Origin of the sequence: Micromonospora sp. WMMB235 (assembly GCF_001855515.1) — a bacterium.
Taxonomy (GTDB): domain Bacteria; phylum Actinomycetota; class Actinomycetes; order Mycobacteriales; family Micromonosporaceae; genus Micromonospora; species Micromonospora aurantiaca.
In genome coordinates, this window is the sequence record NZ_MDRX01000001.1 from 5,359,719 (window position 1) to 5,780,000 (window position 420,282).

Here is a 420,282-nt window from a genome sequence, read left to right on the forward strand (position 1 = left end):
GCCGACGGCGCCGGGCTGCGGGCCAGCCTGGTCGGGCAGACGTCGGCGCTGCTGGACGAGGAGCGGCGGCTGTTCCATGTCGCGATCAGCCGGGCGCGACGGCGGCTGCTGGTCACCGCAGTGGCGTCCGCCGCTGTCGGCGGGGACGACCACGAGGAGCAGCCGAGCCGCTTCCTGCACGAACTGGCCGCCGCCGACCCACCCGCCACCGGCGGAGGCGGCACCGCCCCGACCGGCCCGAACCCGACCGGCCCGGCTCCGAACGGCCCGAACCCGAACGGCCCGAACCCGACCGGGAACGGCCCGACACGTACGGCCACGCGCGGGGGCATCGTGGACGGGCCGGTGCCGCACGGGGACGAGCATCCGCAGGACGGGCCGCCCGCGGCGCTCCCGGTCACCCTGCCGCCGCGTGGGCTCACCCTGTCCGCGCTTGTGGCGGAGCTGCGTACCGCAGTCACCGACCCGGCGACGCCGATCACCCGGCGGCACGCGGCGGCGGGTGAGCTGGCACGGCTGGCCGCCGCCGGCGTGCCCGGCGCGCACCCGGACGACTGGTGGGGGCTGCGCGGCCTGTCCGACGACCGGCCGCTCGTCGACGAGGGCGAGCCGGTGCGGGTCACCCCGTCGGCGATGGAGAGCGCGTTGCGGTGCAGCCTGCGCTGGCTGCTGGAACGGCACGGCGGCAGCGGCCCGGCCAGCGCCGCGCAGGGCGTGGGCAACCTGGTGCACGCCGCCGCGATGCTGGCCGAGGATGCCAGCGTCGACCGGGAGGCGCTGCTGGAGTACGTGGCCGCCCGGTTCGACGCGATCGAGCTGGCCGCCCGGTGGATGGCCGGCCCGGAGCGGCAGCGCGCCGAGGCGATGGTGGACAAGCTGCTGCGCTGGCTGGCCGGCAACCCGCGCCGGCTGCTCGCGATCGAGCACGAGTTCGCGGTCCGACTCGACGACCCGTCCCGTCCGATCCAGCTGACCGGCCGGGTCGACCGGCTGGAGGTCGACGACGAGGGGCGGCTCGTGGTGATCGACCTGAAGACCGGCAAGTCGACGGCTGTCACCGAGCGGGAGGTGGCCGAACATCCGCAGCTCGGCGCGTACCAGGCAGCCGTGGAGGCGGGCGGGTTCGCCGAGTTCGGCGAGGAACCGGGCGGGGCGGCGCTGGTGCAGCTCGGCACCGGCGCGCGGGACGCCAAGGAGCAGACCCAGGCGGCGGCCGGGGAGGGCCCGGAGGCCGGGTGGGCCACCGCGCTGGTGCGCCGTACCGCAGACACGATGGCCGCCTCGACGTTCGCCGCAGTGGCCAACTCCAAGTGCCGGGTCTGCCCGGTACGCACCAGCTGCCCGGTGTCCGGCCAGGGCCGCCAGGTGGTCGAGCCGCCACCGGAGAACCAGCCGTGAGCGCGAGGAGTGAGCCGGTTTTGCGAGCCCCGCAGTCGCGAACAAAGACTGGACCATGACTGTTCAGCCGGCGCTGTTCGGCGCCTCCGCCACGCCCGCGCCGCGCACCGCCGACGCGGGGCCCCGCTACACGCCCGTCGAGCTGGCCCGGCTGCTGCGGCTGCCGGCGCCCACCCGGGAGCAGGCCGCGATCATCGCCGCGCCGGTGGAGCCGCTGCTGGTGGTCGCGGGCGCCGGCTCGGGCAAGACCGAGACGATGGCCGCGCGGGTGATGTGGCTGGTCGCCAACTCCTACGTACGCCCCGAGCACATCCTCGGCCTCACCTTCACCCGCAAGGCGGCCGGCGAGCTGGCGCACCGGGTCCGCACCCGGCTCGACCAGCTCATCCGGCGGCTCGGCCGGCAGGGGCGGGATCCGCACGACGACCCGCTGGCGGGCGAGCCGACCGTGTCCACGTACCACTCGTACGCCGGGCGGATCGTCACCGAGCACGGCTTGCGCGCCGGGTACGAGCCGACCACCCGGCTGCTCACCGAGGCGTCCCGCTGGCAGCTCGTCGACCTGCTGGTGCGCAACTACGACGGCGACATGTCCGAGGTGGACCGGATGCCGTCGACCATCACCGACGCCGTGCTGGCGCTCGCCGGTGAGCTGGACGAGCACCTGGTCGACCCGGACGAGCTGGCCGCCTGGACCGGCCGGTTCTTCGCCGACGTGCAGTCCCGGCCGGGCCGGGTCTACGCCGACGTCCGCAAGGCGCTCCAGCTCCAGCGGACCCGGCTGAAGCTGCTGCCGCTCGTGCGCGCGTACGCCCGGCGCAAGGACGACTTCGAGGCGATGGACTTCGCCGACCAGCTCGCCCGCGCGGCCCGGGTGGCCCGCGACCATCCCGGCGTCGGGGTGATCGAGCGGGACCGGTTCCGGGTGGTGCTGCTCGACGAGTACCAGGACACCAGCCACGCCCAGGTGGTGCTGCTCAACGCGCTGTTCGGCGGCGGCCACCCGGTCACCGCGGTCGGCGACCCCTGCCAGTCCATCTACGGCTGGCGCGGGGCCAGCGCCGGCACGCTCGACCGGTTCCCGGCCGAGTTCGCCCGCACCGACGGCAGCCCCGCCGACGTGCTCAGCCTGACCACGAGCTGGCGTAACCGTCCGGAGATCCTCGGCGTGGCCAACACGCTGTCGGTGCCGCTGCGGGCGGCCGGCGCGCGCGTGCCGGAGCTGCACGCCGCGCTCAGCGTCCGCGACCCGATCCCGCACCGCACGCCGGGCGGGCAGGCCGGCGGCACCGTGCACTGCGCGCTGCTGGAGACGTACGCCGACGAGGCCGACTGGATCGCGGACAGCGTGCTGGCGGCCTGGCGGGGCGCGGCCGGGATGCCCGGCGCGCTGCCCGAGCACATCCCCGCCGACCGCCGCCCGACCACTGCGGTGCTGGTGCGGCTGCGCAGCCAGATCCCGGCGATCGAGGCGGCGTTGCGTGCCCGCGGACTGCCGGTCGACGTGGTCGGCCTGGGTGGGCTGCTGGACACCCCTGAGGTACGGGACGTGGTGTGCACGCTGCGCGTGCTCGCCGACCCGACCGACGGGGCGGCGCTGCTGCGGCTGCTGACGGGCGCGCGCTGGCGGATCGGCCCGCGTGATCTGGTCGCCCTGCACCGCCGGGCCCGCGCCATCGCCCGCAGCCGCCGGGAGCTCACCGGCGACGAGGGCCCGGAGATCACCGTGGACGCGCTGGACGAGGCGACGCTGGTCGAGGCGCTGGCGGACCTGGGGCCGGCGCAGGCGTACTCGGCCGAGGGCTACGCGCGGCTGCGCTCGTACGGGATGGAGCTGGCGCTGCTGCGCTACCGGCTGGACCAGTCCCTGCCGGAGCTGATCGCGGACATCGAGCGGACCATCGGGCTCGACGTCGAGGTGGCGGTCCGGGCCGGCCGGGACGGCGCGGGCGACGCCGGGCTGGCCCGCGCGCACCTGGACGCGCTCGGCGACGTCGCGGCCCGGTTCAGCGGCGAGACGCCCGGCGCGACGCTGGCCGGTTTCCTCGCGTACCTGGCCGCCGCCGAGGACGAGGAGCGCGGGCTGGCGCCCGGCGAGGTCGAGGTGGTGGCCGGCGCGGTGCAGGTGCTCACCGCGCACGCCGCGAAGGGCCTGGAGTGGGACGTGGTGGCGGTGGCGGGGATGACCCGGGGCGTCTGGCCGGGGCCGGTCCGCAACTCCGACCACTGGCTGGGCGGGCTGGGCGTGTTGCCGTTCCCGTTGCGCGGCGACGCGGACGGGCTGCCCGAGCTGGCCCTGCCGGAGGCGGAGGACCAGCGCGGCGTGGCCCGGGCGCTGACCGACTTCACCGACGCCTGGCGGGCGCACGACGAGCGGGAGGAGCGCCGGCTGGCGTACGTGGCGGTGACCCGCCCGCGTCGGCTGCTGCTCTGCTCCGGCTACTGGTGGGGGGAGGGGACCAAGCGGTTCCGCGGCCCGTCGGTGTTCCTGCGGGAGGTGCACGACGCCTGCCTGGCGGGCGGGGACGGGCACGTGGTGGACGCGTGGACGCCGGAGCCGGCCGGGGACGCGGTGAACCCGACCACCGAGACGGTGCTGCGGGCCGAGTGGCCGGCCGACCCGCTCGGTGCCCGCCGCCCGGCGCTGACCGAGGCGGCGGCGCTGGTCCGCCGCCACCTGGCCGACCCGGAGACGGCCCGTCGCGAGGCGGCAGTGCTCGCCACCACGGGAGCGGCGGACGACGCCGAGGTGGCCCGCTGGCGGCGCGAGGCTGATCTCCTGCTCGCCGAGCGGGCGGAGCTGGCCCGGCAGGCCGAGGCGGTCGAGGTCGAACTACCCGGCCAGCTCTCGGTGACCCAGCTCGTGGCGTTGCGCCGCGACCCGGAGGCGCTGGCCCGTACGCTGCGCCGCCCGATGCCGACCGAACCGAACCCGTACGCCCGGCGCGGCACCGCGTTCCACGCCTGGCTGGAGCAGCGCTTCGGCACCGACCGGCTGCTCGACGTGGACGAGCTGCCCGGCGCGGCGGACGAGGACGCGGCCCCGGACGAGGCGCTGGCCGAGTTGCAGGAGCGCTTCCTGGCCGGCGAGTGGGCCGACCGGGTGCCGGTGGAGGTGGAGGTGCCGTTCGCCACTGTCATCGCCGGGGTGGTGATCAGGGGGCGGATGGACGCCGTGTTCGCCCGCCCGGGTGGGCGCTACGACGTGGTCGACTGGAAGACCGGGCGGCAGCCGGCCGGCCGGGAGGCCGACGCGGCGGCGGTGCAGCTGGCTGTGTACCGGCTGGCCTGGGCGGAACTGGCCGGGGTGCCGGTGGACCGGGTCGGCGCCGCGTTCCACTACGTGCGGGACTCCGCCACCGTCCGCCCGGCCGATCTGCTCGACGCGGAGGGACTGGCCGCCTTGGTGGCCGCCGTGCCGGAAATCCCGGGGGATCTCCCGGAGCGCGCGAATCCGTGATACGTTGGCTGGGTTGCAGTTTTGGTTTCCAGAGACTCTGTGTGCGCCTGGCGGATTGTGGCCCCAGGCGCTCTTTGTTGTGTCCGGAGTTCTCCGGGCGGGGCGACCAGCAGCGACAGGCACGCCGCGTATTCCACGCGCGGGGTGCTCCTCTCCGGCCCGCAACACGTGCGGGCCGACCGTTCCGTCAAGGAGACGAAACACATGGCAATTGGCACCGTCAAGTGGTTCAACGCTGACAAGGGCTTCGGCTTCATCACCCCGGACGACGGCGGCGCCGACGTCTTCGCCCACTTCTCGGCGATCCAGACCTCCGGCTACCGGAGCCTGGACGAGAACCAGCGGGTCGAGTTCGAGGTGACCCAGGGCCAGAAGGGCCCGCAGGCGGAGAACATCCGCCCGCTCTGATCTTCGGATCAACCGGCACCACCATCGCGCCCTCTCGGGCGTGGTGCACGGGCCGGCCCGCCTCTGCCGGGCCGGCCCGTCCCTTTCGGTTCGTGCTTGTGACCACCGGCGACGCCGGTGACGCGCCGCTGTCCGGCGCCCTTCCTCGACACGTGCCGCGTCGAGGAAGGCTTTCCGCATGACCACCACCCTGCCCACGTTCGCCGCCACCGGCCTGGCCCCGGCGCTCGTCTCCGAGCTGGCCGCGCAGGGCATCTCCGCGCCGTTCCCGATCCAGGCGGCGACGATCCCGGACTCGCTGGCCGGCCGCGACGTGCTCGGCCGGGGCCGTACCGGCTCCGGCAAGACGCTCGCGTTCGGGCTGCCGCTGCTGCACCGTACGGCCGGCCGCCGGGCCCGACCGGGCCGCCCGCTCGCGCTGGTGCTCGTACCCACCCGTGAACTGGCCGCGCAGGTCACCGAAGCGCTCGCCCCGTACGCCGCCACGCTCGGCCTGCGCTGCGCCACAGTGGTCGGCGGGCTCTCGCTGACCCGGCAGGCGGCCGCGCTGCGCGCCGGTGCCGAGGTGCTGGTGGCCACGCCGGGCCGGCTGCACGACCTGATCGACCGCGGGGACGCCCGGCTGGACCAGGTGACCATCACCGTGCTGGACGAGGCGGACCAGATGGCCGACATGGGCTTCCTGCCGCAGGTGACGAAGCTGCTGGAGCAGGTCGCGCCGGGCGGGCAGCGGATGCTGTTCTCGGCCACGCTCGACCGCGGCGTGGACCGGCTGGTCCGCCGGTTCCTCACCGACCCGGTGACGCACTCCGTCGACCCGGGCACCGCCACCGTCACCGCGATGACGCACCACGTGCTGCACCTGGACGCGGAGGACAAGCCGGCCGCGCTGGCGCACATCGCCGCCCGCGAGGGCCGCACCATCGTCTTCATCGCCACCAAGCACCGCGCCGACCGGGTGGCCCGCCAGCTGCTCGCCAAGGGCGTACGCGCGGCGGCGCTGCACGGTGGCAAGTCGCAGCCGCAGCGCACCCGCATCCTGGAGCAGTTCCGCACCGGCCAGGTCACCGCGCTGGTGGCCACCGACGTGGCGGCCCGGGGCATCCACGTCGACGGGCTGGACCTGGTCGTCAACGCCGACCCGCCCACCGAGGCCAAGGACTACCTGCACCGGGGCGGCCGGACCGCCCGGGCCGGGGAGTCGGGCACTGTGGTCACGCTCGTGCTGCCGGACCAGCGCCGCGACGTCGCCCGGCTGATGACCACCGCGGGCATCAACCCCAAGACCACGCGGGTACGCGCCGGCGACAGCGAGCTGAGCCGGCTCACCGGCGCCCGGGAGCCGTCCGGCGTGCCGGTGACCATCACCGCGCCCGCCGCCGCGCATCCCGCCCCGGGAACCCGTCCTCGCCGGCGCCCGCGCCGCCGCTGACCGCGGCCTGCGCCTGACCGGCTCGCTTCCGAGCGGGCCGCTTCCGAGCGGGCCGCTTCCGAGCGGGCGGAGAGCTCGCTCCTGAGTCGGGAATCAGTCGATGTTCGGTCGGCTGCCCGACTGTGCGACCGGAACCCGACGGTGATGCTGCTGCGCGGGGGACCGGTCGGGGGGTCGGCCGGACGCGGAGGGAGCGGTTCATGGCGGGGGAAGCCGGATCGGGCGGAGCGCGGGAAGTGGTGCTGGTGCTCGCGGTGGCGGGGGCCGGCCTGGCGCTCGCCGCGGTGGCCGCGTTCGGGCCGTGGCAGCCGTCCGACGGCGGCTCGCCGGATCGCGGCGCCGCCCGCAGCTTCACGCCCGGGATGCGCGCCCCGCACACTCAGTAGCCGCCCAGGGCGGACGATGCCGAGATACCGATATGACCCTCAGGCATAAATATGCCCCAGAGTCATATCGGCCGGGAGTCATGCCTCTGCGGCCGACGACCGGCCGGGCGCGTCGCCCTGGGCTTCCGCACAGCGATCATGCGGTCCCGCCGTCGGCCCCGTGACGGACGCGCGTCAGGGCGCCGTGGCCCGGTCGCTCAGCAGATCGGCGAGTGTGGTCCGGTCCACGACCAAGGCGATCGCGCCGTCCACCGCCAGCCACACGTCCCGCAGGCCGGTGGCCACACCGTGGTAGCCGGCCCGGTCGGCGGGAATGCCCCGGACGCTCGTGATCGCGCCGCCTACCGCGCGCAGCACGTCGCCCACGCTGATCTCGTCCGGCGGGCGGGTCAGCGCGTACCCGCCCTCGGTGCCGCGGTGGCTGTGCAGCAGTCCGGCCCGCCGCAGGTCGAGCAGGATCCCCTGAAGGAAGCTGAGCGGGATGTCCTGGCTCTCGGCCAGGCTCGCCGCCTTGACCAGCTCGCCGCCGCCGGCCGCCGGGTCGCCTGTGGTGACGGCGGCGTCGGCGACGGCGAGCATGGCCCGGAGCGCGTAGTCGGCGCGCGCGGAGATGTACACGACGTCAGTTGCCGGCCTGGTCCAGCACGCCCCAGCGGCGGCGGATCGCCTTGTCGGCGGCCCCGAACGCGGTGTCCACGAGCAGGCCCACGACCAGGATGACGATCATGATGGCCATCAGGCGGGGTGCCTCGCTCAGCTCGCGTGCGTACGTGAGCTGAGCGCCGATCGAGGTGCGGGTGGCGATGACCACCAGCAGCTCACCGGCCATCAGGCTGCGCCAGGCGAACGCCCAGCCCTGCTTGAGCCCGGCCACGATGGCGGGGAGCGCGGCCGGCGCGATCACGTACCGGTAGAGGTTGAGCCCACGGGCGCCGAGGTTGCGGCCGGCCCGGACCAGCAGCGGCGGCACGTAGTCCACGCCGTGGATGACGCCGTTGGCGACCGACGGCGCGGCGCCGAGCACCACCACGAAGAAGATCGCCTGCTCGCTGAGCTGGAACAGCAGGATGGCCAGCGGAAACCAGGCGATCGACGGCATGGTCTGCAACGCGGTGATCATCGAGCCGAGCGCGGCCCGGAGCACCTTGACCCGGGCCACGCCCAGGCCGAGCAGCAGGCCGACCGCGACCGCGGCGGCGAACCCGACCGCCGCGCGCCGGGCGGTGGTGGCGAGGCCCTCCCAGAGCGCCGAGCTGAGCAGGTAGTCCCCGAGGTCGCCGAAGACCACCGCCGGGCCGGGCAGCGCCCACGGCTCCTTCCATCCGGACCAGACCACCGCCTGCCAGACGGCGACGGCCAGCGCGAGCGCGGCGAACTTGGGCCAGGTGGCCGACCACAGGCGGCGTACCCGGGACGGGCCCTTCTCCCGGCCGGCGATCTCCAGCGCGTCGAGTCCGGAGATCTCCGCGTCCGTACGCGCCGACCCGGTGAGGGTGTCACTGGCCATGCCGGCCCACCTCCTTGCGCAGCCGGTCGGTGACCTCGGCGGCGATGGCCGAGACCTCCGGCGAGTCGATCCGCCGGGGGCGCGGCACGGCGACCTCGGTGGAGTAGATGATCCGGCCGGGCCGGCTGGAGAGCAGCACGATGCGGTCGGCGAGCCGGGCCGCCTCGCGCACGTTGTGCGTGACGAACAGGACGGTGAGCTTGCGCTCGGTCCAGATCCGCTCCAGCTCGTCGTGCAGGATGTCGCGGGTCATCGCGTCCAGCGCGCCGAACGGCTCGTCCATCAGCAGCACCGGCGTCTCCAGCGCGAGCGTGCGGGCCAGCGCGACCCGCTGCCGCATGCCGCCGGAGAGCTGGTGCGGCCGCTTGCGGCCGAACTCGGACAGGTGGACCGTGCGCAGCAGCTCGGCCACCCGCTCCTTGCGCTGGTCGCGGGGGAGTCCGCGCAGCTTCAGCGGCACCTCGATGTTGCCCTCGACGGTCAGCCACGGGAACAGCGCCGGCTCCTGGAACATCAGTCCCGGGTTGACGCCCTCGCCCAGCTCGATCGCGCCGCCGCTGGCCCGGTCCAGTCCGGCGACCAGGTTGAGCAGCGTGCTCTTGCCGCAGCCGGACGCGCCGACCATGCAGACGAACTCGCCCGGCGCGATGTCCAGCGACAGCCCGTCCAGCGCCAGGACCGCCTGCTCGCCCTGGCCGTACACCTTGGTCACGCCGCGCAGCGCGACCGAGCCGGTCGCGCTGCGCGGGGTCGTGCTCGTCGACGTCACGGCTGGCTGACCTCGGCCTTGCCCTGCGTCTTGAGCACCTCGTTGAGGTACTTCAGGTCGTAGAGGCCGTTCAGGTCGACCGGCTGGGTGAGCCCGACCGCGACCGCGTGGTCCAGGCCGGTCTTCAGCGACGACGGGATCGGGTCGTTGGTGAACTCCAGCGTCGGCCAGGCCTGCTTGATCAGCTTGAGGTCGAGCGGCTTGCCGGTGATCTTGCCGATGTGGTCGGAGATGGCCTGCTGCGCCTCGTCCGGCTTGGTGTTGACGAACTCGTTCGCCGCGACCTGGCCCTCGACCAGCTTCTTCACCACGTCCGGGTGCGCCTTGAGGAACTTGGTGCTGACCAGCAGGTTGGTGATGACGAACTTCTTGTCCGGCCAGAGGTCACGCTCGTCGACGAGCACCTTGCCGCCGGCGTTCACCAGCCGGGAGACGAACGGCTCGGGCACCCAGGCGCCGTCGATGGCGCCGCTGCCGAACGTCTCGACCGTCTGCGCGTTCTCCTGCGGCACGATCTTGACGTCGCCGCCGCCCTCCTTGGTGGTCTCCAGGCCCTTCTCCTTGAGCCAGAAGCGCAGCGCCACGTCCTGGGTGTTGCCGAGCTGCGGGGTGGCGATCTTCTTGCCGCGCAGCTGCTCCACCGAGGTGATGCCGGGCTTGACCACGAGCGCGACGCCGCCGGACGCGGCGCCGGAGATGACCCGGACCGCCTCGCCCTTGGACTTGGAGAAGGCGTTCACTGTCGGGTTCGGGCCGATGTACGTGGCGTCGAGCGCGCCGGAGAAGACGGCCTCGATGGCGGCCGGGCCGGCGTTGAACGTCTTGGTGTCCAGCTCGACGTCGCTGCCGAGCTTCTCCTTGAAGATCCCCTTCTCGACGCCGACCACAGCCGGGGCGTGCGTGATGTTGGGAAAGTAGCCGAGGCGCAGCGTCACCGGGCCGGAACCGGCGGCGGCGTCGCTGTCCTCGCCGCAGGCGGCGGTGGTGCCGAGCGTGGCCGCGCCGAGGGCGGCCAGGGCCGCCAGGGTGGCCAGGCGGCGCAGGGGAAGCCGTCTCATCGAATGTCCAATCCGCAGTATTCCTATTTAGTTGGTAGGAAGAGTGGGGCAAGCGGCCGCCGGCGTCAAGTCCCGTCCCGCGACAGTCCACCGTTCGGCCAGGGCACACCGGCGGTAGAGCCGGTACCGAGGCGCTAGTGTCGATCTCGTGCCGACGCGGAGAGCGAAGATCCCAGCGACGAAGTACCCGGTCGAACGGTTCACCCTCGACAACGGCCTGCGCGTGGTGCTCACGCCGGACCGCAGCGCCCCGGTCATCGGGGTCGCTGTGGTCTACGACGTCGGCATCCGCTCCGAGCCCGAGGGACGCACCGGGTTCGCCCACCTCTTCGAGCACCTGATGTTCCAGGGCTCGGAGAACCTGGAGAAGCTGGCCCACTTCCGGCACGTCCAGGGCGCGGGCGGGACGTTCAACGGCTCCACCCACCTGGACTACACCGACTACTTCGAGACGCTGCCCGCCAACGCACTGGAACGGGCGCTGTTCCTGGAGGCCGACCGGATGCGCGGCCCCCGGCTGACCGAGGAGAACCTGCGCAACCAGGTGGACGTGGTGAAGGAGGAGATCCGGGTCAACGTGCTGAACCGGCCGTACGGCGGGTTCCCCTGGCTGACGCTGCCCCCGGTGATGTTCGACACCTTCCCCAACGCGCACGACGGCTACGGCTCCTTCGTCGACCTGGAGTCGGCCACCGTGTCCGACGCCGCCGACTTCTTCCGCCGCTACTACGCCAGCGGCAACGCGGTGCTCGCGGTCAGCGGCGACATCGACGTGGCCGAGGCGACCACGCTCATCGAGCGGCACTTCGGGGACGTGCCGGCCCGGCCCGCCCCGCAGCGGCCCGACTTCGCCGAGCCCGACCTGACCGCCGAGCGGCGCAGCACGTACACCGACGCGCTGGCCCCGCTCCCGGCGGTGGCCGGCGCGTGGCGGGTGCCCGACCCGATCAGTGACTTCGCCGGCTACCTGCCCTACGTGGTGCTGGCCGAGGTGCTCACCGACGGCGACGCCTCCCGGCTGGTCGAGCGGCTGGTGCAGCGCGACCGGTCGGTCACCGGCCTCGGCGGGTACCTCGGCTTCATGGGCGACCCGTTCGACGTGCGCGACCCCACCGCGCTGCTGCTCCAGGCCCACCTGCCGCCCGGCGGCGACGTGGACAAGGTGCTGCGCACCGTCGACGAGGAACTGGACCGGCTGGCGGCCGACGGGCTGACCGACGGGGAGCTGGCGCGTACCCAGGCGCGGATGGCCACCCACCTGCTGCGCGACACGGATGCGGTGCTCGGCCGCGCGTTGCGGATGGCGGTGCTGGAACAGCAGCGGGGCGAACCCGACCTGCTCAACGACCTGCCCCGGCTGGTCGGCGAGGTGACCGAGGAACAGGTCCGCGCCGCCGCCGCCACCCTGCGGCCCGAGCGCCGTGCGGCAGTCGAGGTCGTTCCCGGAGGTGCCCGATGACCACCACCACCACCGTCCGGCCGCTGCCGGCGCTGCGCCCGAACCGCCGCCTCAAGGTGCCCAAGCAGGCCGAGCGCACGCTCCGCAACGGCCTCACCGTGATCGCGGTACGCCGCTCCTCCGTACCGCTCGTCGAGCTGCGACTGTGGATGCCGTTCGGGCGCACCCACCTGGCCCGCGGCGCGATGCTGGCGCAGACCATGCTCTCCGGCACCGAGGCGCACAGCGCCACCGAACTGGCGGCCGAGTTGCAGAAGGTCGGCGGCGGGCTGACCGCCGGTCTCGACCCGGACCGGCTGATGCTCTCCGGCGCGGGCCTGGTCACCGGCCTGGACCGGATGCTGGAGCTGCTCGCCGAGGTGCTCACCGGTGCGACCTACCCCGCGGACTGGGTGGAGACCGAGCGGGACCGGCTGGTCGACCGCATCCAGGTCGCCCAGAGCCAGCCGTCGCACCTGGCCCGGACCGCGCTGCTCAAGCGGGTGTACGGCCGGCACCCGTACGCGGTGCAGACGCCCGACCCGGACCAGGTGCGGGCGGTCCGCCCGGCCGCGTTGCGGCGGCTGCACGCCGAGCGGGTGCATCCGGCCGGTGCAGTGCTGGTGCTCGTCGGCGACGTGGCGCCGGACCGGGCGCTGGACGCGGCCGAGCAGGCGTTGTCCGGGTGGCGCGGTGACGGCCACGTCGCCGAACTGCCTCCCGCGCCGCCGCTGGAACCCGGGCCGCTGCTGCTCGTCGACCGGCCCGGATCGGTGCAGTCCTCGGTACGACTCGCGCTGCCGGCCGTGCCCCGCACCCACCCGGACCACGCCGCGTTGCAGCTCGCCAACCTGATCTTCGGCGGCTACTTCTCCTCCCGCTGGGTGGAGAACATCCGCGAGGACAAGGGCTACACGTACGGGCCGCACTCGCTCGTGGAGCACTCGGTGGCCGGTTCGCTGCTCGTCGCCGGCGCCGAGGTGGCCACCGAGGTGACAGCGGCGGCCCTGGTGGAGACGAACTACGAGCTGGGCCGCCTGGCGACGGTGCCGCCGAAGGCCGACGAGCTGGAGCAGGCCCGCCAGTACGCGCTCGGCACGCTCCAGCTCGGCATGTCCACCCAGGCCGGTCTCGCGTCGCTGACCAGCGCGTACGCCGGCAACGGGCTGCGGCTGGACTTCCTCGCCGAGCACGCCGCCCGGCTGGCCGCCGCGACGGTGGACGACGTGGCCGAGGTGGCTGCCCGCTACCTGGCCCCGGCCCGCGCGGTCACAGTCGTGCTCGGCGACGCCGAACGGGTGGCCGACTCGCTCGCCGCGCTGACACCGGTGCGTACGGAATCGGCATGAGCGGCGAATCCGACCCGCCGCTGGCCCGGTCGACGCTCGACCGGGCCGCGCACCGGCGCACCGATCCGGCCTGGCTGACCGAGGCGTGGGAACGGGCCCGGGTGCTGGTGCTGGATTCCACCGCCGAGGGGCGGGCGCTGGTCCGGGGCGCGTCTACCCCGCCGGAGCTGGTCCTGGTCGGCCCCGGTGAGCTGCCCGAGGTGCCCCGGTCGGTGCCGATGTTCCTCGGCGTCGAGCCGGACGGCGTACCCGTGTTCGCGGTGGACGGGCCGCTGCCGGCGCTGCCGGACACCCGCCCGGCTCACCTGCGCGAGGTCGGCCACCTGATGACCGACCGGGACGCGGGCCTGTTCAGCACCGCGCTGGCGCTGCTCAACTGGCACCTGCGGCACGGCTACTCGTCGACGACCGGCAAGGCGACGAGCGCCGACGAGGCCGGCTGGTCGCGGATCGACCCGGACGGCGGCCGGGTCTGGCCGCGTACCGATCCGGCCATGATCGTGCTGGTGCACGACGGTGTGGACGGCCCGGACGGCCGTTGCCTGCTCGGCAACAACGCGGCCTGGCCGCGCACCCCGGGACAGCGCCGCTACTCCTGCCTGGCCGGATACGTCGAGCCCGGCGAGTCGGCCGAGGCCGCCGTGCTGCGCGAGGTCCGCGAGGAGGTGGGCGTCCCGGTCGAGGAGATCGCGTACGTGGGCAGCCAGTCCTGGCCGTTCCCCGGCTCGCTGATGCTCGGCTTCCTGGCACGTGCCGACGCGGACGCGCCGATCCGGGTCGACCTGGCCGAGATCGCGCACGCGCGCTGGTTCACCCGCCGGGAGATCGGCGCGGCGCTGGCGGGCGAGCCGGTGCCGGTGGGCGGGGGAGACCGGCTGGTCCTGCCGCCGCCGTCGTCGATCGCGTTGTTCCTGGTGCACCGCTGGCTCGACGGCCACTGCTGACCCGGCCCGGCCCTCGTCGGTTGGCGTGTTCGGTTGGTGCGGCGGCGCCGGTTCGGGGATGTGGTGTGGTCCAGGCCGGTCGATTACCGCCACTTCGCCGAGCTGGCGGGGTGGGGGTGGGTGGGATGCCGTCACTTCGCCGAGCTGGCGGGTCGGCCGGGTTTCGGCGGTTGCGCTTCCGCGCCGCCCGGGTTCGACCTGTCGCTGCGGGTCGCCGAACTGACCGCCACCGGGGGTGCGTGCGGCGGGACTCGGGGTCGGGTTGGCGGGTTTCGGGCTGGTGGGTGGCACCAGTCCGGGGAAGTGGTGTGGTCCAGGCCGGTGGGATACAGCCACCTCCCCGGACTTGCGGGGTGGGGTGGGTGGGATGCCGTCACTTCGCCGAACTGGCGAGTTCGTTGGGTCGGGTTGGCGGGTTCGGCTGGCGGGGCGGCGCCAGTTCGGGGAAGTGGCGTGGTCGAGGGCGGTCGGTTACCGCCACTTCGCCGAGCTGGTGGGTCGGCCGGGTTTCGGTGGTCGTGCCACCGGGGGGGGGGTGCGTGCGGCGGGACTCGCGGTCGGGTTGGCGGGTTTCGGCTGGTGGGTGGCACCAGCTCGGGGAAGTGGTGTGGTCGAGGGCGGTGGGATGCAGCCACCTCCCCGAACTGGCGAGGCCGGGCGGACCTGGGCCGGGCGGACCTGGGCCGGGTGGAACGGGGGTGGGGCGCGGCCCCGACCCGGACCGTCGTTGCCGCGACGGTCGCGGGCCGGGAACACGTGCCGTCGAGGCCGGGTGAGGCGGGTGAACGGCGGGGGAGGCCGGTCCGGCCACGACGGACGTCAGCGTCCGGTCATCCACCGTCCCAGCGGTACGGGTGCCCGGGAGCGGATTCCTCGATCGGCAGCACCTTGACCCGGTGCCGGCCCGTGCGTACCGCACCGACGGCGGACAGTGCGCGGGCGAGCAGGAGTGCGGCGTCCCGGTCCTCGGCGTGGACGACCTGGCGGCGGGGCTCCGGCGTGCTCGTCTCGTCCCGCAGGCGGCCCCCGCCGGCCCAGGCGGCGGCGATGTCGGCGTCGGCGGCGGTACGGATCTCGGTGCGGACGATCAGGAACCGCATGGTGTCCCCCGGACAATCGGCGGTTACACGCTGGAACTTCCACGTCACTCCCGCGTCATGTTACGCCGATGTGACAGCCCGGCAAGGGGAACGCGCCAGCTCGACCGATCGGGGGATCCCAGGTCAGCACCGTTGTCGGGGGTGGACGCGCGAAGGGCCGCCGGCGCACGCCGACGGCCCTCCGGGGATCGCCGGATCAGTCCAGATCGAACTGACCGCTCTTCGTTCCGGCGAGGAAGCCGAGCCATCCGGCCCGGTCGAACAGCAGGACCGGTCCGCTCGGGTCCTTGCTGTCCCGCAGCGCCACTGTGGCCGGCCCGGAGTCGAGCGGCGCGACCTCCACGCAGTTGGAGGTCTGGCTGCGGGTGCTCTTGCGCCAGGCGGCGCCGGCGAGCCGTCCCGAGCGGGCGGTCGTGCTGGTGTGGATCTCGTTCATGGTGCTTGCTCCTGGTGAGGTGCTCCGATGGGTCCGAGCGACGCCGGAGCGCGGGCGGTGTCCGTGCCGGATCACCGTTCCGTGGTGAGGCGCCCCGAGTCCCGGCGTCGCTGGGCCGGCGCCGTTGCCGGCCCGTACGCCACCGTGGACTCGACTGCCGTGCCGGTCAGCCGTCCCGTCGCCTCGATCAACCAGGAGAGGGTGTCCGATGCGGAGAGCGCCGACGAGCATAGCCACTCGAACACCACTTTATAGCGATTTAGGGTGTTTACCTCGGTCGACATGACGTCGGTGAACCCACCTTCGATGGCGAGTGTCTCCGGATCGAGGGGATCGGCGAACCGGTAGACCGAGAACGCGGTCGGCGGAAGGTACCAGTCACCGACCCGGGTGTCCCGCAGCAGCAGGCGCAGCGTCACGTTCGGCAGCAGCGCCATCTCGCACAGGTGGACGAGCTGCTCGTGCAGCACCTCCGGTGGCCCGGCACGGCGGCCGAGCGCCGCCTCCTCCAGCACCGCCGTGTAGCGGGGCACGTCGGGGGAGCGGGTCAGCAGCGACTGGCGGGCCTGCCGCGCGCGTACCTCGGTCTCGGGATCCTCGGTCTCCGGGTCGCCGGCCTCGGCGGCGACCTGCGCGGCGGACATGATCCGGTGCCGGGCGTACCCGGGCGTCTGCAGCAGCCCCGGCACCAGCACCGGGTTGTACTCGGAGATCTCCGCGCAACCGGCCTCCAGCTCGGCGAAGGCGCGCTGCTGCTGGGTCATCACCGGGAAGTTGCGCAGCCAGCCGCGCATGTCACCGGCCTCGTGGGTGATCCCGGTCAGTTCCGCGCGCTGCTCCTCGTCGGCGCCGTAGAGCGTCAGCAACACGTCCACGTCGTCCGGGTCGGGACGGCTGCGGCCGTTCTCCAGACGGGACAACTTGGATGCGGAGGCCCAGCCGATCCGCTCGATGACCTGGTCACCGGTCAGACCGGCCTGTTCGCGGAGCCGACGCAGCTCGATGCCGAGTCGACGACGGCGCAGAATCGGGCCTGGTACGGCAGGAGGCACGGCGTCCTCTTTCCCGTCGACCGTCGCTTGACGCGACGGTAACTGTATGAAATTCGCCCCCCACGGTCAGTATGGACGGCGCGACCGGCGTCGGAGGTTCCGGCAAGGGCGTGTCACGAGACAAAAAGAGGACCGTGGAGGGTGTCTTCACCAGCGCCCGCCCCCGACGCGCCCTGGTGGCGCACCCCTGCCGGAGGGAACCGATGCGCACCGTCCTGCGCCGCCCCGACTTCCGTCTCCTGTTCGCCGCGCTCGTCGCGAGCATGGCGGCGGAGTCGGTCCTGCTGCTCGCCCTGGCCGTCTGGGTCAAGGATCTGACCGGTTCGGACAGCATGGCCGGGGCGACCATCTTCGCGGTCATCGCGCCGATGACGCTCGCCCCGCTGGTCGGCTGGGTGGTCGACCGCTACCGGAGGCGTCAGTTCTTCATCGCCGCCAACCTGGTCGCGGCAGTGCTGCTCGGTCCGCTGCTCACGGTCCGGGACCGGTCCGACGTCTGGGTGATCTACGTGGTCGCCGCGCTCTACGGACTCTCGTACATCACCCTCACCGCCGTGCTCAACGGACTGATCCGGCATCTGGTTCCGCCCGATCTGCTCGCCGACGCGAACGGGCTGCTCCAGACCGTCCGGCAGGGTCTGCGGCTGATCGGGCCGCTGGCCGGGGCCGGTGTCTACGCCGCAGTCGGCGGCTGGCTGCTGGTCCTGCTGGCCATGACCGGCTTCCTCGTCGCGGCGGCGGTGGTCGGGCGGCTGCGCGTGGAGGAGAGCACGCCGTCGCGGCCGGGTCGGCGCGGGCCGTCCGAACTGGGCGCGGGGCTGCGGCACCTGACCGGCGAGCCGGCGCTGCGCCGGGCGCTGCTCGGGTACGGGCTCGGCTCGCTGGTGATGGGCTTCACCGAGTCGCTGATCTTCGCGTACGTCGATCTGGGCCTGCACCGCGACGCCGCGTTCGTCGGCGTGCTGGTCATGGTGCAGGGCGTCGGCGGGCTGGTCGGCGGCCTGTTCTCGGCCGCCGTGGTCCGCCGGTTCGGCGAGGTCGGCGCGCTCGCCGCGGGCGTGACGTTCTTCGGGCCGGCCGCGCTGGCGCTCGCGTACCCCCGGTTGTGGCTCGGGGTGGTGGCGCTGCTGCTGGCCGGCCTCTCGCTGCCGCTGACCATGGTGGGGTTGAACACGCTGATCCAGCGGCGGACGCCGCCGCGGCTGCTGGGGCGGGTCACCGCCGCGTCCGAGGCGCTGGTCAGCGGCCCGCAGGCGCTCTCCATCGGCACCGGCGCGCTGCTCGTCGGCGTGTTCGACTACCGGCTGCTGTTCGCACTCGTCGGTGCGGTCACCACGGCGGCCGGCCTCTACCTGTGGCGGGGGCGCGGGCTGACCATGCCGGTCGCCGGACCGGTGGGGATCCCGGCGCCCCGGAAGCCGGCCGACGACGGGGTGCTCAGCCGCGGTGGTTCCTGAACGACGGCGAGCGGCCGCACCCGGATCGGGTGCGGCCGCTCGTGGCGTCGCGGGCGGATCAGCCGGGCAGCGCGGCCAGGTGCTGCTTGACCTGGGTGATCGAAGGGTTGGTCAGGGCGCTGCCGTCGGCGAAGCGCAGCGTCGGGACGGTCTGGTTACCGCCGTTGACGCCCATCACGAAGTCCGCGGCCGTCGGGTCCTGCTCGATGTCGACCACCTCGTACGCGATGCCCTCCCGGTCGAGCTGCGACTTCAGCCGGTGGCAGTAGCCGCACCACGGGGTGGAATACATCGTCAGCATGGTCTGGTCCTCCAAGGGGTGGCTCGCGCCCGGTCCGATCAGGCCAGGCTAACCGCTGCAACGTCACACGATGCTGGGATGATTCCCTGCTGTGGGCGTTCACTCAGCGGCGGAACGGGTGCTGGCCGGGCTGGATCCGGAGCAGCGGTCCGCGGTGACCGCTCCGGCCGGTCCGGTCTGCATCCTGGCCGGCGCCGGCACCGGCAAGACCCGGGCGGTGACCTCGCGAATCGCGTACCGGGCGCTGACCGGGGACATCGCCGGCCGGCATGTGCTGGCGGTCACGTTCACCGCCCGCGCCGCCGCCGAGATGCGCAGCCGTCTCGGCGTGCTCGGGGTGCAGGGTGTGCAGGCGCGCACGTTCCACGCCGCGGCGCTGCGGCAGGTCCGCTACTTCGCGCCCCGGCTGCTGGCCGGCCGGGCCATGCCGGAGCTGCTGGACAGCAAGGTGCGGGTGGTCACGCTCGCCGCCGCCAAGGTCGGCCTGCGCGCCGACCGGGCCGCCGCGCGGGACCTGTCCGCCGAGATCGAGTGGGCCAAGTCGTCGCTGGTCGAGCCCGGGGAGTACGTCGTCGCCGCGGCCAAGGCGCTGCGCGAGACGCCGTACGAGCCGGCCCGGGTGGCCGACGTGTTCGACGCGTACGAGCGGCTCAAGCGCGGCAACGGGGTGATCGACTTCGAGGACATGCTGCGCGCCGCGGTCTGGGGCATCGAGGAGCACCCGGACGTGGCCGAGCAGGTGCGCAACCAGTACCGGCACTTCGTGGTCGACGAGTACCAGGACGTCAACCCGCTCCAGCAGCGGCTGCTGGAGGCGTGGCTGGGCGGCCGGGACGACCTCACAGTGGTCGGCGACGCCAGCCAGACCATCTACTCGTTCACCGGCGCCACCTCGTCGTACCTGGTCGACTTCCCCCGCCTGCACCGCGGCGCGACAGTCGTCCGGCTGGTCCGCGACTACCGCTCCACCCCGCAGGTGGTCGGGCTCGCCAACGCGGTGATCTCGCAGGCCCGGGGCACCGAGGCGCGGCTACGGCTGGAGCTGCACGGCCAGCGCCGGCCCGGCCCGGAACCGGAACTGCGGATCTTCACCGACGAGCCGGCCGAGGCGAACGCGGTCGCGGCCCGCTGCCGGGCGCTCGTGGCGGGCGGCACCCCGGCGCGGGAGATCGCGGTGCTGTTCCGCACCAACGCGCAGTCCGAGGCGTACGAGAAGGCGCTCTCCGAGGCCGGGGTGCCGTACGTGCTCCAGGGTGCGGAGCGGTTCTTCGAGCGGCCCGAGGTGCGCCAGGCGATGATCGCGTTGCGCGCCGCCACCCGGTCGGCCGACGCGGGAACCCCGCTGCCGGCCGCCGTGGTCGAGGCGCTCACCGCCGTCGGCTGGGCGCCCGACGCGCCCCCGCCCGGCGGCGCCGCACGGGAGCGGTGGGAGGCGCTCGCCGCGCTGGTCCAGCTCGCCGAGGAGTACGCGGCGCAGGCCGAGGAGGAACCGGGCCTGACCGGGTTCACCGAGGAACTCGCCCGGCGGGCCGCCCAGCAGCACGTGCCCACAGTCGAGGGGGTGACGCTCGCGTCGCTGCACTCGGCGAAAGGGCTGGAGTGGGACGCGGTGTTCCTGGTCGGGCTGGCCGAGGGAACGCTGCCCACCACGTACGCGAAGACCATGGAGCAGGTCGAGGAGGAACGGCGGCTGCTCTACGTCGGGATCACCCGGGCCCGGGAGTGGCTCTGGCTGTCGTACGCCACCGCGCGCTCGCCGGGTGGGCGGGCCCGGCGGCCCTCGCGGTTCCTGCCGCAGCTCGACCGGTCCGGCGGCGGGGAGCGGGCCGGCGGCGGCGGGCCGGCGCGGCGGGCCGAGCGGCGCCGGCCGCAGGTGGTCTCGTGCCGGATCTGCGGTGCCACGCTGCTCGCCGGCGCGGACCGCAAACTGGGCCGCTGCCCGACCTGCCCGTCGGACATCGACGAGGAGTTGTACGAGCGGCTGCGCGAGTGGCGGCAGCGGGTGGCGGGCGCGCAGAAGGTGCCGGCGTACGTGGTCTTCACCGACGCCACGCTCACCGCGCTGGCCGAGCGGAAGCCCGGCCGCACCGAGGAACTGGTGGCGATCGCCGGGATCGGGCCCCGAAAAGTCGGGCTTTACGGGGATACGGTGCTCGCCCTGGTGGCGGGCGCCACGGTGGACGAGGTCTGCCCACAGAAAACTTCTGAAAACTAGCCGTAAATCGTTTGCCCTCCCCCGAGGGCTAGGAATAGCCTCATGACACACCTCGCGAGCGGCGCCGTTCTGGCTGCTCAAAGGGGATGAGTCCACGGTCGGCACGAGGAGAGTAGGGAGGTGGCACCAATGAAGATCTTCACCTATGAGCGTCTTGCGGCGATGCCGTCTGCCGTCGCTCCGCTGTCGGCTGTCCGGGTGGCCCTCGCCGCTCGACCGTCGGCTCCGCAGGTGCACCAGGTCCCGGTTCAGGCCGAGCTGAACCTGACCGTTGCGCCGATCGCCGGAGTCGAGGGGACCAGTGGCTTCGCGGGCAAGGGCATCGATGGCGCCAAGAAGCGCACGGATGTCCGCGGTGTTCCACCTCGAGGTAGACCGGTCTGATCCATCAGACCACCGGCTCACCTCGAGGCCGCGGAACCCGCATACCGGGATCCGCGGCCTCAGTTTTTTTTGTCCCGCCGAAGTACGTCGGAATGCGATCCACGAGATCGAAGTGAGAGAGAGGTGACCGGAGGATGAGTCTGGCGTTGGCCCCCCTCGACGTGAGCGTCGACGTGGAGGCGAACCTGCCCTGCCGGAAGTTCGACCCCGACCTGTGGTTCTCCGACTCGCCCGCCGAGCTCGAGCTGGCCAAGTCGCTCTGCGGGGACTGCCCGCTGCGCGTCGAGTGCCTGGCCGGGGCGGTGGAGCGAGCCGAGCCCTGGGGCGTCTGGGGCGGCGAGATCTTCGAGCGTGGCGCGGTCGTCCCGCGCAAGCGGCCCCGTGGCCGTCCGCGCAAGGAGGACCTCGCCCGTGACGCGCAGCTCCGGGTCGAGGCGGAGGCGCGACTGGCGGCCAGCGGGCTGTCCGAGTCGCGTAGCTCCGTCCGGCTGGCAGCCTGACAAACCTACGTTCCGAAACCGACCGATGCCGGTGTCCCTCCACCGGCCGACTTGAGAGAGAAACCCTGATGCTGAACCTGCCGAACGGATTCGAGATGCAACTACTCCACGAAGCGTTGTCCAGGGCCCGAATGCGCCGGCCTCAGGCCGGTCGCACCACCACGAGCACTGAGGCAACCCGTTCCGCCCGTACCGTCGCCATGCGGGGTCGCAGCCAGTCGGCCCGCGACCTGGGCGTTCTGTAGAACGATCGCGTGAGGAAGGGGCGGTGACCGACAGGTCACCGCCCCTTCGCCGTGCCCGCTCGCCGACCGCGCGCTCGCTGGCCCGCCTCTGGTCGGCTTGCTCAGACCACCGGCGCGAAGCCTGGTAGCCAGCGTTCCAGGATCGACCGGTAGGACGCCTTCGCCTCCAACTGGCAGAGCACCCCGATCGAACCCAGCGTGACCCGGTGGATCATCAGGTACGACGGGGGCAGGTTGAGCTGCCGGCTGAGCTGGTAGGCGGGGGAGCGAGGGCTGGCCAGCCGGGTCGCCTCGCCGCGCAGCCAGGCCCGGGTGAAGCGGAACTCCTCCGCGGCGATCGGCTCCAGCATCGGACGCAGGAAGTCGAGCACCGCCGGGGCGTCGATCGACTCGGTGCGGCTGACGAAGCCCTCGGCGCGCAGCCCTTCCACCACCGCGTCGGCGTCCCCGCGCAGCGCCAGTGCTGCGATCCGGCCGATCGGCTCGGGCGTGCCCTGCGGCATCCGGGCCACCGCTCCGAAGTCGATCACGCCGAGCCGGCCGTCCGGGAGCAGCCGGAAGTTGCCCGGGTGCGGGTCGGCGTGCAGCAGCCCGGCCCGCTCCGGCGCGGACAGGTGCAGCTCGGCCATCAGTCGGCCGGCCTCGTTCCGCTGCTCCTCGGTGCCCTCCCGGATGATCTGGGACAGCGGAATGCCTTCCACCCACTCGGTGATCAGCACCCGCGGCGCGGCGTCGAGCACCTCCGGGATGAAGATGTCCGGGTCGTCGGCGTACGCGGCGGCGAACGCCCGCTGCGACTCCGCCTCCAGCTCGTAGTCCAGCTCCTCGGTGATGCGCTCGCGCAGCTCGGCCAGGAGCGGCTTCACGTCCAGCCCCGGCTGGATGGCCCGGAACATGCCGCCGAGCCGGGAGAGCTGCTTGAGGTCGGCGAGCAGGGCGTCACCCGCCCCCGGGTACTGGATCTTCACGGCCACGTCCCGGTGCTGGGGGCCGCCGTTCGGCCCGTACCCCGGGTCGCGCCAGACCGCGCGGTGCACCTGGCCGATGCTCGCCGCGGCGGCCGGGGTGTCGTCGAACTCGACGAACCGGTCGCGCCAGTCCGGGCCGAGCTGCTCGGCGAGCACCTTGTGCACTGTCGCCGCAGGCAGCGGCGGCGCAGCCTCCTGGAGCTTGGTCAGCGCCTGCCGGTAGGGCGCGGCGACCTCCTCGGGCAGCGCCGCCTCGAACACCGACAGGGCCTGGCCGAACTTCATCGCCCCGCCCTTGAGCTGCCCGAGCACGCTGAACAACTGCTCGGCGGTGCGCTGCTGGATTTCGGCGGAGATGACGTCGGACGCGAGGCCGGTCACCCGCTTGCCCATGCCGAGGACGGTTCGACCGGCGAACCCGAGCGGCAGGGCGGCGAGTTTGGCGGTGCGGGACACGGCCCGGCGCGGGATGTCGGTCACCCGGCCATTGTTACCGACGCGGGGCCTCCGCTGCTGCCGTGCGGCGGGTAGTGGCCGGGGCCGACCGGATCGGGCGACGCCGGCAGCAACCGCAGGAGGGGTGTGGGGGCCACCGTCGGTAGCGGACGCGACCCGGACCCCGGACCTCCACCGCGCCGCCGAGCGTCTCCGGCTGGGCGCCGTCGAGCTGGGCCAGCACCTCGGCCGTGGCGAAGGCCGCCGCGGCGAGCCCGGTGGCGGCGGCGCAGGCCCGCGCACCCCGGTCGGCGGCGAGCTGGGCGGCGAGCGCGGGCCAGTCCGGATCCCGGTCGCCGCGGTGCAGGTCGAGGCAGCGCAGGCAGGGACCGGCGGGCGGGCGGACCAGCGGACCGACCACCGGTACGCCGCCGCGCAGGTCGAGCAGCAGATGGGGCTGACGCCGGCGGGCGTACCCGGTGGCCAGCAGCTCGGCCGGACGGTCGACGCCGAGCTGCACCACCAGGTCCGGCCGGGCCGCCCGGGACGGGCCGGTGACAGTTCCGGGCGCGCATCGTTCCAGCGCCGCGCGTACCGCCGGGGCCAGCGGACGGCCCAGCTCCGCGGCGGTCAGGCCGGTCCCGACCAGGTCACCCGCGCCGACCGGGCCGGCCAGATCGGGTACGACGTGCCCGACCCCGGCCTGGGCCAGCGCGACGGCGACCGCTGCGCCGAGGCGTCCCGTACCGGTGACCAGCACCCGGGCGGCACGGCGGCGGCGCAGCAGCCGGGCCGGTGTGCCGGGCAGGTCGGGCGACGCGAGCGCCAGTGCGGCAGCCTCGGCGGCCAGCCGGGCCCGGGCCGCTCCGGCCAGCTCGCGGGGGAGCAGTGCCTGTGCCGGCACCACCAGCCCGGCGTCCCGGAGCGTGTCGAGCAGGGCACGTGCCTCGTCAGGCGGGACTCGCGCGGCGCCCGCCCCGGCCAGCACGGCGCGTTCGCTGCGGGTGCCGTCGAGCAGGTCGAGCAGGCGGGCCGTTCCCGGCGAGGACATCTCCAGCAGCACCGCGCGGCCGGGCGGCTCGCCCAGCTGGAGCGTGTGCCGGTCGCGCCAGAGCCGGGTCAGGCCGGGCAGCAGGACGGGACGGACGAGCGGTGTCGGATCGGTCACGCCACTGATCGTGACCGTCTCCACGCGCTCCGTCGCTCGTTGTCCACAGGTGCGGCGAGCCGTGGCCAGCGTTGTCCACAGGATCTCGCCGGTTTTCCACAACCAGCCGGTAACTGTGTCGGCTACACGACGGAGGAGGACGGCCGACGGCCGTCCTCCTCCGTTTCTGCCGTACGGGTCAGACCTTGGCCTTGCCCAGGATGCGGTTCACTGTTGTGCCGCACACCGGGCACTTGCCCTTGGCCATGTTCATGCCGGTCTTCGAGACCTCCACGTGCCCCTCGAAGTCCCGCTTCTCCTTGCACTTCACGCAGTAACCGTTGTAGGTCTGGGCCTGGTCGGCCACGGTAGCCTCCTCGTCTCGTCCGCCGGAGGTGTCCCGGCGGGTCTCCCTGCGGCGGCCCACGCGTGGCACCGGCGCCGGGGGTTCTCCGCGGTCAGTCACCTGACCGTGGTTGGCGGACCCTACCCAGGTCTGGGCGGTTCCATGTCAGCTGTACGCCGACTCTGTGAGCAAGTCGACGTCGAGAGTGTGCATGCCGAGTAACGTCGGATAAGTCAGTTTCGCGCGGACACGCCGGATGAATGCACCCAGATCCGCTTCGCGCGGCCCTCCGACAGTCACCCGTCGTAGATCACTTAACGTGAACAGAGCCGGTCAGGTGATGGTCAGCTACCGTCGCAAAGAATTTTTTCCGGACTCCTGACAATCAACCGCCACTTTCCGGGCGCGTGTCGTCGTGTTGACTCTTGCGGAGTCCTGGTCAGTACGCATTAGCTTTCCATCGTGACAGTCAACCGAGGCTGCGCGGACCGGTAATGGCCGTGACGCGGAAGCCCGTCGTCGAGGTGCGGCGCAGCCAGCGTCGGCGGCGCACGGTGTCCGCGTACCGGGACGGTGAGCGCGTCGTCGTGCTGATCCCCGACCAGTTCTCCCGGGCCGAGGAGAGCGAGTGGGTCGACCGGATGCTCGCCCGGCTCGCCGCCCGCGAGGGCCGGCTGGCCCGCTCGGATGCCGAACTGCTCGCCCGCGCCACCCGACTGATCGACCTCTACCTGCCCGAACACGGGTCGGCTGCCGCGCCGGCCAGCGTCCGCTGGGTGACCAACCAGAACGGCCGCTGGGGCTCCTGTACGCCCGCCGACCGCACCATCCGGATCTCGCACCGGGTCCAGGACATGCCCGACTGGGTGATCGACTACGTGCTGCTGCACGAGCTGGCGCACCTCATCGTGCCCAGCCACAACGCCGACTTCTGGGCGCTGGTCGCCCGCTACCCGAGGTCGGAGCGCGCCCGCGGCTACCTGGAGGGCGTGGCCGCCACCGCCGCCATCCCCTGACCACCGCCCATCGCGGTCGATCATGAAGTTGGTCTGGCGTTTCGTCCGCTTCGTCACCGCCAACCTCATGATCGTGAACGGACGCGGGTGGGGCGGGGGTTAAGGTCGGCGAATGTCGCGACGTGTGGTGGTGGCGCTGCTCGGCCCGGTGACCTGGACGCCGCCCGGAATCGATCCGGCGCGATGGCGTACCGCGCTCGCCGAGGACGTGGTGGACCTGCTCGCCACGTTGAACGAGGTGGAGACCGCGGTGGCGGTCACCAGCCGGGACCGATGGCTGGCCGACGCCGTGGTCTGGCCCGGCACCCAGGTGTACGAGGTGCCCGAGCCCACGCCGAACGCGGTGTTCGCGGCGCTGGCCGGTGACCGGGCGGCCCGCGATGGCGGGGCGGCCGGCTACGACCAGGTGGCAGTGGTGGCGGCGGACGCGCCGGACGTGCCCGGTCTGACGCTCGGCAAGCTGCTCCGGCCGCTCACCACCCGGCCGGTGGCGGTGGCCCCGGTCGAGGGGAGCGGAACCGGGCTGCTGGGAGTGGCGGCGCGACTGCCCGTACCGGCGTGGCTGCCGGCGCTGGACCTGGACACCACCGCGCCGGCCGAGGTGCGACGGGCGGCACCGAGCCCGGGCGACGTGGCGGTCACCGCCGGCTGGCACCGGATGCGCGGCCCGGCTGACCTGGCCGCACTCGATCCGGCCGTCGAGGGCTGGGAGGCGACGCGCGCCCTGCTGTCCGGCCGCCCCGTCTAGACCTTCCGCCACCCCGCCGCCTCCGCGCCCGCCCTGCCCGCACCGCGCTGCCCGCATGGCCGCCCTGCCGCCGATTCGCCGATCTTGGAGTTGTGGCACCTCACAGAAGCCGCACTCGGGACATCCTGGGCGCCACAAGTCCAAGATCGACGGTGAGATGGGCGGGGCGCGGCGAGGGCGGGGCGGGGGCGGGAACGCGGACGGGGCCCGCACGGTGAACCGTGCGGGCCCCGCTCGCGTACGTGTCAGTGCTTGTCGTCGTCCTCGCCCGGGGACTTCTCCTCCGGGGCGCCGGGGGCGGAGAAGTCGAAGTTCGCCAGTTCGTCGTCGAGGTCGGTGCTCGTCGTGGCGAACGCCTCCGGGGCGGCGAAGTCGTCGTCGGAGGGCAGCAGGTCCGGGTGGCCCCAGACCGCGTCCCGGCCGGCGATGCCGCGGTGCTCGGTCAGCGCCGCCCACAGCACCGTCGCCTCACGCAGGCGGCGGGGCCGCAGTTCGAGGCCGACCAGCGCGGCGAACGTCTGCTCGGCCGGGCCACCCGCGGCGCGGCGGCGGCGGAACGCCTCGCCGAGGCGTACGACGTTGGGGAGGCGGTCACCGGCGGCGCTGTCGACGACGTGGCAGACCCAGCCCTCGACCAGGGCGAGCACGGTCTCCAGCCGGGCCAGCGACGCCTTCTGCGCGGGCGTGTCCTCGGGCGTGAAGATGCCCTCCAGGGCGATCGCCTGCATCGACTCCGGGTCGGTCGGGTCGACCCGGCCCATCGCCTCCTCGATCGCCTCCCGGTTGACCCGGATGCCCGCGGCGTAGTTCTCCACCGCCGTCAGCACGTGCCCGCGCAGCCACGGCACGTGCTGGAACAACCGCTGGTGGGCGGCCTCGCGCAGGGCCACGTAGAGGCGTACCTCGTCCTCGGGCAGCTCCAGGCCCTCGCCGTACACCTTGATGTTGGCGGGGACGAGCGCGGCGGTGCCGGCGGGGCCGAGCGGCAGGCCGATGTCACCGGCGGAGAGCACCTCGGCGGCGAGCGAGCCGAGCGCCTGGCCGAGCTGGCCGCCGAAGAGGGCGCCGCCGAGCGTGGCGACCATCGACTGCATCGGGCCGAGCTGGGCGCGGGCCTCCGGCGGCACCAGGTCGCCCATCGCGCCGACCATCCGGCTGGCCACCGGGTCGCAGAGCTTGCGCCACACGTCGAGCGTCTTGAAGATCCACTCGTTGCGGTTCCAGGCGACCGAGGTGCGGATGCCGGAGGGCCACGAGGTCGCCGGCTCCAGCCAGAGGTCGGCGATGCGCAGCGCCTCCTCGACCGCGTTGCGTTCGAACGGCGACACCGCCGGGTCGCCGGCGGCGGCGAGCTGGCTGGCGGCTACCTGCCGGGCGAGGTCCCAGTTGACCGGCCCGCTGCCCGGCGCCGAGAGCAGGTGCTGCAACTGCGACATGAACTGCTGCATCGCCGCGGGATCGTTGGGGTCCGGTGGTTGACCACCCGGGAGCGCGAAGCCGAACGGAATATCAGGCACGACGTCTACGGTACGCGGGGCCCGCCGCAGGTCGTGCCACTCGGCGTTGCGCTGAGGGCGAAGTCCGCCGGTCACCGCGCCGGATGGCACGGTACGGATCGGTACGCTCTGGCCCATGAGACGTCGCGGCGTGACCGTCCTCCTCGGTGCCCTGCTCACCGCCCTGCTCAGCGTCGGCGTGCTGAGCGTGCCGCTGCCGTACGTGGTGCTCGGCCCCGGTCCGACGGTGAACACGCTGGGCAGTGAGGACGGCAAGGAGGTCATCCAGGTGACCGGCCGCGCGACGTCCACCTCCGCCGGTCAGCTCCGGCTCACCACTGTCGGTGTGCAGCCGACCGTGCGGCTGCGGTCGGCGCTGGCCGGATGGTTCTCCTCGGACGAGGCGGTGGTGCCGCGGGAGCTGGTCTATCCGCCGGGGGAGTCGCAGGAAGAGGTCGAGAAGCGCAACGCGGAGGACTTCCAGAACTCGCAGACCAGCGCCGAGACGGCGGCGCTGCGCGAGCTGGGTTACCCGATCAAGGTGCTGGTCAAGGCGGTCACGCCGGGCGGCCCGTCGGTCGACGTGCTGCGCCCCGACGACGTGGTCACGTCGGTCGACGGGGTGCCGGTGACGAGCGCGGCCAAGCTCACCGAGCTGATCCGGGCGAAGCCCGCGGGCACCGCGCTGAAGATCGGCTACACCCGGGGTGACACACCGGGTACGGCGACGGTGACCAGCCGAGAGCAGGACGGCCGCCCGCGCATCGGTGTGGAGATCGACCAGCAGCAGCCGCACCCGTTCACCCTGAAGATCGACCTGGGTGACATCGGCGGGCCGAGCGCCGGGCTGATGTTCTCGCTCGGCATCATCGACAAGCTGGAGCCGGCCGACCTCACCGGCGGGAAGATCATCGCCGGTACCGGCACCATCGACGACGAGGGTCGCGTCGGTCCGATCGGCGGCATCGCGCAGAAGCTGGTCGGCGCCAAGGACGCGGGCGCGAAGGCGTTCCTGGTGCCCGCCGACAACTGCGCCGAGGCGGTCCGCAACCCGCAGCCGGGACTGCCGCTGCTGAGGGTCGCCACGCTGGGTGAGGCATTGAAGGCACTCGAGACGCTGCGCGCCGGGGGACAGCCGACGCGCTGCTGAGGCGGGCCGGGCGGCGGCCGGCGGGCGGATCGTGACGTGACCTTGACCCGACGTGCTCAGGAACACCCCGTACTCTTGGTGCCTGGTCGGAGCCGATCACATCGAGCGTGCGGAGCCAACAGTGGTCATGCGTAGCAGTCCCTTACCGAGGATGAGCCGGCGCGGACGCGTCACCATCGGTGTCCTGATCGGGGTGTTCATCTTGTTCACCCTCCTCGGGTGGGGCGTCAACGCCTGGACCGACTGGCTCTGGTTCGACGAGGTCCGCTACACCCAGGTCTTCACCGGCGTGCTCGCCACCCGCCTGCTGCTGTTCCTCGTGGTCGGCGTCGGCATGGCGCTGCTCGTCGGCGGCAACCTCTGGCTGGCCCACCGGCTGCGGCCCAAGATGCGTCCGCACTCGGCCGAGCAGGCCACGCTGGAGCGCTACCGGATGCTGCTGAGCCCGCGGCTCGGCACCTGGATCGCGCTCGCCGCCGCCGTCGTCGGGCTGTTCGCCGGCCTCTCCGCGCAGAGCCGCTGGGGTCAGTGGCTGCTGTTCCGCAACGGCGGCGACTTCGGCGTGAAGGACCCGGAGTTCGGCGTCGACGTCGGCTTCTACGTCTTCCAGCTCCCGTTCTGGCGCTACCTGCTCGGCGTCGGCTTCACAGTCGTGGTGCTGTCGCTGCTCGGCGCGCTGGCGGTGCACTACATCTTCGGCGGCGTGCGCCTCCAGGGCGTCGGCGACCGGATGACGAACGCCGCCCGCGCCCACCTCAGCACGCTGGTAGCCGTGTTCGTGCTGCTCAAGGCCGTCGCCTACGTGCTGGACCGGCGGGCCATGCTGCTGGAGTACAACGAGGGCGCCAAGCTCTACGGCGCCGGCTACGCCGACGTGAACGCGCTGCTCCCGGCGAAGGAGATCCTCGCCTGGATCTCCGTCCTGGTGGCGCTGGCGATCATCGTGTTCTCCAACGCCGTCATGCGGAACCTGGTCTGGCCGGGCATCTCGCTGGCCCTGCTGGGCGTCTCCGCGGTGGCGATCGGCGGCATCTACCCGTGGGCCGTGCAGACGTTCGAGGTCAAGCCGAGCGCCCGGGACAAGGAGGCGCCGTACATCGAACGCAGCATCAAGGCCACCCGCACCGCGTTCAGCCTCGACGGCACGAAGACCACACCGTACGCGGCCAGCAACCTCGTTCCACCCGCCAGCCTGGCCACCGACACGTCAGTGGTGTCGAACATCCGGCTGCTCGACCCGCAGCTGGTCTCCGAGACGTACACGCAGCTCCAGCAGGTCCGCGGCTTCTACGACTTCGGCTCGAAGCTGGACATCGACAGGTACTCGGTCAAGGACAAGACCTCCGACTACGTGGTCGGCGTCCGTGAGATCAACTACGGCGAGCTGACCGACCAGCAGAGCAACTGGATCAACCGCCACACCGTCTACACCCACGGGTACGGCCTGGTGGCCGCCCCGGCGAACCAGGTGGTCTGCGGCGGCCAGCCGTACTTCGTCTCCGGCTTCCTCGGCGACAAGGCACAGGAGGCGTGCTCCGCGCCGGCCGAGGAGATCCCGGCCCAGCAGCCGCGGATCTACTACGGCGAGCGGATGGAGCCGGACGACTACGCGATCGTCGGGCAGACCGGCGAGCGCAACGTCGAGTTCGACCGGCCCACCTCCACCGGCGGCGAGCAGTACTACACCTACACCGGTGAGGGCGGCGTCAAGATCGGCTCGTTCCCGCGCCGGCTGCTCTACGCGATCAAGGAGCAGGAGTCGAACTTCCTGCTCTCCGAGGCGGTCAACGAGAACTCGAAGCTGCTGTACGTGCGTAACCCGCGCGACCGGGTGGAGAAGGTCGCGCCGTTCCTCACGCTCGACGGCGACCCGTACCCGGCGGTGGTCGACGGGCGCGTCCTGTGGATCATCGACGGCTACACCACGGCCGCGACCTACCCGTACGCCGAGCGGGTCAACCTCCAGGCCGAGACCGCCGACGAGCTGACCGGCCGGGGCACGTTCCAGCTCGCCCGGGAGAACGTCAACTACATCCGCAACTCGGTGAAGGCGACTGTCGACGCGTACGACGGCACGGTCAAGCTCTACTCGTACGACGACACCGACCCGGTGCTCAAGGCGTGGAACAAGGCGTTCGGCGGCGACCTGGTGCTGCCCAAGGGCGACATCCCGGCCGAGCTGGCCGAGCACTTCCGCTACCCGGCCGACCTGTTCAAGGTGCAGCGCAACCTGCTGACCAAGTTCCACGTCACCGACCCCGGCGACTTCTACTCCGGCCAGGACTTCTGGCAGGTGCCGAACGTGCCGGACGCGCCGGACAGCGGGCAGAAGCAGCCGCCGTACTACCTGTTCACCCAGTTCCCCGGGCAGGACGGTCCACGCTTCCAGCTGACCTCGGCGGTCACCCCGAACGGGCGGCAGAACCTCGCCGCGCTGGTCTCCGGGTCGTACGTCGACGGGCAGCCGAAGCTGGAGGTGCTGGAGCTGCCGGACCAGACCCGGATCTCCGGGCCGACGCAGGTGCACCAGCAGATGACCAACAACGGTGACATCCGGCAGCAGCTCAACCTGCTCTCGTCCAACCAGGCGCAGGTGCAGTACGGCAACCTGCTCTCGCTGCCGTTCGCCGACGGCATGCTCTACGTCGAGCCGGTGTACGTGAAGAGCAGCAGCCAGGACGCGTACCCGCTGTTGCAGAAGGTGCTGCTCTCCTACGGTGACGGCGGCTCGTACGTGGTGCTCGCCAACAACCTCAGCGACGGCATCAAACAGCTCGTCGAGCAGGGCAAGCGGGCGCCGAACAACAACCCGCCGCCCAGCACCGACGACAACCCCACGCCGCCGCCCACCGGGGGCGACAACAACAACACGCCGCCGCCGATGAGCGGGGAGCTGGCCCAGGCGGCCGCCCGGGTGCAGACCGCGATCGCCGAGGTCAAGGCCGCGCAGACGTCCGGCGACTTCGAGCGGTACGGGCGTGCGCTGAAGGCGCTGGACGAGGCGATGAGCGCGTTCCAGCAGGCCCAGGCCGCGGCGAACGGCTCGGGCAACCCGGCGCCGTCGGGCAGCGTCTCGCCACCGGCGCCGACGTCGCCCGCGCCGACACCGGGCGGCTGACGCCGAGCTGACACCACGAGCCCGTGGTCCGGGACCGCAACGGTCACCCGGGCCACGGGCTCGTGTCGTGAAGCGGACTCCCCGGCCGCAACCCCGCACCCCGCCGCGCCGTCAACAGTGCAGGTGAACGTGTGGGGGCGGGAGGGCACATGCGGGACGCGGACAGCTTCGACGACTTCTACCGCAGCACGTCGGGACGGGCCGTCCGGTACGGCTACGCGGTGGCCGGCGACCCGGCCGAGGCCCAGGATCTCGTGCAGGAGGCGTACGCCCGGGCCTGGCGGCAGTGGGCGAAGCTCGCCGGCCATCCCGCGCCGGAGGCGTGGCTGCGGCTGGTGATCAGCCGGCTGGCGACCGACCGGTTCCGGCGGCTGCGCGGGTGGCGCCTCGCGGCCAGCCGCACCGGCCCGCCACCCGATGTCGGACCGCCCGGCGAGGACACCGTGCTGCTGGTCGCGGCGCTGCGGCAGCTCCCGCCCCGGCACCGGCAGGCGCTCGCCCTGCACTACCTGTTCGACCTGCCGGTGGAGGAGATCGCCCGGGAGGCCGGCGTGCCCACCGGCACGGTGAAGTCCTGGCTGTCCCGGGGACGGGCCCGGCTGGCCGAGCTGTTGCCCGGCGTCGCCGCCGAGGAGCTGGAGGTCAACGATGTCGCGTGAACTGCACCGCTACTACCGGTCCCTCGCCGCCGACACCGACGAGCGGGTGCTGCCGGCACCGGACCGGCTGCGCCGCAGCGCCGACCGCTGGGCCCGGCGCCGCGCCGCGATCACCGTCCTGGCCGCCGCCGGGCTGGTCGCCGGCACGGTGGCCGGAAGCCGGCTGGTGCTCGCCGCCGGGCCGGGGCCCGTCCCGGTTCCACCCCCCGCGGGTACGCCCACCCCGCGGCCGTCGGCCGCCGCGCCCTCGGTCGCGCCGTCGCCCACCACGCCGCCGCCGGCCGTCGGCCGTACCTCCGGCTCGCGCAGTCCGATCGTGACCACCACGCCTCCGGCCGCGGCGACCCCGACCACGATCCCGGACCGGGCGTTCTTCGTGCTGCCCGCCGCGAACGACGCCGGCACCGGCAACTACTTCGGCCCGGGACCGGTCCTGCCGGTGCTGTGCGGCGCGACGCCCGGCGACGAGCGGGTCGTCGCGCAGCGGGCCCGGTCGCTGCCGTACCGGCGGGCCGGCGCACCGGCCGACGAGGTGCCGTCCGGCAACTACCGGCACAGCATCACGATCTACCGGTCCGGCGGCGCCGGCGCGGCGCTGGCCGAGCTGCGCGGGGCGGTACGGGCGTGCCCCGAGCAGCCCGCCCGGGGCACGCCGCCGGTGACGGTGCGGCAGCGTCTGCTGCCCGACAGCGGGTACGGCGACGAGTCGGTGCTGTTCGAGACGCGGACGCCGTACCGGGACGCCAACGGCGATCCGAGCGGCGGCGACGAGGTGCACCTGGTACGCGCGGTGCGCTCCGGCGACGTGGTGACGGTGCTGTGGGAACAGGGCTGGGAGAGCACCTCGACCCAGCGCGCCCAGTTCGACGCGGACAGCCGCCGGGCGGTCGAGGCGATCCGGCGGTGGCTGGACTGAGTACCCGTTTTGCGCCCGCCCGGGTCGGTGCGCTACGGTTGTCGAGCCGACGCGGGGTGGAGCAGCTCGGTAGCTCGCTGGGCTCATAACCCAGAGGTCGCAGGTTCAAATCCTGTCCCCGCTACTCGTGACGAAGGGCCCCGGAGTTCTCTCCGGGGCCCTTCGCCGTTCCTGCCCGAGGCGTCCCGGGAACGGTCGGCAGCGGATCCGGGTACCCGGCTGATCTCCAGGATCGGGGTGCGATAAGCTTTGTGAGCCGACGCGGGGTGGAGCAGCTCGGTAGCTCGCTGGGCTCATAACCCAGAGGTCGCAGGTTCAAATCCTGTCCCCGCTACCAAGGTGCAGGCCCGGAATCCACGGATTCCGGGCCTGCACTCATTCCGGGGCCGTCTCGGTGAGGGCGAGCAGTTCCGCGCGGGCCAGCCGGAGCTGCTCGTCAGTGACATAGGCGGTGCCGATGCCGATGGCGAGTCCCTCCGCGGCGTACCGGACGGCCCAGACGCGGCCCGGTGGCAGGCCGTCGGCCTCGAAGGCGCGGTTCCAGCGCGCCGGGTCCTCGGGATCCACCGCGAGCACGTGCTCCATGCTGTCGATCCCGAGTTGCGCGAGCAGGCCGGTGGCGCTGTTCAGTTCCGCCAGGTACGCGCTGTCCCCGGTGAGGGCGCGCACGTAGCCGCGGGTGAAGGCGCCGGGCCGGTCGTCGCCGGGGTCGACGTGGGCGTTCACCTCCTCCCAGAATCGGGTGATCACCTGCTCGACCAGTGCGGCGAACAGGTCCTCACGGGACGGGAAGTGGTGCATCAGGCCGCTCTTGGTGACACCCGCCTCCCGGGCGATGGCGGCCAGGCTGACGTTGGCGCCGTGCCGGGTGACCACCCGTTCGGCGGCGTCCAGCACGGCCCGCCGGGTGCGTGCGCGATCGCGGATCGGACGACGGTCAGTGGCCGGCACGAGCACCCCCAGCAGCCACGGGCTCGGAGGGGATGACCTTCCAGGCCACCACCGAGGCGCCGACCAGGATCACGGCGGCGACGAAGGTGGCGGACTGCATCGCCTGGGCGAAGGCGTCCTGCGCAGCGGCCACGACGCCGGGCGCCGGTGACCCGTACACGGCCGCGGCCAGGGAGTCCTCCGCCAGCGCCCGATCGGCGGCGGTGGTCCCGGCGGGGAGCGTCAGCGACGAACGGTAGAGCAGCCCGTGCAACGAGCCGAGGACGGCGATGCCGAGCGCGCCGCCCAGCTCGTACGCCGTCTCGGCCACCGCCGACGCGGCGCCCGCGCGCCGCTCCGGGACGGCGCCGACGACGGCGTCCGTCGAGAGCGTCATGGCGACACCGATGCCGAGCCCGATGACGGCGAGGCCGATGCCCAGGCCCCAGTAGCTCCGGAGGTCGACGCTCGTCCCCATGACGGCGAGCCCGACGGCGGCGACAAGCAGTCCCAGCCCGATCGCGCGGCCCGCCCCCAGCCGCGACAGCAGGACGCCGATCAGTGCCACGACGAGCACCGCGGCGAGTGTCCCGGGCAGCTCGGCGGCGCCGGCCTTCAGGGGGCCGAAGCCGCGAACCAGCTGGAGGTACTGGGAGAAGAAGAACAGCAGCCCCAGGAACCCGAAGATGGCCAGCACGTTGGCTGCAAGCGCGCCCGAGAACGCCGGCACCTTGAACAGCGAGACGTCGAGCAGCGGCACCGCCAGCCGGTTCTGCCGCCGCACGAACCACCATCCGGCCAGCAGCCCGACAGCGGTGGCCGCCACGGTGAGGGCGTCGACGCCGTCACTGAACAGACGCTTGAGGGCGAAGACCAGCGGGACGATCGTGACGATGGACAGCGCCGAGGAACCCACGTCGATCCGCGCCGGCGCCTCGCCCTTCGACTCCGGCAGGAGCAGCCGTCCCGCCACCAGCGCCAGCACCATGACCGGCACGTTGATCAGGAAGACCGATCCCCACCAGAAGCGCTCCAGCAGCGCGCCGCCCACCAGCGGGCCGAGCGCGGCCCCGGCGGTCGCCCCGGCCGACCAGAGCGCGATGGCCCGGGCGCGCTGAGCGCGATCGGCGAACATCGACCGGACGATGGAGAGCGTCGACGGCATCAATGTGGCGCCGGCCAGGCCGAGAAGCGCACGGGCCGCGATCAGCACCTCCGGGGTGGAGGCGAAGGCCGCCAGCACGGACGCCGAGCCGAACCCCACAGTGCCGATCATCAGCAGGCGCTTGCGGCCGATCCGGTCGGCCAGGTTGCCCATCGTGATCAGGAGCCCGGCGAGCACGAAGGCGTAGATGTCCCCGATCCACAGGATCTGCGTGGCGGTGGGCCCGATGTCCTCGGTCAGTGACGGGACCGCGAGGTAGAGGACCGTCCCGTCGACGGCCAGGAGAAGGACCACGAGGACGAGTACCACGAGGGCTGCCCATTCCCGCTTCCCGGCGAGGGCCGGTGCGGGGACCGAGGGCGGGGAGGAGGTCACCAGGAAACCGTAACAGTCCAAATGGACGGCTAATCGTGAGTAAAGCCACCCGGCCTGCGGCGACGACGCGACGTGTCCGGAGACATCCGCCCTGTCCGCCGTGCCCCGGTTGCAGGCCTCGGCGAGGATGGGGACATGTCTGCATGGAACAAGTGGTGGGGCCGCCTGGGCGCGGTCCTCGGTACGGTCGTGCTCTCGGTCTTCGTACCGGTCGCGGCCTGGGCGTCGTCCGGCACCGGCGAGATCGTGGTGGAGGCGGCGCGCCGGCGGTCCCGTGGCGGGTTCGGCATCCTCGGCCTGCTCTGCTGCCTCGTGGTGGTCGGCGGCATCGTGCTGCTCGTGGTGCTGCTCACCCGCGGCCGCCGCAACCGCCCCCCGCGCTGACACCCCTGCCCGCCCCGCCCGCGCCGGGCGGGGCAGGGCGGGTCACTCGGCGAGGGCGGCGTTCGCCTGCGCCATGAAGCGGGAGGTGGCGGTACGGGCACCGGCCCGCTTGCCGCGGATGCTCTCGGCCGCGTCGATCAGCAGCTCGCGCACCTCGGCGTGCCCCTTCGGCGGCGGCGCGGGTGACGGGCCGGCCAGGTCGTCCAGCTCGGCGCCGAGCGCGGCCATGCGCTTCTCGGCCCGGCCGGTCACCTCCGCGCCGACGAACGAGCGCACCTGCTTGCTGGTGTTCAGGCCGCGCTCGACGCCGAGGAGCCGGCCGGCGGCCACGTTCGTGGTCAGGAAGTCGAGCACGTCGACCACCGCCTCCGGGTGGCGGGTGCCCCGGAAACCGGCCCAGTACATCGATGCGCGCGGCCACTGGGCGGCGGGCGTACCCGGGAAGGCGACAGCGCCCAGCTCGTCGTCGGTCAGGCTCTGCAACTCGGGCAGCTGGTGCGACCAGGCGAAGGAGGCTGCGGTGTGCCCGGTGACCACGAGCTGGCGGGCCAGCTCGCCGCTGTCGGCCTGCTCGACCAGCGCGGCGCTCGGTGTGGCCCGGTCGAACCGCGCCACCTCCCAGAACTCGAACCAGGCGAGCAGTTCGGCGGAGCTGAAGCCGAGCTGCCGCCCCTGGTACAGCTCGCTGCCCTGGCCGCGCAGCCAGAGCCAGAACGCCCGGTAGTCGCCGGAGGCGTCCATGGTGCCGGCCACCCGGTTGCCGGAGGCGCGCGTGACGCGCGCGGCCCAGCTCACGTACTCCTTCCAGGACATGCCGGTACGCGGCTCGGGCTGGCCCAGCCGGCGCAGCAGCCGGCGGTTGAACACCAGCGCCGCGCTCGTCTGCGCGGCCGGTACGCCCACCGTGCGCTCGTCCACCCGGCCGTAGCGGGCCAGCTGCTCCGGCACCTCGCGCAGGTCGAGCCGATCGTCGGCGACGTACCGGGTCAGGTCGAGCAGGATGTCCCGGCCCGCGTACTCGGCGAGCAACGTGTCGTCGATCTGGAACAGGTCCGGCGCGTTCCCGCCGGTGGCCTGGGTGGCGAGCCGGTCGTAGTAGCCGCCCAGCCCCTGCCAGGTCACCCGGAAGCTGACCCGCGGGTTCTGCTGCGAGTACAGCCGCAGCGCCTGTTCCGTGGCCGCGGCCCGGCGGGCGCCGCCCCACCAGAACACGGACAGCTCGATCGGGCCGTCGTCGGCGGCCACCTCCTCCGGGCTGCACCCGGTGAGCAGCGGCAGCCCGCCGACGATCGGCAGCCCGGTGAGCGCGCCGAGGAACCGTCGCCGGTCGAGCCCGGGACGGGGTACGGACTGCGGAGCGCGCAAAGGTCTCTCCGAAGGTGGGGTGGACGGATCATTTCACCGGCCCCCGGCGGGGTGTCAACGCCGGGCGGGCCCGGTGGGCGCGCCGGGCGACCCCCGGCGGTCATGGTGTACTAGCGCCGTGGAACTTCTGCACTCGGGCAAGGTCAGGGACGTCTACGCCGACGGCGAGGACCTGATCCTGGTCGCCACGGACCGCGTCTCCATCTACGACGTGGTGCTGCCGACCCCGATCCCGGACAAGGGCCGCCTGCTCACCGCGCTGTCGCTGTGGTGGTTCGAGCAGCTGTCCGACCTGGTGCCGAACCATGTGATCTCCGCGACGGACGTGCCGGCGGAGTTCGCCGGCCGGGCGATCCGCTGCCGGCGGCTGGACATGGTGCCGGTCGAGTGCGTGGCCCGGGGCTACCTGACCGGCGGCGGCTTCGCCGAATACCAGCGCACCGGCTCGGTCTCCGGGGTGCCGCTGCCCCGCGGCCTGGTCGAGGCGTCGATCCTGCCCGAGCCGATCTTCACGCCGTCGACCAAGGCGCCGAAGGGCGAGCACGACGAGCCGATCACGTACGAGCAGGTGGTGGACAAGGTCGGGCCGGAGGTCGCCGAGCGGCTGCGGCAGATCACCGTCGACGTCTACCGGCGCGGCGCGGAGATCGCCGCCGAGCGGGGCATCCTGATCGCCGATACGAAGCTGGAGCTGGGCTGGGCGCCGGACGGCACGCTGGTCCTCGGCGACGAGGTGCTCACCTCCGACTCGTCCCGGTTCTGGCCGGCCGAGTCGTACCAGCCGGGCCGCGCCCAGTTCTCCTACGACAAGCAGTACGTGCGGGACTGGGCCACGTCGAGCGGCTGGGACAAGCAGCCGCCCGCCCCCGAGGTGCCGGCCGAGGTCATCGAGGCGACCCGGACCCGCTACGTCGAGGTGTACGAGAAGCTGACCGGCAACAGCTGGGACTGACCTCACGTGCGGGTCGAACTGCGACCCGGGTCGGTGCCGTTCTCTGTGCCCAGGGGGTGCAGCGCAACAAGTCGAATGGTGGCGTCTGTCAAACCCATTTGCGACGGTTCCCCGAACTGCGACAGAAGCGCCTGCCGATTCGATGCGCAGCGTAATGATGCATTGACATGTTGCCATGTCGATGGCAGGCTGCGAGTTGGAGGGCATCTCCACAAAAGACGGGGGAGGCAGATGGCCGGCCATGGCAGGTTGTCACGACGTTCATTGATCTCTGGATCGGCGGCTCTGGTGGCGGGTGCCGCCGGCGCGGCGGCTGTCGGTGTAACCGCCGCTAATGCCGCAGCTCCGACAAGCTCACCTGGCCGAGCCCGCATCGCCAGGGTGATCAGAAGCTCCGGCGGCGCGGCCGAGGTGGAGGTGTTGTCGTCCTCCGGGTCCGTGGTCGCCAGACATGTGGCACCGGTGACCGGCTTCCCCGCCGGCTGGCAGCTCCAGCCGGGCGACCGGGTGATTCTCGCCGGCATGCTGGACGAGTCCGGCTCGGGAGCCGTCATGCCGCTCGTCGAGCCGATCCGTGGCCACCTGGAGGGCACGTCGGGGTCATCCGCCCGAATCGCCGGGCGAACGGTCAGGTTGCAGAATCCGGGAACGACGGTCTCGCGAAGCGCGACGTCCGAGGAATCGATCGCCTTCTGCGTCAAGAATGATGTGAACGGCGAACTCTCATGCGTGAGTGTGAAGCCGGTGTCTGCATTCGCGACGCTTCCGAAGAATTCCTAGACCGCCTCACCCAAGGACTTGTCAATGGATACGTTGGTTTCGCCTGCCCAAAATACAACTGCGTCCGTCCAATCATCTGGCTCTGGTCGGCTCGAACCGATGACTGACGGGCGCCGCGGCGTCCTCAAGTTCTTCGGCCGCGGAGGGCTCGCTATCGTCGCCGGGCTGTCCGGCGTGTTCGCGGCCTCCAGGCCCGCCGCAGCCGGCCTTGCGTCGCCTTGCTGCTCACTTGCCAGCAACACGAGGTGCAGTGGGTGCGACGAGAGGTTCTCCTGCAGCAAGGGCTACAAGAGGTACTGGTGGTGCCAGGCGGGCATGCGCATCATCGGTTGCGGAGAATGCCAGAGGGACAGCGGTACTTGCTGGCAGGGCGGTGTCTACTACTGCTCCATCTGGTGGGACGACGGCGCCGGGTGCGGATGACGGCATCGGCTGCTGATCGAGGCAAGAGGGTAACCGCGTGGTTCTGTTTTCGGCACTTGTTGCCTTTGCACTGACTGCCGTGTTCGTCGTCGGTGGGGTGGAGAAGCTCAGAGCGCAGTCCTCGTTCGGCTCGACATTGGCCGGCCTGGGAGTGCCGGACGTTCTGATTCCACCCCTCCGTGTCCTGGTGCCGGTCGCAGAACTCGGCACGGCCGTCGGCCTGATGCTGTTTCCTGCGATGGCGTGGCCCTCGGTTGCCGTGGCCGCTCTCGGCGTGGCCTTCGCCGCAGCCGGCGCGCTGAGTCTGCGTGCCGAACAGCCCGTTGCCTGTTCGTGTCTGGGCGCTGCCGCGGACGGACTTCTCGGCCGGAAGCAGATCATCCTTCTTCCGCTGTGGCTGGCGGCGGCTGCTGTGCTCACCTTGTCCCCGCCGCAGTGGTCCGTTTCGCAGGGTCTGAATCTCCTGGCCCTGGCCGTCGTCGCCTCCTCCGGGCTGCACGCCGTCAAGGTCGTTCGAGCCTGGCGGAACGACGCGGCCTACCGGGCGGCCATCGAGGAGGCCGCGGAGTCTCGGGCCGACATTGTCGTCGGCCTCCACACGATTGAAGGGGTTCGATGACAATAGCTTTGTCGGTGGCCGTCGTGCTGCTGGGAACGCTGCTCCTGCTGCTTCTCGGCTCGCAGGTCGAGATGTACCGGACCATCGAGCAACTTCGGGAGTACAGCGGTCTGGTCGACCGGCCGATCCCGCTCGATCTGCCGGCCGACCGCACGCCGAGCAGAGCCGGCCTGCCGGCGACTCTGGACACCGCGGTCCGGGGGGTCGTGCTTCTGCTCTCCGACCGATGCGGCACATGCCGCTCGATCGCCGCCTCGCTGGACGGCAGCGTCCACCCCGACCTCTTCCTGGTCGTCGAGCCCGGCCAGGGGGCGGACGGCGCCGGCGAGCTCGCGCTGAGCTACCGGCTGGATCCCGAGCGGACTCTGATCGACCGCGATGGCAAGATCGCCTCCGGACTGGGGCTCAAGCTGACGCCTGCCGCAGTCGTCATCGAGCATGGGCGGATGACCCGCGCCAGTAGCATTCCTTCGATCCGGCAACTCGAACTCGTCCGCGCCTCGGTACGTGACGTCGGTGGCTCCCGGCAGGCTGCGGTGGCGCCGGAGAATGTATGACCGCTCCGTCTGATTTCGTCGTTCCGGCCATGGTGGTCCTGGCCATGACCGCGGGCTTCGCCCAGTTGTTCAGTCCTTGAGGCGTTTCGTTCGTGGGGATGTTGCGTCCGCTGGCTCTCAGCGGCACCCCTCGAACCCCTCTGGTGCAGGGGGGCAACTCACTCGCTCACCGGTTCCGTGACGCAGGACTGCCGACAGGGGCGCTCTGTGCCGGATTCCTAGTCTCAGCGACCGCACTCTTCGGCATCGCCAACTTCGTCGGCATGGCCCTCGGCACGTACCTGCTTCCGGAGAAGGCACGCCTGGCGGCAGCACTGGTGTGCATCGGCGCGCTGATCGTGCTGGACGTCCTGTCGTTCCGTCGCCGCACGATGTGCCCGATCACCTTCCGCCGTCAGACCCCGAAGAACCTGGTCTTCCGCTACGGCAACACCAGGGGGGCGCTGATCTGGGGACTGGACACCGGACTGGCCGTGACGACGTTCCGGATCTCCGCCGCGACATGGGCCTTGATCGTTCTCGGTCTGCTCAATGTCGCGCCCTGGTGGCAGGGCATCGCGTACGGCGTGGGATTCGGCCTGCCGATCGCAGCGGCCATTCTTCTGGTGCCACCCCGGCCCGACCGTGAGGACGGCACGTCGCGGGAGCCGCACTGGATCTCGGGGATGTTGAACCGGCACCGTCGATTCGCGCAGGTCGTCACGCTGCTCACCGCCGTCGTCGGGTTCGTGGCCGTTGCCCAGACCGTCGCATCCTGAACCGCTGCAGGGCCGGCGCCTCCGTGGGGCCTGGCGGGCCGGGCCACGTCCGGGGCGGACGCGATCATGCAGGGGACGACGCTCACCGACCCGGGTCGGAGGATCGGGCTAGTCGACCCAGTCGAGCGTGCGCCGCACCGCCTTGCGCCACTGGCGCAGCTCGTGCTCCCGGTGCGCCGGGTCCATCGTCGACTCCCACTGCGCGTCCGATCGCCACTTCTCGCGCAGCGTGGCCAGGTCCGGCCAGAACCCGACGGCCAGGCCGGCGGCGTACGCGGCGCCGAGGCAGGTCGTCTCGGTGATCCGGGACCGCACGACCGGCACGTCGAGCACATCGGCGAGGAACTGCATCAGCAGCTCGTTGCCGGTCATCCCGCCGTCGACCCGCAGCCGGCGCAGCGCCACGTCGGAGTCGGCGTTCATCGCGTCCACCACCTCCCGGGTCTGGAAGGCCGACGCCTCCAGCACCGCGCGGGCCAGGTGCCCCTTGGTGATGTAGCCGGTCAGCCCGGCGATCACGCCCCGGGCGTCGCTGCGCCAGTGCGGGGCGAACAGGCCGGAGAAGGCCGGCACCACGTAGCAGCCGCCGTTGTCGTCGACGGTGCGGGCCAGCTCCTCGACCTGCGGGGCGGAGGAGATCAGGCCGAGGTTGTCGCGCAGCCACTGCACGAGCGAGCCGGTGACCGCGATGGCACCCTCCAGCGCGTACACGGCGGGCTGGCCCTCGATCCGGTACGCCACGGTGGTGAGCAGGCCGTGCCGCGACGGCACCGGGCTGGCGCCGGTGTTGAGCAGCAGGAAGCTGCCGGTGCCGTAGGTGCACTTGGCCTCGCCGGGCTGGAAACAGGTCTGCCCGAACAGAGCCGCCTGCTGGTCGCCGAGCGCGCTCGCCACCGGCACCCCGGCCAGCACGCCCTGGGCGGTGCCGTACACCTCGGCCGAGCTGCGGATCTCCGGCAGCACGGCGGCCGGGACGCGCAGCGCGTCGAGCAGCTCCGGGGCCCAGTCGAGCGTCTCCAGGTCCATCAGCATGGTGCGGCTGGCGTTCGTCACGTCGGTGACGTGCCGGCCGGTCAGCTTCCAGATCAGCCAGCTGTCCATGGTGCCGAACAGCACCTCGCCGCGCTCGGCCCGCTCGCGCAGCCCGTCGACGTTGTCGAGCAGCCAGCGCAGCTTCGGGCCGGCGAAGTAGGTGGCCGGGGTCAGGCCGGTGCGGGCCCGCAGCCGCTCCTCGTCGTACGCCTCGGTCAGCTCCCGCAGCAGCGGGCCGGTGCGGGTGTCCTGCCAGACGATGGCGTTCGCCACCGGACGGCCGGTCTCCCGGTCCCACACCACAGTGGTCTCGCGCTGGTTGGTGATGCCCACCGCGGCCAGCGACTCGGTGCCGATGTCGGCGCTGGCCAGCGCCTCGCGCACCACGTGCTCGACGTTCGTCCAGATCTCCTCGGCGTCGTGCTCCACCCAGCCGGGCCGGGGGAAGATCTGCCGGTGCTCGCGCTGGGCCACGGCGACGATCTCACCGGCCCGGTCGAAGACGATGCAGCGCGAGGACGTGGTGCCCTGGTCGATGGCGGCGACGAACTCTGCGGTCACGGCAGCACCGTACCCGCCGCGAGCGTCCACCGTCTCCCTCCGGCGGCCCGTACGATCATCAGACGTGCGTGACATTGCCGTGTTCAGCGGATCAGCCCATCCCGACCTCGCCGCCGAGATCTGCGCCCACCTCCACGTCCCGCTGCACCCGGTACGGGTGTCCCGGTTCGCCAACGACTGCCTGGAGGTGCAGTTGCAGGCGAACTGCCGGGAGCGCGACGTCTTCCTCATCCAGCCGCTGGTGCCGCCGGTGCAGGAGCACCTGGTCGAGCTGCTGCTCATGATCGACGCGGCCCGCGGCGCGTCGGCCGCCCGGATCACAGTGGTGCTGCCGCACTACGCGTACGCGCGTTCGGACAAGAAGGACGCGCCGCGCATCTCCATCGGCGGCCGGCTCGTCGCCGACCTGCTCACCTCCGCGGGCGCGGACCGGGTGCTGGCCATGACGCTGCACTCGCCGCAGGTGCACGGCTTCTTCAGCGTCCCGGTGGACCACCTGCACGCGCTGCGCGAACTGGCCGCCCACTTCAAGGGGTACGACCTGAGCAACGCGGTGGTGGTCTCGCCGGACCTGGGCAACGCCAAGGAGGCCGCGGCGTTCGCCCGGATGCTGGGTACGCCCGTGGCGGCCGGCGCGAAGCAGCGTTTCAGCGACGACCGGGTGCAGATCAGCACGATCATCGGTGACGTGGCGGACCGGGACGTGATCGTGCTGGACGACGAGATCGCCAAGGGCAGCACGGTGATCGAGCTGATCTCGCATCTGCGGGAGCGGCGGGTCCGCTCGATCCGGCTGGCCTGTACGCACGGCCTGTTCTCCAGCGGGGCGCTGGAGCGGCTGGGCGGGCAGGAGGGCGTCCTGGAGATCGTCTGCACCAACACGGTGCCGATCCCGGCGGAGAAGCGGGTGCCGAAGCTGGAGGTGCTGTCGGTGGCGCCGGCCCTGGCCGAGGCGATGCGGCGGATCCACAACGGGGAGTCGGTGAGCGCCCTGTTCGCCTGACGCCGGCGGCGGGGTCAGCCGTCCAGCGGGCCGGTGGCGGGCTGGCGGGTGGCGAGCGCGGCGGTGATCCGGACGACGGTGCCGGCGTCGCCGGTCTCCACCTCCATCGCGTCGCTCAGCTCCCGGGCCAGCCAGAGGCCCCAGCCGCCGGCGGTGTCCGGCGCGGGCCGCTCGCGGTCGCGCAGCCGCCGTTCGCTGATCCCTGGCCCGTGGTCGGCGACCTCGCAGACCAGTTCGCCGTTCCGCTCCCAGAGCCGCAGCCAGCCCTGCCCGCCGCCGTGCCGGACCGCGTTGGTGATCAGCTCGTTGATCGCCAGCACGAAGTCGTCCAGCCGCTGGCCGGACAGGCCCGAGCCGTGCGCACAGGAGGTGACCGAGTGCCGCAGCCCGGTCACCTGCGCCTGGTCGAAAGCCGTGGCGAGAAGCAGGGAAGGTTCGATGGGCACAACCGTACGCGGTGCGGGGAGTTCTGCGTCTGTCATGACCCCGTCCCGACGATGGTTCTCGACGACTTTCGCGGCATTTCCACCGTACGTCAGGGTTTCTCGGGCCGCACCGCCCGGGGTGCCCTGGACCGGCTGTGACAGGGTGTCGCACATGCCGTCGTCCTCCGGCCTCGAGGGCCCCTTCTGGCGATCGATAGCGGTGTTCCGCTTCGCCGCGCTCGCGTACGTCGGACTGGTCGTGCTGCGCGACGCGGACCGCTACGCGCACCCGGTCGCCGCGGGCGGCGTCCTGCTGGCGATGCTGGCGTGGAGCGGCGTGACGGCGGCCGGTTACGGCCGTCCGGCCGGGCGGCGCTGGCCGCTGCTCCTGGCCGACCTCGGCGTGGTGCTGGCGATCATCCTGGTCACGCCCTGGGTGGTGGGCCGCGCGGCGCTCGCCGCCGGGGTGCCGATGCTGACCGCCGCCTGGCTGGCCGGGCCGGTGCTCGCCTGGGCGGTCTCCGGCGGGCGGCGGCGCGGCGCGGTGGCCGCGATCGTCCTCGGCGGCGCCGACCTCGCCACCCGCGACCGGATCAGCCCGTCCGCGCTGACCGGGGCGATCCTCATGCTGCTCGCCGGCGTGGTGGTCGGGCACGTGGCCCGGCTGGCGGTGCAGGCGGAGGAGCGGTTGCAGCGGGCGGTGGAGCTGGAGGCGGCCACCCGCGAGCGGGAACGGCTGGCCCGCGACATCCACGACTCGGTGCTCCAGGTGCTCGCGCTGGTCCGGCGGCGCGGCGCGGACCTGGACGGCGAGGCGGCCGAGCTGGCCCGGCTGGCCGGCGAGCAGGAGGCGGCGCTGCGGGCGCTGATCGGCCGGGCGGGCGCGCCGCCGGACCCGGGCGGGGACGAGCAGGATCTGCGCGACCTGATCGACAGGTACGCCTCGGCCACCGTCGTGGTGTCCGCGCCCGCCACACCGGTGCCGTTGCCGGCGCGGGCCGCCGGTGAGCTGGGCGCTGCGGTCGGCGCGGCGCTCGACAACGTGGCCCGGCACGCCGGCGGGCGGGCCTGGGTGCTGATCGAGGACGAGGAGGAGACGGTGACCGTCTCGGTACGCGACGAGGGACCGGGCATCCCGGAGGGGCGGCTGGCGGAGGCCGCCGCGCAGGGGCGGCTCGGGGTGGCGCAGTCCATCCGGGGCCGGGTGGCCGACCTGGGCGGCGAGGTGCGGATCGTCTCCGCGCCCGGCGCCGGCACCGAGATCGAGCTGGTCGTGCCGAGGAGCCGCGGGTGAGCATCCGGGTGATGGTGGTCGACGACCACCCGATGTGGCGCGAGGGTGTGGCCCGTGACCTCACCGAGGCGGGCCACCAGGTGGTGGCGACCAGCGGTGAGGGGCGGCAGGCGGTACGGGTGGCCGCGGCGGCCCGTCCCGACCTGGTCGTGCTCGACCTCCAGCTGCCGGACATCTCCGGCGTCGAGGTGATCCGGGGCCTGCGCGCCGCGCTGCCCGACGTGCGGGTGCTCATGCTCTCGGCCAGCGGCGAGCCGCAGGGCGTGCTGGACGCGGTCAAGGCCGGCGCCACCGGCTACCTGATCAAGTCGGCCGCACCGGCGGAGTTCCTGGACGCGGTGCGCCGCACGGCGGCCGGTGAGCCGGTGTTCACGCCCGGCCTGGCCGGGCTGGTGCTGGGGGAGTACCGGCGGCTGGCCGCGGAGCCGCCCGCCCCGCACGACGACGCACCCCGGCTCACCGAACGGGAGACCGAGGTGCTGCGTCTGGTCGCCAAGGGGCTGTCCTACAAGCAGATCGCCGACCGGCTGAGCCTGTCCCACCGGACCGTGCAGAACCACGTGCAGAACACCCTGGGCAAGCTCCAGTTGCACAACCGGGTCGAGCTGACCCGGTACGCCATCGAGCGGGGCCTGGACGACTGAGCGGTCAGCGCGCCTCCGGCGGCCGGGTCTCGTGCACCGCCAGCTCCTCCGCGCTGGCCCCGCCACCGGCCGCGCCCGCGTCGTACGCGACGTTGTCGGTCTCCTGGTCGGTGTGCGCGCCCTCGTCCGGCTCGACCAGCCGGCCCACCTGGTGGTCGGCGACGGTACCGAGCTGGCCGTGGTCGTACACCGACACCGGGGAGTGCGGGTCCGAGACCGGGCCCGGGTCGATCACGTCGGCGTCGAGCTGGGCCTGCGCGGCGGCCTCCTCGCTGTCCGCCTCGGCGGCGATGTCCGGGTCGACCGGGCCGGCGAGCGGGTCGTCGGCGGGGCGCTCGTACTGCTCGCGCTGGAGCTTGTAGTCCAGCGACTCGCCGTCGAGCTGCTCCTCCGCCGTGGTGCCGAACTGGTCCACTGCGACCGGCGTGCGGTCACCGGGGAGCTGGGCCGGCTCGGGGCCGTCCGCCTCGCGCCCGGTCAGCACGTCGTCGTTCGCGGTGGAGTCGTCGTCGGCGGTGTCGGGCAGGCCCGCCGCCTCGGGATCGGACACGGGGGTGGGGTACTCGTCGTCGCGCATGCCCGGGAACTACCCACTGCGCTACCCGGCCTAACCGCGACCGGCCGGGTGGATCGGGAGAAACAGTGCGAAAAGCACCTCAGTTGCGGTACGCCGCCTCGTCCTCGGCGTACAGCACGCACCACACCACCTTGCCGTCGGGCAGCGCCGTGCTGCCCCAGCGCCGGGCCACCGTGTCGATGAGCAGCAGCCCCCGCCCGCCCACCGAGTCCACCGGCGCGGGCCCGCCGTACGTGGGCCTCCCGGTCGAGTGGTCCCGGACGGCCACGTGCAGCGCGCCGCCGCGCGGGGCCAGCCGGAGCGTCATCGGCGTGACCGCGTGCGCCACCACGTTGTTGACCATCTCGGTGACCGCGATGCAGGCCGGCTCGGTCAGCTCCGGCAGTCCCCACCTGGCGCAGCCGCCGGTCACCAGAACCCGCGCCTCCCGGGCGGCCTCGGCCACCGGGGGCAGCTCGGCGTCGAGCGGCTCGGGCGGGGCGTCCGGTGGCGGCCCGTGCGGGTCGAGCAGCAGCCGCGCGGCGGGCCAGTCGTCGACCGCCCGGCAGACCTCGTCCAGCGCGTCGCGTGCCACCGGGTCGGGGATCCGCACCCCGGACAGGTCCACGAGCAGCACCCCGGGGTGCCGCCACAGCCGGGCGAGCAGCGCGTCCCGTACGGCCTCCACCTCGGAACGGTCGAGGACCCCGGTCAGCCGGACCGTCGGGGAGGACTCGTCGGTCTCCACCAGGCAACGCGCATCCGTCGGCATGATCGCCCCATTGTGCACGTCGGTCCGCGCCCGCGCACCGGTCCGGTCGACGGGACTCACGGCCGGCCGGCCCGGGACCGGCGGCTGAGCGCCGCCACCGTGCCGACAGCCGTGCCGGCGGCCAGCCCGACCGCCGCGGTCAGCCGCAGCACCTGCCCGCGCCGGCCGGACCATCCGTCGGTCCGCTCCGCCGCCGAGTCCGGCGTGAACACGGCGCCTGTGGAGTCGTCGCGTACGCCGGGGCCGAACTGGGTGCGCGCGGTGTACCAGCCCAGCACGCGCTCGGCCAGCGCCGGGGCGAGCCGCCACTGGAGCCCGATCAGCCGGGCCGCGCCGCCCGCGTACGCCTCGCGCCGGGGCCGGCGCAGCAGCCGGACGATCGTCTCGGCGACCATCTCGGGCGGGTACACCGGCGGCGGCGGGGTCAGCTCCCGGCCGGAGTGATTGGCCGCGTGCCGGAAGAACGGCGTGTCGATGGTGGCGGGCAGCACGGTGCAGATCGAGATGTTCCCCCGGCCGGTCACCCGCAGTTCCTGCCGCACCGTGTCGGCCAGCCCGCGGATCGCGTGCTTCGTCGCGTTGTACGCCGACTGGTACGGCATCGCCACCTCGGCCAGCACCGAGGCGTTGTTGACGAGCACCCCGCCGCCGGCCGCGCCCAGCCAGGGCAGCGCGGCCCGCGTCCCGTACACGGCGCCGAGCAGGTTCACGTCCACCACCCGGCGGAACTCGGCCACCGGGATCTCGTCGAACAGCCCCACGGTGCCCACTGCCGCGTTGTTGATCCACGCGTCGATCCGGCCGAACTCGGCCACCGCCCGCCCCGCCAGCCGCTCCACCGCCTCCGGGTCGGTCACGTCGGTGGGCACCACCAGGGCGCGCCCGCCCAGTTCCCGGCAGAACGACGCGACCCGGCGCAGCGCGGACTCGGTCCGGGCGGCCAGCACCACGTCGGCGCCCCGGCGGGCCAGCGCGTACGCGGTGGCCGCGCCGATCCCGCTGGAGGCGCCGGTGATGACGACTGTGGCGTCGGAGAGGCTGCGGGTCAGCGGCATTCCCCGTCGGTACCCCGGGCCGGGGCGGTCATGCCGACCGTTTTCGCCGGTGATCGGCATCGGTCGGCTGTCCCGCCCACGGGACGCACTGGCCGGGTGACCCCGATCTGTCAGGTTTGGACGCACCGGACCTGGGTTAATGGGACGCTCTGACCGGAGACCCCGCTCGCGAGAAACGCATGGAGGTGCACCATGCGCGTCGGCCTTGTATGCGCGCACGCCGGCTCGTCCACCGACGGTCCCACTGTCGGGACGCAGGAGCACATTGCGCGCGTGGCGGCGGAGCTCGCCGCCCGGGGCCATGACGTCCGCGTCTACGAGCGTCGTGCCGCGTCCGCCCAGCCCGCCCTGACCGAACTCGACGGCTACCGGGTGGAACGTGTCCCGGTCGGCCCGCCCGACATGCTCTCCACCGCTGAGCTGGTCCCGTTCGTCGCCGAGTACGGCCGCTGGCTGGCCGGGCAGTGGGCCGGGGACTGGACGCCCGACGTGGTGCACGGGCACTACTGGGTCGGCGGGCTGGCGGCCGCCCACGCGGTACGCGCGACCGACATCCCGGTGGTGCAGACGTTCCACTCGCTCGGCGTGGAGCAGTTGCGTCACCTCGGCCGGGAGTACAGCGGGCCGGGGGAGCGCATCCCGCTGGAACGGGCGCTGACCCGGGCCGTGGACGTGGCGGTGGCCCAGTGCAACGACGAGGTCGACGAGCTGACCCGGATGGGCCTGCAACGGACGTCGGTGGCGATGGTGCCGACCGGGGTGGACACCGGCCAGTTCCACCCGGACGGCGAGGCGGCGCCGCGGGACCAGCGGCCGCGGATCCTCTCCGTCGGCGGGCTCGCGCCCGGGCACGGCCAGGACGACCTGATCCGGGCGATGCGGCTGGTCGGTGACGCGGAGCTGGTGATCGCGGGCGGCCCGCCGGCGGAGCGGCTGGACGGGCACACCGAGGCGCGCCGGCTGCGCGAGCTGGCCGAACGGGCGGGCGTGGCGGAGCAGGTGAAGCTGGTCGGCGCGGTGCCGCACGACCAGATGGCCACCTGGTACCGCTCCGCCGACCTGGTGGCCTGCACGCCGCACTACGCGTCGGCCGGGCGGGTGTCGCTGGAGGCGATGGCCTGCGGCGTGCCGGTGGTCGGCTACGCCATGGGCGGCATCGCGGACGCGGTGGTGGACGAGGTGACCGGCAAGCTGGTGCCGCCGGGTGACGTGCGCATGCTCGGAGTCACGCTGCGCCGGCTGCTGTCGGACAACGCCGGCCGGTTCGCGTACGGGCACGCCGCGGTGGACCGGGTCCGGTGCAGCTACACCTGGGAACGGACCGCCGCCGCGCTGGAGCGTCTCTACGAGCGGGTGATCGGTCGGCGCCGCCCGGCTACTCCGATCGAGCCGACGCCGGTCGAGGTGACGCCGCCGGTCGAGGTGGTCGTCTCCGAACGCGGGCCGGTCGAGGCGGCCTGAACCGGCACCATCCCGGCGCCCACCATTGCCTTCTGGCGGGCGCCGGCGTGGTGGTGCTGCGGTTCGGCGTACCGGGTCAGGCCGACCACCGCCGCGAGCGTCACCAGGAAGCCGAGCCCGGCCAGCCACTCCCGGCCGGGCCAGATCTTGTCGTTGAGCAGCAGCAGGCCGACGATCGCCGCTGGTACCGCGCCGGCGGCGTCCATCGCGGCCACCGCCGCCGTGGTCGACCCGCGCTGCATGGCCAGCCCGAGCAGCAGCTGGCCGATCACCGAGTGGACGATCAGCAGGTAGAGCAGCGGGTCACGGACGAACGCCTCCACCGACCCGGCCGAGGCGAGCGGGCGGGCCGCCACCGCGGCGGCGGAGAACGCCATCCCGGCCAGTGAGCCGAGCACCACCGACCCGAGCGCGCCGTGCAGCCGGGCGGCGAAGAAGCCGGAAGCGGCGATCGCGACCACCGCCACCGCCAGGCCGACCAGCCCGGCGGTGCCGAGCTGCCGCGACGGCGCGGGCTGGGCGGAGAGGACGAGCGCGGTGATGCCGGCGAACAGCAGCACCAGCAGCACCACCTCGGCTGCGGGCAGCCGCCACTTGAGCACCAGCACGCCGAGGACGGCGGTCACCCCGAGCCCGGCCGCCACGCTGGCCTGGACCAGGAACAACGGCAGGTCACGGCGGGCCAGGAAGGCCAGCACGAAGCCGACGACCTGGCAGGCCAGGCCGATCAGGTACGTCCGGTGCCCGGCGAGGCGCAGCAGCAGCCCGGGATCGAACGTGTGGTGCACTGTGGTCCGCGCGGCTGCGACCGACTGGAGAAGGTTGGCGAAGCCGTACGCGATGATCATCGCCGCCAGGAAGCACCAACCGGAGGAAACCACCTGGCGAGGATAGAGGCTTCCCCCGGGTCAGCGCTCGGCTGGACGGCCGAGCCGGGCCAGGATGTCGTCGTGCAGCGCCCCGTTGCTGGCCACGGCGCTGATGTCGGCGGAGTCGGCGCCGGCCGGGGCGGGCCGCCCGGCCAGGTCGGTGACGATTCCGCCCGCCTCGGTGACGATCGGGACCAGCGCGGCGATGTCCCACAGCGACAGCTCGGGCTCCACCATCACGTCCAGTGCCCCCTCGGCCAGCAGCATGTAGCCGTAGAAGTCGCCGTACGCCCGGCTGCGCCAGGTGTCGCGCATGAGCTGGAGCACCGCGTCCAGCCGCCCGGCCTGCTCCCACCCGGTCAGCGACGAGTAGCAGAAGCTCGCGTCGCCGAGCGCTGTCACGCCGGAGACCCGGATCGGCGTGCCGTCCGCCGGACCGGTGCCGGCGAACGCGCCCGCGCCGAGCGCGCCCCACCAGCGGCGGCCCAGCGCCGGGGCGGAGACCAGGCCGAGCACCGGCCGGTCGTGCTCCAGCAGCGCGATCAGGGTGGCCCAGACCGGTACGCCCCGGACGAAGTTCTTCGTGCCGTCGATCGGGTCGATCACCCAGCGCCGCCCGTCGGGGCCGGCCGGCGGCTGCTCGCCGTACTCCTCGCCGAGCAGGCCGTCACCGGGACGGTGCTCGGCCAGCAGCGCCCGGATCTCCCGTTCGACGGCGGTGTCCGCGTCGGAGACCGGCGTCAGGTCCGGCTTCGACTCGACGCGCAGGTCGAGCGCGCGGAACCGGGCCGAGGAGACGGCGTCCGCGGCGTCGGCGAGCAGGTGGGCGAGGGCGAGGTCGTCGGCGTACCCGGTCATGACTGACACGCTAGTGGCGGCGGCCCGGCCTTCGACGGCGGGTCGCCGCCGGTCTGCCGCTCAGGACCCGGCGAGCGGGTCGCCGGGGTTGCGCTCCGGCTCGCGCGGGTCGCCCTCGCCGCTGCGGGAGGCCAGCAACCGGCGGTACGAGGCGAGCCGGCGCGCGTCGGCCTTCCCGGCGGTCACCCAGGCGTCGAGCGCGCAGTCCGCCTCGTCGGCGGTGTGCGGGCAGTTGGCCGGGCAGTCGACTGTCGCCTCGACCAGGTCGGGGAAGCCGTGCAGCAGGCTCTCGGCGGACACGTGGGCCAGCCCGAAGCTGCGTACCCCTGGGGTGTCGACGATCCAGCCGGTGTCGCCGTCGGCGCCGGGCTCGGCGGGCAGGCGCAGCGCGACCGCGCTGGTCGACGTGTGCCGGCCCCGGCCGATCGCGCTGACCGTGCCCACCGCCCGTTCGGCGTCCGGGACGAGGCGGTTGACAAGCGTCGACTTGCCCACCCCGGAGTGGCCCACCATCACCGAGACCCGGCCGGCGAGCAGCGCCCGCAGCGCGGCCAGGTCGGAGTCCGGGCGGATCAGCACGTACGGCAGCTCCAGCTCGGTGTAGTAGCCGAGCACCGCCTCCGGGCCGGCGAGGTCGGCCTTGGTGAGGCAGAGCAGCGGCTCGATGCCGGCGTCGTACGCGGCCACCAGGCAGCGGTCGATGAACCCGGTACGCGGCGGCGGGTCGGCGAGCGCGCTGACGATCACCAACTGGTCGGCGTTCGCCACCACCACCCGTTCCAGCCGCCCCTCGGCGGTGGTCTCGTCGTCGTCGGCGGTACGCCGCAGCACCGAGGTCCGCTCGGCGATGCGCACGATGCGGGCCAGCGCGCCCGGCGCACCGGAGGTGTCCCCGACCAGCCCCACCCGGTCGCCCACCACCACCGACTTGCGTCCCAGCTCGCGGGCGCGCATGGCGGTCACGAGCGGCGCGTCCGGTCCGGCGCCGGGGATCACACAGGTGTAGCGGCCCCGGTCGACGGCGATGACGAAGCCGTCGACGGCGTCTGCGTGCAGGGGCCGGGTGCGTGTACGCGGGCGCGAGGACCGGCCCGGTCGTACCCGGACGTCGTCCTCGTCGTACTCGCGCCGCTTCGTCGTCAGGACGTCCCCCCCGCTGTCAGTTCTTGCCTGTCACCATCCCCGACCATAGTGCCGGGAACTCCGGCATGGTCTTGGAGGTGCACGCCACGTCGTCGACCTCGATGCCGGGGACGGCGAGCCCGGCCACCGCCGCCGCGTGCGCCATCCGGTGGTCGGCGTACGTGCGGAACGTCCCGCCGCGCAGCGGCCGGGGCCGGATGTCCAGGCCATCGCGGGTCTCGGTGATGTCCGCGCCGAGCGCTGTGAACTCCTTGGCCAGGGCGGTGACCCGGTCGGTCTCGTGACCGCGGATGTGGCCGATGCCGGTGAGCCGGGACGGGCCGTCGGCGAGCAGCGTGAGCGCGGTCAGCACCGGGGTCAGCTCGCCCACGTCGGAGAGGTCGGCGTCCAGCCCGCGCACGGTGCCGGTGCCCCGCACCGTCAGGCCGTCGGTGCCGAGGCTCACCTCGCCGCCCATCCGGTGCAGCAGCTCGCGGAGCTGCTCGACCGGCTGGAGGCTGCTGCGCGGCCAGCCCTGGAGCGTCACCTCGCCGCCGGTGACCAGCGCGGCGGCGAAGAACGGCGCGGCGCCGGACAGGTCCGGTTCGATCTCCCACCCGCGCCCGGACAGCGGGCCCGGCTCGACCGTCCAGACGTCGGGCGTGGTGTCGTCGACGGCGGCGCCGGCGGCGCGGAGCATCTGCACCGTCATCCGCAGGTGCGGCGCGGACGGCACCGGCGGCCCCTCGTGCCGGACCACGACGCCCCTGTCGAAACGCGGCGCGGCGAGCAGCAGACCGGAGACGAGCTGGCTGGACGCGGAGGCGTCGATCACCACGTCACCGCCGGTCACCCGCCCCGCGCCGAGCACGACGAGCGGCAGGCTGCCGGCCGCTGGCGCGTCGATGCGGACGCCGAGCGTGCGCAGCGCGCCGATCAGCGGCCCGAGCGGGCGGGTCCGGGCGTGCGGGTCGCCGTCGAACGTGACCCGCCCGGCGGCCAGCCCGGCCACCGGGGGCAGGAAGCGCATCACGGTGCCGGCCAGGCCGACGTCGACGTGCGCCGGGCCGGCCAGCGGGTAGGGACGGACCAGCCAGCGGTCGTCGTCCGAGATCGACATGTGGGCGCCGAGTGCGCGCAGGCCACCGGCCATCAGTTCGGTGTCCCGGGCGCGCAGTGGACGGGCGAGTGTCGACGGCCCGCCGGCGAGTGCGCCGAGCACCAGGGCCCGGGCGGTCATCGACTTGGAACCGGGCAGGCGCAGCGTCGCGGCGACCGGGTCGCTCGCGGTCGGCGCGGTCCACGGCTGCGGCGGACTCGTCGCGGTCGGATTGCTCACCGTTACATTCTGCCAAGCTCACGGGCCGGTGGAACCGCCCGTCGCCGCTGCTCCCGTTGGGCGGGACAGCCGGAACGTCCGGATGCGGCTAGCGTGGGCGCCATGTGCGGGAGGTACGCCACGACCCGGAGCGCCGCCGATCTGAGCGCGCTGTTCGAGTCGGCCGACGAGACCGGTGGGGTGGCGCCGGACTACAACGTCGCGCCGACCGACCCGGTGCCGCTGGTCCGGCTCGGCCCGGAGGGGCACAGGCTGCTCTCCCTCGGCCGCTGGGGCCTGCTCCCGCAGTGGTCGCGCAGCGCCGCCGGGGCCGCCCGCATGATCAACGCGCGGGCCGAGACGGTCGCCACCAGCCGGGCGTACGCGCCGTCCTTCGCCCGCCGCCGCTGCCTGGTCCCCGCCGACGGGTGGTACGAGTGGGTCCGCCTCGCCGACGGCGGACGCCAGCCCTACTTCATGACCCCGCGGGACGGCTCGGTCCTGGCCTTCGCCGGCATCTGGTCGGTCTGGGAGTCGGCGGGCGCGGCCCGGCTCACGTTCAGCGTGCTCACCACCGCTGCGGTCGGCGAGCTGGCCGAGGTGCACGACCGGATGCCGCTGCTGCTGTCGCCGGAGCGCTGGGCGGAATGGCTCGGCCCGGCCGAGGAGCCGGCGGAGCTGCTCAAGCCGCCGGACGCCGGCCTGCTCGCCGGGCTGGAGATCCGGCCCGTGTCCCGGGCCGTCGGCGACGTCCGCAACGACGGCCCGGAGCTGATCGCCGCGGTGGCTCCGGCGGGTGTCGGGACGGCCGCCGGACCGACGCTCTTCTGATCACGCTCCGCCACATTTGCGTGCCCCGTTTGCCGGGGTTGGGCCGGAAAAGTCGCCCGGACGTTCAGTCAGTTTCATTGAAGACTCTTGTCCTTACGTATTCGAATGCGATAGAACACAGCGCCGGTGATGGGCGTCTGTTCGCACGGGGCGGATGACACCCATCGATCTTGTAAAGATCTACGCCGGTTCCCACGGGGGAGGTGGGTGTATTGACACGGGCACGTATGCCGCGTCCGCACGAGGTAGCCGCCGCGCGGCGCGATCCGCGACTGCTGCGGGCGCTGAGCGAACGACGCCAGGACGACGCGTGGCGCACCAGAGGCACCTGTCAGAACGTCGATCCGGAGACGTTCTTTCCGGCACCGAACGAACCGGCCGACGCGGCGGTGGCGCTCTGCCGCACCTGCGACGTCCAGGGCTCCTGCCTGGCCTGGGCGCTGGAGGTGGGCGACTGTCACGGCGTCTGGGGCGGCACCACGCCGCGTGAGCGGCGCGCCATGCTGGTGGCCTGGCGCAGCGAGGTGCAGCCGGATCCGGACGCGCTCGACGACGCCGGTCCGCCGGTGCGCGACCGCCTGCTCACGCTGGTCCCGCTGAGCTGATCCCGACGTCGCCCGTGGCCCGCTCCGGCAGGCCGCGGGCGACGTCCGTTTCCGCGCCCGATCACCGGCGGGCCGGCCGGCCGCGCAGAATGAGCCGGTGCGGCACGACGACGAGATCGACACACCACGGGGGCCCGCCCGGCTCCGGTTCGACCCACCCGCCGACGGCACCACGGTGCTGGTGCTCGGTCACGGCGCCGGCGGTGACGTGGACGCGCCCGACCTGACCGCCGTCCGGGACGCGGTGCTCGCCGCCGGGGCCGGAGTGGCCCTGGTGACCCAGCCGTACCGGGTTGCCGGGCGACGCGCGCCCGCTCCCGCCGGGCACCTCGACGAGGCGTGGACGGCGGTGCTGGCCGACCTGCGCCGGCGTGCCCCGCGGGTGCGCCACTGGGTGGTCGGGGGCCGGTCCAGCGGCGCCCGGGTGGCGTGCCGTACCGCCGCCGCCGTCGGGGCGGCCGGAGTCGTCGCACTGGCGTTCCCGCTGCACCCGCCGGGACGACCGGAGCGATCCCGGGCCGGGGAACTGCTCACCGGCCTGCCCACGCTCGTCGTCAACGGCGACCGGGATCCGTTCGGCGTGCCCGAGTCCGGCCCCGGCATCGAGGTGGTGGTCCGGCCGGGGGAGCGCCACGACCTGCGCGGCGACCCGGCCGGCACGGCCGCCGTGGTGCGGGACTGGCTGCGCGTACACGGGTGGTCGTCCTGACCGGGCGGCGCGCGCCGTGACCGTCCGCCGCGGCGGGTCGTTGCACCGGTTGGTGCCGGCCGCCCGGTTCGGGCGCGCCGGGGCCACCCTCCCAGGCCCTTCCTGGTCCCAGCGTCGGTCGCGGCCGAGGCCGGGACCAGGATCGGGTGGGGCCGGAGGAATGCCATGCCCCACAACTCGCGTTATCTCCCTTGGACGACGACAGAGCCAGCGCGAGGGGGGTGACCGGTGCCGATCGAGACACGGAGCCGGGAACGGGACGAACGGGACGAGCGTCAGCTCCGGCGGCTGCTCGACGCGCCGGAGTGGCCCGCGGCGGCGTCGGTCGTGAGCACCGGCACACACTCCGGAAGTGAATCTGCCGGTAGGTGGGTACGCGTATCCTCGGCGGGAAAGCATCCGACGCGAGGGGATGTGCGGTTGACCACCGAGAAGACGGACGAGCGCAGGGCCCGCTTCGAGCGGGACGCGATGCCCTTCGTCGATCAGCTCTACGCTGCCGGACTGCGGATGACCCGCAATCCGGCGGACGCGGAGGACCTGGTTCAGGAGACGTACCTGAAGGCGTACGCCGCCTTCCACCAGTTCGAGCAGGGCACGAACCTGAAGGCCTGGCTCTACCGGATCCTGACCAACACCTACATCAACACCTACCGCAAGCGGCAGCGCCAGCCCATCCAGGCGCCGACCGAGGAGATCACCGACTGGCAGCTCGCCGAGGCGGAGTCGCACACGTCCAGCGGCCTGCGCTCGGCCGAGACGGAGGCGCTCGACCGGCTGCCGGACAGCGACGTCAAGGAGGCCCTCCAGCAGTTGCCGGAGGAGTTCCGCCTGGCCGTCTACCTGACCGACGTCGAGGGCTTCTCCTACAAGGAGGTCGCCGACATCATGGGCACGCCGATCGGCACCGTGATGTCCCGTCTGCACCGTGGCCGACGTAATCTGCGGAAGCTGCTGGAGCAGTACGCGGCGGAGCGGGGTTTCAGCGCCGCCTCGTCGAAGAAGGGTTCGACCGCCGCCGCCGGCCGGGAGGTGTGACCGTGAGCTGTGGACAACCGCACGAGACGGACTGCCGCGAGGTGCTCGCCGAGGTCTACCTCTACCTCGACCTGGAGTGCGCCGAGGAGCGCCGGGTGCTGATCCGGCACCACCTGGACGAGTGCGGACCGTGCCTGCGCGAGTACGGCATCGAGCAGGAGGTCAAGGCGCTCGTGGCCCGGTGCTGCGGCAACGAGGCGGCCCCGGAGAAGCTGCGTGAGCGGTTGCGCCTGCGGCTGACCGAGCTGGTGGTCTTCGAGAGCACCGAGTCCCGCGAACTGGCCGACTGACAAGCGACGCAACGGCCCGGGTCCGATCACGGACCCGGGCCGTTGCGCTGTCCGGCGACTGCGCCGCCTGATCGGATGATCAGGAGTTGGGGCGCTTGCCGTGGTTGGCGCTGCTCTTCTTGCGGGCCTTCTTCTTGCGGGCCTTCTTCGCCATGCTCTGCCTCCTTGTGCTGGTCACGGTTCCGTCCGCGGCTGGGCGCGGCGGAGGTCGCGGTGCGGCCCTCCGGGCTCGCCGGTGGCCGACCCGCACGATGCTAGTGCCGTCGCCGGCGGTCGGGGCGCGGCGGGGCGGATCGCGCGCGGCGGTGGTGCGCGGCCCGGCGTGACCGGCGTCATGATTGGATACCGTTCGCAGGATTGTCGGGGAGCTGTCGGGGAGAGGGAGGGCCGAGATGGCCGAGGAGATCCGCGCCGAGATGGTGGCGAACGTCTGGAAGGTCGTCGTGTCGGCCGGTGACACGGTGTCCGAGGGCGACACCCTCGTCATCCTGGAGTCGATGAAGATGGAGATCCCGGTGGTCGCCGAGTCCGACGGCGTGGTGCAGAAACTCGCCGTCAACGAGGGCGACGTGGTGCAGGACGGCGACCTGATTGCGGAGATCGGTTGACCGGCCTGCGGGTGCGCCGCGCCGAGCCGGCGGACTTCCCGGCCGTGGCCCGGCTGACAGTCGCCGCGTACGAGGCGGACGGCCAGCTCAAGGACGAGAGCGGGTACGCGCCGGTGCTCGCCGACGTGGCCGGCCGCGCCGAGACCGGCGAGGTGCTGGTGGCCGTCGACGACGCCACCGGCCAGGTGCTCGGCGCGGTGACGTTCGTGCTGCCCGGCACCCCGTACGCCGAACTGGCCGGCCCGGGCGAGGCCGAGTTCCGGATGCTCGCTGTGGATCCGGCCGCGCAGGGCCGGGGCGCGGGCGCCGCGCTCGCGGCCGCGTGCGTGGCGCGCGCCACGGAGTTGGGCTGCACCGCCGTGGTGATCTGCGTCCGCGCCGGGATGGCGGCGAACGCACACCGCCTCTACGAGCGGCTCGGTTTCGTCAGGTACCCGGAGAAGGACTGGACGCCGCTGCCCGGCATCGACCTGCGCGGCCTGCGGCTGGATCTGACCGCGGCGGGCTGAACCGGCTCAGCCCTGGCCGGTCTCGCCGATCTTGGCGAGCAGCTCGTCGGCCACCTGGAGCGCGATCCGCTTGCGCTCGTCGTCGGTGATGCCCGGCACGCGTACCGCGAACCAGCTGCTGTGCACCGCGAACAGCGTGAGCGCGGCGCGGAGCTGGGCGGCGGGCGAGTCGTCGCCCCGGCACAGCTCGTGCGCCAGCCGCATCATCCGGTCCCGCATCTGCTGGCCGGCGACGAGGCTCTTGAGCACGGTCTGGTTCTGCTCGAAGAAGCGCATCACCTGGGGCAGGTCGCCGGCGAACATGCTGTCGGCGTACCTGCCGATCAGGGCGCGCCGGGTGGCCAGGGTGGGCGGCTGGTCGGCGGCCCAGGCGATCAGCTCGTCCATCCGGCGCAGCCGGTCGTCGACCAGGCTGGTGACGATCTCGTCCTTGCTCTTGAAGTGGTAGTAGAGCGCCGCCTTGGTCACGCCCAGCCGCTCGGCGATCTCCCGCAGCGACGTCTTCTCGTAGCCCTGCTCGGTGAAGAGTTCCAAGGCGACGGCCTGGATCCGCTCGCGCGTGCCACCTGTGGTCTCCCTCACCGGCCGACATCCTTCCAATCCGCTTGACGTGCGCCCGCCATCAGCTTACCGTCCGGCTAGTAAGCAAACTAGCCGGGCGGCAAGTAAGTCGATCATCCGATCTGCGGGGGAGCCTACCGATGAGTCAACCAGCCCAGGTGACCACGAGACCCAATGTCCGGGTCGTCCTGTTCGGTCTGATGATCGCGATGATGCTCGCGATGCTCGACAACATGATCGTCAGCACCGCGCTGCCGCGGATCGTCTTCGAGTTCGGCGGCGCCGACCACTTCACCTGGGTGGTCACCGCGTACGTGCTGGGCACGACGGTCTCCACGCCGATCTGGGGCAAGCTCGGCGACCTCTACGGCCGCAAGACGGTCTTCCTCACCGCTGTGGTGGTGTTCCTGGTCGGCTCCGCGCTCTGCGGCATGTCCGGCTCCGGCGTCTTCGGCGGCGCCGACACCGGCATGACCGAGCTGATCGCGTTCCGTGCCGTCCAGGGCCTCGGCGCCGGTGGCCTGATGGTCGGCGTCATGGCGATCATCGGTGACCTGGTCCCGCCGCGCGAGCGGGGCCGCTACCAGGGCATGATCGCCGGGATCATGGCCATCGCCATGGTCGCCGGCCCGCTCGTCGGCGGCTTCATCACCGACAACCTCTCCTGGCGCTGGGCGTTCTACGTCAACCTGCCGCTGGGCGGCGCGGCGCTGCTGATCCTCGCCACCACCATGCACCTGCCCAAGTACCGCACCGAGCACAAGATCGACTGGTTGGGTGCGGCGCTGCTGTCCGTCGGCATCACCGCGATCGTGCTGGTGACCACGTGGGGCGGCAACGAGTACGACTGGGTATCGCCACAGATCCTCGGCCTCGCCGTGCTGGCGGTGCTCGCCCTCGGCGCGTTCGCGGTGGTGGAGCGGCGCGTGCCGGAGCCGATCCTGCCGCTGAGCCTGTTCGCCAACCGCAACTTCGCGCTGATCTCGGTGATCGGGTTCCTGCTCGGCTTCGCCATGTTCGGCGCGATGAACTTCCTGCCGCTCTACCAGCAGACCGTGCAGGGGGCGTCGGCCACGAACAGCGGCCTGCTGCTGCTCCCGCTCATGTTCGGCATGCTCGTGGTGTCGCTCGTGGTCGGCCGGACCATCACCAGGACCGGCCGCTACCGCGTCTTCCCGATCGTCGGCGGCGTGGTGATGGTCGCCGGCATGGGCCTGCTCAGCCTGCTGGACGTGGACACCAGCAAGGCGCAGTCCTCGATCTACATGATCGTGCTCGGTGTCGGCATGGGCTTCCTCATGCAGACCTCGATGCTGATCGCGCAGAACAGCGTGGAACAGAAGGACCTCGGCGCGGCCAGCGGCGCTGCGACCTTCTTCCGGTCCATCGGCGGCTCGTTCGGCGTCTCCCTCTTCGGCGCGATCTTCGCCAACCGCCTCGCCGACTCGGCCGCCGGTTCCGCGTTCGCGGGCTCGGGCGGCGAGGGCGGCGAGGGCGGCGCGATGGACCTGGAGGCACTCAAGAAGCTCACCGGCCCGATGCGCGAGGCGGTGCTCGGCGGCCTCTCCGACGCCATCTCGCACGTCTTCTTCTGGGCGGTCCTCTTCACGGTGGCCGTACCGGTGCTCGCCTGGTTCATCAAGGAGGTGCCGCTGCGCGCGACGAACGACGTACCGCCGGCCGGCGCCACACCGGAGGACGAGGCCGAGGCCGCGCTCGGCAAGGCCCCCGTCGCCTGACGTGCCTCGCGCCCGCTGCTCGCCAGCTCGGGGTAGTGGCGGGTTCGAGGGCGAGTTGATCGCGCCACTTCGGCGAAGTGGCGGCGGTCAGTTCCGGCGGAACAGGGCTGTGAATCGTCGCCAGAGACGGCGCAGCGGACCGCCGGCGGCGCCGGCGATGAGCGAGTCGGCGGTGGCACGTGCGGCCGGGTCGAGGGCCGGGGTGGCCCGAGCCAGGTACGCCAGCGACACCGCCACCGGGGTGCGCCGCATCGGCCCGGCCGCCACCTCGGCGATCCGCCCGGACACCAGCGCTGCTACGTCGGCGCGGGTGTCCGGGTGCACCCAGGCGGCGGTGACCAGGGCGAACAGCGCCGCCTCGGCGGCCGGGCCGAGATCACCGGCGGCCAGTTCCCCCAGCACCCGACGCCGGGTCGACAGCTCCCACGGCTCGTCGGTGCGGTGGTGCAGCAGGCCGAGGCAGGCCCAGACCTGCGCGCAGCGCGTCCACAGTGCCGGATCCTGCCCGCCGAGCACCCGGCCCAGCGCTGTCGCCGGTGCCTCCGGCGGGTGTGCCAGCAGGGCGAGCAGGTCGGCGAGGTCCAGTGTGGCGAGCCCGACCGCGGCGTCGTACGCGGCCGGCGGGTGCGCCCACGCCGGGTGCGCGAGCTGCTGGAGCCGCCGTACCGCTGCCGCCGAGGGGGCGGGACCGTCGAGGGCCGGGGTGTCGTCGCCGGCCGGGGTCACCTGCCCGAGCCAGGGGCGGCCCCGGCAGCACTCGGCGAGGTCACCGTGCTCGTGCGTGTCGTCCGGGTGGTCGCGGACGAAGTCGGCGAGCGCCACCAGGTGGTCCACGTCGCCGTCGCGCAGGTAGCGCAGCCGGTGCGCGGTGTGCACCGCGCAGTCGAAGGTGGGGTCCTTCGCCAGTGCCCGGTCGATCCAGCCCAGCGCCGCGTCGAGCCGGCCGTTGTCGGCCAGCGTGCCGGCGATGTCCGCGTAGACAGCGAGGTCGTCGGGGTCGAGCGCGACAGCGCGTTCCAGTGCGGCGAGCGCCTCGGCGGTCCGGCCGGCGCCGCGGTACGCGTACCCGAGCCACACCTCGCCGAGTTTGGTGGGCTGTGCGCGTACCCCCCGGGTGGCCCAGGTGACGGCGAGGGTGACCTCGCCGAGGCGCCGGGCCAGCGCGGACGCCGCGCCCAGCAGCAGCGGATGGGCCGGATGGACGGTGATCGCGTTGCGGGCCAGCGTGAGGTACGGCGCGAGCGGCTCGCGCAGCCGGCGCGGCGCGGGGTCCGGCGCCGCCGCGCAGACCTGCATGAGGATCCGGGCGGTGCGCTCGGGATCGAGGCGTTCCGGCAGGTCGGCGGCGGTCACCCAGGGCACTGCGGCCCAGGGCGCGGCCGGCGCGTAGCCGGTGGCGGCGGCGAGCAGGTCGAGCCCTTCGGCGGGCCGGCCGGCGGCGGCGAGCAGGTGCGCGCGGGCCACCACGGCGCCGACGAACGCCTGCTGACCGAGCGGGAAGAGGTCCAGGTCGCCGCCGCTGGCCGCGTTCAGCCGGGCGAGCGTCTCGTGCGCCTCGGGCAGCGTGGGGGAGCGGACCAGCGCGGCGGCCACGTGGTCGGCGGCGTGCCGCAGGTCGCCCTCGCCCAGCGCAAGCCGGGCCAGCGCGAGTTCCTCCTCCGCCGACAGCGCGGCGTCGTCCTCGGGCACGTCGTCCTCTCGGCGGGTCGGGTCGGTCAGCCGGGCAAGCCTAGGGGATCTTCCGTCAGTTAGTGATCCACTGCGCACTCCTGCTCGTTGCGTTGATTGAGGCTACTGAAACGTGCAAGACTGAGCATCGAACGCGCGGGAAACGCGCAGAAGGAGGTTCCGGAGTGACGCAAGCAGGGGCCGGTATGGCCGCCGACATCGACGAGCAGCCGGCCGGTTACGAGCGTCTGCTCTCCACCGAGCACGCGGCGGCCATCGCCGAGGTGGCGGCCGTCGTCGCCGAACGCCGCCCCCGGCACGTCGTCTTCACCGCCCGGGGCACCTCCGACCACGCCGCGCTCTACGCGGCCTACCTGACCGAGATCCGCCTCGGACTGCCCGCCGGGCTGGCCTCCCCGAGCGCGATCACCGTCTTCGGCGCCCGGCCCGACCTCTCCGACGCGCTCGTCGTCGGCGTCAGCCAGAGCGGCGGCTCGCCCGACCTCGCCGAGGTGCTGCGGGTCGCCCGCGCGTCCGGCGCGCTCACCCTCGCGGTCACCAACAACCCCGGCTCGCCGCTGGTGGAGACCGCCGAGCTGAGCGTCGACATCGCCGCCGGCCACGAGCGCGCGGTCGCCGCCACCAAGACCTACACCGCCGAGCTGCTCGCGCTGCTCATGCTGATCGAGGGCGTACGCGCCGGCGACGGCGTGCTGCCCGCCGAGGAGCACGCCGCCCTGAGCCGCCTGCCCGAGCTGGCCGCGCAGACGCTCGCCGACGACACCCCGGCCCGGCTCGCCCCGCGCTACCGGTTCGCCGCCCAGCTCGTCACCACCGGCCGGGGGTACGCGTACCCGACCGCCCGGGAGGCGGCGCTGAAGCTGATGGAGACGTCGTACCTCCCGGCGCTCGCCTTCTCCGGCGCCGACCTGCTGCACGGCCCGCTCGCCATGACCGACCCGGACGTCCCGGTGCTCGCCGTGGTCGGCTCCGGCCCCGGCGGCACGTCGATGCGCGAGGTGCTGCCCCGCCTCGGCGAACGCCGCGCCGACGTGGTCGTGGTCGGCTCCGCCGAGGTCGGCGAGACCCGGATGGCGGTGCCCGAGGTCGACGAGCGGTACGCGCCGCTGCTCGACATCCTGCCGCTGCAACGGCTCGCGCTGTCCCTGGCCCTGGCCCGGGGCGAGGACCCGGACGCGCCGCGCGGCTTGAAGAAGGTCACGGCGACGATGTGAGGTCCGGCGTGGCACGCTGTGTGGCGTGTCCACCCTCCGTGACCTCGCCGAGGAGCACACCGCGCTCCGCCCGGCCGACATCGACCACCTGCACCGGATCGCCGGCGACTGGCAGCTGCTGTCCGACCTGTCCTTCGCCGACCTGCTGCTCTGGGTGCCGGTGGACGGTGACGGCACGTTCCTCTGCGTGGCCCAGGTCCGTCCCACCACCGCGCCGACCGCCTACCTGGACGACCAGGTCGGGCGCATCGTCGGCGGGGCCGAGGTGGCCCACCTGGAGGTGGCCCACCGGCAGGGACGGATCTGGCGCGAGGGCGACCCGGTCTGGTACGGCGACGTCCCGGCCCGCCACGAGGCGATCCCGGTCCGGCTGCGCACCGGCGACGGTGAAGCCGGCGAGGTGATCGCCGTGGTGGGCCGGGACACCAACCTCTCCACCGCGCGCACCCCGAGCCAGCTCGAACTGAACTACCTGACCACCGCCGACGACCTCGCCCAGATGATCGCCGACGGCACGTTCCCGCCGCCCCGGCACCCCGGCGAGACCACCTCGGCACCCCGGGTCGGCGACGGCCTGGTGCGGCTCGACGCCAACGGCAAGGTCACCTACGCCAGCCCGAACGCGCAGTCCGCGTACCGCCGCCTCGGCTACGCCTCCCACCTCGTCGGGGAGGACCTGGCCAAGCTGCACCGCCGGCTCGCCGGCGACCCCCTCGAAGGCACCGACGCGGGCAACGCCGTGCTCGCCGCGCTGCGCGGCGAGGCGCCACCCCGCCGGGAGATCGACGCGCGAGGCGCCACCATGCTCACCCGGGCGCTGCCGCTGATGCCCGCCGGAGTGCCGATCGGCGCGCTGGTGCTGGTCCGCGACATCACCGAGGTACGCCGCCGCGACCGCGCCCTGATCACCAAGGACGCCACCATCCGGGAGATCCACCACCGGGTGAAGAACAACCTCCAGACCGTCGCCGCGCTGCTGCGCCTCCAGGCCCGGAGGGTCGCCATGCCCGAGGCGCGGGTGGCGCTCGAAGAGTCGGTACGCCGGGTCGCCTCGATCGCTCTCGTCCACGAGACGCTCTCCATGTCCAGCGACGAGGCGGTCGAGTTCGACGGCATCGTGGACCGGGTCGCCAGCGCCGCCACCGAGGTCGCCGCCACCGAGGTGAGCGTCGGCATGCGCCGCCGCGGCACCTTCGGCGTACTGCCCGCCGAGATCGCCACCTCGCTGGTGATGGTGCTCAACGAACTGCTGCTCAACGCCGTCGAACACGGCTTCCCGCCGGCCGACGAGGAGGCCGGTGCCCCCTCGCCCTCGCCCTCGCCCGCGGACGCGGCCCGGCCCGAGGCCGTGGTCTCCGCGCCCCGGCCCGAAGTGGTGGTCTCCGCGCACCGGGCCCGCAAGCAACTGCACGTCACCGTCACCGACAACGGCCGAGGGCTGCCCGAGCAGTTCGACGCCGAACGCGGCGGCAACCTGGGCCTCCAGATCGTCCGGGCGCTCGTCACCGGCGAGCTGCGCGGCACCATCGACCTGCGCAACGGCGCCGACGGCGGCACCGAGGCGGCCATCGTCGTACCGCTGGCCCGCGGCACCACCGACCGCCTCACCGGACGAGCAGGGCCACCGTGATCCCCGGCCGCGGCCACACCTGCCGCACCGTGTAGCCCGCGCGCAGCGCGTCGCCCTTCGCGCCAGGCACCGCCGCCGGCGGGTCGGGGCGGCGGCCGGTGACCACCAGCCACACCCGGTCCACCCCGGCCAGGCACCGCGCCGGGTCGTCGCACTCCACGGCCCAGAGGCTCGCGTCCTGCCGCTGGTCGCGGACCACGAGCACGTCGCGCGGCAGCCTCCGCCCCATGTGGTACGCCATGCCGAGATCCGGGAACAGCCACCCGTCCCGGGGCGAGTAGACGATCGCATCGCCCGGCCGCTGCTCGGCGCGGATGATCCCGGCCGCGCCCGCGTAGTCGACCGGTGCGCTGCGCGGCCACTCGTGGGTACGGCGCAGGGCCACCTGGTCGGGCAGCCCGAGCAGCCCGGCCAGGACCACCACCGCGATTCCCGCCGCGATCCGTCCGCGCGGCGACGTCGGTCCTTGCTCTGCTTCCGCGGGCGCGGCAGTGCGGCCGGCTGCGGCGGGTGTCGCCGTGCGCTCGGGTTCGGCGGGCGTCGCTGTTCCCGGCGTTCGGGCCGGCGCGGGAGTGACCCGCGCGGCAGCCAGCGCGGCGCCGGCAAGTACACAGGCGAACGGCACGGTGAAGACGAGGTAGCGGGTCACCCACAGCGGCACAATCGTTCCGGCGGCGAAGACCAGCACCACCGGCAGCAGCACGGCGGCGACCGGCAGCAGCGCCCGGCGACCCAGCCGGGCCGCGCCGAGCGCCGCGAGCGCGAGCACGAACCCGCCGACGACACCGCTCTGCGCCAGCGCGCCCGGCAACGCCGCCAGGTCGGGCAGGCGCGCCGGGTCCACCCAGTCGAGTTGCCGTCCACGCTGCCCCCGCGCCACCAGCGCCAGTGGGGTGACGAGCACGACGACCGGCACCAGCGCCAGCAGCCACCCGGCCAGCACCCGTCGGCCGGGCGCCGACCCCTCCCGAGCCTCGCCGGTCACGTCCTGCCGTTCCGCTTCCGGCGCGTCCGTGCCGTGCTCCCTGCTCCCGGGATGCGGTGACACCCGTGGCGTTCCACCGGCGCTCGATCTCGTGGCTGGGTGGAGCGCCGCGGGTGTCTGCGGGGCGCCGTGACACCCGTGGCGTTCCACCGGCGCTCGATCTCGTGGCTGGGTGGAACGCCACGGGTGTCTGCGGCATGGCCGGCTCGCGTCGGGCATCTCGGCTCGGGACCGGCCGGGCGGATCGACGACCGCCGCGGGGCCACGTGCGGCGGTCAGCAGCACCACCACGGCGTGGGCGGCGAGCAGGGTGAGCGCGATCAGGTGGAGCAGGGCGAGCGCGGCGACGGCGAGGGCGTACCCGGCCCAGCGTCGCCAGGTCGGCCGGCGCAGCGCCTCGACCAGCAACAGCGTGGCCAGCACGGCGAACAGCGTGGCGAGGGCGTACGGGCGGGCCTCCTGGCCGTACCGCGAGGTGACCGGCAGCACCGCGAACAGCAGTCCGGCCAGCAGCCCGGCGCGACTGCCGACGAGCATCGCGCCGAGGCGGGCGGTGAGCGCGGCAGCCACTGCCATCGCGAGCGCGGAGGGTAGCCGCAGCGCGGTCGGCGACGCGCCGGCCAGGGCGGTCCAGCCGTGCACGAGCAGGTAGTACGGCCCGGTAGCGGCGTCGATCGTGCGGGTCATCCGGACCAGGTCCGGTACCGGGCGAATGGCGGCGCTCCAGGTCGCCAGCTCGTCCCGCCACGGCTGGGCGTGCCCGATGCCGGTCAGTGTCACAGCGAGCGTGAGCAGTCCGGGTATCACCCACACCACCGGACCCGGCCGGCTGCGGACGGACGCGGGCGCGAACCTCGTCACCCCCGCAGCCTCACACGCCCAGCCCTTCCCGCCCGTCCGCTCCACCGATTCCCACCCACCCGGCCCCCCGACCCGGCCCTCGCCCCGGCCCCACGCCCGGACCCGGTCGATCATGAAGTTGACGGCACGCACCGTCCCTTTTGTCCCCGCCAACTTCATGATCAATGGAGCGGGTGGGTGGGGTTGAGCTTGTTGACCAAGGAGATTGCGGCCTGGGGTGGTGGGTTGGGGGACGCTAACTCCTTGATCACCGGGGAGGGGGCGGGGAGAGGGCGGGGAGGGGGAGAGGGCGGGGAGGGGGATGGGGGTCGATGTGGGGGTGGTGGGCCCGTGATGTGGGATCACAGTGCGGAGCTGTGGTCGTGCGGGGCGTGGTGTGGCAGCATGAGGCACATGACCGCCGCTGTCGTCCGCCGCTTCGTGGCTCGTCGCCACGTCGATTACGGCCGCGTGCGCAGCGCGATCTGTCCGGCCCACTGACGACGCCCGACCTTTCCGTCTCGGGCGCGTACTCGCGCCGGCCGTCATCGACATCGCCGTCCGCGGCCCTCTCCAGGGCCGGCCGCCGCGTCCGCGCTCCAGGCACCGCAGCAGACCATGGAGGACGCCGCGATGGCGGTCAGCAGCACCCCGACCCGTCCCGACACCCCGGCGCCTGCCGCCCGTGCGCCCCGCCGGCCACGCGGCGAGGGGCAGTGGGCGCTCGGACACCGTGAGCCGCTCAACCCCAACGAGCGGATCAAGAAGGACGACGACCCGCTGAACGTGCGGGACCGGATCGAGAACATCTACGCCCACAACGGTTTCGCCTCGATCGACCCGCAGGACCTGCGCGGCCGGTTCCGCTGGTGGGGCCTCTACACCCAGCGCAAGGCCGGCATCGACGGCGGGCGTACCGCGGTGCTGGAGCCGCACGAGCTGGAGGACGAGTTCTTCATGCTCCGGGTCCGGGTGGACGGCGGCCAGCTCAACCTGGCGCAGCTCCGCGTGATCGCGGACATCTCCCGCGAGTTCGCCCGGGACACCGCCGACATCACCGACCGGCAGAACATCCAGTACCACTGGATCCGGGTCGAGGACATGCCGGAGATCTGGCGCCGGCTGGAGGCGGTCGGCCTGCAGACCACCGAGGCGTGCGGCGACTGCCCCCGGATCGTGCTGGGCAGCCCGGTCGCCGGGGTGGCCCGGGACGAGGTGCTCGACCCGACGCCGGCGATCGACGAGATCGTCCGCCGGTACGTCGGCGACAAGGCGTACTCCAACCTGCCCCGCAAGTTCAAGACCTCGATCTCCTGGCTGGTCGACACGCCGTACGAGGCGAACGACATCGCGTTCCTCGGCGTGGAGCACCCGGAGCACGGGCCCGGGTTCGACGTGTGGGTCGGCGGCGGGCTCTCCACCAACCCGATGCTCGCCAAGCGGCTCGGCGTCTGGGTGCCGCTGAACGAGGTACCGGACGTGTGGGCCGGTGTGGTCGGCATCTTCCGCGACTACGGCTACCGTCGGCTGCGCAACCGGGCCCGGCTGAAGTTCCTGGTCGCCGACTGGGGCGTGGAGCGCTTCCGGGAGGTGCTGGAGAAGGAGTACCTGGGCCGCACGCTGCTCGACGGTCCGGCCGCCGACCTGCCGGCGAAGCCGGTCGACCACATCGGCGTGCACCGGCAGAGTGACGGCACGAACTACGTGGGCGCGGCCCCGGTGGTGGGCCGGGTGTCCGGCACGCAGCTGGCGCAGCTCGCCGACGTGGTCGAGGCGCACGGCAGCGACCGGGTGCGGCTCACGCCGTACCAGAAGCTGCTCGTGCTGGACGTGGCGCCGGAGCGGACCGACTCGCTGGTCGCGGCGCTGCGCGGGATCGGCCTGGAGGCCCGGCCGTCGGCCTGGCGGCGCGGCACGATGGCCTGCACCGGCATCGAGTTCTGCAAGCTCGCCATCGTCGAGACCAAGCGGCGCGGTGAGGAGCTGGTCGCCCGCCTGGAGGAGCGGCTGCGCGACTTCGACGCGGACATCTCCATCCACCTCAACGGCTGCCCGAACGCCTGCGCCCGCACCCAGGTCGCCGACATCGGGCTCAAGGGCCAGCTCGTGGTCGGCCCGGACGGCCGGCAGGTCGAGGGGTTCCAGGTGCACCTCGGCGGCGGCCTCGGCATGGCGCAGGGGCAGACCGCCGGCTTCGGCCGCAAGCTGCGCGGTCTGAAGACCACCGCCGAGGAGCTTCCGGAGTACGTGGAACGGCTCGCCCGCCGCTACCTGGCCGGCCGGACCGAGGGTGAGACGTTCGCCAACTGGGTGATCAGAGTCGACGAGGAGGAGCTCCGATGAGCGATGCCCGATCTGCGCCTCTCTACTGCCCGTACTGCGGCGAGGAGGACCTGCGACCGCACGAGGCCGGGCACGGCGCCTGGGAGTGCCACGCCTGCGCGCGGGTCTTCGCGGTGAAGTTCACCGGCCTGCTGAGCCGGGCGGTGACCCGGTGAGCGGCCTCGTCTCCGCCGCCGGCCTCGGCCTGATCGGCGCGGCCGAGCCGACGCGCCGCGACCCGGAGGAGCTGCGCGCGCTGGCCGAGGAGGCCGGCCGGGAGCTGGCCGACGCGCCCGCGATCGAGATCGCCCGGTGGGCGGTGGAGACGTTCGGCGAGCGGTTCTGCGTGACCAGCTCGATGGCCGACGGCGTGGTGGCGCACCTGGTCTCCCGGGTCGCGCCCGGCGTCGACGTGGTGTTCCTGGACACCGGCCTGCACTTCCCGGAGACGCTGCGCGTCCGCGACGAGGTGGCCCGGCGGATGCCGGTGCGGGTGCGCTCGATCCGGCCGCGGATGACTGTGGGGCAGCAGGACGGCCAGTACGGTCCGCGCCTGTTCAACAGGTCCCCGGACGACTGCTGCCAGCTGCGCAAGGTGGAGCCGCTGGAGCGGGCGCTGTCCGGGTACGACGCCTGGGCCGCCGGGCTGCGCCGGGACGAGTCGCCGACCCGGGCGAACACGCCGGTGGTGGGCTTCGACGCGCGGCGCGGCAAGGTCAAGGTGAACCCGATAGCGGCCTGGACGCAGCGGGAGGTGGACGCCTACGTGGCCCGGTACGACATCCCGGTCAACGAGCTGTTCGCCCGCGGCTACGGCTCGATCGGCTGCTGGCCGTGCACCCGGCGGACGAAGGCGGGGGAGGACCCGCGCGCCGGGCGCTGGGCGATGTTCGAGAAGACCGAGTGCGGCCTGCACACCTGAGCGCCGGGCCGCCGGTGGTGCTGGTGGCGCACGGCAGCCGTGACCCGCGTGCGGCGGAGGCGACCCGGGCGCTGGCCCGGGCCGTGGCGGACACCTGCCCCGGCCGTCCGGTGCTGCCGAGCTGGCTCGATCACACCGATCCCGGGCCGGCCGAGGTGCTGCGCGGGCTGGCCGACGCCGGTCACTCCCGGGCGGTCCTGGTGCCGCTGCTGCTGACCGCCGCGTACCACCGGAAGGTGGACATCCCGGCGGCGGTCGCGGCGGCCGGCGCGGACATCGAGGTACGGGTGACGGATGTGCTGGGGCCGACCGGCGGCGGGGTGGACGGCGGGCTGCTGGACGGGCTGCGCCGCCGTCTGGCGGAGGCGACCGGTGACGGGCCGGGCGGTCTGGACGCGGTGGTGCTGGCGGCGGCCGGTACCCGGGATCCGGCGGCGCGCGCCTCGGTGGGCCGGGTCGCCGCGGCGTTCGGCGCCGGGCTCGGAGTGCCCTGCCGCGTCTCGTACGCCTCGGCGGCGCCCCCGGAGGTCGGCGGCGCGGTCACGCGACTGCGCGCCGCGGGCGCCCGCCGGGTCGCGGTGGCCGCCTACTTCCTGGCGCCGGGCCGGTTCCACGACGGGGTACGCGCATCGGCCCGGTCGGCCGGCGCGGTGGCGGTGGCGGACCCCCTGACCGACCTGCCGGAGCTGGCGGACCTGGTCCGGCGGCGGGTGGAGGCGGTGGCGGGCTGATCCGGTCCGGGACAGCAGAACGCCCCGGCCGGAATCCCGGCCGGGGCGGTCAGCGTGTACGGGTCAGGCGGAGTGAGCGCGCAGCACCCGGAGGCCGCCGCGGCGCTTCACCGCGCGACGCTCCTCTTCGCTCATCCCACCCCAGACGCCGGCGTCCTGACCGGACTCCAGCGCCCACTGCAGGCACTGGTCGGTCACGGGGCAGCGCCGGCAGACGGCCTTCGCCTGCTCCACCTGAAGGAGGGCCGGGCCGGACGTCCCGATCGGGAAGAACAGCTCCGGGTCCTCGTCGCGGCAGACCGAATCGTGGCGCCAGTCCATGGCGGCAACACTCCTCATTCTTAGTGGGTGGCCAGATAACGCTTCGTTGTTGCTATTTCTATATGCGTCCGCATTGCCGAATGGTGACGGTCAGCATCCATCAATTCGGCGCAGCGTGAGCAGGCTGTGGGGTGCCCGGACCTGCTGGAACAGCTCAACCGAACGAGCATATCCAGGCAATGTCCCGGCAACACGAGTTCGCTTGTGAATACTTTCACGAACTACAGCGATGTCAAGGGTGACGCTCGGAAAAACTCCGAACAGTGAGCGGGCTCACCACCCATTTGTCCGGGTTTGCCAGAGCCCTGGTTACCCGGCGTGCCACAGTCGATAATCAATGTAGTACGGTCTGCGTGACGTTGCTGACATTTCCGGCACCCTTCCTCGGCGTGGCGGCCACCGCGCCCGCGCGGCGGGCGGTCCGCGTCAACCGACTGGGATACCCGAGACCTAGCAGATTACTCTCAGTGCGGCCGGTACGGATGTGAATCGGACTTTCTCCCGCTCGCCGAGGTAGTCCCCGTCCAGCTGGAACGGCAACGGCCGGTCCGAGACCAGCGTGAACTCCGCCACGTCGTGCAGCCGCAACACCTGCTTGCCGTGCGGATCCGGTTGCTTCGAGAAGAACTGCACCGCCGTACGGGCCGTGCTGGCGACCCGGAGCCGCCGCAACGCGAGCACGTCGAGCCCGAGATCGAACGACGCCTCCGGGTTCGGGTTGATCTCGCGGTCGCCCAGGTACGTCCACGGCGCGGTGTTCTGGATGATCGCCGTGGCCAACTCCGTCGCGGGCGCCTCACCCGGGCGCTCCAGCGTGATCGACGGGTGGCGGCGGTCCGAGCCGACGAAGTACTGACTCGCCGTGGAACGGAAGTAGAGCGCCGGAGTGGAGACGCGCCCCTTCTTGCGGGCCTGCTCCACCCGGCGGATGACGGCCGCGTCCAGCCCGAAGCCGGCGCAGAACGTGAAGTAGCGGTCGTCCGCACGGCCCAGCCCGATCGTGCGGGACCGGCCCAGTCGCAGCCCTTCCAGGATCATGCTGGTGCCGTCCGGCCACTCCCGGGGCAGCCCGAGCGCGCGGGCGAACACGTTCGTCGAACCGCCCGGCACGGTGGCCAGCGCGGGCAGCCGCTCGGCCGAGGTCTGTCCGGTACGGAACGTCGGCGGCTCCGCCGCCATCAGGCCGTTCACCACCTCGTTGACGGTGCCGTCACCGCCGAGCGTGACGACCAGGTCGACGCCCTCCTGGGCGGCCTCCCGGGCCAGATCCGTGGCGTGGCCCCGTCGGCGGGTGTAGCGCACCGACAGGTCGACTTCACTGCGCAACGCCCGGACCAGCACGTCCCGGCTGCGCTCGCTGGTGGTGGTGGCCTTCGGATTGACCACCAGGACGGCCCGCATGGGCGGCACTGTACCGCGACTACCCACCGGTATCGTGGCGCCCGTGACGATCGACTCCGACCCGCTCCCCGGCACGCTGCGCGCCGCGGTGCTCCTGCTACGTGCCCAGGCGGTGGCGCTGGGGCTGATCGCGGTGTGGCTCATCTGGTCCGACCTCACCGCCGACACGACGGATCTGACCTCGGCGCTGCTGGTGACCGTCTTCGCCGTCGGCGGCGCGGTGGCGCTCTGGGCGCTCGGCGGCGCGCTGTCCCGCCGCCGAGCCGGGGCTCGTGCGCCGGCGATCGTGCTCCAGCTCATGCTGCTGCCGGTCGGCTGGTTCATGATCGAGGGCGGCATGGGCTGGCTCGGGGTGCCGCTGATGGCGCTCGGGATCGGCATGGTCGGGCTGCTGGTGAGCGGTCCGACCAACCGCGCGCTGGGATTCGGCGAGCCGGCCGGCTGAGCGCCGCCCGGTCTTGACGCGGCCCGTTCTGGACCGCAGCCGGGCCTGGACCGCAGCCGGGTCTGGAAGTCGCCCGGCCTGGAAGCCGCCCGGCCTGGACGCCGCCGGGCCCATGGCCGCGCGTCGGTCAGTAGACGCCGGCGCGGCGGGTCAGCAGCGAGATGGTGGCCCGGCCGCCTGATGCGTGGGCGTTCGCCCCGGTGGTCAGCGCGGTCAGCACCTTCCAGGCGAACGACGACTCGGACGGCAGCGTGGCGCCCCGGACCGTCGGCACCGTCACCTCGACGGTGAGCGCGTCGTCGGTGACCGCGAACCGGCACTCCAGCTCGGCGTCGCGGGTGGCGATGGCGAGCAGCATGGCGCACGCCTCGTCGACGGCGATGCGCAGATCCTCGATCTCGTCGAGGGCGAACTGGAGCCGGGCCGCGAGGCCGGCCGTGGCGGTGCGGAGCACGCCGAGGTAACCACCGTCGGCGGGCACGGTGAGGTGGACGACGTCGTCATCGGTCGTCGGGTGCCCGGTCAGTTGAGTCACGGCTCCTCCCCCCGGTGCGGGACTCTACCCGGTCAGCGGGCGGGGCGCGTGGGCGCGGCCGTCGCGTGCGTCGCTAGCTCGTGCAACGCCGGCCCGGCCAGGCGGTACGGCGTCCACTCGTCCATCGGCGTGGCACCGATCGCGGCGTAGAAGCGGGCCGCCGGGTTCCAGTGGATCATCCACCACTCCAGCCGCTGGTAGCCGCGCTCCACGCAGATCGCGGCCAGCGTGGCGAGCAGCATCCGGCCCGCGCCGGTGCCCCGGGCGTCCGGGCGGACGTAGAGGTCCTCCAGGTAGATGCCGTGCACGCCGGCCCAGGTGGAGAAGTTGAGGAACCAGAGCGCGAAGCCGACCGGCTGGTCCGAGGCGTCGACGGCGACGTGGCCGTACAGCGCCGGGGACGGGCCGAACAGCGCCGCGTCGAGCTGTGCCGTGGTGAGGTGGCACTGCTCGGGCGCGCGCTCGTACTCGGCGAGTTCGTGCACCATGGCGACGACGGCCGGTACGTCCTCGGGACGTACCGGCCGGATCGTCGGAGTGCCGTCGGGCGACGTCACGCCTGCTTGGTCTCCCAGAAGATCTTCGAGATCTCGTCGATCTTCGCCAGCAGCTCGTCGGCCTTGGCCGGGTCGGTGCCGCCCTTGGCGCCGGCCGCGCCGGCCAGCTTGGTGGCCTCGTTGAACAGCTGGTGCAGGTGCGGGTACTTCTCGAAGTGCGGCGCCTTGAAGTAGTCGGTCCAGAGCACCCACAGGTGGTGCTTGACCAGTTCCGCCCGCTGCTCCTTGATCAGGATGGCGCGGGTGCGGAACTCCGGGTCGGTGTTGGCCTGGTACTTCTCGCAGATCATTTTGACCGACTCGGCCTCGATCCGGGCCTGGGCCGGGTCGTATACGCCGCAGGGCAGGTCGCAGTGAGCGCTGGCCGTCACCCGGGGCGTGAGGATGCGGGGAAGGCGCATCAGGGTCCTCCATGGGTTGTTTGCGATGATCCAAGACGACATTACTCCTGGAGACGCCCTCCGGGGCTGGGAGGTGACATGGCGCCCACCGGTGAACCTCCGGCCCTGCGCGGCCCGCTGGTGCCGGTGCTGGTGACCGGCCCGTCCATGGCCCCGACGCTGCGTCACGGCGACGCGGTGCTGGTCCGCACGAAAGGCCGGCCGGTACGCCCCGGGGACGTGGTCGTCGCCGTGTTCCGCAGCCGTCCCGACCTGCTCGTCGTCAAGCGGGCGGTGGAACCCCGCGACGGCGGATGGTGGTTGCGCGGCGACAACGAGTTCGTCGCCGACGACTCCCGCGCGTACGGCGTGGCCGACGTCCGGGGCCGGGTGGTGGCCCGCTGGTGGCCGCGTCCGGGACGGGTCAGGGGACGGTAACGACCGGAGCGGATATGACCCCGCTCACATACTGGGTGCCGAAGCGTGACTATGCTCGAAAAGTGCCCGGGTGACCCCCGCACCGCCGCGCCGCCGGTCGCTGACCACCGCTGACCACGCCGGCCGGTCCGTCTGCTCGACAGATCCTGGAGTCACCATGTCTTCGTCCACCCCGGACCCCGCCGATCCCGTCTTCCGCCTGCACGTCGGCGGCAAGATGGCAGTCGCCTCCACAGTGCCGCTGACCAGCCGCGAGGACCTCTCCCTCGCGTACACCCCGGGTGTGGCCCGGGTGTGCGAGGCGATCGCCGCCGACCCCGCGCTCGTCGACACCTACACCTGGGTGTCGCACACCGTCGCCGTGGTCACCGACGGTTCCGCCGTACTCGGTCTCGGCAACATCGGCCCGCGCGCCGCGCTGCCCGTGATGGAGGGCAAGGCGGTGCTGTTCAAGCAGTTCGCCGGCGTGGACGCGGTGCCGGTCTGCCTGGACACCCAGGACGTGGACGAGATCGTGGCGACGGTCAAGGCGCTCGCGCCCTCGTTCGGCGGGATCAACCTGGAGGACATCAGCGCCCCGCGCTGCTTCGAGGTGGAGCGCCGGCTCGACGAGGCGCTGGACATCCCGGTCTTCCACGACGACCAGCACGGCACCGCGATCGTGGTGCTCGCCGCGCTGCGCAACGCCGCGGCGCTGCTCAACCGCAAGCTCGGTGACCTGCGGGTGGCGGTCAGCGGCGCGGGCGCGGCCGGGGTGGCGGTCACCAAGATGCTGATCGCCGGCGGCGTCGACCCGGACCGGGTGGTGGTGTGCGACTCGCGCGGCATCATCGGCCGGCACCGCGAGCTGACCGGCACCAAGGCCGAACTGGCCGAGCTCACCAACGCCGAGGGCCGCCAGGGCGACATCACCGAGGCGCTGCGCGACGCGGACGTGCTCGTCGGCGTCTCCGGCGGCCAGATCCCGGAGGCGGCGGTGGCCGGCATGGCCCCCGGCGGCATCGTGTTCGCGCTGGCCAACCCCACCCCGGAGGTGCACCCCGAGGTGGCCGCCCGGCACGTGGCGGTGGTCGCCACCGGGCGCAGCGACTACCCGAACCAGATCAACAACGTGCTCGCGTTCCCGGGTGTGTTCCGGGGCGCGCTGGACGCCGGGGCCACCCGGATCACCGACTCGATGAAGGTGGCCGCCGCCGACGCCATCGCGGGCGTGGTGGCCGAGTCGCTGACCGCCGACGCGATCGTGCCGTCGCCGCTGGACCCGCGCGTCGCCCCGGCGGTGGCCGAGGCGGTCGCGGAGGCCGCCCGCCGCGACGGGGTCGCCCGCCGCTGAGATGTAAGGAAGGGGCCCTTCCTAACGCCTCCGGTAGAGGAAGGGCCCCTTCTTAACTGCTGCTCAGCTTGTTACCGTGCCGATCATGCGTGCTGCCTATGCCTCGGCCTTCGACGCCGACAACCCGCTCGCCGCGCTCGCCGTCGGCGACCGTCCCGAGCCGACCCACCCGCAGGACGACTGGGTCACCGTGCAGGTCCGGGCCAGCTCGCTCAACCACCACGACCTCTGGTCGCTGCGCGGCGTGGGCCTGACCGCCGGCCAGCTCCCGATGATCCTGGGCTGCGACGCGGTCGGCACCGACCCGGACGGCAACGAGGTGGTCATCTACCCGGTGGTGCCCACCCCCGGTGACCCGCGCGGGGTCTCCATCCTCTCCGAGCACTACCAGGGCACGTTCGCCGAGCGTGTCGCCGTACCCCGGATGAACCTGCTGCCGCTGCCCGACGGCCTGTCGGCCACCGACGCGGCGTGCCTGCCCACGGCCTGGCTCACCGCGTGGCGGATGCTGACCACCAAGGGCCGGGTCGCCGACGGCGAGTCGGTGCTGGTCCAGGGCGCCGGCGGTGGCGTGGCCACCGCGGCCGTCGCGCTCGGCGTCGCGCTCGGCAAGCGGGTGTACGCGACCAGCCGCGACGCCGCCAAGCGGGAGCGGATCGCCGAGCTGGGCGCGACCGCGCTGGAGCCCGGCGCACGGCTGCCGGAACGGGTCGACGTGGTGATCGAGACGGTCGGCGCGGCCACCTTCGACCACTCGCTGAAGTCGGCCGCCCCGACGGCCCGGATCGTGGTCTCCGGCGCCACCTCCGGGCACGAGCCGAAGATCAACCTGCGCCGGGTCTTCGCCATGCAACTGGAGATCCTCGGCACCTCGATGGGCACCCCGGACGAGCTGACCGAGCTGCTCGCGTTCTGCGCCGAGCACGAGGTGCGCCCGGTGGTCGACCGGGTGGTGCCGTTCAGCGAGATCTCCGAGGCGTTCGCCCGGCTGCACTCCGGTGAGGTCTTCGGCAAGGTGGTCGTCGACCACACCGCCTGACGCGCCGCGCGGCCGGCGCGGCTTGTTAAGAAGGGGCCCTTCTCTACCGGAGACGTTAAGAAGGGGCCCTTCCTTACAGGCGGTCGTCGAGGGTGGCCAGGCCGCCCCGGGCGGCGTCGGCCGGGAGGCGCTTCTTCGCCGCCGGGTCGCCGTAGAGCGTCCAGCGGAGGAACTCGACAGTGGTGTCGGCGACCACGCCCAGCGCCTTGCCGTCGCCGAGCAGCGCCCGGCCGTGGTCACCCTTCGGCAGGCTGAGCATCGCCTTCGGCCACGGCACCACGTCGTACACGGCCTTGCCGGCGGCGTACGACACCACCTCGTCGGCCTCGCCGTGCACGAACAGCTGCGGCGCGGCGGCACCGGCGAACGCGGTGCCCACACCGAGCGCGGTGCCGGCGAAGACGATGCCCGCGTCCAGCCGCTCGTCCCGGCCCGCGGTGAACAGCCCGATCGTGGTCACGCCACCGGCGCTGTGCCCGGTCGCGGCCACCCGCTCCGGGTCCAGCCGGCCGCGCAGCGGATCGCCCGCCTTCTCGCCCAGCGCGAGCACGCGCGTCAGCACGTACGACACGTCGGCCGGCTGGTTGAGCACGTCCAGCGGGTTGCCGTCGGTGCCCCGGGAGGTGTGCGGGAAACGCGGCGCGGCGACCACGAACCCGGCCGCCGCCCAGCGGGTCAGCAGCGCCTGGTAGTCCTCCGGCCGGGCGCTGAGCCCGTGGCTGAACAGCACCACAGGGAACCGCCCGTCCGCCGCCGGGGCGGAACGTTCGACCGCGCCACCGGCCGCGCCCGCCGCCGGGTACCAGAGCGTCACCGGCAACGGCCGGTCGCCGTCGCGGTTCAGCTTCACCTGGCGTACGCCGACCGCGAAGCTCTCCGTGGGCGCCTTGCCGGCGGGTACGCGCGGCGCCGGCGTGGCACTGGTCGGTGGGGCGTCGGGGGCGGGCCGCCCGGCCGGGGCGGTGGGCTGCTCCGAGCAGCCGGTGAGGGCGGCGCCGAGCACGGCGGCGGTGATCAGGGCGGCGGGACGACGGCGCATGAACTCGATTGTGCCTCGCGATCGCGGCGGCCAGGCCCGGTCAGCGCGGCGGGTGACCGTCCGCTGACGCCCGGAGACGAGCCAGGTCGGCGGCGTCCTTGGCCCGGCGCTGGCGTTCCGGCATCCAGACCGGGAACATTTCCTTGAACTCGATCTGCGCCGCGACGCTGATCACCGGTGCCGCGAGCGTGCCGATCAGGCCGGGCGGCCCGGCCAGCATGCCTTCCGGCAGGGCCGTGCCCGCCCACGGTCCGGCGCCGACGACGACCCGGCCGTCCGCGTCCCGGTCGAGGTACGCGAAGCTCAGCTCGACGTCGTCGCGCAGCAGGTCGAGTTGCGTCGTGGCGGGCATCCGGGGGTCGGGGCGCCAGCCGAGCGCGCCGAGCCGGTCGGCCAGCGTCTCGGCGTCGCGCCGCCAGCAGTACCAGTCGACGTCGACATGCGGACGGGTCACCTCGCCGAGGTGGAAGTCCATCGCCCAGCCCCCGCGCAGCCACACGTCGATCCCGCACGCGCCGGCGACGTCGACGACCTCCCGGATCGCCCTCAGCTGCCGGCCCGCCACCCCGTCCACCCCGCGCACGCTACCCACCCCGCCCGGACCCCGCTGCCCGCCCAGACCCTCACCCCCCGCCCAGACCCGGTCGATCATGATGTTGGCGGCGACAAACCGGACAGCGAACGCCGTCAACTTCATGATCGACGGGACAACAGGGAGGGTGGGAGGCGGGAGGTGGACGCTTCAGGTGGGGAGGGCGCGGGTGGTGAGGGTGGTGCCGGGCGCTGTCGCGTCGGTGGGGAGGCGGTGCAGGGCGGCGCGGTCGGCGTAGAGCGTCCAGCGCAGGAAGTCGGTGGTGGTGGCGAGCACCTGGGCGAAGCCGGGCCGTCCCGGCGTCAGGTACTCGCCGTGGCCCTGGCCGGTGAGGCTCAGGAAGGCGGCCGGCCCGAGGCAGCGAGCGTACGCGGCCCGGCCGATCGACTCCGGCACGATCCGGTCGGCGCTCCCGTGCACGAACAGCATCGGTGCGAGTGGGCGGGAGAGCCCGGCGACCATCCGGCCACCGGCGATCACGATTCCGGCCCGTACCGGGGACGGCTGCCCGGAGGCGAACATGCCGAGCGTGGTGTGCCCGCCGGCCGAGTGCCCGGCGGCGGCGAACCGGTCTACGGCCATGTGCGCGCCGAGCGGATCCCCGTGGCGGGCGCCCAGCCGGACCAGATGACGGATCAGTCGCCAGGCGTCGGCGGGCTGGTTGCGCACGTCGTCGCGGGTGTAGGCGCGGGCGCGCTGGTTCGTACGCGGATAGGTGGGTGCGACCACCACGAACCCGGCGGCGGCCCAGCGGGTGGTCAGCGCGGCGTGCAGGGCGGGCAGGCTGCGCAGCCCGTGGCTGTAGAGGACCACCGGGAAGTGTCCGGCCGCGAACGGCGCACCCGGCCGCACACGCGGTCCGCGCTCCGGGCCGGGGCTCGCCGGTGTGGGGTGGCCGGAGCCGGAGGGGGCCGCGAAGACCGGTGGGCGAGACGGCAGGGCCGCCGCAGCGCGCGGCCCGGACGGGCCGGACACGTCGGACCCGGCGGCGGGATCGACCGGCGGGTCGACGACGTCAGGGGGTGCGGGGGACGGTTGCGCCGGGTACCAGACGGTGACCGGCAGCGGCCGCCTGCCGTCCGGGTCGAGCGTGAACTGTCGCATCCCGACCGAGTACGGGCGCTCCGGCGCGGGCCCGACGGCGGCCGGGACCGGGTCGGGCGTGGCCACGGCCGGGCCGCAACCGGCCAGCAGCGCCGTCATCAGCGCGGCGACCAGCCGCTGCCCCCTCACACCTGCACGGTAGGCAGCCGAGCGGTCGGCCCGCGCCCGCCGTCCGGGCCGGTCGGTGCCGCCACCCGGGCGGCTCCCGCCTCCACCGGGTGGCCGGGTTTGCCCGATCCCGCCACCCGGATCCGCAGGTGGCGGCCCGGCGGGACATTCCGGTCCGGTCGGCTTCGCTAGGGTCAGCCGCATGGCTGAGAACTACACCGACCCGAGTGGCAACACCGCGCAGTTCCGCGCTTTCGTCGATTCTCCCGAGCCGGCCGCGTCGGCGTCGGCGCCGTCCCGCCTGCCGCTGATCGCCGGCGTGGCCGTCGCCGCCGTCGTGGTGGTCGCCCTGGTCGCCTGGATCGCTCTGGGCTGACCCAAGCTGACCCGGGCTGACCGTGGCTGATCCGGCCCGGCCGCGCGGAGGGTCGGGCGGTCAGACGCCGAGCACCTCACGGGTCTCGCGGGCGATCTCCCGCTCCTCGTCGGTGCCGACCACGAGCACCGCCACCTCCGCGCCGTCGGGGGAGACGAGCCGGTCGCCGTGGCCGTCGTTGCGCGCCGGGTCGACGGCGACACCGAGCCGCTCCAGCCCGGCCAGCGACGCCGCCCGTACCGGCGCGGCGTGCTCGCCGACCCCGGCGGTGAACGCGATCGCGTCGACCCGGCCGAGCAGCGCGTAGTACGCGCCGACGTAACCGGTGATCCGGCGGCAGTAGACGTCGAACGCCAGCGTCGCGTCCGGGTCACCGGCGTCGCGGCGGGCCAGCACCTCGCGCATGTCGTTGACGCCGGTCAGCCCGAGCAGGCCGCTGCGGTGGTTGAGCAGGTCGTCGATGTCGTCCACCACCATGCCGCCCTCGCGGCGCAGGTGGAAGATGACTGTCGGGTCGAGGTCGCCGCTGCGGGTGCCCATCACCAGGCCCTCCAGCGGGGACATGCCCATCGAGGTGGCCACGCTGCGCCCACCCTGGACGGCGCACGCGCTAGCCCCGTTGCCCAGGTGCAGCGTGATCGTGTTGAGCTGGTCGTACGGGCGGTCGAGCAGGTCGGCGACGCGACGCGAGACGTACGCGTGCGAGGTGCCGTGGAAGCCGTAGCGGCGCACCCCGTACCGCTCGGCGATGGCCTTGTCGATCGCGTACGTGGCGGCGGCCTCGGGCAGCGTGTGGTGGAACGCGGTGTCGAAGACCGCCACCTGCGGGACGTCCGGCAGCGCCTCCCGGGCCACCCGGATGCCGGCGAGGTTGGCCGGGTTGTGCAGCGGCGCGAGCGGCACCAGATCCTCGATCGCGGCGACGACCGCGTCGTCGATGCGTACCGGCGCGCTGAACTTCCGCCCGCCGTGCACCACCCGGTGGCCGACGCCGGTCAGCCCGGTCAGGTCGAGCCGGCCGATGATCTCCCGGACCGCGCTCTCGTGGTCGGCCGGCCCGCCGCCGGGTTCGCCGACCCGCTCGACGGTGCCCTTGTCCAGGACGTCGTCGCCGTCGTACAGCCGGTACTTGACCGACGAGGACCCGCTGTTGAGGACCAGGATGCGGCTCATTCCGACGCCTCCGCGGCGGCCTGGATGGCGGTGATCGCCACCGTGTTGACGATGTCCGGCACTGTGGCGCCGCGGGACAGGTCGTTCACCGGCCGCCGCAGGCCCTGCATGACCGGCCCGACCGCCACCGCCCCGGCCGACCGCTGCACCGCCTTGTACGTGTTGTTGCCCGTGTTCAGGTCCGGGAAGATGAACACCGTGGCCCGCCCCGCGACCGGGCTGTCCGGCAGCTTGGTGGCCGCCACCTGCGGGTCGATCGCGGCGTCGTACTGGATCGGGCCCTCGACCAGCAGGTCCGGCCGGCGTTCCCGGACCAGCTTGGTGGCCGCCGCGACCTTCTCCACGTCGGCGCCGGCGCCGGAGCTGCCGGTGGAGTACGACAGCATCGCCACCCGCGGCTCGATGCCGAACCGGGCCGCCGTGTCGGCCGACGAGATGGCGATGTCGGCGAGCTGGTCGGCGTCCGGGTCGGGGTTGACGGCGCAGTCGCCGTACACCAGCACCCGGTCGGCGAGCAGCATGAAGAAGACGCTGGAGGCGACGGAGACGCCGGGCACGGTCCGGATGATCTCGAAGGCCGGGCGGATGGTGGCGGCTGTGGTGTGGGTGGCGCCGGAGACCATGCCGTCGGCATGACCGGTCTGCACCATCATCGTGCCGAAGTAGTTGGGCTGCGCCACGATGTCGTGCGCCAGCTCCACGGTGACGCCGCGGTGGGCGCGCAACCGCGCGTACGCCTGCGCGAACTCGTCCCGCCACGGGCTGGTCACCGGGTCGACGACCTGGGCGTCACCGAGGTCGACGCCGAGTTCCCGGGTGCGCCGGGCGATCTCGTCCGGGCGGCCGAGCAGGGTGATCTCGGCGACGCCCCGGCGCAGCAGCACCTCGGTCGCGCGCAGGATCCGCTCGTCCGCGCCCTCGGGCAGCACCAGCCGGCGGCGCCGGGCGCGGGCCCTGTCGATCAGGTCGTTCTCGAACATCAGCGGGGTGACCCGCGCGGACCGGCTGACCCGCAGCCGGCGGGCCAGGTCGTCGGTGTCCACGCAGCGTTCGAACGCGCCGAGCGCGGCCTCGACCTTGCGCGGGTTGGCGGTGCTGGGGCGGCCCTCGATCCGGCTGGACGCGGCCACCGTGTCGTAGCTGTCGCTCGGCACCGACAGCACGGGGAGCCCGGTGTTCATCCGCTCGACCAGGCGCATGGCCCGCGGATCGGGCTGCTCGCCGAGCGTGAGCACCAGCCCGGCCAGCGACACCTGCCCGGCCACGTGCGCGGCGCCGGCGGCCACCAGCAGGTCCGCCCGGTCGCCCGGGGTGATCACCAGCGCCCCGTCGGTGAGGTGGTCCAGCAGCGTCGGCACGTGCGCCGCGCCCACCACGTAGTCGAGCACGTCGCGGTCGAGTGCGGTCTCGTCGCCGGTGAGCACCGTGCCGTGCAGCGCCGCCGCCACCTCGGCCACCGTCGGCGCCGACACGGTCGGCACCTCGGGGATCGCGTACGCGGGCACCGGCAGCTCGGGCAGCGTCATCGGCTCCGGCACGCGGTTGGCCAGCGCCGCGATCACCGTCGCGCCGAGGTCGGCCAGATCGTGGTACGCGCCGCGCAGCGCCGCCGCGATCGTGTCGGGCGTCTGCCCGAACCCGTCCACGACGGGCACCACGACGCTGCCGAACTCGGTCGCCAGCCGGGCGTTGAAGGCCAGCTCGCGGGGACCGGTGCCGTCGCCGTAGGCGAAGTCGCTGCCGACCACCACTATCGCCGGGCAGCGTCGCTCGACCTCCCGGTAGCGGGTGACGATCCGGGAGATGAGCTCCTCCCGGCGGCCGTCCGCGACGAGCGCGCTCGCCTCGGCGTACGTGGCGCCGTACAGCTCGTCGACCGGCAGTTCCATCCGGTAGCGCTCGGTGAGCAGGGCGAGGATCGGGTCGGTGCCGTCACCGGCGACGAGCGGCCGGAACGCACCTATCCGTTCCACCTGGCGGGACAACAACTCGGCCAGGCCGAGCGCCACTGTCGATTTTCCCCCGCCCGAACCAACGCCGGTCAGGTACACGCTGCGCGCCACGGCACCCAACCTACAAGATCGAGGTCACTGCTGCCCGTTCTGCCTGGTCACACCGGCTAGCCAGGGGAGAAGGCGGGATTTTTTCGCATCTACACTTGCCGCGTGGATGGCCCGACCGCACTGATTCCCGTCGTACCGGAATCGCCCCCCGTCTTCGTCGACCCGAGCGGGCGGCGACGCCGGCGGCTGCGCCGTCTCGCCTACTGCGCCGGCGCGGCGGGTGTGGTCTACACGGTCATGGTCGGGGTCAGCTTCGCCGGCGGGCCGATCACCCCGGACAGCGTCATCCCGTTCGTCGAGCCGACCAGCGAGCAGCGGCTGCCCTCGCCGAACCCGCCGGCGTCGCCCGCGCCCGCTGTGACCCGTCCCACGCCGGACGCGCCCGCCGACGTCCGGACCGCTCCGGTGCGGGTGCCGGCCACCTCCGTCGCCCCCGCCGCCACGGCCTCGCCGAGCCCTCGGTACCCACGGCCGACCCGGACCGCCCCGACCGTGCCGCGGACCACCCCGGCGGCCACCACCGCGCCGCCCACCGCCCCCACCGCCGAGGTGCCGCCGCCACCCGCTGTCGATCCACCGCCGGTCGTCGACCCGCCCGCCGACCCCGTCGCGCCGGCCGATCCCGCCGATGAGTGACGAGGCGCCCGCCCGCCCGTCGACAGGTGACCAGCCCACCGCCCCACTGGACCCCCGCCGCGTGCACGCCGCCCGCCGGCACCGGGCCGGGCGGCGGCCGGACGACGCGCCCACAGTCGTGCTGGACGTCCGGCAGATCCCCGGCGCGCGGCAGATCCCCGGTGCGCGCCGGTCCCGTGGGCGGCGTCTGCTGCCCCGGCCGAGCTGGGCCCTGGTCACGATGGTCGTGGTCGTCCTGGCCGGTCTGCTGGTCGTCGAGGCGTACACGAACGCCGCGTTCGTGCCCGACAACCGGGTGACGCCCGGCAGCCAGCGGGAGGTCCCCAGCTCGGTCATCGGGGGCGGCCCGATCGTCAACGTCGGCGCGGAGGGCCGGACCCAGTCGCACCGGCTGCCGCCGCGTACCGTCGCGCTCACCTTCGACGACGGGCCCGACCCGCGGTGGACGCCGGAGGTGCTGCGCGTCCTGGACAAGTACCAGGTGAAGGGCACCTTCTTCGTCATCGGCTCACAGGTCGTCCGCAACCCGGAGGTGACCCGCCGGCTGGTGGCCGAGGGACACGAGCTGGGCGTGCACACGTTCACCCATCCCGACCTCGCCGCGCTGCCGGACTGGCGGCGGGAACTGGAGTACGCACAGACGCAGCTCGCCGTCGCCAGCACCACAGGCGTCCGGCCGTCGCTGCTGCGGTTCCCGTACTCGTCCCGCGCGGACGCCTACACCGACCGGGACTGGCCGATGCTGCGGCAGGCCGGCGAACTGGGCTACCTCACAGTGGTCAACGACGTCGACAGCCGGGACTGGGAGCTTCCGTCGGTCGAGGAGATGGTCGCCAACGCCACGCCGGACGGGACGGCCGGCACGATCGCGCTCTGGCACGACGCGGGCGGCGACCGGTCCGGCACCGTGGCCGCGCTGGACCGGTACATCCCGATGATGCTGGAGCGCGGCTACCGCTTCACCACGGTCAGCGAAGGGCTCAACCAGACGTTCGCGGCGGCAGGCGTATCAGGCCCGGTCGGCGGGCAGACGGCGGCCCCGCTCGACGAGCGGTGGCGGGGACACGTGCTGGTCGGCGCGGTACGCGTGGCAGACGGCATGTTCGGGATGCTCGGCGTCTTCTTCGTGCTCGTCGGGGTGCTCACCGTCGGCCGGACCCTGCTGCTGTTCGTCATGGCACCACGGCACGCGGCCCGCCGCCGTCGCCGCGACTGGTCCTGGGGGCCGCCGGTCACCGAACCGGTCTCGGTGATCGTGCCCGCGTACAACGAGCGGGAGGGCATCGCCGCGGCGGTCCGCTCGCTGGCCCTGGGCGACCACCCCGGCGGCATCGAGGTGGTGGTGGTCGACGACGGCTCGACCGACGGCACCGCCGACATCGTGGCGGCGCTGCGCCTGCCGAACGTCCGGGTCGTGCGCAAGCCCAACGGCGGCAAGCCGAGTGCGCTGAACACGGGTGTCGCGCTGGCCCGGCACGACCTGATCGTCATGGTCGACGGCGACACGATCTTCGAGCCGGACTCGGTGCGCCGGCTGGTCCAGCCGTTCGCCGACCCCGGGGTCGGCGTGGTCGCCGGCAACGTCAAGGTCGGCAACCGCCGCGGCCTGATCGCCAAGTGGCAGCACATCGAGTACGTCATCGGCTTCAACCTCGACCGCCGCCTCTACGAGACGCTGCGCTGCATGCCCACCGTCCCGGGTGCGATCGGCGCGTTCCGGCGCCAGGCGCTGGAGCAGGTGGGCGGCATGACCGACGACACGCTGGCCGAGGACACCGACGTCACCATCGCCCTCGGCCGGGCCGGCTGGCACATCGTGTACGAGGAGAGCGCCCGCGCCTGGACCGAGGCCCCGACCACCGTCGGCCAGTTGTGGAAGCAGCGGTACCGGTGGAGCTACGGCACCCTCCAGGCGATGTGGAAGCACCGGCGCTCGGTGACCGACAGCGGCCGGTCGGGCCGGTTCGGCCGCCGGTGCCTGTCGTTCCTGACGCTGTTCGGTGTGCTGCTGCCGCTGGCCGCCCCGGTGATCGACCTGCTCGCGATCTACGGGCTGATCTTCCTGGATCGCAGCGACACAGTGGTGGCCTGGCTGGCGATGCTCGCGCTCCAGCTCCTCACCGCGGTGCTCGCCTTCCGGCTGGACCGGGAGAAGCTCGGCGTGCTCTGGGTGCTGCCGTTGCAGCAGTTCGTCTACCGGCAGGTGATGTACCTGGTGCTGCTCCAGGCCGTCGGCACCGCGCTGACGGGCGGCCGGCTCGGCTGGCAGAAGCTGCGGCGTACCGGAGACCTCCGGGTCGCCGGGCGGGGCGCGACCGGCTGAGACCCGGCCGCGCGGCGCGTCGGTCCGTCGCCCGGTCAGTCGTCGTCCGGGTCGTCGAGGCGGGCCAGCCAGGTGGCGAACCGCTCGATCGGGGTCTCGAACTCCGGGTTCAGATCGATGAAGTCACGCAGCCGCTCGCCCAGCCACTCCATGCTGACCTGCTCGTCGCCACGGCGCTCGACCAGCTCCTCGATGCCACGGTCGGTGAAGTACACGGTGTTCCTCTCGTCGTCGTACGGCAGCGGCCCGCCCCGGGTCGGGACGGGCCGCTGCCGGTGATGTCACGGGCGGGGAAGAGCCGCCTCGATCAGCGCGTTCTGCTCGACCTCGTGCATCTTCGCCGAGCCGACCGCCGGGGCGGCGGCGGCCGGGCGGGAGATGCGGCGCAGCCGGACCTCGGGCAGGTGCTCCAGCAGGTTGAGCGCGACGAACGACCAGGCGCCCTGGTTGGCCGGCTCCTCCTGGACCCAGGCGAAGTCCTCGGCGTTCGGGTACTGCGCCAGCGCGGCCCGGACCTCCTCGACGGGCAGCGGGTAGAGCTGCTCCATCCGGAGGATCGCGGTGTCGGTGACGCCCCGCTCCTGCCGGGCCTGGAACAGGTCGTAGTAGACCTTGCCCGAGCAGAGCAGCACCCGCTTCACCTGCTCCGGCGCCGGAGCCGCGGTGTCGGCCAGCACCGGCTGGAACGTCCCGGTGGTGAAGTCCTCCACCGGCGACACGCAGAGCTTGTGCCGCAGCAGCGACTTCGGCGTGAACACCACCAGCGGCTTGCGCTTGGGCGACAGGGCCTGGCGGCGCAGCAGGTGGAAGTAGTTCGCCGGGGTGGTCGGGATGGCCACCCGCATGTTGTCCTCGGCGCAGAGCTGGAGGAACCGCTCCGGGCGGCCGGAGGTGTGGTCCGGGCCCTGGCCCTCGTGGCCGTGCGGCAGAAGCAGGGTCACCGCGGAGCGCTGGCCCCACTTCACCTCGCCGGAGGAGATGAACTCGTCGATCACCGACTGGGCGCCGTTGACGAAGTCACCGAACTGGGCCTCCCAGGCCACCAGCGCGTTGATGTTCTCCACCGAGTAGCCGTACTCGAAGCCCATGGCCGCGTACTCGGAGAGCAGCGAGTCGTGGACGAAGAAGCGCGACCGCTCGCCGTCGGCGGTGAGTGACTTCAGCGGCAGGTAGTCCTCGCCGGTCTTGGCGTCGACCACCGAGGCGTGCCGCTGGACGAACGTGCCGCGGCGCGAGTCCTGCCCGGCGAGCCGGACGGTGACCCCGTCGTGCAGCAGCGTGCCGAACGCGATGATCTCGGCGAAGCCCCAGTCGATGCCGCCCTCGACGGACATCTTGCGGCGCCGCTCCAGCAGCTGCTGGATCCGCTTGTGCGGGGTGAAGCCCTCCGGCAGGTTGACGTGCGCCTCGCCGATCGCCTTGACCACTGCGGCGTCGGTGGCGGTGTCGACCTGCGGCTCCGGCTCCTCCTCCCGCGCCGGGCGGCTGAGCTGACGCGGGGTGGTCGCGGCGTCCCGGGTGGCCTTGAAGACCCGCTCAAGCTGCCCCTGGTAGTCGCGCAGCAGCTCCTCCGCGTCCTCCACGGTGATGTCGCCGCGCCCGATCAGCTCCTCGGTGTAGAGCTTCCGGACGGACCGCTTCGAGTCGATGATCTTGTACATCTCCGGGTTGGACATCGACGGGTCGTCGCCCTCGTTGTGCCCGCGCCGGCGGTAGCAGACCATGTCGATCACGACGTCCTTGTTGAACGCCTGCCGGTACTCGAACGCGAGCCGGGCCACCCGGACCACGGCCTCCGGGTCGTCGCCGTTCACGTGGAAGATCGGCGCCTGGATCATCCGGGCCACGTCGGTGCTGTAGAGGCTGGACCGGCTGTACTCCGGGGCGGTGGTGAAGCCGACCTGGTTGTTGACGACCACGTGCACGGTGCCGCCGGTGCGGTAGCCGCGCAGCTGGGACAGGTTGAGCGTCTCGGCCACAACGCCCTGGCCGGCGAAGGCGGCGTCACCGTGCACCGCCAGCGGCAGCACGGTGTAGCCCTCCAGCTTGAGGTCGATGCGGTCCTGCTTGGCCCGGACGATGCCCTCCAGCACCGGGTCCACGGCCTCCAGGTGCGACGGGTTCGCCACCACCGACACCTTGACCGCGTGCTCGCCGTCCGGGGTGGTGAACTTGCCGTTCTGGCCGAGGTGGTACTTCACGTCGCCCGAGCCCTGCGTGGACCGCGGGTCGAGGTGCCCCTCGAACTCGGAGAAGATCTTCTCGTACGGCTTGCCGACGATGTTCGCCAGCACGTTGAGCCGGCCGCGGTGGGCCATGCCGATGACGACCTCGTCCAGCCCGGCCTCGGCGGAGCACTCCAGCACCTCGCCGAGCAGCGGGATCAGCGACTCGCCGCCCTCCAGCGAGAAGCGCTTCTGGCCGACGTACTTGGTCTGGAGGAACGTCTCGAACGCCTCGGCGGCGTTGAGCCGGTTCAGCACGTGCTTCTGCTCGTCGGAGCTGGGCTTCTCGTACTTGCGCTCGACCCGCTCCTGGATCCAGCGCCGCTCCTCCGGGTCCTGGATGTGCATGTACTCGATGCCGACCCGGCGGCAGTACGAGTCGCGCAGCACGCCGAGGATCGACCGCAGCTTCATCCGCTGCTGGCCGGCGAAGCCGTTGACCGGGAAGACGCGGTCGAGGTCCCAGAGCGTGAGCCCGTGCTGGAGCACGTCCAGGTCCGGGTGCTTACGGATCTTGAACTCCAGCGGGTCGGTGTCGGCCATCAGGTGGCCGCGCACCCGGTACGCGTGGATCAGCTCGTGCACCCGAGCGGTCTTGTTGATCTGGCCTTCGCTGTCGACGGCCACGTCGCGCATCCAGCGCACCGGCTCGTACGGGATCCGCAGCGAGGTGAAGATGTCGTCGTAGAAGCCGCGCTCGCCGAGCAGCAGCTCGTGCATGACCTTCAGGAACTCGCCGGACTGCGCGCCCTGGATGATCCGGTGGTCGTACGTGCTGGTCAGCGTGATGACCTTGCTGACCGCGTTCTCGGCCAGGGTGGCCTCGCTCATGCCCTGGTAGGGGGCCGGGTATTCCATCGCGCCGACGCCGATGATGGCGCTCTGCCCCTGCATCAGGCGCGGGATCGAGTGCACCGTGCCGATGCCGCCCGGGTTGGTGAGCGAGATCGTGGTGCCGGAGTAGTCCTCCATGGTCAGCTCGTTGCGGCGGGCGCGCCGGACCACGTCCTCGTACGCCTGCCAGAACTGCCGGAAGTCCATCTGCTCGCAGCCCTTGATGGACGGCACCACCAGGTTGCGTGAGCCGTCCGGCTTGACCAGGTCGATCGCGATGCCCAGGTTGACGTGCTCCGGGCGGACCATCGCCGGCTTGCCGTCGACCTCGGCGAAGGAGTTGTTCATCTCCGGGTGCTCGACGACCGCGCGGACGAGCGCGTACCCGATCAGGTGGGTGAAGCTGACCTTGCCACCGCGACCGCGGGTCAGGTGGTTGTTGATCACGATGCGGTTGTCGACGAGCAGCTTGGCCGGGACGGCGCGCACGCTCGTGGCGGTCGGGACGGCGAGCGACGCGTCCATGTTCTGCACGATCTTGGCGGCGACGCCGCGCAGCGGCGTGGTGCCCGCGGCGCTCGCGGTCGGCGCCTTGGCGGCCGGCTTGGCCGGGGCGGACTTCTTGGCCGGCTCGGGCGCCTTCGCCGCCGGCTTGGCGGCGGGCTTGGCCGGAGCGGGCGCGGCCTTGGGGGTGGCCTTCGGCTCGGTCTTGGCGGGCTGCGCGGTGACGGTCGCCACCGCCTCCTGCTGCTCGGCCGGCTCCGGCTTCGCGGCCGGCTTGGCCTGCCCGTCCGGGCGCGGTGTGGCGGCGCCCGGGGCCGGCCGGTAGTCGGCGAAGAAGTCGTGCCAGGCCGAATCGACGCTCGAGGGGTCGGCGAGGTAGCGCTGGTACATCTCCTCGACGATCCACTCGTTCGGGCCGAAACCCGCCAGTGGGTTCTCCTGCGAAGTCTGCTGGGTCGACACGGCCGCTAATCGCCTCTTTCACGCGGTTGTGAATGTCACGGTGGCCCCCGGTGACCCCCGGTTGCCGACGCTGGGTAAACCGATGCCAAGGCTACGCCGTGCGCTGCGCGCAGGCATTCTCGCCTCCGGCTGGTGGTCCGTTTCACAGAAGATGCCAGAAGTTCGGCAAACGCTGCGTGATCCGCCGACTCCTGCTAGACGAGCGAGACCCCGGCCGATGACGTCCGTCACCGACCGGGGTCCGTCCCCGACGCGAGGTCAGGAGATGTCGCGCTTGCGGATCGTGGCCACGCCGATCGCGCCGGCCACCACCGCGTACCCGATCAGCACCAGGGCGCCGGCCCACTGCGGCGGGTTACCAGGGATGTCCGTGTCACCGCCGACCATGAGCCCGGAGGCCAGCGACGGGACCAGCAGCTGGAGCTTGTTGATCCAGTCGCCGTACCGCGCCGCGAGGAGGCTGAGGACGATGACCGCGCCGATCGCGCCGCCCAGGTAGAACAGGATGCCGGTCACGGTGGCGCCGATCTGGCTGCGGATCAGCACGCCGAGCCCGACGCCGAGCACCGACCACAGCAGGTACGCCAGGCCGTTGAGCGCGATCGCCCGCCACACGGCGCCGCTGCCGAGCTGCGAGCCGACGTCCACCGAGCTGAGGATCAGCGGCGCGGTGACCAGGTTCAGCACCGTGGTGACGAGCCAGAACAGCAGCGCCAGCACGCCGGCCGCGGCCAGCTTGGCCAGCATCACAGCGGTGCGGTGCGGCGCGGTGAGGAACGTGGTGGTCACCGTCTGGTGGAAGAACTCGCTGGTCACCACCACGATGCCCAGCAGCAGCACGATGAGCAGCCCGAAGAACTGGCCGTTCGTGTAGAGGTTGGCCGCCAGGTTGTCGGCGGCCGAGATGGCCTGCAACTGGTCGGACTGGTCGGCCGGCACCTCGCCGAAGTCCCCGCCGGCCAGCGCCTCGGTCTGCAACCAGTTGAAGAACAGCGTGAGCGCCCACAGCGCCAGGCTGATCAGCCCGAAGATCCACCAGGTGCTGGTGGTACGGATCTTGAGCAGTTCGGATCGGACAAGCGTCATCGGATCTCCGCCTTTCCGGCCGTCAGCTCCAGGAAGACCCCTTCGAGGTCGGGGCGCTCGGTGGTCAGCTCGTGCAGCTCGACCTTGGCGGCCAGCGCGACCCGGCCCACAGCCGGCGCGTCCACGCCGGTCACCAGCAGCGCGCCGTGCGGGTCGGTGTCGACGACGGCCGACTGCTCGCGCAGCGCCGCGGTCAGTTCGTCGGCCTGCGGGGTGCGCACCCGCACCCGCACGTCGTGCGTCATCGAGGCCATCACCTGGTCGACCGGGCCCTGCCGGACCAGCTTGCCGGCCGCGATGATCACCACGTCGTCGGCGAGCAGCTGCATCTCGGAGAGCAGGTGGCTGGAGACCAGCACCGTCCGTCCCTCGGCGGCCAGCCCCTTGAGGAAGCCGCGCATCCAGCGGATGCCCTCCGGGTCCAGGCCGTTGGCCGGCTCGTCCAGGATCAGCACCTGCGGGTTGCCGAGCATCGCGGCGGCGATGCCGAGCCGCTGCTTCATGCCGAGCGAGTAGCCCTTGAACTTGCGCTTGGCGGCGGGCGAGAGCCCGACCAGGGCGAGCGCCTCGTCGGCGCGCTCCTTCGGCAGGCCCGCCGCAGCGCAGATCACCCGCAGGTGGTTGATGCCGGTGCGGCCCTTGTGCGCGCTGGACGCCTCCAGCACCGCGCCGACCGTACGCAGCGGATCGGGCAGGTCGGCGTACCTGCTGCCGCCGATGGTGGCCGTGCCGGCGCTCGGCGTCACCAGGTTGAGCAGCATGCGCAGCGTGGTCGTCTTACCGGCGCCGTTGGGGCCGAGGAAGCCGGTGACCCGGCCCGGCTCGACCGTGAACGACAGGTTGTCCACCGCGCGGACGGTCTTGTATTGCTTGGTCAGGCCGGACACGATGATCTGGCCGGTCCCGGCACTGGGGCGTGGCTGCCCGTCGGACATCATTCTCCTCTCCTGCCCCGGCGGGCTCGTCGCGCGCCGGTGGGGGCGCCGTTGCGGGGGCACCCGGCAACAGCCTTCCAACCCGGCGCAAGGGGGTCAATCAGGCGGGACGCGTACGCGCCGTCCTCCTCAGGGAGGAGATCACCGGGTCGGCAGCGCCACCCAGGTGGCCCGGGCGCGGCCGAGCAGCGCGCCGTCCGAACCGTACAGGCTGGTGTGCACCTCGGCCTTGCGTCCCTCACCGCCGACCGCGAGGCCGGTCACCACGCACTCGTCGCCGGGCGGTGGCAGCGCCGTGACCTGCGCGGCGATCCGCCCCAGCACGTACGGCCGGCCGGGCGCGAGCACCGCCCAGCCACCCGGGCAGTCCAGCGCCGCCCACACAGTCGCGGGCACCACGTCGGCCGGCGCGCGGAACGGCGCGGCGGTCCGCCCGTCCGGCAGCCGCCCGGGGAAGATCCGCAGCCCGTCCGGGTTCGCCGGGCCGCAGACGTAGCAGCGGGGGAAGGGGTGGTCGACCAGACCGGGGTACGCCCGCGCGGCGTCGGCCGCCGTCGCCCGGTCCACCGGCGGCACCACCGCGTCGACCGGTTCGACCCGGCGTACCTGGGCGATCAGGTGTCCGTCCGGATCGCGTACCTCGCCGTCGGCGGCGGTCAGCGGCGTGTCCAGCGGCGGCGGCCGGCGCAACGTGACCTCCACCGGGCCCCGGTCGTCGATCAGCGCGGCGAAGATCCCGGCGCTCCAGCCGCCGTTGCCGGAGCCGTCCGGCCCCTGGAAGCGGGCCTCGACCAGCATGTGCACCTCCGGTTCCCCTCCGCCGGCGCCGTCGCGGGCGGTCCGCCCGGCAGCCTCGCACACGCCGGTCCCGTCCCGGCCGTCCCGGTTCGCACGCCGCCGCCGACCGGCGTTCACCGGATCGACACCCCTCATCCCGCCCGGTGGCAACCCGGGGCACCTACACAGGAGTCATGGCCGTTCTGCACGCCGCTGGCGCACCGCTCACGACCAGCGGTTACACCCTGCTGATCGCCGACGACCCGACACTGGTCGCGGCCGCGCAACGCCTGCGCCACGAGGTGTTCGCCGGCGAACTCGGCGCCACCCTGCCGACCGCCGCCACCGGGCTCGACACCGACGGGTTCGACGCGTACTGCGACCACCTGGTGGTGCTGCACGAGGGGACCGGGGAGGTCGTCGGCACGTACCGGCTGCTGCCGCCCGGCCGCACCGACCGCCGGTACGCCGACGCCGAGTTCGACCTGGGCCCGCTCGCCCCGCTCCGCGACGACCTGGTCGAGGCGGGCCGCTCCTGCGTCCACCCGGACCACCGCACCGGCGCCGTGATCAACCTCATGTGGGCCGGGATCTGCCGCTACCTGCACCTGCGCGGCGCCCGCTGGCTCGGTGGCTGCGCCTCGGTGCCGGTCGCCGACGGCGGGACCGCCGCCGCGCAGGTGTGGGCCGAGGTCACCGCCCGGCACCTCGCCCCGCCGCTGCTGCGGGTCACCCCGCGCCGGCCCTGGTCCGCCGAGGCGCCCGCCGCCGACCTCGCCGCGCTCACCCCGGCGCGACGCCGGGCGCTCGTGCCGCCGCTGCTGCGCGGCTACCTGCGGCTGGGCGCCTGGGTGGCCGGCGAGCCCGCGTACGACAGGGACTTCGGCTGCGCCGACTTCTACGTGCTGTTCTCGCTGGACCGGATGAACCCGCGCTACCTGCGGCACTTCCTCGGCGAGGCCGGGTCGTGACCGCCGCCGCCGAGCCGTGGGCGGCCGGTCCGGTTGCCGGGGAGGGCCTGTGGCGGCCCGCCTCGGGCTGCGGGCCGGACTGTCTGCCGCCGCACGCCGCCCCGGACGTGTCGTGGCTGCGCCGGGCCGGGCGGCTGCTCGGCGTACTCGGAATGCTCCTGGCCGGGACGGGTCTGGTCGCGCTGCTGCCGGTGCTGCCCGCCGCCCGGGGCCGGGCCGCGTCGCGGGGCTGGGCGCGGTGGACGCTGCGTACCCTCGGGGTGCGTCTGCTGGTCCGCGGCCGGGTGCCGCGCGGGCGCGCGCTGCTGGTCGCCAACCACGTGTCCTGGCTGGACGTCCTGGCGGTGCTCGCCGTGTCGCCGGCCCGGATGCTGGCGAAGCGCGAGGTCCGGAGCTGGCCGCTGGTGGGTGCCCTGGCCGCCGCGGCGGGCACCGTCTTCGTGGACCGGTCCCGGCCGCGTGACCTGCCGGCCACCGTCGCGCGGGTGGCCGGCGCGCTGCGGTCCGGGCGGTCGGTGGCGGTGTTCCCGGAGGGTACGACCTGGTGCGGCGCCGCGACGGACTGCCGCCCGAGCCGCGGCTTCCGCCCGGCGATGTTCGAGGCCGCCGTGGCGGCGGGCGCGCCGGTGGTGCCGTTGAGCCTCGGCTACCGGTACGCGGGCGACCCGAGCACGCTGCCCGCCTTCCTCGGCGAGGAGACGCTCTGGGCGTCGATGCGCCGGGTGCTCGCCGCCCGGGACCTGACCGTGTCGGTGACGGTGAGCGCCGCGCTGCACCCGGCCGAGGGCGCGGACCGCCGGGCGCTGGCCCGGATCGCCGAGGCCGCGGTCCGCCCGGCCCCGCGTCCCGTGCTCGCGACCCAGCTCGACCTGGCGGCCTGACCGCGCCGTCGTCGGGGACGCGACATAGTCGCGATAGTGTCTTGTTCAGTCGCGATGTATCGCGTTACGCTCCTCGCAACACCTGGCGTGCCGTGGGCCGGTACGCCGACGAGGGGAGCGTGTCATGGCCAGTTGGACGGTCGACAACCCGCAGCGCATCACGCTGGACGAGCCGATCACCCGGCTCGACGCCGAGCTGATCAGCGGCCGGCTGAACGTGGTCGGCGCCGACGGTCCGGCCCGGGTCGACGTGACCCGGATCAGCAGCCGGCCGCTTCTCGTCGAGGTACGCGACGGGCGGCTGACGATCCGGCACAAGCGCAAGCCCGGCCTGCTCGGCATCTTCTCCTGGTTCGGCAACCGGATCCGGGCCGAGGTGTCGGTCGCCGTTCCGCCGGACGTGCTCGCCACCCTGTCGGTGGTCAGCGGCGCGCTCGTCGCCTCCGGGCTGCGCCGGGAGACCCGGGTCGACGTCACCTCCGGGCAGGTCACGCTGCGCGGGCTGCGGGGACGCACCAGCGCGAAGGTCATCTCCGGGCCGGTCGAGGCGCTCGGCATCGGCGGCGACCTGGACCTGGAGACGGTCTCCGGTGAGCTGATCCTCGCCGACAGCGCGCCCGAGCGGGTCCGCGCGCACGCCGTCTCCGGCTCGATCACCTGCGACCTGGACAACCCGCGCGGCAGCGAGATCCGGCTCAGCGCCATCTCCGGCAGCATCACCGTGCGGGTCCGCGAGGACAGCGACCTCACAGTGCACCTGCACACCACCTCCGGCAAGATCACCAGCGGCTTCCCCCAGGTGGACGGCGGTGGGCGCGGGCTGGGCTCGATCAAGGACAGCCACGGTGTGCTCGGTGGGGGTGCGGGTAGGCTCTGGGCCTCCGCGACCTCCGGCAGCATCGCGCTGCTCGCCCGCCCGGTCGCGCCCGCCGACCATGTGGAGGACGTGCCGTGACCGCCGTGTTCAGCCACGGCCGGCTCCGGCTCTACCTGCTGAAGCTGCTCGACGACGGCCCGAAGCACGGCTACGAGCTGATCCGTCTGCTGGAGGAGCGCTTCCTCGGCCTGTACGCGCCCAGCGCCGGCACCATCTACCCGCGCCTGCAACGGCTGGAGGCGGAAGGGCTGGTCACGCACACCGCCGCGGGCGGGCGCAAGGTCTACGAGATCACCGAGGCGGGCCGCGCCGAACTGCGGCAGCGCGCCGACGAGCTGTCGACGCTGGAGAGCGACATCGGCGCCGCCGTCGAGGACCTCTCCGCGCTGGCCGGTGAGATACGCACCGAGGTACGCGGATCGGTGCGCGACCTGAAGCGGGAGCTGCGCGAGGTGGCCCGGCAGACCCGGCAGGGCGGCTGGAGGGCGTCCGCGACCACCCGGCCGGCGGGCGACGGGGGATCGGCCCGCCCGGACGAGTCGCCGCTGCTCGCCGACTTCGACCAGCGGCTCGCCGCGTTCACCGTCGAGGTCGGGGCGCTGGTCCGGGCCCGGCGGCTCAGCGACAACCAGCTCCGTACCGCGATCCGGCTGCTCGACGGTGCGCTGGAAGGGCTGCGGCGGCTGCTCCGCTGATCTCACAGGTTGTTTCCAGGGAGCACCCAGCGCGGCCGCAGCCGGAGCACGGATGATGGGTGCCATGGCGGCTACCCAGACCGAGGCCCGGCTTCTCGTCGTCGAGGACGATCCCAACATCCTCGAACTGCTCTCCGCGAGCCTGCGCTTCGCGGGCTTCGACGTGGCCACCGCGACCAGCGGCAGCGCCGCACTCAACGCCGCCAAGGACCACCGGCCCGACCTGGTGGTGCTCGACGTGATGCTGCCCGACCTGGACGGCTTCGAGGTCATCCGGATGCTGCGCGAGGGCGGTACGCGTACCCCTGTGGTGTTCCTGACCGCGCGTGACGCCACCGACGACAAGATCCGCGGGCTCACCCTGGGCGGCGACGACTACGTCACCAAGCCGTTCAGCCTGGAGGAGCTGACCGCCCGTATCCGGGCCGTGCTGCGGCGTACCGCGACCGGTGAGCAGGCCCCGTCCCGCCTCACCTTCGCCGACCTGGAGCTGGACGAGGAGACCCACGAGGTGCACCGGGCCGGCCAGCGGGTGCAGCTGTCGCCGACCGAGTTCAAGCTGCTGCGCTACCTGATGCTCAACGCCAACCGGGTGCTCAGCAAGGCGCAGATCCTCGACCACGTCTGGAACTACGACTTCCGCGGTGACGACAACATCGTCGAGTCCTACATCTCGTACCTGCGGCGCAAGGTCGACAACACCCAGCCCCGGCTGATCCACACGCTCAGGGGAGTGGGATACGTGCTCCGCAAGCCGGCGGCGTGAACGTCGTCCACGACGCGAAGGGCAGGCTGCGCAGCGTCCCGCTCCGGCTGAAGCTCGTCGCCGCGGTCCTCGCGCTCGTGGCTGTGGCGCTGGTGGTGATCAGCGGCCTGACGGCGTTCCTGCTGCGGAACTATCTGATCGGGCAGGCGGACGACCAGCTCCGCGGCGGCGCGTACACGGTGGCCAACACGCTCGACAAGGCCGGCGGCGGCGGGATCAAGATCACCATTCCGTCGGACTACGTGGCGTCCGTGATGGCGCCCGGTGAGCTGCCGGAGGAGCCGACGCGCTACGAGGGCCTGCGCGAAGAGGAACTGCCCCGGTTCCCCGCCGACTACGCGGGCTACCAGGAGCGGGTGGGCGACCCGTTCACCGTGCGCTCCGAGGACGGCCGCAGCCGGTGGCGGATGCTCTACACCGCCCTGCCCGACGGGCGGATCATCGCGCTCGGGCAGCACCTCACCGGCGTGGACTCCGCGGTCGGCCGGCTGGTCTGGATAGACCTCCTGGTCGGCGGCGCGGTGCTGATCTCGCTGGCGTCGGTGGGCGCCGGGATCGTCCGTACCAGCCTGAAGCCGCTGGTGGAGATAGAGCGTACGGCGGCCGCCATCGCCGGCGGCGACCTGACCCGGCGGGTGCCCGACCCGGAGATGGGGCGGCCGTGCCCCACCTCGGAGCTGGGCCGCCTGTCCCGGGCACTGAACGCGATGCTCGCGCAGATCGAGGCCGCGTTCACCGCGCGGGCCGCCTCCGAGGCGGCGGCACGCAGCGCCGAGATGGGCGCACGGGACGCCGCCGCGTACGCGCAGGCGTCGGAGGCGCGGGCCCGCCGGTCCGAGGAGCGGATGCGGCAGTTCATCGCCGATGCCTCGCACGAGCTGCGCACGCCGCTGACCACCATCCGGGGCTTCGCCGAGCTGTACCGCCAGGGCGCGGCGCGGGCGCCGGAGCAGACCGCCGACCTGCTGCGCCGCATCGAGGACGAGGCGTCCCGGATGGGTCTGCTGGTGGAGGACCTGCTGCTGCTGGCGCGGATGGACCGGGAACGGCCGATCGCGCTGGCCCCGGTCGAGCTGCCGGTGCTGGCGTCCGACGCGGTCGAGGCGGCCCGGGTGGTCGCCCCGGACCGGCGGATCGAGCTGGAGCGGGAACCGGGCGCCGGGCCGCTGGTGGTGCTCGGCGACGACGCGCGCCTGCGCCAGGTGATCGGCAACCTGATGACGAACGCGCTCACCCACACGCCGCCGGACACCTCGGTGACGCTGCGGCTGCGGGCCGAGGCGGGCAACCTCGCCGTGGTGGAGGTGGCGGACACCGGTCCCGGCCTCACCCCGGAGCAGGCCGAACGGGTCTTCGAGCGGTTCTACCGGGTGGACGCCGCCCGTACCCGCCGGGCCGGCGGGCCGATCAGCACCGGCCTCGGCCTGGCCATCGTGGCCGCGCTCGTCGCCGCGCACCACGGCACCGTCGAGGTGGCGGAGACACCGGGCGGAGGGGCGACCTTCCGGGTGAAGCTGCCGCTGCTGCCCGAGGAGCCCGAGCCCGGCGAGTGACATTCAGAAAACTTCCAGGCGGATTACAGGCTGGTGACAGTGCTACGGGGAAAGCTGGTGGCATGACCGACCACGAGACCGATCCGCAGCGGTCGCCGGCCCCCGCCGACGCCGAGCCGTCGCACCACACCGCCGAGCTGCCCCGCGTCGAGAGCGGGACGTCGGACTCCTCCAGCACCCCGGCCGCGGCGTCGGTTCCGGCCGACTCCCCGGCCGCCGGAACCAGCACGCCCGCCGGGCACACGAACCCGGCGGAGAACGCCGGAAACACCGCGCCCGCCGGGCCGTACCCGCCGCAGCCGGCGACGCCGTCCGCGCCGCCGTACCCGGCCTCGGGGCAGCCGCACCCCTGGTACGGGCAGCAGCACCAGCAGGGCGGCTGGAACCAGCAGACCGCCGCTGGCTACCCGTCCACGCAGCACGGTGGGCCGGTGCCGTCGTACCAGGCACAGCCGTACCAGACGCAGCAGGGATACCAGTCGTACCAGCCCGGGCAGCCGATGCCGCAGTGGGGCCCGCAGCAGCCGGCACGCCCCAGCCGGGCCGGGAAGTTCGTCGGCGCGGGCGCGCTGGCGCTGGTCCTGATGCTCGGCTCCGGCGCGGCCGGTGGCGCGCTCGCCCTCGCGCTCGACGGGGACGGTCCCACCCGCACCTACTCCGCCGCGCCGGTGATCAACAGCGCCGACCTGCCCAAGATCGCGGCCTCCGTCCAGGACAGCATCGTCACGATCATGACGAACAGCGGTGAGGGCTCCGGGGTGATCCTCAGCGCCGACGGGTTCGTGCTCACCAACAACCACGTCGTCGCCGGCGCCGGCGGCGACACCGTGCGGGTGGTCTTCGCCGACGGCAAGAGCGCCTCCGCGAAGATCGTCGGCACCGACCCGAAGACCGACCTCGCTGTGGTCCAGGCCAGTGGCGTCAGCAACCTGAAGGCGGCCAAGTTCGGCGACAGCGACGCCATGCAGGTCGGTGACCAGGTGCTCGCCCTGGGCAGCCCGCTCGGCCTCCAGGGCTCGGTCACCGCCGGCATCCTCAGCGCCCGCGACCGCACCATCCAGGCGGGGGAGGGCGGCCAGCAGAACCCGCAGCAGGGCGCCAGCTCGATCTCCGGCCTGCTCCAGACCGACGCCCCGATCAACCCGGGCAACTCCGGCGGCGCGCTCGTCAACACCCGGGGCGAGGTGATCGGCATCAACACCGCCATCGCCACCGCCGGGCAGGGCAGCACCGGAAACATCGGCGTGGGCTTCGCCATCCCGAGCAACAAGGCCAAGAACGTGGCCGAGAAGCTCCAGCGCGGCGAGAAGATCAGCCACCCCTCGCTCGGGGTGAGCGTGAACGGCGCCGAGGACGGCGGCGCGCTGGTCGCCGCGGTCACGCCCGGCAGCCCCGCCGAGAAGGCCGGGATCCAGCGCGGCGACGTGATCACCAAGTTCGGCGACAAGGTGATCAACGACTCGAACGACCTGGTCGGCGCCGTGCAGGCCGGCAAGGTCGGTGACCGGGTCGAGGTGCAGTACAAGCGAAACGGATCCACCGAGAACGCAACCGTGACGCTCGCCGAGACGTCATAGTCCCGAGGACCTGCCTCCCTCCCGGGCGGCGGGTGACGGAGCCAAGGGGGTTGGCTCCGTCACCCGCCGCCCCTCCTCGTTTCTCACCCGGTACGGGTGAGCGCGCCTCACCCGTACCGGCGGGAGGGTCGGGGCATGACCACCACGTCCGCCGTGCGCACCGACCAGCAGATCCAGCGCGACGTCCTCGCCGAACTGGACTGGGACGCGCAGACCCGGGCCACCGAGGTCGGCGTGACAGTCGCGCGGGGCGTCGTGACGCTCACCGGCCAGGTGGACAGCTACGCCCGGCGGTGGGCCGTCGAGCGCTGCGCCCACCGGGTACGCGGCGTCCGGGCGGTCGCCAGTGACCTGGCGGTCGACCTGCCCGCCACGGACCGGCGTACCGACGCCGACATCGCGATCGCTGCGAGCCGGGCGCTGGAGTGGGACAGCTTCGTGCCCGCCGAGCGGCTGGACGTGACCGTCGCCGACGGCTGGATCATGCTGCGCGGCGAGGTCGAGTTCGGCTTCCAGCGCCGTACCGCCGAACGGGAACTGCGCCGGCTGCGCGGCGTACGCGGGGTGACGAACCTGGTCGAGGTGCGGCCGCCGACCCCGCCGAGTGACGAGCAGAAGCGGATCGACCTGCGCCGCCTGCTGCTGCGGCGTACCGGGACCGAGCGGATCGACGCCCGGGTCGACGGCGACACGGTGGTGCTCGACGGAGTGGTGAGCGCCTGGTGGCAGCGGGAGGACGCGGAACGGGCCGCCTGGGCGCTGCCCGGCGTACGGGAGGTGCACGTCGGGATCGTGGTGTCCGGCTGACCGCCCGTCGTTTACCGCGGGCCGGGCCGGGAACCCGCGCGCAGCGGGGTACGCCGGGGACCGACGGGGAGGACTCGTGGCCGTGAACCAGCAGTCCTCGGAGCGCGCGTGGGCCGGGCCGTTGCGGATCGCCATGGTGGTGCCGCCGTGGCTGTCGGTGCCGCCGCCCGGCTACGGCGGGCTGGAGACAGTGGTGGCGGGGCTCGTCGACGCGCTCGTCGACAGGGGGCACCGCGTCACGCTGTTCGGCGCCGGGACCGAGCACGGCACCGCCGCCGACTTCGTCTCCACCTGCGACGACCTCCAGTACGAGCGGATGGGCGAGTCGCTGCCCGAACTGGCGCACCTGGCCCACGTGGACCGCCTGGTCGACCCGGCCGACTTCGACCTGATCCACGACCACACCACGATCGGCCCGATGGTGGCCGGCCGCCGCCGCGTGCCCACAGTGGCCACCGTGCACGGCAACCCGGTCGGCGAGTACGGCACTGTGCTCGGCAACACCGACCGGGGTGTGGGCCTGATCGCGATCTCGCACGCCCAGCGCCGGGCCAACCCGGGGTTGCCCTGGGCGGGCACCGTGCACAACGCGATGCCGCTGCGGGACATCCCCCGCAAGCGCAGCCCGGGCGCGGGCCCGGTGCTCTGGCTGGCCCGGTTCAGCCCGGACAAGGGCCCGGACGTGGCGATCGCGGCCTGCCGGGCGGCCGGGCTGCCGCTCACGCTCGCGGGCAAGTGCAACGAGCCCGCTGAGCGCCGCTACCTGGAGCAGGTGGTCCGGCCGCTGCTCGGCGACGACGTGACGCCCGTGGTGAACGCGGATCGGGTGACCGCGCTGCGGCTGCTGCTGGACGCCCGCTGCCTGATCATGCCGATCCAGTGGGCGGAGCCGTTCGGCATGGTGATGGTGGAGGCGATGGCGACGGGTACGCCGGTGGTGGCGCTGGGCCGGGGCGCGGTGCCGGAACTGGTCCGCGACGGGGTGACCGGTTTCGTCTGCGACCACCCGGGCGAGCTGCCGGCGGCGTTGCGGGCGGCGGCGGACCTGGACCCGGCGGACTGCGTGGCGCACGTGGCGGAGAACTTCTCGGTGGAGCGGATGGCCGCCGACTACGAGGCGGTCTACCGGGGCTTCCTGGCCGCGCGGGCGCCCGCACGGGCACAGCGGGCGGTCGCGCCGGTCGTGGCCGGCTGACCCGTCAGGTCTGCCCGGCCACGAGTTCCGCCGCGGCGGCGTCGAGTCGCCGCGCGTACCCGGGGCTGATGCTGCCCTCCCGGCGACGCTCGTCGATCTTGCCACGGAGCCGGTCCACGGCGGCTGTCACCTCTCCCTCGCCGTTCGCGGCGACCGCGTTGCGCAGCAGGTTGCGCAGGTCCACCCCGACGTCCTCGCGGATCTGGCCCTCGGTCAGCCCGGCCTCGATCAGCCCGTCCACCCGTTCGGCGGCGTCGGCCTGACCGGCGGCCGGCGGGCGCACGCCGCCGGTCGGCGGCAGAGTGGTCGGCCCGGCCGGCGGCGTGGTGGCCGGCTCCTCGGTCACCGGCGGTTCGGCGGGCGACGGCTGCACCGGCCCGGCGGTCGGCAGCACCCGGGGGCCGGCGGGCCGGTCCGGCGTCAGCGCGGACGCCAGCAGCGCCGCCGCGGCGACCACAGTCACGCCGACTGCGGCCAGCGTGAGGGTCCGCCGCCGGCCCGGAACCGGCTGCGCGGCGGGATCCTGCCCCGGCTCCGGGATCGGCTGCGCCGCGGGGGCCTGGCCCGGGGTCGGCGGCCCCGCCGGTTCCGGGCCGGCCGGCGGCGGGGAGGTCAGCGCGGGCAGCGTCATGGTCGGCGCCAGCATGGTGGCCGCCTGCGGGTCGGCGGGCAGCATCTGGTCGCGCAGCACGGCGGCCACCCGGTGCGCGGTGGGCCGGTGACGCGGGTCGCGGGCCAGGCAGCGCAGGCAGATGTCAGCGACCGGCCCGGGCAGGCCCGGTACGTCGTCCAGTGTGGGCTCCGGACAGTCCGCGAGCGCCGCGCTCAGTTGTTCCCAGGTCTCCGCCGGGTACGGGGGGTGCCCGGTCAGCGTCTCGAACAGCAGCACGCCGAGCGAGTACACGTCGGTGGCCGGCTGGGCGGGCGCGCCGTCGAGCCGTTCCGGAGCCACGTACGCCGGGGTGCCGAACGTGCCGCCGTCCTCGTCGTCGTCCGGCGTGCCGATCCGGGTGGCGATGCCGAAGTCGAGCACCTTCGCGCCGGTGCCGGTCATCATCACGTTGGCCGGGGTCACGTCGCGGTGCACGATGCCGAGCCGGTGCGCCGCGGCCAGCGCCTCGGCCACCTGCGCGCCCGTCTCCACCGCTGCCGGCCAGGGCAGCGGCCCCTGGGTCAGCAGGTGTTCCAGCTCTTCGCCGCTGAGCAGTTCCATCACCACGAACGAGGTGATGGAACCGTCCGGGGCCACCGTCTCGCCGTAGTCGTGCACGGCTGTGACGTGCGGATGGTCGAGCTGGGCGGCCGAGCGGGCCTCCTCGCGCACCATGTCGCGGAACCGCGCGTCGGCGGCGAGCGAGGGGGCGAGCACCTTCACCGCCACCACCCGGTCGAGCACCTCGTCGCGGGCACGCCAGATCACCGACATGCCACCGGCACCGATCCGGTCGATGAGCCGGTACCGCCGGGCCAGCAGACGGCCGGCCTGGAGTGTCGCCATCAGCTCGCACCTGCCTGGGCTCGGGAGCGCTATCAGGTTGCGGGAATGTGTCTGACCTGTCAACAGTCGTCCCGTTGACGATCGCGCTGTGTCATAGCCCGGGCGGCGTCGCGTGACGCTCCCACCTCGGTCGGGGCGGCCACCCGGCCGGGTGTGGGCCGCGTGCCAGGATGAACGGCATGGCAGCAGGTCCGGTGGCGTTCGTGCTCGGCGGCGGGGGAGTGCTCGGCGCGGTCGAGGTGGGCATGCTGCGTGCCCTGTTCCGCGCCCGGATCAGACCCGACCTCGTGCTGGGTACGTCGATCGGCGCGGTCAACGGCGCCCTGGTCGCCGCCGACCCGACCGAGGCGGTCACCGACCGGCTGGTCCGGCTCTGGGCGTCGCCCGAGGCCAGCGAGGTGTACGGCGACTCGGTCGCCCGGCAGCTGCGCCGGTTCGCGGCACGTACCCACCTGCACTCGCCCCGGCCGCTGTACCGCCTGCTGGAGAGCGCGCTGGGCGAGGACACCACGTTCGCCGACCTGGCCGTGCCGTTCCGCTGCTGCGCCGCGAACATCGAGCGCGCGGCCGAGCACTGGTTCCACACCGGACCGCTGGTGCCGGCGGTGCTCGCGTCCGCCTCGGTGCCCGGGCTGCTGCCCCCGGCCCAGCTCGACGGCCAGCACTACATCGACGGCGGGGTGGTCAACTCGATCCCGGTCGGCGAGGCGGTGCTGCTCGGCGCGAAGCAGATCTTCGTGCTCCAGGTGGGCCGGATCGAACGCGAGCTGACGCCGCCGCGCCGCCCCTGGGAGATCGCCCAGGTGGCGTTCGAGATCGCCCGCCGGCACCGGTTCGCGCGGGAGATGGCGGCGCTGCCCGAGGACGTCGAGGTGCACGTGCTGCCCACCGGCGGGCTGGAGCCGCGCGACGACAGCCCGTGGGCGTACCGGGACACGGCGGCGGTGGGACGGCGGATCAGTCGCGCGTACACTGCCTCCCGCCGATACCTGGACACCGCGCTGGAGCGCTGAATGCCGCTGCCACCCCGCTGGCTACGCCGGCTGGTGCTCGCCCCTGGTGTGGTGCTGCTGGCCTTCCTCGTGGTGACCACGCTGCCGGCCTGGGCGCTGCTGGCGCTCGCCGCGTCCCCGCTGGTGCCGGGACGGCTGCGCCCGCTGCGGCTGCTCTGGATCGGCACCGTCTACCTGGTCTGGGACGCCGCCGCGCTGCTCGCCCTGTTCCTGCTCTGGCTCGCCTCGGGCTTCGGCGCGTACAAACGCGCGCCGGCCTTCCAGCGGGCCCACTACGTCCTGGCCGGGTGGTTCCTGCGGATCATGTTCTGGCAGGCCCGGTGGACGCTGCGGCTGAGCATCGACGTGGTCGGCACCGACCCGGACACCGCCCTGCCGGGCCGTCCCGAACTCGTGGTCTGCCGGCACGCCGGGCCGGGCGACTCGTTCATCCTGATCCACGCGCTGGTGAACTGGTTCAGGCGGGAACCCCGGATCGTGCTCAAGGAGACCCTCCAGTGGGATCCGGCCATCGACGTGCTGCTCAACCGGTTGCCCAACCGGTTCATCGCGGCCGGGCCGGACGGGCGGGAGTCGGTGGTGCGGCAGATCGGGCACCTGGCCACCGGCCTGGACGACGACGACGCCTTCGTGATCTTCCCGGAGGGCGGCAACTTCACCCCGTCGCGGCGGCTGCGCGCGATCGACCGGCTGCGGTCGCTCGGCCTGGAACGGATGGCGCGGCGCGCCGAGCGGCTGCAGCACGTACTCGCCCCGCAGCCGGGCGGGCTGCTCGCCGCGCTCGACGCCGCGCCGGACGCCGGCGTGATCTTCGTGGCGCACACCGGCCTGGACCAGATGCTCACCGTCGCCGACGTGTGGCGCGAGCTGCCGATGGACAAGCGGATCGTGATGCGGTTCTGGTCGGTGCCGCCGGAGGAGATCCCGGCCGGCAAGCAGGAACGCATCGACTGGCTGTTCGACTGGTGGGCCCGCATCGACACGTGGATCGCCGCCAACCGCAACGGCGCGGCCGACACCTGACCGATTCCCCCGCGCCTGCTCGGCGTGGCGGCGGTACGCCACGTAGGGTGCGCTGGTGGATCAGATCTGCGTGGTGACGACTGTGGTGGACGCCCGCGGGGTCGCGGACGTGCTGGCGGCCGCGGCCGTCGCCGGCCGGCTGGCGGCCTGCGCCCAGGTCGGCGGCCCGGTGGACAGCACCTACTGGTGGCAGTCGGCGATCCAGACCACCGCCGAGTGGCAGGTGCGGTTCAAGACCGCGCCGGACCGGGTGGACGCCCTGGTCGACCAGCTCCGCGCCAACCACCCGTACGAGGTGCCGGAGATCCTGGTCAGCCGGGAGGACAGCGGCAACCCCGGCTACACCGCCTGGGTACACGAGCAGACCCGGCCCTAGGTACTCCTACTCTGTCGGTCCGCTCCGCCGCTGACGAAGCTGGCGGGGTGGAGAACACCGGCTACCCCTGCCCCGGTTGCGGCGCCCCGGCCGACCTCGTCGCCGGATGCCGCGCCTGCGGCCGCCCGCCCTACCCGCCCGCCGCCGAGGTTGTCCGGCTGGACCGGGAGATCACCGAGCTGGTGCCGCGCGTCGAGGCGGCCCGGCTGACGTACCAGGATCTGTCCGGCCGGCTGGTCACGGCCCGGCAGCGGCGGGCGGTGCTGGCGGCCCGGATCCGGCAGGAGATCCCCGCGCCGCGCGCCGCCGCTCCCGCGCCGTTCCCGGCGCCGGCGCCGCCGCGTCAGCTTCCGCCCACCCCCGTCGCGGTACGCCCCGGCGGCGCGGAGACCTCCACCCGCGCGGTCCAGGGCCTGCTGTTCGTCCTCGGTGGCCTGCTGCTCGGCACCGCCGCCGTGGTGTTCACCGCCGTCGCCTGGAGCACGTTCGGGGTGGCCGGCCGGGCGCTGATCCTGCTCGCCGTCACCGCGCTGGCCCTGGTCGCGCCGCTCGTCGCCCGGGCCCGCGGGCTGCGCGGCACCGCCGAGACGCTCGCCTCGGTGGCGCTGCTCCTGGTGGTCCTGGACGGATCCGCCGCCTGGTCGGTGGACCTGTTCGGGGTGACCGGCCTGCCCGGCAGCCGGTACGCGGCGCTGGTGGCGGCGGGCAGCGCCGCGGTGGCCGCCGGTTACGCGCTGGTCAGCCGCCTCACCGCACCCTGGTTCGCGGCGTGGCTGCTCGCGCAGCCGGTGCTGCCGCTGGCCGCTGCCGCGTTCCGGCCCACCGCTGCCGGCTGGGCGCTGGTGCTGACCGCCGTGGCGCTCGGTGACCTCGCGGTCGTGGTCGTGCTGCGCCGCCGTACCTCCGGCAATGGCACGGCGCTGGTGGCCGGGCGGGTGCTGGGCTGGACCGGGCACGGCACGGCGCTGGTCCTGGCGGCCGGCTGCGCGCTGGTGCCGCTGGCGGTCGGCCACGCGGCGGGCACGCCGCTGCTGGCCGGCGGTCCGCTGCTGGTGGTGGCGCTGGCGCTGGTCGCCGGCGGGCTCGCCGCGGGTGGCCGCCTCTGGCGCGCGACGACCACCGGGCTGCTGGTGCCGGTGCTCGCGGTCGCGCTGATCCGGCCGGTCGCCGAGTGGCGGTCCGGGCTGCTGCTGATCGCCGCCGGCCTCGTGGTGGCGGCGCTCGCCGGTGCGGTCCGGGCGTTGCCGGCGCCGATCCGGACCGGTCCGCTCGTGGGCGCGCTCGCCGTGGCCGCCGCGCTGGGCCAGGTGGCGGTCGTGCTCACCGGCCTGGTCGGCGCGTCCACCGCGAGCGTCGGCTTCCCGGCCTGGCAGGGCGGCCGGGACGTGCCGGTCCCGTCCTGGGGCTGGCAGCTTCCGGTGGCCCTGCTGCTGACCGCCGGGGCGGTCGCGCTGCTGACGCCCCGGGCCGTCCGGCCGCTCGCCGGCGTGGCCGCCGCCGGTCTGGTCGCCCTCGCCGCGCCGGCCGTGACGGCGACGCCGTGGCCGCTGGTGCTGGTCGTGGACCTTGCGACGGCCGCCGCGCTGCTGCTGGCGGCGGTGGCCCGGCCGCGTGGAGGGCGGGTCGTCGTGCCGGTCACCGCGTCGGCCGGGGCGGTACTGCTCGGGCACGCGCTGCTCGTCGGCTGCGCCGCCCCGGGCGGGGCCGTGGCCGTGCTCGCCGTCACGGCGGTGCTCGGCGCGGCGCTCGCCGCGCTGGGCCGGCGTGGACAGGGCGCGCAGCCGGTCGTCGGCGGCGTCGCGCTGGCCGTTTCGCTGCTCGCCGTACCGGCGGGCGTGGCGGTCGCGCTGCTCGGCCTCGGCGCGCCGGCCTGGTGGCAGCTGCGCGGCGCGACCGCCGCCGTCGTGGTGCCGGTCGTCGTCGTCCTCGCCGTCCGTCGCCTGTGGACCGACCTGATCGGGTACGCCTCGACGGGGCTCGCCGTCGCGCTCGCCGGGGTCGGCCTCGGGCCGCTCGTCGCGCCGGGCGGGGAACCGGTGGCGCCGTACGCAGCGGCGGGGGTGCTGCTGGCGCTCGCCGCCGGGGCCGGCTCCCGGCCGGCGGTCGCGCTGCGCGCGGTCGGTGCCGTGCTGGCCGCCATGGCGTTGCTGGCCGTGTCCCCGGTGGTGCTGACGTTGCTCGTGGACCTGCCGGTGCAACCCTGGTCCGGGGTGCCCGCCGCCGCGGCTGCCTCCGCCGGGACCGCCCGCGCCGGGCTGGTGCTGCTGCTCCTGGGCGTCGCCGCCGGGGCGTACGCCGCCACGGACCGCCGCGTCGCCTGGTGGCTCGCCGCGCTGCCGTTCGGCGCTGTCGCGCTGCCGGTGCTGGCGGAGGCGGCCGGTGCCCCCTGGCCGGTGGTGCCGGCGGTCGCGTTCGGCGTCGGGCTGGCAGCGCTGCTGGTCGTCGCGCTCACCGGCGCGCGCCCGGTGGTGCTCGTGCCGCTCGGGGCGGTGCTGGCCGTACCCGGGTTCGGTGGCCTGCTCGCCACCCGGGCGGGGACGCTCGCCGCACTCGGGGCGCTGGTGGTGGCCGGTGCCGTGACCGGGGCGGCCGGGCGGCCGGCGATGGTCCGGATCGCGGGGTGGCTGGGCGCGGTCGGGACTGCCACCGGGTTCGCGGTCACCGCGTCGCTGGCGGCGGGGCTGCCGCTGCGTACCGCGGCGTTCGCCGCCCTGGCCGTCGCGGCGGTGACGCTGCACGCGGCGCCGCTGCTGCGCGTGGTCCGAGGGCCGGGCGGCGTCGGCGCGGGGCTGGCCGGTGCGTGGGCGCTGGAGGCGGCGGCGCAGGCCGTGGCGCTGCTCGCGCTGCTGCTCACCGGTGGCTCGCTGCGGTACGCGGCGGCGGTCTGCGTGCTGTGGGGTGTGGCCGTCGCGGTCCGGGTGCCGCGCCGGGGCGAGTCGCCGGCCGGGCGTCGCGTGCTGGCGGCGGTGGCCGCGGGCAGCGAGCTGGTCGGCGGGTGGCTGCTGCTCGCCGCGGGCGGGGTGGTCGTGCTGGAGGCGTACACGCTGCCGGCGGCGGCGCTCGCCCTGGGTGCCGGGCTGCTGGCGCTGCGGCGCCGGCCCGGGCTGACCAGCTGGCTGGCGCTCGGTCCGGGACTCGGTGCGGCGTTCCTGCCGAGCCTCGTGTCGGTGCTGGTGTCAGGTGAGCCGCAGCCGTGGCGGCGGCTGGCGCTCGGCGCGGCGGCGCTCGCCGTCGTGCTCGGTGGGGCGGCCCGGCGCTGGCAGGCGCCAGTGGTGCTGGGCGCGGCCACGCTGGTGCCGCTGGCGCTGCACGAGCTGGCCCGGGGCTGGGACCTGCTGCCCCGCTGGATCTTCCTGGGCCTCGGCGGGCTGCTGCTGATCGGGCTGGCCGCCACCTACGAGCGGCGCCGGCGCGACCTGGTCCGGCTGCGCGACGCCGTCGCCCGGCTCGGCTGACCCGGCGGGGATGCGGCCCGGGCGGGAGACGATCCCGCCCGGGCCGATCCGTTCGCCTCACCTGATCGGCGAACCACCGTCGACCGGGATGGTGTGGCCGTGGATGAAGGACGCGTCGTCGCTGGCGAGGAAGCAGACCGCACGGGCGATCTCGTGCGGCTCGCCGTACCGGCCGGCGGGCGCCTGCATGGTCAGGTCGTAGAACGGGAAGTCGCTGGTGATCTCCGCGCCCTCGAAGGCGGCGGTCTTGATCACGCCGGGGCCGATGCCGACCGCACGGATGCCCTGGTGGCCGTAGTCGTAGGCGATCTGCTTGGTCAGCCCGATGACGCCGTGCTTGGCGGTGGTGTACTCCGCGCCGACCTCGCTGGCGACCACGCCGGACGCCGACGACACGTTGATCACGACGCCCTTGCCGCGCTCCAGCATGTGCGGCAGCGTGGCCTTGGTGGCGAGGAAGACGCCCTTCAGGTCGACCTCCATGACGCGGTCCCACTGGCTGTTCTCGATCTCCAGCAGCGGCACGTACGCGCCGAACACGCCGGCGTTGTTCACCAGCACGTCGATGCGCCCGTACGCGTCGAGGGCGGCGCTCACCATGGCGCGCACCGAGTCCTCGTCGGTGACGTCGGCCGCCACCGCCACCGCGTCGCCGCCGGCTTCCTTGACGCGCGTGACTGTCGCCTCGGCGCGTTCCAGGGAGAGGTCGGAGACGACCACCTTCGCGCCCTCGGCGGCCAGCTCGACGCACATGGACATGCCGAGTCCGGAGCCCACCTGGTCGGGGCTGAAGCCGCCGCCCGTCACCAACACCACCTTTTCCGTCAATCCACGCACCGCGCTGTCTCCCGTCTGTCGATGACCGTGCAGCCTGCCTATCGGCCGTTCAGCTGAGTGGTACTCATCTTTACGTACAGATTAGCTGGTCAGAGGGGGTGCGCCCACCGTCGTACGGGCTCGCTGCGGTGTGACGAAGATCGTTTGCGCCGCGCCGGCCCGGAGAGGTAGGGCCAGCACCACCTCCGAGCCGGGGGTCTGCGGGATTACCCACGGCGACGGTCATTGCCAGAATCGGTGACGGAGAGTCGCGTACGGAGCGTGGCTCGCGGCATCGGGGGCGACATGACCACTTCCACGTCGACGGAACCCGCGGCACGGCGGGGCAGCGACTACGCGCGGCTGTCCCGCCGGATCGCCGAGGCGGGACTGCTCGAGCGGCGGCCCGGCCGGTACGCGCTGCGGATCGCGCTCACGCTCGGCGCGTTCCTGGCCGGCTGGATCGTGGTGGCGCTCGTCGGTGACTCGTGGTGGCAGGTGCCGCTGGCGGTGGTGATGGCGGTGGCCACCACGCAGGTGGCGTTCCTCGGCCACGACGCCGGGCACCGGCAGATGTTCCGCCGGCGCGGGCCGAGCGAGGCGGCCGGGCTGGTCGCCGGCAACCTCGCGGTCGGGCTCAGCTACGGCTGGTGGGTGGACAAGCACAACCGGCACCACGCCAACCCGAACCACACCGACGAGGACCCGGACGTCGGCGCGGGCGCGCTGGTCTGGACGTACGAGCAGGCGACGGCGACGCGCGGCCTGAGCCGGTGGATGGCCCGCCGCCAGGCGTGGCTGTTCTTCCCGCTGCTGCTGCTGGAAGGGCTGGCGCTGCACGTGGCGAGCGTGCAGGCGCTCATCGGCCGGGAACCGGACGGGCGGTGGCGGGTGCCGATGCGGCACCGGGCCGTGGAGGCGCTGCTGCTCGCCGCGCACGCCGCCGGCTACCTCGGGCTGCTGTTCGCGGTCATGTCACCGGCGAAGGCGCTGCTGTTCGTCGCCGTGCACCAGGGGCTGTGGGGCCTCTACATGGGCTGCTCGTTCGCCCCGAACCACAAGGGCATGCCGATGCCCACCGCCGACGACGAGCTGGACTACCTGCGCAAGCAGGTGCTGACCTCGCGCAACGTACGCGGCGGCCGGTTCGTCGACCTGGCGCTGGGCGGGCTCAACTACCAGATCGAGCATCACCTGTTCCCGAACATGCCGCGTGCCAACCTGCGCCGGGCACGGCCGCTCGTGATGGCGTACTGCGCCGAGCAGGGCGTCCCGTACGCGGAGACCGGGCTGGTCGAGTCGTACCGGCAGGCCCTGGCGCACCTGCACGACGTGGGCCGGCCGCTGCGCGCGGCCTGAGCGCGGCGGGCCGGGCGGGGGCGAGCGGCGCCCGCCCGGTGGCGTGCGCCCCTTTCGGGAGTGCGCCGCCACGCCGCCGACGGGGGTGGCCGGTAGGGTCGTCGCATGGTGGAGGACGCGCCGCGGTGGTGGCGCGCGGCGCGGCGGGCCGACCGGCCCCGGCCGCGTCACGGGACGACATCGTGCGGAGCTGCGGCATGAGATTCGAGATCAGCAAGGTGCTCGACGCCATCGAGGGTCGGGTCTGCACCGATCCGTCGCTGGCCCGGGCCGTGGTCGACCTGGCCGAGGTGATCCGCTGGCAGAACCTGGACGGCGGCCGTCCGGCCAGCCTGCTGCGACTCGGGATGGTGATCGACGCGCTGTCCCGGCAGATCGGCGAGGACAGCGTCCCGGTCTACGCGATCGTGCACCGGGCGCTGCTGTCCGACGCCGACCTGACCTCCAACGAGCGGATGGTGGTGCGCCGGTGGGCCGACGACGGCCTGGTGGAGGTGCTCGACCAGCCCGGTGACCGGATGCTGGAGGTGGCCGACCTGCTCGGCCTGCCGGTGCTCACCCGGGCGCGGCTGGACGGGCTCGTCGGGCGGTACCCGTGGATCGGGCAGGCGGGCCGGGTGCTCGCCCCGGTGCCCGGCGCCGGCGGGCCGGTCTTCATCGCGCACGTCGGCGGCGGCCAGGATCCGGCCACCGGCAGTCGCTCACCCGCGGGCGTCAAGGTGCTCTCCCGGAAGTGGCGCTGTCCCGAGCCGGGCTGCGCGCTGTTCGGGGGCGGTGGGGGCGGTGGCGCCTTCGCCGACCTGGCCGCCGTGGACCGGGTGCCGGCCGAGCAGCCGCCGCCCACGCTGCGTACCGGCGCGCCGACCTGCCCCCGGCACGGCGCACGGCTCTCCGACGCCGGCCCGCGCCCGCGTACCGCTGTGCTCGCCGTGCGCATCGGTGGTCTGGTCCGCAAGCGGTTCGTGCTCACCGAGACCGAGCCGGTGGCGATCGGCCGGGCGCCGGACGGCCCGGGTGGGGTGACGCTCGGCCAGTGGCTCAACGACGAGGCCCGGCGCTGGATCAGCCGCAGCCACATCCGGCTGGAGCTGCGGGTGGGCGAGGTGGTGGTCACCGACACCAGCACCAACGGCTCCGGCGTACGCCCCGGTGGTTCGATGGCCGAGCACGAGCGGATCGCGCTGGCGCCGCAGCAGTCCCGGGTGCTCGCCGAGAGCGACCTGATCGAGCTGTACCCGGGCGTGCAGGTGGGCCGCGCGGACGACATGAGCAGCGACGCGAAGTACACCCCGAACTCGGTGATGGCCGAGGCGCCGACCATGGCGATGCGGCTGCCGCGTCCCTGACGGGCACGTGCGAAGGCGCCGGGACCGTCGCGGTCCCGGCGCCTTCTCGCGTACGGAGTCGGTCGCGTACGGCCTCAGCCGGCCAGGACTGCGGCGAGCTGCGCCACCGCGTGGTCGATCTCGTCGGCGGTGATCACCAGCGGCGGGGCGAGCCGGATGGTCGAGCCGTGCGTGTCCTTGGCCAGCACGCCCCGCTCCATCAGCCGCTCGCACGCCTGCCGGCCGGTCATCAGCTCCGGGTCGATGTCCAGCCCGGCCCACAGCCCGCGCCCGCGTACCGCCACCAGGCCCTTGCCGATCAGGCCGCGCAGCCCGGCGTGCAGCCGCTCGCCCAGCTCGGCCGAGCGGCGCTGGAACTCGCCGGTGGCGAGCAGCCGGACCACCTCGGTCGCGACCGCGCAGGCCAGCGGGTTGCCGCCGAACGTCGAGCCGTGCTGGCCCGGCTGGAGCACACCCAGCACGTCGCGGTTCGCCGCCACCGCCGACACCGGCACGATGCCGCCGCCGAGCGCCTTGCCCAGCAGGTACATGTCCGGCTCGACGCCCTCGTGCTCGCAGGCGAACGTCGCGCCGGTACGCCCCAGACCCGACTGGATCTCGTCGGCGACGAACAGCACGTTGCGCTCGGTGCAGACCCGGCGCACACCCGGCAGGTAGCTCTCCGGCGGCACCACGACGCCCTGCTCACCCTGGATCGGCTCCAGCAGCACGGCCACCGTGTTCTCGTCGATCGCCGCGGTCAGCGCGTCCAGGTCGCCGTAGGGCACCACTGTGAAACCCGGGGTGTACGGCCCGAAGTCGGCGCGCGCGTCCTCGTCGGTGGAGAAGCTGACGATTGTGGTCGTACGGCCGTGGAAGTTGCCCTCCGCCACCACGATGTTGGCCTGGCCCGGCGTGACGCCCTTGACCTGGTAGCCCCACTTGCGGGCCACCTTGATGCCGGTCTCCACCGCCTCGGCGCCGGTGTTCATCGGCAGCACGAGGTCCTTGCCGCACAGCGCGGCCAGCTCGCGGCAGAAGTCGGCGAACTGGTCGTGGATGAACGCGCGGCTGGTCAGCGTGAGCCGGTCGAGCTGCGCGTGCGCGGCCTCGATCAGCTTCGGGTGCCGGTGGCCGAAGTTCAGCGCCGAGTATCCCGCCAGGCAGTCCAGGTAGCGGCGGCCGTCCACGTCGGTCAGCCAGGCGCCCTCGGCCGACGAGATCACCACGGGCAGCGGGTGGTAGTTGTGCGCCGTGTGACGCTCCGCGTCCCGGACCGCGGACGGAGTCCGCAGCATGTCGTCGATGATCACTTGCTCGCCTTTCCCTGACGGAGTCGCAACGTGCAGCACTTCGGTCCGCCGCCGGCCTTGCGCAGCTCGGACAGGTCGATCCCGATGGTCTCGTAGCCCCGGTCGCGCAGCTTCGCGGCCAGGTCGGTGGCCTGCGCGGGCAGCACCACGTGCCGGCCGTCGCTGACTGCGTTCAGGCCCAGCACCTCGGCGTCGGCCATGGTGGCGTGGATCGCGTCCGGGAACAACCGGCGCAGCACCGCCCGGCTGCCGGGGGAGAACGCCTCCGGCAGGTACGCCACGGTGCGCTCGTCGAGCACTGTCAGCGCGGTGTCCAGGTGGTAGAAGCGGGGGTCCACGAGCTGCATGGTGATCACCGGGTAGCCGAAGACCTCCTGGAGCTGCGCGTGCGAGGCGTGCGCGGTGCGGAACCCGGTGCCGGCGAGCAGGTGGTCACCGGCCAGCAGGACGTCGCCCTCGCCCTCGTTGACGTGCTTCGGGTCGTACATCTCGAAGCCGGCGCCCTCGAACCAGGCCCGGTACGCGGGCGCCTCGTCGGCGCGCTGCGGGTCGCGGAACTGCACCGCCATGGCCTTGCCGTCGATCACGGTGCCGCCGTTCGCGGCGAAGACCATGTCCGGCAGGCCGGCGACCGGCTCGATCAGGTCGACCTCGTGGCCCAGGTCCAGGTACGTGCGCCGAAGCTGCTCCCACTGCCGGATCGCCAGGTCGGCGTCGACCGGGGCGGTGGGGTCCATCCACGGGTTGATCGCGTAGTCGACGGCGAAGTACGTCGGCCGGCACATCAGAAAGCGCTGGCGGATGGCGTCCATCGTCATGTCGTGCTCCCAGAGTCGGGCGCGCCCGGCCACCGTCGGCCCACGGGCTGGCGCCGTGGTCCAACGTTATGCGGCCCGGGTAGACGACATCCACCGCGGGAAGTTGCGTTGAGCAGCGAAACGTTGCGTTGAATCGGTCAGCAGCGGGTGATTGTTGCGCCGACCCCGGACACACTTCGGGGGCGGCGAACCGCCGCCCCCGAAAGAGGTGTTGCCCGGCCGGTGAACCACCGGAACTGATCGGGCTGGCCGGCCCTGCCGGCGATCGGGACAGTGCCCGTCAGAACCAGTTGCCAAACTGTGAGTCGAGCCACTCGCGGAAGCGGCCCACCCAGTCGCCGTCGGTGGTCGGCCAGTCGAACTGGCCGGTCATCGCCACGATGCCGAGCACCACGGCGGCCAGGCCGACAGCGATGCCGATCAGCGCGTCGGTCTTGCCCGCCACGTGCCGGCGACGGGTGGCGATCAGGCCCAGCACCGCCAGCACGGCGCCGACCGCGCCGACGCCGATGCCGTACCCGGCGAGCGTGCCGGAGAGCACGAACAGCGCCCCGACGACCGAGACGATCAGGCCGAGCGTGGCGAGCAGGCTGGCCCGGGGACGCTTCGTGGTGTACGGCTCCGGCCGGTCCACCCGGCCGTCGCCGTCGGTGTCCGTACCGTCGGGGCGGCCGTCCCGGTCGAGGTCGGTGCGGTCCGGACGGCCGTCGCGGTCCAGGTCCACGGTGCGCTCGGCGGCGGGCGCCGCGCCGACGGTCCGGGCGTCGGTCACCGGAGCGGTCCGCGTGTCGGCGTCGACCCGGCGGCCGGTGACCGCGCGCGCCGCCGCGCCCCGGTCCGCCGCCCGTCGCCGGGCCTCCGCGTCCCGCTCGTCGTCGGCCGCCGCGATCCGGGCGTCGGTCGTCGTGGGCGTCCTCCGTCCGTCGGTCGTCGTCGCGCCGAGGTCGCGCGCGTCCCGGTCGGTCGCCGCGTCCCGGGCGCGCTCGTCGTCGGTCGCTGTGGCGGCGCTGCGGTACGTGGTCCGCTCCTCGTCGCGGTCGGTGACCACGGGCTGGCCGGCCAGCTGCTCGGCGGTCCGGTCGCGCTCGTCGACCACGCCGTCGCCGTTGGTATCGGTACTGGTCGCCGGAGAGTTCCGGCGGGACAAGATCTTCACGATGGCACCTCCTGATCCAGGCGCGGAGGCCGCGCATGACAAGCAGGAAGTACCCAGGGGTGCCGAAATCGACACCCCTGGGTTCGCTCCGCACGCTCAGGCGTGCCGTCCGGTCACGACACCGTGCGTGACCACTGCTGGTTGGTGCCCGCACCGCAGGTGTACTGCTGGACGTCCGCGCCGTCGCCGGTGCCGGCGTTGACCACGTCCAGGCACTTGCCGCTGTGCCGGGCCCGCAACTGGAACCAGCCGCCGAGCGCGGCCCACTGCCACTGCTGGTTGGCGCCGCTGCCGCAGGTGTACTGGATGATGTTGGCGCCGTCGGCGGTGGACGCGTTAGCGACGTCGAGACACTTGCCGCTCGCCGCGTTGACGAGGCGGAACCAGCCGCCACCGGCGTCCTGGAACTCCCACCTCTGGTTGCCGCCGCCGTTCCAGCCCCACTGCTTGACCTCGGCGTTGTTCGCCGTGGAGCCGTTGATCACGTCCAGCACCCGGCCGCTGTGCCGGGCGGTGACGCGGTAGTACGTGGGCGAGTTGCCGGTGGCCGTGCCCGCCGCCGTGTCGACGGTGACTGACGGATACCAGGTCAGGCTCATGCTGGTGGCGGTCGGGAAGGCGATCGGCAGCCACACGTACTGGGAGTCGTTGGCCGGCCCGCCCCAGGCGCCCGCCCACCTGTCACCCAGATAGAGGTAGCTGGTGCCGGACGTGCCCTGGATCGGCAGCACGAAGGCCGGCTGGGAGTTGAAGGTGGTGCCGTTGCCCACGTCGGTCCAGCCGCTCCACGGTCCCGAGATGCTCGGCGCGGTGGCGTACCGGGCCTGGTTCGGGCTCCATCCCGTCGCCCCCGAGGTCAGCAGGAAGTACGTGGAGCCCCGCTTGAACATCGCGGGCGCCTCGCGGTGCGCGCCGTCCCAGAAGTTGCCCACGAGGGCGGCGACGTTGAGGTAGTCCGAGGTGAGCCGGTAGATGTTCAGGTCGTAGTTGTCGTCGGCCGCCGAGATCATGTACGCGGTGCCGTTGTCGTTGTAGAGCGTGATGTCGCGGGACATGTGCTGCCCGAGCGGCCGGAAGCTGCCGTGGTACGTGTAGTTCCCGTCCACGGTGGCCGACGAGGCGACGGCGGCCCGCGCCTCGTTGTAGTCGGACCCGTTCTCCTTGTGCATCCACATCACGAACCGGCCGGTGCCCGCGTTGTAGACGACCTTCGGCCGCTCGATGTTGGCGACCCGCAGCTCCGCGGCCGACGACTGGGTGAGCACGTTGTTGCGGAACTCCCAGGTGCGCAGGTCCGTGGAGCGGTAGACGGAGACCGCCCGGAACGTGTTGTCCGGGTTGCGGTTCTCGCCGAACCAGTAGTAGTAGTCGCCGACCTTGAGGACACCGCCGCCGTGGGCGTGCACCACGGCGCCGCTCGTGTCGGTGAACTGGGTGCCGTTGGTGACTGTCACCGGCGCCGCCAGCGCACCCGCTGCCGGTCCCACTACCGTCGCCGCGACGGCCACTGCGAGCGCCAGCCCCGCCGCGAGGAGGCGGCCGGTGCCGCCGTGCCGTGCCGTCCACCGCATGCCGGTCACCGCCCGCAGACCGGCGTGATGGCGGCGGGCGTCGCGCTCGTCGCCACGAGCAGGCCGAACGTCGTCGAAGCACCCGGCGCCAGCGTCCCGTTCCAGGAGGCGTTGCGGACCTCGGCGTCCTGGCCGGAGCCCTCTGCCACCCCGCCCCAGACCGACTGGATGCGCTCGTCACCGGACCACCGCCACGAGACCAGCCAGCCCGGGACCGGATCGGTGCCGTCGTTGCGCACCGTCACAGTGGCGACGAAGCCACCGCCCCACCTGCTGTCGATCGTGGCCGTCGCGGAGCAGAGCGACAGCGTGCGCGCCGGTCCGCCGATCACGTACGGATCCCGTACGCCCTTGGTGTCGCCGAACCGGAACCAGTACGCGGTGCCCGGGGTCAGGCCGCCGACTGTGACAGTGCCCGACCGTTCCGGCCCGGTGACCGCCTCGGCCACCGGGTCGCGCCACCCGGTGGCGTCCTCGCGGCTGGCGAAGAGGCTGACGACCAGCGGCGGGTCGTATCCGCAGGGCGGGCTGAGCACCATCCAGTAGGTGATGGTGATGCTGGTCGTGGTGGCCCCGGTCACCTGGCCGCTGACCGGCAACGCCGGCGGGCACGCGAACGTGGGCGTCGGGGTCGGCGTCGCCGCCGTGGTGAGCGTCGTCGTCGTGGTGGCGGGCGACCGGTCGGCGCCGGCCGAGGCGGCCAGGCCGGTGAGGGCGAGGGCGGCGGCCAGTGCCGCGCCGAGCGTACGGAGCATCTGTCTCTCCCGAGCTGGGGGCGCCGGGGGCGGTCGGCGCCGGAGTGGTGGTGGACCGCGATGTCGCCGCCGTGACGGCACGGCGGAGCGCCGGAGACGACTGCCCGGCACCGGGGTGGCGCATCACCCCGCGCTTGTCCCTCCGGTGGGATCGAGCGGCTCGCACTGGCTCCCGAGCGCTACCGCCGCCAGTCTTTCAGTCGACGAACATCGATTCAATGTCGTCCCAGGACCCGACGTCGCCGGCGGTCCGATCCGCTGGCTACGCTTGGTCGTTGTGCCAGAGGGACACACCATCCACCGCCTCGCCGCCCGGCACGCCGAGCTGTTCGCGGGCGACAAGGTGCACGCCGACAGCCCGCAGGGGCGCTTCGCCGAGGGCGCGGCCCGCCTGAGCGGCACCGTCCTGGACGGCACCGAGGCGTACGGCAAGCACCTGCTGCACCACTACGCGGGCGAGTTGACGCTGCACGTACACCTTGGTCTGTACGGCAAGTTCGCCGACGGGCCGGGGGAGCCGCCGGCCCCGGTCGGGCAGCTGCGGCTGCGCCTGCACAGCGATCGGCACTGGCTGGAGCTGCGCGGCCCGACCGCCTGCGAGCTGCTGACCCCGCCCGAGGTGGCGGCGCTGCGCGACCGGCTCGGGCCGGACCCGCTGCGCGCCGACGCCGACCCGGACCGGGCGTACGCCCGGATCCGCCGCAGCCCCACCCCGCTGGCCGCGCTGCTGCTCGACCAGTCGGTGGTGGCCGGCACCGGCCTGATCTTCGTGACCGAGGCGCTGTTCCGGGCCGGCCTGCCGCCGCTGCTGCCCGGCCGGGAGCTGACGCCGGCCGGCTGGGCCGAACTCTGGGCGGACCTGGTGACGCTGATGACCCGCGCGGTCGAGCGGGGCCGCATCGACACGGTGCGCGACGCCGACCTGCCGGAGGTGACCGGCCGTGCGCCGCGCGTCGACAGGCACGGCGGCGAGGTGTACGTCTACCGCCGCCCCGGCGCGCCCTGCCACGTCTGCGGCACCCCGGTCAGCCGGGGCGCGCTTGCCGGGCGCAACCTCTACTGGTGCCCCACCTGCCAGGCGGGCTGAGTCACATCTCGTCGAGCAGCCAGCGGGCCGCCTCGACGTTGCCGGGGAAGACCTGGTCGCCGCCGATGCTCCAGGCCACCGTCTGGCCGATCGCCCAGCCGCGTACCCGCTCCCGGTCGAGGCCCAGCTCGGCGCTGAGCCGGTCGAGCCGGTGCCGCACCGCCGCCGGGGAGTGACCCAGCTCGGCGCCGCGCACGAGTGGCACCACCGTGAACTCCCGCTCGCCGACCAGCGGCTTCGGGTCGATCACCAGCCACGGTTCGCGCCCGGCGGCCAGGATGTTGCCGGCGTGCAGGTCCTGGTTGACGAGCACCTGCTCACCCTGGCTCGGCGCCAGCTCGGCGAGCAGCCCGAGCGCGGTGTCGAGCAGGCGCCGCTCGTACGGGCGGCCGGCCCGTCGCCAGTTACCAGGCATCCGCTCCGCCCAGCCGGCCGCCTCCTCGGCCAGCGGCGTGAACGGTTCACCGGCCGGCACCGCGAGCCCTGGTAGCAGGCCGACCGCGACGTCGAGCGCCGCGTCGGCGGCCAGCGAGTGCAGCGGCGTGCCGGGGTCGCACCGCTCGACCAGCAGCGCGCGCCGATCGGCGTCGTGCCCGAGCAGCCGGATCGCGCCGCGCCCGTCCCAGTGCGCCAGCGCCGTTGCCTCGTGGACGCTGTCGTCGTCCGGGTACTGGAGCTTCAGCACCGCCCGGGTGCCGTCGGGGAGTGTCGCGGGCAGCGCCAGCGAGGCGAACGCGTACGCGAACGGCGGGCCGACCGTCAGCTCCCACCGCGCGACGCAGTGGGCCAGCCGGCCGGGCAGCTCCGCGAGCCACGCCCGGCCGGCCTTGGTCTGCTCGACCCAGCGCAGCCCGTCAGGAATGTCGCACCGCATCGGCACATCCTGACCGGTGCGGCGACGATCCGCTGTCCCGGGCCGGGGCTCGCCGGTCTGCGGTCAGCGCAGCCGGCGGATGTCCCCGTACGCCCGGTAGAAGCCGCCCCGGCCGGACTCGCGGACCTCGGTGACCAGGTAACGCGCGCCCGGCTCGCGGATGCCCTTGGGGAACTGCACCGACCAGTCCCGCCGGTAGCCGTCGGCGAGGACGTGGACGCGCAACCGGCCGCCCTGCTCGACGCACTGCACCAGCACGCCGTCGCGGTCGTCGGTGGTCACCTCGACCGACGTCCAGGCGGCCATCTCGGGCATCCGGGCCGGCGCCTTGACGTCGACCACGTCGGGGACGCTGCCCGCCTCGGCCGCCCGGATCGCCGCCTCGCTCGCGTCGATGCAGGCCAGGTAGCCGCTCGTGGTGACCACGTAGAGCCGGTTGTCGTGGTACTGCATCGAGTACGCCGAGCCGCAGCCGGTGCCGAGCTTCCACAGCCGGTTGCCGGCCTGGTCGAAGCAGTAGATCGAGGAGGCGCTGTCACCGGCGAACACGTACCGGCCGCCCTCGGCGGTGGCGCAGGAGAAGACCGCGGCGTCGCAGCGGTAGACCTGCTCGGCCCGGCCGTCCTTGCGCAGGCGCACCACCTCGCGGGTGCCGGTGCCGGCGAAGACGGCGTCCCGCTCCTGCCAGCCGAACAGGACGGCCCCGGTGCCGGTGTGCCACAGCTCGCGCCCGGTGCGCCAGTCGTAACCGGTGACCCCCTGCGAGTGGCCGTGGTAGAGCGCGTCGGCGTCGCAGCGCACCATCCACGCCGACCGGCCCCGCCCCGGCCGGCGCCAGAGGAACTCGTCCTCGTGGTCGATCGCGGAGATGCCGCCGTCGCGGTCGGACACGCCCAGCACGCCGTCGTGGATGTCGAGCCAGTAGATGTCGATCTCGGGCGCGATCGCGTACGCCGCGCGCGGCACCTTGCCGGACAGGTCGTAGACGTTGCCGTCGTCGCAGCCGGCGTAGACCCAGGCGTCGTCGGCGACGATGCACTTCACCCCGTCGGGCAGCCGGACCTGGTTGACCAGCCGGGCGTCGTGGTCGAGCGTGGTGATCACGCCGTGCTCGTTGCCGACCATGCAGTGCCGGTCGTCGACGAAGATGCCGAAGGCGGGCGCGCCCGAGGCGTACCGCCAGAGGACCGGGGCGGTGCGGGCGGTCGAGCGGGTGCTGACGATCTGCCGGCGTGACACCGTGCGCTTCTGGCGTACGCCGGGCACCGCCGGGGCGTACCCCTTGCGGACCTTCTCGCCGATCTTCTTCGCGGCGGCGGCGCGGGCGCGGGTGTTGTCCGGGTATGTGCTCGTCTTCACCTGGCCCTGGTCGCCGATCCGCCCGTAGCGCACTGTCATCGCGGTGTCGTCGACCACCACCTCGTAGAACTTGTGCGCTCCACCATCCACTTCGGACAGTTCGAGGTAGGTCGTCTCCTGGGACATGGGGGTATACCTCCGAGGGGAAGTGCCGAACCGGCAACGCGCACACGCTAACGCCGGGCACCGACAAACCCGGGTGTCGGTGTTAAGAAGGGGCCCTTCCTCTACCGGAGGCGTTAATAGGGGGCCCTTCCTTACACGGCGGCGAGGGCGTCGACGGCCTTGCGGGCGGCGATCAGCACCGGATCCCACACCGGGGCGTACGGCGGCGCGTACCCCAGGTCGAGCGCCGTCATCTCGTCCACTGTCATGCCGTTCCACAGTGCCACCGCGAGCGCGTCGATCCGTTTGGCCGCCTCGGACCAGCCGACGATCTGGGCCCCGAGCAACCGCCCGCTGGGCCGCTCGGCGATCAGCTTGACCGTCATCGGCCGCGAGCCCGGGTAGTAGCCGGCCCGGTTCGTCGACTGGGCCAGCACTGTGACGAACTCGAAGCCGGCCTCCCGCGCGTCCCGCTCGCGCAGCCCGGTGCGGCCCACCTCCAGCTCGCAGACCTTGGTGACGGCGGTGCCGATGACGCCGGGGAAGGTGGCGTACCCGCCGCCGATGTTGATGCCCGCGATCCGGCCCTGCTTGTTGGCGTGCGTGCCGAGCGGAATGTGCACCGGCATGCCGCTGACCCGGTGCAGCGACTCGACGCAGTCGCCCGCCGCCCACACGCCGGGTACGCCCGGCACCCGCATCCGGCGGTCGGTGCGGACCGCCCCGGAGGGGCCGATCGGCAGGCCGGCGGCCTCGGCGAGCGCGGTGTTGGGGCGTACGCCGAGACCCAGCACCACGACGTCGGCCGGGATCGGCCCCTCGTTCGTGACCACCGCGGAGATCCGGCCGTCCCGCTCCTGGAGACCGGTGACCTGGAGGCCGGTGCGGACGCCGATGCCGGTCGCGCGCATCGCGTCGGCCACCAGCTCGCCCATGTCCGGGTCGACTGTCGACATCGGTTGGTCGGCCTGCTCCACGAGCTGGACGGAGAGCCCGCGCTGCACGAGCGCCTCGGCCATCTCGACGCCGACGTAGCCGCCGCCGACGACCACCGCGCGCCGGGGCCGGGGCTCGCGTTCGAGCCAGCCGATCAGCGCCGCGCCGTCGTCGAGCGTCTGCACGCCGAACACCCCTGACACGTCGTCGCGTGCCCAGTCCGGCTGCACCGGGGACGCGCCGGTGGCGTACACCAGGGTGTCGAAACCGGCGCGGACCTCGCCGCCGCCGTCCAGGTCACGCGCGAGGATCTCGCGGCGGTCCAGGTCGATGGCGGTGACCTCGTGCCGGGTACGGACCTCGATGCCGAAGTCGTCGCGGAAGGTCTTCGGGTCGCGGGCGATCAACTCGTCCCGCTCCTCGACCAGGCCGCTGACCCAGTAGGGGATGCCGCAGGCCGAGTAGGAGGTGAAGTGCCCGCGTTCGAACGCGACGATCTCCAGCTCGGACCGGTCGCGGCGGCGACGCGCCTGCGACGCCGCCGACATCCCGGCGGCGTCGCCGCCGATGACGATCATGCGCTCGGCCACGTCGCCCATCCTGTCACGCCGGGCCACGGCCGCGTGGCCGCTCAGCCACGGGTCTGCCGCGCCACGTCCGCGACCACGTCGACGAGGCTGCCGGTACGCGCGAACACCGCCCGCTGTCGTGCCGCGCCGCTGCCGTGCCGGCGCAGCCCGCCCAGCAGGTCGGTCACCCGGTCCAGGTCGCCGTGCCGTTCCAGTTCCGGGCGCAGCCGGTCGACGAGCCGGTCCAGCAGCTCCCAGGCCGGGCGCAGCTCACCGTCGGTGAGGTCGACGCCCTCGCCCTCCAGCCCGTCGTGGGCGGCCCGCCAGTGCGCCGCCACCAGCAGGTGGTGGTCGGTGTTGACGGCCGGGCGGCCGGCGGCGATGTCGGTGAGCGCGGTGGCGACGAGCGCGCGGACCAGCGCCGCCACCAGCACCGCGTCGTCCACCGACGGGCAGACGTCGCCGATGCGGATCTCCACCGTGGGGTACTTCGCGGACAGCCGGGCGTACCAGTAGAGCATCCCCTCGTCCAGCATCACGCCGCTGGCGATGAGCTGCCGGATCAGCCGCTCGTAGTGCTCGTGCGACTCCAGGTACGGGGTGGGCGCGACCGACGGCCAGCGTTCCCACTCCACCGAGCGCCAGCTCGCGTACCCGGTGTCCTCGCCCCGGGAGAACGGGGAGTTGGCGGTGACCGCGTGCAGGATCGGCAGCCAGGGCCGGACGTGGTTGAGCACCTGCACACCGGTGTCCGGATCGGGGATGCCGACGTGGATGTGCATGCCGTTGTTGCCGGGACCGGGCACCAGCAGCCGGAACCGCTCGATCATCCGGTCGAAGCGCGGCTTGTCCACCACCGGCGGCACCGGCCCGTCGACCGGCCCGGTGCCGATCGCGAGCAGCCGTACGCCGGCCCGCTCGGCCGCGTCGGCCAGTTCGGCGCGCAGCATCGACAGCGAGTGCCGGATCGAGGACAGGTCCAGCCCGGGCGGGCTGCCGATCTCGATCTGGCTGGTCTGGAACTCGCGTTCCACCTGACCGCGCAGCTCGGCCGGCACCTGCTCCATGACCAGGTCGACGGCGGGTACGGCGGTCCCGGTGTGCGGGTCGGCGAGCAGGAACTCCTCCTCGACGCCGACTGTCAGCAGGTCGGTTCCGCCCGATGCGGCGCTCCGCTCCCGCTCCGCCACTGAGCCACTCATCGTCACCACCGTCTCCTCCGGACCGCTCGCGGCACCGTGCCGCGTGGTCGAGGACCTGTTACCCACCGTGTCCGTTTGGGGAAACGTGCCGCTGGGTGTGTCGGCGCCGGTTCGCCCGAACGGGTCGTGCCGCCGGTGGGCGTGCACGGGCCCGCGGGGCGTGACACGGCGGGCTAGGGTGGCCGTGTGACGGGGATGCTGGCGGTGCTGACGGGAGCGTGGGCGTACGCCCTCGCCCTGTTCGCCGACCGGCCGGCCGGGCTGATCGCCGGTGCGGCGGTCGTCGCCGCGCTGCTGCTCGCCACCCTGCTCGCGCTGCGGGTCCGCGCGCTGCCCACGCCGCCCGGCACCCGGTTCGCCGCCGCGCTGCGTGCCCGCGCCCGCCGTCGCGGGGTGCCCCGGCAGGTCGACCCGGACGCACCGGGGCGTCCGCGCCCCCGCGCTCCCGGCCTGCACCCCTCGGCCGCGTAGCCACCTTCTTCCGGCCCGCGCCGGCGGGCCGGTAGATCCCTCCATCCCGGCTTCCGCGGCCGATTCCGTCGTCATCCGTCCCGCCGTGCGGCACGTCGCCGCCCGGGACACCCGGAATCGCCATCGAGGGGTCCACCCATGCTCGCCTTCGCACCGTTGCACTCCGCGGCCTCGGCCGCGGCCACAGTCGTCACCTGGCTCGCCGACGTGCTCGCCCCGCTCACCGGCGGCGCCGCGACTGCGGCCGCCATCGTCCTGTTCACAGTCGCCGTCCGGCTGCTGATCTCCCCGCTGACAGTGGCCCAGGTCCGCGGGGAGCGGCGTCGCACCGCGCTCGCCCCCGAGGTACGGGAACTCCAGCGCCGGTACGCCGACGATCCGGCCCGCCTCCAGAGCGAGATGTTCGCGCTCTACCGCAACGCCGGTGCCAGCCCGGTGGCGGGCTGTCTGCCGGCTCTGTTGCAGGCGCCGTTCTTCCTGGTCATGTACCGCCTGTTCGCCACCGGTGACGGCGCGCCGGAGCTGCTGGGGGAGCGGCTCGCCGGCGTACCGCTGGGGTGGCATCTCGGCGACGGCCTGGCCGGCCCGGTGCCGCTGGTGTTCGGCGTGCTGCTGGCCGCGCTGCTGGCGCTGGCCTGGTGGTCGTCGCGGCGGATGCGCCGGGCGGCGGCCGCCACCGGCACGGTGGCCGGGACGCTGGCCGAGGGTCCGGGCGCGGCGGTGCTCGGGCGGGTGCTGCCGCTGCTGCCGTACGGCACGGTGCTGGTGGCGCTCGTGGTGCCGCTGGCGGCGGTGCTCTATCTGGTCACCACCACGGCGTGGACGGCGCTGGAGCAGGTGGTGCTGCGCCGGCCGCAGCCGGCGGCGGCCATCGACAAGCGTTGACAAGTGCGGGGGCGGGCGCGTAGAAATCGCTCTCAGAGAGCGCTCTCCCGGACCCGTCCCCGCAGAGAGGCACCCCGAATGAATCCGATCCCGGCGGCCCCGGCCGCCTCCGCCACCGTGCCCCGAACACGCCGCCGGCTCGCCCTGGCCGCCGGTGTCCTCGCGCTCACCACAGCGCTCGCGGGCGTCTCGATGACCGCCCAGGCCGCGGTGCCCCCGACACCGTCCGGGTGGAGCCTGGTGTGGAGCGACGACTTCACCGGCTCCGCCGGCACGCTGCCCTCGTCCGCCAACTGGATCATCGACACCGGCACCGGCTACCCGGGCGGCCCGGCCAACTGGGGCACCGGCGAGATCCAGACCTACACGTCCAGCACCGCGAACCTGGCCCACGACGGCTCGGGCAACCTGCGCATCACGCCGTTGCGGGACTCGGCCGGCCGCTGGACCTCGGCCCGGATCGAGACGGTACGGGCGAACTTCAAGCCGCCGTCGGGTGGTGTGCTGGCCCTGGAGGGCCGGATCCAGATGCCGAACGTGACGGGCGCGGCGGCGTCCGGGTACTGGCCGGCGTTCTGGGCGCTCGGCTCGCCGTACCGGGGCAACTACCAGAACTGGCCGGGCATCGGTGAGTTCGACGTGATGGAGAACGTCAACGGGATCAACTCGGTCTGGGGCGTGCTGCACTGCGGCGTCGCGCCGGGCGGCCCGTGCGGGGAGTTCAACGGCATCGGCGCCTCCCGGGCCTGCCCGGGCAGCACCTGCCAGTCGGCGTTCCACACCTACCGGTTCGAGTGGGACGCCTCGACCAGCCCGCAGCAACTGCGCTGGTACGTCGACGGCCAGCTCTTCCACACCGTCGGGCAGAACCAGATCGGTGAGCCGTACTGGAGTCAGATGACCAACCACGCCGGCTACTTCCTGCTGCTCAACGTGGCGATGGGCGGCGGCTTCCCGGACGGCGTGGCCGGCTCCGCGACGCCCACTGCGTCGACCGTGCCCGGCCGGTCGATGCTCGTCGACTACGTGGCCGTCTACACCCGCGGCGGCGGGAGCAACCCGTCGCCGACGCCGACCACGCCGCCGCCGGGCGGGGTGCGCGACGCGTACGCGACGATCCAGGCCGAGTCGTTCAACGCGCAGAACGGCGTGCAGGTGGAGACGTGCGCCGAGGGCGGCCAGGACATCGGCTGGCTCGCCAACGGCGACTGGGCCCGCTACGACAACGTCGACTTCGGCTCGACGCCGCCGCGCGACTTCGTGGCCCGGGTCGCCTCCGGCGCGGCGTCCGGCGTGAGCGGGCTGGTGGAGGTCCGGGTGGACAGCCCGACCGCGCCGCCGATCGGCAGTTTCGCGGTCGGCAACACCGGCGGCTGGCAGACCTGGCGCTCGGTGCCCGGCAACGTCGGCGCGGTGACCGGGCGGCACACGGTCTACCTGACGTTCAGCAGCGGCCAGCCGTCCGACTTCGTCAACGTCAACTGGTTCACCTTCCGCCGCTGAGTGCGGCCGGGACGCGGCCCGGACCCCCTCCGGGGTTCGGGCCGCACCGGTGCTGGACAGAAACAGTTAACACTCTTAATAATAGGCGCACGTCGACGGTTGTGAATCCCTCTCCACCCCCGCCCGTCCCCTGGAGGACGCCGTGAGACTCCGCCCCCGCCTGGCGACGCTCGCCGCCGCGCTGACCACCGCCGTGGTCGCCGGTGCCCTGCTCGCCGCGCCACCCGCCTCCGCCGCCACCGCCGCGTTCGTTCGCACCTCCAGCTGGAGCAGCGGGTACGAGGCCCGGTTCACAGTCACCAACGACAGCTCCGCCGCGATCTCCTCGTGGAACGTCCAGTTCGACCTGCCGTCCGGCAGCACGCTCGGCTCGTTCTGGGACGCCCGGCTGACCACCTCCGGCCAGCACGTCACAGCCGTCAACCAGTCCTGGAACGGCGCGCTCGCCCCGGGCGCCAGCACCAGCTTCGGCTTCGTCGTCAGCGGCACCGGCGACCCGGTGAACTGCACAGTCAACGGCGCCTCCTGCACCGGCGGCGGCAACCCCGGCAACCCGGGCGCACCGGCCACGCCGGGCGGGCTGCGGGTCACCGGCACCACCGCGTCCGCCGTCTCGCTCGCCTGGAACGCGGTCTCCGGCACCGTCACCGGCTACCGGGTGTACGAGGGCGGCACGGTCAAGGCCACAGTCACCGGCACCTCGGCCACCGTCTCCGGGCTGGCCGCGTGCAGCGGGCACAGCTACACCGTGGCCGCGTACAACGGCACCGGCGAGTCGGCGAAGTCGGCGGCGGTCGCGGCCACCACCAGCGGCTGCACCGGCGGCGGTGGCGCGATGGCCGCCGCGCCGTACCTCTACCCGGGCTGGGGCGATCCGCCCGCGCCCGCCACCGTGATGGGCGCGACCGGCGTCAAGTGGTTCACCATCGCGTTCGTGCTCTCCGGCGGCGGCTGCACCCCGGCCTGGGACGGCAGCGGCCCGCTGACCGGCGGCACGCATGCCGCCACCATTGCCGCGATCAAGGCGGCCGGCGGCGACGTCATCCCGTCCTTCGGCGGCTGGAGCGGCAACAAGCTCGGCCCGAACTGCTCGTCCGCCGCTGCCCTGGCCGGCGCGTACCAGCAGGTCATCAACGCGTACGGGCTGAAGGCGATCGACATCGACATCGAGAACAGCGACGAGTTCGAGAACGAGGTGGTGCAGGACCGCATCCTGGACGCCCTGAAGATCGTCAAGCAGAACAACCCGGGGATCAAGACGATCATCACGTTCGGCACCTCGACCACCGGGCCGTCGTACTACGGCACCCGGCTGATCAACCAGGCGGCGGCCAAGGGCGCCGGGATCGACGTGTTCACCATCATGCCGTTCGACTTCGGCGGCGGCGCGAACATGTACCAGAACACCGTGAACGCGGCCGAGGGCCTGAAGACCGCGCTGCGCAACGCGTTCGGCTGGTCGGACGCCACCGCGTACGCGCACATGGGCCTGTCCGGCATGAACGGCCTTTCCGACCAGCAGGAGCTGACCTCGCCGGCCACCTGGACGCAGATCCGCGACTGGGCGAAGGCGCGCGGCCTGGCCCGGTTCACGTTCTGGTCGGTCAACCGGGACCGGCCCTGCCCCGGCGGCGGCGTGGTCGCCAACTGCTCCGGCATCGCGCAGAACACCTGGGAGTTCACCGGCATCACCGCGGGCTTCTGACCCGCGCGGCGGTCAGCGCCCGGTGGTCACCGACTGCCGGGCGCGCCGCCGGCGCACCTTCTTCACCGCCCAGCTCACGATCATGAAACCGAAGACGGCGAAGATCGCGTAGTTGAACCACTGGCTGTACTTGTCGACGTCCTCCCACCGCGAGCCCAGGGTGAACCCGGCGCCGACGATCAGGGCGTTCCACACCCCGCTGCCGAGCGTGGTGAGCAGGATGAACTCACCGAGCGGCATCCGGTTCGCGCCGGCCGGGATGGAGACCAGGCTGCGGACCACCGGCACCACCCGGCCGATCAGCACCGCCCACCGGCCGTGCCGCTCGAACCAGCGGTCGGCCTTCTCCAGATCCTGCAGGTCGACCAGCGGGATGTGGTCCAGCCAGCGCTTGAGCCGCTCCTCGCCGAGCGCCGCGCCGAGCCAGTAGAGCACCAGCGCGCCGAGCAGCGAGCCGACCGTCGCGGCGACCACGATGAACACCACGTTGAACCGGCCCTCGGCGGACAGGTAACCGGCCATCGCCAGCACGATCTCGCTCGGGATCGGCGGGATGATGCTCTCCAGCGCCACCAGCAGTGCCACGCCGACCGCGCCGAGCGAGTCGATCACGCTCGCCACCCAGCCGGTCAGCCCGGTGAACTGGTTCGGGTCGACGTCCTGGGCCAGGGCCATGGGGGTCCTTCCACGCGAGAGCCGGAGATCCGAAGGTGTTACCCGGACCGGCGGCTGTCACACCTGTGACTCAGCCCTCCGGGTGCAGCGCGGCGTCCGCCGGACCCCGCCGCCAGCCGGTGAAGCGGACCAGCAGGCCGCCCCGGCTGGGCGAGCAGCAGTACGGTCCGGCCGACGCCTGCGCCGCCGGATCGAGCGGGGCGACGCGGACCAGCCGCCACGGCTCGTCCTCGCACCGGGCCCGCACGGTGAGCGCGTCGCCGGCCCGGCTCACCCGGACCGTCACCTCCCGGCCCGACCACTGCGGCACCGGCGCCACCGACCAGTCGGAGAACTCGTCGGTGACCACGGCGCCCACCTGCGGCGAACCGTCGCTCACCTCGACCCCGGCCTTGGTCCACCGCCGCTCGTCCACCCGGACCAGCACGCCGGCCTGGTCGAACCGGGCCGAGTAGTCGAGGACGAACGACACCTCCACGGCGCTGCCCGCCGGGAACGGCGCGAGCAGTGCCGAGCCGTCGTCGTGCACGAAGCCGTAGCTGGTGCGCCGCCAGAAGTCGCTGCCGCCGTGCGGCTCGACCAGCAGGCCGCCGTCGACCGGCTCGGCCCGCTCCGGCGGGTTCAGCCAGGTGCCGGCGGACCAGTCGTACGCCTCCTCGCTCATCGGAGCACCGTACCGGGTTTGCCGCCGCGCGCGTTCGGAGAAGTAGTCCTCGCATGGGTGACAGGTGGTATCAGGAGGCGGTCGTCTACTGCCTCGACGTCGACACGTACGCGGACTCCGACGGCGACGGGGTGGGTGACTTCCAGGGGCTGATCGGCCGGCTGGACTACCTGGCCCGGCTCGGCGTGACCTGCCTGTGGCTGAACCCGATCCACCCCTCGCCGAACGAGGACGACGGGTACGACGCCACCGACTTCTACAACGTCGACCCGCGCCTGGGCACGCTCGGCGACTTCGCCGAACTGCTGCACCAGGCGAGCAACAGGGGCATCCGGGTGATCATCGACCTGGTGGTCAACCACACCTCGGACCAGCACCCGTGGTTCCAGTCCGCCCGGTCCTCGCCCGACTCGCCGTACCGGGACTGGTACGTCTGGGCCGACCACGAGCCGGACGACCGCCACCAGGGCATGGTCTTCCCCGGCGAGCAGCACGAGACGTGGACCTACGACCGGACCGCCAAGGCGTGGTACTACCACCGCTTCTACAAGTTCCAGCCGGACCTGAACATCGAGAACCCGAAGGTCCGCGCGGAGATCAAGAAGATCACCTCGTTCTGGCTCCAACTCGGCGTCTCCGGCTTCCGTATGGACGCGGTGCCGTTCATCATCGAGCGCACCGAGCCGGGCAACCCGAACTCGCCGAAGGACTTCGACTTCCTCACCGACCTGCGCCAGCACGTGCAGTGGCGGCGCGGCGACGCGGTCCTGCTGGCCGAGGCGAACGTCGAGCCGGACGAGCTGCCCGTCTACTTCGGCGACGGCAGCGGCTCGGGCAACCGGATCCACATGCTCTTCGACTTCATGCTCAACGGCCGGCTGATGCTCGCCCTGGCCCGGGAGGACCCGGAGGTGATCATCGAGGCGTTGCGCGACACCCCGAAGCTGCCCACCGGCGGCCAGTGGGCGACGTTCCTGCGCAACCACGACGAGATCGACCTGTCCCGGCTCACCGCCGACCAGCGCAACGACGTGCTGGCGAAGTTCGGGCCGGACGAGAACATGCAGCTCTACGGCCGGGGCATCCGCCGTCGTCTCGCGCCCATGCTCGGCAACGACCGCCGGCACATGGAGCTGGCGTACTCGCTCCAGTTCTCGCTGCGCGGCACGCCGGTGCTGCGCTACGGCGAGGAGATCGGCATGGGGGAGAACCTGTCGCTGGACGGGCGCGACGCGATCCGTACCCCGATGCAGTGGTCGTACGCGGACAACGCCGGCTTCTCCGCCGCCGAGCCGGAGAAGCTGGTCCGCCCGGTGATCGACAAGGGTGAGTACGGCTACCAGAAGGTCAACGTCACCGCCCAGCGCAAGGATCCGCGGTCGCTGCTCGGCTGGTTCGAGCGGATGATCCGGACGCTGCGCGAGGCGCCGGAGACCGGCTCGGGCAGCACCACCCACATCGACGTGCCGATGCCGCCGGGCGTGCTCGCGCACCGCGCCGACGGTCGTACCGGGACCATGGTCTTCCTGCACAACCTCGGCACCGAAGACGTCGAGGTCGACCTGAGCACGCTGGCGCCGGAGGCGGATCTGCCGATCGACGTGCTCAGCGACCGCAACTACGAGGACGTGGGCAAGCTCGACCGGCTCAAGCTCGGCGGGTACGGCTACCGGTGGATCCGGCTCTGCCGGGGCCACGAGCGGTAGGGGGCGGCGTACCGGCGGGTTAAGCTCCTTCGATCGAGCCACAAGTTACCGGGAGGTAAGCATGTCGGAGGAGCCCCGCGTCGCCATCGTCACCGGAGCCGCGCGCGGCATCGGGGCGGCGACCGCCCGCCGGCTGGCGGCCGACGGCATGGCCGTCGCCGTGGTCGACATCGACGAGTCCGCCACCAAGGAGACGGTGGACGCCATCGGCTCGGCCGGCGGCCGGGCTCTCGGCGTCGGCGCCGACGTGTCCGACCGGGCCCAGGTCGAGGCCGCCGTGGAACGGATCGCCGCCGAACTGGGCGCGCCGACAGTGCTCGTCAACAACGCCGGTGTGCTGCGCGACAACCTGCTGTTCAAGATGACCGAGGGCGACTGGGACACGGTCATGGGCGTGCACCTGCGCGGGGCGTTCCTGTTCAGCCAGGCCGCGCAGAAGCACATGGTCGAGGCGAAGTGGGGCCGGATCGTCAACCTGTCCAGCACCTCCGCGCTCGGCAACCGGGGCCAGGCCAACTACTCGGCCGCCAAGGCCGGCCTCCAAGGCTTCACCAAGACGCTGGCGATCGAGCTGGGCCCGTTCGGGGTGACCGTCAACGCGGTCGCGCCGGGCTTCATCGTCACCGACATGACCGCGGCGACCGCGGCGCGGATGAAGGTCGACTTCGACGATCTCCAGAAGCACGCCGCCGCCGAGATCCCGGTACGCCGTCCCGGCCGTCCGGAGGACGTCGCGCACACCATCTCGTTCCTGGCCAGCGAGGGCGCGTCCTTCGTCTCCGGCCAGGTCATCTACGTCGCCGGCGGCCCGAAGGACTGACCGGCCCCACCCGGCGCGGGCCCGCTCAGGCGGGGTCGCGCCGGGTGCGCCAGAGCCAGAACAGGCCGAGCACCGGCAGCACCAGCGGCACGTAGCCGTAGCCGCTGCCGAAGTCGGACCACACCGTCTCGTCCGGGAACAGCTCCTTGTCGGCGATGCTCAGCACGCCCACGCCGAGCACCCCGACCAGTTCGACTGTGCAGCAGGCGAGCGCGACCCGGCGGCCGGTGTGCCCGGCGCGGGCCAGCCCGACCGCCGCCACGATGTAGATCAGCGCGGCGAGCGCGGAGAGCAGGTACGCCACCGGCGCCTCGTCGAACTTCGTGGCGATCTGCAAGCCGGCCCGCGAGGTCGCGGCGATGGCGAAGACGATGTAGACGGCGATCAGCAGCCGTCCCGGGCCGCGGTTGGTGGCGCGCTGCTCGTGCGCGGTCGTGGTGTCAGCCACCGAGGACCTCCCAGGTCTGCTGGAGCCGTACCGCCACCACGGGCGTGACCAGGCAGATCGCGCAGACGATGCCCGAGCCCCAGCGGGTCGGCTCCATCCGGGCCAGCACCCAGGCCAGCGGCGGCAGGCAGACGAGCGTCGCCAGGTAGCCGAAGAACGCGCCCGGCTCACCCGGCCGCTCCCCGCCGCCGAGCGCGACGATTGCCGTCACGGTGAGCGCGAGCAGCGCCACCTCCAGCACGGCCAGGCCGACGAACTGGATCCGGTCCGGCGGCCGGTGGCGTACCGCCGCCACCAGGGCCCAGACGGCGAGCGCCAGCGAGATCACGATCGCGACCGTGGCGAGCGGCCCGTCCACCGGGGAGGCGGAGGCGGCCGCCGCGCTGGTCGTCGACACGGTGTCGTTCACCGGCACAGCCTACTAACCGGTGTAGTAGCGGCTCGCCCGCCGGGTCGGGGCGCGCCGGACGGGCCGGGGGACTAGCGTGGATCACGGTCCCGGCGTACGCCGGTGGCGGACGTCGACGGCAGGGGGCCGGGGTGCGGTTCGGGTTGTTCGGCACGGGTTACTGGGCGGCGGAGACGCACGCCGCGGCCATCGAGGCGCACCCGCGGGCACGGCTCGCCGGCGTCTGGGGGCGCAACCCGGCGAAGGCGGAGGAACTGGCCACCCGGCACGGCGTACCGGCCTTCACCGACGTCGACGCGCTCATCGACGCCTGCGACGCGGTCGCCGTGGCGCTCCCGCCGGACGTGCAGGCCGACATCGCCGTGCGGGCGGCCACCGCCGGGCGGCACCTGCTGCTGGACAAGCCGCTGGCGCTCGACCTCGCCGACGCCGACCGGGTGGTCGACGCGGCGCAGGCGTCCGGGGTGGCCTCGGTGGTCTTCTTCACCCAGCGCTTCCACCCGAACGTCACCGGTTTCCTCGCCTCGACCGCGGCGGCCGGCGGCTGGCAGCACGCCCGCGCCACCATGTTCGCGTCGATCTTCCAGCCCGGGAACCCGTACGGCGACTCGACCTGGCGGCGGGAGCGCGGCGCGCTCTGGGACATCGGCCCGCACGCGTTGTCGCTGATCCTGCCGGTGCTCGGCCGGGTCACCCGGGTCGCCGCGATGGACGGCCCGAGCGGCCTGGTGCACCTGCTGCTCACCCACGACGGCGGCGCGACCAGTTCGCTCTCGCTCACCCTGGACGCGCCGTCCGAGGCGGTCACCCGGGACTTCGTCTTCTTCGGCGAGAACGGCACCGAGACCGTCCCGCCCGGCGACGGCAGCGCGCTCCAGGCGTTCGGCGCCGCGCTCGACCAGCTGCTGGAGGAGGTCGACGCCGGCACCCGCGACCACCGCTGCGACGTGCGGTTCGGCCGCGAGGTGGTGGCGGTGCTGGACGCCGCGCAGACCGCCCGCGCCCAGGGCCGCACCGTCGAGATGTAAGGAAGGGCCCCTTCTTAACGCCTCCGGTAGAGGAGGGGCCCCCGCTTAACACCCCACCGGTCAGGCGTCGGCCAGCGTGACCAGCGCCTCGCCCAGCTCGGTGGGGGTGTGGAACTCCTCGGCCGGCAGGGACCGCAGCGCCTGCAGCGCCTCGGTGTCGGCGCCGTTCTCCTGGCCCCAGCGGACCAGGTCCTCCCGCGAGACCGGGTAGTCGAGCCCGGCCAGGAACTCCCGCAACTGCGCACCGGTGACGGTCATGCCGCCCGGCTACCCACTGAGCCCGGCACCATGCCCGCCGGCGGGTACGGCCCGGGTCCGCCGTACGCCCGCCGCCGGACCCAGCGGCGGCGGTTTGTCCCGGCGGGCCCCGGGTAGCCGCTGACATGCTGGTACAGCGGCTCGGCGCGCCGAGCGACTTCGACCCCTTGCTGGACCGCGTGCGGGACGCCCGGGTGGTGATGATCGGCGAGGCGACGCACGGCAGCTACGACTACTACCGGCTGCGGGAGCAGTTGACCCGGCGGCTCATCGCCGAACAGGGGTTCGACTTCGTGGCGGTGGAGGGGGACTGGCCGGACTGCGACCGGGTGCACCGGTCGGTGGTGGGCGCGCCGGACGGGCCGGCCGATCCGCTCGCCGCGCTGGAACGGTTCGAACGCTGGCCCACCTGGATGTGGGCGAACGCCGAGGTGGCCCGCTTCTGCCGCTGGCTGCGGGCGTGGAACCTGGAACGCCCCGAGGGGGAGCGGGCCGGCTTCCACGGGCTGGACGTGTATTCCCTCTGGGAGTCGATGCAGGCCATCTTCGACTACCTCGGTGAGGAGGATCCGGCCTCGCTGGAGGCGGCCCAGGAGGCGTACCGCTGCTTCGAGCCGTACGGCAAACGGGCCGAGGAGTACGGGATGGCCAGCCGGTTCGTCTCCGCCCGGTGCGAGGAGGAGGTGGTCCGGCTGTTGGCGCGTACCCGGGAACAGGCCGCCACGGACGGCCCGGACCGCTTCTCGGCCTGGCAGAACGCGGAGGTGGTGGCCGGCGCGGAGCGGTACTACCGGGCCATGGTCGGCGGCGGCCCCGAGTCGTGGAACGTCCGCGACGTCCACATGGCCGACACGCTCGACCGGCTGCTCGACCGGTACGGGCCGGGCTCGCGGGGCATCGTGTGGGCGCACAACACGCACGTCGGCGATGCCCGGGCCACCGACATGGCGGCGGACGGCATGGTCAACATCGGGCAGCTCGGCCGGGAACGGCACGGCCGGGACGCGGTGGCGCTGATCGGCTTCGGCAGCTGGCGCGGCAGCGTGGTGGCCGCGCCGCGCTGGGGCTCACCGGCCGAGACGATGGTGGTCCCACCGGCGCGGGAGGGCTCGGTGGAGCATCGGCTGCACGAGCTGATGCCGGACCGGGCGGTGCTGGTCTTCGGCGGCGACGGCCAGCCGGAATGGGTGACCGGCGAGGCGGACCACCGGGCCATCGGGGTGGTGTACGACCCGAGCTTCGAGTCCTGGGGCAACTACGTGCCGACCCGGCTCGGTGAACGCTACGACGCGTTCATCTGGTGCGACGAGGCCACAGCGCTGCACCCGCTGCCGACGTGCGTCACGCCCGGTGAGATGGAGACGTATCCGGCGGGTGTGTGACGGGTGGGGCCCCGCGAGGGCCCCACCCGTGCGGATCACACGTTCGCGTGCTGCTTCTCGGCGAGGTGGGCGCGCAGGCCCTCACCCTCGACGTCCACGTTGGGCAGGATCTTGTTCAGCCAGCGCGGCAGCCACCATGCGGCGTTGTTCAGCAGCGACATCACCGCCGGCACGATCGTCATCCGGACCACGAACGCGTCGATGGCGACACCGATCGCGAGCGCGAAGCCCATCGACTTGATGATCGGGTCCTCCAGGAAGACGAAGCCGCCGAACACCGAGATCATGATGAGCGCGGCGGCGGTGACCACCCGGGCGCCGTGCCCCATGCCGTTGATGGTGGCCTGCTGGGCGGTGTCGCCGTGCACGAAGTCCTCGCGCATCCGGGAGACCAGGAAGACCTCGTAGTCCATGGCCAGGCCGAACAGGATGCCGATGAGCAGGATCGGCAGGAAGCTGACCAGCGGGGCCGGGGTGTCCAGGCCGACCAGGTCGGCCAGGTGGCCCTGCTGGAACACCGCCACGGTGATGCCGAACGTGGCCGCCACGGTGAGCAGGAAGCCCAGCGCCGCCTTGACCGGCACCAGGATCGACCGGAACACCAGCATCAGCAGCAGGATCGACAGGCCCACCACCAGCAGCAGGTAGACCGGCAGCGCGTCGGAGAGCTTCTCCGACACGTCGATGCCGACAGCGGTGACGCCGGTGAGCAGCACGTCGGCGTTCTGGATGCCCGACACCTGCTTGCGGATGTCGTGCACCACCGTCTCGGTGGCCTCCTCGGTCGGCCCGGTCTTCGGGATCACCCCGATCAGCGCGGTACGCCCCGACGGGTCGACCTGCGGCGGGGCCACGGCCAGCACCCCGTCGGTCTTCTGGACCAGCGCGGTCACCTGCGGGATGGCGGCCTGGGTGGCCTGCGGCGAGTCGGCGGTCACCACGACCGCGAGCCGGCCGGTGAAGCCGGGGCCGAAGCCCTCGCGGATCAGATCGCTGCTGACCCGGGCCGGGGTGCCCTCGGCGGCGGCGGAGGCGTCCGGCAGCGCCAGGCGCATGTCCTGGGCCGGGATCGCGAGCAGGCCGAGGCCGAGCAGTCCGACCAGGATCACCGGGATGCGCAGTCTGGTCACCCACCGCGCCCAGCGGAAGCCGAAGCCGGAGCGGTCCTCCGAGCCGGTGGTCGGGTCCTCGACCGCCTTGCGGTCACGCAGCTTGCGCGGCAGCACCTTGTGTCCGGCGAAGCCGAGCAGCGCCGGAGCCAGCGTGATCGCCACCAGCACGGCCACTGTGACGGTGCCGGCGGCGGCCAGGCCCATCACGGTGAGGAACGGGATGCCCACCACGGCCAGACCGGCGAGCGCCACCACGACCGTCGCGCCGGCGAAGACCACAGCCGAGCCGGCGGTGCCGACCGCACGGCCGACCGCCTCCTCCGGGGAGAGCCCGTCGAGCAGGTTCTGCCGGTGCCGGGAGGTGATGAACAGCGAGTAGTCGATGCCGACCGCGAGGCCGAGCATCAGCGCCAGGATCGGCGCGGTGCTGGTCAGCTCGACCGCGCCGCTGAGCGCGAACAGACCGGCCATGCCGACGCCGACGCCGATGAGCGCGTTCAACATGGTCATCCCGGCCGCCACGAGCGAGCCGAACGTGATCACCAGAACGATCGCCGCGACCAGCACGCCGATCGCCTCGGTCGAGCCGACCTCCGGCTCACCGTTGAGCACCTCGCCGCCGGGGGCGATCTGCCAGCCCTGCGCCTCGGCCTGCGCGCCGACCTTCTCGTACGCGTCGCGCTGCTCGTCGGTCACCTCGTCCGCGCCGCCGGCGAACTGCACCTGGATCAGCGCGTACCGGCCGTCCGGGGTGAGCGCCTGCGCCTGGTACGGGTCGACCGCGCCGACCACGCCCGGGAGCGTGGCCGCCTCCTGCGTGACCTGCTTGACCACCGCCTGTCCGGCGGGTGAGGTCAGCGCGCCGTCCTGCGGCGCCTTGATCGCGATCGTGCCGGTGGCGCCGCTGGCCGCCGGGAAGCGGTCGGCGAGCAGGTCGATCGCCTTCTGCGACTCGGTGCCCGGCATGGTGAAGTTGCTCGCCGTCGGGCCCCTCAGCGTGGCCGCGGCCAGGCCGAGTCCGACGAGTACGACGAGCCAGACGACGGCGACGAGTCGCCGCCGGCGCAGGGATGCCCGGCCGAGCCGGTACAGCAGGGTCGCCATGGACCTTCCTTGTCCTCGGGGTTCGGATCAGGTGGTGACTTCGAGCGCGCGGTACGCCACGGCGAGCAGCGCGGGTCGCAGCTGGTCGTCGGGGATGTCCAGGAACTCGCCGCAGGTCTCGGCGATGCCGGCGAGCACGACGAGCGCCGCGACGCGTGCCTCCGGACGGTCGGAGAAGCCGGAGAAGGCGGCGATGAGTTGTTCGGAGATCTGCTGGATGTGGGCGAACGCGGGCTGCTGGAGCAGGTCGGGGAACTCGCCCCGGAGCAGCGCGATCTCCCGGCGGAAGCGGACCGCCAGGTCGACGAAGCCGTCCGCGGCGACGCGTTGGGCCTCGGCGCCGGTGTGCGCGGCGATGCGGACGTCCAGCTCCTCCAGCATCGTGATGGCCGGCGCCATCAGCTCGCAGAGCAGGGCGTCCTTGCTGGCGAAGTGGTAGAGCACAGTCGCCTTGGAGCAGCCGACATCGCGGGCGATGTCTTGCAGCGAGGTGCCCTTGTACCCGGTGACGGCGAACCGGCGAGCGGCCGCGGCCAGCAGCTCGTCGTGGGTGGCGGTGGTGGGTCGCGCCATGTCCTCCAGCATGCCTGACCGATCGGTCAGGTGCTGACCGATCGGTCAGATCGCGCGCGTGGCGTTCGCCACAACGACCCGTTTTCGCAGGTCAGGCCGGTGGGCGGCCGTGTGTGCGGTCGTACTCGGCCCGGGCCGCGCTGATCGCCTCCCGGTGCCGCTCCGCCCAGCTCGTCAGCGCCACCAGCGACTCGTACAGTTCCCGGGCCATCGGTGTGGCGGTGTACTCCACCTTCGGCGGCACCGTGGGATGCACGTGCCGGTGAAGCAGCCCGTCCCGCTCCAGATTGCGCAGCGTCAGCGTGAGCATCCGGCGGCTGATCCCCTCCACCCGGCGCTCCAGCTCGGTGAAGCGGACCGGGCCGGCCGAGGCGGCGATCAGGATGCCGATGGCCCACTTGCCGCCGACCCGGTCCAGCGCCTCCCGCACGGTGCAGGCGCTCGCCTGCTCCGCCGCGTCCGGTCCGCACCGCTCCGACTCCGCCTCACCCACGCCCCCGATCGTCGCAGGTGCCGGCCGGTGCGGCGCGCCGGGCACCGTGTCGGGGTTGCCGAGCCGGGCCCGGCCCGGGATGGTGGTCCGATGGGTGCCGCCGACGAGACCCGGGCCGGAGTGTCGCTGACCAACCTCGACCAGCCGCTGTTCGACGGCGCCGGGGCGACCAAACGCGACCTGGTCGACTACCTCGACGCGATGGCCGACCGGATCCTGCCGGAACTGCGGGACCGGCCGCTGTCGGTGCTGCGGGTGCGGCCCGGCCAGGAGCCGTTCATGCAGAAGAACCTGCCGAAGTACACGCCCGGCTGGGTGCGCCGCACCGAGGTGTGGGCGGAGGCGTCGCACCGGCGGATCTCGTACGCGCTCTGCGACGACCGGCGGACGCTGCTCTGGTTCGCCAACCAGCGGGCGGTGGAGTACCACCCGACGCTGGCCCGCGCCGGTGCGCCCGAGCACCCGTCCCACCTGGTGCTCGACCTGGACCCGCCGGAGGGGGACGCGTTCGGCGCCGTGGTGCGGGTCGCTCTGCTGGTGCGGCAGGCGCTCGCCGACGCCGGGCTCGCCGGCGCGGTGAAGACGAGCGGCGCCAAGGGGCTGCACGTGGTCGTGCCGGTGGACCCGGCCACCACGGCGGAGGAGGCCGCCGCCGCGACCCGCGCTCTCGCCGTCCGTACCGAACGGCTCGACCCGGCGGCCGCGACCACCGCGTTCATCGTCGCCGACCGCGGCGGCCGCGTCTTCGTCGACTCCACCCGGGCGTACGGCGCGACTGTGGTGGCCGCCTACAGCCCCCGGATCCGGCCCGGCGCCCCGGTGTCGTACCCGGTGGGCTGGACCGACCTGGAGAGCGCGACCCCGGCCGACTTCACCGTGCGGACCGTGCCGGGCCTGCTGGGGGACCGGGATCCCTGGGCGGAGGCGCTGCCCGCGCCGCAGCGCCTGCCGGCGGACCTGGTCGAGCAGGGGCGGACCATCCCGGTGGCCCGGGTGCAGGCGATGCACGAGGGCAAGCGCCGCGCCAAGGCCCGCCGCGAGGCCGGGTGACGCCGGTCCGCGTCAGCGGCGCCGGGTCGCCGTCGCCGGTGGCCGCTTGCCCCAGGTGAACGCGATGAGCACCACTGCCAGCACCCAGGTGACGATCATCGTCCAGATCGGGCGGGTCTCGGTGGCCGCGCCGACGAACCCGCCGATCGCGTAGCTGACCAGGCAGAGCAGGCCGGTCGCGGCGAGCCGCCCGGCCGCGCTGCGGCCCTCCGGCTCGAACACCCAGTCGGCGATGCCCTTCGTGGTGCGCAGCACTGTGCCGGTCTGGTACGACGTGGCGGTCTGCACGCCGAACGTGCGGACGACGAGCCCGCCGAGGATGCCGACCGGGAACGCCAGCAGCGCGGTCAGGAGCGTGCGCTCGGTCAGCGAGTCGCGCCCCGAGTCGAGGGACCGGTCCACCAGCCCCCAGAGCACGAGCAGCGCCAGCATGGCGAGCAGTTCCATGCCCGGCGGGGTGAGCGGTCCGGCCGGGCGCACGCGGCGGATCCCGGCGCCGAGCAGGCCGCCCAGGCCGAACGCGACAAGTGACGCCAGCGCGGACGGCCACGCCGGCAGGTGATCGGCGGCACCCATTCCGACGAACGCCACGTTGCCGGTCTGAATACCCACGAACACCTTGTACTTGAGGAACGAGAAGGCGTCTACCACACCGGCGAGGCCGGTGGAGAGCGCAAGTGCCAGAAACGGTATGTGGAAGTCGTATTCCCCCACCCGCCAGCGATCCTCCGCGTTGTTGGACATCGCCCTCCCTACCCCTCGTTCCGCCCGTGAAACCGCTGCGGTTCGCGATGCGCAGAAGTGCCGGGAAAAGTGTTTCCTGTCGTTTCCGGTGAATGGCGCGATCGCGTTATTCACCAATGGCATCCGGTTCGGCAGCATCGCAATTGCGTCTCGACGGCGAGACTCGAAGCCGAAGGAGGCCGAGCGCATGTTCGTGCTCCCCGTCGCCAGAATCCGCGTCACGTTCTATTCGATCGCGGCGCTGGCCGTCGCCGGAGTCGCCACGGATGCTCCGGTCTGGAGCATCGCGGCGTCGCTGTTCCTCTGTGTCGCGATTCCGCTCGCGGTGGCCTTTCAGAGCCCGGAACACCTGCGGGCGTTGTTCGTCCCGTCCCGGGCCGCCGAATCGGCGGTCCACACCCGGAAGGAAATCCGTCATGCCCCGATCCAATGACCGTGCCGGAATGGGATCATCGCCCAAGGACCACCAGATGGTCGGCACGGTCCCGCGGAATCCGGCGATCGACCAGTCACACCCCGACCTGGTGCATCCGCCGTCGACAGACAACGGGCTCATGCCGAACCTGGTGTTCCCGTTCTCGCTGGCGCACACCCGGCAGGAGAGCGGCGGCTGGACCCGGGAGGTCACCAACCGACTCCTGCCGATCGCCCACGACCTGGCGATCGTGAACATGAAGCTCAACCCCGGGGCGTACCGGGAACTGCACTGGCACATCCAGTCCGAGTGGGCCTTCGTCCTCACCGGCAGCTGCCGGATCGCCGCCGTGGACCAGGAGGGCCGCAACTTCCTGGAGGACGTCAAGGCCGGCGACCTCTGGTACTTCCCGGCCGGCATCCCGCACCACATCCAGGCGCACGACGAGGGCGTGGAGTTCCTGCTCGTCTTCGACGACGGCTGCTACTCCGAGGACGCCACGTTCCAGCTCACGGACTTCTTCTCGCACGTGCCGAAGGAGGTCATCGCCAAGAACTTCGGCTGGACGATGCAGCAGATGGCCAACTTCCCGCCGGAGTCCGAGCGGTACATCTTCCCGGGGCAGAGCCCGCCGCCGCTGGCCGAGGACCGGGTCTTCAGCCCTACCGGCGACGTGCCCCGGACGTTCAAGCACAGCCTGCTCGCCCAGACGCCGGAGAAGTTCGAGGGCGGCAGCGTACGCATCGCCGACTCGAGCAACTTCGCCGCGGCGATCACCACCACGGTCGCCATGGTGGAGATCGAACCCGGCGCGATGCGGGAACTGCACTGGCACCCGAACGGCGCGGAGATGCAGTACGTGATCTCGGGCAAGGGACGCATGGGCGTCTTCGCCAACCACGGCACCGCGCGCACCTTCAACATGGAGACCGGCGACGTCGGCTACGTGCCGATCTCGATGGGCCACTACATCGAGAACATCGGTGACAAGCCCTTCGTCTACCTGGAGCTGTTCCGGACCGCGAAGTTCGAGGACGTGTCGCTCGCCCAGTGGCTGGCCAACGTCCCGCCGGAGGTGGTCGCGGACACGATCAACGTGCCACGCGAGCTGATCGAGGCCCTTCCGAAGACGAAGAGCCCGCTGCAACGGCACTGAGAACGCGATGCCGAGCGCGGACGCCGCGACCCTGTGGTGTCCGCGCTCCGCGCCGCGTTCCTCAACCTTCGTCCCGCGACTCCCAGACCAGCGCCAGCTCCACCCGGTTGTGGACGCCGAGCTTCGCGTAGATCGACCGCAGGTGGGTGTCGACGGTGTGGAACGAGACGAACAGGTCCCGGGCCGCCTCCTGCTTCGTCATGCCGACCGCGAGCAGTTCGGCCACCCGTACCTCGGCGGGGGTCAGCGCGGCCACGGCCGGGCGGCGGGCGTCGTCTCCCGTCGTGCCGTCGGGCTCCGGCGTCCCGTCCCCGGCGACGCCGGCACCCATCCGGGTGTACATCGCGGCGCACTCGGCGAGCAGGCCGGGCGCCTCCGCCGGCGGCAGCCCGGGCGACCGCGCCAGGTCGTGCAGCGCGTCGGCCAGGGCCGGCCGGGCGGAGGTGGTGCGGAGCAGCCGTACCGCCGCGTGCAGCGCCGCCGGATCATCGGTCAGCAGCCCGTCGACCTGGTGCGCCACCCCGCGCCAGAGCGCGTTGTTCGCCATCCCGGCGGCCCGCTTCAGGTGGTCGGCGAGGATCTCGGCCCGCTGCCGGTCACCCAGCGCCAGTGCCGCGCGGACCAGCCGCGGGCCGTGGTGCGGCACCAGCAGCAGGGGAGCCATCGAGCGGTCCGGCATGGCCAACGCGGCCCCCAGGAGCGCGGCGTGCCGGCCCGGTTCCGGGTCGCCCGCGGCGGCGCAGCCCAGACGGAACCACTGCATGTCGTCGGGCCAGCCCACCGTGGGGCGTTCGTCCGCCAGCAGCTTCCGGGCCGCGGCCACCTCACCCCGGCGCAGCAGCACCTCCACGACCGTGGCGAGCAGGTCCACCCGGGCCTGCGCCGGCAGGGCGACACCGCGTTCGGCCAACGCGAGGCGGGCCCGCGCCTCGGCCTCGGCCAGCTCGCCGGTGCTCAGCCGCAGGACGCAGTCCAGCGCGGTCACCAGCGGCTGCGCCACCGCGCCCAGCGTGTCGATCTCCCCGGCGACGCCGTCCAGCGCGGTCGCCGCGTCGACGTACCGGCCGAGCGCGATCTGGTTTGCCACCCGGTCGACGCGCAGGAAGATCGCCTGGGTACGGGCAGCCGGCTCGCCCGCGTCCACCTCCCGCAGGATCCGCGCGGCGCGGGGCAGGTCGCCGGTGGCGGTGGCCCGGGACGCGTTCGCCAGGGCCAGCCGGATGCCGCCGCCGGGGGAGGGGCTGCGCTCGTGCGCCCGCTCCGCCGCCGCCACCAGCTCGGCGGCGTCGGGATGCCCGAACCGGGCCGCCAGCGACGCCAGCATGGTGAGCGTCCAGCTCCGCCCGGCGGCGTCCAGCTCCTGGTTCAGCGCCCGCCCGAGGTACGTCAGGGACAGCGAGGGGCGCTGTGTCGCGTAGTAGGCCCCGAGCCGCCCGAGCAGCATCGCCCGCTGCCGTGGCCCGTACCTGTCGGCGGCGACCTCCCGGTGCAGCATGCGCAGCGTCTCGTCCACCCGGCCGGCCAGGTAGAGGTTGTCGGCGACGTCGACCAGCCAGGCCAGGCGCTCGTCGGCCGGGCCCGGTGCCGGGGCGGCCAGCAGCAGGTCCGCGGCGAGGCTGGGTCCGACCGCCGGGTCGGCCGCCAGCCGCGTGGCGAGCGCCCGGGCGGACCGGCTCACCGCCGGCAGGACCCGCAGGAGCTGCCGGGCGGCCTGGGCCGGGCGTCCGGCGTCGGCGAGCACCTCGGCGGCCGCCTCGCGCAGCGCCTGGCGCACCGAGGCCGGCGTGTCCCGCAGGACGTCGTCGCGCAGCGCGATCGAGGCCAGTCGCAGCCCGGCCGCGGTGTCGACGAGGAACCCGCGCGCGATCAGCTCCTCCACCGTCGCGTCGACCGGCTCGTCCGGCGTGGTGCCGGTGCGAACGGCCACCGCTTCGAGGAACCACAGGCCGCAGGGCGCGTCCGCGACGGCGACACCGCGCAGGACCCACCGCTGCGCGGTGGTGAGCGACGAGGGTACGCCGGTGTGCATCTTGGGACGGTTGGTCAACGGCGTCTCGGGCAACTGGCTCACCTTCGCAGGTGCTGGGTTTCGACCCGTTCACCGCGAGGTTAGCCAGCTCACGACCTGCTCATCCCCGAATCGGGGGACAAAGGTGAGGGCGGCTCCGGATCTCCGGTGCCGGCCGCTAGATGACGCGGCGCCGGACCCGCCACACCACCACACCGACCAGGATCGCCGCGACGGTGACGAACACTGCCGTCTCGATGAGCTGGAACGTCCAGAACCGGTCCGCCGGGTGGTAGACCCCGAACTGCTGGACGCCGCGCGCGTGCAGGAACTGGTTGAGGTTGGTGCCGGCCCGGTCGGCGGCGTCCGTCAGCTCGGCGTACTCGACTCCGCTCAGCCGCCGCCCGGTGGCGTCGGCGTAGCCGCGCTCGATCACCCAGTCGGCGACGCCCGGCAGGTGCCCCGCCCGGTCCGTCGAACCGCCGGCGGGGACCGGCTCCATGGTGGTGAGCGGCGTGGCGTACGCGGGACGGGCCAACAGCCCCACCGACATCCGGGCGGCGAGGAACGCCCCGAACGCGACGCCGAACGCGGGCAGGCTGCGCCGCAGGATCGCCCCCGCGGCGGTGGCCACGCCGAACGCGAACAACGCGTACGCCACCGGGACGAGCCCCTCCAGGTCGAAGGCGTCGTACTGGAACCGCCCCTCCCACGCGTCGAACGGCTGACGGAACCAGGTGAGCACCGCTGTGAACACCCCGGTGAGCGCGACGGTGACGCCGGCCAGTGCCGCGAGCTTTGCCGCCAGCCAGCGCATCCGCGGCACGGCCTGCGTCCAGGCGAGCTGCCAGGTGCCGTCCTCCAGTTCGCGCGCCAGCAGCGGTGCGCCGAGGAACGCGCCGATGACGACGGGGACCAGGTAGAAGGCCGCCAGGAGGTTCTCGACGTACCCGTACCTCTCGTCGAGCCGGCGGAAGGAGGCCGTGCAGGCCGTGTCGACGCCGGCCTGTCCCGCGCACCGGGCGGGACCGCCGGGGAACAGGTCGTGGGCCTGCGCCCCGAGAACGAGCAGGGCGACGCCGAACACGCCGACGAGCAGACCCAGGACGCAGACCTCGGTCCGGTGCTGGCGCCAGATCAACCACGTCACGCCGGCACCCCCGAGGTGACCGCGGCGCCCGGCTCGGACGGCCGGCGCAGGTATGCCAGCACCAGATCCTCCAGCGCGACCGGCTGGGCCTGCCATCCGGGCGCGGCCGGGAGCCCGCCGTCACGTACCAGCAGGGTCGTGTGCCTGTCGCTGTGGACGGCCTCCACGACGGTGCCGGCCCGGTCGAGGTCGTCGGCCGTGCGCGGGCCGACGAGCAGCCGGTGCTCGGCGAGGAGGGTGTCGATGTCACCGGTGAGCGTGACCCGGCCCTGGTTGAGCACGACCAGGTGGTCGCAGACGCGCTCCAGCTCGTGCACGACGTGGGAGGAGAACAGGACGGTCACCCCGCCCTCGGCCACCGCGCCCATGAGGACCTGGAGGAACTCGTGCCGGGCCAGCGGGTCGAGGCTGGCCACCGGCTCGTCGAGGACGAGCAGGTCCGGCCGCTTCGCCAGCGCCAGGGCCAACGCGACCTGGGCCTGCTGCCCGCCGGAGAGCGTGCCGGCCCTGCGGTCGAGCGGGATGCCCAGCTTCGCCAGCCGGCGCTCGGCCAACGCCTGGTCGAAGCGGAGGTTGCAGGCCCGGCCGAAGCGGAGCATCTCGGCGACTGTGAAGCGCTTGTACAGCGGGTGGTCCTGGGCCAGGAACCCGATCCGGGACAGCGTCTGCGGGCTGCTCGCAGTGACGTCCCGGCCGAGGACCTCCACCGTGCCGGTGCTCGGTGCCAGCAACCCGACGACCAGGCGCAGCAGCGTGGTCTTGCCCGCGCCGTTCGGCCCGACCAGGGCGATCACGCCGCCCGCCGGCAGCGCCAGGGTGCAGTCACGCAGCGCCCAGCCCTTCCGGTACCGCTTGCCCGCACCGTCGGTGCGCAGCGCGAACCCGGTCGCTGTCACGCCACGTCCTCGTTCCTCGTCTGCTGGCGGACGGAGGTGAAGAGCGCGTCGACCGCCTGTTCGTCGAGGCCGGCCGCGTAGGCGCGGCGCAACCAGGTCTCCAGGCCGCGGCGCAGCGACGTGTACGTCGACGCCGACATCACGGCCGACTGCTGTGCGTTGACGAACGTGCCCTGGCCGGGCCGGCCGGTGACCAGGTTCTCCTGCTCCATCTGCCGGTACGCCTTGGCGACGGTGTTCGGGTTGATCGCCAGGTCCTCGACCACCTCGCGGATGAGCGGGAGGCGGTCACCGGGCTGGAGGAAGCCCAGCAGCACCGCCTGCCGGACCTGCTGGACGAGTTGCAGGTACGGCGGCACGCCGGAGTGGGTGTCGAGCCGGAAGACGAACACGGTGCTCCTCACTGCTTTACTAGTAACGTAGTAAAGCAGTGGATCGGTGGTCAAGGGAGCCGGCGCGCCCGGCCTGCCGAGGGATCGCCCGGAAACGGAACGAGCCCGGCAGCCAGGGCGGCTGTCGGGCTCGTGAAGGTCTCTTGGTGCGATTTCTTAGCAAGTGTGCCCCCGGCAGGATTCGAACCTGCGCTCCCGCCTCCGGAGGGCGGTGCTCTATCCCCTGAGCTACGGGGGCTCAGCGACCCGAGAAGAGTAGCAAACCCCCTCCCGGATCACCGAATCGGTACCCCCGCGAGTCGATCTTCGTCGGATCAGGCGGCGGCGACGGCGCGACCGCAGCTCGGCAGCGGGTGCAGCACGACCCGGCGGGGCAGCCGGCGGGGCCACTCGTTGCGCGGCCACGAGCCGTCCACGATCAGGTGCACGGTGCGTTCCTCGGCGCCGCTGAGCCGCAGCACGAAGTCCCGGGGCAGTGGCGGATCCACCGACGGCGTCGTGACCATGAACCGCACCCGTCCCCGCGAGGAGACCGCCGACACCACATCGGCGGCGGGCATGGTGCCGCGCAGGCGTACCCGGCCGATCCAGTAGACCTCCGCGGCGTGCTCCTGGGCCGCCCGCGTGATCGCCGGGTACTCGCTGCGTACCCAGCGCTCGACCGCGCCGACGCACAGGCCGCAGGCCCGCTCGCGCGGCTCGCGCGGCCCCAGACCCCAGGCCCGGAGGTACGCCCCGACGGTGCCGGCGTCCATCGCCAGCCCGAACCGGCGCTCGATGAGGGCGGTCAGGCTCTGTCGTGTCCAGAGCTCCTCGTCGAGGCCGAACTCGTCGGGGTGGACCCCCCGGAGCACGTCGATGAGTTCGAGTTCCTGTTCGCGGCTGAGCGTTCCCGGCTCGCCCTGCCGCAGTCCGCGACGGACGGCTGCCACCGCTCCGTCACCGCCGATGGTGTGGCGTCGGCACCAGCTGGTCACCGACCGCCCTGCGTCTCTGAGTGCAACCCCCACGTCTTGGGCAACGAGCCCGAATCGCAACTGGTCACGATATGTGGGTAGAAAACTCTCCAACCTCCACAATGACCCGTTAACCCCAAACCGTTACAAACACCCATACAGAACATTCCGGGCAGCCCTGAGGCTCCCGAGTTCGAGATCTTGGTACGAAACGGCCCTCCTGAGGGCCCTTCCGTACCAAGATCTCCTGGCGCGACCACGCCGTCGCCCTCGCCCACGCGATCTTGCACTTGCCGCCCTCCGATAACGGGGTGAATCCGGCATCACCGGGGCAGCAACTGCAAGATCGCCGGGGCGGCGCGGCGCGGCGGGGCGGGGGCGGGTGCGGGGACGGGGGTGAGGGAGCGCGGAGACGGTGAGGCCCGGTGCCCCTGGGAGGGAGACCGGGCCTCGGTGGATCGGGTGGGGCGGGTGTTACGGGGTGCCGCCCAGGCGCTTCAGCGCCGCGCCCAGGTTGGTCAGGTCGTTCTGCTGGGTGTTCTTCATCGTCTGGGCGACCGCCAGCACGTCGTCGTCGTGCCCCTCGTCGAGGATGCCGTCGATCATGTGCACCCCACCGATGTGGTGGCGGATCATCATCTGGAGGAAGAGCACGTCGAACTCGCGGCCGCTCGCCGCGCGCAGCTTCGCCATCTCCTCCGGCGTCGCCATGCCCGGCATCAGGCCGTTCTTGACCAACCCGCCGCCGTCCTTCATCCACGCCATCGGGGCCTGGTCACCGGTCGGGTCCAGCTTCCAGGAGCGCAGCCAGGTCTGCATGGTGCCGATCTCGCCCTGCTGGCCGGTGGCGATGTCCACGCCGACCTGGCGTACCTCCGGGTCCTGGCCCTGGCCGAACGCCAGCAGACCCATCGCGACGGCCTGGTTGTGGTGGGCGGTCATGTCCCGGGCGAACCCGGCCTCCGCCGAGTTCTCACCCGGACGGGTGAGCGTCGGGGTGAGCAGGCCGCCCGCGTACCCGAGGACCAGCCCGACCACGAGGGCGGCGGCCACGGCCAGCAGGCCGTAACGGCGCACCGCGCCCCGGCCGCCCTGGTCGGCGGCCGGAGCCTCGTCGGTCTCGCTGTCGGTGGTCACCGGAGCGGTCATCGCGGCGTCCTTACTGGGTGGGCTGCTGGGGCATGGTGTTCTGGAGGTTGTCGCGCGGGGTGGTGCCGGTGGCGGTGACGCCCTGGTCGCAGAGCGCGTTCGGGCCCTCGATGGAGGCGTTCACCCGCAGGGTCTTGATGAAGTCGTCGATCCGGCCGTCGTCGGCGTTGTCGACCTTGAGCTGGTAGCCCCAGGCCTGGAGCGAGATCGGCTTGTCCAGCCCCTCGAACGGGCTGAGCATCAGCTTCTCCTTGCCCTGCACCTTGCTGCGGAGCTTCTCCACCTGGTCGGCGGGCAGGTCCGGGCGGTAGGTGATCCAGACCGTGCCGTGCTCCAGGCTGTGCACCGCGTGCTCGTTGGCGATCGGGGCGTCGTAGACGTCACCCATGCAGTTCTGCCACGCCTGGTTGTGCGGGCCGCCGACCGGCGGGGTGATGTCGTACTTGATCGCGCCGGGCTGGTGGTTGCCGCCCTTGACCAGGTCCTTGTCCTTCGCGCGGTAGTCGACGATGCCGTCGATCGCCTCGGCGCGCTTCTGCCACGGCTGGCCGCCCTGGTAGACCGCCCAGGCGCCGACGCCGATGATGCCCACGGCCAGTACGCCGACCGCGACGAAGAGGGCGATCGGGCCCCAGGAGCGGCCCTGGCTCACCTTCACCGGGGTGACCGGCTTGCGGCCCTTGCCCCCGGCGCCCTGCCGTGGCGTGCCCTTGCCGCCCCCGGCCTTGCCCGAGCCGGCCTTCGCGGCGGGCTTGTCGGCAGCCGCGGGCCGGCCGGCGGCCGGCTTCTTGCCGGTGCTGACCACGGTGGGACGGCGCTCCGGGCCGCCCGGGGTGCTGATGCTCATCGTGCCTCGTCAGGTCGGTCGGTCAGGGGAGCGCGGGGCCGGTTCACATGCTGGGTCGCCTCCGCGGTGCCCGAGTCTACCCCCGATAACATGGTTCGGTGACTCCCGCAGAACTCGCCGAGGTCGTCCTCGCCGCAGCCCACGCCGTCTTCGACGAGCGGGGACTGGACCGCGCCGCGCTGCCCGCGCAGACCACCGTCGAGCGACCCCGTAATCCCGATCACGGTGACTACGCCTCGACGCTGGCGCTCCAGCTCAGCAAGAAGGTGGGCGTACCCCCGCGGGAGCTGGCGACCGCGCTGGCCGACGAACTGGCCAAGGCGCCGGGGATCAAGTCGGTGGAGATCGCCGGGCCCGGCTTCCTGAACGTCCGCCTCGACGCGGCCGCCGCCGGTCAGCTCGCCAAGGTCATCGTTGAGGCCGGTCCGGCGTACGGGCGCAGCGACACGCTCGCCGGCCAGCGGATCAACCTGGAGTTCGTCTCGGCGAACCCGACCGGCCCGGTGCACATCGGCGGGGTCCGCTGGGCGGCCGTCGGCGACGCGCTCAGCCGCCTGCTCCGCGCCACCGGCGCCGACGTGGGCACGGAGTACTACTTCAACGACGCCGGCTCGCAGATCGACCGGTTCGCCCGCTCGCTGCTGGCCGCCGCCAAGGGTGAGCCCGCGCCGGAGGACGGCTACGGCGGCGCGTACATCGCGGAGATCGCCGCCGAGGTGGTCCGGCTGCGGCCGGACGTGCTCGACCTCCCCGAGGACGCCGCCCAGGAGGTGTTCCGGAACGAGGGCGTCCAGTTGATGTTCGCCGAGATCAAGTCCTCGCTGCGCGACTTCGGTGTGGAGTTCGACACCTACTTCAACGAGAAGGACCTGCACGACGGGGGTGCGCTGGACGCGGCGCTGGACCGGCTGCGGGAGCAGGGGCACGTCTTCGAGTCCGAGGGCGCGACCTGGCTGCGCACCACCGAGTTCGGCGACGACAAGGACCGGGTGCTGCGCAAGTCCAACGGCGAGTGGACGTACTTCGCCGCCGACTGCGCCTACTACCTGAACAAGCGGGAGCGCGGCTTCGACCGGGTCGTGATCATGCTGGGCGCCGACCACCACGGCTACATCGGCCGGATGAAGGCGATGTCCGCGTGCTTCGGCGACGACCCGGCGCGCAACCTGGAGATCCTCATCGGCCAGCTGGTCAACCTGGTCCGCGACGGCGCCCCGGTGCGGATGAGCAAGCGGGCCGGCACCGTGGTCACGCTGGAGGACCTGGTCGACGCGATCGGTGTGGACGCGGCCCGGTACGCGCTGGCCCGCTACTCGGCCGACTCGCCCATCGACATCGACGTGGAGCTGTGGACCCGGGCCAAGAACGACAACCCGGTCTACTACGTGCAGTACGTCGCGGCCCGTACCGCCGGGGTGGCCCGCAACGCGGCCGAGATCGGGCTGACCCGGGGTGACGCCGCCGCGTTCCAGCCGGAGCTGCTCGGCCACGACAAGGAGAACGAGCTGCTCAAGGCGCTCGCGGAGTTCCCCGCGGTGGTGGCCACCGCCGCCGAGCTGCGCGAGCCGCACCGGGTGGCCCGCTACCTGGAGGAGAGCGTCGCGCAGGCGTACCACCGGTTCTACGACAACTGCCGGATCGCCCCGCAGGGCGACGAGGAGATCACCGACACCCACCGGGCGCGGCTCTGGCTCAACGACGCCACCCGGGTGGTCATCGCCAACGGCCTGCACCTGCTCGGGGTGTCCGCGCCGGAGCGGATGTAGCGACATGCGGGCTCACGAGGCAGGCGCACTGCACGGCGAGATCGGTACCCGAGGGCCTGCCTGGCTGCGTACCCCGGTCGACGTCAACGCCCTGGTGCCGCAACTGTGGCCGCGCAACGTGGCGCGCGGCTCCGGCGGCGCGCTCACAGTCGCGGGCCTGGACGTCCGCGGCCTGGCCGCGGAGTACGGCACCCCGGCGTACGTGCTGGACGAGGACGACCTGCGCGAGCGCTGCCGCGAGTTCCGGGCGGCCTTCCCGGACGCGGACGTCTACTACGCCGGCAAGGCGTTCCTGTGCCGCGCCGTGGTCCGGATGATCGCCGAGGAGGGCATGTTCCTCGACGTCTGCACCGGCGGCGAGCTGGCCACCGCGCTGTCGGCCGGGATGCCGCCCGAGCGGATCGGCTTCCACGGCAACAACAAGTCGGTGGCGGAGCTGACCCGGGCGGTCGACGCCGGGGTGGGCCGGATCATCGTCGACTCGTTCACCGAGATCGACCGGCTCTCCGAGCTGGCCCGCGAGCGCGGGGTACGCCCCAAGGTGCTGGTCCGGGTCACCGTCGGGGTGGAGGCGCACACCCACGAGTTCATCGCCACCGCCCACGAGGACCAGAAGTTCGGCTTCTCCCTCGCGGGCGGGGCCGCCGCGGCGGCCGCGTTCAAGATCCTCGACGAGGACGTGCTGGAGCTGCGCGGCCTGCACTCGCACATCGGCTCGCAGATCTTCGACGCCAGCGGCTTCGAGGTGTCCGCCCGCCGGGTGCTCGCCCTCCAGTCGCAGATCCGCGACGCCCGCGGCGTGGAGCTGCCCGAGCTGGACCTGGGCGGCGGCTTCGGCATCGCGTACACCACGCAGGACGACCCGGCGTCGCCGCACGACCTGGCGAAGCGGCTGCGCAAGATCGTGGACGGGGAGTGCGCGGCGGAGAACCTGGCCGTGCCGCATCTGTCCGTCGAGCCGGGCCGCGCGATCGTCGGCCCGGCGGTGTTCACGCTCTATCAGGCCGGGACCGTGAAAGATGTGGACGGCCTGCGGACCTACGTGAGCGTGGACGGGGGGATGAGTGACAACATCCGTACCGCGCTCTACGACGCCTCGTACTCGGCCACGCTGGCGAACCGCACGTCAACCGCGCAGCCGATGCTCGCCCGCGTGGTGGGAAAGCATTGTGAGTCCGGGGACATCGTGGTGAAGGATGAATTCCTGCCCGCTGACGTGCAGCCCGGAGATCTTGTCGCGGTGCCCGGCACCGGGGCCTACTGCCGGAGCATGGCGAGCAACTACAACCATGTCCCGCGGCCCCCGGTCGTCGCCGTCCGCGAAGGTCGGGCGCGGCTGATCGTCCGCCGGGAGACCGAAGACGACCTGCTGGCATTGGATGTGGGATGACCTCACCGGTTCGCTTGGCGCTGCTCGGCTGCGGCACTGTCGGCAGCGACGTGGTCCGGCTGCTGCACGAGCAGTCGGAAGACCTCGCCGCCCGGATCGGCGCCCCGCTGGAGATCGCCGGGATCGCCGTACGCCGGATCGGCCGTGACCGCGGCGACCTGCCGGTCGACCCGGCGCTGTTCACCACCGACGCGCTCGGGCTGATCAAGCGCGACGACGTGGACGTGGTGGTCGAGGTGGTCGGCGGCATCGAGCCGGCCCGCGGCTGGCTGGTCGAGGCGCTGCGCGCCGGCAAGAGCGTGGTCACCGCCAACAAGGCGCTGCTCGCCGAGGACGGCGCGGCCCTGCACGACGCCGCCGCCGAGGGTGGCGCCGACCTCTACTACGAGGCGAGCGTCGCCGGGGCAATCCCGCTGCTGCGCCCGCTGCGCGAGTCGCTGCACGGCGACCGGATCACCCGGGTCACCGGCATCGTGAACGGCACCACGAACTTCATCCTCTCCGCCATGGACGCCACCGGCGCCGGGTTCGCCGAGGCGCTGGAGGAGGCCACCGAGCTGGGGTACGCCGAGGCCGATCCGACTGCCGACGTGGAGGGCTTCGACGCCGCCGCCAAGGCCGCCATCCTCGCCTCGCTGGCGTTCCACACCCGGGTGACCGCCGCCGACGTGCACCGCGAGGGCATCACCGAGGTGACCGCCGCCGACGTGGCCAGCGCCAAGGCCATGGGCTGCACGATCAAACTGCTCTGCATCGCGGCCCGGGGCGTCGACGCGGAGGGCCGGGAGACCGTCAACGTCCGGGTGCACCCGGCGATGATCCCGCTGACGCATCCGCTCGCGAGCGTCGGCGACGCGTTCAACGCGGTCTTCGTCGAGGCCGACGCCGCCGGGCAGCTCATGTTCTACGGCCGGGGCGCCGGTGGCGCGCCCACCGCCAGTGCGGTGCTCGGCGACGTGGTGGCGGTGGCCCGCAACCGCCTCGCCGGGGTGCACGCGGCGAGCGAGTCGGCGTACGCGGACCTGCCGGTGCGCCCGATGGGCGAGGCGCTCACCCGCTACCACATCAGCCTCGACGTGGCCGACCGGCCGGGCGTGCTGGCCGGGGTGGCAGGCGTCTTCGCCCGGCACGAGGTGTCCATCGCCACCGTCCGGCAGGGTCCGGCAGGCGGGGACGCCGAACTGGTCATCGTCACCCACGTCGCGCCGGACGCCGCGCTCGCGGCCACCGTCGGTGAGCTGCGCGGACTCGACATCGTCCGTTCGGTGACGAGTGTGCTGCGGGTGGAGGGTGGCGCGTAACCCGCGCGTCCCGCCTGATGGTTAGAGCAGGGTGTGCCGGTGGCCGGCCGAGCAGGCTGGTCCACGCTGGTGACAGGCCCCGGAGCGGGGCGACGGAGGCGAGGAGCACGACATGTGGCGGGGACTGATCGAGGCGTACCGGGATCGGCTGCCGGTCACCGGGGCGACTCCCGTCGTCACCCTGCACGAGGGCAACACGCCGCTGCTGCCGGCACCGGTGCTCTCCGCCCGGGTCGGCGCGGACGTGTGGCTCAAGGTCGAGGGCGCCAACCCGACCGGCTCGTTCAAGGACCGCGGCATGACTGTCGCGGTCTCCAAGGCCGTCGAGGCCGGTGACAAGGCGATCATCTGCGCCTCCACCGGCAACACCAGCGCATCCGCCGCCGCGTACGCGGCCCGCGCCGGGATCACCTGCGCGGTTCTGGTGCCGCAGGGCAAGATCGCGCTGGGCAAGCTGGCCCAGGCGCTCGTGCACGGCGCGAAGCTGCTCCAGGTGCAGGGCAACTTCGACGACTGCCTCGGGCTCGCCGGCAAGCTCGCCCAGGACTACCCGGTCGCGCTGGTCAACTCCGTCAACATCGACCGGCTGCACGGCCAGAAGACAGCCGCCTTCGAGATCGTCGAGGCGCTCGGCGACGCGCCCGACATCCACTGCCTGCCGGTCGGCAACGCCGGCAACATCACCGCGTACTGGATGGGCTACTCCGAGGACCTGCGCGACGGCAACGCCACGAAGGCCCCCCGGATGTACGGCTTCCAGGCGGCCGGCGCCGCTCCCATCGTCACCGGTCAGGTGGTGCCGGAGCCGTCGACGATCGCCACCGCCATCCGGATCGGCAACCCGGCGAGCTGGACGAAGGCCATCGACGCGCGGGACGCCTCCGACGGCCTGATCTCGGCGGTCACCGACCGGGAGATCCTGTCGGCGTACCGGCTGCTGGCCCGCGAGGTGGGCGCCTTCGTCGAGCTGGGTAGCGCGGCCAGCGTCGCCGGTCTGCTCCAGCAGGCCGAGGCCGGGCGGGTGCCGGCCGGGTCGCGGGTGGTCTGCACGGTCACCGGGCACGGCCTGAAGGACCCGGAGTGGGCCATCTCCACCGCACCGGCCCCGGTGACCATCGCCAACGACGCGCTGGCCGCCGCCCGCTCGCTCGACCTGGTCTGATCGCTCCGTCCCCGCGGCTTCCCCGGGCCTTGCCCGGCCCCGATTCACACCTCCGTCCGGGGTGCCTCGGGCGACGCACTCCGCTGGACCTCGCGGGCCTCCGCGCTTCCTCTGCCGGACCTCACTTGGGGGAGGTGGCGGCATCCCCCGATCTGCACCAGCTCGGGGAGGTGGTGGCATCCCCCGTCTTGATCCACTCCAGTTCGGGGTGGTGGCGGTATCAGGGTGGGTGGAATGCCGCCACTTCGGCGAGGTGGAGTGGATCAAGAGCGGGGTGAGGTACTCGGGCAGGCGGCCGGTCTAGGTGGGACGGGGTGGCCACACCCGAAGGACCGGGTGAGGCCGGGTCGGCCCGACGGAGGGCATCCCCGCCCGCCTCGCGCGTCCGCGCTCCCGGCTTCGTGCTTGATCGACACCAGCTCGGGGAGGTGGCGGGGTCGGAGTGGGTGGGATGCAGCCACTTCGGCGAGCTGGTGTCGATCAAGGCGGGCACGGGCGACCCCCGAGCGCGGAAGTGTCATCGGCTGGGGCGGATGCCGGGAGTGTCGGGGCGTGCGGCAGACTCAGACACCCCCGCCGGACACCTCTTCAGGAGTGAGTAACGCCGATGTCGCTGCTCGCCAGATTCAGCCTCGCCAACCGGGGGCTGATCGCCCTCGTCGCGTTGGTGACCACGGCCTTCGGCCTGTTCGCCGTGCCGTCGCTGAAGCAGCAGCTCCTGCCGTCGCTGGAGTTCCCCGCCGCGTTCATCGTGGCGACGTACCCGGGCGCCGCGCCGGAGATCGTGGAATCCCAGGTCGCCGAGCCGATCGAGAACAGCCTCCAGGGCATCCCGGGCCTCGACAAGGTCACCTCGACCTCGCGCGAGGGCGCGGCCACGGTCCAGGTGCAGTACGAGTTCGGCACCGACCTGGACGACGTGGTCAACAAGATGGAGACCGCGCTCAACCGGATCGACTCCCAGCTCCCCGAGGGCGTCGACCCGCAGGTGATCGCCGGTAGCACCGACGACCTGCCCGCAGTGGTGGTCGCCGCGACCGGTGACGGCGACGAGCGGGCGCTGGCGGAGAAGCTGCGCAACGCCGTCGTACCGGAGCTGGAGGCGCTGGACGGCGTCCGCTCGGTGGACGTCACCGGCGCCCGCAACCAGGTCGTGACGATCACGCCGGACCCGGCGAAGCTGGCCGCCGCCAAGGTGGCGCCGACCGCCATCGCGTCGGCGCTCAAGAGCAACGGCGTGGCCGTGCCGGCCGGTGCGCTCGCCGACGGCGACAGGTCGCTGCCGGTGCAGGTGGGCACGCCGATCCGGACCATCGACGACCTGCGCGGCATCGTGCTGACCACGGCTCCCGCCGCCCCGGTACGCCTCGGCGACGTGGCCGCCGTGGAGCAGCAGCTCGCCCCCGCCACCTCGCTGACCCGGACCAACGGCAAGCCCAGCCTCGGCATTGCGGTGACCGCCGCGCCGGACGGCAACGCGGTCGACATCTCGCACGACATCCGGGACCGGCTGGACGAGCTGGGTGACGCCGCGGGCGCCGAGCTGACCGTGGTCTTCGACCAGGCGCCGTTCGTCGAGCGGTCGATCGAGAGCCTGACCACCGAGGGCCTGCTCGGCCTGGTCATGGCGGTCGTGGTGATCCTGGTGTTCCTGCTGTCGGTGCGTTCCACGGTGGTCACCGCGGTGTCCATCCCGCTGTCGGTGCTGGTCGCGCTGATCGTGCTCTGGTCCGGCGACTACTCGCTGAACCTGCTCACCCTCGGCGCGTTGACCATCGCGGTCGGGCGGGTGGTGGACGACTCCATCGTGGTGCTGGAGAACATCAAACGCCATCTGGAGTACGGCGAACCGAAGCGGGACGCGATCCTCACCGCGGTACGCGAGGTGGCCGGCGCGGTGACCGCGTCCACGCTCACCACTGTCGCCGTGTTCGCGCCGATCGCCCTGGTGGGCGGCTTCGTCGGGCAGCTGTTCGCCCCGTTCGCGATCACCGTGACGGTGGCGCTGCTCGCCTCGCTGCTGGTGTCGCTGACCGTCATCCCGGTGCTGGCGTACTGGTTCCTGCGGCCGCGGGGCGGTGCGGACGACGCCGCCGCCCGGCGCGCCGCCGAGGAGAAGGAGCTGCGCAACCCGTTGCAGCGGGCGTACCTGCCGGTGATCGACTTCGCCACCCGCTCGCGGAAGACCCGCTGGGCCACTGTGGGCCTGGGCCTGCTGGTGCTCCTGGGCACGTTCGGCCTGGCGCAGAAGCTGGAGACGAACTTCCTGGACGACTCCGGCCAGGACACGCTCGCCATCCGGCAGGAGATGCCGGCCGGCACCTCGCTCGCCGGCACCGACCGGGCCGCCGCCCGGGTCGAGGAGGTGCTGCGGCGTACCCCGGGGGTGGAGACCTACCAGGTCAGCGCCGGCGGTGGGGACAACCCGTTCGCCGGCGGCGGCAGTGACCAGGCCACCTGGTCGCTGTCGCTCTCCGACGACACCGACGCCGCGGCGGTACGGCAGGGCCTGCGCAAGGAGTTCGACGCGCTCGGCCCGGAGGTCGGCGAGTTGACGTTCGGCGGCGGGCAGAACGCCTCCGCCAACCAGGTCGAGGTGGTCGTGCAGGCCGCCGACCAGGAGACGCTGACGCGGGCAGCCGAGGCGGTACGGGGCGCGATGGCCGGCACGCCGGGCGTGGAGGACGTCACCAGCAGCCTGGCCACCCAGGTGCCGCGCGTCGAGGTGACTGTGGACCGGGTGGCCGCGGCCCGCGCGGGTCTCACCGAGGCGGCCGTCGGGCAGCTCGTCGCGCAGACGTACCGGGGAGCGCCGCTCGGGCAGGTGACGCTCGACGGTACGGCGCAGAGCGTGGTGCTGAGCAGCGGTGCCCGGCCGCCGCTGACCGTCGACGAGCTGCGGGCGCTGCGGGTCGGCGCGGTGCCGCTGGACGCGATCGCGGACGTCGAGCAGGTCGACGGCCCGCAGCAGGTGACCCGGATCGACGGGGAGCGCAGCGTCTCGGTCACCGGTACGGCGACCGGCTCGAACCTCGGCGCCACCACGCAGGAGCTGCAGAAGCGGCTGGACGCGCTGGACGTGCCGGGCGCCACGTACGTGATCGGCGGCGTCAGCGCCGACCAGGCCGACGCGTTCGCGGACCTCGGCCTCGCGGTGCTGGCCGCCATCGCGATCGTGTTCCTGATCATGGTGGCGACGTTCCGCAGCCTGACCCAGGCGCTGATCCTGCTGATCTCGGTGCCGTTCGCCGCGACCGGCGCGATCGGGCTGCTGCTGGTCACCGGTACGCCGCTGGGTGTGCCGGCGCTGATCGGCGTGCTCATGCTCGTCGGCATCGTGGTGACGAACGCGATCGTGCTGCTCGACCTGATCAATCAGTACCGGGCCCAGGGCATGGACGTGACCGAGGCCGTGGTGGAGGGCGGCCGGCGCCGCCTGCGGCCCATCCTGATGACCGCCGTCGCCACCATCTTCGCGTTGCTGCCGATGGCGCTCGGCCTGACCGGCGAGGGCGGCTTCATCTCCAAGCCGCTGGCGATCGTGGTGATCGGCGGCCTGCTCAGCTCGACGCTGCTGACGCTGGTGCTGGTGCCGACGCTCTACACGATGGTCGAGCACACCAAGGGCTCGTTCCGGAACCGGCGGCGGGGCGGCGCTTCCGAGCCGGTCGAGCCGCAGCCGGAGCCGGACCCGGTGCCGGTGGCGGTCGGCGGCGGGGAGCGCGCCGAGGAACGGGGCGTGGTGGCGCCGCCGCCGGCCCGCCCGTCGGGCGCGCTGGTCGACGGCACCGACCAGTTCGAGGTGCTCCGCCTGCCCAAGAGCCGCCAGTCGCCGCTCCCGCCGACCGAGTGACGGACCGGGAGGGGCCCCGCGCGGGCCCCTCCCGGCACCTCGGCGTGCGGGACACACCCGAACCGCGCCGGGCGGTACGCTCAGTGAGCTGCTGCCTACTTTCGGTTCGGGGGTGCGATGGCGGGGGGAGCGGGCCGGTGGGACCGGCGTACCGTGCTGCGCCGCTCCGCGCTGCTGCTCGGCGGGGCCGTGGTCGGCGCCGTCGCGACCGCCGAGAGCACCTGGGTGGCCGATCGGAGGCTCCCGATCGCGGGCGGCCCGGCGAGCGCCACGCTCGGCAACCGCCATCAGGACGTCGGCACCGGCGGGGTGCAGGTCGTCTGGGGGGTACGCACCGAAGAGCCCCTGGTGGCGCTCACCTTCGACGACGGTCCCCGCCCACAGTGGACCCCGATGGTGCTCGACACGCTCGCCGAGCACCGGGTGCCGGCCACCTTCTTCCTGGTCGGTGAGCGGGCCCGCGAGCACGCCGCGCTGGTCCGCGGCCGGATGGACGCCCACGAGGTCGGCAACCACAGCTGGGCGCACCGCGACCTGGCCCGGATGGACGCCGCGACGGTCTACGACGACCTGCGCCGCAGCCACGACGCGATCACGGCGGCCACCGGCTCGGCGCCCCGGCTGCTCCGCCCGCCCTGGGGGCACCTCGGCGGTTCGGTGCTGTACGCGTCGGCCCGGCTGGGCTACCGCCTGGTCCTCTGGACGCTCCAGATGGTCGAGAGCGAGTTCCCGCACGACCCGGCCGGGCACGCCCGGCGCATCGTCGCCGACGTGCGCCCCGGCACGATAGTGCTCGGCCACGACGTCGGCAACGACGGCCGGCTCGTCGCGCTCCGCGGCCTGCCCGACATGATCGGCGGTCTGCGGGCCCGGGGATACACCTTCGTCACGGTCTCCGACCTGCTGCGCCGCGCTGCCGCGCCCGGGGCGGCCCGGTAGGGTGCCCGCGTGTCACCCACCCTCTCGGTCCTCGTCCGCAACCGCGACTTCCGCCATCTGTTCCTCGCCGAGCTGGTGGTCTTCGGCGCGGACTGGTTCGTCATGGTGCCGTTGCTGGTGCTGCTGCCCGACCTGACCGGCAGCGGTGTCTGGGGCGCGCTGGTGCTGGCGGTGGACACCGGCACGACCGCGTTGCTGCTCCCGTACGCCGGAACGATCGCCGACCGGTTCGACCGCCGCAAGGTGATGATGGTGGCGAACGTGGGCGCGCTGGCCGGTGTGCTGCTGCTGCTCGGCGTGCGCAGCGCCGGCACGGCCTGGCTGGCGCTGGCGGCGATCGCGCTGGTGGCGGTGGCGAAGGCGTTCTACTCGCCCGCTGCCCAGGCCGCGCTGCCGAACGTGGTCGACCCGGAGGACCTGGCCGCGGGCAACGCGGTCGCCGGCTCGGCGTGGGGCACGATGACTGTGGTCGGGGCCTCGCTCGGCGGCATCCTGAGCGCCGTCGCGGGCCCGTACGCCAGCTTCTGGGTGGCGGCAGTCGGCCTGGTCGCCGCCGCGGGCCTGGCCGCGCTGATCCGCCGGCCGTTGCAGGCGCCGCGCGACCCGGCGGCGACGGTGCCGCGCACCTGGGCGGCGATCCGCGAGGCGCTGCGCTACATCGCCCACCGCCCGCGCGTGCTGGCGCTGGTAACGGTCAAGTCGGCGGTCGGCCTGGGCAACGGCGTGCTCACCGTCTTCCCGCTGCTCGCCGGGGTGTACGGGGTGGGCGCGGTCGGCGCCGGGCTGCTCTTCGCCGCCCGCGGCGCCGGAGCCCTGGTCGGCCCGATCATGATGCGCCGGGTGCTGAGCAACAGGGCCTGGCTGCTCACCGGCCTGGCACTGTCCATGTCGTTGTACGGCCTGGCCTACCTGGGCGCCTCGGTGGTGACCTGGTTCCCGCTGGTGCTTGTCCTGGTGTTCCTGGCCCACCTGGGCGGCGGCAGCAACTGGGTGCTGTCCAACTACGCGTTGCAGGGCGAGGTGCCGGACCGGCTGCGCGGCCGGGTCTTCGCCACCGACATGATGCTGGCGACGCTCGCCATCGCGGTGAGCCAGCTCGTGGTGGCGCTCGTGGTGGACCGGGTGGACGAGCGCACCGTGCTGGCCGGCTGCGGCCTGGTCACCGTCGTGTACGCGATCGGCTGGCGGTTCGCCACCCGGCGGCTCTCGCTCACCGACCCGGTCGACGCGCCGGCCCCCGAGCGCGCCGCCTGACACGCCGGTCCCACGCTCCGGGCGGTCCGGCCGGGTTGTCGGGGTGACGTCCTAGCATGAGCCGGTGCCGACCACATTCACCCCCGGCCCGGTGCGGGTCCGGGTGCCCGCGACCAGCGCCAACCTGGGCCCCGGCTTCGACGCGCTCGGGCTGGCCCTCGGCCGCCACGACGACGTCACGGCCGAGGTGACAGACGGCGGCGTACGGGTGTCGGTCACCGGGGAGGGCGCCGGCGAGCTGCCGTCGGACGAGCGGCACCTGATCGTCACCGCCATGCGGGCCACCTTCGACGCGCTCGGTGCGCAGCCGGCCGGCCTGGCGCTGGAGTGCGTCAACCGCATCCCGCAGGCCCGAGGGCTCGGCTCGTCGTCGGCGGCGATCGTGGCCGGGGTGCTGGCGGCCCGTGCGCTGGTGGCCGACGGCGACCGGCGGATGGACGACGACGCCGCGCTGCGACTGGCGGCCGAGCTGGAGGGGCACCCGGACAACGTCGCTCCCTGTCTGCTCGGCGGCTTCACCATCGCCTGGACCGAACCGGGCGGTGCGCGGGCGGTCTCGCTGCCGGTGGCGCCGGCCGTGCGCCCGACCGTGTTCGTGCCCGCCGAGCGCGGCCTGACCTCGGTGGCCCGGGCGGCGCTGCCCGCCACCGTGCCGCACGCCGACGCGGCGTCGAACGCGGGCCGGGCGGCCCTGCTGGTGCACGCGCTGACCGCTGATCCCGCGCTGCTGCTGCCGGCCACCGTCGACCGGCTGCACCAGGAGCAGCGGGCACCGGGGATGCCCGCCACGGCGGCGCTCGTCGGTGAGCTGCGTGCGGCGGGTGTGGCGGCTGTGGTCAGTGGGGCGGGGCCGACGGTGCTGGCGCTCTCCGAGGTCCCGGCGGGATTCCAGGCGGGAACAGATTGGCGCCGGTGGGAGTTGCCGATAGATGTCAGCGGTGCCCGGGTCATCCGGGGTAGACTTTGACACGCCGAGCGGGGCCCTGTTGCCGCAGGTCGGACGAGGCGATTACGCTCTAGACCTAGCACAGCCGCGAAGCATGCGATCTTCCTGCGGTTCGGCGCACCCCCGAAGCTCTCGGCGGTAGCCCGTCACCCCTGCTCAAGGCCCACGCCGCACCGCAGTTTCCACAGGTCGCCGCAGACGGCGAGACCTGCTCACCGATGGTGGTGAGTTGGGAAACCACCGGCTGCTGTGTCACAGACTCCCGCGACGCGTCCATGCGAGGCGGGTGCACCGAGGCCGCCCGGCCACCTGGTTCCACGACTCCGGGCAGCCCCGGCCTATCGAGGGAAGGAATCCATTGAGCGACACCACCGACGTGACGTCGGATGTTTCCAACGTCGCTGGCGATGCCACCACCGCCGCCCCCACGCGCCGCCGGCGGAGCGGCACCGGTCTGTCGGCGATGCTGCTGCCGGAGCTGCAGAGCCTGGCCGCGTCGCTCGGCATCTCTGGTACCGCTCGCATGCGCAAGGGCGAGCTGATCAGTGCCATCACCGAGCGGCAGCAGGGCGGCGCGGCCGGAACCCCTCGACCGCGAGCCGAGGTGGCGGCTGCGTCCGCTCCCGCCCGTGAGGAGGTGCACGCGGAGGTCCGTGAGGAGCGGGCCGAGGCACGCCCCGCCGAGCAGGCGCCGGCCGCCGAGGTGACCGAGGGTCGTACCCGTGGTCGCCGCAGCCGGGCCGCCGCCGCGACCACCGAGGCGCGACCGGCCGAGGCGCCGGCGACCGAGGCGCGTCCGGCCGAGACGACGCGCGCCGAGGAGGCGCCCGCCGAGACCGGTGAGCGCGCCGAGCGTGGCGGTGACCGGGCCGAGCGCGGTGAGCGCAACGAGGGCCGGGGCCGTGAGCGCGGCGAGCGCGGCGGTGACCGGGCCGAGCGTGGCGGCGAGCGGGCCGACCGTGGCGAGCGCGGCGGTGATCGGGCCGAGCGCGGTGAGCGCAACGACCGTGGTGACCGTGCCGAGCGTGGTGACCGTGCCGAGCGTGGCGACCGGGCCGAGCGTGGCGACCGCAACGAGCGGGGCGAGCGCGCCGAGCGCAACGACCGGAACGAGCGCGGTGACCGGGGCGGCGACCGCAACGACCGGGGTGACCGCAACGACCGTGGTCAGCGCGCCGAGCGGGACAACGACGGCGACGACGACGGCGAGGGCGGCGGCCGGCGGGGCCGGCGCAGCCGGTTCCGGGACCGTCGTCGCGGCCGCGGCGAGCGGGGCGAAGGCGAGAGCGGTGGCGGTCGCGAGCCGCAGGTCGGCGAGGACGACGTGCTCGTCCCGGTCGCCGGCATCATCGACGTGCTCGACAACTACGCCTTCGTCCGGACCACCGGCTACCTGGCCGGCCCGAACGACGTGTACGTCTCGATGTCCCAGATCAAGAAGTACGGCCTGCGCCGCGGTGACGCGATCACCGGCGCCGTGCGGGCCGCACGGGACGGCGAGCAGCGGCGCGACAAGTACAACCCGCTGGTCCGGCTGGACACCATCAACGGGATGGAGCCGGACGAGGCGAAGCGCCGGCCGGAGTTCTACAAGCTCACGCCGCTCTACCCGCAGGAGCGCCTGCGGCTGGAGACCGAGCCGCACATCCTCACCACCCGGGTGATCGACCTGGTCATGCCGATCGGCAAGGGCCAGCGGGCGCTCATCGTGTCGCCGCCGAAGGCCGGTAAGACGATGGTGCTGCAGGCGATCGCGAACGCGATCACCCGCAACAACCCGGAGTGCCACCTGATGGTGGTGCTGGTCGACGAGCGGCCGGAAGAGGTCACCGACATGCAGCGGTCGGTGAAGGGCGAGGTCATCGCGGCCACGTTCGACCGTCCGCCGCAGGACCACACCACGGTGGCGGAGCTGGCGATCGAGCGGGCGAAGCGCCTGGTCGAGCTGGGCCACGACGTGGTCGTGCTGCTCGACTCGGTGACCCGGCTCGGGCGGTCGTACAACCTGGCGGCACCGGCCAGCGGCCGGATCATGTCGGGTGGTATCGACTCCACCGCGCTCTACCCGCCCAAGCGCTTCCTCGGCGCGGCGCGCAACATCGAGAACGGCGGTTCGCTGACCATTCTCGCCACCGCGCTGGTGGAGACCGGGTCCATGGCGGACACGGTCATCTTCGAGGAGTTCAAGGGCACGGGTAACGCCGAGCTGAAGCTGGACCGGAAGATCGCCGACAAGCGGGTCTTCCCGGCGATCGACATCAACCCCTCCGGCACCCGCAAGGAGGAGGTCCTGCTCGCGCCGGAGGAGCTGGCGATCATCCACAAGCTCCGCAAGGTGCTGCACTCGCTGGACTCGCAGGCGGCGCTCGACCTCCTGCTGGACCGGCTCAAGCAGTCCCGCACCAACATCGAGTTCCTGATGCAGATCGCGAAGTCCACTCCGGGCGAGTGAGCTGACGGATCCGACGAACGAGGGGCACGGCCGCATCGGCCGTGCCCCTCGTCGCGTACCGGGTCGGAGGTCGTGAAGTTTTTCTACGGTTAAGCCGCTAGGTATTGAAACTTCTGTTCATCGTCGGGTTGACTGTCGTCCATGCGAACCCGCAGTCGACCCGCCCGCCTCGCCGGCGTCCTGCTGCTGACGCCGTTGCTGACCCTCACCGCGCCGGCACCGTCCGCCGCCACTGCAGCGCCGTCGGCCGTCGCGCCGCCGGGCACCGCCGCCGAGGACGCGCCACGCGCCTCGTCCCGCCCCGACTCCGCCGTCGCGCTGGCCGGTGTGGAACCGGCCGGCGGCCTGGAGACCGCCAAGACCACCCGGCCGGTCGCGCCCGGCCTCGACCTGACCTCCTTCGACAGGTACGACGCGGCCGGCTGGCTGCGCGCCGACGCCCTCACCGCCGACCTGGCCGGCGGGCTGACAGTCGACTACGTGAACTCCGGCGAGGTCACCAAGGACGAGCCGCTGCGCGCCGCGGTGGACCGGTCCCGTGCCGTCGCGGCGGTGAACGGCGACTTCTTCGACATCAACAACTCCGGAGCCGCCCAGGGCGTCGGCGTCCGCTCCGGCGAACTGGTGCAGTCGCCAGTCGCCGGGCACCCCAACGCCGTCGGGATCAGCGCCCAGGGCATCGGCCGGGTCGTCCAGGTCGGCTTCGAGGGCACCGCGACGCTGCCCGCCGGGCCGGTGCCGCTCACCCAGTTCAACAACATGGTGCAGCGCGACGGCGTCGGAGTGTTCACGCCGCTCTGGGGCTCGTACACCCGCAAGCGGGCCGTGGAGGGCGCGGCCCGGACGGTCGAGGTGACGCTGACCGGCGGCCGGGTGGCGAGCGTCGCCACCACGGCGGGCGAGGGGCCGATCCCGGCTGGCAGCACCGTGCTGCTCGGCCGCGAGGCCGGCGCCGACGCGCTCGCCGCGCTGCGTCCCGGCGACGCGGTGGACCTGACCTGGCGGCCGCGTGCCTCCGACGGCGGTGACCTGCGCGCCGCCGTGGGCGGCGGCAACGTGCTGGTCCGCGACGGCGTGGTGCAGAGCATCGCCGACGCGTCGCTGGCCCCGCGGACCGCTGTCGGCTTCTCCGCCGACGGCCGCAAGATGATCATGCTGACCGTGGACGGCCGGCAGGTGGACAGCCGGGGCGTCACCCAGACCGAGATGGGCCGCATGATGGCCGAGCTGGGCGCCGCGAACGCGCTCAACCTCGACGGCGGCGGCTCCTCCACGCTGCTCGCCCGGGAGCCGGGCGCGGCCACGGTCCAGGTGGAGAACAGTCCGTCCGACGGCAGCGAGCGGCCGGTGCCCAACGGGCTCGCCGTCTACGCGCCGAAGGGCAGCGGCCGGCTCACCGGCTACTGGCTGGAGACCGCCAGCGACCCGACCGCCGCACCCGGTGTCGCGCCGGTGCGCGGCGGCCGGCCGGACCGGGTCTTCCCCGGCCTCACCCGTCGGCTCACCGCCGCCGGATACGACGAGACGTACGGCCCGGCCGCCGGCGAGCCGCGCTGGCACGCCACCCACGGACGGGTCGACGGCGACGGCGTGTTTCGGGCCGCCGTCCCCGGCCGCAGCACCGTCACCGCCGCCCGCGGCCGCGCCCGGGGCGCGATCGAGCTGACGGTGCTCGGCCCGCTCGCGCGCATCGACGGCACCGTCGACCGGGTCGGCCTGGACCGGGCTGGCGACAGCGGCCTGTTCGGCGTCGTCGGCTACGACGCCGAGGGCAACACCGCGCCGATCGAGCCGGCCGACCTGAGGCTGGAGTACGACAGCGACCTGCTCTCCGTCACCCCCACCGCCGACGGCAACCTGTCCGTCACGGCGCTCGCCGCGACCGGCTCGGCGCTGGTCACCGCGCGGGTCGGCAACCGCACCACGGTCCTGCCGGTGACCGTCGGGCTGACCGACGTGCCGGTGGCCGGGTTCGACGACGCGGCGTCCTGGAAGTTCAGCCAGGCCCGCGCCTCCGGGTCGGTCGCACCGGCCGACGGGCACACCGGGGGCGGGCTGCGGATGTCGTACGACTTCAGCCAGTCCACCGGAACGCGAGCCGCGTACGCCGACCCGCCCGCCTGGATCGACGTACCCGGCCAGCCGCAGGCGTTCGGCATGTGGATCAAGGCGAACGGCACCGGCGAGTGGCCCAGCCTGCACCTCCACGACGCGCAGGACACCCAGTTCGTGCTGCGCGGCCCGTACCTGGACTGGACCGGCTGGAAGTACGTCGAGTTCGCCGTACCGCCGGGCGTGCAGTACCCGGTGCGGGTGCGCCGGTTCTACGTGGCCGAGACCGACCCGGCCGAGCAGTACCGCAGCGAGGTCGTGATCGACGACCTGGTGGCGCGGGTGCCGCCGGACGTGCAGGCGCCGCCGGAGCCGAACCGCACCGACCGGGTGGTGGTGCGTGACGGCACTGTGGACGGCGCGCCCTGGCGCTTCGCGGTGCTCTCCGACGCCCAGTTCGTCGCCGCGAACCCGGACAGCGACCTGGTCGCCCAGGCCCGCCGTACGCTGCGCGAGGTCCGCGCCGCCCGGCCGGACTTCCTGATCATCAACGGTGACTTCGTGGACACCGCCTACCCGGCGGACTTCGCCCTGGCCAAACGCATCCTGGACGAGGAACTGGGCGGCGAGGTGCCGTACCACTACGTGCCCGGCAACCACGAGATCATGGGCGCGCCGATCGACAACTTCCGGAGCGTCTTCGGGGACACCTCGCGCGTCTTCGACCACCGGGGCACCCGTTTCCTCACGCTGAGCACCGCCACCGGCTCGTTGCGCGGCGGCGGGTTCGACCAGGTGGAGCTGCTGCGCCGGACGCTCGATCAGGCCGCCGCCGACCGCTCGGTCGGTTCGGTAGCGGTGTTCTTCCACCACCCGCCGCGCGACCCGAGCCCGGCCAAGGCCAGCCAGCTCGGCGACCGCAAGGAGGCGGCACTGGTCGAGCAGTGGCTGGCCGACTTCCAGCACCGCACCGGCAAGGGCGCGCTGATGGTCAACGGCCACGTCGGCACGTTCCACGCCGACCGGGTGGACGGCGTGCCGTACGTGATCAACGGCAACTCGGGCAAGGACCCGTCCACCCCGGCGGCGCTCGGCGGGTTCACCGGGTGGACCGAGTTCGGGGTGGACCCGGTGACGCCGGGGGAGGCCGAGCGGGCCCGCCGTGACCCGCTGGCCGAGGGACCGCGGTGGGTGAGCGCGGAGATGCACGCGCACGTCGACCGGCTCGCGCTGACCGCACCCGCGCAGGTGTCCCGGCGTACGCCGGCCGACGTCACGGCCACGCTCACCCAGCCCAGCGGCCGGCTGGTGCCGGTCGCCGCGCCGGTCAGCGCCGACTGGTCCGGGTCGCCGAACCTGCACATCGGCGGCGCCGCGGGCGTACGTCCCTGGCACGCCGCCCGATTCGACCCGCTGACCGGAAAACTGACCGCCCTGCGCCCCGGCGCCCAGGTCCAGCTGACTGTGACGGTGAACGGAGTGAAGGCCGAGGCCCAGGTGACCACCACCCCGTAACCCCCGGTCCTGCCCCCGCCCCCCGCCCCGCCCCGGCCTTCGCCCACCTGGCTCTCGCCTCGGTGATCATGAAGTTGACCTGGACAAAAGCGACAGGAAATGCCGCTAACTTCATGATCGCCGGGGCAGATCGGGCCCGGGTCGGCCCGGCGCCCCGGGCAGGTGGGGGAGTGGGTGGGGTGGGGGTGGGAATGCTGACGGGTGGGCCGGCGTTGGGGGTGGCGGACCTCCTGTGCCGGGTGGAAGATGCCCGTGGCAGACTGGTCAATCGGCCACCGGTTCCGGTTCACGCCCGAGCCCGTCGTGACGACGGGGCGCACCGACGGCGACCCGGCGACCACCGACGAAAGGACCGAGGCGACATGAAGCCCAACATCCACCCGGAGTACGTGACCACCGAGGTCCGCTGCTCCTGCGGCAACACGTTCACGACCCGCAGCACCGCCAAGGGCGGCGCCATCAGCGTCGAGACCTGCAGCGCCTGCCACCCGTTCTACACCGGTAAGCAGCGCGTGCTGGACACCGCCGGCCGGGTCGCGAAGTTCCAGCAGAAGTACGCCAAGGTTCAGGCCAAGAAGGCCAAGTAGCTCCGTCGACGACGCCCGTGTCCGGCTCCTGCCGGGCACGGGCGTTCGTCCGTTTGCGCCGGTTTCATCTCCCCCAAGGAGCATCCGCAGCATGAGCAGTGAGCGCCTGGCCGCCCTCCTCGACGAGTACGCCGAGCTGGAGCGGCGGCTGGCCGACCCGGCCATCCACGCCGACCAGGGCGCCGCCCGGCGGGTCGGCCGTCGGTACGCCGAACTGGTCCCGCTGCACAAGGCGGCCGGTGAGCTGGAGCAGGCCCGCGCCGACCTGGCCGCCGCCCGGGAACTGGCCGCCGAGGACGCGACGTTCGCCGTCGAGGCGGACACCATCGCCGCCTCCCTGCCGGCCCTTGAGGAACGGCTCGCGGAACTGCTCATCCCGCGCGACCCGCACGACGCCAAGGACGTGATCGTCGAGATCAAGGCCGGCGAGGGTGGCGAGGAGTCCGCGCTGTTCGCCGGTGACCTGCTGCGGATGTACACCCGGTACGCCGAGCGGCACGGCTGGGTCACCGAGGTGATCGACGCGCAGGACTCCGACCTCGGCGGCGTCAAGGACGTCTCCCTGGCGATCAAGAGCAAGGGCGTCCCGGAGGGCGGCAACGGCGTCTGGTCCCGGCTCAAGTGGGAGGGCGGCGTGCACCGGGTGCAGCGCGTCCCGGTCACCGAGTCGCAGGGGCGGATCCACACCAGCGCCGCCGGCGTGCTGGTGCTGCCCGAGGCGGAGGACGTGGACGTCACCATCGACCCGAACGAGCTGCGCATCGACGTGTTCCGCTCGTCCGGCCCCGGTGGGCAGTCGGTGAACACCACCGACTCGGCGGTACGGATCACCCACGTGCCGACCGGCATCGTGGTCTCCTGCCAGAACGAGAAGTCGCAGTTGCAGAACCGGGAGCAGGCCATGCGCATCCTGCGCGCCCGGCTGCTGGCCGCCGCCCAGGAGCAGGCGGACGCGGCGGCGTCGGACGCCCGCAAGGCGCAGGTCCGGACCGTGGACCGGTCCGAGCGGATCCGCACCTACAACTTCCCGCAGAACCGGATCACCGACCACCGCATCGGCTACACCGCGTACAACCTGGACCTGGCGCTGGCCGGCGAACTGGACGGGGTGCTCGACGCGCTGGCCGAGGCGGACCGCGCGGCCCGGCTGGCCGGCGAGACCGAGCTGTCCCGCCGCTGACCGCCGGGGGTGTTAAGCGGGGGCCCCTCCTCTACCGGAGGCGTTAACAAGGGCCCCCTCCTTACCGCTCAGCTCGCCCGCAACCGCGCCTTGGCGCGCAGCATCTCCCGGTCGGCCAGCTCGAACGCGGCGCCCAGCGCCTCCCGGACGCTCACGGTGGTGCTGCCGTCGACCTCGGCGAAGCCGATCGTCACCCCGACCGGCGTGCCCGGGACCAGGGACTCCCAGTCCTCGGTGCGGACGGCCGCCTCGATCCGGCGGGCCACCTCGACCGCCTCCGGCATGCCGGTGTCGGGCAGCACCACGACGAACTCGTCGCCGCCGTAGCGCGCCACGAAGTCGCCCCGCCGCATCACCCGGTTGATCACCCCGGCGACCCGTTGCAGCACCAGGTCCCCGGAGTGGTGGCCGTGCCGGGTGTTCACCGCCTTGAACCCGTCGAGGTCGCAGACGCCGATCACCACCCGCTCGCCCCGGGACACCACGGCGCCCAGGTAGCGCTCCAGCCGGCGCCGGTTGGGCAGGCCGGTGAGCGGGTCGGTGAGCGCCTCGCCCTCGTACCGGGCCGCCTCGCGGCGCATCTCCTCGTGGTCGATCCGGGCGGCGATGCCGTCGATGTAGACGTCCCGCAGCCGGTCGCTGCGCCGCGCCGCCAGCCGGAACGCGTGCCGGTCGGCCCGGTGCGCGCCCGCATGGTCACCGGCCCGGGCCAGCGCCACGCTGCGCAGCCGGGGTGCCTCGGCCGCGCCGAGCGTCTCGTCGGATACCCGCAGCGAGTCCAGGCGGGTGACCGCCTCGATCGGGCGGCCGGCGGCCACCGCGAGGCAGACCTGACCGAGCTGGCGCAGGTCGCGGGCGCGGGCACTGTCACCGCCGTGGCCGAGCAGCCGGTTCGGGTCGGCGTCCCCGGCGGACTCCACCCGGTCGCCGAGCGCGGCCCGCCGGGCGGCGGCGTAGCCGTACGCGGCCAGGCTGCTCGGGCGCAGGTTGCCGGCACCCCCGCCGCGCAGGAACCGGGCGAGGTCACCGGCGACGTCGCGCAGCACCCGCAGGCAGCCGTCGCTGTCGCCGTTGTGGTCGAGCGCGACCGCGTTGCGCAGCCGGATCCCGGGGGCGGCGAACGTCTCCTCGGGGATGCCGACGCTGAGCCCGACCTCCCGGGCCCGCTCGATCGCGCCGAGCGCGTGGCCGTGGAAGCTCAGGTACGAGTACGCCATCGCCAGGTCGTGCCAGCCCCAGGCGGTGTCCCGGTCGGGCGTGTCGTCGGCGCTGAGCGCGCGGGCGGCCCGGACCAGGTGCATCACGCATCGGTCCAGCGCGCCCTGGTGGTGTGCGGCGAGCGCGGCCAGCGCGTTGAGGTGCCCGTGCAGGTAGGGCTCGGTCAGGTCGCGTACGGCGGCGGAGGCGTCCTCGACGGCCCGGGTGAACTCGGCGGTCCGGCCGAGATTGATCAGCGCGGACAGGCGTTGCACGAGCGCGTCGGCGCGGGCGTACGGGTCGTCGGTGGTGCGGATGACGCGGTCGAGCAGGGCACACGCCTCCGCGGACCGGCTGGCCTCCTGGAGTGACCGAGCGCGTCGGAGAGCGTCAACCTGGTCCTCGACCTGGTCGAGCCAGCCCACTCGCGACCTCCCTGCGGTGTGCGCCCGGACGCACCCGCTCGTGAGGTGGGCCGCGACGCCTCATGATTATTGCGTGACCGCACTCCCGCAACACCCGTCCGAAGGGACAGAACGCGAACGCCCCTCGCTGGTGATCATCCGGGTGGCGCGCGCGCTCGCCGCGGCGGGCGTCGAGGCGCCCCGCGCCGAGGCCGAGCAGCTCGCCGCGTACGTCCTGGACGTGCCGCGTGGCCGGCTGGCGCTCGCCGACGGCTTCACCGCGGCGCAACGTGACCGCCTGGACGCGCTCGTCGGCCGGCGGGTGACCCGCGAGCCGTTGCAGCACCTGCTCGGCTCGGCCGGTTTCCGGCACCTGGAGCTGGCCGTCGGGCCGGGCGTCTTCGTGCCCCGGCCGGAGACCGAGCTGCTGGCCGGGTGGGGGATCGAGCGTGCCCGGGAGCACGCCGCGCCGCTCGTGGTCGACCTGTGCAGCGGTTCCGGCGCGATCGCCCTCGCTGTCGCGCAGGAGGTGCCCGCGGCCCGGGTGGTGGCGGTGGAGCGGTCCCCGGCCGCGCTGGCCTGGCTGCGGCGCAACGCGGCCGGGCGCGCTGCCGCCGGGGACCGGCCGGTCGAGGTGGTGGCCGCCGACGTGACCGATCCGGACCTGCTGGCCGACCTGGCCGGACGGGTCGACGTGCTGCTGTGCAACCCGCCGTACGTGCCGAGGTCGGTAGCGGTGCCGCCGGAGGTGGCCGGGCACGACCCGGACGAGGCGGTGTTCGGCGGCGCGGACGGGCTGGACGTGATCCGTCCGGTGGTCGGCCGGGCCGCCGCGTTGCTGCGTCCGGGCGGGGCGATCGGCATCGAGCACGACGACACGCACGCGGCGGCGGTGCCCGCGCTGCTGCGCGGCGACGGCCGCTACGACCGGGTGGAGGAGCACCGGGACCTGGCCGGGCGGCCCCGCTGGGCGAGCGCGTCCCGGCGGGCGGACGGCACCCACGCCGACCCCGCCCGGGCGTGGCAGACTGACTCCTCGTGATGCTCTACGACTGTCGGTCGCCCGCCGACCGGGACCGCGGCATCGCCGCTGCCATCGAGGCGGTCAAGAACGGGGAACTCGTCGTCCTGCCGACCGACACGGTCTACGGCATCGGGGCGGACGCCTTCACCCCGTACGCGGTGAAGGCCCTGGCGGACACGAAGGGTGGCGCCCGGCAGGCGCCCCCGGTGCTCATCGGTTCCCGGCACACGCTCGACGGCCTGGTCTTCTCGCTGCCCGGCGCGGCCCGCGACCTGGTCGAGGCGTTCTGGCCCGGCGCGCTGACCATCGTGGTGGAGCACTCGCCGAGCCTGGCCTGGGACCTGGGCGACTCCAGCGGCACGGTGGCGGTGCGGATGCCCCTGCACCCGGTCGCGCTGGAGGTGCTGCGGGAGACCGGGCCGATGGCCGTCGCGTCGGCCAACAAGATCGGCCAGCCCGCCGCGCTCACCGCCGAGGAGGCGCGTGACCAGCTCGGCTACGGCGTCCGGGCGTACCTGGAGGCCGGGCCGGCGGTGGACCCGGTGCCGAGCACCATCGTCGACCTGACCGGCGACGTGCCGCGGGTGCTGCGCGAGGGCGCGGTGACGCTGGCGAAGCTGCGCGAGGTCGTGCCGGACATCCTCGACGAGCGGGGGGTCTGAGTGCCGCCCTTCACCGTCCTGCACGTCTGCATGGGCAACATCTGCCGGTCGCCGATGGCCGAGCGGTTGCTGCTGCTCGCGGTCCGGGAGCGGCTGGCCCGCCTCGACGTCGATCCGGCCGGGTCGGACGCGCTCGTGCACAGCCACAGCGCCGGCACCGGCGGCTGGCACGCGGGGGAGGAGATGAACCCGCCCGCCGCCCGGCAGGTGATCTCGCGCGGCGGTGACACCGACGGGTTCGCCGCCCGGCGGCTGCGCTCCGACCTGATCGACGCCGCCGACCTGGTGCTCACCGCCACCGCCGACCAGCAGGAGTACGTGGTGGCGCTGCGGCCGGACGCCGCCGCGCGCACGTTCGTGCTCGGGGAGTTCGGCCGCCTGCTCGGCGCGCTGGACCGGTCCGCCCTGCCGCCGGCCGAGCCGACGCCGGACGCCGTGTACGCGCGCGGCGTCGCCCTCGTCGCGGCCGTCGACGCGGCCCGGCAGAACGCCTCCGCGCTGCCCACCGACGACCTGGACGACCCGTGGGGGCGGGGCGACCAGTGCTTCAGCCGGGTCGCCGACGAGATCGAGGAGACGGTGCAGCCGCTGGCTGCCGTGCTGCTCCCCTGATCGCGGTTCATCCTTCCTCGCGAACTTCCTGCGCATTTCGCGGAAGACGGCGGCGAAAGCGGCCATTCCGGTCATTCTGAACGGGTCCGTACGGCCGGCTCCTGCGGGGAGAGCTGATGAACCGGGCCTATCTCGACAAGCTGTTCACCGTTGTGCTCGCCGGCGTGCTCGCCGGACTGGCCCTGGCCGCAGCCGCGCTGCCGGCCGCGCTGGTCTTCGGGCTGGGCGTGAAGAACCTGATGCCGTACACGGTGCTGCCGGAGGCGCTCAAGACGCCGCAGCCGGCGCAGCGGTCCAACCTGTACGCCAACGACGGGCGGACGCTCATCACCTCGTTCTACGTCGAGGACCGGGTGGACGTGCCGGTCGGCGAGGTGGCGCCGGTGATGCGCGACGCCATCGTGGCCGCCGAGGACGTGCGCTTCTACGAGCACCACGGCGTCGACGTGCGCGGCGTGGCGCGGGCGTTCACGGCCAACCGTCGCGAGGGCACCCGCCAGGGCGCCTCCACGCTGACCATGCAGTACGTGCGCAACGCGCTCGCCGGTGACCCCCGGCTGACCGAGGAGCAGCGCGCCGCCGCCACCGAGATCACCGTCGGGCGCAAGATCCGCGAGATGCGGTACGCGCTGACGCTGGAACGGCAGATCGGCAAGGACGAGATCCTCGGGCGCTACCTGAACATCGCGTACTTCGGCGCCGGGGCGTACGGCATCGCCGCCGCCAGCAAGCGCTACTTCTCCACCACCCCGGAGCGGCTCACGCTGGCCCAGGCCGCGCTGCTCGCCGGGCTGGTCCGGTCCCCGGCCGACGACCCGATCAACGGCGACGCCGACGCGGCCCGGCAGCGGCGGGCGTACGTGCTGGACCGGATGGTGGAGTCCGGCCGGGTCAGCGCGGCCGACGCCGAGGCGGCGAAGGCAACGGAGCTGGCCCTCAAGCCCAACACCACACCGAACGACTGCGCCGCGGTGCCCGCCGACCACAACGACTGGGGCTTCTTCTGCGACTGGTTCACCCAGTGGTGGAACGCCCAGCCGGCGTTCGGCGAGAACGTCGACGAGCGGCAGCGGACGCTGCGCCGCGGCGGCTGGAAGATCGTGTCCTCGCTCGACCCGGACGTGCAGGCCAAGGCGAGCGAGCAGGTGCGGGAGATCTACCCGGAGACGATCGCGCGGGCGGCGCCGACCGCCGTGGTGCAGCCGGGCACCGGCCGGGTGCTGGCCATGGCGGTGAACCGCACCTACGGCACGACCGCCAACCCGGACGGGCAGCAGAACTACCCGAACACGGTCAACCAGCTGGTGGCCGGTGGTGGCGGCATCACCGGCTATCAGGCGGGCTCCACGTTCAAGCTGTTCGCCCTGCTGGCCGCGCTGGAGTCCGGGCTGCCGCTGGACACCGAGTTCGACGCGCCGCGCGTCTACGTGACGCAGTACCCGGTCGGCGCCGGCCCGGCGAGCTGCGGCGGCCGGTGGTGCCCGGCGAACGCCAACACCTACTGGATGGACGGCGACCGGGACATGTGGGACGCGTTCGGCCGGTCGGTGAACACGTACTTCGCGTGGCTGACCGAGCGCGTCGGCGCGGACCGGGTGGTCGAGATGGCCCAGCGGCTGGGCATCGTCTTCCGTGCCCCGGCGGACGCCCGGATGGCCCGCGAGGGAGCCAAGAGCTGGGGACCGTTCACGCTCGGGGTCTCCGCCACCACACCGCTGGACCTGGCCGGCGCGTACGCCGCGGTGGCCGCCGAGGGCACCTGGTGCCGGCCCACGCCGGTCACCTCGATCACCGATCCGGGCGGCCGGACGGTGCCGGCCGGGAACACCGACTGCCGGCAGGTGCTCGACACCGAGGTGGCCCGCGCGGCGGCCGACGCCAGTCGCTGCCCGGTCGGCGACCAGTCGATGTACCGGCGCTGCGACGGCGGCACCGCCGAGGAACTGGCCCCTGGTCTGCGCCGGCCGGTGGCGGGCAAGACCGGCAGCTCGGAGCGGAACGCCACCGAGACGGTCGTCGCGTTCACCCCGCAGCTGTCGGTGGCGACGATCGCCGCGAACCCGGACGACCCCCGGGACGCGGTCGGCGGCGGCGTGCAGAAGCGGCAGATCGCCGCCGTGGGCCGCATCCTCGCGTGGTCGCTGCGCGACGAGCCGGTACGCGACTTCGTCCCGCCCGGCCAGGCGGTGGCCTTCCAGCACACCAGCCCGCGCACCGGTAACTGAGAGACTTCCGTCAGCTCGTCGACCTGCCGTACCGCGCGACAGTGGTCCGGACGGCTTCGTCCACCACCGCTGTCGTGCGGTCAGGGGTGACCGTCCAGTCCGGGAGGACCAGGCGCGGCCAGAACAGGTAATTGGAGATCATCCCGAGGAACTGCGTAGCGGCCATCTCCGGGTCGTCGACGTCCGCGGCTCCCGCCTCGTGCTCGGCCACGAGGTAGGTCCGGACGGACTCGAAGTACGGCAGTTTGCCCTGGGAGAAGTGCGCTCGGGCCAGTTCGGGAAAGCGTGGCAGTTCGGCGATCACGATGCGGAACAGATCGGTCATCTCCGGCCGGCTCAACAGCGTCGCGTAGTGCCGCCCGAGAACCGTCAGGCCGGCCGTCAGGTCACCGGCGGGCGGCACGTCGGCGACGTCGTTGCGGGCCCACGAGTCGATGACGATGGCATCGAACAGTGCCGCCTTCGTCGGGAACTGCTTGAACAGCGTCGCCTTCGACACGCCGGCACTCTCGGCGATACGCGCCAGTGACGCCCGGTCGTAGCCCGACTCCAGGAAGAGCTCGGTGGCGGCCTGCAGGATCAGCGCGCGCTTCTCCTCCGCCACGCGCTGGTGATAGGCCGACGGCGCTGGGGTCATGCGCCCATCATAGCGAGGTGAGTGGGTTGACTCACCATCTGCGGGGGCGTAGCTTCGAGTGGTGAGTCGCTCGACTCACCACCCGTCCCGGGTGGTCGTCCCGTACGTACCGGAGGATCCGATGTCCCGTTTCGCCGATCAGACAGTTCTCGTCACCGGAGGCAGCGGCGGGCAGGGGGCCAGCCACGTCCGCGCCCTGCACGCCGAAGGCGCCAACGTCGTCATCGGTGGCATCGACGCCGACCGTGGCGCCGGCCTCGCCGCCGAGCTGGGACACCGGGCCCTCTCCGTCCGCCTGGACGTCACCCGGGAGGAGTCGTGGGCCGCCGCCGTCGCGGAGACCGAGAAGACATTCGGTGCGCTCACGATCCTCGTCAACAACGCCGGGGTGCAGAACCCGCCGGCCGTCATCGAGTCCACCGACCTGGCCACGTGGGCCCGCATCCTCGACGTCAACCTCACCGGCACGTTCCTCGGCATCAGGGCAGCCGCCCCGGCGCTGCGGCGCGCGGGGGGAGGAACGATCGTCAACATCGGCTCCACCACGGGCCTCGGCGGTACCGCCCTCTACGCGCCCTACGTCGCCGGCAAGTGGGCGGTTCGAGGTCTCACCCGGACCGCCGCCCTCGAACTGGGCCGCGACAACATCCGCGTCAACGCGATCCACCCCGGCGTGGTCGCCACCCCGTTCATCACCGAGCCGGCGGCCGGCAGCGACGCCCCGATCGCCGACTTCTACTCGCCCGAGCCGTTCGCCGTCCCGCGACTCGGGCAGCCCGCCGACATCACCGCGCTGCTGTTGTTCCTCACGTCGCCGGACGCGGCCTTCATTACCGGCGCCGAGTACGTCATCGACGGAGGGCTGCTCCTCGGCCCCGCACTGAAGAACGGCTCTCCGTCCTAACCGGCGGGGTGTTCGGCGCCCCGGGCGATGTTGCGGGCCATGCCGCCGAAGACGACGGCGTGGAAGGGGGCCACCGAGGCCCAGTAGAGGTGGCCGGGCAGGCCGCGCGGGAGGAACACGGCCCGCTGCACGTACCTGCTGCGGCCGTCCCCGTCCGGCTCGGCGCGCATCTCCAGCCAGGCGCGGCCGGGCAGCCGCATCTCGGCGCGCAGCCGCAGCAGCTCACCCGGGACGATCTCCTCGACCCGCCAGAAGTCCAGCGCCTCGCCGACCTGGAGCCGGTGCGGGTCGCGCCGTCCCCGGCGCAGCCCGACGCCGCCGATCAGGCGGTCCATCCAGCCGCGCACCGACCAGGCGAGCGGGAACGAGTACCAGCCGTTCTCGCCGCCGACGCCCTCGATGACCCGCCACAACGCCGCCGGTGGCGCGTCCACCGTCCGCTCCCGCAGATCGGTGTACGCGGTGCCGCCGGACCAGTGCGGATCCGACGGCAGCGGCTCGGCGGGCGCGTCCGGCCCGCTCGCGTTCGACCAGCGCGTCTCCACCTCCGCGTCCCGCACCTTGGTCAGCGCCAGCGCGACCGCCTGGTCGAAGCCGATCAGCCCGTCCGGCGGGTCCGGCACGTACCGGGCGATGTCGTGCTCGTGCGCCACCGCCTCGTGCACCAGGCTCTCCACGAGCGGCCGGGCGATCGCGTTCGGCACCGGCGTGATCAGGCCGACCCAGTGCGAGGAGAGCGACGGGGTGAGCGGGCGTACCGGCAGGATGACCCGGCGCCGCAGCCCGGCCACCCGGGCGTACCGCTGCATCATCTCGGAGAACGTCAGCACGTCCGGGCCGCCGATGTCGAAGGCCCGGTTGACGTCGGCCGGCAGGTGCGCGCAGCCGGCCAGGTAGCGCAGCACGTCCCGGACCGCGATCGGCTGGATCCGGTTGCGCACCCAGCGCGGGGTGACCATCGCCGGGAGCCGCTCGGTCAGGTGGCGCAGCATCTCGAACGAGGCCGAACCGGATCCGATGATCACGGCGGCGCGCAGCACCGCAGTGGGCACGCCGCTGTCCAGCAGGATCCGCGCGACCTCCGCCCGGGAGCGCAGGTGCGCCGAGGGCAGGCCGTCGCGCTCCGCCGGCTCCGGCCCGCCGAGATACACGATCCGGCGTACGCCCGCGGCGCGCGCCGCCTCGGCGAAGTTCGTCGCCGCCTCCCGGTCGGCCGCCTCGAAACCACGCTGGCCCAGCGAGTGGACCAGGTAGTACGCCACCTCCACGCCTGCGAACACGGCCGGCAGCGTCTCCGGCCGGCGGAGGTCGCCCTCGACGACCTCCGCCTCGGCCGCCCACGGCACGTCCCGCAGCCGTCCGGCGGTGCGGGCCAGGCAGCGTACGGTGTGCCCCTCGGCCAGCAGCCGGGGCGCGAGGCGTCCGCCGATGTAGCCGGTCGCACCGGTGACGAGGCATCTCACGGCATCCAGTGTGCGGCTCCGTAGACTCCTTCGCTGTGGAGAACGCGAGGGATACCTTCTGGGGGCCGGACTTTCAGCAGCTCAGTACCGTCGACCCGGAGATCGCCGAGGTGGTGCTGGGTGAGCTGGACCGGCTGCGCGGCGGCCTGCAACTGATCGCCAGCGAGAACCTCACCTCGCCCGCGGTGCTGGCCGCGCTGGGCTCCACGCTCACCAACAAGTACGCCGAGGGCTACCCGGGGCGGCGCTACTACGGCGGCTGCGCCGAGGTGGACCGGGCCGAGGAACTGGCGATCTCCCGGGCGAAGGAGCTGTTCGGCGCCGAGCACGCGAACGTCCAGCCGCACTCCGGGGCGAGCGCCAACCTGGCCGCGTACGCCGCCCTGGTGCAGCCGGGTGACACGGTGCTGGCCATGGACCTGCCGCACGGCGGGCACCTGACCCACGGCAGCCGGGTGAACTTCTCCGGCAAGTGGTTCCACCCGGTCGGCTACACCGTCCGGCGGGACACCGGGACGATCGACTACGACGAGGTACGCGACCTGGCCCGCGCGCACCGGCCGAAGATGATCATCTGCGGCGCGACGGCGTACCCGCGGCTGATCGACTTCGCCCGCTTCCGGGAGATCGCCGACGAGGTCGACGCGTACCTGATGGTGGACGCCGCGCACTTCATCGGCCTGGTGGCCGGCGGCGCGATCCCGTCGCCCGTGCCGTACGCCGACGTGGTCACCGCGACCACCCACAAGGTGCTGCGCGGCCCGCGCGGCGGCATGATCCTCTGCCGGGAGCCGCTGGCGGCCCGGATCGACAAGGCGGTCTTCCCGTTCACCCAGGGCGGCCCGCTGATGCACGCCGTCGCCGCCAAGGCGGTCGCGCTGCGCGAGGCCGCGCAGCCCGAGTTCCGCACGTACGCCGCCCAGGTGGTCACCAACGCCCGCGCGCTCGCCGACGGGCTGGCCGCGGAGGGGCTGCCGGCGGTCTCCGGCGGCACCGACACCCACCTGGCCCTGCTCGACCTGCGCGAGACCGGTGTGACCGGCGCCCAGGCCGAGACCCGCTGCGACGCCGCCGGCATCACGCTGAACAAGAACGCCGTCCCGTACGACCCGCAGCCGCCGGCGGTGGCCTCCGGCATCCGGGTGGGCTCGCCGAGCGTCACCACCCAGGGCATGCGGGAAGGGGAGATGCGCCGGATCGCCACGTTGATCGGTCGGGCGGTGCGGACCGATCCGGAGTCCCCCGGGGGCGGCGACGAGCTGACCCGGATCGCCGCCGACGTGACCGAGCTGGTCACCGAGTTCCCGGCGTACCCCCGTGGCTGAGCCCGGGACGCGCGCGGCGGAGGCGACGGCGGACCGCGGCTGGCGACTGCGCCATCTGCCGGTGCTGCTGGCCGCGGTGGCGGTGCTGGCCGCTGTCGCGGCGGTGGTCGGCGGGGTGTGGCGCGGCGCGGACGGCGCGCTCGGCGCGGCGGCCGGGGTGGCCGTCACGGCTGCGAGCTACACGCTCACCACAGTGGTGCTTGCCTGGGCGGACTCGAAGGATCCGCAGCTCGTGCTGCCGTTCGGGCTGGGCCTCTACGTCGCCAAGATCACCGCGCTCGGCGGGGTGATGGTGCTGGTGGCCTCGACCGGCTGGCCGGGACTGATCCCGTTCTGTTTCGGCATCGCCGCGGGCGTGGTGGTCTGGACCGGCGTGCACGTCTGGTGGCTCACGACCGTCCATGCCCGACGGATGCTGCGCTGAGCCGTCCCACCCTTCGGGCGACGCGTGGTTCTGTCCGCGATCGGTCATTCTCTCAGTGGCGGGGGAGGAGTACCGTTCCTCCAGACGACTTCGCCCGCCCGTGTCCCACACAACCAGGTTGTGCGGGGGGTGAGGCACAACCTCTTCTGCTCGACTGATATCGTTCGCCCCGTCATGGCCGGTGACCAGAAACCCCCCAACACTGGCGGCTCGGGCGACGTTCCGTCCGGTGCCGGTCAGGGTTGGACCGCGCTCTCATACCTCATCGGGGGCATGCTCGTCTGGGGTTTCATCGGCTGGCTGGTCGACCGTTGGCTCGACACCGGCGGCATCGCCACCGGTATCGGGGTCGTGCTCGGCATGGCCGGGGGGATCATCCTGGTCGTCCGCCGACTTGGCACGCCTACTTAGGAAGGGACGCGGTGTTCGGACAGGCGAACGTCCTGGCTCAGGGCCAGGCGGAATTCCCACCGAGCGTGGGGGACTTCTACCTGCCCAGCATCCTGCCCTGGGGTGCGGAGAACTCGTACTGGTTCACCAAGATCACGGCGATGGTGTGGATCGCCGTCGGCGTGCTGATCATCTTCTTCCTGGCCACGTACCGGAAGCCGCAGCTGGTCCCCACCAAGAAGCAGTGGCTGGCCGAGTCGATCTACGGCTTCGTGCGCAACAACATCGCCGTGGACATGATCGGTCACGCGGGAGTGCGGTTCGCGCCGTACTTCACCACGCTCTTCTGCTTCATCCTGCTGACGAACTTCTTCGCGATCGTGCCGTTCTTCCAGATCTCGCCGAACTCGCACATCGCCTTCCCGGCCTTCCTCGCCGTGATCAGCTACGTGATGTTCAACTACGTCGGCATCCGGCACCACGGCTTCGTGAAGTACTTCAAGAACGCTCTGGTCCCGCCGGCGCCCTGGTTCATCCTGCCGCTGCTGATCCCGATCGAGCTGTTCTCGACCTTCATCGTCCGGCCGTTCTCGCTGGCCGTCCGTCTCTTCGCGAACATGTTCGCCGGTCACATGCTCCTGCTGGTCTTCACGCTCGGCGGGTTCGCCATGATCAGCGCCAACGCCTGGCTGGCACCGGTCTCGGTGCTGTCCTGGACGATGACTGTGGCGCTGACCTTCCTCGAGTTCCTGGTGATCTGTCTGCAGGCGTACGTCTTCACGGTGCTGACCGCCAGCTACGTGCAGGGCGCCCTCGCCGACGAGCACTGATCCGATCTTTCGCACCAACCGTTGTCGTCCCGCGTGACCGTCACGCGTGATAACCAGGAGGAACCAACCAATGGACATCTACGCCGCGGTAGAGGGCAGCACCGCCGCCATCGGCTACGGTCTCGCGGCCATCGGCCCGGGCATCGGCGTGGGCCTGGTCTTCTCGGCCTACATCCAGTCGACCGCCCGCCAGCCGGAGTCGTCCCGGATGACCCTGCCGTACGTCTGGATCGGCTTCGCCGTCATCGAGGCCCTCGCGCTGCTGGGTATCGCCTTCGGCTTCATCTGGCAGGGCAACCTCTAATTCGGCCCTGAGACCGGGAGGTTTCCGATGTACTTCCTCGCCGCTGAGGGTGGTGAGACGACCCACAACCCGATCATCCCTGTCTGGCAGGAGATCGTGGTCGGTGGGATCGCCTTCATCGTGCTCTGCTTCGTGCTGATGAAGTTCGTCTTCCCGCGCATGGAGCAGACGTTCCAGGCCCGGGTCGACGCGATCGAGGGCGGCATCAAGCGCGCCGAGGCCGCGCAGGCCGAGGCGAACCAGCTGCTCGAGCAGTACCGGGCCCAGCTCGCGGAGGCGCGTACCGACGCCGCCAAGATCCGGGACGACGCCCGGGCCGACGCCGAGGGCATCCGCCAGGACATCCTCGCCAAGGCGCGCGAGGAGTCCGACCGGATCATCGCCGCCGGCAAGGAGCAGCTCGCCGCGGAGCGGGCCACCATCGTGCGCGAGCTGCGCACCGAGGTCGGCACCATCGCGGTGGACCTGGCCAGCAAGATCGTCGGTGAGTCGCTGGCCGACGAGGCGCGTCGCAAGGGCACCGTCGACCGGTTCCTGAGCGGTCTCGAGAGCACGGGGGCCCGCTGATGCAGGCCGCCAGCCGGGAGTCGTACTCCGCCGGGGCCGAGCGCCTCGACGCGTACGCCCGCGGCGCGGAGCCGTCGGCGGTGGCCTCCACCGCCGACGACATCCTCTCCGTCGCCGACCTGCTGCGGCGCGAGCCGCGGCTGCGCCGGGCGCTGGCCGACCCGGCGCGCTCGGGTGAGGACCGCGCGGCTCTGCTCACCGGGATCCTGGGCGGGAAGGTCGGCGCGGACGCGCTCGACCTGCTCACCACGCTGGTCTCCGGTCGCTGGTCGGCCCCGTCGGAGCTGCTCGACGGCGTCGAGCGGATCGGCGTGGAGGCGCTCCTCGCGAGCGCCGACTCGGCCGGCGATCTGGGCGAGGTCGAGGACGAGCTGTTCCGCTTCGGGAAGGTCGTCTCCGGTTCCGGCGAGCTGTCCAACGCGCTCTCCGACCCGATGGCCCCGGTGCAGCGGCGGGCCGAACTGGCCCAGCAGCTGCTGGCCGGCAAGGCCCGGCCGGTCACCGTCCGCCTCGTCGAGGCCGCGCTCGCCGGCTTCGGGGGACGCTCCTTCACCGGTGCGCTCACCCGGCTGGTCGAGCTGGCCGCCGACCGGCGGGACCGTCAGGTCGCGTACGTGACCGTGGCGGCTCCGCTGAACGACGAGGAGGAGCGACGCCTCGGCGCCCGCCTCTCCCAGATGTACGGTCGGGAGGTCTCCGTCAAGCAGACGGTCGACCCCGACGTGCTCGGCGGAGTGCGCGTGCGGGTCGGATCCGACCTGTACGACGGGACCGTCCTGCGCCGCCTCAACGAGACCCGCAACGCGCTCGCGAAGCGCTGACCAGCGTCTTAGCAGCCCTGATTCGACGCCATCGGACCGGTCGGTACTAGGTATCCCGGGCCCCTGATACTTAAGGAAGCAGAGGATGGCCGAGCTGACCATCTCGACGGAGGAGATCCGCGGCGCCCTGGAGCGCTACGTCTCCTCCTACACGGCCGACGTCTCCCGCGAGGAGGTCGGCACCGTCGCCGACGCCGGTGACGGCATCGCCCACGTCGAGGGTCTCCCCTCGACCATGACCAACGAGCTCCTGGAGTTCGAGGACGGCACGCTCGGCGTGGCGCTGAACCTCGACGTCCGGGAGATCGGTGTCGTCGTCCTCGGTGACTTCGGCGGGATCGAAGAGGGTCAGCGCGTCAAGCGCACCGGCCGGGTGCTCTCCGTGCCCGTCGGCGACGCGTTCCTCGGCCGCGTGGTGAACGCGCTCGGCGAGCCGATCGACGGCCTCGGCGACATCGCCAACGAGGGCTTCCGCGAGCTGGAGCTCCAGGCCCCGAACGTGATGTCCCGCAAGTCGGTCGACGAGCCGCTGCAGACGGGCATCAAGGCCGTCGACGCGATGACCCCGATCGGCCGTGGCCAGCGCCAGCTGATCATCGGTGACCGCAAGACCGGCAAGACCACGGTCGCCCTGGACACCATCCTCAACCAGCGCGAGAACTGGCGCTCCGGCGACCCGAAGAAGCAGGTCCGCTGCATCTACGTCGCGATCGGCCAGAAGGCCTCCACCATCGCCTCCATCAAGGGGACGCTGGAGGAGGCGGGCGCGATGGAGTACACCACCATCGTCGCCTCCCCGGCCTCCGACCCGGCCGGCTTCAAGTACCTCGCCCCCTACACCGGCTCGTCCATCGGGCAGCACTGGATGTACGGCGGCAAGCACGTCCTGATCGTCTTCGACGACCTGAGCAAGCAGGCCGAGGCGTACCGCGCCGTGTCGCTGCTGCTGCGCCGCCCGCCGGGCCGCGAGGCCTACCCGGGTGACGTCTTCTACCTGCACTCGCGTCTGCTGGAGCGCTGCGCCAAGCTCTCCGACGAGCTGGGCGGCGGCTCGATGACCGGTCTGCCGATCATCGAGACCAAGGCGAACGACATCTCGGCGTTCATCCCGACCAACGTCATCTCCATCACCGACGGCCAGATCTTCCTCGAGACCGACCTGTTCAACCAGGGCGTCCGTCCGGCCATCAACGTCGGCACCTCGGTCTCCCGGGTCGGTGGCGCCGCGCAGGTGAAGCCGATGAAGAAGGTCGCCGGCTCGCTGCGGCTGAACCTGGCCCAGTACCGCGAGCTGGAGGCGTTCGCCGCCTTCGCCTCCGACCTGGACCGGGCCTCCCGCGCCCAGCTGGACCGGGGTTCCCGCCTGGTCGAGCTGCTCAAGCAGCCGAACTACTCGCCGTACCCGGTGCAGGAGCAGGTCGTCTCCGTCTGGGCCGGCACCGAGGGCAAGCTGGACGACGTCCCGGTCGGCGAGGTCCGCCGCTTCGAGTCCGAGTTCCTCCAGTACCTCCGCCACAAGCACGAGGGCGTCCTGGCCGGAATCGCCGACAACAAGTGGGACGACGAGATCATCTCCTCGCTCGACTCCGCGATCAGCGAGTTCAAGCAGGTCTTCCTGGGCAAGGAGGACGAGGTCCGGGTCAACGACGCGCCGGCCAAGCCGCTGGAGGGCGAGGAGACCCGCGAGACGGTGACCCGCTTCCGCGACGGCACCACCGACCGCCCGGCCGAGAGCTGATCCGATGGCCGCCCAGGTACGCGTTCTCCGGCAGCGGATCCGTTCCGCCAAGGGGATGAAGAAGATCACCAAGGCGATGGAGCTCGTCGCGACGAGCCGCATCGCCAAGGCCCAGGCCAAGGTGGCGGCCTCGCTGCCGTACGCCGAGGCGATCACCGGCGTGCTGACGGCGCTGGCCTCGAACGCGCGGATCGACCACCCGCTGCTCACCCCGCGCGAGCGGGTGCGGCGGGCGGGCGTCCTGCTGGTCACCGCCGACCGGGGCCTGGCCGGTGGCTACAGCTCGAACGCGATCCGGACCGCCGAGTCGCTGATCGCCCGCCTGCGTGCCGACGGCAAGGAGCCCGTGCTCTACGTCATCGGCCGCAAGGGCGTGGCGTTCTACCGGTTCCGCAACCGGCAGATCGCCGCCAGCTGGACGGGTTTCTCCGAGCAGCCGTCGTTCGAGGACGCCCGCGAGGTCGGTGAGACGCTGATCAAGGCGTTCACCGCCGGCGCGGACGACACCGACAACGAGGCCGGCGCCGACGGGATCCTCGGCGTGGACGAGCTGCACATCGTCTACACCGAGTTCAAGTCCCTGATGACGCAGAACCCGGTGACCCGGATCGTCGGTCCGATGCAGGTCGAGGACCGGCCCCGGTCCGAGGGCCTGCTGCCGGCGTACGAGTTCGAGCCGGAGCCGGAGTCGCTGCTCGACGCCCTGCTGCCGAAGTACATCAACACGCGGATCTTCGCGGCGTTGCTGGAGTCGGCGGCCAGTGAGTCGGCCGCCCGTCGGCGGGCGATGAAGAGCGCCACCGACAACGCCGAAGAGATGATCGAGAAGTACACGCGTGAGATGAACTCGGCTCGTCAGGCCGGCATCACCCAGGAGATCAGTGAGATCGTCGGCGGCGCGAACGCGCTGGCCGCGTCGGGAAGTGAAGTGTGATGACTGTATCCGCAGTTGAGACCAAGACGGCCACGGGTCGCGTGGTCCGGGTCATCGGCCCGGTCGTCGACGCCGAGTTCCCGCGCGACGCCATGCCGGGGCTGTTCAACGCCCTGCACGTCGACGTGACCCTCTCCGGCGGTGAGAAGACGCTGACCCTGGAGGTCGCCCAGCACCTGGGTGACAACCTGATCCGCGCCATCTCGATGCAGCCGACCGACGGCCTGGTCCGCGGCACCGAGGTGCGCGACACCGGCGCGCCGATCAGCGTGCCGGTGGGCGACGCGGTCAAGGGCCACGTGTTCAACGCGATCGGCGAGTGCCTCAACCTCACCGAGGGCGAGACCATCCAGGCCGACGACCGGTGGGGCATCCACCGCAAGGCCCCGGCCTTCGCCGACCTGGAGCCGAAGACCGAGATGCTGGAGACCGGCATCAAGGTCATCGACCTGCTCGCCCCGTACGTCAAGGGCGGCAAGATCGGCCTGTTCGGCGGCGCGGGCGTGGGCAAGACGGTGCTCATCCAGGAGATGATCACCCGTGTGGCCCGCAACTTCGGTGGTACCTCGGTCTTCGCCGGCGTGGGTGAGCGCACCCGCGAGGGCAACGACCTCATCGCCGAGATGACCGAGTCTGGCGTCATCGACAAGACCGCGCTGGTCTACGGCCAGATGGACGAGCCGCCGGGCACCCGCCTGCGGGTCGCGCTGTCCGCGCTGACCATGGCGGAGTACTTCCGTGACGTGAAGAAGCAGGAGGTGCTGCTCTTCATCGACAACATCTTCCGCTTCACCCAGGCCGGTTCCGAGGTCTCCACGCTGCTCGGCCGCATGCCGAGCGCCGTGGGTTACCAGCCGACCCTGGCCGACGAGATGGGCGAGCTCCAGGAGCGGATCACCTCCGTCCGGGGCCAGGCCATCACCTCGATGCAGGCGATCTACGTGCCCGCCGACGACTACACCGACCCGGCGCCGGCCACCACGTTCGCCCACCTCGACGCGACCACCAACCTGGAGCGGTCGATCTCCGACAAGGGCATCTACCCGGCCGTGGACCCGCTGGCGTCCTCGTCCCGGATCCTCGCCCCGGAGTTCGTCGGCGAGGAGCACTTCGCCGTCGCCACCGAGGTGAAGCGGATCCTGCAGCGCTACAAGGACCTGCAGGACATCATCGCCATCCTCGGTATCGAGGAGCTCTCCGAGGAGGACAAGCTCACCGTCGGCCGCGCCCGCCGGATCGAGCGGTTCCTCTCGCAGAACACGTACGCGGCGGAGCAGTTCACCGGCGTGCCCGGCTCGACGGTCCCGATCGCCGAGACCATCGACGCCTTCCGCCGGATCAGCGAGGGGGAGTTCGACCACTTCCCGGAGCAGGCGTTCTTCATGTGCGGCGGCCTGGACGACCTGCGGGCCAAGGCCAAGGAGCTGATGGGCGAGGAGGGCTGAGAGCCCGCTCACACCCACGAGGGCCGTCCCGGCGAAAGCCGGGGCGGCCTTCGCCTTTTCCGGGCACTGCACTACCAGATGCCCGGTTCTCCGGCAAGCAGTTCGCCGGATCGCGCGGTACCGTTCCTGACACGACTTCACATCCGGCCGTTGATCTCTGCAACCAAACGGACCCCCGCGCCCGTCTTCCTACCCGTGGGCGCGACGATTGGAGATGCTCGTGGGCGGTAAGGGCGGCGCGGATCGCGGGAAGCGGTCCATGTGGCGCGGCGTGCCCCGGTGGGCCCGCGTCTGCACGATCCTGGGCATCGTCATGGTGGTGCTCAGCGGCTCCGTGCTGATCGGCTCGCGCGCCCTCGTCGCCCGCTACGAGGGATCGGTGGGCAAGGCCGACCTCTTCGGTGACCAGGCCGCCGGCGCCAACGAGAAGAAGAGCGACATCAAGGGCCCGCTCAACATCCTGCTCGTCGGCGTGGACCCCCGGACCGCGACCGCCCGCCCGCTCGCCGACTCGATCATGGTCCTGCACGTGCCCGCCACCATGGACCGCGGCTACCTCTTCTCGCTGCCGCGTGACCTGCGGGTGGACATCCCGGAGTTCCCCAAGGCCGACTACTCGGGCGCCAACGACCGGCTCAACGCGGCCATGTCGCACGGCAGCAACGTGCCGGGGCAGAACCCCAGCACCCCGCAGGGCTTCGAGCTGCTCGCCAACACCGTGCAGGAGGTCACCGGCATCAAGCGCTTCGACGCCGGTGCGATCATCAACTTCAGCGGGTTCAAGAAGATCGTCGACGCCATGGGCGGCGTCGACATGTACATCGAGCGGGAGGTGCGCTCGGAGCACCTCCAGCCGGACGGCACGCCGCGCCAGCTCAAGCCCGGCGGTGGTGGCTACCTCGGGCCGCAGGCCGTGTACAAGAAGGGCAACGCCCACCTCAAGGGCTGGCAGGCGCTGGACTACGTCCGGCAGCGCTACCCGAAGAACGGCGTGCCGGACGCCGACTACGGCCGGCAGCGGCACCAGCAGCAGTTCGTCAAGGCGATGGTGAGCCAGGCGTTCAGCGCCGACGTGGTGGCCAACCCGGTCAAGCTGGACCGAGTGCTGCGCGCGGCCGGGAAATCGCTGGTGTTCAACGGCCGCGGCAACAGCGTGGTCGACTTCGGGCTGGCCCTGAAGGACATCCGGCCCGAGGCGATCGAGACGATCAAGCTGCCGGGCGGCCCGATCGGTACCGGCAGCAACTACCGGGGTGAGCAACTGCTCGAACCGGCGGAGGACTTCTTCACCGCCCTGCGTACCGAACAGCTCGACGCATTCCTGCTGGAGCACCCCGACTTCAAGCAGAAGACCAAGTAGCCTGAGCGGGTGCGGGACCGTGGTGGTCCGGCTCTCACCACCCGCGTTGGGTGGGCTGCGGGGTCGCGACTAGACTTTCGGCAATCCGCCGCCGCAGCAAGGAGACAGCGTGGCACAGCAGCTTCACGTCGAGCTCGTAGCCGTCGAGGAGAAGGTCTGGACCGGCGAGGCCGAGATGGTCGTCGCCCGGACGACCGAGGGTGAGCTCGGTGTGCTGCCTGGGCACGCACCGCTGCTCGGCCAGCTCGCCGAACCCAGCCAGGTACGCATCAAGCAGGCCGGTGGCCAGCAGATCGCGTACGACGTGGCCGGCGGCTTCCTGTCGGTGACCGGTGAGGGCGTCACAGTCCTCGCCGAGAGCGCAACCCCCGCCACCCCGGCCCGCTGAGCCGACCCGCCGATGGAGATCGTCGAAGGGATCGGAATCGGCGTCGCGATCGTCGTCGTCGCGCTTCTGATCCTCTTCATCCGGCGGGCCCTGTTCACGCGTAGCGGTGGCATCATCCGGCTGAGCGTCCGGGTCAACACGATCCTCGACGGTCGTGGCTGGTCACCCGGGTTCGGTCGCTTCGTGGGCGACGAACTCCGCTGGTACCGCATGTTCAGCTTCGCGCTGCGCCCCAAGCGGGTGCTCTCCCGCAAGGGGCTGGCGGTCGAGCGTCGCCGGCTGCCCGAGGGGCAGGAGCGCATGTCGATGCCCGCCGAGTGGGTGATCCTGCGCTGTACCAGCCACCACGCGCCGATCGAGATCGCCATGGCGCGATCCACGGTCACCGGATTCCTGTCCTGGCTCGAGGCCGCCCCACCCGGGGCGGCCTCGCCGCGTCTGGCCTCCCAGGACTGGCCCGCCGCCTGACCCTCACCCCAACACCCCGTCAACGGGTCACGGGGGTCGTGCCGGGTCGCCGCCGCTGACGCCGATCTTGGAGTTGTGGCGCCGGGAAATGCCCGGTTCGCGCCGTTAGTGAGGCACCACAACTCCAAGATCGCCGCACCCTTCCCGGCGCCTCCCGCGATCTTGCACTTTGGTGCCCGGCAAACCTCGCAAATGAGACGCCCAGAGGGCTCGAACTGCAAGATCGCGCGGGTGGTCGTGCGGGCGACCCGATTGGCGTCGCGCCCCCGCACCGAGCCAGCCCCGCTCGGGCCAGCCCCGCTCGGGCCAGCCCTGCCCTGGGTCAGCCCGCTCCGGGTCAGCCCTGCCTGGTTCGGGTCGATCATGAAGTTAGCGGTGTTTGGTGTCCGGTTTGTCGGCGTCAACTTCATGATCGACGGCGCGGGGGCGGGTGCGTGTGGTGCGATCCGTGCGGGTGTGGGCGGGGGTGTCCGGTTCGGGGGTGGTGGGTGGCACTCTGGGGGTGGAATCGCTGGCGGGTGGGTGGCGTTGTAACCGGGTGAACGACCGAGCGTCGGCGGCGCGCCCTGCGAGCGGGGTGGCATCCGCAAGCCCGGGAATCATCCTGGCCGACTGGTCGTTGAACATGGTTCCGACGACGTGAACCCGCGCCGCTTTCTGGTGGCGTGTGGCGCCCCCGGGAATGGTGGCGGGTGGCGGGTCGTTGAACAGTGTTCCGGCGCCGCGACGAGGCCCCCCGGCCCTCGCGAGCAGCCGATCCCCCCAATCTTTTGAGCGCCTGACGGTGCCCACGCACCCCCGTCCCCCCGCGGGGTGTGTCGACCCCCGAATGGAGCACTTCTGATGAACACGATTCTGCGTAAGAGCATTCTGGGTGTTGCTGGTCTGGCTTTCACCGGTGGCGTGTTCGCCGGTCCGGTGGCTGCGCACGCGGCGGAGACCCCGCACGTGGCGAAGCCGGTCAGTGTGAGCGTGCAGGGTGACAAGCTGATCCCGCACGGTGTGCAGGGCGAGCAGTCGCGTATCGACCTCAACGACGAGCAGATCAAGAATGTGAAGGCGATCATCGCCGCCACCAAGAAGGCCGGCATGGACGAGCGTGCCGCGGTCGTCTCCATCGCCACGGCGTTGCAGGAGTCGAAGCTCGAGAACCTCGGCCACCTCGGCGACCGTAACGACCACGACTCGCAGGGCCTGTTCCAGCAGCGCCCCTCCAGCGGTTGGGGCACGGTCGAGCAGATCACCGACCCCGAATACTCCACCACCGCGTTCCTGAAGGGTCTGAAGCAGGTCGACGGCTGGCAGGACATGCCGCTGACCAAGGCCGCCCAGACCGTCCAGGTGTCGGCCTACCCGGACCACTACGCCCAGTGGGAGCAGCAGGCCGCCGACCTCGTCGCCCAGCACTGGAACAGCTAAGACGAACAAGTACGACACAGCGAAAGGCCGGCACCCCGAACCAACGGGGTGCCGGCCTTCTCACGTCTCCGCGACCAACTCGACCTCGTACCCCTGCCCGTCGGTGAGGTAGGCGGCGTAGCTGTCCGGGCCGCCCGCGTGTGGGTGCCGGTCCGGGAACAGCAGCGTCCAGCCGTACTCTCCAGCGGCAGCGACCAGGCGTTCGACGGCGGCCGGCGGGCCGGCGTGGAAGGCCAGGTGGTTCAGGCCGGGCGCACGCCTGTCGTGGGTGCGGCCGGTGAGCGCCGGTGACTCCTCCAGCACGACGTATGTGGCGCCGAGCCGCCAGGAGCGGCCGGCGGGCCAGTCCTGGTACGGCGTCCAGCCCAGTTCGCCGAGAAGCCAGCCCCAGGAACGACTGGCCGCGGCCAGGTCGGGTACCCACACCTCCACGTGATGGAGGCCGCCGATGGTCAGCGCTTCCCGCCCGGCACCCATAGCACGTCGCCGTCCGGATTTGCCGTTCTTGACAGGATAAAGAGCAAATCGGAGAGCCGGTTGAGATACTTTGCCGGGAGGGGACTGGTCCGATCGGGGTCGTGTGCGACCAGCGCCCATGCCGCACGCTCGGCGCGCCGGGCGGTCGTCCGTGCCACGTGCAGCAGTGCCGCGCCCGCGGTGCCGCCGGGGAGGATGAAGGAGTCGAGCTTGCTCAGGCGCGCGTTGTACTCGTCGCACCAGCCCTCGAGGCGCTCGACGTACTCCTCGGTCACCCTCAGCGGCGGGTACTTCGGGTCCGGCTCCACAGGCGTCGCCAGGTCCGCGCCGACGTCGAACATGTCGTTCTGCACGGATTCCAGCACGGCCCGCAGCTCGTCCGGGAGCTGCCCCAGGGCGAGCGCGACGCCGATCGAGGCGTTGCACTCGTCCACGTCCGCGTACGCGGCGATGCGCGGATCGGTCTTCGGCACCTGCTCGTTGTTGCTCAGCCTGGTCATGCCGGCGTCGCCGGCCTTGGTGTAGATGCGCGTGAGGTGGACGGCCATGACGCACAGCCTACGGATACCGGACCTGACCATCCCGGCCCGGCCGAGCCCGGTGGGGCCGGGGGACGCGGGAGATCCGGCGGTCAACGACGTCGACGTCATCCGGGTACGCGGTGACGCCCGGCTCGCCGGCACCGTGCACGTGGTGGGTGCGAAGAACTCCGCGCTGAAGCTGATGGCCGCCGCGCTGCTCGCGCCCGGCCGCAGCCTGATCACCAACGTGCCCCGGATCACCGACATCGCGATCATGGGCGAGGTGCTGCGGCGGCTCGGTTGCGGCGTACGTTTCGGGCCGGACGACCCGGTCGACCCGATGGTGGCCCACGGCGGTGTGGAGCGGTCCCGGTCGGTGCTCATCGACGTGCCGGAGCGGCCCGGCGCGGAAGCCGACTACGACCTGGTGCGGCGGCTGCGCGCGTCGATCTGCGTACTCGGCCCGCTGCTGGCCCGCCGGGGCTACGTCCGGGTGGCCCACCCGGGCGGCGACGCCATCGGCTCGCGCGGTCTGGACATGCACATCGCCGGGCTGGCCCGGATGGGCGCGGAGATCTCCGGTGAGCACGGCTTCGTCATCGCCGAGGCGCCGGGCGGGCTGCACGGTGCCGACATCGTGCTGGACTTCCCGAGCGTGGGCGCGACCGAGAACCTGGTCATGGCGGCGGTACTGGCCCGGGGCGCCACGACGATCGACAACGCGGCCCGGGAGCCGGAGATCGTCGACATCTGCACGATGCTGAACCGGATGGGCGCGCGGATCGAGGGGGCCGGCACGTCGACGCTGCACATCGTCGGCGTACCCGAGCTACGGCCGGTCCGGCACGCCACGGTGGGGGACCGGATCGTGGCCGGCACGTGGGCGTTCGCCGCCGCGATGACCCGCGGCGACGTGACGGTGACCGGCCTGGACCCGGCGTACCTGGAGGTCGCGCTGGACAAGCTGGTCGCGGCCGGCGGCCTGGTGGAGACGCGAGGCGACGCCTTCCGGGTACGCATGGACGACCGCCCGAGGGCGGTCGACGTGGTCACGCTGCCCTACCCGGGCTTCGCCACCGACCTGCTGCCGATGGCGATCGGGCTGGCGGCGGTCAGCGAGGGCGGCTCGCTGATCACCGAGAACATCTTCGACGGCCGGTTCATGTTCGCCAACGAGATGATGCGGCTGGGCGCGGAGATCCGTACCGACGGTCACCACGCCCTGGTGTGCGGCCGGGAGCGGCTGTCCGGCGCCCCGGTACGCGCGACCGACATCCGGGCCGGTGCCGGCCTGATCATCGCCGGGCTCTGCGCCGACGGCCTCACCGAGGTCTCGCACGTGCACCACGTCGACAGGGGCTATCCGGACTTCGTGGCCGACCTGCGGGCGCTCGGCGTCGAGGTGGAGCGCGGCACCGCGCCGGAGGAGCCGGACCTGGCCATCTGACGGCCGGGGCTTATCCCTCGTTAAGTAGGGTTCTCCCAGACGTTGCAGAACACGGCGAGGGAGAAGCAGATGGCGGGTCGACTCGCGGTCGTCGGTGCCGGGCTGATGGGCTCGGGCATCGCCCAGGTGGCGGCGCAGGCGGGCTGGCAGGTGACGCTGCGCGACATCGACGACGCGGCCACGAAGCGCGGTGTGGACGGCATCCGGAAGTCGCTGACGAAGTTCGCCGAGAAGGGCAAGATCGAGGCGTCCGACGTCGAGGCGACGCTGGGCCGGATCACCCCGACCACCGACCTGGAGGCCGCCGCCGACGCGGACATCGTGGTCGAGGCGGTCTTCGAGAAGATCGAGATCAAGCACGAGGTGTTCCGCGCGCTCGACAAGATCTGCAAGGCGGACGCGGTGCTCGCCACCAACACGTCGGCCATCCCGGTGACCCAGATCGCCACTGCCACCGAGCGCCCGGAGTCGGTCGTCGGCACGCACTTCTTCTCGCCGGTGCCGATGATGAAGCTCTGCGAGCTGGTACGCGGCTACAAGACCAGCGACGCGACCATGGACACGGTCAAGTCGTTCGCCGAGGAGATCGGCAAGACCGTCGTGGTGGTCAACCGGGACATCGCCGGCTTCGTCACCACCCGGCTGATCTGCGCGCTGGCGATGGAGGCGGTCAAGCTCGTCGAGTCCGGCGTGATCTCCGCCGAGGACCTGGACACCGCCTGCAAGCTGGGCTTCGGCCACGCCATGGGCCCGCTCGCGACGGTCGACCTGACCGGCGTGGACGTGCTGCTCAACGCCACCCGCAACATCTACACCGACACCGCCGACGAGAAGTTCTTCCCGCCGGAGCTGCTCCAGCGCATGGCGACCGCCGGCGACCTGGGCCGCAAGACCGGCCAGGGCTTCTACTCGTACTGACCGGCCCGTCGTTCCGCCCCCGGCCCGCGCGGCCGGGGGCGGTTCACGTGCGGTGCCGGTTCACGTCCGGGGCGGGTTGAGCGCGGCGCCGATCAGCGCGAACGCGTCCGGGATGACTGTGCCCCAGTAGCCGAAGTTGTGCCGCCCGTCGGCCCAGGCGGCGCGTACCGGCTCCTCGGGCAGCGCCCGGGCCAGCGCGCGCACGTCCTTCAGGAAATTGTCCTGCCGCCCGCACCAGAGCCCGACCGGGGTGCCGCGCAGCCTCTCCACGCCGGTGAAGACCGCGTCGCCGGCGCTGACCGCGGGGGAGAAGGCCGCGGTCATCCGCAGCCACTTCGGGTACGTCTCGGCGAGCAGCAACGCGCCGAAGCCGCCCATCGACCAGCCCCACACGGCCAGCCGGCTGCTGTCGAACCCGCGCCGGGCGCACCAGGTGGGCACCTCCTCGCGCACCATCCGCTGCGGGTCGTCGTCACCGGCGGCGCGCCAGGACAGCCGCCCGCCGGTGGCGCCCGCGAGCGCGAACGGTGGGGCGCCGCGGCGTACCGCGTCGGTGAGGAAGCGGGCCAGCCCGAACCGGCCGTAGTCGCGCGGGGTGGCCGATGCGCCGTGCAGCACCAGGCAGACGGGCAGGCCGCGGCCGTCGCCGTACCCGTCGGGCACGGCCGTCCAGAAGTCCACCTCGCGGCCGCGCGCGCCGGACGCGATGCGGATGAGCCGTTCGTCGCCGGCCGGCGCGTCCGGCAGGGCCGGTGCCGGTCCCGGGCGAGGGCCGGAGAGCTGCCGGGCGGCCAGGCCGCCGACCACCGCGGCGCCGGCCACGCCGGCGGCGGCGCCGAGCAGGGTACGCCGGGTCAGCGTCGATGCCATGCCGGCGAGTGTGCCACCGCGAGGCGCGCGTTAAGAAGGGGCCCTTCCTCTACCGCAGGCGTTAAGAGGGGGCCCTTCCTTACACCTCAGCCGTCGCGCTTGGTGGTCCAGCGGAACGTGGTCAGGCAGAGCACCAGGCCGATGACGCACCACGCGCCCAGCACCAGCGCGACGGTGCCCAGCTCGAACGAGCCGCCCGGCTCCCGGGCGCCGAAGCTGTCCGGCAGGAAGACCGAGCGCAGCCCCTGGCACATCCACTTGAGCGGGAAGATCGCCGCGACCTGCTGCATCCAGGTGGGCAGGCTGGTGAAGACGAAGAACACGCCGGAGATGAACTGGAGCACCAGCGCGACCGGGGTGACCACGGCCGAGCCGCTGCGGGCGGTGCGGGCCAGCGACGAGATGGCGATACCGCACAGCGTGCAGGCGGTGACGCCGAGGACAGCGACCCAGGCGAACGTCAGCCACTTGCCGGTGGTCTGCGGCAGTTGCAGGTCGAACATCGCCACCGAGACGGCGAGCAGCAGCGCGGTCTCGGCGATGCCGATGACCACCACCATGATCACCTTGCCGGCGAACCAGACCCATTTCGGCATCGGCGTGCCGCGGTAGCGCTTGAGCACGCCCCGGTCCCGCTCGATCGGGATCCAGATGCCGAGGTTCTGGAAGCTCACGGTCATCAGGCCGGTCGCGATCATGCCGGTGATGAAGTACTGGGTGTAGCTGACCCCGGGCGCGATCTCGTCGCTGAAGATCGCCGCGAAGATCAGGATCATGATGATCGGGAAGCCCATCGTGAACACGACGGACTCCCGGCTGCGCAGGAACTGGGTGATCTCCAGCCGCCCCTGACGCAGTGCCAGCGCGCCCGCCCCGGACCGCCGGGCGGAGGTGGCGGCGACCGGGGCCGCCGGCTTCGTCGTGGTGGTCATGAGTGTCCGATCATCCGCAGGTAGACGTCTTCCAGGGTCGGCCGGGTCACCGTCAGGCCGGGCACCTCGCCGCCGAAGCGCGCGGCCAGGTCGGCCACCAGCGCCGTCGGCGTCGCGGTCTCCGCCGAGGCCGGCGTCCCGTCGGGGGTACGCCAGGAGACGGTCGCGAGCGACTCCTGCCGGTTGCCCAGCGCGTTCGGCGGGGCGACCTCGATCACCCGTCCGGCGGCGATCACGCCGACCCGGTCGGCGAGCGCCTCGGCCTCGTCCAGGTAGTGGGTGGTGAGCACGATCGTGGTGCCCGCGGCGGACAGGTCCCGGATCAGCTCCCAGAACTCGCGCCGGGCCTCCGGGTCGAAGCCGGTGGTCGGCTCGTCGAGGAAGAGCAGCTCGGGGCGGCCGATGATGCCCAGCGCCACGTCGAGGCGGCGCTTCTGCCCGCCGGAGAGCGTGTGCGTACGCGCCTTGGCCTTGGCCCCCAGCCCGACCCGCTCGACCACCTTGTCCGGGTCGTCGGCGTCGGGATAGAAGCCGGAGAAGTGGCGGACCACCTCGCCGACTGTGAGCTCGTCGAACTCGCCGGTGCCCTGGAGCACGATGCCGACGCGGGAGCGCCAGCCGGCGTCGGGGTGGGCGGGGTCGGCGCCGAGGACGCGTACCTCGCCGGCGTCGCGCTGCCGGTAGCCCTCCAGGATCTCGACCGTGGTGGTCTTGCCGGCGCCGTTGGGACCGAGCAGAGCGAACACCTCGCCCCGGCGGACGTCCAGGTCCACCGACGCGACCGCGACGTTGTCGCCGTACGCCTTGCGCAGCCCTCGCACGGAAATCGCGAGCTCGTTCTCCATGACGTCAAGTGTGCGTCGTGCGGTCGCCCGTTCCACTGCCGGGTCAGCTATATACGCGGGGTATACACTCAGTGTAGTCTCTGGTCATGACGGTTCCCCTGACCCTGCTCGGGCTGCTCGAACGCGAACCGAGCCACGGCTACGACCTCAAGCGCGACTACGACACCTTCTTCGGGCGCGGCAAGCCGCTGCCGTACGGGCAGGTCTACTCGACGCTGAGCCGGCTGGCCCGCGACGGCAAGGTGGTGGTCGGCGACGTCGCTCCCGGCGCCGGGCCGGACCGCAAGCGCTACGTCATCACCGACCGGGGCGCCACCGAGGTCGAGCACTGGCTGACCGAGCCGGTCGAGCCGGAACCGCACCTCCAGACCCTGTTGTTCACCAAGGTCGTGCTCGCGCTGATGCTCGACCGCCCGGCCGAGGAGTACCTGGACACCCAGCGCGCCGCCCACCTGCGCCGGATGCGCGAACTCACCGAGATCAAACGCAGCGGCGAACTCGTCGACGTGATGCTCGCCGACCACGGCCTCTACCACCTGGAGGCGGACCTGCGGTGGATCGAGACGACGGGCGCCCGGCTGGACGCCCTGAGAAAGGCGGTTCGGCCATGAGCCCGATGATCGAGGCCCGGGACGTCACGTACGCGTTCGGCGAGACACCCGCCCTGCGCGGCGCGAGCCTCGCCGTGTCGGCCGGTGAGGTCGTCGCCGTGATGGGACCGAGCGGCTCCGGCAAGTCGACGCTGCTGCACTGCCTGGCCGGCATCCTGCGCCCCGACTCCGGCGAGGTCCGGTTCGACGGCACCCGGATCGACACCCTCGGCGAGGCCGACCGCAGCACGCTGCGCCGCGACAGCTTCGGCTTCGTCTTCCAGTTCGGGCAGCTCGTGCCGGAACTCACCGCGGCGGAGAACGTGGCGTTGCCACTGCTGCTGCGCGGCGTCCGCCGCACTCCGGCGCTGCGCGCCGCCCGGGGCTGGTTCGAGCGGCTCGGCCTGGCCGGCCTGGAGCACCGCCGGTCCGGCGAACTGTCCGGCGGGCAGGCCCAGCGGGTCGCGCTGGCCCGCGGTCTGGTCGCCGAGCCCCGTGTGCTGTTCGCCGACGAGCCCACCGGCGCGCTCGACTCGCTCACCGGCGAGGAGGTGATGACGCTGCTCGTGGACGCCGCCCGCGAGCGTGGCACCACTGTCGTCCTGGTGACGCACGAGGCGCGCATCGCCGCGTACGCCGACCGCGAGGTCATGGTGCGCGACGGCCGGGTCAACGCCCCTGCCGGGGTCGTCTCGTGATCGGGCTCGCGCTCCGGCTCGCCGTCGCCGGCGGGCGGGAGGCGCTGGTCCGGCTGGTCGCCATCGCCGCCGCCGTCGCTGTGGGCACCGGGCTGCTGCTCATCACGCTCGCCGGTGTGCACGCCACCGACGCCCAGCTCACCCGGTACGCGTCGATGTACCCGCAGGAGACGGCCGACGGGGCCGCCGACCCGCTGCTGTGGTCCACCCGGACCGACTACTTCCGGGGCGACCAGATCATCCGCGTCGACGTCGCCGCGACCGGCCCGGACGCGCCCACGCCGGTCGGTGTTCCCCGAGCCCCGGGGCCCGGCGAGTTCTACGCCTCCCCGGCGCTGCGGAAGCTGCTGGCGACCGTCCCCGCCGACCAGCTCGCCGACCGCTATCCGGGCCGGGACCTAGGCGCCGTCGGGCCGGCGGCGCTCACCTCGCCGGACACCCTGCTCGTCCTGGTCGGCGGAACGCCGGAGCAGGTGGGCGGGCTCGACCAGGTCCGGAAGGTCACCCGGCTCGACGGCAACAGCGCTCCGCTGCCCGGGGCCGCGGTCGACCTCATCCTCGGCGTGGTGGCGGGCGGCCTGCTGTTCCCCGTACTCGTCTTCATCGGCACGGCGACCCGGCTCGGCGCCGCCCGCCGGGAGCAGCGGTTCGCCGCCATGCGGCTGGTCGGTGCCACGCCCCGGCAGATCTCGGCCATCGCGGCCGTCGAGGCCGCGCTCGCGGCGGCGGCCGGGGCGGCGGTCGGCTTCGCGGTGTTCTTCGCGCTCCGCGGGCAGCTCGCCGGCATCCCGTTCACCGGCATGCCGTTCTTCCCGGAGGACATGGCCGTCGGGGCGCCGGAGGCCCTCGTGGTGGCGGTGGGCGTGCCGGCGGGCGCGGCGGCTGCGGCCTGGATCGCGCTGCGCCGGGTCCGGATCTCACCGCTCGGCGTCACCCGCCGGGTCACGCCCCGGCCGCCCCGTGTGTACCGGCTGATCCCGCTCGCGCTCGGCCTGGCCGGGCTGGGCTTCGCCCTGGTGTACCGGCCGCCCACCTCGGACGGTCAGACCGCGCTGTTCCTGCCCGCGCTGTTGCTGGTCATGGTCGGGCTGATCGCGGGCGGGCCGTGGCTGACCATGGTCGGCGCCCGGGCGATGGCCGCTCGCGCCGGCCGGCCCGCCGCGCTCATCGCCGCGCGCCGGCTCGCCGACAACCCGGCCGCCGGGTTCCGCGCGGTGGGCGGGGTGATGCTCGCGCTGTTCGTCACGACGGTGGCGGTCGGGGTGATGGGGACGATCACGTACGAGCGCGGTCCCGCACCCCGGGGTTCCCTGGAGGCCGGCCGGCTGTCGATGGTGCTGACGGACGACCCGCCGGTACCCGGCACGCTGCCGGCCGACCTGGCGGCGATTCCCGGCGTCCGCAACCCGGTGCTCGTGCGGGAGAACCCGGTACGCGAGAACGGCCGCGACTTCGGCGTGATCGCCTGCGCGGACATCCCGCCCGCCTACGGACGGTGCGCTCCGGGGGCGAGCGTCGCCGAGGTGCCGCCGGACCTGATCCCCTGGCGGGGGTCCGCCTCGGCCGACCGGATCTGGCCGTCGTCCCCGGTGGACCCGGCGGCCCTCGCGGGGCTCCCGGCGGGCTCGGTGGCGGTCGAGGCGGCGGACCCGGTCGCTGTGGAGCGGGCCCGGACGGTCCTCGAAGCGGCGTTCCCCGCCTTCTTCGTGGCGCCGAACGTGCCAGGCGACTTCGAGGCCGACTTCGCCGACACCATGCGGGGCTGGCAGCGGCTGGCCGACATCGTCGTGGTGGCCGGTCTCGTGCTCGCCGGATGCAGCCTGGCCGTCGCAGTGGCGGCCGGCCTCAGTGAACGGAAGCGGCCGTTCAGCCTGCTCCGGCTCAGCGGCGCCCCGGTACGGCTGCTGCGCCGGGTGGTGGCAGTGGAGAGCGTGGTGCCGCTGCTGACCGTCGCCGTGGTAGCGGTCGGGATGGGACTGGTCGCCGCGCAGTTGTTCCTGCGCGCGCAGATGCAGTACGACCTGCGCCTGCCGGGGCTCGGGTTCGCCGCGGTGACGGCCCTCGGCGTCCTGGGCTGCCTCGCGGTCGTCGCCGCCACCCTGCCGCTGCTGGAACGGATCACCGGCCCGGAGACCGCCCGCAGCGAATGACCCGTACGGTGGGCCGGCTGTCCGCCGGCCCACCGGTGCGGGCATCGGGTTGTGTGGTTTTCCACACTCCCTTTTACTGAACGGTAACTTAAACTCCGGCCATGGACGACGCGATGCCGGGACGGCTGCCCGAGCGGGACCGCCCGTGGGTGATGCGCACGTACGCCGGGCACTCCTCCGCCGCGGCCACCAACGCGCTCTTCCGCCGCAACCTGGCGAAGGGGCAGACCGGCCTGTCGGTCGCCTTCGACCTGCCCACCCAGACCGGGTACGACCCGGACCACGAGCTGGCCGCCGGCGAGGTGGGCCGGGTCGGCGTGCCGGTGGCGCACCTGGGTGACATGCGGGCGCTGTTCGAGGGCATCCCGCTGGCCGAGATGAACACCTCGATGACCATCAACGCCCCGGCGATGTGGCTGCTCGGCCTCTACGGCACCGTCGCCGCCGAGCAGGGCGCGGAGCTGAGCCGCTGCGCCGGCACCACGCAGAACGACATCATCAAGGAGTACCTGTCCCGGGGGACGTACATCTTCCCGCCGGCGGCCTCGCTGCGGCTGACCGCCGACGTGATCGCGTACACGCTGCGCGAGATGCCCCGGTGGAACCCGGTGAACATCTGCTCGTACCACCTCCAGGAGGCCGGCGCGACGCCGGTGCAGGAGGTCGGCTTCGCGCTGGCCACCGCCGTCGCCGTGCTGGACACCGTGCGCGACTCCGGTCAGGTGCCGCCCGAGCGGATGGGCGACGTCGTCCAGCGGATCTCGTTCTTCGTCAACGCCGGGGTGCGCTTCGTCGAGGAGATCGCCAAGATGCGCGCGTTCGGCGCGCTCTGGGACGAGATCACCCGCGACCGCTACGGCGTGGAGAACCCGAAGCAGCGCCGGTTCCGCTACGGCGTCCAGGTCAACTCGCTGGGCCTGACCGAGGCGCAGCCGGAGAACAACATCCAGCGGATCGTGCTGGAGATGCTCGGCGTCACGCTGTCCCGCGACGCCCGTGCCCGCGCGGTGCAGCTGCCCGCCTGGAACGAGGCGCTGGGCCTGCCCCGCCCGTGGGACCAGCAGTGGTCGCTGCGCATGCAGCAGGTGCTGGCGTACGAGTCGGACCTGCTGGAGTATCCGGACCTGTTCGCCGGCTCGCACGTGATGACCGCGCTGGTCGACGACATCGTCTCCGGTGCCCGGGTCGAGCTGGAGAAGGTGCTGGAGATGGGCGGCGTGGTCACCGCCGTCGAGACCGGCTACCTCAAGAGCGCGCTGGTGGCCTCGCTCGCCGACCGGCGCCGCCGGATGGAGTCCGGCTCGGACGTGGTGGTCGGCGTCAACCGGTTCACCGAGACCGAGCCGTCGCCGCTCACAGCGGCCGGCGCGGAGGCGATCGAGCAGGTGGACCCGGCCGTCGAGGAGGCGGCCACCGACGGCGTACGCCGGTGGCGGGCCGACCGGGACGCGGCGGCGGTCGAGGCGGCGCTGGACCGGCTGCGCGCCGATGCCGCCACCACGGCGAACCTGATGCCGGCGACGCTCGGATGTGTCAGGGCCGGTGTCACCACCGGCGAGTGGGCGGGCGCGCTGCGCCGGGTGTACGGCGAGTACCGCGCGCCGACCGGCCTGGCCGGGGCGGTCGGCACAGCCGGTGACGCGACCCTCGCCGGGGTGCGGGAGCGGGTCGTCGCGACCGCCCGGGAGCTGGGCAGCGGGCGGCTGCGGCTGCTGGTCGGCAAGCCGGGGCTGGACGGGCACTCCAACGGCGCGGAGCAGATCGCGGTACGCGCCCGCGACGCCGGCTTCGAGGTGGTCTACCAGGGCATCCGCCTGACCGCCGGGCAGATCGTGGCGGCCGCGGTGGAGGAGGACGTCGACCTGGTCGGCCTCTCCGTGCTCTCCGGCTCGCACCTGGCCGCCGTGCCGGCGGTGCTGGACGGGCTGCGCGCGGCCGGGCGGGGCGACCTGCCGGTGGTGGTGGGCGGGATCATCCCGGCCGCCGACGCCGAGGCGCTGCGGGCCGCCGGGGTGGCCCGGGTGTTCACGCCGAAGGACTTCGCGCTCACCGGCATCATCGACGAGCTGGTCACAGTGATCCGCGAGGCGAACACCCTGTCGTGAAAGGAAGGGCCCCTTATTAACGCCTCCGGTAGGCAAGGGGCCCCTTCTTAACAACCGCGCGCGAAAGCGGCGCCCGCAAGCAGGCGCCGCGTCCGCGCGGGTGGGTCAGCGGCTCTCGTAGGTCATGCAGTCGGCCATGTCCATGTCGGGGCCGACGGTGATGGCCGGGGCGTGACACTCCAGGTCGGCGTTGTGCCGGCAGTCGGCGCGCGAGCACGCGCCCACCTGCGCGACCAACTGGTCGAGGCCGCCGCGCACCGGCATCTCCACGAACGTGTGGCAGTGCGCGTGGTCGCTGCTGCCGATCGTGATGGCGAACGCGTGGCAGTCGTTCGTGTGGTTGTAGGCGCAGGACCGGACGGCGCACTCCTGGACCCGGGGCATCTCCAACGACGCGGTCATCTCCCGTACCTCCTTGGGTGTCTTGCCCCGATTTTAGGGGTTTCGGGAGTCGGTGCGGGTCAGACGCGGAAGCCGGCGGCGCGGGCCGCGGCGCGCTCGCGGCGCCGCTCCCGGCGGCGGCGGAACAGCCACGGTACGAAGAACACCAGGGCGACCAGGAACACCAGCACCAGCACCGGCAGCAGCAGCGCCACCACCGACATGACCACGCTCGTCGCGTCCTCGGCGGTGCTGGCCACCGGCGCGCCCACCCCGGCCGTGGTCGCGTTGATGACCGGCCGGGCGGCGGCCTTGAGCAGGTGTACGCCGAGTGCGATCAGCACGCCGACCACCACCGGCACCCACTGATGGGTGGAGAAGAACGTGTCCGGGTCGCTCACGGTGACCGTCTCCGAGCCGGCGCCCGCGCCGAACGCGAGCCCGCCCGCGGTCGGCCGGACCACCGTCTGCACCACGTCGTTGACGTGGTCGACCACTGGCACCTTGTCGGCCACCACCTCGACCGCGAGCAGCACGGCGAGGATCAGCACCACCCAGCCGTTGCCGAGCCACTGCCAGCCGCTCGGCAGCTCGACCAGATCGGTGTAGCGGGACAGCAGCCCCATCAGCAGCAGCGGGATGTAGGCGTTCAGGCCCGCCGAGGCGGCCAGGCCGGAACCGGTGAGGACTTCGAGCACGATCTCAATATGGCACCGGTACGCCAGTGGCGCTCGTCGGCGTCCGCCGGGGCCTCGGCTACCCTCGGCGGGTGCGGTTGGTGATTGCGAAGTGCTCGGTGGACTATGTCGGACGGCTCTCGGCCCACCTGCCCCCGGCTACCCGGTTGCTCATGGTGAAGGCGGACGGGTCGGTGTCGATCCATGCGGACGACCGGGCCTACAAGCCGTTGAACTGGATGAGCCCGCCCTGCCGGCTGGAGGAGGCGCCCGGCGTCTGGCGGGTGGTGAACAAGGCCGGCGAGGAGCTGCGCATCACGCTGGAGGAGATCTTCCAGGACACCTCGTACGAGCTGGGCGTGGACCCGGGCCTGCGCAAGGACGGCGTCGAGGCGCACCTCCAGGAGCTGCTCGCCGCGAACCCGGCGACGCTGGGGGAGGGGTACACGCTGGTCCGGCGCGAGTACATGACCGCGATCGGGCCGGTCGACCTGCTCTGCCGGGACGCGGTCGGCGGCGCGGTGGCGGTGGAGGTGAAGCGGCGCGGCGAGATCGACGGCGTGGAGCAGCTCACCCGCTACCTGGAGCTGATGAACCGCGATCCGCTGCTCGCGCCGGTGGCCGGCGTGTTCGCCGCGCAGGAGATCAAGCCGCAGGCGCGGGTGCTCGCCACCGACCGGGGGATCCGGTGCGTGGTGGTCGACTACGACAAGCTGCGCGGCATCGAGCGCGACGAGCTGACGCTGTTCTGAGGCGCCGCCTCAGCGGCCCCGGCCGTACATCAGCTTGGCGATCTTGACCAGGCGGGCGACGTCGGCCGGGGTGCGCTCGAACGTCATCGCCGGCAGCAGCGACCGGGCCCGGCGGCGGGTGACCGACTTGGGCCGGCCGAACTCGCGCAGCCCCTCCTCGCCGTGGATGCGGCCGAAGCCGGACTCGCCGGTGCCGCCGAACGGCAGCGTCGACATCCCGGCGAACGTCAGCGCCGAGTTGACCGAGGCCATCCCGGAACGCAGCCGCCGCGCCACCGCCACCGCCCGCGCCCGGCCGAAGACCGAACCCCCGAGCCCGTACGGCAGCGCGTTGGCCCGCTCGACCGCCTCGTCCACGTCGCGGACGCGGTTGACCACGAGCGTCGGGCCGAACGTCTCCTCCTGCACGGCGGCCGAGTCCTCCGGCACGTCGACGAGCACCGTCGGGTGCACGTACGGCGGCTGGACCGCCTCCGGGCCGCCGAGCACGGCCCGGCCGCCCCGGCTGAGCGCGTCGTCGATGTGCCGGCGGATGATGTCGATCTGCGACGGCATGGTGATCGGGCCGAGGTCGGACCCGTCGGCGCCCACAGTGAGCCGCCCGGCCTTCGCCACCACCTTCTCCACGAAGGTGTCGAAGACCTGGTCGACCGCGTAGACCCGCTCGATGCCGATGCACGTCTGGCCGGCGTTGGTGAGCCCGCCCCACACGCACGCCTCCGCCGCGGCGTCCAGGTCGGCGTCCGTGTCCACGATCATCGCGTCCTTGCCGCCGGCCTCCAGCAGCACCGGCGTGAGCGACTCGGCGCAGGCGGCCATCACCCGCTTCGCGGTGGCGGTCGAGCCGGTGAACGCGACCTTGCCGACCCCGGAGCGGCACAGCGCGGCACCGACCGCGCCGAAGCCGTGCACCGCCTGGAACACCGGCTGCTCCGGCACCACCTCGACGAACCGGTCGACCAGCCACTGACCGACCGCCGGGGTGTACTCGCTCGGCTTGAACACCACGGCGTTGCCGGCCGCGAGCGCGTACGCGGCGGAGCCGATCGGCGTGAAGACCGGGTAGTTCCACGGGCCGATGACGCCGACCACGCCGTACGGCTGGTATTCGAGGTGACCGGTGAACTCGGCGAGGATCAGGCGGGAGCGGACCCGGCGCGGCCCGAGCACCCGCTGAGCGTTGCGGGCCGCCCAGTCGATGTGCTCCAGCGCGGTGAGGATCTCCACCACGGCGTCACCGACCGGCTTGCCGCCCTCGGTGTGCATCAGGTCGGCCAGCTCGTCGATCCGCCGGGCGAGCACGCCGCGCCAGCGCTGGAGGCGGTCCCGCCGGCCGGCGAAGCCGAGCCCGGCCCACCAGTCGCCGGCCTCCCGGGCGCGGTCGACAGCGGCACGCACGTCCGCCTCGTCGGCCAGCGGGAATCTGCCTGCCTCGGCGCCGGTGGCCGGGCTGGTCGAGACCAATAGACCCTCGGAGATGAGCGGGGCGCCCGGCACGTGTACAGCGGTCATGGCCGAAGTCTAGACCCGAGGATTACTCGCCGGTAGGTGTCGAACGCGCCGTACGCTGCGCCGACGATCAGCCGTCGCATCGACGGAAGTGCCGTCCGAAACGGCGAACGGGAGATGACCGGCCGGGGTCGCGGGGGTGACCGCGCGGTGGTGCAAGCCACTACGGTGAGGTGGCAGGCTGACGCCGCGGGGCGATGTGGGGTGGAGGTCGACTGTCCATGGAGGAGCATCCTGAGCTGATGCCGTTGCTGACGGTGTCGGGCGGGGCGATGCGGGGGCTCACGTTCCGGGTCGGCCAGGACGCGCAGGTGATCGGCCGTGCGCCGACCGCCGACATCGTGCTCGCCGACCCGCACCTGAGCCGGCGGCACGCCACCGTCCGGGCCACCCCGGAGGGGGTGATGCTCACCGACCTCGGCTCGACCAACGGCACCTGGCTCAACGACACCCGGGTCACCGGCAGCGTGGCGATCGCCGACGGCGACGTGGTCCGGCTGGGCCGCACCGACCTGCGCCTCTACGACCCGGGCGTGGCCCGGACCGACCCGGTCGGGATGAGCTTCGGCGCGCTGCGCCGCGACCAGCGTCCCACCCTGCCGCTGCCCGTCCCCGGGCCGCGCCAGCCGATCGAGGCGCGCGAGGCGCAGCCGGCCGACGTCAGCTAGACCTCCGGGCATCCGCCGGGCCCTCGGGGCCGCTGACGGGTTGGGGCTCCCAGGCCCGGTCGATCATGAAGTTGGCGGTGTTCTGCGTCCGATATGTCGCCGTCAACCTCATGATCGACGCGGTGAGGGGGCGGGGTGGTCCGGCGCCCACCTCTCGGCGGGCCGGTGTGTCGGTGGGGCACATGGACCGGGGGCCGGTGCCCGTGCCAGCATGCGCGGATGCGCAGCGCACGGCTCACCGTCCAGGCCAACGGCATCACCCAGGCGGTCCGCGTGGCCGGTCCACCGGACGGCGTACCGGTGCTGCTGGTGCACGGCAACGTCTCCTCCTCCGCCTTCTGGGAACCGCTGCTCGCCCGGCTGCCGGAGACGCTGCGGGTGGTCGCCCCCGACCTGCGCGGCTACGGCGAGACCGACACCGCGCCGGTCGACGCCACCCGAGGGCTCGACGACTTCGCCGACGACGTGGCCGCGCTGCTGGACGCCCCGGGGCTGTTCGCGCCCGGCGCCCGGCCGGTGGTGGCCGGGCACTCGCTGGGCGGCGGCGTGGCGATGCGGCTGCTCGTCGGCCACCCCGAGCGGGTGGCCGCGCTGCTGCTGGAGGCGCCGGTGTCCCCGTACGGCTTCGGCGGCACCCGGGACCTCGACGGCACCCCCACCACGCCCGACTTCGCCGGCACCGGCGCCGGCGGCGCGAACCCCGACTTCGTGGCCCGGCTCGCCGCCGGTGACCGGAGCGCGGACGGCCCGACCAGCCCGCGGGCGGTGCTGCGCGCCGCGTACGTGGCCGACCCGGCGTCACTCGGCGACGACGAGGACCTGCTGCTGGAGAGCATGCTGACCACCGCCACCGGCGACGACAACTACCCGGGCACGGCCGTCGCCTCGGCGCACTGGCCGGGGACCGCCGCCGGGCCGCGCGGCGTCCTCAACGCGCTGGCCCCGGCCCACTTCCGGCTCGCCGACGAACTGGTCGCCGTGCCGGTCAAGCCGCCGGTGACCTGGGTACGCGGGGACGCCGACGTGATCGTCTCGGACACCTCGCTGTTCGACCTGGCGTACCTCGGCCGGCTCGGTGTGGTGCCCGGCTGGCCGGGTGAGGCGGAGTGCCCGCCGCAGCCGATGGTGGGGCAGACCCGCGCGGTGCTGGACCGGTACGCGGCGGCCGGCGGGACGTACCGCGAGGTGGTGCTGCCCGGCTGCGGGCACAGCCCGCACCTGGAGCGGCCGGCGGAGTTCGTCGCCGAACTGCTGGCGCTGGCCGGGGAGAACGCCACCGGGTGAGGCGCGGTGCGTGAAATATCCCACGGCGTCTCGACAACACAGCGTCACGTGGCAGACTCCGGCGCATAACCTTAGCGGCCGTTCATGTCGCGGACGGCGGAGTCGAGCCAGGGGAGGCCGGTCGTGGCGCGGGAGTTCACCAGGGTGGGCGTGGTGGGTCTGGGCACCATGGGTGCCGGCATCGTGGAGGTGTTCGCCCGCAACGGCGTCGACGTCACAGCCGTCGAGATCTCCGACGCGGCGCTGGAACGCGGCCGGGCCACGCTCACCGGCTCCACCGACCGGGCGGTCGCCAAGGGCAAGCTCGCCGAGGCCGAGCGGGACGCCCTGCTCGCGCGGGTCGACTTCCGGGTCGGGCTGGACGCTCTGCACGACGTGGACCTGGTGATCGAGGCGGTGCCCGAGCACCTGGACCTCAAGCAGCGGATCTTCGCCGAGCTGGACCGGGTCTGCAAGCCCGAGGCGATCCTGGCCACCAACACGTCCTCGCTGAGCGTCACCGAGATCTCCGTCGCCACCACCCGGCCCAACCAGGTCATCGGTATCCACTTCTTCAACCCGGCCCCGGTGATGAAGCTGGTCGAGGTGGTCCGCACGGTGGTCACCTCCGCCGACGTGGTCGCCGACGTGGAGGCGCTCTGCGAGCGGCTCGGCAAGGTCGACGTGACGATCAGCGACCGGGCCGGCTTCATCGCCAACGCGCTGCTGTTCGGCTACCTGAACCACGCGGTCGGCATGTTCGAGGCCCGCTACGCCACCCGCGAGGACATCGACGCCGCCATGAAGCTCGGCTGCGGCCTGCCGATGGGCCCGCTGGCGCTGATGGACCTGATCGGCCTGGACACCGCGTACGAGATCCTCGACACCATGTACCGGCGCGGCGGCCGGGACCGGCGGCACGCCCCCGCCCCGCTGCTCAAGCAGATGGTCACCGCCGGGCTGCTGGGCCGCAAGTCCGGCCGCGGCTTCTACACCTACGAGCGGCCGGGCTCGCCGAAGGTCGTACCCGACGAGTACACGCCGCTCGCCGCGGACGCCGCGCTCGCCGACGGCGCCTGCGCCATCGCGAAGGTCGGCGTGGTCGGCTCCGGCACCATGGCCACCGGCATCATCGAGGTGTTCGCCAAGGCCGGGTACGAGGTCATCTCGGTGACCCGGGGCGCGGAGAAGTCCGCGAAGGTCTGCGAGGCGGTAAAGACCTCGCTGAACAAGGGCGTGGTGCGGGGCAAGCTCAGCGAGACCGACCGGGACGACGCGCTGGGCCGGATCACCTGGTCCGCGACGCTGGAGCACCTGGCCGACGTCGACCTGGTGGTGGAGGCCGTGATCGAGGAGCTGAGCGTCAAGAAGGCGCTGTTCGCCAGCCTCGACGAGATCTGCAAGCCGGGCGTCGTGCTCGCCACCACCACCTCGTCGCTGCCGGTGATCGACGTGGCGATGGCGACCCAGCGCCCGGCCGACGTGGTCGGCCTGCACTTCTTCAACCCGGCGCCGATCATGCCGCTGGTGGAGATCGTGCAGACCATCCGCACCTCCGCCGAGACGTCGGCCACCGCCCGCGCGGTCTGCGCGAAGCTCGGCAAGACCGGCGTGGTCTGCGGCGACCGGTCCGGCTTCATCGTCAACGCGCTGCTGTTCCCGTACCTGAACGACGCGGTGAAGATGCTGGAGGCCAGCTACTCGACCGCCGACGACATCGACTACGCGATGAAGCTGGGCTGCGGCTACCCGATGGGTCCGTTCGAGCTGCTCGACGTGGTCGGCCTGGACGTCTCGCTGGCCATCCAGCGGGAGCTGTACCTGGAGCTGCGCGAGCCCGGCTTCGCCCCGGCCCCGCTGCTGGAGCACCTGGTCACGGCCGGCTACCTGGGCCGCAAGTCCGGCCGGGGCTTCCGCGACCACACCCGGCGCTGATCCGGTCAACGCCCGGCGGCGGTGACGGCGTCTTCCTGGTGTGACATTCGAGGAGTACGTCGGCAGCCGCGGCCCGGCGCTGTTGCGCCTGGCCCGGCTGCTCACCGGCGACACACACCGGGCCGAGGACCTGACGCAGGACGTGCTGGCCCGCGCGTACGTGCACTGGCGGAGGATCGCCCGGGCCGACCGGCCCGACGTGTACGTGCGCCGGATGCTCGTCAACGCGAACACGTCCTGGTGGCGGCGGCGGTCCAACCGCGAGCTGGCGGTGGACACGTTCGCCGACCGGCCCCAGCGCGGCGACCTCGGTGGCGAGGCGGCGGACCGGGACGAGATGTGGGGGCTGATCCGCGCCCTCCCGGACCGCCAGCGCGCCGTGCTGGTGCTGCGCTACTACGAGGATCTCGACGACGCCACGATCGCCCAGATCCTCGACTGCTCCCCGGTCACCGTCCGCACCCACGCGATGCGGGCGCTCGCCCACCTCCGGGAGCGCTGCGGCGTCCCGATGACCAAGGGGAGCCGGCCGTGACCGACCTCGACCAGCGGATCGCCTCGGTGCTGCGGGAGCAGGCCGAAGGAGACGTGGACATCGACCGGCTGACCGCCAGGGCCGTGACGGGTGGCCGTCGTCGGCTACGCCGTCGCCGGGCCGTGCTCGGTGGCGGTCTCGCCCTGGTCGCGCTGCTCGGCGGCCTCGCCGTCGTCCCGGCCCTGCCGGGCCTGGACCGGCCGTTCACCGGCCCGGCTGCCCCGGCCATCCCGGCCGAGGCGGCGCCACCGCTGATGCCGGCCGCGCCGGGAGCGGCGGCCGCGCCGGAGGTCGTCGGCACCGATGCCGGAGTGCTGCACTTCGGCGTCGACACCACCAAGGTCCGCTACCTGCGCTGGGAGGTGGCGCAGGGCCTGGAGAGCGCCCAGCTGGACGTCGGCGGCGGGCGAAAGGTCACCGTCGAGCTGGCGCGCTCGTCGCGGACGCTACGGGAGTCCGGCGCCGAGGGGGTGCCCTTCAAGATCAGTATGTTCGCCGAGGAAGCGGCGTTCGACGGCCGGACCAGCAGCACGACCGTCGACGGGCTGCCGATCCAGGTCCGGCAGTGGAAGCCGGCCCCCGGCCTGTACGCGCGGGCCAGCGTGTGGGCGCCGCAGGACACGGCGCTGACCGTCGCGGTGGAGGCGTTGCGGCTGACCGAGGCGCGCCGCTGCGGTGCGCCCGTCCGCCTCACGACCGTGCCGGACGGCGCCCGGGTTGCCGGCTGCCGGGTCGACGTGACCGGCTTCCCGCGGCTGGTGACCGCCCGGTTCGGCATCGTCGGCACCTCCACCCGGACGATGAGCGTCTCCTACCAGTACGCGGCCGAGATCTCGCCCCGCACGGTGGACGGCAACATGACGATCGCCGGGCGGCCCGCCCACCTCTACCCGGAACAGGGCCGGGTCGAGCTGCTGGGCGTGCCGAAGTCGCGCCTGCTCGCCGATTACGGCTGGCCGGAGCAGGGGTTCGACAAACTCGACGCGGCGCTCGTGCTGGGTGGCGTGCAGGTGGCGCCGGACCCGACCCGTCCGGAGACCTGGGACTGAGCGGCCGCCCGTCGGCCGGACCGCCCGACCCGGGCCGGTCCGGCCGGCGGACCGTACGCTTGGTGACCGTGAGCCCTCGTCGCAACCGCCCTCGCCGGGAGGAGAACCCCGGCCTGGACGCCGAGCGTGCCCGCCACGGCGTGCCGACCGTGCAGCAGTGGCGCGACGGCGACTGGCAGGTGCGCGCGATCAGCGGCGGGGCATCAGTCAAGACGTACCGCTGTCCCGGCTGTGACCAGGAGATCCGTCCCGGCGTGGCACATCTGGTGGCCTGGCCGGCCGACGACCGGGGTGACCTGACCGACCGCCGGCACTGGCACTCCGGCTGCTGGCGGGCCCGGGACCGGCGCGGGCCGAACCTCCAGCGCGGCCGGGGCGCCCCGCGCTACGGCTGAGCGATCTGGATCACCCGGTTCCCGTCCCGCTGGGCGGCGGGGCCGCCGACGCGGGAGACTGGCAGGCGTGAGCACTCCGATTCGCGCGTCGTCGATCCTGCCCGGTCACCGGGAGGACATCGAGCTGCACACCGCCGACGGGCTGACGCTCGTCGGCGAGCTGGCCCGGCCGTTGGACCGCGAACCGGCCGCCACGCTCGTCTGCCTGCACCCGCTGCCCACCCACGGCGGGATGATGGACAGCCACGTGTTCCGCAAGGCGGCCTGGCGGCTGCCCGCGCTGGCCGGCCTCGCAGTGCTCCGGTTCAACACCCGGGGGACCAGCAGCGTCCGCGGCACCAGCGAGGGAATTTTCGACGGCGCGGTCGGCGAGAAGTTCGACGTGGCCGCCGCGATCGAGTACGCCGAGTTCCACGAGCTGCCGAACATCTGGCTGGTCGGGTGGTCGTTCGGCACCGACCTGGCGCTGAAGTACGGCTGCGACCCGGCGGTGGCCGGCGCGATCCTGCTCTCCCCGCCGCTGCGCTACTCCGCGCCGGAGGACCTGGGGGTCTGGGCCGAGACGGGTAAGCCGCTCACCGCGCTGGTCCCCGAGTTCGACGACTACCTGCGTCCGGAGGAGGCCCGGGAGCGGTTCACCGCCGTGCCGCAGGCCGAGGTGGTGGGCGTGGACGGCGCCAAGCACCTCTGGGTCGGCGACGCGGAGAAGGTGCTGGACGAGATCGTCCGGCGGGTCGCCCCCGGCGTACCGTTGCCGCTGCCGACCACCTGGGACGGCCCGATGGAGACCGGCGACGTCAGCGCGTACGCCGACCGCACCGTCGCCGCGTTCGCGGACACCCCGGTTCCCGGCCCGGCCCAGCGGCGCGCCGAGTAACCGCTCAGCGGGCGTCCTGGCGGGGTAGCACCACCTCGCGCAGGATCAGCTGCAACGCGGCCACGGTGGGGATCGCGATGAGCGCGCCCACCACGCCCAGCAGCGCCACCCCGAGCAGCGCGGCGAGCAACGCCGCCACCTCGTTGACCGACACTGCCCGGCGCATGATCTTCGGGTAGATCAGGTAGTTCTCCACCTGCTGGTAGAGCACGAAGAACACCAGGCAGGCGATGCCCACCGGCAGGTCCGTGGCGAGCCCGACGAGCGTCACCACCACCGCGCCGAGTGTCGCGCCGATCTGCGGGATCAGGTCGGTCACCGCGACCACCACGGCGAGGGCGAACGGGTACGGCAGGCCGACCGCCAGCGCGAACACGAACGTCGTCACCCCGGCCAGCACCGCGATGGCGAGCGCGCCGACCATGTACGCGCCGACCCGGGTGAGGATCTCGTCGCCGATCAGCCGGACCCGCTGCCGGCGCGAGCGCGGCACCATCGCGTACCCGAGTTCGCGCAGCTTGTCGAAGTACGCCAGGAAGTAGATCGTCAGCACCAGCACCGTGAGCAGGCGGAAGATCGTCCCGAAGATCAGTTGGGCCCCGCCGAGCACGCCGCCGAGCGCCCGCCCGATCGTGTCCGCGTTCGCCGCCGCCTGGACCCGCTCCATCACGTCGTACCGGATCACCAGGTCGTTGACCGTGGGATTGCGGCGCAGCTCCTCGACGTAGCCGGGTAGCTGCTGGAGGAACTGGCCGGACTGGGTCACCACCGGCGGCACCAGCGCCAGCAGGCCGGCGACGATCAGCAGCACCACGGTGAGCGTCACCACCGCCACCGCCAGCCCGCGCGGCAGGCCCCACTTGCGCAGCCGGACCACCGCCGGGTGCAGGCCGACCGCGAGGAACAGCGCGATCACCACGAGCACCAGGATGCCGGCGGCGTTGCGGATGCCCAGGAACAACGCGTACGCCAGCAGCACGCCGAGCGCGCCGGTGAACCCGACCAGGAAGGCGCTGCGCCGCAGCGGCCGCCCCGGTACGCCGAAGCGCCCGCTCGGCTCGAACTCACCCGGCTCGACGTCGACGGGCCGCTCGCCGCTCATGCCGGTGCCGGTCCGCGTGTGCTCCGCGGTGCGCGTGGTCTCACTCGCGGTGCCCGTGGTGTCGCTTGCGGGCCTCGCGTCGCCGGTGGGGGAGCCGGAGGTGTTCACGTCCGCGGCCTCGTCGTCCCGGGCGGCGGAACCCTCCTGTGACACCCGTGCCTCCCCGCTGCCCGGCTCGCCCGCCGGTGCCGTCCACGGCCGACGCGCGGCCCTATGCCCGCAGGGTAGTCGCCGCCGTCCGCCCCGACCATCCCACCACCGCCCGCCGGGCCGTCCCGGCGGGCCGTCCCGCCGGGTCGCCCGCCAGTTCGGGGAGGTGGTGTGGTCCGGGTGGGTGGGATGCCGCCACTTCGCCGACGTGGCGCTGGGCCCGCCAGTTCGGGGTGGATCAGTCCTTGTCGACCGTCACCGTGCTGGGCTTGGCGCTGCGCTCGTCGGTGGTCGGCTTTGTCGGGCGCTTGCCGTTCTCACCGGTGCTGGTGATCTTCGTGGGGGTGGCGCCCCGGCCGCCCTCACCCGGCACGGCAGCCACTGTGGGCTCGCCGTCGACGCCTGCTCCGCCGGGGGAGTCCATCGTGGTCACCGGTTCGCCGACCGGCTTCGCCTTGCCCGCGTCGGCGGGCTCGCCGTCACCCTTGGCCGGCCCGGCGCCGTTGGGGACCGCGGTGGCGGTGCCCTTCGCGGCCACCGGCGCACCGCCGCCGGCCGGGGTGTCGCCGGGGCTCTCCGCGCCGCTGGTGACCGGCGTGCCCTCGCCCGCCGGCGTGCCGTCGCCGGTGGACCGGCCGGTGGAGGCGGCGGCGAGATCGTCCGGGTCGACCGGGGTGGCCGCGATCCCGGCCGAGTCGGCGTCGCGCCGCAGGTCGGTGAGGCGGCGTTGCAGGTCGTCGGACTCCTGCCGCGACTTCCACGTCTCGGTACGCAGGTCGGCCAGCTCCTGCTGGGCCTTGGCGATCTCCAGCATCACGCCGGCGAGCTGCTGCCGGCCGGCGGCCACCTCCTGCTGGGTGGCGGCCAGGTGCTGCTGCGTCGTGGCGAGGTGCTGCTGGGTCGTGGCCGCGTACTCCTCGAACTGGCGTCGCGAGGCCGCGACGTGCTCGTCGGCCTTGCGGCGCTGCGCGCCGGCGTCCGCCTCGGCGCGGCGCAGCAGCTCGGCGGCCTCCAGCTCGGCCTGCTGCCGCATGCTCAGCGCGTCGGCCTCGGCGGCCTGCCGGACGTCGGCGGCGGTGCGCTCGATCTCGTCGCGCCGCGTGGTGTACGCCTGCTCCAACTCCTCCTGCCGCTTGGCGTGCTGCTTGTCCAGCTCGTCGCGGCGCTTGGCGAACTCCTGCTCGGCGGCGGCCCGGCGCTGGGCCAGCTCCTTCTCCGCGCCGTCCCGCCGCTCCGTGACCTCCTTCTCCACCCCGGCCCGCCACGCGCCCAGCTCCTGCTGGGTCTGCGCGCGGGCCTGCTGCACGTACGCCTCGGTCTCGGTGCGCATGCGCTGCACGTACGCCTCGACCTCGGCGCGGTTGCGCTTGCCGGCGTCGGCGGCCTCGGTGGTGAGCCGGTTGGCCTCGCTGCGGGCCCGGCCGCGGGTGGCCTTGGCGGCCTCCTCCGCGTCGTCCACGATCTTCTTGGCCTCGGCCAGCGCCTTGGCGTGCGTGGCCCGGCCGGCCTCGGCGGCGGCGTCGGTGAGCCGCTTGGCCTCCTGCTGGCCCTTGGCGTGCACCTCCTTGGCCGCCTCGCGGAGCTGGCTCGCCTCCTGCTGGGCCTTGGCCAGCGCCTCCTTGGCCGCCTCGCGCAGCCGCGCGGCCTCCTGCTGTGCCCGGGAGTGGATCTCCTTGGCGGTGTCGCGGAGCTGGGTGGCCTCCTGCTGGGCCTTCGCCAGCGCGTCCTGGGCGGTCCGGCGCAGCTTCTCGGCCTCGTCCTGGGCGGCCGTGCGCAGCCTCGTCGACTCGTCCTGCGCGTCCTTGCGCAGCTTCGCCGACTCGTCCTTGGCGGCCTTCAGCGTGGCTTCGGCCTCGGCCTTGCGGGCGGCGGTGTGCCGCTCCTCCTCGGTCCGGCGGGCCGCCAGCGCGATCTCGAAGTCCTTGAGCGCCTGGGCGGCCTGCTCCCGGGCCTCCTCGACGATGTGCTCGGCGGCGGCGCGACGGGCCTCGATCTCCTCGTTCGCGGCGGCCAGGATCTCGTCGGCCTGCTCCTCGGCCATGGTGAGGATCTGCTCGACGCGCGGACCCAGGTGCCGGAACGACGCCCGGTCCACGACCGCCGCCTGCTTGCGCACCTGGGCCAGGTCGCGCTGGAGCACCTCGACCTGACCGGCCAGCTTGTGGATCTGGGTGTACGCCTGTTCCCGCTCGGTGGTCAACGCCGCGATCTCGTGCTCCGCGCGAGCGACGTAGCGGTCGACCTGTCGTTTCTCGTATCCCCGCAGGGCGGACTCGAAGCTGGGCTCCGTCGTCACGTCCCCGCCGAGCGCGAACAGTTCCTCGCCGTGCGACATGCCCCCATCCTCACACGCATCCGGCTCTGCTGGGGCGATACGGACGCCCCTTCTGGGAGCTACTTCACCCTCCTGGCGAAACGGGCCGCACAAGCATGACGGCGCGGGGCGACACCGGTCACCCGGTGTCACCCCGCGCCGTGGCTCATGCCCCCGACAGCGGGTGTGCCGATCAGCCGGCCGACTCGGCCGTCACCTTCTGCCCGGCGGCGTCCGCCTTCGGCGTCTCGGCCTTGCCGCCGGCCGGCACGCCCGGCACGATGCCGGCCAGGCCGGACAGCATCTGGCCGAGCTGCGAGGTGACCGCGTCCTTCTGGCGGGTCAGGTCCTCGACCTCGCGACGGGCCGCCTGCGTGGTCAGCTCGGCCTCGGTGCGGGCCTCGTTGAGCACCCGCTGCGCCTCGGCACGGGCCTCGTTGAGCGTCTTGTCGGCCAGCGCCTTGGCCTTGTCGACGGTCTCGTTGGCGGTGCGCTCGGACTCGACCCGCCGGGCCTCGGCCCGCTGCTCGATCTCCTTGGCGCGCTCCTGCGCGGCACGGGCCCGCTGCTCGGCCTCGTTCACCAGCTTCTGGGTCTGCGCGACCTGGGCGGCGTGCCGCTCCGACTCCTCGCGCTCGGCCTTCTCCCGCCGCTCGGCGAGCTGGAGCTCCAGGGCCTGGAGGTCCTTGTCGCGCTTGTCGCGTGCGTCGGTGAGCAGCTTGGTCGCCTCGGCGCGCTTCTCCTCGGCCTCCCGGGCGGCCTTGGCCCGCTGCTGGGTGATCTCCCGCTCGGCGGTGGCGCGCAGCGTGGCGACCTCGCGCTCGACAGTCGACTTCAGCTCGGCCACCTCGTGCGCGGTGACCGTACGCAGCTGCTTGGTCTCGCGGTCGGCGTCGGCGCGCAGCGTGTCGGCCTCACGGCGGGCCTGCACCCGGACCTCGGCGGCCTCGCGCTCGGCGGCGGTGCGGACGCTGCCGGCCTCGCGCTCGGCGGTCGCCTTCATGGCGGCGGCCTCGGCGCGGGCCTTGTCGGTGATCTCACGCGCCTCGAGGCGGGCGGCGGAGAGGATGCCCTCCGACTCGCGCTTGGCCTCGTTGCGGTGGTCGTTGGCCTGCTCCTCGGCCAGCCGCAGGATCTGCTCGACGCGAGTGCCCAGGCCGGAGAGCGTCGGCCGGCTGTTCTCCTCGAGCTGCTTGTTGGTCTCGGTGAGCTTCTGCTCCAGCGCGCTCTGGCGCTGCTCGGCCTGCCGCAGCCGGCGCTGCGCGTCGTTCATCCGCTGCTCGGCCTCGGCACGGGCCTGCTCGGACTGGCTCAGGGCGGCGCTGAGGCGGCCGATGAAGTCGTCGACCTGGTTGGTGTTGTAACCACGCAGGCCAACGGTGAAATCGGGCTGTGAGTTCGCGTTATCGAAGAACGCAAGAGGGGAGGACTGCTGCTGGGGCATTGGGACATACTCGCAGACCCCCCAGGGTGGTTCGCAAGAGTGGTCGGCAGCTTTCGCGTCCGGTTTACATGGTCAACTCCGTCGGCCGTGCGGACCGGACCAATCGGCGATCTTGGCAGCTCCCGCGCGGGTCGGTCGAGTGGGACGTCACCGGGGAAGGTGGCGCGAAAGGGCCGCGGGTCGGAACCCGCGGCCCTTTGTTGCGTACGTCAGTCGAATGGTGACCGGGTCGGCCGGAAAGGCAATCCGGGGCGACCGTACGGTCAGTGACCGCGGAACCGGTTGATGGCGCTTTCGTGGCGCGAACGCATCTCGATGTCGCGGACGCCGAGCCCGTCGGTGGGGGCGAGGCACCGCACGCCGACCTTGCCCTGGTGCGCGTTGCGGTGCACCTCGTACGCGGCCTGGCCGGTCTGCTCCAGCGCGTACGTCTTCGACACGGTCGGGTGCACCTTGCCGAGCGCGACCAGCCGGTTGGCCTGCCACGCCTCGTGGTAGTTGGCGAAGTGGCTGCCGACGATCCGCTTGAGGTGCATCCACAGGTAGCGGTTGTCGTACTGGTGGTTGAAGCCGCTGGTGGAGGCGCAGGTGACGATCGTGCCGCCCTTCTTGGCGACGTAGACGCTGGCGCCGAACGTCTCCCGGCCCGGGTGCTCGAAGACGATGTCCGGGTCCTCGCCGCCGGTCAGCTCGCGGATGCGCTCACCGAAGCGGCGCCACTCGTCCTGGTCCTGGGTCTGCTCGTCGGACCAGAACTTGAACCCCTCGGCGGTGCGGTCGATGACCAGCTCGGCGCCCATCTTGCGGCACAGCTCGGCCTTCTCCGGGGAGGAGACCACGCAGACCGGGATCGCGCCGCCGTTGAGGGCCATCTGGGTGGCGTACCCGCCGAGGCCGCCGGAGGCGCCCCAGATCAGCACCACGTCGCCCTGCTTCATGTTCGCGCCGTGGTGCGAGACGAGCTGCCGGTACGCGGTGGAGTTGACCAGCCCCGGGCTGGCCGCCTCCTCCCAGCTCAGGTGGCGCGGCTTCGGCATCAGCTGGTTGGCCTTGACGATCGCCAGCTCGGCCAGGCCGCCGAAGTTGGTCTCGAAGCCCCAGATCCGCTGCTGCGGGTCGAGCATCGTGTCGTCGTGGCCGGCGGAGTCCTCCAGCTCGACCGAGAGGCAGTGCGCGACCACCTCGTCGCCGGCCTTCCACTTGGTCACGCCCGGCCCGGTACGCAGCACCACGCCCGCGGCGTCCGAGCCGACCACGTGGTACGGCAGGTCGTGGCGGCGGGTCAGCTCGGAGAGCCGGCCGTAGCGCTGGAGGAACTTGAAGGTCGGCAGCGGCTCGAAGATGCTCGTCCACACCGTGTTGTAGTTGATCGCGCTGGCCATCACCGCGACGAGCGCCTCACCCGGGCCCAGCTCGGGGGTGGGCACCTCCTGCACGTGCAGCGCCTTGCGCGGGTCCTTGTCGCGGGTGGCCATGCCCTCGAACATGCGGGTGTCCTCGGCGCGCACCACCACGCCCCGGTAGCTCTCCGGCACGGGCAGTCCGGCGAGGCCGGCGAGCTCCCGCTCCGGCTGCGACGAACCCTCCGCCGCCATGATCGCTTCGAGGATGTCCTGCACGGTGACCTCCCGTTAGTCCGCACCCGCACGACGCGGGCAGGGGTGCTGCCATCGTCGGCGCCGGTGCGACGGGACCGCCATGTCGGCAATCGACACTTCCGGCACCGGTCGCCGCTGCTGTTCGGGCGGACGTTACTGAACGGTAGCTAAAGCGGGAACCCCTCTGTGAAAAACTGCATCCACCGATGCGTGGAGGTGTCCGTGGGAACGTGCAAGTGCGCACTGCCGCGCGTGTTCCCACGTGTTAGGAAGGGCCCCTTCTTAACAGACGTCTGTTAAGAAGGGGCCCTTCCTTGCGGCTCAGGCGGGCTGGACCAGCTCGATCAGCACACCGCCGGCGTCCTTGGGGTGCACGAAGTTGACCCGGGAGTCCGAGGTGCCGCGCCGGGGCGCGTCGTAGAGCAGCCGGACGCCGCGCTCGCGCAGCGCCGCGCAGGCCACGTCGATGTCCGCCACCGTGTACGCGACCTGCTGGATGCCGGGACCACGCTTGTCCAGGAACTTGCCGATCGTGGTGTCCGGCGAGAGCGGGGCGAGCAGCTGCACCATGCCGCCGGAGGCGTCCGGGCCGACCGCGAGCATCGCCTCGCGTACGCCCTGCTCGGCGTTGGTCTCGGTGTGCACGCAGCGCATCCCGAACGTGCGCTGGTAGAAGTCGATCGCGGCGTCCAGGTCGCCGACGGCGATCCCGACGTGGTCGATGCGGCGCAGGCCGATGTCTGTGACAAACTCGGCAGCGGGCTCGACGGGGGAGTTCTCAGCCATGACGCTAGTCTGACCGAACAATCGTTAAGGCGTACAGGTCGGCACCCCCTCGGAGGCAGGCAATGGCTTCGGTGATCGTCAGCGGCGCGCGGACCCCCATGGGGCGCCTGCTGGGCAACCTCAAGGACCTCCCCGCGACCAAGCTGGGTGGCATCGCGATCAAGGCGGCCCTGGAGCGCGCCGGCGTCGCGCCCGAGCAGGTCCAGTACGTGATCATGGGTCAGGTGCTCCAGGCCGGCGCCGGGCAGATCCCGGCCCGGCAGGCGGCCGTCGAGGCCGGCATCCCGATGTCCACCCCGGCGCTGACCATCAACAAGGTCTGCCTCTCCGGGCTGGACGCGATCGCGCTCGCCGACCAGCTCATCCGGGCGGGTGAGTTCGACGTCGTGGTGGCCGGCGGCATGGAGTCGATGACCAACGCCCCGCACCTGCTGCTCGGACAGCGCTCCGGCTACAAGTACGGCGACGTGACCGTCAAGGACCACATGGCCCTCGACGGCCTCACCGACGCCTGGGACTGCTGCTCGATGGGCGAGTCCACCGAGCGCCACGGCGCGAAGCACGGCATCACCCGCGAGGAGCAGGACGCGTTCTCCGCGGCCAGCCACCAGCGCGCCGCCGCCGCGCAGAAGAACGGCCACTTCGGCGACGAGATCACCCCGGTGGTCATCCCGCAGCGCAAGGGCGACCCGCTGGTGATCAGCGAGGACGAGGGCATCCGCCCGGACACCACCGCCGAGTCGCTCGGCAAGCTGCGTCCCGCCTTCGCCAAGGACGGCACCATCACCGCCGGCAGCTCCTCGCCGATCTCCGACGGCGCCGCCGCCGTGGTCGTGATGAGCAAGGCCAAGGCCAAGGAGCTGGGCCTGACCTGGCTGGCCGAGATCGGCGCCCACGGCAACGTGGCCGGCCCGGACAACTCCCTGCACTCGCAGCCGTCGAACGCGATCAACCACGCCCTGAAGAAGGGTGGCCTGAGCATCGAGGACCTCGACCTCATCGAGATCAACGAGGCGTTCGCGGCGGTGGGCATCCAGTCCACCCGTGACCTCGGCATCAGCCCCGACAAGGTCAACGTCAACGGCGGCGCGATCGCGCTCGGCCACCCGATCGGCATGTCCGGCGCCCGCCTCGTCCTCACGCTCGCGATGGAGCTGAAGCGGCGCGGCGGCGGCACCGGCGCGGCCGCGCTCTGCGGCGGTGGCGGGCAGGGCGACGCGCTGATCATCCACGTACCGAACGGCGCCGAGAGCTGATTGTCTTGAACGACGCGAGTAACGCCCCAGCGGCGGCCACCGGCCCGGTGCGCCGCAGCCGGGACGTACCCATGCTGGTGGAACGGGCCCGCGCGGGTGACCCCCGCGCGGTGGCCCGGCTGATCACCCTGGTCGAGTCCGGCGACGAGGTGTTGCCGCAGGTGGCGGCGGCGCTCGCGCCGTACGCCGGGCACGCCCAGGTGGTCGGCCTGACCGGCTCGCCCGGCGTGGGCAAGTCGACGACCACGAACGAGCTGGTCCGGGCGCTGCGGGCGCGCGGTCACCGGGTCGGCGTGCTGGCCATCGACCCGTCCAGCCCGTTCACCGGCGGCGCGATCCTCGGTGACCGGGTCCGGATGCAGGACCACGCGACCGACCCGGGCGTCTACATCCGCTCGATGTCCAGCCGGGGCCACCTGGGCGGTCTCTCTGCGGCGACGCCGCAGGCGGTGCGGGTGCTGGAGGGCGCCGGCTGCGACGTGGTGCTCGTCGAGACCGTCGGCGTCGGGCAGGCCGAGGTGGAGGTGGCCTCGCTGGCCGACACCACGCTCGTGCTGCTCGCGCCGGGCATGGGCGACGCGATCCAGGCGGTCAAGGCCGGCATCCTGGAGATCGCCGACGTCTTCGTGGTGAACAAGGCCGACCGGGACGGCGCGGACGCCACCGTCCGCGACATCCAGGGCATGATCGCGCTCGGCGAGCGCGGGCCGGGGGAGTGGCGGCCGCAGGTGGTGCGCTCGATCGCCGCCCGCGCCGAGGGCATCGACGACATCGCCGCCGCGATCGACAAGCACCGCGACTGGCTGGAGCGCCACGGCGAGCTGCGCCGCCGCCGGGAGGCGCGGGCCGCCGCCGAGATCGAGGCCATCGCGCTGGGCGTGCTGCGCGCCCGGATCGGCTCACTGCGCGACGGTACGCAGCTCCCGACGCTCGCGGCCAAGGTGGCCGAGGGCGCCATCGATCCGTACGCCGCGGCGGAGGAACTGCTCTCCCAGCTCGGCTCCTGAGGCGCGGCCGGCCGGGTCGCCCCGGCCGGCCTCTCAGAGTTCCGCTTCGGTGAGCGGGTTGGCGGTTCCGGCGGCCCGGCTGACCGGGGCCGCCAGCATGCCGGCGATGGCGTCGGCGAGGAAGTCCCCGACGTCCAGCCAGCGCGGGTCCTGCCCGTCCTGTTCGGCGCGGGCCTCGACCTCGGCGGTGGCGGTCATGACGATGCGGGCGATCAGGGCTGCCCGGCCGGCCACCACCCCCGGATCGAGGTGCGCCAGGCGGGACGCCAGTGAGGCGCGGACCGGCAGGTCGACGAAGGCCGACTCGAACGCCTCGCGCATCAGCACCCGCAGCGTCGGGTCGTGCAGGGCCTGGGCGAGGAAACGTGCCCGCCAGCTCGGCCGGGGCAGGCCGGCGAGCACCGCCATGGACGGCTGTACGAGGCTGCGGACGTCGCCGAGCACCGAGTCGGGTTGCGCGGGCATCGCCCGGCGGGGTTCGGCCAGGGCGTCCATGTGCCGGGCGACCAGTGCCCGGAGCAGGCCCTCCCGGCCGCCGAAGTAGTACCGCACCGCGGAGTGGTTCGTGTTGCCCGCGACCTCGGCGATCCTGCGGTCGGAGACCTGCGCGATCCCCGTCTCGGCGAACAGGCGTTCGGCGGCGTCGAGCAGCGCGGTACGGGCCGCCTCCGACCGTGCCATGAACCCTCTCTTCCCCTGGACCGGCGCCCAGCTGTGGCGCAGGCCAAACCTAGTCGTTTCGTCCTCCGGCGACCGCGTCACCTACACTTCGTAAGTCACTTGACTTACGTTTGGCTGCCGACGCAGCCGTGAACCCCTCCGGAGCCTGCCTGTGCCGCCCTCCAACGACCCGGCGCCCGCCGAGCCGACCGCCGCCGACCGCAAGGAGCGGATCATCCGCTCGGTCGCCCTCTTCGTCATGCCGTTCCTCATGGTCACGATGATGTTCGCGACCTACGTGGGAACGATGCACTCGCCGCACCCCCGCCAGATGCCGGTGGCGGTGATCGGCAGCGGCGCCGAGGCCCAGGGCGTCGTCGACGCGTTGAACGCCACAGCCGGCGAGCCGGTCGAGGCCCGGCTGGTCGCGTCCCGGGACGCCGCCGTGGAACTCCTGCGGGACCGGGAGATCAGCGGCGCGTTGCAGCTCCCGGCGGCGGGTTCGGACCAGGCGACGATCATCACCGCGTCGGCGGCCGGCGCCTCCCGCGCCGGCACCGCGCAACAGCTCCTCGCCCCGGTCGCCGTGCAGCAGCAGTGGGCGTCCACCACCGAGGACGTCGCGCCGCTGCCCGACGACGACCGGGCCGGCATCTCGGTGCTGTTCGCCGCGATGGGCATGATGCTCGCCGGCTACGTACCGCTGAGCATGCTCCTGATGGCCACCCCGCACCTGCTGCGCCTGCGGCGGTTCGTTCCGCTGGCGGCCGGCTGGTCGGCGCTGACCAGCACGATCATCTGGCTGATCCTCGGACCCGGTGTGGGCGCGGTCGACGGCCACTACCTCACGTTCCTCGGCGTCGGCATGCTCACGACCGGTGCCGTCGGTCTCGCCCAGCTGCTCTTCACCAAGGTGATGGGGCCGCTGGCGGTCCTGCTCGGGATGCTGTTCTTCGTCGTGCTCGGCATGCCCGCGTCGAACCTGGCGCTGCCGGTCGACACGATGCCCGGCTTCTTTCAGTTCCTGCACGGGGTGCTGCCCCTGCCGGCGGCCGGTGAGGCGCTGCGGTCGGCGCTCTACTTCGACGGCCGGGGCATCGGCGTCCACCTGCTGACGCTCGCCGCCTGGATCGTCGCCGCCGTGCTGCTCTGCCTGCTCAAGGAGCGCGGCGGGGCGCCGATCCCGCAGGCGCCGCAGGTCGACGGCCCGGACACGCCGCTGCCCGCGCTCGCCGGCGGCCCGCCGCGGTCCAAGCGGTTCCGGTACGTGACGGTGGCGGCGTTCCCGCTGAGCATCCTGGTCGCCGTGGTGGGCCTGATGAGCTTCTCCATGCACAAGCCCGAGCCGCACGACATCCCGGTAGCCGTGGTCGCCGCCGTCCCCGAGCAGGCGGAGCAGGTCGCCGCCGGCCTGCGGGCCGGTCTCGGCGGGGTCGCCGACATCTCCGTGGCCGCGTCGGTGGACGAGGCGAGGGAGCGCATCCTCGCCCAGGACCTGGTCGCCGCGTACGTGCTGCCCGCGACACCGGGCGGCGAGGCGACCCTGTACTCGTCGTCGGCCGCCGGTTCCAGCCAGCACATGATGGTGCAGACCATGTTCCGCCAGGTCGCCGCCGGGCAGCAGACGCCGCTGGCGGTCACCGACGTGGCGCCGCTCAGCAGGACCGACACGATGGGCAGCAACAGCCTGTACGTCGGCATGTCCTGGATCATGTCCGGGTTCCTGATGCTCGCCGTGCTCCGGGGCGGGGCACCGCACCTGCGGCGGCTGCGCCAGTTCCTGCCGATCCTCGGCGGCTGGGCGATCGGCATGGCCACCTGGCTGTGGCTGCTGTTCGACGTGATCATCGGCGCGGTCGACGGGAGCGCCCTGGAGATGATCGGTTTCGGGGCCCTCACCATCTTCGCCGTGTCGTCGGTGACCGGGGTCTTCACCCGCACCTTCGGCCTCGCCGCGATCGTCCCGATGATGGTGGTGCTGATGATGGCCGGCGTACCGGCCTCCGGCGGCGGCCTGTCGATCTACATGGTGCCGGAGTTCTTCCGGACGCTCCAGGGCGTCCTGCCGCTGCCCGCCGCCGTGGACACGGCCCGGTCGCTCACCTACTTCGACGGCGTCGGCGTCGGGCGGAACCTCGCCGTCGTGGCGATCTGGGCAGCGGTCGGCCTGCTGCTCAACCTCGGCGTCGACTGGTGGCTCCGGCGCCGGGAGCGGACGGCCGGCGGAACCGGGCCGCACCCGGCGCCGGACACCTCCGGCGGGCTGGACGGGATCGTCGGCGAGCCGGCGCCGGCCGGGGCGCGCTGAACCGGGCTCCGTCCACTGCGGAGCGCCCGCGCCTAGTACGCTCGCACCGCCCCACGCCGTCGGCGCGGGGCGGTGCGACGGGTGGGAGAGCATGGCTGACGAGGCGACCCAGGAACTGTCGATCACGCCGGACGCGGTGGCGGGCGGGACCACGCACGTCTCCGACGAGGTGGTGGAGAAGATCGCGGTGGCCGCCACCCGCGGGGTGCCCGGGGTGGCCGAGCTGGGCGGTGACGTGGCCCGGTTCTTCAACGCGGTGCTCGACCGGGTCGGGCTCGATCAGGTCGGCGACGCCCGCCGGGGCTGCTCGGCCCACGTCACGAACGGCGCGGCGGTGATCAACCTGGTCCTCGTGATCGCGGCCGGTCACCCGGTTCCGCAGGTCACCGACGAGGTGCGGGCCGCTGTCGCGTCCGCCGTCGAGGCGTACGGGCTGCGGGTCGACGAGATCAACATCAAGGTCGACGACGTGGCGATGGGCTCGCCGCCTCCTGCCGCCTGACCCTGCCCCTCCGGCGGGCAGACGACCCGTACCGTTGTTCCCAGCGGCGCGAGGCCGCCGTGCGTCGGGAGGTTCGCCATGCCGAAGGCTGTCTCGTTCGCTCCAGTGCGAACCGTGAGGGCGTACGAGGGGATCGTCCGGCAGGTCGAGGAGCGGATCGCCGCCGGCGATCTGCGGCCGGGGGACCGGCTGCCCAGCGAGCGCGAGCTGACGACCCAGTTCGACGTCAGCCGGTCGACCGTGCGTGAGGCGCTGCGCGTGCTGGAGAGCAGCGGCCTGGTCCGCTCGCGCCCCGGTGACCCGCTCGGGCCCCAGGTGATCGCCTCGACCGCCTCGGCGATGCGCAAGCTGTTCGCCCGGGTCGTGGACAGCCGGCGGCTCGGCGTGGCGGAGCTGCTCCAGTTCCGCATGATCATCGAATCGGCGGCGGGATCGGTCGCGGCCCGGCAGGCGTCACCGTCCGAGTTGGACGAACTGGAGCAGGCGCTGGCGGGCATGCGGGACGCGGTGGCCGACGGCTACGAGGCGTTCAGCGCGGCGGACGTCCGCTTCCACGAGCACGTCGCCCGCCTGTCCGGGAACGAACTTCTGGTGCTCTGCCTCGACGCGGTCCGCAGCATGGTGCTCGATCTGATCTCCACGAAGCTCGCGGAGGCCCCGGATCGTGAGGCGCTGATGGAGCGCACGCTCGCGCACCACCGCCGGGTCATCGACGCGATGCGCGCGGGCGAGGCCGACGAGGTGGCCCGGCTGACCCGCCAGGAACTGCACCACTACTACGCCGAGTACGTGCCGGAGGCGCGGCGCTCGATGGTGGACGTATTGCTCTGAATCCGCCTGATGTGGCCTGACCTCGGATTATCCGAGGCGGCCATCAGCTGAGCAGGCTCTTCCCTTCAACTGGTCTGACCAGTAGCCTCCCCCACATCTCGTCGTGTACCACGGGGGACCACCAGTTGCCCAATGCATCGACCGCCCCGGATCGGGGCGGAGGTCGCACCGCTTCGCATGGGAGAAGCTGCATGAAGTCGTCCAGATTCGCCGCGCTCGCCGCGGCAGCCCTGGTCTGTCCGGGACTCGTGCTCGTCGCGTCGCCCGCGTCGGCCAACCCCGCCGCCGGCGCACCGGGTGCCCACAACGCCATCACCGACGTTCCCGGCATCCAGGTCGGCCAGGTCCAGTCCGACACCGCTCCGTACCTGACCGGCACCTCGGTCGTCTACATGCCGCAGATGTCCGTGGCGAGTGTGGACCAGCGTGGTGGCGCCCCCGCCACCAAGGAGACCGACCTGCTCAGCCCGCTCAACTCCAACCCGGGCGTCAACGCGATCCAGCTCGGCGGCAGCAGCATGTACGGGCTGTCGGCCACCAACGGCATCATCCGCTGGCTGGAGGACCGGGGCGAGGGCGTACGCGTCGGCGCCGGCGGCGTGGCCCCGATCGTGCCGGCCGCGGACATCTTCGACCTCGGCCGCGGCGGCGACCCGAAGGCCCGCACCTCCGCCGAGTGGGGTTACCTCGCGGCACAGGCCACCTCGGACGGTCCCGTTCGCCAGGGCGGCGTCGGCGGCGGCACCGGCGCCCGTGGCGGCGGCATGCGCGGCGGCGTCGGCACCGCGAGCGTCCACCTCGGCGACGGTATCTACGTCGGCGCGATGGTGATCGTGAACCCGGCCGGCTCCCCGGTCGACCCGGCCGACTGCACCCTGTACGGCGTCAAGTACGGCATCGGCAACGAGTTCGCCGGGTACAAGGCTCCCAAGAAGAAGGAGTGCAACCCGCCGACCCCGCCGGCCGCCGCCGCCGAGCAGCCGGCCAACACCACGATCGCCGTGGTGGCCACCAACGCCCCGCTGGAGAAGGCCGCCGCGCAGCGCATGTCCGGCAACGCGCACGACGGCATGGCCCGCGCGATCAGCCCGATCCACACGCTCGGCGACGGCGACACCGTGTTCGCGGTGTCCACCGGCAAGGGCGAGGCGCTCCAGATCAACGACCCGGCCGACAGCCGCCAGCTCAACGCCATCTTCAACGCCGGCGCCAGCACGCTCGCCCGTGCCATCGCGAAGGCGGTCCTCTCGTCCGAGAGCATCGGCAACACCACCAGCTACTGCGACCGCTACCCCTCGGCCTGCAAGGGCATGAAGCAGCTCAAGCAGTGGCGTACGCAGGGCAACGCCCCGGACGTGACGCCGGAGACCTTCGCCCAGGCGACCCAGGCGCTGCAGCAGACGCCGGTCCCCGCGCCGGCCGGTGCCGACAAGGGCAAGGACAAGGGCAAGGGCAAGCCGAACGCCGCTCCGGCGGGCAACACCACGAACGACGCCGGTCAGGAGTCGCAGAACGGCATGGTTCTCGCCTCCGGCAACACCGGTGGCCCCACGCTCTCGACGGGCGTGACCACGGGCCTGCTGGCCGCCGCCGTCCTCGGTGTCGGCCTGCTGGGCATGCACCTGCGGGGACGCCGCCGGGCGCCGTCCGCCCGGCTCAGCTGACACACACGCTGTCTCACCTCGCGCCGGCACAGTAGGCGCGTGACGATCGAGGCGGGTTCCGTCCACCCGGACGGGGCCCGCCTCGCGTCGTTCCCAGGTCGCCGGCCGGTGGATCGTCCGCGCCCGGTATGACCGTCTATCTTGGAGTTGTGGCACCTCGCACAGCTCGCATACAGCGCATCCCAGGCGCCACAACTCCAAGATCGACGGAGGAGGGCGTTCAAAGCCGAGCCACTTGGCAGCACGTCAGCCCTTCGGTGTGCCGAGGGAGCGGGAACGAGCTGCCCTCGGCAGCTCGTTGCGTCGCGCTGGCGCAGAGCACAGAGGCCACACCGTAGGGCTGGGCGTGGTCGTCGGGCGGGTGGAACGCGTTCGCCCGCGGTTCAGCCCTCACTCGGCCGTGCGTTGTGTCGACGCCCCGAGCCCCCGGGCGCGCAGGGTTTCACGGAGGCGACACACCTCGACTGCGACAGTCCACTGCGCACCGACCACGGCTCCCGGACAACCCCGGCCCTCCTGGACCGTCGATCTTGCACTTGGTGTCCCGACGAACGGGGTCAAATCCCCCGCACCAGGGGCAGCAAGTGCAAGATCGCGGGGAGGGGGAGCGGGGAGGGGGAGCGGGGGAATGACGGAAGGACCTGGTGGGCGGGAGCCCACCAGGTCCTTCTGTGCGTGGTGCTGGGCTACTTCTTGGACACCTTGGTGACGTCGAAGGACTGGGTCACCGCGTCCTTCGGGTAACCCTCGACGCCGTCGCGGATCACCGCGAGGTTCGGCAGCAGGAACAGCCAGTCGCTGGCGGCCTCCTGCGAGATGACCTTCGCGGCCTCGGCGAACTTCTTGTCCCGGGTCGCCGCGTCCAGAGCCGTGTCGGCCTCGTTCATGAGCTGCGTGACGGCCGGGTTCTTGTAGCGGTAGTAGTACTCCGGCTGGCTGTAGCGGACCAGGTCACGCGGCTCGACGTGGGCGATGATGGACAGGTCGTAGTTGGCCTTGCCGAGCACCTTGTCGAGCCACTGCGGCATCTCGACGTTGTTCTGGGTCACCTTGATGCCGACCTCGGCGAGCTGCGAGGCGACGAACTGCGCGGAGGCGCGGGCGTAGCCGGGCGGCGGGACGTCCATGGTCAGGGTGAGCCCGTTGGCGTGGCCGGCCTCGGCGAGCAGCTGCTTGGCCTTGGCGGGGTCGTGCGGGAAGTCTCCGGTGCGGTCCTCGTACCACGGGTCGCTCGGCGGCACCATGCTGCCGATCTTCGTGCCGTACCCGGACCAGACGGTCTTGATGAGCGCGTCGTGGTCGATCGCGTGGCGGATGGCCTGGCGCACCCGGGCGTCGGCCAGCGGGCCCTTGGCGTTGTTCATCGCCAGGACGACCTCACCGGTCGTCTTGCCCTCGACCACCTCGAACTGCTTGTTGCCCTTGAACACCTCGAGCAGCTGCGGCGCCTGGATGTTGGCCACGATGTCGAGCTGACCGGAGAGCATCGCGTTGTTCAGCGCGTTGGCGTCGGTGATGTACCGGAAGACGGCGGTGCCGACCTTGGCCTTCTCACCCCAGTAGCCGTCGTTGCGCACCAGCGTGATGCTGTCGCCGCGGTTCCACTTGTCGAACTTGAACGGACCGGTGCCGTTCGGCTTCGTCCCCAGGTCGGTGGCGTTCTCCTTGAGCACCACGCCGACGCGGCCGGCGACGTCGAACAGCCAGCTCTGGCTGGGCCGGGACAGCGTCACGTCCACGGTGGAGGCATCAGGCGCCTCGACGGTCTTCACGACTGTCATCTGCGACTTGAACGGGTTCGTCGAGCCCTCGGCGGTGACCCGCTTGAAGCTCCACACCACGTCCTGCGCGGTGAGCTTCTGGCCGTCGTGGAAGGTCACGCCGTCGCGCAGCTTGAACGAGTACTTGGTGCCGTCGTCGGACACCTTCCACTCGCTGGCCAGCAGCGGCTCCACCTCGCCGGTGCCGGCGTTCTGGCGCACCAGGCCCTCGTACACGTTGTAGAGCAGGACCTGCGGGATCGCGGCGCCGGCCTCGGCGGTCAGGTCGAGGCTCACCGGCTCCAGGTAGGCGCCGAGGGTGACCGTACCGTTGCCGGAACCACCGCCGGTGGTGGTCTCCGAGTCACCATCGCTACTGCACGCGGTCAGAGCCAGCGCCGTGGCGAGCAGCACGGCGGGCAGCGTTATCTTCAGCCGATTCATTCGTGTGTCCCATCGCGAAGAACGCCAAGGGCGCTCGTAGCCTGTGAGGCGGGACACTATGAGCGTGCTACCCGATGCAAAAGGGCCAGTTCAGCGGGGTCGGCAGGTACCAATCAGCGCCGGACTACCGCGCCACGCGGAACCCGGTGTTGCCACTTGAGGAGTCAACGGTGGTCCGACTCCGTGCTGCCACGCGGTAACGGTTGCAATAAGAGTCGTGGCACAGGTACGAACCACCCCTGATGACGCTCTCACCTGGTGAGATACGGCCGCGGCGGTCGCGCCAGGGTTCGGCCGTGAGTTCCCAAACGTTGCCCGCGACGTCGTACAGGCCGTAGCCGTTCGGCGGAAACGCGGTCACCGGAGAGGTGCCTGCGAACCCGTCTTCAGCGGTGTTGACAGCAGGGAAGGCACCCTGCCAGATGTTGCACAGGTGCCGCCCGTCCGGGGTCAGCTCGTCGCCCCAGGCGTAGCGCGCCTGGGACAGGCCGCCGCGCGCCGCGTACTCCCACTCGGCCTCGGTGGCCAACCGGGTGCCGGACCACAGGCAGTACGCCTCGGCGTCCCGGTGGGAGACGTGCACGACGGGGTGCCGCTCGCGCCCGCGTACGTCCGAACCGGGCCCGTCCGGGGCGGCCCAGTGCGCTCCCTCGACCGCCAGCCACCACGGCGCCTGCGGCACCGACGCGTCCAGCACGTACCGGTGCGCGGACGGCGCCAGCAACAGGTGGAAGACGAACGACCAGCCGTACCGTTCCGCGTCCGTGCGGTAGCCGGTGGCGTCGACGAAGCGGGCGAACTGCCGGTTCGTCACCGGTGTCGCGGCGATCGCGAACGGGGCCACAGCCACCGGCCGGACCGGTCCCTCCAGGTCCTCCGGGAAGCCCTCCGGGTCGTCGGTGCCCATGAGGAAGGTGCCGCCGGGCAGCGCGATCAGGTCGTCCGTACCCCGGAATGGTGAGCGGACGGCGCTCGCGCCCGCCGCGGCGCCGGTGCCGGCGGCGGCGGGCGGGCGTCGCGGCGCGCAACACGGCGACGGCGGGGGAGTGCCCCCGCCGTCGCCCGGATCGACCGGTTCGGTGCTCACATCCGTGTCACGCCGGCAGGGCGTCCGCCTGGTACGCGCCCTCGCCGATGACGGCGGCGACCGCGTCGCCGAAGTCCTCGGTCGACATGCCCATCTCCGGCCCGCGCATGGCGCCCAGACGCGGCAGCACCGCCTTCACCCCGTCCTCCAGGCAGCGGGCCGCCTCGGGGTGGCCCAGGTGCTCCAGCATCAGCGCGGCGCTGAGGATCGAGCCCGCGGGGTTGGCCCAGCCGCGGCCGGCGATGTCCGGCGCGGAACCGTGCACCGGCTCGAACATGCTCGGCGCCGACCCGGTCGGGTTGAGGTTGCCGCTCGCGGCCAGGCCGAGACCGCCCTGCACGGCGGCGCCCAGGTCGGTGATGATGTCGCCGAACAGGTTGTCGGTGACCACGACGTCGAACCGCTCCGGCTGCGTCACCAGGTAGAGGCACATCGCGTCGACGTGCACGTAGTCCACCTCGATGTCCGGATACTCCGCGGCGACCTCCTCGAAGGTCCGCTGCCACAGGTCGCCGGCGTACGTGAGGATGTTCGCCTTGTGCACCAGGGTGACGTGCTTGCGGCGGCTCAGGGCCAGCCGGAAGCCGTGCCGGATGAGGCGTTCGACGCCCTTGCGGGTGTTCACCGACTCCTGGGTGGCGATCTCGTCCGGCCCGCCCCGGTGGATGAAGCCGCCGGCGCCGACGTAGGCGCCCTCGGTGTTCTCCCGCAGGATCACCAGGTCGCACTGCTCCGGGCGGAGCCCGCCGATGGGCGTGGGCACGCCTGGCAGCAGCTTGACCGGCCGCAGGTTCACGTACTGGTCGAACGCGGTCCGCAGGTGGATGACCAGGCCGCGTTCCAGCACGCCGGGCGGCACCGACGGGTCACCGACGGCCCCGAAGAGAATGGCGTCCGCCTTGGCCAGTTCCTGTTCCACGTCCGGCGGCACGACCTGGCCGGTTATCCGCCAGTAGTCCGCGCCGAGTTCGTAGTCCTCCCAGACCAGGTCGATCCCGAACCGTCGGGCGGCGGCGTCGCACGCCTTGACCGCCTGCGCGGTGACCTCCGGTCCGATGCCGTCGCCGGGCACCAGCGCGATTCGCTGGGCGCTCATGAGTCCACCCCTGTCCGCGTGCAGGAGACCGTCACCTGCCATCGCCCGGCCAAGCGTGGCGGGAACGGGCCCTCCGCAACAGGTCCAGGTCTCCGGCTAGGCTAGTACCAGCGGGACGCACAGGGCGTGTGCAGGGCGTACGACGACGGGACGAGGCGAGACCCCCGCGGGAGTGGGAGGTCGAGGTGGCGGATTTCCTGCTGCCGGTCAACCCGCAGAGCACGGTTCCGCTCTACGAGCAGATCATCACCGGGCTCGAGGACGCCATCCTCGCGGGGCAGTACGACGACGGCCCGCTGCCCAGCACGCGCCGCCTGGCCGAGGCGCTCGGCGTCTCCCGGAACACCGTGCTGACCGCGTACGACCGGCTCATGGAGCAGGGTCTGATCGTGACCGTCCCGCGGCGCGGTCTCTACGTCTCCTCCGACGCGGTGGTGCGGATGCGGGCCGCGCGGCGGACCGCCCGCTCGCCGATGCAGCCGATCGACTGGGAGGCGCGGCTGCCGGAGCCGCCGCCCACTCCGGTGCACCGGGATCCGGCCTGGGCGCGGGCGCCGTTCCCGTTCGTGGTCGGCCAGCCCGACCCGTCCATGTTCCCGATCGGCGCGTGGGAGCGGGCGCAGCGTGAGGCGCTGCGGCAGGACGGGCTGTCCCGGGTCATCGGGGACGCCGGCCAGGCCGACGACCCGGAGCTGGTGCGTCAGCTCTGCGAGCACGTGCTGCCCGCGCGCGGCATCTCCGCCCACCCGGACCAGGTGATGATCACGCTGGGTTCGACGCACGCGCTGCACCTGCTGGCGAGCGTCCTCGTCCGGCCGGGCAGCGTGGTGCTCGTCGAGGACCCCGGCTACCCGGACGCCCGGACGATCATGCAGATGGCCGGCGCCGACGTGGTGCCCGGCCGGGTCGACGAGGACGGCCTGGTCGTCGAGGACCTGCCGGCGGACCTGCACGGCGCCCAGCTCGTGTACGTCACGCCGAGCCACCAGTACCCCACCGGCGCGACCATGTCGGCGTCCCGGCGTGAGGAGCTGCTGCGCCGGGCCGGCGCGGCGGACGCGGTGGTGATCGAGGACGACTACGACCCGGAAATGACGTTCCGGGGGATGCCCGCGGTGGCGGTGCGGGCGCTCGACGACGAGGACCGCGTGGTCTACCTCGGCAGCTTCAGCAAGCTGCTGGCACCCGGGCTGCGGCTCGGCTACGTGGTGGCGTCCCCGGCGCTCGTGGACGCCATGCGGGCCCGCTCCCGCTACGTGCTGCGTCACCCGCCCGGCCCGATGCAGCGCGCCCTCGCGCAGATGATCGCCAGCCGGGACCTGGCCCGCCACGTGCGCCGCGTCCGCGCCCACTACCAGGGGCTGTACGAGGAGATGGTGCGGGCGGTCGAGCGGCACGTGCGCTGGGGACCGCAGCCGGTGCCGCGCGGCGGGCTGGCCCGCTGGATCACCGGCCCGCCGGGGCTGGACGCCGGAGAACTGGCCCGGGAGTTGCGCCGGCAGGGCGTCCTGCTGGACCCCGGCGCGCCGTACTGGGCGACCCGGCCCGCCCCGCGTCACCACCTGCGCCTGGGGTACCAGGTGATGCCGCTGGACCGCATCGAGGAGGGGGTGCGGCGGGTCGCCGCGGCCGTAGAAGACCAGGTCCGGCCACGGCTGGTACCCCCACCGACCCGGAAACTGGACGTTCCCCTCCGAGGGCGGAGTTCGTAACCTCCGACGCCATGACGTCGGACACCCACGCCTCCCTCCGCGCCGGCCATCTCGTGGACGAACAAGCCGTCGTGTCGCTCACCCAGGACCTGGTCCGCATCCCCTCGACCTGGGACGCGGGCCGAGGGCGTAGCGAGCAGCCCGTGGCGGAACTCGTCGCGCAGGTCATGCGGGGATTCGGCTGGCGGCCGGAGGTCACCGAGGTCGTCCCCGGGCGCCCCAACGTCGTCGCGGTGGTGGACGGCGGCCTGCCCGGCCCGACGCTGATGTTCGAGGGGCACACCGACGTCGTCACCGAGGGCGCTCCCGAGGAGTGGACCGTCGACCCGTTCGGCGGCGACATCGTCGACGGGCGGCTGTACGGTCGCGGCTCCGCCGACATGAAGGCCGGTGTTGCCGCGATGATCCACGCGACCCGGGCCGTCGAGCTGGCCGGGCCGTTCCCGGGCCGGATCGTGGTGGCGGCCCTGGTGGACGAGGAGGGCCAGATGCTCGGGGCGAAGCACTTCACCACCACCGCGCTCGCCCGCGAGGTGGACGCCGCGATCATCTGTGAGCCGGAGGCGGAGGAGATCTGCGCGGTCGCCAAGGGCGCCGTCCGGCTGCTGGTCACCTGCACCGGCAAGATGGCGCACGGCGCGATGCCGCAGCACGGCCGCAACCCCGTACCGGCGGTGGCCGAGCTGGTCGCCGCGCTCGGCCGGTACCAGAAGGAGCTGCAGGCCGACCCGGGTGAGCACGAGCACCTCGGCCTGACGTACCTGACCCCCACGGTCCTGGACGCCGGCTCCGCCGACCAGCTCAACGTCATCCCCGGCCGCGCCGTCCTCGGCGTGGACTGCCGGACCGTACCCGGTGTCGACCACGCCGCGCTCGCCGCGCGCGTCCGCTCCGACGCCGACGCCATCGGCACCAGGCACGGCGTCACCTTCGCCGTCGAGGTCGTCGACGACCGGCCGTGCGCGGTCACCCCGGAGGACCACCCCGTCTCGCTCGCCGTGGCCGAGGCGCACCGCGCCGTCACCGGCGCCGAGCCCGTCTTCGGCGGCGTGCCCGGCGCGACCGACGGCACCATCCTGTGGCGCGACAGCGGCATCCCGAACGTGGTGTACGGACCCGGCCCGAAGTGGATCGCCCACCAGCCCGACGAGTACGTCGAGGTCGACGACGTCGTCCGTAAGACGAAGGTCTACGCCGAGGCGGCCCTGGCCTTCCTCACCGGGGCCACCGGCGCCCGGGCGGGTGCGGCGTCGTGACCGCGCAGGAGCTGCTGACCGCGCTGCCCGCCGGCCTGCCGATCGGCGCGGGCTGGACCAGCACCGCGCAGACCGCGCCGGTGCGCTTCCCGTACGACGGCAGCACCGTCACCCAGGCGCCGTGGGGCGACCCCGGCGACGCGGAAGCGGCTGTCGAAGCCGCGCAGGAGGTCGCCGCGGAGATGGCCGGGCTGCCCGGCCACCGGCGGCGCGCGATCCTGACGGCAGTCGCCGCCGAGGTCCGCGCCCGCGCCGGCTCGCTGGCCGAGCTGCTGGTCCTGGAGACCGGCAAGCCGCTCGTGGACTGCCGGGTCGAGGTCGCCCGCACGCTGGTCACGCTGGAGACGGCCGCCGAGGAGGTCGGGCACCTGACCGGCGAGACGGTGGCCCTGGACATGCAGCCGTCCGGCGAGGGCATGCTCGGTTTCTGGGTACGCCGCCCGGTCGGTGTCGTCGTCGGCATCACCGGGTTCAACTACCCGCTGCTCCTGGCCGCCCACAAGGTCGCGCCGTCGGTCGCGGCGGGCTGCCCGGTGATCGTCAAGCCGGCGCCGAACACGCCGCTGGCCACGCTGGTGCTGGTCGACCTGTTCCGCCGGGCCGGCTGCCCGGCCGCCGGGGTCCAGCTCGTCACCGGCGGCGTCGAGGTCGGCAAGCTCCTGACCACGCACCCCGGCGTCGCGGCCGTGTCGTTCACCGGGTCGGCGCACGTCGGCCACCAGATCGCCCGCGCCGCGGCCCCGCGCAAGGTGCTGCTCGAACTCGGGTCCAACGCGGCGCTCGTCGTCGGCCGCGACGCCGACCTCGACCGGGCCGCCGAAGCCGTCGTACGCGGCGGGTTCTACGCCTCCGGCCAGGCGTGCATCAGCGTGCAGCGGGTGATCGTCGAGGAGCCGGTCCGGGAGGCGCTGCTGGACCGCCTCCGGCCGCTGCTGGCCTCGGTCACCACCGGCGACCCCCGGTCCGCCGACACCCGGGTGTCCGCCCTGGTGGACGAGGCGTCCACCGAGCGGGTCCACTCGTGGGTGGACCGCGCGGTCGCCGCCGGGGCGCGCTGCCTGGCCGGTGGTACGGCGCAGGGTCGGGTGCTGCAACCGACTGTGCTCGTCGACGTCCCCGATGACGCCGAGTGCTGGGCGGAGGAGATCTTCGGTCCGGTGGTCTGCGTCCGGTCGGTGCCCGACATGGACGCGGCGGTCGAGCTGGTCAACCGGTCCCGCTACGGGCTCCAGGCCGCCGTCTTCACCCGCGACCTGGCTGTCGCCCTGGACGTCGTACGCCGTCTCGACGTCGGCGGCGTGCTCGTCAACGAGGTGCCCGGCTTCCGCGCCGACAACATGCCGTACGGCGGCGTCAAGGACTCCGGCATCGGCCGGGAGGGACCGCGCTTCGCCATGGAGGAGCTGACCGTGACCAAGATGGTGATGATCAGGCCATGACTCGGAGTGGGAGCACACACGCATGGTGATCTACTTCGTCCGGCGGCTGGCCATCCTCGCGGTATCGCTGTTCGCCGCGTCGATCCTCGTCTTCACGATGCTGGCGCTGCTGCCGGGCGACCAGGCGCAGGCGATGCTCGGCGTCAACGCCACCCCGGAGGCGCTGGAGGCGCTGCGGGAGCAGTTCGGGACGAACCGGCCGTTCACCGAGCGGTACCTCGAATGGGCCGGTGGCCTGATCCGCGGTGACTTCGGCATCTCGCCGCTCAGCGGGGTGTCGGTCGGCTCGGAGATCGCCGACAAGCTCGGCGTGACGGTGCCGCTCATCCTGGCCGGGATGACGCTGGCGCTGCTCATCGCCGTACCGCTGGGCATCCTCGCCGCGGTGAAGAGCCGTACCGCGATCGGAACGGCGCTGTCGGCGCTGAGCCAGGTCGGCATCGCCGTGCCGTCGTTCTGGCTGGGCATCCTGCTCATCACCGTGTTCGCGGTGAAGTTGCAGTGGCTGCCCGCCGGCGGGTTCACCGGATGGGACGACGTCGGCGGCGCCGTGCAGGCCCTGCTGATGCCGGCGCTGGTCCTCGGCGTGGCCCAGGGCGCGATCCTGATGCGCTACGTCCGGTCCGCTGTGGTCGAGGTCATGCAGGAGGACTTCATCCAGACCGCGCGGGCCAAGGGGCTGAGCCGCTCGCAGGCGCTGACCCGGCACGCGCTGCGCAACGCGGCCATCCCGGTCATCACGGTCCTCGGTCTGCAACTCGCGACGCTGCTCATCGGCACCGTCGTGATCGAGAACGTCTTCGGCCTGCCCGGTCTCGGCCGGATGCTGCTCCAGGACGTGGGCAACCGCGACCTGCTGAAGGTGCAGGGCACCGTGATGGTGCTGACCGCCGCGGTGCTTCTGATCAACTTCGTCGTCGACGTGGTGTACCACGCGGTCGACCCCAGGCTGAGGAGCAAGGCATGACATCAGTCGCCGACGCCCCACCGGACGCCACCGCCGACGTCGTCGCGGCCGGCCCCGTCAAGCCGCGCCGCCGCTGGAACCTCACGCTGGTGATCGGCGCCGGCCTGGTGGGCCTGGTCGTCCTCACCGCGCTGGTGTCGTTCCTCTGGACGCCGTACGACCCCACCCGGGTCGACCCGTCGCAGACGCTGCTGTCCCCGGGCGGGGACCACTGGCTCGGCACCGACCACTTCGGCCGGGACATCGTCAGCCAGCTCCTCGTCGGCGCGCGGACCACACTGTTCGTCGGTGTGGTCGCCGTCGCGATCGCCGCCGCCGTCGGCGTACCGCTGGGTCTGCTCGCCGCCACCGGGCACCGCTGGCTCAGCGAGCCGGTGATGCGGGCGCTGGACATCGTGTTCGCGTTCCCGGCCATCCTGCTGGCGATCATCCTGGCCGCCGGCTTCGGCGCCTCCACGCTCACCGGCATGATCGCGATCGGCGTCGCGAACGTGCCGGTGTTCGGCCGTCTCACCCGGGCCGGCGCGATGCAGGTGCTGCAGAGCGACTTCGTGCTCGCCGCGCGCAGCTACGGCCGCCGGGGCGTGGTGCTCATGGTCCGGTACGTGCTGCCGAACATCGCGGCCCTGCTCATCGTGCAGGCGTCGGTGTCGTTCGCGCACGCGGTGCTCGCCGAGGCGGCGCTGTCCTACCTCGGGTACGGCACCCCGCCACCGACCCCCACCTGGGGACGGATGCTCCAGGAGGCCCAGAACTACTTCGTCGTGCAGCCGATGCTCGCCGTCTGGCCCGGTCTGGCCATCGCCCTGTCGGTGCTCGGCTTCAACCTCATGGGCGACGGGTTGCGCGACGCCCTCGACCCGCGGCTGAGAGGACGGTGAGCGGCGTGAGCGGGCTCGTGGTGGAGGACCTCGTCGTCGAGGTCCACGACATCCAGGCCGTCAAGGGCGTCTCGTTCGAGATCGGGCCGGGCCGCCGGATGGGACTCATCGGCGAGTCCGGCTGCGGCAAGTCCCTGACCGCGCTCGCGCTGATGGGCCTGCTGCCCCACGGCGTGACAGCGTCCGGCCGGGTGCTGCTGAACGGCCGTAACCTGCTCGACCTGTCCGACAAGCAGATGTGCGCGGTCCGCGGCAACGACATCGCCATGGTGTTCCAGGAGCCGATGACGGCGCTCAACCCGCTGATGCGGGTCGGCAACCAGGTCGCCGAGTCGCTGCGGCTGCACAAGGGGATGAGCCGCGCGGCGGCCTCCGCCCGGGCCGTCGAACTGCTCGAACGGGTCCAGCTGCCCGAGCCCGACCGCACCGCGCGCAAGTACCCGCACCAGCTCTCCGGCGGCCAGCGCCAGCGCGTCGTCCTGGCCATCGCGCTGGCGTGCGACCCCGCCGTGCTGATCGCGGACGAGCCCACCACGGCGCTGGACGTCACGGTGCAGGCGGAGATGCTGCGGTTGATGGACACGCTGGTGCGCGAGGAGGGCGCGTCGCTGCTGCTCATCACGCACGACCTGCCGGTGGTCGCGAGCATCTGCGAGGAACTGCTCGTCATGTACGGCGGCTCGATCGTCGAGCACGGCGACGTGGCGACGGTGTTCGACTCGCCCCGGCACCCGTACACGGCGGGCCTGCGGGCGTCCACGGTGCTGGAGAGCACCGACGGGAGCGGCCGGCTGTCCACCATCCCGGGCCGCGTCCCGTCGCTCGGGTCGTTCCCCACCGGCTGCGTGTACCGCAACCGCTGCCCGCGCGCCGACGACGTCTGCGGCACGGTGCCGCTGCTGACGGCGCCGCCCGGCAGCACCCAGCGGGCGGCCTGTCACCACCCGATCGAGAGCGACCAGCCCCTAGGAAGCGGGAAGGCCAGCGCATGACCACCACCCCGTTGCTGGAAGCCGTCGACGTGGTGCGCGAGTACCGCGCCCCGCGGCGGTCGCTGCGTACGCCGGGCCGGCCGATCCGCGCGCTCGACGGCGTGAGCGTGCAGGTCCACGAGGGCGAGGCGTTCGGCATCGTGGGGGAGAGCGGCTCCGGCAAGTCCACGCTGTCGCGCATCCTCATGGCCCTCGACCAGCCGACCTCCGGCACCGCGTTCTACCAGGGGCAGCGGATCAGCGGCGTACCGGAGCGGCGGCTCGGGTTCCTGCGCCGCGACGTGCAGATGGTGCTCCAGGACCCGATGTCGTCGCTGAACCCGCGCATGCGCGTCGCGGACATCATCGCGGAGCCGATGCGCGCGCTGCGCCTGCCCGGCGACCACCGGGCCCGCGTCGCCGAGCTGATGCACTCCGTGGGTCTGCCCGAGGAGGCGGTGACCCGCTACCCGCACCAGTTCTCCGGCGGCCAGCGGCAGCGCATCGCCATCGCCCGCGCCCTCGCGGCCGGGCCGAAGGTCATCGTGGGGGACGAGCCGGTCAGCGCGCTCGACGTCTCGGTGCGCGCGCAGATCCTCAACCTGCTCACCGACCTGGCCGAACAGTTCAAGCTGACCCTGATCCTGGTCTCCCACGACCTGTCCGTCGTCCGGTACCTCTGCGACCGGATCGCGGTGATGAACCAGGGCCGGATCGTCGAGACGGGTGACACCGAGTCGATCTACTCCGACCCCCGGCACCCCTACACCCAGAGGCTGCTGTCCGCGGTGCCCACCCTGAGCGGCGACCTCCTGGACCGATTCAACAGGAGCAGCACATGAGGTTGGTTGACCGCGTCGCCGTCGTCACCGGAGGCGCCAGCGGCATCGGACTGGCCACAGTCGGCCGGCTCGTCGAGGAGGGCGCCCGCGTCGTCATCGCCGACCTCGACGGCGACCGCGCCGCCGAGGCGGCCGCCGGGTTCGGGTCCGCCGTCGTGGGCGTGGCCTGCGACGTCACCCGGGCCGAGGACTGCCACGCCGCCGTCGAGACCGCCGTCGAGCGGTTCGGCCGGCTCGACCTCATGCACGCAAACGCCGGTACGCCGTTCACCGGCCCGCTGGACGAGGTGGACCAGGCGACGCTGGACCGCGTGGTCGACGTGAACCTCAAGGGTGCGTTCTGGACCGCGCAGGCCGCCGCGCCCGCGCTGATCGAGGCCGGTGGCGGCGCGATCGTGTTCACCGCGTCGCTCCAGGCCGTCATCGCCCGCCCCCGGTACGCGCCGTACACCGCCGCCAAGCACGGCGTCATCGGCCTGATGAAGGCGCTGGCGCTGGAACTCGCGCCGCACGGCGTCCGGGTCAACGCGATCGCCCCGGCGGCGACCGAGACGCCGATGCTCTCGGCGTTCCTCGGTGGGATGGGTGACGTGCCGGACAGCGCGCGGGAGAACTTCCGGGCGTCGATCCCGCTGGGCCGCATGGCGACGCCGCGCGACTCCGCCGACGCGGTGGTGTTCCTCGCCAGCGACGAGGCGCGCATGATCACGGGCCACACGCTCGTCCTCGACGGCGGCACGACGGCCGGCTGAGGCGTACCGTGACCGGACCTCTGGCGGACCCTCCGTACGAGGGGACCATCGGACGCACCTACGGCGAGTCGACGGAGCACTGGAGCACGCCGCCGTCGGCCGCCGCGGGTACCCCGAACGTGGTGTACGTGCTGCTGGACGACGTCGGGTTCGCCGACTTGGGCTGCTTCGGCGCCGAGATCGACACCCCGACGATCGACCGGCTGGCCGCCTCCGGGCTGCGGTACACCAACTTCCACACCTCGCCGCTGTGCTCGCCGACCCGGGCCAGCGTGCTCACCGGCCGCAACCACCACAGCGTCGGCATGCGCATGCTGTCCAACTTCGACAGCGGCTTCCCCAGCGGCCGGGGGCGGATCACCCACGCCGCCGCCACCGTCGCGGAGATGCTCGCCGACGCCGGGTTCAACACCATGGCGGTCGGCAAGTGGCACGTCGCGCCGCTGGAGCAGACCACGCCGTCCGGGCCGTACGACCAGTGGCCGCTGGGACGCGGTTTCGAGCGGTACTACGGCTTCCTGGAGGCCGAGACCGACAACTTCTATCCGGAGCTGGTGTACGACAACCACCAGGTGGACCCGCCGGCCACCCCGGAGGAGGGCTACCACCTCACCGAGGACCTGACCGACCGGGCCATCGGGTTCGTCCGGGACCAGACCTCGTTCACCCCGGAGAAGCCGTTCTTCCTCTATCTGGCGTACGCCGCGGCGCACGCGCCGCACCAGGCCCCGCCGGAGTACCTGGCGAAGTACCGCGGCCGCTACGACGCCGGCTGGGACGTCATCCGCGCGGACCGGCACCGGCGGCAGATCGGGCTGGGCATCATCCCGCCGGACGCGCCGCTGCCGCCGCACAACCCGGGCGTCGTCCCGTGGGACGACGTGCCGCCGGAGCAGCGGCGCCTGTTCGCCCGCATGCAGGAGGCGTACGCGGCGATGGTCGACCACACCGACGCCCAGCTCGGGCGCCTGGTCGACTTCCTGGAGCGGATCGGCCGGCTGGACGACACGATCTTCGTGGTCATGTCGGACAACGGCGCGAGCCCCGAGGGCACGCCGCTCGGCACGCTCAACCCCACCGCGTTCCAGAACCGGGTGCCGGAGAACCTCCAGGACAGCCTGGACCGGATCGACGAGATCGGCGGCCCGCGGGCGCAGAGCAACTACCCGCTGGGCTGGGCGCAGGTCAGCAACACCCCGTTCCGCCGCTACAAGCAGCACACCCACGAGGGCGGGGTCCGGGTGCCGTTCGTGCTGAGCTGGCCGGCCGGTGACGTACCCGGCGGGCAGGTGCGGACGCAGTTCCAGCACAGCATCGACGTCACCGCGACGGTGCTGGACCTGGTCGGGGTGCAGCCGCCCGCGGTGCGCCGGGGCGTCCCGCAGATGCCGCTGCACGGCCGCAGCTTCCGCGACGGGCTGCGCGACCCGGCGGCGCCGCCGTCGCGGGACCGCCAGTACTTCGAGATGTTCGGCCACCGCGGCATCTACCACCAGGGCTGGAAGGCTGTCGCGTTCCACGAGCGGGGCACCTCCTGGGACGAGGACCGCTGGGAGCTGTACCGGATCGACGAGGACCCGACCGAGAGCCGGGACCTGGCCGCCGAGCATCCGGAGGTGCTGCGGCATCTCATCGAGGAGTTCTGGATCGAGGCGGCCCGCTACGACGTGCTGCCGCTGGACGACAGGGGATTCGCGATCCGGGCCCGGGTGCCGCGCCCCGGCTCGGTGCGGGACCGGCTGGACTTCACCTACCTGGCCGGCGTCCCGACGATCTCCGGCGCGGCGGTGCCGCCGACGATGAACCGCTCGCACGCCATCACCGCGCGCGTGCACCGCACCGACGCGGCGCAGGGCGGCGTGATCGTGGTGCTCGGCAACGTCAGCGGCGGGTACGTGCTGCACATCAAGGACAACCACCTGGTGTACGAGTACAACCACCTCGGCACCCACTACGTGCTGCGGTCCGAGGGCGAGCTGCCGCTGGGCCCGGTGGAGCTGACCTTCGAGCTGACCAAGACCGCCGACTGCCAGGGCACCGGCCGCCTGTTCGTGGACGGCGAGGCGGCGGGCGAGGCGCTGTTCCCGCGGTTGCTGCCGTTCTTCCACGGGTTCGCCGGCATGGACATCGGGCGCAGCATCCACTCGCCGGTGTCGTCGAGCTACCCGGCCCGGCACGAGTTCTCCGGCGAACTGGAGTACGTGCGGTTCCGGCTCGCCGCGTCCGAGGAGGTGGGGGAGCCCATCGCCCCGGCGGGTGACGTCGCGCCGCGTCCGTCGGCCGGCGTCGGGTTCGAGGTCGTGGACTGACGCGCGCCCGCGCGTACGGCGACGGCGCGTGGACGGACCTCCTCGTCCGTCCACGCGCCGTCCGTCTGTCGGGCCTCAGCGCAGGGCCAGACCCCACAGCGGGTCCTCCAGGAACCGGCCGACGTGGGCGAGCACCCGGCTGCCCAGTTCCCCGTCCACCAGCCGGTGGTCGAACGACAGCGACAACTGCGCCGTCCACCGGGGGACGACCTGCTCGTCGACCACCCACGGCATGCGGCGCAGCGCGCCGAGGCAGAGGATCGCCGCCTCACCCGGGTTGAGGATCGGGGTGCCGGCATCCACCCCGAACACCCCGATGTTGGTGATGGTGATGGTCCCGCCGGACAGGTCGGCGGGACGGGTTCGGCCCTCCCGCGCGGTGCTCGCCAGCTCGTTCAGGGCGACCGCGAGATCGCGTACCGGAAGGTTCTGCGCGGCCTTGACGTTCGGCACCAGCAGGCCGCGCGGCGTCGCGGCGGCGATGCCCAGGTTGACGTCGGCGAACCGGACGATCTCCTGGTTCTCCTCGTCCCACCGGGCGTTGACGTCCGGATACCGGCGGACCGCGTCCAGCACCGCGAGCGACGCCACGAGCAGCGGGCTGACCTTCACCCCCTGGAACGCCGGGTCCTGCTTCAGCCGGTCCACGAACTCGACGGTGCCTGTCATGTCGACGGTGAGGAACTCGGTGACGTGCGGCGCGGTGAACGCGCTGGCGACCATCGCGGCGGCTGTCGCCTTGCGCACCCCGCGCACGGGCAGGCGCTCGTCCCGCCGCTGGTCGGCCACCGGCGCCGGGCCGGTGGTGTGGTCGAGCAGGTCCTGGCGGGTGATCCGGCCGTCGGGGCCGCTGCCGCGGACGTCCGCCAGCTCCACGCCGAGGTCCTTGGCGAGCTTGCGCAGCGGCGGCTTGGTGAGCACCGGCGGCCGGGACGTGCGCGCCGGGCGGGCGGGTTCGGCCGGGCGGACGGACGGCGTCGCGCGGCGTGGCCGGCGTGTCCGCGCCTGCGCGGACACCCCGTAGCCGACGAGCACCGCGGTACGTTCCACGGCCGGCTCGTCGGCGGCCGGCGGCGCGGCGGCCGGCGCGGCATCCGTGGCGTCCGAGTCACCCCCGGTCCGGATCGCGATGATCGGCGCGCCGACCTCGACTGTCTGCCCCTCCGCGGCCAGGAGGCGGTCCACCACACCGGCGTACGGGCTGGGCAGCTCGACCACGGCCTTGGCGGTCTCGATGTCCACGATGACGTCGTTGAGGCGGACCGGATCGCCCGGGGCGACCCGCCAGGTGACGATCTCGGCCTCGGTGAGGCCCTCGCCGACGTCGGGCAGACGGAACTGCTGAACGCTCACGGGTACCTCTCCCTTCACGCGGCCAGGACGCGGTCGACGGCGTCGAGGATCCGGTCCAGGTCGGGCAGGTACTCCTCCTCGACCTTGGCCGGCGGGTACGGCAGGTTGAAGCCGCCGACCCGCTCGACCGGCGCCTCCAGCGAGTAGAAGCACCGGCTCGTCACCTGCGCGACGACCTCGGCGCCGAACCCGGCGAACGTGGGGGCCTCGTGGACCACCACCGCCCGGCCGGTACGGCGGACCGACTCCTCGACGGTGGCCACGTCCAGCGGGGAGATGGACCGCAGGTCGATCACCTCGATGTCGCGCCCCTCCTGTGCCGCGGCCTCGGCGGCGGCGACGCAGGTGGCGACTGTGCCGCCGTACGTCAGCAGCGTCACGTCGGTGCCCGGCCGCACGGTCCGGGCGCGGTCCAGCGGCAGCGGCGGCCCGGCCTCCTCGGGCGTGACCTCGCCCTTGACCCAGTAGCGTCGCTTCGGCTCGTAGAAGATGACCGGGTCGTCACCGGCGACGGCCTGCCGGATCATCCAGTGCGCGTCGTCCGGGCTGGCGCAGTAGACGACCCGCAGCCCGGCGGTGTGCGCGAAGTACGCCTCGTTCGACTCGCTGTGGTGCTCCACCGCGCCGATGCCGCCACCGACCGGGATGCGCACCACCACCGGAAGGGCGGTACGGCCGCCGGTGCGGGCCCGCATCTTGGCGAGCTGGGAGACGATCTGGTTGAACGCGGGGTAGACGAAGCCGTCGAACTGGATCTCGCAGACCGGGCGGTACCCGCGTAGCGCCAGCCCGATGGCGGTGCCGACGATCCCGGACTCGGCGAGGGTGGTGTCCACCACCCGGGCCTCGCCGAAGTCCTTCTGGAGACCGTCGGTGACCCGGAAGACGCCGCCGAGCCGGCCGACGTCCTCGCCCATCAGGAGGACCTTGTCGTCGTCCTCCATGGCACGGCGCAGGCCGGAGTTCAGTGCCTGACAGAGAGTGAGCATGAACGAGTTCTCCGATCGGGGCGGGCGTCAGTCGAGGAAGGAGGCGCGGTAGGCGACGAACGCGTCGCGCTCCTCCCGCAGAAGCGGGGGCACGTCGGCCAGCACTGTGGCGAAGGCGTCGGCGAGGTCCGGCGCCTCCAGCGCCAGGCACTCCCGGCGGGTACGGTCGGCCAGTTCGTCCGCCTCGGCCTGGATCCCGCCGAGGAACGCCTCGTCGCTCCAGCCCTCGGCGCGCATGAGCGCCTCGACCCGGGCCAGCGGATCCCGCGCCCGCCACGCCGCCAACTCGTCGTCGGTGCGGTACCGGGTCGGGTCGTCCGACGTGCTGTGCCCGCCCATCCGGTACGTGGTGGCCTCGACGATCGCGGGGCCGTGGCCGGACCGGGCGTGTTCGGTCACCGCGGACGTCACCGCGTACACCGCCAGCACGTCGTTGCCGTCGACCCACTCGCTGCGCAGGCCGAATCCGGCGCCGCGCCGGTGGATCGGGGTACGCGTCTGCGACGCGGTCGGGGTCGAGATGGCCCACTGGTTGTTCTGACAGAAGAACACCATCGGGGCGGCGTTGACGGCGGCGATGTTCATCGCCTCGCTCGCGTCGCCCTCGCTCGCCGCGCCGTCACCGAAGTACGTCACGACCACCGTGTCGCTGCCGTCGCGCTGCACCCCGAGGGCGTACCCGGTGGCGTGCAGCAGCTGGGCGGCCAGGACCAGCGTGTAGATGTGGAACGAGTACGGCTCCGGATCCCAGCCGCTGTGCGCGACGCCGCGCCACTGACGCAGCAGGTCGGCCGGGCCGATGCCGCGCCACAGCGCCGCGGCGTGCTCCCGGTAGCTCGGGAAGACGTAGTCGTCGGCGCGTGCCGCCGCGACCGAGCCGACCTGGGCGGCCTCCTGGCCGCGGCACTGCAGCCACAGGCCCAGCTCGCCCTGCCGCTGCAACGCGAACGCCTCGTCGTCGAGGCGGCGGGCGAGCCGCATCCCCCGGTACAGGTCACGGGTGAGTCGGCCGAGGGCGTCGCGGTCGGCGTCGACGTCCGGGTGCAGGCGCCCGTCCGGGGTGACGAGCTGGGTCCAGCCCTCGGACGTACGCGGAAGGTCGGTGGTGCCGGTGAAGGGGTTGGTGACCGGTGGGTCGGCGAGATCTACGGTAGTCATTCGTCACCTTCTGGGTGCGTCGGTCTCCGCGTCACCGGGGTCGCCGGCCGTCTCGCGGATCTCTCGGATACGGGACCGCCCGCCGGGGTGGACCCGGCGGGCGGTGGTGGGCAGTGCCTCAGACCGTGTGGCGGTCGGCGAGTGTCAGCGCCTCGTCGAGGATCGCCAGGCCCGCCTTGGCCTCCGTCTCCGACACGGTGCACGGCGGCACCACGTGGATCCGGTTGAAGTTCGCGAACGCGACCAGACCGCCGCGCTTGCACGCGGCCAGCACCTCGTTCATCTCCGGCGACGACGACCCGTACGGCGCCAGCGGCTCCTTCGTCCCGCGGTCGCGTACCAGTTCCAGCGCCCAGAACACGCCGAGCCCACGGACGTCACCGACGCTCGGGTGCCGGTCGGCGAGTTCGCGCAGCCCCGGGCCCAGCACGTCGGCGCCGATCGTGGCGGCGTTCTCGACGATCCGCTCGTCCCGCATCACGTTGATGGTCGCGACGGCGGCGGCGGTGGCCAGCGGGTGACCGGAGTAGGTCAAGCCGCCGGGGTAGGCACGGGTGGCGAACGTCTCCGCGACGTGCTCGGCGATCACCACACCGCCGAGCGGGACGTAACCGGAGTTGACGCCTTTGGCGAAGGTGATCAGGTCGGGCGTCACGCCGTAGTGGTCGAGCGCGAACCAGGCGCCGGTACGCCCGAAGCCCGCCATCACCTCGTCGGCGATGTAGAGGATGCCGTGCCTGTCGCACAGCTCCCGTACGCCCGCGAGGAAGCCCGGCGGAGGCGGCATGATGCCGGCGGTGCCCGGCACCGTCTCCAGCACGATCGCCGCGATGGTGGACGGGCCCTCCATCTCCACGACGCGTTCGAGGTGGCGCAGCGCGAGCGCGCACTCCTCCTCCTCGGTCGTGGCGCCGAACTCCGACCGGTACAGGAACGGGCCGAAGAAGTGCACCACCCCGGCGGTGCCGTTGTCGCTGGGCCAGCGGCGCGGGTCGCCGGTGAGGTTCACCGCGGTCTGGGTGCCGCCGTGGTAGCTGCGGTACTGCGACAGCACCTTCGGCCGGCCGGTGTGCAGCCGGGCCATCCGGACGGCGTGCTCGATCGCGTCCGCGCCGCCGTTGGTGAAGAACACCTTGGAAAGGCCGGCCGGGGTCAGCTCCGTGATCAGCCGGGCCGCCTCGCCGCGGGCGTCGTTGGCGTACGACGGCGCGATCGTGCACAGGCGGGCCGCCTGCTCCTGGATCGCCGCGACCACCACCGGGTGCTGGTGGCCGATGTTGGTGTTGACGAGCTGCGACGAGAAGTCCAGGTAGCGGTTCCCGTCGCCGTCCCAGAAGTACGAGCCCTCGGCGCGCTCGACCACCATCGGGTCGAGCAGCGACTGGGCGGACCAGGAGTGGAAGACGTGCGCGCGGTCGAGTTCGTAGGTGCGTTGTGCGCTGCTGCTCATCGGCGTTCTCTCTCCGCTGCTCAGACGTTCTCGGGGAAGCCGAGGTTGATGCCGCCGTGGCTGGGGTCGAGCCACCGGGAGGTGACGACCTTGCCGCGGGTGAAGAAGTGCACGCCCTCGGCGCCGTGGGCGTGCGAGTCGCCGAAGAGGCTGTCCTTCCAGCCGCCGAAGGAGTAGTAGGCCATCGGCACCGGGATCGGCACGTTGACGCCGACCATGCCGACCTCGACCTCGTTCTGGAAGCGGCGGGCCGCGCCGCCGTCGTTGGTGAAGATGGCCGTCCCGTTGCCGTACCGGTTGGCGTTCACCAGCGCGAGCGCCTCGTCGTAGCTGCCGACGCGCACCACCGACAGCACCGGCCCGAAGATCTCGTCGGTGTAGACGCTCATCTCCGGCTGCACCCGGTCGAGCAGGCTCGGCCCGAGCCAGAACCCGGACTCGTCGCCGTCGGCCCGCACGTCGCGGCCGTCCACCACCAGCTCGGCGCCGGCCTCGACACCCGCGTCGAGGTACGACGCGACGCGGTCGCGGTGCTCCTTGGTGACCAGCGGACCCATGTCGCAGGAGCGCCGCCCGTCACCGACCTTCAGGGTGGCGATGCGCTCCCGGATCCGGGCCACCAGATCGTCGGCGACGGGCTCGACGACCACCAGGGCCGAGATGGCCATGCACCGCTCGCCGGCCGAGCCGAACCCGGCGTTGACCGCCGCGTCGGCGGCCAGGTCGAGGTCGGCGTCCGGCAGCACCACCATGTGGTTCTTCGCGCCGCCGAGGGCCTGGACGCGCTTGCCGTTGCGGGTGCCCGTCTCGTACACGTACCGGGCGATCGGCGTGGAGCCGACGAACGACACCGCCTTGACCTCGGGGTGCTCCAGCAGCCGGTCGACCGCGACCTTGTCGCCGTGCACGACGTTGAAGACGCCCGCGGGCAGGCCGGCCTGCTCCCACAGCCGGGCCACGAGCAGCGACGCGGACGGGTCCTTCTCGCTGGGCTTGAGCACGACGGTGTTGCCCGCCGCGATGGCGATGGGCACGAACCACATCGGGACCATCACCGGGAAGTTGAACGGCGAGATGACGGCGCAGACGCCGACCGGCTGCCGGATCGAGTAGACGTCCACGTTCGTGGAGACGCCCTCGGAGTAGCCGCCCTTGAGCAGGTGCGGGATGCCGCAGGCGAACTCGACGACCTCCAGACCGCGGGTGACCTCGCCGAGGGCGTCCGAGACGACCTTGCCGTGCTCGGCCGTGATCAGCTCGGCCAGCTCCTGCTTGTGCTGGTTGACCAGCTCCCGGAACGCGAACAGCACCTGGGTGCGCTTGGTCAGCGACGAGGTCCGCCAGGAGGCGAACGCGGCGGCGGCGGAGGCGACCGCCTGGTCCACCTCGTCGACCGAGGCCAGCGGCACCTCCGTCCGGACCGCGCCCAGCGCCGGATCGTAAACTGGGGCCGTACGCTCGGTGACGCCGGCGAACGGCTTGCCGTCGATCCAGTGGGTCACCCGCTCCAGCGGGACGGGAGCGGGCGCGGTGCCGGGTGCTGTCTGGGTCATGCCCGGGATCATCTGTGCTTCCCCAGGTCCGGGCAATGGGCACTGTGTCGTTCCCGTCCGCGGGAAGCGCACATACTGTGCGCCGGAGGAGAGGGGGAGGCGCTCCGATGCCGATGACCGTCCGTGACGTGCTCGAACTGCCGGCTCTGCAGCAGGCCGGGCCGCGCGTCCTGGCGGGCCGGGACCGGCTGGACGCGCCGGTGCGCTGGGTGCACGTCGCCGAGATCCCCGAGATCGCCGACCTGCTCCGCGGCGGCGAGCTGGTCCTGACCACGGGCATCGGCCTGCCCCCGGACGACGACGGGCTGCGCCGGTGGATCGACGGCCTGGCAGCCGTCGGAGTGGCGGGTGTGGTGGTCGAGCTGGGCCGCCGGTTCGGCGGCACGCTGCCGGCCGGCCTGGTCGAGCACGCCCGCAGCCGGAACCTGCCCCTGATCGCGCTGCGGCGCGAGATGCGGTTCGTCGCGGTGACCGAGGTCGTCCACTCGGTGATCGTCGAGGAGCAGACGGCGGACCTGCTCGCGAAGGACGAGATCCACCGAATCTTCACCGAGCTGTCGGTGGAGGGCGCCGAGCCCCGGCAGGTGCTCCGCGAGGTCACCCGCCTGTCCCGGCGTCCCGCGGTGCTGGAGAACCTCGCCCACCAGGTGCTGGCGTACGAGACCGGCCCGCTGACCGCCGAGGAGCTGCTCGACCGCTGGGAGACCCGCTCGCGCGCGGTCGAGGTCCCGTCCGGCACCGGCTACGAGCCGCGCTCGGGCTGGCTGGTGACGAGCGTCGAGGCGCGGGGCAACCGGTGGGGGCGGCTCGTGCTGCTGTGCGACCAGGAGCCACCGGCCCGGACCCGGGTGCTGCTGGAACGCGCCGCGTCCACCATCGCGCTGAACCAGCTCGTCGCCCGGGACTCGTCGTCGGTCGAGCGGCAGGCCCGCAGCAGTCTGCTGCTGAGCATCGTCAACCACTCCGCGCCCACCCGGGACGTGGCGCTGCGGGCGCGCGGGCTCGGTGTCGTCCTGGAGCAGCGACTGCTGCTCGGCGTCGTGGTCCGGCGGCGCCGGCCGGCCCTGGGCACCGGCGCCGACGGGAACGCGAACCGGCGGGCACTGCTCGACGCGGTGGAGACGGCGGTACGCGAGTGCGGGCTCGCCGCGCTCGCCGGCGACGTGGACGAGGCGGCCGGCGGCACCGGCGTCACCCTCCTCGTCGCGCTCGACGAGACCGGCTCCGACGAGGCGGCGCTGGGGAGCCTGTCCGCCGCGCTCACCCGGGCGGGCCACCGGGCCGGCGCGGACGTCGTGGTCGCCGCCGGATCGGTGGTCCGGACGCTCGACCTGGCCCGGCGCTCGCTGGTCGAGGCGGCGCAGGTGGCCGATGCGACAGTGCACACCGCCGAGCCGCGCCCGTTCTACCGGCTGCACGACGTGCGTCTCCGGGGCCTGCTGTACCTGCTGCGCGACGACGTGCGCCTCCAGACGTTCGTCGAGCGCGAGCTGGGCCCGCTGCTCTCCTACGACCAGCGCCACGGCACGAACCACGTCGCGTTGCTGGAGACGTACCTGGTGGAGGGGCGCAACAAGCGGCGCGCGGCGGATGCGATGTCGCTGTCGCGGTCGGCGCTCTACCAGCGGCTGGAGCTGATCGAGCGGGTGCTCGGCGTCGACCTGGATTCGAGCGAGCGGCGCCTGTCGCTGCACGTGGCGCTCACCGCCCGGGACGTCATGCGCGCCGGTGGCCCGGAGCCGACCGGCTGACCCGTCACCTGTGGGTGCCGCGGCCCGACCGCAGGCGCCGGACGCCGTCGCGGGCCGGCGCGCTGTGCACGCTGACGCTGACCACAGGTACGGCGTTCGCGACGCTCTTGCGGACCGTCTCCAGCGGCGCCGTGCCGGGGGTGCACTCGACGATCATCACCGCGGAGCGGTCGGGGCACTGCACGTACTGGACGTGTGAGACGGCGACCCGGCGGGAGTGCAGCACGGACAGCACCTTGAGCAGGCCGGTCGTGGAGTGGCCCACGCCGAGGTGGATCACCATCGTGCTCGGCGTGCCGTGCTCGGCGGCGGGCTCGTCGTACGGGCGGCCGGGGGCGGGCCGGGGATGGTCGACGGTTGCGGGGGTGGATGCGGACACGCTCACGGGGGCCTCACTAGGACGAGCCGACAGGATCGCTTGGCCGGCGACGCACGCGGAGGCGTACGCCGCCTAGGTAATCAGCCGGGTCGCGATTCGATTGCCCACGGCGGGAGTGTGGCACGGGAACCCGGCTGCCGGGAGGCTGCGCCGGGCAGTCGTCCGCCACGTGAGACAGCGCCCTGACCTGCGGATCGACGGTGATGGGTCGCCCCGGCGGGGCCGGTCGCCGGGTTACCGGCCGGTACGCGAGCCCTTAAGGATCGTTCAGGATCTCGCTCTACACTCGGACTCGGGACGACGACTTGAGAAGGAGCTCCGCGCATGGACGCTGACGAGATCGCCGCCGGTCGGGCCCGCTGGCAGGCCCGCTACGACGCCGCCCGCAAGCGCGACGCGGACTTCACCACGCTGTCCGGAATGCCGGTCGAGCCGGTGTACGGCCCGCCGGAGGACACCGCGTACCCCGGGTTCGAGCGGATCGGCTGGCCGGGCGAGTTCCCGTACACCAGGGGTCTGTATCCGACCGGCTACCGCGGGCGGACCTGGACCATCAGGCAGTTCGCCGGCTTCGGCAACGCCCGGCAGACCAACGAGCGCTACAAGATGATCCTCGGCGCGGGCGGCGGCGGTCTCTCCGTCGCCTTCGACATGCCGACGCTGATGGGCCGCGACTCCGACGACCCTCAGTCCCTCGGCGAGGTCGGCCACTGTGGTGTCGCCGTGGACTCGGCCGCCGACATGGAGGTGCTGTTCGACGGCATCGACCTGGCCGGCGTGACCACCTCGATGACCATCTCTGGCCCGGCCGTGCCGGTCTTCTGCATGTACCTGGTCGCCGCCGAACGGCAGGGCGCCGACCTGTCCACGCTGGACGGAACACTCCAGACGGACATCTTCAAGGAGTACATCGCGCAGAAGGAGTGGCTGTTCGACCCCGAGCCGCACCTGCGCCTCATCGGCGACCTGATGGAGTACTGCGCCCGGGAGATCCCGCGGTACAAGCCGCTGTCCGTCTCCGGCTACCACATCCGCGAGGCCGGCTCGACTGCCGCGCAGGAGCTGGCGTACACGCTGGCCGACGGATTCGGGTACGTCGAGCTGGGCCTGTCGCGCGGCCTGGACGTGAACATGTTCGCCCCCGGCCTGAGCTTCTTCTTCGACTCCCACGTGGACTTCTTCGAGGAGATCGCCAAGTTCCGCGCCGCGCGCCGGATCTGGGCCCGCTGGCTGCGCGACGTGTACGGCGCCACCAGCGAGAAGGCCCAGTGGCTGCGGTTCCACACGCAGACCGCCGGGGTGTCGCTGACCGCCCAGCAGCCGGTGAACAACGTGGTCCGCACCGCCGTGGAGGCCCTGGCCGCGGTGCTCGGCGGCACCAACTCGCTGCACACCAACGCCCTCGACGAGACGCTCGCCCTGCCCACCGACGAGTCGGCCGAGATCGCCCTGCGTACCCAGCAGGTGCTGATGGAGGAGACCGGGGTGACGAACGTGGCCGACCCGCTCGGCGGCTCCTGGTACGTCGAGGCGCTCACCGACCGGATCGAGGCCGAGGCGGAGGAGATCTTCGCCCGGATCAAGCAGCTCGGCGGCGAGGGTCCGCACACCATCGGCCCGATGACCTCCGGCATCCTGCGCGGCATCGAGGACGGCTGGTTCACCGGGCACATCGCCGAGTCGGCGTTCGTCTACCAGCAGGCGCTGGAGAAGGGCGACAAGCGGATCGTCGGCGTCAACTGCCACACCGGCACCGTCGCCAAGGACCTGGAGATCCTGCGCATCTCGCACGAGGTGGAGCTGGAGCAGCGCCGGGTGCTGACCGAGCGCAAGTCGGCCCGCGACGACGCCGCGGTCACCGCCGCCGTCGCGCGGATGGTCGAGGTGGCGAGGACCGGCGAGAACATGATCCCCGCCATGCTCGACGCGGTCCGCGCCGAGGCCACCCTCGGCGAGATCTGCGACGCCCTCCGCGCCGAGTGGGGCGTCTACCGCGAGCCCGCCCGCTTCTGACCCGCCGCTCTGCAAGGAAGGGCCCCTTGTTAACAGCTGCTGTTAAAAAGGGGCCCTTCCTCTACCGGAGGCGTTAACAGGGGGCCCTTCCTTGCGGGCGGGCTGAGCTGGGGGAGAGTGGTGACTGTCGCCGTCGCGGCTGGTCGGAGATCCGTCGCGTACGTGCGAGACTAGACAACCATGAGCGACCCACGGATCACCTCGTCGATCTTCACCCGCGGCGCGGTCGACCTCAGCGCGCTGCGCACCCCCGCACCGGCCGACACCTCCTCCGCCACACCGTCCCAGGGCGCTGGGCCGACCGGGCTGCCGGGCAGCCCCGCCGGCTCCGCCGCCGTGATCGACGTGACCGAGGCGAACATCCAGTCCGAGGTGCTCGAACGCTCGCTCACCACACCGGTGGTGGTCTTCTTCGGCGCCGCCGGCTACCCGGAGAGCGACCAGTTCGCCCCGGTGCTGGAGCGGCTGGCCGCCGAGGGCGGCGGAGCGTGGCTGCTGGCCCGGGTCGACGTGCAGCAGCAGCCGCGGCTCGCGCAGATGTTCCAGCTCCAGACGCTGCCCACCACGTACGCCATCGTCGGCGGCCGTCCGATCGACGCCTTCCCCGGCCCGGTGCCGGAGTCGCAGTTGCGACAGTGGCTCCAGGCGGTCCTCAAGGCCGGTGGCGTCACAGTCGCCGAGCCGGAGGACCCGCGCCTCGACGCCGCCGACGACGCGCTGATGAGCGGTGACCTCGACGCGGCCGAGGCGGCGTACCGGAAGATCCTGGCCGAGTCGCCGGCGGACGCGGCGGCGGAGGCGGGCCTGGCGCAGGTCGGGCTGGCCCGCCGGGTGGCCGGCGCCGACCCGCAGGGCGCGCTGGACGCCGCTGCGGCCGCCCCCGACGACGTGGACGCCCAGCTGCTGGCCGCCGACATCGAGGTGCTCAGCGGCCTCGCCGACGAGGCGTACAAGCGGCTGGTCGGCCTGGTCCGGCGCACCGCCGGTGACGACCGGGACCGGGTACGCCAGCACCTGCTCGGCCTGTTCACCATCGCCGGCCCGGACGACCCCGCCGTGGCCTCCGCCCGACGCGCCCTGGCCAGCGCGCTGTTCTGAGTCAACCCGCGCGGGCCGGCGCACCGCCGGCCCGCCCGACCGCCGAGGACGGGAGCCCATGATGCGCCGGATCGCCGTCCTCGACGCGCCGACGAACCTCGGACTGCGCCCGCCCACCGCGAGCTCCGTCCCCGGGTGCGGCAAGGCGCCTGGTGCGCTGCGCGACCACGGCCTGCTCGCGCGGCTGCGGGCCCGCGACGCCGGCTGCCTCACCCCGCCCCGGTACGACCCGGGCGACTGGCGGCCCGGCGACGGCGTCTGCCACGCGCCGGAGATCTCCGCGTACTCGGTGGCGCTCGCCGACCGGATCGGCGCGATCATCGACCGGGGCGAGTTTCCGCTGGTGCTCGGCGGCGACTGCTCGGTGCTGCTCGGCTCGGCGCTGGCCATGCACCGCCTCGGCGAGGCGGTCGGCGGGCGGATCGGGCTGGTCTTCGTCGACGGCCACTCCGACTTCCGGCACCCCGGCAACGCCTCCTACGTCGGCGCCGCCGCCGGGGAGGACCTGGCCCTGGTGACCGGCCGTGGACAGCCCGACCTGGCCGCGATCGAGGGCCGCAGGCCGTACTTCCGGGACATCGACGTGGTGGTGCTCGGCATCCGCGCGCAGGACGAGTACCGGCTCGACCTCCAGGCCGCCGGCATCACCACCCGGCCGGTGCCGGCGCTGCGCGCCGAGGGTGCCGCCCGTACCGCTCAGTGGGCGCACGAGCAGCTCGTCGACTGCGCCGGCTACTGGGTGCACATCGACGTGGACGTGCTCGACCCGGCGGTGATGCCCGCCGTGGACGCGCCCGACCCGGGCGGCATCGCCTTCGCCGAGCTGGAGATCCTGCTCGCCGGGCTGGTCGACACCCCGCACTGCCTCGGCGTCGAGCTGACAGTCTTCGACCCCGACTACGACCCGGACGGGGCGTACGCGGCCGAGATCGTGAACACAGTGGTGGCCGGGCTCGCCCCTGTGGTCGCGCCGGGTGCCGTGCCGCCCCGGCTGCTGCCGGCCGGGCCTGTCGCACCGGCGCCCCGCGCCGCCGACAGCCGGCCGGAGCCCGAGCCGCTGCCCGCCCCGGCGGCCGTACCGGCGCCGGCGGTCGCGGTGGAGCCGATCGGCCCCGACCCGACCGTCGGCGACGACCTCGGCGACGACCCGCTGGGGCCCGGCCTGCTGCGCCGCGCCCCCGCCGGAGACGAGCCGGACCCGGCCCGCTCCGGCATCGATATCGCCTGACCGGTACGCCTCAGCTCGCGGCCAGGCCGCGCAGGAACTTCTCGGCGATCGGCGCCGCCACCTTCGAGCCCGCCCCGCCCTGCTCGACGAAGACGGCGAAGGCCACGTCGCCCTGCCAGCCGACGAACCAGGCGTGCGTGTGCGCCGGGTTGTTGTCGTACTCCGCGGTGCCGGTCTTGCCGTGCACCGGCTCGCCCGGCACGTCCGCCAGCGCGCTGCCGCTGCCCGCTGTGACCACCCCGCGCATCATCGACTTCAGCGCCGTCACCGACTCCGGCTTGAGCGCCTCGCCGGCTGGCGCGGGCTTGGCCGGCGCCGGGTCGAGCAGCAGCTTCGGCTGCTCGAACTTGCCCCGGGCCACCGCCGCCGTGGCGCTCGCCATGGCCAGCGGGCTCACCAGCGTGGTGCCCTGGCCGATCGCGGCGGCGGCCTGCTCGGTGGCCGAGCCGTTGGCGGAGATCTTGCCGGTGAACGCCTCGGTGCCCAGATCCCACGCGGCTTCCAGGCCGAGCGTACGGCCGGCCTGGGCCAGCCCGTCCGGGCCGAGCTTCGGCGCCAGCGCGGTGAACGCGGTGTTGCACGACTTGGCGAAGTCGGTGGCGAACGGCACCGGGCCCAGCTCGAAGTTGTCCGAGTTCTTGAAGACCCGGCCCTCGACTGTCGACGTCTTCGGGCAGTCCACTGTCGTCTGCGGCGTCACCGCGCCCCGGTCGAGCAGGCCGAGCGCGCTGACCATCTTGAACGTCGAGCCGGGCGGCACCTGGGCGGTGAAGGCGAGGTTGTCGCCCGCCGCACCCGGGCCGTTCGCGGCGGCCAGCACCGCGCCGTCGCTGATCCGCACGGCGACCAGGGCGGAGCGGCGGGTCTGCCCGCGCAACGCGGCGTCGGCGGCGTTCTGGGTGGCCGCGTCGATTGTCGTCTTCACCGGCTGACCGGGCTTCGGGTCGGCGCGGAACAGCTCCGTGCCGGTCGGCTCCACCTTGCCGTCCGGGGTGGTCCGCTGGGTGATCACGGTGACGCCGGGGACGCCGCGCAGCCGCTCGTCGTACCGGCCCTGGAGACCGCCGTGGCCGACCAGGTCGCCGCGCGCGTACCGGTCGGGGTGGGCCTGGAGGTCGTCGGCGGTGGCCTGGTCGACCGAGCCGAGCAGCGCCCGGGCGAACTCGCGGGTCGGCGCCAGCATGAGCTGCTCCGAGACGAACCGGGTGCCGGGCAGGTCGTAGATGCGCGGCTTGATCTGCCGGTACGCCTCGTCGCGCAACGTCACCACCTCGACCAGGCCGTCCGGCTTGGCCTCCTTGAGCCGCTTCGGCAGGTCGCCCAGGTCGACCGGCGGGGTGAGCGCGGGCCGGATCGCCTTGAACGCGGCGTCCAGCTTCCGGACCATGCCGGGGACGTCGTCGACCTCGCCGGGAACGAGCTGCACCCGGACCACCGGGCGTGGCGCGACGATCGGCTGACCGGCCGCGTCCAGCACACCGGCGCGCTGCGCCGGCTCCCGCCGCAGCGCGATCTTGTCACCGCTCTCCAGCTTCTCGTGCACCACCGACGGCTCCCAGATCACCTGCCACCGGTCGTCGCCGCCGCGCTTGAGGCGTACCGGATTCTCGTAGGCCCAGGTGCCGCCGCCGGGCAGCGCCCAGCTCACCTTGACCCGGGCGGTGGCGACGTCGCCCTTGGTGGTGATGTCGCCGGTGCGGGCCAGCTCCGGCGGGTCGGCCGCGAGCGCGCCGGCGAGTGCCTGGATCTGCTTGGTCACCTCACCGGCGGGCAGCCGCCCGCCGGTCGGCTCGACGAAGCCGACCGCCTGGAGGTCACCGGAGCGCCAGCCGCCGAGGAACGCCTCGACGGCTGTCTCCGGGCCGTCGTCCCCGGAGCATCCGGTCAGCGCGCCGGCCGTGACCAGGACGGCGGTCAGCGCCGCGAGGGCGCGGTGACGGGTGTGACGGCGGGGGCGGACGGGGTACGACACGGGCATGAAGCAGTCCCTCCGGTGCTCAACTGCCCTGCACGCTAGTACGGCCCGGCGTTCCCCACCGCCCCGCCACGGCCTCCGGCAGCGCCAGAAGCGGCGTGTGGCAGTGTGATGAACATCGCCAGTCGGGGTACTCCGCGAGCGGCCGACCACGGACCCGCAACGGGTGAAAGGACAGAGTCCCGATCCGGACGTCCGGCCAGTGGTCCGCCGCGGGAGGTACCGCGCGGTAGGGCCTAGGCTGGGCGGCAGAGTGACCCACAACGCGGTGGGTCGAGGGGAGTGGCACCGATGGACCGGCGTCCGGCGATCAAACCGGGACCCGACCTCCGGCAGGCTGACACCGGCCGGGACGACGACAGCTTCGATTCGGCGACCGACGGAGACGGTTTCAGCCGTCTCGACACAGGAGTGACCGGGATGACCGGTTCCAGCATCGACACCCTCTACGACCTGGGCCTGCCTGCGCAGGCACTGGCCGACGAGTCGGAGGACGCCGAGCTGGACGAGCCCGTTCCCAACGCGGAGCGGCTGGTCGCCCAGGCGGTCGCGCTGGCAGGCGACGACCACGACGCGGCCACACTCGTGGACCGCTTCTGGCGGTTCGCGCCGGACGAGGAGCTGATCGGCTTCACCGCCGAGGAGATGCTGGAGGCGGCCCGGGCCCACCGGGACCTGGCCCAGCAGCGGGTGCCGGGCGAGCTGAAGCTCCGCATCCACGAGCCGGACGCCGAGCAGCACCACACGGTCGTGGAGATCGTCACCGACGACATGCCGTTCCTGGTCGACTCGGTGACCGCCCTGCTGAACTCCCGCCACCTGGACGTGCACCTGCTCGTGCACCCGCTGGTCGTGGTGCGGCGCGAGCCGCTGGGCCGGCTCACCGAGGTGTCGGCGGACGTGGAGCCGGACGACGCGATCGCCGGTGACCTGGTCGAGAGCTGGATGCGGATCGAGATCGACCCGGTCCGCGACCCGGCCGAGCGGGAGACGTTGCGGCGCGAGTTGCAGCGGGTGCTCACCGACGTGCGCGAGGCGGTCGAGGACTGGCCGAAGATGCGGCAGCGGGCCCTCGCGCTCGCCGACGAGCTGGCCGCCGCCCGGACGTCGGACAACCGCCCGCCGGTGCCGGAGAAGGACATCACCGACTCGGTGGAGCTGCTGCGCTGGCTGGCGCACGACCACTTCACGTTCCTCGGCTACCGGGAGTACCGGCTGGTCGACACCGACGGCGCGCGCGGCGGGCAGGCCCTGGAGGCGGTGCTCGGCACCGGGCTGGGCATCCTGCGCTCCGACTCGCCGGAGGCCCGGTCGCTGAACTCGATGACGCCCGAGGCGCACGAGAAGGTGCTGGAGAAGCGCCTGCTCATCATCACCAAGGCCAACTCGCGTGCCACAGTGCACCGCTCGGCGTACCTCGACTACATCGGCTTCAAGATCTTCAACGAGGCCGGTGAGGTGGTCGGGGAGCGGCGCTTCCTGGGCCTGTTCTCCACCGCCGCGTACCGGACCAGCGTGCAGGAGTTGCCCGTGGTCCGGCGCAAGGTCGCCGAGGTGCTCGACCGCTCGGGCCTGAGCCTGCGCAGCCACTCCGGCAAGGACCTGTTGCAGATCCTGGAGACCTATCCGCGCGACGAGCTGTTCCAGATCAAGACCGACGACCTCTACCACGCGGTGATCGGCGTGCTGCGGATGGCGGGTCGCCGGCAGCTGCGGGTGTTCCTGCGCCGCGACGCGTACGGGCGGTTCATCTCCTGCCTGATCTACCTGCCGCGGGACCGGTTCACCACGCAGAACCGGCTGCGCATGCAGGACATCCTGCTGCGTGAGCTGAACGGCGTCGGCGTCGACTACACCACGCGGGTGACCGAGTCGATGCTGGCCCGGGTGCACTTCATCGTGCGTACCGACCCGAACAACCCGCCCGGCGACATCGACGCCGACCTGCTCGCCGAGGAGCTGGCCGACGCGACCCGGCTGTGGGACGACGACTACCGGCTGGTGCTGGAACGCAAGCTCGGTGACGAGCAGGCCAAGCACCTGTTCGCCCGGTACGCCGACGCGTTCCCGGAGGGCTACAAGGACGGGCACACGCCGTACGAGGCGATGAAGGACCTGGCGAAGCTGGAGCTGCTGGAGGAGCCCGGCCAGCTGGAGATGCACCTGTTCCGCAAGCAGGCGCCGCCGCGTCCGTACGCCGCCCGCGCCGCCGACGCCGACGAGGCGATGGACGTGCGGTTCAAGGTCTACCGGTACGGCGAGCCGATGATGCTCTCCGCCGTGCTGCCGGTGCTGCACTCGCTCGGCGTGAAGGTGGTCGACGAGCACCCGTACGAGGTGGAGCGTGTCGACGGCCGGATCTGGCTCTACGACTTCGGTCTGGAGCTGCCCGAGCGGCACCAGGACCTGGCCGAGGTGCGCCCGCACGTGGAGAACGCCTTCGCCGCCGCCTGGCGGGGCGAGGCCGAGGTGGACGGCTTCAACGAGCTGGTGCTCCGGGCCGGGCTCACCTGGCGGCAGGTCGTCGTGCTGCGCGCGTACGCGAAGTACCTGCGGCAGGCCGGCACCGTCTTCTCCCAGGAGTACATGGAGCAGACGTTCATCGCGTACCCGCAGATCGCGGAACTGCTGGTGAAGCTGTTCGAGACCCGGTTCGCGCCGGGCGCCACCACGCTCGACGAGCGCCGGCAGCGCAGCGGCGAGCTGGTCGACGCGATCGGCGAGGCGCTGGACGAGGTGGCCAGCCTCGACCAGGACCGCATCCTGCGGTCGTACCTGACGTTGATCCAGGCCACGCTGCGTACCAGCTTCTACCAGAAGCCGGTGGGCGGGCGGCCCAAGGCGTACGTGGCGTTCAAGCTGGACCCGCAGGCCATCCCGGACCTGCCGGCGCCGCGGCCCAAGTTCGAGATCTTCGTCTACTCGCCCCGGTTCGAGGGCGTGCACCTGCGCTACGGGCCGGTGGCCCGCGGCGGCCTGCGCTGGTCCGACCGGCGTGAGGACTTCCGGACCGAGGTGCTCGGCCTGGTCAAGGCGCAGATGGTGAAGAACGCCGTGATCGTGCCGGTCGGCGCCAAGGGCGGCTTCGTGCTCAAGCAGAAGCCGGGTGACCGGGACGAGGCGGTGATCTGCTACAAGGAGTTCATCTCCGCGCTGCTCGACGTCACGGACAACATCGTCAGCGGCGAGATCGTGCCGCCCGAGGACGTGGTCCGGCACGACGGCGACGACCCGTACCTGGTGGTGGCCGCCGACAAGGGCACGGCGACGTTCTCCGACATCGCCAACGAGATCTCCGAGGCGCACAGCTTCTGGCTGGGCGACGCGTTCGCCTCCGGCGGCTCGGCCGGCTACGACCACAAGAAGATGGGCATCACCGCCCGGGGTGCCTGGGAGTCGGTCAAGCGGCACTTCCGGGAGCTGGGGCACGACACCCAGACGCAGGACTTCACTGTGGTCGGCGTCGGCGACATGTCCGGTGACGTGTTCGGCAACGGGATGCTGCTGTCGCGGCACATCCGGCTGGTGGCCGCGTTCGACCACAGGCACATCTTCCTCGACCCGGACCCGGACTCGGCCCGGTCGTGGGAGGAGCGCAAGCGGCTGTTCGACATGCCGCGCTCGTCGTGGGAGGACTACGACCGCGAGCTGATCTCCGAAGGCGGCGGCGTCCACCCGCGTACCGCGAAGTCGGTGCCGGTATCGCCGCAGGTCCGCGCGGTGCTCGGCCTCGACGAGGACGTCACGCAGCTCAGCCCGCAGGAGCTGATGAAGGCGATCCTCACCGCGCCGGTCGACCTGTTCTGGAACGGCGGCATCGGCACCTACGTCAAGGCGTCCAGCCAGACCAACGCCGAGGTGGGGGACAAGTCCAACGACGCCATCCGGGTGGACGGCAAGGGCCTGCGCTGCCGGGTGGTCGGCGAGGGCGGCAACCTGGGCTTCACCCAGCAGGGCCGGATCGAGTACGCCTCGACCGGCGGCCGCATCTACACCGACTTCATCGACAACGCGGCCGGTGTGGACTGCTCCGACCACGAGGTCAACATCAAGATCCTGCTCAACACGGCCGTCGCCGACGGTGAGCTGGACCGGCCGGAGCGCGACGAGCTGCTGGCCCAGATGACCGACGAGGTCGCCGAGCTGGTGCTGCGGGACAACTACGACCAGGCACGGGCGCTCAACAACGCCCAGGCCCAGGCCGCCTCGCTGCTCCCGGTGCACCGGCGGATGATCAACGAGCTGGAGCGGTCCGGCGCGCTGGACCGGGCGCTGGAGGCGCTGCCGTCGGACGAGGAACTGGCGGTCCGCACCGAGAGCGGCCTGACCGCGCCGGAGTTCGCGGTGCTGCTCGCGTACGTCAAGATCGTGCTGGAGCGCGAGATCGTCGGCGAGGGCCTGGCGGACGAGGAGTGGACGACCGACGTCCTGGTCAACTACTTCCCGACGCCGCTGCGGCAGCGCTTCGCCGAGCGGATGGGCCGGCACCGGCTGCGCCGGGACATCGTCACCACCGTCCTCGTCAACGAGGCGATCAACCGGGGCGGCATCTCGTTCGTCTTCCGGGTGGTCGAGGAGACGGCGGCGTCCGCGGCGGACGTGCTCCGGGCGTACGTGGTGGTCCGCGAGGTGTTCGGCCTGCGTGACCTGTGGGACGCGGTCGAGGCGCTGGACAACAAGGTCTCGCCCGAGTTGCAGACGGCCGTCTACCTGGACACCCGGCGGCTGCTCGACCGCGCGGTGCGCTGGCTGGTCACCAACCGGAGGTCACCGATCGACGTGCCGGCGGAGATCGCCCGGCTGCGCGACGGTGTGGCCCGGCTCCTGCCGGACCTGGAGAACCGGTTCTGGGGCACCGAGCGGGAGGCCATCGCGGCGCACATCGAGTCGCTGGTCGAGCGTGGGCTGCCGCGTGACCTGGCCGAGCAGGCGACCCGCCTGATGTACAGCTTCGGCCTGCTGGACATCGTGGAGACGGCGCAGGGCACCGGGCGGGACGTGAGCGAGGTGGCCTCGGTCTACTTCGTGCTCTCCGACCGGTTCCGGGTCGACGCGCTGCTGTCGAAGATCTCCCTGCTGCCCCGCGAGGACCGGTGGCAGACGCTGGCCCGGATGGCGCTGCGCTACGACCTGTACGCCGCGCTGGCCGCGCTCACCGCCGAGGTGCTCGGGTCCACGCCGGAGGACGTGCCGCCGGTGGAGCGGGTGCAGGAGTGGGAGCAGGCGAACGCCACCTCGATCCACCGGGCGCACCGGGCGATGGGGGAGTTCGACGAGTCCCGCGCCGACCTGTCCGCGCTGTCGGTGCTGCTGCGCCAGATCCGTACCCTGGTCCGGACCTCGGCGGCGGCCTGACCGCTGACGCACGAGTGGCCCGGTGGTCGGTTCCCCGACCACCGGGCCACTGCCGTTCCCGCCCTCAGCTGGTCATCGGGGCGTAGACGACGATGTTGTTCAGGTAGCTCCCGGCCGTCTTGTCGAACACCCCGCCGCAGGTCACCACGCGCAGGGCCGGGACGTCCGACGGACCGTAGACCTGCGCGGCGGGAAAGGCGGTCTTCGGGTACGACGCGACCTCCCGCACGGTGAACGTGGCGGACGAGCCGTCCTGCCGGGCGACCACTATCGTGTCGCCCGCCACCAGCGCGCCGAGGTTGAAGAACACCGCCGGGCCGAGCTGGGCGGAGTCGACGTGACCGACGATCACCGCGTTGCCGGCCTCGCCCGGGCTGGCGCCGGGGGAGTACCAGCCGGCGTTCATGGCCTGGTCCAGCGGGGGCACCTGGACCGTGCCGTCCGGGTTCGTGCCGAGCGACATGATCGGCGCCTGCACCCCGATGCGGGGGATCGAGATGGTGACCGGCGCGGACCGGGGAAGTGGAGCCGGGGCGGCGCCCGTCGTGTCCGGGGTGCCCGGGACGGCTGCGGCGCCCGGGGTGGCGCCGGGTGCGCCGGTCAGTGGGCCCGGCGTCGCCGGGCCGCCCCCGGCGGCGTCCGCTGCCGGCTGGCCGGTGCCGTCCGGTGTGGACTGGCCGGTGGTGCCCGGTGCCGGTTGGCCCTCGGTGCCCGGTGCGGGTCGGCCCTCGGCGTCCCGGTCGGCGTAGGCGCCGGGGGGATCGCTCAGCGGGTCGGTGGTGACGGGAGCCGCCTGCGAGATCGGCTGCGGTGGGGACGGTGGCGGGGCGGTCCGGACGGACGCGCCGATCAGACCGGCCCCGGCCATGGCGAGCAGGACGACGACGGCCGCGCCGGCGGCACGCCACGGACTTCCGTGACGGCCGCCGGCCCGGGTCGTCGTCCGGTCAGACCAGGCCACCGGCCCGCCGCCGACGCAGCAGCACCAGGCCGCCCAGCGCCGCGGCGCCGATCATGCCCGCGCCGCCGGTGGCGAGGTTGCGGTCCACGCCGGTGGTCGTCATGCCACCGTCGCCGCCGTCGACCCCACCGCGCGGCAGGACCACCAGCTCGCCCTCACCGCAGGTGCCCCGCAGCTCGTACCGGCCCGGCCGGGCGTCGTGCGACACGGTGGCCTCGCCGTAGTAGACGAAGTCCTTCCCGTGCTCCCACTCGTCCTTGCCGTAGTCGCGCTCGGCGTCCTTGCCGTAGTCGCCCTTGTCCTCCTGCCAGGCGCCTCCGCTCGCCTGCCAGTCGTCCTTGCCGCCCTGCCAGTCGTCCTTGCCGTCCTGCCAGGAGCCGTGCTCGTCCTTGCCGTCCTTGCCCTTGTCGTCCGGCCGGCCGCCACGGTCGTCCTTGCCGTGCTCGTCCTTGGCGTCCTTGCCGTACCGGTCCTTGCCGTCGGGGCCGTGCTCGTCCTTGGTCCAGTCCGGCGCGCCCGCCTTCTCCTTCTCCCAGCCCGGCTCGGCGTCCTGGCCGTACTCGTCGTGCCCCTGCCAGTCGCCCGGGTCGACGGCCGCGCCGGCGCCCGCGCCACCCGGCTGCGGCTGCCCTTCCGGCTGGCCGGCGGGCGGCTGGGGCTGGTTCGCCGGAGGCTGCGGCATGCCGTCGCCACCCGGCCCGTTCCCGCCCGGCCCGTCGCCACCCGGGCCGTTGCCACCGGGGCCGTTCCCGCCCGGCCCGTTGCCACCGGGTCCGTTGCCGTCCGGGCCGTGCCCCTCCCCGCCCGGCTCGCCGCGGCCGTCCGGGCCCTTGCCGTGCTCGTCCTTGCCGTCGGGGCCCTTGCCGTGGTCGTCCTTGCCGTGGTCGTCCTTGCCGTCCGGGCCCTTGTCGTCCCAGCCCCAGTCCTGGTCGCCGCCCCAGTCGCCGCCGCGGTCGGCCCAGTCGCCGTGCTCGCCGTCGCGGGCCGGGTGCAGGTCGACCTTGCCGGTCACCTTCGACCAGACGGTGGCGTGCTTCTGCGGCTCGGAGCAGATCGCGAGCAGCTCGACGGTGTCCCCCGCCTTCACCACGTGGGGCTTGGCGATGACCTTGCCCTCGTCGTGCCCGCCCGCGTAGGCCATTCCCGGGGTGAACGCGAGAAGGCCGGCTCCGCCGAGGGCGGCGCCCGCGACCACCTTCCCGAGCATCTTCTTAGCCATGACCAGCGTCTCCATCCCTGTTCGTCCTGAGCCCGACGTCAGTCGAGCTAAGGCTGACGTTAGACCTTTTCGCGACTTATCCGGGGAAAGATTCGCTTTTAGGGATTTGCCGGTGATGTGGCCCCGGCGCGTGCTGCCCGACCGGTAGCGCCGATCAGGCTCTCCACGGCGCTCCCGCGACGCCGGTCCCACTCGTGCTGTCGGCGCCCCTCCGCGCGGTCCGCGTACCGAGTGGAACGTCATGGGTGTCTCCGGGTCGTTTTGACACCCATGACGTTCCACCCGACCTGAGGGGCGCCGGTGGGCGGCGGGGAGTGGGGGTGTGGTGGCGCCGGGCGCCGGTAGGGTGGGCGGCAGGCGTATCGAGCCATTGCCATGGAAGCGCTCCCATGCAAGAATCGCTGCACGCGGTTCGGGGAGCCACACCGCGAGCTCAGACGTCGAGGGCAGCCGGCACCACCGGCCGACGTCCGGCTCCATCGGCCGGTCCTGCGGACCGGTCGGCACCACCACCCCCACAACGCCCGTCCGGGTCGGGCGTCCCCCGAAGAAACCCGTGGCGCGCACGGTCGTTCCCGCAGGACGACTGCCGCCGCCATTTGCGCCGGGCCGTACGCGGATCCGGTCTCGCCCAAGGAGATCAGTGGCATGAATCTGTGGAGAAGGCTGTCCGGCCGGAACCGGACGCTCGCGCTCACCGGCGCCGGCGTCCTGGTAGCCGGTGGACTGGTGACCCTCCCGGTCACCGCGGCGCAGGCCGCCACCCAGTGCAGCGTGACGTACACGACCAGCGACTGGCCCGGTGGATTCACCGGCACCGTGACCATCAAGAACATCGGTGACGCGCTCAGCTCGTGGAACCTCGGCTTCACCTTCCCGAACAGCTCGCAGCGGGTGGTGAACGGCTGGTCCGCGAGGTGGTCCCAGAGCGGCCAGAACGTCACCGCGCAGAACGAGTCGTACAACGGGTCGCTCGCCAGCGGCGCCAGCACCACCATCGGCTTCAACGGCTCCTGGAGCGGCAGCAACCCGAAGCCGACCCAGTTCACGCTCAACGGCACTGTGTGCAACGGCGGCACGCCGTCCACCAGCACGCCGCCGACGAGCACGCCGCCGACCAGCACGCCGCCCACGAGCACGCCGCCGACGTCGACCCCGCCGACCTCGACGCCGCCGACGAGCACCCCGCCGCCCGGGCAGCGGGTCGACAACCCGTACGTCGGTGTGAAGGGGTACGTGAACCCCGAGTGGAAGGCCAAGGCCGAATCGGTGTCCGGCGGCAGCCGGGTGTCGAACAACCCGACCGCGGTCTGGATCGACCGGATCGCCGCCATCAACGGCACGCCGGACAGCAGCTCCAACGGCGCGATGGGCGTCCGTGACCACCTGGACGCCGCGCTCGCCCAGGGCGCCGGCTACATCCAGTTCGTCATCTACAACCTGCCCGGCCGGGACTGCGCAGCGCTGGCCTCCAACGGCGAGCTGGGCCCGGACGAGCTGCCCCGCTACAAGGCCGAGTACATCGACCCGATCGCCGCGATCCAGGGTGACTCGAAGTACCGGAACCTGCGCATCGTCAACATCATCGAGATCGACTCGCTGCCCAACCTGGTGACCAACACCTCGGGCAACCCGGGCGGCACGGTCATGTGCGACACGGTGAAGGCCAACGGCGCGTACGTGAACGGTGTCGGCTACGCCCTGGCGAAGCTGGGCGCGATCGGCAACGTCTACAACTACATCGACGCCGCCCACCACGGCTGGATCGGCTGGGACAGCAACTTCGGCCCGGTCGCCGACCAGCTCAAGGCCGCCGCCGTCGCGTCCGGCAGCACCGTCGCCAACGTGCAGGGCTTCATCGTCAACACGGCGAACTACTCCGCCCTGAAGGAGCCGTACGTCAAGGTCACCGACTCGGTGAACGGCCAGACGGTCCGGCAGTCCAAGTGGATCGACTGGAACCAGTACGTCGACGAGCTGTCGTTCGCCCAGGCGTTCCGGCAGAAGCTGGTCTCGGTCGGCTTCGACAGCAACATCGGCATGCTGATCGACACCTCCCGTAACGGTTGGGGCGGCTCCGCCCGGCCCACCGGCCCGGGCCCCATGACCAGCGTGGACGCCTACGTCAACGGCGGCCGGGTCGACCGGCGCATTCACGCCGGCAACTGGTGCAACCAGGCCGGCGCGGGTCTCGGCGAGCGGCCGCGGGCCAACCCGGAGACCGGGATCGACGCCTACGTCTGGGTGAAGCCCCCGGGTGAGTCGGACGGCTCCAGCAAGGAGATCCCGAACAACGAGGGCAAGGGCTTCGACCGGATGTGCGACCCGACCTACACCGGTAACGCCCGCAACGGCAACAGCATGTCCGGCGCCCTGCCGGACGCGCCGATCTCCGGCGCGTGGTTCCCGGCCCAGTTCCAGCAGCTCATGCAGAACGCGTACCCGCCGCTCTCCTGAGCCGCGGTGAGGGCCACCCGCGGCGGCGGGAGTGAGGCACCGCCGCGCGGGTTCCCCGGGCCCCTGGTCGACGCCCACGTCGGCCAGGGGCCCTCGGCCGTTCCGGTGTCAGGGAACGGTGCGCTCGATCGCCGCCCGGCCCAGCTCGGCCAGGTCGCGGCGGGCCCGCTCCAGGTTCTCCGGCGTCACGTCCTGACCCCGGGCCTGCACCAGGTCCTCCGGATCCCAGGGCTGCTCGGCGCCGGTGCGGATGTCGTCCGGGGCGGCGCCGGTACCGGTGCCGGTCGCGCCGGTCCCGGCCGCGTACGGGTCACCGATGAGGTTCGGCGACCCGGTGTCCGGCACCGCGCCGTCGGGCTCGGTGAAGGTCGGGTTGTCCGGGTCGGTGCCGTCGTTGCGCAACTGGGGCACCGTGCTGTCGTCGTCCACCGCCGCGGCCACCTCGGGGGTCTCCTCCAGCGGCCGCTCGCCACCGCGGTCACGATCGGTCATGCTGCTGCCCTCCTGTCCCTTCGCGTGATCCCCGTGGCCTACCCGGTGCGGGCCGCGCCATGCGGGCGGAGGGGTCAGGACTCGTCGCGGTGCGGCTCCGGCGTCTCGGTCGGGCGCAGCCGCTGCCACAGCAGCATCAGCAGGCCGAACACCAGCATCGCCGCGCCGGCCCACAGGTTGATCCGGACGCCCTGCGCCTTGTCGATCTCGGCGGACGTGTCGAACAGCCCCATCAGGCCGACGATCAGCCCGTACACCACGAACAGGCCGCCGATGACCCGGCGGATGTCGAACAGCCGGGCCGCGGCGGAGCGTTCCTCCCGGGCGTCCTCGGTCTCGTCGACCAGCGGGTCGTGCGCCTCGCCGCCCTGGTAGTGGCGGTCCGCGTTGTCTGCCATGGCGTGCGTCCCCTCCTTCAGAAGACCGGGATGTAGAACAGGGCGGCGAGGATCACGGCGACGACGCCGAGCAGCACCGGGGAGCGGTACCAGGCGGTGTCGCCGGCCAGCGAGTCGTCGGCGAGCGTGGTGTCGCTGAGGCCGTACACCAGCCCGGTCAGCTGGTCGTCGGTCTTCGGCCGGGTCAGCGGCGTGACGATCGCGGCCACCACCGCGACCGTGGCGAAGGCCAGGCCCGCGCCCCAGAAGCTCTCCTCCAGGTCGGAGTTGAAGCTGATCACGCCGCCCTTGTAGAGCAGGTACGTGGCGGTGGCAACGACAGTGCCGGACAGCAGCGACCAGAACCCGGCCAGCGGCGTCATCCGCCGCCAGAACATGCCGATGATGAACGTGCCGAACAGCGGCGCGTTGAAGACCGAGAACAGCGCCTGGATGTAGTTCATGATGTTGCTGAACCCGGCCGCGATGAACGCGGTGCCGATGCCGATGACCACCGCGCCGACGGTGGCGATCCGGCCCACCTTCACGTAGTGCTCGTCCGGCAGGTCCCGCCGGAAGTACGCCTGCCAGATGTCGTACGTGAAGACGGTGTTGAACCCGCTGACGTTCGCCGCCATGCCGGCCATGAACGAGGCCACCAGGCCGGTGACCGCGATCCCGAGCACGCCGTTGGGCAGCAGGTCGCGCATGAGCAGCGGGATCGCGTTGTTGTAGACCAGGTCGCCCTCGTCGGCGCCCAGCCCTTTCACGGTGACCAGGGCGATCAGGCCGGGGATCACGGTGACCGCCGGGATGAGCAGCTTCGGGTACGCGGCGATGATCGGCGTACGCCGGGCGGCGCTCATGTTCCGTGCGGACAGGGCGCGCTGCACCTCGGCGAAGTTGGTGGTCCAGTAGCCGAAGGAGAGCACGAAGCCCAGGCCGAACACGATGCCCAGCCAGTGCGCGCCGAGCGGGTTGCCGGTGCTGCCGGTGCCCTCCCAGGCGTGCAGTCCGGCCTCGCCGAGTCTGGAGTCGCGGACCGCGTCCATCAGGCCGCTGACGCCGCCGACCTTGACCAGCCCGATCACCGTGATCGGCACCAGACCGGCGATGATCACGAAGAACTGGAGCACCTCGTTGTAGATCGCGCCGGAGAGCCCGCCGACGGTGATGTACGCCAGCACGATCACCGCACCGACGATGATCGCGAACCAGAGTGGCCAGCCCAGCAGCGCCTGCATGATCAGGGCCAGCGCGTAGAGGTTCACGCCCGCGATGAGCACCTGCGCGACAGCGAAGCTGATTGCGTTGAGCAGGTGGGTGGGGCGGTTGAAGCGCAGCCGCAGGTACTCGGGGACGCTGCGGACCTTGGAGCCGTAGTAGAACGGCATCATCACGATGCCGAGGAAGACCATCGCCGGCACGGCGCCGATCCAGTAGTAGTGCACCGTCATGATGCCGTACTGGGCGCCGTTGGCGGCCATGCCGATGATCTCCAGCGCGCCCAGGTTGGCCGAGACGAACGCCAGGCCGGTGACCCAGGCGGGGAGCGAGCGGCCGGAGAGGAAGAAGTCCACGCTGGTACGGATCGCGCGCCGGGCGGCGAAACCGACGCCGAGCACCGTGACGAAGTAGAGCGCCAGGATCAGATAGTCCAGGGCGTTCATGTTCAACCGCAGGCCGCCGCCGCCCATGCCCGTGCTCCCCTCGTGTGCACCGCTGCCCGCACCTACCCCGATTGCGAGGTTTCATACCTGCTGTTCGGTCCGGGTACGCGGAAGCCCCGGCCGGTCACCGGCCGGGGCTTCGTGGCGGTTTCTCAGCGGCCCAGCACGCGGTCCAGGAAGTCGCGGTAGCCGCGTACGGCCACCCGGAGCTGCTCGGTGTCGGTGGAGCCGGACTCCTGCCAGGCGCCGAGCCGGGTGCGCTGCTCCCGCAGGGCGGTGGAGAGCGCCTCGATCGCCTCCTCGACCAGCGACTCCGCCTCGCCGACCGCGGCGCGCGGGTCGTCCACGAAGCGGAGCTGCACGTCGCGCCAGCGATCCCGGAAACCCTGCGCGGCCTCCGGCGCGAACAGCGTCGCCGCGTCGGCGGGTACCGCGCCGGGCGTGGGCCGCTCCGCGCCGGACAGCGCCGCGCCGGCGGCTGCCGCGCCCGCCGCCGCGGTGGCGGTGTCGGTGTCCACCCGGTCGTGCCGCCGGTCGGCGCCGTCGGCCGCGGGGACGGCCTCGGCGTCCGGGTCGACCAGGCCGGGCTCGGCGCTGCCGTACCCGACCGCGCCGTCGGCGACCGCGTCGTCCCGGACCATGCCGTCGACCGTGCGGTGGTCCCGGACGACGCCGTCGCGGTCGGCGCCGTCGGTGTGCTCGGCGTCCCAGCGGTCGCGGTCGTGCAGGCGGTCCCCGGCCGTCGGGTCGGCCCGCTCGTCGTCCAGCGGGCCGGTACGTCCCGGCGCGCCGTCGCCCGGCGCCGCGGTGTCCTCGTCGCGCGCGTCGCGTTCGTCCTGCGGACGACCGCCCGCCAGGGCCGAGGCGGCGACCGCGTCGCCCACCGTGGCCGCCCCGAACGCCGTCGGCAGCGGCGCCGGCTCGTGGTACGGGGCCCGCCCGTCGTCGTCGGTCCGGTCGGCCGCGTCGCGCAGCTCCCCGGCGTCGTAGGCGCGGGTCTCGTCGACCTCGGCGTCGCGCCGCTCGTCGGCGACCGCCGGGTCGTCGAAGGTGCCCCGGTCGTCCAGTGCGTCCTCGGGTACGTCGGCCCGGTCGGCGTCGCGCCGGCCGGCGTCGGTGTGCTCACCCGGCTGCGGCACCGGCACCGGTGCGGACCGGACGGCCTCGGGGTGGTCCTGCGTGACCTGCTGTTCCTCCTGGCGCATGGCGGCGGCCTCCTCAGCGGCTCGGGACGTCGTGGTCGTGGTCGGGGTGGCGCTGCTCCGGCTGCTGCGTGGACGTGGGCACCGGCTCCTCGCCGAGCAGGTCGGCGAAGAGGGCCCGGTAGTGCACGAGCGCCTGCCGGAGGTCCTCGGTGCCGGCCTCACCGCGCTCGTTGCGCTGCCGGATCTCGTGGGCGTCGCGGTAGTGGGTGAGGGTGCGGGCGTGCTCGACGGAGAGGTGGGCGATCTGGTCCGAGAAGTCCCCGGTGGGGTATCCGCGCTCGGCGATCAGGCGGCTCACCAGCTCGTCGGCCTCGCCGACGGTCTCCGCGGGGGAGTCGACGAAGCGCACCTGGAGTTCCTCCCAGGCGGCGGCGTAGCGGGCCCGGGACTCCGGGCTCAGCGGGGTCAGCTCCAGCTCGGCGTGCCGGCGCTCGCGTTCCCGCAGCTCACGCTCGGCGGCGCTGCGGCTGTCCTGCTCGGCGACGACCCGGTCGTACTCGGGGCCGAAGCGCTCGCGCAGCGCCCGGCGGCGGCTGGCGACCACGGCGACCGCGACGAGCGCGGCGATGACGGCGACGACGATGACTATGACGACTACCTGGGTGGACGACATGGCTCCTCCTTCGCACGCTGGTATTCCCTCGCGCGGGTGATCGCCAATCCCGTTGTGCCGTACTTTCCGCCCCGGCCGGGAAAAGGCGCGATGTCGCGACCGCCGTCCGGTGCCGGGCCGATGTCCGACTGAGGCCCTCCTGCCCGTCTCGGACCGTAGCGAGAGCCGAGACGGCCGGTAGTGCATCCGCCCCGGATTACGTATCCTGCCCAAGGCGTCCGGGCCGGGGCCCGGCGTCGTGGCCGGCGAACGTGACGGCCGCTGCCGGCGCCACCGAGCGACACCTTCCCGGGCGAGGTCTGATTGAACACCCGTGACTGGCCGATCCGCGCCAAGCTGACCGCGCTGGTCATCGGCCCGGTGACCGGGCTGCTGGCGTTGTGGATCTTCGCCACCACGCTCACCTTCGGGCCCGCGCTCGACCTGCTCTCCGCGCGTACCCTCCTCTACGATCTGGGCCGTCCCGGCGAGGCCGTGGTGGCCGAGCTGCAACGGGAGCGGCGGCTGTCGGTGGTCCAGCTCGCCGGTGACCGCGCCCTCCCCGAGCTGACCGAGCAGCGGGTACGCACCGACGACGCGATCGTCGAGCTGCGCCGCAAGGTCGACGGCGGGGACCTGCGCGACGTCGCCGACGCCCAGCTCGACAACCGGCTCGACCAACTGGTCTCGGCGCTCGACGCGCTGCCCGCCGGGCGCGCCTTCATCGACGACCGGAAGGTCGACCGGGCCGGCGCCGTCGGGCTCTACAGCGGCATGATCGGCTCGGCGTTCCAGGCGTTCGGCGCGATGGCCGCGCTGCCCGACGCGCAGCTCAACCGGGAGGCGACGGCGCTGACCGCGCTGGGCCGGTCCCGGGAGCTGCTCGGCCAGGCCGACGCGCTGCTGGCCGGCGCCGTCACCGCGGGCCGGTACGCCGAGGGCGAGCACGAGCAACTGGTACGCACAGTCGAGAACCAGCGTTTCCTGGCCGAGATCGCGGTCGCCGACCTGCCGCCGGGGGAGCGGACCGCGTACCAGCGGATGACCGAGGGTGCCGGGTTCCTCAAGCTGCGCGCGCTCCAGGACAGCCTGATCCGCTCGTCCGCGCTGCCCGCCCGGTTCGACATGCGGGCGTGGGACACCGGTCACGCCGAGGTCTGGCAGAGCATGCGCGACTTCGAGCTGCGCGGCGCGGACGCCCTGGCCGAGCGGTCGGTGCCGATGGCCACCCGGATCCTCGTGCAGCTCGCCGCCGCCGGTGTGCTGGGCCTGATCGCGATCGTGGTGTGCGTGCTGGTGGCGCTGCGGGTCGGCCGGTCGCTGGCGCAGCGGCTGACCGGCGTACGCGCCGCCGCGACCGAGGTGGCCGAACGCCGGCTGCCCGACGTGGTCGCCCGGCTGCGCCGGGGCGAGGAGGTCGACGTGGCCCGGGAGGCGCCCGAGCTGGACCACGGCGGCGACGAGATCGGCCAGGTGGCGCGCGCCTTCAACGAGGTGCGCCGGACCGCTGTCCGCGCCGCCGTCGACGAGGTCACGCTGCGCCGGGGCTTCAACGAGGTGATCCTCAACCTCGCCCGGCGCAGCCAGGGGCTGGTGCACCGGCAGCTGGCGCTGCTGGACCGGCTGGAACGGCGGACCGAGGACCCGGACGAGCTGGCCGGGCTGTTCCAGGTCGACCACCTGGCGACACGGCTGCGGCGGCACGCCGAGGACCTGGTCATCCTCGCCGGTGCCGCGCCCGGACGGGGCTGGCGCCGCCCGGTCGCGGCTGTCGACGTGATGCGCGGCGCGATCTCCGAGGTCGAGGCGTACGACCGGGTCGACGTGGGCGAGGTGGCGTCGGCCGGGGTGCTGGGGCGGGCCGTCGGCGACGTGATCCACCTGCTCGCCGAGCTGATCGAGAACGCGACCACGTTCTCCCCGCCCGGCACCCGGGTGGACGTCAGCGGCCGGAGCGTCCCGGGCGGCTACACCATCGAGATCACCGACCGGGGGCTGGGCATGTCCGCGCCGGCTCTGGCCGAGGCCAACCGCAAGCTGGCCGAGCCGCCGGAGTTCGACCCGGCCGGCAGTGCCCGGCTCGGGCTGTTCGTGGTGGCCCGCCTGGCCGCCCGGCACGGCGTACGGGTGGAGCTGCGGCCGTCCCGCCCGGCCGGGATCGTCGCCGCGGTGTTCGTACCGTCGGAACTGATCACCGACGAGCCGCCGGTGGGCGCGGACGCCTCCGCCGGGCCGGAACGGCGGCGCCTGGCCAAGGTGACCCGCCTGACCACTGTGCCCCGGCCGGGCCGGCCGGCCCGGCCGGGCCGGGACCGGTCGGAGAACACAGTCGTCCCGTTGCAGTCGGCCCGCGCCTCGACTGTGGAGCCACCCGCCGACGGCGACGGCCTGCCTCGCCGGATCCGGCGCCGCGGCGCGACCGCGCGACCCCGCGCGGCGGTCGCCGACACCCCGGCCCACCGCACCCCGGAGGAGGCCCGCCGGGCCATGTCCGCGTTGCAGGCCGGCACCGCGCGGGGACGCCGGGACGGCTCGCGCGCCGCCGGAACCGATCCGACCACCCCCACCACCGAACCGCGCGACACCGGTACGCCGTCCACCACCGCGGGGCCGGCCGTTCAGCCCGCCCCGCCGGCGCCGGACCAACGAACCGCGACTGAGAGGGACGCCTAGTGGTGCACACGACGCGGCAGAACGCCGATCTCGACTGGCTGCTCGACGACCTGGTGGAGCGTGTCCCCGCCGCCCGCCAGGCGGTGGTGCTCTCGGCGGACGGGCTCCTGCTCGGCGCCTCCACCGACCAGGACCGCACCGACGCGGAACACCTCTGCGCGCTGGCGTCCGGCTTCTCCGGGCTGGCCAAGGGCGCCACCCGGCACCTGGGCGGCGGCGCGGTCCGCCAGACGGTGGTGGAGATGGAGTCGGCCTACCTGTTCGTGACCGCCGCCGGGCAGGGCGCCTGCCTGGCGGTGGCCAGCGACGCCGACGCCGACATCGGCCTGGTGGCGTACGAGATGGCGATGCTCGTCATCCGGGTCGGGGAGAACCTGGCCGCGCCGAGCCGGGTGGCGGGGGAGCGGACCGATGCGCGCTGAGTCGCCGGGGCCGCAGCACGAGTGGCTGGACGCCGACGCCGGGCCGGTGGTGCGTCCGTACACGCTCACCGGCGGCCGGGTGCGCCCACCCGTCGACGGCTTCGACCTGCTGGCGTTCGTGCTCGCCACTTCTGACGCGGACCCGGCCGGCACGCCCGGTCTGCAGCCGGAGCACCGCCGCCTGATCGAGCTGGCCCGGCGGCCGAAGGCCGTGGCCGACCTCGCCGCCGACCTGGACCTCGCCGTGGGCGTGGTCCGGGTGCTGCTCGGCGACCTTCTCGCCCATGGGCTCGTCGCGGTGCACCGGCCACCGGCCACCGCGTACCTGCCCGACGACAACATCCTCAAGGCGGTGGTCAGTGGACTCCGTGCGCTATGACCGGGAGCCGGGGGCGCCGCGAGTGCCGCTGGCTTTGAAGATCCTCATCGCCGGTGGCTTCGGCGCCGGAAAGACGACGCTGGTCAGCGCGTTGAGTGAGGTCCGGCCGTTGCAGACCGAGGAGGTCCTGACCGGGGCCGGGCTCGGCACCGACGACGTCTCCGGGGTCGAGCAGAAGTCGACGACTACGGTGGCGATGGACTTCGGCCGGATCACCATCAACGACGACCTCCAGGTCTACCTGTTCGGCACCCCGGGCCAGGACCGGTTCTGGTTCCTCTGGGACGAGCTGGCGTTCGGCGCGCTCGGCGCGGTGGTGCTCGCCGACACCCGGCGGCTGGCCGACTGCTTCCCCTCGATCGACTACTTCGAGCAGCGGGGCATCCCGTTCGTGGTGGGCGTCAACTGCTTCGAGGGCTCCCGCCGGTTCGGCCTGGAGGCGGTCCGCGACGCCCTGGACCTCGACCCGGACGTCCCGCTCGTGCTCTGCGACGCCCGGGACCGGCAGTCGGGCAAGCTGGTGCTGATCTCGCTCGTCGAGCACGTGGCGCGGCAGCGCGGCGAGCCGGTGCCGGTGGGCTGAGCCCTCGACGCCCGATCCGTCGGGTCTGGCAGGACTGACCGGGCGCGTCACCGGGAAGCCTCTGGTTGGATCGCAGTCAGGACCGACGAGAGGTGGGAGCGGTGACCGGGCAGGACGAGATCGTCCACATCGGCGGCTACACGGCGGAGACGGGTGGGCGGGCCGAGGGCGTCGTGGCGGCCCGGCGGGACCGGGCGACCGGGGAACTGACCCCGCTGGGCGTCGTGGCGGTCACCCCGTCGCCGTCGTTCCTGGTGCGGCATCCGGCGCTGCCGGTGCTGTACGGGTGCAACGAGCTGCCCGACGGGCTGGTGAGCGCGTTCCGGCTCGCCCCGGACGGCGATCTCACGCCGCTGGGCGTCCGCGAGACAGGTGGCGCGGAGCCGTGCCACCTGGCGGTCGCCCCGGACGGGCGGCACCTGTTCGTGGCGAACTACGGCGGCGGCAGCGTGGCGGTGTTCGGCCTGGACGCCGACGGCGCGCCGGGAGAGCGCACCGACCTGGTCCGGCACTCCGGCCACGGCGCCGACCCGCAGCGGCAGGAGCACGCGCACTGCCACATGGTCTCGCCCGACCCGGCCGGGGGTGGGCTGCTCGCGGTCGACCTGGGCACCGACTCCGTCTACCGGTACGACGTCGACGCGTCCACCGGCCGGCTGGCCGAGCGGGAGCCCCGGCTGCGGACGGCGCCCGGGACCGGTCCCCGGCACCTCGCCCGGCACCCGGACGGGCGGCGCTGCTGGCTCGTCGGTGAGCTGGACGCCACTGTCACCGCGTACGAGCTGACGCCGGACGGGCCGCGTCAGTCGACGCGTGTCGACGCCAGCGGCCGGACCGGCCACGTCCAGCCCTCCGAGGTGGCCGTCGGGCCGGGCGGGCGTTTCCTCTACGTGGGCAACCGCGGCGTGGGCACGATCGCTGTCTTCGCGCTGGACGGCGCCGCGCCGGAGCTGGTGGCCGAGGTCGACACCGGCGGTGAGTGGCCGCGGCACTTCGCGTTCGCCGGTGAGCACCTGTACGTGGCCGACGAGCGGGCCGACATGATCAGGATCTTCCGGGTCGATCCGGACGGCGGGGTGCTCGAGCCGGTGGGGGAGCCGGTGCCGGTGGCGAGCCCGACGTGCGTCCTACCGTGACCGGACGGTTACCAATTGGCGGTCCGAAGTGGATTGACATTACCATAAATGACTGACCAGTAACTTAGCGTATGAGTTAGCTGATCAACTGTTTCTGCTGCGTAACTTTCGTCCGAACGGTTGTGGTGGTAACCCCACGAGGTACGCAAGATGGTCACCGTGTCTGGCCGCCATCGCATGCGTTCTCACCTCCGCGGAGCAGGTGCCGCCGCCGTGGCGGCCGCCCTGGTCGCCGTCGTAGCCGGCTCCTGGTTCGGCTACCAGCAGCTGGCCGGCCCGAACTGTTCGGGCCGGATCGAGCTGTCGGTGGCGACCGCCCCGGAGATCGCCCCCGCGGTGCGCGCCGCCGCCGACCAGTGGGTCGCCGACGGTGCGGCGGTGGGCGGGACCTGCATCGCGGTGAACATCTCCTCGTCCGAGTCGGTCGAGGTGGCCGCCGCGGTGGCGAGCAAGCACGGCGCCACGCTCGCCGGCGTCGGGCAGGCCAGCGGCACCGCTGTCACCCCCGACGTCTGGGTGCCGGACTCGTCGACCTGGCTGGTCCGGCTCAAGAGCGGCGGGGCCAGCGCGTTCGCGCCGACCAACGGCGCCTCGATCGCCCGTAGCCCGGTCGTGGTGGCGCTGCCCGAGCCGGTGGCCTCGCGCATAGGGTGGCCGGACAAGAAGCTCCGCTGGTCCGACCTGCTGACCCAGGTCACCGCCAGCAAGCCGCTGCGGGCCGGGATCGTCGAGCCGACCCAGGACGCGGCCGGCCTGTCCGGCCTGCTGTCGCTGACCGCCGCGGCCAGCTCCACCGGCGAGTCCGGCTCGCCGAAGGCGCAGGAGGCGATGGTCGGCGCACTGCGGGCGCTGGCGACCAACCGTTCCTCGCTGCGGCAGGACCTCCTCGCGCGGTTCCCGCGCTCGTCCGACCCGACGGCGATCGCCAACGGGCTGGGGGCGGCGGCGCTGTCCGAGGAGGACGTGATCGCCTACAACAGCACCAAGCCGCCGATCCGGCTCGCCGCGCTCTACCTGGAGCCGGCGCCGATCCCGCTGGACTACCCGTTCGCGGTGCTGCCCGGCATCGAGCCGACCAAGGCGTCCGCCGCCCGGGTCCTCTTCGAGGTGCTGCGTACGCCGGGCTTCAAGGACCGGCTCGCCTCGCAGGCGCTGCGCGCACCGGACGGCAACTGGGGCCGGGGTTTCCAGGCGCCGACCGGCGCGCCGAGCCCGGCCAACGGCGGTGCGAGCCAGGTGCCGCCGTCGGGCCAGGGCGGCGCGGCCGACCTCGACCCGGGTGCCATCTCGACCGCGACCACGACCTGGTCGGTGGCCACCCAGTCGGGCCGGATGCTCTGCGTCATCGACGTGTCCGGCTCGATGAAGAAGCCGGTCGCGACCGCCAACGGCGCGAGTCGGGAGCAGGTCACAGTCGCCGCCGCGAGCCAGGGCCTCGGGCTGTTCGACGACTCCTGGTCGATCGGCCTCTGGACGTTCTCCACCAACCTCCAGGGCTCGCAGGACTGGAGCGAGCTGGTCGGAATAAAGCCTCTGTCCAGCAACCGGGGCTCGCTCCAGCGCGGCCTGGCCTCGATCAAGCCCTCCAGCGGCAACACCGGCCTGTACGACACCATGCTCGCGGCGTACAAGAAGGTGCAGCAGGACTGGGAGCCGGGCAAGGTCAACTCGATCGTGCTGTTCACCGACGGCAAGAACGAGGACGACGACGGCATCTCGCAGAAGGCGCTGCTGGACCAGCTGAACAAGCTGAAGGACGACGAGCAGCCGGTCCAGGTCATCATCATCGGCATCGGCACCGAGGTGAACCGGGCCGAGCTGGAGTCGATCACCAAGGTCACCGGCGGTGGCGCCTTCGTCACCACCGACCCCAGCAAGATCGGCGAGATCTTCCTGCGGGCGATCGCGCTGCGGCCGCCCGCCCCCCGCTGACCTGAAGCTCAGCGCTACTCTTCCGCCGTACCGGAAATCCGGTACGGCGGAAGGCTTCCCGGGTCAAGACACGGGATGAGAACTGACGGTAATGCGTCCGAATCAATCGGTAACCATAATTGTCCAGGCATGATGACCGGGTGCCTCGACCGCGGGCTCCACACCGGAGCCGGGCGGCGACGGGGCGGTCCTGAGCGAAGTGGGGAGGGCCGGTGACCTCGGCGACGCTGTTGACCCCTGCCACGTCGTCGCGACCCGGTGGTGAACGCCCCGGCAAGACGACACGAGCCGCGGAGCGGGCCTACATCCGGGTCCTGGTGGTGCTGGACACCGCCGTGCTCGCCGTGGCCATCCTGGTCGGTTACCTGGCCCGGTTCGGCGACGAGGAACCGACCGGGTCCGAGATCCCGTACGTGGTGGTCGCCCCGGCGCTCCTGCTGGTCTGGCTCGTCTCGCTCAAGGCGATGCGCTGCTACGACGACCAGGTGCTCGGCTACGGCGCCGACGAGTACCGCCGGGTCAGCGCGGCCAGCATGCGACTCGCCGGCGGCATCGCCATCGCCGGGTACATCGCCGACGTCGGCGTCTCCCGGGGTTTCCTGGCCATCTCCTTCGCGGTCGGCACGATCGGCCTGGAGGTGGCGCGGTTTGCGGCCCGCAAGCGGCTGCACCGGGCCCGCGACCGGGGCGCCGGCTGGTCCCGCAAGGTGCTCGTGGTGGGCGACACCGCGCACGTGCTGGAGCTGGTGCACACGCTGCGCCGGGAGCCGTACGCCGGCTACCAGGTGGTCGGCGCGTGCATCCCGGACGCGCTGCTCGCCCCGGTGCCGCAGCGGCTGGGCGACGTGCCGGTGGTTGGCAGCTTCCGGGGCATCCCGGAGGCCGCCACCGCGATCGGCGCCGACACGGTGGCGGTCACCGCCTCGGGCGAGCTGACCGCGACCCGGTTGCGCCGCCTCGGCTGGCAGCTGGAGGGCACCGGCGTCGACCTGGTGGTGGCGCCGGCGCTCACCGACGTGGCCGGCCCCCGCATCCACACCCGTCCGGTCGCCGGCCTGCCGCTGATCCACGTCGAGGCGCCCGAGTTCCGCGGCGCCCGCAAGCTGGTCAAGGGCTTCGTCGACCGGTCCCTCTCGCTGATCGCCCTGCTCGTCCTGGCGCCGCTGCTGATCGTGATCGCGCTGGCTATCAAGATCGACAGCCGCGGCCCGGTGCTGTTCCGGCAGACCCGGGTCGGCCAGGGCGGCGAGGAGTTCGGCGTCTTCAAGTTCCGCACCATGGTGGTCAACGCCGACGCCCTGCTCGCCGAGCTGGCCGCGCGCAACGAGACCGACGGCCTGATGTTCAAGATGCGCGACGACCCGCGCGTCACCCGGGTCGGCCGGCTGCTGCGCAAGTGGTCGCTGGACGAGCTGCCCCAGCTCGCCAACGTGCTGCTCGGCCAGATGAGCCTGGTCGGTCCGCGCCCGCCGCTGCCGTCCGAGGTTGCCCGCTACGACGGCGACGTGGCACGCCGGCTGCTGGTCAAGCCCGGCATGACCGGCCTCTGGCAGGTCAGCGGCCGGTCGGACCTGAGCTGGGAGGACGGCATCCGGCTGGACCTCTACTACGTGGAGAACTGGTCGCTGGCCGCGGACCTGACCATCCTCTGGAAGACGTTCGGCGCGGTGCTCAACAGCCGCGGCGCGTACTGAGGGGGCGGGTCAGGGCTGCGGCCCGAGCCAGTCCAGGCAGACCACCACCGCGTCGTCCACCAGGTCACCGGCGACGAAGGCCCGCAGGTCGCCGATCAGCGACCGGACCGCGTCCAGCGGCTCCATCGGGCCGGTCCGGCGCAGGAACCGGTCCAGCGCCACCTCGCCGTAGCGCACCTGCTCGGTGGTGGCGTCGATCACGCCGTCGCTGACCACGAAGAGCCGGTCCTCGCGCTCCAGCCGGAACCGCTGCGGGCGGTAGTCGGTGCCCTCGAACATGCCGAGCGGGAACTGCTTGTCCAGCTCCTGCTCGGTCACCTCACCGGCCCGCAGCCGCAGCAGCCGCGGCGAACCGGCGTCGACCACAGTCATCTCGCCGGTGGCCAGGTCCAGCTCGATCAGGAGCACGGAGACGTGCTGTTCGCCCCGGTGCTGGGCGTAGATCGCCTGGTCGGCCAGCGCCGCCTGGTCGGCCAGGTCGAGCCCGGCCCGGCGCGCGTTGCGCAGCGCGTACGTGGCCAGCGAGGCGAGCAGCGCCGCCGCAACCCCCTCGCCGTAGCCGTTCAGCACCGCCAGCCAGAGCCGGTGACCGTCGTCGGACCAGTCGAAGCTGTCCCCGCGCACCGCGTACGCCGGCTCCAACTGCCCGGCCAGGCTGAACGACGGCCGGATCCGGCTGCGCCCGGGCAGCAGCTCCCACTGCATCTCGGCGGCCAGCGTGAGCCGCCGGCTGCGCCGGGCGGTGCGGTAGATGTCGGTGGTCGCCGTGACCGCGCTCAGCTCGTGCCCGAGCACAGTGGCGATGGTGTCCAGCTCCCGGCGGGCGTGCGGGTCGGCGGGTACCGGCGAGACCTTCAGCACGCCCCGGCGTTCGCCGCGCATGCCCACCGGGAACCAGCCGACGCCGTCGGCGATCACCGGCTCCTGGTGGTCGAAGGCGCGCCAGGCCGGGTGGCCGGGGCCGGTGACCGACGGGCCGTCATCCAGCGGCAGCAGCTCGGCGAGCCGGTAGTCGACCTGGTACAGCTCGGTGCGGGCGACGCCGTACGTGCGCGCCAGCTCGGCGGCGAGCCGGTCCACGATGAGATCCGTCGGCGCCTCGGTCAGGACCCGGCGCGCGCGGCCCTCCGCTCCGCTCATCTTTGCTCCTTTGCACAGGTCGCCGGGCAGATCCGGGGAGTAGTCTCGGGCCACCATGACCGAAGAGCGCAGTCCCCGGGAACCTGAAACGAGTATGTCCGCCGCACTGGACGAGGCGGCAGGCACCTTGCTCGCCGTCTGGGAGGCGGCCCGGGAGCGCACCACCAGCCGGCTGTCGAGTGCCCAGCTACGCGCGATCATGGTCGTCGAGCAGTATGACGGCATCAACCTCCGCCGGCTCGCCACCCTCACCGACATGTTGCTCTCCTCCGCCAGCCGGCTGTGCGACCGGCTCGTCGCGGCCGGGATGCTGGAACGCGAGCCGGGCCGCTACGACCGGCGGGAGATCTCGCTGCACCTCACGCCCGCCGCCCTCCGGCTCCTCGCCGAGCTGCGTGCCGACCGGCGGCACCGGCTGGAGCGGATCCTCGCCGGGATGAGCCCGGAGGGCCGGGCCGCGCTGGTACGCGGCATGCGCGAGTTCGACGAGGTGGGCCGGCGAGGCGAGGCCCCGGTGGCGGAGGGCTGGCCGATGCTGCAACCGTCCGGGGAACGGATCGGCGACCCCGCCCGGCCGTCCGGTGAGCCGCCGGTGGCCCGTACCGCCTGACTCAGCCTGAACGGCCGTCCGGCGCGGCTTCGCGGGCGGCCCGCAGCCGGGCCGCCACCCGGGGATGCTCGGTGAGCGCCCGTTGCAGCGTGCCGAGCACCTCGTCCAGCAGCGCCCGGCCGCCCCGGGAGGTCAGCGCCTCCTCCTGCCACCCGACGAAGTCGCGCAGCAGCCGGTCGTCGTCCACCCGCACGGCCGCGATCAGCGCGTCCACCAGGTGCGCGATGCCGGCGGCGACCTCCTCGGCGCTCTCCTGCGGCGGGTCCACCGCGGCGAGCGCGAGCCCGACCAGCTCACGCCGCCGGTGCAGTACCGCCACGTACGCGTCGTCGGGCGGGGGCGGCGGCGACCCGGTGTGCGCGGCCGACAACGGCCGTTCCAGCAGCGCCACCGCGTCCCGGGCGCTGGCGCCCCAGCCCGCCGCGCCGATCGCGGTGGCCCACCGGCCGTCCGGGCCGAAGCCGGGACCACCGGCGAGCACCGGCACACCGGCCGCGCGGCTGGCCTCCACCATCCGCGCCGCCCGGACCAGCCGGTTCGGCTGCACGCAGCTCAGCAGCACCGCGTCCGGGCCGGTCTGGTGCAGGTAGGAGACCAGATGCCGGGCCGGCACGCTGGCGCCGAGGAACGTCACCCGCCAGCCGGCCGCCCGGACCACCTCGGTGACGATGCGGGCGGCCAGCGCGTGCCACTCGCCCTCCACGCAGGCCATCACCACGTGCCCGCGTCGCGGCGGGCCGACCGTCGCGCCCAGCGCGTCCACCACCTGCTCGCTGACGTGAGTGGCGGCGTGCTCCTGGGCGACGCTCCACGAGCCGGTGAGCCAGCGCCGGCCGACCTCCCGCTGCGCCACCGCGACCAGGTCGACCAGGACGTCCGCGACCGAGAAGCCGTCCGCCAGCAGGCCGCGCGCCAGCGCCACAGCGCCGGACCGGTCGGCGGCGTCCAGGTGGTCGAGGTACGCGGCGAGCGTCTCCGGCCCGATCCGGCGCCCGGCCGCGGGGGTGGGGCGGTCAGGCGGCGGTGGTGTCACCCGGCCGCCACGGCGAGCATGGCGATGTCGTCGTGGGGTTGCCCGTCCAGCCACTCGTCGACGAGCTGGAGCACCCGGTCCACGAGCGCGGCGGGCGGAAGCCCGGTGCCGGTGGCGAGCGCCTGACGCAACCGGGCGTCGCCGAACATGGCCGGCTCGGTCGGGCCGCCCCTGGCCTCGGTCACCCCGTCGGTGTACGCCAGCAGCAGGTCACCCGGGGCCAGCCGGACCTCGGCGTCGGCGAACCGGGCGTCGGTGAGCGCGCCCACCGGCATGCCGCCCACCCGGATCGTCTCGACGCCGCCGCCGGCACGGACGACGAGCGGAGCGGGGTGCCCGCCACCCGCCATCCGGATCAGCAGCCCGCCGTCCGGCTCACGGCGCAGCGCGCCGAGCAGGAGCGTGGTGAACTGGGCCCGGCGGGCCGCGTCGGGAGCGTCCAGCAGCGCCCGGTTGAGCAGCTCCAGCAGTTCCCGGGGACGCTGCTCGACCAGGCGCAGGGTCTGCAGTGACTGGCGGACCCGGCCGGTCAGCACGGCCGCACCGACGCCCTTGCCGCAGACGTCGCCGAGCGCGAACAGGCCGCCGTCGCCGGTGGGGAACAGGTCGTAGAAGTCGCCGCCGATGCGCAGGCTGTCCCCGGCGGCGCGGTAACCGCCGGCGAGCGTCATCCCGGGCAGGCGGGGCAGCGCCGGCGGGAGCAGGCTGTTCTGGAGCACCCGGGCCAGGTGCGCCTGCTCGCCGTACAGCTCGGCTGCGGCCAGCGCGGCGCCGGCCCGGCCGGCGAACTCCCGGGCCAGGCCGATCTCCCGCTTGTCGAAACCGGGCCGCTCCCGGCGGCGGGCCAGCACCAGCGCGCCGGCCGGGCCGCCCGCGCTGGGCATCGGGCTGATCAACACGGTGCCCGGGCGGCCGAACCCGGCGGGCAGCACCTCGGCCAGGTCGGCCAGCTCGGCGTCCAGCCAGGGACTCGGTTCGGTGAGGTCGCCTTCGAGCGCCTCGACCAGGCCGGGGACGGACTCCACCGTGTGCCAGCCGGCCTGGCCGGTGACCGGGCCGGGATCGCCGGTGGCGTACCGGATCCAGTGCGGCTGGTCCTCGGCGGGCGGAGGCGGGCGGTGCACCACGACTGCCGCGTCGGCCAGGTAGGGCACCGGCAGCGTCACGGCGGTACGCAGCGTCTGCTCGCGGTGCAGGGACAGCCCGAGCCGGCTGCCCGCCTCGGCGAGGAACGCGGTGCGCGACCGTTCGGCCAGCAGCGCGTCGGTGCGCGCGTGTTCCTCGGTGACGTCCCGGACGTACCAGGCGCTGCGGTCGTCGGCAAGGGGACGCCGCAGGCCGCGCAGCCGCCGGCCGTGGTGTTCGGTCTCGAACGCGTCCGATCCGGCGGCGGCCGCGTCGGCCAGCGCCGGTACCCGGCACGCGGCCAGGTCGACGCCGGGCGCCACCTCGGGGAGCAGGTCGGCGGCCATCGCGTTGACGAGCGTCACCACGCCTGCGTGGTCGACCGTCACGACGGCCTCGGCGAGCCCGTCCAGCAGCTCCCGGGCCAGACGGTCGTCAGCCGGTAGCGCGGCCTCGGCAACCCGCCGGGGCCGTCTCCGCGAGGCGTGTCCACCGCCGCTGACCGGCCCCGCGACACCGCCCCGGCGCGCGGCGGTCACCTCCGGTGGCCGGGCGCTTCGGTCGGTCGACCCCTGCGCATGCTGTCGGTGCACCCCTCGCTCGGCGGACTTGTTGCCCGGCGGCAAGCGTACCGAGCGCAGGCACGGAATGCCCGTCGAGGATCATCCCGGCTCAGGTGGTCCGGGCCAGCCAGCCCACCGGCCGGTCGACGATCCGGCGGACCACCGACCCGGCGCCGCCGACCGCCGCGGACTGCGCGCCGAGCACGGCCGGCCGCACAGTGACCGGCGCCCACCCGGCGGTGAGCACCCGGCGGGAGACCTCCGCCTCCACAGTCGGCCGCAGCCAGGGCGCGAGCCGGGCGTATCCGCCCCCGAGCACCACCGTGTCCAGGTCCAGCAGGTTCACCACGCCCGCCACCGCCACCCCGAGGGCGGTGCCGGCGTCGGTCAGGGCGGTCAGCGTGGCCGGGTCACCGGCCTCGGCCAGGTCGGCGAGCCGGGTGGCGGCGGTGTCAGCCGGCAGTTCCGCGCCGGGCAGCCCGGCGGCGGCCAGGATCGCCTCCTGGCCCGCGTACCGCTCCAGGCAGCCCTGGCCGCCGCAGCGGCACGGCCGCCCCTGCGGCTGCACCGGGAAGTGACCGATCTCTCCGCTCCAGCCGCGCGCGCCCCGGTAGAGCGCGCCGTCGAGCACGATCCCGGCGCCGATGCCGATCTCACCGGTGACGTGCAGGAAGCTGCGCGGGCCGGGCGGGCCGGCGTACAGCTCGCCGAGCGCGGCCAGGTTCGCCTCGTTGTCGACCACCAGCGGCGGCACCCCGTCGACCGGCTCGGCCAGCGGGTGCCCGGCCAGCAGCGCCGGCACGTCCACGTCCCGCCAGCCCAGGTTCGGCGCGAGCCGGACCAGGCCGCCGTCGCCCACCAGGCCCGGCACGGCGAGCGCCGCGCCGGCCAGGGTCAGCCCGTCGCGTACGGCGGCAGCGCGCGCCTCGGCGGCGAGCGCGGCGAGCCGGGCGAGCGCGTCGGCGGGGGAGACCGGGCGCAGGTCGGCGCGGCGGACCAGGTGGTGCCGGACCGTGCCGGTCAGGTCGACGACGCAGGCCGCCAGGTAGTCGACGTTCACCTCCAGGCCGAGCCCGGCCGGGCCGTCGGAGGCGAGCACCAGGCCCCGGGCGGGACGGCCCGCACCGGTACGCGGCTCCGGCTCCGCCTCGGCGACCAGCCGGCCGGCGATCAGGTCGTCCACGACGGCGGAGACGGTGGCCCGGGTCAGGCCGGTGTCGGCGGCGATCCCGGCGCGCGAGGGCGGCCGGTCGGCGGCGGCGATCCGCCGCAGCACCACTGCGAGGTTCAACTCGCGCAGGCTGCCCTGCCGGACCGCCCCGGCGGTGCTGGCGCTTGTCACCTCTTGACACTGCCACATCGCCGCCATTTAATTCAACCGCTGAACAAATCGCGGACGACACCACCACCTGGAGGTCTGCCATGGCACCCCGCCCCACCCCCGCGGACAAGTTCTCCTTCGGTCTCTGGACGGTGGGCTGGCCGGCCCGTGACCCGTTCGGTGACGCCACCCGGCCCGAGCTGGACGCCGTCGAGGCGGTGCACCGGCTCGCCGAGCTGGGCGCGTACGGCATCACCTTCCACGACGACGACCTGGTCCCGTTCGGCGCGGACGCCGCCACCCGCGACGCCCGGCTGAGCCGCTTCCGCAAGGCCCTCGACGAGACCGGCCTGGTCGTGCCGATGGTCACCACCAACCTGTTCAACCACCCGGTGTTCAAGGACGGCGGCTTCACCAGCAACGACCGCGACGTGCGCCGGTACGCGCTGCGCAAGGTGCTGCGCAACATCGACCTGGCCGCCGAGATGGGCGCGAAGACGTTCGTCATGTGGGGCGGCCGGGAGGGCGCCGAGTACGACGTGGCGAAGGACGTCCAGGCCGCGCTGGACCGCTACCGCGAAGCCGTCGACCTGCTCTGCGAGTACGTCGTCGACAACGGCTACGACCTGCGCTTCGCCCTGGAGCCCAAGCCGAACGAGCCGCGCGGCGACATCCTGCTGCCCACGGTCGGCCACGCGCTCGGCTTCATCTCCACGCTGGCCCGCCCGGAGATGGTCGGGCTCAACCCGGAGGTCGGGCACGAGCAGATGGCCGGGCTGAACTTCGCCCACGGCATCGCCCAGGCGCTCTGGCAGGGCAAGCTGTTCCACATCGACCTCAACGGCCAGCGCGGCATCAAGTACGACCAGGACCTGGTCTTCGGCCACGGCGACCTGCTCAACGCGTTCGCCCTGGTCGACCTGCTGGAGCACGGCGGCCCGAACGGCGGCCCGGCCTACGACGGCCCGCGCCACTTCGACTACAAGCCGTCCCGCACCGAGGACATGACCGGCGTGTGGGCCTCCGCCGAGGCGAACATGCGGACGTACCTGCTGCTCAAGGAGCGGGCCGCGGCGTTCCGCGCCGACCCGGAGGTGGTCGAGGCGCTCGCCGCCGCCCGGGTGGCCGAGCTGGCCACCCCGACGCTCAACCCCGGTGAGGGCTACCGCGAGCTGCTGGCCGACCGGACCGCGTTCGAGGAGTTCGACCCGGAGGCCGCCGGGGCGAAGGGCTTCGGCTTCGTCCGGCTCAACCAGCTCGCCGTCGAGCACGTGCTCGGCGCGCGCTGAGGCGGGCCGCCATGCCGCTCGTCGCGGGGGTCGACTCGTCGACCCAGTCCTGCAAGGTGGTCGTCCGGGACGCGGAGACCGGCGCGCTGGTCCGGCAGGGCCGCGCGCCGCACCCGCCCGGCACCGAGGTCGACCCGTACGCCTGGTGGGAGGCCCTGCGGGCGGCGGTCGCCGAGGCCGGTGGCCTGGGCGACGTGGCCGCCGTCTCGGTCGGCGGCCAGCAGCACGGCATGGTCTGCCTGGACACCTCCGGTGAGGTGGTCCGCCCGGCGCTGCTGTGGAACGACACCCGCTCCGCCGACGCGGCCCGGGAACTGGTCGAGGAGGCCGGCGGCGGGGAGACCGGCCGCCGGTTCTGGGCCGAGGCGACCGGCGCGGTGCCGGTGGCCAGCTTCACCGCGACGAAGCTGCGCTGGCTGGCCCGGCACGAGCCGGACAACGCCGACCGGGTCGCCGCCGTCTGCCTGCCGCACGACTGGCTCACCTGGCGGCTCGCAGGCGCGCCCGGGCTGGACGCGCTGCGTACCGACCGGGGCGACGCCAGCGGCACCGGCTACTGGTCGCCGCGTACCGGCGAGTACCGGCTGGACCTGCTGGAGCGGGCCTTCGGCCGGCGCCCGAAGGTGCCGGTCGTGCTCGGCCCCGCCGAGGTGGCCGGGCATCTCGACCCGGCGGTGCTCGGCGGTGGTTCGGCGTCCGGCGCGGCCGGTCCGTCCGGAGGCCCGGTGCTCCTCGGGCCGGGGACCGGGGACAACGCCGCCGCGGCGCTCGGCGCCGGGGCCGGTCCGGGCGACGTGGTCGTCTCGATCGGCACCTCCGGCACCGTCTTCGCGGTGGCGGACACGCCGGCCGCCGACTCCACCGGCGCGGTGGCCGGGTTCGCCGACGCCACCGGCCGGTACCTGCCGCTCGTGTGCACGCTCAACGCCGCCCGGGTGCTGGACGCCGCCGCGACGCTGCTCGGCGTCGACCTCGACCGGCTCGGCGAGCTGGCCCTGTCCGCCCCGCCCGGCGCGGACGGGCTGGTGCTCGTGCCGTACCTGGAAGGGGAGCGGACGCCGGACCGGCCGCACGCCACCGGCGAGCTGAAGGGCCTGACGCTGCGCACCTCGACCCCGGCGCACCTGGCCCGGGCGGCGGTGGAGGGCATGCTCTGCGGGCTGGCCGACGGCCTGGACGCGCTCATCGCACAGGGTGCCCGCGCCGACCGGATCATCCTGGTCGGCGGCGGCGCCCGGTCCGAGGCGGTGCGCCGGATCGCGCCGCAGGTCTTCGGCCGCCCGGTGGTGGTGCCGCCGCCGGGCGAGTACGTGGCCGACGGCGCGGCCCGGCAGGCCGCCTGGGTGGCGCTCGGCGGCGAGACCCCGCCCGCCTGGTCGATCGGCGACACCGAGGAGTACACCGGCGAGGCGGTGCCCGCCATCCGCGAGCGCTACGCCCACGCCCGGGGGTAAGGAAGGGCCCCTTCTTAACGCCTGCGGTAGAGGAGGGGCCCCTTCTTAACACGCGCGCCGGCCGGGGGCGGTGTCCCGGATCCGGCCCGCACCTGATTGGCTGCCCTGCATGAAGGGCACGAGGATCTCCCGGCGCGGGAACACGGCACACCGGTTCTACAGCGTCGTGGTCTTCGTGGTGCTCGCCTCGCTGGACAACGTGGCGATCGGCCTGGTGCCTCCGCTGTACGGGCCGATCTCCACCGCCCTCGACGTACCCCAGCGGATGCTCGGCCTGGTCACCGCCGTCAGCTTCCTGGTCAGCGCGGTGGCGGCGGTGGCCTGGGCCTACGTGGGGGACCGCACCAACCGCAAGCCGCTGCTCATGGTCGGCACGCTGCTCTGGGCGGCCGGCACCGGGGGCAGCGCGCTCGCCGAAGGGTACGCGACGTTCCTGGTCGCGCAGTTCGTCGGCGCGGTCGGGCTCGGCGCGGTGGGCTCGGTCGGTTTCTCGGTGGTCACGGACCTGATCTCGCCGCGCCGCCGGGGCCTGGTGATGAGCTTCTGGGGGCTGTCCCAGGGCGTCGGCACGCTGGCCGGGACGCTGCTCGGCGGCGTGCTCGGCGCGACCGACTGGCGGCGGCCGTTCCTGCTGCTGACCGGCGTGGGCCTGGCCGCCACAGTGGCGTACCTGTTCACCTACGATATCCGGCGCGGGCAGAGCGAACCGGAGCTGGCCGGGGCGATCGACGCCGGGAACGAGTACGACTACCGGATCAGCCGTGCCGACCTGCCCCGGATCCTGGCCCGCCGGACCAACCGCTGGTTGATCATGCAGGGGCTGACCGCCCAGGCCGCGTTCGGCTCGCTGGTATGGCTGCCGGTGCTGTTCAGCCAGCGGGCCGAGGCGCAGGGCTACTCACCGGCCACGGCCGTGGTGGTGGGCAGCGTCTTCGCCACCCTGTTCCAGCTCGGCGGTGTGCTGTCCATCGTGGGCGGTCTGGTGGGCGACGCGCTGCAACGGCGTACGCCCAGCGGCCGGGCCATGGTCGCGGCCGTCGGCATCCTCGCGGCGCTGCCGTTCTACCTGGTCCTGTTCTTCGTGCCGATCCGCATCGACGTGCCCGACGGCGCCGGTTCCGGCGCGGTGGTGACAGCCGTGCTGTCCAGCGTGCTGACCGAGCCGTCGGTGGGGCTGAGCCTGCTCACCGCCGTGGTGGCGCTGGCGCTGACGTCGGCGAACTCGCCGAACTGGTTCGCCCTGATCGCCGACGTCAACCCGCCCGAGCACCGGGGCACCGTCTACAGCCTGGGCAACCTGGTCAACGGCGTGGGCCGGGCGGCGGGCAACGGGCTGGTCGGCGTGGCGTTCGCAGGGCTGCGGGCGGCCTTCCCGCCGCCGCTGAACTACGCGGTCGGGCTGGCCGCGTTCCAGCTCTTCTTCATCCCGACCGGGATCATGTACTGGCTGGCCGCGCGTACGTCGCCGCGGGACATCGCGCAGGTGCACGACCTGCTGCACGCCCGCGCCGAGCGCCTGGAGGAAGGAGGGGCCCCTTCTTAACGGTGAGTGTTAAGAAGGGGCCCCTGCTCTACCGGAGGCGTTAAGAAGGGGCCCTTCCTTACACCCGGAACCAGACCGTGACGTCGGTGGGGACCGCGGCGGTGTCCAGCGGCGCGCTCGACACCAGCACCTGCGCGCCGGCCGGCAACGGCGCCGGGTCGGCACCGAAGTTGGTCAGCACGGTGAGGTCGCCGTTGGTGAACGTGAGCACCTCGTCGCCGGAGGTCAGGAACCGCAGCGGGCCCCGGGCCAGCGCGTGCTCGCGGCGCAGCCGCAGCGCGGTCCGGTACAGCTCGTACGTCGAGCCGGGCACGCCGCGGTGCCGGTCCAGCGCGTACTCGGCCCACACCGGCGGCTGGGGCAGCCAGCTTGCGTCGGTCGGCCCGAAGCCGTACGACGGGGCGTCGGCCTCCCACGGGATCGGCACCCGGCAGCCGTCCCGGCCGCGCTCGGTGTGCCCGCTGCGCTTCCAGGTCGGGTCCTGGCGGGCCTCGTCGGGCAGCGTGGTGTGCTCCGGCAGCCCCAGTTCCTCACCCTGGTAGAGGTAGGCGGAGCCGGGCAGCGCGAGCATCAGCAGGCTGGCCGCCCGGGCCCGGCGCAGGCCCAGCGCGGCGTCCGGCTGCGGGTCGTCCACGCCGACGCCGTTGGCCCGGCCGCCGGCGGTGCCGAGCCCGAGCCGGGAGGCGTGCCGGACCACGTCGTGGTTGGACAGCACCCAGGTGGTGGGCGCGCCGACGGAGTCGGTGGCCTCCAGCGAGCGGGTGATCACCGCGTACTGGGCCGGCGCGGTCCACGCGGCCAGCAGGTACTCGAAGTTGAAGGCCTGGTGCATCTCGTCGGGGCGCACGTACCGGGCCAGGCGTTCGGCCGGCTCCACCCACGCCTCGGCGACCAGGATCCGCTCACCGGGGTACGAGTCGAGCACCCGCCGCCACTCCCGGTAGATCTCGTGCACGCCGTCCTGGTCCCACATCGGCGGGCGCGGCTTGTCCACCTCGCTGCCGGAGAGGATCTCCTGCGGCTCCTGCCAGTCGGCCAGGTCCGCCTGCTTGATCAGGCCGTGCGCCACGTCCACCCGGAAGCCGTCCACGCCCCGGTCCAGCCAGAAGCGCAGCACGTCGAGGAACTCCTCGCGCACCTCCGGGTTGTCCCAGTTGAGGTCGGGCTGGCCGGAGTCGAACAGGTGCAGGTACCACTGCCCGTCCGGCAGCCGGGTCCAGGCGGGGCCGCCGAACACGCTCACCCAGTCGTTCGGCGCCTCGGCGCCGTCCGGGCCCCTGCCGTCGCGGATGACGTAGCGCTGCCGTTCCGGGCTGCCCGGCGCGGCGGCGACTGCCGCTTCGAACCAGCGGTGCGCGGACGACGTGTGGTTGGGCACCAGGTCGACGATCACCCGCAGCCCGCGGGCCTTCGCCTCGGCGATCAGCTTGTCGGCGTCGGCGAGCGTGCCGAACAGCGGGTCGACGTCGCGGTAGTCGGACACGTCGTACCCGGCGTCGGCCTGCGGGGACGGGTAGAACGGGGACAGCCAGAGCGCGTCGACTCCCAGCTCGGCGAGGTGGTCGAGCCGGGACGTGATGCCCGGCAGGTCGCCGATCCCGTCGCCGTCGGAGTCGGCGAACGAGCGCGGGTAGACCTGGTAGATGACCGCCTCGGTCCACCAGCCGGTGCCCGGGGCCTGCTGCGTCGCGTCGGTGTTCAGCGCCTTACTCCTGTCTGGGTGGTGCGGGACGAGCGAGTTCTTCAGTGTGCCCGGGGCGGCGCTGTCGATTCGCGCACCACCAGGCGAGTGGGCAGGATCACCGGGGGCGGTGTCCCGTCGTCGGTGTCGGCACCGCGAGGCGCGGGCACCAGGCCCGGGTACGGCTCGGCGGCTCGTACGCCGAGCGGGTCGAGCAGGATGCGGGCGGCGAGCAGCCCCTGCTCGGCGGCCGGCTGGGCGATCGTCGAGAGCCCGAGCACGCCGGCCAGGTCGTGGTCGTCGATGCCCATCACGCTGACGTCCTCCGGCACCCGCAGCCCGGCGTCGCGCAGCGCGGTGATCGCGCCCATCGCCATCTCGTCGCAGGCGGCGAAGATGGCCGTCGGTGGCTCGCCCCGGGCCAGCAGCTCGGTGGTGGCCCGGGTGCCCCCGTCGATGGTGAAGCGCGACTCGACGTCGAGGCTCGGGTCGGGCCGCAGCCCGGCGGCCCGCAACGCCTCCTGGTAGCCGCGCCGCCGGTCCAGGTGGGTGGTGAAGGCCAGTTCGTCGTCCGGGTCGCCGGAGATGTGCGCGATCCGGGTGTGGCCGAGGTCGAGCAGGTGGCGGGTGGCGGTCCGGGCAGCGGCCACGTCGTCGATCCGGACGCAGGGCCACCCGGGCACCTCGCTGCCGGAGCTGATCGTCACGCCCGGCAGGTCCAGCTTCGTCAGCGCGTGCACGTCGGCCGCGCGCAGCGGGGTCGCGACCAGGATGATCGCGTCCACCCGCTTGTGCAGGCTCGCCGTGCGCAGCACCCGCTGCCGGGTCTGCTCCCGGCCGCCGAGGTTGTAGAGCAGCAGGTCGTAGCCGCTGTCCTGGAGGAATTCCTCGACCGCCTCCACCACGGTGCCGAAGAACCATCTGGTGATCCGGGGCACCACCACCGCCACGGTGCCGGTCCGGCCGCCGGCCAGGCGGCTCGCGCTGGGCGACACCGCGTACTGGAGCTGTTCGGCGGCGGCGAGCACCCGGCGGCGGGTCGCGGCCGAGACCGTCGGCAGGCCCCGCAGCGCCCGGGAGACGGTGGCCGTGGAGACCCCGGCCAGACGGGCGACGTCGTCAATCCTGGTCATCGTGAGCTCCCCGCTGTGACCCGGACCCCGCCGCCGGCCGTGCCGGCGGCGGGGCGCCGGATCAACCCTTGACGCTGCCGGCGAGCAGACCTCGCACGAAGAAGCGCTGGAGGGACAGGAACACGATCAGCGGTACGACGATCGACACGAACGCGCCGGCCGTCAGCCGCTGCCACTCGTTGCCGCGGGTGCCGGCCAGCTCCGCGAGCCGGACTGTCATCGGGGCGGTCTCGTCGCCGCCGCCGGCGAAGATCAGCGCGACCAGCAGGTCGTTCCAGACCCAGAGGAACTGGAAGATGCCGAACGCCGCCAGCGCGGGCGTGATCAGCGGCAGCACGATGGTGCGGAAGATCTTCGGGTGGGTGGCCCCGTCGACCCGGGCCGCCTCCATCAGGTCGCCGGGGAGCTGCGAGATGAAGTTGTGCAGCAGGAACACGGCGAACGGAAGCGCGAAGCAGGTGTGCGCGAACCACACCTGGGCGAACTTCTGCTCGTCGACCAGGTCCCACGCGGGGAGGATCTGCACCCCGGCGATGGTGACGCCGGTGGAGAAGAACCGCAGCAGCGGCACAAGGGCCATCTGCAACGGCACGATCTGCAGCGCGAAGATCCCGATGTAGACCCAGTCCCGCCCCTTGAAGTTCATCCACGCCAGCGCGTACGCGGCGAGCGACGCGAAGGCCAGCGGGAAGAGCACCGAGGGGATGGTGATCGCCAGCGAGTTGATGAAGTAGCTGGCCAGCTGCCCGGACGAGCCGCGGCTGAACAGCACCTCCTGGTAGTTCTCCAGCGTGATCTGCGGGTTGCTGAAGAACGTCCACCACCCGGTGGTCTTGATCTCGTTCTCCGGCCGGATCGAGGAGATGAACAGGCCGAAGGTCGGGATCGTCCAGAGCACCGCGATCACGATCGACACGAGCGTGGCGGTACGGCTGTTCAGGCGCTTGCGCACCCGGGCGCCCCGGGTGGTCGGCTCGGTGGCCTGGGCGCCGACTCCGACGGTGGGCGTGGCGGTGGTCATCTCAGCCCTCCCGCTGCTTGCGCAGGTTGCGGATCTGGTAGATCACGATCGGGATCACCAGGACGAACAGGAACACCGCCAGCGCCGAGCCCTGACCGTTCTCCTGGTAGCGGAACGCCTGGTTGTACATCTCGGTCGCGATCACGTTCGTGTCGTAGTTGCCGTTCGTGGCGGTCCGGACGATGTCGAAGACCTTGAGCGTCGCGATGGACAGCGTCACCACCACGACGATCAGCGCCGGCCGGATGCTCGGCATGGTGATCCGCCAGAACATCTGCCACGGGGTGGTGCCGTCCAGCCGGGCCGCCTCGACGATGTCGGCCGGGATGGCCTTGATCGCGGCGGAGAGCACCACCATCGCGAAACCGGCCTGGATCCACACCATGATCACGATGAGCAGGAACGTGTTCAGCGGCGAGTCCAGCAGCCACTGCTTCGGCTCGCCGCCCAGGCTCACCACGATCTGGTTGAGCAGGCCGATCTGGTCGCCCTCGCCCCGGTAGGCGTAGACGAACTTCCAGATGATGGAGGCGCCGACGAACGAGATCGCCATCGGCAGGAAGATCAGGGACTTGGCCACGGCCTCGAACCGGGCCTTGTCCACCAGGACCGCGTAGATCAGGCCGAACCCGGTGGCCACCAGCGGCACCAGGAGCACCCAGATCAGCGTGTTGATCAGGACCCGGACGATCGAGTCCTCGGCGAACATCCAGCGGTAGTTGTCCAGGCCCACCCAGTTGTTGCTGCCGGAGTCCATGAAGGAGAGCAGCGTGGTGCGGATGGCGGGGACCACCAGCCCGACGGCGAGAAGCAGCAGCGTCGGCAACAGGAAGAAGAACGCGAACGTGCCCTCGCGCTGCTTGCGCCGGCGGGGCAGCGGCGCGCCGCTCGCGGAGGCCGCGACCAGCTGCGCCTCCCGGCGCCGGGCGAAGAACGACGGCACCACGTCGAGAAGCAGGAGCAGCCCGCCCACCACCGCGACGAAGGCGATCAGCCCGTACATGAGCATGAGGAACTTCGGCTGCTCCGCCGCGAAGTCGAACTCCATCGACCCTCCCTCAAGGGTTCGGCTAGCAGAGGTGGCCCGGTCCGCGTCCGCGGACCGGGCCACCTGCTAGATCACTTCCAGCTGCCCTCGATGTCGTTCAGGACGGCGGTGGTGTCCTTGCCGTTGATCCAGGCCACCATGCCCTTCCAGAAGGTGCCGGCGCCGACCGCGGCCGGCATCAGGTCCGAGCCGTCGAAGCGGAAGACCGTCTTCTCGTCCTGGAGGATGCCCACGGAGAGCTTGTCCACCGGGTTCGGGACGTTGTTCAGGTCCAGCTTCTTGTTCGCGGAGACCCAGTCACCGATCTTGGCGCGGCTGTTGGCGTACTCGCCGGAGGCCAGGTAGGTCTGCACCGCCTGGACCTCGGGACGGTCGGCGAAGGCCGCGACGAACTCGCCGCCGCCCAGCACCGGCTTGCCCTTCGACGGGTCGATGGCCGGGAAGTAGAACGCGAAGACGTCGCCGTCCTCGGCCACCTTGGTGCCCTCGGGCCACTGGTTGGCGTAGAAGGACGCCTGGCGGTGCAGCGCGCACTTGCCGGCGGTGATGGGCGTGCCGCCCTCCTGGAAGGAGGTGGTGGCGATGCTCTTCACGCCGCCGAAGCCGCCGTTGACGTACTTCTCGTTCTTCAGGATGCTGCCGGCCCGGTTGAGGGCGTCAGCCACCTGCGGGTCGTTGAACGGGATCTCGTGGGTGGTCCACTTGTCGTAGACGTCCGGGCCGCCGGTACGCAGCAGGACGTCCTCGATCCAGTCGGTGGCCGGCCAGCCGGTGGCGTCACCGGACTCGATGCCGGCGCACCACGGCTTGGTGCCGCTGGCCGCGATCTGGTCGGAGAGCTTGATCATGTCGTCCCACGTGGTGGGGACCGTCCAGCCCTTCTCCTTGAAGGTCTTCGGCGAGTACCACACGAAGGACTTCACGTTCGAGCCGAGCGGGGCGCCGTAGAGCTGGCCGTTGACGGTGCTGTACTTCAGCCAGTCGGCGGAGTAGTTCTGCTCGGCCATCGCCTTGGTGTCGGCGCCGACCGGCTTGAGCTTGCCCGAGTCGACGAACCGCTTCAGCAGACCCGGCTGCGGGATGAAGGCGAGGTCGGGGGCGTTGCCGCCGTCCACCCGCACCGGCAGCTGCGCCTCGAACTCGCCGGAGCCCTCGTGGTCGATCTCGATGCCGGTGCAGTCCTCGAACTCCTTCCAGGACTGCTGGAGGCGCTCGTCCTCGATGTCACGGATCGAGGAGTAGATGGTCACCTTCTTGCCGTCGTGACCGTCGTACTTCTCATATGCGCCGCACTCGGCCGAGCCCGCGTTGCTGCTCTTCTTGTCGTTGCCGGTGCCGCAGGCGGCGACGCCGAGCGCCAGCCCCAGGACGCCGGCGACCGCGAGCGCCTGGCGCGATCTGGCAAACGCCATGCCGATCTCCTTCCTTGCCGGCGCGTGGGGGGATCGAACCCGCGCCGGTCCGATGGTCGTCCTCACATGTAAGCGCTTGCATCGTGCCGGGTCCACCCCTGGCCGGACACGGCCCGGTAACAATCCCGAAACCCTGACCACCGGTGATGGGTGCGCTCCCACGAATCTTCCCGGGAACGGAACTTTCTGTCAGGATGTCCGCATCACATTGAAGACTTTCAACATTGGAGGCAGTGGATGCGTAAGCGATGGCTCGCCCTCGGGGCGAGCGCCGCGGTCCTGGCGGCGACCCTCGTACCGGCCGCGCCGGCGATGGCCGCCCCGACGTTCAAGGTCCCGTTCCCGTGCAACCAGTCCTGGTCCGGTCAGACCCGGACCAACCACAGCCCGGCCAACGCGATCGACTTCAACCGCACCGACGACCTGGGCGACCCGGTGGTCGCCAGCGCACCCGGCACTGTCGACGTGGTGACCAACCTCGGCGACACCAGCTACGGCAAGTACGTCCGGATCAACCACGGCGGCGGTCACACCACCTACTACGCCCACCTGAACGCCTTCAACGTCTCCGTCGGGCAGACCGTCGGCTACGGCCGGGTGATCGGGTACGTCGGCACGACCGGCGGCTCCACCGGCCCGCACCTGCACTACGAGCAGCGTCTCAACGGCAGCTCTGTGAAGATCAAGTTCAACGGCGTCCAGGCGCTCTACTGGGGCACCAAGACCTACACCAGTGACAACGGCTGCGGCGGGACGAACACCGGCGAGGGCACCGTCAACACGGCCGGCTCCCCGCTGACGGTCCGCTCCGGCCCCGGCACCGGCTACAGCTCGGTCGGCACGGTGGCCGACGGGGCGAAGGTGACCATCCAGTGCCAGACCAGCGGCACCAGCGTCACCGGCACCTACGGCACCAGCTCGATCTGGGACCGGATCGGCTCCGGCCGGTTCATCTCCGACGCGTACGTCTACACCGGGTACGACGGCTACATCCCGGGCGTACCCCGCTGCTGAACCCGGCGGGCGCGGGGGCGAGCGGCTCCCGCGCCCGTACCGGTCAGGAGTTCAGCCGCCACACCGCGAAGTTCAGCGCGGACGCGAACGTCACCCAGGCCCAGTACGGCAGCATCAGCAGCGTGGCCGGCCGGGAGACGCGCCGGAACAGGGCCACCGTCACCCCGATCGCCAGCCACATCAGCACGATCTCGGCGAACGCCAGCCCGTACGCCCCGGCGCCGAAGAACAGCGGGGTCCAGATCGCGTTCAGCACGAGCTGCACGACCCAGGCCCAGAGCGCGAGGCCGAAACCGACCCGCCGCCAGACCAGCCAGCCGGCGATCGCGATGAGCACGTAGAGCACGGTCCAGACCGGGCCGAACAGCCACGACGGCGGCGCCCAGGCGGGCTGCTCCAGGCCCTGGTACTCGGCGGAGGTGCCCTGGACACCCAGCCCGCCGATCGCGGCGGCGGCGAAGGTGGCGGCGCCGAAGCCGAGCAACGCCAACCACTGGCGGGCTCCGGCGGTGCGCCGGGTGACACTCTGCGACATCTCCATGGCCGAGATGTTTCCGCTCGACCGGCCCGGCAAACGCCCGGGCGCCGCCGGACCCGGACGCGGAAAAGCCGGAGTCACCCGGCCCGGACGTTCCGGTCCGGCAGGACGGAACACCCGGGCCCGGCGACCCCGGCGGGTACGAGAACCGCTGTTACGTGTTGAAGATGCTGACGCCACCCGGGCCGACCAGCAGGCCGACGACGATGAGGACGATGCCCCAGAGGATCTGCCGGCGGAACAGGGCGAGAATTCCGGCGACCACCAGTACGACTGCGAGAATCCAGAGAATCAGCTCCATGTCGGCTGGATACCCGTGCGCCCGATACCGGAAACCTCCCGCTCAGTCGAGCTGATCACCGCCCAGGTGGAAGACGCTGTACGCCTGTTTGATCACCGGGTGGGCCACGTTGCGGACCCGGACCCCGCCCGGTGTGGTGCCGCGCTCGGTGCCGTGGTGGGCGTGCCCGTGCAGCGCCAGCGCGGTAGGTGCGGAGTCGATCGCCTGACCGAGCTGGTAGCAGCCGAGGAACGGGTAGATCTCCAGCGGCTCGCCGGCGAGCGTGTCCGGTACGGGGGAGTAGTGGGTGAGCGCGACGAGCGCGTCGCAGTCCAGCGAGAGCAGCGCGTCGGTCAGCGCGTCGGCGCTCTCCCTGGTGGTCCGCACGAACGCCTTCATCTCCGGCTCGCCGAAGTCGCTGGCGCACCGCCCGGCGAACCCGCCGCCGAACCCCTTCACGCCTGCGACCCCGAGCCGTCCGCCGGGGGTGTCCACCACGACGCCGGTGCCCTCCAGCACCGTGATCCCGGCGTCCTCCAGCACCTTCACCACCTGCGGCACCTCGTCGCACTGGTGGTCGTGGTTGCCGAGCACGGTGATCACCGGTACGCCGAGGTCGCCGAACTCCCGGGCCACGCACCGCGCCTCGGCCTCGGTGCCGTGCCGGGTCAGGTCACCGGCGAGCAGGAGCACGTCGGCGCAGCCGGGCAACTCCTCCAGCGCGGGGCGGAACCGGCCCACCACGTCCTCGTCCAGATGCACGTCGCCCACGGCGGCGATCCGGATCACCATCGAACCTCCCTCACGGCAACTCCTCGACCTGGGTGGGCGCCTGCGTGCGGATCACCCCGATGTCGCTCGTCACGTGGGTGCCCGGGAAGCGCTCGGCCACCCGCCGCAGGATCTCCTCCCGCCGGTGCGGGCTCTCCACCTCGCCGTAGAGCACCAGCCCGTTCTCCCGCCGCACCACCGTGATGCCCTGCTCGGCCACGGTCGGGTCCTCGGCCAGCATGCTCTGGATCTCCGCCTCGACGTACTCGTCGGGGGGAACGTCGCCGGACAGTCCGGTCACAGGGTCTCCCTTCCTCCGGGCGCGCCGCCGGGCAGCACGTCCAGCCGGTCGAGCAGCACCAGGAACGCCTCCGCGTACGGCGAGTGCTGCGTCTCCTTCCGTACCCGTTCCCAGTCGATCTGTTCCCGCAGCGAGCGGGCCAGCGGCAGGGCGCGGGCGAAGTCGCAGTAGTGCTGGGAGAAGCTGAGCAGCTTGTGCACCATGAGCTGGCTGGCCGAGAGCACCGGCATGTGGATCGCGTCGACAGGGCGCACGATCGTGTCGGCGAACGTCTCCTCGGTCACCGGCGTCTCCACCGGCCGGTGGATCAGGTCCACCATCCGGTCCTCGTCGTAGACCTTGACCAGCCAGTCCTCCGGCGGGCGCTCGGCGGTGAAGCCGGCCTCGACCAGCGCCTCCAGCGCCCGGTCGACGTCCACCTCGCGGAGCAGGAAGTCCACGTCGTGGTCGCTGGAGTGACCGCCGTGCGCGTACACCGCGAAGCTGCCACCGAGCGCGAACGGGATCTCGGACTGTTTGAGCACGGCGGCGACCTTCTTCAGCGTGTGCACCAGGGTCTCGTCCCCGCGCTCGGCCATCTGCGGCTCCCTCGTCGTCATTGGGCGGTGGGACCACGATGCGTACCCGGCGGACGCTCCGGTCACACCTGTTGCGGCGCGATCGGCCCGCCAGGGCAGGAAAGCGACATACGGGCCGGTGTGAGCATCGGTCGGATAACCTCGGGAGGGTGGCCAGCTCACTGCGGACGCGGCGGGGCAGGGCCCGACTGCGCACCGTCGCCCTGATCGGCATCGACGGCTCAGGTAAGACCACCCAGGCCCACCGGCTCGCCCAGGCGCTCACCGCGGCCGGCCGTCCCGCCACGTACCACCGCAACGCCGGTGGCCGCCGCTGGCTCGGCCGTATCGCCCAGCGGGTCGGCCGTCCGGACGCGCAGCGGCTCGTCGGGCGCGACGGCCTGCTCGTGGTCGAGTCGGTGCTGCGATGGTTGGCCATCGCGCTCGCGCTGCTCAGCTGTCTGGTGACCGGGCGTACCGCGGTGATGGACAGGTGGTCCGCCTGCCAGTACGCCAGCATCCGGGCACACGGCGGGCAGCGGTGGGAGCGGCTGGCCCGGGCCGGGTACCGGATCTTCCCGGCGCCCCGGGTGACGTTCCTGCTCACCGTCGACCCCGCCGAGGCGTACCGGCGGATCGAGCGGCGCGGCACCGACCACGAGACCATGGAGTGGCTGACCGCCGCGGCCGCCGCGTACCGGGACCTGCCGGAGTACGGCAGCTTCGTGGTGGTGGACGGCACCGGCCCGCCGGAGGAGGTGGCCCGCCGGATCCGGGCGCACCTGAGCGAGTGGCTGCCCGACGACCCGTCAGCCGGTCCCGGCCCGGCTCCGGCCGGCCCGGCTCCGGCCGGCCCGCGCCGCCCGGTCGGTGGCGCCGGGCGGGACGGGCCGGTGCCGGTTCAGGCCCGCCCGTAGACCGGGATGCTCGCGCCGCTGGTGGGCGCGGACTCGGGGGAGGCCAGGAAGCGGATCACCTCGGCGATCTCGGCCGGCGGCACCCAGCGCCCGTGGTCGGCGTCGGGCTGGGCGGCGCGGTTGGCCGGGGTGTCGATGACGCTCGGCAGCACGGTGTTGCACCGCACGCCGCGCTGCCGGTACTCGACCGCGACCGTCTCGGCGAACGCCCGCACCGCGGCCTTCGCGGTGGCGTAGCCGGAGGCGCCGGGGAACGGCGTGACCGCCGCCCGGGCCGAGACACAGACCACCGCGCCGTCGCCGGACGCCATGAGGTGCGGCAGCGCCGCGTGGGTGACCAGGTACGTCGGGCGCAGGTTGAGCCGCAGCATCCGCTCGAAGTCCTCGACCGGGGTCTCGTGCACCAGGGCGCCGGCGGCGTACCCGCCGACGAGGTTGACCACCGCGCGCAGCGGCGCGGCCGGTTCGGCGGTCGCGGCCTCGACCGCCCGCGCGGCCCCCTCGGGCGTCAGCAGGTCGGCCACGACCCGGACCGGGCCGTCGTCCGTCCCGGGCTCCCGCTGGGGTACGACCACCCGCCAGCCCGCGTCGAGGAAGGCGGCGGTGACCGCGCCGCCGAGCCCACCCGTGCCTCCGGTCACCAGCACCGTGCGTTCCGTCATGGACACACGCTAGCCAACCGCCCTGCCGACGGACCGGTGGGCCGTCCGGCCCGTCCGGTCGAGGCCGACCAGGCAGGCCCTGCCGCGCGACGGCGGACCGGCACGTCGGGCGGCAGGAGTGACTCGACCGGAGCGGATGAGGCGGCGGGGCTGCGACAATGGGATCCTTGGCCCGGGGGCGGGCACGGAAGACGGTAAATTTCCCGATACGCGGTGTCATGGTTGACGCTCACGCCGTGTGAAAGTAAGTTTCATCCGTGGCGAAGAGTTCGAAGATTTCTGCGAGTCACGAGCCCGGTGGACTGATCGTCCACATCAGCGGCCTGCTGCCCTCGCTGTCCCCGGCCGAACAGCGGGTGGCCCGGCTGGTCGTCGCCGATCCGGCGGACGCGGCCCGGCGTACGATCACCGACCTCGCCACCGCCGCCGAGACGTCCGAGGCGACAGTGATCCGCTTCTGCCGCTCGGTCGGCATGGACGGCTACCCCCAGCTGCGGATCCGGCTCGCCGCCGAGGCCGCCCGCCGGATCGAGCCGCCGGACGCGCGGGTGGTCGGCGGCGACATCCCGCCGGGTGCCGACCTCGCCCAGATCATCGCCACGATCGCGTTCAACGACGCCCGGGCCGTGGAGGAGACCGCCGAGCAGCTCGACCCGGCGGTCTGCGAGCGAGTGGTCGAGGCGATCGGCGCGGCCGGCCGGATCGACGTCTACGGCGCGGGCGCCAGCGGCTTCGTCGCCTCCGACTTCCAGCAGAAGCTGCACCGCATCGGCCGCATCGCGTTCTACTTTCCGGACGTGCACACCGCGCTCACCTCCGCCGCCCTGCTGGGCCGCGGCGACGTGGCGGTCGGCATCTCGCACACCGGCACCACGTCCGACGTCATCGAGGTGCTGGAGCAGGCCCGGGCGCGCGGTGCCACGACAGTGGCGCTGACCAACTTCCCGCGCTCGCCGATCACCGAGGTCGCGGACCACGTGCTCACCACTGCCGCCCGGGAGACGACATACCGCTCCGGCGCGACCGCCAGCCGGCTGGCCCAGCTCACAGTGGTCGACTGCCTCTTCGTCGGTGTGGCCGCCCGCAGCCGGGCCCGGACGAAGAAGGCCCTGGAGGCCACCGCCGAGGCGGTCCAGTCGCACCGGGTCGGCCCCGGGCGGAGGCGGGGATGACGGCGGGTCGGGTGGAGCGGGACGGCGTGGCGGCGGTGCGACCGGTGGTGCGCGTCGGCGCGCCGACCGAGCGGCGCAACCCGCACAGCGTCGACCTCGACCTGATGTCCACCCGGGACGTGCTCACCGTGATCAACGAGGCGGACCGGCGGGTGCCGGCCGCGGTCGCCGCGGTGCTGGACGAGATCGCCGAGACGGTCGACCTGGCCGTGGCCGCGCTGCGCGACGGGCACCGGGTGCACTACTTCGGGGCCGGCACCTCCGGTCGCCTCGGCGTGCTGGACGCGGCCGAACTGGCGCCGACGTTCAACTCGCCGCGGCACTGGTTCTGCTCGCACCTCGCCGGCGGCCCGGACGCGATGTGGCGGGCCGTCGAGGACGCCGAGGACGACGAGCGCGGTGGCGCCGCCGACGCCGCCGAGTGCGTACGCCACGGCGACCTCGTGGTGGGCCTGGCGGCCAGCGGGCGCACCCCGTACGTCCTCGGGGCGCTCGCCGCGTCCCGGGCGCAGGGGGCCGGTACGGTGCTGCTCTGCGCGAATCCGGAGGCCGAGGCCGCCGCGTCGGTGGACGTCTTCATCGGGGTGGACACCGGGCCGGAGGTGGTCACCGGGTCGACCCGGATGAAGGCCGGCACGGCGCAGAAGCTGGTGCTCAACACGTTCTCCACGGCCGTGATGGTGCGTCTGGGCCGGGTCTACTCGAACCTCATGATCGACATGGTGGCGACCAACGCCAAACTGCGCGGCCGCATGATCTCGATTCTCATGGAGGCCACCGGCTGCGCCGAGGAGGTGTGCCGGGTCGCCCTGCGGGAGGCCGACGGCGACCTCAAGACCGCGCTCGTCGCGCTCGTCTCCGGCGCCGAGGTGCCGGCCGCCCGGGCCGCGCTGGCCCGCTCCGCCCACCAGGTACGCGGCGCGCTCGAACTGCTCGCCTCCTGACCGTTCGGCCCGCCCGTACCGCCGATCCACCCGCCCGGCGCATCCGCCAGGCGGGTGCGACGCGTATCACGTGCAGGGAGGGGACGACTCCTCCCGCACGGATTGTTCAACGAGGCGGAGGGTAATCCTTGAGCACGGCTGAACCGACCGGTCCGCAGGCGCGTATCTCGCAGTGACCAGGATCGCAACGACTCGGTGACGCGGCTCGCTGTGTTCATGGAACAGGCAATGGTGCCATTCCATGGGCGAACGGCGATTTCGCAGCTCCGGTGTGCGCCGAAAACGGCGCCCGCGAGCCGCCCGAACCGGGCCGGTAACAGGAAACATGGACCGGGCTCTCAGCTACTACTCAGGCATTCGTGACAGTTTCGACTCACGACATGGAATCCCCGACGCGTCACATCTGTTGTGTAGGTGTCAGCACCTACGGGCACAGCGGAGGTTACGGGGAGGGCTGATGAACGTGGGGATGGCAAGGAACCGGGCAACCGGCGCGAGCGAGGGGACCGTGGCAATCGTGGACAAGAACATCGGCATGCGTACCGACGAGGTCGCCGAGGAGCGGGACCTGGTCGGCGTCTACCTGCACGAGATCTCCCGGACGCCGCTGCTCGACGCCGCCCGGGAGGTCGACCTCTCCAAGGCGATCGAGGCGGGCCTCTACGCCGAGCACCTGCTCGACGAGGATCGGATCCCCGACGGCGTCGACCGGGAGGACCTGGAGCGGCTGGTCGCCGAGGGTGAGCGCGCGAAGGACCTGTTCATCCGCGCGAACCTGCGACTGGTCGTGTCGATCGCCCGGCGCTACGTGCGCTCCGGGATGCCCATGCTGGACCTGATCCAGGAGGGCAACACCGGCCTGGTCCGGGCGGTCGAGAAGTTCGACTACGAGCGGGGCTTCAAGTTCTCCACCTACGCGACCTGGTGGATCCGTCAGGCCATCAGCCGGGCGATCGCCCAGCAGGAGCGGACCGTACGGCTGCCCGTGCACCTGGTCGAGGACGTCAACCGGATGCGCAACGTGGCCCGGCAGCTCACCCGTGAGCTGGGCAGCGACCCGGAGCCGGAGCAGATCGCGACCGCGCTCGGCGTGACCGTCGAGCGGGTCAACGAGCTGGTCCGCTGGTCGCAGGACACCGTCTCGCTGGACACCCCGGTGGGTGACGACGGTGACACCAACCTCGGTGACCTGGTCGCCGACAGCGACGCGCCGTCGCCCGAGGAGATCGTGCTGACCGGCCTGGAGCGGCAGCGGATCGAGGGCCTGCTCAACCACCTCGACGACCGTTCCGCCGGCATCATGCGGGCGCGGTACGGCCTTGAGGACGGGCGGGAGCACTCGCTGACCGAGGTCGCGTCGCGGTTCTCGCTGTCCCGCGAGCGCATCCGCCAGCTGGAGATCCAGGCTCTCGGCCGGCTGCGTGAGCTCGCTCGCGCGGAGGGGCTCCAGGCGGCCTGACCTGGTAACAATGAACGGCGAACGGCCGGCGTCCGACAGGGGGACGCCGGCCGTTCGCCGTCTTCGCGGTGCTCAGACCCGGCCGTAGCCGGCGATCGTCATGATGTTCATGCCGCGCTTGCTGACGTTGCGTCCGGCGCTGGGCGCGTCGATGATCTGGCCGTTGCCGACGTAGAGCGCCACGTGCCCGAGCCCGGAGTAGAACACCAGGTCACCCGGTTGCAGCTGGCTGCGGCTGATCCGCGTGGTGGCCCCCCACTGCTGCGCCGCGCTGTGCGGCAGCGACTTCCCGGCCGCCCGCCAGGCGGCGAGCGTCAGGCCGGAGCAGTCGTAGCTGCCGGGGCCGTCCTGGGCGTAGCCGTAGGGCTTGCCGACCGCGCCGTAGGCGTACCGCACCGCCGTGCCGGCGTCGCCGGAGACGGCCGGCGGCTTGCCCGCCGAGCTGGGGTTGCCGGGTGCCTCGGTGGCCCGCCCGTACGCCTTGCGCCGCATCTCGTAGAGGTCGGACAGGTCCGCCTCGATCCGCGTCTTCGCGGACTTGAGCTGCTTGGCCTGCGCCGCCTCCCGGGCGAGCGTGACGTCCAGCGCGGTCTTCTGGTCGATCAGCCGCTTCTGGTCGGCGGTGAAGCTGTTGATGGTGCGCTGCCGCTGGCGGGTGAGCTGGTCGAGCGTGCCCAGCCGCTCCGGCAGGGTGGCCTGGCCGCCCGGGTCCAGCAGGGCCGCCGCGGTGCGCATGCCACCGGTCTTGTACGCCGTCGCGGCCAGCACGCCCACGTCGGCGCGGCTGCGTTCGGCCTGTTCCTGCAGCGGCCCGATCCGGGCCTCCAACTTGGCCGCGGTGGCCTTGTTGGTCTTGATGTCCTCGTTGAGCTTGTTGTAGGACTCGACGATTCGCTCCAGCTCAGTCGAGGACTTCTCGATCTGCTTCGTCAGCTCGGCGGGGGTCGGCTCGGCCCGGGCCACCTGCGCCGGGGCGAGCAATGCGGCCGAGAGGCCGGCCACCGCCAGCGAGCGGAGCAGCATCCGTAAGGACGACAAGAGCGGAAAGCTCCTCTCCCACCGGTCGCCGGGCGCGTTCGCGACCCGGCGACACCGGCCCGGGGCCGTCCGGGTGGACGGCTGTCGACCGGGCCGACCTGGACAACCTAACCCGTGATCGCAGTAGTCGGGAGTTCAAGCAGGGGCGAAAGTTGGCAAAGTGGCGGAAAGTGATGAGGGGAACCGGTGGGTGGATGAGGCGACTCGCCCGATTCGTCGTTCTGGGCGGATGTCGCCAGGCAACGCCAGGCAAAGTCATGACAAAGACGGAAATCGTTCTCTGTTTCCGGCGGGCAGGGCCGGGCCGACGCCCCCCGCGACCGCCGAAACCCCGAGGTCAGGTGGCGCGAGGCCAACACAATGAAGCCCGGACGGGAAATCCCACCACGGGATCCCTGCTCCCGGGAGGCCGCCGTGCAGACCGACCGCTCCGCCGCCCAGCCGCCCCGCTCGCCGCGACCGGCCGCACCCAGGCTGCTCTACGCCCGGCCCGGCATCGTCGTCACCGCCGAGCGTTTCACCGTCGGCCGCAACAGCTGGCCGGTGGCCGAGATCACCCAGCTCCGGACCGACCGCGGGCCGCACGACCGGCTCGCGATCCGGGCGGTCGCCGTGTCCGCCGCGATGATCGCCGGGGTGGGCCTGCTGCTCGGCTTCACCGGCGGCCTGCACCGGCTCACCGCCGGGGCGTACCTCATGCTCGGCGCCGTCGGGCTGGTGCCGCTGCTGCTCGTGCTGATCGGCGACCGCGTGCGGCCCCCTTCGCACGAGCTGTGGGGACGGGTGCGCGGCACCGAGGTGCTGCTGTTCAGCAGCGACGACGAGCGGCAGTTCGGCCAGGTCGCCCGCGCGCTGGGGCGAGCCCGGGAGGCGGCGCGGCTGGGCGGCTGGGCCGACCCGCCGGCGGCCGAGCCGTGGCGGCCGGCCCGGTGAGACGCGGTCAGCCCGCGACCGGCTCCGGCGTACGCGACCGCGCCTCGGCGGCCACCCAGTGGCTCACCCGCCGCTCGGCGTAGAACGAGACGAACGGCACGGTGCCGGCGAGCATCACCAGCAGCATCCGCTTCAGCGGCCAGTTCGCCCGGCGCGACAGATCGAACGTGAGCGCCAGATAGAGCATGTACAGCCAGCCGTGCGCCACGCCGACCACGGCCACCACGCTCGGGTTGTCGAAGCCGTACTTCAGCGGCATGCCGATCAGGACCAGCACCACGAGCGCCACGCCCACGATCCAGGCGATCACGCGGTACCGGGTAAAGGCTCCGCCCACCGTCGTCCGTCCTTCCGCACCGGCCTCAGCCGGGATAGTCGCCGGGCCGGGCGCCCGGATTGGCGTTCAACCAGGATAGGTAGCTGTTGTACGCGGCCAGCTCGGCGTCGTCCGCCCCGTCGGCCGGGGCGGCAGGCGCCCGCACGACGCGCACCGGCCGGCGTACCGCCGGGGTGCCGGCGGTCACCGACGGCGCGGGACCGGCCGACGCCGCCGGGTCCGCCGACGACGCCGGGTCGGCGGCGCGCAGCGTCTGGCGGACCTCACGCCACCAGACGAAGATCACGAAACCGGCGAAGACCGGCCACTCGATCGCGTAACCGAAGCTGATCGCGTTCCCCCCGGCGGCGCGGGTGACCTGCCACCAGCCCATGCCGAGGCAACCCGCCACGAGCACGACCATGGCCACGTGGCGGACGATCCACGCCGGTGTCCAGAGCCGATTCATGCCAACGAGAGTACCGGGGCCGCCGGTCGTCTCCGACGCGGCGTCGTAGTCCGGGCGGGGTTTGGTGACACGCCCGCTGGGCATCCGAACAGGTGCCAACCCGAACGAGACGAGGGGGCGACGATGACCGAATCGGTACGCCGGGACGCGAGCCCGGAACAGCGGGTCGCGGAGTGGGACGGCGACCACGCCCGTACCGTCGACGCGGACGGCGAGCAGCTCGGGGTGGACCCGGTGGAGCTGGGTGACGACGACCTGGTCCGGGAGATGCAGAGCCTGCACCGCACCCGGCTGGACACGCTGCGGCACGCCACCGACTCGGCGCTCGCCAACCACCTGCGGCGCACCGCCGAACTGGAGACGGAGTACCTGGCCCGGCACCCCGGCCGGGAGGTCGACCCGAGCCGGCTGCGGGACGCCTGATGGCCAGCCACGCCGAGCGCGGCATGTCCGCGCCGCCGGAGGTGGTGTTCAACACGGCCACCGATCCCGACCGCTCCTCGGCCTGGCTGCCCGAGCGGCTGCGCAGCTCCGGCACCTGCCGGGTCGAGGTCGTCGACGCCGACGACATGCGGGCCCGGTGGAGTGCCGCGGACTGGTCCGCCGAGATCGACGTGGAGCCGGCCGGCGCGGGCGGCGCCCGGGTGCGGCTGGACCTGGCCGGGCCGGACCACGACCTGGCCGACGAGATCCTGGCCAACCTCGACCGCGAGGTGGCCGACAACCTGACCGCCGGTTGAGCCCGGCCCGCACGACGAGCACGAGGAGGCCGGGTTGACCGGGAGTGGCCTGAAGCAGAAGGTGGCGCGCCTGCGCCAGGCGTACGCACCGCACGAGCACCGGCCGCTGGAGGGCTACCTGAAGGCGATGGGCACGTACGCCGGTGTCACAGCCGCGCTCGTCGGCCTGGTCCGCGCGACCGGCCGGCCGGTGCCCGAGCGGCCCACGCCCGCGGACGTGGTGCTGCTCTCGATCGCCACGCACAAGCTCAGCCGGCTGCTGTCCAAGGACGCGATCACCAGCCCGCTGCGGGCGCCGTTCACCCGCTACGACCACCCGATCGGCAGCGGCGAGGTGATGGAGCAGGTCCGCGACGAGGGCAGCCCGACCAGGCACGCGCTCGGCGAGCTGGTGAGCTGCCCGTTCTGCCTGGCGGTCTGGGTGGCCACCGGGCTCACCGGGGGCCTGGTGCTGGCGCCCCGGCTGACCCGGCTGGTCGCCACCGCGCTGACCGCGGTGGCCGCCTCCGACTTCCTCCAGATGGGGTATGCGGTCGCCCAGCAGGCGGCCGAGGGCGGTCGCCACGAGGCGTGACCCGAGGACACGGAAAAGGGGGCCGGCGCTCGCCGGCCCCCTTTTCCGTGTCTCTCACGGTCAGGTGGGGGTGGTGCCGTGGTCCTCGCCGGCCCAGCCGCGCGACGCCTCCGGCTCCCGCTCGTCCTCGTCCTCCCCGGTGACGACGTCCCGGTCCACAGCGGTGCGCTCGTGCTCGTTGGCGAAGTCCGGCTCCGGCAGCGTGTCGACGCCCTCCGGGGGCTGGCCGAGCGCCGCCAGGTGCTCGTGGTCGGGGTTGCGATCGGTCATCTCGCGTCCTCTCGGTCTTCCGGGGGCTCAGGCGACCGTGCCGCCCAGCAGATCCGCCGCCTCGTCCGCCGCGTACTCGCCCTGGGGGAGTGCGGCGATCCGGGTGAGCAGCTCCGCGGGGAGTTCGGCGGCCACCGCCCGGCGGTAGATGTCCGCCTGGGTGATCCGCTCCTGGCCGTGGTAGATGTCGTCGAGCAGGTCGTCGAGCGGCCTGGTGTCGGGCTGCTCGGTCACGGGCGCGTCATCGGTCACGCCGACCACCTACCCGGCACCGAACCGGTCAAACTCGCCCCAACCCCGCTCAGGCCGGCGCCGGGAGCGTGGCCCGGCGGGCGCGCACGGCCTGGGCGAGGTGGTCGAGGACCTCGGCGGTGGCGTCCCAGCCGATGCAGGCGTCGGTGACCGACTGGCCGTACGCCAGCTCCCGGGTCGGGTCCAGGTCCTGCCGGCCCGGCACCAGGAAGCTCTCCAGCATGATGCCGGCGATCCCGCGCTGGCCGGCGGCGAGCTGCGCGGCCACGTCGGCGGCGACGAGCGGCTGGTTGCGGTGGTCCTTGCCGCTGTTGGCGTGGCTGGCGTCGACCACCACCCGCTCCGGCAGGCCCGCGGCCCGCAGCAGTTCCAGCGCCCCGGCCACCGACTCCGCGTCGTAGTTCGGCCGGCCGCCCCCGCCACGCAGCACGAGGTGCCCGTCCGCGTTGCCCCGGGTGTGCATGATCGCCGGGGTGCCGGAGACGTCGATGCCGGGGAAGACGTGCGGCACCCCGGCGGCCCGGATCGCGTCCACGGCGGTGGCGATGCTGCCGTCCGGGCGGTTCTTCATGCCGATCGGCATGGACAGCCCGGAGGCGAGCTGCCGGTGCACCTGGCTCTCCACCGTCCGCGCGCCGATCGCGCCCCAGGCCACCGTGTCCGCGATGTACTGCGGGGTGATCGGGTCGAGGAACTCGCAGCCCACCGGCAGGCCCAGCCGCAGCACGTCGAGCAGGAGCGCCCGCGCGGTACGCAGGCCCGTGTTCACGTCGCCGGAGCCGTCCAGCGCCGGGTCGTTGATCAGACCCTTCCAGCCCACCGTCGAGCGCGGCTTCTCGAAGTAGACACGCATCACCACGAGCAGGTCGTCGGCGACCCGGGCGGCGGCCTCGCGCAGCCGGCCCGCGTACTCCAGGGCGGCGGCCGGGTCGTGCACGGAGCAGGGGCCGACGACGACGAGCAGCCGGTCGTCGTCGCGGTCCAGCACCCGGCCGACGGCACGGCGGCCCGCCACGACGGCCTCGGCCAGCGGGGTCTCAAGCGGCAGGTGGTGGTGCAGCAGGGCCGGGGTGGTCAGCGGCACCACACGGTCGATGCGCTGGTCGATGACCCGATGGGCGTCCTGGGACGTGGTCACGGTGGGGATTCCTTCCGCCGACCGTGCCCCCGTGCCGGGTCCGGGGGATCGAGCCGGCTGCTCGCATACGAAAGGGCAGGGAAATCGATCCCTGCCCGCCGGCTCGAAGAGGTGGTGACGTCAGCTCATGGTCGAGTCACCGGCTCCTCCAGCCGGCTGCCTAAACCATCGATACGACCGCGTCACGTCGGCCAGCGTACCCGACGCGCAGCGGAAAGCCCGCTGTCGTTCCGAAGTGCGGAACGCGGGGTATGTGATCGGCATGACCACGAGCCACGACCCGAGCGACCAGGAACGGATCGAGTCCCGAGCGCATCTGCTGCCGGAGGAGGCGGCGGCCGGCAGCGACGACGCGGAGGCGCAGGCCGACGCGATCCTCACCGAGTCCGACATCCGCGAGGCGGACCAGAACGCCGCCCCCGACACGGTGCTGGAGCACCGCACCTCCGAGCAGACCGTCACCCCCGTCGAGCCGCCCGACTGAGCCCGGCGCCCCGGGCCCGGCGGGAACCCCGGTAACTGTCGTCCCGCAGCCGGGCCAGCGGGCCGGCCAGACGCAACCCCGGCGGCACGTTGCCGATCGGGTCGAACGCGAGCGCGGCGTCCTGGGCGGCGCCGCGCTCGTCGTCGAGGCGTACCTCGCCGAACGGCCGCCACCGGCCCACCGCCGAGGCGACCGCCAGCACCAGCCGGGGCTCGTCGCCGGCCACCGCCGCGCCGGCCTCGGCCAGGCCGCGACCCAGGTCGGGTGACTCCGGGTCGGCCAGCACGGCCAGGAACAGCCGCCGCCCGCCGGCCCGGAACGGCATGATCGACGTGTACGTCCCGGAGAAGCGCCGCCGGGGCAGCGGCAGGTTCCGCAGCACCGGCGCGGCGGCGCTGGAACTCCACAGCAGGTCCACCGGCGGCTCCGGATCGCGGTGCAGCCGTACCGCCACGCCCAGCACGTCCGGCCAGCCACCCGGCGTCGGCACGCCCTTGGACAGGCGGATCGTGGCCGGCCACCGGCCCGGCAGGTCGAGCAGCGGCACCCCGGTCGGCGGTCCCGGCGTACCCCAGATCCGGGTCTCGCCGGCGAACGTGCGCCCGGCCGGGTGCAGCAGCCGGGCGTGCCGGAGCCGGGCCAGCGCGGCGGCGGCGCGCTCGACGGCGGAGGGTGTGGTGGCGGCCATGCCCGCACGGGTACCCCGGCGCGCACCGACGATGCTCCGGCGCGCGTGTCACCTTTCCGCCTCCGAGATCGGATAGCGTCGTCTCATGCCCGACAGCGGTTTCCCCTGGCCGATCGAGACGACCCGACTGGACAACGGCCTGCGTGTGGTGGTGAGCGAGGACCGCACCGCCCCGGCCGTGGCGGTCAACCTCTGGTACGACGTGGGCTCACGCCACGAACCGGCGGGACAGACCGGCTTCGCCCACCTCTTCGAGCACCTCATGTTCGAGGGCTCGGTGAACGTGGCGAAGACCGAGCACATGAAGCTGATCCAGGGCGCGGGCGGCTCGCTCAACGCGACCACCAACCCGGACCGGACCAACTACTTCGAGACGGTCCCGGCCGAGCACCTGGAACTGGCGCTCTGGCTGGAGGCCGACCGGATGGGCGGGCTGGTGCCGGCGCTGACCCAGGAGACGCTGGACAACCAGCGTGACGTGGTGAAGAACGAGCGCCGTCAGCGCTACGAGAACGTGCCGTACGGCGACGCGTGGCTGCGGCTGCTGCCGCTGCTCTACCCGCCGGGCCACCCGTACCACCACGCGACGATCGGGTCGATGGCCGACCTGAACGCCGCCGACCTGGCCACCTTCCAGGAGTTCCACAGCACGTACTACGCGCCGAACAACGCGGTCCTCACAGTGGTCGGCGACACAGAGGCGGCGGAGGTGTTCGCGCTCGCCGACAAGTACTTCGGCGGTCTCACCGCGCGCGCCGACATCCCGGCCGCGCCGGACGGCCGCACCGTGCCGGCCACCGGCCGCCCGGCGGTGGAGACGGTCACCGCCGACGTGCCCGCCCCCCGCGTCTACGTCGCGCACCGCACCCACCCGTTCGGCACCCAGGGGTACGACGTGACCACGGTGCTGGGCACCGTGCTCGGCAGCGGCCGGGGCAGCCGCCTCTACCAGCGGCTCGCCGACGGTGAGCGGATCGCCCAGCCGGACCTGGTCGGCGCGTACGGGGTGGACCTCGCGCACGCGCCCGCCCCGCTGATCGCCACCGCCACGGCCCGTCCCGGGGTGAGCGCCGAGCGGCTGCGCGACGGGCTCGCCGAGGTGGTCGACGAGCTGGCCACCGTGCCGGTGACCGCCGCCGAGCTGGACCGCGCCAAGGCGCTGCTGAGCACCATGTGGTGGCGGCAGATGTCCACCGTCGACGGTCGGGCGGACACGCTCGGCCGCTACGCCACCCAGTTCGGCGACCCGGCCCGCGCGGCCGACCGGCTGCCGGCCTGGCTCGCGGTGACCGCGGAGCAGATCGCCGAGCAGGCCGCCGAGCTGCTCGGCGCCGCCGACCGGGTGATCCTGACCTACCTGCCCGAGGAGAACTGATGTCGCTGATCGCCACCCGTCCCGGCCCCGGCGCCGCCCGCGCCTACCGGTTCCCGCAGGTGGTCCGGCGGACGGTGGCCGGCGGTCAGGTGGTCGCCGCGCACCTGCCCGGGCAGAACCTCGCCGTCGCGTTGCTGCTGCTCGACGGCGGCGCGGGCCGGGAGCCGGTCGGCAAGGAGGGCCTCGGCGCGGTGCTGGCCAAGGCGCTGGAGGAGGGCACCGCGCAGCGGGACGCCACCGCGTACGCGCTGGCCATCGAGGCGCTCGGCACCGAGCTGGCGACCGGGCTCGACTGGGACTCGTTCCAGGTGAGCGTGCAGGTGCCGGTGGACCGGCTGACCGCCGCGGTGGAGCTGCTGGCCGAGGCGGTCCGTACGCCCCGGCTCGACCCGGCCGACGTACTGCGCGTACGCGACGACGAGGCGACCGCGCTGCGGATGGACTGGGCCAACCCCGGCCCGCGTGCCGACGCGGTGCTGCGGGCCGAGCTGTTCGGCGCGGAGCACCGGTGGGGCCGCCCGCTCTACGGCGACCCGGACAGCGTGGCCGCGCTGGAGGTGGACGACGTCACCGTCTTCCACTCGGAGTGGTTCATCCGCCCCGGCACGCTCGTCGTCGCCGGCGACCTGGAGCGGATCGACCTGGACGCGCTCGCCGCGACGGCGTTCGCCGGCGCCGGCGGCGGCCCGGTGGAACGCGGCGGCCCGATCGACGTGCCGCTGGCCGGGCAGCGCCGGGTCATCCTGGTCGACCGGCCCGGCTCGGTGCAGTCCACACTGCGGCTCGGCCACCCGTCCCCGCATCGCGCCCACCCCGACCACGTGCCGATGACGCTCGCCGGCACCGTGCTCGGCGGCGCGTTCACGTCCCGGCTCAACCACCTGATCCGGGAGGTACGCGGCTACACGTACGGGATCCGCGGCGACTTCGCCTCGTCCCGGCGGTTCGGCCGGTTCGCGGTCAGCTCCGGCGTGCAGACCGCGGTGACCGCCCCGGCGCTCGTCGAGTCGGTGGGCGAGATCTCGCGTACCCAGCTCACCGGTGTCACCGAGGACGAACTGGAGGTGGCGCGTTCCTGGCGGGCCGGGCAGCTCTCGGTCGAGTTGCAGAGCCCGCGGGCCATCGCCGCGGCCCTGACCACGCTGGTCGTGCACGACCTGCCGGACGACTACCACGCGCGGCTACGGGAGCAACTGCTCGCGGCGACGGTCGAGGACGTCTCCGCGGCGGCCGCCACCTATCTGCACCCGGAGTCGCTGACGATGGTGATCGAGGGGGACGCGGCGGTCATCCGGGACGAGCTGGTCGCCAGCGGTCTCGGCGAGGTGGTCGACCACACGTGACCGGGCGGGGCGGCGGGCCTGTGATTCCCGTCGCCCCGTATCCGCGCGGTGGGAAACGTTTCCCACCCGCACCGCCAGGCTGGGTAGCCTCGCGGGCATGAGGATCGGCATTGTGGGAGCCACCGGCCAGGTCGGTGGCGTCATGCGGCAGGTGCTGGCGGAGCGCGAGTTCCCGGCGGAGCAGGTGCGCCTGTTCGCCTCGGCCCGGTCGGCCGGGCGCACGCTGCCCTGGCGCGACGGCGAGGTCACCGTGGAGGACGCGGCCGCCGCGGACTACCGCGGCCTGGACATCGTGCTCTTCTCGGCGGGCAAGGGAACCGCGAAGGAGCTGGCTCCCCGGGTCGCCGAGGCCGGCGCCGTGGTGATCGACAACTCCTCGGCGTTCCGGATGGACCCGCAGGTGCCGCTGGTGGTGGCCGAGGTCAACCCGCACGCGATCGCGGACCGCCCGAAGGGCATCGTGGCCAACCCGAACTGCACCACGATGGCCGCCATGCCGGTGCTGCGCCCGCTGCACGACGAGGCCGGACTGGTCAGCCTCGTCGTCGCCACCTACCAGGCGGTCTCCGGCGCCGGCCTGGCCGGTGTGGCGGAACTGGACGAGCAGGTCCGCAAGGTGGCCGAGGACGCCGCCGGGCTCGCCTTCGACGGCCGGGCGGTGGAGTTCCCGGAGCCGCGCTCGTTCGCCCGTCCGATCGCCTTCAACGTGCTCCCGCTGGCCGGCTCGATCGTCGACGACGGCTCCTTCGAGACGGACGAGGAGCAGAAGCTGCGCAACGAGAGCCGCAAGATCCTGGAGATCCCCGGGCTGAAGGTCTCCGGCACGTGCGTGCGGGTGCCGGTCTTCACCGGCCACTCGCTGCAGATCAACGCCCGGTTCGCCCGGCCGATCGACCCGGACCGGGCCCGTGAGCTGCTCGACGGCGCGCCCGGCGTGGCGCTGCGCGACGTGCCGACGCCGCTGGAGGCGGCCGGCCAGGACCCGACGTACGTGGGCCGGATCCGGGCCGACGAGACCGTCGAGCACGGGCTCGCGCTGTTCTGCGCCAACGACAACCTGCGCAAGGGCGCGGCGCTGAACGCCGTGCAGCTCGCCGAGCTGGTCGCCGCCGAGCGCTGACCCGCCAGGGCGTCCGTGCCGGGCCACCCGGCACGGACGCCTGCTCAGCGGGTATGCCCGCCGGGTCGCCGGCCGCCCCGTGCCGGCAGGGCGGGGGTGCCGATGACCTGCGGTTCTTCGAGGCCGAATGCGTCCGGGCCCTGCTCGGCGTGCTCGCGTACGCGATCGCCGGTCTGGTGGGCGTGCTGCTGAGCGTGCCGGCGGCGCTCGTGGTGCTCCTGCTGCTGCCGATCTTCTACGGGCTGTCCAGCAACGGCTCCTATGACCTGCGCCGACGGCTGCGCCACCGGCGGTGAGGCACGCGTTACCCCGCCTGCGCTGGCGGGTAGACCGCGGTGCCGACAGCGAGAGGGGAGCACCATGACAACGGTCGGAGAGTTCATGACGACCCGGTTGGTGACGATGGACGGCAACGACACGCTCATGGCCGCGGCGCAGGAGATGCGCGACAGTGCCATCGGCGACGTGGTGGTGACCGACGGCGACAACGTGGTCGGCATCGTGACGGACCGGGACATCACGGTGCGGGGCGTGGCCGAGAACATGGACCCCACCGCCACCCGGCTCAACCAGGTCACCAGCAAGGACGTGGTGACCGTCAGCCAGTACGACGACGCCGTGGCCGCCGCGGACCTGATGCGCACGTACGCGGTCCGTCGCCTCCCGGTGATCGACGACGGCCGGCTGGTCGGCCTGATCTCCATGGGTGACCTGGCGGTGGAGCGGGAACCCCAGTCGGTGCTCGCGGACATCAGCGCCGACGAGCCCAACAACTAGACCTGCCTGCCGCGGTGACGCCGGCTCCCGGTTCGGGGGCCGGCGTCGCGCGTCCGTGCCGTGGCGCCGCGCTCACCCCGTTCGGGCGAGGTTGACCCCGGATCGGGTGGGGACACGAGCCTCGACAGGTAGACCGCGGATCGCGGGAGGAGTCGCCCGGATGGTGGACATGACCACGAGATTCTTCGAGGACCTGGATCGGCGGGGGTTCGAGCCGCTGCTGGTCAAGACATCCGGAACGCTCCGCTTCGACCTGCACGAGGGCCCGCACACCACGCACTGGCTGCTGGAGATCGATCACGGCAACCTGCGGGTCCGGCAGGAGGACGGCGAGGCGGACTCGGTGGTCGGTACCGAGCCGCGCCTGTTCGCCGAGCTGGTCGGCGGTGAGGAGAACGCCGTCGCGGCGCTGCTGCGGGGCGACATGACAGTCGTCGGCGACCTGCGGCTCGTGTTGCAGGTCGAGCGGGTCTTCCCCGGTCCGCCGGACTCCCGGGGACCGCACCACACGTTCGGCGGGAGGGGTGCCTGATGCCCGGCAGCAACTCCGTCCGGATCCTGGACGGCAACACGTTCGTGGTGTGCGAGGACACCGGCGACATCGAGGCCACACCGAGCGAGCCGACCGGATTGTTCTCGCTCGACACGCGGTACCTGTCGAAATGGGTGCTCACGATCAACGGCGAGCGGCTCAACGCGCTGTCCTACGACGACCTCCAGTACTACGAGGCCCGGTTCTTCCTGGTGCCCGGCATGGCCACGCACTACATCGACGCGAAGCTGTCGGTCATCCGGGAGCGGGCGGTCGGCGGCAGCTTCCGCGAGACGCTGACCATCCTCAACCACGACGAGAAGCCGGTCGACCTGGAGATCCGGATGGACGCCGGATCGGACTTCGCCGACCTGTTCCAGGTCAAGGACGAGATCCTGAACAAGAAGGGCGAACACTACGCCGAGGCCGAGTCGGACCGGCTGCGCCTGGGCTACCGGCGGGGCAACTTCCGGCGCGAGACGCTCGTCTCCGCCAACCAGCCGGCCCGCTACGACCAGCGCGGTTTCGCCTGGAGCATCCGGCTGGAACCCAACGAGCAGTGGGAAGCGGTCATCGACGTGCAGACGTTCGCGATCGGCCCCGGCGGCCGGGACCTGCGGATGGGGCTGCGCGCGCACGGCACCGAGCGGCTCGCGCTCCAGCACGACCTGGAGGAGTGGATCAGCCGGGCGCCGAAGCTGAACAGCGAGCACGAGGAACTCGCCGCGACGTACCGGCGGAGCCTCGTCGACCTCGCGGCGCTGCGCTTCTCGCCGCTGTCGCTCGGCGGGCAGACGCTGCCCGCGGCCGGCCTGCCCTGGTTCATGACCATGTTCGGCCGGGACAGCATTCTCACCTGCCTCCAGGTGCTGCCGTTCGCGCCGGAGATGTCGAAGACCACGCTGCGGATCCTCGGCGCGCTCCAGGGCACCCGGTTCGACGACTTCCGGGACGAGGATCCGGGCCGGATCCTGCACGAGATGCGGTACGGCGAGACCGCCGCGTTCGAGGAGCAGCCGCACTCGCCGTACTACGGCTCGGTGGACGCGACGCCGCTGTTCGTGGTGCTGCTCGACGAGTACGAGCGGTGGAGCGGCGACGGCGCGCTGGTGAAGGAGCTGGAACGGGAGTGCCGGGCGGCGTTGAAGTGGGTCGACGACTACGCCGACCTGCTCGGCAACGGCTACATCTGGTACGAGCGGCGCAACACCGACACCGGCCTGGAGAACCAGTGCTGGAAGGACTCGTGGGACTCCATCTCGTACGCCGACGGCACGTTGCCGCCGTTCCCCCGGGCCACCTGCGAGGTGCAGGGGTACGCGTACGACGCGAAGATGCGGGCCGCCCGGATGGCCCGGTTGTTCTGGGACGACCCCGCGTACGCCGATCAGCTGGAACGCGAGGCGGCGGAGCTGAAGCGGCGCTTCAACAACGACTGGTGGGTCGCCGACCGAGGCTTCTACGCGCTCGCGCTGGACCCGGACGGGCGTCAGTGCGACGTGCTCAGCTCCAACATGGGCCATCTGCTGTGGAGCGGGATCGTGGACGACGAGCGGGCGGCGAAGGTCGCCGAGCATCTGGTCGGTCCCCGGCTCTGGTCGGGCTGGGGGGTGCGGACGCTGGCCGAGGGCGAGGTTCGCTACAACCCGATCGGCTACCACAACGGCACGATCTGGCCGTTCGACAACTCGTTCGTCGCCTGGGGTCTGCGCCGGTACGGCTTCGCCGAGGAGGCCGCCACGGTGGCCAACGGCATCCTCGACGCGGCCACCTACTTCGACGGCCGGCTGCCGGAGGCGTTCGGCGGCTACCCGCGCGAGCTGACCAAGTTCCCGGTGGAGTATCCGACCGCGTGCAGCCCGCAGGCCTGGTCCACGGGGGCGCCGCTGCTGCTGTTGCGCACCATGCTCGGTCTGGAGCCGCACGAGCAGTACCTGGCTGTCGACCCGCGGCTGCCGGTGGGCATGGGACGGATCGAGGTGCTGGACATCCCTGGTCGCTGGGGCCGGGTGGACGCGTTCGCCCGGGGCCGGCTCAACATCGAGGAACTGGCCGACTGAGCCGGCTCAGTGCCCGGGCGGCGACGCCGTGTGCGCCTCGTTCGGCGGGAGCAGGCAGAACTCGTTGCCCTCCGGGTCGGCCAGCACGGTCCAGCGCGGCAGCTCGCGGACGACTGTCGCGCCCGCCTCCAGCACCGCGGCCCGCTCCTCGGCGTCGCCGACCAGGTCGAGGTGGATCCGGCCGGGCTCCGGCAGCACGTCGGCGGGGCTGATCCACAGGTCCGGACGCCGCCCGTGCGGATCGCGCAGCAGCACCGCCTCGGTCGGCGCGAGCGTGCCCTCGGCAAGCTTCACCCGGTCCGCCTCGACCACCGGCAGCCCGGTGACCGCGCTCCAGAACGGGGCCAGCAGGTAGGGGTCGCGGCAGTGGATGACGATCGCGGCGAGATCGGGCATGCCTCGAACCTAGTCGCCCGCGACGGCGGGCAGGACGCTGTCCAGGAACGCGGCGGCAGCCGCGCGCAGGTCGGGCCGGGCCAGGTCGAGCGCGTGCCCGCCGTGGGTGAGCCACAGATGCGCCGGGTGCCCGGCGGCGAGCAGCCGGCCGGTCAGCTCGACCGGCTGGGCGGCCGGCACCGCCACGTCGTCGCGGCCCTGGACCAGCAGCACCGGCACGCCGGAGCCGAGGTGGGTGGCGACCGTCGCGTCGACGGTGGCCGGGTCACCGGCGGCCGGCGGATGGCCCAGCAGGTCCGTCCACGGGTCGTCGCCGGGGGCGCGCCGGCGCCGCTGCTCCGGGTCGAGCGGGTCGACGGGGGCCCAGTACGCGAGCACGCCCGCCACGTCGCCGGGCCGGTCCACCCCGCGCAGGCCGAGCTGGAGGGCCAGCATCCCGCCCGCCGAGTCACCGGCCACCAGCAGCGGCAGGCCGCCCGCCGCGGCCCGGGCGGCCCGTGCCGCGGCGCGGACGTCGTCGAGCTGAGCGGGCCAGCGCGCCTGGTGGGAGAACCGGTACGTGGCCTCGACCACGCGCAGCCCGAGGGACGCGAGCGCGGCCCCGTCCTCCTCGGCGCGGGCCCGCCAGCCTCCGCCGTGGATCCAGAGCAGCACCGCGCGTTCGGTCATGACGCCATCGTCGCCGGGCCCGGGCCGGTGCGCGACCCGGGTCTGCCGAGGGCAGATCGGCCCTACGGTCGCGTAACCTACTCGGGGTAAAGTTTCGACATGTCGGAACTCGTGTACCCCCCTGTGATCACCGCCGCGAAGACGATGTTCCGGCTCCTCGACCTGCGCCTGGACGTGTCCGGCAGCGAGCACGTGCCGCACACCGGCGGCGCCGTGCTCGCGTCCAACCACGTGAGCTACCTCGACTTCATCTTCTGCGGCTACGGCGCGCACCCGGCCAAGCGGCTGGTCCGGTTCATGGCCAAGGACAGCGTCTTCCGGCACCGCGTCTCCGGTCCGCTGATGCGCGGCATGAAGCACATCCCGGTCAACCGGGCCGCCGGCGCCGGGTCGTACGCCGCCGCTGTCGGCGCGCTGCGCCGGGGCGAGGTGGTCGGCGTCTTCCCGGAGGCGACGATCAGCCGCTCCTTCACCGTCAAGGACCTGAAGAACGGCGCGGCCCGGATGTCGCAGGAGGCGGACGTGCCGCTGCTGCCGGTCGCGCTCTGGGGCACCCAGCGGCTGTGGACCAAGGGCCGCCCGCGCACGCTGACCCGCCGGCACACGCCGATCACCATCATCGTCGGCGAGCCGATGGACCCGTCCGCCTACCCGGACGCCACGGCCATGACCGCCGACCTGCGTACCCGCCTGTCGGCGCTGGTCGACCGGGCCCAGCGGGAGTACCCGGACAAGCCCGGCCCGGACGACACCTGGTGGCAGCCGGCCCACCTGGGCGGCAGCGCGCCGACCCCGGAGGAGGCGGTCGAGCTGGACCGGTCCGAGCGCCGCACCCGCAGCGCCTCCTGACCGCGCCCGCGCGCCCGGCCGGCCGCCCGTGACGGGGGACCGTCAGCAGGCGGAGCCGGGCTGGCCGTGGGCCGGGAAGCCGGACCACGCCCACGGCGACGCCTCGTCCTCCGGCGGACGGTAGTAGTCGTCGCGGGACAGGAACTCCACCGGCAGCGAGCCCGGCAGCGTCACGGTGCCCAGCGTCGGGCCGGGGGAGGCGGCCGCCCGGACGGCGAGGACGTCCCGTTCCGGCGGGGACAGGTCCACCAGTTCGGCGTTGGCGAGCCGGAAACCGGCCACCGAGCGGCGTACCTGCCGGGCCAGCGCGGCCACCTGACCGACCGGGCCGGTCAGCGCCAGCGCCGGCTGCCGGATGGTGCGCAGCGCGTCGCACACGATGCGCAGCTCGCCGATGCCGTCGCCCACCTCGGCCAGCTCCAGCCGGGACGGCCACTGCCAGCGGATCTGCCCGCTGACCAGGCGGGACAGCCGGACCGGACGCCGGTGCCGGGCGGCCGCCCGGCTGTCCCGCCCGGAGACCACCGACAGGTCCGAGCCGGTGCAGACGTACGCCAGCCGGCGCTCGGTCACGGTGATCGTCGCCGGGGCGGGCAGCGACCAGCAGCGGACGTCCTCGGTCGGGCCGAGCAGGTGACCGGCGACGCGCAGGACGTGCTGACCGAGCAGGCGTTCGCCCGGCTCGGGCACCAGCTCGTAACGCCGGTCGAGCACGGGACGGGTGGGGTCGTCGTCGGCGTCGAACCGATGCGGTCCGACGAAGAAGGGTGTGGCGTCCTCCGGCACGGTACGACCTCCCGATGACGGTTGGCGGTACCGGTGAGCCTGCCCGATTCCTGGGGTGACTGTCATGACACCTGTTAGGGGGTCGGCCGGTCGGCCGAAGCCTGCGACCGGTAGATGCCGATATCTTCCGGTCGGACGAGTCCGTCCTCGATCGCCCGGGCGAGCAGCGCCGCCTTCGTGGCGGCCGGACGGCCCGCTCGGGTGTACTTGATCCGCGCACGGTCGACGTACTGCTTCACGGTGTGCTCACTGATCTGCATCCGGCGCGCCACCGACGCCTTCGACATCGACTGGAACCACAGCAGCAGCGCCTCGCGCTCCTTGTCCGACAGGGACGGACGGTCCGGACGGGCGTCACCGACCATCGCCCCGGCCAGCGCCGGCGGCACGTACGGCCGGTCGCTCGCCGCCGCCAGCACCGTCGCCACGCAGTGCTCGCGCCCCTCGTGCTTGGCCAGGAACGCGACCGCCCCGGCGTCCAGCGCGGCGAGCATGGTCTGCGGGTCGCTGTGCTCGGAGTAGACCACCACCCGGCGCCCGGCCGCGCTCAGCTCGGCCAGCTTGTCCAGCACCATCCGGCCGTGCAGGCGAAGGTCGAGCAGCACCACCTCGGCGTCCGGCGCGGCCCGCAGGACCTCGTCCGGGTCGTCGCCGGTGGCCAGCACCCGCAACCGCGGTTCGCCGGCCAGCCAGGCGCGCACCCCGTCGATCACCACGGGATGGTCGTCCACGATCGCCACCCCGATCGGGGTTCCGGCGTTCACGTCCGCCGCCAGCGGGTCTGCGTCCATCTGATCTCCCCGTCCCGCTCGTGCAGGTGTTCCACCGGCCCGTCCCCGCCGGTCGCCGGCTCGTCCGGGCCGTCGTGATCCGGTGCCACCAGGCTGACCACCACCTCGTCCGGGCCCGCCACCACTGTGAGCCGCGCCCAGCCCTCGGCCGCGGCGAGCGCTGCGGTGAGCGGGTCGGCCAGCCCGCGCCGGATCTCCACCGGCAGCTCCGGTGGGGTACCGACCGACACCAGGTCGATCGGCAGTCCGTTGCGCTCGGCCAGGTCGGCCGCCGCGCGCAGTTCGTGCAGCAGCGCGTCCGGCACGTCGTCCGACTCGGCGATCAGCCGGCGCAGCCGGGCCGCGGCCAGCACCGCGCGTCGCCGTACCGCCGGGTCGGCCGGGTCGGCGTCGCCCGCCGCCAGTTCGGCCAGCACCTCCTCGGCGGTGCCGCTGACCAGTGCGAGCCGCGCCTGCCGTTCGGTGCGGGCCCGCTCGGCCGCCTCCTGCTCCGCCGCCACGGCCAGCGTCGCCGCCGCGGTCGCGGCCCGGTCCCGGGCCTGCGCGGTGATCGCCGCCGCGCCGACGAAGACCGCCACCGGCAGGGTGGAGGTGCCGTAGACGTACATCGCGGTCCGGCTCAGGTCGGCCGGGGCGGTCGCCCCGTACAGCACCACCGCGACCAGCGCGATCGTGCCGTGCGCGGCGAGCATGAGCAGCAGCCAGCGCACCGGCCGCCGCCAGAGCACCAGCAGGAAGAACCAGGCCAGGCCGCCCCACACCCAGTTGGCGGTGCTGAACAGGAACCGCTCGCCGGTGCCCGCGACCACCGCCGCGTCGACCACCAGCAGCGCCAGTGCCAGCGGCCCGGCCGCCGGCAGCCCGCCGCGCAGCAGGCGTACCCCGGTTCCGACCCCGACCAGCGCGGTCACCAGCCAGCCCGCCGCCACCACGGCCGGGGCCGCCATCCCCTGCCCGGCCCGCAGCACGGCCGGCAACGCGACAGCCAGGTGCCAGGCCGCGGCGATGACGATCGCGGCGACCCGCGCGCCCCGGTCCGACGCGTCGGCCACCGCGTGCGCCTCGGGCGGGGCGGTGACCGCTCCGGAGCGCGTCGCCGCCCGCGGCCGGGGCAGCGGGCGCAGCGCGGGGGCGGCCGTCACCGCCGTGCCCGACTCACTCGACATCGGACCACTCCAGCCGAATCCGGGTGCCGGCGCCAGGGGCGGAAGTCACCACCGCCCGGCCGCCCACAGTGCTCATCCGCCCGTGGATCGACTCGCGCAGCCCGTACCGGTGGGCCGGGACCGTGGACGGGTCGAAACCGGGACCGTCGTCGACCACCTCGACCACGACGGTGCCGCCCTCGCGGGCCAGACGCAGCGACGCGGCCGCCCCCGGCGCGTGCCGCGCCACGTTCGCCAGCGCGGCGGCGGCGCTGTCGGCGAGCGCCGTGGCGACCTCCGCCGGCAGCCGGCACGGCGCAAGCGTGGCGGTCACCGCCGTCCCGGCCAGCACCTCGCGCAGCCGTTCGTCCAGGTCGGCCTCGCCGGCCGCGGTGGTGGTCCGCGCACCCGCCAGGGCGGAGAGGGTACGCAGATCGTCCGCGCACCGCTCGCGCAACGTCGCCGAGTCGGGCACCGCGCCGAGGCCGACCATGGTGAGCGTGCCCAGCACGGTGTCGTGCAGGTCGCGGTTCTGCCGCCGTTCGGCCTCGCGGGCGGCGCGCGCCACCACCGCCTCGTGGGACAACCGCTGGTAGTCGGCGAACGCGGCGTCGGCACGGGCGATCCGGCGGCGCATCACCGCTGTCATCACCGCCGCGCTGCCGGTCTGCACCAGCAGCGTCCCGGCGTGCGCCCGCGCCTCGACCGGGTTGCCGGCCAGCGTGGTGCCGGTGACGTACGCGGCGGTGACCAGCAGGCCGGCCGGCACGGACCAGTGGGCCGGGGCGGTGGCCTGCGCGTTGATGACTGTCGAGCTGGCCAGCACCGCGATCCAGCTCGCCTCGCCCGGCAGCACCTCCGGCGCGACGAGCCACGGGACGGCGAGCGCGGCGGCGGTGGTCAGCGCCACGTCACCGGCGACCAGCGCGCCGCCGATGCCGTGCCGGAACGCGCGGAACGCGTACCAGACCGACCAGGCGGTCAGCACGACGACCGCGGGGATCAGCAGCGCCACCCGCACCGGCGGCGTACGCACCGCCAGCGCGACCACCGCGCCGACCAGGCCGCAGGTGAGCCGCAGCAGCGCCGGCAGGGTGGTGAAGATCAGGCTGAACGCGTCACCCGCCGGGCGGGCCAGCGGGGCCCGTGACAGAGGCATGGCGGCAGCGACCGGCATCGGGGGGATGTCCTTCCGGCAGCGACCCGGCCGGGTCCGCGCGGCATAGATTGACGCTGGAGAATAACATGGTTTGTCGCAACTGGTCACCCTTGGTGCTTGACGAGTTTCGCTCCGGCGTAAAGCAGCCGGCTCTCCGGCCCGGCGGTCAGCGGCGCGCGGCGGCGAGCAGGTGGGCGCTGGCACCGAGGATCGCGGCGTCCCGCTCGAACGTCTCGGCGCAGGCCACCGCGTCGGCGAACAACCGCTCGTGCGGCCCGGTGCCGAGCGCGTTCAGCAGCGGCCACAGCGGACCCTCCACCCCGTACACCTCCGGGGTGGGCAGTCCGGCCGCGACGAAGTCGGCGACCAGTTCCTCCGGCCGGTGGAAGAACGCGGTGGTGAAGCCGGTGGCCGGGTCGTTCACCCCGGTCTCGTACTGGGCGCGCAACGACCGCCGGTTGTCCTCGTCGAGGCGGCCCTGCACGCTCAGGTCGATCAGCGCGGCGTGACGGCTGATCGCCGCCGCCACGATCGTCCCGCCCGGCCGGGTCACCCGCGCCGCCTCGCGCACCGCCGCCACCCGGTCGGCCTGCCGCGGCAGGTGGTAGAGCGGGCCGAGCAGCAGCGTCGCGTCCGCCGCCGCGTCGGGCGACGGCACCGCGCGGGCGTCACCCACCGACGCCGTGACCAGCGGGTACGCCGACCGTGCGGCTGCCACGTGCGCGGGCACCAGGTCGACCAGGTGCACCCGGTAGCCGGCCGCCGCGAGCGGACCCGCGTACGCCCCGGGACCGCCGCCGACGTCCAGCACGTCCGCCGGTGCGGCGGGCAGCAGCCGGGCGAGCAGATCCCGGGTACGCCGTGCCTCCAGCCGGCCCTGCGGCGACCCGTCCAGCCGGTCGGCCTCGACGTAGATCTCGGTGTAGTAGCGACTGATGTCCGGCTCGGCCGGGCGGTGTGCGGGCATCGATCGATGGTCGCCGAGAAGCGGAGCACGGGCATCCGTTTTAGCGGTTGCCCGGCCCGCCTACCCTGCCGGGCATGGCATACCAGCCGGCCATGGTGCCGCCGAAGAAGTCCAAGCGAACCCTGTTCATCGTGCTGGGCGTGGTGCTGGCGATCTGTTGCTCCGGCGGTGTGCTCGGCGGCTTCTTCCTCTTCCGGGCCGTGCAGGAGGCCACCGGCCCGGCGCGGTCCACAGCGGAGACGTTCGCCGAGGCGATCGTCGACCGCGACTATCCCGCCGCGTACCGGCAGCTCTGCACCCGCGTACGCGACCGGGTCAGCGAGGCGGACTTCACCCGGCAGCAGTCCTCCCAGCCGGAGTTCACCGGCTACGACATCACCGGGCTGAACGTGTCGAACAACAACGGGCGGGTGAGCGGGTCGACGACCATCCGCTTCACCCCGGCGGTCGGCACCAACGTCACGCAGTCGTTCCCGATGGTCAAGGAGGACGGGGAGTGGCGGATCTGCGAGTGAGCCGGTAGCGGGCCTCCGCGCGCACCTGATCCACTTGTCGCATGGCCCCACCTCCCACCGCACCGCTTCCGCCGGCCGTCGCGGACCGGCTCGCCCGCGAACGCAACGTCTGGCTCTGCACGCTGCGCCGTGACGGCTCCCCGCACGTCACGCCGGTGTGGTTCGTCTACGCCGACGGCGTCTGGTGGATCGGCTGCGAGGGGCGCAGCGTCAAGGCCCGCAACGTGGCGGCCGACCCCCGCGTCTCACTCGCCCTGGAGGACGGGGTCCACCCGGTCGTCGCGGAGGGCACCGCCCGCCTGCACCGTGCCGGCTTCCCGTCCGGGGTCGTCGCGGCGTTCGCGGAGAAGTACGGGGGATGGGACATCCGGCAGCCGGTCACCCCGGACGGGGACCGGGTGCTGCTGGAGGTGCCCGTCCGGCGGTGGCTGCTCGCCGGAACGGCACGCTAGTTCCCGGCCCCGAAGACCTGGCGGCGCAGTTCGCCAACGCGGTCCGGGGATCCGGCACCGCACGGCGGCGCACGCGATCATGCCCGAGACCACCGACGAAACCGGCGGGTCATCGTGGCCCGGATTCCTGTGCCACTCTCTGCGCCATGCGCTTGTCGTCGGGTCTGCGAGTCGCCGCGGTGGTGGCCGGGCTGCTGTCGGTCGGAGCGGCGCTGCTCGCCATGCGGGAGGCGTCGCTTCTGTGGGCAGTGGTCACGCTGGCTGCGCTGGCCGGCCACGCGTTCACCGCCACCGCCATGCCCCGGGTGAAGTGGGGCGTCGCCGCCGGTGCCGGGCTGTTCGCCCTGGTGGCGGTGGCGAACCTGCACCGGTACCGGGAACAGGTGGCGGAGGTGGGCGAGCCGGCACGGGGCCAGGCTGGGGCGGGGGCGTACCTGCTGGAGAGCTGGCAGTACGGCATCGACCGGCAGCGGCTGACAGCCGGGGGCCTGGCTCTCGGCGTACTCCTGCTTGGCGCTGCCGTGTCGGCGTTGCCGGCACGCGGCGGGCGGCGGGGTGTGGTGACGACGGTCCTGGCGGTGGCAGTGCTCGTCTGGTGCGTGGCGAGCGTGGCGCTGACGCCCGGCGAACCGCCGCTGCCCGACCTGTTCGCGGCGGTGTGGCCGGCGTTGCTCGCCGTGCTGGTGACGGCCGGGGTGCTGGCGTTGTCCGGACGGCGGGGCGACCGGCGCGGGCTCCTCCCGGCGGGGATGGTTCTGCTGTCGCTGGTCGCCGTGCGGGTCTGCGCCGATCTCGCCGCCGCCTGGGCGAGCTGGCGGCCGCTGGTCAGGCCCGCCGAGGACGCCTTCCTGCAACCGGGAATCATGATGAGCGTGGGTGCTGCTCCGGGAGGCGCCCTTGAGGTGTCCTCGGCAGTGGAGACGGCTGTAGCTCTCGGCGGCGTGGGGCTGGCGGTCGCCGGTGCACTGCGCGCCCACCGCGAGACCGCGGGCCGCTGAGAACCCACGGCGTCCGGCGGGCCGCGCCTACGGGTGCGTGTCGGTGATCGCGATGACCTCGTCGAGGCGGTCCAGCGCGGCCCGGAGGTCGTCGACCTTGGCCTGGATGCGCTCGCGCTCGGCGCGCAGCATGGCCCGCTGCCCGGGGTCGGTGTGCCCGGCGTCCCAGCACGGCAGGAGTTCGGCGATCCGGCTGCTGGTCAGGCCCGCCGCGTACATCTGCTGGATGAAGCGCACCAGCGTGATCGTGTCCGGCCGGTAGAGGCGCTGGCCGGACGCGCTGCGCCTGGGGAAGAGAAGACCCTGCTCCTCGTAGTAGCGCACGGCCCGCACCGACACACCTGCGTCGCGCGCCACGTCGCCGATGCGGATCAGCGGCTCGGTCACGGTGACTCCTCTCACCCCGGTCTCGGCGATGAACACTTGCCTCTGACGTCAACGTCAGGTTTTAGCGTACCGGGCATGGACATCAACAACTCGGTCGCCCTCGTCACCGGAGCCAACCGTGGCCTGGGCCGCGCCTTCGCCCAGCGCCTGCTCGAACGCGGCGCCCACAAGGTCTACGCGACCGCCCGCCGGCCCGAGACCGTGGACCTGCCCGGCGTGGAGGTGCTGCCGCTGGACATCACCAGTCCCGCATCCGTACGCGCCGTCGCCGCTGCCGCCCCGGACGTCACGCTGCTCGTCAACAACGCCGGGATCCAGACCGGAACCGACCTGGTGGCCGGTTCACTGGACGCGGTGCGGCACGAGGTGGACACCAACGTGCTCGGCCACCTGGAGATGATCCGCGCCTTCGCGCCGGCACTCGCCCGCAACGGCGGAGGCGCGATCGTGAACGTGCTCTCCGCCATGTCGTGGTTCGGGACCAGAGGCGCAGGCGCGTACCACCTGACCAAAGCCGCCGCGTGGGCGATGACGAACGGCGTACGCCTGGAACTCGCCGACCGGGGCACGCTCGTGACGGCGGTACACCTCGGCCTGGCCGACACCGACATGTCAGCCGGCTGGCCCGTGGACAAGATCGCGCCGTCCGACCTGGCCGACGCGGCGCTCGACGGCGTCGAGGCGGGTGCCGCCGAAGTCCTCGCCGACCAGTGGAGCCGCGACGTCAAGTCCCGGCTGACGCTGACGCCGGAGGAGTTCAACGCCGCGATGGACCGGGCGTTGGCGGCGCTGGCGGCGGCCTGAGGTGTTTCAGCCGGCCCGTCCGTCGCGCCGTGCACGCGGAGGGCCGGCTGTACGGTCCCGGCCGTGGCCGCGTTCGACGCGGAGCCGTCGGCCGTCGTCGGCGGGGTCGCTGCGCGAAGCGGTCGCCGTCACCCGGCGAGGTGGCCGGTGGCTCGCAGCAGCGCCCGGGAGAAGCGGTTGAGATTGGCACCGGCTAGCTGCGGTGGGGTGAACCAGTCCAGCTCGCTGATCTCCTCGCGGTCCGCGATCGGTTCTCCGTCGGCGATGGTCGCCTGGTAGACCGCGGTGACGTAGGCGACCCGGTCGCCGTTGGGGTAGGTCACCTCGAAATCTGGGCCGCCGAGCACGTCCAGCAGCCGCGGCGGGCAGATCCGAATGCCGATCTCCTCGCGGATCTCGCGCACGGCCGCCTGGGCCGGGGACTCTCCGATGTCGACAGCGCCGCCGGGTACCGCCCACCCGTTCCCGTCCTCGACGTGACGTACCAGCAGGATCCGTGCGCGATCGTCGACGACGATGACCGACACCGACGGCATCTGGATCAACTCGTGGCCGATCATCGTGCGGAGCCGGGCCAGGTGCGAGGAGATGGCCATCAGGGCACGGTAGCCCCTGCGCGTCGCCCCGACCGACTGTGCCGCTGCGCGAAGCGCGATCGGGCGGCAGATCCGGATGCCCGCAGTCAGGCACACCGGTATTCGTTCGGGCGACTCCGCTCTCTGCGGTCCCGAATGACGACCTTGCCGGACCCGACGGTAGTGGTGCAGTCCGGGCCGTGTACGTCGAGGCTGGCGATATCGGTGGTGATCGCGGCCGAGCCGAAGTAAGCGGGATCGAGGACGAAGGCCACACGGGTACCGGCCCCGAGGGGAGCGGAGAACTCCGCAGGTGGCTCGACCGGCCGCAAACCGACGAGGCGCTGCCGAAAGCCGTGGCCGTGTCGCCAGACTTCGACAGTGGTCTGCAGACTCACCGCCGCCGCCGCGGCGCTCGACCAGCGCTCGCTCGTGAGCAGCGAGCCGTAGTAGCCGAGCTTCGGCATGCCCCGGCCGGTCAGGACGTCCGCCTGGTCGTCGGTCACCGAGAAGATGAGGTCAGCGTTGATCTCCGCTACGACGTCGGGCGTGTGGCTCGCGGCGACAATGGTTGCCGGGTGAAACGCGTGTCCCACCACCGCGCACAGCACCCGAGTCGCCAGACGAGGATCGTCCCTGCCCACCCCGAAATACATACCAGGTCGCTCGCGTACGGAGTCGTCGAACTCCAGGACCCTGATCTTCGCGAGTCTGTAGTCAGGCTCCGTCACGCCACCCACGCTATCCAGGCGAGGCCCACGCGGCTATCGGCATGACAGGACGTCTCGTCTTCGGCCGACTTGGCTTCACGGTGGTGAGGTGCGCCCGGCAGGATTCGAACCTGCGGCCTTGGGATTAGAAGTGGTGATGCGGTAGCGAGCTGCAGCCTCTGCTCCTTCTCAAGCTGCACAAACCCTTCCCTCGGTGTCGTTGGCTTGCCCTGGTGTCCTGCATTTCGCACCACGGTTGGCCCCACAAGCATGCCCCGCTTGCATCGGCCCTAGGGGTGGGCCAGTGCTCACTAGGCAGCGTGGCTGCGTCTCGGGCGGGGTCAGCTTCGTGCTTGGCAGGCCAACTTGGCGGGCCCAGACGGCTGTTGCCGCCCATCTATACGATGGCACCGATAACCCATTTTTGCTGGAAGGATGCGACGTGCCGGTTGGGCTTGCAGTTGCTGCCTCTGCTCAGGACATGGATCTGCTGATAAGCGCGGCCAGCTCGTTGCAGGAGGTCAAGATCTCAGAGCGCAGGCCGTTAGATACCGCTGGTGACGGCCTTGCCTTTCCGCTCGATGCCGGCTTGGCGCTTCAAGCATTAGAGGTGGCCGGAGCTGTTGCTGGCTCTGTCGAGGCAATGCGCCTCCTGCTGGAGGCTTGGCGGAAGGTCCGCAGTAAGCGAAGTGGGGATTCTGCGGACACTTCATCTCAGATTTTTATCTGCAACCTGCGAACCGGCGAGGTCATGTATTCCGGCGATCAGTTAGACGCTGCGGTCATTGATGCCGTGTTGTCTAAGGTGGAAAAAGGCTCTCGTGACTGATGGGACACTTCGATCCATCTCTTATGCGGGTCGTAATGGAGACGTCGTCGTTGTTCCCCGACGACGTCTTGCTTGATGCCGGAAACCCCCTGCGAAGAAATCTCGACGGGGTCTTCGATCGTCAGGATTTTTCGGCGCACCTGGTGCGGAGCGAGTTTCATAGGGCAATGGTTGTTGCCCACGAGCAGCGTCATTACCTCGACTATCACCTGACGAATTATGGTAGTTGGGTTTCGAGATTTTGGGGCCAAGTTAAACAAACCGTGCCGGCCTTGCTGGGAATGTCTGGTTCACTCATCGTCCCTATCCACTTCATGGAAGATGAGGTGATGACCTCATTCTACGAAGTGCCGATGCCTATTCCTGACTCTCACCAGTGGCTAGGAGTGCGGCTCGCAGCGAATCATGCGCGACGGGTGAGGAGAGATCATTACAGTGCGAAGCGGGCTCCACACGGGTTTAGTGGTGGAGCGCAGCTAGAGGCTCTTGCGACCACGTTTGAAGTGGGCCCCGCAGAATGGCTGCTGCCGATGAACGAGGCAATCGAGGTTGTGGCATCGATGCCGAGAAACATGGTTCGATGGCGGGAAGAGTATGTTTGGCTGGGCGACATTCTTGCTGCGTTGGATATCGGCCCTCCCCCAGTGCTTCTGGGGGAGGGCGGGCAAGCCGTTAATACGCGGATTTGGCCCCCGATTCTTGTCGCTTCACTCATGGGGCGGTTTGAAAATTTGTTTGCCTCCAAGCTCGATGAAGATCCCGATTTGTGGCATCGCATAGCCCCTTCTAGTCGGTTACTCGATATATTGAAATGGCTTCACGAGCGATGCAGTGGAAAGCTGCGCAGCGTTTCCGACGTATGGAATGCGGTTAACGAGGCTTGCTTGGATCTATATGGGGAAGACGTTGTGTCGGCCATGACGGCCGACACTCAATGGATGAAACGGATTTTGGATGATTTTGTCGGCCGCGCGAATAGCTCGCCACCTGTAGACCTTCTCGCCCATGTGAGAACGCGCCTGCTCGTCGCTGAAGAATTTGCTGCTAACCCCATGCCGTTTATTGACCCCATTGTTGCCTGGACGCAGGCAGATTCGGCATCAACGCGCCTAGTTCCCGAATATCACTTTGCTTCAAGGTCTGGGTTCCGGAACATCCCTGTCGATCTCACGCCATTTGACAGTATGTTTTATCATCCGGTAGCAGGAAAAACCTTCTTCGTGAAGCCGCGAACCAATGCAGTCGTTGGTGAAATGCAGCGGGTGGACGAGGAGTTCAGTGCCGTTGCGCGGTTCTTGGTCCGAGGTGCTGCTTCTCCTTCGTGGGTAGGCCCCGAACGGGAGGCGGTTGCAAGATGGCTGGTAGCTGGCAAGGGCATCTACGTTGTACCCCCGTTCGGCGACGACCTCGATGTGCTGCTGGCTCCGTGATGCCGTGATGCCGTGATGCCGTGTTGGCCGTGCGGCTCGTGCGGCGTCGCTGTCGCTGGTGGTGGGCTGAACCATCTCCGCATCTCCGCATCTCCGCAAACATGGCTGTGCGCTGGGCGAATGCTTGCGGAGATGCGGAGTGCTGCTGAGGGAGATCTCCGCAAGGGATGGTGATCTCCGCAAGATCGTGCGGAGATGCGGAGATCGATGATTCCTGATGGTCTGATCTCCGTAGGGTGTCTTCCCTGGTGGCAGGGGGTTGGTGCGGCGTTGCGGAGTTGCGGAGATGGTTCAGCGGGTTTCAGTCCTGGTGGCGTTCGACCCAGAAGACGGCCCGGTCGCCGCGTTCGTTGTTTCCGGCGCGGATGACGTGGTCGCCGCGCCAGCGTCCGGCTTGACCGGTGAGCAGCCGGCTTTTTGGTAGCCATACCGGGTCGGTCCGTCTTCGGTGTCGGTGCCGTAGTCGGGGCCGACGTCGGGCGGGCAGTAGAGCACCTCGGACTGCTCGCTGAGGGGCTTTAGTGGCCAGTCCCGGTAGACGCTGACCGTGGACATGAAGACGTAGCGACCTCCGACAGGAGCGAGAGCGCGAGCCACGTCGAGAACATTTCTAGGCACGTAGCCCGAGGTATCCACCACGGCATCCCAAGGGCCAGCGGCGGCGAGGGCGGCGACGTCCTCGGGGCGGTTCCGGTCGCCCCGGATGGCCCGCACGGCTTCCAGGAAGGGATCGGAGGTGCCCCGGTTGAACGTCGTCACCTCCCAGCCGGCATCGATCGCAGCCGTGACAATCGCGTGTCCCACAAACCAGGTTCCGCCGAGCACTAGCAAACGCATAGGCCCATCATGCCGAGTAGGGACGACCGGCCGGTCGGCGGAGGGTGCCGGCCGCCAGTTGCCGAGTTGGTCACGTGATTGAGACCAGGCGGCCCGCAAGTGCGCCGCGCCTGCTCGGCCCCGGCCTGCTAACCCGCATCTAGTTGTGCGCTTGCATTTAATCCAGCCGCCCGGCGAGTTCCTCGGCAGACTTTAGGATCGCCGCCATATGCGACTGAGCGGCTGGCTGCTTGTGGATCCCAGCTTCCAGTGCGGCGGGCAGCCATTCCTTCCCCTTCGCTACTTCTAGGTCGGGGCCTGCGAACCGCTCAAGCTCTCCCACGGCTACCGGTACCACCCCCGCCTTGGATAAATCCCTTACGAGAGACTTGGTGGCTGGGCCGGACTGACCTCTATTAAATGCCTGCATCCCGAAGTCCTTCAACAAATGCCATCGACTTTCTCGTGCGCGGATTATCAACCCCAATTCCTTCTTGGTGGCCGCATCATGAAGGGTGTCAGGGTCTTCTTTAAGTTTCTCCTCTATGGCGAGCAGCAACTCTTTCCGGATGTGACTAAGTGGGACACCTTCCGTCGGCTGTCTAAACGGCTGCGTGGCAATCCTGTAGTCCTTGTCAAGCGGGTTCCAGTCGCCGCCAAGGCTCTTTACGAGCCGCTCGATCTTCGGCCTTTCATTGAGAATGTCCAGATCGGGAGTGGCGATCACGGGTACGGTGGCCGCTCTCAGTACTTCTGCCAGCCTAAACATGCCGTCCTTGCCGTACGACGGAAGGAAAAGGACGTCACTTGGCGGCGGTATCGGGTGTCCAGTGTCTTTGGCGCGAGAATTTACTCTTGCATATTCGTCTAATGCTGCTTGATAGAAACGGCAGTCCCGTTCACCCTCGGCTAGTACAACGAGGCGATGAAAAAGGCCGTCGAGGACGTTGCTGTATTGAAGAACTGGATCGTCCCACAACTCGCGAAGTTGCTCATATGAGAGTTGTGAAGCGCTAGTGGTGTTGCCCTCGCGGTTCAGTCGGATAACCGATAGAGGTGCACTTGAGGCAACGAGTCCACCCAGCAGGTTCCTGTCATGAGTTGCGAGGATTACCTGTGTCTGGGATTCTCTGGAGAGTTCCCCCAAGGCCAATCCTAGTGCATAAGCTTGTGGAGGGTGCAGGAAAGCCTCCGGCTCGTCGACTATGACAGTCGGGTGGGCTGCGGCGACAATCGGGATTATGAGCCCTAAGAGGCTCTTCATCCCATCTCCCTGCTCCTCAAGGAGTGGGAGCCTCGCGAGTGCTTCTCTATATGCCCGTTGACTTTGATCACGTGCGGGTGCAGGTATGCCAACCTTGCCAACTCTCAACCTCATCGTGGCGCTGAACTCGTCTAGGGTTAAACTCTGCTGGAATATGCGCTCACATATTCCATTCAGCCTGTGAAGAAGAGTGATGTCGTCCTGAAACCGGTGGAAAGGATGTGTTGGCGGGTCCGCCGGCTCATTCCGCTGCCCGACACCTCCCACTGATCCGAATCGACTTTGCGCGTCTGCATAAAAGATCAGCGATTGAGCACCTGGGCCGAAGCTTGAAATCTGTTCCTCATGCTCCCATTGGCTAGCGAGCGCCCGCGCAGTCGAACTCCAGCCGCCGTTGGGCTGTCTGAAGTAGGACTCCTGGCGATCACCACCGGGGAAGTAAGTAGCGTGCTGAGCGAACCAGGAAAGAAAGTCGGCCGCAGTTCCAGTGCGCACTGAAGTGGCATTCGTAACGATGTCAACTGGACCGTACAACAGGTTTCCGGGGCTGTGCAGTTTGTCATTGAGCTGACGAAGTAATGTTGATTTCCCGCTGTTGTTTCCGCCAACAATGGCGGTGACGCCGGGTGCTGGCAAATCATAGGACTTATTGTGAAACAGTTGAATTGACTTTGCCCAAACTTTCACCCTGGCTGGGTCTCCGGGGCTAATCCCCAGCTCGCTTGACCAGTTGGGCACGGGCAGTGGCTCATCAATATGCACAAGGGCAACATACCTCGAAGTGCAGCATCCGTCGATTGCCGGAGGTGCCATAAAAATGCCCCCGAGTGCCCGCGAGAGACTGCCGAATTGGCCTCGTTAGGAACAAGGCGGCCCGCGAACTGGGCCGCGCCCGCTAGCCCGGGCCTGCTGGCGACCTGCGGGCCGGCATCGGCCGGGCCACGCTGAGGGACGACCGGGGGCATGAAGGGTTGAGATAGGACGATCGCCGGGAATCTGCAGGTTAGTGGCGGGCATGCGCGACGGTTGCTCTCCGACCTCGGACAACGCTTACCAGACCCTCTGCCGTAAGTAGGGCGACAGCGCGGTGCGCTGTACCGACAGAGATGCCGTGTGCGGCCGCCAGCTTGGGAACCGCGGGGAGCTGGTCGCCGGGCCGGAGTTGACCAGTGGTGATCTGCTGACGCAGATTAGCGGCGACCGACTGGTACGGGCTGCTGGGCGTAGCCCGTTGCGTCGGTGTGAGCGGCCGTGGTGGCATTCGGGCGGCCAGCTTTCCGGCAGCACGCTGGTCCGACTCGGACAGCCAGGCGGCGTAGACCCTTAGCGTGGTCGTGCCGCCCCCGCCATGCCCCAGCCGTCCGGCGACCGTCCGCACGTCAACGCCCGCGTTGATCAGCTCAGTTGCTGAGTAATGGCGGAGCGCGTGGATGTGGCTGTCGATACCCAGTCTGCCGGCGAGCCGGCCGTACCGCTGGGTGATGGTGTCGGGGCGGTAGCCGCGGCTGTTGTCCGGCTCGGGGGGAGAAGACGTAGTCGGCAGGGTCGGCGTCTGCGTCGAGCTGCGCCAGGCGGTCGACGTACCGGCCGTGCAGCTCGCGTAGCACTTCAATCGTCTCCGGGTCGAGCGCCACCCGCCGCTGCTGGTGCGTCTTGGTGTCCTTCTCCTGTAGCTGGCCATGCTCATCCAGGTAGGCACTGCGCCGCAGCGTCAGTACACCGGCGGCTAGGTCGAGATGGTGCCGGCGCAGCGCGGCCAACTCGCCGCGACGGGCGCCGGTCGTCATGGCGAGCCAGACCAGCGCGCCCCAGTCTGGATCGCGCCACGCCTCGGTGATGATGCGGGCCGCATCGGCGGGATTCGGCGGCTGCGGGTCGGGGTGCGGCGGCGCGGGTGGCTCGGCCTGCCCGGCGGGGTTGACGGCGATCCAACGCCACCGGACTGCCTGGCTGAGAGCACCACTGAGGATCCAGTGGATTTGCCGCACCGACGAAGCGCTGAGCGGCTTGCAGACGTGCGGCCGGCACTTCGCGGTGCAAGTGTGCTCGCCCTCCACACGGTGCTTCACGAACGCCTTCCCGCCGCACCAGTCGCGGCAACGGCGCAGGCTCGCGTAGAACGACTCCAACGTCTCGGCGTCGAGCCGACCGACCGGCAGCTTGCCGAGCACGGGCCGTACGTGCTTGTTGAGCTTGTTGACGTAGCCCATACGGGTGGTGGCCTCGATGTCGGCCACCTCTAGCCACCGGTCTAGAAGTTGGTCGAGCGTGGCGCGGGTTCGCGGGTTGCGCCGCTCGTCCACCTGGGCCAGCAGCCGGGTACGCGCCTTCTCGGCTTCCTTGGCGGCAGTGCGGCCGGCGGGGATGACCTCGGTCAGGTAGTGCCGCTTACCGCTGATCGGGTCAACGCCGGCATAGACCTTCACGCGTAGTGACCCGCTGGGGAGCGTTTCGATCTCGCCGCGTTGGCGCTTGGTGCGTCCGTTCGAGGCTGCCACGGGACCACCGTTAGCGCGCTCGCACCACGAATGGCCCCACGCGAGCGGGTCAGAAGGGGAAATTGCCTGTGCGCCCGGCAGGATTCGAACCTGCGGCCTTGGGATTAGAAGTCCCCTGCTCTATCCGCTGAGCTACGGGCGCGCGCCGACTGTCGTCGCGCCAAGAGGGTACCGCCGGTCCCGGCGTGCCCGGGGGTACGGGTCGGCGCGTCCGTTCCGCCCCTCAGCGTCCCATGCCGGGGCCCGGACCGGCACCACAGTTGCGGCGGGTCCGGCGCGGGCGGGCGGGACGCGATCCGTACCCTCGTCGGATGCTGCTCGACCAGGAAACCGAGAACGAGATCGTCTTCGAGCTGTGCCAGCTCCTCGGGCGGGCCATCCTGCCCCTCACCGGCTCGGATGCGCCGGGCGCTCCGGCGGGCGTGCTCGGCACCGCCTTCTTCTACAGCGAGCTGGTCGGCGCCACCGACGACGGCGAGATCGCGCACGAGTGGCTGCTCACCGCCGACGCGCTGACCGACCGCGCGTACGGCGAGATCGGCTTGCGGCCGAGCGTCACCGACCCGGCCGAGGGGGCGGACGAGCCGATCGACCTGCCCGGTTTCGCCGACCACTGGCTGCACCTGCCGGAACTGGGGCTCGCCGCGATGCCGACCGGCGGTCTGCACGGCTGGGCCGACGATCGGGGCTGGCGCTGGCGTACCCAGCAGGTCACCGAGGCGGTGGCCGCACCGGCCGAAGCGGTCGCCCGGATCGGCGCGGCGCCCGCCTCGGCGTTCGTGCTGGCCCTCGGTGTCGGCGACGGCGGTTCGCGGCCGTTGGAGGCGGTGGTCGAGCGGGTCGCCCGCGACGGCGGCGAGGTGCGGGTCACGGCGGAGCTGCCCGCGGGCTACGTGGGCGCGCCGGTGTTCGCGGTCGAGGCCGGGCCGGACGGCGGGCCCGCGCTGCGTTGTCTCGGCGTGGTGCTGCCGCCGCAGGCCGGTGGCCATCCGATCGCCACGTTCGACCGGATCCGCGCCGCGCTCACGGCGGTCGTCGCCGACTGAACCGGCCGTCCGGCGGCGGGACGGCCGACCGAGCCGGGCGTCCCGCCGGCGGGGGCGGACCGGCCTCAGCCCTCGGCGGTCGCGTCGGCCGGTCGGCGCGGTGACGGCGGCGTCGTGGGCTCCGGCTCGGTCGGCCCGGCGCGCAGGAATCCCTCCGCCCACCGTCCGACCTCCGCGAAGACCTTCTCGCGTACGCCGGGACTGGACAGCGTGAGGTCGTGCAGCCCGCCGTCGAAGCGGGCGAGCGTGACGTGCCGGCCGAGGCGGGGCGCCCAGCGCACCATGTGCTCGACGTCGAGCACGGCGTCGGCGCCGGTGGCGCTGTCGTGCCACTTCGTGCCCCGGAAGCTGCGCGTGGAGCAGGCGAGCAGCACCGGCACCGGGATGTCCAGCCCGGCCCGCAGGCGGCGCTGGCCGGCGCGGATCGCGTTGATCCAGCCGGCCCGCACCGGGAACCCGGCGAGCGGCTTCCAGGCCAGGTCGTACCGCCACTCGCCCCGGTGGTCGGCGTGCAGGCTCTCGCCGTACACGGTGCCCAGGCCGAACGGCAGCACACGCTGCGGCGCCCTGCGGCCCAGGCGGGAGACGGCGGCCGCGAGGGGTCGACGGACCATCCAGGGCGCGTTGATGTCGAAGAAGGGGCTGTTGAGCACGATGCCGTCGACCAGGCCGGTGTCGCGGCGGTCGTGCGCCCACAGCGAGATGATCAGGCCGCCGGTCGAGTGGCCCATGGCGAGCAGGGTGTCGTGGCCCTCCTCGGCGCGGATGATCTCCGCGGCGGCGTCCAGCTCGGGGAAGTAGTCGCTCAGGTCGCGGCAGAAGTTCGGGGTCTGGTGCGGGAGCAGGCTGCGGCCGTACTTGCGCAGGTCGAGCGCGTAGAAGTCCCAGCCGCGTTCGGCGAAGAAGTCGGCCACGTGGGTCTGGAAGAAGTAGTCGACGAAGCCGTGCACGTAGAGCACCGCGCGGCCGGTCGGGCGGTCGGCGCGCCGCCGCACCAGGGTCGCGACCACCGGCCCCTCGTCGTCGGTGCCCAGCTCGATCGTCCGCCGCTCGTAGGGGGCGCCCAGCACGTCCGGTTCCACGACCGCGACGGTACGCCGCCTTGCTACCCGGCGGTAGGGGTGCTGGGTTGTAAGGAGGGGGCCCTTGTTAACGCATCCGGTAGAGGAAGGGCCCCTTGTTAACAAACGGCACGGCCCGCCCGCCGGCACCGTGCGGGCGGGCCGTGCCGGACTTCAGGCGGTCTCGGCGTCCTCGCGCTCGGCGTCCTGCAACGGGGTGCCCTCGGGCTGGTCGACGGCGCGCAGGTGCTTGTTGTGGCGCGGCTCCTGCCGGGTCTTCGCGTCGTTGAGCTTGCGGCGCAGGTCGTCCCGGACGTCGTTGAGCGCGGCGTGCAGATCCTCCTCGGTCGAGGTGGTGACGATCTTCTGCCGCCCGGCGACCCAGCACTCCAGCGTCACCTTCTGGCCCCGGGCCTCGCGGTCCTTGACGGACACCTCCAGCTCGGTGGCGTCGGCGTGGAAGCCGGCGAGCCGGGCGTCCAGGGTCGCGAACTGCTCGGCGATCCAGTTGCGGTCGCCCTGGGAGAACCCGGCGCCGACCCGCAGGCACTCGGCCACGGTCGCGGGGTTCGCCACGGCGCTCATCGCGCGGCCTCGCGGACGTCTCGGAGAAGCATGGGAGCTCCCTTTCTCTCGGTTGATCAAGTACTTACCCAACCGGCGGGATTCCGGAACGCCTGCTTGCCGGTTCCTTTCGATCATGCGTCGCCGCAGGTCAGGCACGTAGGGCCGGTCGGCCTAGCAGACCGGGACCTTGATCAGGTGGTTGTCCACAGGGCGGCCCGTCGTCCACAGGTCCGGGCCGGCGGGTGGCCCGGGCCGGGCGACCGGCCGACGCTCACCGGGACAAGTCGATCCCTGGGAGGGGCGATGTTCGATACGTACGTGACGATCGTCGGCAACGTGCTGACCGCGCCGGAGTGGCGCCGGACCACGCAGAGCGGAACGCTGGTGGCCAACTTCAAGGTCGCCTCGACCGCCCGCCGGCTCGACCGCGACAGCGGCCGCTGGGTCGACGGCAACAGCCTTCGGGTGCGCGTCAACTGCTGGCGCCGCCTCGCCGAGGGGGTGGCCGCCTCGGTGGCGGTCGGTGATCCGGTGATCGTCGCCGGGCGCCTCTACACCCGGGACTGGACCGACGAGGCGGGCACCCACCGCACGCTCTACGAGCTGGAGGCGGTCGCCGTCGGGCACGACCTGTCCCGGGGCCGCGCCCGCTTCCTGCGCAACCAGCCCCGCGCGGCCACCAGCACGGTCGAGGACGCGGAGGCCGAGCAGCGGGTGCACGGCGAGGCGACCGAGCCGGTGCCTGATGCCCAGGCGCCGGCGACGTTCGACGACCGGCCCTTCGACGACGACTTCCCGCCGCCGGAGTACGGGGGCAGCCGGGTCGGGCTGGTCGGCACCGTCGAGCGGGTGGGCGAGCCCGACCCGTTCGACACCCGGCCCGGTGCGCGGGCCACCGACTACGACCGCGGGCCGGGCGGTCCGGAGGAGGACGAGCTGGGCGACACGGAGGACGACGGGCCGGTCACGTCCGAGGACGACGAGCTGGGCGAGGTCCCGCCCTCGGAGGTCGAAGGATCGGGTGCTTCCGGGCCGGGTGGCTCCGGGCCGGGTGAGGGCGAGGCGGGCGGCGCGAGCCCGGGCGGGACCGCCGGGACCGCGTCGGGGCGTCGTGGCCGGCGGCGTACCCCGGTGCCCGCCTGACCCTTCGTCCGACGGGGGCGCGGGGTGGTGACGTCGGCGTCACCACCCCGCGGTACGACTAGGCTGGCCGGCCGGAGGTGGTGACGGGTGCGGCAGGCGACCGCCATGGCGAACGCGACCGGGTTGGTGGCGGGCTACGCGCTCGACGCCCTGCTCGGCGACCCCCGCCGGTGGCATCCGGTGGCCGGCTTCGGCACGGCGGCCGGTGCGCTGGAACGGCGGGTCTACCGCCCCGACCGGACGGCCGGCACCGCCTTCACTGCGCTCGCCGTCGGCGCGCCGGTCCTGCTCGGCGCCGCCGCCGCGCTGGCGACCCGCCGCCATCCGGTGGCCCGGGCCGCGCTGGTGGCCGCCGGCACCTGGACGGTGCTGGGCGGGCGCACGCTGCGGCACGAGTCCCGGGTGATGGCGCGGGCACTGGGCCGGGCCGACCTGCCCGGCGCCCGTTCCCGCCTGGGCAACCTCTGCGGACGCGACCCGTCGGCCCTCGACGAGCCCGAACTCGCCCGCGCCACGGTCGAGTCGGTCGCCGAGAACACCTCGGACGCCGTGGTCGCCCCGCTGGTCTGGGGCGCGGTCGCGGGCCTACCCGGCCTGCTCGGTTACCGGGCGGCGAACACGCTCGACGCGATGGTCGGCCACCGCTCGCCCCGGTACGCCCGCTTCGGCACCCCGGCGGCCCGGCTGGACGACGCGCTGAACCTCGTGCCGTCCCGGCTCACCGGGCTGCTCACGGTGGCCGTCGCGCCGGTGGCACACGGGGACCGCGCCGCCGCCTGGCACGTGTGGCGACGGGACCGGGCCGACCACCCGAGCCCGAACGCCGGTCAGTGCGAGGCGGCCATGGCGGGCGCGCTCGGCGTCCGGCTCGGCGGGCGCAACGTCTACTTCGGCCGTGCCGAGACCCGGCCCTTCCTCGGTGACGGGCCCCGCCCCGAGGCGCGGCACCTGAAGCGGGCCGCCCGGGTCTCGGGCGCGGTGGGTGTGGCCGCGCTCGGCCTGGCCGCGCTCTACCCGGTGACAGTCGGTCGCCTGGTCGGCGCTGCCGGTCGGGCCGCGCTGGGTGCCGTCACCCGAGCGGCCCGTGGCTCAGGCCGGGGGAGCGGGCGGTGATCGGCGGGCTGCTGGTCGCCGGCACCACCTCCGACGCCGGCAAGAGCGTGCTCACCGCCGGCATCTGCCGCTGGCTGCGCCGCCGGGGCGTCCGGGTCGCCCCGTTCAAGGCGCAGAACATGTCGAACAACTCCGCCGTGGTGGTCGGCCCGGACGGTCGCGGCGGCGAACTGGGCCGCGCCCAGGCGATGCAGGCCGCCGCCTGCGGGCTGGACGCCGACCTGCGCTTCAACCCGGTGCTGCTCAAGCCGGGCAGCGACCACGCCAGCCAGGTGGTGCTGCTCGGCGAAGCCGTCGACACGGTCACCGCCGGCAACTACCACGAGGTACGGGCTCGGCTCGCCACCACGGCGTACGCGGCGCTGGCCGAGCTGCGGGCCGAGTACGACGTGGTGATCTGCGAGGGCGCGGGCAGCCCCGCCGAGATCAACCTGCGCGACGGCGACTACGTCAACATGGGGCTGGCGCGGCAGGCCGGGCTGCCCACGATCGTGGTCGGCGACATCGACCGGGGCGGCGTGTTCGCCTCGATGTTCGGCACCGTCGCCCTGCTCGGCGCGGCCGACCAGGCGCTGCTGGCCGGGTTCGTGGTGAACAAGTTCCGGGGTGACCGCGGCCTGCTCCAGCCGGGGCTGGACATGCTGCGCCGGGTCACCGGCCGCCCGACGTACGGGGTGGTGCCCTGGGCGCTGGACCTGTGGCTCGACGCGGAGGACTCGCTCGCGTACGGGCGGGTGCTCGGCCGACCGCCCGCGCCCCGGGGCACCGACTGGCTCGACGTCGCAGTGGTCCGGCTGCCCCGGATCAGCAACGCCACCGACGTGGAGGCGCTGGCGACCGAACCGGGTGTGCGGGTACGCCTCACCGTCGAGCCGGCCGAACTCGCCGCCGCCGATCTGGTGGTGCTCCCCGGCACCAAGTCGACAGTCGCCGACCTGGCCTGGCTGCGGGAGACCGGCCTGGCCGACGCGGTCCGGGCGCACGCCGCCGCCGGACGGCCGCTGCTCGGCATCTGCGGCGGCTTCCAGATGCTGGGCCGGGCGATCCACGATGCGGTGGAGAGCCGCCGGGGCACCGTACCCGGCCTCGGGCTGCTGCCCGTCGAGATCACCTTCGAGCCCCGCAAGACGGTCCGCCGGGCCGAGGGCACCGCCGCCGGCGACGTGCCGGTCCACGGGTACGAGATCCACCACGGCCGGGTCACGGCCGCCGACCCGGGCCTCGCGCCGCTGCTGCGCTACGCCGACGGCACCGGCGAGGGCGCGCGCCTCGGCACCGTGTACGGCACGCACTGGCACGGCGCCTTCTCCTCGGACGCGTTCCGCCGCCGGTTCCTGACCGAGGTCGCGGAGGCGGCCGGACGGACCGGGTTCAAGGTCGCGCCGGACACGTCCTTCGCGGCGGCCCGGGAACGGACGCTGGACCTGCTGGGCGACCTGGTGGAGGAGCACCTCGACACCGACGCGCTGTGGCGGCTGATCGAGTCCGGCCCACCGCCGGGACTGCCGTTCGTGCCACCCGGCGCGCCACCGGCTCAGTAGCGCACGTCGGCCGGGCGGTCGGACATCGGCAGTCCGGCCTCCCGCCAGCCCTGCACGCCGCCGATCATGTCGGTGGCCTGCCGCAGCCCCAGCGTCTGGAGGCTGGCGGCGGCCAGGCTGGAGCTGTACCCCTCCCGGCACACCACGACGATCTCGCGGTCGTACCCGGTGGCCTCGGGTATGCGCCACGCGCTGGCCGGGTCGAGTCGCCACTCCAGCACCGTGCGGTCGATGACGATCGCGCCGGGCAGCTCACCCTCCTCGCGGCGCTGCGCCTCGGTACGCGTGTCGATCAGCAGCGCGCCGCCACGGACCGCCTCGACGGTCTCGTGCGGGGTGAGCCGGCGGAGACCGGCGCGGGCCTGTTCCAGGAGGGCGTCGACGCCCGGACACATCACGTCATGGAGCACCCCCCGATGATGCCCAGCGCGCCGCACCGCCGCTCGGCGAAACGGTCCGCCCGGGTCGCAGTTTCCAGCGGACGGGGGAACGTTAGCGTCGGTCGGGTGAACGTTGCCCTGATCGAGGCGTACGCCGGGTTGGCCCGTCGGGTGCTGGCCGGGCCGGCGCGGTTGGGGCGTACCCGGCTGGTCGCCGTCGACGGGCCCAGCGGCGCGGGCAAGAGCCGGTTCGCGACGCGCCTCGCGGACGCCCTGGCGGCGGGGGCGGGCGGCGTCCGCCCGCCGCTCGTGCACACCGACGACCTGCTCGACGGCTGGGACGACCAGCTCACGTTCTGGACCCGGCTGGAGGAGCAGGTCCTCGGCCCGCTGCGGGCCGGCCGGGCGGGCGGTTACCGCCGCTACAGCTGGGTGCGCCGTCGTTTCCTGGACCGGGTGGTGCCGGTGCCGGCCGGTCCGGTGCTGATCGTCGAGGGGGTGAGCGCCGCCCGCGCCGCGGTACGCCCCGAGCTGACGCTGTCGGTGCTCGTCACCGCGCCGGCCGAGCTGCGGTTGCGCCGGGCGCTGGCCCGCGACGGCGAGCAGATCCTGCCGGAGCTGCGCCGCTGGCACGCGGGGGAGCGGTCGCACTTCGCCGCCGACGGCACCGAGGCCGCTGTGGACCTGGTCGTCGACGGCGCCCCGGACCTGCCGCACGACGCGGACCGCTACTACGTGCGCGTGGGGCGGCGATCGGGCTCGGGCGACGTGGCGGGGTAAGGCCAGCATACGATTCCGGTCATGACCACTCCGATCCTCTCCGAGTCCGAGGTGCGGGCCGCCGTCGAGCGGGAACTCCCCGGCGTCCGTGCCGACCTCGAGCGACTCGTCCGCATCCCGGGCATCGCCTTCGAGGGCTTCGACCACTCGCACGTGGAGCGTTCCGCCGAGGCGGTGGCGGAGCTGCTGCGCGGCTGCGGCCTCGACACGCGGATCGTCCGGTCCGGCGGCCAGCCCGCGGTGATCGGCACGAAGGCGGCCCCGGCCGGCGCGCCCACAGTGCTCATGTACGCGCACCACGACGTGCAGCCGGTCGGCGACCTGTCGCTGTGGGAGTCGGACCCGTTCGAGCCGGTGGAGCGCGACGGCCGCCTCTACGGCCGGGGCGCCGCCGACGACAAGGCGGGCATCATGGCGCACGTCGCCGCGCTGCGCGCGTTCGGCGACCGGCTGCCGGTCGGCGTGGTGCTGTTCATCGAGGGCGAGGAGGAGTACGGCTCGGACTCGCTGGAGCGGCTGCTCGCCGAGCACCGTGACGACCTGGCCTCGGACGTCATCGTGATCGCCGACTCCACCAACTGGGACGTCGGCGTGCCGGCGCTGACCACCTCGCTGCGCGGCATCGTGAACTGCTTCGTGGAGGTGCGCACGCTCGACCACGCGGTGCACAGCGGCATGTTCGGCGGCGCCGTGCCGGACGCGCTCACCGCGCTGGTGAAGCTGCTCGGCACGCTGCACGACGAGGCGGGTGACGTAGCGGTGGACGGGCTGGCCGCCCGCGAGGGCGCCAGCGTCGACTACCCGGAGGACCGGTTCCGCGCCGAGGCCGGCCTGGTCGACGGCGCGCGGCTGTTCGGCACCGGCCGGATCACCGACCGGCTCTGGACGAAGCCGGCGCTGGCGATCCTGGGCGTGGACGCGCCGTCCACCGGCGAGGCTCCGAACGCGCTGGTGCCGTCCGCGAAGGCGAAGCTGAGCGTACGGCTGGCGCCGGGCGACGACCCGAAGAAGGCGTACGCGGCGCTGACCGCGCACCTGGAGCGGCACGCGCCGTGGGGCGCTCAGGTGTCGGTGACGTTCGAGCACGACGGCGCGCCCTGCGTCATCGACGCCTCGGGGCCGATGTTCGACGCGGCCCGGTCGGCGTTCCGGACGGCCTGGGACGGCACCGACCCGGTCGACATCGGGGTGGGCGGGTCGATCCCGTTCATCGCCACGTTCCAGGAGATGTTCCCGCGGGCCGCGATCCTGGTGACCGGTGTGGAGGACCCGCACGCGCGGGCGCACGGGCCGAACGAGAGCCTGCACCTGGGCGAGTTCGCGCGGGTGTGCCTGGCCGAGGCGCTGCTGCTGGCCCGGGTGGCCGAGGCCGGAAACCGCGCCTGAGGTGTCGAAACCGTAACTTCGGGGCGGATGTCGGAGTTTGTGGTGTGTCGGCGGGCGGGGTGTTATAGCCTTTCGAACATGCGTACGAACGACGAGATGGAGCGGCTCCAGGCCGCCGTCCGTGCTCTGGGGGACGTCGACGTCTCCGCGTGGTCCGAGGACACGCTCAACGAACAGATCGGCGAGCTCTCCGCCGCCCTGGTCACGCTCGACGCGCTGCTCACCCGGGTCGCCGAGGGCGTGCGCGGGCGCGGCCTGCGCATCGAGGAACCGGTCTCGGCCTGACCGTCGGCCCGTCGGCCCGGCGCACCCGTGCGGTGTGCCGGGCCGCCGGATCCACCCCGATGTCACACGCGACTGGCAGGATGTGGGCGTGCGTTTCGCGGAGCTGGCGGCCACCTCGGCCGCGGTCGGGGCCACCAGCGGCCGACGGGCCAAGGTGGAGCTGCTGGCCGCCGCGCTGCGCGGGCTGGAGCCGGGCGAGATCCCGGCCGGTGCCGGCTATCTCGCCGGTGAGCTGCGTCAGCGTCAGACCGGTGTCGGCTGGGCGGGCCTGCGTGACCTGCCTCCGCCGGCCGCCGAGCCGACGCTCACCGTCGCCGCCGTCGACGCGGCGATCGAGGAGATCTCCCGCGTCGCCGGGGCCGGTTCGCAGGCCCGGCGCCGGGAACTGGTCGGCCGTCTCTTCGCCGCCGCCACCGCCGACGAGCAGCGCCTGCTGACCGGCCTGTTCCGGGGCGAGCTGCGCCAGGGCGCGCAGGCCGGGCTGCTGGCCGACGCGGTCGCGCGCGCCGCCGACGTCCCGGTCACGGCCGTCCGGCGGGCCCTGCTGCTCGCCGGTGACCTGCGGGCGGTGGCGGTCGCGGCGCTCACCGGCGGCGCCGCCGCGCTGGCCGGGTTCGGGCTCCAGGTGGGCCGGCCGCTCGCGCCGATGCTGGCGCAGAGCGCGCCCTCGGTCGACGAGGCGCTCACCGCCACCGGCGTGCCGGCGATGGTCGACGTGAAGCTCGACGGCATCCGCATCCAGGTGCACCGCTCCGGCCCGGACATCGCGGTCTTCACCCGCAGCCTGGACGAGATCACCGGCCGGCTGCCCCAGGTGGTGGCCGCCGTCCGCGCGCTGCCCGCCCGCGAGCTGGTGCTCGACGGCGAGGCGATCGGGCTGGACGCCGCCGGCCGGCCGCTGCCGTTCCAGGAGACGTCCAGCCGGGCAGCCCGGCGCACCACGCCCAGCACCACCGGGCAGGCACCGGTCGCGCCCGCCGTGCTGGCCGCCGCCGAGCGCACCGGCGAACCGGTGCTCACGCCGTACTTCTTCGACCTGCTGCACCTCGACGGCACCGACCTGATCGACGCGCCCGGACGGGAGCGGTGGGCGGCCCTGGCCGGCGCGGTCGACGCCTCGCTGCTCGTCGACCGAATCGAGGTGGACGACGTGGAGCAGGCGGCCACGGCGTTCGCCGCGGCTGTCGACGCCGGTCAGGAGGGCGTGGTGGTCAAGGACCCGGCCGCGCCCTACGACGCCGGCCGGCGCGGCTCGGCCTGGGTCAAGGTCAAGCCGCGGCACACGCTCGACCTGGTGGTCCTCGCGGTCGAGTGGGGCAGCGGCCGGCGGGAGGGCTGGCTGTCCAACCTGCACCTCGGCGCCCGCGATCCGCGCACCGGCGAGTTCGTCATGCTCGGCAAGACGTTCAAGGGGCTCACCGACGAGCTCCTGCGCTGGCAGACCGAACGGTTCCTGTCGCTCGCCGTGGAGAAGGGCGACTGGGTGGTGCGGGTCCGGCCGGAGCAGGTGGTCGAGATCGCGTTCGACGGGGTGCAGACGAGCAGCCGGTACCCGGGCGGCATGGCGTTGCGCTTCGCCCGCGTGCTGCGCTACCGCGACGACAAGACCGCCGCCGAGGCGGACACCATCGACGCGGTCCGCGCCATCCACGCCGGCCGGGTCACCGGCTGACGGCTCAGCCGGCCGACAACGACCGGGCGTAGTTGACCTGGTTGTTGAGCTGCTGCACCTGGAACTGGTCGGTCACCGGTATCCGCGCGACGTACTGGTGCCCGCCGCTGTTCACCGTCACCTGCACGGTGCCGTAGTGCCGCGTCTCCTTGACCAGCAGGAAGAGGAGGCTGAACACGGTCAGGCAGAAGAAGCCGAGGATCGCGGCGACGATGGCCCACTGGGCGATCTTCTCCTCCTTCTGCCAGTAGTCGGTCACGTACCAGGAGGCGCCGGCGAGCGGCAGGACGCCGGCCGGGGTGCGGATGACAGGCGGCGTCACCATGATCTCGGCGATCTGCACGGCTACCGCCGACTGCGTGGGCGGCACCGGCCCGGGCGGCGGATACGCCCCGGGTGCGGGCCCGTAGTACGGCGCGACCACCCCGGCCGGCGGTACGGGCGGCGCCGAGAACTGCGCGGGCGGCGCGGAGTACTGCGCGGGCGGCGCGGAGAACTGCGGCGCGGCCGGGAACTGCGCGGTGGCCGGCGGCGCGGAGAGCGGCGCCGGTGGGGCCGAGAACGGCGGCGCGGAGTAAGGCGGGGCCACCGGCGGGGCGGGGAACTGCGCGGTGGGGGCGGGGGTGACGGGTGCCTCCGGCGCGGCGATCACCGGGAACTGCTCGGTGGGCGGCGCGACCGCAGGCGGCATGGCCGACCACGGGTCGTACGCGGGTGGCTCGGCGGCCGGGGGCGTCGTGGCGTCAGAGGTCACCGCGACCCCCACGATTGACGATCATCCGCGGACCCTACAACGTCCCCGCCCCCAGGTGTGCCCACCGGGAGGGCGACGTACTCAGGCGGAGGTGGGGGCGGCGGGCTCGGCGGCGCGGTCCACCGGCTCACCCGGGGTGTCCAGCCCGGCCCGGCGGCGGGCCTCCCGGCGCGCCACCCAGCCGTAGCCGAACAGGCTCATCACCGCGAAGATCCACCACTGCCACACGTAGCCGAAGTTCTGCCAGTTGTTGGTGTGCCCGATCTGGACCGCCTGGAAGGCCGGGTCGGCGGCCGGCGTCTGGCCGTCGAGCAGCACGTAGCCGCCGGTCACCGGGTAGGGGAGTTGCTCGGCCAGGCGGGGGATGTCGATGCGCCGGGCCTCCAGCTTGCCGTCGCGCCGGCTGACCGCGCCGCCGCCGCTCTCGCTGCCGACCACCCGGCCGGTCACTGTCACCTCGCCGGCCGGCGCCGCCGGGACCTCCGGCTGGACTGTCGCGCCGGCGCCCGGCACGGGCGGGATCCAGCCCCGGTCGACGAGCACCGCGGTGCCGTCGGCCAGCACCAGCGGGGTGAGCACCTCGAAGCCGACGGTCCGGTCGACGGTGCGGCCGCGGATCAGGACGGTGTTCGCGCTGTCGTACCGGCCGGTGGCGGTGACCCGGCTCCAGGTGAGCTCCTCGGACGGCGCGGGACCGACGTCGCCGCCGCTGGGCGCGGGGAGCGCGTCGCGCAGCGGCGCGGGCGTCATGGTGGCCCCGGCGTCGATGCGCTCGTTGACGGCCGTCCGGCCCCGGTAGCGGTCCAGCTGCCAGTTGCCCAGGAACACCATCACCGTGGCGGCGACGAGCGTGAGCGCGAGGTAGCCGAGCCAGCGCGGGGTCAGCAGGAACCGGTACACGTTGGCCAAGGCTACCCGTATGAGCGATGCCACTCGCCGCTGCCAGGCAGAAACGGCGGTGTGCGCGGCTCTCGCGCGCCGGGCCGGACGGGTATGGTCACGCGGGCGGAAACCACCCACATCAGGAGTCGATGATGACCGACGTGCCGCGCGTCGTGCTGAGTGCGCCCTCCTCGGGGCACGGCACCGGCGCCGTCTCCCTCGGCCTGCTCGCGGCGTTCACCGACCGGGGGATCCCGGTGGCCGGGTTCAAGGTCGGGCCGGACCAGGTGGACGCGGCGTATCTGGGGCTCGCCGCCGGGCGCGCCGGGCGCACGCTGGACCCGAGACTCGTCGGCCCGGAGCGGATCGCCCCCCTCTTCGCGTACGGCGCGGCCGGCGCCGGGTTCGCGCTGGTGCAGGGCACGATGGGCCTCTACGACTCGGTCGGCGGACGACCGGAGAGCGAGTCCACGGCAGCAGTCGCCACCGCGCTGCGCAGCCCGGTGGTGCTCGTGGTGGACGTGGCCGCGATGGGCCAGTCGGTGGCCGCGCTGGTGCACGGCTTCCGGGCGTACGACGACGAGCTGTGGCTGGGCGGCGTGATCCTCAACCGGGTGGCCTCGCCCCGGCACGAGGCGCTGTTGCGCGAGGCGCTCGACGACGTGGGCGTGCCGGTCTACGGGGCGTTGCGCCGGCACGAGCTGCCCCCGGTGCTGCCCGCCCGTCGGTACGGCACCGGTCCCGTGGTGCGTGCCGACGCGGACGCCGAACGCGGCGTACGCCGGCTCGGTGAGGCGGTGGCCGCCACCGTCGACCTCGACCGGCTGCTGGCGCTGGCCCGCTCCGCCCCCGCGCTCACCGTGGAGCCGTGGTCGCCGGAGCCGGCCGACGCGCCGCAGCCGTCGGGGGAGCGGCCGGTGGTGGCGCTCGCCGGCGGACCGGCCGGCGCCTACAGCCACCCCGAGACCGCCGAGCTGCTGCGCGCCGCGGGCGCCGAGGTGGTCACGCTCGACCCGCTGCGCGACGAGGCGCTGCCCGCCGGGGCGCGCGCGCTCGTCGTCGGCGGCGGGCTGCCCGAGACGTACGCGGAGCAGCTCTCCGCCAACCGCCGCCTCTGCATCGCGGTGGCCGAGCTGGCCCGTTCGGGCCGCCCGGTGATCGCCGAGGGGGCCGGCCTGCTCTGGCTGGCCCGGGAGCTGGACGGCCTGCCCATGTGCGGGGTGCTCGACGCGGTCGGCACGATCCGGGACGGCCTGGTGGTCGGCTACCGCACGGCCACCGCTGTCACCGACAGCGTGGTGGCCGCGGCCGGCACGACGGTGACCGGGCACAAGCAGCACGCCGCAGTGCTCACTCCGCGGGCCGGTGACCGTCCGGCCTGGCGCTGGGAGGGTGGCAACCCGGAGGGCTTCGTCCGGCAGGCGGTGCACGCCTCGCAGCTTGTGCCGCACTGGGCCGCGCATCCGGACATCGCGGCCCGGCTGGTGGCCGCCGCGCTGGCGCCGGTGGGGGCGCCGGCGTGATCGGGCAGGTGGCGGTACGCCGGTTCCCGGCGCTCACCGTCTCGACCCCGCGCATCGAGGTGCGGCACCTCGTCGTCGCCGACGCGGAGGCGGTGGACGAGGTGTTCGCCGACCGGCAGACGCAGCGCTGGCTGCCGCTGGCCGAGGCGTCCGGGCAGATCGACGGGCGGGCGTGGTGCACCGAGCTGGCCCGGCAGCGGCGTGACAGCGGCGACGGCGACCACTGGGCGGTGGTCCGCCGGGAGGACCAGCGGGTGGTCGGCTCGCTCTGGGCCCGCCGTACCGACTGGGGCGCCCGGCTCACCGAGCTGTCGTACGCGATCGCGCCGCACGCCCGGGGTTACGGCCTGGCGGTCGAGGCGGTGGACGCGGTGGCCATCGCGTTGATCCTGGAGCACGGGTTCCAGCGGGTGGAGCTGCGGGTGGCGGCCGGCAACGTGGCGTCCCGGCGGGTCGCCGAGAAGGCCGGCTTCAGCTACGAGGGCCTGCTGCGCAACGCCGGTATCGTCCGCGGCGCCCGGGTCGACCTGGAGCTGTGGTCCTTCGTCGCCGCCGACCTCCGCTGACCGTTCCCGCCCCACAACGTCGATCAAGGAGTTCGCGTCGGCGGATCGGCCGATCCGGGACGCAAACTCCTTGATCAACTACCCGGGCGCACCCCCGGGCGGATCAGGTGGGTCAGCCGACCATCTGGTCGGAGGGTGGGGTGAACTGGCGGGTGGGCTGGCCCTTCAGGGAGTCCCGCAGGGTCTGCGCCACCGCGTTCACCGGGATCTGCGACTGGCCGTCACCCACCGCGTTGAACGGATTGTCCGGGTCGGCGATGAAGCTCGCCGCCGCCAGCTCCGGCGTGTAGCCGACGAACCACGCCGACCGGGTGCTGTCCGTCGTACCCGTCTTGCCGGCGACCGGGCGGCCCACGGTGCCCCGCACGCTGTCGGCTGTCGACCAGCCGCCGCAGCTCCCCTTGGCCGGGGTGTCGCCGGTCGGGCAGCGCGCCGCGTCCGTGGCGGCGCGGGCCGCGTCGGCGTTCACCACCTGCCGGCACCGCGGCTTGGCGACCTCCCGCTGCACCCCGCCCGCCGTCGTGTACGTGGCCGGCGTGCCGTCCCGGTTCATGATCGCGTTGACCGGGATGGCCTCGCAGTAGCGCCCGTCGGCGGCGATGGCGGCGTACGCGTTCGCCATCTCCAGCGGGGTGGCGTCGGAGACGCCGAGCGTGAACGCGCCCCACTTCTTCGCCTTGCCCGGCGACGCCTGCTCCTTGTCCACGTCGGTACGCCAGCGCAGCCCCAGTTGCTCGGCCAGGCGCACCCCGGCGTCCGCGCCGATCTTCTCCTCCAGTTGGACGAAGTACGTGTTCACCGACTTGCCGAACCCGGACCACATGGTCTGCCGGCCGGTCATCGCGCCGCTGGCGTTGGACGGGGCCCACCCGTCGTAGACGGCCGACTTGTACGTGTGCGGCGAGTCGTACGCGGTGGACAGCGGCATCCCGGCGTTCAGCGCGGCGAGCATCGGGAACATCTTGAACGTCGAACCGGCCTGGTAGCCCGGTAGCGTCCCGCCGCCGAGCAGCGGCGCCACGGTGTTCGGGTAGTTCGCCTTGACCTTCGGGCCGGCCTCCGGGTTCGAGCTGTTCGGGTTCTCGGCCAGGTCGAGCGAGTAGTTCCGGTTCACCGCCATCGCCTTGATCCGTCCGGTGCCGGGTTCGGCGACCACGATGCCGTTGGCGAACGGGCTGCCGGTGTTGTCCTTGGCGCCGACGTTCTTCTCCGCCGCCGCCTGGGTCTTCGGGTCGACGGCGAGCACGATCCGGTAGCCGCCGCGGCGCAGCTTGTCCATCCGTTCCAGCCGGTTCTCGCCGAACGCGGGCTGCGAGCTCCACCAGTTCTTCAGGTAGTCGCAGTAGAAGCCCCAGCTGCGGTGGCCGCCGTCGATCGCGGCGCAGTCGTTGGGCGGGGTGGTCAGCTTCAGCTTGATCGGCTGACCCTTGGCCGCGGCGGCGGCATCGGGCGACAGGTAACCGAGGCGGGCCATGTTGTCCAGCACGTAGTTGCGCCGGCCGGTGGCGTCCTTCTGGTCCGAGGTGATCGGGTCGTACTCCGACGGCGACTTCACCAGCCCGGCCAGCGTGGCCGCCTCGACCGGGGTGAGCGTGGCCGGGGTCTTGGAGAAGAAGATCTGCGAGGCGGCGTAGATCCCGTACGCGCGGTGACCGAAGTAGGCCGAGTTGAGGTAGCGCTCCAGGATCTGCTCCTTGCTCAGGTGCTTCTCGATGTCCAGCGCCATGCGCATCTCCTTGACCTTGCGCAGGCTGGTCTGCTGGGTCGCCTCCTGGACCTCCTTGGGCGTGGTCGCGCTGTCCCGCAGCGCCATCCGCACGTACTGCATGGTGATCGTCGAGGCGCCCTGGGAGACGCCGCCGGATCGGGCGTTGGACACGAAAGCACGCGCCACGCCCTTCGGGTCGACGCCGTGGTGCTGGTAGAAGCGGTTGTCCTCGGCGGCGACGATCGCCTGCTGGATGTTCGGCGACATGTTCTCGATCTTGGTGTACTGCCGGTACTCCTCGTAGAACATCGTCAGCACGGTCTTGCCGTCCGGCGCGTAGACGTACGAGGTCTCGGCCGGCAGCGCGGTCTTGAGGATGCTCGTCTTCTGTTCGATCGCGTGCGCGGTGGCCTTGGCCCCGATGCCGGTTACGGCGACCAGTGGATACAGGGCGGCGGCGACCACGATGCCGGCGATCAGCCCGGCGCGGAGAAGGGGAACGAGACGGCCAGCGGAAGCAAGGGGACGACTGCTCACGGGGTCAAGCTATGACATTTCCGATTCGAAAATGAGAAGAACTCATAAACCGGCGGACCGTGACGCGACCCACGCCGGGATGCGCTGTCCCGGGCGGCGGCTACCCGGCAGGATCGCGGACATGCCCGCAGCACCGACCGGGAGCGCCGCCGCGCTCGACGAGCCCGACCTGGGCCACCACGGGGACGCCGAGGCCACTCCCGGCCTGGTGGACCTGGCGGTGAACGTGCGCCGCGCCCCGATGCCGGACTGGCTGGCCGACCCGATCACCGCGGCGCTGGGCGACCTGGCCGCGTATCCGGACCCGGCCCCGGCCCGCGCCGCCGTCGCTCACCGGCACGGGCGACCCCCGGAGGAGGTACTCCTCACCGCCGGCGCCGCCGAGGGTTTCGTCCTGATCGCCCGCGCGCTGTCCGGCGTCCGCCACCCCGTTGTGGTGCACCCGCAGTTCACCGAGCCGGAGGCCGCGCTGCGGGCCGCCGGGCACCGGGTCGACCGGGTGCTGCTCGACCCGGCCGACGGCTTCCGCCTGGACCCGGCCCGCGTCCCCGGCGACGCCGACCTGGTCATGATCGGCAACCCCACGAACCCGACCTCGGTCCTGCACCCGGCGGACACCATCGCCGCGCTGGCCCGTCCCGGCCGGGTGCTCGTGGTCGACGAGGCGTTCGCCGACACCACAGCCGCGCCCGGCGTCGACGGCGAGCCCGAGTCGCTCGCCGCCCGCCGCGACCTCCCCGGCCTCGTGGTGGTCCGCAGCCTCACCAAGACCTGGGGCCTGGCCGGGCTGCGGATCGGCTACCTGCTCGGCGACGCCGCGCTGCTGGCCCGGTTCGCCGCCGCGCAGCCGCTCTGGGCGGTCTCCACCCCGGCGCTCGCCGCCGCCACCGCCTGCGCCGCGCCGGCCGCCGTCGCCGCCGAACGCGCCATCGCCGCCGAACTCGCCGCCGACCGCGACCACCTGGTGGCCCGCCTGTCCGGCCTGCCGGGGGTACGCGTGGCGGGCCGCCCGGCCGCCGCCTTCGTCCTGATCCACGTGGTCGGCGCCGCCGACGTACGCGAGCGGCTGCGCGCCCACGGCTGGGCGGTACGCCGGGGCGACACGTTCCCCGGGCTCGGCCCGGACTGGCTCCGGATCGCCGTACGCGACCGGCGCACCACCGACGCGTTCATCGAGACGCTGGCACGGATCCTGGAGGCATGATGCTGGAGTCCACAGTCGCGGCGATCCGGCCGCTGGACGAGGCCGCCATGGCGGCGGCCCGCGAGTTGCAGGGGCGGCTGACCAAGCCCGCCGGCTCGCTCGGCGCCCTGGAGCCGCTCTCGGTACGCCTCGCCGGGCTGGCCGGCGCCTGCCCACCGCCACTGCCCGAACCGGCCGCGGTGGCGATCTTCGCCGGTGACCACGGCGTGCACGCCCAGGGCGTGACCCCGTGGCCGCAGGAGGTCACCGCCCAGATGATCGCCAACTTCCTGGCCGGCGGCGCGGTGGTCAACGCGTTCGCCCGCCAGGCCGGTGCCTCGATCACAGTGGTGGACGTCGGCGTGGCCACCCCGATCCCCGGTGCCGACGAGCCCGGTGACCCGGCCGGGCCGCGCCTGGTGGCCACGAACGTACGGCCCGGTACCCGCGACATGACGGTCACCGCGGCGCTGACCCGGGACGAGGCCCGCTCGGCCGTCGAGACCGGCATCCGGGTCGCCGGCGAACTGATCGACGCCGGGGCGGGCATCCTGCTCACCGGCGACATGGGCATCGGCAACACCACCCCGTCCGCCACGCTCATCGCCGCGTTCTCCGGCGTGGACGCCGAGGCGGCCACCGGCCGGGGCACCGGGGTCGACGACGAGACGTACGCCCGCAAGGTGGCTGTGGTGCGGGCCGCGCTGGCCCGGCACGAGCCCGACCCGGCCGACCCGCTGGGCGTGCTGGCGACCGTCGGCGGGCTGGAGCACGCCGCGCTGACCGGCCTGATCCTCGGCGCCGCCGCGCGCCGGGTGCCGGTGCTGCTCGACGGCGTGATCGCGGTGAGCGCCGCGCTCGCCGCCGCCGCGTTCGCGCCGGACGCCGTGGGCGCCATGGTCGCCGGGCACCGCAGCGCCGAGCCGGGCGCCACGGCGGCGCTGCGGCACCTCGGCCTGGAACCGCTGATCGACCTGGGGCTGCGGCTCGGCGAGGGCACCGGAGCGCTGCTCGCCCTGCCGGTGGTCACCGGCGCGGTCCGGGTGCTGCACGAGGTGGCGACGTTCGACTCCGCCGGGGTGGCGGAGAAGTGACCGGGCCGACGCCGCCGAGCCCGTACCCGCTGGGGTTGCGGCTGGGCGGGCGGCGCGTGGTCGTCGTCGGCGGGGGAGCGGTCGCGACCCGGCGGGTGCCCGCGCTGCTCGACGCCGGCGCGGACGTGCTGCTGGTGTCGCCCGAGCTGACCCCGGCGCTGCGCGCGCACGTCGACGCCGGGCGGCTGCACTGGGAGCCGCGCCGGTTCGTCCCCGGCGACCTGGACGGTGCGTGGCTGGTCCAGGTGGCGGTCGACGACCGGGCCGCCGCCGCTGCGGTCAGCGCCGCCGCGGCCGAGCGGCGGATCTTCTGCGTACGCGCCGACGACCGGACGGCGGCGAGCGCGTGGACCCCGGCGGTGACCCGGCACGGACCGGTCACAGTGGCGGTCCTCGGCGGCGGCGACCCCCGCCGAGCGATGGCGACCCGCGACGCCATCCGCGCCCTGCTCGGAAGGAAGGGCCCCCTCTTAACGCCTGCGGTAGAGGAAGGGCCCCCTCTTAACACCGGAGGGCGCGTCGCACTTGTCGGATCCGGACCGGGCGACCCGGAGCTGATCACCGTGAAGGGGTGGCGGCTGCTCACCGAGGCCGAGGTGGTCGTCGCCGACCGGCTCGTGCCCGGCCTGCTCCTGGACGAGTTGCGCCCGGACGTCGAGCTGGTCGACGCCTCCAAGATCCCGTACGGGCCGTCCCGTGCCCAGGAGGAGATCAACCGGATCCTGGTGGACCGGGCGCGGGCCGGCAAGGTGGTGGTACGGCTCAAGGGCGGCGACCCGTACGTCTTCGGCCGTGGGGGCGAGGAGTTGCTGGCCTGCGCCGAGGCGGGCGTGCCGGTGACTGTGGTGCCCGGCGTGACGAGCGCGATCGCGGTGCCGGAGGTGGCCGGGGTGCCGGTGACCCACCGGGGCGTGGCGCACGAGTTCACAGTGGTCTCCGGGCACCTCGCGCCCGACGCGCCCGCGTCGCTGGTGCGCTGGGACGCCCTGGCCGGGCTGCGGGGCACGCTCGTGATCCTGATGGGCCTGAAGAACCTCGCCGCGATCGGTGCCACCCTGATCGCGCACGGCAAGCCGGCTGACACTCCCGCCGCGGTGATCCAGGAGGGCACCACAGCCGCCCAGCGGATGCTGCGCTCCACGCTGGGCCGGGTCGCCGCCGACGTCGAGGCCGCCGCGCTGCGCCCACCCGCGATCGTGGTGCTCGGCGACGTGGTCCACGCCCTGACCCCGCCCGCCGCCCCCTGATAGCGCCGATCTTGCACTTGGTGCCCGCTCGGTGCCCGTTATAGCCCCTTCGCCGGGGCAGCAAGTGCAAGATCGCCGGGCTGGAGGCGGGGCTGGGGCTGGGGCTGGGGTGGGACGGGGACGGCGGCGGGGACCTTGGGGTCCTCGCCGCCGTCTTGTGCTTCGGTCAGGTCACTGCTTGAGCATGTTGTCCAGCAGCAGGGCGCAGCGGATCAGGCCGAGGTGGCTGTACGCCTGCGGGTGGTTGCCCAGCCCGCGCTCGGCCAGCGGGTCGTACTGCTCCGGCAGCAGCCCGGTCGGCCCGGCCGTGTCGACCATCTGGGTGAACAGCTCCTCGGCATCGCTGCGGCGACCGGTGCGCAGGTACGCCTCGATCAGCCACGACGTGCAGATGTGGAAGCCGCCCTCCCGGCCGGGCAGGCCGTCGTCCCAGTGGTACCGGTAGACGACCGGACCGCTGCGCAACTCCGCCTCGATCTTGAGCACGGTGGAGAGGAAGCGCGGGTCGTCGCCGGCGAGCAGCCCGGAGATGCCGATCCACAGTGACGAGGCGTCCATCTCCTCGTACCCGTAGGCGACGCTGTACGCCTCGGCCTCCGGGTGCCAGCCGTGCTCCAGCACGTTCGAGGCGATCCGGTCGCGCAGCTCGACCCACTCGGGCCGGTCCTCGCCGCCGTGGCGGCGTACGACGTGCAGCGCGCGGTCCACCGTCATCCAGAGCATGACCTTGGAGAAGACGTGGTGCCGCGGGGGGAGGCGGGCCTCCCAGATGCCGTGGTCGGGCTCGTGCCAGCGGCGGCGTACCGCCTCGACCATGTTCTCCAGCACTCGCCACTCGTCGTCGCGGATCGAGCCACGGGCGTCGGCCACCGCCGCGATCAGGTCCGCGACCGGGCCGAAGACGTCGAGCTGGAGCTGGTGGTTGGCGAGGTTGCCGACGCGTACCGGCCGGGAGCCGGCGTAGCCGGGCAGCGTGTCGATGACCGCCTCGGCGCCCAGTTCGAAGCCGTCCACCGTGTAGAGCGGGTGCAGCCGCTCCGGGTGCCCGCCGGTGCGCTCGACCACGCCGTCGATCCAGCGCAGCAGCCCTTCGGCCTCCTCGGTCGAGCCGAGGTCGACCAGCGCGCGGGCGGTCATCGCGGCGTCCCGCAGCCAGCAGTAGCGGTAGTCCCAGTTGCGGACACCGCCCAGTTCCTCCGGCAGCGACGTGGTGGCCGCGGCGAGGATCGAGCCGGTCGGTTCGTGGCAGAGGCCGCGCAGCGTCAGCGCGCTGCGGGCGACCAGGTCCCGGGCGGTCGCGGGCAGCCGCAGCGAGGCCACCCAGTCCTTCCAGGGCTGCTCCGCGGCGGCCTGCCGCTCGTGCAGCGGCAGCCGGTGCGGTTCCAGGCTCTGCGTGCCGAAGCGCAGCTCCAGCACCACCTGGCCACCGGCGGCGGACAGGTCGACCACCGCCTTCGCGGTCTCGTAGCCGGCGTCGTTGGTGACCTCCCACTCGACGCCGGGGGAGTGCAGCGCGACCGGCTCGTTGGAGCCGAGCACCAGCAGGCCGTCGTCGAGCGGCTGGAGCTGCACCGCCACCTGCCCGAACTCGGGGCGCGGCGCGAACTCGACCCGGGCCCGCCCGGTGCCGCTGAGCACCCGGACCAGTGTCGAGTCGCCGCTGACCACTGCGGGGTCGTCCGGCGTGGTCTCCCGTACCGGCAGGTCGAGCCAGTCGGTCACGGTCAGGCCGGACCAGCGGGTCTCGACCGTCATCGTGTTGCTGCGGTAGCGCTGGCCCAGCGGGATGCCGCCCCGCTCCGGGCCGACCGTGAAATGCCCGGCCGGGCTGCCGCCGACCAGGTCGGCGAAGATCGCCGCCGAGTCCGGCTTCGGGTGGCACAGCCAGGTGATCTTGGCTTCCGGTGTGACGAGCGCGACGGTACGGCCGTTGGCGAGCATCGAGTGCCGCTCGATCGGCACCGCCCGCTCGCCGAACAGCCAGTGCCGCCGCGTCTCCAGCAGCAGCCCGAGCGCCCGGGCCGCCTCGATCGGCTCGGCCACCCGGTAGTCGGCCCGGGTCTCCCCGGGACCGATCTTGATGCCGACGTCCGGCCCGGTCAGGTTGCCGAAGGCGTTCTCGTCGGTGACGTCGTCGCCGATGAACAGCACCGCGCTCGCGGCGAGCTGGGTGCGGAGCTGGTCGACGGCGGTGCCCTTGTTGGTGACGACCACCGACAGCTCGATGACCTCCTTGCCCTGGGTGACTGTCACGCCCTCCCAGGTCGCGGGGCCGTTGCGGACCGCCTCGACGGCCCGGGCGGCGATGTGCGGGTCCACACCGCGGGTGTGCACTGCGACGCTGGCCGGCTTGCGTTCCAGGCGGATGCCCGGGTGCTCGGCGGCGATCTCGCGCAGCGCCTCGCGGAGCCGGTGCCGGACCGCGATCAGCTCGGGGGTGAGCCGCTCGACGAAGCCGATGTCGAACTCCGAGCCGTGGCTGCCGACGAGGTGCACCTCGCTGGGCAGCCGCGAGAGCGTGGCCAGGTCGCGCAGCGCCCGGCCGGAGACGACGGCGACGCTCGTCTGCGGCAGCGCGGCGAGCGCGCGTACGGCCGCCACCGACTCGGGCAGCGGCACTGCCTTGCTGGGGTCCTCGACGATCGGCGCCAGCGTGCCGTCGTAGTCGCAGGCGACCAGGAGTTGCGGAACCCGGGCGATACGGCCGATGGCGGCACGCAGTTCGGGATCCAGCACGCCGCCGTGGGCGGCGGCGGGGGCGGGCGAGGTCACGCAGCCTCCGTATCGGGGACGCCGAGCTCGCTGAGGAACGACTTGGCCCAGTGGCCCACGTCGTGGCTGCGCAGATGGCGCTGCATGACGCGCATCCGGCGGCGGGCTTCGGGCTTTTCGACATGCACGGCCCGCAGCAACGCGTCCTTCACCGCGTCCGGGTCGTGCGGATTACACAGGAACGCCTGGCGCAGCTCTGTCGCGGCGCCGGCGAACTCACTGAGCACGAGCGCGCCGCCCTGGTCGGCGCGCGATGCGACGTACTCCTTGGCCACCAGATTCATTCCGTCTCGCAGCGGGGTCACCATCATCACGTCGGCCGCGACGTACATCGCGGCCAGTTCGGAGCGACTGTACGACTGATGCAGATAATGCACTGCAGGCACGCCGACCCGGCCGAATTCACCATTGATCCGGCCAACCTCGCGTTCCACCTTCACCCGAAGTGCCTGGTAGTGCTCCACGCGCTCGCGGCTGGGCGTGGCGACCTGCACCATAACCGCGTCCGGAACTGTCAACTTTCCGTCAGCGAGGAGTTCTCGGAAGGCCTTCAGCCGGAGTTCGATGCCCTTGGTGTAGTCGAGCCGGTCGACGCCCAGGATGATCGTCTTCGGGTTGCCCAGCTCCTCGCGGATCTGCTTGGCCCGGGCCTGGATCGCGGGGTCCTCGGCCAGCCGCTCCATCTCCTTGGTGTCGATCGAGATGGGGAACGCGCCGGCCTTCACCTGCCGGCCGTCGACCTGGATCATCTGGCCCTCGTAGCGCAGGCCGAGCAGGTGCCGGGCCAGCCGGACGAAGTTCTGCGCCGCCAGGCGCTGCTGGAAGCCGACCAGGTCCGCGCCGAGCAGTCCACGGAGGATCTCGGTGCGGAACGGCATCTGCATGAACAGCTCGATCGGCGGGAACGGGATGTGCAGGAAGAAGCCGATCCGCAGGTCCGGCCGCAGCTCGCGGAGCATCGCCGGCACGAGCTGGAGCTGGTAGTCCTGGACCCAGACCGTCGCGCCCTCGGCGGCCACGTCCGCCGCGGCCTCCGCGAACCGGGCGTTCACCAGCCGGTACGCCTCGCGCCAGCGCCGCTTGTAGGCGGGCGTCTCCACCGCGTCGTGGTAGAGCGGCCAGATCGTCGCGTTCGACTGGCCCTCGTAGTAGCGCTCCAGCTCCTCGGCGCTCAACGGCACCGGGTGCAGCCGGATGCCCTCCAGGTCGAACGGCTCGGGCGCGGCGCCGGTGCCGCCGGCCCACCCCACCCAGGTGCCCTGGTGCTCGGCCAGCACCGGGTGCAGCGCGGTCACCAGCCCGCCGGGGCTGCGCCGCCACTGCCGCCCCTCGGGTGTGCTCACCTCGTCGACCGGCAGACGGTTGGCCACTACGACAAAGGAGCTACGGACGGTCACGATCGGCCACCTCCGGGTACTGACGGGTCCACCGCGATGAGCGTACTGAGCGTAGCTGCGGCGTCTGATCCCCCGTGCCGGAGTTACCTACCCGTCCCAGAACCGCCGAACCCAACGCGTGATCTTGTCGACACCCGGGCCCGCAGTTCGGCTCTTCCCGGTCGTACCGGAGACGTCCACGAGTGCTACCGGCGTCGGCGACGAGGCTCGCCGCCGTACCCCTGGGGTGGGGTGATGTGGGCGTGGCGGTCCGTACCTGTCAGGATTGACGGCGGCGTGCGCGCGGCCGGCTCCCGGCCGGCGGCGGCAGGCGGAGATCGACGCCCGCGCCCCGCACCCGACAAGCCCGCGATCGCAACCGACGGAGGTAGCCCGCACCGTGGCCCAGTTCATCTACGTCCTGGACAAGGCGCGCAAGGCGCACGGCGACAAGGTCGTGCTCGACAACGTGACGCTGAACTTCCTGCCGGGTGTCAAGATCGGGGTGGTCGGTCCGAACGGCGCCGGTAAGTCCAGCCTCCTCAAGATCATGGCAGGGCTGGACCGGCCGAGCAACGGCGAGGCCCGGCTCATGCCCGGCTACTCCGTCGGCATGCTCGCGCAGGAGCCGCCGCTCAACGAGGAGAAGACGGTCCTCGGCAACGTCGAGGAGGCGGTCGCCGAGACCAAGGCCAAGCTGGAGCGGTTCAACGCCATCGCCGAGCAGATGGCCACCGACTACTCCGACGAGCTGATGGAGGAGATGGGCAAGCTCCAGGAGGAGCTGGACGCCGCCGACGCGTGGGACATCGACTCCAAGCTCGAACTGGCCATGGACGCGCTGCGCTGCCCGCCGCCGGACGCCGACGTCACCCAGCTCTCCGGTGGTGAGCGCCGCCGGGTGGCGCTGTGCAAGCTGCTGCTGGAGGCGCCGGACCTGCTGCTGCTCGACGAGCCCACCAACCACCTGGACGCGGAGAGCGTGCAGTGGCTGGAGCAGCACCTGGCGAAGTACGCCGGCACCGTCCTGGCGATCACCCACGACCGGTACTTCCTGGACAACGTGGCCAACTGGATCCTGGAGCTGGACCGCGGCCGGGCCTACCCGTACGAGGGCAACTACTCCACCTACCTGGAGAAGAAGGCCGCCCGGCTCTCCGTCGAGGGACGCCGCGACGCCAAGATGAAGAAGCGGCTGTCCGAGGAACTGGAGTGGGTCCGCTCGAACGCCAAGGCGCGGCAGACCAAGTCCAAGGCCCGCCTGGACCGCTACGACGAGATGGCCGCCGAGGCGGAGAAGACCCGGAAGCTGGACTTCGAGGAGATCCAGATCCCGCCGGGCCCGCGTCTGGGCAACACGGTCATCGAGGCGCAGAACCTCACCAAGGCGTTCGGTGACCGGGTGCTGATCGACGACCTGTCGTTCTCGCTGCCCCGCAACGGCATCGTCGGCATCATCGGCCCGAACGGCGTCGGCAAGACCACGCTGTTCAAGACCATCGTCGGGCTGGAGCAGCCGACCGGCGGCTCGGTCCGGGTCGGCGAGACCGTCTCGCTGTCGTACGTCGACCAGAACCGGCAGGGCCTGGACGGCGACAAGACCGTCTGGGAGGTCGTCTCCGACGGGCTGGACCACCTCATGGTGGGCAAGGTCGAGATGCCGTCCCGGGCGTACATCGCCGCGTTCGGCTTCAAGGGGCCGGACCAGCAGAAGCCGACCAAGGTGCTCTCCGGCGGCGAGCGCAACCGGCTCAACCTGGCGCTGACGCTCAAGATCGGCGGCAACGTGATCCTGCTCGACGAGCCGACGAACGACCTGGACGTGGAGACGCTGTCCAGCCTGGAGAACGCGCTGCTGGAGTTCCCCGGCTGCGCCGTGGTCATCTCCCACGACCGGATGTTCCTGGACCGGGTCGCCACGCACATCCTGGCCTGGGAGGGCGACGACCAGAACCCGGCCAAGTGGTTCTGGTTCGAGGGCAACTTCGAGGCGTACGAGAAGAACAAGGTCGACCGGCTCGGCGCCGAGGCGGCCCGTCCGCACCGGGTGACCTACCGCAAGCTCACCCGCGACTGACCGGGGCCGACCCTTGTCTGACCGGTTCGTCTACCACTGCACGCTGCGCTGGTCCGACCTGGACGCGTACGGCCACGTCAACAACGCCCGCTTCCTCACGCTCTACGAGGAGGCCCGGGTGGCGATGATGTTCGCCGGCGGCCGGGCGTGGGGAGTGGGCTCGTTCGCCGACGGTGTGGTCATCCGCCGGCACGAGGTCGACTACCTGCGCCCGGTCGACTACGCGCTCGGCCGGGCCAGCGCGGAGGCCGCCCCGACGGTACGGATCGAGCTGTGGGTGGACCAGATCAGGGCCGCCTCCTTCTCGGTCGCGTACGAGCTGTACGACGGCGACACGCTGGCCGGCACCGCCCGGTCGCTGCTGGTGCCGTTCGACCTGACGGCGCAGCGCCCGCGCCGGATCTCGCCGGAGGAGCGGGCGTTCCTGCTCCGCTACGCGCCGGGGCTGAGCGGATGACCGGGCACGGGTTGACCGGGACGGCCGACGCCGGGGCCTTCCTGGCCCGGCTGGTCCGGTTCGACCCGGCCACGCTGGTCCGGCTGCGGCCGGTGCCCGGGGCGGGCCGTACCGCCCTCTGGGCGCGTCTGCCGTGGGGGGTGCTCGTGGTCCGAACCGTGCCCGGCGCCGCTCCCGGGGACGTCACGGTCGCCGCGGGGGAACTGCTGGCCGAACTCTCCGCCGGGGGCGCCGCGCTTCCGGTACGCCGGGACGACGGCTGGCGGTGGCAGCTCCCACCGGCCGCGAGCCGGGCGGTGGAGGCGCTGCCCGGCGCCGAACTGCTCCGGATCGCGGAGGCGGCGGCCGGGACGCTGCGCGAGGCGGCCACGCACGGCGTGGCGGGCCGCGCGGTCGGGCAGCGGGTGCTGCGGGACGCGCTGCTGGACCACGTCGCCGTGGTGGTGACCCCGGACGAGGCGCCTCGCACACCCGTGGAGGTGTCGCAGCGGCTGGTGCAGGCCCTGGTTCGGATGGGTTTCCTCGGCGCGGGCGCGGACGACGTTCAGGTGCGTACGGCTGGTCGATGGGTCGGACTCGTCGGACCGTTCGGGGCGGCCTGGTCGCGTACCGTCGCCGATCTTGCACTCAGGCCGACGGTAGGTCATCCGAACGGATGACCCCGCTTCGTCCTTCCGGTTTGGGGCGGTCGTTGGGGGGATGCCTCACGCCGTCTGTCCGGGTACCGTCCATCCTCGGATCCAACGCACCGTAGGCGTCCGGATCCGCTGGGGAGTGAGGTGCGCGAGCGATGCCGTGGTGGTCATGGCGCCCTGGTCCCGCCGCTGGCGGGGAGCCGGAGACTCGAAGCGGGACCACAGTGGATGACACCATCCGGGTCGGCCCACCGACCCCTCGCCAGCCGGGGGACGACGTGGCGCCACCTGAGCGGCCGGTCCTCGCGGACATGCCGGCCACCGTCGCGCCGGTCACCCTGAGCCGGGTCTGCGACGCGCTCGACCTGCTCGACGTCCGCTATCTGGCCGACGGCGACGGCAACCTGCTGGCCATGTGGGAGCGGCACGCCGTGCTCGTCGCGCTGGAGGGCCCGGACGACGAGATCCTGGTGATGCGGGCCCGCCCGCACGCGACGGTCCCGCCGGACTGGGCCGACCGGGCCTACCGCGTCGTGAACGAGTGGAACCACACCCGGCGCTTCTGCAAGGCGTACATCGGCGACCCGACCGAGCGCGGTCAGCTTCCGATCTACGCCGAGTTGCAGGTCCCGCTCGGCGCCGGCGCCCACGACGCGCTGCTCGTCGAGATGCTCGACTGCGGTGCCGCGGTCGCCGTCACGTTCGTCGACTGGCTGCACGACGAGGGCGCCCTGCTCTGAGCCGGGCTCAGCCCGCGGCCGGGTCCTCCATCACGTTCACCATGAAGTAGGCGGCCCGCTCCAGGTAGTCCCAGAGCGCGGCGGCGAGCTGCGGCGGCAGGTCGAGCGTGTCCACCGCCCGGCGCATGTGGTGCAGCCAGGCGTCCCGCTCGGCCGCGCCGATCCGGAACGGGGCGTGCCGCATCCGCAGCCGCGGGTGGCCGCGCTGCTCGGAGTAGGTGTGCGGTCCGCCCCAGTACTGGATGAGGAACAGGGTCAGCCGGTCCGCCGCCGGGCCCAGGTCCTCCTCCGGGTACATCGGCCGCAGCAGCGGGTCGTCGGCCACACCGGCGTAGAACTCGTCCACCAGCTTGCGGAAGGCCGGTTCACCGCCGATCGCCTCGAAGAGGGTCATCGACTCGCCTGGGGAAGTCACGCTTCCATCCTGCCAGGTGCGGCCCGGCACCCGCGCCCGCCCGCCGGGCGGCGCGGATCACGTCACCGCGTGCCGGTGTCGCCCGTGCTCGCGGTTCCGGTCACCGGACGCGGGGCCGGGCGCGTGCGCGTGCGCCGGCCCGCCGCCGGCCGCCGACTCGGCGCGGGCGGCCGCGACGGCCTCGTGGATCACCTGTGGCCGGGGCCAGGCGAGCGCCGCGACCGTCATGATCAGCACACCGGCGGCGCTCCAGACGCCGACCACCGACGGGACCGAGAACCGCTCCGCGAGCGCGCCCGTGACCAGCACCGCGGCACCCTGGATGATCTGCGTGCCGCTGGCCATGACGCCGAACGCCCGGGCCCGGAAGCCGTCCGGCAGCGCCTGTACGAACAGGCCGTTGGCGACCGGGACGAGCCCGGCGACGGCGAAACCGCACCCCCCGGCCAGCAGCGCCACCACCGTCGGCGGCGGGTTGAACAACGCGGGTACGAGTGTCGCCGGCGCGATGATCATCAACGGTCGCATCAGCGTCAGCCGCCGCTCCGGGCCGACGAGCCGGCTGATGGTCAGCCCGCCGAGGATGTAGCCGACCGGGACGGCGGCCATGATCAGCCCCTGCGCGGTGCCGGCGTCCATCCGGCCGTCGGTCCGGTCGGCGGCCCAGCCCGCTGCCAGTCCCTCGGGGACGATCGAGAAGAGCATCGCGCTGAACACCAGCACCGCGATGGCGCGCAGCACCGGCCGCTCGAAGACGATCCGGAAGCCCTGGACGGTCTCCCGCAGCAGGTGGCTGCGGTGCACCTCGGCCATCGCCGGTGGCCGCTCGCGGACGCCGAAGCGGACCAGCGCGGCCGAGACGGCGAAGGTCACGGCGTTGACGAGCAGCGCGGTGTTCGGGTTGAGCGCCGCCACCGTGGCGCCGATCAGGTAACCGACGACCTGGGCTGCCTGGCCGGCGCTGGTGAACGCGGCCAGGCCCACGACCAGCCGGTCGCCGGTCAGGAGATGCGGCATCAGCGCCGACCGCGCCGCCTGGCTCGGCGGGTTCGCGAGCGTGGCCAGGAAGATCAGCGCGAAGATCGACCAGGTCGGCATCCAGGGCATCGCGACCAGCGCCATCAGCGCCATCCGGAGGAGGTCGCAGACGACCATGACCCGGCGGTAGTTGTGCCGCTCGGCGAGCGCGGAGAGCAGCGGGCCGCCGACCAGCCAGGGAAGGTAGCTGGCGGCGAACGCGGCGGCGGAGAGCGCGACCGAATCGGTCTCGCGCAGCACGAGCACCGTGACCGCGGCGCGGGCCAGGTAGTCGCCCACCCAGGAGAGGGTGTTGGCGGCGAAGATGGCGCGGAACTCCGACTGACCGAAGACGTCCCGGAAGGTGGCCGGGGCCTCCCGGGCGGGTCGCGCGTCGGACACCGTCGCCTCCATCGTTCCTGGTCGACCACTTGTGATGGCCCGACCGGGAACCGTCGTCAGATCAACCGATCAGCGAGGACACGAGCACGCCCCCCGGTGGAGCGTGTGCACCGGATTCTGCCCGATCGTCTGACAACTGGCTAGGGCGAACGGATTGATCGTCGCATCTCCGACTGAACGAACGGACGATACCCGAGGGGCCGCGCGGTGCGGAACCCCGGAAATCGTCCGGCTCGTCCGGCGACTCAGGTGGGTCCGCCGGTGCCCGTACCCTCGGCGGCGGGCGGCGCCGGTGGCTGGACCGGCAGGCCCGGGAACAGCCGTGCGGCCGCGATCTGCGCGACGATGCCGGAGTTCTCCAGCGCCTCCGCGAGGCGGCGGCGCAGCTCGCGGCCGACCGCGAACTGCCCGTCCGCGGTGGTCTTGACGACGGTACGGATCACCGCGCCGTCGACTGTCATCTGCTCGACGCCGAGGACCTCCGGCTCCTCCACGATGCTCGGCGCCAGCTCCGGGTCCAGCGCCACCGACGCCGCCGCGGTACGCAGCACGGCGGTGGCCTCCTCGGTGCCGGCGAACCCGATCGGCAGGTCGACCACGACGAGCGCCCAGCCCTGGCTCTTGTTCCCGACGCGGACGATCTCGCCGTTGCGGATGTACCAGAGCACGCCGCGGCCGTCCCGGACCGTGGTGACCCGCAGCCCCACCGCCTCGACCACGCCTGTGGCCTCGCCCAGGTCGACCGTGTCGCCGACGCCGTACTGGTCCTCGATCAGCATGAACAGGCCGGCGATCAGGTCCTTGACCAGGCTCTGCGCGCCGAAGCCGAGCGCCACGCCGGCGATGCCCGCGCTCGCCAGCAGCGGGGCCAGGTCGAAGCTGAACTCCTTGAGCACCATCAGCAGCGCGATGCCGAAGACGAACGCGGTGACCATGCTGCGCAGCACCGACCCGATCGCCTCGGCCCGCTGCCGCCGCCGCTCCGGCACGAACTGGTCCGGGTCGAGCGAGGCGCTGGGGATCCGCTCGCGCAGCGGGCGGAGCATGGTCGGCACCGCGCCGTCGGTGGTGGTCCGCACCAGCCGGTTGATGGTCCGGTGCAGCGCCCACCGGGCGGCCACCGCGAGCAGCAGGATCAGCGCCACCCGCAGCGGCTTGAACAGGATCCAGTAGCTGCTCTCGGCGAACCAGGCGGAGTTCGTCACTCGGTACACCCACTCGCATGAGCTGCTGCCCTGGCAGTCCGGCTTCCGGTCGGAGACGGCGGCCAGCACGGCGGAGATCAGGTCGGAGACGTTCACTCTGCTTTCGTACCGCACGCCTGGCGGGCGGCGGACACCGCCACCTCGGCGAAGTGTCGCTACCCGGGGGGTAGCCCCGGATTAGTACGTGCAATCCGGGGCGCGATCAGGGACTATTGGCGCAACGGACGTCGGTGATCCGGCCGGCGTCGGAGCCGTCCCGCGCTGTCCGCGGGGCGGTTCCGGCGCAGACGAGGCGGGAGCGACTGGACCGGGAGGGTGAGCGCGATGCCTGACATACGACCCACGGCGGGCTCCGGTGCACTCGTTCTCAACGCCACCTACGAGCCCCTGTGCGTCGTGTCGGTGCGTCGTGCCGCGATCCTCGTCCTCTCCGCCAAGGCGGTCTGCGTCGCCGACGGCGAGGGCATCCTGCACAGCGCGCGCAACGCGTTACCGGTGCCCTCGGTGGTGCGCCTGACCCGCTACGTCCGGGTGCCGTACCGCACCCACGTCGGGTTGTCCCGGCGGGCCGTGTTCGCCCGCGACGGATGGCGGTGCGCGTACTGCCGGGGGCCGGCCGAGACCATCGACCACGTCTTCCCGCGCAGCCGGGGCGGCCGGCACGCCTGGGAGAACGTGGTCGCCGCGTGCGCGCGGTGCAACCACACCAAAGGCGACAAGACGCCCGCCGAGCTGGGCTGGCGGCTGCACCACCTGCCGGCCGCGCCCAAAGGAGCCGCGTGGCGGGTGCTCGGGCACCGCGCCCCCGACCCGCGCTGGGCGGACTGGCTCGACCTGCGCGAACCCGAGCCCGAGGCGGCCTGACCGGCCCGCTCAGCGCGCCTTGACCAGCGCGGCGTAGACGACCAGGTTGTCCGCGTACCCGGTCTCGCCGCCCACCCAGCGCCCGCCGCACGTGATCAGCCGCAGGTTGGGCCGGCTGAAGTCGCCGTAGACGTCCTCCACCGGCAGCTTCTCCTTGCCGTACCGCTCGATCGAGGTCACCTCGAACACCGCCACCGACCGGTCCTCGCGGGTCACCTCGATCCGGTCGCCGTCGTCCAGCTCCTTCAGCCCGTGGAAGACGGCCGGACCGGTGGTGGTGTCGACGTGCCCGACGAGCACGGCCGGTCCGTACTGGCCGGGGGTGGGGCCCTGGTCGTACCAGCCGACCTCGCCTGCGCGCTCCACGTCCGGCACCGCGATGCTGCCGTCCGGCGCGATGCCGACCCGGTGCACCGGCGCGCGCAGGTTCAGCTTGCCGATGCTCAGGTCCGTCGGCGGGCTGGCCGGCAGCACCGGGAACTTCTTCGGCGGCGGGCGCAGGCCGGCGACGATCCGGTCCGGCAGCACGCTGACCCCGGTCACCCGTTCCACGCCGAGCATGGCCACGATCAGCGCCATCACGCTCGCCACCACGAGCACCGGGACGCCGGGGCTGCGGCTCGGGGCGTACCGGCGGGTGGTGGTCCGTCCGGCGCGGGCCTCGACCGGCCGGGACTGCGGGTCGGCGGTGGCGACGCTGGCCGAGAACGCGTGCCCGGCGACGTGGGCGAACCGGCGCGCGGCCCGGGACGTCAGCCGCAGCGCGGCCCGGAGCCGGCCGGCGCGCTCCGGCGACCGGCGGCCGGGACGGGCGGCGGCGCGGCGGGTGCGGTCCGCCGCCGGGCCGGTACGGTCCCGGCGGCGTGATGAGCGGGCCATTGCGGCACCTCTCGTCAGACGCGGCCGCCGGGCTTGCGGCGGGCGCTCACACCGGCCACCACTGCCACCGCGACCAGGCCGCCGACCAGCAGCAGCGAGCCCGTGCCCCGGCTACCCGCGGTGCCACCGCCGCCGGTCGCCGGCCCCTTGCTCGGCTGCGCCATGTTGAGCACTGTGAGCATGGTCGAGGCGGTGTTGCCGTTGGAGCAGTCCAGGTTCACCGGGTAGTCGCCGGGCGCCTTGTTGCCCGGCACGGTGACCGAGCCGGTGAGGAAGCCGTTGTCGGACCGCAGCGTCACCCGCCCGAAGGCGTCCGAGGTGACCTGCGCCTGGCGGTTGTTGCTGTTGTCGCAGCCGGCCCGCAGGTTGACCCGGGAACCGGCCTGGACGCTGTTCGGCGTCACCTCGATGAACACGCTCTCCCCGGCCCGGGCCGGCGGCGCGGTGGTCAGGACGAACGCCGCGACCAGGCCGAGCAGGCCCAACAGGGACGACAACGCACGATGTGACACGAGCCCTCGCATGGTTCCCCCCTCCCGGCGCGACGATGCGCCGGACCACTGACGGGCAGCGGCGCCTGCTTTCCCGGAGGGCGGGGTAGCTAACGGGGCGCCTTGACCACGGGGTGCCAGGCCAGCGGGGTGGACAGCACCATCGTGCTGGACGGCTGCCCGTACGGCGCGAGACGGTCGATGACCTCCTCGAACTCGCCCATGTTCGTGGCGGCGACCTTGAGCATGCTGCACGCGTCCCCGGTGATCCGGTGGATCTCCATGATCTCCGGCCAGCCCGCGACGTCGGGGTCGTTGAGGATGCAGCGCGCGCCGTAGCAGGACATCCGGATCAGCGCGAGCACTGTGCGTCCGGCCCGGGTGAGGTCGACGTGGGCGTGGTAGCCGGTGATCACACCGGCTTCCTCCAGCCGCCGTACCCGCTCGGCCACAGCGGGCGGCGACAGGTGGACCCGGCGGGACAACTCGCTGTACGAGAGCCGGGCGTCGGCCTGGAGCTCGCGCAGCAGCGCCCAGTCCATGTCGTCCACGCGCGGACCTTCCTTCCGTAAAGACAGCGACGCGAGATGGTTTCGGTTCGCGAAGTGAGACCACCATACCGCCGTTGAACAGGCATTCCATTCGGCCGTCCACCAGCGGGATCATGACTTCTACCCCGCGCACGGACGGAGAATGACTGTGGAACAGACGACGGCGGTGCGCCCGGTAACCCCCCAGGAACGGGCGGCTCGGGCGGCGCGCAACGGCGGCGAGCCGACGCTGGAGTTCGCCGACCGCGTGCCGTACGACGCGTACGTACGGGCCAGCACGCTGCACCGGCTCCAGGAGCCGCTCAGCGACGACCCGGGCGAGATGTCCTTCCTGATGGTCAGCCAGATCATGGAGCTGTACTTCGGCCTGACCTGCCACGAGCTGCGGCACGCCAAGCGCGAGCTGCGCGAGGACCGGATCTGGGAGGCCCTGCCCCCGCTGCGCCGCGCCGCCCTGCACCTGGAGGGCCTCAACGCCGCCTGGCACGGCCTGCGCTGGATGAGCCCGGCCGACTTCAACCGCTTCCGCGACCGGCTCGGCGAGGGCTCCGGCTTCCAGTCCGCCATGTACCGGCAGCTGGAGTTCCTGCTCGGCCTGCGCGACCGGGCGCTGATCCGCCCGTTCCGCCGGCAGACCGAGGTGTACGACGAGCTGACCGCCGCGCTCGCCACGCCGAGCCTCTGGGACGAGGTGGTGGCGCTGCTGGCCCGCAAGGGCTTCGACGTGCCGGCCGAACTGCTGTCGCGGGACGTGAACGCCGAGCACGAGGGACACCCGGCGATCGAGGCGGCCTGGGTCCGGATCTACGGCGACAACGGCCCGGACAACCACCTGCGCCTGCTCGGCGACGCGCTGACCGAGATCGCCGAGGAGTTCGGCGACTGGCGCTGGAACCACGTCAAGGCCGTCCAGCGCACGATGGGCGCCAAGGTCGGCAGCGGTGGTTCCGCCGGACTGGCATGGTTGCAGCGCAGCATGGCCCGGGTGGTCTTCCCGGAGCTGTGGTCGGCCCGCACCGCGATGTGACGAGAGAGAACAGCATGCACACCCCCGAGAACGAAGCCCTCCGCCGCGACGCCGCCGACCCCGGCCACCGGCACCTGTTCCACATCCCACCCGCCGACGGCGGGCGCTACCCCGACACGGCGTACCTGGCGGGCAACTCGCTCGGCCTGCAGCCCCGGGCCACCCGGGACGAACTCCTCGCCGACCTGGACGCCTGGAGTCGCCTCGGCGTCGAGGGGCACCTGGAGTCGGAGCGCCCCTGGCTGCCGTACCACGAGCTGCTGACCGCACCGGCCGCCCGCCTGGTCGGCGCGCTGCCCGCGGAGACCGTGGTGATGAACTCCCTCACGGTGAACCTGCACCTGCTGATGGTCAGCTTCTACCGGCCGGCCGGCGAGCGCACCCGCATCGTCATCGAGGACAGCGCGTTCCCCTCGGACAGCTACGCCGTGCGCAGCCAGGCCCGCTTCCACGGCCTGGACCCGGACACCACTGTGGTACGCCTCAAGCCGCGCCCCGGCTCGGACACGCTCGGCACCGAGGACGTGCTGGACTTCCTGGCCCGCGAGGGCCACACGGTGGCGCTGCTGATGCTCGGCGGCGTGAACTACCTGACCGGCGAGCTGATGGACATCCCGGCCATCACCGCTGCCGGCCGGGCCGCGGGCGCGGTGGTCGGCTGGGACCTGGCGCACGCCGCCGGCAACGTGCCGCTGGCGCTGCACGACTGGGACGTGGACTTCGCCGCCTGGTGCTCGTACAAGTACCTCAACTCCGGCCCTGGCGCGCTGGGCGGCGTCTTCGTCCACGAGCGGCACCTCGGCGACCCGTCGATCCCGCGCTTCGAGGGCTGGTGGAGCACCGAGGCGGCCACCCGGTTCGAGATGACCCCGGTGTCCCGGCCGCCCGCCACAGTGGAGGCGTGGCAGATCTCCAACCCGCCGATCTTCGCGATGGGCCCGGTGCGTACCTCGCTGGAGCTGTTCGACTCCGTCGGCATGCCCGCGCTGCGCGAGCGCAGCCTGCGGCTCACCGCCTGGCTGGAGCAGCTGCTCGACGAGGTGACGCCGGGCCGCCCGCTGACAGTCGTCACCCCGCGCGACCCGGCCCGCCGCGGTTGTCAGCTCTCCGTGCGGATCGGGGTGGGCAGCGCGAACGAGCTGACGAAGCGGCTGCGGCACGAGCACGGCGTGGTCGCCGACGCCCGGGAGCCGGACATCGTCCGGTTCGCGCCGGTGCCGCTGTACTCCTCGTACCACGACTGCTGGCGGGTCGCCGAGGCGCTGGCGGCAACGTTTGAGAAGGAGGGCTCGTGAGCGAGCGCGACGAGATCGCCGTGGTCGGCGCCGGGCTGGCCGGCTGTCTGCTGGCCTGCTACCTGGCCCGGCGCGGCTACCCGGTGGCCCTCTACGAGCGGCGGCCCGACCCGCGTACCGGCACCGCCGAGCGGGGCCGGTCGATCAACCTGGCGCTGTCCGAGCGTGGCCTGGACGCGCTGCGCCGCATCGGCCTGGAGGACGAGGTCATGGCGGACGCGCTGCCGATGCGCGGCCGCATGATCCACCCGGTCGAGGGCGAGCCGGAGTTCCAGTCCTACAGCGGATCCGGGGACCGGGCGATCAACTCGATCAGCCGGGGCGCGCTGAACAACGCGCTGCTCGACGCCGCCGCCGCGCTGCCGAATGTGCGCGTCGCGTTCGACCACCGGCTGGTCGGGCTCGACCCGCTCGGCGGCGAGATGACGTTCGAGACCCCGCAGGGCAAGGTCACCGCCGCCGCCTCGGTCGTCCTCGGCGCCGACGGCGCCGGCTCCGCGGTGCGTGGGCAACTGCTCGCGTACGGCGGCCTGACCGAGAGCCTGGACTTCCTCGACTACGGCTACAAGGAGCTGACCATCCCGCCGCTGGGCGGGGAGTTCGCGCTCGACCCGGGCGCGCTGCACATCTGGCCGCGCGGCACCTCGATGATGATCGCGCTGCCGAACCCGGACCGCTCCTTCACCTGCACGCTGTTCTGGCCCACCCACGGCACCCGCAGCTTCGCCTCGCTGAGCAGCCCGGCGGCGATCGAGCAGTTCTTCGCCACCCACTACCCGGACCTGGTCCCGCTCGCGCCGAACCTGGTCGACGACTACCAGCACAACCCGGTCGGTGTGCTCGGCACCGTGCGCTGCACGCCGTGGCAGGTGGCAGGCAGGGTCGGCCTGATCGGCGACGCCGCGCACGCCATCGTGCCGTTCTACGGCCAGGGCGCGAACTGCGCGTTCGAGGACGTGGTCGAGCTGGACCGCTGCCTCGACGAGTGCGACGACGAGTGGGCCGCCGCGCTGCCGCTGTTCCAGCACCGCCGCCAGGACAACGCCGAGGCGATCGCCCGGATGGCGCTGGCGAACTTCGTGGAGATGCGGGACAAGGTCGCCTCGCCGGTGTTCCGCACCCGCAAGCAGGTCGAGCACGCGCTGGAGCGCGCGCTGCCCGGCCGCTACGTCTCCCAGTACGAGCTGGTCTCGTTCTCCACCACCCCGTACGCGCAGGTGCGCCGCCGGGTGCGCGCGCAGTACGCGGTGGTCGGCGCGGTAGCGGCCGGCGCGGTCGCGCTGCTGGCCGGCGGTGTCCGCGCGGCGCTGGGGAGGCGGCGATGACGCTCTGGGATCCCCGCCTGATGACCGGCCACGCGCCGGACGGTCCCGGCCTGCTGCGCAACTTCGTCGGCGGCGAGTTCGTCGACGTCGGCAGCCGGTTCACCAAGCGCAGCCCGGTCACCGGCGAGCCGGTGTTCGAGGTGGTCGAGGCGTCCCAGTCGACAGTGGACGACGCGGTCGCCGCGGCCCGGTCGGCGCTGCGCGGCCCGTGGGGCCGGATGGGGGAGCGGGAACGCGCCGAGGTGCTGCGCCGGGTCGCCGACGAGCTGGAGCGGCGCTTCGACGACCTGGTCGCCGCCGAGGTCGCCGACACCGGCAAGGCCATCTCGCAGGCCCGTACGCTCGACATCCCGCGCGGCGCTGCGAACTTCCGGGCGTTCGCCGAGATCGTGGCCACCGCGCCCACCGAGTCGTTCACCACTGTGACCCCGACCGGGGGCCGGGCGCTGAACTACGCGGTCCGCAAGCCGGTCGGCGTGGTCGCGGTGATCGTGCCGTGGAACCTGCCGCTGCTGCTGCTCACCTGGAAGGTCGCCCCGGCCCTGGCCTGCGGCAACGCCGTGGTGGTCAAGCCCAGCGAGGAGACCCCCGCGTCGGCCACGCTGCTGGCCGAGGTGATGGCCGCGGCGGGCGTGCCCGACGGCGTGTTCAACCTGGTGCACGGCTTCGGCCCCGGCTCGGCCGGCGAGCACCTGACCCGGCACCCGGGCGTGGACGCGATCACGTTCACCGGCGAGTCGGCGACCGGAAGCGCGATCATGCGCGCCGCCGCCGACGGGGTGAAGGCGGTCAGCTTCGAGCTGGGCGGCAAGAACGCCGGCCTGGTGTTCGCCGACGCCGACCTGGACGCGGCGGTCGCCGGTTCGGTGCGGTCCAGCTTCACCAACGGCGGCCAGGTGTGCCTGTGCACCGAGCGCATCTACGTGCAGCGGCCGGTGTTCGAGGAGTTCACCGCGCGGCTGGCCAAGCGCGCCGACGAACTGGCGTACGGCTGGCCGGACGACGAGGCCACGGCGAACATGCCGCTCATCTCGCACGGGCACCGGGACAAGGTGCTCGGCCACTACGCGCTGGCCCGTACCGAGGGCGCCGAGGTGCGCGCCGGTGGGGGCACGCCGCGCTTCGGGGACGCCCGCGACGGCGGGGCGTACGTGCAGCCGACGGTGCTCACCGGCCTGGGGGCGGACGCCCGCACCAACCAGGAGGAGATCTTCGGCCCGGTGGTGCACGTCGCGCCGTTCGACGACGAGGACGAGGCGTTCGCGCTGGCCAACGGCACCGCCTACGGCCTGGCGGCGACGGTGTGGACGCGGGACGTGGGCCGGGCGCACCGGGCCGGCGCCCGGCTCGACGCCGGCATCGTCTGGGTGAACACCTGGTTCCTGCGCGACCTGCGCACCCCGTTCGGCGGCGTGAAGGCGTCCGGCGTGGGCCGCGAGGGCGGCGTGCACTCGCTCGACTTCTACTCCGAGCTCACCAACGTCTGCGTGGACCTCACATGAGCGCGCGGACTGGCGCGGGCGCGCGCGGTGGGCAGAATGGCCGGAATCCCCAGCGACGTAAGCGAGGAGCCGCCATGACCGTGGACATCGAGGCCGCCAACCGGGAACTCGCAGTGGCCCGGCAGGAGGGCAAGCCCTGCCCGCCGCTGCGCGGCCGGCTGCTGCCCGAGGGCGACATCGAGGCCGCGTACCAGGTGCAGCAGGTCTACACCCGGCAACGGCTGGGCAAGGGACACCGCCGCGTCGGCGCGAAGATCGGGCTGACGTCGCGGACCGTGCAGGAGAGCTTCGGCGTCTTCCAGCCCGACTTCGGGGTGCTGTTCGACGACATGGCCGTCGGCGACGGCGTCGAGGTGCCGATCGGCCGGCTGCTCCAGCCGCGGGTGGAGGCGGAGATCGCCTTCGTGCTCGGCGCGGACCTGCCGGACGAGCGGGTCACCACAGTCGACCTGATCCGGGCGGTGGACCACGTGCTGCCGGCCATCGAGATCGTCGACTCGCGGATCGCCGACTGGGACATCTCCATCGTGGACACGGTCGCTGACAACGCCTCCAGTGGGCTGTTCGTGCTCGGCACCGCGCCCCGGCGGCTCGCCGACGTGGACCTGCGGCTGTGCGGCATGGTGCTGGAGCACGCCGGTGAGCCGGTCTCGGTCGGCGCGGGCGCGGCCTGCCTCGGCAATCCGCTGCACGCGTTGCAGTGGCTGGCCGCGACCATGGCCCGGGCGGGCGCCCCGCTCAAGGCCGGTGACGTGGTGCTCTCCGGCGCGCTCGGCCCGATGGTGCCGGTCACGCCCGGCGCCGCGTACGAGGCGCGCATCTCCGGGCTCGGCTCGGTGCGTACCTGTTTCTCCTCGGAGGGAACGTCATGACTGTCGGAGTGGCGGTGCTCGGGTCGGGCAACATCGGCACCGACCTGATGATCAAGGTGTTGCGGCTCAGTGAGAGCCTGCGCATGGTGGCGATGGCCGGCATCGACCCGGCCTCGGACGGTCTGGCCCGGGCCCGCCGGCTCGGCGTGACCACCACCGCCGAGGGCGTCGACGGCCTCGTGGCGCTGCCCGAGTTCGCGGACGTCCAGCTCGTCTTCGACGCCACCTCGGCCGGCGCGCACAAGCGTCACGACGAGGTGCTGCGGGCGCACGGCCGTACCGTCGTCGACCTGACGCCCGCGGCGATCGGCCCGTACGTGGTGCCGCCGGTGAACCTCGACGAGCACCTGGGCGAGCCGAACGTCAACATGGTGACCTGCGGCGGCCAGGCCACAGTGCCGATCGTGCACGCGGTCGGCCGGGTCACCCCCGTCGCGTACGGCGAGATCGTCGCCTCGATCGCCTCGAAGTCGGCCGGGCCCGGCACCCGGGCCAACATCGACGAGTTCACCGAGACCACCGCCCGCGCCATCGAGGTGGTCGGCGGCGCCGAGCGCGGCAAGGCCATCATCGTGCTGAACCCGGCCGACCCGCCGCTGCTCATGCGGGACACGGTCTACTGCCTGTGCCCGGACGCCGACGCCGACCGGGGCGCGATCGCCGCCTCGGTGGCCGACATGGTCAAGGCCGTGCAGGAGTACGTGCCCGGCTACCGGCTCAAGCAGGACGTGCAGTTCGACGCCGTGGACACGTACGCGCCGGTGCTGGGCCGGCACTTCACCGGCCTCCAGGTGTCGGTGTTCCTGGAGGTCTCCGGCGCCGGGCACTACCTGCCCGCGTACGCCGGCAACCTGGACATCATGACGTCGGCCGCGCTGCGTACCGCGGAGCGGCTGGTGGCGCTGCGTTCCCCGGAGGTGAGTGCCCGATGACCGACCTCTACATCCAGGACGTGACGCTGCGCGACGGCATGCACGCCGTCGCCCACCGCTACACGGTCGACCAGGTGCGTACCATCGCGGCCGCGCTCGACGCGGCCGGCGTGGCGGCGGTCGAGGTGGCGCACGGCGACGGCCTGGCCGGTTCCAGCGTCAACTACGGGCACGGCGCCGCAGCCGACGCGGACTGGATCGCCGCCGCCGCCGAGGTGCTGACCACCGCGCGGCTCACCACGCTGCTGCTGCCGGGCATCGGCACCATCGCCGACCTGAAGGCGGCGAAGGCGCTCGGCGTGACCAGCGTCCGGATCGCCACCCACTGCACCGAGGCGGACATCTCCGCCCAGCACATCGCCTGGGCCCGGGAGAACGACATGGACGTCTCCGGGTTCCTCATGATGTCGCACCTCAACGACCCGGCCGGGCTGGCCGCGCAGGCCAAGCTGATGGAGTCGTACGGCGCGCACTGCGTCTACGTCACCGACTCCGGCGGGCGGCTGCTGATGTCGGACGTGGCGCAGCGCGTCGACGCGTACCGGCAGGTGCTGGAACCCGAGACGCAGATCGGCATCCACGCGCACCACAACCTGTCGCTGGGTGTGGCGAACAGCGTGCTGGCGGTCGAGCACGGCCGGATCCTCGGCGACGGCCCGCTCGGCTCGCCGTCCGGACGGACCGTCCGGGTGGACGCGTCGCTGGCCGGTATGGGCGCCGGCGCGGGCAACGCACCGCTGGAGGTGTTCGTGGCGGTCGCCGAGCTGCACGGCTGGAAGCACGGCTGCGACGTGTTCGCGCTGATGGACGCCGCCGACGACCTGGTCCGCCCGTTGCAGGACCGGCCGGTCCAGGTCGACCGGGAGACGCTCTCCCTGGGGTACGCGGGCGTCTACTCCAGCTTCCTGCGCCACGCCGAGCGGGCCTCGGCCAAGTACGGCGTGGACGTCCGCTCGATCCTGGTCGAGCTGGGCCGCCGCCGGATGGTCGGCGGCCAGGAGGACATGATCGTGGACGTGGCATTGGACCTGGCGGGTAGGGAGAACTCATGATCGGGCCGGACATCGCCGGCATCGCGGAGAAGCTGGGGGCGGCGGCCGACGACGCCACCGCGATCCCGCAGCTGGCCGCCGAGACCGGCCTCGACGTCGACGCCGCGTACGCGGTGCAGACCGCGCTGGTCAAGCGCCGCCTCGACCGGGGTGAGCGGCTGGTCGGCCTCAAGATGGGGCTCACCAGCAAGGCCAAGATGGCGCAGGTCGGCGTGGACGAGGTGATCTGGGGCCGGCTGACCGACGTGATGCGGGTGCCCGACGGCGGCGGCGTCGACGTCGGCGACTTCATCCACCCCCGGGTCGAGCCGGAGGTGGCGTTCCTGCTGGACCGGCTGCCCGACCCGGGCGAACCGGTCGGCTCGTTCACCCGTGCCGTCCGCGCGGTCGCCCCGGCGATCGAGCTGATCGACTCCCGGTACGCGAACTTCACCTTCTCGCTGCCGGACGTGATCGCCGACAACACCTCGGCCGCCGCGTTCGTGGTGGGGCCGTGGTCACCGGTGCCGGACGGGCTGGACAACCTCGGCGTGCTGCTGGAGATCGACGGGCGGGTGGCGCAGGTCGGCTCGACCGCTGCCATCCTCGGCGACCCGCGCCGCGCGCTGGACGAGGGGCTGCGGCTGGCCGGCCGGCACGGCGTACGACTGCGCAAGGGCTGGGTGTTCCTGGCCGGCGCGGCCACCGCCGCGGTGCCGCTGCGCCCCGGTGCGCACGTCCGCGCCACTGTGGAGAAGCTGGGTTCCGCCTCGATGAAGGCTCTCTCGTGAGCGCGAGGAGTGAGCCGGGTTTGCGAGCCCCGCAGTCGCGAACGGAAAGCGGCCCGGTGAGCGCGAGGAGTGAGCCGGGTCTGCGAGCCCCGCAGTCGCGAACGGAAAGCGGCCCGGTGAGCGCGAGGAGTGAGCCGGGTCTGCGAGCCCCGCAGTCGCGGACGGAAAGCGGTTCTGCCGTGACCGCCCGGGTGGTGGCCGGGAAGGCCGTGCCGCGGGGGGCGTTCCCGCACGTCAAGGTGGCCGGCGGGTTCGTCTACGTCTCCGGTACGTCGTCGCGCCGGCCGGACAACACGTTCGCCGGGGTGTCGGTGGACGAGTTCGGCACCACCGACCTGGACATCCGGGAGCAGACCCGGGCCGTGGTCGAGAACATCCGCGACCTGCTCCGCTCGGTCGGCGCCGACCTGAACGACCTGGTGCAGGTCACCAGCTACCTGGTCAACATGAACGACTTCGGCGGCTACAACGAGGTGTGGGCGGAGTTCTTCGACGCCACCGGGCCGACCCGCACCACAGTCGCCGTGCACCAGCTTCCGCATCCGCATCTGCTGATCGAGATGCAGGCCGTCGCCCTACTTCCGTCGGGAGGTTCCCATGAGTGAGATCGCCGAGCCGTTCAGCTTCTCCGGCTGGATCGGCGAGAACCAGCACCTGCTCAAGCCCCCGGTGGGCAACAAGGAGATGCTGCCCGGCAGCGACGACTTCATCGTCATGGTGGTGGGCGGCCCGAACCAGCGCACGGACTTCCACGTCGACCCGTACGAGGAGTTCTTCTACCAGGTCAAGGGCAACATGCACATCAACCTGATGCTGCCCGAGGGCCCGCGTACGGTGCACGTGCGCGAGGGGCAGATGTGGATGCTGCCGCGCAACACGCCGCACTCGCCGCAGCGTCCCGAGGCCGGCTCGATCGGCATGGTGATCGAGCGGGTCCGCGAGGAGGGCACGCTGGAGAAGTTCCAGTGGTACTGCGGCGAGTGCCACCACAAGGTGCACGAGGTGGAGTTGCAGGTCCGCGACATCGCCGCCGACCTGCCCCCGGTCTTCGCCGCGTTCTACGCCGACGAGAAGGCCCGTACCTGCGACAACTGCGGCGCGCTGCACCCGGGCAAGGGCTGACGCGTGCCGGTCGTGGACGTGCACACGCACGTCGTACCGAAGGGGTGGCCGGACCTCGCCGCGGCGTGCGGCGGGTCCGGCTGGCCCTGGCTGCGGGTGGACTCCGAGCGCGCCGCCATGATCATGGTGGGGGAGACGGAGTTCCGCCCGATCGGCGCGCAGTGCTGGGACGCGCCGACCCGGCTGGCCGACATGGAGGCCGACGGCGTGGACGTGCAGGTCGTCTCGCCCACCCCGGTGTTCTTCAGCTACGACCGACCGGCCGACCAGGCGGTCAAGGTGGCCCGGATCTTCAACGACCTCACGCTGGAGGTCACAGCGGCCGGCAACGGCCGGCTGGTGCCGTTCTGCCAGGTGCCGTTGCAGGACCCGGACGCGGCCTGCGCCGAGCTGGACCGCTGCCTGTCGGCGGGGCACGCCGGCGTGGAGATCGGCAACCACGTCGGCGACCGGGACCTGGACGACGAGGGCATCGTGCAGTTCCTGACCCACTGCGCCGAGGTCGGCGCGCCGGTGTTCGTGCACCCGTGGGACATGCCCGGCGGCCCCCGGCTGGACCGGTGGATGGCCCGCTGGCTGACCGGGATGCCGGCCGAGACGCACCTGTCGGTGCTCGCGCTGATCCTCGGCGGCGTGTTCGACCGGGTGCCGGACACGCTGCGGATCTGCTTCGCGCACGGCGGCGGCAGCTTCCCGTTCTGGCTGGGCCGCGCCGACAACGCCTGGCACCGCCGCGGAGACCTGGTGCGCGGCGCGTCCAGCGCGCCGCCCAGCTCGTACGTCGACAGGTTCCACGTCGACTCGGTGGTCTTCGAGCCGGCCGCGCTGCGGCTGCTCGTGGACACCATGGGCGCCGAGCGGGTGCTGCTCGGCAGCGACTACCCGTACCCGCTGGGGGAGCGGCCGGTCGGCCAGGTGGTGCACCGGGCGGACTTCCTCACCGACGCGCAGCGGGACGCGTTGCTCGGCGGCAACGCGCTGCGGTTCCTCGGCCGCTGACGAACTCCGGGTGCGTCTGCCGAGGGCAGACGCACCCGGAACGGTTCAGGAGTGCGGGCAGGTGTCCCGGTACTCCTCGATCGCGGTGCCGCGAGGCGCCGGGCAGAGGAACTGCTCGTAGCGGGTGTCGTCGTCGACGAACCGCTTGAGCCACGAGATGCTGTATTTCGCGACTGTCACGTTCGGCGAGGTCGGCGCCGAGTGGCTGGCCGCGTTCAACTCCAGGTACGCCTTGTCCAGCGTGGCCGGCAGGCTGGTGTAGAACGGCTCCGAGTGCGACGACACCGGCGCCACCGAGTCGTTCTCGGCGCCGATGACGAGCGTCGGCACGCGTACCGACGACCAGTTCTTCGTCGTGTGCCAGCCGGTCAGCGGGATCGCCGCCTGGAGCGCGGGCCGGGCGTTCGCCGCCGACAGGCTGCCGCCGCCGCCCATCGAGTGCCCCATCACGGCGAGCCGGTTGCGGTCGATCCGGGTACGTACCGCGCTGGTGTTGGTCAGGTAGTCCAGGGCGGCCAGGAGCTGGGTGCCGCGGCTGGCCGGCTGGTCGTAGACGGAGAGGGTGTCGATGGTGATGACCACGAAGCCCTGCGAGGCCAGCCGCGGCCCGAGCCAGGAGACTGCCGACTGGCCGGCGGTGAAGCCGGGGGAGATCGCGACCGCGCCGAACGTGCCCTCGGCGGTGCTGGTCGGGTAGTAGATCGTGCCACCGCGGAAGCCGCTGACGCTCGATGCGGAGACGGTGGTCTGGGCGGTCGCGAACGGGCCCCGGGCGGCCTCGATGGAGGCGGTGGTGGGCGCGGGGCCGCGCTCGTAGGGGTTCGCGGCCAGCGCTGCCGCCGGCCCGCCGTCACCGGCACCGGCCGGGGTCACCGGCAGGGCGGCGAGGCCGGCGGCGGTCAGGGCGAGGGCGAGCAGGGGGCGCAGGGCGCGCGGAAGCCGGGACGGGCGGTCCGGTGTGCCGGGTGCGTGGTGCACGGCGTGCTCCTCGGGGTGGTGGGGCGGCCTTCGATCGACTTTGGTCGATCTCCACATCCTGCGCGTCACGCCCGCCCGGCGGACCATCCCGAACCGGTCATGTCACCCGCATATGGACCTGCCGCCGGACGTGTCGCCCGGCCTCCCGGCCGCCGGACCGGCAGGATGGACGGCATGGCCGAGCCGCACGACCTGACCGCGCTGGAGCAGTCCGCCGCGATCCGCCGGGGCGAGCTGTCCAGCCTGGAACTGGTCGAGCACCACCTGCGCCGGGTCGAAGGGCTCGGCGACACCGTCGGCGCGTTCGTCACAGTCACCGCCGAGCAGGCCCGGAGCGCCGCCCGTGCCGCCGACGCGCTCGCGGCCGAGGGACGCGGCCCGCTGCACGGGGTGCCGACCGCGATCAAGGACCTCACGCTCACCGCCGGGGTCCGCACCACCTTCGGCTCCGCGGCCTTCGCCGACTTCGTCCCACCCGTCGACGCCGACGTGGTCCGCCTCCTGGCCGACGCCGGCCTGGTCAGCCTCGGCAAGACCACCACCTCCGAACTCGGCTGCTCGCTCTACTCGGAAGGGCTGGTGGCGCCGCCGGCCCGAAACCCGTGGGACCTCGCGTACACCGCGGGCGGGTCCAGCGGCGGCGCGGCAGCAGCGGTCGCCGCCGGGCTGGTGCCGGTGGCGCAGGGCTCCGACGGCGGCGGCTCGCTGCGCATCCCGGCCGCGCTCTGCGGCCTGGTCGGCTACAAACCCAGCCGGGGCATGGTCTCCGGCGGGCCGCTCGGCTTCGGCGGCTTCGGGCTGCCGGTGAACGGGCCGATCGGCCGCACCGTCGCCGACGTGGCCGCGCTGCTCGACGTGCTCGCCCGCCCGGTGCCCGGCGAGCCGTACCTGCCGCCGGCCGCGCCCGCCGGCGGCTACCTCGGCGTCACCCGCGCCGCCCGCGTCACCGGCCCCGGCCGGCTGCGCGTCGGCCGCTTCACCACGCCGATGCTCGCCGACGAACCGGTCCACCCGGACTGCGTGGCCGCCGTCGACCGGGCCGCCGCGCTGCTCACCGACGCCGGCCACGAGGTGGTCGACGTCCCCGCGCCGCTCGGCCCCGAGGCGTGGCCGCTGTTCGAGACCGTCTGGTACGCGCTGGCTGTCACCCCGGTCCCGGCCGGGCGGGAGGGCGACCTGCTGCCACTGACCCGTTACCTGCGCGAGCGCGGCGAGGCGCTCGGCGCGGCCCGGCTGATGGCCGCGCTCGGCGAACTCCAGGCGCAGGTACGCCGTGGCGTCCGCCGTACCGCCGGGTGTGACCTGCTGCTCTGCCCGACGCTCGCGGCCCCGCAGGCGCCGGTGGGCGCGTTCGCCGCCCTCGAACCGGCAGAGGACTTCGACCGGCAGCGGCGCTTCTCACCGTACTGCGCGGTCTTCAACGTCACGGGCGATCCGTCCGTCTCGTTACCTCTCGGACGGACCACCGACGGGCTTCCGGTCGGGGTGCTCCTCACCGGCCGGTACGGCGACGACGCGACACTGCTCGCCACTGCCGCGCAACTGGAGTACCGGAGTGACGGATGGGATCAGCACCCCGCAATCTGGCGGGCCGCCGACTCCGCTAACGTGAACATCACAAGTGACGTGGGGCGCGACCGGTCCTGACCGGCCGACCCGCACCATTCCTGGTCTCTCTTTCCGCCTGGGGGCGTTGGGATTGTCTGTTACCGAGACGTTGGTGGTCTTCGTCGGCATCCCGGCCGCCGCGGTGCTGCTGATCGCCGCCCTGGCGGCCGTCGGCAGCCGCGGCAACGGTGGCGGCGCCAAGCGCTACCGGCCGGGCCGGCCCTTCGACTTCACTCCGGTCTGGTTCCTGGGCCGTCCGGAGCAGCTGGCCGACTCGGCCGGCACGGCGCTGGCCGCCGGGGCGCAGGCGCCGGCGTTGACCAGCCGCAAGCAGGAGCAGGCCGGCCGGGAGGCGCCGGCCGGTGGAACCGGAGGCGCAAGTGACCGTTGGTGAAGCGCGGCCCACGACGGGGACGGGCACCCCGCCCGAGGTGCTGGACGGACCGTTCTCGACCCGTCAGCTGCTCCGCATCGACGAGGCCCTGCGCCTCGCCGACCAGGGCACCGGTCTGGTCTTCTCGGTCTACGTCGGCGGCCTCGACGAGCCGATCCGGGAGCACGCCGAGCGGCTGCACCGCCAGCTCGCCGACCCGGACCGCTCGGTGCTGATCGCGGTGTCGCCCAACCAGCGGCAGCTGGAGATCGTCACCGGCAAGTACGCGCGCAAGCGCATCCCGGACACGTACGCCAAGCTGGCCGCGCTCTCCATGGTGGCCTCCTTCGGCGGCGGCGACCTGGCCGGCGGCATCATCCAGGGCCTCGACCAGCTCGCCAGCCACGCCGGCAAGGGCTGATCCCCGCCCGCACACACGACGAAGCCCGGCCCCGCGTACGCGTGGGCCGGGCTTTCTCGTGTCAGCGGGGCTGGCCCACGACAACGGCCGGGGCCGGCGCGGACTGCCACCCGCGCCGGCCCCGGCCGACGTGCCTCACTCAGGCGCTGCGCGCGTCCCGCTCCCGGGCCTTCAGCGCGCGGACCACGCCGTCGCGGCCCTCGGCGACCAGCCGCCGCAGCGACGCCGGCCGGCCGTCCTGGGCCAGCCACGCGTCGGTGGCCGCGACGGTGTCCTCCTCGACCAGGTGCGCCGGGTAGGCGAGCTGCACGAACTCCTGCGCCGGCTCGCTGTCGCGCTGCGCCCACACCTGGTCCACCGTGGCGAAGTACCGCTCCCGGTAGGGCGCGGTCAGCTCGACCTGCGCCGCGTGGGTGAAGCCCTGCAACAGCGCCCGGTTGCGCCAGTTGGGCAGCGCGTCCGGGCCGGTGAGCAGCGCCCACACCGCGGCCTTGTTCTCGACGGTCGGCACCAGCGCGTGCGCGTACGCGGCCTCCCGCTCGCCGCTGGCGGTACGGTCGCCGGCCAGCTCCGCGTCCACGTCGGCGGCACCGGCCGCGCCGTTGGCGACCAGCGACTGGAGCACCGTCCAGCGCAGCTCCGTGTCGACGGTCAGCCCCTCCGGCACCCCGTTGCCGTCCAGCCAGCCGCGCAGCGTGGCCAGGTCCTCACCGGAGCGGGCCGACGAGGCGTACGACCGGGCCCAGGCGAGCTGGAAGCCGCTCCCCGGCTCGGCCGCCGCGAGCGCGGTCCGCGCGGTACGGGCCAGGTCGGCCCAGCCGGTCGGCGCCCACGCCGGGTCGGCGTAGAAGGTGAGCGCCGTGGTCGCCTGCCGCAGCGTGGCCGTCACCAGGTTGATGTCGGTCTCGGCGGTCAGCCCGGCCAGCACCAGCGCCACGTAGTCGCGGGCCGACAGCTCGGCGTCGCGGGTCATGTCCCAGGCGGCGGTCCAGCACAGCGCCCGGGCCAGCGACGAGTCGAAGCCGGCGATGTGCTGCACCACAGTGGCCATCGACCGCTCGTCCAGCCGCAGCTTGGCGTACGTGAGGTCCTCGTCGTTGAGCAGCAGCACGTCGGCGGCCGGCTTGCCGTGCAGCTCGGACAGCTCGGTCAGCTCGCCGGTCACGTCCGTCTCGATCAGCTCGCGGCGCACCAGCCGGCCGTCGGTCAGGTCGTACAGGCCGACGCCGATGCGGTGGGTACGCAGCGTCGGGTAGGCCGACGGCGCCTCCTGCCGGACCACCACCCGCTCGTACGTGCCGTCGGCGCCGATGGTCACCTCCGGGCGCAACGTGTTGACCTGCGCGGTCTCCAGCCACTGGGCGGCGAACTTGCGCAGCTCCCGGCCGGAGGCCGCCTCCAGTTCGGACAGCAGGTCGTCGAAGGTGGCGTTGCCCCAGGCGTACTTGCCGAAGTAGGCGCGCAGGCCGGCCAGGAACGGCTCCTCGCCCACGTACGCGACGAGCTGCTTGAGCACGCTCGCGCCCTTGGCGTACGTGATGCCGTCGAAGTTGACCTCGACGGCCTCCAGGTCCGGCATCTCGCAGTAGACCGGGTGGGTGGAGGAGAGCTGGTCCTGCCGGTAACCCCAGTTCTTGCGGATCGACAGGAACGTGGTCCAGGCGTCGGTGAAGCGGGTGGCGTGCGTGTTGCACCAGTGGCTGGCCCATTCGGCGAACGACTCGTTGAGCCACAGGTCGTTCCACCAGCGCATGGTGACCAGGTCACCGAACCACATGTGCGCCAGCTCGTGCAGGATCGTGTTGGCGCGCTGCTCGTACTCGAAGTCGGTGACCTGCGAGCGGAAGATGTAGTGCGACTCGGCGTGCGTGACGCAGCCGAAATTCTCCATCGCGCCGGCGTTGAAGTCCGGCACCCAGAGCTGGTCGTACTTGGGCAGCGGGTAGCGCACCCCGAACTTCTCCTGGAAGAAGTCGAAGCCCTGCGTGGTGATCAGGTGCAGGTCGTCGGCGTCCATGTGCGGGGCCATGCTGGCCCGGCAGAAGTAGCCCATGTCGATGCCGTCGTGGGTGCGCCGCACCTCGTGGTACGGCCCGGCGCAGAGCGCGGTGATGTAGGTGCTCATCCGCTCCGACACGGTGAAGTGCACCGTCTTCAGGCCCTCACCGGCGGCCTCCTCGCGGGCCACCGGCATGTTCGACACGACCCGCCAGTGGTCCGGGACGGTGGCGTGCCAGGTGTAGACGCTCTTCAGGTCGGGCTGGTCGAAGCAGGCGTAGACCTTCTGCGCGTCGGCGGTCTCGAACTGGCTGTAGAGGTAGGTCTCGCCGTCCACCGGGTCGACGGTCCGGTGCAGACCCTGCCCGCTGTTGGAGTAGCCGAAGTCGGCGTCGACCACCAGCACGTTCTCGGCGGCCAGACCGCTGAGCGTGAGTCCCTTCTCGGCGGACCAGCCGGACAGGTCCACCGGCTCGCCGTTGAGTGTGGCCGACCGCACCGATTCGGCGGCTGTCTCGATGAACGTGGTCGCCCCCGGTTCGGCGCAGCGGAACCGGACCTCGGTCACCGAGCGGAACGTGCGACCGGTGGGCTGCACCGCGGTCGACAGGTCAAGGCTGATGTCGTACCCGGTCACCTCGAGCAGGCGGGCCCGCTCCGTCGCCTCGACCTGGGTCAGGTTGCGCACTCCCGGCACTGTTCGTCTCCATCCCACTCGTCTCGCCGCGCCCCGCGGCGCCGGTTCTGCCCGGCCGCTCGTGACGGCCCGTCGAGAACCGAGTCTTCCATGCACGGACCGCTCCCGGTGGTCGAGGTCACGCTCTCATTCCGGTACCGGTCGACGGGGTACGGGGTGAGGATCGGAGGTGACCGCGCCGGGTCCCCGGCGCGACGATGCCGTGAAGGGAAAACACCGTGACCGAACGTGTCACCGCGGACATGTGGTTCGACCCGCTGTGCCCGTGGGCGTGGATCACCTCCCGTTGGCTGCTGGAGGTCGAGCAGGTCCGGGATGTGGACATCCGGTTCCACGTGATGAGCCTGTCCGTGCTCAACGACGGCCGGGAACTGCCGGAGGAGTACCGGGACCTGATGCGCGACGGCTGGGGCCCGGTGCGGGTGTGCATCGCCGTCGAGCAGGCGCACGGCGCCGAGGCGCTGGCGAAGCTCTACACCGCGATGGGCACCCGGATCCACCTCGGCAAGGAGGGCCTGGGCCGGGACATGCTGGTGGGCGCGCTCACCGAGGTGGGCCTGGACCCGGCGCTCGCCGACGCGGCCGAGTCCACCCAGTACGACGAGGCGCTGCGGGCCAGCCACGAGGCGGGCATGCGGCCGGTCGGCACCGACGTGGGCACCCCGGTGATCCACGCCCCGGGTCCGGACGGCGGGCAGGTCGCCTTCTTCGGCCCGGTGATCACCCCGGCGCCGAAGGGCGAGGCGGCCGGCCGCCTCTGGGACGGCGTGCTGCTCGTCGCCGGCACCCCCGGCTTCTACGAGCTGAAGCGCACCCGGGAGCAGGGCCCCATCTTCGACTGAGGGGTAAGGAAGGGCCCCTTCTTAACGCCTCCGGTAGAGGAAGGGCCCCTTCTTAACACCGGCAGCACGCCCCGAGCCCCGCACCCGCCCGTCACCGGGCCGGTGCGGGGCTCGTTTCACCGGGTGTCCCAGCCGACGGCCCGCGGGGCCGCAACACGGCAGCTCCTGGAGGCGTTCCCATGGCCAAGCACCGCCACATGTCCGACGACGCGCCGCGGCAGGCGACCGAGGACTCCGGTGCGACGTACTGGTCGGTGACCGAGAGCCACTGGCCGGCCGGCCCGGCCGAGGTGGCCGACCTGCTGGCCCCGCCGATCGTGGTCGGCGTGGCCCGGGTGGTGGCCACCTCGCGGATGACACCGCCGGGCGAGACCGGCCGCCCCGGCCGCGCGCCGTCGCGGCCCGGCGCCGCCGCCCACCCGGCCGCGGGGGCGACGACGGTACGCCTCAACGCCGGCTCCCGCCCCGCCCCGGCGACCCGCCGCCCGACGCCGGGCCGGCACCGCAACCCCACCGCCTGAGCTGCCCTTCCCGGCGTTAAGAAGGGGCCCTTCCTCTACCGGAGGCGTTAAGAGGGGGCCCTTCCTTTCACCTGGTGGTAAGCGGGTGAGTCCGGCGGCGGCGCCGATCGGGTCCCGGGTAGCGTCAGCGGACATGACGGTCGTGCATCCGATCACCCGGGCCTGGATCACCACTGGCGGCACCGGCGCGCAGAACTACGACGAGTTCGCCGACGACGCGGAGATCACCTCCATCGTCGAGGCGAATCCGCACAGCGCCCTGGGCATCGAGATGCCCCACCGGGCGCCCGGCAGCCTCGGGAAGTCCTTCCTCGACGCGTTGCCGGACGCGGTGGCGCGCCTGGCCGAGGCGAAGGCGGACGGCAGCTACACGCCCGCCGAGCAGGTGGTGGTGCTCTACCGGATCAGCGCGCCGGGCGAGGAGAGCGCGTACGGGCTGTGGGCCATGGTCGACACCGACCAGATCTCCACCCGCGCCGACGAGCCGGGCCTGGTGATCCGCAACGAGGACGTGTTCATCGCCAAGGTGCGCGAGCGCGTCGCGCTGGCCGAGGCGCTCGGTCACCTGCTCTCGCCCGTACTCCTGCTCCAGACCGGCAAGGGCGACGAGCTGCACGCCGCGCTCGCGGCGGCGACCGACGCGGCCGGCGCGCCCGCCGCGACGGACGTCGACCAGTCCGGCCGGACGCACGCGATCTGGCTGCTCGGGCCGGGCCCGGCGCAGGACGAGCTGACCGCGCTGGCCGGCGGCGGGGAGCTGGTGGTCGCGGACGGCAACCACCGCAGCCTGGCCGCGCAGACCGGCGGTTTCCCGCGCTTCCTGGCGGTGGTCACCACGCCCGCGTCGGTCGCCATCCAGCCCTACAACCGGCTGGTCAGCGAGCTGACCACCACGCCGGACGAGCTGCTCGACCGGCTCCGGGCGGCGGGCGCGGAGGTCACCCCGGTGGACGGGCCGGTCGACGTGCCGGCCACCGGCGGCGTCGTGCACCTCTACCTCGGCGGCCGGGGGTACGCGGTGACGCTGCCGCACGTCGGCGCCGCCCGGCTGGAGAACCTCGACCACGCGCTCGTCGAGCGCCTGCTGCTGCGCGACGCGCTGGGCCTCGACCCGGGCGACAAGCGGATCACGTACGTGGGCGGCGACTACCCGGCGAGCTGGCTCGTCGGTGAGGTGGACGCCGGCCGGGCCGAGCTGGCGGTGCTCGTCGCGCCGGTAACTGTCGACGACTTCGTCGCGGTGAACCTGGCCCGAGAGAAGATGCCGCGCAAGAGCACCTGGTTCACCCCGAAGGCGCGGGCCGGCCTGGTCGTGGCCGAGCTGCCGCACTGACCGTGTGACGAATCCGCCTCCGGGTCGCCGCCCGCGCGCCGGCCCGGAGGCGGGCCTGTCAGACTGCGCGGTATGCGCGTCTACCTGGGATCCGACCACGCCGGTTTCGAGTTGAAGGTGCACCTCGCCAACCACCTGGCCAAGCAGGGCTACGAGGTGGTCGACGTGGGACCGCACGTCTTCGACCCGGACGACGACTACCCGGCGTTCTGCCTGCACACCGGTGACCGGGTGGTCGGCGACCCGGGCAGCCTCGGCGTGGTGATCGGTGGCTCCGGCAACGGCGAGCAGATCGCCTCGAACAAGGTCGCGGGCGTCCGGGCGGCGCTCGCCTGGAACGTCGACACCGCCCAGCTGGCCCGCGAGCACAACGACGCGAACGTCGTCGCCATCGGCGCCCGGCAGCACACGCTGGACGAAGCCACAGCGCTCGTCGAGGCGTTCCTCACTACGCCGTTCTCCGGCAACCCCCGGCACAGCCGGCGCATCGAGCAGGTGGCCGCCTACGAGCAGAGCCGCCGCCTGCCCGAGCTGCCCGCCTGAGCGGACGCCTCCGGCTCACCGCCCGTTGCGGGGCAACTCCTCGCGCGGCACCCAGTTGCGGCGGATGAGCACCACGCGCTGCTCGGCCTCGGCGAGGTCGTCCTCGGTGGGGCGGGCGGCGTCCCGTGCCCGCAGCGCGGCCGTCACGCTCACCTGCGACGAACCGGAGCCGACCAGCCCGCGCAGCCCGCGCTCGCCCTCCTCGGCGGGCGCGGCGGCGCGGCGTCCCCGGGGCTCCGGCTCGCCCGGCCGGCCGCCGCGCGGTGACCGGGGCGCCACGTCGTCGTGTACCGGTGTCGTACTGGCAGTGGTGCCGCCGGTGCCCGTGCCGTCGGCACCGGTACCGGCACCGGTTCCGGCGGTCTCCGTCGGCGGGGCGGCCTCGCCTTGATGCCGCAGCCGCCGTCGCCGTCGCTCCGCCTCACCCATCCCCCGACCGTACCGTCCCCATGGCCACCCGCGCGCCGCTCGTACCCCGCGCTTCCCCGCACACGCTCCCCGGCGTACCCGATCCAGCCAGCCTCCGCCGATCATGGAGTTGTGGTGCCCGGAGTGCCCCGTGAGCGAGGTATGCGAGGTGCCACAACTCCAAGGTCGACGAGGCGGGCGCCGACGATCACAAACGGTTTCCCCGACGGGTGTGCGGGGCCCGCTGCTGCCAGCGCTCCCTGCTCCCGCCCGCCGCACGATCATGAAGTTAGCCGGGACAAACCGGACGGTTTGCGCCGCTAGCTTCATGATCGCCGGGCCGGTCCGGGGCCGGGCCGGGCGGAGTGGGGCGGGCGGGCGGTCAGAAGACCTCCATGGGGGAGGGGGTGCGGTGCCAGGTGAAGGCGGGCGTCAGCGCGGTCAGCGTGTGCGGGATCAGCTCCCGGACGCGGCCGGCGGCGGCCAGCGCGTACGGGCTCGCGCCGCCGAGGTACAGCTCGCCGAGAGCGCGTACGTCACACGCCAGCCCGGCCGGGGCGGTGGTGGGCGTGCACTGCGCGCCGTCGCGTCCGCCGACCAGCCGCCAGCGGCCGGTGTTCTCCTTCAGCAGCTCGTCGGTGACCTCGATCACCACGTCGACGTCCGTGGCGTAGCGCCGGGCGGCGAGCGCGGCCGGCACGTCCACCACCCGTACCCAGAGCGCGTCGGCGAGCTGCGGGGAGAGCTGGCGGGGCTCGTCCACCAGCCGCAGCAACGGCTCGTCCAGGGCCGCGATCGGGAACGACAGCCGGCGGGTCAGGTCGACCGAGAGCAGCAGCCGCCACAGCGCCGTGTACGCCTCGGGCGTCGCCGCCACCACCTCGCCGACCTGCACCTCGGCCTGCGGCCCGGTGGCCGACGAGCTGTCCTTCGTCCGGTAGAGCGCGTACCCGTCGAGGCCCTCGGCGCCTTCGTGCAGCAGCACCCGGCGCTCGGTGGCGCCGCCCCGGTGCGCCTTGAGGTCCGCCAGCACGTACGACCACCAGCGCTCGTCGCGCCGGGACCAGCCGGGACGCTCGGTGCGGACCCGCTCGTACAGCCGGGCCAGCTCGTCCCGGTGCGCGTCCGGACGGTCCAGTCGCAGCCTGCCCTCGGCGGGCGCCGGTGCGGGCAGCCGCAGGCCGGTGGTGTCCACCGACAGCACGTAGCGCGGGGCCGCGGACCCGTAGCCGAAGCGGGGGTAGATGCGGCCCTCGCTGGCCCAGAGCACCGCGATCGGCTCGCGGCCGGCGTCGCGGACGTCCCGCAGCTGGCGCCGCATCAGTGTGGTGAGCAGGCCGCGCCGCCGGTGCGTCGGCGCGACCGCGACCATCGTCACGTGCGCGGCCGGCAGGTCCGCGCCGGGCACCGCGAGGTCGCGGCTGAACGCGGCGGCGTGCGCCACCGCCGTGCCGCCGTCGCGGACCAGCAGCGACCGGTCCGGCTCGAAGATCGGGCGTTCGAGCGCCTGCACCTCGGGGTCGAGATCGCCGTGGAAGGCCAGCGCCAGCAGCGCCGCGATGTCGTCGAAGTCCTCGGCCCGGGATACCACCACGTCAGTCACGGCACGTGTGTATCGCACCGCGATGGGGGTCGGCACCCTATTTGCGGGCTGGCTACCCTCGGAACCGGGGCCGGAATCGGTCGAGGGGGAGGACGAAGATGGCGGACCAGACACAGCCGTGGGCCGAGCGCACCGTGGAGGTGCCGCCCCAGCCGGGGGTGGTGCCCCCGCAGCGGGACGCGTTCCAGCGCGGGGTGGCGGCGGTCGGTCAGCCGCGCCCGTCGCGTACGCCCCGTACCGAGCAGTTCCCCACCGTCGAGCACGGCGACTGGGCGGCGGAGCCGGCGCCCCGCCGGCCGATGAGCTGGCACCTGGCCCAGGCGCGCAAGGGCGGGGAGCTGAGCGCCGCCGGTGCCCTGTTCGCGTTCGTGTGCTGGGGCATCTGGGCGATCTCCGGCCGGGGCAACCTGGTCGCCCCGCTGCTGACGTTCGTGCTCAGCCTGCTCACCGCGGTCGGCCTGTTCGCGCTGGCCCGGCTGCTCGGCCGGCTGATCCTGGAGCGGCAGTTCGGCCGGGTGCGCCGCAGCGCCCGGGGCGCCCACCTGGTCACCGCGTTGTTCCTGGTCGGCGTCGGTGTGGCGTATCTCCAGCAGACCGAGTGGGTGGTCTCCGCCTGGAACTGGGTGACCGGCAACTGAGCCGACAGGTCGTCCGTCCGGTAGGCGCCGGACGGACGACCCGGGGCGTCGATGTCAGAAGGTGGTCGGCGCGCCGGCCGTCTGGCAGGCGGCGTTGATGTCCTTGCTGGCCTTCTCCATGGCGGGGTTGTCGGCGGCGGTGCCCGGGTCGGCGGCCGCGCCCGCCTTGCCGGCCTCCGCGCCGAACTCCTTCAGGGCGGTGGCCGCCTTGCCGTCGCCGGCGGTCGCGGCGAGCTCGGTCACCCGGTCACCGAGTTCGGTCAGGATCGCGCCGGTCTTCTTCGTCAGGTCGCCGCCCGCCTGCACCACGGTCATGAGCTTCGCCCGCATGTCCTTGTTGATCTTCTCTGCGGCGGTGCAGAGTTCCTTGTCGCTCATCGCGGCCGCCGACGGCGAGGGGGCAGCCGAGGAGGGTGCGGCGGAGGCCGAGGTGGCTGCCGGCCCGGCCGTGGTCGAGGGCTTCTCGTCGCCGCACGCGGCGAGGCCCAGCACGGCACAGGTCAGGAGGATCGGGAAGATCCGGTTCGTTTTCACGTCTGGGCACGCTAGTCGATGCCCGTCATTGATCAAACTCGGTTTGCCCGGGTCGGCCCCGGGATGCGCGGGCGGGCGGCATTCGCGCCGCCCGCCCGCGTGCCCGGCCGCGGTACGCCGCGACACCGGTCGTCGCTCCACCAGGACCGTGCTGCCTTACCCCGCCCCGCGGGCTTCATCCGTCGCCCGTTGGGCTGAGCCGTCGCCGCTGCTCGTCGGCCTTCGGCGACGCGACCCGGGCCGCCGGGTCCTCGACGCCCGGGCCGCCGGAACGACAGGCGACGGGTACCGCCCACCGCCGTGAGCGGCCGTTCAGCGAGCCGGGGCGTGCTTCCGGCGCACCGGACCCGTCCGGCCGTCGTGCCGGCGCGTTGCCGGGGAGCAGCATGACGGCATGGGCGCGTATCGATCAGCGTACGAGCGGAGCATCGCCGACCCGGCCGGCTTCTGGCGGGACGCGGCGGCCGACATCGACTGGGTCATCCCGCCGGAGCGCATCCTCGACGACTCGGCGGCGCCGCTGTACCGCTGGTTCCCCGACGGGGTGCTGAACACCTGCCACAACGCGCTGGACCGGCACGTCGCCGCCGGGCGTGGCGACCAGCCCGCGTTGATCCACGACAGCCCGGTGACCGGCGCGGTACGTACGCTCACCTACGCCGAACTGCTCGCCGAGACCGCCCGGTTCGCCGGGGCGCTGCGCCGTCTCGGCGTCGGCCGGGGCGACCGGGTGCTGCTCTACCTGGCGATGGTCCCGGAGGCGGCGATCGCCATGCTGGCCTGCGCCCGGATCGGCGCGGTGCACTCGGTGGTCTTCGGCGGCTTCGCCGCGCACGAGCTGGCCGTCCGGATCGACGACGCGCGGCCGAAGGTGGTGGTGGCGACCTCCTGCGGCATCGAGGCCGACCGGGTGGTGCCGTACCACCCGATCCTCGCCGCCGCGCTCGACGAGGCCGCGCACGCGCCGGAGCGCTGCGTGGTGGTGCAGCGCCCGCAGGAGCCGGCCCCGCTGGTGCCCGGCCGCGACCTGACCTGGGCCGAGGTGATGGCGGACGCGGAACCGGCGCCGTGCGAGCCGGTGGCCGCCACCGACCCGCTCTACGTCCTCTACACCTCCGGCACCACGGGCCGGCCCAAGGGCGTGGTGCGGGACAACGGCGGGCACGCGGTGGCGCTGCGGTGGTCGATGCGCAACGTCTACGGCATCGAGCCGGGCGAGGTCTTCTGGGCCGCCTCCGACGTGGGCTGGGTGGTCGGCCACTCCTACATCGTGTACGCGCCGCTGCTCACCGGCGCGACCACCGTGCTCTACGAGGGCAAGCCGGTCGGCACCCCCGACGCCGGGGCGTTCTGGCGGGTCGCCGCCGAGCACCGGGTGGCCGCCCTGTTCACCGCGCCCACCGCGATCCGGGCGATCCGCCGGCAGGACCCGGACGGCAGCCACATCTCCCGGTACGACCTGAGTGCGCTGCGTACCCTCTTCCTCGCCGGTGAGCGGCTGGACCCGGACACCTGGGCCTGGGCGGGGGAGCGGCTCGGCGTACCGGTGGTCGACAACTGGTGGCAGACGGAGACCGGCTGGCCGGTGGCGGCCAACCCGCGCGGCCTGGAGCCGCTGCCGATCAAGCCGGGGTCGCCGTCGGTGCCGGTGCCCGGCTACGACGTGCGCGTGGTCGACGGTGCGGGCCGGGACGTGCCGCCCGGCACGGACGGCTCGATCGTGATCCGGCTGCCGCTGCCGCCCGGCTGCCTGCCCACGCTCTGGGGTGACGACGAGCGGTTCGTCCGCTCCTACCTGTCCACCTTTCCCGGCCACTACCTGACCGGCGACGGCGGCCGGTTCGACGAGGACGGCTACCTGTACGTGATGGGCCGCACCGACGACGTCATCAACGTGGCCGGGCACCGCCTGTCCACAGGCGCGATGGAGGAGGTCCTGGCGACGCACCCGGCGGTGGCCGAGTGCGCGGTGATCGGCGTCGCCGACGCGCTCAAGGGGCAGGTGCCCAGCGGGTACGTGGTGCTCAAGGCCGGCGCCGACGTGGACCCGGACGCGCTCGCCGCCGAGCTGGTCGCGCTGGTCCGGCAGCGGATCGGCCCGGTGGCCGCGTTCCGCCGGGTGACAGTGGTCCCGGCACTGCCGAAGACCCGGTCCGGGAAGATCCTCCGCCGCACCATGCGGGGCCTGGTGGAGGGGCGCGACGAGCCGGTCCCGGCGACCATCGACGACCCGGGCGCGCTCGCCGTGTTCCGCGACCTCGGCACCGCGGACTGAGCCAGGCAGGGCCGACCCGCCCCGGACGAGCTGAAGCGGTCCCCGGCCGGACTCCACCGGCCGGGGACCGCTTGCGGTCAGCGCCGGACCGGGTTGCCGGCGGCGTAGTCGCGGGCGACGCGGACCAGTTCCACCAGGCCGCCGGCGTACTCCTGCGCCTCGGCGTGCGCCTCGTCGAACGGCGGCTGGAAGCCGACGCCGTCCCACTGACCGGTGGTCTCGTTCCACCTGTCGTTCCCGACCTCGAAGTCCCAGGCGAAGATGCCCAGCTCGTAGTAGAGCTGGTCGGCCGAGTTGCCGGCCGCCGAGTAGAGCACGTCGGCGACCGGGCCGGTCTGCGACGGCCAGGTGACGGTGCCGCGCTCGGCCGCGATCGCGCCCACGATGCGCCGGGCGCTGCCCAGGAAGAGTGTCGACTCGTCGATCGACGGGCGCGGCAGCGTCACCCGCCCGTCGGCCTTGTACGCCCCGGGCGGCCACATGAAGTAGCCGCCGTACGAGTGCACGTTCATCGCGAACTTGATGTTCGGGTGGGCCTTGGCCAGGTCGATCACGTTGCGGCTCTCCGGCTCGGACAGCTCCGCCGTGCCCGCGTAGTTGCCGGACAGGCAGTTGGCGCTCGCGCCCACGTACCCGTCGAACAGGGATCCGACCGTGTAGTTGCGGTTGACGTCGACGCCCCACATGGTGCGGTTCTTCGGGTCACGGGAGGCGCCGGTGCAGTGGTTGACCAGGTTCTTGCGCTGGAAGTTGTAGTCGTGGAACGAGTAGTTCGCGCCGTCCGGGTTCACAGTCGGGATGACGAACACGTCCACCTGCTCCAGCAGCTTGCGGGTCGCCGCGTCGGTACGCGCGTTCGCCAGCAGCCGCTCGGCGAACTCCAGCGTGACGAGCGGGGTCGCCCACTCGCGGGCGTGCTCCTGCGAGTACGCCAGCACACCGATCCGGGAGCCGTCGCGGTGCTTGCCGATCCGCAGCGCCTGCACCGTCCACGGCCGGGCCGGCACCTCGGTGCCCTGCAAGCCGTCGTCGAGGCGTACCGGCCCGGCCACCGGCATCGGCAGCCCCGCCGAGCCGTCCTCCACGCTGGCCCGGAAGCGGGCGCCCCGCGGGGCGTTGATCAGGGCGGCGACGTCGTCGGTGGTGCTCGTCACAGTGCCCGCGCCGTCGGTGGCCAGCGAGATGGTCAGCACCCGGTCCCGGTAGCGCATGTTCAGCGGCCGGTTCGGCCGGCCCGGGTCGACGGTGCGTACCTGCACGCCGTTCATGCCCTGGTCGCCGAAGCGGACCGACTCCACCACCACGGCGGCGGCCGCCGGGTCGCCCAGGTAGGCGGCGGCGGTCCGGCGGTATCCCTGGGTCTTGTTCGGCAGGTCGATGACGTCCACCAGGTCGCGGTACTGGCGGCCGAGCCGGGCGATGCGCGCCTTGATGTCGACGGGCGTCAGGTAGGCGTCGATGAAGTCCTTCTGATAGCCGGCCGGCTGCGGCGGCGGGGTCGCGTTCGGCCAGAGCGACGGCGTCATCGGCCGGCTCGTGCCGCCCAGCGTGGAGGTGGCAGTGAGCTGCACCGGACGGCTCGGCACCGGCTGCGGCAGCGCGTAGTGGTACTGGTACTCGCCCGAGTCCTCGAAGCGGTACAGCGGGAATGATCCGGTGGCGCCGTCGGCCGTCCGCCAGCTCACAGTGATCTCCACGTCCGGGTCGTCGGTGGCGGTGGTGGCGACCTGGGCCTGGAGGAACGTCCGGCCGCCGGTGGTCCACCAGTACGCCTGGAGGAACTGGAGCGTGTCGACAGCGGCGGCGCCGCTCGTATGCAGCCCGGCGCGGGTGCGCTCCTGCGCGGCGCGGCGGCTCTCGGCCAGGTGCCGGGCCCCGTCGTCGGCGCGCTGCACCACCTGCACGGCCGTGGCCCCCTGCCGGGTGAGGTCGGCGAGCTGCCGTCCGGTGAGGACCAGGTCGGCGGTCCACTCGCCGTCGCGCGAGCGGGGACGGTTGGCCAGGTCGGCGCCGCCGGCCACCAGGCGGTCGAGCTGCGCCCGGTCGGCGAGCCGCACGCGGACCAGCGCGGTCTCGGTGGGGGCGAGCGTGATCGCGGGGGAGGGCGGTGCGGCGGCGCCCGGCCCGGGATGGGCCAGCGCCGCGGCGATCAGGATGCTGGTGGTGGCGAGTGCGGTCCACCGTCGTCGGACGATCACGGGGCCTCCTGACGAACGTCGATCTCTCTGCCGTTCACACCAGCCGAGGCATCGATCGCTGTCAAGCTCAGTTCCGGTCAGCCGGCGAACCGGTACAACCGGAACTCCTTCTCCGCGCCGCACACGAGCATCTCGGTGTTCCACGAGCAGGACTCGCTGCGGATCTGCTTGAGCTGCCCCATCTCGACCGGTTTGCCGTCCACCGCCGTCCCGGCGAGGACGCGGTCGTCCTCGTACGCGCTCGGTGCCTCGGAGAAGATCAGCAGGTTGCCGGCGTCCAATCGGACCGCCGTCCCGTCCCGGTCGCGCAGCACCGCCGTGCCGTCCGGCGCGAACAGCGTCACCGCGTCCGGCGAGTCCCGCCCGGCCAGCACGTGCTCACCGACCGGCACCAGCGACTCGGCACGCGGCGCCGGCCACTGCCGGGTGCCCTCACCCTCGGTCGCCGCCACCACCCGCGTGTCGTCGGCGCCGCTGCCGGGCGTCTCCAGCAGGCACACGCGGCGCTCCCCGCAGGTGACGAGATCCTTCACCCGGCCGCCCTGTTCCGGCGCCTCGTACAGCACGCCCGGCGTGCCGAGACCGCCCAGGTCGTAGGCGAGCAGCCGCAGGCCGCGCTCGTTCTCCGCCACGTACAGCCGGTCGTCGCGGGCGGCCACCGGATCGTCGAGCCCGGCGACGTTGCCCCGGTCCTTGAGGATCTTCCCGCTGCGCATGTCGACGACCCGGAGCGACCGGTCCGCGCCGACCTGCACGAGCCGGTCCGCCTTCCCCGCCCACGGGGCGAGCGGCGAGCCCTCGGCGTTGCCGGGCCCGTCCAGCGCCGCGCCGGTGCCGACCGGTACCACCTTCGTGCGCGCGTCGCCGTACTCGGTGCGCGGGTTGGGCCGCTCCCACCGCTGCCGGCCGTCGTCAAGTCGCAGCCCGACCAGGCGTTCACCGGCGCGGTCCAGCCGGACGATCGTGTCGGGCCCGAGGTACAGGGTGTCGTCGCGACCGACGTCGGTCCGCCAGCGCTGGTCGCCGGAGTCCTCGTCGAGCACCGCGAGCACGCGGGGGGTGTCACTTCCGGTGGCATCGCCGAGGACGAGCAGCCCGTCGGGCAGCGCCCGGATCCCCGCCCACCGCTGCGCTGTCGCGTCGGTCCGCCTCTCCCAGACCGTCTTGCCGGTGGCCGCCTCGACGGCAGTCACGTGGAGGTGGTCGTCGGGCAGCGAACGGGCCAGGTAGGCGCGTTCCCCGAGCGTCGCGGTGAACATCTGGTCCGGCCGCGCGTCACCGGCGGCCACAGTCTTCACCAGCTCCGCGGTGTGGAAGTCCAGCGCCGGGTGCCGGTCCCGGAACACCCAGAGCAGCACCGACGCCGCCACGGCGACGACCACCAGGCCGGCGCCGAGCGCGATCCACCGGCCACGCCGTGACCGGCCGCCGCCCGGCCGGACACCGCCCGGCGCGGGGGAGAAGGGCGCCCCGGGTACGCCGGGCTGCCAGCCGCCGGGCGGGGGAGCGGACGGTCCGGGTACGCCGTAGCCCGCGGCCGGGTGCGGCGGAACCGGACCGTGGGCGGCCGGCATGCCGTCGTACCTCGTGGGCTGTGGCGGAACCGGGCCCGGTGTGCCGTCGTACCTGGTGGCGGGGGTCTGCGGGACGGGGCCGTCGGCGACCAGCGTGCCGTGCGGTCCGGCGGACGCCGCGTCCGGACCGCCGAGCGGCGCGGTCGGGTTCGGCCTCGTCGCACCGGCCGGGACCGTGGCGGCGCTCGCCGTGCCGGCGTCGGTCCCGCCCGCGGGCGGCGCGGGCCGTGTCGATTCGGGCTGGGCCGGCGCGGGTGGTGCCGGCGCGGCCTGGACCGGCACGCCGGGACGGCCGGACCGCCGGGGCAGCGGCAGGTCGGTGAGCGCGCCCTCGGCGACAGGCATCTCCGGCTGCTCCAGCACCGTCGGCGCGATGCCCAGCTCGGCGTGCAGCAGCCGGGCCACCAGCGGCACCCGGGTCGACCCGCCGACCAGGAACAGACCGGATAGCTGCTCCGGACGCAGCCCGGCGGCGGCGGTCACCTCGCGAGTCTCCGTCACGGCCCGGGCCAGCAGCGGCGCGGCCAGGCGTTCGAAGTCCTCCCGGGACAGCGGCACCGCCGCCTCCACCCCCGGTACGGCGACCGGCGCCACCATGGCCCGGGACAGCATCTCCTTCGCGCCGCGCACGTTGTCCCACAACTGCTGGCGGTCCCGCCGCTCGGCGGTGGTCGTCGCGTCGGTCAGCCGGGCCCACTCGCCCGGATGGGCCGGGCCGACCAGCTCGCCGAGCCGCCCGAGCAGGGCCGCGTCCAGGTCGAGACCGCCGAGGTCGGGGATCCCGCCGGTGGCGACCAGCTGGAAGCCGGAGTCTCCCCACGGATCGGCGCCCTCGTTGCGCAGCACCGCCACGTCGAGCGTGCCGCCGCCGAAGTCGAACACCGCCACCGCGCCGCCCACCGGCACCGGCCGGCGCAGCACCTGCGTGAAGTAGCGTGCCGCGGCCACCGGCTCCCGCAGCAGGCGGGTGCCGGGCGCGATCGGCCCGGCGAGCGTGTGCTCGGCTGCCGCCGGCCAGCCGGCGAGTTCCAGCGCGTCGTGCAGCACCTGACGGCGGGCCGGCGTCCAGGCCGCCGGGTGGGTGACCACCGCCGGGGGCAGCATCCCGACCGCCGCCACCGCTGCGTCCGCAACCGCGCGCAGCGTCGCGGCCAGCAGCTCCGCCGGCCGGTACGCCCGCCCGCCCAGCTCCACCGTCTCCTCGTCGACCCGGCGCTTCGGGTTCGGCTCGTAGCCGGCCGGGTCGGCCTGGGCGAGGCGCTGCGCGTCCCGCCCGACGTGCAGGTGCCCGTCCGCGTCGGCGTACACGCCGGACGGCAGGATCGGGTGGCCGTCGACGAGGACCGGCCGGGTCCGCCCGTCCGGCCAGCGCAGCACCGCCACCGTGTTCGAGGTGCCGAGGTCCACGCCGAGGGCGAAACCGTCCTGCTGGCCTGCCATCCGCGGCTACCTCCACCACCCGACGAGGATGTCCGGCCCGCATCGTACGCAGGCCGCGCCGCCTCGCCGCGCACCCGGCCCGGGGGAATGGACTGGCCGGTCCGGCGCCCGGCCGCATACCGTCGCCGTCATGAGGGTGATCTCCGTCAACGTGGGCCGACCGCAACCGAACCCGTGGAAGGGGATCGGCGCCACCGGCATCGACAAGCGGCCCGTGGACGGCCGGGTCGCCGTCACCGCGCCCGGCCCCAAAGGCAACGGCGACGTCGGGCTCGCCGGTGACCGGGTCTACGACGTGGCCCACCACGGCGGCACCGACCAGGCGGTCTACGCGTACGCCCGGGAGGATCTCGACCACTGGGAGGCCGAGCTGGGCCGCCCGCTCGCCGACGGCAGCTTCGGCGAGAACCTGACCACCACCGGGCTGGACGTCAACGGCGCGCTGATCGGCGAGCGGTGGCGGATCGGGCCGGACCTGGTGCTGGAGGTCTCCTGCCCGCGCATCCCCTGCGGCACGTTCCAGGGGTGGCTGGGCGAACGCGGCTGGATCAAGCGGTTCACCGAGGAGGTACGGCCCGGGGCGTACCTGCGGGTGGTCACGCCGGGCAGCGTCGGCGCCGGAGACCCGGTCGAGGTCGTGCACCGGCCCGACCACGACGTGACTGTGGCGCTGGTGTTCCGGGCCACGACGCTGGAGACGGAGCTGCTGCCCCGGCTGCTGGTCGCCGATGCGCTCCCCGAGGCGGACATGGCGCGGATCCGCCGCCGCTTGACCTGAACCGCACTTCAGGTCGGACGCTCCCGGTGTGCTGAACTCCGTACTCGACGAGGCGTACGAGCGCGTACGCCACACCGGTCCCGAGCGCGACGGGTGGCTGTCCAACCACGTGCCGGTGACTGGCTCGACCTCTTCGACCGCGAGCTGGCCGGCGACCCGTGGCGCGACGTGCCTGCCCGGCTCGCCGCTGTCGTCGACGCCGCCGTGGTCCGGCACGGCACACACGGGTACGCCGGTCCCGTGATGCTCGTGCACGCCGCCACCGCGCCGAACGCCGTCCTGCGAACGCTGCCGGCCCTGCCGCCGGCGCTGTGGCAGCCGAGCCTGGCCGCCGCCTGGGCGGCGACCGCCGCCGTCACCGCCGCCTACGCCCCGGCCGGGGCCCGTGCCCTCCCGCCGGCCGCCGGGCCGGAACTCGACGAGGTCATGGCGCGGGCGCTGGACACCGGGGACGCGCACGCGATCAAATTCATCGACACCCTGAGCGACGCGTACGCCCGCAGCGGCGACCCGGCCCTGCTCGCCCTGGCCGCCCGATCCGTCGAGCAGATCGCCGCAGACTGAACACGTGGAGGGCTGATGACACCCGACGACGAGGCGTTCCTGCGCCGCGCCGTGGAACTCGCCGACCGGGCCGGCGCGTCCGGCGAGCGGCCGTTCGCGTCGCTGCTCGTCGGCGCGGACGGCACCGTCCTGATCGAGGACCACAACACTGTGGTCTCCGACAAGGACGTCACCGCCCACCCGGAGCTGAAGCTGGCCCGCTGGGCCGCCCGGCAGCTCGCCCCCGAGGCGGCCGTCGCCACCACCATGTACACCAGTTGCCAGCCCTGCCCGATGTGCACAGTCGCGATCAACGCATCAGGCCTCGGCCGGGTCGTCTTTGCGCTGTCCACCGAGCAGTTCGAGCAGGTCAAGCCCGCGACGCCCGCGCCGCGCCCGGTGCGGTACGACGGGCCGGCGCTGTTCGACGAGGCACGCCGGCCGATCGAGGACCACTACTAGGCACGTCGGCGCTTCTCCGCCTGAGCGCCGAGATCGCCTCCGCTGCGGGGCACCGCGGACGGCGTGCGACGCCTACGCTGTGCCGCACGGCGACAGGGGGTGGGCCGGTGGGGCGTCGGCTGGGGCACGTCGCGATGGCGCTGCTCGGCGCGCTGCTGTTCGGCACGGCCGGCCTGGCCCTCGGCTCCTGGTACGGCGGCCGGGGCGCCGAGCCGCTGAGCGCCGAGGCAACTCGGAGCGCGGCCGGCGAACTGCTTCCCGGTGTCGAGCCGAGCGGCTCGACGACAGTGCAGGGCTACCGGTACGGCGTCTCTCTGGCCGCCGACGAGGTCGGCGGGAGCCGGATCGAGTTCCAGTACGGCGACGGCGCCGCCTGCGCGCTGTCCGAGCAGATGCGGCGGGCCGCCGAGACGCGCGGATGGCGGGAACTCCGTCGGGTGCCGGGCGCCTCGTGCGACGGCTGGCGGGCCGAGCGAGACGGGATGACGGTCACGCTCACCCACCCGGCGCACGGGTCGAGGCTGAGCATCACGCAGTCCGCCCCCGGAGGGTTCCGCGCCGCCACGATCACCGGCACCCTGCTCGGCGCCGTCGCCGGTGCGGTGCTGTTCTGGGTGGTGGCGCGGAGTCGTCGGCCCGTACCCCTGCTGGTCGGCACCCTGGTGACCGTCGCCCTGTTCCCTGGGGCCGCCCTCACCTGGACGGATCTGGCCGTGCATCGGCTCGCCGAGCCGGTGTGGCCCGTTTGGCGCGGGCTCGCTCCCGTGCTGGTGCCGCTCTGGCTCGTGCTCCTTCTGATCGGCGTGATCGTCCTCGCGAAGCGACGGGATCCGGCCGTGCCCGTCACCGATCCGGTCGCTACTGGTCGTGCGGGCTGATCAGTGGACGCCCGACTCGTCGTACGGCACGCAGTCCCGGAGGGTGTTCGCACGCCCGCGGACGACCGCGAACACCGGCCGGGACAGCACGACATCGCCCACCCGCTGCACGCGCATGGAGCTCCTGTGAAGCGCCGTCGTCGGTTCCTGGCCGCCGCGCTGGCCGTCATGCTGTGCACCGGCTATCTGGTGAGCACCCTGGGTCACCGCCTTGACCACGGCAGCTCGTGGTGGCACGGCGCCGACGCGGCGTCTCGCACGGAAGGGTCGACGACCGAAGTGCGCTTCGCCTTCAGCCCTGGCGGGCAGATCACCTTCGGTGTGTCCATCCGCAATCCCGGGCCGTGGCCCGTCACGATCACGGGGGTCGCGGTCGACGACGGTCCTGCCGACCGGCACGTGTTCAAGGTCGCTCGACTGACAGCGGGCAGTCCTGTCGGCGAGCCCGCTGCTCTCGTGTTCGATCCGGCTACGGCGTCACCCCTCCGGTCGACCGAAGTAGGACCGGGAAGGGAACTGCCGGTCTTCGTGACGATCACGATTCCGGACGTCGAGCAGGCGCCCGGGGGAGGACTCGTCTTCGACGACCTCGCGATCGGCTACGACGTGCTCGGCCTGCCTCGCCACCAGCGGGTGCCGATGGGTTTCCGCTTGTTCGTCCATTCGCCGCGCGGCTACGTTCCCGGCGAAGACCGGGAGCGGCCCGGGAACTAGAACGCGATCCCAGGGTGCGGGCTAGCCTGACCGCCGTGACGTCGATCGAGCAGCGTGAACGGGACGTCTGGCCGGACCCCGGCCCGGAGGCCACGTCTCTCGTGAGGCGCTGCGTGGAGCTACGACGCAAACCGCTGGCTGAGTTCACGGTCGAAGACCTGCGCATCATGCTCGGGCAAGAAATCGGCGTGCCGGCTCTGCTACCTCTCGCGTTGCAGGTCCTGCTTCGCGATCCGTTGGCGGAGGGCGACTACTACCCGGGTGACCTGCTCGCCAACGTGCTGCGGCTCCCCGAGCCGGCGTGGTCGGGCCTGCGACCCGAACGGGAGCGGCTGCGATCTGTTCTGGCCGAACTCGTCGCCGATCGCCCGTTCTCCGACCCGGACCTTGAACCTCGCGAGCCGGACCGGCATCTGCGCGACGCCGTCGTGGGGTTCCTCGGTCGATGAGAGCGGCGGGGGTCATCTGCCGGCGAGGTGCTCTGGTGGCATCATCGATCCGTGCCTGTGATCGAAGTTGTCCTCGGTGACATCACCCGAGAGGACGTCGATGCCGTCGTCACCGCGGCGAATGAGTCGCTGTTGGGTGGCGGCGGTGTGGACGGGGCGATTCATCGTGCAGCCGGACCGCGGCTGGCCCAGGCGGGTGCTGCCCTGGCACCGTGCGATCCGGGCGACGCGGTCGCCACGCCGGCGTTCGATCTGGACCCACCGGTACGCCATGTCATTCACACCGTCGGCCCGGTGTGGGAAGGCGGCGGCTACGGTGAGGCCGATGTCCTGGCGTCGTGCTACCGGCGCAGCCTTGAGGTTGCCGATGAGATCGCCGCTCGCCGCGTCGCCTTCCCCGCCATCGCTACTGGTGTGTACGGGTTCCCGACCGACCAGGCAGCGAAGATCGCGATCTCGACCATCAGAGCGACACCGACGAACGTCGAGCACGTCCGCCTGGTCGCCTTCGACCAGGCCACGTACGAACTGCTGGCTTCGGCGCTCCAGGGGCCCAGCCGTTGAGTTCGTGAGGCGGATCCTCGCAGGCGGCCGGAGCAGCTGATGGCCACGGCTGGCCCGAGCGGGAAAGTCGCCGACCGGCCCAGGCTCGGGGGATGCGTCCTCTGACCGGGGCCGGAGGCCGTGGAGCGGGCGACGGGAATCGAACCCGCACCGTCAGTTTGGAAGACTGAAGCTCTGCCATTGAGCTACGCCCGCGAGCGCCCCACCACAGCAGGGCGCGCCGACAGCGTACCGAATCACCCCCGCCGCCGTGCAGCGCGTACCCCGCGCACGCCGCCGACTGTCAAGATCCACACAACTTCGGCGAGGTGGCGCCTTCCTGCGCCCCCGGACCCAGCCACTTCCCCGAAGTGGCGCCCGACGCCACCCGACGCCACCCGACGCCACCCGGCGGCACCCGGCGGCACCCGGCGGCGCCCCGGCGGCGCCCGCCACACCGCGCGCCGTGCCCCGGTCACCCGCGCGAGGGGCCGGACGGCATACACTCTTCGTCGCCACCGGGGTGTGGCGCAGCTTGGTAGCGCACTCGCTTTGGGAGCGAGGGGCCGTGGGTTCAAATCCCGCCACCCCGACTGTCGTTCGCGACCGGATCGTCCCGGGAACCGCCGGTTTTTTTCGCGCGGTACCCGGGCCCTGCCGATGCCGTCGGCCGGCTCGCCTACACTCGATGCGCGCAATCACGCCCCAGACTCAACACCCAGATCCGTCAAGGAGTACGCCTGTGAAGAGCACCGTCGAGACTCTGAGCCCGACGCGCGTGCGGCTCGCCATCGAGGTGCCGTTCGTCGAGCTCGAGCCGAGCCTCAAGAAGGCGTACCGGGAGATCGGCCAGCAGGTCCAGGTTCCCGGCTTCCGCCGGGGCAAGGTCCCCAGCGCGGTGATCGACCAGCGGGTGGGCCGGGGGACCGTCCTCAACGAGGCGATCCAGGAGGCCATCCCGCAGAACATCCTCGCCGCGGTCCGGGAGCACGACCTGAAGACGCTCGGCCGTCCCGAGGTCGACATCACGGAGTTCAACGACGGCGACTCGCTCAATTTCACCGCCGAGGTGGACGTCCGGCCGGAGATCACCCTGCCGGACCCGGCCACCATCGAGGTGACCGTCGACGAGATCCAGATCGCCGACAGCGAGATCGACGAGCAGATCAACAGCCTGCGCGAGCGGTTCGCCACGCTGAAGACCGTCGAGCGGGCCGCCCAGGAGGGCGACTTCGTGCAGATCGACCTGAACGCCACTGTTGACGGCGAGGAGGTCCCGGGCGGTTCGGCGAGCAACATCTCGCACGAGGTGGGCAGCAAGCAGCTCCTGCCGGGTCTGGACGAGGCGCTGGTCGGCCTGGCCGCCGGCGACAGCACCACCTTCACCACGCAGCTCGTCGGCGGCGACTACGCCGGCCGTGACGCCGACGTGGCGGTGACCGTCCGCACGGTCAAGGAGAAGGAGCTCCCCGAGCTCAACGACGACTTCGCGCAGATGGCCAGCGAGTTCGACACCATCGACGAGCTGCGCGCCGACCTGCGGGAGCGGGTCACCCGGGGCAAGCAGGTCGAGCAGATCTACGCCGCCCGTGACAAGGCCCTGGAGCAGATGGTGGCCGCCGCCGAGGTGCCGGCGCCCGAGGGCGTCGTCAAGGAGGAGGTCGAGAGCCGCAAGGCCGCGATGGTCGACCAGCTCGAGCGCATCGGCGCCTCCCTGGAGGAATACCTCGCGGCGGAGGAGAAGACCGAGGAGCAGATCGACACCGAGCTGACCGAGGCGGCGACCGACGGCGTCAAGATCCAGCTCCTGCTGGACACCCTGGCCGACGCCGAGGACGTGCAGGTCTCCGACGACGAGTTCGGTCACGAGATCGTGCACCGTGCGCAGCGCGCCGGCATGGCCCCGCAGCAGTACTACGACCAGCTGGTCCGCTCCGGCGCCGCCGCGGCCGTCTTCGGCGACGTCCGCCGGGGCAAGGCGCTCGCCGCGGTGATGGAGAAGATCAAGATCAAGGACTCGGCGGGCAACGAGGTCTCCCTCGACGCGCTGCGGGCCCAGAACGAGGCCGAGCACGACCACCAGCACTGACCATCGGGGGTGTCGGCCGCCGTCCCGCGCTGCGCGCCGGGAGGCGGCCGAAACCCTTTCCGGGGTACGCCGTGCGGGTGACTGCGCTGAGAGCGAACAGTGCCCCGACCGGGAGTACGCCTCCCGGCTGAGCGGTTAGTGTCGGGTAGGACGGTACGGAGAGCGAAGGGCTGCCATGACCGACATGCACATCCCCAAGAAGTCGCTCCGGGTGAACGAGGCCCGCGGTGGCGACTCCATTGGCAACCTCGACGACTCGGTCTACAACCGGTTGCTCAAGGAACGGATCATCTTCCTGGGCAGTGAGGTGAACGACCAGGTGGCCAACCGCATCTGCGCGCAGCTCCTGCTGCTCGCGGCGGAGGACCCGGACCGCGACATCTTCCTCTGGATCAACTCGCCGGGTGGCTCGGTCTACTCCGGCATGGCGATCTACGACACCATGCAGTACATCGACAACGACGTCTCGACCGTGGCGATGGGCATGGCCGCCTCCATGGGCCAGCTGCTGCTCTGCGCGGGCACCAAGGGCAAGCGCTACGCCCTGCCGCACGCGCGGATCATGATGCACCAGCCCTCGGGTGGCCTCGGCGGCACCGCGTCGGACATCGCGATCCAGGCCGAGCAGATGCTCTACACCAAGCGGATGTTCCAGGAGCGGGTCGCGTTCCACACCGGCCAGTCCCAGGCGCAGATCGAGGCGGACTCGGACCGTGACCGCTGGTTCACCGCCCAGGAGGCCATGGACTACGGCTTCATCGACAAGGTGATCATCGGGGCCGCGCAGGTTCCGGATGGCGCCGGGACCCTGAGCTGACCGAGGAGCTGACGATGACCGACCTGAGCCTGCCGCCCCAGTTCGCGGCCGTGCACAACCGCTACGTTCTGCCGTCGTTCGTCGAGCGCACGTCGTACGGGATGAAGGAGTCCAACCCGTACAACAAGCTCTTCGAGGACCGGATCATCTTCCTCGGCGTGCAGGTGGACGACGCGTCGGCCAACGACGTGATGGCCCAGCTGCTGACGCTGGAGGGCACCGACCCGGACCGCGACATCATCATGTACATCAACTCGCCCGGTGGCTCCTTCACCGCCATGACGGCGATCTACGACACCATGCAGTACGTCCGCCCGGACATCCAGACCGTCTGCCTCGGGCAGGCGGCGAGCGCGGCGGCGGTGCTGCTCTCCGCGGGCACGCCGGGTAAGCGGATGGCGCTGCCCAACTCCCGGATCATCATCCACCAGCCGGCCACCGAGGGCGGCTACGGCCAGGGCTCGGACATCGAGATCCAGGCGCGGGAGATCCTGCGGATGCGGACGCAGCTGGAGGACATGCTCTCCCGGCACTGCAACCGCCCGATCGAGCAGGTTCGCAAGGACATCGACCGTGACAAGATCATGACGGCCGAGGAGTCCAAGGAGTACGGGCTGGTCGACACGATCCTGACCAGCCGCAAGAAGGGTCTGCTGGCGTCGCACGCCGCGGGCTGAGCAACGTGTGGTCGGAGGTCGGTCGGGGTATCGTTCCCGGTCGACCTCTGACACACCCGTTTTGGGGGTCGGAGAAAACCCGGCCACCGGGTAACGTCGGGTCTGTACCGCTCCGCCGGTCGGATCAGGTGGAGCCGACAGCATGGTGGGACGACAGGACGGACGGGCGCTCCGGCGCTCGCAGGTCAGGGCCGGCGTTCCGGCCGACGAGTGCAGGGAGAACGTAGGTGGCACGGATCGGTGACGGCGGCGACCTACTGAAATGCTCGTTCTGCGGCAAGTCGCAGAAGCAGGTCAAGAAGCTCATCGCGGGCCCTGGTGTCTACATCTGCGACGAGTGCATCGACCTCTGCAACGAGATCATCGAAGAGGAGCTGGCCGAGTCCGGCGAGGTGAAGTGGGAAGAGCTTCCCAAGCCGATGGAGATCTGCCAGTTCCTCGACAACTACGTCGTCGGTCAGGAGCAGGCCAAGAAGGCGCTCGCCGTCGCGGTCTACAACCACTACAAGCGGATCCAGGCCGAGGCCGCAGGCGCGCCGGGCTCCGGCACCGACGGCGTCGAGCTGGCCAAGTCGAACATCCTGCTGCTCGGCCCGACGGGTTGCGGCAAGACGCACCTGGCGCAGACGCTCGCCCGGATGCTCAACGTCCCGTTCGCCATCGCCGACGCCACCGCGCTCACCGAGGCGGGCTACGTCGGTGAGGACGTCGAGAACATCCTGCTGAAGCTGATCCAGGCCGCCGACTACGACATCAAGCGCGCCGAGACGGGCATCATCTACATCGACGAGGTCGACAAGATCGCCCGCAAGTCGGAGAACCCGTCGATCACCCGTGACGTCTCCGGCGAGGGCGTGCAGCAGGCGCTGCTGAAGATGCTCGAAGGCACCGTCGCCAACGTGCCGCCGCAGGGCGGGCGCAAGCACCCGCACCAGGAGTTCATCCAGATCGACACCACGAACGTGCTGTTCATCTGCGGTGGCGCGTTCGCCGGGCTCGACCAGATCATCGAGGCCCGCACCGGCTCCGGCGGCACCGGCTTCGGCGCCCGGCTCCGGTCGGTGTCCGAGCGGTCGACCGACGACATCTTCAGCCAGGTCATGCCGGAGGACATGCTGAAGTTCGGGCTCATCCCCGAGTTCATCGGCCGGCTTCCGGTGATCACCAACGTGCGCAGCCTCGACCGCAGCGCCCTGGTGCGGATCCTGACCGAGCCGCGCAACGCGCTGGTCCGGCAGTACCAGCGCCTGTTCGAGCTGGACGGCGTCGAGCTGGAGTTCGAGCAGCCCGCGCTGGAGGCCATCGCCGACCAGGCCATGCTCCGCGGCACCGGCGCCCGCGGCCTGCGGGCGATCATGGAAGAGGTGCTCCTCTCCGTGATGTACGAGGTGCCGAGCAACCCCGACGCCGCCCGGGTGCTGATCACGCGCGAGGTCGTCCTGGAGAACGTCAACCCGACGATCGTGCCCCGCGAGTTCACCGGCCGGCGCCGGCGGGACCGCGAGGAGAAGTCGGCCTGATACCGCCGTTCGCGACCGCGCCCGGGTCAGCTCGGGCGCGGTCCGCGTGAGCGGGTCCGCCGGTCCCACTCGCCCGACGGGGTGACCACCACCATCATCAGGCGCACCGGCCCGTCACCGGCCGTGCGATAGCCGTGCTCCCGGTCGGCGTGGAACTCGACCGTCTCGCCGGCGCGTACGTCGTGGTCGACGCCGTCCACTGTGACAGTGGCGACGCCGTCGAGCACGTGCAGGATCTCCCGGGTGCCGTGGGCGTGGTCGGGGGACCGCAACGCCTCCCCGGGTTCCATCCGCCAGTCCCACAGCTCGACCAGGTCGGGTTCGCCGAGGCCGCTGAGCAGACGCGCCAGGCCGCCGTTGGGGCCGCGCCACAGCACCGGCGCCTCGTCGGCCGCGCTGACCCGCACCGTGCTCTGTTCGGCCGGCTCCAGCAGCCGGGCGATGCTGACGCCGAACGCGTCGGCGACCCGGCAGAGCGTGCCGATGCTCGGGTTGGTGCGCGCCCCCTCGATCTGCACCAGCATGCCCTTGCTGACTCCGGACCGGCCGGCCAGTTCCTCGAACGACCAGCCGCGTGCTGCTCGCAGGTCACGTACCTGGCGGGCGACCGCTGAGGTCACCGCGCCGACCCGTCCACCGGTATCGGTCATCACACTGTCCTTCACGGTCACTATTGTGGTACGACTGCGGGATGCTCCCCATTGTCCTCGCCGCCGTGTCCGCGCTGGCCTTCGGCACGGCCGACTTCGCCGGCGGCAAGGCGTCCCGGCGCGCCGACCCGATCGCCGTGACTGTCGTGTCGCAGATCCTCAGCGTTCCGCTGCTGCTCGTCCTCGTCCTCGTGGTGCCCGGCACGCCGAGCCCGCTCGACCTGGGGTGGGGACTGCTCGCCGGCGTGGCGGGCGCGGGCGGCGTCATGCTGCTCTACCGCGCGCTCGCCACCGGCGTGATGGCTGTCGTCGCGCCCGTCACCGCGATCACCGCGGCGATCGTGCCGATCGTCGCCGGCCTGGTCCTCGCGCACTCGCCGGGTGCTGTTGCGCTCGGCGGCGCCGGGCTCGCCGTGGTCGCCATCGGGCTGGTCAGCCTGGGGGAGCGCGGCGCGGCACGCCGCGTCTCCGGCCGCGTGATCGGCATGGCACTGGCCGCCGGACTGCTCTTCGGCGTCTTCTTCGCGCTGCTCGGCCAGGCCGACGAGGCCGCCGGCATGTGGCCGGTTCTCGCGGTACGCGTCAGCTCGATCGCGTTCGGCCTCGCGCTCGCCGTCCGTACCGGCGCACGCCTGCGCCTGGGGCGACGGGTGCTCGGCTGGGCCGCGGCCGCGGGCCTGCTCGACTCCGCCGCGAACGCGCTCTTCCTCGCCGCGGCGGGCCGGGGGCACCTGAGCGTCGTGGCCGCGATCGCCTCGCTCTACCCGGCGAGCACCGTCCTGCTCGCACTGGCCGTCGACCGGGAAAGACTCCGGCCGGCACAGGTCGCGGGGCTCGGCTTCGCCGCGGCGGCGCTCGTCCTGTCCAGCGTCTGAGCCCTGTCGCGCGCCTGCTTCCGCCCGTACCCTCGGGTCATGCGCGTCGCCGTCTGCCAGCTCAACGCCCGCGACGACCGGGCGGCGAACCTCGCCGCCGCCGAGGCCCTGCTGGTCAGGGCCGCGGCGGCCGGCGCGGACCTCGCCCTCCTTCCGGAGTACGTCGACTACCTCGGTCACGCCGACCGGATGCCGCCGGCCGAGCCGGTCGACGGCACTGTGGGGCGGTTCTTCGCGGAGACCGCCCGCCGGCTGGGCATGTGGGTGATCGCCGGCTCGTTCCACGAGGCGGGTCCGGACCCGGCGCACACCTGGAACACCTCCCTGGTCTTCGACCGCGAGGGCGCGCTCGCCGCCGCCTACCGCAAGATCCATCTGTACGACGTGGAGATCCCCGGCCGCGTCTCCTACCTGGAGTCGGCAACCGTCGCGCCGGGCGAGAAGCCAGTGGCGGTCGACGTCGAGGGTCTGCGGGTCGGTCTGTCCATCTGTTACGACCTGCGGTTCCCGGAGTTGTACCGGCAGCTCGCGACCGACGGCGGCGCCGAACTGCTCGTGGTGCCCGCAGCGTTCATGATGCACACCGGGCGGGACCACTGGGAGGTGCTGCTGCGGGCCCGGGCGATCGAGAACCAGTGCTTCGTGGCGGCGGCCGGACAGACAGGTGACCACGACCCGGGCCGGACCTGCTTCGGGCGCAGCATGGTGGTCGACCCGTGGGGGACCGTGCTGAGCCAGGTCGCCGACGGCCCGGGGCTGGCGGTCACCGAGATCGACCTGGAGCGCCTGCGGACGATCCGCGCCGAGCTGCCCAGCCTGGCCAACCGCCGGCTCTGATCGCGGTCAGCCTCCGAAGAGCAGGCCCAGGGCGGCGATCCCGGCGATCGCCGCCGCGGTGACCAGGAGAGCGGTGGTCATCCGGGAGGGGCCGCGCCGGGCCAGGCGCCTGATCGACAGCACCAGTACGGCGAGCACGACGGCCCCGATCACCAACTGCCAGAACGGCAGCAGGAGGCCGAGCAGAGCGTCCTCGGCGACGGCCGGGACCGGGGACGGATCATCCATGCCGACCACTCTGGCACGGGACCGCTCCGGAACGCTCTCTTCGGCGCCGGCATTCCGGTGGACCCGTCACGCTCGCCCAATGACGATCATTGATTTGCCTTCCGGGGCGGGTCCGCGTAACTTTCTCTCTGCACGC

The 420,282-nt window shown here is 72.8% G+C and carries 388 protein-coding genes, 6 tRNA genes and 3 pseudogenes (1 of these 397 cut by a window edge); 231 read left to right on the forward strand and 166 right to left on the reverse strand.

Annotation, left to right across the window (positions count from 1 at the left end; genetic code table 11):
- The 5 genes from BFV98_RS23800 to BFV98_RS23820 all read left to right on the forward strand — a co-directional run.
- Positions 1–1,398 carry the 3' end of an ATP-dependent DNA helicase gene (locus tag BFV98_RS23800; protein ID WP_071098972.1) on the forward strand. 2,310 nt of this gene lie to the left of the window's left edge, so 1,398 of the gene's 3,708 nt are visible here — the last part of the coding sequence; the start codon falls outside the window, past its left edge; the stop codon is at positions 1,396–1,398.
- A gap of 55 nt (positions 1,399–1,453) precedes the next feature.
- Positions 1,454–4,858 (forward strand): ATP-dependent DNA helicase, encoded by a 3,405-nt coding sequence (locus tag BFV98_RS23805; protein WP_071097836.1) that lies wholly within the window; start codon positions 1,454–1,456, stop codon positions 4,856–4,858.
- 204 nt (positions 4,859–5,062) lie between these two features.
- A complete protein-coding gene (locus BFV98_RS23810; protein ID WP_013288421.1) occupies positions 5,063–5,266 on the forward strand; it encodes a cold-shock protein in 204 nt (67 codons plus the stop codon).
- Between the two features lie 178 nt (positions 5,267–5,444).
- Complete coding sequence (locus BFV98_RS23815; RefSeq protein ID WP_013288420.1) at positions 5,445–6,698, forward strand: DEAD/DEAH box helicase; 1,254 nt, start codon at positions 5,445–5,447, stop codon at positions 6,696–6,698.
- 200 nt (positions 6,699–6,898) lie between these two features.
- Positions 6,899–7,084 carry a hypothetical protein gene (locus BFV98_RS23820; protein ID WP_013288419.1) on the forward strand — a complete coding sequence of 62 codons (186 nt, stop codon included), beginning with the start codon at positions 6,899–6,901 and terminating at the stop codon, positions 7,082–7,084.
- Between the two features lie 174 nt (positions 7,085–7,258).
- On the opposite strand, the gene BFV98_RS23825 is transcribed toward BFV98_RS23820, so the two are convergent.
- From BFV98_RS23825 to BFV98_RS23840, 4 genes are read right to left on the reverse strand one after another with little or no spacing between them, the layout of a single operon-like run.
- On the reverse strand, positions 7,259–7,702 hold the full coding sequence (locus BFV98_RS23825; protein WP_030273860.1) for an Rrf2 family transcriptional regulator: 444 nt from the start codon (positions 7,700–7,702) through the stop codon (positions 7,259–7,261).
- A gap of 4 nt (positions 7,703–7,706) precedes the next feature.
- Positions 7,707–8,591 (reverse strand): ABC transporter permease, encoded by an 885-nt coding sequence (locus BFV98_RS23830; RefSeq protein ID WP_013288417.1) that lies wholly within the window; start codon positions 8,589–8,591, stop codon positions 7,707–7,709.
- Positions 8,581–9,360 carry an ABC transporter ATP-binding protein gene (locus BFV98_RS23835; RefSeq protein ID WP_013288416.1) on the reverse strand — a complete coding sequence of 260 codons (780 nt, stop codon included), beginning with the start codon at positions 9,358–9,360 and terminating at the stop codon, positions 8,581–8,583. The genes BFV98_RS23830 and BFV98_RS23835 overlap by 11 nt, the downstream gene beginning before the upstream one ends.
- Positions 9,357–10,418: an ABC transporter substrate-binding protein gene (locus BFV98_RS23840; RefSeq protein ID WP_030273864.1), complete on the reverse strand. Its 1,062-nt coding sequence runs from the start codon at positions 10,416–10,418 to the stop codon at positions 9,357–9,359. Before BFV98_RS23840 ends, BFV98_RS23835 begins: the two co-directional genes overlap by 4 nt.
- Before the next feature lie 148 nt (positions 10,419–10,566).
- Here BFV98_RS23840 and BFV98_RS23845 point away from each other — a divergent pair, with 148 nt between their 5' ends.
- Genes BFV98_RS23845 through nudC form a run of 3 tightly spaced genes read left to right on the forward strand, consistent with a single transcriptional unit; the run spans position 10,567 to position 14,149 of the window.
- Positions 10,567–11,877 carry a pitrilysin family protein gene (locus tag BFV98_RS23845; protein ID WP_071097838.1) on the forward strand — a complete coding sequence of 437 codons (1,311 nt, stop codon included), beginning with the start codon at positions 10,567–10,569 and terminating at the stop codon, positions 11,875–11,877.
- Positions 11,874–13,205: a pitrilysin family protein gene (locus BFV98_RS23850; RefSeq protein WP_071097840.1), complete on the forward strand. Its 1,332-nt coding sequence runs from the start codon at positions 11,874–11,876 to the stop codon at positions 13,203–13,205. The genes BFV98_RS23845 and BFV98_RS23850 overlap by 4 nt, the downstream gene beginning before the upstream one ends.
- On the forward strand, positions 13,202–14,149 hold the full coding sequence (gene nudC, locus BFV98_RS23855) for an NAD(+) diphosphatase (protein ID WP_071097842.1): 948 nt from the start codon (positions 13,202–13,204) through the stop codon (positions 14,147–14,149). Before BFV98_RS23850 ends, nudC begins: the two co-directional genes overlap by 4 nt.
- An 830-nt stretch (positions 14,150–14,979) precedes the next feature.
- On the opposite strand, the gene BFV98_RS23860 is transcribed toward nudC, so the two are convergent.
- The 3 genes from BFV98_RS23860 to BFV98_RS23870 all read right to left on the reverse strand — a co-directional run bounded on the left by BFV98_RS23860 (position 14,980) and on the right by BFV98_RS23870 (position 16,737).
- Positions 14,980–15,249: a hypothetical protein gene (locus BFV98_RS23860; RefSeq protein WP_013288411.1), complete on the reverse strand. Its 270-nt coding sequence runs from the start codon at positions 15,247–15,249 to the stop codon at positions 14,980–14,982.
- A 196-nt stretch (positions 15,250–15,445) separates the two neighbouring features.
- Positions 15,446–15,685: a DUF397 domain-containing protein gene (locus tag BFV98_RS23865; protein ID WP_013475247.1), complete on the reverse strand. Its 240-nt coding sequence runs from the start codon at positions 15,683–15,685 to the stop codon at positions 15,446–15,448.
- 71 nt (positions 15,686–15,756) lie between these two features.
- Positions 15,757–16,737, reverse strand: coding sequence for a helix-turn-helix transcriptional regulator (locus tag BFV98_RS23870; RefSeq protein WP_013288409.1), 981 nt, complete (start codon positions 16,735–16,737; stop codon positions 15,757–15,759).
- 203 nt (positions 16,738–16,940) lie between these two features.
- On the opposite strand from BFV98_RS23870, the gene BFV98_RS23875 reads away from it, so the two are divergent.
- Positions 16,941–18,194 carry an MFS transporter gene (locus BFV98_RS23875; protein WP_071097844.1) on the forward strand — a complete coding sequence of 418 codons (1,254 nt, stop codon included), beginning with the start codon at positions 16,941–16,943 and terminating at the stop codon, positions 18,192–18,194.
- A 58-nt stretch (positions 18,195–18,252) separates the two neighbouring features.
- Here the strand turns inward: BFV98_RS23875 and BFV98_RS23880 are convergent, their stop codons facing one another.
- A complete protein-coding gene (locus tag BFV98_RS23880; RefSeq protein ID WP_013288407.1) occupies positions 18,253–18,495 on the reverse strand; it encodes a mycoredoxin in 243 nt (80 codons plus the stop codon).
- Positions 18,496–18,586: 91 nt separating this feature from the next.
- Between BFV98_RS23880 and BFV98_RS23885 the strand changes: the two genes are divergently transcribed.
- The 3 genes from BFV98_RS23885 (at position 18,587) to BFV98_RS23890 (ending at position 21,594) form a co-directional block, all read left to right on the forward strand.
- A complete protein-coding gene (locus tag BFV98_RS23885; protein WP_013288406.1) occupies positions 18,587–20,710 on the forward strand; it encodes an ATP-dependent DNA helicase UvrD2 in 2,124 nt (707 codons plus the stop codon).
- A gap of 129 nt (positions 20,711–20,839) precedes the next feature.
- Positions 20,840–21,094 carry a hypothetical protein gene (locus tag BFV98_RS31595; protein ID WP_013288405.1) on the forward strand — a complete coding sequence of 85 codons (255 nt, stop codon included), beginning with the start codon at positions 20,840–20,842 and terminating at the stop codon, positions 21,092–21,094.
- Positions 21,095–21,228: 134 nt separating this feature from the next.
- Complete coding sequence (locus tag BFV98_RS23890; protein WP_013288404.1) at positions 21,229–21,594, forward strand: WhiB family transcriptional regulator; 366 nt, start codon at positions 21,229–21,231, stop codon at positions 21,592–21,594.
- A gap of 346 nt (positions 21,595–21,940) precedes the next feature.
- On the opposite strand, the gene BFV98_RS23895 is transcribed toward BFV98_RS23890, so the two are convergent.
- The 3 genes from BFV98_RS23895 to BFV98_RS32005 form a co-directional block, all read right to left on the reverse strand.
- Positions 21,941–23,287 (reverse strand): AarF/ABC1/UbiB kinase family protein, encoded by a 1,347-nt coding sequence (locus BFV98_RS23895; protein ID WP_013288403.1) that lies wholly within the window; start codon positions 23,285–23,287, stop codon positions 21,941–21,943.
- Between the two features lie 10 nt (positions 23,288–23,297).
- Positions 23,298–24,410, reverse strand: a complete 1,113-nt coding sequence (locus BFV98_RS23900) for a hypothetical protein (RefSeq protein WP_143025352.1) — start codon at positions 24,408–24,410, stop codon at positions 23,298–23,300.
- A 178-nt stretch (positions 24,411–24,588) separates the two neighbouring features.
- On the reverse strand, positions 24,589–24,756 hold the full coding sequence (locus BFV98_RS32005) for a DUF5679 domain-containing protein (RefSeq protein ID WP_007464795.1): 168 nt from the start codon (positions 24,754–24,756) through the stop codon (positions 24,589–24,591).
- 473 nt (positions 24,757–25,229) lie between these two features.
- On the opposite strand from BFV98_RS32005, the gene BFV98_RS23905 reads away from it, so the two are divergent.
- Both BFV98_RS23905 and BFV98_RS23910 read left to right on the forward strand, forming a co-directional pair.
- A complete protein-coding gene (locus BFV98_RS23905; protein ID WP_013288401.1) occupies positions 25,230–25,751 on the forward strand; it encodes a M48 family metallopeptidase in 522 nt (173 codons plus the stop codon).
- 112 nt (positions 25,752–25,863) lie between these two features.
- On the forward strand, positions 25,864–26,499 hold the full coding sequence (locus BFV98_RS23910) for a hypothetical protein (RefSeq protein ID WP_071097847.1): 636 nt from the start codon (positions 25,864–25,866) through the stop codon (positions 26,497–26,499).
- Positions 26,500–26,744: 245 nt separating this feature from the next.
- Here the strand turns inward: BFV98_RS23910 and BFV98_RS23915 are convergent, their stop codons facing one another.
- Complete coding sequence (locus BFV98_RS23915) at positions 26,745–28,016, reverse strand: zinc-dependent metalloprotease (protein ID WP_082171395.1); 1,272 nt, start codon at positions 28,014–28,016, stop codon at positions 26,745–26,747.
- Positions 28,017–28,131: 115 nt separating this feature from the next.
- Between BFV98_RS23915 and BFV98_RS23920 the strand changes: the two genes are divergently transcribed.
- The 6 genes from BFV98_RS23920 (at position 28,132) to BFV98_RS23945 (ending at position 34,175) form a co-directional block, all read left to right on the forward strand.
- Positions 28,132–29,145, forward strand: a complete 1,014-nt coding sequence (locus tag BFV98_RS23920; RefSeq protein WP_176921720.1) for a PDZ domain-containing protein — start codon at positions 28,132–28,134, stop codon at positions 29,143–29,145.
- A 127-nt stretch (positions 29,146–29,272) separates the two neighbouring features.
- A complete protein-coding gene (locus BFV98_RS23925) occupies positions 29,273–32,263 on the forward strand; it encodes a UPF0182 family protein (protein WP_225319643.1) in 2,991 nt (996 codons plus the stop codon).
- Between the two features lie 149 nt (positions 32,264–32,412).
- Positions 32,413–32,922 carry an RNA polymerase sigma factor gene (locus tag BFV98_RS23930; protein WP_013288396.1) on the forward strand — a complete coding sequence of 170 codons (510 nt, stop codon included), beginning with the start codon at positions 32,413–32,415 and terminating at the stop codon, positions 32,920–32,922.
- Positions 32,912–33,838, forward strand: a complete 927-nt coding sequence (locus BFV98_RS23935) for a hypothetical protein (protein WP_013475253.1) — start codon at positions 32,912–32,914, stop codon at positions 33,836–33,838. The genes BFV98_RS23930 and BFV98_RS23935 overlap by 11 nt, the downstream gene beginning before the upstream one ends.
- Positions 33,839–33,888: 50 nt before the next feature.
- Positions 33,889–33,962, forward strand: a tRNA-Met gene (locus BFV98_RS23940).
- Positions 33,963–34,098: 136 nt separating this feature from the next.
- Positions 34,099–34,175: transfer RNA gene (locus BFV98_RS23945), tRNA-Met, on the forward strand.
- Between the two features lie 38 nt (positions 34,176–34,213).
- Here the strand turns inward: BFV98_RS23945 and BFV98_RS23950 are convergent.
- Both BFV98_RS23950 and BFV98_RS23955 read right to left on the reverse strand, forming a co-directional pair.
- A complete protein-coding gene (locus BFV98_RS23950; protein WP_255368217.1) occupies positions 34,214–34,735 on the reverse strand; it encodes a TetR/AcrR family transcriptional regulator in 522 nt (173 codons plus the stop codon).
- 40 nt (positions 34,736–34,775) lie between these two features.
- Positions 34,776–36,308: an MFS transporter gene (locus BFV98_RS23955; RefSeq protein ID WP_071097850.1), complete on the reverse strand. Its 1,533-nt coding sequence runs from the start codon at positions 36,306–36,308 to the stop codon at positions 34,776–34,778.
- 135 nt (positions 36,309–36,443) lie between these two features.
- On the opposite strand from BFV98_RS23955, the gene BFV98_RS23960 reads away from it, so the two are divergent.
- Complete coding sequence (locus BFV98_RS23960) at positions 36,444–36,692, forward strand: hypothetical protein (protein WP_013288392.1); 249 nt, start codon at positions 36,444–36,446, stop codon at positions 36,690–36,692.
- Between the two features lie 42 nt (positions 36,693–36,734).
- Here BFV98_RS23960 and BFV98_RS23965 read toward each other — a convergent pair whose 3' ends face one another.
- The gene (locus BFV98_RS23965) at positions 36,735–38,057 is read right to left on the reverse strand and encodes an ABC transporter substrate-binding protein (protein ID WP_013288391.1); all 1,323 of its coding nucleotides are present in this window, start codon (positions 38,055–38,057) and stop codon (positions 36,735–36,737) included.
- 118 nt (positions 38,058–38,175) lie between these two features.
- Between BFV98_RS23965 and BFV98_RS23970 the strand changes: the two genes are divergently transcribed.
- From BFV98_RS23970 to BFV98_RS23995, 5 genes are all read left to right on the forward strand, one after another.
- Complete coding sequence (locus BFV98_RS23970; RefSeq protein ID WP_030273884.1) at positions 38,176–39,009, forward strand: phosphoribosylaminoimidazolesuccinocarboxamide synthase; 834 nt, start codon at positions 38,176–38,178, stop codon at positions 39,007–39,009.
- Between the two features lie 462 nt (positions 39,010–39,471).
- Positions 39,472–39,789: a hypothetical protein gene (locus tag BFV98_RS32345; protein ID WP_157551531.1), complete on the forward strand. Its 318-nt coding sequence runs from the start codon at positions 39,472–39,474 to the stop codon at positions 39,787–39,789.
- A gap of 460 nt (positions 39,790–40,249) precedes the next feature.
- Positions 40,250–40,831 carry a MauE/DoxX family redox-associated membrane protein gene (locus BFV98_RS23985; RefSeq protein ID WP_047892761.1) on the forward strand — a complete coding sequence of 194 codons (582 nt, stop codon included), beginning with the start codon at positions 40,250–40,252 and terminating at the stop codon, positions 40,829–40,831.
- Positions 40,832–40,845: 14 nt separating this feature from the next.
- The gene (locus BFV98_RS23990; protein ID WP_198039684.1) at positions 40,846–41,388 is read left to right on the forward strand and encodes a hypothetical protein; all 543 of its coding nucleotides are present in this window, start codon (positions 40,846–40,848) and stop codon (positions 41,386–41,388) included.
- 263 nt (positions 41,389–41,651) lie between these two features.
- Positions 41,652–42,146, forward strand: a complete 495-nt coding sequence (locus BFV98_RS23995) for a hypothetical protein (RefSeq protein WP_071097851.1) — start codon at positions 41,652–41,654, stop codon at positions 42,144–42,146.
- A 108-nt stretch (positions 42,147–42,254) separates the two neighbouring features.
- On the opposite strand, the gene glpK is transcribed toward BFV98_RS23995, so the two are convergent.
- Positions 42,255–43,739, reverse strand: a complete 1,485-nt coding sequence (glpK, locus tag BFV98_RS24000) for a glycerol kinase GlpK (protein WP_218128567.1) — start codon at positions 43,737–43,739, stop codon at positions 42,255–42,257.
- A 64-nt stretch (positions 43,740–43,803) separates the two neighbouring features.
- Between glpK and BFV98_RS24005 the strand changes: the two genes are divergently transcribed.
- Complete coding sequence (locus tag BFV98_RS24005; protein ID WP_013475258.1) at positions 43,804–44,742, forward strand: ribose-phosphate pyrophosphokinase; 939 nt, start codon at positions 43,804–43,806, stop codon at positions 44,740–44,742.
- A gap of 14 nt (positions 44,743–44,756) precedes the next feature.
- On the opposite strand, the gene BFV98_RS24010 is transcribed toward BFV98_RS24005, so the two are convergent.
- Entirely contained in the window at positions 44,757–45,224 is a 468-nt protein-coding gene (locus BFV98_RS24010; RefSeq protein WP_071097855.1) for an ATP-binding protein, read from the reverse strand.
- Positions 45,225–45,339: 115 nt separating this feature from the next.
- Between BFV98_RS24010 and macS the strand changes: the two genes are divergently transcribed.
- Positions 45,340–46,461, forward strand: coding sequence for a MacS family sensor histidine kinase (macS, locus tag BFV98_RS24015; RefSeq protein WP_013475260.1), 1,122 nt, complete (start codon positions 45,340–45,342; stop codon positions 46,459–46,461).
- 11 nt (positions 46,462–46,472) lie between these two features.
- Positions 46,473–47,105, forward strand: coding sequence for a response regulator transcription factor (locus BFV98_RS24020; RefSeq protein WP_030275127.1), 633 nt, complete (start codon positions 46,473–46,475; stop codon positions 47,103–47,105).
- A gap of 4 nt (positions 47,106–47,109) precedes the next feature.
- Here BFV98_RS24020 and BFV98_RS24025 read toward each other — a convergent pair whose 3' ends face one another.
- The 3 genes from BFV98_RS24025 to BFV98_RS24035 form a co-directional block, all read right to left on the reverse strand.
- A complete protein-coding gene (locus BFV98_RS24025; protein ID WP_013288384.1) occupies positions 47,110–47,682 on the reverse strand; it encodes a DUF5709 domain-containing protein in 573 nt (190 codons plus the stop codon).
- 79 nt (positions 47,683–47,761) lie between these two features.
- Positions 47,762–48,433, reverse strand: coding sequence for an ATP-binding protein (locus BFV98_RS24030; protein WP_082171333.1), 672 nt, complete (start codon positions 48,431–48,433; stop codon positions 47,762–47,764).
- A gap of 56 nt (positions 48,434–48,489) precedes the next feature.
- Entirely contained in the window at positions 48,490–49,488 is a 999-nt protein-coding gene (locus BFV98_RS24035; RefSeq protein WP_041784191.1) for an SDR family oxidoreductase, read from the reverse strand.
- A gap of 192 nt (positions 49,489–49,680) precedes the next feature.
- Between BFV98_RS24035 and BFV98_RS24040 the strand changes: the two genes are divergently transcribed.
- The gene (locus BFV98_RS24040; RefSeq protein ID WP_013475263.1) at positions 49,681–50,949 is read left to right on the forward strand and encodes a glycosyltransferase; all 1,269 of its coding nucleotides are present in this window, start codon (positions 49,681–49,683) and stop codon (positions 50,947–50,949) included.
- On the opposite strand, the gene BFV98_RS24045 is transcribed toward BFV98_RS24040, so the two are convergent.
- From BFV98_RS24045 to aroA, 4 genes are all read right to left on the reverse strand, one after another.
- Positions 50,832–51,797, reverse strand: coding sequence for a hypothetical protein (locus BFV98_RS24045; protein ID WP_030275121.1), 966 nt, complete (start codon positions 51,795–51,797; stop codon positions 50,832–50,834). The two genes, BFV98_RS24040 and BFV98_RS24045, sit on opposite strands and share 118 nt — an antisense overlap.
- A 60-nt stretch (positions 51,798–51,857) precedes the next feature.
- Positions 51,858–52,676, reverse strand: coding sequence for a histidinol-phosphatase (gene hisN / locus BFV98_RS24050; RefSeq protein ID WP_013288379.1), 819 nt, complete (start codon positions 52,674–52,676; stop codon positions 51,858–51,860).
- A gap of 60 nt (positions 52,677–52,736) precedes the next feature.
- A complete protein-coding gene (gene rsgA, locus BFV98_RS24055) occupies positions 52,737–53,672 on the reverse strand; it encodes a ribosome small subunit-dependent GTPase A (protein ID WP_071097858.1) in 936 nt (311 codons plus the stop codon).
- Positions 53,673–53,835: 163 nt separating this feature from the next.
- A complete protein-coding gene (gene aroA, locus BFV98_RS24060) occupies positions 53,836–55,137 on the reverse strand; it encodes a 3-phosphoshikimate 1-carboxyvinyltransferase (RefSeq protein ID WP_047892768.1) in 1,302 nt (433 codons plus the stop codon).
- Between the two features lie 102 nt (positions 55,138–55,239).
- Here aroA and BFV98_RS24065 point away from each other — a divergent pair, with 102 nt between their 5' ends.
- From BFV98_RS24065 to rsrA, 5 genes are all read left to right on the forward strand, one after another.
- Positions 55,240–55,947, forward strand: coding sequence for an SOS response-associated peptidase (locus BFV98_RS24065; protein ID WP_071097860.1), 708 nt, complete (start codon positions 55,240–55,242; stop codon positions 55,945–55,947).
- A gap of 212 nt (positions 55,948–56,159) precedes the next feature.
- Positions 56,160–56,552: a WhiB family transcriptional regulator gene (locus BFV98_RS24070; protein ID WP_013288375.1), complete on the forward strand. Its 393-nt coding sequence runs from the start codon at positions 56,160–56,162 to the stop codon at positions 56,550–56,552.
- 97 nt (positions 56,553–56,649) lie between these two features.
- Positions 56,650–57,261 (forward strand): alpha/beta family hydrolase, encoded by a 612-nt coding sequence (locus BFV98_RS24075; protein ID WP_013288374.1) that lies wholly within the window; start codon positions 56,650–56,652, stop codon positions 57,259–57,261.
- A 228-nt stretch (positions 57,262–57,489) separates the two neighbouring features.
- Positions 57,490–58,299, forward strand: a complete 810-nt coding sequence (locus BFV98_RS24080; RefSeq protein ID WP_013288373.1) for a sigma-70 family RNA polymerase sigma factor — start codon at positions 57,490–57,492, stop codon at positions 58,297–58,299.
- Between the two features lie 2 nt (positions 58,300–58,301).
- Positions 58,302–58,589 (forward strand): mycothiol system anti-sigma-R factor, encoded by a 288-nt coding sequence (gene rsrA, locus BFV98_RS24085; protein ID WP_013288372.1) that lies wholly within the window; start codon positions 58,302–58,304, stop codon positions 58,587–58,589.
- Between the two features lie 79 nt (positions 58,590–58,668).
- Here the strand turns inward: rsrA and BFV98_RS33110 are convergent, their stop codons facing one another.
- A complete protein-coding gene (locus tag BFV98_RS33110) occupies positions 58,669–58,743 on the reverse strand; it encodes a 50S ribosomal protein bL37 (protein ID WP_369752275.1) in 75 nt (24 codons plus the stop codon).
- Between the two features lie 238 nt (positions 58,744–58,981).
- Between BFV98_RS33110 and BFV98_RS24095 the strand changes: the two genes are divergently transcribed.
- Entirely contained in the window at positions 58,982–59,197 is a 216-nt protein-coding gene (locus BFV98_RS24095) for a biotin/lipoyl-binding carrier protein (protein ID WP_013288370.1), read from the forward strand.
- A complete protein-coding gene (locus tag BFV98_RS24100; RefSeq protein ID WP_013288369.1) occupies positions 59,194–59,706 on the forward strand; it encodes a GNAT family N-acetyltransferase in 513 nt (170 codons plus the stop codon). The genes BFV98_RS24095 and BFV98_RS24100 overlap by 4 nt, the downstream gene beginning before the upstream one ends.
- A gap of 6 nt (positions 59,707–59,712) precedes the next feature.
- Here the strand turns inward: BFV98_RS24100 and BFV98_RS24105 are convergent, their stop codons facing one another.
- The gene (locus tag BFV98_RS24105; protein ID WP_013288368.1) at positions 59,713–60,288 is read right to left on the reverse strand and encodes a TetR/AcrR family transcriptional regulator; all 576 of its coding nucleotides are present in this window, start codon (positions 60,286–60,288) and stop codon (positions 59,713–59,715) included.
- 119 nt (positions 60,289–60,407) lie between these two features.
- On the opposite strand from BFV98_RS24105, the gene BFV98_RS24110 reads away from it, so the two are divergent.
- Entirely contained in the window at positions 60,408–62,006 is a 1,599-nt protein-coding gene (locus BFV98_RS24110; protein ID WP_071097861.1) for an MDR family MFS transporter, read from the forward strand.
- 87 nt (positions 62,007–62,093) lie between these two features.
- On the opposite strand, the gene BFV98_RS24115 is transcribed toward BFV98_RS24110, so the two are convergent.
- The gene (locus tag BFV98_RS24115; RefSeq protein ID WP_071097863.1) at positions 62,094–63,695 is read right to left on the reverse strand and encodes a tetratricopeptide repeat protein; all 1,602 of its coding nucleotides are present in this window, start codon (positions 63,693–63,695) and stop codon (positions 62,094–62,096) included.
- A gap of 185 nt (positions 63,696–63,880) precedes the next feature.
- Here BFV98_RS24115 and BFV98_RS24120 point away from each other — a divergent pair, with 185 nt between their 5' ends.
- Together BFV98_RS24120 and BFV98_RS24125 are read left to right on the forward strand one after the other, a co-directional pair.
- Positions 63,881–64,909: an SIS domain-containing protein gene (locus BFV98_RS24120; protein WP_030275110.1), complete on the forward strand. Its 1,029-nt coding sequence runs from the start codon at positions 63,881–63,883 to the stop codon at positions 64,907–64,909.
- 25 nt (positions 64,910–64,934) lie between these two features.
- Entirely contained in the window at positions 64,935–66,539 is a 1,605-nt protein-coding gene (locus BFV98_RS24125) for a PAS domain-containing sensor histidine kinase (protein WP_013475272.1), read from the forward strand.
- Here BFV98_RS24125 and BFV98_RS24130 read toward each other — a convergent pair.
- On the reverse strand, positions 66,514–68,544 hold the full coding sequence (locus BFV98_RS24130) for a glycosyltransferase family 39 protein (protein WP_369830088.1): 2,031 nt from the start codon (positions 68,542–68,544) through the stop codon (positions 66,514–66,516). The genes BFV98_RS24125 and BFV98_RS24130 overlap by 26 nt on opposite strands.
- 453 nt (positions 68,545–68,997) lie before the next feature.
- Here BFV98_RS24130 and BFV98_RS24135 point away from each other — a divergent pair, with 453 nt between their 5' ends.
- The 4 genes from BFV98_RS24135 to BFV98_RS24145 are packed head-to-tail and all read left to right on the forward strand — an operon-like array spanning position 68,998 to position 72,339.
- Complete coding sequence (locus tag BFV98_RS24135) at positions 68,998–70,707, forward strand: nitrite/sulfite reductase (RefSeq protein WP_071097865.1); 1,710 nt, start codon at positions 68,998–69,000, stop codon at positions 70,705–70,707.
- Positions 70,704–70,862, forward strand: coding sequence for a hypothetical protein (locus BFV98_RS32350; protein ID WP_013288361.1), 159 nt, complete (start codon positions 70,704–70,706; stop codon positions 70,860–70,862). Before BFV98_RS24135 ends, BFV98_RS32350 begins: the two co-directional genes overlap by 4 nt.
- Entirely contained in the window at positions 70,859–71,608 is a 750-nt protein-coding gene (locus BFV98_RS24140) for a phosphoadenylyl-sulfate reductase (protein WP_013288360.1), read from the forward strand. The genes BFV98_RS32350 and BFV98_RS24140 overlap by 4 nt, the downstream gene beginning before the upstream one ends.
- Positions 71,590–72,339 carry a sirohydrochlorin chelatase gene (locus tag BFV98_RS24145; protein WP_041799111.1) on the forward strand — a complete coding sequence of 250 codons (750 nt, stop codon included), beginning with the start codon at positions 71,590–71,592 and terminating at the stop codon, positions 72,337–72,339. The genes BFV98_RS24140 and BFV98_RS24145 overlap by 19 nt, the downstream gene beginning before the upstream one ends.
- Before the next feature lie 63 nt (positions 72,340–72,402).
- Here the strand turns inward: BFV98_RS24145 and BFV98_RS24150 are convergent, their stop codons facing one another.
- Both BFV98_RS24150 and BFV98_RS24155 read right to left on the reverse strand, forming a co-directional pair.
- Positions 72,403–72,660 (reverse strand): WhiB family transcriptional regulator, encoded by a 258-nt coding sequence (locus BFV98_RS24150; RefSeq protein ID WP_013288358.1) that lies wholly within the window; start codon positions 72,658–72,660, stop codon positions 72,403–72,405.
- A 450-nt stretch (positions 72,661–73,110) separates the two neighbouring features.
- Positions 73,111–74,061, reverse strand: a complete 951-nt coding sequence (locus BFV98_RS24155; RefSeq protein ID WP_030271872.1) for a diacylglycerol kinase family protein — start codon at positions 74,059–74,061, stop codon at positions 73,111–73,113.
- 43 nt (positions 74,062–74,104) lie between these two features.
- Between BFV98_RS24155 and BFV98_RS24160 the strand changes: the two genes are divergently transcribed.
- On the forward strand, positions 74,105–74,506 hold the full coding sequence (locus BFV98_RS24160; protein ID WP_041784529.1) for a hypothetical protein: 402 nt from the start codon (positions 74,105–74,107) through the stop codon (positions 74,504–74,506).
- Between the two features lie 127 nt (positions 74,507–74,633).
- On the opposite strand, the gene BFV98_RS24165 is transcribed toward BFV98_RS24160, so the two are convergent.
- Genes BFV98_RS24165 through sodN form a run of 3 tightly spaced genes read right to left on the reverse strand, consistent with a single transcriptional unit; the run spans position 74,634 to position 75,999 of the window.
- Positions 74,634–75,041: an ATP-binding protein gene (locus tag BFV98_RS24165; protein WP_013475278.1), complete on the reverse strand. Its 408-nt coding sequence runs from the start codon at positions 75,039–75,041 to the stop codon at positions 74,634–74,636.
- 32 nt (positions 75,042–75,073) lie between these two features.
- Positions 75,074–75,598, reverse strand: a complete 525-nt coding sequence (locus tag BFV98_RS24170; protein ID WP_013288354.1) for a GNAT family N-acetyltransferase — start codon at positions 75,596–75,598, stop codon at positions 75,074–75,076.
- Complete coding sequence (sodN, locus tag BFV98_RS24175) at positions 75,595–75,999, reverse strand: superoxide dismutase, Ni (RefSeq protein ID WP_013288353.1); 405 nt, start codon at positions 75,997–75,999, stop codon at positions 75,595–75,597. The genes BFV98_RS24170 and sodN overlap by 4 nt, the downstream gene beginning before the upstream one ends.
- A gap of 78 nt (positions 76,000–76,077) precedes the next feature.
- On the opposite strand from sodN, the gene BFV98_RS24180 reads away from it, so the two are divergent.
- The 3 genes from BFV98_RS24180 to BFV98_RS24190 all read left to right on the forward strand — a co-directional run bounded on the left by BFV98_RS24180 (position 76,078) and on the right by BFV98_RS24190 (position 78,788).
- Complete coding sequence (locus tag BFV98_RS24180; RefSeq protein WP_013288352.1) at positions 76,078–76,416, forward strand: S26 family signal peptidase; 339 nt, start codon at positions 76,078–76,080, stop codon at positions 76,414–76,416.
- A 157-nt stretch (positions 76,417–76,573) separates the two neighbouring features.
- Positions 76,574–77,749: an NADP-dependent malic enzyme gene (locus tag BFV98_RS24185; RefSeq protein ID WP_013288351.1), complete on the forward strand. Its 1,176-nt coding sequence runs from the start codon at positions 76,574–76,576 to the stop codon at positions 77,747–77,749.
- A gap of 76 nt (positions 77,750–77,825) precedes the next feature.
- Entirely contained in the window at positions 77,826–78,788 is a 963-nt protein-coding gene (locus BFV98_RS24190) for a Zn-dependent alcohol dehydrogenase (RefSeq protein ID WP_047894354.1), read from the forward strand.
- Positions 78,789–78,861: 73 nt separating this feature from the next.
- Here BFV98_RS24190 and BFV98_RS24195 read toward each other — a convergent pair whose 3' ends face one another.
- The 3 genes from BFV98_RS24195 to BFV98_RS24205 form a co-directional block, all read right to left on the reverse strand.
- A complete protein-coding gene (locus tag BFV98_RS24195; protein ID WP_013475280.1) occupies positions 78,862–79,827 on the reverse strand; it encodes a chlorophyllase in 966 nt (321 codons plus the stop codon).
- Between the two features lie 40 nt (positions 79,828–79,867).
- On the reverse strand, positions 79,868–80,410 hold the full coding sequence (locus BFV98_RS24200; RefSeq protein WP_071098975.1) for a nucleotidyltransferase domain-containing protein: 543 nt from the start codon (positions 80,408–80,410) through the stop codon (positions 79,868–79,870).
- Between the two features lie 159 nt (positions 80,411–80,569).
- Positions 80,570–81,652, reverse strand: a complete 1,083-nt coding sequence (locus BFV98_RS24205) for an alpha/beta hydrolase (protein ID WP_071097867.1) — start codon at positions 81,650–81,652, stop codon at positions 80,570–80,572.
- A 181-nt stretch (positions 81,653–81,833) separates the two neighbouring features.
- Here BFV98_RS24205 and BFV98_RS32355 point away from each other — a divergent pair, with 181 nt between their 5' ends.
- Complete coding sequence (locus tag BFV98_RS32355; RefSeq protein WP_013288346.1) at positions 81,834–82,007, forward strand: hypothetical protein; 174 nt, start codon at positions 81,834–81,836, stop codon at positions 82,005–82,007.
- Between the two features lie 60 nt (positions 82,008–82,067).
- On the opposite strand, the gene BFV98_RS24210 is transcribed toward BFV98_RS32355, so the two are convergent.
- Positions 82,068–83,180, reverse strand: a complete 1,113-nt coding sequence (locus BFV98_RS24210; RefSeq protein ID WP_071097869.1) for an acetate/propionate family kinase — start codon at positions 83,178–83,180, stop codon at positions 82,068–82,070.
- Entirely contained in the window at positions 83,177–85,252 is a 2,076-nt protein-coding gene (gene pta / locus BFV98_RS24215; RefSeq protein WP_143025354.1) for a phosphate acetyltransferase, read from the reverse strand. Before pta ends, BFV98_RS24210 begins: the two co-directional genes overlap by 4 nt.
- Positions 85,253–85,345: 93 nt before the next feature.
- Between pta and BFV98_RS32360 the strand changes: the two genes are divergently transcribed.
- Both BFV98_RS32360 and BFV98_RS24225 read left to right on the forward strand, forming a co-directional pair.
- Positions 85,346–85,879, forward strand: coding sequence for a hypothetical protein (locus BFV98_RS32360; protein ID WP_176921721.1), 534 nt, complete (start codon positions 85,346–85,348; stop codon positions 85,877–85,879).
- Complete coding sequence (locus BFV98_RS24225) at positions 85,872–88,202, forward strand: bifunctional polysaccharide deacetylase/glycosyltransferase family 2 protein (RefSeq protein ID WP_071097872.1); 2,331 nt, start codon at positions 85,872–85,874, stop codon at positions 88,200–88,202. The genes BFV98_RS32360 and BFV98_RS24225 overlap by 8 nt, the downstream gene beginning before the upstream one ends.
- Before the next feature lie 35 nt (positions 88,203–88,237).
- On the opposite strand, the gene BFV98_RS24230 is transcribed toward BFV98_RS24225, so the two are convergent.
- From BFV98_RS24230 to BFV98_RS24250, 5 genes are all read right to left on the reverse strand, one after another.
- Positions 88,238–88,417, reverse strand: coding sequence for a DUF6104 family protein (locus tag BFV98_RS24230; RefSeq protein ID WP_013288341.1), 180 nt, complete (start codon positions 88,415–88,417; stop codon positions 88,238–88,240).
- 66 nt (positions 88,418–88,483) lie between these two features.
- On the reverse strand, positions 88,484–92,227 hold the full coding sequence (locus tag BFV98_RS24235) for a multifunctional oxoglutarate decarboxylase/oxoglutarate dehydrogenase thiamine pyrophosphate-binding subunit/dihydrolipoyllysine-residue succinyltransferase subunit (RefSeq protein ID WP_071097874.1): 3,744 nt from the start codon (positions 92,225–92,227) through the stop codon (positions 88,484–88,486).
- A gap of 258 nt (positions 92,228–92,485) precedes the next feature.
- Positions 92,486–93,313 (reverse strand): ABC transporter permease, encoded by an 828-nt coding sequence (locus BFV98_RS24240; protein ID WP_013288339.1) that lies wholly within the window; start codon positions 93,311–93,313, stop codon positions 92,486–92,488.
- On the reverse strand, positions 93,310–94,251 hold the full coding sequence (locus BFV98_RS24245; protein WP_013288338.1) for an ABC transporter ATP-binding protein: 942 nt from the start codon (positions 94,249–94,251) through the stop codon (positions 93,310–93,312). The genes BFV98_RS24240 and BFV98_RS24245 overlap by 4 nt, the downstream gene beginning before the upstream one ends.
- 138 nt (positions 94,252–94,389) lie before the next feature.
- Entirely contained in the window at positions 94,390–95,046 is a 657-nt protein-coding gene (locus BFV98_RS24250) for a hypothetical protein (protein ID WP_071098977.1), read from the reverse strand.
- 173 nt (positions 95,047–95,219) lie between these two features.
- On the opposite strand from BFV98_RS24250, the gene BFV98_RS24255 reads away from it, so the two are divergent.
- The 9 genes from BFV98_RS24255 to BFV98_RS24295 all read left to right on the forward strand — a co-directional run bounded on the left by BFV98_RS24255 (position 95,220) and on the right by BFV98_RS24295 (position 104,347).
- Complete coding sequence (locus tag BFV98_RS24255) at positions 95,220–95,996, forward strand: GNAT family N-acetyltransferase (protein ID WP_013288336.1); 777 nt, start codon at positions 95,220–95,222, stop codon at positions 95,994–95,996.
- Positions 95,993–96,877 carry a 1-acyl-sn-glycerol-3-phosphate acyltransferase gene (locus BFV98_RS24260; RefSeq protein WP_071097876.1) on the forward strand — a complete coding sequence of 295 codons (885 nt, stop codon included), beginning with the start codon at positions 95,993–95,995 and terminating at the stop codon, positions 96,875–96,877. The genes BFV98_RS24255 and BFV98_RS24260 overlap by 4 nt, the downstream gene beginning before the upstream one ends.
- Before the next feature lie 124 nt (positions 96,878–97,001).
- Entirely contained in the window at positions 97,002–97,832 is an 831-nt protein-coding gene (locus BFV98_RS24265; RefSeq protein WP_013475290.1) for a DUF4097 family beta strand repeat-containing protein, read from the forward strand.
- Complete coding sequence (locus BFV98_RS24270) at positions 97,829–98,449, forward strand: PadR family transcriptional regulator (RefSeq protein ID WP_071097878.1); 621 nt, start codon at positions 97,829–97,831, stop codon at positions 98,447–98,449. The genes BFV98_RS24265 and BFV98_RS24270 overlap by 4 nt, the downstream gene beginning before the upstream one ends.
- A gap of 64 nt (positions 98,450–98,513) precedes the next feature.
- On the forward strand, positions 98,514–99,215 hold the full coding sequence (locus tag BFV98_RS24275; protein ID WP_030271847.1) for a response regulator transcription factor: 702 nt from the start codon (positions 98,514–98,516) through the stop codon (positions 99,213–99,215).
- Positions 99,212–100,768, forward strand: a complete 1,557-nt coding sequence (locus BFV98_RS24280; protein WP_013475292.1) for a cell wall metabolism sensor histidine kinase WalK — start codon at positions 99,212–99,214, stop codon at positions 100,766–100,768. The genes BFV98_RS24275 and BFV98_RS24280 overlap by 4 nt, the downstream gene beginning before the upstream one ends.
- Positions 100,769–100,830: 62 nt before the next feature.
- Positions 100,831–102,345, forward strand: a complete 1,515-nt coding sequence (locus BFV98_RS24285) for a S1C family serine protease (protein WP_071097879.1) — start codon at positions 100,831–100,833, stop codon at positions 102,343–102,345.
- Between the two features lie 135 nt (positions 102,346–102,480).
- Positions 102,481–103,152, forward strand: a complete 672-nt coding sequence (locus BFV98_RS24290) for a BON domain-containing protein (RefSeq protein WP_071097881.1) — start codon at positions 102,481–102,483, stop codon at positions 103,150–103,152.
- An 82-nt stretch (positions 103,153–103,234) separates the two neighbouring features.
- Entirely contained in the window at positions 103,235–104,347 is a 1,113-nt protein-coding gene (locus BFV98_RS24295) for a glycosyltransferase family 4 protein (protein ID WP_369830089.1), read from the forward strand.
- A gap of 4 nt (positions 104,348–104,351) precedes the next feature.
- On the opposite strand, the gene BFV98_RS24300 is transcribed toward BFV98_RS24295, so the two are convergent.
- A complete protein-coding gene (locus BFV98_RS24300; protein ID WP_071097883.1) occupies positions 104,352–105,845 on the reverse strand; it encodes a serine/threonine protein kinase in 1,494 nt (497 codons plus the stop codon).
- 179 nt (positions 105,846–106,024) lie between these two features.
- Between BFV98_RS24300 and BFV98_RS24305 the strand changes: the two genes are divergently transcribed.
- From BFV98_RS24305 to BFV98_RS24320, 4 genes are read left to right on the forward strand one after another with little or no spacing between them, the layout of a single operon-like run.
- Positions 106,025–106,858 (forward strand): patatin-like phospholipase family protein, encoded by an 834-nt coding sequence (locus tag BFV98_RS24305; RefSeq protein ID WP_013288326.1) that lies wholly within the window; start codon positions 106,025–106,027, stop codon positions 106,856–106,858.
- The gene (locus BFV98_RS24310; protein WP_071097885.1) at positions 106,859–107,881 is read left to right on the forward strand and encodes a 1-acyl-sn-glycerol-3-phosphate acyltransferase; all 1,023 of its coding nucleotides are present in this window, start codon (positions 106,859–106,861) and stop codon (positions 107,879–107,881) included.
- A gap of 55 nt (positions 107,882–107,936) precedes the next feature.
- Complete coding sequence (gene cutA / locus BFV98_RS24315; protein ID WP_013288324.1) at positions 107,937–108,257, forward strand: divalent-cation tolerance protein CutA; 321 nt, start codon at positions 107,937–107,939, stop codon at positions 108,255–108,257.
- 47 nt (positions 108,258–108,304) lie between these two features.
- Positions 108,305–111,712 (forward strand): SCO7613 C-terminal domain-containing membrane protein, encoded by a 3,408-nt coding sequence (locus tag BFV98_RS24320; protein WP_071097886.1) that lies wholly within the window; start codon positions 108,305–108,307, stop codon positions 111,710–111,712.
- A gap of 57 nt (positions 111,713–111,769) precedes the next feature.
- Here BFV98_RS24320 and BFV98_RS24325 read toward each other — a convergent pair whose 3' ends face one another.
- Positions 111,770–112,549 carry an SDR family NAD(P)-dependent oxidoreductase gene (locus tag BFV98_RS24325; protein ID WP_013288322.1) on the reverse strand — a complete coding sequence of 260 codons (780 nt, stop codon included), beginning with the start codon at positions 112,547–112,549 and terminating at the stop codon, positions 111,770–111,772.
- Positions 112,550–112,834: 285 nt separating this feature from the next.
- Here BFV98_RS24325 and BFV98_RS24330 point away from each other — a divergent pair, with 285 nt between their 5' ends.
- Complete coding sequence (locus BFV98_RS24330; protein ID WP_071097888.1) at positions 112,835–113,887, forward strand: acyl-CoA desaturase; 1,053 nt, start codon at positions 112,835–112,837, stop codon at positions 113,885–113,887.
- 197 nt (positions 113,888–114,084) lie between these two features.
- Entirely contained in the window at positions 114,085–115,233 is a 1,149-nt protein-coding gene (locus BFV98_RS24335) for an FHA domain-containing protein (RefSeq protein WP_071098979.1), read from the forward strand.
- Positions 115,234–115,307: 74 nt separating this feature from the next.
- Here BFV98_RS24335 and rocD read toward each other — a convergent pair whose 3' ends face one another.
- From rocD to BFV98_RS24360, 5 genes are all read right to left on the reverse strand, one after another.
- Positions 115,308–116,522, reverse strand: a complete 1,215-nt coding sequence (gene rocD, locus BFV98_RS24340) for an ornithine--oxo-acid transaminase (RefSeq protein ID WP_176921783.1) — start codon at positions 116,520–116,522, stop codon at positions 115,308–115,310.
- Complete coding sequence (gene ddaH, locus BFV98_RS24345) at positions 116,522–117,337, reverse strand: dimethylargininase (protein WP_030271835.1); 816 nt, start codon at positions 117,335–117,337, stop codon at positions 116,522–116,524. Before ddaH ends, rocD begins: the two co-directional genes overlap by 1 nt.
- A 286-nt stretch (positions 117,338–117,623) precedes the next feature.
- The gene (locus BFV98_RS24350) at positions 117,624–118,499 is read right to left on the reverse strand and encodes a DUF4190 domain-containing protein (protein ID WP_071097890.1); all 876 of its coding nucleotides are present in this window, start codon (positions 118,497–118,499) and stop codon (positions 117,624–117,626) included.
- A 113-nt stretch (positions 118,500–118,612) separates the two neighbouring features.
- Positions 118,613–120,070 (reverse strand): RICIN domain-containing protein, encoded by a 1,458-nt coding sequence (locus tag BFV98_RS24355; RefSeq protein WP_071098983.1) that lies wholly within the window; start codon positions 120,068–120,070, stop codon positions 118,613–118,615.
- Between the two features lie 5 nt (positions 120,071–120,075).
- A complete protein-coding gene (locus tag BFV98_RS24360; RefSeq protein ID WP_071097892.1) occupies positions 120,076–120,825 on the reverse strand; it encodes a cellulose binding domain-containing protein in 750 nt (249 codons plus the stop codon).
- A gap of 277 nt (positions 120,826–121,102) precedes the next feature.
- Here BFV98_RS24360 and BFV98_RS24365 point away from each other — a divergent pair, with 277 nt between their 5' ends.
- On the forward strand, positions 121,103–121,912 hold the full coding sequence (locus BFV98_RS24365) for an Fpg/Nei family DNA glycosylase (protein ID WP_030271826.1): 810 nt from the start codon (positions 121,103–121,105) through the stop codon (positions 121,910–121,912).
- A 1-nt stretch (position 121,913) separates the two neighbouring features.
- Here the strand turns inward: BFV98_RS24365 and BFV98_RS24370 are convergent, their stop codons facing one another.
- From BFV98_RS24370 to BFV98_RS24385, 4 genes are all read right to left on the reverse strand, one after another.
- Complete coding sequence (locus tag BFV98_RS24370) at positions 121,914–122,786, reverse strand: aminoglycoside phosphotransferase family protein (protein ID WP_071097894.1); 873 nt, start codon at positions 122,784–122,786, stop codon at positions 121,914–121,916.
- A gap of 63 nt (positions 122,787–122,849) precedes the next feature.
- Positions 122,850–124,271, reverse strand: a complete 1,422-nt coding sequence (locus tag BFV98_RS24375) for a WGR domain-containing protein (RefSeq protein ID WP_071097896.1) — start codon at positions 124,269–124,271, stop codon at positions 122,850–122,852.
- Positions 124,272–124,402: 131 nt separating this feature from the next.
- Complete coding sequence (locus tag BFV98_RS24380; protein ID WP_013288310.1) at positions 124,403–125,776, reverse strand: FAD-dependent oxidoreductase; 1,374 nt, start codon at positions 125,774–125,776, stop codon at positions 124,403–124,405.
- 41 nt (positions 125,777–125,817) lie between these two features.
- Positions 125,818–126,966, reverse strand: a complete 1,149-nt coding sequence (locus BFV98_RS24385) for a glutamate--cysteine ligase (RefSeq protein ID WP_013475308.1) — start codon at positions 126,964–126,966, stop codon at positions 125,818–125,820.
- Positions 126,967–127,152: 186 nt separating this feature from the next.
- On the opposite strand from BFV98_RS24385, the gene BFV98_RS24390 reads away from it, so the two are divergent.
- The 4 genes from BFV98_RS24390 to BFV98_RS24405 all read left to right on the forward strand — a co-directional run bounded on the left by BFV98_RS24390 (position 127,153) and on the right by BFV98_RS24405 (position 131,521).
- A complete protein-coding gene (locus BFV98_RS24390) occupies positions 127,153–127,428 on the forward strand; it encodes a DUF6412 domain-containing protein (protein WP_013288308.1) in 276 nt (91 codons plus the stop codon).
- 138 nt (positions 127,429–127,566) lie between these two features.
- Positions 127,567–128,313, forward strand: coding sequence for a membrane protein insertase YidC (locus tag BFV98_RS24395; RefSeq protein ID WP_071097898.1), 747 nt, complete (start codon positions 127,567–127,569; stop codon positions 128,311–128,313).
- Positions 128,314–128,391: 78 nt separating this feature from the next.
- Positions 128,392–129,816 (forward strand): carbohydrate-binding protein, encoded by a 1,425-nt coding sequence (locus BFV98_RS24400; protein WP_071097899.1) that lies wholly within the window; start codon positions 128,392–128,394, stop codon positions 129,814–129,816.
- A 142-nt stretch (positions 129,817–129,958) separates the two neighbouring features.
- Positions 129,959–131,521: a cellulose binding domain-containing protein gene (locus tag BFV98_RS24405; RefSeq protein WP_071097901.1), complete on the forward strand. Its 1,563-nt coding sequence runs from the start codon at positions 129,959–129,961 to the stop codon at positions 131,519–131,521.
- A 12-nt stretch (positions 131,522–131,533) separates the two neighbouring features.
- On the opposite strand, the gene BFV98_RS24410 is transcribed toward BFV98_RS24405, so the two are convergent.
- Together BFV98_RS24410 and BFV98_RS24415 are read right to left on the reverse strand one after the other, a co-directional pair.
- Positions 131,534–132,196, reverse strand: a complete 663-nt coding sequence (locus BFV98_RS24410) for a DedA family protein (protein WP_013288304.1) — start codon at positions 132,194–132,196, stop codon at positions 131,534–131,536.
- A 70-nt stretch (positions 132,197–132,266) separates the two neighbouring features.
- Positions 132,267–132,860, reverse strand: a complete 594-nt coding sequence (locus BFV98_RS24415; protein ID WP_071097903.1) for a DUF1349 domain-containing protein — start codon at positions 132,858–132,860, stop codon at positions 132,267–132,269.
- Positions 132,861–132,913: 53 nt separating this feature from the next.
- Here BFV98_RS24415 and BFV98_RS24420 point away from each other — a divergent pair, with 53 nt between their 5' ends.
- A complete protein-coding gene (locus BFV98_RS24420) occupies positions 132,914–134,566 on the forward strand; it encodes an alpha-amylase family protein (RefSeq protein WP_071097905.1) in 1,653 nt (550 codons plus the stop codon).
- Between the two features lie 61 nt (positions 134,567–134,627).
- Positions 134,628–135,386 carry a 3-oxoacyl-ACP reductase FabG gene (gene fabG, locus BFV98_RS24425; protein WP_013288301.1) on the forward strand — a complete coding sequence of 253 codons (759 nt, stop codon included), beginning with the start codon at positions 134,628–134,630 and terminating at the stop codon, positions 135,384–135,386.
- On the opposite strand, the pseudogene BFV98_RS24430 reads toward fabG, so the two are convergent.
- Together BFV98_RS24430 and BFV98_RS24435 are read right to left on the reverse strand one after the other, a co-directional pair.
- Positions 135,359–135,834: pseudogene (locus BFV98_RS24430) on the reverse strand (hypothetical protein). The gene fabG and the pseudogene BFV98_RS24430 overlap by 28 nt on opposite strands.
- Positions 135,827–136,243: a hypothetical protein gene (locus tag BFV98_RS24435; RefSeq protein WP_013288299.1), complete on the reverse strand. Its 417-nt coding sequence runs from the start codon at positions 136,241–136,243 to the stop codon at positions 135,827–135,829. The pseudogene BFV98_RS24430 and the gene BFV98_RS24435 overlap by 8 nt, the downstream one beginning before the upstream one ends.
- A 131-nt stretch (positions 136,244–136,374) precedes the next feature.
- On the opposite strand from BFV98_RS24435, the gene BFV98_RS24440 reads away from it, so the two are divergent.
- Entirely contained in the window at positions 136,375–137,271 is an 897-nt protein-coding gene (locus BFV98_RS24440; RefSeq protein WP_013288298.1) for a Gfo/Idh/MocA family protein, read from the forward strand.
- A 60-nt stretch (positions 137,272–137,331) separates the two neighbouring features.
- On the opposite strand, the gene BFV98_RS24445 is transcribed toward BFV98_RS24440, so the two are convergent.
- Positions 137,332–137,529: a DUF2795 domain-containing protein gene (locus BFV98_RS24445; RefSeq protein ID WP_013288297.1), complete on the reverse strand. Its 198-nt coding sequence runs from the start codon at positions 137,527–137,529 to the stop codon at positions 137,332–137,334.
- Between the two features lie 125 nt (positions 137,530–137,654).
- On the opposite strand from BFV98_RS24445, the gene BFV98_RS24450 reads away from it, so the two are divergent.
- Entirely contained in the window at positions 137,655–138,911 is a 1,257-nt protein-coding gene (locus BFV98_RS24450) for an erythromycin esterase family protein (RefSeq protein WP_047892020.1), read from the forward strand.
- Positions 138,912–138,946: 35 nt separating this feature from the next.
- On the opposite strand, the gene BFV98_RS24455 is transcribed toward BFV98_RS24450, so the two are convergent.
- The 3 genes from BFV98_RS24455 to BFV98_RS24465 all read right to left on the reverse strand — a co-directional run bounded on the left by BFV98_RS24455 (position 138,947) and on the right by BFV98_RS24465 (position 142,193).
- On the reverse strand, positions 138,947–141,127 hold the full coding sequence (locus tag BFV98_RS24455) for an MMPL family transporter (RefSeq protein WP_013475319.1): 2,181 nt from the start codon (positions 141,125–141,127) through the stop codon (positions 138,947–138,949).
- A 27-nt stretch (positions 141,128–141,154) separates the two neighbouring features.
- Positions 141,155–141,700: a TetR/AcrR family transcriptional regulator gene (locus BFV98_RS24460; protein ID WP_013288294.1), complete on the reverse strand. Its 546-nt coding sequence runs from the start codon at positions 141,698–141,700 to the stop codon at positions 141,155–141,157.
- 91 nt (positions 141,701–141,791) lie between these two features.
- The gene (locus tag BFV98_RS24465) at positions 141,792–142,193 is read right to left on the reverse strand and encodes a helix-turn-helix domain-containing protein (protein ID WP_071097907.1); all 402 of its coding nucleotides are present in this window, start codon (positions 142,191–142,193) and stop codon (positions 141,792–141,794) included.
- A gap of 90 nt (positions 142,194–142,283) precedes the next feature.
- On the opposite strand from BFV98_RS24465, the gene ligD reads away from it, so the two are divergent.
- Complete coding sequence (ligD, locus tag BFV98_RS24470; protein ID WP_030271808.1) at positions 142,284–143,243, forward strand: non-homologous end-joining DNA ligase; 960 nt, start codon at positions 142,284–142,286, stop codon at positions 143,241–143,243.
- Positions 143,244–143,255: 12 nt separating this feature from the next.
- On the opposite strand, the gene BFV98_RS24475 is transcribed toward ligD, so the two are convergent.
- Complete coding sequence (locus BFV98_RS24475; protein ID WP_047892023.1) at positions 143,256–143,987, reverse strand: DUF1275 family protein; 732 nt, start codon at positions 143,985–143,987, stop codon at positions 143,256–143,258.
- On the opposite strand from BFV98_RS24475, the gene BFV98_RS32790 reads away from it, so the two are divergent.
- Together BFV98_RS32790 and BFV98_RS24485 are read left to right on the forward strand one after the other, a co-directional pair.
- Positions 143,980–144,420, forward strand: a complete 441-nt coding sequence (locus tag BFV98_RS32790) for a hypothetical protein (protein WP_255368221.1) — start codon at positions 143,980–143,982, stop codon at positions 144,418–144,420. The genes BFV98_RS24475 and BFV98_RS32790 overlap by 8 nt on opposite strands.
- A 37-nt stretch (positions 144,421–144,457) precedes the next feature.
- Positions 144,458–145,558: a cupin domain-containing protein gene (locus tag BFV98_RS24485; RefSeq protein ID WP_013288290.1), complete on the forward strand. Its 1,101-nt coding sequence runs from the start codon at positions 144,458–144,460 to the stop codon at positions 145,556–145,558.
- Positions 145,559–145,619: 61 nt separating this feature from the next.
- On the opposite strand, the gene BFV98_RS24490 is transcribed toward BFV98_RS24485, so the two are convergent.
- The 8 genes from BFV98_RS24490 to BFV98_RS24525 form a co-directional block, all read right to left on the reverse strand.
- Complete coding sequence (locus BFV98_RS24490; protein ID WP_071097909.1) at positions 145,620–147,629, reverse strand: helix-turn-helix transcriptional regulator; 2,010 nt, start codon at positions 147,627–147,629, stop codon at positions 145,620–145,622.
- Positions 147,630–147,744: 115 nt separating this feature from the next.
- Positions 147,745–148,716 (reverse strand): ABC transporter permease subunit, encoded by a 972-nt coding sequence (locus tag BFV98_RS24495; RefSeq protein ID WP_071097911.1) that lies wholly within the window; start codon positions 148,714–148,716, stop codon positions 147,745–147,747.
- Positions 148,713–149,612, reverse strand: a complete 900-nt coding sequence (locus tag BFV98_RS24500) for an ABC transporter ATP-binding protein (RefSeq protein ID WP_071097913.1) — start codon at positions 149,610–149,612, stop codon at positions 148,713–148,715. Before BFV98_RS24500 ends, BFV98_RS24495 begins: the two co-directional genes overlap by 4 nt.
- Positions 149,609–150,004, reverse strand: coding sequence for a GntR family transcriptional regulator (locus BFV98_RS24505; RefSeq protein WP_047892028.1), 396 nt, complete (start codon positions 150,002–150,004; stop codon positions 149,609–149,611). The genes BFV98_RS24500 and BFV98_RS24505 overlap by 4 nt, the downstream gene beginning before the upstream one ends.
- Positions 150,005–150,170: 166 nt before the next feature.
- Positions 150,171–150,242, reverse strand: a tRNA-Arg gene (locus tag BFV98_RS24510).
- A gap of 76 nt (positions 150,243–150,318) precedes the next feature.
- Positions 150,319–151,014, reverse strand: a complete 696-nt coding sequence (locus tag BFV98_RS24515) for a winged helix-turn-helix domain-containing protein (protein WP_026267749.1) — start codon at positions 151,012–151,014, stop codon at positions 150,319–150,321.
- Positions 151,015–151,434: 420 nt separating this feature from the next.
- Entirely contained in the window at positions 151,435–152,109 is a 675-nt protein-coding gene (locus tag BFV98_RS24520; RefSeq protein ID WP_030271799.1) for a DUF305 domain-containing protein, read from the reverse strand.
- Positions 152,110–152,119: 10 nt separating this feature from the next.
- Complete coding sequence (locus BFV98_RS24525; protein ID WP_013288283.1) at positions 152,120–152,956, reverse strand: DUF3105 domain-containing protein; 837 nt, start codon at positions 152,954–152,956, stop codon at positions 152,120–152,122.
- Positions 152,957–153,054: 98 nt separating this feature from the next.
- Between BFV98_RS24525 and argS the strand changes: the two genes are divergently transcribed.
- The 12 genes from argS (at position 153,055) to prfA (ending at position 173,353) form a co-directional block, all read left to right on the forward strand.
- The gene (gene argS / locus BFV98_RS24530) at positions 153,055–154,722 is read left to right on the forward strand and encodes an arginine--tRNA ligase (RefSeq protein WP_013288282.1); all 1,668 of its coding nucleotides are present in this window, start codon (positions 153,055–153,057) and stop codon (positions 154,720–154,722) included.
- 4 nt (positions 154,723–154,726) lie between these two features.
- Positions 154,727–156,112: a diaminopimelate decarboxylase gene (gene lysA / locus BFV98_RS24535; protein WP_013288281.1), complete on the forward strand. Its 1,386-nt coding sequence runs from the start codon at positions 154,727–154,729 to the stop codon at positions 156,110–156,112.
- The gene (locus BFV98_RS24540; protein ID WP_013288280.1) at positions 156,109–157,413 is read left to right on the forward strand and encodes a homoserine dehydrogenase; all 1,305 of its coding nucleotides are present in this window, start codon (positions 156,109–156,111) and stop codon (positions 157,411–157,413) included. The genes lysA and BFV98_RS24540 overlap by 4 nt, the downstream gene beginning before the upstream one ends.
- A 112-nt stretch (positions 157,414–157,525) precedes the next feature.
- Positions 157,526–158,575 carry a threonine synthase gene (gene thrC / locus BFV98_RS24545; protein ID WP_013288279.1) on the forward strand — a complete coding sequence of 350 codons (1,050 nt, stop codon included), beginning with the start codon at positions 157,526–157,528 and terminating at the stop codon, positions 158,573–158,575.
- Positions 158,576–159,182: 607 nt separating this feature from the next.
- Entirely contained in the window at positions 159,183–162,428 is a 3,246-nt protein-coding gene (locus tag BFV98_RS24550) for an efflux RND transporter permease subunit (RefSeq protein ID WP_071097914.1), read from the forward strand.
- Between the two features lie 117 nt (positions 162,429–162,545).
- Positions 162,546–163,367: a polysaccharide deacetylase family protein gene (locus tag BFV98_RS24555; protein ID WP_013475351.1), complete on the forward strand. Its 822-nt coding sequence runs from the start codon at positions 162,546–162,548 to the stop codon at positions 163,365–163,367.
- A gap of 9 nt (positions 163,368–163,376) precedes the next feature.
- Complete coding sequence (locus BFV98_RS24560; protein WP_013288276.1) at positions 163,377–164,621, forward strand: MFS transporter; 1,245 nt, start codon at positions 163,377–163,379, stop codon at positions 164,619–164,621.
- A gap of 64 nt (positions 164,622–164,685) precedes the next feature.
- The gene (gene thrB / locus BFV98_RS24565; protein WP_013475352.1) at positions 164,686–165,588 is read left to right on the forward strand and encodes a homoserine kinase; all 903 of its coding nucleotides are present in this window, start codon (positions 164,686–164,688) and stop codon (positions 165,586–165,588) included.
- Positions 165,589–165,925: 337 nt separating this feature from the next.
- Positions 165,926–168,019 (forward strand): transcription termination factor Rho, encoded by a 2,094-nt coding sequence (gene rho / locus BFV98_RS24570; protein ID WP_013475353.1) that lies wholly within the window; start codon positions 165,926–165,928, stop codon positions 168,017–168,019.
- Positions 168,020–168,160: 141 nt separating this feature from the next.
- On the forward strand, positions 168,161–171,586 hold the full coding sequence (locus tag BFV98_RS24575; protein WP_071097916.1) for a phosphodiester glycosidase family protein: 3,426 nt from the start codon (positions 168,161–168,163) through the stop codon (positions 171,584–171,586).
- Positions 171,587–171,948: 362 nt separating this feature from the next.
- Positions 171,949–172,173, forward strand: coding sequence for a 50S ribosomal protein L31 (gene rpmE, locus BFV98_RS24580; RefSeq protein WP_013288272.1), 225 nt, complete (start codon positions 171,949–171,951; stop codon positions 172,171–172,173).
- Between the two features lie 91 nt (positions 172,174–172,264).
- Positions 172,265–173,353 (forward strand): peptide chain release factor 1, encoded by a 1,089-nt coding sequence (prfA, locus tag BFV98_RS24585; RefSeq protein WP_030271787.1) that lies wholly within the window; start codon positions 172,265–172,267, stop codon positions 173,351–173,353.
- 68 nt (positions 173,354–173,421) lie between these two features.
- On the opposite strand, the gene BFV98_RS24590 is transcribed toward prfA, so the two are convergent.
- Positions 173,422–174,975: a GGDEF domain-containing protein gene (locus tag BFV98_RS24590; protein ID WP_013288270.1), complete on the reverse strand. Its 1,554-nt coding sequence runs from the start codon at positions 174,973–174,975 to the stop codon at positions 173,422–173,424.
- Positions 174,976–175,105: 130 nt separating this feature from the next.
- Between BFV98_RS24590 and prmC the strand changes: the two genes are divergently transcribed.
- From prmC to BFV98_RS24610, 4 genes are all read left to right on the forward strand, one after another.
- Positions 175,106–175,996 (forward strand): peptide chain release factor N(5)-glutamine methyltransferase, encoded by an 891-nt coding sequence (gene prmC / locus BFV98_RS24595; RefSeq protein ID WP_071097918.1) that lies wholly within the window; start codon positions 175,106–175,108, stop codon positions 175,994–175,996.
- Positions 175,996–176,640 carry an L-threonylcarbamoyladenylate synthase gene (locus tag BFV98_RS24600; protein ID WP_013288268.1) on the forward strand — a complete coding sequence of 215 codons (645 nt, stop codon included), beginning with the start codon at positions 175,996–175,998 and terminating at the stop codon, positions 176,638–176,640. The genes prmC and BFV98_RS24600 overlap by 1 nt, the downstream gene beginning before the upstream one ends.
- Positions 176,641–177,252: a low molecular weight phosphotyrosine protein phosphatase gene (locus BFV98_RS24605; RefSeq protein WP_013475356.1), complete on the forward strand. Its 612-nt coding sequence runs from the start codon at positions 176,641–176,643 to the stop codon at positions 177,250–177,252.
- A 116-nt stretch (positions 177,253–177,368) separates the two neighbouring features.
- Positions 177,369–179,477: a transglycosylase domain-containing protein gene (locus BFV98_RS24610; RefSeq protein ID WP_071097919.1), complete on the forward strand. Its 2,109-nt coding sequence runs from the start codon at positions 177,369–177,371 to the stop codon at positions 179,475–179,477.
- Positions 179,478–179,487: 10 nt separating this feature from the next.
- Here the strand turns inward: BFV98_RS24610 and BFV98_RS24615 are convergent, their stop codons facing one another.
- A complete protein-coding gene (locus BFV98_RS24615) occupies positions 179,488–180,114 on the reverse strand; it encodes a TetR/AcrR family transcriptional regulator (protein WP_013288265.1) in 627 nt (208 codons plus the stop codon).
- A 61-nt stretch (positions 180,115–180,175) separates the two neighbouring features.
- On the opposite strand from BFV98_RS24615, the gene BFV98_RS24620 reads away from it, so the two are divergent.
- The gene (locus BFV98_RS24620) at positions 180,176–181,018 is read left to right on the forward strand and encodes an SDR family NAD(P)-dependent oxidoreductase (protein WP_236619420.1); all 843 of its coding nucleotides are present in this window, start codon (positions 180,176–180,178) and stop codon (positions 181,016–181,018) included.
- On the opposite strand, the gene BFV98_RS24625 is transcribed toward BFV98_RS24620, so the two are convergent.
- On the reverse strand, positions 181,015–182,481 hold the full coding sequence (locus tag BFV98_RS24625; RefSeq protein WP_013475359.1) for an SDR family oxidoreductase: 1,467 nt from the start codon (positions 182,479–182,481) through the stop codon (positions 181,015–181,017). The two genes, BFV98_RS24620 and BFV98_RS24625, sit on opposite strands and share 4 nt — an antisense overlap.
- A gap of 35 nt (positions 182,482–182,516) precedes the next feature.
- On the opposite strand from BFV98_RS24625, the gene glyA reads away from it, so the two are divergent.
- From glyA to BFV98_RS24695, 14 genes are all read left to right on the forward strand, one after another.
- Positions 182,517–183,806, forward strand: a complete 1,290-nt coding sequence (gene glyA, locus BFV98_RS24630) for a serine hydroxymethyltransferase (protein ID WP_176921723.1) — start codon at positions 182,517–182,519, stop codon at positions 183,804–183,806.
- Positions 183,799–184,230, forward strand: a complete 432-nt coding sequence (locus BFV98_RS24635; RefSeq protein ID WP_013288261.1) for a hypothetical protein — start codon at positions 183,799–183,801, stop codon at positions 184,228–184,230. Before glyA ends, BFV98_RS24635 begins: the two co-directional genes overlap by 8 nt.
- A 174-nt stretch (positions 184,231–184,404) precedes the next feature.
- The gene (locus BFV98_RS24640) at positions 184,405–184,641 is read left to right on the forward strand and encodes an AtpZ/AtpI family protein (protein ID WP_013288260.1); all 237 of its coding nucleotides are present in this window, start codon (positions 184,405–184,407) and stop codon (positions 184,639–184,641) included.
- Positions 184,642–184,652: 11 nt separating this feature from the next.
- The gene (gene atpB, locus BFV98_RS24645) at positions 184,653–185,450 is read left to right on the forward strand and encodes a F0F1 ATP synthase subunit A (protein ID WP_013288259.1); all 798 of its coding nucleotides are present in this window, start codon (positions 184,653–184,655) and stop codon (positions 185,448–185,450) included.
- Positions 185,451–185,520: 70 nt separating this feature from the next.
- Entirely contained in the window at positions 185,521–185,754 is a 234-nt protein-coding gene (locus BFV98_RS24650) for an ATP synthase F0 subunit C (RefSeq protein ID WP_013288258.1), read from the forward strand.
- A 27-nt stretch (positions 185,755–185,781) separates the two neighbouring features.
- Positions 185,782–186,321 carry a F0F1 ATP synthase subunit B gene (locus tag BFV98_RS24655; protein WP_013288257.1) on the forward strand — a complete coding sequence of 180 codons (540 nt, stop codon included), beginning with the start codon at positions 185,782–185,784 and terminating at the stop codon, positions 186,319–186,321.
- Entirely contained in the window at positions 186,321–187,142 is an 822-nt protein-coding gene (locus tag BFV98_RS24660; RefSeq protein ID WP_047893557.1) for a F0F1 ATP synthase subunit delta, read from the forward strand. Before BFV98_RS24655 ends, BFV98_RS24660 begins: the two co-directional genes overlap by 1 nt.
- Positions 187,143–187,227: 85 nt before the next feature.
- Positions 187,228–188,880: a F0F1 ATP synthase subunit alpha gene (gene atpA, locus BFV98_RS24665; protein WP_013288255.1), complete on the forward strand. Its 1,653-nt coding sequence runs from the start codon at positions 187,228–187,230 to the stop codon at positions 188,878–188,880.
- 4 nt (positions 188,881–188,884) lie between these two features.
- The gene (locus BFV98_RS24670) at positions 188,885–189,814 is read left to right on the forward strand and encodes a F0F1 ATP synthase subunit gamma (protein ID WP_013288254.1); all 930 of its coding nucleotides are present in this window, start codon (positions 188,885–188,887) and stop codon (positions 189,812–189,814) included.
- Positions 189,814–191,259 carry a F0F1 ATP synthase subunit beta gene (atpD, locus tag BFV98_RS24675; RefSeq protein WP_013288253.1) on the forward strand — a complete coding sequence of 482 codons (1,446 nt, stop codon included), beginning with the start codon at positions 189,814–189,816 and terminating at the stop codon, positions 191,257–191,259. The genes BFV98_RS24670 and atpD overlap by 1 nt, the downstream gene beginning before the upstream one ends.
- A 214-nt stretch (positions 191,260–191,473) precedes the next feature.
- Positions 191,474–192,619, forward strand: a complete 1,146-nt coding sequence (locus BFV98_RS24680; protein ID WP_041799109.1) for an LCP family protein — start codon at positions 191,474–191,476, stop codon at positions 192,617–192,619.
- Between the two features lie 109 nt (positions 192,620–192,728).
- Complete coding sequence (locus tag BFV98_RS24685) at positions 192,729–193,007, forward strand: F0F1 ATP synthase subunit epsilon (RefSeq protein ID WP_013288251.1); 279 nt, start codon at positions 192,729–192,731, stop codon at positions 193,005–193,007.
- Positions 193,008–193,019: 12 nt separating this feature from the next.
- Positions 193,020–193,475: a DUF2550 domain-containing protein gene (locus BFV98_RS24690; RefSeq protein ID WP_013288250.1), complete on the forward strand. Its 456-nt coding sequence runs from the start codon at positions 193,020–193,022 to the stop codon at positions 193,473–193,475.
- A gap of 843 nt (positions 193,476–194,318) precedes the next feature.
- The gene (locus BFV98_RS24695) at positions 194,319–194,894 is read left to right on the forward strand and encodes a hypothetical protein (RefSeq protein ID WP_071097923.1); all 576 of its coding nucleotides are present in this window, start codon (positions 194,319–194,321) and stop codon (positions 194,892–194,894) included.
- 60 nt (positions 194,895–194,954) lie between these two features.
- Here BFV98_RS24695 and BFV98_RS24700 read toward each other — a convergent pair whose 3' ends face one another.
- Together BFV98_RS24700 and BFV98_RS24705 are read right to left on the reverse strand one after the other, a co-directional pair.
- Positions 194,955–195,371 (reverse strand): VOC family protein, encoded by a 417-nt coding sequence (locus BFV98_RS24700; RefSeq protein WP_013475363.1) that lies wholly within the window; start codon positions 195,369–195,371, stop codon positions 194,955–194,957.
- On the reverse strand, positions 195,347–195,919 hold the full coding sequence (locus BFV98_RS24705; RefSeq protein ID WP_047893386.1) for a cob(I)yrinic acid a,c-diamide adenosyltransferase: 573 nt from the start codon (positions 195,917–195,919) through the stop codon (positions 195,347–195,349). Before BFV98_RS24705 ends, BFV98_RS24700 begins: the two co-directional genes overlap by 25 nt.
- Here BFV98_RS24705 and murA point away from each other — a divergent pair.
- Both murA and BFV98_RS24715 read left to right on the forward strand, forming a co-directional pair.
- Positions 195,918–197,339, forward strand: coding sequence for a UDP-N-acetylglucosamine 1-carboxyvinyltransferase (gene murA, locus BFV98_RS24710; protein ID WP_030271442.1), 1,422 nt, complete (start codon positions 195,918–195,920; stop codon positions 197,337–197,339). The genes BFV98_RS24705 and murA overlap by 2 nt on opposite strands.
- Positions 197,340–197,408: 69 nt before the next feature.
- On the forward strand, positions 197,409–198,257 hold the full coding sequence (locus tag BFV98_RS24715) for a 3-hydroxyacyl-CoA dehydrogenase family protein (protein ID WP_013475365.1): 849 nt from the start codon (positions 197,409–197,411) through the stop codon (positions 198,255–198,257).
- A gap of 60 nt (positions 198,258–198,317) precedes the next feature.
- Here BFV98_RS24715 and BFV98_RS24720 read toward each other — a convergent pair whose 3' ends face one another.
- From BFV98_RS24720 to BFV98_RS24730, 3 genes are all read right to left on the reverse strand, one after another.
- Entirely contained in the window at positions 198,318–199,127 is an 810-nt protein-coding gene (locus BFV98_RS24720) for an alpha/beta hydrolase family protein (protein ID WP_013288244.1), read from the reverse strand.
- 86 nt (positions 199,128–199,213) lie between these two features.
- Positions 199,214–200,059: an ABC transporter permease gene (locus BFV98_RS24725; protein WP_013288243.1), complete on the reverse strand. Its 846-nt coding sequence runs from the start codon at positions 200,057–200,059 to the stop codon at positions 199,214–199,216.
- Entirely contained in the window at positions 200,056–200,904 is an 849-nt protein-coding gene (locus BFV98_RS24730) for an ABC transporter ATP-binding protein (protein ID WP_013288242.1), read from the reverse strand. Before BFV98_RS24730 ends, BFV98_RS24725 begins: the two co-directional genes overlap by 4 nt.
- 86 nt (positions 200,905–200,990) lie before the next feature.
- Here BFV98_RS24730 and BFV98_RS24735 point away from each other — a divergent pair, with 86 nt between their 5' ends.
- The 4 genes from BFV98_RS24735 to BFV98_RS24750 all read left to right on the forward strand — a co-directional run bounded on the left by BFV98_RS24735 (position 200,991) and on the right by BFV98_RS24750 (position 206,447).
- The gene (locus BFV98_RS24735; RefSeq protein ID WP_013288241.1) at positions 200,991–201,515 is read left to right on the forward strand and encodes a PadR family transcriptional regulator; all 525 of its coding nucleotides are present in this window, start codon (positions 200,991–200,993) and stop codon (positions 201,513–201,515) included.
- A complete protein-coding gene (locus BFV98_RS24740; protein WP_030271431.1) occupies positions 201,512–202,192 on the forward strand; it encodes an ABC transporter ATP-binding protein in 681 nt (226 codons plus the stop codon). The genes BFV98_RS24735 and BFV98_RS24740 overlap by 4 nt, the downstream gene beginning before the upstream one ends.
- Positions 202,189–204,342, forward strand: coding sequence for an FtsX-like permease family protein (locus BFV98_RS24745; protein ID WP_071097924.1), 2,154 nt, complete (start codon positions 202,189–202,191; stop codon positions 204,340–204,342). The genes BFV98_RS24740 and BFV98_RS24745 overlap by 4 nt, the downstream gene beginning before the upstream one ends.
- 101 nt (positions 204,343–204,443) lie before the next feature.
- A complete protein-coding gene (locus BFV98_RS24750; RefSeq protein ID WP_071097926.1) occupies positions 204,444–206,447 on the forward strand; it encodes a protein meaA in 2,004 nt (667 codons plus the stop codon).
- Between the two features lie 105 nt (positions 206,448–206,552).
- Here BFV98_RS24750 and BFV98_RS24755 read toward each other — a convergent pair whose 3' ends face one another.
- Both BFV98_RS24755 and BFV98_RS24760 read right to left on the reverse strand, forming a co-directional pair.
- The gene (locus tag BFV98_RS24755) at positions 206,553–206,849 is read right to left on the reverse strand and encodes a DUF1540 domain-containing protein (protein ID WP_013288237.1); all 297 of its coding nucleotides are present in this window, start codon (positions 206,847–206,849) and stop codon (positions 206,553–206,555) included.
- A gap of 59 nt (positions 206,850–206,908) precedes the next feature.
- On the reverse strand, positions 206,909–207,526 hold the full coding sequence (locus BFV98_RS24760) for a DUF4126 domain-containing protein (protein WP_013288236.1): 618 nt from the start codon (positions 207,524–207,526) through the stop codon (positions 206,909–206,911).
- A 71-nt stretch (positions 207,527–207,597) separates the two neighbouring features.
- On the opposite strand from BFV98_RS24760, the gene nucS reads away from it, so the two are divergent.
- Positions 207,598–208,257 carry an endonuclease NucS gene (gene nucS / locus BFV98_RS24765; RefSeq protein ID WP_030271426.1) on the forward strand — a complete coding sequence of 220 codons (660 nt, stop codon included), beginning with the start codon at positions 207,598–207,600 and terminating at the stop codon, positions 208,255–208,257.
- Positions 208,258–208,266: 9 nt separating this feature from the next.
- Here the strand turns inward: nucS and BFV98_RS24770 are convergent, their stop codons facing one another.
- Positions 208,267–209,769 (reverse strand): aldehyde dehydrogenase family protein, encoded by a 1,503-nt coding sequence (locus BFV98_RS24770; RefSeq protein WP_071097928.1) that lies wholly within the window; start codon positions 209,767–209,769, stop codon positions 208,267–208,269.
- Positions 209,770–209,987: 218 nt separating this feature from the next.
- Here BFV98_RS24770 and BFV98_RS24775 point away from each other — a divergent pair, with 218 nt between their 5' ends.
- The 7 genes from BFV98_RS24775 to BFV98_RS24805 all read left to right on the forward strand — a co-directional run bounded on the left by BFV98_RS24775 (position 209,988) and on the right by BFV98_RS24805 (position 216,488).
- Positions 209,988–210,434 carry an FHA domain-containing protein gene (locus BFV98_RS24775; RefSeq protein WP_013288233.1) on the forward strand — a complete coding sequence of 149 codons (447 nt, stop codon included), beginning with the start codon at positions 209,988–209,990 and terminating at the stop codon, positions 210,432–210,434.
- Between the two features lie 219 nt (positions 210,435–210,653).
- Complete coding sequence (locus BFV98_RS24780) at positions 210,654–211,718, forward strand: alpha/beta fold hydrolase (RefSeq protein WP_013288232.1); 1,065 nt, start codon at positions 210,654–210,656, stop codon at positions 211,716–211,718.
- Positions 211,719–211,841: 123 nt separating this feature from the next.
- Entirely contained in the window at positions 211,842–213,632 is a 1,791-nt protein-coding gene (locus BFV98_RS24785) for a 3-hydroxyacyl-CoA dehydrogenase family protein (protein ID WP_013288231.1), read from the forward strand.
- Between the two features lie 40 nt (positions 213,633–213,672).
- Positions 213,673–214,167, forward strand: coding sequence for a SigE family RNA polymerase sigma factor (locus tag BFV98_RS24790; RefSeq protein WP_013288230.1), 495 nt, complete (start codon positions 213,673–213,675; stop codon positions 214,165–214,167).
- Positions 214,164–215,216: a hypothetical protein gene (locus BFV98_RS24795; RefSeq protein WP_071097929.1), complete on the forward strand. Its 1,053-nt coding sequence runs from the start codon at positions 214,164–214,166 to the stop codon at positions 215,214–215,216. Before BFV98_RS24790 ends, BFV98_RS24795 begins: the two co-directional genes overlap by 4 nt.
- A 62-nt stretch (positions 215,217–215,278) precedes the next feature.
- Positions 215,279–215,611 (forward strand): hypothetical protein, encoded by a 333-nt coding sequence (locus tag BFV98_RS24800; RefSeq protein ID WP_013288228.1) that lies wholly within the window; start codon positions 215,279–215,281, stop codon positions 215,609–215,611.
- Between the two features lie 67 nt (positions 215,612–215,678).
- Positions 215,679–216,488, forward strand: a complete 810-nt coding sequence (locus BFV98_RS24805) for an alpha/beta hydrolase (protein ID WP_071097931.1) — start codon at positions 215,679–215,681, stop codon at positions 216,486–216,488.
- Between the two features lie 4 nt (positions 216,489–216,492).
- Here BFV98_RS24805 and BFV98_RS24810 read toward each other — a convergent pair whose 3' ends face one another.
- The 5 genes from BFV98_RS24810 to mce form a co-directional block, all read right to left on the reverse strand.
- Positions 216,493–217,590, reverse strand: coding sequence for an AI-2E family transporter (locus BFV98_RS24810; protein ID WP_174361816.1), 1,098 nt, complete (start codon positions 217,588–217,590; stop codon positions 216,493–216,495).
- 388 nt (positions 217,591–217,978) lie between these two features.
- Positions 217,979–220,075: a hypothetical protein gene (locus BFV98_RS24815; RefSeq protein WP_013288225.1), complete on the reverse strand. Its 2,097-nt coding sequence runs from the start codon at positions 220,073–220,075 to the stop codon at positions 217,979–217,981.
- A 172-nt stretch (positions 220,076–220,247) separates the two neighbouring features.
- Complete coding sequence (locus BFV98_RS24820) at positions 220,248–221,498, reverse strand: DivIVA domain-containing protein (protein ID WP_013288224.1); 1,251 nt, start codon at positions 221,496–221,498, stop codon at positions 220,248–220,250.
- Between the two features lie 263 nt (positions 221,499–221,761).
- Entirely contained in the window at positions 221,762–223,117 is a 1,356-nt protein-coding gene (ccrA, locus tag BFV98_RS24825; RefSeq protein ID WP_013475377.1) for a crotonyl-CoA carboxylase/reductase, read from the reverse strand.
- Positions 223,118–223,417: 300 nt separating this feature from the next.
- A complete protein-coding gene (gene mce / locus BFV98_RS24830; RefSeq protein WP_013288222.1) occupies positions 223,418–223,882 on the reverse strand; it encodes a methylmalonyl-CoA epimerase in 465 nt (154 codons plus the stop codon).
- A gap of 62 nt (positions 223,883–223,944) precedes the next feature.
- Between mce and BFV98_RS24835 the strand changes: the two genes are divergently transcribed.
- Together BFV98_RS24835 and meaB are read left to right on the forward strand one after the other, a co-directional pair.
- Entirely contained in the window at positions 223,945–225,138 is a 1,194-nt protein-coding gene (locus BFV98_RS24835) for an acetyl-CoA C-acetyltransferase (RefSeq protein ID WP_013288221.1), read from the forward strand.
- A 5-nt stretch (positions 225,139–225,143) separates the two neighbouring features.
- On the forward strand, positions 225,144–226,145 hold the full coding sequence (meaB, locus tag BFV98_RS24840; protein WP_013288220.1) for a methylmalonyl Co-A mutase-associated GTPase MeaB: 1,002 nt from the start codon (positions 225,144–225,146) through the stop codon (positions 226,143–226,145).
- A 33-nt stretch (positions 226,146–226,178) separates the two neighbouring features.
- Here the strand turns inward: meaB and BFV98_RS24845 are convergent, their stop codons facing one another.
- Positions 226,179–226,826: a TetR/AcrR family transcriptional regulator gene (locus BFV98_RS24845; protein ID WP_013288219.1), complete on the reverse strand. Its 648-nt coding sequence runs from the start codon at positions 226,824–226,826 to the stop codon at positions 226,179–226,181.
- Between the two features lie 151 nt (positions 226,827–226,977).
- Between BFV98_RS24845 and BFV98_RS24850 the strand changes: the two genes are divergently transcribed.
- The 4 genes from BFV98_RS24850 (at position 226,978) to BFV98_RS24865 (ending at position 232,110) form a co-directional block, all read left to right on the forward strand.
- Positions 226,978–229,113, forward strand: a complete 2,136-nt coding sequence (locus tag BFV98_RS24850) for an ABC transporter permease (protein WP_013288218.1) — start codon at positions 226,978–226,980, stop codon at positions 229,111–229,113.
- Between the two features lie 91 nt (positions 229,114–229,204).
- A complete protein-coding gene (locus tag BFV98_RS24855) occupies positions 229,205–229,615 on the forward strand; it encodes an Asp23/Gls24 family envelope stress response protein (protein WP_013288217.1) in 411 nt (136 codons plus the stop codon).
- Positions 229,616–229,729: 114 nt separating this feature from the next.
- Entirely contained in the window at positions 229,730–230,446 is a 717-nt protein-coding gene (locus BFV98_RS24860; RefSeq protein ID WP_225319458.1) for a FadR/GntR family transcriptional regulator, read from the forward strand.
- Between the two features lie 191 nt (positions 230,447–230,637).
- Positions 230,638–232,110 carry a P1 family peptidase gene (locus tag BFV98_RS24865; protein WP_013288215.1) on the forward strand — a complete coding sequence of 491 codons (1,473 nt, stop codon included), beginning with the start codon at positions 230,638–230,640 and terminating at the stop codon, positions 232,108–232,110.
- 686 nt (positions 232,111–232,796) lie between these two features.
- Here BFV98_RS24865 and BFV98_RS24870 read toward each other — a convergent pair.
- The 3 genes from BFV98_RS24870 to BFV98_RS24880 form a co-directional block, all read right to left on the reverse strand.
- Positions 232,797–234,314 carry an ABC transporter substrate-binding protein gene (locus BFV98_RS24870; RefSeq protein WP_013288214.1) on the reverse strand — a complete coding sequence of 506 codons (1,518 nt, stop codon included), beginning with the start codon at positions 234,312–234,314 and terminating at the stop codon, positions 232,797–232,799.
- A 124-nt stretch (positions 234,315–234,438) separates the two neighbouring features.
- Positions 234,439–235,401, reverse strand: a complete 963-nt coding sequence (locus BFV98_RS24875) for a formylglycine-generating enzyme family protein (protein ID WP_071097935.1) — start codon at positions 235,399–235,401, stop codon at positions 234,439–234,441.
- A 7-nt stretch (positions 235,402–235,408) separates the two neighbouring features.
- Positions 235,409–236,497, reverse strand: coding sequence for a 3-isopropylmalate dehydrogenase (locus BFV98_RS24880; protein ID WP_071097937.1), 1,089 nt, complete (start codon positions 236,495–236,497; stop codon positions 235,409–235,411).
- Positions 236,498–236,682: 185 nt separating this feature from the next.
- Here BFV98_RS24880 and BFV98_RS24885 point away from each other — a divergent pair, with 185 nt between their 5' ends.
- From BFV98_RS24885 to BFV98_RS24925, 9 genes are read left to right on the forward strand one after another with little or no spacing between them, the layout of a single operon-like run.
- Complete coding sequence (locus BFV98_RS24885) at positions 236,683–238,209, forward strand: PLP-dependent aminotransferase family protein (RefSeq protein WP_013288211.1); 1,527 nt, start codon at positions 236,683–236,685, stop codon at positions 238,207–238,209.
- A gap of 11 nt (positions 238,210–238,220) precedes the next feature.
- The gene (locus BFV98_RS24890; protein WP_071097939.1) at positions 238,221–239,465 is read left to right on the forward strand and encodes a M20 family metallopeptidase; all 1,245 of its coding nucleotides are present in this window, start codon (positions 238,221–238,223) and stop codon (positions 239,463–239,465) included.
- Complete coding sequence (locus BFV98_RS24895) at positions 239,462–240,904, forward strand: aldehyde dehydrogenase family protein (protein ID WP_071097941.1); 1,443 nt, start codon at positions 239,462–239,464, stop codon at positions 240,902–240,904. The genes BFV98_RS24890 and BFV98_RS24895 overlap by 4 nt, the downstream gene beginning before the upstream one ends.
- A gap of 22 nt (positions 240,905–240,926) precedes the next feature.
- Positions 240,927–241,871 (forward strand): ABC transporter permease, encoded by a 945-nt coding sequence (locus BFV98_RS24900; protein ID WP_013288208.1) that lies wholly within the window; start codon positions 240,927–240,929, stop codon positions 241,869–241,871.
- Positions 241,868–242,752 (forward strand): ABC transporter permease, encoded by an 885-nt coding sequence (locus BFV98_RS24905; protein ID WP_013288207.1) that lies wholly within the window; start codon positions 241,868–241,870, stop codon positions 242,750–242,752. Before BFV98_RS24900 ends, BFV98_RS24905 begins: the two co-directional genes overlap by 4 nt.
- A 5-nt stretch (positions 242,753–242,757) precedes the next feature.
- Positions 242,758–243,744 (forward strand): ABC transporter ATP-binding protein, encoded by a 987-nt coding sequence (locus tag BFV98_RS24910; RefSeq protein ID WP_235437303.1) that lies wholly within the window; start codon positions 242,758–242,760, stop codon positions 243,742–243,744.
- Positions 243,741–244,565 (forward strand): ATP-binding cassette domain-containing protein, encoded by an 825-nt coding sequence (locus tag BFV98_RS24915; RefSeq protein ID WP_013288205.1) that lies wholly within the window; start codon positions 243,741–243,743, stop codon positions 244,563–244,565. Before BFV98_RS24910 ends, BFV98_RS24915 begins: the two co-directional genes overlap by 4 nt.
- Positions 244,562–245,317 (forward strand): SDR family NAD(P)-dependent oxidoreductase, encoded by a 756-nt coding sequence (locus BFV98_RS24920; RefSeq protein WP_071097943.1) that lies wholly within the window; start codon positions 244,562–244,564, stop codon positions 245,315–245,317. The genes BFV98_RS24915 and BFV98_RS24920 overlap by 4 nt, the downstream gene beginning before the upstream one ends.
- Before the next feature lie 8 nt (positions 245,318–245,325).
- The gene (locus BFV98_RS24925; RefSeq protein WP_071097945.1) at positions 245,326–247,626 is read left to right on the forward strand and encodes an arylsulfatase; all 2,301 of its coding nucleotides are present in this window, start codon (positions 245,326–245,328) and stop codon (positions 247,624–247,626) included.
- Between the two features lie 75 nt (positions 247,627–247,701).
- On the opposite strand, the gene BFV98_RS24930 is transcribed toward BFV98_RS24925, so the two are convergent.
- The 5 genes from BFV98_RS24930 to BFV98_RS24950 all read right to left on the reverse strand — a co-directional run bounded on the left by BFV98_RS24930 (position 247,702) and on the right by BFV98_RS24950 (position 254,129).
- A complete protein-coding gene (locus BFV98_RS24930) occupies positions 247,702–248,979 on the reverse strand; it encodes a dihydrolipoamide acetyltransferase family protein (protein WP_071097947.1) in 1,278 nt (425 codons plus the stop codon).
- A 14-nt stretch (positions 248,980–248,993) separates the two neighbouring features.
- Positions 248,994–249,968, reverse strand: coding sequence for an alpha-ketoacid dehydrogenase subunit beta (locus tag BFV98_RS24935; protein ID WP_071097949.1), 975 nt, complete (start codon positions 249,966–249,968; stop codon positions 248,994–248,996).
- Positions 249,969–249,995: 27 nt separating this feature from the next.
- The gene (locus BFV98_RS24940; RefSeq protein ID WP_071097950.1) at positions 249,996–251,126 is read right to left on the reverse strand and encodes a thiamine pyrophosphate-dependent dehydrogenase E1 component subunit alpha; all 1,131 of its coding nucleotides are present in this window, start codon (positions 251,124–251,126) and stop codon (positions 249,996–249,998) included.
- A 118-nt stretch (positions 251,127–251,244) separates the two neighbouring features.
- Entirely contained in the window at positions 251,245–252,576 is a 1,332-nt protein-coding gene (locus tag BFV98_RS24945) for an aspartate aminotransferase family protein (RefSeq protein WP_052166165.1), read from the reverse strand.
- Positions 252,577–252,596: 20 nt separating this feature from the next.
- Complete coding sequence (locus tag BFV98_RS24950; protein ID WP_071097952.1) at positions 252,597–254,129, reverse strand: CoA-acylating methylmalonate-semialdehyde dehydrogenase; 1,533 nt, start codon at positions 254,127–254,129, stop codon at positions 252,597–252,599.
- Positions 254,130–254,236: 107 nt separating this feature from the next.
- Between BFV98_RS24950 and BFV98_RS24955 the strand changes: the two genes are divergently transcribed.
- Positions 254,237–255,880, forward strand: coding sequence for a PucR family transcriptional regulator ligand-binding domain-containing protein (locus BFV98_RS24955; protein WP_071097954.1), 1,644 nt, complete (start codon positions 254,237–254,239; stop codon positions 255,878–255,880).
- Between the two features lie 4 nt (positions 255,881–255,884).
- On the opposite strand, the gene BFV98_RS24960 is transcribed toward BFV98_RS24955, so the two are convergent.
- The gene (locus BFV98_RS24960; RefSeq protein ID WP_013288196.1) at positions 255,885–256,265 is read right to left on the reverse strand and encodes a hypothetical protein; all 381 of its coding nucleotides are present in this window, start codon (positions 256,263–256,265) and stop codon (positions 255,885–255,887) included.
- Positions 256,266–256,583: 318 nt separating this feature from the next.
- On the opposite strand from BFV98_RS24960, the gene BFV98_RS24965 reads away from it, so the two are divergent.
- From BFV98_RS24965 to BFV98_RS24975, 3 genes are all read left to right on the forward strand, one after another.
- Positions 256,584–258,272 (forward strand): methylmalonyl-CoA mutase, encoded by a 1,689-nt coding sequence (locus tag BFV98_RS24965; RefSeq protein WP_071097956.1) that lies wholly within the window; start codon positions 256,584–256,586, stop codon positions 258,270–258,272.
- A gap of 180 nt (positions 258,273–258,452) precedes the next feature.
- Complete coding sequence (locus BFV98_RS24970; RefSeq protein ID WP_047890550.1) at positions 258,453–259,370, forward strand: tetratricopeptide repeat protein; 918 nt, start codon at positions 258,453–258,455, stop codon at positions 259,368–259,370.
- Between the two features lie 58 nt (positions 259,371–259,428).
- Positions 259,429–260,598, forward strand: coding sequence for an arginase family protein (locus tag BFV98_RS24975; protein ID WP_013288193.1), 1,170 nt, complete (start codon positions 259,429–259,431; stop codon positions 260,596–260,598).
- A 10-nt stretch (positions 260,599–260,608) separates the two neighbouring features.
- On the opposite strand, the gene BFV98_RS24980 is transcribed toward BFV98_RS24975, so the two are convergent.
- Positions 260,609–262,576 carry a penicillin-binding transpeptidase domain-containing protein gene (locus tag BFV98_RS24980; RefSeq protein ID WP_071097957.1) on the reverse strand — a complete coding sequence of 656 codons (1,968 nt, stop codon included), beginning with the start codon at positions 262,574–262,576 and terminating at the stop codon, positions 260,609–260,611.
- Between the two features lie 288 nt (positions 262,577–262,864).
- Here BFV98_RS24980 and BFV98_RS24985 point away from each other — a divergent pair, with 288 nt between their 5' ends.
- A complete protein-coding gene (locus tag BFV98_RS24985; RefSeq protein WP_071097959.1) occupies positions 262,865–267,928 on the forward strand; it encodes an NAD-glutamate dehydrogenase in 5,064 nt (1,687 codons plus the stop codon).
- Positions 267,929–267,992: 64 nt separating this feature from the next.
- On the opposite strand, the gene BFV98_RS24990 is transcribed toward BFV98_RS24985, so the two are convergent.
- Entirely contained in the window at positions 267,993–268,796 is an 804-nt protein-coding gene (locus tag BFV98_RS24990; RefSeq protein WP_071098985.1) for a class F sortase, read from the reverse strand.
- 79 nt (positions 268,797–268,875) lie between these two features.
- Positions 268,876–270,123: a hypothetical protein gene (locus BFV98_RS24995; protein ID WP_071097961.1), complete on the reverse strand. Its 1,248-nt coding sequence runs from the start codon at positions 270,121–270,123 to the stop codon at positions 268,876–268,878.
- Positions 270,124–270,756: 633 nt separating this feature from the next.
- On the opposite strand from BFV98_RS24995, the gene BFV98_RS25000 reads away from it, so the two are divergent.
- Positions 270,757–272,565 carry a glycoside hydrolase family 6 protein gene (locus BFV98_RS25000; RefSeq protein ID WP_071097963.1) on the forward strand — a complete coding sequence of 603 codons (1,809 nt, stop codon included), beginning with the start codon at positions 270,757–270,759 and terminating at the stop codon, positions 272,563–272,565.
- A 108-nt stretch (positions 272,566–272,673) separates the two neighbouring features.
- On the opposite strand, the gene BFV98_RS25005 is transcribed toward BFV98_RS25000, so the two are convergent.
- The 5 genes from BFV98_RS25005 to BFV98_RS25025 form a co-directional block, all read right to left on the reverse strand.
- On the reverse strand, positions 272,674–273,057 hold the full coding sequence (locus tag BFV98_RS25005) for a hypothetical protein (RefSeq protein WP_013288187.1): 384 nt from the start codon (positions 273,055–273,057) through the stop codon (positions 272,674–272,676).
- Positions 273,058–273,131: 74 nt separating this feature from the next.
- Positions 273,132–273,455 (reverse strand): hypothetical protein, encoded by a 324-nt coding sequence (locus tag BFV98_RS25010; protein WP_013288186.1) that lies wholly within the window; start codon positions 273,453–273,455, stop codon positions 273,132–273,134.
- Between the two features lie 17 nt (positions 273,456–273,472).
- Positions 273,473–275,131, reverse strand: a complete 1,659-nt coding sequence (locus BFV98_RS25015; protein ID WP_013288185.1) for a sodium:solute symporter family protein — start codon at positions 275,129–275,131, stop codon at positions 273,473–273,475.
- 125 nt (positions 275,132–275,256) lie between these two features.
- Positions 275,257–276,309 (reverse strand): hypothetical protein, encoded by a 1,053-nt coding sequence (locus BFV98_RS25020; protein ID WP_071097965.1) that lies wholly within the window; start codon positions 276,307–276,309, stop codon positions 275,257–275,259.
- Between the two features lie 13 nt (positions 276,310–276,322).
- Entirely contained in the window at positions 276,323–276,922 is a 600-nt protein-coding gene (locus BFV98_RS25025; protein WP_013288183.1) for a hypothetical protein, read from the reverse strand.
- Between the two features lie 303 nt (positions 276,923–277,225).
- On the opposite strand from BFV98_RS25025, the gene BFV98_RS25030 reads away from it, so the two are divergent.
- The 7 genes from BFV98_RS25030 (at position 277,226) to BFV98_RS25060 (ending at position 285,720) form a co-directional block, all read left to right on the forward strand.
- Positions 277,226–279,574, forward strand: a complete 2,349-nt coding sequence (locus BFV98_RS25030) for a nitrate- and nitrite sensing domain-containing protein (protein ID WP_071097967.1) — start codon at positions 277,226–277,228, stop codon at positions 279,572–279,574.
- Positions 279,574–279,996, forward strand: a complete 423-nt coding sequence (locus BFV98_RS25035; RefSeq protein WP_013288181.1) for a roadblock/LC7 domain-containing protein — start codon at positions 279,574–279,576, stop codon at positions 279,994–279,996. The genes BFV98_RS25030 and BFV98_RS25035 overlap by 1 nt, the downstream gene beginning before the upstream one ends.
- Positions 279,986–280,375 (forward strand): DUF742 domain-containing protein, encoded by a 390-nt coding sequence (locus tag BFV98_RS25040; RefSeq protein WP_013288180.1) that lies wholly within the window; start codon positions 279,986–279,988, stop codon positions 280,373–280,375. The genes BFV98_RS25035 and BFV98_RS25040 overlap by 11 nt, the downstream gene beginning before the upstream one ends.
- A complete protein-coding gene (locus BFV98_RS25045) occupies positions 280,356–280,958 on the forward strand; it encodes an ATP/GTP-binding protein (protein ID WP_013288179.1) in 603 nt (200 codons plus the stop codon). The genes BFV98_RS25040 and BFV98_RS25045 overlap by 20 nt, the downstream gene beginning before the upstream one ends.
- A 101-nt stretch (positions 280,959–281,059) precedes the next feature.
- Positions 281,060–282,094 carry a lactonase family protein gene (locus tag BFV98_RS25050; protein WP_176921724.1) on the forward strand — a complete coding sequence of 345 codons (1,035 nt, stop codon included), beginning with the start codon at positions 281,060–281,062 and terminating at the stop codon, positions 282,092–282,094.
- A gap of 177 nt (positions 282,095–282,271) precedes the next feature.
- Positions 282,272–284,026, forward strand: coding sequence for a substrate-binding domain-containing protein (locus BFV98_RS25055; protein WP_071097970.1), 1,755 nt, complete (start codon positions 282,272–282,274; stop codon positions 284,024–284,026).
- Between the two features lie 212 nt (positions 284,027–284,238).
- Positions 284,239–285,720 carry a sugar transferase gene (locus BFV98_RS25060; RefSeq protein WP_013288176.1) on the forward strand — a complete coding sequence of 494 codons (1,482 nt, stop codon included), beginning with the start codon at positions 284,239–284,241 and terminating at the stop codon, positions 285,718–285,720.
- 9 nt (positions 285,721–285,729) lie between these two features.
- On the opposite strand, the gene BFV98_RS25065 is transcribed toward BFV98_RS25060, so the two are convergent.
- Positions 285,730–286,860: a PP2C family protein-serine/threonine phosphatase gene (locus BFV98_RS25065; RefSeq protein WP_013288175.1), complete on the reverse strand. Its 1,131-nt coding sequence runs from the start codon at positions 286,858–286,860 to the stop codon at positions 285,730–285,732.
- A gap of 94 nt (positions 286,861–286,954) precedes the next feature.
- Between BFV98_RS25065 and BFV98_RS25070 the strand changes: the two genes are divergently transcribed.
- The gene (locus BFV98_RS25070) at positions 286,955–287,470 is read left to right on the forward strand and encodes a MarR family winged helix-turn-helix transcriptional regulator (RefSeq protein WP_013288174.1); all 516 of its coding nucleotides are present in this window, start codon (positions 286,955–286,957) and stop codon (positions 287,468–287,470) included.
- A gap of 1 nt (position 287,471) precedes the next feature.
- Here BFV98_RS25070 and BFV98_RS25075 read toward each other — a convergent pair whose 3' ends face one another.
- From BFV98_RS25075 to BFV98_RS25085, 3 genes are all read right to left on the reverse strand, one after another.
- A complete protein-coding gene (locus tag BFV98_RS25075) occupies positions 287,472–288,503 on the reverse strand; it encodes a B12-binding domain-containing protein (protein ID WP_071097972.1) in 1,032 nt (343 codons plus the stop codon).
- Positions 288,500–290,017 carry a PP2C family protein-serine/threonine phosphatase gene (locus BFV98_RS25080; protein ID WP_071098987.1) on the reverse strand — a complete coding sequence of 506 codons (1,518 nt, stop codon included), beginning with the start codon at positions 290,015–290,017 and terminating at the stop codon, positions 288,500–288,502. The genes BFV98_RS25075 and BFV98_RS25080 overlap by 4 nt, the downstream gene beginning before the upstream one ends.
- 283 nt (positions 290,018–290,300) lie before the next feature.
- The gene (locus BFV98_RS25085; RefSeq protein ID WP_013288171.1) at positions 290,301–291,560 is read right to left on the reverse strand and encodes an ROK family protein; all 1,260 of its coding nucleotides are present in this window, start codon (positions 291,558–291,560) and stop codon (positions 290,301–290,303) included.
- Between the two features lie 53 nt (positions 291,561–291,613).
- On the opposite strand from BFV98_RS25085, the gene xylA reads away from it, so the two are divergent.
- From xylA to BFV98_RS25100, 3 genes are all read left to right on the forward strand, one after another.
- The gene (gene xylA / locus BFV98_RS25090) at positions 291,614–292,801 is read left to right on the forward strand and encodes a xylose isomerase (protein ID WP_013288170.1); all 1,188 of its coding nucleotides are present in this window, start codon (positions 291,614–291,616) and stop codon (positions 292,799–292,801) included.
- An 11-nt stretch (positions 292,802–292,812) separates the two neighbouring features.
- Entirely contained in the window at positions 292,813–294,255 is a 1,443-nt protein-coding gene (xylB, locus tag BFV98_RS25095; RefSeq protein WP_071097974.1) for a xylulokinase, read from the forward strand.
- A 109-nt stretch (positions 294,256–294,364) separates the two neighbouring features.
- A complete protein-coding gene (locus tag BFV98_RS25100; RefSeq protein ID WP_071097976.1) occupies positions 294,365–295,798 on the forward strand; it encodes an MFS transporter in 1,434 nt (477 codons plus the stop codon).
- A 58-nt stretch (positions 295,799–295,856) separates the two neighbouring features.
- Here the strand turns inward: BFV98_RS25100 and BFV98_RS25105 are convergent, their stop codons facing one another.
- The 5 genes from BFV98_RS25105 to BFV98_RS25125 all read right to left on the reverse strand — a co-directional run bounded on the left by BFV98_RS25105 (position 295,857) and on the right by BFV98_RS25125 (position 302,093).
- Positions 295,857–297,500 (reverse strand): alpha-amylase family glycosyl hydrolase, encoded by a 1,644-nt coding sequence (locus tag BFV98_RS25105; protein ID WP_071098989.1) that lies wholly within the window; start codon positions 297,498–297,500, stop codon positions 295,857–295,859.
- Positions 297,501–297,541: 41 nt separating this feature from the next.
- Positions 297,542–298,612, reverse strand: a complete 1,071-nt coding sequence (locus BFV98_RS25110; protein WP_013475416.1) for a LacI family DNA-binding transcriptional regulator — start codon at positions 298,610–298,612, stop codon at positions 297,542–297,544.
- 61 nt (positions 298,613–298,673) lie between these two features.
- Entirely contained in the window at positions 298,674–299,633 is a 960-nt protein-coding gene (locus tag BFV98_RS25115) for a carbohydrate ABC transporter permease (RefSeq protein WP_030271330.1), read from the reverse strand.
- A 1-nt stretch (position 299,634) separates the two neighbouring features.
- Positions 299,635–300,681 (reverse strand): carbohydrate ABC transporter permease, encoded by a 1,047-nt coding sequence (locus BFV98_RS25120; RefSeq protein WP_013288164.1) that lies wholly within the window; start codon positions 300,679–300,681, stop codon positions 299,635–299,637.
- A gap of 71 nt (positions 300,682–300,752) precedes the next feature.
- Positions 300,753–302,093 (reverse strand): ABC transporter substrate-binding protein, encoded by a 1,341-nt coding sequence (locus tag BFV98_RS25125; protein ID WP_013288163.1) that lies wholly within the window; start codon positions 302,091–302,093, stop codon positions 300,753–300,755.
- A 237-nt stretch (positions 302,094–302,330) separates the two neighbouring features.
- On the opposite strand from BFV98_RS25125, the gene BFV98_RS25130 reads away from it, so the two are divergent.
- A complete protein-coding gene (locus BFV98_RS25130; RefSeq protein WP_013288162.1) occupies positions 302,331–303,107 on the forward strand; it encodes a M23 family metallopeptidase in 777 nt (258 codons plus the stop codon).
- A gap of 43 nt (positions 303,108–303,150) precedes the next feature.
- On the opposite strand, the gene BFV98_RS25135 is transcribed toward BFV98_RS25130, so the two are convergent.
- From BFV98_RS25135 to BFV98_RS25150, 5 genes and pseudogenes are all read right to left on the reverse strand, one after another.
- On the reverse strand, positions 303,151–303,648 hold the full coding sequence (locus BFV98_RS25135) for a TspO/MBR family protein (RefSeq protein ID WP_030271325.1): 498 nt from the start codon (positions 303,646–303,648) through the stop codon (positions 303,151–303,153).
- Positions 303,649–303,799: 151 nt separating this feature from the next.
- Positions 303,800–303,946, reverse strand: a complete 147-nt coding sequence (locus BFV98_RS32365) for a GPGG-motif small membrane protein (RefSeq protein ID WP_013288160.1) — start codon at positions 303,944–303,946, stop codon at positions 303,800–303,802.
- Positions 303,937–304,717: pseudogene (locus tag BFV98_RS25140) on the reverse strand (metallophosphoesterase). Before BFV98_RS25140 ends, BFV98_RS32365 begins: the two are co-directional and overlap by 10 nt.
- Positions 304,718–304,727: 10 nt before the next feature.
- A complete protein-coding gene (locus tag BFV98_RS25145) occupies positions 304,728–304,937 on the reverse strand; it encodes a hypothetical protein (protein ID WP_236619442.1) in 210 nt (69 codons plus the stop codon).
- A 56-nt stretch (positions 304,938–304,993) separates the two neighbouring features.
- On the reverse strand, positions 304,994–305,575 hold the full coding sequence (locus BFV98_RS25150) for a nucleotidyltransferase (protein ID WP_013288157.1): 582 nt from the start codon (positions 305,573–305,575) through the stop codon (positions 304,994–304,996).
- 149 nt (positions 305,576–305,724) lie between these two features.
- Between BFV98_RS25150 and BFV98_RS25155 the strand changes: the two genes are divergently transcribed.
- Entirely contained in the window at positions 305,725–306,471 is a 747-nt protein-coding gene (locus BFV98_RS25155; RefSeq protein WP_013288156.1) for a dTMP kinase, read from the forward strand.
- On the opposite strand, the gene BFV98_RS25160 is transcribed toward BFV98_RS25155, so the two are convergent.
- The gene (locus BFV98_RS25160) at positions 306,456–307,133 is read right to left on the reverse strand and encodes an SDR family NAD(P)-dependent oxidoreductase (RefSeq protein WP_013288155.1); all 678 of its coding nucleotides are present in this window, start codon (positions 307,131–307,133) and stop codon (positions 306,456–306,458) included. The genes BFV98_RS25155 and BFV98_RS25160 overlap by 16 nt on opposite strands.
- A 257-nt stretch (positions 307,134–307,390) precedes the next feature.
- Here BFV98_RS25160 and BFV98_RS25165 point away from each other — a divergent pair, with 257 nt between their 5' ends.
- The 3 genes from BFV98_RS25165 (at position 307,391) to BFV98_RS25175 (ending at position 310,708) form a co-directional block, all read left to right on the forward strand.
- Positions 307,391–308,305, forward strand: coding sequence for a MurR/RpiR family transcriptional regulator (locus BFV98_RS25165; protein ID WP_013288154.1), 915 nt, complete (start codon positions 307,391–307,393; stop codon positions 308,303–308,305).
- Positions 308,302–309,249 (forward strand): N-acetylmuramic acid 6-phosphate etherase, encoded by a 948-nt coding sequence (gene murQ / locus BFV98_RS25170; RefSeq protein ID WP_013288153.1) that lies wholly within the window; start codon positions 308,302–308,304, stop codon positions 309,247–309,249. Before BFV98_RS25165 ends, murQ begins: the two co-directional genes overlap by 4 nt.
- A gap of 469 nt (positions 309,250–309,718) precedes the next feature.
- Positions 309,719–310,708 (forward strand): RNA polymerase sigma factor RpoD/SigA, encoded by a 990-nt coding sequence (locus BFV98_RS25175; protein ID WP_041784543.1) that lies wholly within the window; start codon positions 309,719–309,721, stop codon positions 310,706–310,708.
- A 72-nt stretch (positions 310,709–310,780) separates the two neighbouring features.
- On the opposite strand, the gene BFV98_RS25180 is transcribed toward BFV98_RS25175, so the two are convergent.
- Positions 310,781–311,746 (reverse strand): C40 family peptidase, encoded by a 966-nt coding sequence (locus tag BFV98_RS25180; protein WP_013288151.1) that lies wholly within the window; start codon positions 311,744–311,746, stop codon positions 310,781–310,783.
- Between the two features lie 414 nt (positions 311,747–312,160).
- Here BFV98_RS25180 and BFV98_RS25185 point away from each other — a divergent pair, with 414 nt between their 5' ends.
- The gene (locus BFV98_RS25185) at positions 312,161–312,679 is read left to right on the forward strand and encodes a DUF6232 family protein (protein ID WP_071097977.1); all 519 of its coding nucleotides are present in this window, start codon (positions 312,161–312,163) and stop codon (positions 312,677–312,679) included.
- Positions 312,680–312,686: 7 nt separating this feature from the next.
- Here the strand turns inward: BFV98_RS25185 and BFV98_RS25190 are convergent, their stop codons facing one another.
- Positions 312,687–313,016, reverse strand: a complete 330-nt coding sequence (locus BFV98_RS25190; protein ID WP_071097979.1) for a DUF3817 domain-containing protein — start codon at positions 313,014–313,016, stop codon at positions 312,687–312,689.
- Between the two features lie 25 nt (positions 313,017–313,041).
- Complete coding sequence (locus tag BFV98_RS25195; protein WP_071097981.1) at positions 313,042–313,464, reverse strand: hypothetical protein; 423 nt, start codon at positions 313,462–313,464, stop codon at positions 313,042–313,044.
- Between the two features lie 123 nt (positions 313,465–313,587).
- Here BFV98_RS25195 and BFV98_RS25200 point away from each other — a divergent pair, with 123 nt between their 5' ends.
- The 3 genes from BFV98_RS25200 to BFV98_RS25210 are packed head-to-tail and all read left to right on the forward strand — an operon-like array spanning position 313,588 to position 314,778.
- On the forward strand, positions 313,588–313,887 hold the full coding sequence (locus BFV98_RS25200; RefSeq protein ID WP_013288147.1) for a DUF6158 family protein: 300 nt from the start codon (positions 313,588–313,590) through the stop codon (positions 313,885–313,887).
- Positions 313,887–314,204: a hypothetical protein gene (locus BFV98_RS25205; RefSeq protein WP_013288146.1), complete on the forward strand. Its 318-nt coding sequence runs from the start codon at positions 313,887–313,889 to the stop codon at positions 314,202–314,204. The genes BFV98_RS25200 and BFV98_RS25205 overlap by 1 nt, the downstream gene beginning before the upstream one ends.
- Positions 314,205–314,238: 34 nt before the next feature.
- Positions 314,239–314,778 (forward strand): DUF1360 domain-containing protein, encoded by a 540-nt coding sequence (locus BFV98_RS25210; RefSeq protein WP_013288145.1) that lies wholly within the window; start codon positions 314,239–314,241, stop codon positions 314,776–314,778.
- A gap of 60 nt (positions 314,779–314,838) precedes the next feature.
- Here BFV98_RS25210 and BFV98_RS25215 read toward each other — a convergent pair whose 3' ends face one another.
- Genes BFV98_RS25215 through BFV98_RS25225 form a run of 3 tightly spaced genes read right to left on the reverse strand, consistent with a single transcriptional unit; the run spans position 314,839 to position 316,447 of the window.
- Positions 314,839–315,048, reverse strand: a complete 210-nt coding sequence (locus tag BFV98_RS25215; RefSeq protein ID WP_013288144.1) for a hypothetical protein — start codon at positions 315,046–315,048, stop codon at positions 314,839–314,841.
- A gap of 27 nt (positions 315,049–315,075) precedes the next feature.
- The gene (locus BFV98_RS25220; RefSeq protein ID WP_018786980.1) at positions 315,076–315,309 is read right to left on the reverse strand and encodes a hypothetical protein; all 234 of its coding nucleotides are present in this window, start codon (positions 315,307–315,309) and stop codon (positions 315,076–315,078) included.
- Positions 315,310–315,349: 40 nt separating this feature from the next.
- Positions 315,350–316,447 carry a 3-deoxy-7-phosphoheptulonate synthase gene (locus BFV98_RS25225; RefSeq protein WP_030271308.1) on the reverse strand — a complete coding sequence of 366 codons (1,098 nt, stop codon included), beginning with the start codon at positions 316,445–316,447 and terminating at the stop codon, positions 315,350–315,352.
- Between the two features lie 253 nt (positions 316,448–316,700).
- Between BFV98_RS25225 and BFV98_RS25230 the strand changes: the two genes are divergently transcribed.
- Positions 316,701–316,922 (forward strand): hypothetical protein, encoded by a 222-nt coding sequence (locus BFV98_RS25230; RefSeq protein WP_013288141.1) that lies wholly within the window; start codon positions 316,701–316,703, stop codon positions 316,920–316,922.
- Here the strand turns inward: BFV98_RS25230 and BFV98_RS25235 are convergent.
- Positions 316,897–317,610, reverse strand: a complete 714-nt coding sequence (locus BFV98_RS25235) for a phosphodiesterase (protein ID WP_071097983.1) — start codon at positions 317,608–317,610, stop codon at positions 316,897–316,899. The genes BFV98_RS25230 and BFV98_RS25235 overlap by 26 nt on opposite strands.
- A gap of 85 nt (positions 317,611–317,695) precedes the next feature.
- Here BFV98_RS25235 and BFV98_RS25240 point away from each other — a divergent pair, with 85 nt between their 5' ends.
- The 7 genes from BFV98_RS25240 (at position 317,696) to BFV98_RS25270 (ending at position 324,817) form a co-directional block, all read left to right on the forward strand.
- Positions 317,696–318,985, forward strand: coding sequence for a pitrilysin family protein (locus BFV98_RS25240; protein WP_013288139.1), 1,290 nt, complete (start codon positions 317,696–317,698; stop codon positions 318,983–318,985).
- Entirely contained in the window at positions 318,985–320,328 is a 1,344-nt protein-coding gene (locus BFV98_RS25245; protein ID WP_013288138.1) for a pitrilysin family protein, read from the forward strand. Before BFV98_RS25240 ends, BFV98_RS25245 begins: the two co-directional genes overlap by 1 nt.
- Before the next feature lie 97 nt (positions 320,329–320,425).
- A complete protein-coding gene (locus BFV98_RS25250) occupies positions 320,426–321,448 on the forward strand; it encodes an aspartate-semialdehyde dehydrogenase (RefSeq protein ID WP_071097985.1) in 1,023 nt (340 codons plus the stop codon).
- A gap of 53 nt (positions 321,449–321,501) precedes the next feature.
- Entirely contained in the window at positions 321,502–321,744 is a 243-nt protein-coding gene (locus BFV98_RS25255) for a hypothetical protein (protein ID WP_013288136.1), read from the forward strand.
- A gap of 64 nt (positions 321,745–321,808) precedes the next feature.
- Positions 321,809–322,225, forward strand: a complete 417-nt coding sequence (locus tag BFV98_RS25260) for a CBS domain-containing protein (RefSeq protein ID WP_013288135.1) — start codon at positions 321,809–321,811, stop codon at positions 322,223–322,225.
- Between the two features lie 160 nt (positions 322,226–322,385).
- The gene (locus BFV98_RS25265; RefSeq protein ID WP_071097986.1) at positions 322,386–322,757 is read left to right on the forward strand and encodes an SCP2 sterol-binding domain-containing protein; all 372 of its coding nucleotides are present in this window, start codon (positions 322,386–322,388) and stop codon (positions 322,755–322,757) included.
- The gene (locus BFV98_RS25270) at positions 322,757–324,817 is read left to right on the forward strand and encodes a glycogen debranching N-terminal domain-containing protein (RefSeq protein WP_071097988.1); all 2,061 of its coding nucleotides are present in this window, start codon (positions 322,757–322,759) and stop codon (positions 324,815–324,817) included. Before BFV98_RS25265 ends, BFV98_RS25270 begins: the two co-directional genes overlap by 1 nt.
- Positions 324,818–324,823: 6 nt before the next feature.
- Here BFV98_RS25270 and BFV98_RS25275 read toward each other — a convergent pair whose 3' ends face one another.
- Together BFV98_RS25275 and BFV98_RS25280 are read right to left on the reverse strand one after the other, a co-directional pair.
- Positions 324,824–325,213, reverse strand: coding sequence for a VOC family protein (locus BFV98_RS25275; protein WP_013475432.1), 390 nt, complete (start codon positions 325,211–325,213; stop codon positions 324,824–324,826).
- A 9-nt stretch (positions 325,214–325,222) separates the two neighbouring features.
- Positions 325,223–325,882, reverse strand: coding sequence for an alpha/beta hydrolase (locus BFV98_RS25280; RefSeq protein WP_071097990.1), 660 nt, complete (start codon positions 325,880–325,882; stop codon positions 325,223–325,225).
- 99 nt (positions 325,883–325,981) lie between these two features.
- On the opposite strand from BFV98_RS25280, the gene BFV98_RS25285 reads away from it, so the two are divergent.
- Positions 325,982–326,731, forward strand: a complete 750-nt coding sequence (locus BFV98_RS25285; RefSeq protein WP_071097992.1) for a 1-acyl-sn-glycerol-3-phosphate acyltransferase — start codon at positions 325,982–325,984, stop codon at positions 326,729–326,731.
- A gap of 42 nt (positions 326,732–326,773) precedes the next feature.
- Here the strand turns inward: BFV98_RS25285 and BFV98_RS25290 are convergent, their stop codons facing one another.
- The 5 genes from BFV98_RS25290 to BFV98_RS25310 form a co-directional block, all read right to left on the reverse strand.
- Positions 326,774–327,517 carry a hypothetical protein gene (locus BFV98_RS25290; protein WP_030271290.1) on the reverse strand — a complete coding sequence of 248 codons (744 nt, stop codon included), beginning with the start codon at positions 327,515–327,517 and terminating at the stop codon, positions 326,774–326,776.
- Positions 327,518–327,591: 74 nt separating this feature from the next.
- A complete protein-coding gene (locus BFV98_RS25295) occupies positions 327,592–328,308 on the reverse strand; it encodes a response regulator transcription factor (protein ID WP_013288128.1) in 717 nt (238 codons plus the stop codon).
- A complete protein-coding gene (locus tag BFV98_RS25300) occupies positions 328,278–329,474 on the reverse strand; it encodes a hypothetical protein (RefSeq protein WP_071097994.1) in 1,197 nt (398 codons plus the stop codon). Before BFV98_RS25300 ends, BFV98_RS25295 begins: the two co-directional genes overlap by 31 nt.
- The gene (locus BFV98_RS25305) at positions 329,464–330,630 is read right to left on the reverse strand and encodes an ATP-binding protein (RefSeq protein ID WP_013288126.1); all 1,167 of its coding nucleotides are present in this window, start codon (positions 330,628–330,630) and stop codon (positions 329,464–329,466) included. The genes BFV98_RS25300 and BFV98_RS25305 overlap by 11 nt, the downstream gene beginning before the upstream one ends.
- A 148-nt stretch (positions 330,631–330,778) precedes the next feature.
- Positions 330,779–331,579: a class I SAM-dependent methyltransferase gene (locus BFV98_RS25310; protein ID WP_071097996.1), complete on the reverse strand. Its 801-nt coding sequence runs from the start codon at positions 331,577–331,579 to the stop codon at positions 330,779–330,781.
- 74 nt (positions 331,580–331,653) lie between these two features.
- Between BFV98_RS25310 and BFV98_RS25315 the strand changes: the two genes are divergently transcribed.
- The 3 genes from BFV98_RS25315 (at position 331,654) to BFV98_RS25325 (ending at position 333,544) form a co-directional block, all read left to right on the forward strand.
- Positions 331,654–332,094, forward strand: coding sequence for a hypothetical protein (locus BFV98_RS25315; RefSeq protein ID WP_013288124.1), 441 nt, complete (start codon positions 331,654–331,656; stop codon positions 332,092–332,094).
- Between the two features lie 41 nt (positions 332,095–332,135).
- The gene (locus tag BFV98_RS25320; RefSeq protein WP_071097997.1) at positions 332,136–332,546 is read left to right on the forward strand and encodes a TIGR03618 family F420-dependent PPOX class oxidoreductase; all 411 of its coding nucleotides are present in this window, start codon (positions 332,136–332,138) and stop codon (positions 332,544–332,546) included.
- 146 nt (positions 332,547–332,692) lie between these two features.
- Positions 332,693–333,544 (forward strand): aminopeptidase, encoded by an 852-nt coding sequence (locus BFV98_RS25325; RefSeq protein WP_071097999.1) that lies wholly within the window; start codon positions 332,693–332,695, stop codon positions 333,542–333,544.
- A 27-nt stretch (positions 333,545–333,571) separates the two neighbouring features.
- Here BFV98_RS25325 and BFV98_RS25330 read toward each other — a convergent pair whose 3' ends face one another.
- Complete coding sequence (locus tag BFV98_RS25330) at positions 333,572–333,931, reverse strand: MerR family transcriptional regulator (RefSeq protein ID WP_176921725.1); 360 nt, start codon at positions 333,929–333,931, stop codon at positions 333,572–333,574.
- A gap of 75 nt (positions 333,932–334,006) precedes the next feature.
- Between BFV98_RS25330 and BFV98_RS25335 the strand changes: the two genes are divergently transcribed.
- The gene (locus BFV98_RS25335; protein WP_071098001.1) at positions 334,007–334,735 is read left to right on the forward strand and encodes an SDR family oxidoreductase; all 729 of its coding nucleotides are present in this window, start codon (positions 334,007–334,009) and stop codon (positions 334,733–334,735) included.
- A 128-nt stretch (positions 334,736–334,863) separates the two neighbouring features.
- Here the strand turns inward: BFV98_RS25335 and BFV98_RS25340 are convergent, their stop codons facing one another.
- Positions 334,864–335,331, reverse strand: coding sequence for an NUDIX domain-containing protein (locus tag BFV98_RS25340; protein ID WP_071098002.1), 468 nt, complete (start codon positions 335,329–335,331; stop codon positions 334,864–334,866).
- An 86-nt stretch (positions 335,332–335,417) separates the two neighbouring features.
- A complete protein-coding gene (locus BFV98_RS25345; RefSeq protein WP_052166164.1) occupies positions 335,418–336,041 on the reverse strand; it encodes a hypothetical protein in 624 nt (207 codons plus the stop codon).
- 460 nt (positions 336,042–336,501) lie between these two features.
- Between BFV98_RS25345 and BFV98_RS32010 the strand changes: the two genes are divergently transcribed.
- The gene (locus BFV98_RS32010) at positions 336,502–336,849 is read left to right on the forward strand and encodes a hypothetical protein (RefSeq protein ID WP_143025355.1); all 348 of its coding nucleotides are present in this window, start codon (positions 336,502–336,504) and stop codon (positions 336,847–336,849) included.
- Positions 336,850–336,884: 35 nt separating this feature from the next.
- The gene (locus BFV98_RS32015; protein ID WP_143025356.1) at positions 336,885–338,279 is read left to right on the forward strand and encodes a hypothetical protein; all 1,395 of its coding nucleotides are present in this window, start codon (positions 336,885–336,887) and stop codon (positions 338,277–338,279) included.
- 291 nt (positions 338,280–338,570) lie between these two features.
- On the opposite strand, the gene BFV98_RS25350 is transcribed toward BFV98_RS32015, so the two are convergent.
- The 5 genes from BFV98_RS25350 to BFV98_RS25360 form a co-directional block, all read right to left on the reverse strand.
- Complete coding sequence (locus BFV98_RS25350; protein ID WP_232236679.1) at positions 338,571–339,116, reverse strand: NAD-dependent epimerase/dehydratase family protein; 546 nt, start codon at positions 339,114–339,116, stop codon at positions 338,571–338,573.
- Positions 339,117–339,273: 157 nt separating this feature from the next.
- Positions 339,274–341,046: an ATP-dependent endonuclease gene (locus BFV98_RS31600; protein ID WP_176921726.1), complete on the reverse strand. Its 1,773-nt coding sequence runs from the start codon at positions 341,044–341,046 to the stop codon at positions 339,274–339,276.
- Positions 341,047–341,362: 316 nt separating this feature from the next.
- Positions 341,363–341,842, reverse strand: coding sequence for a winged helix-turn-helix domain-containing protein (locus tag BFV98_RS32795; protein WP_232236749.1), 480 nt, complete (start codon positions 341,840–341,842; stop codon positions 341,363–341,365).
- Positions 341,760–342,857 carry a site-specific integrase gene (locus BFV98_RS25355; RefSeq protein ID WP_232236747.1) on the reverse strand — a complete coding sequence of 366 codons (1,098 nt, stop codon included), beginning with the start codon at positions 342,855–342,857 and terminating at the stop codon, positions 341,760–341,762. Before BFV98_RS25355 ends, BFV98_RS32795 begins: the two co-directional genes overlap by 83 nt.
- A 69-nt stretch (positions 342,858–342,926) precedes the next feature.
- Positions 342,927–342,999: transfer RNA gene (locus BFV98_RS25360), tRNA-Arg, on the reverse strand.
- Between the two features lie 169 nt (positions 343,000–343,168).
- On the opposite strand from BFV98_RS25360, the gene BFV98_RS25365 reads away from it, so the two are divergent.
- Positions 343,169–343,903 (forward strand): hypothetical protein, encoded by a 735-nt coding sequence (locus BFV98_RS25365; RefSeq protein WP_071098004.1) that lies wholly within the window; start codon positions 343,169–343,171, stop codon positions 343,901–343,903.
- Between the two features lie 65 nt (positions 343,904–343,968).
- On the opposite strand, the gene BFV98_RS25370 is transcribed toward BFV98_RS25365, so the two are convergent.
- Positions 343,969–344,985 (reverse strand): alpha/beta hydrolase, encoded by a 1,017-nt coding sequence (locus BFV98_RS25370; protein ID WP_071098006.1) that lies wholly within the window; start codon positions 344,983–344,985, stop codon positions 343,969–343,971.
- 153 nt (positions 344,986–345,138) lie between these two features.
- Positions 345,139–345,549 (reverse strand): HPF/RaiA family ribosome-associated protein, encoded by a 411-nt coding sequence (locus tag BFV98_RS25375; RefSeq protein WP_013475451.1) that lies wholly within the window; start codon positions 345,547–345,549, stop codon positions 345,139–345,141.
- A gap of 285 nt (positions 345,550–345,834) precedes the next feature.
- Here BFV98_RS25375 and ssb point away from each other — a divergent pair, with 285 nt between their 5' ends.
- The 3 genes from ssb (at position 345,835) to BFV98_RS25390 (ending at position 349,328) form a co-directional block, all read left to right on the forward strand.
- Positions 345,835–346,674 carry a single-stranded DNA-binding protein gene (gene ssb / locus BFV98_RS25380; RefSeq protein ID WP_071098007.1) on the forward strand — a complete coding sequence of 280 codons (840 nt, stop codon included), beginning with the start codon at positions 345,835–345,837 and terminating at the stop codon, positions 346,672–346,674.
- 87 nt (positions 346,675–346,761) lie between these two features.
- Positions 346,762–347,787 (forward strand): cobalamin biosynthesis protein, encoded by a 1,026-nt coding sequence (locus BFV98_RS25385; protein WP_071098009.1) that lies wholly within the window; start codon positions 346,762–346,764, stop codon positions 347,785–347,787.
- On the forward strand, positions 347,784–349,328 hold the full coding sequence (locus tag BFV98_RS25390) for a cobyric acid synthase (protein ID WP_071098011.1): 1,545 nt from the start codon (positions 347,784–347,786) through the stop codon (positions 349,326–349,328). Before BFV98_RS25385 ends, BFV98_RS25390 begins: the two co-directional genes overlap by 4 nt.
- Here BFV98_RS25390 and BFV98_RS25395 read toward each other — a convergent pair.
- Positions 349,322–349,723, reverse strand: coding sequence for a rhodanese-like domain-containing protein (locus BFV98_RS25395; protein ID WP_013288093.1), 402 nt, complete (start codon positions 349,721–349,723; stop codon positions 349,322–349,324). The genes BFV98_RS25390 and BFV98_RS25395 overlap by 7 nt on opposite strands.
- A 111-nt stretch (positions 349,724–349,834) precedes the next feature.
- Here BFV98_RS25395 and BFV98_RS25400 point away from each other — a divergent pair, with 111 nt between their 5' ends.
- The 4 genes from BFV98_RS25400 to BFV98_RS25415 all read left to right on the forward strand — a co-directional run bounded on the left by BFV98_RS25400 (position 349,835) and on the right by BFV98_RS25415 (position 353,831).
- Positions 349,835–350,488 (forward strand): uridine kinase, encoded by a 654-nt coding sequence (locus BFV98_RS25400; RefSeq protein ID WP_176921727.1) that lies wholly within the window; start codon positions 349,835–349,837, stop codon positions 350,486–350,488.
- Between the two features lie 21 nt (positions 350,489–350,509).
- Positions 350,510–351,874, forward strand: a complete 1,365-nt coding sequence (locus tag BFV98_RS25405) for a dipeptidase (protein ID WP_013288091.1) — start codon at positions 350,510–350,512, stop codon at positions 351,872–351,874.
- Between the two features lie 78 nt (positions 351,875–351,952).
- The gene (locus tag BFV98_RS25410; protein WP_030273275.1) at positions 351,953–352,159 is read left to right on the forward strand and encodes a hypothetical protein; all 207 of its coding nucleotides are present in this window, start codon (positions 351,953–351,955) and stop codon (positions 352,157–352,159) included.
- Between the two features lie 88 nt (positions 352,160–352,247).
- Positions 352,248–353,831 (forward strand): ATP-dependent DNA ligase, encoded by a 1,584-nt coding sequence (locus BFV98_RS25415; protein ID WP_013288089.1) that lies wholly within the window; start codon positions 352,248–352,250, stop codon positions 353,829–353,831.
- A gap of 4 nt (positions 353,832–353,835) precedes the next feature.
- Here the strand turns inward: BFV98_RS25415 and BFV98_RS25420 are convergent, their stop codons facing one another.
- A complete protein-coding gene (locus BFV98_RS25420) occupies positions 353,836–354,585 on the reverse strand; it encodes a hypothetical protein (RefSeq protein ID WP_013288088.1) in 750 nt (249 codons plus the stop codon).
- Between the two features lie 81 nt (positions 354,586–354,666).
- On the reverse strand, positions 354,667–355,485 hold the full coding sequence (locus BFV98_RS25425) for an SURF1 family protein (RefSeq protein WP_013288087.1): 819 nt from the start codon (positions 355,483–355,485) through the stop codon (positions 354,667–354,669).
- Positions 355,486–355,619: 134 nt separating this feature from the next.
- On the opposite strand from BFV98_RS25425, the gene BFV98_RS25430 reads away from it, so the two are divergent.
- Both BFV98_RS25430 and BFV98_RS25435 read left to right on the forward strand, forming a co-directional pair.
- On the forward strand, positions 355,620–356,990 hold the full coding sequence (locus BFV98_RS25430; protein WP_013288086.1) for a cobyrinate a,c-diamide synthase: 1,371 nt from the start codon (positions 355,620–355,622) through the stop codon (positions 356,988–356,990).
- A complete protein-coding gene (locus BFV98_RS25435; protein WP_013475458.1) occupies positions 356,987–357,556 on the forward strand; it encodes a GNAT family N-acetyltransferase in 570 nt (189 codons plus the stop codon). The genes BFV98_RS25430 and BFV98_RS25435 overlap by 4 nt, the downstream gene beginning before the upstream one ends.
- Positions 357,557–357,668: 112 nt before the next feature.
- Here the strand turns inward: BFV98_RS25435 and BFV98_RS25440 are convergent, their stop codons facing one another.
- Positions 357,669–359,801, reverse strand: coding sequence for a transglycosylase domain-containing protein (locus BFV98_RS25440; RefSeq protein ID WP_013288084.1), 2,133 nt, complete (start codon positions 359,799–359,801; stop codon positions 357,669–357,671).
- A gap of 121 nt (positions 359,802–359,922) precedes the next feature.
- Here BFV98_RS25440 and cobC point away from each other — a divergent pair, with 121 nt between their 5' ends.
- The 3 genes from cobC to cobA are packed head-to-tail and all read left to right on the forward strand — an operon-like array spanning position 359,923 to position 363,325.
- Positions 359,923–361,005, forward strand: coding sequence for an Rv2231c family pyridoxal phosphate-dependent protein CobC (cobC, locus tag BFV98_RS25445; protein WP_071098012.1), 1,083 nt, complete (start codon positions 359,923–359,925; stop codon positions 361,003–361,005).
- Positions 361,005–362,078 (forward strand): nicotinate-nucleotide--dimethylbenzimidazole phosphoribosyltransferase, encoded by a 1,074-nt coding sequence (gene cobT, locus BFV98_RS25450; protein WP_071098995.1) that lies wholly within the window; start codon positions 361,005–361,007, stop codon positions 362,076–362,078. Before cobC ends, cobT begins: the two co-directional genes overlap by 1 nt.
- A complete protein-coding gene (gene cobA / locus BFV98_RS25455) occupies positions 362,075–363,325 on the forward strand; it encodes a uroporphyrinogen-III C-methyltransferase (RefSeq protein ID WP_013475462.1) in 1,251 nt (416 codons plus the stop codon). The genes cobT and cobA overlap by 4 nt, the downstream gene beginning before the upstream one ends.
- Positions 363,326–363,496: 171 nt before the next feature.
- Here the strand turns inward: cobA and otsB are convergent, their stop codons facing one another.
- A complete protein-coding gene (otsB, locus tag BFV98_RS25460; protein ID WP_071098014.1) occupies positions 363,497–366,097 on the reverse strand; it encodes a trehalose-phosphatase in 2,601 nt (866 codons plus the stop codon).
- Positions 366,094–367,494 carry a trehalose-6-phosphate synthase gene (locus BFV98_RS25465; protein WP_013288079.1) on the reverse strand — a complete coding sequence of 467 codons (1,401 nt, stop codon included), beginning with the start codon at positions 367,492–367,494 and terminating at the stop codon, positions 366,094–366,096. Before BFV98_RS25465 ends, otsB begins: the two co-directional genes overlap by 4 nt.
- A gap of 379 nt (positions 367,495–367,873) precedes the next feature.
- Here BFV98_RS25465 and ettA point away from each other — a divergent pair, with 379 nt between their 5' ends.
- From ettA to BFV98_RS25485, 4 genes are all read left to right on the forward strand, one after another.
- The gene (ettA, locus tag BFV98_RS25470) at positions 367,874–369,550 is read left to right on the forward strand and encodes an energy-dependent translational throttle protein EttA (RefSeq protein ID WP_013288078.1); all 1,677 of its coding nucleotides are present in this window, start codon (positions 367,874–367,876) and stop codon (positions 369,548–369,550) included.
- Between the two features lie 13 nt (positions 369,551–369,563).
- On the forward strand, positions 369,564–370,007 hold the full coding sequence (locus BFV98_RS25475; RefSeq protein ID WP_071098016.1) for a thioesterase family protein: 444 nt from the start codon (positions 369,564–369,566) through the stop codon (positions 370,005–370,007).
- Positions 370,004–370,666 carry a hypothetical protein gene (locus BFV98_RS25480; protein WP_013288076.1) on the forward strand — a complete coding sequence of 221 codons (663 nt, stop codon included), beginning with the start codon at positions 370,004–370,006 and terminating at the stop codon, positions 370,664–370,666. The genes BFV98_RS25475 and BFV98_RS25480 overlap by 4 nt, the downstream gene beginning before the upstream one ends.
- Before the next feature lie 131 nt (positions 370,667–370,797).
- Positions 370,798–371,382 (forward strand): YbjN domain-containing protein, encoded by a 585-nt coding sequence (locus BFV98_RS25485; RefSeq protein ID WP_013288075.1) that lies wholly within the window; start codon positions 370,798–370,800, stop codon positions 371,380–371,382.
- A gap of 7 nt (positions 371,383–371,389) precedes the next feature.
- On the opposite strand, the gene BFV98_RS25490 is transcribed toward BFV98_RS25485, so the two are convergent.
- The 3 genes from BFV98_RS25490 to BFV98_RS25500 form a co-directional block, all read right to left on the reverse strand.
- On the reverse strand, positions 371,390–371,776 hold the full coding sequence (locus tag BFV98_RS25490; protein ID WP_174361815.1) for a globin: 387 nt from the start codon (positions 371,774–371,776) through the stop codon (positions 371,390–371,392).
- A 78-nt stretch (positions 371,777–371,854) separates the two neighbouring features.
- The gene (locus BFV98_RS25495) at positions 371,855–373,228 is read right to left on the reverse strand and encodes an MFS transporter (RefSeq protein ID WP_030273289.1); all 1,374 of its coding nucleotides are present in this window, start codon (positions 373,226–373,228) and stop codon (positions 371,855–371,857) included.
- 233 nt (positions 373,229–373,461) lie between these two features.
- Positions 373,462–374,517, reverse strand: a complete 1,056-nt coding sequence (locus BFV98_RS25500; protein WP_030273292.1) for a mechanosensitive ion channel domain-containing protein — start codon at positions 374,515–374,517, stop codon at positions 373,462–373,464.
- A 228-nt stretch (positions 374,518–374,745) separates the two neighbouring features.
- On the opposite strand from BFV98_RS25500, the gene BFV98_RS25505 reads away from it, so the two are divergent.
- On the forward strand, positions 374,746–375,285 hold the full coding sequence (locus tag BFV98_RS25505; protein WP_013288071.1) for an HNH endonuclease: 540 nt from the start codon (positions 374,746–374,748) through the stop codon (positions 375,283–375,285).
- Between the two features lie 9 nt (positions 375,286–375,294).
- Here the strand turns inward: BFV98_RS25505 and BFV98_RS25510 are convergent, their stop codons facing one another.
- The 3 genes from BFV98_RS25510 to BFV98_RS25520 form a co-directional block, all read right to left on the reverse strand.
- On the reverse strand, positions 375,295–376,164 hold the full coding sequence (locus tag BFV98_RS25510; RefSeq protein ID WP_013288070.1) for a class F sortase: 870 nt from the start codon (positions 376,162–376,164) through the stop codon (positions 375,295–375,297).
- A 14-nt stretch (positions 376,165–376,178) separates the two neighbouring features.
- Positions 376,179–376,688, reverse strand: coding sequence for a hypothetical protein (locus tag BFV98_RS25515; RefSeq protein WP_013475465.1), 510 nt, complete (start codon positions 376,686–376,688; stop codon positions 376,179–376,181).
- A 77-nt stretch (positions 376,689–376,765) separates the two neighbouring features.
- Positions 376,766–377,206: an Lrp/AsnC family transcriptional regulator gene (locus tag BFV98_RS25520; RefSeq protein WP_013288068.1), complete on the reverse strand. Its 441-nt coding sequence runs from the start codon at positions 377,204–377,206 to the stop codon at positions 376,766–376,768.
- A 142-nt stretch (positions 377,207–377,348) separates the two neighbouring features.
- Between BFV98_RS25520 and BFV98_RS25525 the strand changes: the two genes are divergently transcribed.
- The 11 genes from BFV98_RS25525 (at position 377,349) to BFV98_RS25575 (ending at position 388,102) form a co-directional block, all read left to right on the forward strand.
- A complete protein-coding gene (locus BFV98_RS25525; RefSeq protein ID WP_013288067.1) occupies positions 377,349–378,233 on the forward strand; it encodes a tryptophan 2,3-dioxygenase in 885 nt (294 codons plus the stop codon).
- Positions 378,234–378,247: 14 nt separating this feature from the next.
- Entirely contained in the window at positions 378,248–379,528 is a 1,281-nt protein-coding gene (kynU, locus tag BFV98_RS25530) for a kynureninase (RefSeq protein WP_013475467.1), read from the forward strand.
- Positions 379,525–380,853: an NAD(P)/FAD-dependent oxidoreductase gene (locus BFV98_RS25535; RefSeq protein ID WP_071098018.1), complete on the forward strand. Its 1,329-nt coding sequence runs from the start codon at positions 379,525–379,527 to the stop codon at positions 380,851–380,853. Before kynU ends, BFV98_RS25535 begins: the two co-directional genes overlap by 4 nt.
- Before the next feature lie 20 nt (positions 380,854–380,873).
- Positions 380,874–382,355, forward strand: a complete 1,482-nt coding sequence (locus tag BFV98_RS25540; RefSeq protein WP_071098997.1) for a 2-hydroxymuconic semialdehyde dehydrogenase — start codon at positions 380,874–380,876, stop codon at positions 382,353–382,355.
- 74 nt (positions 382,356–382,429) lie between these two features.
- Positions 382,430–383,227: a 2-keto-4-pentenoate hydratase gene (locus BFV98_RS25545; RefSeq protein WP_071098020.1), complete on the forward strand. Its 798-nt coding sequence runs from the start codon at positions 382,430–382,432 to the stop codon at positions 383,225–383,227.
- The gene (locus BFV98_RS25550) at positions 383,224–384,159 is read left to right on the forward strand and encodes an acetaldehyde dehydrogenase (acetylating) (protein WP_013288062.1); all 936 of its coding nucleotides are present in this window, start codon (positions 383,224–383,226) and stop codon (positions 384,157–384,159) included. Before BFV98_RS25545 ends, BFV98_RS25550 begins: the two co-directional genes overlap by 4 nt.
- A complete protein-coding gene (dmpG, locus tag BFV98_RS25555; protein ID WP_013288061.1) occupies positions 384,156–385,211 on the forward strand; it encodes a 4-hydroxy-2-oxovalerate aldolase in 1,056 nt (351 codons plus the stop codon). Before BFV98_RS25550 ends, dmpG begins: the two co-directional genes overlap by 4 nt.
- Positions 385,208–385,981, forward strand: coding sequence for a 2-keto-4-pentenoate hydratase (locus tag BFV98_RS25560; RefSeq protein ID WP_030273308.1), 774 nt, complete (start codon positions 385,208–385,210; stop codon positions 385,979–385,981). Before dmpG ends, BFV98_RS25560 begins: the two co-directional genes overlap by 4 nt.
- A gap of 179 nt (positions 385,982–386,160) precedes the next feature.
- Complete coding sequence (locus BFV98_RS25565; protein WP_071098021.1) at positions 386,161–386,586, forward strand: RidA family protein; 426 nt, start codon at positions 386,161–386,163, stop codon at positions 386,584–386,586.
- A complete protein-coding gene (locus tag BFV98_RS25570) occupies positions 386,579–387,103 on the forward strand; it encodes a 3-hydroxyanthranilate 3,4-dioxygenase (protein WP_013288058.1) in 525 nt (174 codons plus the stop codon). The genes BFV98_RS25565 and BFV98_RS25570 overlap by 8 nt, the downstream gene beginning before the upstream one ends.
- 3 nt (positions 387,104–387,106) lie before the next feature.
- Entirely contained in the window at positions 387,107–388,102 is a 996-nt protein-coding gene (locus tag BFV98_RS25575; protein ID WP_013288057.1) for an amidohydrolase family protein, read from the forward strand.
- A gap of 45 nt (positions 388,103–388,147) precedes the next feature.
- Here the strand turns inward: BFV98_RS25575 and BFV98_RS25580 are convergent, their stop codons facing one another.
- Positions 388,148–389,080, reverse strand: coding sequence for a dienelactone hydrolase family protein (locus BFV98_RS25580; RefSeq protein WP_071098023.1), 933 nt, complete (start codon positions 389,078–389,080; stop codon positions 388,148–388,150).
- Positions 389,081–389,254: 174 nt separating this feature from the next.
- Between BFV98_RS25580 and BFV98_RS25585 the strand changes: the two genes are divergently transcribed.
- From BFV98_RS25585 to BFV98_RS25595, 3 genes are all read left to right on the forward strand, one after another.
- Positions 389,255–390,727, forward strand: coding sequence for an amidase (locus BFV98_RS25585; protein ID WP_071098024.1), 1,473 nt, complete (start codon positions 389,255–389,257; stop codon positions 390,725–390,727).
- A gap of 70 nt (positions 390,728–390,797) precedes the next feature.
- Positions 390,798–391,082, forward strand: a complete 285-nt coding sequence (locus BFV98_RS25590; RefSeq protein ID WP_026268244.1) for a hypothetical protein — start codon at positions 390,798–390,800, stop codon at positions 391,080–391,082.
- Complete coding sequence (locus BFV98_RS25595) at positions 391,069–391,482, forward strand: DUF5130 family protein (RefSeq protein ID WP_013475476.1); 414 nt, start codon at positions 391,069–391,071, stop codon at positions 391,480–391,482. Before BFV98_RS25590 ends, BFV98_RS25595 begins: the two co-directional genes overlap by 14 nt.
- A 139-nt stretch (positions 391,483–391,621) precedes the next feature.
- Here BFV98_RS25595 and pepN read toward each other — a convergent pair whose 3' ends face one another.
- Positions 391,622–394,168 carry an aminopeptidase N gene (pepN, locus tag BFV98_RS25600; protein WP_030273313.1) on the reverse strand — a complete coding sequence of 849 codons (2,547 nt, stop codon included), beginning with the start codon at positions 394,166–394,168 and terminating at the stop codon, positions 391,622–391,624.
- A gap of 227 nt (positions 394,169–394,395) precedes the next feature.
- Here pepN and BFV98_RS25605 point away from each other — a divergent pair, with 227 nt between their 5' ends.
- The 4 genes from BFV98_RS25605 (at position 394,396) to BFV98_RS25620 (ending at position 397,416) form a co-directional block, all read left to right on the forward strand.
- On the forward strand, positions 394,396–395,019 hold the full coding sequence (locus BFV98_RS25605) for a DSBA oxidoreductase (protein ID WP_013475477.1): 624 nt from the start codon (positions 394,396–394,398) through the stop codon (positions 395,017–395,019).
- A 179-nt stretch (positions 395,020–395,198) separates the two neighbouring features.
- The gene (locus BFV98_RS25610) at positions 395,199–395,540 is read left to right on the forward strand and encodes a hypothetical protein (protein ID WP_071098026.1); all 342 of its coding nucleotides are present in this window, start codon (positions 395,199–395,201) and stop codon (positions 395,538–395,540) included.
- A 133-nt stretch (positions 395,541–395,673) separates the two neighbouring features.
- The gene (locus BFV98_RS25615; RefSeq protein WP_071098028.1) at positions 395,674–396,873 is read left to right on the forward strand and encodes a DUF1015 family protein; all 1,200 of its coding nucleotides are present in this window, start codon (positions 395,674–395,676) and stop codon (positions 396,871–396,873) included.
- 72 nt (positions 396,874–396,945) lie between these two features.
- Entirely contained in the window at positions 396,946–397,416 is a 471-nt protein-coding gene (locus BFV98_RS25620; protein ID WP_013288048.1) for a ribose-5-phosphate isomerase, read from the forward strand.
- Positions 397,417–397,431: 15 nt separating this feature from the next.
- Here BFV98_RS25620 and BFV98_RS25625 read toward each other — a convergent pair whose 3' ends face one another.
- The gene (locus BFV98_RS25625; RefSeq protein WP_071098030.1) at positions 397,432–397,845 is read right to left on the reverse strand and encodes a hypothetical protein; all 414 of its coding nucleotides are present in this window, start codon (positions 397,843–397,845) and stop codon (positions 397,432–397,434) included.
- A 361-nt stretch (positions 397,846–398,206) separates the two neighbouring features.
- Complete coding sequence (locus BFV98_RS25630) at positions 398,207–399,427, reverse strand: GNAT family N-acetyltransferase (protein ID WP_255368244.1); 1,221 nt, start codon at positions 399,425–399,427, stop codon at positions 398,207–398,209.
- Between the two features lie 98 nt (positions 399,428–399,525).
- On the opposite strand from BFV98_RS25630, the gene BFV98_RS25635 reads away from it, so the two are divergent.
- On the forward strand, positions 399,526–400,065 hold the full coding sequence (locus BFV98_RS25635) for a hypothetical protein (protein ID WP_013288045.1): 540 nt from the start codon (positions 399,526–399,528) through the stop codon (positions 400,063–400,065).
- Between the two features lie 54 nt (positions 400,066–400,119).
- On the opposite strand, the gene BFV98_RS25640 is transcribed toward BFV98_RS25635, so the two are convergent.
- On the reverse strand, positions 400,120–400,599 hold the full coding sequence (locus BFV98_RS25640) for a hypothetical protein (protein WP_013288044.1): 480 nt from the start codon (positions 400,597–400,599) through the stop codon (positions 400,120–400,122).
- A 328-nt stretch (positions 400,600–400,927) separates the two neighbouring features.
- Here BFV98_RS25640 and BFV98_RS25645 point away from each other — a divergent pair.
- Positions 400,928–402,874 (forward strand): annotated as a pseudogene (locus BFV98_RS25645) (propionyl-CoA synthetase); the annotation flags it as partial.
- 77 nt (positions 402,875–402,951) lie between these two features.
- Here the strand turns inward: BFV98_RS25645 and BFV98_RS25650 are convergent.
- Both BFV98_RS25650 and BFV98_RS25655 read right to left on the reverse strand, forming a co-directional pair.
- Positions 402,952–405,072 carry a M14 family zinc carboxypeptidase gene (locus BFV98_RS25650; protein ID WP_071098034.1) on the reverse strand — a complete coding sequence of 707 codons (2,121 nt, stop codon included), beginning with the start codon at positions 405,070–405,072 and terminating at the stop codon, positions 402,952–402,954.
- Between the two features lie 77 nt (positions 405,073–405,149).
- A complete protein-coding gene (locus BFV98_RS25655) occupies positions 405,150–408,086 on the reverse strand; it encodes an Hsp70 family protein (RefSeq protein WP_071098036.1) in 2,937 nt (978 codons plus the stop codon).
- Between the two features lie 130 nt (positions 408,087–408,216).
- Here BFV98_RS25655 and BFV98_RS25660 point away from each other — a divergent pair, with 130 nt between their 5' ends.
- From BFV98_RS25660 to BFV98_RS25690, 7 genes are all read left to right on the forward strand, one after another.
- On the forward strand, positions 408,217–408,864 hold the full coding sequence (locus BFV98_RS25660) for an MOSC domain-containing protein (RefSeq protein WP_071098038.1): 648 nt from the start codon (positions 408,217–408,219) through the stop codon (positions 408,862–408,864).
- Between the two features lie 93 nt (positions 408,865–408,957).
- Positions 408,958–409,428 carry a questin oxidase family protein gene (locus tag BFV98_RS25665; RefSeq protein WP_071098039.1) on the forward strand — a complete coding sequence of 157 codons (471 nt, stop codon included), beginning with the start codon at positions 408,958–408,960 and terminating at the stop codon, positions 409,426–409,428.
- 15 nt (positions 409,429–409,443) lie between these two features.
- Complete coding sequence (locus BFV98_RS25670; protein ID WP_030273332.1) at positions 409,444–409,869, forward strand: nucleoside deaminase; 426 nt, start codon at positions 409,444–409,446, stop codon at positions 409,867–409,869.
- Positions 409,870–409,976: 107 nt separating this feature from the next.
- Entirely contained in the window at positions 409,977–410,747 is a 771-nt protein-coding gene (locus BFV98_RS25675; RefSeq protein ID WP_071098041.1) for a hypothetical protein, read from the forward strand.
- Between the two features lie 126 nt (positions 410,748–410,873).
- The gene (locus BFV98_RS25680; protein ID WP_071098043.1) at positions 410,874–411,461 is read left to right on the forward strand and encodes a hypothetical protein; all 588 of its coding nucleotides are present in this window, start codon (positions 410,874–410,876) and stop codon (positions 411,459–411,461) included.
- A 35-nt stretch (positions 411,462–411,496) separates the two neighbouring features.
- Positions 411,497–411,910 (forward strand): contact-dependent growth inhibition system immunity protein, encoded by a 414-nt coding sequence (locus tag BFV98_RS25685; RefSeq protein ID WP_041784201.1) that lies wholly within the window; start codon positions 411,497–411,499, stop codon positions 411,908–411,910.
- A gap of 51 nt (positions 411,911–411,961) precedes the next feature.
- Entirely contained in the window at positions 411,962–412,474 is a 513-nt protein-coding gene (locus BFV98_RS25690) for an O-acetyl-ADP-ribose deacetylase (RefSeq protein WP_143025357.1), read from the forward strand.
- A 121-nt stretch (positions 412,475–412,595) separates the two neighbouring features.
- Here BFV98_RS25690 and BFV98_RS25695 read toward each other — a convergent pair.
- Positions 412,596–412,669: transfer RNA gene (locus BFV98_RS25695), tRNA-Gly, on the reverse strand.
- A 303-nt stretch (positions 412,670–412,972) separates the two neighbouring features.
- Here BFV98_RS25695 and BFV98_RS25700 point away from each other — a divergent pair.
- The 5 genes from BFV98_RS25700 to clpX all read left to right on the forward strand — a co-directional run bounded on the left by BFV98_RS25700 (position 412,973) and on the right by clpX (position 417,556).
- Positions 412,973–413,046: transfer RNA gene (locus BFV98_RS25700), tRNA-Pro, on the forward strand.
- A 149-nt stretch (positions 413,047–413,195) separates the two neighbouring features.
- Positions 413,196–414,542, forward strand: coding sequence for a trigger factor (tig, locus tag BFV98_RS25705; RefSeq protein WP_013288036.1), 1,347 nt, complete (start codon positions 413,196–413,198; stop codon positions 414,540–414,542).
- Between the two features lie 175 nt (positions 414,543–414,717).
- On the forward strand, positions 414,718–415,359 hold the full coding sequence (locus BFV98_RS25710) for an ATP-dependent Clp protease proteolytic subunit (protein WP_013288035.1): 642 nt from the start codon (positions 414,718–414,720) through the stop codon (positions 415,357–415,359).
- Positions 415,360–415,373: 14 nt separating this feature from the next.
- On the forward strand, positions 415,374–416,036 hold the full coding sequence (locus tag BFV98_RS25715; RefSeq protein ID WP_013288034.1) for an ATP-dependent Clp protease proteolytic subunit: 663 nt from the start codon (positions 415,374–415,376) through the stop codon (positions 416,034–416,036).
- 227 nt (positions 416,037–416,263) lie between these two features.
- On the forward strand, positions 416,264–417,556 hold the full coding sequence (clpX, locus tag BFV98_RS25720) for an ATP-dependent Clp protease ATP-binding subunit ClpX (RefSeq protein ID WP_013288033.1): 1,293 nt from the start codon (positions 416,264–416,266) through the stop codon (positions 417,554–417,556).
- 26 nt (positions 417,557–417,582) lie between these two features.
- On the opposite strand, the gene BFV98_RS25725 is transcribed toward clpX, so the two are convergent.
- Positions 417,583–418,206 carry a helix-turn-helix domain-containing protein gene (locus BFV98_RS25725; protein ID WP_013288032.1) on the reverse strand — a complete coding sequence of 208 codons (624 nt, stop codon included), beginning with the start codon at positions 418,204–418,206 and terminating at the stop codon, positions 417,583–417,585.
- A gap of 41 nt (positions 418,207–418,247) precedes the next feature.
- Between BFV98_RS25725 and BFV98_RS25730 the strand changes: the two genes are divergently transcribed.
- Complete coding sequence (locus BFV98_RS25730; RefSeq protein ID WP_047893683.1) at positions 418,248–419,081, forward strand: EamA family transporter; 834 nt, start codon at positions 418,248–418,250, stop codon at positions 419,079–419,081.
- 39 nt (positions 419,082–419,120) lie between these two features.
- A complete protein-coding gene (locus BFV98_RS25735) occupies positions 419,121–419,918 on the forward strand; it encodes a carbon-nitrogen hydrolase family protein (RefSeq protein ID WP_071098047.1) in 798 nt (265 codons plus the stop codon).
- A gap of 6 nt (positions 419,919–419,924) precedes the next feature.
- Here the strand turns inward: BFV98_RS25735 and BFV98_RS25740 are convergent, their stop codons facing one another.
- On the reverse strand, positions 419,925–420,146 hold the full coding sequence (locus BFV98_RS25740) for a hypothetical protein (protein WP_013288029.1): 222 nt from the start codon (positions 420,144–420,146) through the stop codon (positions 419,925–419,927).
- Positions 420,147–420,282 lie beyond the last annotated feature (136 nt).

Bases quoted from the DNA above. Each gene is read 5' to 3' on its own strand.
- BFV98_RS23890 (WP_013288404.1), top strand. From the start codon at position 21,229: ATGAGTCTGGCGTTGGCCCCCCTCGACGTGAGCGTCGACGTGGAGGCG.
- BFV98_RS24640 (WP_013288260.1), top strand. From the start codon at position 184,405: ATGGCCGGTGACCAGAAACCCCCCAACACTGGCGGCTCGGGCGACGTT.
- BFV98_RS25515 (WP_013475465.1), bottom strand. From the start codon at position 376,688: ATGCGAGGGCTCGTGTCACATCGTGCGTTGTCGTCCCTGTTGGGCCTG.
- BFV98_RS25325 (WP_071097999.1), top strand. From the start codon at position 332,693: ATGCGCTTGTCGTCGGGTCTGCGAGTCGCCGCGGTGGTGGCCGGGCTG.
- BFV98_RS24370 (WP_071097894.1), bottom strand. From the start codon at position 122,786: ATGCGGTGCGACATTCCTGACGGGCTGCGCTGGGTCGAGCAGACCAAG.
- BFV98_RS25270 (WP_071097988.1), top strand. From the start codon at position 322,757: ATGCCCGGCAGCAACTCCGTCCGGATCCTGGACGGCAACACGTTCGTG.
- BFV98_RS25120 (WP_013288164.1), bottom strand. From the start codon at position 300,681: ATGGAGTTCGACTTCGCGGCGGAGCAGCCGAAGTTCCTCATGCTCATG.
- BFV98_RS23860 (WP_013288411.1), bottom strand. From the start codon at position 15,249: ATGCGGTTCCTGATCGTCCGCACCGAGATCCGTACCGCCGCCGACGCC.
- BFV98_RS25495 (WP_030273289.1), bottom strand. From the start codon at position 373,228: ATGGAGGCGACGGTGTCCGACGCGCGACCCGCCCGGGAGGCCCCGGCC.
- BFV98_RS23810 (WP_013288421.1), top strand. From the start codon at position 5,063: ATGGCAATTGGCACCGTCAAGTGGTTCAACGCTGACAAGGGCTTCGGC.
- BFV98_RS23875 (WP_071097844.1), top strand. From the start codon at position 16,941: ATGCGCACCGTCCTGCGCCGCCCCGACTTCCGTCTCCTGTTCGCCGCG.
- BFV98_RS25365 (WP_071098004.1), top strand. From the start codon at position 343,169: ATGCTGCTCGACCAGGAAACCGAGAACGAGATCGTCTTCGAGCTGTGC.
- BFV98_RS24020 (WP_030275127.1), top strand. From the start codon at position 46,473: ATGGTGGTCGACGACCACCCGATGTGGCGCGAGGGTGTGGCCCGTGAC.
- BFV98_RS25560 (WP_030273308.1), top strand. From the start codon at position 385,208: ATGATCGGGCCGGACATCGCCGGCATCGCGGAGAAGCTGGGGGCGGCG.
- BFV98_RS24460 (WP_013288294.1), bottom strand. From the start codon at position 141,700: ATGGCGCGACCCACCACCGCCACCCACGACGAGCTGCTGGCCGCGGCC.
- BFV98_RS24610 (WP_071097919.1), top strand. From the start codon at position 177,369: ATGAACCGGGCCTATCTCGACAAGCTGTTCACCGTTGTGCTCGCCGGC.
- ssb (WP_071098007.1), top strand. From the start codon at position 345,835: ATGTTCGATACGTACGTGACGATCGTCGGCAACGTGCTGACCGCGCCG.
- BFV98_RS23880 (WP_013288407.1), bottom strand. From the start codon at position 18,495: ATGCTGACGATGTATTCCACCCCGTGGTGCGGCTACTGCCACCGGCTG.
- BFV98_RS24890 (WP_071097939.1), top strand. From the start codon at position 238,221: ATGACGTCGGACACCCACGCCTCCCTCCGCGCCGGCCATCTCGTGGAC.
- BFV98_RS23935 (WP_013475253.1), top strand. From the start codon at position 32,912: ATGTCGCGTGAACTGCACCGCTACTACCGGTCCCTCGCCGCCGACACC.
- sodN (WP_013288353.1), bottom strand. From the start codon at position 75,999: ATGCGCCTTCCCCGCATCCTCACGCCCCGGGTGACGGCCAGCGCTCAC.
- BFV98_RS24275 (WP_030271847.1), top strand. From the start codon at position 98,514: ATGGCGGCTACCCAGACCGAGGCCCGGCTTCTCGTCGTCGAGGACGAT.
- BFV98_RS24445 (WP_013288297.1), bottom strand. From the start codon at position 137,529: ATGACCGTCACCGGTGCGCAGTTGCGGGAGTTCCTGGCCGGGCTCGAC.
- BFV98_RS24935 (WP_071097949.1), bottom strand. From the start codon at position 249,968: ATGCTCACTCTCTGTCAGGCACTGAACTCCGGCCTGCGCCGTGCCATG.
- BFV98_RS24735 (WP_013288241.1), top strand. From the start codon at position 200,991: ATGACGGTTCCCCTGACCCTGCTCGGGCTGCTCGAACGCGAACCGAGC.
- prfA (WP_030271787.1), top strand. From the start codon at position 172,265: ATGAGCAGTGAGCGCCTGGCCGCCCTCCTCGACGAGTACGCCGAGCTG.
- BFV98_RS24180 (WP_013288352.1), top strand. From the start codon at position 76,078: ATGGCGCCCACCGGTGAACCTCCGGCCCTGCGCGGCCCGCTGGTGCCG.
- BFV98_RS24655 (WP_013288257.1), top strand. From the start codon at position 185,782: ATGTACTTCCTCGCCGCTGAGGGTGGTGAGACGACCCACAACCCGATC.
- BFV98_RS24975 (WP_013288193.1), top strand. From the start codon at position 259,429: ATGATGCGCCGGATCGCCGTCCTCGACGCGCCGACGAACCTCGGACTG.
- BFV98_RS25160 (WP_013288155.1), bottom strand. From the start codon at position 307,133: ATGACGGAACGCACGGTGCTGGTGACCGGAGGCACGGGTGGGCTCGGC.
- BFV98_RS24845 (WP_013288219.1), bottom strand. From the start codon at position 226,826: ATGGCACGGTCGGAGGCGGCCCGTACCGCGCTGCTCGACGCCGCCGAA.
- BFV98_RS24195 (WP_013475280.1), bottom strand. From the start codon at position 79,827: ATGCGCCGTCGTCCCGCCGCCCTGATCACCGCCGCCGTGCTCGGCGCC.
- BFV98_RS24065 (WP_071097860.1), top strand. From the start codon at position 55,240: ATGTGCGGGAGGTACGCCACGACCCGGAGCGCCGCCGATCTGAGCGCG.
- BFV98_RS24400 (WP_071097899.1), top strand. From the start codon at position 128,392: ATGAATCCGATCCCGGCGGCCCCGGCCGCCTCCGCCACCGTGCCCCGA.
- BFV98_RS25020 (WP_071097965.1), bottom strand. From the start codon at position 276,309: ATGCGCCAGGAGGAACAGCAGGTCACGCAGGACCACCCCGAGGCCGTC.
- BFV98_RS24155 (WP_030271872.1), bottom strand. From the start codon at position 74,061: ATGCGGGCCGTCCTGGTGGTCAATCCGAAGGCCACCACCACCAGCGAG.
- BFV98_RS25375 (WP_013475451.1), bottom strand. From the start codon at position 345,549: ATGAGCGCCGTGGCGAACCCCGCGACCGTGGCCGAGTGCCTGCGGGTC.
- BFV98_RS24520 (WP_030271799.1), bottom strand. From the start codon at position 152,109: ATGACCGCTCCGGTGACCACCGACAGCGAGACCGACGAGGCTCCGGCC.
- BFV98_RS25295 (WP_013288128.1), bottom strand. From the start codon at position 328,308: ATGGACGCAGACCCGCTGGCGGCGGACGTGAACGCCGGAACCCCGATC.
- BFV98_RS24035 (WP_041784191.1), bottom strand. From the start codon at position 49,488: ATGCCGCTGACCCGCAGCCTCTCCGACGCCACAGTCGTCATCACCGGC.
- BFV98_RS25490 (WP_174361815.1), bottom strand. From the start codon at position 371,776: ATGACCCTCTTCGAGGCGATCGGCGGTGAACCGGCCTTCCGCAAGCTG.
- BFV98_RS25115 (WP_030271330.1), bottom strand. From the start codon at position 299,633: ATGACCACCGCCACGCCCACCGTCGGAGTCGGCGCCCAGGCCACCGAG.
- BFV98_RS24095 (WP_013288370.1), top strand. From the start codon at position 58,982: ATGGCCGAGGAGATCCGCGCCGAGATGGTGGCGAACGTCTGGAAGGTC.
- BFV98_RS25570 (WP_013288058.1), top strand. From the start codon at position 386,579: ATGAGTGAGATCGCCGAGCCGTTCAGCTTCTCCGGCTGGATCGGCGAG.
- BFV98_RS23920 (WP_176921720.1), top strand. From the start codon at position 28,132: ATGAGACGTCGCGGCGTGACCGTCCTCCTCGGTGCCCTGCTCACCGCC.
- BFV98_RS24415 (WP_071097903.1), bottom strand. From the start codon at position 132,860: ATGAGCGAGGAGGCGTACGACTGGTCCGCCGGCACCTGGCTGAACCCG.
- BFV98_RS25285 (WP_071097992.1), top strand. From the start codon at position 325,982: ATGTCGGAACTCGTGTACCCCCCTGTGATCACCGCCGCGAAGACGATG.
- BFV98_RS25480 (WP_013288076.1), top strand. From the start codon at position 370,004: ATGACCGGGCACGGGTTGACCGGGACGGCCGACGCCGGGGCCTTCCTG.
- BFV98_RS24300 (WP_071097883.1), bottom strand. From the start codon at position 105,845: ATGGCGACACTCCAGGCCGGCCGTCTGCTGGCCCGGCGGTACCGGCTC.
- BFV98_RS25005 (WP_013288187.1), bottom strand. From the start codon at position 273,057: ATGACCGATCGTGACCGCGGTGGCGAGCGGCCGCTGGAGGAGACCCCC.
- BFV98_RS23925 (WP_225319643.1), top strand. From the start codon at position 29,273: ATGCGTAGCAGTCCCTTACCGAGGATGAGCCGGCGCGGACGCGTCACC.
- BFV98_RS24130 (WP_369830088.1), bottom strand. From the start codon at position 68,544: ATGAAGTTGGCGGGGACAAAAGGGACGGTGCGTGCCGTCAACTTCATG.
- BFV98_RS23820 (WP_013288419.1), top strand. From the start codon at position 6,899: ATGGCGGGGGAAGCCGGATCGGGCGGAGCGCGGGAAGTGGTGCTGGTG.
- BFV98_RS24940 (WP_071097950.1), bottom strand. From the start codon at position 251,126: ATGACTACCGTAGATCTCGCCGACCCACCGGTCACCAACCCCTTCACC.
- BFV98_RS25610 (WP_071098026.1), top strand. From the start codon at position 395,199: ATGGCCAAGCACCGCCACATGTCCGACGACGCGCCGCGGCAGGCGACC.
- lysA (WP_013288281.1), top strand. From the start codon at position 154,727: ATGCGGGCTCACGAGGCAGGCGCACTGCACGGCGAGATCGGTACCCGA.
- BFV98_RS25505 (WP_013288071.1), top strand. From the start codon at position 374,746: ATGCCTGACATACGACCCACGGCGGGCTCCGGTGCACTCGTTCTCAAC.
- BFV98_RS24985 (WP_071097959.1), top strand. From the start codon at position 262,865: ATGGACCGGCGTCCGGCGATCAAACCGGGACCCGACCTCCGGCAGGCT.
- BFV98_RS24410 (WP_013288304.1), bottom strand. From the start codon at position 132,196: ATGGCCCTGGCCCAGGACGTCGACCCGAACCAGTTCACCGGGCTGACC.
- BFV98_RS24755 (WP_013288237.1), bottom strand. From the start codon at position 206,849: ATGACCGCGTCGTTGGAGATGCCCCGGGTCCAGGAGTGCGCCGTCCGG.
- xylA (WP_013288170.1), top strand. From the start codon at position 291,614: ATGGCACCCCGCCCCACCCCCGCGGACAAGTTCTCCTTCGGTCTCTGG.
- BFV98_RS25430 (WP_013288086.1), top strand. From the start codon at position 355,620: ATGACCGACGTGCCGCGCGTCGTGCTGAGTGCGCCCTCCTCGGGGCAC.
- BFV98_RS25280 (WP_071097990.1), bottom strand. From the start codon at position 325,882: ATGACCGAACGCGCGGTGCTGCTCTGGATCCACGGCGGAGGCTGGCGG.
- BFV98_RS25245 (WP_013288138.1), top strand. From the start codon at position 318,985: ATGTCGCTGATCGCCACCCGTCCCGGCCCCGGCGCCGCCCGCGCCTAC.
- BFV98_RS25540 (WP_071098997.1), top strand. From the start codon at position 380,874: ATGACCGGCCACGCGCCGGACGGTCCCGGCCTGCTGCGCAACTTCGTC.
- BFV98_RS24865 (WP_013288215.1), top strand. From the start codon at position 230,638: ATGAAGTCGTCCAGATTCGCCGCGCTCGCCGCGGCAGCCCTGGTCTGT.
- BFV98_RS23910 (WP_071097847.1), top strand. From the start codon at position 25,864: ATGTCGCGACGTGTGGTGGTGGCGCTGCTCGGCCCGGTGACCTGGACG.
- BFV98_RS23960 (WP_013288392.1), top strand. From the start codon at position 36,444: ATGTCTGCATGGAACAAGTGGTGGGGCCGCCTGGGCGCGGTCCTCGGT.
- BFV98_RS23930 (WP_013288396.1), top strand. From the start codon at position 32,413: ATGCGGGACGCGGACAGCTTCGACGACTTCTACCGCAGCACGTCGGGA.
- BFV98_RS24245 (WP_013288338.1), bottom strand. From the start codon at position 94,251: ATGATGTCCGACGGGCAGCCACGCCCCAGTGCCGGGACCGGCCAGATC.
- BFV98_RS24715 (WP_013475365.1), top strand. From the start codon at position 197,409: ATGGCGGGTCGACTCGCGGTCGTCGGTGCCGGGCTGATGGGCTCGGGC.
- BFV98_RS25175 (WP_041784543.1), top strand. From the start codon at position 309,719: ATGGCAAGGAACCGGGCAACCGGCGCGAGCGAGGGGACCGTGGCAATC.
- BFV98_RS24310 (WP_071097885.1), top strand. From the start codon at position 106,859: ATGCCGCTGCCACCCCGCTGGCTACGCCGGCTGGTGCTCGCCCCTGGT.
- BFV98_RS25065 (WP_013288175.1), bottom strand. From the start codon at position 286,860: ATGAGCGGAGCGGAGGGCCGCGCGCGCCGGGTCCTGACCGAGGCGCCG.
- BFV98_RS25150 (WP_013288157.1), bottom strand. From the start codon at position 305,575: ATGGCCGAGCGCGGGGACGAGACCCTGGTGCACACGCTGAAGAAGGTC.
- atpD (WP_013288253.1), top strand. From the start codon at position 189,814: ATGACTGTATCCGCAGTTGAGACCAAGACGGCCACGGGTCGCGTGGTC.
- BFV98_RS24360 (WP_071097892.1), bottom strand. From the start codon at position 120,825: ATGCTCCGTACGCTCGGCGCGGCACTGGCCGCCGCCCTCGCCCTCACC.
- BFV98_RS24905 (WP_013288207.1), top strand. From the start codon at position 241,868: ATGACATCAGTCGCCGACGCCCCACCGGACGCCACCGCCGACGTCGTC.
- BFV98_RS24670 (WP_013288254.1), top strand. From the start codon at position 188,885: ATGGCCGCCCAGGTACGCGTTCTCCGGCAGCGGATCCGTTCCGCCAAG.
- ddaH (WP_030271835.1), bottom strand. From the start codon at position 117,337: ATGGACGCCATCCGCCAGCGCTTTCTGATGTGCCGGCCGACGTACTTC.
- BFV98_RS25070 (WP_013288174.1), top strand. From the start codon at position 286,955: ATGTCCGCCGCACTGGACGAGGCGGCAGGCACCTTGCTCGCCGTCTGG.
- BFV98_RS24955 (WP_071097954.1), top strand. From the start codon at position 254,237: ATGCCGATGACCGTCCGTGACGTGCTCGAACTGCCGGCTCTGCAGCAG.
- BFV98_RS24750 (WP_071097926.1), top strand. From the start codon at position 204,444: ATGGACGACGCGATGCCGGGACGGCTGCCCGAGCGGGACCGCCCGTGG.
- BFV98_RS25000 (WP_071097963.1), top strand. From the start codon at position 270,757: ATGAATCTGTGGAGAAGGCTGTCCGGCCGGAACCGGACGCTCGCGCTC.
- murA (WP_030271442.1), top strand. From the start codon at position 195,918: ATGACGCACAGCCTACGGATACCGGACCTGACCATCCCGGCCCGGCCG.
- BFV98_RS24965 (WP_071097956.1), top strand. From the start codon at position 256,584: ATGGACGCTGACGAGATCGCCGCCGGTCGGGCCCGCTGGCAGGCCCGC.
- dmpG (WP_013288061.1), top strand. From the start codon at position 384,156: ATGACCGACCTCTACATCCAGGACGTGACGCTGCGCGACGGCATGCAC.
- BFV98_RS25265 (WP_071097986.1), top strand. From the start codon at position 322,386: ATGGTGGACATGACCACGAGATTCTTCGAGGACCTGGATCGGCGGGGG.
- BFV98_RS24775 (WP_013288233.1), top strand. From the start codon at position 209,988: ATGGAGGAGCATCCTGAGCTGATGCCGTTGCTGACGGTGTCGGGCGGG.
- BFV98_RS24355 (WP_071098983.1), bottom strand. From the start codon at position 120,070: ATGCGGTGGACGGCACGGCACGGCGGCACCGGCCGCCTCCTCGCGGCG.
- BFV98_RS24210 (WP_071097869.1), bottom strand. From the start codon at position 83,180: ATGAGCCGCATCCTGGTCCTCAACAGCGGGTCCTCGTCGGTCAAGTAC.
- BFV98_RS24900 (WP_013288208.1), top strand. From the start codon at position 240,927: ATGGTGATCTACTTCGTCCGGCGGCTGGCCATCCTCGCGGTATCGCTG.
- BFV98_RS24455 (WP_013475319.1), bottom strand. From the start codon at position 141,127: ATGGCGACCCTGCTGTACCGGCTCGGCCGGGCATCCCTGCGCCGGCGG.
- BFV98_RS24835 (WP_013288221.1), top strand. From the start codon at position 223,945: ATGGCTTCGGTGATCGTCAGCGGCGCGCGGACCCCCATGGGGCGCCTG.
- BFV98_RS25550 (WP_013288062.1), top strand. From the start codon at position 383,224: ATGACTGTCGGAGTGGCGGTGCTCGGGTCGGGCAACATCGGCACCGAC.
- BFV98_RS24820 (WP_013288224.1), bottom strand. From the start codon at position 221,498: ATGCCCCAGCAGCAGTCCTCCCCTCTTGCGTTCTTCGATAACGCGAAC.
- hisN (WP_013288379.1), bottom strand. From the start codon at position 52,676: ATGACCGGGTACGCCGACGACCTCGCCCTCGCCCACCTGCTCGCCGAC.
- BFV98_RS24855 (WP_013288217.1), top strand. From the start codon at position 229,205: ATGGCTGACGAGGCGACCCAGGAACTGTCGATCACGCCGGACGCGGTG.
- BFV98_RS25625 (WP_071098030.1), bottom strand. From the start codon at position 397,845: ATGGGTGAGGCGGAGCGACGGCGACGGCGGCTGCGGCATCAAGGCGAG.
- BFV98_RS24920 (WP_071097943.1), top strand. From the start codon at position 244,562: ATGAGGTTGGTTGACCGCGTCGCCGTCGTCACCGGAGGCGCCAGCGGC.
- BFV98_RS23905 (WP_013288401.1), top strand. From the start codon at position 25,230: ATGGCCGTGACGCGGAAGCCCGTCGTCGAGGTGCGGCGCAGCCAGCGT.
- BFV98_RS23865 (WP_013475247.1), bottom strand. From the start codon at position 15,685: ATGAACGAGATCCACACCAGCACGACCGCCCGCTCGGGACGGCTCGCC.
- BFV98_RS25725 (WP_013288032.1), bottom strand. From the start codon at position 418,206: ATGACCGATACCGGTGGACGGGTCGGCGCGGTGACCTCAGCGGTCGCC.
- BFV98_RS23850 (WP_071097840.1), top strand. From the start codon at position 11,874: ATGACCACCACCACCACCGTCCGGCCGCTGCCGGCGCTGCGCCCGAAC.
- BFV98_RS25055 (WP_071097970.1), top strand. From the start codon at position 282,272: ATGCGTTCTCACCTCCGCGGAGCAGGTGCCGCCGCCGTGGCGGCCGCC.
- BFV98_RS24680 (WP_041799109.1), top strand. From the start codon at position 191,474: ATGCTCGTGGGCGGTAAGGGCGGCGCGGATCGCGGGAAGCGGTCCATG.
- BFV98_RS25145 (WP_236619442.1), bottom strand. From the start codon at position 304,937: ATGCTGGCCGAGGACCCGACCGTGGCCGAGCAGGGCATCACGGTGGTG.
- BFV98_RS24880 (WP_071097937.1), bottom strand. From the start codon at position 236,497: ATGAGCGCCCAGCGAATCGCGCTGGTGCCCGGCGACGGCATCGGACCG.
- BFV98_RS24650 (WP_013288258.1), top strand. From the start codon at position 185,521: ATGGACATCTACGCCGCGGTAGAGGGCAGCACCGCCGCCATCGGCTAC.
- BFV98_RS25395 (WP_013288093.1), bottom strand. From the start codon at position 349,723: ATGTGTCCGGGCGTCGACGCCCTCCTGGAACAGGCCCGCGCCGGTCTC.
- BFV98_RS24375 (WP_071097896.1), bottom strand. From the start codon at position 124,271: ATGTCCCAGGAGACGACCTACCTCGAACTGTCCGAAGTGGATGGTGGA.
- BFV98_RS25275 (WP_013475432.1), bottom strand. From the start codon at position 325,213: ATGCCCGATCTCGCCGCGATCGTCATCCACTGCCGCGACCCCTACCTG.
- BFV98_RS32015 (WP_143025356.1), top strand. From the start codon at position 336,885: ATGGAGACGTCGTCGTTGTTCCCCGACGACGTCTTGCTTGATGCCGGA.
- BFV98_RS24600 (WP_013288268.1), top strand. From the start codon at position 175,996: ATGCTCTACGACTGTCGGTCGCCCGCCGACCGGGACCGCGGCATCGCC.
- BFV98_RS25215 (WP_013288144.1), bottom strand. From the start codon at position 315,048: ATGACCGATCGCAACCCCGACCACGAGCACCTGGCGGCGCTCGGCCAG.
- BFV98_RS25130 (WP_013288162.1), top strand. From the start codon at position 302,331: ATGCGTAAGCGATGGCTCGCCCTCGGGGCGAGCGCCGCGGTCCTGGCG.
- BFV98_RS24525 (WP_013288283.1), bottom strand. From the start codon at position 152,956: ATGAGCATCAGCACCCCGGGCGGCCCGGAGCGCCGTCCCACCGTGGTC.
- BFV98_RS25585 (WP_071098024.1), top strand. From the start codon at position 389,255: ATGGCCGAGCCGCACGACCTGACCGCGCTGGAGCAGTCCGCCGCGATC.
- BFV98_RS25315 (WP_013288124.1), top strand. From the start codon at position 331,654: ATGGCATACCAGCCGGCCATGGTGCCGCCGAAGAAGTCCAAGCGAACC.
- BFV98_RS25710 (WP_013288035.1), top strand. From the start codon at position 414,718: ATGACCGACATGCACATCCCCAAGAAGTCGCTCCGGGTGAACGAGGCC.
- BFV98_RS24575 (WP_071097916.1), top strand. From the start codon at position 168,161: ATGCGAACCCGCAGTCGACCCGCCCGCCTCGCCGGCGTCCTGCTGCTG.
- macS (WP_013475260.1), top strand. From the start codon at position 45,340: ATGCCGTCGTCCTCCGGCCTCGAGGGCCCCTTCTGGCGATCGATAGCG.
- BFV98_RS25670 (WP_030273332.1), top strand. From the start codon at position 409,444: ATGACACCCGACGACGAGGCGTTCCTGCGCCGCGCCGTGGAACTCGCC.
- BFV98_RS24990 (WP_071098985.1), bottom strand. From the start codon at position 268,796: ATGGCCGGGGCCGGTCTGATCGGCGCGTCCGTCCGGACCGCCCCGCCA.
- BFV98_RS25260 (WP_013288135.1), top strand. From the start codon at position 321,809: ATGACAACGGTCGGAGAGTTCATGACGACCCGGTTGGTGACGATGGAC.
- BFV98_RS32350 (WP_013288361.1), top strand. From the start codon at position 70,704: ATGAGCGATGCCCGATCTGCGCCTCTCTACTGCCCGTACTGCGGCGAG.
- BFV98_RS25255 (WP_013288136.1), top strand. From the start codon at position 321,502: ATGCCCGCCGGGTCGCCGGCCGCCCCGTGCCGGCAGGGCGGGGGTGCC.
- BFV98_RS24240 (WP_013288339.1), bottom strand. From the start codon at position 93,313: ATGACGCTTGTCCGATCCGAACTGCTCAAGATCCGTACCACCAGCACC.
- BFV98_RS25620 (WP_013288048.1), top strand. From the start codon at position 396,946: ATGCGCGTCTACCTGGGATCCGACCACGCCGGTTTCGAGTTGAAGGTG.
- BFV98_RS25730 (WP_047893683.1), top strand. From the start codon at position 418,248: ATGCTCCCCATTGTCCTCGCCGCCGTGTCCGCGCTGGCCTTCGGCACG.
- BFV98_RS24265 (WP_013475290.1), top strand. From the start codon at position 97,002: ATGGCCAGTTGGACGGTCGACAACCCGCAGCGCATCACGCTGGACGAG.
- BFV98_RS31595 (WP_013288405.1), top strand. From the start codon at position 20,840: ATGAAGATCTTCACCTATGAGCGTCTTGCGGCGATGCCGTCTGCCGTC.
- BFV98_RS24550 (WP_071097914.1), top strand. From the start codon at position 159,183: ATGTCGCTGCTCGCCAGATTCAGCCTCGCCAACCGGGGGCTGATCGCC.
- BFV98_RS32355 (WP_013288346.1), top strand. From the start codon at position 81,834: ATGGCTGAGAACTACACCGACCCGAGTGGCAACACCGCGCAGTTCCGC.
- BFV98_RS25015 (WP_013288185.1), bottom strand. From the start codon at position 275,131: ATGGGCGGCGGCGGCCTGCGGTTGAACATGAACGCCCTGGACTATCTG.
- BFV98_RS24225 (WP_071097872.1), top strand. From the start codon at position 85,872: ATGAGTGACGAGGCGCCCGCCCGCCCGTCGACAGGTGACCAGCCCACC.
- BFV98_RS24110 (WP_071097861.1), top strand. From the start codon at position 60,408: ATGAGTCAACCAGCCCAGGTGACCACGAGACCCAATGTCCGGGTCGTC.
- fabG (WP_013288301.1), top strand. From the start codon at position 134,628: ATGTCGGAGGAGCCCCGCGTCGCCATCGTCACCGGAGCCGCGCGCGGC.
- BFV98_RS24040 (WP_013475263.1), top strand. From the start codon at position 49,681: ATGCGCGTCGGCCTTGTATGCGCGCACGCCGGCTCGTCCACCGACGGT.
- BFV98_RS24725 (WP_013288243.1), bottom strand. From the start codon at position 200,059: ATGACCACCACGACGAAGCCGGCGGCCCCGGTCGCCGCCACCTCCGCC.
- xylB (WP_071097974.1), top strand. From the start codon at position 292,813: ATGCCGCTCGTCGCGGGGGTCGACTCGTCGACCCAGTCCTGCAAGGTG.
- BFV98_RS25340 (WP_071098002.1), bottom strand. From the start codon at position 335,331: ATGGCCATCTCCTCGCACCTGGCCCGGCTCCGCACGATGATCGGCCAC.
- BFV98_RS25350 (WP_232236679.1), bottom strand. From the start codon at position 339,116: ATGCGTTTGCTAGTGCTCGGCGGAACCTGGTTTGTGGGACACGCGATT.
- BFV98_RS24010 (WP_071097855.1), bottom strand. From the start codon at position 45,224: ATGACAGACGCAGAACTCCCCGCACCGCGTACGGTTGTGCCCATCGAA.
- BFV98_RS24690 (WP_013288250.1), top strand. From the start codon at position 193,020: ATGGAGATCGTCGAAGGGATCGGAATCGGCGTCGCGATCGTCGTCGTC.
- BFV98_RS23815 (WP_013288420.1), top strand. From the start codon at position 5,445: ATGACCACCACCCTGCCCACGTTCGCCGCCACCGGCCTGGCCCCGGCG.
- BFV98_RS24950 (WP_071097952.1), bottom strand. From the start codon at position 254,129: ATGACCCAGACAGCACCCGGCACCGCGCCCGCTCCCGTCCCGCTGGAG.
- BFV98_RS25200 (WP_013288147.1), top strand. From the start codon at position 313,588: ATGACCGAATCGGTACGCCGGGACGCGAGCCCGGAACAGCGGGTCGCG.
- cobC (WP_071098012.1), top strand. From the start codon at position 359,923: ATGCCCGCAGCACCGACCGGGAGCGCCGCCGCGCTCGACGAGCCCGAC.
- BFV98_RS24740 (WP_030271431.1), top strand. From the start codon at position 201,512: ATGAGCCCGATGATCGAGGCCCGGGACGTCACGTACGCGTTCGGCGAG.
- BFV98_RS24730 (WP_013288242.1), bottom strand. From the start codon at position 200,904: ATGGAGAACGAGCTCGCGATTTCCGTGCGAGGGCTGCGCAAGGCGTAC.
- BFV98_RS24995 (WP_071097961.1), bottom strand. From the start codon at position 270,123: ATGGAGACGCTGGTCATGGCTAAGAAGATGCTCGGGAAGGTGGTCGCG.
- BFV98_RS24185 (WP_013288351.1), top strand. From the start codon at position 76,574: ATGTCTTCGTCCACCCCGGACCCCGCCGATCCCGTCTTCCGCCTGCAC.
- BFV98_RS25310 (WP_071097996.1), bottom strand. From the start codon at position 331,579: ATGCCCGCACACCGCCCGGCCGAGCCGGACATCAGTCGCTACTACACC.
- BFV98_RS24980 (WP_071097957.1), bottom strand. From the start codon at position 262,576: ATGCCCGTGTCGTACCCCGTCCGCCCCCGCCGTCACACCCGTCACCGC.
- BFV98_RS25405 (WP_013288091.1), top strand. From the start codon at position 350,510: ATGACCACTCCGATCCTCTCCGAGTCCGAGGTGCGGGCCGCCGTCGAG.
- BFV98_RS23995 (WP_071097851.1), top strand. From the start codon at position 41,652: ATGGCCCTCGGCACGTACCTGCTTCCGGAGAAGGCACGCCTGGCGGCA.
- BFV98_RS24700 (WP_013475363.1), bottom strand. From the start codon at position 195,371: ATGGGTGCCGGGCGGGAAGCGCTGACCATCGGCGGCCTCCATCACGTG.
- BFV98_RS24045 (WP_030275121.1), bottom strand. From the start codon at position 51,797: ATGATCATCGCGTACGGCTTCGCCAACCTTCTCCAGTCGGTCGCAGCC.
- BFV98_RS24555 (WP_013475351.1), top strand. From the start codon at position 162,546: ATGGCGGGGGGAGCGGGCCGGTGGGACCGGCGTACCGTGCTGCGCCGC.
- BFV98_RS24945 (WP_052166165.1), bottom strand. From the start codon at position 252,576: ATGAGCAGCAGCGCACAACGCACCTACGAACTCGACCGCGCGCACGTC.
- BFV98_RS24305 (WP_013288326.1), top strand. From the start codon at position 106,025: ATGGCAGCAGGTCCGGTGGCGTTCGTGCTCGGCGGCGGGGGAGTGCTC.
- BFV98_RS25485 (WP_013288075.1), top strand. From the start codon at position 370,798: ATGCCGTGGTGGTCATGGCGCCCTGGTCCCGCCGCTGGCGGGGAGCCG.
- BFV98_RS25010 (WP_013288186.1), bottom strand. From the start codon at position 273,455: ATGGCAGACAACGCGGACCGCCACTACCAGGGCGGCGAGGCGCACGAC.
- BFV98_RS25525 (WP_013288067.1), top strand. From the start codon at position 377,349: ATGACTGTGGAACAGACGACGGCGGTGCGCCCGGTAACCCCCCAGGAA.
- ligD (WP_030271808.1), top strand. From the start codon at position 142,284: ATGGGTGCCGCCGACGAGACCCGGGCCGGAGTGTCGCTGACCAACCTC.
- rpmE (WP_013288272.1), top strand. From the start codon at position 171,949: ATGAAGCCCAACATCCACCCGGAGTACGTGACCACCGAGGTCCGCTGC.
- BFV98_RS25660 (WP_071098038.1), top strand. From the start codon at position 408,217: ATGAGGGTGATCTCCGTCAACGTGGGCCGACCGCAACCGAACCCGTGG.
- BFV98_RS25410 (WP_030273275.1), top strand. From the start codon at position 351,953: ATGCGTACGAACGACGAGATGGAGCGGCTCCAGGCCGCCGTCCGTGCT.
- BFV98_RS24255 (WP_013288336.1), top strand. From the start codon at position 95,220: ATGGCCGTTCTGCACGCCGCTGGCGCACCGCTCACGACCAGCGGTTAC.
- BFV98_RS24720 (WP_013288244.1), bottom strand. From the start codon at position 199,127: ATGGCATCGACGCTGACCCGGCGTACCCTGCTCGGCGCCGCCGCCGGC.
- nudC (WP_071097842.1), top strand. From the start codon at position 13,202: ATGAGCGGCGAATCCGACCCGCCGCTGGCCCGGTCGACGCTCGACCGG.
- BFV98_RS24810 (WP_174361816.1), bottom strand. From the start codon at position 217,590: ATGAGCGGCGAGCGGCCCGTCGACGTCGAGCCGGGTGAGTTCGAGCCG.
- BFV98_RS24615 (WP_013288265.1), bottom strand. From the start codon at position 180,114: ATGACCCCAGCGCCGTCGGCCTATCACCAGCGCGTGGCGGAGGAGAAG.
- BFV98_RS25250 (WP_071097985.1), top strand. From the start codon at position 320,426: ATGAGGATCGGCATTGTGGGAGCCACCGGCCAGGTCGGTGGCGTCATG.
- BFV98_RS25125 (WP_013288163.1), bottom strand. From the start codon at position 302,093: ATGGCGTTTGCCAGATCGCGCCAGGCGCTCGCGGTCGCCGGCGTCCTG.
- mce (WP_013288222.1), bottom strand. From the start codon at position 223,882: ATGGCTGAGAACTCCCCCGTCGAGCCCGCTGCCGAGTTTGTCACAGAC.
- BFV98_RS24290 (WP_071097881.1), top strand. From the start codon at position 102,481: ATGACCACCACGTCCGCCGTGCGCACCGACCAGCAGATCCAGCGCGAC.
- BFV98_RS24150 (WP_013288358.1), bottom strand. From the start codon at position 72,660: ATGGACTGGCGCCACGATTCGGTCTGCCGCGACGAGGACCCGGAGCTG.
- BFV98_RS25025 (WP_013288183.1), bottom strand. From the start codon at position 276,922: ATGTCGTCCACCCAGGTAGTCGTCATAGTCATCGTCGTCGCCGTCATC.
- BFV98_RS24030 (WP_082171333.1), bottom strand. From the start codon at position 48,433: ATGCCGACGGATGCGCGTTGCCTGGTGGAGACCGACGAGTCCTCCCCG.
- BFV98_RS25735 (WP_071098047.1), top strand. From the start codon at position 419,121: ATGCGCGTCGCCGTCTGCCAGCTCAACGCCCGCGACGACCGGGCGGCG.
- BFV98_RS24780 (WP_013288232.1), top strand. From the start codon at position 210,654: ATGCGCAGCGCACGGCTCACCGTCCAGGCCAACGGCATCACCCAGGCG.
- BFV98_RS23805 (WP_071097836.1), top strand. From the start codon at position 1,454: ATGACTGTTCAGCCGGCGCTGTTCGGCGCCTCCGCCACGCCCGCGCCG.
- BFV98_RS25040 (WP_013288180.1), top strand. From the start codon at position 279,986: ATGCGCGCTGAGTCGCCGGGGCCGCAGCACGAGTGGCTGGACGCCGAC.
- BFV98_RS24475 (WP_047892023.1), bottom strand. From the start codon at position 143,987: ATGTCCAACAACGCGGAGGATCGCTGGCGGGTGGGGGAATACGACTTC.
- BFV98_RS24970 (WP_047890550.1), top strand. From the start codon at position 258,453: ATGAGCGACCCACGGATCACCTCGTCGATCTTCACCCGCGGCGCGGTC.
- BFV98_RS25135 (WP_030271325.1), bottom strand. From the start codon at position 303,648: ATGGAGATGTCGCAGAGTGTCACCCGGCGCACCGCCGGAGCCCGCCAG.
- BFV98_RS24770 (WP_071097928.1), bottom strand. From the start codon at position 209,769: ATGACCGCTGTACACGTGCCGGGCGCCCCGCTCATCTCCGAGGGTCTA.
- BFV98_RS25100 (WP_071097976.1), top strand. From the start codon at position 294,365: ATGAAGGGCACGAGGATCTCCCGGCGCGGGAACACGGCACACCGGTTC.
- BFV98_RS25235 (WP_071097983.1), bottom strand. From the start codon at position 317,610: ATGGCCGCCACCACACCCTCCGCCGTCGAGCGCGCCGCCGCCGCGCTG.
- BFV98_RS24335 (WP_071098979.1), top strand. From the start codon at position 114,085: ATGAGATTCGAGATCAGCAAGGTGCTCGACGCCATCGAGGGTCGGGTC.
- BFV98_RS25655 (WP_071098036.1), bottom strand. From the start codon at position 408,086: ATGGCAGGCCAGCAGGACGGTTTCGCCCTCGGCGTGGACCTCGGCACC.
- cobT (WP_071098995.1), top strand. From the start codon at position 361,005: ATGCTGGAGTCCACAGTCGCGGCGATCCGGCCGCTGGACGAGGCCGCC.
- BFV98_RS24660 (WP_047893557.1), top strand. From the start codon at position 186,321: ATGCAGGCCGCCAGCCGGGAGTCGTACTCCGCCGGGGCCGAGCGCCTC.
- BFV98_RS25205 (WP_013288146.1), top strand. From the start codon at position 313,887: ATGGCCAGCCACGCCGAGCGCGGCATGTCCGCGCCGCCGGAGGTGGTG.
- BFV98_RS25110 (WP_013475416.1), bottom strand. From the start codon at position 298,612: ATGACCAGGATTGACGACGTCGCCCGTCTGGCCGGGGTCTCCACGGCC.
- BFV98_RS24485 (WP_013288290.1), top strand. From the start codon at position 144,458: ATGGTCGGCACGGTCCCGCGGAATCCGGCGATCGACCAGTCACACCCC.
- BFV98_RS25615 (WP_071098028.1), top strand. From the start codon at position 395,674: ATGACGGTCGTGCATCCGATCACCCGGGCCTGGATCACCACTGGCGGC.
- BFV98_RS24025 (WP_013288384.1), bottom strand. From the start codon at position 47,682: ATGCGCGACGACGAGTACCCCACCCCCGTGTCCGATCCCGAGGCGGCG.
- BFV98_RS25085 (WP_013288171.1), bottom strand. From the start codon at position 291,560: ATGGCGGCGATGTGGCAGTGTCAAGAGGTGACAAGCGCCAGCACCGCC.
- BFV98_RS23830 (WP_013288417.1), bottom strand. From the start codon at position 8,591: ATGGCCAGTGACACCCTCACCGGGTCGGCGCGTACGGACGCGGAGATC.
- BFV98_RS23840 (WP_030273864.1), bottom strand. From the start codon at position 10,418: ATGAGACGGCTTCCCCTGCGCCGCCTGGCCACCCTGGCGGCCCTGGCC.
- BFV98_RS32365 (WP_013288160.1), bottom strand. From the start codon at position 303,946: ATGGAGCTGATTCTCTGGATTCTCGCAGTCGTACTGGTGGTCGCCGGA.
- BFV98_RS24395 (WP_071097898.1), top strand. From the start codon at position 127,567: ATGCTCGCCTTCGCACCGTTGCACTCCGCGGCCTCGGCCGCGGCCACA.
- thrC (WP_013288279.1), top strand. From the start codon at position 157,526: ATGTGGCGGGGACTGATCGAGGCGTACCGGGATCGGCTGCCGGTCACC.
- BFV98_RS25510 (WP_013288070.1), bottom strand. From the start codon at position 376,164: ATGGCCCGCTCATCACGCCGCCGGGACCGTACCGGCCCGGCGGCGGAC.
- BFV98_RS25545 (WP_071098020.1), top strand. From the start codon at position 382,430: ATGACCGTGGACATCGAGGCCGCCAACCGGGAACTCGCAGTGGCCCGG.
- BFV98_RS24695 (WP_071097923.1), top strand. From the start codon at position 194,319: ATGAACACGATTCTGCGTAAGAGCATTCTGGGTGTTGCTGGTCTGGCT.
- BFV98_RS24135 (WP_071097865.1), top strand. From the start codon at position 68,998: ATGGCGGTCAGCAGCACCCCGACCCGTCCCGACACCCCGGCGCCTGCC.
- BFV98_RS24540 (WP_013288280.1), top strand. From the start codon at position 156,109: ATGACCTCACCGGTTCGCTTGGCGCTGCTCGGCTGCGGCACTGTCGGC.
- BFV98_RS32010 (WP_143025355.1), top strand. From the start codon at position 336,502: ATGGATCTGCTGATAAGCGCGGCCAGCTCGTTGCAGGAGGTCAAGATC.
- BFV98_RS24330 (WP_071097888.1), top strand. From the start codon at position 112,835: ATGACCACTTCCACGTCGACGGAACCCGCGGCACGGCGGGGCAGCGAC.
- BFV98_RS24285 (WP_071097879.1), top strand. From the start codon at position 100,831: ATGACCGACCACGAGACCGATCCGCAGCGGTCGCCGGCCCCCGCCGAC.
- atpA (WP_013288255.1), top strand. From the start codon at position 187,228: ATGGCCGAGCTGACCATCTCGACGGAGGAGATCCGCGGCGCCCTGGAG.
- BFV98_RS25635 (WP_013288045.1), top strand. From the start codon at position 399,526: ATGGCGGACCAGACACAGCCGTGGGCCGAGCGCACCGTGGAGGTGCCG.
- BFV98_RS25320 (WP_071097997.1), top strand. From the start codon at position 332,136: ATGGCCCCACCTCCCACCGCACCGCTTCCGCCGGCCGTCGCGGACCGG.
- BFV98_RS24120 (WP_030275110.1), top strand. From the start codon at position 63,881: ATGGCCGCCGACATCGACGAGCAGCCGGCCGGTTACGAGCGTCTGCTC.
- BFV98_RS25230 (WP_013288141.1), top strand. From the start codon at position 316,701: ATGACCACGAGCCACGACCCGAGCGACCAGGAACGGATCGAGTCCCGA.
- BFV98_RS24250 (WP_071098977.1), bottom strand. From the start codon at position 95,046: ATGCTGGTCGAGGCCCGCTTCCAGGGGCCGGACGGCTCCGGCAACGGC.
- BFV98_RS25740 (WP_013288029.1), bottom strand. From the start codon at position 420,146: ATGGATGATCCGTCCCCGGTCCCGGCCGTCGCCGAGGACGCTCTGCTC.
- BFV98_RS24815 (WP_013288225.1), bottom strand. From the start codon at position 220,075: ATGTCGCACGGCGAGGAACTGTTCGCGCTCGGCGGGGACGTGACGACG.
- BFV98_RS25240 (WP_013288139.1), top strand. From the start codon at position 317,696: ATGCCCGACAGCGGTTTCCCCTGGCCGATCGAGACGACCCGACTGGAC.
- BFV98_RS24870 (WP_013288214.1), bottom strand. From the start codon at position 234,314: ATGAATCGGCTGAAGATAACGCTGCCCGCCGTGCTGCTCGCCACGGCG.
- kynU (WP_013475467.1), top strand. From the start codon at position 378,248: ATGCACACCCCCGAGAACGAAGCCCTCCGCCGCGACGCCGCCGACCCC.
- BFV98_RS24390 (WP_013288308.1), top strand. From the start codon at position 127,153: ATGCTGGCGGTGCTGACGGGAGCGTGGGCGTACGCCCTCGCCCTGTTC.
- murQ (WP_013288153.1), top strand. From the start codon at position 308,302: ATGACGGCGGGTCGGGTGGAGCGGGACGGCGTGGCGGCGGTGCGACCG.
- BFV98_RS25715 (WP_013288034.1), top strand. From the start codon at position 415,374: ATGACCGACCTGAGCCTGCCGCCCCAGTTCGCGGCCGTGCACAACCGC.
- BFV98_RS24915 (WP_013288205.1), top strand. From the start codon at position 243,741: ATGACCACCACCCCGTTGCTGGAAGCCGTCGACGTGGTGCGCGAGTAC.
- BFV98_RS25300 (WP_071097994.1), bottom strand. From the start codon at position 329,474: ATGTCGAGTGAGTCGGGCACGGCGGTGACGGCCGCCCCCGCGCTGCGC.
- BFV98_RS25195 (WP_071097981.1), bottom strand. From the start codon at position 313,464: ATGAATCGGCTCTGGACACCGGCGTGGATCGTCCGCCACGTGGCCATG.
- BFV98_RS24420 (WP_071097905.1), top strand. From the start codon at position 132,914: ATGGGTGACAGGTGGTATCAGGAGGCGGTCGTCTACTGCCTCGACGTC.
- BFV98_RS24705 (WP_047893386.1), bottom strand. From the start codon at position 195,919: ATGGCCGTCCACCTCACGCGCATCTACACCAAGGCCGGCGACGCCGGC.
- BFV98_RS25335 (WP_071098001.1), top strand. From the start codon at position 334,007: ATGGACATCAACAACTCGGTCGCCCTCGTCACCGGAGCCAACCGTGGC.
- BFV98_RS25305 (WP_013288126.1), bottom strand. From the start codon at position 330,630: ATGCCGGTCGCTGCCGCCATGCCTCTGTCACGGGCCCCGCTGGCCCGC.
- BFV98_RS24450 (WP_047892020.1), top strand. From the start codon at position 137,655: ATGCTGGTACAGCGGCTCGGCGCGCCGAGCGACTTCGACCCCTTGCTG.